We start from the raw sequence: 450625 nt of genomic DNA, 5'->3' as shown, positions 1-450625 counted from the left end.
GAAGCCGCGGTTGACTATCTGAGCGTCGAAGACCTGCTCGAGATCGCGGTCGGGATTCTGGACGAGGTTGCAGTACGCGACCACGGTCTGCTCGCTTCGGCCGCGGCTCGCCCACAGAGCAGCGCGTTCGGCCAGGACGCCTACCCGACATTCGCCACCAAGGCTGCCGCGCTGATGCACTCGATCGCGCGCAACCATGCGCTCGTGGACGGCAACAAGCGACTCGCCTGGTCCGCCACTCGCGTGTTCTGCATGCTGAACGGCCAAGACCTGGACTTCAGCGTCGACGATGCCGAGCAACTGGTACTCGCCGTAGCGCGTGGCGGACTCGACGTAACTGATATCGCCAGAACCATCGGACAACACCTGCAGTAACGGCACCACTGCGCCGCTACCCGACTAAACGCGCGTCGGCTACCCGACTAAACGCGCGTCGAGTAGATCCTGGTTTTGGCGAGGAGGAGGGAGGACGTGCCGGGATCACGCTGGTTGTGCTTTTGCTCTTGCGCGGGTATCCCGACTTGGGGCTGCGTGGTGGTCCCTGACGCGCATCGGTGGTGGTGTAACACTGGTGATACACTTCGCTTGATGCCGACCAATCATCGCCGTCACGCTGTTACCGAGACCCCGCGCGTTCAGGCTGCGTTGGATGAGCTGCGCCGCGAGCTGGGCACCGACCGGGTTGACCTCGGAGAGCTGGTTGTGCTTGGCGCTGGCGCCAAGCTTGCGTCGTTGCGCGCCACGCGCACCGACACTGTGAAGCGTCGGGCGCGACTTGCCGATCGAGTACGGGCCCGGCGGCTTGGCGTCGATATTGACGCCGCCGATGAGGTCCGTGCCCGCGGCTGGGCGCGACCGTGAGCACAGGGCTGCTGCTTGACAACTCGGCCTGGGCGCGGCTTGCCAGCCCGTCGCTTCCGCAAACGCGGGCCGACGAGATCGCGGGCTGGCTTGAGGAGGGTCGGCTCTCGGTCTGTCTGCCGTTTCTGCTTGAGGCCGGGTACTCGGCGCGTAACGGGCCTGACCACGCCGCACTGATCGGTGATCTGCTCGCGCTGCCGCGCGTGCAGATCGATGACCAGGTCGAGGAACGAGCGCTGGACGCGCAGGCCCAGCTCGCTCGCGTGGGTCATCACCGCATCCCACCCGTGGATCTTCTCATCGCCGCGTTGGCCGACAGCAATGGGCTTGGGGTCCTGCACTACGACAGCGACTACGACCTGCTGACGCAGAACACTGACCTGAGCTATCAGAGTGTTTGGCTCGCGGACCGCGGCACTCTCTGAGCCGCTCACACCCGCAGGCGCGCTCGCTCGCCGGCCTGGCGGTGCTTGACGAACCTCAGCTTGTCGAGATCGGCAACGAATCCGAGGCCGCCTGCGACAACCGTCGGTGTGGGCACGCCGCGCCGCGGCTCGGCGAGGGCGGTGATAGTGCCGGGCGGTCTGCTCAATTCATGGATCACGGCCTGCTCTGGAGTAGGCGAACCCATGGCGTGAACGCTACCCCACGCGGTGATCGCGCCGTTAGCTCTGCTGGATGACGCGAGAGTCCCGCCTCCACTCCAGCAGGAGTATCCCAAAGCGTTCGTCGACTTCCCCCAATGCGCGGATCTGAGAACCGCGGGCGCGCGTTGACTACGAGGCTGTAGACGCGATCGCGAACAGTGTCCAGTCGGCGCGCGTGATCTGCCATTCGCAAGAGATCCCAACCTCGCCCGGTGCCTGGGGTTCATCTGGCATCTCGCCGATCAGCTGGAACCCCAGCTTGCGCGGGACCCCGGCGCTGGCGAGGTTGGCTTTGTCATGGTGGATCTCGACGCGTGTGATCTCCGGCCGGTGAAATGCGGCGTTGGTCAGTAACCGTGCTGCCGCTGTGGCGATCCCCTGACGTAGAAAGGCCGGATGGATCCAGTACCCGATCTCCAGACCATCGGGTCCGATTCGGTGGTGTAGCCCACATCCGCCTGCAACAGCACCGTCGACGAACACGCCCATCACGAGGTCACCGCCCGCCCGCCAGTCATGCTCCCAGGTAGCGATGTTTAGGCGGCGCTCGGCCAACGCCAGTGGCTCCTGAGCAGCCCAGGGCATCCACGGCCGCAGATGCTCAACGCTGTCGCCGACGGCCTGCGCGAGACGTGGCGCGTCGTCGATCACCCACCGGCGAAGCACCAGGCCACTATCACCAGTCAGGTATTCGGGATGAGGCTCCATCGCTCCCCGAAAAGCTAGAACAACCCGTCAGCTGAAGCGACCACCGTCCAGCGGCTTCAGCAGCCCGATGCCGACTGCCGGGCCACGGTTCTCGAGCCCTCGAGGTCAGCGTGTCAAGCACGTCGGCACGGCAATACCATTCTCGGCGAGGCCCGCATCGGTGTCCGGACAGGCATCCAGCGAGCCGGCCCACGAGCCCCTGCTTGGCGCGGGTTGCGATCACTGGCGACCCGCTCGTCGAGCTGTCACTTCGCTACCCGGGCCATCGGTGGCCGCCGGTGTGTTTGACGCGGCGGATGCTTCGACGCGGCACGGAGGTTGACTCCGGACGGAAGACCACCGGGATCGAGACCGCGTACACAGCCAGGGTGAACATGACCACCAGGAAGAGCGGGACGATCTGAGTCATCGGCATCACCTGTAGGACGGTTGGTCGTGAGCGATCGGTTGCGGCACGTCGAGGATTGTGCTACAAATAGCACATGACTAGTGTTGGTGTTCGGGAGCTACGACAGCGAGCCAGCGAGCTGCTGCGGCGGGTTGAGAGTGGCGAAAGCATCGAGATCACCGATCGCGGCCGGCCCGTTGCGATGCTGGGGCCGTTGCCAGAAGACCCGCTCGATCGACTGAGGGCCTCAGGCGATCTCCAAGAGGCCGAGGGTGATCTCTCGGATCTGCCTGATCCACTGCCAGCCCCCGCAGGCTCGGAGTCACCGTCATCGGTGCTAGCACGGCTACGGCGCGATGAGCGCTGATCAACGACTGACCTATGTTGACTCCTCGGCGATCGTCAAACTCGCGATCCAAGAACCCGAGTCATCCGCACTTCGACGTCACCTCTCGCGCCACCAACCGCTGGTGAGCAGCGCGCTGGCTCGCACAGAGGTCGCGCGAGCGCTGCTGCCCAGCGGGCCCGCGGCGCTGGCACGTGGCGAACAAGTCCTGCGACGCATCCAGCTTCTGCGAGTCAACGATCGCGTCCTCAACGAAGCCGGTCGCCTCAAACCGCCCGAACTGCGCTCGCTCGACGCGATCCACCTCGCCAGCGCACACCAACTCGGCGCGTCCGTGCGACAGATTGTCACCTACGACGACCGCATGGCCGATGCCGCCCGCACGCTCGGCTGGACCGTCGTCGCGCCAAGCTGATCGGCCACCGGTCCTAAAACCGCCACTACCCAGGCGTCTTAGGCCGTTCAACAACACGCGCCCTTCGCGCGGAAAGCACGAACTGGCGGACGAGTCCTGCTGACGGTTCAGGTCGCCGCTACGGTACGCATGCTTTGGCACGGAACCGTCATCCGCGGGCACCTGCTTCCGGCCACGCCACGCGCATCTTCCATGTGGCGCGCTCTGGGACGTGCAACGTGCGATGAGCTGCAGCGTCATCACGAGTGCCGCCTGGGCCACAAAGGTGGAGCCAGCGGCTCGAACCGTACAGCCAAGCTCGGGTCAGATGTCGGACAAAAAGGGGAGACTCGCCGCCACTTGCCAGCGTGCGGCGTCGTAGATGTAGAGGCAGGCGTGGTTGAGGTGGGTCTTGATCGGTAGTCGGCTGAGAATGTCCGCCTCAATCTCACGCAGCTGCTCCTCGTGGATGCCCCCGGCCACGGTGAGGTGGGGAACGATGTCGGGAAACGCCCCGCCGTAAGGAGGTGTCTCCGGCCAGCTCGCGGCGATCGCTTCTGTGAGCGCGATGAACTCACCGGCAGGCCGCGGTTCGAGGTACATGTGGTCCGGGAACCGGGATGTGGTCGCGAACTCCACGTCGAGGAGGGGAACCATCGCGCAGATCTCGCGCAGCTTCGCGAGCACGTCATCCGTGAGCCTGCTTGGCGGCAGAAACGGGAAGAGCACCGTGATGTGTGCAGGCATCCCTTCCGCGGCCGAGTGGTCGAAGCGCTTGCGCCAACGGGCGACAATAGGCTCGGTTTCAGGCACCGGAACGACAACGGCGGACGGATGATCTACTGGCATGTGCTCATCCTGCACAAAATGGCGCGGTCCTGTCTTGCGGCTGAATGCGGCGCTGCGTCTACTTGCATTTGGCTTGTCTTAGCTGTGGCAAGCGCAACGCCACACAGTGCCAGCGATCGCCACCAGCGTGCTGCTGTGATCGCCACCGCAGGTGGCCTGAGTCGGGCGAGACGTCGACGCGCTCAGCGGGCCTCGACCCCAGCTGGCGCGCCAGTCGGCCGCAAAACGTGCGGCGACATGCGGGCGTCTGCGGTTCGGCCGCGCTCGGGCAAGCGACCATCGGAGGGAATAGAGATGGCTTCAGACGACGATCCGGCGCAGCAGCCCGAAGGCGACGAACTCGACTATCGGCAGGCACCAGCAAAGATGGCAGCTCGGAAGGGGTTCGGGCTTCACCTGGGCGGCCGGGACGACAGCCGCTTGCGCCTTCATATCGAGGACCGAGAAACGGGGAAGCTGATCTTCGGCTCGCCGAGCTTTGCACATGCGTATGGGCATCTCCAGCAGTTCCCGGATCGGCCGCCGTCGGCGTGAGACTGTCCTGACGCGCTGTGTGCCTGCCTGCGGCCCTCCGCTCGCACAGGCTCGGGGGATCCAGCCAGGATCGCGGCGGCGACTTAGAACGGCCTAGGACGAACGGGGGTTCTGGTACGAGGGCTCGGACTGCCAACTCGGGCGATTCGTTTCGATCTGCTCGGCGACCCGGTCGGCGATCTGCTGGGCCAACGACTTCTGCTCGTCCTCGGTCATCTCCTTCGGCAGCTCCCAGATCCCGACGAGCTTCTCGGGCATCTCAAGCTCCCTATCTCGCGCGACGGCCGCCGAGGAAAGCACGGATCTCCCGCTCAACGTCACCGTCGGCGATCACGTCGCTGTGAAGGACGCACTCGTAGCCCGCCTCGATCTCGTTCCAGGTCCCGTCGCGCCAGAGCACCTCGTACTGCCCTGTCGCGCCGTCGCGCCTGAGCAGGAGATCGTCGAGCTTGTTACGGAAGTAGGTGTGCTCGGTCGGCGGGATCGGCTTGAACCTTTCGTGATCGGTAGCCAGCGGGTGCTTCTCACGATCCGTCAAATCCACAACGGTCTGATCCGAAAGCGTATACGGAAAAGGAGGCCGCACAACCATGTCGTAGCTCGCCGCGCTTCTGATCGATAAACGCGGTCACCACGGCCGCGAAAGACTTCGGGCTCGCCCGCAAAAACCGGCTTGCAGCACCCGGAATCTCGTTCGCCTTGCGCAGCTCGAGCGTTCTCACGCTTGAGCTGCCTGATCTGCTCCCGCTCCGCGCTGGACGGCAGATCCGGCCGCACACCCCGGTCAGCCTCAGCCCGACGGACGTGCTTTCGCACCGTCTCGAGCCGGCAGACCCAGCTGCGTAGCGACATGTGAGACCGGCCGGCCGGACACAGATCGCCGGCCGGACAACCCACTCGACCAGCGCCTTCGGATACTTCCTGGCGGGCATGAACAGCGACTTCCTCTCTGAGGACCGAAACCCTCGCATAGCGGTCTCCGTGAAAGCCGGCCTGGATCAGCGCGCTGCCAGAATGCCCGAGCCCATGTCCCTAATGATCCGCCAGGCGACGGCCGCCGATCGCGGCCAGATCGAAGCGCTGCTCGTGAGCTCGTGGGGCTCGACGACCGTGATCAGCCGTGGCGTGGCCCATGACGCGGCGGCCCTGCCGGCCTTTGTCGCGACACGTGAGGGCGGGCTGGTGGGCCTTGCGACCTATCGGATCGACGGCGACGCCTGCGAGTTGGTCTCACTCGACACGACCAAACGCCACCGCGGTGTCGGCTCGGCGCTGCTCGCGCACGTCGCCGACCACGCCCGCGCCCAGGGCGCACGGCGTCTGTGGCTGATCACCAGTAACGACAACCTCGACGCGCTGCGCTTCTACCAGCGGCGCGGACTGCGTCTGGTCGCTGTGCACCGCGGCGCGATCGACCGGGCGCGCCTGCTGAAGGCCTCGATCCCGCTCACCGGGACCTACGGCATCCCGATCCACGACGAGCTCGAGCTCGAGCTCGCCCTTCAGCCCGAAGCCTGAACCGGCGAGACGCCACGCCCGGGGCGAGGCGGGCGTCCCGCCCGGCCGCGTGTTAGGCTCGCCCGCAGATATGAGCAACTACGCAAATCCACCCTTTTCAAGCCAGCTGGCCCCGCGGCCGCGCGTGCTCGGTGATCTGCTGCCGGGCGAGCGGGTGCGTGACCTGCTGCTCGTGATCGCCGGCGCCGCGCTCGTCGGCCTGCTCGCGCAGATCTCAATACGGCTGAGCTTCACGCCCGTGCCGCTGACCGGCCAGACGATGGGTGTGCTGCTGGTCGGCACCGCCCTCGGCTGGCGCCGCGGCACCGCGGCGCTCACGCTCTACGCGCTCGTCGGCCTCGCGGGTCTGCCGTGGTTCGCCGGTGGCCAGAGCGGCTATGTCGGCGCCAACTTCGGCTACATCCTCGGCTTCATCGCCGCCGCCGGCGCCTGCGGCTACCTGGCCGAGCGCCGCGCCGACCGCCGACTTCTCTCCGCGGTTCCGGCGATGATCCTCGGCGAGGTCGTGATGTACGTGATCGGCGTGGGCTGGCTGGCGCTCGACATGCACTGGAGCGTCGGCTACGCGATCAGCGAGGGGTTTGTGCCCTTCTGGATCGGCGATGCGATCAAGTGCGCGCTCGCCGCGGGCCTGTTGCCGAGCACCTGGCGTCTGCTCGGCGCGCGTGACTGACAGCTTCTGAAGGTGGGTGCGCGCCCGCTGGCGCGCACCCCTCATCAGCTGGGCCGCCACCGCCGTGGGTCACCGGGGGCGCCGGGCGCGTCGGCCATACTGGCAATGTGGACTCTGTCGGTGGCAATGGCTGAACGGTCGATCGGCTCATCCGCTGCGCGGGGCGTCGTCAGCGCGACCCGCTGGACCGGCCGCCAGATCCGTGGCGAGGTCGTTCGCCGTGTCGGTGGTGCCGCCAGGGCACGCGTGATCGTGCTGTTCGGGCTCGTGCTCGCGCTCAACGGCGCCGACACGGCCACGATCGGCGCAGTCGCGCCCGAGCTCGAGCACGCGCTGCACATCGGCGCTGGTTCCATCGGCCTGTTGACGTCGGTCACGCTGCTGATGGGCGCCGCGGCCACGGTCCCCGTCGGCCTGCTGGTCGACCGCATGAGGCGCATACCGATGCTCTCGCTCAGCATCGTGCTGTGGAGCATCGCGTCGTTGGTCAGCGCCTTTGCCGGCAGCTACTCGACGCTGCTGCTGACTCGCCTGCTGCTCGGGGCCGTGGTCGCGACGGCCGGCCCGGCGATCGCCTCGCTGACCGGCGACTATTTCAACCCGCGCGAGCGCGGTCGCATCTACGCCTACATTCTCGGCGGCGAGATCGCAGGTAACGCCTTTGGCTTCATCATCTCCGGCAACGTCGCGGTTGCCTTCAGCTGGCGTGTCTCCTTTGTGCTGCTCGCGATCCCCGGCTTCTTCCTGGCCCGTGAGCTCTATCGCACGGTGCCGGAGCCCCTGCGCGGCGGGCAGAGCCATCTGGAGCCTGGGGTGGAGGACCTTGTCGAGGCGGCCGCCCGCGCTCGCGCTCGCGCCCGCGCCCGCCAGCGCCACCGCGAGGGCCTGTTCGATGACGCACCGCAGCCGCCGCTGCATGTCGATGACCTGGCGCAGCAGGCGGCCAGGCGTATGGGTCTGGAACCTGACCCAGACCTCGTGCTAAACCAGGACCCGCGCACGATCTCGCTGCGCGACGCGGTTCGCTACACGCTGTCGATCCCGTCAAACGTGATGATGATCGTCAGCTCGTCGCTTGGCTACTTCTTCTTCTCTGGCCTGACGACGTTTGCGCTGCTGTTCGTGCGCGGCCACTACCACGTCGGCGCGGTCGAGTCTGATCTGGTCCTGGCGCTGCTGGTTCTGGGGGCGCTGGGCGGCACGCTGGTCAGCGGCTGGCTGGGTGACACGCTTCTGCGTCGCGGCATGCTCTCGAGTCGTGTCTGGCTGCCGGCCTGCTGCTATCTGCTGGCAGCGCTCTTTCTGATACCGGGTTTCGTGGCGACCCGCCTGACCCCGGCCGTGTGGTTTGACGTCGCCGGCGCGGCCCTGCTGGCCGCCGCCAACCCGCCGCTCGACGCCGCCCGCCTGGACATCATGCCGGCGGGTCTGTGGGGTCGTGCGGAGAGCATTCGCACGGTGATCCGCTCGGTCTCGCAGGCGCTGGCGCCGCTGATCTTCGGCGAGCTCGCATCGCTGATCGCGGGCTTCTACCCGCCGCAGGCGCCGATCGGAACCCATCCTGCGGCGGTCAGCTCGAGCGAGGCCCACGGGCTCGAGATCACCTTTCTGGTCCTGCTCGTGACGCTGGCGGCGGCCGGTGTCGTGCTGCTGCGCGGGCGCGACCGCTATCCCCGTGACGTCGCCACCGCCGGTGCCTCAAACCAGGGCTCGACGGCCGAGTCGATCAGCCTGCGCGAACCGACGACCCAGCTGATGCGCACGCCCCGAACGGGACGCCGCTCCGCGCCGCGCGAATCCGAGCGGGACCGGTGGCGGCGCTGGGACTGAGCCTCAGCCCAGCCGCTCGCGCCCGGGCGGCTCCTCAAGGCTCTCGGCGGGCATCACCGCGACGATCCCGGTCGGGTTGATCGTGCCGTGGGTGCGGTAGTAGTGGGCGCGGATCTCGTCGAATGACACGGTTTCGCGGACGCCCGGCCACTGGTAGAGGTCGCGCAGATAGGGCCACAGGTTGCGGTACTCGCTGAGCTTGCGCAACGAGCACTTGAAATGGACGTGATAGACGGGGTCGAAGCGAACAAGCGTGGTGAACAGCCGCCAGTCGCTCTCCACCGGCTGGAGCCCGAACAGGAAGCGCCGGTCCGCGAGCCGCTCGTCGAGCTCGTCCAGCATCGCGAACACCTCGCTGACAGCCTGCTCGTAGACCAGCTGGTCGGTGCTGAAGCCGGCTCGGTAGACACCGTTGTTGAGGTGCTCGTAGATTCGCTCGTTGAGTGCGTCGATCTGGTCGGCAAGCTCGGTGGGGTAGAGGCTCACGGCGTGCGCGGCCAGCGGCGCAAAGACGGTTGCGAGCATCCGCAGGATCTCGGCGGACTCGTTGTTGACGATCCTGGCCCGCTGACGGTCCCAGAGCACGGGAACGGTGACACGATCTGAGAACTCGGGATCGCTTGCCAGGTAGGCCTCCGACAGGAAGCTGAAGCCGTTGACGGGATCCTCGTAGACACCCACCTGGCTGAACGCCCAGCCGCGCTGGTCCCGGATCGGGTCCACATAGGAGATCGTCACAGCCTGTTCGAGGCCCATCAGCGCCCGTGCGAGGATCGTGCGGTGCGCCCACGGGCAGGCGCGCGCGACATACAGGTGGTAGCGGCCGGGCTCAGGTGCGTAGCCGCTCGCGCCGTCGGGCGTCACCCAGTCGCGGAAGCGACTGGCCTGACGGACGAACGCGCCGGCGCGCTGCTCCTGCGCAGCGATGCTGAAGGGCGTTTCGCGTGCAGACATGGCCAGCGACTATAGGAGGCGCTAGCGTGCTCAGAGCGTGCGCTGCGCCTGCATCGACATCGGCTCCAACACGACCAGGCTGCTCGTGGCCGATCGCGTCGCTGGTGGCCTCACCGTATGCGCGCAGGACCGCGCGTTCACGCTGATCGGCCGCTCACTCGATGCGTCGCAGACGATCCCGCGGGCGAAACTCGAGGAGGTCTGCCACACGGTGGTCCGTCAGCACAGCTTCGCGCTCGAGCTCGGCGCCGAGCATGTGCGCTGCGTGGCGACCGCGGCGATCCGGCGCGCGGTCAACGGCTCAGAGCTTGGGAGGATGCTCGCGAGCGTGTCTCCGGAGCTTGTGCTTGAGCTGTTGAGCGCCGAGCAGGAGGCGAGGTTCGCCTTCATCGGCGCCGCGGCCGCACTCGGCCCTCGCGAGCACGGGGGGCTTGCGGTCGTTGATCTTGGCGGTGGCTCCTGTGAGCTCGTGGTCGGCGAGCCGCCCGACCGCGTGCGCTGGTGGGACTCGGTGGCACTGGGCTCAAGCGACATGACCGAGCGCTGGCTGACCGGCGACCCGCCGCCACCGCAGGCGACCACACAGGCCGCCCGCCACGCTCGCGAGCTGTTCGCGACGCTGCAACCGCCGCCCGCACGACGGCTGGTGGCGGTGGGTGGTGGTGCATCATCGGTGGCGACGCTCGCAGGTGGCACGGTTGACCTCGACGGCATCGACCGCATCCTGCTGGCCATCCGCGGCCTGACAGCCGCGCAGCTCGCCGCGCGTCATCGCATCGACATCGAGCGGGCGCGGCTTCTGCCGGCGAGCCTCGTGCTGTTGCGGGCCGTATGCGAGCTGTTCGCGCTGCCGCTCGAGTTCGGGTCAGGGGGCCTGCGCGAGGGCCTGCTGCTCGACAGCGGCGTTCACCAGTGAACGCCGCCCGTCAGTTTTGCAAAGAGCGCCTGCGCAGCCGACGCCCGCTCACCCGGCTCGCGCTGGCCGCGGGCCGCGGCCGAGTCCGGGAACAGCCTGTAGGCGGCTGAGAGGACCCGGTCAACGAGCGTGGGGGAGAGCGCGTAGCTGACCTCGCCCAGCGTGCCGAGCCGCGTGTTCACGGTCTTTGGGCGTGTGCGGATCGCCTGCGCGATCAGCTCGGCGGCCTGTTCGGGTGAGATTGCCGGGAAGCGGTCATACAACCTGGTCGGCGCGATCATCGGCGTGCGCACGAGTGGCATGTGCACCGTCGTGAAGTGCACACCCTCGGCCAGGCACTCCGAGCTGACAACCCGCGTCCAGGCGTCAAGCGCCGCCTTCGAGGCGACGTAGGCGGAGAAACGCGGCGGGTTGGTCTGCACGCCGATCGAGGAGACGTTGATCACGTGACCACTGTGGCGCTCGCGCATGCGCGGCAGAAGGCCCATGGTCAGCCTGATCGTGCCCAGGTAGTTGAGCGCGACCATGCGCTCGTAGTCGTGAAAGCGGTCGTAGGAGAGCGCCACCGACCGCCGGATCGAGCGCCCGGCGCTGTTGATCAGCACGTCTATCTGCGGGTGTTCCGACTGCACGTGGGCAACCAGCGCGTCAACCGACTCCGGGTCGCTCAAATCGGCCGTGTAGACGTGGGCGATGCCGCCGCCCGCCGCGATCTCGGCTCGCGTCTGCTCGAGCCGCTCGCTTCCGCGGGCGACGATCAGCACGCGCGCGCCGTGGCGCGCCAAAAGCAGCGCCGTGGCGCGGCCGATTCCGCTCGAGGCGCCGGTGATCAGGATTGTCTTGCCGGCCACGGCGGCGGCGGTACTGCGCGGCCCGTGCAGGTCGGGGTCGAGGTGCGCCAGCCAGTACTCCCAGAGTCGCGCGGCGTAGCTTGCAAGCGGCGGCGGCTCGATCCCCGTGCTAGCCAGTGCCGCCCGCGCGTTGGTCGTGTCGAAGCGTGCGGGCAGCGAGACCTGGTCTGCGACCTCGGTGGGGATGCCGACGCGCTCGAGCAGCGTCCGGCGCAGCGCGCGCGCCGCCGACAGCGCCAGCAGGTCGTGTGCCAGCTCGCGGGCGGGGCGCGCCAATGGCCCCGGGTCGATCGCGATCGCGGCGCTTGGCGCGCCGGCCAGCGACGCGAAGGTGTTGATGACGTCGATCACAGCCACACCGTCGGGGTCGGCAAGATGGAAGGTCTGACCGTCCAGCCCGGGCTCGTGGGCGATGTGGTCCAGCGCCGCGGCCACATAGTCGACCGGCACGAGGTTCGTGCGCCCGAGCTCGGGTGCCACCAACGGCAGGCCCTCCGGGAGCCGCTTGCCGGCGAGCTTGAACAGCGGCAGGAAGTAGTAGGGCCCGTCGATCTTCTCGGCGGCGCCGCTGCGCGAGTCTCCGACCACGATCGCCGGGCGGTAGATGCGCCAGGGCACCCGGGCGCTGTCACGCACCAGCCGCTCGGCCTCGAACTTGGTGCGGTGATAGGGGTGGTCGAGCGGCTGGCCGACATCGAACATCTCCTCCGTGAAGGTGCCTCTGTAGCCGCCGGCGACGGCGATCGATGAGACGTGGTGAAAGACACCCGCGCCGACCGCGTCGGCGAGCTCAAGCGCGTGGTGGGTGCCCTCGACGTTGGCGAGCTGGTTGAGCTCCTCGCCGGCGGTCATGTCGTAGACCGCGGCGAGGTGGAAGAGGTGCTCGATACCGGCCGCCCGCAGCCTGGCCACCGTCTCAGCATCCAGCCCGAGCATCGGCTCGTGCAGGTCACCCAGGACGGGCTCGATCAGCTGGTGTGCCGCACGCGGGAGCTCGGCCGTCCAACGCTCGATCCGCGCCTCAAGCCGCGGCAGCGAGCTTTCGCGCACCAGCAGGTAGAGCGTCGTTGCGCCGCCACGGCGGTGTCCGGCACGCTCGAGCAGCAACGGCACGAGGTTTGAGCCGATGAAGCCGGTGGCGCCCGTCAGGAGGTAGGCCATGCTGCGTTCAGGCTACTGCGCCCCAGCGCAACCGGACCCGTGCTACTACCAGCCGCCCTTCCACTCCTCGGCGGTGGCGCGGCGCTTGACGGCGTCCATGCGCGCGTGCTTGCGATGGTCCAGGCGGCTCTGGATGAACGAGAAGAGCACGATGATCGCGGGGAAGAACAGCAGCAGGAAGAACATCACCTTGGTGATCAGCAGCGCGTTGGTGGCCCCGTAGAGACCCTGACCGCCATGCGTGATCGCGAGCGCGTCCGGCGCCGCGACAAGCGTTGCCCACGCCACCCAGCCGAAGATAAGTGCAGTCCGCTTACGGCTCATCGGCGGAAAGCCTACCGGATGGCGCGGCCGCACGTAGCGCATCGAGCGCGGCGATCAGCGCCGGGTTGTAGCGGCGTGCGACCGCCGCCGGGGCCATCGCCGCGACGTCGAGGTGGCGCACCGGCGCTTCGAACACCTCTGCCTGCAGCGCCTGGGCGAGCTCGCGCTGCTTGGCCGGGGCCACGGCGTCGTCCTCACTGGTCAGCACCACCGCCGTCGGGAACGGCAGCGGCGCAAGCCACGGGCGTGAGTCGAAGCGGCCGAGCTCCCGGCCCGCCTCGGCGATGTCCCGGGCGCTGTGGCGGGTCATCTCCGAGTGCACCCAGGCGGTGGCCGGCCCCGGCCTGAAGCCAGAGCGGCGCAACAAAAGCTGCCAGCCGCGCAGCGGCGCGAGCGCGACGGCGGCCCCGATCAGTGGCATCGCCCGCCAGACCCGCCGCAGCTCGGGTTCCTGCCAGTGCTGCGCGGTGCCGCTCAGCACCAATCCAGCGACCAAGTCGGGGTGGTCGCGCGCCAGCAGCTGGGCGATCGCGCCCCCCATCGAGTACCCGTAGACGATCGCCGGCGCGAGATCGAGCGTGCGCAGCACCGCGGCGGCGTCGGCGGCGCAGTCCACCAGCCGGAAGGGCTCAAGCGGCCTGAGCCCGCGGCCGTGGCCGCGGTGGTCCAGCGCGAGGATCCGGTAGCCGGCGGCGATCACGTCGTCGTAGAGCCCGCCGAAGTTGAGGTCGGCGCTGCCGGTCCAGCCGTGCAGCATGAACACCACCGGCAGCTTGCCCGCGGCCGCCGCCTGCTCGCCGGGACCCCAGCCGGAGTCGCGCAGGAAGAACTCGCCGCGGCCCGGCACCAGCACGGTGCGTGCCTGCGGAAACTCGCGGGGCGCGACCGGTACGTGCGTGCTCATGCCCACGCGCACAGTTTAAACGTCCGTACCATCAGCTCCGTGGCTGTGATCATCGCAAGCGACCTGCAGAAGGACATCTCCGGCGAGCCGCTTTTGCGCGGCATCTCGTTCAAGCTCGAGCGCCGCGACCGCATGAGCCTCTCCGGCCGCAACGGCGCCGGCAAGACGACGCTCCTGCGGATGATCGCGGGGGAGGCCTCGATCGACGGTGGCGAGCTGGTGCTCGCCAAGGGCGCCAAGGTCGCTCTGCACGACCAGCGCCCGCCGCGCGACCAGCAGATGACGCTGCGTGACTACGTGCTCTCGGGCGCGCCCGAGCTGATCGCGCTGGAGAAGCGACTGGCCGAGCTTGAGCAGCGCATGGCCTCAGGCGACTACGAGGAGCCGACGCTGAGCGCCTATGCCGATGCGCAGGCCGCGCTCGAGCACGCCGGCGGCTACACCTGGCGCGAGCAGGCGCTCGCCACCCTCCACGGGCTCGGCTTTACGGACGACAGCGTGCTCGACCGCCGCCTGGAGACCTTCTCCGGGGGTGAGCTGACGCGCGCCTCGCTGGGGCGCGCGCTCGCCGGCGGCCCGGACCTGCTGCTCTTGGATGAGCCCACCAACCACCTGGACATCGCGTCGCTCGAGTGGCTCGAGACGCATCTGGCCGCCCTGGACGCCGCCGTCATCCTGATCGCGCACGACCGCTGGTTTCTGGAGTCGGTCGCCACGGCGGTGCTCGAGCTCGAGGCGGGGCGCGGGCGCTTCTTCCCCGGCACCTGGCATCAGTGGCGCAGCGAACGCGCCCAGCGCGAGCTGGCGCTGGGGCGCGCGATCGAGCGCCAGCAGGCCGAGATCGCGCGCCTTGAGAAGTTCGTCACACGCTTTCGTGCCGGCACCCGCGCGCGCCAGGCGCAGTCGCGCCAGAAGCGCCTTGACCGAATCGAGCGGATCGACCGGGGCGAACGCGACCGTGAGGGGCTGGCCTTCGCCTTCAAGCCACCGGAGCGCAGCGGCCGGGTGGTCTTCGAGCTCGAGGGCGGGCGTGTGCAGATCGGCGAGCGCGTGCTCCTGCACGACGCCGAGCTGTGGCTCGAGCGTGGCGAGCACGTATCGGTGGTCGGGCCCAACGGCGCCGGCAAGACCACCCTGATCGAGGCGCTCGCCGGCGCGCGGCCGTTCGCCGACGATGGTTCGACCGCCCGCGACGCGACCGGCATGGCCCTGCGCGCGGGCGCCACTGCCGCCCCCTCGCCCGCTGGCGAGGGGGACGGACCGGTCGTGAGCGGCAAGCTGCTGACCGGCCACAACGTCAAGATCGGCTTCCTCTCCCAGCACACCGAGGACCTGCACGCGGGCAGTGCGCGCACGGTGGTGGAGGCCTGCCAGGCCCGCACCGGGCTGACGCCGGCAAACGCACGGGCGCTGCTCGGACGCTTCCTGTTCAGCGGCGAGGAGGCCGAGAAGCCGCTCGAGGGGCTCTCCGGCGGCGAGCGCCAGCGCCTGTCGCTGGCGATCCTCGTGCAGTCCGGTGCCAACGTGCTGATCCTCGACGAGCCGACCAACCACCTGGATGTGGAGAGCCGCGAGGCACTCGAGGACGCCCTGCACGACTTCCAGGGCTCGCTGCTACTGATCTCGCACGACCGGGCGCTGCTGGACGCGATCGGCAGTCGCACGGTCGCGTTTGAGGACGGCACCCTGCGCTCCTACCAGGGCGGCTGGCCCGAGTACCTGCGCGTGCGCGAGCAGCGCGCACAGGCGGCGGCCGATGTCAAGCAGGCTGTGGTGGCGGCGCGCGTGCAGTCGCAGCCCAAGCCGGCGGCCAAGCGGGCCGCCGGCCGGGGCGTCACCGTCGGCGGCTCGGCCAAGCGCCAGGCGAAGCTCGAGCAGCAGATCGAGCAGGCCGAGGCGGCGCTGCGCGAGGTGGAGGACGAGCTTGCCGACGCGGCAGCCTGGGCGACGCCCGAGCGCTCCGCGCAGTCCAGCGCGCGCCACGAGGCCGCCAAGCGTGCCGTCGATGAGCTCTACGCGCAGTACGAGCAGGTCGCGGGCTGAGGGCGGGGCGCTGGATGGGCACGGGCGAGGGTGAACGGCCGCTCGAGGAGGGGATCAGGACCGACCTGCGCGGCGCCATGTCCTACAGCGACTACCTGGACCTGCCGACGCTGCTCTCCGCCCAGCACCCGCGCAGCCGTCCCGAGCACCACGACGAGTTGCTGTTCATCGTCGCCCATCAGACCTCGGAGCTGTGGCTGAAGCTCGTTTTGCACGAGCTGCACGGCGCGCGCGAGCTGCTTGCCGCCGACGAGGTGGCGCAGGCGCGCAAGTGCCTGGCGCGCGTCAAGCACGTGCTGCGCACGCTGGCTGACCAGTGGTCGGTGCTGGCGACGCTGACGCCACACGACTACGCGCAGTTCCGGGGGGCGCTCGCCTCCGCCTCGGGCTTTCAGTCCTGGCAGTACCGGGCGGTGGAGTTCATTCTCGGCAACAAACACGCGGGGATGCTGTCGGTGTTCGCCGCCGACCCCGAGGCGCAGGCGCTGCTCTCGCGCCTGCTTGCCGAGCTCACCGTCTACGACGCCTTCCTGGGGCTGCTGGCCCGCGCCGGCCACCCGGTGCCCGAGGCGATCCTCGAGCGCGACCTGACCCGCGCCTGGGTACAGCAGCCGGAGCTGATCCCGGTGCTGCGCGAGATCTACCTGGATGCGGAGGCCAACTGGGAGGCCTACGCCACCTGCGAGGATCTCGTGGACATCGAGGACGCCTTTCAGCTCTGGCGCTTTCGCCACATGCGCACCGTTCAGCGCACGATCGGCTGGCGGCAGGGCACCGGCGGCTCCTCCGGCGTGGCGTTTCTCAAGCGCGCGCTCGAGCTGAGCTTCTTCCCCGAGCTCATCACGGTCAGGGGCGCGCTCGATTGAGCGGCGTGGGGGTGTGCAGCGAGCTGCCCGGCGTGGTCGACCACCACGTCCACCTCGGGCTGGTCGATGCCGGGCTGCTGTCCGGTGGACCTGTGTGCGAGGTGCATGACCTGGGCTGGGATCTGGACGCGGTGCGGGCGATCGCCGCCAGCGCCCCAACCGGTGTGCGCGTTCGCTACGCCGGGCCGTTTCACACCGCCGTCGGCGGCTATCCGAGCGGCCGCGCATGGGCGCCGGCGGGCGCCGCTGTGGGGCTGCGCGACACGCATGAGGGCCGTGAGGCGGTGGCCCGCGCGGCGGCGGGCGGCGCCTTCGCGATCAAGGTGGCGCTGAACGCGGACATGCCGCTGCTCGGCGACGAGCCGCTGGCGGCGGTGATCGACGCCGCGCGTGCGCGCGGGCTGCCGGTGATCGCCCACACGGAGGGTCCGGGCCAGGCGCGGCGGGCGATCCGCGCCGGGGTGGACGTGCTCGCCCACACGCCCTGGGACGAGCGTCTCGAGCCCGAGCTGATCGATGCGGCCGTGAGCGCCGGCATGCGCTGGATCTCCACGCTCGCGATCCACGACGGTCCGGCGCGCGCGACCGCGATCGACAACCTGGCCCGTTTCCGCGCCGCCGGCGGGCGCGTAAGCTACGGCACCGACATGGGCAACGGAGACCAGCCGGTCGGTGTGAACGCCGCTGAGATCGAGCTGCTCGGCGAGGTCGGGCTCGCCGGCGAGGAGCTGCTTGAGGCCGTCTGCGGCGAGCTCTCGAGCGAGCCGGTGCTCCAGAGCCCGCACCCACGGCCGCGTGACAGCGCTGAGCTCATCGTCTGGCTGTCTGACTGCAGGTGGATCGGCGCCCCGGAAGCACCCTCGGCGGTGATCGGATGAGCACGCTTGACGAGCGCGCTGGTGAGCTTGACCGGGCCGATCCGCTGGCGGCGCTGCGCGCCGAGTTCATCCCCTCGGACGACGTCATCGCCTACCTGGACGGCAACTCGCTCGGACGGCCGCTGCACGCGTCCCGCAAGCGCCTGGCGGAATTCGTCACCGACGTTTGGGGCGCACGCCTGATCCGCGGCTGGGATGAGCGCTGGATGGCCGCGCCGACCGAGCTCGGCGACCGGCTTGCGCGGGTGGTGCTGGGTGCCGGCCGCGGGCAGACGCTGGTTGGCGACTCCACCAGCGTGCTGCTCTACAAGCTGCTGCGCGCCGGGGTCGCTGCCAGGCCCGATCGCGATGTGCTGGTGATGGACTCGGGCAACTTTCCGACCGACCGCTTCCTGGCGCAGTCGGTTGCGCAGGAGCGTGGCCTTGAGCTGCGGGTGATCGAACCGGCCGCGGGCGCCGGTGTCAGCGTGGCCGACGTGGAGGCGGTGCTGGACGAGCGGGTGGCGGTGCTGCTGCTCAGCCATGTCGACTACCGCTCGGCGGAGATCGCGGCGCTCGCGCAGATCACCACGCTCACGCACGCGGCGGGCGCCCTGGTGCTCTGGGATCTCTCGCACTCGGTCGGCGTGATGCCGATCGGCCTCGACGCGGTCGGGGTGGATCTCGCGGTCGGCTGCACCTACAAGTACCTGAACGGCGGACCCGGGTCGCCGGCCTTCCTATATGTGGCCGCGGCCCTGCAGGACCAGCTGACCCAGCCGGTCACTGGCTGGATGGGAACGGCCGAGCCCTTCGCGATGGGTCCCAGCTACGTGCCCGCCGAGGGGATGCGGCGCTTCGCCAGCGGCACCCCCCCGATCGTCGGCATGCTCGCGCTGCGCGACATGCTGGCGCTGATCGAGCGTGCCGGGCTGGATCGGATCCGCGCAAAGTCGGTCGCGCTCACCGAGTTTGCGATCGAAGCGAGCGACACGCTGCTTGCGCCGCTCGGCGTGGAGCTCGCCTCGCCGCGCGAGGCCGCCGTACGCGGCGGCCACATCATGATCGAGCACGACGCCTTTCGCGGGCTCACACCGATCCTCTGGGCGCGGGGTGTGATCCCGGACTTCCGCGAACCGCGCGGGCTGCGGCTCGGGCTATCGCCGCTCAGCACGAGCTTTGCGGAGGTGCTGACCGGGATCACCGTGATCGCCCAGCTGATGGCCGCGCGCGGCTACGCTTAGGCGGATCCCGCATACACCACTGGGCCTTGGAGCGGCCGTGACGATCAACACCAACCTGCGCAACGCCGTCATCGTCCTGGCGATGGCCGGCGTGATCTACGCGCTTGGCAGCACCGGTGCCTTCGCGCTGAGCACGCTGGTGACCGCGATCGTGCTGGGCTTCTTCGCCGCCTCGGCCTGGGCGCTGTCGCGCTTCTACGTGGAGCACCGCACCGGCATCGAGTCGCTGGGTGTGCGGCGGCGAGCGATCCTGTACGGCGCACTTGGCGTCGCCGCCCTGGCGGTCACGGCGGTTGCCCGCTTCACGGCAAGCGGCCTTGGCACCGTGATCTGGCTGGTGCTGCTCGGCTGCTGCGTGTATGCGCTGTATGCCGTGTGGCGCTCGACCAGGCAGTATTAGTGGCGCTGCGGCGGTCGGGGTGGCCAGCGGGCCACCCCGACCGCGGTGAGCGTGCGTCTAGGCGTGCAGGTCGAAGCGGTCCAGGCTCATGACCTTGTCCCAGGCGCGCACGAAGTCGCGCACGAACTTCTCGCCCGCGCCGGCGCTCGCGTAGACCTCTGCGAGGGCGCGCAACTCGGCGTTGGCGCCGAACACGAGGTCGACCCGGCTCGCTGACCAGGACTGGCCCTGCGGGCCGGTGCCGGTGAACGTCTGGCGCTGCTCGTCGGCGGGCGTCCAGGTGGTGCCGAGCGCCAGCAGGTTGACGAAGAAGTCGTTCGTCAGCCGGCCGGGGGTCGCGGTCAGCACGCCGGTCGGCGAGCCGTCCCAGTTGGCGTCCAGCGCCCGCATTCCGCCGATCAGCACGGTCATCTCGGGGGCGCTCAGCGTCAGCAGGTTGGCGCGGTCGACCAGCAGGTGCTCGGCCGGCAGTGGCGTGTCCTCGCGCAGGTAGTTGCGGAAGCCGTCGGCGCGGGGCTCGAGCACCGCGAAGGACTCGACGTCGGTCTGCTCCTGGCTTGCGTCGACGCGCCCGGGCGTGAACGGCACCGTGACCTCAAAGCCCGCTTGTGCGGCGGCGCGTTCGACCGCGGCGCAGCCGCCGAGCACGATCACATCGGCCAGCGAGACCTCCTTGCCGGCGCTGACAAACGCCTGGCGCACGCCCTCGAGCGTGCCGAGCACCGACTGCAGCTCGGAGGGGTTGTTGACCTCCCAGCCGCGCTGCGGATCAAGGCGCAGGCGCGCGCCGTTGGCGCCACCGCGCTTGTCACTGCCGCGGAACGAGGCGGCCGCCGCCCACGCGGTCCGGACCAGCTGCGGGACGCTCAGGCCGCTTGCCAGGATCGCCTGCTTGAGCGCCGTGATGTCGGACTGGTCGATCGTGGTCGCCGGCGCCGGCGGCAGCGGGTCCTGCCAGAGCAGCACCTCGTCGGGCACCTCGGGGCCGAGGTAGCGCAAGACCGGCCCCATGTCACGGTGGGTCAGCTTGAACCAGGCGCGCGCGAACGCATCGGCCAGCTCGTCCGGGTGCTCCTTGAAGCGCCGGGCGATCGGCTCGTAGATCGGGTCGAGGCGCAGCGACAGGTCGGTGGTCAGCATCGTCGGGCGCCGCGGCGCGCCGCCGGCATCCGGGGGCGGGATCACCGCCGGGGCGTCCTTGGCGACCCACTGGTAGGCGCCCGCCGGACTCTTCTCAAGCTCCCACTCGTAGTTGAAGAGGTTCTCCAGGAAGTGGTTTGACCAGCGCGTCGGGGTCTGCGTCCAGGTGACCTCGATGCCGGAGGTGTTGGCGTCGGCCAGCACGCCGCTGCGGTAGCTGTTGCGCCAGCCGAGACCCTGCTGCTCGATCGGCGCCGCCTCCGGCTCGGGGCCGAGTGCCTCGGCCGGGCCGGCACCATGGGTCTTGCCGAAGCTGTGCCCGCCGGCGATCAGCGCCACCGTCTCCTCGTCGTTCATCGCCATGCGGCGGAATGTCTCGCGGATGTCGACGGCCGCCTTCACCGGGTCGGGCTCACCGTTGGGGCCCTCCGGGTTGACGTAGATGAGTCCCATCTGCACGGCTGCCAGTGGCGTCTCGAGCTGGCGCTCTCCGTGGTAGCGCTCATCGCCCAGCCAGGTCGCCTCAGGCCCCCAGTACACGTCTATGTCGGGCTCCCAGGCTTCGAGCCTGCCGCCCGCGTAGCCGAAGGTTTCAAAGCCCATCTCTTCCAGCGCCACGTTCCCGGTGAGGACCATCAAATCGCCCCAGGAGATGCTCTGGCCGTACTTCTGCTTGACCGGCCACAGCAGCCTTCTGGCCTTGTCGAGGTTGACGTTGTCAGGCCAGCTGTTGAGCGGCGCGAAGCGCTGCTGACCGGAGCTGATGCCGCCGCGTCCATCGTGGATCCGGTAGGTGCCGGCGGCGTGCCAGGCCATGCGGATCATCAGCGGGCCGTAGTTGCCAAAGTCGGCGGGCCACCAGTCCTGCGAGGTGGTCAGCACCTCGGCGATGTCGCGCTTGACCGCGTCAAGGTCGAGCTGCTTGAAGGCCTGTGCGTAGTCGAAGTCTGGGTCAAGCGGGCTTGCGACCGCCGGGTTCTTGGCGAGGATACGGAGGTTCAGGCGCTCCGGCCACCACTCGGCGTTGGCGTCGCCCTGGGTGGGATGCTTGAGCGTCTGGTGGGCGACTGGGCAGCCGCCGTTGGCGTCGGGGGCGGGCTTGCCGGGCGCGTCTGTGGTGTCTGACACGGTGGTCCTTTCGGTCGGTTCTAGGACTGCTGGGCTGTTATCTGAGCGTTCAAAGGAGTTGCACAACTGGGGCAGCGGCCCCAGTAGATGACCTCGGCCTCGTCCACGGTGAAGCCGTGCGCCTCGGACGGGGAGAGGCAGGGGGCGGAGCCGATCGCGCAATCGACGTCAGCCACGGCGCCGCAGTCGCGGCAGACGATGTGGTGATGGTTGTCGGCGACGCGCGCCTCGTAGCGGGCCGGCGAGCGCGAGGGCTGGATGCGGCGCACCAGCCCGCTGTCGGTCAGCGCCTGGAGCACGTCGTAGACGGCCTGGTGGGAGACCTCGCCCAGCTTGGCCCGCGACGCCTCGAGGATCGTCGCGGTGTCGGCGTGGGGATGCTCGTGCACCGCTGTCAGCACCGCGACGCGGGGGCGGGTGACCCGCAGGCGCGCAGCGCGGATGATGCCTTCGATGTCGCTTTGGGGCGGCATTGGCCCGCAGTATCACGACTTATCTGGAATCAGTCAAGTTTGGCGCCGTGGGCGTGGTGAGGCAGGAGGGCGAGCGCGGTGCCGGCAGCGGGCGGCTACCTAGACTCATTCACGACATGCCGATCGTCGCCGCCGACCGCCGCCGTGAGCTGCCGGACGAGCCCGGGGTCTACCTGTTTCACGACAGCGGTGGGCGCGTGATCTATGTGGGCAAGGCCATATCGATCAAAAAGCGCGTGGGCTCGCACTTCTCCAACCCGAGCACGCGCGCCGGTCGGGATCTGCTACCGATGATCGCGACGATCGAGGCGCTCGTCGTCCAGACCGAGTCTGAGGCGCTGATCGTCGAGCAGAACTTCATCCGGCAGTATCAGCCGCGCTTCAACATCCGGCTGCGCGATGACAAGTCCTACCCCTACATCGCGGTCAGCCTCGACGAGGAGTTTCCGCGCGTTTACTTCACGCGCGAACGACACCGGCGCGACCGCGCCTACTTCGGTCCGTTCTCGAGCGCCAAGCGCACCCGGGCCACGCTCGAGGTGCTCGGCAAGGTCTTCCTCTTCCGTACCTGCGAGGGACCGGTGCCCGGCCGGCGCAGCGGCTCGCCCTGCCTGGACTACTACATCAAGCGCTGCGAGGCGCCCTGCGTGGGCAAGGTCAGCCGCGAGGACTACCGCGCCGGCATCGACGGGGTGATCGCGTTCCTCTCCGGCCGCTACCGCGAGATCGAGCAGCGTCTGCAGGCCGACATGGAGCGAGCGGCGCTGGAGCAGCGTTATGAGGACGCCGCGCGTGAGCGCAACCGCCTGTTGGCGGTGAGGCGGCTGCTCGAACGCCAGCGGGTGGCGCTCGAGCAGGGTGGGACCTTCGACGCGATCGCCGTGGCGGTGGCCGAAAACGACGCCAACGCACAGGTGCTCCAGGTGCGTGACGGGGTCCTGTCAGACCGCCAGAGCTTCTATCTGGACAACGCCGCCGGGGCGGCGCCCGCCGATGTGACCGAGGCGTTCATCACCCAGTACTACGCCTCGGCGCTGATGATCCCGCCGCTCGTGGTGGTCGACCCCGCTGCGGCCGGTGGCCCGGGCACCACAGCGGCGCTTGAGGCAGCGCTCAGCCAGCGGCGCGGCAGTCGGGTTGAGGTGCGCGCGCCCGAGCGCGGCGACAAGCGCCGGCTGCTCGAGCTCGCCCAGCGCAACGCCCGCCTGGCGCTCGAGCAGGAGAAGCTGCGCTCGGAACGCCGGCGCCAGCAGCGGGCGCAGGCGCTCGGCGGGTTGCAGCGCGCGCTCGGCCTCGACGCGCCGCCGGTGCGCATCGAGTGCTACGACATCTCCACCCTGATGGGCACCAACACAGTTGCCTCGATGGTCGTGTTCGAGGGCGGCGTGCCCAAGAAGGCCGACTACCGGCGCTTCCGGGTCAGGACGGTTGGAGATGCGGCGGTCGCCGACGGGGCTGGGCAGGCAGGTGAGGGCGAGTACGGCCCTGACGATTTCGCATCGCTCGAGGAGATCCTGGGGCGGCGCATGGCGCAGTTCGAGGCGCAGCAGGACCGCTCGCCGCACGACCGCGAGTACGACCCCAGCTTCGCGGCACTGCCGGACCTGATCGTGATCGACGGCGGCAAGGGCCAGCTGGCCGCGGGCCTGCGCGCGCTGGGCGGGTTTTTGGAGCTGGGTGTGCCGGTCGTGTCGCTGGCCAAGCGCATCGAGGAGGTGTTCATTCCCGGGCGCGCCGAATCGCTGCAGCTGGCGCACGACACGCCGGAGCTGCAGCTGCTGCAGCGGCTGCGCGACGAAGCGCATCGCTTCGCGATCAGCCATCACCGCCAGCGCCGCGACCAGGCGATGACGACATCGATTCTCGACGGGCTCGCAGGCGTCGGGCCGGCCCGCAAGCGCGCGTTACTCACACACTTCGGCTCCCCCGACGCCGTGCTCGAGGCCTCGCGCGAGGAGCTCGAGGCGGTGCCCGGCATTCCCGGCAAGCTCGCTCGCGAGCTGCACCGGGAGCTCCACAGGACCGGGGTGTGAGCGTGTCGGCCGCGTCGCCTGGTAAACCCCCAGCCTGGGGGACCATGAACGGTTACAAAGTCGGCACACGCCGAAACAGGCGGGACACAGATGCAGTCACAGGCTGACCAAGAGCTGGCGTTACGCGACCTGGTGGTGATCACCGGCTTCTCGGGCGCCGGCAAGTCCACCGCGATGGCCGCCTTCGAGGATGAGGGCTACTTCTGCGTGGACAACCTGCCCTCGGAGATGATCAGCTCGCTGGTGGCGCTGTTCACCCACAGCGGCTCGAAGGTGGCCCAGGCGGCGATCGTCTCCGATGTGCGGGCGGGCAGCTACTTCGACGGGCTGGCCGCCGTGCTCGATCGGCTCGCGCAGCTGGGCGTCAACCACCGCGTGCTGTTTCTGGAAGCCGACGAGGAGACCCTGCAGACGCGTTACAAAGAGACCCGCAGGCGGCATCCGCTGGCACCGGACGGCAGCGTGGCGGAGGGCATCGCACGCGAGCGCGAGGCGCTCGCCCCGCTGCGCGAGCGCGCCGACGTGGTGGTGGACACCTCCGGCCTGTCGGCCGCGCAGCTGCGGCGCAAGCTCGCCGACCAGATGCTGCCGAGCCGCACCCCCGGGCGCCTGGCTGTGACGTTTGAGAGCTTCGGTTTCAAGTACGGCACGGCCCGTGATGGGGACCTGATGTTCGACGTGCGCTTTCTGCCGAATCCGCACTACGAGCCAGCGCTGCGCCCGCTCACCGGCCTCGACCGGCGGATCGTTGACTTCATCGACCGCGACGGCGCGCTTGAGGCCTTCTACGCGCGTCTGCATCCGCTGCTCGACTACCTGCTGCCGCAGTATCTGGCCGAAGGCAAGTCGCATCTGGTGGTGGCGGTCGGCTGCACGGGCGGCAGGCACCGGTCCGTGGCCGTGGCGCAGGCGCTCGCCGACCGTTACCAGCCCCTGGCCGAGTACGTTGTCGAGGTGGTTCACCGCGACGTGGGGCGACCGGCATGATCGATCACGTCGGCTTCGAGGTCACCGACCTCAAGCGCTCGGCGCGCTTCTACGACCAGGTGTTCTTCGCGCTGGGCGCCCGTCGCATGCTGGAATCCGAGCATGCGATCGCCTATGGCATCAACGGGCCTGAGTTCTGGCTGGTGGTACGTGGCCTGCCACCCGCCGCGGGCTACGGGCACGTGGCCCTGCAGGCCAGCGGCAAGGCCGCGGTTGACGGTGCCTACCGTGCTGGGATAGCTGCCGGCGGCGCCGATGACGGCCCCCCGGGTCTGCGACCGCAGTACGGCAAACGCTACTACGCCGCCTACATGCGCGATCCCGACGGTCTGCGGGTGGAGGTGGTCTCGCGTCGCTAGCCGGGCGGGCGCAGGCGCCACGAGAAGATTGGTGAGCGAGTCTGCGCTTTAGCCTAAGCGGTGCCCTTCTCGGCCTTCGGTTCGGCCGCGCCGGGTTCGTAAGCACACGACTTGGAGAAAACAATGGCAATACGCGTAGGGATCAACGGATTCGGGCGCATCGGCCGTAACGTCATGCGGGCGGCGGTGGAGCAGGGCGCCGATATCGAGTGGGTTGCGGTCAACGACCTGGTGGACCCGCGGGAGAGCGCGCATCTGCTCAAGTACGACTCCAATTACGGTCGCTTCAAGGGCACCGTTGAGGTCAGCGACGGCGGCATCGCCGTGAACGGCGCTGAGATCAAGGTTCTGGCCGAGACCGACCCAGCTGCGCTTCCCTGGGGTGAGCTCGGGGTCGACGTGGTGATCGAGTCGACCGGGCACTTCACGACCCGCGAGGGTGCCAGCAAGCATCTGCAGGCCGGTGCCAGCAAGGTGCTGATCTCAGCTCCAGCCACAGATCCGGACGTGACCGTGGTGCTGGGCGTCAACTTCGAGCAGGCCTACGACCCTCAGGCCCACAGGATCATCTCGATGGCGTCCTGCACGACCAACTGTCTTGCGCCGGTCGCCCGTGTGCTGCAGGACACCGTCGGTGTCAAGCACGGCTTCATGACCACGGTTCACGCCTACACCGCCGACCAGCGTCTGCAGGACATGCCGCACAGGGATCTGCGCCGTGCCCGCGCCGCCGCGCTGAGCCTGATTCCCGCCACCACCGGCGCGGCCAAGGCGATTGGGCTCGTCGTCCCGGAGCTCAACGGGAAGCTGAACGGCTTCGCGGTGCGCGCGCCCGTACCCACCGGCAGCGTCGTTGACCTGACCATCGAGGCGGAGCGCGAGACGACCAAGGAGGAGATCAACGCGGCGCTGCGGGCGGCCAGCGAGGGGTCGATGCGCGGCTACCTGGCCTACACAGAGGACCCGATCGTGTCCGCTGACATCGTCGGCGACCCGGCATCATCGATCGTCGACTCGGCGCTCACCGCGGTCCTTGACGGCACGCTCGTGAAGGTCGTGGCCTGGTATGACAACGAGTGGGGCTACTCGAACCGCATCGTCGACCTCGTCACCAAGCTCTGAGGTGACCGTGAGGACACTGGATGACCTCGGTGAGCTACGTGGTAAGCGTGTGCTCGTGCGGGTCGACTTCAACGTGCCACTGAGCGCTGGTGCGGTCGCGGACGACACGCGCATCCGTGCGGCCCTGCCAACGCTGCGCGAGCTGCTATCGCGCGGGGCCGCACTCATTCTCGTCTCGCACCTGGGCAGACCCAAGCAGCGTGAGCCAGAGTTGTCGCTGGCACCCGTGGCTGAGCGTCTCAGTGAACTGCTCGGGCTGCCGGTGCAGATGGCGCCGGCGGTCGTCGGCGAGCAGGTTTCAAAGCTCGCCGCCGCGCTTGCGCCAGGGGAGCTCCTGATGCTCGAAAACGTGCGTTTCGAGCCGGGGGAGACCCGCAACGATCCGCAGCTCGCGGCGGCTCTGGCCGAGCTCGCTGACATCTACGTGGACGATGCGTTCGGTGCCGCGCACCGGGCGCACGCCTCGACCGAGGGGGTTGCGCGGCTGATTCCCAAGCGTGTCGCCGGCCTGCTTCTGACACGCGAGGTGCAGACGCTGACGAAGCTGATGAGCTCGCCCGCAAGGCCGCTCGTGGCGATCCTCGGCGGCGCGAAGGTGAGCGACAAGATCGCGGTGATCGAGCGCTTCCTGGAGGTCGCAGACACGATCATGATCGGCGGGGCGATGGCCTTTCCGTTCCTGGCGGCGCAGGGGCATGAGGTCGGCGACTCGCTCTGCTCAGGCGAAGACGTCGAGCACGCTCGCACGCTGCTGGAGGCGGCGCGCGCAAGCCGTGGTGAGCTGGTGTTGCCAAGCGATCTCGTGATCGCAGAGCACTTCGGTGCAGACGCGGCCGCCGAGCCGCTCGACGGGGTGGACGTGCCGGCCGGGCACATGGGCCTCGATATCGGTCCACGCACGGTCGCCGACTACAGCGAGCGCGTCGCACGCGCCGGGACCGTGTTCTGGAACGGCCCGATGGGCGCGTTTGAGCTTGAGCCGTTCGCCGCTGGAACCAGGGCCCTGGCACAGGCACTCGCCAGCGCCGATGCGGTGACGGTGGTGGGTGGTGGCGACTCCGCCGCGGCGGTGGCGAAGTTCGGACTGGCCGAGCGCATGACCCATGTGTCAACCGGCGGTGGGGCGGCGCTCGAGCTGATCGAGGGCAAGCAGCTGCCGGGCGTTGTGGTGCTTGACGGAACAGCGCAGGACGCCGGGGTGACCCTGTGAGCACCAGGCGCCCGCTGATCGCGGGCAACTGGAAGATGCACAAGACGGTGGCGGAGGCGGAGTCGTTCATCCAGCAACTGCTGCCGCTGGTCTACGCGGCGGAGGCGGTCGACCTTGCGATCTGCCCGCCGTTCACCGCCCTGGCCGCGATGGTGGACTCCGCCCGGGGTTCGCGCGTACAGGTGTTTGCGCAGAACATGCACCAGGCGCAGGCCGGTGCGTTCACCGGTGAGATCTCGGCGCCGATGTTGACGGAGATTGATGTTGACGGGGTGATCCTCGGCCACTCCGAGCGCCGTGAGCTGTGCGGGGAGAGCGACCGCGGGATCGCGCTCAAGCTGGCGGCGGCGCTCGACGCCGGCCTTGAGCCGATTCTCTGCGTGGGCGAGAGCGAGGCCGAGCGTGAGCGCGGCGAGACCGAGCGTAAGCTGCGACACCAGGTGCAGGAGGGGCTTGCCAAGGTCGAGACCGAGCGCCTCGGCGAGGTGGCGATCGCCTACGAGCCGATCTGGGCGATCGGCACGGGCACGGTCGCCGAGCCCGAGCAGGCCCAGGAGGCGGCGGTGTTCATCCGGGCGCTTGTCGCCAGCCGCTCACCGGAGCAGGCCGGTCGCGTCCGGATCCTCTACGGCGGCAGCGTCACCCCGGAGAACGCGGCGTCGCTGCTGGCGCTGGCGGACATCGACGGCGCGCTGGTGGGCGGCGCAAGCCTCGACGCGCGGGCGTTCGCCGCGATCGTGGCCGCGGCGGCCCCGGCATGACAGAACAACCGCTCGTGGCGCCGGCCCGCTGGCCGGCGCCCTCGTGCGCGCTGGTCGTGCTCGACGGCTGGGGTCTCGCTCCGGCCGGCCCTGGCAACGCCGTGTCGCTGGCCCGCACGCCCGTGTTTGATGCGCTCTGGGAGCGTCATCCCCACACCACGCTCACGGCCTGTGGCCTCGCGGTCGGCTTGCCCGAGGGCCAGATGGGCAACTCTGAGGTGGGCCACCTGAATCTCGGCGCTGGCGCGGTGATCATGCAGGACCTGACGCGCATCGACGGGGCCGTGTCAGCGGGGACGCTCGGCTCCAGCGAAGCGTTGCGCGCGGCCCTGAGCAACCTGCCGGACGGCGGGCGGGTGCACCTCATCGGTTTGGTCTCAGATGGCGGGGTGCACTCCAGCATCGAGCATCTGCACGCGCTGCTCGCGCTGGCCCGTGAGTTGAGCGTCAGTGACCTGGTCGTTCACGCGTTCACGGATGGGCGCGACACGCCGCCGCATTCCGGCGAGCGCTTTCTCGCGCAGGTCGAGTCCTGGCTGACCGAGTTGGGCGTGGGACGCGTCGGCAGCGTCGTCGGGCGCTACTACGCGATGGACCGCGACAGTCGCTGGGAGCGTGTGCAGCTCGCCTACGACCTGCTGGTCCACGGCCGCTGTGAGCATCACGCGCCGAGCGCCGCGCAGGCGGTGCGTGACGGCTACGGGCGTGGCGAGACCGACGAGTTCCTGCTGCCCACGATCGTCGGTGAGGCGGCGCCGATCCGTCCGGGCGACAGCGTCTTTGCGTTCAACTTCCGTCCCGATCGCATGCGCGAGCTGACCCGCGCGCTGACGGAGCCCGGCTTCGATGCGGTGGCGCGCGGCGGCGCCGCGCCGGTCGCGCGCTACGCGACGATGACCGAGTATGACGAGGCCTGGAGCCACCCGGTGGCGTTTCGTCCACAGCGCCCGCGTGTCACGCTGCCCCAGGTGATCGCCGCTCACGGGGGCCGTCAGCTGCACGTGGCCGAGACCGAGAAGTACCCGCATGTCACGTACTTCTTCGGCGGCGGGGAGGAGGCGCCTCAGGTCGGCGAGCGGCGAGAGCTGGTGCCATCACCACGGGATGTGGCCACCTACGACCTCAAGCCTGAGATGAGCGCCCCGCAGGCCGCCGCCGCGTTCGCGCGCGCCTGGCGTGAGGACCAGCCGACGTTCGCGATCATCAACTTCGCCAACGCTGACATGGTCGGCCACACCGGCGTCATCGCCGCGGCGACCGCTGCCGTGGAGACGGTCGACCGCTGTCTGGGGGAGGTCGTCAGCGCGGTGACGCAGGGCGGTGGCGTGCTCGTGATCACCGCTGACCACGGCAACGCCGACAACATGCTTGAGCCTGACGGCAGCCCCAACACGGCCCACTCGCTCAACCCGGTGCCGTTGATCGTCACCGGCTATGAGGGAGCGCTGCGTGCCGGCGGTGTGCTCGCCGATGTGGCGCCCACAATCCTCGATCTGCTCGGCTTCAAGCAGCCCGAGGAGATGACCGGCAGAAGCCTGTTGGCCGGCTGACTCAGGCGTCGCGGCGCTTGAGCAGCACGGCCGCGATCACGATGACCGCGACCGTGTAGCCGCAGAACAGCGCGAAGCCGCCCCACGGCGTGAAGCTGTGCGGTTGCGCGAGCGCCTGCGCCAGCCCGCTGCTGGCGGTTGAGGGCAGATACGGCTGCAGCGCGTTCGCGGTCGCGCTCGGCAGGATGTCGACGAGCCCGGGGAGCACGAAGAACACGCCCACGAACAGCGCGATCCCGCCGGCGGTACGGCGCACGATCGTGCCCAGGGCGACGCACATCGCGCCGGTTGCGGTGATCACCAGGGCGACACCGAAGATCGCGCGCAGCGCGTCAGGCGCGCCGAGGGTGACGTTCACGTGGTGCTCGGCGAAGATCGCCTGCGCACCCAGGAAGCCGATGAACGCGGCGATCACCATGAGCACGAGCGTCACGGCCGAGAACACCAGGAGCTTTGCCCACAGCACGGGCAGGCGCTTGGGCGCCGCCATGAAACTCGAGCGGATCATCCCCGTGTGGTACTCGCCGGTCATCGTCATCACGCCCAGGATCGCCACCGCAAGCTGGGCGAGGTGCCAGCCGCCGAGGCTGTGGTCGATCGGGTTGATCGTCAGCCGCTGCTGAAGGCCCAGCTGGGACCAGCGCGACATCTCGATGAGGGCGATCAGCGGACCGAGCCCGGCCTGTGCGACGAACGCCAAAAACAGCGACCAGCGGGTCGAGCGCAGCGTCCACAGCTTGGTCCACTCCGAGTGGGTCACCCGCGGCAGCGTCACGCCCTGCAGTGCACGCTCGCGCGGCAGCTCCGGGCTGGTCGTGGCGCTCACTGCTGGTCTCCGTCCGCGAGTGTCGCCAGTGGTACGCCGGGCTGCTCGCCCTCTGGCAGTGACTCGTGGTACTCGACCATATCCTTCGTGAGGCTCATGAACGCCTCCTCGAGCGTCACCTGCAGCGGCGTCAGCTCGTGCAGCGCGATTCCCTGCGCTGCCGCCGCGTCACCCACCTGCTCGGCGCTCAGGCCGAACACCTTCAGGGCGCCGTCCTCGAGTTGCTCGCAGCGGCCACCGATGCCGCCGAGCACGCCCGCCAGTGCATCGGACGCGGGTGAGCGCACCCGCACCGGTGCTCCGGCCGAGGCCTGGGCGACGAAGCTCGCAACGTCGGTGTCGGCCACCAGACGGCCGCGCCCGATCACGATCAGACGGTCCGCGGTCTGCTCCATCTCGCTCATCAGATGGGAGGAGAGAAAGACCGTGCGGCCCTCGGCTGCGAGCCCCTTGAGCAGGTTGCGGATCCAGCGGATCCCTTCGGGGTCGAGTCCGTTGGCGGGCTCGTCGAGCACCACCGTGGCCGGGTTGCCGAGCAGCGCGGCGGCCACGCCGAGCCGTTGACCCATACCCAGCGAGAAGCCGCCGACGCGCTTGTGTGCCACCGACTCCAGCCCGACCATGGCGACCACCTCGTCCACGCGCCGGCGGGGAATCCCGTGCGTCTGCGCGAGCGCCAGCAGGTGGTTGTAGCCGGAGCGGCCGGTGTGCACCGCACGCGCCTCGAGCAGCGCGCCCACCTCGTGCAGCGGTGCGGAGAGCTCCTGGTAGGCGCGTCCGTTGACGGTCGCGGTCCCGCGCGTGGGTCGATCGAGCCCCAGGATCAGGCGCATGGTTGTCGACTTGCCGGCGCCGTTGGGTCCGAGAAACCCGGTTACAAAGCCCGGTTCCAGCGTGAACGTGAGGTCCTCAACCGCGACGCGGTCCCCGTAGTGCTTGGTCAGGCCGCGGACCTCGATCATCCTGGAGGACTCTACTGGGGATACCTGAAGGCACCACGGTTTACCGAACGTTTACGAGTGGGTAACTTCTTGATCGGAGCGATGGTGCGAGCATGCTGAACGTGAGCAGAGGCCCAGCACGACCACCGCTGGTGAGCACTGGCGGGTGGAGATGAGCGGAACCCAGGCTGGGCTGGTCGTTGCGGTATTCATCGCCTGTGCGGTCGAGGCGACCGAGGCGCTGACGATCGTCATGGCGGTTGGTGTGACGCGCAGCTGGCGCTCCGCGCTGGTCGGCGTCGGTGTCGCGCTCGTCGCCCTGGCGGCGCTGACAGCGGCGCTCGGGCCGGCCCTGACGGCGCTCCCGATAAACGTCCTGCGTGGCGCCGTGGGCGGGCTGCTGCTCGTGTTCGGCCTGCAGTGGTTGCGCAAGGCGATCCTGCGGGCCAGCGGACTGAAGTCATACCACGACGAGAATGCGGCCTACGCCGAGGAGTCACGTGCCGCCGGCGACGCCGGCCCGGTCGCGCCTGGCATCGACCCCTACGCCTTTTTCGTGTCGTTCAAGGGGACGCTGCTCGAGGGGCTCGAGGTCGTTTTCATCGCGCTCACGTTCGGGTCAAACCAGAAGGACGTGCCGCTCGCGGCCGCGGCGGCGGCCGCGGCGGTGCTGGTCATGGTCGGCATCGGTGTGCTGATCAGGGCTCCGCTCGCCAGGGTGCCGGAGAACACGCTGAAGTTCGTGGTCGGGGTGATGCTCACGTCGTTCGGGACCTTCTGGGGCGGCGAGGGTGTTCACGCCCATTGGCCCGGTGGCGAAGTGGCGCTGCCGGTGCTGATCGCCGGCTACCTGGCGTTCGCGCTGATCGCCGTCGCCGCGCTGCGGCGTCTGCAGACGGCGCGTGACGAGGTCCTCTCAAGACCGGTGCGCGCGTGAGCCGTATCCGCGCGCTGCTGCGCTTTCTCTGGGACTTCGTGGTCGGTGACGATTGGCGGATCGCCGCTGCGGTGGTGGTCGCGCTGGCGGCGACATTGGTCGTCTCAGAGTCGAGCATCCCCGTCTGGTGGTTGCTGCCGCTGGTCGTGGTAGTGATTCTCAGCATCTCCGTGTGGGACGTCGCGCGCAGGCGAAGCTGAGGCACGCTGCTCGCGGTGGCTGGGGCGGCGGGGTGCGTCACAATGGTTGTGTGCCCGGTTATTTCACCGATGCCTCGCTGATTCGCCGCATCCACCGCGAGCAGGTGCTGCGTATCTCCGGTGCCCGCGCGTTGCTGATGCAGGCTGCGCACCCGGTGGCGTTCGCCGGGTTCTTCATGTCCACGGGCTCGCTGGAGGACCCCTATGCGCGGCTGTATCGAACCGCTCGGGTGCTCGACACGATCATCTTCGGCGAGCGTGAGGCTGCAGAGCGTGTGATGGCCGCGGTCAGGCGCGTGCACAGCCGTACCCGCGGTACGCTGCCCTACCCAGCTGGCAAGTTCGCGGCCGGCACGCCGTGGGCCGCCGATGATCCGGAGCTGATGCTCTGGATCCTGGCGACGCTCGCGGATTCAGGCATTCTGGTCTACGAACGCTACGTGCACCCGCTCAGCCAGCGCGAACGGGAGGCCTACTGGCGCGACTGGCGCACGGTCGGACGGCTGTTCGGTCTGGGCGCCGCCGACATGCCCGAGGGCTACGTCGGCATGCGCGAGTACCTGCGTGCGATGCTCGCAGGTGACGTTCTGCACGTTTCCAGTGAAGCGCGCCAGCTCGGGATCGACGTGGTGCTGCGCCCGCCGGTGCCGGCCAGGGCCAGGCCGCTGCTTCAGGCGGCGAACTTCACCGTGATCGGCCTGCTGCCGGCCCGCATCCGCCGCGGTTACGGGCTCGGATGGGACCCCCTGCGCGCTGCGGCCTTGCGTGTGGGCGCCGAGTCTGCGCGCCGGGCGCTCGTGCCCGTGCTGCCCCGCAGCTTGCGCTTCAGGGGCACGGGACCGCTCCCCGCGCCGCCACCGGCCTTCGCGCGAGCGGCGCTTGTGGCGAGCCAGCGCCTGGCCTGAACCAACCGTCTCCAGCGACCAGCTGAACGCTCACACAGTTGGTCGCTTTGCGGGGATTTCAGGTCCCTGAACTCGACGTCTGTGTGCGACCGCAACGGCGTTGCTTTGGGAATTCACCGATCGAGCCGATAGTGCGGCCATGAAAGGTGGCTACGGCACGCTGCCCGGTCCGGCCACGCGGGCATTTCGAAACCTCTCCTCGCGGATCGCCGCCGCGATCGATGGCGGGCGGTTTGCCTGGGCGTTCCTCGCCCTGGGCGTGTTGATCACGAGTCTGTACGTCGTCGTGCGCCCGCTCAAGGGTGACGTGCTCGTGCTCAGTGGCCTCAGCTTCCTTGGACTCCTGGGTCTGGTTGCTGGCGTCAGAAGACACCGGCCGCCCGCGCGCGGGGCGTGGTGGCTGTTTTCACTCGGCTTGGGGATGCTGCTGGTCGGCGATCTCTACACCGCGATCCTGCCGCCCGTTCTGCGGGTCTCTGCCACCGCGCCGTCGGTTGCTGATGCGGCCAGGCTTGCGACCTATCCGCTCCTGACGGCGGGGCTCATAGTCTTGATCAGGCGCCGCGCCCAACGCACGGATGACCCGGGCGTCGTCGACGGCCTGATCATCGCGCTGGGGCTGGCGCTTGCGTCGGCCATCCTGATGATCGCCCCGTATCTCAACGATGCGGCGCTGGCGCCGCTGACCCGGATGGTCTCAGCGGGCTACGCGTTTGGCGATCTGATCCTGCTCGTCGCAGCTGTCGGCATCGTCTTCGATGGCGGCAAGCGGCCGGTGAGCTTCTACCTGATGATCACCGCCGTCGCCGCTCTGCTGCTGGCCGACGACGTCGGCAGACTGCTGCAGCTCTCCGGGGGCTATCACGATCAGCTCTGGCTACAGGCGACGCGCGTCCTCTCCTACCTGCTCTGGGGCGCCGCCGCACTGCACCCGTCGGTCAATGCCGTTTCAGACCCAGAGTTCACGCGACAGTCGCGCTTCACGAGCACGCGGCTGGCGCTCCTGACCGGCGCGACGCTGATCGCTCCTGTGCTTGAGATCGCCAAGGTGCTGCCACTTCACAACGGCGATCTCCTGTTCATCATCGTGGCCTCGATCGGGATGTTTGGGCTCGCGGTCGCGCGCATGGCCGGACTCATCCGCGAGCGTGAGAAGGCGGTTGCGCGTGAACACGCTCTCAGCTCTGCCGGCGGTCTCCTGATCGGTGTCAGTGAGCCGATGGACATCCTCACAGCTGCGCTTCGGGCCGTCGCCGGGCTCGACGGCACGCCGCTTGAGGCGCGCGTGTGCCGCTTTGACCACGGCCGTGCAGAGGCAATGGCACTCGACGCGTCCGGGCAACTGAGCCAGTGGCCAATCTCGCAGAACCTTGGAGCGACACTGCGCAGATCAGTAAGCGCGGACACAGCCATCGTCCGTCCCACCGTGCGCTCGCAGCTGATGCTCGTCGCGAGCGAAGAGCCGCTGCTGGCGCTCGATCTGCGCCCCGACAGCGATGAGCAGGGCTCGCTCTATCTGCTGCTCGCCGGTAAGGCGGCCTTCGACGATGAGATCGGCTACGCCATGCGCACCCTTGCGCATCAGGTCGCGCTCGCCCTGGGCAGCGCCGAACTCAGCGCGGAGGTGCATCGTCGTGCCAGCGAAGCGAGATTCGCCACGCTGGTGCAGAACTCAAGCGACCTGATCACGGTGCTTGGCGAGGGCAATCAAATCGTCTACCAGAGCCCCTCGATTGAACACATCCTCGGCTACACGGTCGAGGAGGTGCTGGGCAGGCCGCTTGACCACCTGCTGCACCCCGAGGAGCACGGTCGCCTGCTGCGTCGCCTGAACGACGGCCGTGGCATGGCCAGCCGATCTGAGGCAATCGACTGCTTGCTCAGGCACAAGGACGGATCCCTGCGGCATTTCGAGATCCTGCACACCGATCTGAGCTCCGACGCGACCGTGGGAGGGGTCGTGCTCAACGGCCGCGACGTCAGCGACCGCAAGGCCTTTGAAGAGCAGCTCTCCCACCAGGCGTTCCACGACCCGGTGACGCTGCTCGCCAACCGTGCGCTTTTCAATGAGCGCGTGCGTCATGCGGTGGGCAGCACACGCCGCGACGGGCTGAGCATCGCGGTGCTGTTTATCGACCTCGATGACTTCAAAACCGTCAACGACAGCCTCGGCCATGCCGTCGGTGACCGTGTGCTGCTGGAGGCGGCAAAGCGGATTCAGGCCAGCGTGCGGACGGTGGACACCGCCGCGCGGTTCGGCGGCGACGAGTTCGCGATCTTGCTCGACGACCTCCCGGACCTCAGCGTGGCAGTTGAGACCGCGGAGCGGATCCTCGCTGCACTGAGCCAACCGCTGAACCTCGACACACACGAGATCACAATCCGCGCCAGCGTGGGGGTCTCGGTTGCAGAGGGCGGCCGGGTCACGGATGCCGACGAGCTCATTCGCAATGCCGACGCAGCGATGTACATCGCTAAGCGTGACGGTAAGAGCGGCTATCGGTTGTTCGAGCCTGCCATGCATGAGCGTGTGATGGCAAGGCTTCAGCTGCGGGCAGACCTCCAGCGTGCCGTTGTGCGCAAGGAGTTCGAGCTGCACTACCAGCCGCTCGTGCGTCTCTCCGACGGAACCATCTCCGGACTCGAGGCGCTGCTGCGCTGGCGACATCCGGATCGGGGCCTGATCCCGCCCGACGATTTCATCCCGTTCGCCGAGGAGACCGGCTTGATCATCGAGATCGGGCGCTGGGTGCTTGGCGAGGGATGCCGGCAGGCCCGTGAGATTCGCGATCACGTGAAGACCGGCCGCCTTCCCAGCGTGGGCATCAACCTCTCGGTCAAACAGCTGTTTCACGGCGAGATCGTCGCCGACGTGCAGCGGGCGTTGAGCGACGCTGACCTTCCGCCAGAGGCGCTGACGCTCGAGATCACCGAGTCGGTGATGATGACCGACACCGACCTTGCGATCAGCCGCCTGCGGCAGCTCAGAGCGCTCGGTGTGCGCTTGGCGATGGATGACTTCGGCACCGGCTACTCGTCGCTCAGCTCGCTCAGCATGTTCCCGCTGGACGTGCTCAAGATGGACCGCTCACTGCTCGCTGCAGGCGCGGCGCCGGTGACCTCTGGGTTGGCTTCAGCCGTCCTGCGCTTGGGCGACACCTTTGATCTGGAGGTGGTGGCCGAGGGCGTCGAGGATCCCGAGCAGTCGCAGACCCTGCGCGAACTCGGCTGCGACACCGGGCAGGGCTTCTACTTCGCGCGCCCCATGGATGCTGCGCGGCTGTTGGAGTTCCTCGAGTCCTACCCGAGCGCGGTCGATGAGCCCGCGAACTCCAGGTGAAGGCCACGGAGGCCGTGTAGATTGCACCGCTGCTCTGGGAAGCGGGCGACGGGGTTCGAACCCGCGACCTTCGGCTTGGGAAGCCGACGCTCTACCAACTGAGCTACACCCGCACAGACCTCATTCTATGGTGAGTAGAGCAGGGGCGAACTCCGGCTACTCTGTGTGCGATGGTGCGCCGTGAAAGCTGTGGTAGGCCAGCCGGTGGGAGTCCGGTCCGGGTAGGCGCTGGAGCGCCCGGTAGCAGGCCCCGGTCTTGGGGAGAGATCCCTTGGGCTGAGCGGGGTGTCGAGAGCCTCTTTGGAGGGAGCAAGCGCGTGGGCTGGGATTGCAGCCTCGTTAGAGAAACAATCAGGGAGCCGAGCCGCTCATTTCACGGTGAAGGCCATGTCCGTCACGTCCGATCCAGAAATGGTGTGGCGGGTCCCTGCGGGGTAGGGAGACTTGCACGCGCGCATGGTCTGATCACGGAACACGGGAGGCCCGTCTGCCTGGCCTTGTCAGGCAAAGACCGCTTGTATAAGCCGATGGTGAAATCGAGCGGAGGGCAGCGGGAGTCCGACGGGGTCGTAGTAGTGATGACCGGCGGAAAGGTAAAAGCGCCGGTAGCGAAGGGCCCTGGCTTTGATCATGGTTGTGTGGGAGGTAAGCGTTAGGGCATGGTTGCTGTAGAGCAGCCCAACAACCCTGGCAGGCTTTTGCCTGTTGGCCCGGCCGGTGAGCTTTTGCTCTGCGGTGGGGATGTGCGAGAACTTCAGCGCAAGCTATGGGTGGCCGCCAAGCGGTCCCCGGATCGCCGTTTTCATGCTCTGTTTGACCGGATCTGGAGGAGTGACGTCCTTCGGGAGGCATGGGAGCGGGTGTGTAGGAACAAGGGCGCTGCCGGGATTGACCGGCAGACGCTTGATGCGGTCAAGGAGCACGGGGTGCAGCGTCTGCTTGCAGATCTCCAGTCTGAGCTTCGGGAGGGGGTCTATCGTCCGTTGCCGGTTCGGCGGGTCCAGATTCCCAAGCCGCAGGGTGGTAGGCGGCCGTTAGGTATTCCGACCGTGAAGGATCGGGTTTGCCAGCAGGCCGCAAGGATTGTGCTTGAGCCCATTTTTGAGGCGGACTTTCAGCCGTGCTCGTTTGGGTTCCGTCCGCGACGGTCAGCGACGGATGCGAAGGAGGTGCTCCGCGAGTCGTTCATTGAGGGGTATCAGTTCGTTTTTGAGGCTGACATCCGGGACTATTTCTCCTTGATCGAGCACGAGCGTTTGCTTGCGCTTGTTGCGGAGCGGGTTTCGGACAGGCGGGTGGTCAAGCTGATCCGTTTGTGGCTCCAAGCGGGGGTTATGGATGATGGGCAGTTCTCGCGGTCGGTTGCGGGGACGCCCCAGGGCGGGGTGGTTTCTCCGCTGCTGTCAAACATCTATCTCCAAGCGCTTGATCGGGCGTTTGCTGATGAGGCTCACGGCAGACTGATCCGTTATGCGGATGATTTCGTCGTGGCTTGTCGCAGCAAAGCCGATGCCAGCGCAGCACAACGGTTGGCGGCGGACGTTCTCGCCAGCCTGGGTTTGGGGCTGCACCCGGACAAGACGAAGATAGTTGACCTACGAGAAGGCCGGGAAGGGTTTGATTTTCTCGGCTGCCATTTCCATGCTCGTGTGTCGGGTCGTTTGCTGGAGCGCGGCGTCCGTCGCTACTACCTCCAGCGGTGGCCTTCCCAACGGGCGATGGGTCGGGTTCGTGCCAGGGTCAAGGCCCTGACCGGGCGCGGCCGGGTCGGGCATGACCTCCGTGACGTGATCGCGGGACTGAACCCGATTCTGCGTGGGTGGGGCAACTACTTCCGGACCGGGAACGCCGCTATCAAGTTCAACCAGATCGATCGGTATGTCGTGTACCGGCTCAGGCGCCTGATGGTCAAGCGCTATGGCCGGAATCTGCACGCGCGACATCCGGTCTGGGACCGTGAGTTCTTCGAGGCGCTCGGCCTCTACCGCTTGCGGGGCACCGTTCGATACCCGGGGGTTGCGTCGTGACCATCAGGACGATCATCGGTAAGCCGTGTGCGGGAAAACCGCACGCACGGATTGAAAGGGGAATGGGGAAACAGGCCCTCGCGGTACTGCGCCCCTGACTACCAATGCGCAGGTACTTGGTGCCGGGGGTTGTCTCGCTGGTGGTGATCGCGCTGCTGGCCGTGCTCGCATTCGGCGTCAGTGCCAACGGCCCCGGCAACGCGCTGGCGGCGCGGGTCAGCCGCGGGCAGAAGCCAACGGCCCCGAACTACACGATGCGCCTGCAGCTGCTCGGCAGCTCGCGCCGCCTGAGCCTGAGCCAGCTGCGTGGCAAGGTCGTGATGCTGAACGTGTTCGCAGGCTGGTGCATAGCCTGCCAGGACGAGACGCCGCTTTTGCGCCGCGCGCAGCAGCTGCTGCGCGCGCACGGCGGCGTGCTGGTCGGCATCACCTACCAGGATTCCAGCACCGACGCCGCTGGCTACATGCGCCGCTATCACCTGAGTTATCCGGTGCTGCTGGACCCGGGCGACAGCTTCGTCGGCCCCTACGGGGTCAACGGCGTGCCCGAGACGTTCATCATCGCTCGCAACGGTGACGTGGTCGCGGCCCGGACCTACCAGCTGTCGGGCCAATGGGTCAACCGGACGCTCGACCGCGTGCTGGGGCTCGCGGCGTGATCATACGGCGCCTGCTCGCTGCGCTTGTCGCGCTCGCGCTCTTGGGAGCGCTGGCGGGTGGCGCGGTCGCCGCGACCCCCGGCTACACCACCGCGCTTGCGCAGTTCATGTGCGTCTCCTGCCACGAGCCGCTCGAGCTGGTCGACTCGCCCCAGGCGATCTCTGAGCAGCAGTACATGCGGAGCCTGTTGGCCAAGGGGCTCGACATGGCGCAGGTCAAGGCCGGCATGGTCGCCCAGTACGGCCCGGCCGTGCTGGCTCAGCCACCCGCCAGCGGCTTCAACCTGACCGTCTACGTGTTGCCGCCCGTCGTCTTTTTGGGTGGCGTGGCGCTGCTCCTGTTCACGCTACCCAAGTGGCGGGCACGGTCGCGGCGTGCGGCCCAGCTGATGCTGCCGGTCGCCGAGCCGCTGACCGGCGCCGACGCCGAGCGCCTGGACGCCGAGCTTGACCGTTTCATTTGAGCGCCGGCGCGTCTACATCGAGCTGGGCGCGCTGACCCCGAGCAGCTCGAGCACGACAGCCAGCTGGGTGCGCGTCGCCGCGCACAGCGCGATCCGGAATGACTCGGTCTCTGACGGCTCTGCGCCGACGACCTTGCAATCCCGGTAGAACGCGGTGAAGTCCTGGGCCAACTCCAGCGCGTAGGCGGCCATGCGATGGGGCGCACGCCGCTGCGCCGTCTCGGCAACCTCCTCGGGCAGGGACAGCAGCTTCCTGATCAGTTCCTGCTCGGAGCTGTGCAGCTCGCCCGCTGGCGAACTCCACACGGCATCGGCCGCCACCGCAAGCGAGACCCGCTCATCGCCGACCCTCGCGAGCATCGAGCTGAGGCGTGCGTGGGCGTATTGGATGTAGTAGACCGGGTTCTCCGACGAGTCGGACCGAGCGAGGTCGAGGTTCAGGTCGAGCGTGCGCTCGTGCGAGCTCTGCAACATGAAGTAGCGCGTCGCGTCGACGCCGATCTCGTCCAGCAGCTCGTCCAGGGTGACGAACTCGCCGCGCCGCTTTGACATCGCTGTCCGCGCGTCGCCCTCCACGAGGTGCACGAACTGGAGGATCAGGGGCTCGAGCAGATCCGGATCGTTGCCCAGGGCCTGAAAGGCCGCCTTCAGGCGTGCGACGTAGCCGTGGTGATCGGCTCCCACGGGCAGCAGCTGGCGCTCAAAGCCGCGTTCGCGCTTGTTCTCCATGTAGGCGACATCAGCGGCGAAGTACGTTGGCTCGCCGCCGGAGCGCAACAGCACACGGTCCTTGTCGTCACCGAAGGTCGTGGTGCGCAGCCAGACGGCGCCCTCGTGCTCGTACACGTGCCCAGCCTCGCGCAGGCGGCTCAGCGCACGCTCGAGCGGGCTTGGCGCGCCTTCGTGCAGGGTCCGTTCGCTGAAGAACGTGTCGAAGTGCACGCCGTAGCGCGCCAGCGTGGCCTTGATCCGCTGGAGCAGGATCGCGACGGCACGGCCGGCGATCGCATCCACCGGCACGGATGGGTCATCCGCGCCCGCGATCTCGGTTGCGAGCTCGGCCACGTAGGCCCCCTGGTAGCCGTCCGCGGGCGGCTCCTGTCCGAGGGCGCGTGCGCGGACGGACTCGCCAAGGCGCTGGATCTGCGAGCCGGCGTCATTGAAGTAGTACTCGGTCGACACGCTGTGCCCGTGGAAGCGCAGGATCCGGGCGAGTGCGTCGCCGTAGGCGGCATGGCGGCCGCTGGCGGCGACGAGCACGGCGGTGGGGTTGGCCGAGACGAACTCGAGCAGGATCCGCTCGGGGTGCGCGGCGCCACCCGTGCCGAAGCCCGCGCCCGCCTCGAGCAGGGCCCGCAGGGCGGAGTGGTACCAGTCGTCGGAGAGCTCCAGGTTGAGGAACCCGGGGCCCGCAACCTCAAATCTCAGCAGGCTCCCGCGCAGAGCCTGCGTGAGCTGGGTCCCGAGCGCCTGGGCGATCTCGCGGGGGGCAAGGCCGAGCGCCGGTGCCAGCAGCATCGCTGCGTTCGTCGCGTAGTGACCCTGGCCGGCCCGGCGGGCACGATCCAGGCGCGCCGGCGGCTGGCTCTCCGTCTGCGTCCCGCCGCGCAGTTGCAACGCAGCATCGGCGACGGCCTGCTTGAGTGCGGCGACGGGGTCGCTCATCGATCAGCGTGCGGTCTGTTGGTGGTGCTTGACAGCATCGGGAGCTAGAGGCTAGCTTGCCGGCTAGCCTTGCCGCAGCGAGGCGCCGGGTCAGTGGTGGTAGGGCTCGCCGGCGAGAATCTTGTGTGCCCGGTAGATCTGCTCGAGCAGCACGACGCGGGTCAGCTGGTAGGGCAGCGTGAGCCGCCCGAGCGATAGCTGGTGGTCGGTGCGCGGAAGCTCGACGCCGCCGAAGGGGCCGCCGATCACGAAGCAGAGGTCGCGCCCGCTGCGCCGGCGCGCTTCCAAAAACTCGCTCAGCTCCTCGGAGTCGAGCGCTTCACCGCTGACCTCGAGCTGCGAGACGAACGCCTGTTGCGGGACCCGTGCTGCGGCCGCCGCAGCGTCGCGGACCTCGATCAGCTCAAGCCGCGTGTGGCGGCTCAGGAGTTTGGTGTAGTGAGCGACGGCGTCGCTGAACGGGGGCCGGATACGGCCTACGGCGACGACGATAACGCGCACCGATGTGATACTAGGCGGCTATGGATCAACCCGAGCCCCAAGAACGCCGCATCAATATCCACTTCTCGCCGGAGCTGATGGCGGGCCACTACTCCAACTTCGCCAACGTCAGCCACTCCGAATACGAGTTCACGATCACCTTCGCGCGTGTCGACCACGAGGTCGAGGACGACGAGGTGCCGGGCGTGGTGGTCGCCCGCATGAACCTCGCACCACGCTTCATGCGCGAGCTGATCGACGCGATGCAGGACAACTACGCCAAGTGGCAGACGCGCGAGAACATCAAGAACCTGCCCGAGTTCGGCGGTGACAGACAGCTGGGCGAAGAGTCCGGCGAGAGCGACGGGTAGGCGGGACGCTGGACGTGCGCGGACCGGGGGTGATCGCATTCTGGTAGCGGTCATCTCTGATATCCACTCAAACCTTCAGGCGCTGGAAGCTGTGCTCGAGGACGTGTCGAGCGCCGGTTGCACAAGCGTGTGGTGTCTGGGTGACATCGTCGGTTACGGCGCTGACCCGGAGTCCTGTGTCGCGCTGGTGCGCGCGCACGCCGATGTCTGCTTGGCCGGCAACCACGACCTCGGCGTCGTGGGCTCGATCTCGGTGAGCGGCTTCTCCGATCCCGCTCGGCTGGCGGCGGAGTGGACCGCCACCGTTCTCTCCGAGCCCGCCACTCAGTTTTTGAGAGATCTCTCACCGTTGAACGTGGAGCACGCGGCGGCGCTGTACCACGGCAGCCCGCGCGACCCGGTCTGGGAGTACATCCTTGCGCCGGAGCAGGCGCGCATGGCCGTCGAGCAATCTCCCAGGCGTGTCACGATCGTCGGGCACAGCCACGTGGCGCTCGCGTTCGGGGAGGCGACGGATGCGGGCGTTGTCGGTGGTCCCCGGGGCGATGGTGAGCGGCTGCTGGTCGCCACGGGGCGCTGGTTGCTGAACCCCGGTAGCGTCGGCCAGCCACGCGACGGCGATCCGCGGGCAGCCTGGCTCGAGCTGGACAGCGAAAGTTGGGCCGCCACGTTTCATCGCGTCGCCTACGACATCCCCCGCGCCGCCGCCGCCATACGCGACGCCGGTCTCCCGGAAACGCTGGCCGAGCGGCTGCGCCACGGGCAGTAGCTTGCAGGACCGTGGCGGCGCGCCTGCGGGGCCGGTGAGGGCCGCGTCAGTGGCTAAAGTCGAGCAGCAATGGGGTTGCTACAGCGAGCAGCGATGGCCACAGCCGCCGTACTGACGGCTGGCACAGTTGCTGCCTGTGGCGCCAGCTCCGGGCACTGGCTCTCAGCCGCCCAGGCAAACCGACTGAGCGCCGAGCTCAACTCCGTCTCGACCGCACTTGACAGCGGCGCGTGTGCGCAGGCACAGCGGGATCTGATTCGCTTTCAGAACGATCTGAGCTCGCTCGGCAATGTCAACTCGACTCTCGTCGCCAACCTCAATCAGGGTGTGAGTACGGTCGAGTCGCTGGCGACCAGCACCTGCCACGTGAAGGTGAAGCCCACGCCCACGCGATCCAAGCCCAAGCCCAGGACCCACACGAGCACCAACACGACACCGACGACGACCGCGCCGGCGTTCACGAACACGGTCAGCCAGCCGCCCACGCCGACAACCGGCCAGCCCACCACAACCGTGGCCACGACGAGCACCACCGGTGGGGCCAGCCCCGTCACGCCGACTGCCACGAACACGACCCCGGTGACCACCACGCCAGGCGGCGGTGGCGCCACGTCCACGCCCTACAGCGGGCCCGGCACGAGCGGCGGCGGATGAGCGCGGCGGCGATCATCAACGGCCGTTACCGGGTTGAGGGCCGCCTCGGTGTCGGCGGGATGTCGACCGTGCTGCTGGCGCTCGATGAGCGGCTGGAGCGCCATGTGGCCGTGAAGCTACTGGCCGAGCATCTCGCCGACGACCCCACGTTCGTGTCGCGCTTCCGGCGCGAAGCGCTGGCAGCGGCGCGGCTCGTGCACCCCAACATCGTCCAGGTGTTCGACTCCGGCTTTGACGACAGCACCCACCAACACTTCATCGTCATGGAGTACGTGCCGGGCAGCTCCTGTGCCGAGATCCTGCGCGACCGCGGTCACCTCGATGTCGAGCAGGCGGTGGACATCGTCGCTCAGGCCTGCCGCGGGCTGGAATACGCCCACCGCCACGGCGTCGTGCACCGCGATGTCAAGCCGGGCAACCTCCTGGTCTCAGAGAGCGGCGTGGTCAAGCTCGCCGACTTTGGGATCGCCCGCGCCACCGGTCAGTCGAGCATCACCCAGGTCGGGTCGGTGCTCGGCACCGCCGCCTACCTCTCACCCGAGCAGGCTCGCGGCGAGGGCGCCGGGCCCAGCGCCGACCTGTACTCGCTCGGCGTCGTCGCCTACCAGTTGCTCTCGGGCCGGCTGCCCTACGAGGCCAACTCGCTCGCCGAGCTGGCGCTCAAGCAGCAGCGTGAGGCGCCGATCCCGCTGCAGCGCATCAACCCGCGCGTGCCGCCGGCACTGGCGGAAGCCGTGGCGCTCACGATCTCGGTCGTGGCGGAGGAACGGCCGCGCTCAGCGCTGGAGCTCTCCCAGCTGATCCGCGACGGCGCCCGCGGCGTGTCGCCCTTCGTCGACGGCCAGCGCAACGCGCGGGGCGGCATGAGCACCGCGGCCACACGGGTGCTGCCGACGCGAGGGCGCGAGCAGGCGACCGCCCAGACCCGCGTCGTCTCGCCGGCGACCGCAGCCGCGACACGCCCGCGCGCCCCCCGCACCGTTCCGGCCCGGCGTCCGGTTCCGGACACCGCACCGGCGCGCGCGAGCGCGCAGCAGGGCCGCCGCCGGCTGGCCTGGGCCGCATCGATCTTCGTCGTGCTCCTGGCGATCGCCGTGGTGGCCGCCGTGGTGGCGCTGCAGCGCTCCACCTCGGTTGTCCACTACCACCAGGTGGTGGCCAGCGGCTGGCGCTCGGGAATCGCGCAGCTGCAACACATCATCTCGACCTACACCCGCTGACCAGCGCCCAGGGGCGGCGCGCCGGCAAACGCCGCGCCGACCACCTCGTCGAGCCTGTCGCACTCGATCGCGGCTCGCAGGTCGCTCATCAGGCGCTGGATGTAGCTGAGGTTGTGGATCGTCAGCAGCCGTGGGCCGGTTGTCTCCCTGGCCTTGGCGGCGTAGTGGATGTAGCCGCGGGTGAACCCGGCGCTGCAGGCGGGGCATGGGCAGCCTTCCATGATCGGCTCACGCGAGCCGCGGTAGCGCGCCTTGGCCAGGTCGACACGCCAGCGCGCCTGAGGCTCCGGCACGAGCGCCACGCCGTGACGCGCGAGCCGGGTCGGCATGGCGCAGTCGAAGGTGTCGATGCCCAGCTGCACACCGTTCAGCAGGTCATCGATATCACCGATCCCGAGCAGATGGCGAGGACGCTGCGGCGCGGCCTGCTCAAGGGCGGCCGTCGTCCACTGGACCACCTCGTGCATCTGCTGCTTGTCCTGACCGAGGGAACCGCCGATCGCAAAGCCGTCGCAGGCGCTGGCGGCCACGGTCTGGGCCGACTCGATCCGCAGATCGTGCTCGACGCCGCCCTGCACGATCCCGTAGACGGCTTGGTCAGCGGGGCCGTTGAGCCGATGCCACTGCAGGCAGCGTTCCAGCCAGCGGTGTGTGCGTGCGGTTGAGCGCGCGGTGTAGTCGCGGCTTGCGTGAAACGGCGTGCACTCGTCGAACACCAGCGCGATGTCTGAGTGCAGCGCCGCCTGGACGGCCATTGAGGTCTCGGGCTTCATCAGGCGCTCGCCGCCGTCCAGGTAGGAGCGGAAGCGCACCCCCTCCTCCGTGATCGCCAGGATGGCGGCGGAGGAACCGCCCCCGGCTCTGCTCACGGCGCGGCCCTTGATCTCGTCGGCCACGCCGCCGTGACCCATCGAGAAGACCTGGAAGCCACCGGAGTCGGTGATGATCGGCCGCCGCCAGCGCATGAACTCGCCGAGCCCGCCGTGAGCTGCGATCAGGTCGGGGCCAGGGGAGAGGTAGAGGTGGAACGTGTTGCCGAGGATCATCTCGTAGCCGAGCGCGTCGACATCACTCGGGTCGAGTGTCTTGACGGCGCCCCTGGTCGCCAGCGGCACGAAGGCGGGAGTCTGCACCTGGCCATGGGCCAGCGTCAGCGTGCCGGCTCGCGCCAGCGTCCCGGGCGCCTGCTTGCGGACCTCGAACACCGACTGGAAGCTATAAGGTCAGGGCGCTGAGCGGCCCCGGCGGGTGTGGCGCGCCTGCCGCCGAGGGTGTGAAACAATACGAGATCGCATGGATCCGAATCGCAAACGCGCGATCCGGCTGACGGTGGCGTTGACAGCGGCTCTGCTGCTGGCAAGCTCGCTGATCTACGTCAGCTTCAGCCTGGGTCGCGATGAACTCACCGCCTCGCAGCTCTTGCACAAGGCCAAGCCCGGCGGGCAGTACATACTCGCGGGAACCGTGGAGAACGGCTCCGTCAAGCACCTCGGGGCGATCCTCGAGTTCAGCGTGCTCTCCCCGAACCGCAGGGTGGCGGTGCCCGTCAGATATACGGGTGTGGTTCCCGATCCGTTCGCCCAGGGCCGGCCGGTGATGGTCGACGTGACCGATCAGGGTGGCACCTTCGTCGGTCAGCAGAACTCGCTGACCACCAAGTGCCCGTCCAAATACCAGGCTGCTTCCGGGGCGATCAAGGACACCGCCGGCATTCCCGCCGGGCCCGCCGTGACCAGCTGATGTCGGCGCTCGGACACGCGATCCTGCTGCTGGACGTGGCCGTCTGCGTCTACGGCATCTTCGCCTCGATCCACGGTGCGCGCAGCGGCCGGCAGGACTGGGCCGATTCGGGACGGCGCGCGGTGTACGCGCTGGCGGCGCTCAGCATCACCGCGTTCGCGTTGCTGGAGGTCGCCTTTCTGCGCGGTGACTTCAGCTTCAAGGTGGTCGCCGAAACATCGTCCACCACCACGCCGGTCTTCTACAAGCTGGCCGCTCCGTGGTCCTCTCAGCAGGGCTCGCTACTGCTCTGGGTGACGCTCTCCTCGAGCTGGTCGTCACTGGCCCTGTTTCTGACGCGGCGCCGGCTGCGCGACCTGGCGCCCTACGCAACGGCGGTGCTGCTCGGGCTCGACGGCTTCTTCGCGGGGCTCGCCACCTTCGCCGCCAACCCGTTCGCCACCACGCCGGCGGCGCTTACGCCCAGCAACGGCTCCGGTCTGGACCCGTTGCTGATGCACCCGAGCATGATGTTCCACCCGCCGATGCTCTACACCGGCTACACGCTGATGGCGGTCCCGTTCGCGTTTGCGATCGCCGCGTTGATCACCGGGAGGCTTGGCTCCGAGTGGATCCGTGAGACGCGGCGTTTTGCCCTGGCTGCCTGGCTGGCGCTCGGGGTCGGCATCATCCTCGGGGCGCGCTGGTCCTACACCGAGCTGGGCTGGGGCGGCTACTGGGGCTGGGATCCGGTCGAGAACGCCGCGCTGATGCCGTGGATCGTCAGCACCGCCTTCATCCACTCGATCCAGATCCAGGAGAAGCGCGGCATGCTCAAGGTCTGGAACGTGTCGCTGGTGCTGCTGTTCGGGACGCTGTCGATCTTCGGCACCTTCCTGGTTCGCTCCGGCGTGCTCGACTCGATCCACGCGTTTGGCCAGTCGACGCTCGGTGTGCCGTTCATCTTCCTGCTGGGGATCATGCTGTTCTCCTCGATCGGGCTCATCCTCTGGCGTCGTGATCGCCTTGCGACCGAGCACCGGATCGACTCGCTCGTATCACGCGAGGCGATGTTCCTGTTGCAGAACCTCGTGCTGGTTGCGCTCACGTTCGTGATCTTCTGGGTCACGATGTTCCCGCTGATCTCGGAGGCGATCACAGGCACCAAGGTGTCGGTCGGGCCGCCCGCGTTCACGCCGTTCGTGGTCCCGCTGGCGCTGGTGCTGGTGCTGCTCACCGGCGTCGGCCCGCTGATCGCCTGGCGTCGCGCCACGGTCGCGAACCTGCGCCGGCAGTTCACCTACCCGGTGGCATTCGGCGTGCTGGTGACCGTGCTCGTGCTGGTGCTGACCGACGCGGGCCGCAAGCCGTTTGCGGTCGCCATGTTCGGGCTCGGCGCGTTCGTCGTCGGCACGGTCGTGCAGGAGTTCTACCGTGGCGCCGGTGCCAGGCGTGCGATGACGCACGACCCCTGGCCTGTCGCGGTGCTGGCGTTGGTGCGGCGCAACCGCCGGCGCTACGGCGGCTACCTCGCGCACTTCGGCTTTGCGGTGATGCTGATCGGGATCGCCGGCTCCTCATCGTTTGAGCACACGCGCCAGGCCACGCTGGTTCCGGGCCAGAGCGTCACCGACGGCGGCTACAGCTTCCGCTACGTGCGCCAGACCGTGGGGATCAGCTCCGAGCGGCTGTCGTTCGGCGCGATCATCAACGTCACCAAGGACGGTGCGCAGGTCGTGCGCCTGCACACGATGCAGAGCTACTACCCGTCATCGGACACCGCCGACGGCTTCATCGGCCGCTTCTTCGCCGCCGGCAACGCCGACAGCACGATCGGCCTGGACGCAGGGCCGCTGCGCGACATCTGGACGGTGGCCGCCGCCAACCTCACACCGCTGATGCCGTTGATCAACCGTGGTGACACGCTGTTCACCAACGAGTACAACGCGATCGTCACGCAGGTGCGCAAGCTGCCGCTGCGCGAGCAGAGCAGTGCCCTGAACGCCGATCTCAACAAGATTGGCTTTTGGACCGCCAGGGACGCTGCGGTCCAGGGCATCGCGCTCCAGTACCTGCATCACAACTACCCGGTCGTCTTCCAGCTCATCGTCTCGCCGTTGGTCTCCTGGCTGTGGCTGGGGGCGGCGATCATCTTCTTTGGCGGGTTCATCTCGTTCCTGCCGCCCGCACTGTTCGCTCGCCGCCGGGTCAGGGCGGCCGAGCGCCCACGCGTGGCCGTGAGCGAGCTCGCTTAGCGAGCCTGGTGGGCGGCCGTGGCGTACGTGATCTTTGTCGTGCTCCTGGTCGGCGTGGTATGGCTTGTGAGCGCACCGCTCCGCCAACGCGCCTCGGCGGGCCAGGCGCACGAGCAGGTCAGCCGCGTGTCGCTGCGCCGCAGCGACCTTGAGGCCGCGCGCGACGCCAAGTACCGCGAGATCCGGGATGCCGAGCTTGACCATCAGACGGGCAAGCTCTCCGACGCCGACTATGCCTCGATCGACACGACGCTGCGGGCCGAGGCACTTGAGCTGCTGCATGAGCTCGACGCGCTCGAGGATCAGGACCCGCCGGTCGATCGCCCGTAGGCAGGGCAACTGCGCTACCATCACCGACGGCTATGACGTTCGTGTTAGACGTGGTCCAGGTCTTCATCAGCATCATGTTGGTCTTCCTGGTCCTGATGCACTCAGGCCGTGACGCGGGCCTGTCGGGCTTCGGCATGGGCAGCGGCGGCGGGGCTGGGCCGTTCGGCGGCGGCGGCGGTGGCTCACTGGTGGAGCGCAACCTGAACCGCTGGACGATCCTCTTCGCACTGCTGTTCGTGATCAACACGATCGTGCTGATCAAGATCAGCTGAGCCCCGCGACCCGCGCCGGTTCAGTCCATATTCACCGCGATGTACTTCGTCGCGAGGTACTCAGCGATGCCCTCGTGGCCACCCTCGCGCCCGAAGCCGGACTGCTTGACGCCGCCGAACGGCGCGGCGGCGTTGGAGACGATCCCCTGGTTGAGGCCGATCATGCCTGTCTCGAGCGCCTCGGCGACGCGCAGGGCACGCTTCAGGTTGGCCGTGAACATGTAGGCCACGAGCCCGTACTCGGTGCTGTTGGCGGCCGTGACCGCCTGCTCCTCGCTCGAGAACGAGATCACTGGCGCGACCGGGCCGAAGATCTCCTCGGTCAGCAGCCGCGCGTGGTCGCTCACGTCGCCCAGCACGGTCGGCTCGAAGAAGTACCCAGGGCGCTCGAGCGGGCTGCCTCCGGTGAGCGGCTTGGCGCCACGGTCGATCGCGTCTGAGACGAGCTCCGCGACCTTGTCTCGCTGCTTTGCGTCGATCATCGGGCCAAGGTCGACCCCGGGGTCGGTGCCGCGACCCACGCGCATCGCCCCCAGTCGCTTGGCGAGCCGCGCCGCGAACTCAGCGGCGACCGATTCGTGGACATGGAAGCGGTTTGCCGCGGTACACGCTTCGCCGCCGTTACGCATCTTCGCGAGCACGGCGCCCTCGACCGCGGCGTCCAGGTCCGCGTCCTCAAAGACCAGGAACGGCGCGTTGCCGCCAAGCTCCATCGACAGCCGCAGCAGTGTCTTGGACGCCTGCGACATCAACAGACGTCCGACCTCGGTGGAGCCGGTGAACGAAAGCTTGCGCAGGCGCTGATCGTCGAGCAGCGGCTCGGTTGTCGCGCCTGCCCGGGTCGAGGTGACGACGTTGACGACGCCCTTGGGCAGGCCGCACTCCTCGAGAATGGCGGCGAACGCCAGCGTCGAGAGCGGGGTCTGCTGGGCCGGCTTGATGATCACCGTGCAGCCGGCCGCCAGGGCCGGGCCCGCCTTGCGTGTGCCCATCGCCAGCGGGAAGTTCCAGGGGGTGATGAGCAGGCACGGACCGACAGGCTGCCTGGTTGTGAGGATGCGCCCGCTGCCGGTGGGAGAGACCGAATAGCGGCCCTCGATTCGCACCGCCTCCTCGGAGAACCAGCGCAGAAACTCGGCGGCATACAGCACCTCGGAGCGTGATTCCGCGACCGGCTTGCCCATCTCCAGGGTCATCAGCAGGGCCAGGTCATCGACCCTCGCGACGATCGTCTCGAAGGCCCGGCGCAGGATCTCTCCGCGTTCGCGCGGGGGAAAGGCGGCCCACTCGGGTGCGGCCGTGGTGGCGGCATCGAGCGCCGCGACCGCGTCCGCAGGCGAGGCGTCAGCGACCTCCGTGAGCGTGTCCCCGGTGGCCGGGTCTTCGACCGCGAAAGTTCCGTGCTCACCATCTTGCCAATTTCCGCCGATAAGGAGCTGGTGTGGGATAGATTCGAGAACGCGACGTTCGTCGCTGTCAAGGGTTGTGCTCATGACTAGAACGTACAGCTTTGCGCGTGCTGGCAGCATGCGCCTATTTGCCGCCGCGGCTGTGGCGGCAGCGCTCGCGGGTTGCGGTGCCAGCACGTCCGGGGCCGGCGGCTCAACGAGCACAGCCGGCTCTGGCGCGGCGGCGCCAGGACCACAGGCGCCGGGTACGAGCACGTCGGGCGCAGGCGCCGGGACCATCGCTGCCAACGCGCCCGCGCCTGCGCACGTGAACAACAGCCTCATCCACCAGTCGGCGGCACCGCCGGTCACGCAGGCGGGGTTGCAGCTCGGCCACGCGAACGCCCCGAGCGTCAGCGGCGGCTCGTCGGGCACGGTCGCGGCGGGAGACGGCGCCGGCGTATCCGAGCCGGGCTCCAAGGCCACCAACGCCAAGGGCAAGGACACCGACGCTCGTGGCCCTGACGGCGATGATGATTCGGCCGCGGACAGGGGCACACGGTCGGCTGCGACCACGACCAGCACCCAAAGCACGACCAACACCCCCAGGACGACCAGCACCCCCAGGACGACCAGTACGACGCCGACCCGGCTCAAGGTCAACACCACCGCATCCGGCCCGCGTGTCGTGGTCAAGGTGAAGACGGTGTTCCGTGACGTGATCGTGCACGTGCCGTCACGCCCGAGCGGGCCCTTGACCGCCTTCCGGCCGTCGCTTAACCCGATGCTTCAGCAGACCCAGTTTGTGGTGGCGGGCGGCAACGTCGGCTGCTCGCTGTCTGGCGGCGCTCTGCGCTGCACGGTCAAGCGGCGTGTCTGGACGGGGCCATCACAACCCGTCTCCTGCAAGAGCGGGTGGGGGAACACGATCTTGCTGCCCACCCGTGGCGCAGCCCACTTCACCTGCGGTCGCGCAAGCGCGATCTCCAACCGGGCCAAGCTCATCCCCAACGGCTGGGATGATCAGCTGGGGCGCTTCACCTGTCAGGTGCGAAGCATTGGCGTCTACTGCTACTCACCATCAGACCATGGCCTGATGATCAGTCGCAGCGGCTTTGCGACCTACTGAGAGACAGGCCCGCACAGGCCTGGCGTCGGGGCTGCCGGTCCGCTGACCGGCAGCCCCGCTATGCGTCGCCGTGGGAAGCTTCGGTCAGGCTCCCGCTGTGACCGTGGCGGGCTCGAGTGCGACCGCGAGCACCTCTTCCACCGTCATCGCGAAGTGGAAGCGCATCGCGTCACGGACCTCCTGGGGGACCTCCTCGATGTCGCCACGGTTGCGCTCGGGCAGGATCACGTCGGTCAACCCCGCTGCGTGCGCGGCGAGCACCTTCTGCTTGACGCCGCCGATCGGCAGCACGCGACCCTGCAGCGTCACCTCGCCGGTCATGCCGACGGTGTGGCGCACCGGCCGGTCGGTCAGCAGCGAGGTCAGCGCCGTGACCATCGTCACGCCCGCGCTCGGCCCGTCCTTGGGGATCGCGCCGGCCGGGACGTGGACGTGGAAGGCGCGCTCGTCAAAGCGGCTGCGGTCAATCTGCAGCTCGTCCGCATGGCCGCGCACGTATGAGAGGGCGATCTGGGCAGATTCCTTCATCACGTCGCCGAGCTGGCCGGTCAGGGTCAGCCCGGGTGTGCCCGGCATCGTCGTTGCCTCGACGAACAGCACGTCGCCACCTGCGCCGGTGACTGCAAGGCCCGTGGCCACCCCCGGAACGGCGGTCCGCACGGCCGACTCCTGGAAGTAGCGCTGGCGGCCGAGCGCGTCGCGCACGGCTTCGATGTCGATTGTGATCGACGGGCCGGGCTCGGCAGCGGCCGCGACGCGCGTTGCGGTCTTGCGCAGCAGTGTCCCGATCTCCCGCTCGAGGTTGCGCACGCCGGCCTCGCGGGTGTACTCGGTCACGATCGTACGCAGCAGCTCGTCGCTGATCTCGACCTCGCCGGGCCGCAGCCCGTTGCGCTCCAGCTGCCTGGGCCAGAGGTAGCCGCGGGCGATCGCGAGCTTCTCCGAGGTGGTGTAGCCGTCAAAGCGGATGACCTCCATGCGGTCCAGCAGCGGTCCGGGGATCGTGTCGGCCACGTTGGCGGTGGCGATGAACATGACCCCACTCAGATCCAGCTCGACGTCCAGGTAGTGGTCGCGGAAGCTGTGGTTCTGGGCCGGGTCAAGCACCTCGAGCAGGGCTGAGCTCGGGTCGCCGCGCCAGTCTGCACCGACCTTGTCCACCTCGTCGAGCATGATCACCGGGTTCATCGTGCCGGCGTCGCGCAGCGCGCGCACCAGGCGTCCCGGCAGCGCGCCTATGTAGGTGCGGCGGTGGCCGCGGATCTCGGCCTCGTCACGGACGCCGCCGAGCGCGATGCGGATGAACTTGCGCCCGGTTGCGCGCGCGATCGACTCCCCGATCGAGGTCTTGCCGGTGCCGGGCGGGCCGATCAGCGTCAGGATCGCGCCCGAGCGCGGGTCCTCCTCGATGCCGCGCTCCTGGCGCAGCTTCTTGACCGCGATGTATTCCACGATCCGGTCCTTGACGTCTTCGAGTCCCGCGTGGTCTGCGTCCAGCACCTCACGGGCGTGCTCGGGCTCCAGACGCTCCTTTGAGCGTTCGCCCCACGGCACGGCCAGCAACCAGTCGAGGTAGGTGCGGATCATGCTCGACTCGCCGGACTGCTCGCCGACGCGCTCGAGTCGGCCGAGCTCGCGCTGGGCCTGGTTACGAACCTCCTCGGGCAGATCCAGCTCGGCGATCTTGGTGCGGTACTCCTCGAGCACGGAGGCGTCGTCCTCGCCCAGTTCGCGACGGATCGAGTCCATCTGCTTACGCAGGAAGTACTCCCGCTGCTGCTTATCGGCTCCGGACTCGACGTCGTCACGGATGCGCTTGCGGATCTGCAGCTCAGCCAGCCGCTCGCGCTGGTAGGCGAGCGCCAGCTCAAGGCGTGCACGAACGTCAAGCTGCTGGAGCAGTTCGATGCGCTGCTCGTAGTTGAGGTCGGGCGAGTAGCCGGTCGAGTCGGCCAGTGCTCCCGGCTCGCTGATGCTGCGCAGGAACGATTTGATCCGGCTGTCCGCGCCCAGCAGATCGAGGATCTCCTCAACGACCGCGCGGTACTCGCGCTCGAGGTCGCGCAGCTCACGGCTCGGCACCTCACCGGTGGGGTCCGGGCGCTCCTCGACGTCGACATAGAGCCGCCCACCGGGTTCGGTGATCGCGGCGCCCGCGACGCCACGGTGAAGGCCCTCGACGACGACGGCGCGCGCGCCGCCCGGCAGGCGCACGGAGTCGCTCACGGTGGCCACCGTGCCGACCGCGGCGAACTCGTTCTCGTGGCGCGGCACGAGCAGGACACGCTCCTCGTCGGCGGTGTCGACTGCGAGCGTCACTGACATCCCCGGGAAGACGACGGCGTCATCGAGGGGCACAAGCAGAAGTCGGGTCATCAGCGGTTCACTTTCAAAAAAGGCTTACCAAAAGTAAGTTGAGTCTAGCACTGGGCGGCAGAATCCTCCCCGGATCTCAGTCACCGACACTGAGATTATCGCATGCCGACGGGCACCTCTTGATTTGGCGCGGCGCTCTGGGACAATGTTGGCGATGGTTCGAGCCAGAGCCGAGGTTGTGCCGAGCGACGTTCTCGCCGCCGAGGAGTTCGTCGTTCCAGCTCCAGACCCGGGCCTGACGCCGGAGCGCCTGGAGCTCCCGACCGATCTGGTCGGCGACGAGCCACGCGACGTGCTCGCGGCTGAGGAGTTCGCCATGCCCGCTCCGGACGAGGCGCGCGTGCGCCTCATGTCAGGCGCCACGCGGTCGCTGCCGGGAGCGCGTCTTGCGACCCTGGTTGTTGGCCTCGCCGTCGGCCTGTGGTGGGGATGGCGCAGACGACGGCGTCGGAGCCCGCGCGGCTGAGTGCGCCGCTCAGCGGCGCTTGCGCGGTGGCAGCAGGTCGGTGATTGACCCGTCCTGGAGCTCCGCAGCGAAGGCGATCGACTCTGAGAGCGTCGGGTGTGGGTGGATCGCCAGCGCGATGTCCTGGGCGTTCAGCCCCGCCTCCAGGGCCAGCACGGTCTCGGCGATTAGGTCGCCGGCACCAACACCGACGATGCCGGCTCCGAGCAGCCGTTGATCGACCGGATCGAAGAGCAGCTTGGTGAGACCCTCCGGCCGCCCGAGCCCGAGCGCGCGTCCGGATGCCGACCACGGGAAGACTGCCTTCTCGTAGACGGTGCCCTGTGCGCGTGCGTCGTTCTCGGTCAGACCCATCCACGCGACCTCGGGGTCGGTGTAGGCGACGGAGGGGACGGTCAGGGCGTCAAACTGTGCGCCCGCCACACCGGCGATCACCTCGGCCGCCGCCTTCGCCTCGTGGGTCGCCTTGTGCGCGAGCATCGGCCCGCCGACGATGTCGCCGATCGCGTAGATGCCATCGACGTTGGTGCGCTGGCTGCGATCCACATGGATGAAGCCGCGCTCGTCGACCGCGACGCCGGCGCGCTCGGCGCCCAGCAGCTGGCCGTTCGGGCGACGGCCCACGGCCACCAGGATGCGGTCGAAGGTGCGCTCCTCGCCGCGTGAGAAGGAGACCTTCAAGCCCGCCTTGGTCGCCTTCACCGCGGTCACCTCGGTCTGGAGCAGGATCGCGGCGTAGCGGCCCGAGATCCGCCTGTGCAGCGGCTTCACCAGGTCCGCGTCGGCGCCCGGGATCAGCTGGTCGAGCTTCTCCACGACCGTCACCTCGGTGCCGAGCGCGTCGTAGACGGTGGCCATCTCCAGGCCGATGATGCCGCCGCCGAGGACGAGCATCCGCTTCGGGATGTCGGTGGGGGAGAGCGCATCGGTGGAGTCGATGATGCGCGGGTCATCAGGCAGGAAAGGCAGCTTGATCGGGCTCGAGCCGGCGGCGATTATGCAGCTGTCGAAGCGCAGCTCGCGGCCGTCGACAGCGACGCTTTTGGGGCCTGTGAAGGTGGCCACGCCGGTGATCACCTCAACCTTGCGCTGCTTGGCAAGCGCCGCCAGGCCTCCGGTGAGCTTGTCCACAACATCCTGCTTCCAGCCGATCAGGCGCTTGAGGTCGATCTGCGGCGCTGCGTAGGTGATCCCGTGCGCTGACATCTCCTCGCTCTCGGCGATCACGCGCGCCGCGTGCAGGAGCGCCTTGGAGGGGATGCAGCCGACGTTCAGGCACACGCCACCGAGCGTCTGATGGCGTTCCACCAGTGTCACCCGCAGGCCGAGGTCAGCCGCCCGGAAGGCGGCGGTGTAGCCGCCGGGACCGGCGCCGATCACGACCACGTGCGCGGGCTCGCCGGTCGCGGGGGTGGCGGTGCTCGCGGCGCGGGCGCCCTGCGCTGGCGCGGGCGGTGAGCTGGGCGGCTCGGGAGCAGGCGCGAGGGGGGGCTCGGAGCTCGCTGCGGGGCTCACGGCGGCTGTCTCGGTGCTTTCCAGATCAAGGATCACGCTCCCCTGCGAGACCTTGTCTCCGACCGCGACGCGTAGCGCCTTGACGACGCCCGCCAGCGGCGCTGGCACGTCCATCGTCGCCTTGTCGGACTCGAGCGTGACCAGTGGGTCCTCGGGTGAGACCGTGTCGCCGGGCGCGACCAGGACCTCTATCACCGGCACATCGGCGAAGTCGCCGATGTCGGGCACCGTGATCTCTGTGAGGCTCACAGCAGCGCCCTGCGCAGATCAGCGAGCACGCGGGCGAGGTGCACGACGAAGCGTGCGGCGCTCGCGCCGTCGATCACCCGATGGTCGTAGGAGAGCGAGAGCGGCAGCATCAGCCTTGGTTGGAAGCTGGCGTTGCGCTCATCCCACACCGGCTTGATCGCGGCGCGTGTGACGCCCAGGATGGCGACCTCAGGCGCGTTGATGATCGGCGTAAACGATGTGCCGCCGATGCCGCCCAGCGAGGAGATTGTGAACGTGCCACCGTTCATGTCGGCGGGCCCGAGCTTGCCTTCACGGGCACGCCGGGAGAGCTCGGTCAGCTCGGAGGCGATCTCCACAAGGCCCTTGCGGTCGGCGTCCTTGATCACCGGGACAACCAGCCCGTCGGGCGTGTCGGCCGCGAAGCCGATGTTGTAGTAGCGGCGCAGGACCAGCTCATCGCCGTCCAGCGCCGCGTTGAAGGTCGGAAACTCGTGCAGCGTCGCCACGCAGGCGGCGATCAGGAAGGTGACCATCGTGAACTTGACGCCGGCGCGCTCGTGCTCTGCGTTGAGCTGTTTGCGCCAGGCCTCGAGCTCGGTGATGTCGGCCTCGTCGTTCTGGGTCACGTGCGGGATCAACACCCAGTTACGCGCCAGGTTCGGCGCCGAGATCTTCTGGATGCGGCTGCGCGCCACGCGCTGCACCGGACCGAACTTCTCGTAGTCCACCACCGGCCATGGCGCCAGGCCAAGCGCGCTGCCGTTGGTTGGCACTGGCGTTGCGCTGGGGCCGCCGGCGCTCGCGGCGCGCACATCGGCCGGGAGCAGCCGACCCTTGCGGCCACTGCCGCTCAGGCCGTGCAGGTCGACTCCCAGCTCGCGCGCCAGGCGCCGCACCGACGGGCTGGCGTAGACACCGCTGTGGTTGCCGTCCTGCCCGTCAGCTGGGGCAGTTGGGGTGCTCGTCGGGGGCGCTGCTGTCGCTGCCGGCGGCGCTGTCGCTGCTGGCGGCGCTGGCTCGGCCGGCTCCGGTTCCGGTGCGCCCACCGCGTCGGTGGGCGCTGCGGTCTCCAGGTCGAGGATGTGCGTGCCCTCGGAGACCTTGTCGCCGACCTTCACGTGCAGCGCTTTGACGACGCCCGCGGCCGGCGCGGGGACGTCCATGGTCGCCTTGTCTGACTCGAGCGTGACCAGCGGATCCTCGGCGGCGACCGTGTCGCCTGGCGCGACCAGCACCTCGATCACCGGGACATCGGCGAAGTCGCCGATGTCGGGGACGGCCACCTCCAAAAGCGCTGCCACGGCCGTCATACGGTGGTCGGCATCGGTGCCGCGGGGTCGATTTCGTAGCGTTTGATCGCATCCGCCACGGTCTTTGCCGGCACCGTGCCCGCGTCGGCGAGTGCCTTCAGCGCGGCGACGGCGACATGATGGCGGTCTACCTCGAAGAAGCGCCGCAGCGCCCGTCGGTAATCGCTGCGGCCGAAGCCGTCGGTGCCGAGCACACGGTAGATCCGCGCCCGCTCACCGGTCGCTGACCCGTCCACCCAGCCCCGGATCTGGTCGGCGTAGGCGCGGACGTAGTCGGTTGATGCGATGACCGGCCCCTGGCGCTTTGACAGCTGCTCGGTGACGTAGGCGACCCGCGGCCGCTTGGCCAGCGGGTTCAGCGTGTTGAAGCGCTCGGTCTCGATGCCGTCGCGGCGCAGCTGCGTGAAGGAGGTCACGCTCCAGACGTCTGCGAGCACGCCGAAGTCCTCGCTCAGCAGATCGGCGGCGGCCAGCACCTCGCGCAGAATCGTGCCCGAGCCGAGCAGCTGCACTCGCGGTTTGCGGGCGCGGGCGCCGCCGGCGTCGCGCAGCAGGTACATCCCTTTGAGGATCCCCTCCTGTGCGCCCGGCGGCATCGCCGGGTGCTGGTAGTTCTCGTTCATCAGCGTCAGGTAGTAGAAGATGTCCTCCTGCTCGCTGACCATCCTGCGCAGGCCGTCCTGGATGATCGTCGCCACCTCGTAGCCGTAGGTCGGGTCATACGCCTGCACGGTCGGCACCACCGAGAACAGCAGGTGGCTGTGGCCGTCTTCGTGCTGCAGGCCCTCGCCGTTGAGCGTCGTGCGCCCGGCCGTGCCGCCGAGCAGGAAGCCGCGCGAGCGGCTGTCGGCAGCCGCCCAGACGAGGTCGCCGACACGCTGATAGCCGAACATCGAGTAGTAGATGTAGAACGGGATCATCTGCTCGTTGTGCGTGCTGTAGGAGGTTGCCGCAGCGATGAACGACGACAGCGATCCGGCCTCGGTGATCCCCTCCTCGAGGATCTGCCCGGCCCGGTCCTCGCGGTAGTACATGAGCTGGGCGGCATCCTCGGGCTGGTAGAGCTGGCCGACCGGCGAGTAGACGCCGAGCTGCCTGAAGAGGCCCTCCATGCCGAACGTCCGCGACTCGTCGGGGACGATCGGCACGATGTGCTTGCCCAGTTGCTTGTCGCGCAAAAGCGTCGCCAGCACTCGGACAAAGGCCATCGTGGTCGAGATCTCACGCTCACCGGTGCCGTCGAGCTGCGCTTGGAAGGCCGACAGCTCAGGCACCGCAAGCGGCGCGGCGCTACGCCGGCGGGCGGGCAACGACCCACCGAGCGCGGCGCGGCGCTCGCGCAGGTAGACCATCTCCGGGGCGTCGTCCGGCGGACGGTAGTAGGCGGCCGCGTGCACCTGCTCATCGGTCAGCGGCAGCTCGAAGCGGTCGCGGAAGGCCAGCAGCGCAGCGCCCGCCATGTGCTTTGCCTGGTGCGCGACGTTCTGACCCTCGCCGGAGACACCCATTCCGTAGCCCTTGATCGTCTTGGCCAGGATCACGGTCGGGCGTCCGCGCTCGCGCACGGCTGCCGCGTAGGCCGAGTAGACCTTCTGCGCGTCCAGGCCGCCACGGTTGAGCGCCCAGATCTCGTCGTCTGACATGTGCGCGACGCGCTCGAGCAGCACCGGGTCCTTGCCGAAGAAGTGCTCGCGCACGTAGGCGCCGTCGCGTGACTTGTAGGTCTGGTACTCGCCATCCACCGACTCGGTCATCACGTGCACCAGGCGTCCGTCGTAGTCGGCCTCGAGCAGCGGGTCCCAGCGGGAGCCCCAGATTACCTTGATCACGTTCCAACCGGCGCCGCGGAAATCGGACTCCAGCTCCTGGATGATCTTGCCGTTGCCGCGCACCGGCCCGTCCAGGCGCTGCAGGTTGCAGTTGACCACCCAGATCAGGTTGTCCAGCTGTTCGCGGCCGGCCAGGCCGATCGCGCCCATCGTCTCCGGCTCGTCCATCTCGCCGTCACCGAGGAACGCCCAGACCTTGCGGGCGCTGGTGTCGAGCACCGCGCGGTTGGTCAGATACTTCATGAAGCGCGCCTGGTAGATCGAGGTGATCGCACCGATGCCAAGCGACACCGTGGGGAACTGCCAGAAGTCGGGCATCAGCCACGGGTGCGGGTAGGAGGAGAGGCCCTTGCCGCCGACCTCCTGGCGGAAGTGGTCAAGCTGCTCCTCGGTCAGGCGGCCCTCGAGAAAGGCGCGGGCGTAGTTGCCGGGGGAGGAGTGACCCTGGAAGTAGACGAGGTCGCCGCCGTGCTGCTCCGACGGGGCGTGCCAGAAATGGTTGAAGCCGACCTCGTAGAGGTCGGCGAGCGACTGGTAGGAGGCGATGTGCCCGCCCAGCTCGGAGGACTCCTTGTTGGCGCGCACGACCATCGCCATCGCGTTCCAGCGGATGATCGACCGCAGCCGGCGCTCGACCTGCGGGTCGCCGGGCATCGGCTCGTCAAGCGACGCCGGAATCGTGTTCACATAGGGGGTGTTGAGCGACCCGATCGGGCCGCTGCCGGCGTGCTGCGCACGCTCAACCACCCGCCCGAGCAGCTCCCGTGCGCGTCCGACGCCATCGTGCTCGACGACCGCGTCGAGCGCCTCGAGCCATTCGCTGGTCTCTGTTGGGTCAACATCTACATCGCCGCTCTCTGGCGGTGGGAGGATCTCTGTCATCGCTGGCTCACGCTGGCTGGTCGGGTCACAAGGCTCTACTGGGACTATAAACCCCAGGCTTTTGACCGGTCGACGACACAAGCCCGCGTCGGGTAGGGTGCGCGCATGACGCTCACGCTCGTCCAGGAAGCGCTCGGGCCGCCATGGCAGCAGCCGCTGCGCGGCAGCCTCGACCAGCTCGTGGTCGAATCTGAGATCCTCGCCTCAAACCCGCTCGGTGATCCCGCGCGGCGGCCGCTGTACGTCTACCGCTCGCCGGGCGTGCGCGACGGCGTCGCCACTCACGTGCCGAGCGTCTATGTGCTGCAGGGCTTCCCCGGCCAGCTCGACATGTGGCTTTCCAGGTCGGCGTTTGAGCCCACGCGCCTGGAGCGCCTGGACGCGATGTTCGCGGGTGAGCGGCCGCCTGTGAGTGACGCGGTGATCGTGTTCGTGGACGCCTGGACATCGTTGGGCGGCTCCCAGTTTGTGAACTCGAGCGCGATCGGGGACTACAGCGACTACATCTGCGACGAGGTCGTGCCGTTCATCGACGCAAACTACCCGACCGTCGCGGATCCGCAGCGCCGCGGTGTTGCCGGCAAGTCATCCGGCGGCTACGGCGCCATGGTGCTTGCGATGCGTCGCCCGGACGTGTTCGGCGCGCTGGTCTCGCACTCAGGCGACGCGCTCTTTGAAGCCTGCTATCTGGCTGACGTCCATAACGCGGCGCGGGCGCTGCGCGACCACTTCGACGGCTCCCTGGAGACGTTCTGGCAGCGCTTCGCGGCGCGCGAGCGTTTTGACTTCGCGCGCTTCGGCGCGGTGATCAACGTCCACGCGATGGCCTGCGCCTACTCGCCCGACCCCGAGCACCCGACACGCCCGCTGTTGCCGTTCGAGCTCGCAAGCGGCCGGCTGATCCCCGAGGTCTGGGAGCGCTGGCTCGAGCACGACCCGGTGCGCATGGTCCCAGGCCACGCACAGGCACTTGCGGGCATGCGCCACATCCACATCGAGGCCGGCCGCGCGGATGAGTTCTTCCTCGACCTCGGCGCGCAGGCGGTCTCACACGAGCTCGAGCGGGCGGGGGTCAAGCACACCTTCGAGCTCTTCGATGGCACGCACGGCGGCCTCACCTACCGCTACGCGCCCGCGATCCGTGACCTGCTGGACGCCCTTTGAGCCGCGCGCAGGACAACGACCTGGCCTTCGCCGGCCCGCTCGAGCTGGCGCGAATGGTTCGCTCGCGCGAACTCAGCGCCCGCGAGCTGGTGGAGCTCTTCCTGGCGCGGATCGACCGTCTGAACCCGCGGCTGAACGCTTTTCGCGAGGTGCTTGATGACCTGGCGCTGAGCACCGCCGCGCAGATCGACGCGGGCGCGCCCGAGGCTGGCGGACCGCTCGCCGGCGTCCCACTTGCGATCAAGGACGACATGCCGCTTGCGGGCCACGCGATGACCCGCGGCTCGCGCTCGCCGAGCCCGCCGCAGGGCGCCGATGCCGAGGCGCTGCGCCGCCTGCGTCAGGCCGGGGCGATCCCGGTCGGGATAACCCGGGTGCCGGAGCTGATGCTGATGCCCTGGACGGCCAGCAGCGCAGGTGGCGTGACCCGCAACCCGTGGAACCCGGAGCGCACGCCGGGCGGCTCCTCCGGGGGCTCGGGCGCCGCCGTGGCGGCGGCCCTGGTGCCCGCTGCGGGCGGATCTGACGGCGGCGGTTCGCTGCGGATCCCAGCGGCCTGCTGCGGCCTGGTGGGGCTGAAGCCCACGCGCGGCCGCGTCTCCGCGCAGCCCCTCGGCGACGGCTGGCTGGGACTCTCCACCTACGGTGCGCTGGCGCGCACGGTCGCTGACAGCGCCCTCCTGCTCGATGCGATGCAGGGCTCGACGGCCGCGGACCGCTACACGCTCGCACCGCCAAACGGCAGCTTCCTCGACGCCGCCCGGACACCGCCCGCTCGCCCGCTGCGGGTCGCGATCTCCAAAGCCCTGCCGCCAGGCGTCATCGCGCGGCTCTCAGCTGACCAGCGCCGTGCCTTCGACCAGACCGCAAGGCTGCTCGAGGAGCTCGGCCATCATGTCAGCGAGCGCGACCCGCACTACGGGGCGGTTTCGCTGCACTTCACGCAGAGCTACCTGCGCGGCGCCGCCGACGAGTTCGCGACGCTCGCCCAACCGGAGCTCGCCGAGCGCTCGACCAGACAGTTGGCGGCGCTCGGCCGCCGGCTCGTGCCCGAGCGCCGGCGCGAACGGTTGCTGGCCGCCCGGCCGCGGGTCACCGTCCGCATCGCCGCACTCTGGGAGGAGTACGACGTGCTGCTGACGCCGGGGCTGGCCAGCACGGCGATCGCCGCCGAGGGCGCCTACGGCAGGAGCGGCCTCCAGGCGCTGCTGGTCGCCAGCCGCTTCATGCCGTGGTTTCCAGCCTTCAACCTGACCGGCCAGCCAGCCATCTCGCTGCCCGCCGGCTTCGGCTCAGACGGGCTGCCGCTGAGCGTGCAGCTGGTCGGGCGCCACGGTGACGAGCTGACGCTGTACTCCCTGGCCGGGCAGATCGAGGCGGCCAGGCCCTGGGCCGCGGACCGCCCGCCGCTGGCCGTCCTTTGAGCGCGCCTGCTCGGTGCACCTGGCCAGCGGGCCAGGTGCACCGCGTGAGAGCTACTCAGGCCGAGCGGTAGCCGCTGCGCGCAAACGACCCGATCGGCGCGGGGGCGACGGTCGCGCGGACCTCGACCTGGACGTGGGGCTCGACCGTGGGCTTGCGCGAGTTGGGCGCCTCCCCCCAGCGCACGGTGAGCTCGGTGCCGGGCTCCGCGTGCTCGCGGGCAACGGTCGCCAGGGACACGAAGGCGCGCTCGTTGTAGAGGTAGCCGCAGTCGAAGGAGAGGCCGACGAGCTCGCCGTCGGCGTGCACCGCGTCGGTCTGGAAGAGCGCGTAGCGCGCCTTTGGCCACTCCATGTATTTGGCCGCCTCGCCCGAGCCCAGCTGGCTACCGAAGATGTTGGCGACATCGTCCTCGTGCCAGATCAGCGTGACCTTGCGGCGCGGCGGATCGACGGCGATCTGCTCGAGTGCGGCGCGGCCCGGGAACTCGTGGTCGAAGGCGACGATGGCGCCGTAGCCGAGGTCGTAGGGGGTGGTGTAGTAGTCGGTGATGTCCTCGGAGTTGAATGATCCGCCGAGCGAGCCGGCGCGCGCCGCGCTGCGCCAGCGCCGGAAGGCCTCCATGCCGGCGCCTGTGAAGATCGCCGGCGGGGGTGAGGGCACCCAGGCGGACTCCAGGTTTGCGGTCGAGTAGGCGCGCGACCCGGCCGGCAGCAGCCCGTGCTCGGAACCGGCGGCGAGCAGCGCCTCACGGACAGCCTCCGCGTCCTGCCAGGGGCCGAAGAGCTCAAAGCCCGGCTGCCCGGCCATGCCGTGGCGCAGCGCGCGCACGCGCGCGCCGGCGAGCGTGAACTCGGTCATGTGGAAGAACTTCACCTCGGGCGCCGGCGCCCCGGTCGCGCGCTCGATCACCGCCAGCGCCCTTGGCCCCTGGATCTCGTAGCGGTAGAGCTTCGGCGGACCCTGACGGTCAAAGGAGTTCTCGTCGCGCTCGATCTGCACGTTGTAGCCGCCGGTGAGCGCGTTGTAGTGCACCCAGTCGACGACCGTCGGGTGGGCGCCGACGAAGTCCAGCTCGTTCTCCGCCAGGTAGAAGAGGATGCCGTCGCCGATCAGGAACCCGTCCGGGTTGGTGCACACCAGCTGCTTGGCTACGCCCGGCACGAAGCGTGAGAAGTTATTGACGCCCAGCGCCGCGAACAGACGCAGCGCGTCGGGGCCGCTGACGAAGAGATCAGCCATGTGGTGGGACTGGTCAAGCAACGCGGCGCTCTCGCGCCAGGCACGCTGCTCCGAGCGCCAGTTGCTGAACTCCGGCTTGACCGGAAAGGTGTGCGGCAGCGCGGGGTGGTTGCGCAAAAACGGGACTGCGCCTCCAGCCTGCTGGATCGCGTCCTCGAGGCTCTGCTCGGTCATCTCTCTCCTTCTGGTTGCCGACTTCGGGGATGTTCGCCGGTCAGGGCAATGCTCGCGGGGGACGTCGCAGAAGAAAAGAGCCAGTTCGTTGTGAGCTTCATGAGCGATACTCATGAGATGCTCAACCTGCGCCAGGTCGAGGCGTTCGTGGCCGCCGCGGACGGCGGCTCCATGACCGCCGGTGCGCAGCGGCTGATGGTCTCGCAGTCGGCGGTCTCGCTCGCCGTGGCCGGACTGGAGGATGCGCTCGGCGCGGACCTCTTCCTGCGCCACAGGGGGCGTGGCCTGGAGCTGACCGCCGCCGGCCGCGAGCTGCTGCTCGAGGCCAGAAACCTGCTGGCCGACGCGGAGGCGCTGCGCGCGCGTGCCGACGCGATCGGGCGGGGGCTTCAGGGCCGGCTGACAGTGGGCTGCTTCGGGACGGGCGCGCCGCTGGTGTTGCCGGCGCTGATGGAGACCTTCGAGCGCCGGCACCCGGGCGTGACGCTCGACTTCGTCGAGGGCTCAACCGAGGTGCTCGAGGCGGCGCTGCTTGAGGGCCGCTGCGAGGTCGCGCTGATGTACGACATCGGCCTGCACGTGGCGCTGCGCACCGAGGTGCTCCACAGCGCGGTGCCATATGCGCTCTTCGCGCCGGAGCATCCGCTCGCAGCTCACGCGGAGGTGACGCTCGCCGAGCTCGCCCAACACGACTTTGTGGCACTCGACGTGGCGCCGGTGCACGAGCACCAGCTCGGGCTCTTTGCGCACGCGGGCGTGGTGCCGCGAATCCGTTACCAGACATCCAGCTACGAGCTGGTGCGCTCGCTGGTGGCGCGCAACCTCGGCTTCACGCTGCTGATCAGCCGTCCCTACGGAGATGTCAGCTACGAGGGCAGGCCGCTGGTCGCGGTGCCGCTGGCCGGTCAGGTCAAGCCTGTCGACGTCGTCCTCGCGCGCGCGCCCGGCGTACGGCCAACGCTGCGTGCCCGCGCGTTTGCCGCGCACGTCCGGGAGCTGTTGCCGCAGCTGCCGGCGGGTGTGAGCGGCGGCGGCCCGCTGGGCTCGGTCGCGGCGTCAGTGGCGCCGCGACCGTGAAAGGCGCGCCGCCTCGCGCAGCGCGCGTCCGGTCTCGGTCGCCAGCCCACGGCCGGTGAGCAGCATCGCCGAGACGCCCCAGAACAGGATCACCGCGTCGATGCTCTTGCGCCCGGCGTTGTCCCAGTAGTCGTCGGCCAGATCGAACCAGAGCGCGAACTCATCCAGCGTCAGCGCGGTCGCGAGCCCGGCGGTGAGCGCCGCGGCACGCGAGCCGGCCCGCCGGTGCGGGTCGGTGCCGATCGCGACCTGCCAGGTCCACAGGTAGCCGAGCGCGATCTGGCCGACGATCCCGGGCGTGGAGTGGTGCAGGTGGCGCCCGCCGGCAGTCAGGTTGCGAAACGGCCCGCGCTGTGCGCGGATCGCGTGCGTGACCAGCCGGCAGCCCGCGAACCCGACGGTGAAGCCGGCGGCGTGCAGGAAGGCACGCTCGCGCCGAGGGTCGGCGAAGTGCCGGCGGTAGGCATCGCGCAGGGCGAAGCGCTCCAGACGGAGCTCGTGGCGCTGCTCGGGAGTGGGCGGGGCGTCCACCAGCGCCAGGTTACGAGGCGGAGCGGCGCCTGTGTGTGCGTGCCTGCCCGGTCGCGCGACGGCGGGCGGGCGGGCGGTGCTGCGCGGCGGGGGCACGCCTGAAGCCGCCCGCGCCGACGCTCGGCCTGGAGCCGGGCAGCCCGTGGTCGATCCCCAGCTCGTCGGCGATCTGGCTCACCTCTCGGTGCTGGTCGGGTGCGACCAGCGTGATCCCGATGCCGCTCGCGCCGGCGCGGGCGGTGCGACCGATCCGGTGCACATAGGTCTCGGAGTCGTGCGGCGGATCGAAGTTGATCACGTGCGAGATGCCGCCGACATCGATCCCGCGTGCGGCCACGTCGGTTGCGACCAGCGTGTCCACGTCGTAGGCCTGAAAGCGTGCGAGCGCGCGTTCGCGCTGAGCCTGGGTCTTGTTGCCGTGCATCGCGACCGCGGCGATGCCGCTACCGGAGAGCTTCTTGACGAGCTTGTCGGCACCGTGCTTGGTGCGCACGAAGACGAGCGCCAGGTCGCGCTCGTCGCCGAGCTGCTCCACCAGCACGTCCAGCCGCGACTCGTGTGTGACCGGGACAAAGCGGTGCTCGACCATCTCGGCGGCACGTCGCTGCGACGGGCCGTGCTCGTGGAAGGTCGCCTCGTGCGTGTAGCGGCGCGCCACCTTGCCGGCATCACCGTCGAGCGTGGCGGAGAAGAAGAGCGTCTGGCGGTTTGCCGGGCAGAGCGCCACGATCCGGTCAAGCGCCGGCCGGAAGCCCATGTCGAGCATGCGGTCGGCCTCGTCGATCACGAGCGTGCGCACATGATCAAGCGTGAAGGCACGACGCTCAAGCTGGTCCTCGAGGCGCCCGGGCGTGGCCACGATGATGTGTGCGCGGGCCGCTGCCTGCGCCTGCTTGAGCAGGCCGACGCCGCCGTAGACGGCGGCGATCCGCAGCGCTCGGGCCTGGGCCGGGGCACGCAGCTCCTCAACGATCTGCGTGGCCAGCTCACGCGTCGGCGCGAGCACCAGGGCCGCCGGGCGCCGCGCGTCGGCGGCGGTGCGGTCGATCATCGGCACGCCGAAGGCGAGCGTCTTGCCTGAGCCGGTGGGGGAGCGGGCGAGCACGTCACGACCGGCGAGGACGTCGCTCATCACATCCCGCTGGATGGCGAACGGTTCGCTGATGCCGCGCGCGGCGAGCGCCGCGACCACGGCTTTGGACACGCCGAGATCGGCGAAAGACTGGTTGGACATATGTTCTCCTTGGCGGTGCCGCATGGGACCGCGGACGATTCGGGAGGCTTATTGGCTTACCCGAACCGCGCGTTGCGCGTCCACTGAAAGCAACTGCCTCACGGCCGGCGGCGCCGGTCGTTCTGCGAGACGGTAGCAGCCGCCCGCCAGGCCGGTCAGGCGGGGTACTGTTGGCGCGTGTACCTGCCCAGGCATATGCGTGCCGACGAAGCGCAGACGGCCGAGCTGCTTGCGGATGTGCGCGCGGCGCACCTGGTGAGCGCGACGGCGTCCGGGCCGTGGGCGACGTTCATGCCGATGGTCCACGCGCCGTCGCCCGACGGGCTCGGCAGCCTGCTCGGTCATGTGGCACGCCGCAACGAGCACTGGCGGCTTGCGCCGCTCGGCGAGTCGCTGGTCATCCTGCAGGGGCCCGACGCCTACCTCACGCCCAACTGGTATGCCTCAAAGCGCGAGCACGGCCGGGTGGTCCCGACCTGGGCCTACGTGAGCGCGCATGTCTACGGCGAGCTTGTGATCCACGATGACCCCGACTGGCTGGGCCGGGTGGTGCGGTTGCTGACCGACAAGTACGAGGCCACACAGCCAAGCCCCTGGGCGGTGGATGACGCGCCGGCGCCCTACATCGCTGCGCAGCTGCGGGCGATCGTCGGCGTCGAGCTGGTGATCAGCCGCATCGAGGCCAAGGCGAAACTCGAGCAGGGCGAGCCCGCAGCCGACATCGACGGGATCGTGGACGGCCTCGAGCAGGCGGGTGAGCATGCGCTCGCGCAGGCCGTGAGTCGTGCTCGGCCCGGCAGCCCTACTCGTGGTCGTGGCCGCGAACCGTCTTCCAGCTCTGCCATGCGATCCGCAGGATGACCAGCGAGATTGCCAGGCCGATGAGCGGGTCCGCGATGGGTGCGCCGATGGCCACGACGATGGCCGACGCGATCACCGCCAGCGACACGTAGGCGTCGCCCGCCGCGTGATTGCCGTCCGCGATCAGGGCGGGGCTGTCCAGGCGGTGCCCCGCGCGCCTGCGAACCCGCGCCGCCAGAAAGTTGCCCAAATAGCCGATCGCACCGGCGCCGGCCAGCGCCCAGAGATGCGTCGGTGGGGACTCGTGGATGAGCCGCTGGACAGCCTCGACACCCGCGACACAGGCGCTGAAGAAGATGGCGGCCACAACGAACAGGCCCGCCACCCGCTCTGCACGCTCCGAGCGCAGCAGGAAGGCGGTGCCGAGGGGGATCGCCGTCAGCGCGTCACCGTAGTTGTGAATGAGATCCGCGAGCAGCGCAACCGAGCCCGACAGAACGAAGATGACCGTCTGCGCGGCTGCGGCCAGGCCGAGCAGCAGCAGGGAGATGAGCACCGCTCGAACGCCCTCGCGGGAGCGCTTGATGGACTCATGCACCAGACCGTGAGAGTGTTCGTGACCGTCGTGGCGGTGAGTGTGATCCGCTGCCAGCGGCGGCTCCTGTACGGGTCTTGAGCTCATGCCGACGTCCTCGGGATAGCGCCATTGCGCGTGCTGCGGCTGTGGCCCAGACGCAGGTGCTCCACGTGACCGATGGCCTGCTGCAGGAGGTCGCCAACGTGGTCGTCGTAGAGGTCGTAGATGATCTGGCGACCCTCGCGCCTGCCCGTGACCAGCCCGAGGTGGCGCAGCAGACGAAGCTGGTGTGAGACCGCTGATGGCTCCATGCCAACGGCGGCGGCCAGCTCGTTGACCGATAGGGGGCCGGCGTTCAGCTGCCCGAGGATGCGCAGGCGGCTCGGGGTCGAGAGCGCCTGCATCGTCTCCGCGACCGACTGCGCGAAGTCGGGGTCGAGCCCCGCTGGATCGATCCGGTGGTCGATGTAGCCCATGCAAGTGAGAATACCTGATGAGCTGTTCAGATGAGCGGCCTGTGCCGAACTGGGCGCGTGGGCGGGGGACGGTCAATACGGCTCGCCAGCGAGCCTGAGACCCCAGCAACGACGGGGCGTTCGGACTTGCCACCGAACTTGCCACCGCCACCATAGCCCTGGCAAGATTCGAACTTGCGTCTCGCCGGTTATGAGCCGGGTGCTCTGACCGCTGAGCTACAGGGCCGCCGCCAGCAAGGTACCGCAGCGGCGCACACGTCAGCATCCGGCCGTATTATTGGTTCGCATGCACTTGCTGATCGCATCAGGTTTCCTCGATCTCGGCCAGGCGCCGAGCGCGTTTGGCGTTTCGCTGGCGCTGATCCTCACCTTCGTCCTGGCGATCGGCGGTCTCGTCAACTTCCTGGTCTGGTACATCGTCAACCAGGTGCTGATGGAGCGCCGACAGAACCAGCAGCGCATGCGCGAGTACGATGCTCGCCATAACTCCTGACCGCGTGCGTCACGCGACTGTTAACGCTCTGTAGGGAAAAGCAGCAGGAACGGCAGCGTGACGCGTCGAATCAGACGCTGCCAATGAAGCAAGCCATCGCAATCACCGCAGCGCCCGAGGCGCCACATGGCCATCAGGCCCTATCCGCGTACATCACCGCTCGCTTTGACGAGTTCTCGCGGTCCCAGAAGGACGTAGCTCAGTACATCGTCGACCACCTGGACGAGGCCGCCTTCCAGACTGCCGAGGAGCTGGCGCGGCGGGCCAACACGTCCTCGAGCACGGTCGTCCGCTTCTCGCAGGCGCTCGGCTTTGAGGGTTTCCCGGAGCTGCAGCAGGCGGCCCGCGATGAGTATCGGCGGCGCCCGGCCGGAGGCGGCACGGAGCCGGTGGTGGCTGGCGGGCCGCTGTTCTCGCTCGATCACACCGAGTTCGAGTCCGCGCTGGCGGCAGACCACGTAAACGTCGAGGACACCGCGCACAAACTCTCGCGTGCGGACGTTGAGGCCGCGATCGACGCGATCGTCAGCGCCGAGAAGGTGGTGATCGCCGGCACCGACCAGATGGCCTTCTTCGCCAGCTATCTGCGCCACCTGCTGATGCTTTTGGACGTGCGTGCCGAGATCGTCGCCAGCCCGTCGCAGGAGGCGCTCGGACGCCTGTCACGGATCGACGAGCGGACGCTCGTCGTGGGCCTGTCGGCCGGCCGTCCGCACCCGCTGATCACACGCACCATGAAGCTTGCCCGCCACCGCCATGCGATGACCCTTGCGATCACCGACGCGACCCTCTCCGAGGTTGCGCGCCTGGCCAGGATCAGGCTCTACTACTCGTCCAACACGCCGGCGTTCGTGCGTTCGCACACCGCGCTGCTGTCGATCATCCAGGCGCTCGCCTACGGGGTCTACAGCCGCGACGCGCAGCAGTACGACGTCCGCATCAAGGCGTTTCGGCTCAAGTAGCTGCGTTTGTCGGCGGCCGGCGCTCGCTTGACGCTTGGGTCACCGGTGGCCCGCCGGCCCCGGATGTTGTGCCGATCTGGACAATCGCCGTCGGGTTACACTGGCGGGATGAGCACCAACGGCCACATCGCACGCGACGAATCCACATTCACCACCAAGGCCGGCCTTGCCGAGATGCTGAAGGGAGGCGTGATCATGGATGTGGTCACGCCCGAGCAGGCCCGGATCGCGGAGGCCGCCGGTGCAGCTGCGGTGATGGCGCTCGAACGCGTGCCCGCTGACATCCGCCGCGACGGCGGGGTTGCGCGCATGTCCGACCCCGAGATGATCAAGGGGATCCAGGAGGCCGTGAGCATCCCGGTGATGGCCAAGGCCCGCATCGGGCACTTTGCCGAAGCGCAGGTGCTCGAGGCGCTCGAGGTCGATTACATCGACGAGTCCGAGGTGCTGACACCGGCTGACACCGCCAACCACATCGACAAGTGGGCTTTCAAGGCACCATTCGTCTGCGGCGCCACCAACCTCGGGGAGGCGCTGCGGCGGATCGGCGAGGGTGCGGCGATGATCCGCTCCAAGGGCGAGGCGGGCACCGGCGACATCGTCAATGCTGTCACACACCTGCGCAAGATCCGCTCTGAGATCAGGTGGCTGACGGTGCTCGGGCCTGAGGAGCTGGCGAGCGCCGCCAAGGAGCTGCAGGCGCCGCTGCCACTGGTGCGGCAGGTGGCGGCCGATGGCAACCTGCCGGTGGTGCTCTTCTGTGCCGGCGGGATCGCCACCCCGGCTGACGCTTCGCTGGTGATGCAGCTGGGCGCGGAGGGCGTGTTCGTCGGCTCTGGCATCTTCAAGTCCTCAAACCCAGAGCAGCGCGCCCGCGCGATCGTTGAGGCGACCACGCACTACGCCGACCCCGAGCGGGTGGCGGCGGCGTCCACCGGCCTCGGCGCGGCCATGGAGAGCATCGAGACCTCGAAGCTCGGGGCCGAACAGCTGCTCTCGCCGCGCGGCTGGTGAGCACCGAGGCGTCCGCGCCGGCGCGGCTGGCTGCCGAGCCGCCGCTGGTTGGCGTGCTCGCCCTGCAGGGGGATTTCGAGGCGCACGAGCGGATGCTGGGGGCGATTGGGGTGCGCACTCGCCAGGTGCGTGTGCCGGCGGACCTGGATGGCCTGGACGCCCTCGTGCTGCCCGGCGGCGAATCCACCGTGATGAGCCTCGGGGTGGCGCGCGAGGGGCTTGCCGAGCCGCTGCGCGCGCTAGCTGCCGCTGGCCTGCCGATGTTCGGCACCTGCGCGGGGATGATCATGCTCGACCGCGAGCACCTGGGGATCCTCGACGTGGTGGCCGAGCGCAACGCCTTTGGTCGTCAGCTGCACTCCTTTGAGGCCTCCTTTGAGCTTGACGGTGTGCCCGGCGGTCCGGTGCATGCGATCTTCATCCGGGCCCCCTGGATCAGAGAGCACGGCCCCGCGGTGTCGGTGCTGGCGAGCGTCGACGGTCATCCGGTCGCCGTACGACAGGGCCTGGTGCTTGCACTCTCCTTCCATCCCGAGCTGACCGGGGAGGATCGGCTGCACCGCTTCTTTCTCTCACTGGCAGGACTCCTGCCCGAGCCCGCGAAGGAGGATTGATGCGGCCCGCACGCTCAACAGCTGTCGTTGTCGCGGTGGGCGCCGTCTCGCTGCTGGTCGCGGCGTGCGGCGGCAGCGCGACTGGCAGCCACCATGTCCACAGGCGGCCGGCCAAGCGCACGACCACGGTCGCGCAGCCGACCGCGACGACACCCACAACCGCGACCGGTCCGCTGACCAACACGGTGGCGACCGGGCCGGCGACCACGCCCACGGCGCTCAGCAACCCCTGCAGCGCCGCCGACCTGACACCGTCGCTGCTCGGCACCAACGGCGCCGCCGGCACCCTGGTGCTCGGCATCGCGCTCAAGAACACCGGCACGAAGGCATGTCAGACATACGGTTGGCCGGGGGTCGAGTTCCTGTCCTCGAGCGGGGCGGCGCTCCCCACCAACGCCACGCGCACCACGGCTGATGTCGTCGGCGCGACACCGGCCAACGTGCTCACACTTCAGCCCGGCGAGGAGGCGTCCTTCCGGATCGTCTCCAGTGACGTTGCGCCGGGTGGTGGCAGCTGCCCGACCGCGAGCGCCCTGCAGATCTACGCACCCAACGACACGGCCACGATGAAGGTGAAGCTGCCCGGTGTCGCCGCCTGCGGAAGCGCGACACTGTCGCCCATGTTGCCCGGATCCAGCGCGTTTGCAGGGCAGGGCGGTTCCGCTGGTCAGACGGGTGCGCAGACGACGAGCACTGCTCAGACCACGACCAGTGGCGGCAACGGGGTCTGAGGCGGCGGGCGCCTGTCTGGTCAGAGCGCCTCAAACATGCGCAGCCCGGCGGCCTCGACCTCACGGACGCTGCCGTCGCGCACCAGCAGGTCGAGGTGCCCGAGCGTTTCGCTGATCGTCAGGTAAGCCTGGGTGATCGCGACCTCACCCCACATGCGCTGGGCGATCGCGTGGGCGCTCAGCGGGCCGTCGGTCAGCAGGCCGAGGATCTGGCCTGCGCGGCGCCGCTGAGCGTTCAGGCGTGCATCGATCAGCGTGCGGTGATCGCGGATCGGTTCGCCGTGGCCGGTCAGCAGCAGGCTCACGGGCATCAGTCTGGTCGCGGCCAGAGACTCTGAGTAGGTGACCAGCGGCTGTGGCCGTGCCGTCTCGAGTGGCGCGTTCAGCGGACGGCCGACCAGCGCGTTTGAGGAAATGTGAGCCAGCAGGTGGTCGCCACCCAGCATCAGACCGCTGGGCTCGTGCAGGAAAACGATGTCGGATGGACTGTGGCCGGGGCGGTGGTGCACGCTGAACTCGCGGCCACCCATGCTCAGGCTCTCCCCATCCGCCAGCGCGATGGTGACGCTTCCCGGCGACCCGTAGGCGTACATCCCGGCGGCAAGGACACCCAGCAGGGCGGTCAGGTCCGCGGGCAGGCCGTGTTGTCGCATCACCGCCTGCGCGTAGGCGTCATCAGCGCGTGCGCTCGCGCGATAGTCGGCGAGCCAGTGGCGCAGCGGCCCGTAGGCCGCCAACTCGGCGTCCGAGCGGCGCACGAGGATCTCGACGATCCCCTCGTGGTCCATGTGCTGATGGGTGAGCACGATCAGCTCGAGGTCGCTGACCTGAAGGCGGAGCTCGGCAAGCGCGCGCTCGAGCACGTCCAGCGCGGCCGCGGAGCCGGGCCCTGTGTCAACGAGCGTGAGCGGGCTGCCGCGCAGCAGAAAGCAGTTGACCGCGCCGACCGCGAACGGCGTCGGCACCGGGATCCGGTGGACTCCCGGTGCCACTTCGCTGCTCAGTTGAGCAGTCACGCCCTGATCAGGGCGAGCACCTCGTCCCGCTTGGCTTCCATGTCGGCCTGCGAGACCAGTGATTCGAGGCAGAGGCGCAGGAGCGGTTCGGTGTTGGACGCGCGCACGTTGAAATGCCAGTCCGGGTAGTCCACCGAGATGCCGTCCAGGCGGCTCTGCTCGGCGTCGGCGTAGTGCTCGGCGATCTGCGCCATCTTGGCGTCGGCGTCGCTGACCTGCGAGTTGATCTCCCCGGAGATGAAGTAGCGCGAGCGCAACGGTTCGAGCAGCGCCGAGAGCTTGAGCCCCGAGCGTGAGAGCTCCTCGAGCATCAGCAGCGCCGGGATCGTGCCCGAGTCGGCACAGTAGAAGTCTTTGAAGTAGTAGTGCCCGGAGACCTCGCCACCGAAGATCCCGCCCTCCGCACGCATGCGCGATTTGAAGAATGCGTGGCCGACGCGGTTGATCAGCGCCGTGCCGCCCGCGGCCGTGACCATGTCTGCCACCGCGCGGCTGGCGCGAACGTCGTAGAGGATCGTCTCGCCCGGGTGCTTGCGCAGCATCGAGGTGGCAAGCAGCGCCGTGAGAAAGTCGCCGTCGACGAAGCGACCGCCGTCGTCGATGAAGAAGCAGCGGTCGGCGTCGCCGTCCCAGGCGATGCCCAGATCCGCGCCTTGCCGCAGGACCTCACCCATGATGAACGCGCGGTTCTCGGGCAGCAGCGGGTTGGGCTCGTGGTCGGGGAACTCGCCGTTGGGTTGCCAGTAGAAGGTGCTCAGCTGAAGGCCGAGCTGCTCGAGCAGCGGGCCCACCATCGGGCCGGCCATACCGTTACCGCCGTCCACCACGACCTTCAGCGGCCGCACCTGCTTGGGGTCGATGAAGCCGAGCACGTGCCGCTGGAACTCGCCTGAGATCTCGACCTGCTCGACGCTGCCGCCACCCGGCGGTGGGCCCAGCCCCGCGGCGGTGAGTTCGCGGATCTCGCGGATGCCCTCGTCGCCCGAGAGGGCGACCGCTCCGCGCCGGACGAGCTTCGCGCCCGTGTAGGCCTTGGGGTTGTGCGAGGCGGTGCACATCAGGCCGCCATCCAGGTCGCGAGAGCCGACCAGGAAGTAGAGCATCTCGGTGCCGATCTGGCCGGCGTCGATCACATGTGCGCCCTCGGCCGCCATGCCCTCGCCGTAGGCGGCCGCCATTGCCGGCGCGCTGAGGCGCATGTCACGCCCGAGCGCCAGGTTCAGTTGGCTGGTGGGGCGCTGCTCCATCGCGGCGATCACACGTGCGAAGGCGCGCCCGATCAGCCGCGCCCCTTCTTCGTCCAGGTCGCTGCCGTGGATGCCGCGGATGTCGTAGGCCTTGAAGATCGAGGGAGAGAGGTTCATCGCCCCTGATCCTATCCAGCGGACTGGTCGGCCATGCTCGCGGCTGTCCATCGGCGTCGCTGCGCCCGCCGCACCACCGCGCCGGAGGCCGGAAGCTCGCGCGAGGCTGAAAATGGACTCTGCGACGTAGACTAGATCCTCATGTCAGGGCATTCCAAATGGGCTTCCATCAAGCACAAGAAGGCGGTCGTCGACGCGCGTCGCGGCCAGCATTTCACCAAGCTCGCGCGGGCGATCACGGTCGCGGCCAAGGAGGGTGGCGGTGACCCCGCCGGCAACGCGGCACTGGCGCTCGCCGTGCAGAAGGCACGGGACGCCTCGATGCCGAAGGACAACATCGAGCGGGCCATCGTCAAGGGGACCGGGGCCGGCGCTGACGCCGAGAGCTGGGAGACCGTGCTCTACGAGGGCTACGGCCCGGGCGGCGTGGCGATGCTGATCGAGGCGCTCACCGACAACCGCAACCGCACGGCCGCGGACGTGCGCCACATCATGGGCAAGCACGGCGGGTCGCTCGGCGAGCCCGGGTCGGTCGCCTACCTGTTTGAAAAGCAGGGGGTGATCGTGGTTGATGGCGAGCGCTACGACGAGGACGATCTGATCGTCGCGATCGACGCCGGCGCGCAGGACATCGTGATGGACGACGATGTGTACGAGATCATCACTGCCCCCGGCGAGCTGGGCGTGGTCCAGGAGGCGCTGGTAGCCGCCGGCGTTGAGATCGAGGGCGCAGATGTGACGCAGCGCCCCAAGTCCCGGGTACCGCTCGCGGAGGAGGACGCGGCGAAACTTATGAAACTCATCGACGCGCTCGAGGAGTCCGATGACATCGGGGCTGTGCACGCCAACTACGACGTGGACGCCGATGTCCTTGAGCGGATCGCGGGGTGAGCGCGACGCGCCTGCGTCTCGCTCCCGCTACGCTCGCACCCCGATGAACTTCAAGTCGCTGACAGCGTTGATCGCAGCCGCGGGCATCGGCCTGGGCGTGTCGGCCTGCGGCTCGAGCAGCACGCGCGCCGCCGGCGTCATGCTCGCACCGAGCGGTGGGCCCACATCGACGACGCTCAAGGCGCCGCCCACCGCGGCCACCACGACGACGCCCACGGCGCTGACGGTGACGACCCCCAAGACCGGCCCGCTCTCCAAGGAGCCGGTGATCAAGGTTCCGTCCGGACCGCCGCCAAAGAAGCTGGAGATCCGCAACCTGATCACCGGCACCGGCGCAACCGCCAAGGACGGGGACACGGTCTACGTCAACTACGTCGGCGTCCTCTACAAGAACGGCAAGATCTTCGACGCCTCCTGGCGCGACACGCCCGGCAAGGCGATCTCCTTCCCGCTCAGCACCGGCTCGGTTATTCCTGGCTGGGTCAAGGGGCTTGTGGGCATGAAGGTGGGCGGCAGACGCGAACTGATCATCCCGCCGGCGCTCGCCTACGGCAAGGCAGGCAGCGGCTCGACGATCCCGCCGAACTCCACGCTGATCTTCGACGTCGACCTGCTCAAGGTCGTCAAGTAGCGCTCCGCCGGGCTGGGGTGCGGGCCAGCGCGGGGCCGGTCGTCCCGATTCTTTGTGAGCGCGACCACCAGATCCGGTGGTCAGGCTCACAGAGTTCGTCGCAGGTGGCTCGTGAGGTCCCGGTACATCCGCGCCGGCTCGCGGTGCAGCAGCGCCCAGTCGTAGCGGACCACCACGAGACCGTGCTCGCGCAGCGTGAGCTCGTTGCGCTTGTCGCGGCGCAGCTGCGCGGGGCTTGAGTGGTTGGCGACGCCGTCGAGTTCGACCACGAGCCGCGCCGCGGGCCAGTATGCGTCCACGAGCACCCCGTGGACACGCACGTTGACGCGCGGCAGCGGCACCTGGAAGCGCTCACACCACGCGAGGAAGTCCTCCTCCAGGCGACCGTTGGCGCGCGCGAGCAGCGGTTGGTGCTCGCGCAGTGCCCACCCCAGGTGGGCACTGCCGGGTATGCCCCTGCCGCAGAGGGCGTTGAGCGCCTCCACGTCCAGGATTCCACGGTAATCGAGGTTGGCAAGCGCCCTGCGCAACAGGCGGCTGTCTGCCACCGCCGCCAGGTCCAGCACGGTCTGGGTCACCGTGGTGACGGGAAGTCCGCGATGAAGCCTGCGATCGAGATGTCGGCGGGAGAAGACCTGGATGCCCGCTGGCCCCTGGATCTGGCGGGGCGTGCTGACCTGGACGACCCGCAGGGCGGCCGGGAAGTCGAGCAGGCCGTGCCACCAGGTCGCGGTGACGTGGCTGAGCATCGCCCCGGGGCCCGCGAACAGGATCGCTGCCAGCAGCGTCTGCTCGACGGTTCAGGTGTGGTGGGCGAACACGTAGACACGGCGTGCGGCGCGCAGCAGCACGCCCCGGCGCAGCCAGTTCTCACGCGTGCGGCGCGGGACGCCGATCGCCTGCAGCTGGGCGGCCGTCACGAGGCCGTGTTGTCCGGCTGCCAGCACCCCAGCGCGCTCGGCGGCCCCGTTTGGCGTGATGCTCACGGGCAACGGAGGCCTGAAACGGAGCGTATTGACCCCCCTTGGGAATCAGAGTCGTGCGCAGCTTGCGCGATCTTTCGTGGAGGCGTCCGACCGGGCGCGTTGAATAGGCGAACACATGATCGTCTTGGGAATCGATCCGGGAATCGCCAACACCGGCTATGGGGTGGTCGCCTCCAGCGGCTCCCGGCTGCGGGCGCTCGCCTTTGGCGTGATCGAAACCGCGGCGGAGCTTGCGCCGGAGGCGAGGCTCGCCGAGATTCATGCCGATGTGGGTCAGCTGATCGCCGGACACGGCGTCGAGGAGGTGGCGGTTGAGGACCTCTACTTCGGCGCCAACGTGGTCAGCGCGATGGCCGTCGGCCAGGCGCGCGGCGTCGTGATGCTGGCAGCCGGGCAGCATGGTGTGCCCGTTCAGGCGCACACGCCGCAGGCGGTCAAGTCGGCGGTCTGCGGCAGCGGCCGCGCCGGCAAGGACCAGGTGGCGCGCATGGTCGCGCGGCTGCTCGGGCTCTCAGCGCCACCGCGCCCCGACCATGCGGCCGATGCGCTGGCGGTGGCGCTCTGTGCGATCAACCGCGCGCCGCTGGCCTCTGCGATCGCGAAGGTGGGGGTCAGGGGGCCGGCGGTGGTGGCGCACGGGCGCGAAGGCGAGTTCCCGGCTGCCGAGGTGAGCTTGTGATGACGGCGGTGGGGTCGTGATCGCGCTGGTCAGTGGCGCCGTTGCGGTGCGCCGCTCCGACCACGTGATCATCGATTGCGGCGGTGTGGGCTACCGCCTGTCGGTCTCCTCGGAGACGCTCAGGCAGGTGCCGGCGGTCGGGCACCAGGTCGTGCTCCACACCCATCTGATCACTCGCGAGGACGCGCTGGTGCTCTACGGCTTTGCGACGGAGGAGGAGCGCGACCTCTTCCTGCTGCTCCTGGGCGTGCAGTCGGTCGGTCCCAAGCTGGCGCTCGAGGTGCTCTCCGGGGCGTCGGCACGCGAGCTGCGCAGCGCGATCGCGGCCGGCGACAGCGCCCGCTTCCAGGCGGTCAAGGGTGTCGGCAAGCGTACGGCTGAGCGGATCATCGTGGAGCTGCGCGAGAAGGTCGGGGCGACCGTGCCCGATCAGCTGCAGCGGACCAGCGTTCCCGACGAGCCACAGGCGATCGCGCGCGAAGGTCTCGTCGGGCTTGGCTACAGCCTGCAGGAGGCAGAGGCGCTGCTGGACGGCGTGGAGGGTGCAACGGCTGAGACGCTGATCGCCGAGGCGCTGCGGGCGGCGCGGCGATGACGATCCTGAGCGCCGAGGAGCTGCCCGAGGACGAGGTTGAGCGCTCGCTGCGCCCGCGGCGGCTTGCGGACTTCATCGGCCAGGAGACGCTCAAGGATCAGCTGGCGGTCGCGATCGCCGCCGCCGGCAGCCGTGGGGAGGCGCTGGATCACGTGCTGCTCGCCGGCCCGCCCGGTCTGGGCAAGACCTCGCTCGCGCAGATCGTCGCCGCCGAGCTTGAGGTCGCGTTCGTGCAAACCGCGGGCCCGGCGCTCGAGCGCAAGGGCGACATCGCCGCCTTCCTGACGGCGCTAGAGCCCCGCTCGGTCTTCTTCGTCGACGAGATCCACCGTCTGCCGCGGGCGCTTGAGGAGACGTTCTACCCGGCGATGGAGGATCGCTGCCTGCCGATCACCGTCGGTCAGGGCGCCGGCGCGCGGGTCGTGACGATCGACCTGCCACCGTTCACGCTGATCGGTGCGACCACCCGCACGGGGCTGCTCAGCACACCGCTGCGCGACCGCTTCGGCATCCACCATCGTCTCGACCACTACCAGCCGCAGGAGCTCGCACTGATCGTGCGGCGCTCGGCACGCCTGTTGGGCGTTGAGATCGAAACTGAGGGAGCGCTCGCCGTGGCTTCGCGCTCCCGCGGCACGCCGCGCGTCGCCAACCGGCTGCTGCGGCGGGTGCGCGACTATGCGCAGGTCCGCGGCAGTGGTGTGGTCACGGCTCAGGCTGCGGCGGAGGCGCTTGACCTGCTCGAGGTGGACGGGGTTGGCCTGGACCGGCTGGACCGCGAGATCCTGCGCACGATCTGTGAGAAGTTCGGTGGCGGGCCGGTCGGTCTCTCGACGCTGGCGGCGGCGATCGGCGAGGAGCAGGACACGCTCGAGGACGTCTATGAGCCCTATCTGATCCAGCTCGGCCTGATCGAACGCACGCCGCGCGGGCGTGCCGCGACCGTGCGGGCGTACGCCCACCTCGGGCTGGAGCCGCCGCGGGCCCAGCTGGGGCTGTTGTGACGGGCGCCGGGCGGCTTAGCTCTGTTGCTTCATGAGACTGACTATCCTGGGCGCCTGATGGCGCACGAGCACTACTTCATCTGCCCGCACTGCGGTAACCGTTCGATGGGCGTGGACCGCAAAAACGGCTTCCGGCAGGAGGACCGTGGCTGCGAGAAGTGCGGCTTTGCCTACCTGTTCGAGCTCCTGGATGACTACTACCCGGCGCCGGCGGCGGCGTTCTTCGCCTGTGACGCGGACGGGCGGATCGTCGACTGCGGGCGCGGATCCTTCGAACTGACGGGCCTGCGCACCGAGGCCGTCATCGGCCAGCCGATCGCCGAGGCGCTCGGGATCAGCTTCAGTGACGGCACCGATCACATCGCCACCGCGCTCGAGTGGGAGGTGCGTGTGAGCGGCAAAGAGCTCACGGTCAACGCAGGTCCCGAGCGGGCCCGTGCGGTGGCCGACCTCTTTCCCGCCTACGACGACGAGGAGGGCGGCCTGCTGGTGGTGCTCACGCCCTCAAACGGGCATTGACGCAGAGCCCTAACAGCGCCTGCGGCGATCCTCTTCTAGCATCAGGTTGCGAGCGATGACTGACCGCCAACGTCACGGACTGATTCTGCTGCTCGTGGCCGGGTTGATGGCCGCCTCCGTGGTGTTCATCGCCACGCAGAAGACGCGGCTTGGCCTGGACCTGAAGGGCGGTGTCGAGCTGACCTACAAGGCCACGCCGACAGCGCAGACGCCTGTCATCAACCAGTCCGCGATGACGCGGGCGGTGGCCGTGCTCAACAACCGCGTCAACCAGCTGGGCGTAACCCAGCCGCAGATCGCGACCGAGGGCAAGGACCTGATCAACGTGCAGCTGCCCGACGTGACCAACGTCGCGCAGGCCGAGGCGCTCGTCGGGAAGACCTCACAGCTGTACTTCTACGACTGGGAGGGCGACGTTCTGACCCCGAGCGGCCAGCCGGCCGCAAACGGGATTCTGAGCGGGAACTCCACGTCGCTCGCCCTCAGCCAGGGCAACGGGGCCAACATCGCGCCCGGCTCGGACAGCAGCATCGCGGGCGCGATGGGCTTCTATCAGGCGGTCAAGCTGGCCTCAAAGCAGCCGTTCTACGCCGATGCCAAGCAGACCTCGGGCTCCGGCAACCAGTATTTCCTGTTTGGCGCCCCGGGCAGCTCGGCGTGCAAGGCGTTTGCCGCCGTCACGGGCACCAAGGTTCAGCAGGGCGTGCACTGCCTGATCGCAGGGCCGGTCGGAGTGCCGGCGGGAACCCCGACCAAGAGCGCTGTGAAGTCGCTTGAATCGGGCCTGACGCCCGCCGAGGTCAACGGCACCCAGGTGCTGGAGGTCAAGCAGGGTACGCAGGTGCTGCAGGCGGTTCCCGCCAGCTACTCGCACTGGCCCAAGTACGGCTCGCCGAACGCCGGCTACTACGTGGTCCGCGACCGGGTCGCGCTCACCGGAAACCAGATCGCAAACCCGCTGGCGAGCACCACCCAGACCGGCTCGCCGGATGTCACCTTCGGCTTCAAGAGCGGCGGTGCAAACGCCTTCCAGAACGTGACCGGCAAGATCGCGCAGCGCGCGTCGCTCGAGAGCCCGCCCGGTCAGACGCTCAACCAGCACTTCGCGATCGCCCTGGACAACCAGCTGGTCAGCGTTCCATCGATCGACTACAAGCAGTTCCCGGACGGCATCCCGGCTTCCGGTGGCAGCGAGATCTACGGCGGCTTCACCACCACCACGGCCGACCAGCTCGCCACACAGCTGAGGCTCGGCGCGTTGCCGGTGAAGCTCGAGCAGATCTCCGAGCAGCAGGTTTCGGCCACGCTGGGCTCGCAGGCGCTCCATCAGGGCCTGATCGCCGGCGCGGTCGGTCTGGCGATCGTCGTGCTGCTGTTGATCGGATACTACCGCGTGCTCGGCGTGATCGCGGTTGCCGGTCTGATCGCCTACGGCCTCTACCTGTATGCGCTGATCAAGGTGATCCCGGTGACGATGACGCTCGCGGGCATCGCCGGTCTGATCCTCACGATCGGCGTCGCCGCGGATGCAAACGTCGTCATCTTCGAGCGCGTCAAGGAGGAGATCCGTGGCGGACGTTCGATCCGTCAGGGCATCATCACGGGCTATCGCAAGGGCATAACGGCGATCATCGACGCCAACGTGGTGACGGTGATGACGGCGTTCATCCTGTTCGTGCTGGCCACCTCCAACGTCAAGGGCTTTGCCTTCACGCTGGGCATCGGCACGTTCGTGTCGCTGTTCACCGCGGTGCTCGCCACCCAGGCGATCCTCACGACGATGGGCGATTCGCGCACCATCCAGAGCCCATCAGCGCTTGGTGCCGGCGGTAATAAACGCCACTGGCGCTTTGACTTCATGGGGGCCAGCCGCTACTTCTTCTCGATGTCGGGGATGATCCTGTTGATCGGTGCGCTGGCGATCGGTGGCCGCGGACTGAAGCTCGGGATCGACTTCACCGGCGGCACCCAGGTGTCCGTCGGACTGCTGCGCGCCGTGAGCGTGTCCAAGATCAAGGCTCTGGTGGCCAGCATCGGCGGTCACGACGTGACCGTGCAGGCCGTCAGCCATAGCAAGACGCTCGGCAACCACGGCTTCCAGATCGCGACCAAGTACCTCTCGCAGACCCGCTACGAGCACCTTCGCTCGCTGCTCTCCTCCCGCTACGGGATCCGTGGCGGCATCGCCGGCTTCAACGCCACCTCCGTTGGGCCGACCTTCGGCTCTACGGTGGCGCACAGCGCCGTGGTGGCGATCATCGTCTCGCTGGTCGTGATCTCGCTCTACGTCGCGCTGCGCTTCGAGTGGAAGTTCACGGTGCCGGTGCTGATCGCCCTGATGCACGACCTGCTGATCACCGCGGGCGTCTACGCGCTCGTCGGCAGGACCGTGACGGCCGACACGGTGGCGGCGCTTTTGACGATCCTCGGCTACTCGCTCTATGACACGATCATCGTCTTTGACCGTATCCGCGAGAACATCCCGCGGATGCCGCGTGCGGCCTTCTCGCAGGTTGTAAACCGCTCGATGTCCGAGGTGCTGACGCGGTCGCTGATCACGACCTCCTGCACGCTGCTGCCGGTCGTTGCGCTGCTGATCTTCGGCGGCGCCACACTGCAGGACTTCGCCTTCGCGCTGCTGGTCGGTGTCGCCTCCGGCGCCTATTCGTCGATCTTCATCGCCTCCCCGGTGCTGACGCACTGGAAGGAGCGCGAGCACACCTATAAGGCCCGGCGCCAACGGATCACCGCCGAGTTCGGCTATGTACCCGCGTACGCGGACGGCGGTGACGTCGACCCGACGCCGCGCCGCACGCGCCCGACCGCGCGGCTCACTCTCCCCGCCGAGGAGACGGTGTCGGCGGCCGAGTTCGAGCAGATGAAACGTGACCTCGGGCTCGACGAGGACCAGCAACCGCGTAGGCGTCCCTCGCGCTTGGCGGAGCATACGGCTCACACTTCGGAGGAGGACACGCCGCGCGCGCCACGTGCGCCGCGGGCGGCGGGCAGCACCCTGACCCCGCCGGCACCGCTTGGCACGCCGACCCCGCTGGGCGTGCCCCCGACGCCTGCGTCGTCGTCCGATCCGGACGGCGGATCCACGCCGCACGAGGACGCCGCGACCGACGATGGCCCACGCCCGTACGCGCCCGCCCCTGACCTGGCCGAGAACGACGGCGTCGTTGCCAAGCAGCCCGAACCGGGCGCGCCGAGGCGCGCCAAGCAGCGCAACCGTCGGCACGGGAGACCACGCTGATGGGGCTGCTCGCCTGGGCGATGATGGGGCTGGCCATCTGGCACTTCACGATCTGGCTGCCGGACCGTTACTGGGGCGGGATCGTCGGCGCCTTTCTCGGCGCGATCTTCGGCGCCGTGCTGGTCGGTTTGATCATCCACGGCTTCTCGATTCCCGGCCCGCACGGCACGCACCTGATCACCGCGATCGAGGGGGTGCCCGGGGCGCTGGTCGGCATCGGGCTGATCTACGCCGAGGGCAGCAGGCGCGAGCGCCTCGGCCAAGCCGAAGCCGAGCCAGTCCTGCGCTGAGTAGCCCGCCCCGCATCGACGCGAGCTGCTGATTCCGTCGGAGCGTGGGCCTAAGCTCGTCAGATGACCGCCCCGGCGCTCCTTGATCCCACCACCTCAGCGCTGCCTGGGGCGGAAGCCCAGCGTGCTGCCACGAGGATCGAGGTGCCCGGCTATGCGCTTGCCGACGCGCTCCGCCTCGAACGCGAGCTGGGCGTCAGCCAGGTGCTGGCACAGGTCCTGGTCAGACGAGGGTTCGCCGACCCCGCCGCCGCACGCGCCTTCCTGGCCGCCGACGAGCGCCACGATCCAGGCTGCTTTGAAGGGCTCGAGGTGGCTGTTGAGCTGGTAAACCGGCATCTGCGCGCCGGCTCGCGGATCGTGGTGCACGGTGACTACGACGTTGATGGTGTCTGCGCCACAGCGATCATGGTGAGAGCGCTCACGGCGCTGGGTGCCGACGTCGGCTGGTATCTGCCAAGCCGCCACGAGGACGGCTATGGCCTGGCTGCCGCCACCGTCAGCCGCCTGGCCAGCGCCGGCGTGGGGCTGCTGATCAGCGTCGATTGCGGTATCACCGCCGTGGAGGAGGTGGCGCTCGCGCGGGCCAGCGGCCTGGACGCGCTGGTCAGCGACCACCACACGCCCCGTGCCGACGGCGAGCTTCCCGACTGTCCAATCGTGCACCCACGTGTCTGCGGCTACCCGGCCACAGATCTGTGCGGCAGCGCCGTGGCCCACAAGCTAGCCCAGGCGCTGCAGGCGCCGAGCGTGGCCGAGGATGTCGAGCTCGTGGCGCTCGCGACGGTCGCTGACCTCGTGCCGCTGGTGGGCGAGAACCGCCGACTGGTGCGCGAGGGACTGGAGCAGATGGCTGGTACGCCACGACCGGGGCTGCGCGCGCTCATGCAGGTTTCGCGCACCGACCCCAGCGCGCTTGACGCCTCGTGTCTGGGCTTCCGGCTGGCGCCGCGGATCAACGCCGCGGGTCGCATGGGACGGGCCGACGGGGCTCTGGAGCTACTGCTCACCAGCGACCCGCAGCGCGCCGCGACGATCGCCGCCGAGCTCGACGGCGTAAACGCACAGCGCCGCGGCACCGAGGAGCGCATCAGCTGGGAGGCAGAGGCGATGGTGGCGCAGATGGGCGAGCGCGCTGCCTACGTACTGGCGGCCCCCGGCTGGCACGCTGGTGTGATCGGCATCGTGGCCTCCAGGATCGTCGAGCGCCACCACCGGCCCACGATCGTCCTCACACTCGACCGGGAGGATCCGCAGGCGCCCGCACACGGCTCCGGGCGCAGCATCCCCGGCTTCGATCTGCTGGCCGCGCTCGAGGCCACCGGGGCGCACCTGATCACTTTTGGCGGCCATCGCGCGGCCGCCGGCCTGACGATCGCCCCGGAGCAGATCGAGGACTTCGCAGAAGCCTTCGAGCGCCACGCCCAAAAGCTGCTCACCCCCGACCTGCTGGAGTCGGTCGAACGGGTGGATGCCGTGGTCAGCGCCGCTGAGATGACACTCGAGCTGGCCGACGAGCTGGGTAGTCTGGGCCCATTCGGCAACGGCAACCCGGCCGTCCGGCTCTACGTGCCGGCCGCCAGGTTCGAGGCCGTGCGGCGCATGGGGGAGCACGGCCAGCATCGGCGCTTTGATGTCGTCTGTGGCACGGCGCGCGCGAGCGCCGTCGCCTTCGGCTGCGAGGCGCCGCTGGCGGGCACCGACGGCGGGTTTGTCGACGCGAGCTTCAGGCTTGAGCGAAACGCCTGGCGTGGGGTGGTCGAGCCGCGGCTGCTGCTCGGCCGGGCGCTGCCGTGTGAGCCGCAGGCGGTGGCGGTGATCGGGCAGCCGGAGGACTACCTGGCGGCGGCGCTGAGTGAGCTCGATCAGATGCTGGATTCCGCGGCCAAGGGGTTCTCCGGCGATCAGCGCCAGACGATCGATCGCCGCGGCCGTCCCGTGCTGGCGACGATCGTCGACCTGCAGTCGGTGGCCGGGCCACAGCGGCCTGTGCTGGTCGTCTGCGCCGAGGTCTCTCGGCGCCTTGAGGGATTTGCCGGGCGCCGCGGCCGCTTTGCGCTGGTCAGCCACGCGAGCCTGGTCAAGGACCCGGCGCTGGCTGCCGATTTCGAGCACGTGGTTGTGATCGACCCGCCCACCTCGGCTGCGCAGGACGAGGCGACGCTCGCTGGGCGTGGCTACAGGTATCTGGCTTGGGGTGAGGCTGAGCTACGCTTTACAAGGCGGATGCACGAGCTGGAGTACGACCTGCGTACATCGCTTGTGCCCCTCTACCGGGCGCTGCGCGGCCGGGGGAGGGTCACCGGCGGGGAGTTCGAGCACCTGCTCCGAGGCGACGGTAAGCACGCCCGCACGGCAAGCCTGGCCGGGCGACTGCTGAGAGTCCTCACGGAGCTTGAGCTCGTCAGCCTCGACCGGGAACCGCCGGCACTGGAGCTGGTCGAGGCGAACCCAACCGCGCTCGATCGTTCCGCGGCCTACCGGACATACACCAAGATCAACGAGGACGGCCAGCGATTCCTGAACCGGTTACAAGCAGCAAGGCCAGCATGAGCCCGGCGGCCACGCCGGCCGTGGATGCTGTGCTCTGCGAGCCCGGCGCCGGCCTGCTGCAGGACCTCTTTGCGGTGGTCGAGGAGCACGCGGACGAGGCGGCGGTGGCCGTCGACCGCGAGCGCGTGCAGGAGGCGTTCATCTACGCCTGCGAGCACCACGCCAACCAACGGCGGCGATCGGGTGAGGAGTTCATCGTGCACCCGGTCAGCGTCGCCAAGATCTGCGCCGGCATGCGCCTGGACACGGAGACGCTCTGCGCCGCGCTGCTGCACGACACGGTCGAGGACACGCAGGCTTCGCTCGAGGACATCAACCGGCGCTTCGGCGCCGAGGTGGCCGGCCTGGTCGATGGCGTGACGAAGCTCACCGAGCTCACCTTCCAGTCCCGCGATGAGGCCCAGGCCGAGAACTACCGCAAGATGGTGGTGGCGATGGCCTCGGACATCCGGGTGATCCTGATCAAGCTCGCCGATCGCCTGCACAACATGCGCACGATCGACGCGATGCCCAAGCAGAAGCAGATTGACAAGGCGCGTGAGACGCTCGACATCTACGCCCCGATCGCCCACCGGCTCGGCATTCACGCGATCAAGTGGGAGCTCGAGGATCTCGCCTTCCAGACCCTCCATCCCCGCAAGTACAACGAGATCAAGATGCTCGTCGCCCAGCAACGCGACGACCGCGAACGCTACGTCAACGAGGCCGGGGCCTACCTGTCGCGCGAACTGGCGGAGCTCGGGATCGACGTCGAGATCGCAGGGCGCGCGAAGCACTTCTATTCGATCTACTCCAAGATGACCCGCAAGGGCCGTGAGTTCAACGAGATCTACGACCTCACGGCGATGCGCGTGATCGTCGGCTCGGTGAAGGACTGCTACGGCGCCGTGGGTGTTATCCACTCGCTGTGGAAGCCGCTGCCGGGCCGTTTCAAGGACTTCATCGCGATGCCGAAGTTCAACATGTACCAGTCGCTGCACACGACCGTGATCGGGCCTGAGGGCCGTCCGCTCGAGATCCAGATCCGCACCCGGGCGATGCACGACCTGGCGGAGTACGGGATCGCCGCTCACTGGATGTACAAGGAGGGCTCGACCCCGGCCGGCCGAACCCCCGGCAAGGCTGGCGGCGACGCGGCGCTGCGCGACCCCGAGGGCAAGCTCAAGTGGCTGCGGTCGCTGGTCGACTGGCAGAAGGACGTCTCCGACCCGCGGGAGTTCGTCGAGACGCTCAAGGTTGACCTGTTCGAGGACGACGTCTTCGTGTTCACGCCCAAGGGCGAGGTCAAGTCGCTGGCGGCGGGCGCGACGCCGCTTGACTTCGCCTACGAGATCCACACCGATGTCGGCCACCGCTGCGTCGGTGCAAAGGTCAACGGCAAGATCGTGCCGCTCTCCTACCAGCTGCGCTCCGGAGACATCGTGGAGGTGCTCACCTCGAAGCGTGAGCGCGGCCCCTCCCGCGACTGGCTGGCGCTCGTCAAGACCTCGCGTGCCCGCAACAAGATCAAGGCCTGGTACAAGGCGGAGAACCGTAAGGACGCCGAGCACTCCGGCCGTGAGCTTTTGCAGGAGCACCTGCGCAAGCAGGGGCTGCCGTCACAGAAAATCGTCTCCTCGCCCCTGATGGCGGAGGTGATCCGCGAGCTGGGCTTCCGCAAGGGCGATGACTTCTACATAGCCCTGGGGGCCGGCAAGGTTTCATCGCAGGCGGTGATCAACAAGCTGATGGCGCGGCTGAAGGCGGGGGAGGCCGCTGAGACGGTCCCGACCGCCGCCGCCGATCTGATGTCGTCGGGCCGTCGCCGCACGCGCTCGACGACCTCCTCCAACCGCTACGGGATCAACGTCGACGGGATCGACGAGGTGATGCTGCGCATGGCCAAGTGCTGCCACCCGGTGCCGGGGGACGAGATCGTTGGCTACATCTCGCTGGGGCGCGGGATCACCATCCACCGGGCGGATTGCCCGAACGTAGAGGTGCTGCGCAAGGATCCCGATCGCTTCACCCAGGTCTCCTGGGACGGTGACGCCGAGACCTCCTTCCAGGTCGAGATCGAGGTTCAGGGCTGGGATCGCCACCGTCTGTTGGAGGACATGTCGCGGACCTTCGCCGAGGCCGGTATCAACATCCTCGAAGCCCGCTGCACGGTCAACCACCCGATGATCCGCAACCAGTTCGTGGTCGAGGTTGGAGACACACGCACGCTGGACCAGGCGATCTCGCGCCTGCGCAACATCGACAATGTCTTTGACGCCTACCGACGAACCCCGGGCGCGGCCGGCTGACCGGCGCCTAGCGGCCGGCGGCGCGGGTCTGCCCTGAGCGGCGGATGCGCGCCAGAGCGCTGCTCGTGTAGGGCGCCTTGACCACCACCACCGCTTCGCCGGTGGCCATCGAGCCGATCCGGTCGGCGTCGATGCGCGTGCGCGTCACCAGCCGGTCACTCACCGAGGTGGCGCCCCGTGCTCCCCGGAGGCCGGGCCGGTGCTGGTAACTGCGCTCCCAGGCCTGCACGGTGCCGGTCAGTTCGGCCACCGCTCGCGCGGACTCCGGCACGTCCTGGCGGTGGGCGACCTTGAGCGCCGTGTTGCCGAGGATCTCCTCGCGCACAGCCGGTCCGGCGCGGTTCAAATCGGCCAGCTCCTGTGTCGCCAGCAGCACGCCGACACCCGCCTCGCGGCCGCGCACAAGCAGCGAAAGCACGTTGTCGGAGCGCAGCGCCGAGAACTCGTCGATCGCCACCAGCGCCTGACGGCGACCCGCCGGTGAGGTGGACAGGCGCGCGCCCGAGGCGGCGGTCAGGTCCGCCACGGCCAGCGTGCCGAGCATCGCCGCCAACCCCCCGTAGGTGCTCGAGTTGAGGCTGAAGAGCACGACCTCGCCGCCCTCCAGTGACGCGCGCAGGTCAAGCGTGCCGTCGGCCGTGCCGGGCTCGAGCAGCGGACCGGTGTGGGACTCGGTCAGCACCGCCAGGCGCGAGCCGAGGCCCCGCACCGCGCTCACCTGGTCGGAGGTGAGGCTGGCCACATACTCCTGCACGTGCGCCAGCCGCTGCGGACCGGCACGGCGCGCGAGCGCCGCCAGCCGCGCCGGGTTCATCAGCGTAACGACTCGCGCGAGCGTCAGCGTCCGGTCTGGCTCTGCCTCCTGCGCGGTCGTGATCGCGATCTGCAGGTAGCGCTCCGCCGCTCGCCGGTAGTGGGGCTCCGTGAAGCGCTCGGTGTCAAGCAACTTGTCCTTGAGCTCGGTGGCGTTGCCGTTGGCAAGCGGGTTCCAGTGCGTCCGCCCGTCCGGGGACCACTCCCGGAAGGGTCGGCCGGCCGCCTCGGCAGCGGCCCGCAACTCGGTGGCGAACGCCGGGCTGCCCTTCAGATCGATCGCGACGATGCCCCGTCCCTGCGCGATCTGGTCGCGCAACAACGTCAGCATCGTCGTGGTCTTGCCGGCGCCGGTGGCGCCGAGGATCAGCCCGTGCGCTGCGAGCGTGCGCTCGGGCACCTCCACCGGTCTGCCGTCGGCGTCGTGGCCGATCAGGATCATGCGCCCAGCGCGCAGCCGCTCCGTGCTACGGCGCTCGCGCTCCTGCATGCGCATCACCAGCCGCCAGACGCTGCGCAGGCCGAAGGCGACGAGGATCAGCGCGAGCGCCGCACCCGCTGGCAGCGTGGCCAGCGCCGCAGCCCCGGCGAGCGGCCACAGCAGGCTGCGGGCGAGCGGGCCGGGCGGTGGCGGTGGTGGGCGGTCAGGAAGCGCACTCATCGCGCGATCGCGCCCACCGACGCTCTGGAGGCGGTCACACGGTGAGGACGCGCGTGCCGGCGCCCCGATTGGGTGGCGGCGATGCTTGCGCCAGCGATGCCGTCAATGGCCAGCAGACGGATTTGCACGCGCTCGGCGATCTCGGCGCCTGCGGCTGCGCGCGCCACGCCGCGGGCGACCGTCTCGCTGCCCGCCACGTAGAGGATCCTGGTGATGCGTGCGTCGCTCGCGTAGGCCGACATGATCGCCGCCATGCGCGGCGCGCTCTTGGCGGTCAGCTCGAGCTCGACGGCAACGTGCCCGCCGCCGTGCAGCGCGACCAGCAGGTCGGGGTAGTGTCGGCGTGCGCGCCCGTCGGCGCCGAAGATCCCGACGCCGATACCGCCGGCGCGAGGCTCACCGCCGGCGCGAGGCTCGCCAGCGGCCGCCGGCGCGTCGTCGCGGCCCTGCAGCACGCGCTCTGAGAACAGCGCCCGCACCTTGCCGAAGCGGCCAGCTCGAGCCGCCAGCCACAGCCAGCCGACACCGACGTCGTGCCGGTACTCGGACAGGTTCAGGGCGGGAGGCCCCAGCCGTGAGCCGACCGCCGCCAGGCCGGCGGCGGTGATCATGGCCGCAGCCGGCAGCCTGTGGAAGATCCGCTCCACCCTCAGCAGTCGGGCGTCAGCCAGGGACCGGCAGCGCCGCATGGCGGTCGTCTCACCGACACCGAGCAGCACGGCGAGCTGGGGTACGGTCAGGAACCGGTGCTCGGCCAGCGGGCCGAGCAGCGAGAGCTCTGCCGAGGTCAACTGGGGCAGCGGGTTTTGCGGCATGCGCAATGGAGGCTGCGGCGCGCCTGAATCGACCCCCCCCAAGCCGAAGGTTTTCGGCGCTCTTTGCGGACTTCGTTTCCGGCGAGCCTGGCGTGGCGGCGGCGGTGAGCGAGCGGTGGGATCTCAGGCCAACACGCTGAGCGCCCCGGGAACCACCGAGAAGCGGTGCTCATGGCCTGAGCCGATGTAGTCCCCGTCAACCTGCAGCGGCAGCGGTCGGTCGTCCAGAGAGCGGACCCGCAGCCAGTGCTGGGCGGGGAACTCGGCGATGCGCCGGTGCGCGGCGACATGCGCGCGGGAGGACAGCGCCCGCCAGGCGATCGACGGGATGTCAAGGGGGTTTGTGCGTTCCAAGAGCAGGGCCGCGAGGTCGCCGCTGATAAGCGAAGCACCGCGCGCCATCTCGACTCCGCGGTCGCCGAAGTAGGTGTAGGGCGAAGCGTTCTGCACCAGCAGAGTCACTCCCCGGGGACGCCTGGCGACGCCCGCCTGCGGGTGCTCGAGCTCCGCCTCCAGTTGCGGTGGTGACACCAGGTAGCGTCGCGCGAACGTGCTGGTTGCCACCCAGGCGTAGTAGTACTCGCCGAGCCTTGCCTTCAAGCGTGGGTGCGCGTCCACGCGCCCGACGACATCGGCGTCCAGCCCGACGCCGGCGGAGAACAGGAAATAGCGCTCGCCCACCCGTCCGAGGTCAACCTCGCGCGTGCGCCAGTCGCGCGCCAGGGCCAGGAGATGCTCGGTCGCATCGATCACGTCCGGCGGTATGCCGAGCATTCGGCAGTAGACGTTCGCGCGGCCGCCCGGCAGGCAGGTGAGTGGTGTGCGGGTGCCGACGAGGCCGTTGGCGGCCTCGTTGGCGGTGCCGTCGCCACCGAAGGCCACGACTGCGTCATAACCCTCCTGGGCCGCCTCGCGGCACAGCTCCGTGGCATGGTCACGGCGTTCGGTGTCGACCGCATCGACCACGTAGCTGCCGCGCAGCGCCGAGATCACCAGGTGCCGCAGCCGGTCTGAGAAGCTCGAGGCGAACGGGTTGGCGATCATCAGCAGCCGCCGGCGTGGCTGCTGGACTCCCTCCGACCCTGGGTCGGCGACGGATATGAGGTCAAAGTCGATCGCGCTCACCAGAGAGCCAGTGTCGCAAACCGGCACGCGCCGAGCCATCGTGCCGACGGGCCGATCGACCCGTGTGGGCGGGCTTCTCGCTTTGGGTCTGTCTGGCGATCATGTAGCATTTGAGCCACATAGCAGTACGCATCCAGAGGGGTGGAGGGAAATGGCCCTACGAAGCCCCGGCAACCGACCGCAAGGAAACGGTGCCAATTCCATCAGGCTCCAACGACAAGCCTGGGAGATGTGGGTAGGGCGGTCATCGGGCCTCCGACCACTGAAACCCGGCGGAGGTTTTTTCATATGCCGCCAGAAGCACTCAGATGTAAGGAATGCAAGACCGAGTATCCGCTGGAAGCGCGCTACGTGTGCGAGCGCTGCTTCGGTCCGCTGGAGGTCAGCTACGGCGACCGCTCCAGCGCCGACCCGGCTGAGCTCAGACGCCGGATCCAGGCGGGTCCCTACTCGCTGTGGCGCTACGCCGACTTTCTGCCGGTGGAGCACCCCCAGTCGGCGCTGGGGGCCGGCTGGACGCCGCTCGTACGGGCCGACCGGCTGGCCCGCGAGCTCGGCATCGGGGAGCTGTGGATCAAAAACGACGCCGCCAACCCGACGCACTCCTTCAAGGATCGCGTGGTGTCGGTCGCGCTGGCCCGCGCCCAGGAGCTCGGCTTCACGACGATCGCCTGCGCATCGACCGGCAACCTCGCCAACGCGGTGGCCGCCCACGCCTCCGCGGCGGGCCTTGAGTCGTTCGTGTTCATCCCCGACGATCTGGAAGAGCAGAAGGTGCTCGCCACCGGCATCTACGGCACCAACCTGGTCGCGGTGCACGGCAACTATGACGACGTCAACCGCCTGTGCACGGAGCTCTCCGGCGAGCACGAGTGGGCGTTTGTGAACATCAACATGCGCCCCTACTACGCCGAGGGCTCAAAGACGCTCGCCTTTGAGATCGCCGAGCAGCTCGGCTTCGAGCTGCCCGACCGCGTCGTCGCGCCGATCGCCTCCGGCTCGCTCTACACCAAGCTCGCGCGCGCCTTCGAGGAGTGGCTTGAGGTCGGGCTGGTGGCCGGCCGACTGCCCGTGTTCAACGGCGCCCAGGCTGAGGGCTGCTCACCCGTGGCCCAGGCCTACGCCGAGGGCCGCGACTTCTGCCGGCCAGTGAGACCGGAGACGATCGCCAAGTCGTTGGCGATTGGCAACCCGGCTGACGGACCGTACGCGCTCGACCTCGCCCGTCGCAGCGGCGGCGCGATCGACGCGGTCTCAGACGACGAGATCCGTGACGGGATCAGGTTGCTCGCCCAGACCACCGGCATCTTCACCGAGACCGCCGGGGGTGTCACCACGGCTGTTCTGCGCAAGCTCGCGCAGCGGGGCGACATCGGCGCCGACGAGCGCGTCGTGGCGGTCATCACCGGCGAGGGCCTCAAGACGCTCGAGTGCGCCCGTGGCACCTTCGAGGCGTGGCAGATCGACGCGAACGCCGACGCGTTCGAGCGGGCCCACGAAGAGCGTCTGGCGCTGGCCGGACGTGGCTGAGAGCGTGCTGCCGTCGGGGGCTGCTGCACAGTGCAGCCCCCGACGTCCGTCGCCGGGTCGCTACGCGGGCGCCACGATCCCGTAGCGCGAGAGCGCCGCACGAGCGCCGTCAACCCCCAGGGCCTGCTCGGCGCGCAGGCCGGCGGCGCGCGCGCCCGCCACGTTGAGCGCGTTGTCGTCGAGCAGCAGCACCGCCCTTGACGGGAGGGCCAAGCGCGTGATCGCAAGGTCAAAGATCTCCCGGTCGGGCTTGACGGCACCGAGCTCGAAGGAGAGCAGCCGCTCGGTGAAGAGGGCGCTCACCGGCCAGTGCGAGATCCGTCCCCGCCACTGCAGGGCGTTGGTGTTGGACAGACAGCCGACGCGCACACGCCCGGCGGTCTCGCGCACCAGGTCCTCGGCCCCGGGGTAGGGGTCATCGAGCCAGTCGGCGAACTGTGTCAGGAACTGTGCGGGGGTGAGCTCAAAGCGCCACTCTTCGATCACTCCGCTTGCGAACTCCCACTCGTCGATGGCGCCCGCCTCGAAGCGGCGCACGATCGGGCTGCGCAGCCACTGCGTGGCGGCGTCGAGCTCCGAGCCCCCGGTCAACCGGCGCAGTGAGGAGAGACCCGTGAACGGCGCGATCACGCCACCGATGTCGAAGAGCACCGCCTCGACGTCTGGGTCGGGGGCGTGTGCGCCGCCGGGCGCGCCGCGCGAGCCTGAGTCGGTCAATCGCTGAGCGCGACCAGGCCGACCGGGCAGCTCACGCCGGTGCCGCCCAGCCCGCAGTAGCCGCCGGGGTTCTTGTCGAGGTACTGCTGGTGATAGTCCTCGGCGTAGTAGAACGGGCCCGCAGCTGCGATCTCCGTGGTGATCTCGCCGAAGCCGGCGTGCGCGAGCTGCTCGGCGTAGGCTCGCTTGGACGCCTCCGCCACCGCGCGCTGCGACTCGCTGGCGTGGTAGATCGCGGAGCGGTACTGGGTACCGACATCGTTACCCTGGCGCATGCCCTGGGTCGGGTCGTGGCTCTCCCAGAAGTTCCGCAGCACCTCGGCGTAGGAGATCTGCTCCGGATCAAAGACGACAAGCACACATTCGGCGTGGCCGGTGCTGCCGCTGCAGACCTCTTCGTAGGTTGGATTGGGGGTGTAACCGCCGCTGTAGCCGACCGCTGTGCTGTAGACGCCGGGCAGCTTCCAGAACGCCCGCTCGGCCCCCCAGAAGCAACCGAGCGCGAGGATCGCCTGCTCGAGCCCGTCGGGGAACGGCGGTTCAAGCGGCGTGCCCAGAACCGTGTGGGCAGGAGCCACCGGCATGCGTTGGTCACGGCCGCGCAGGGCCCTGGTGGGGTCAATCATCTTCGTTTTCTCATTCCAGAGCCCAAACATGCTCAGAAGGATAGGCGCTCGCGCGCGCGGTGCGGACGAGGCGCCAGGTCAGGCACTCTGCAGCGCCGTGGCGAGGTGCGAGCCGGCCGCGAGCAGGTCGCTCCTGCTGGCGGCCTCAAAGTCGACGGCCAGGGTCGCGATGCGCTGAAGCAGCACGCTCTCGCCGGGGCGGGTGTAGGTGCCCATCAGTCTTGTCAGGATGGCGAACGTGCGGTTGGCGGCGGCCGAGGCCCGGTCGTAGGCGAGCAGGAAGCTGGCCGTGCCGGGCGGCAGAAGTTGCGGCGAGACGCCCGCAAGGCCGGCGTCCTGGCAGAGGTTGCTGGGCGCCAGTCCAAGCACCCGCGACTCCGCGGCGACGTAGCGGTGCACGATCAGCCTGCCGGCGCTGTCGCGTGTCCAGCGCAGGCGCAGGAGCAGCTGCGAGAACCTGCTGAACTGCGGCACCAGGGCGCTGTCGTAGCTGATCGTGAGGTCATCGCCGATCTCGTTGCCGATCGCGGTGAGCGTGCGTCGCGCGGCGGCGCCGATCGGTGTGCTCGGCTGTGTCAGAGGCTGGAGCGCGCTGCGGCATTGCGACACGATCGTCGTCGTGTAGGTGGCCACGGCCGTACGGGCAGATGAGGTCGCCGCCAGCAGGGTGTCCAGGTAGATCGCGTAGCCGCCGAGCGCGCGCCGGTCAGTGCGCAGATCGGCAGGCGCGTGGAGCGGCGGTTGTGGAGGCTGCGTCTGTGGAGGCTGCCGCTGGGGAGGCTGCGGCTGCTGCACGGTGGTCGTCGTCGACCCGGTCGGCGCGGCGGCGGGAAGCGGCTCGGCGAGCACCGGCGCCGCGGACGCGCCCGCCGGGGCCGCCAGCGCGGCAACGATGGCGATGGCTATGACGTGCTTCATCAGTGTGGTCTGCTGCTCGTTCTCTGTCCGCATAGACACCGCCGCCGCGCGTAAGTTTCGCGGGGCACGAGGCCACTGTGGCGCGGCGCCGGCGAGCGCGTGGCGCTCAGGCCGCGAGGTCGCTGGTCGCGGGTGCTGCCGAGAGATGCTCCGCGAGGCCTGCGCGTGCCTGCGAGTCGAGCCTGTGGGGGATGTCGCGGTCGATGATCGCGAGCGCCTCTGCCGGTGTCAGCGGGTCGCGGTACGGGCGTCTGGCGGTGAGCGCCTCGTAGATGTCTGAGACGGCCAGCACGCGCATCGGCAGGTCGAGTTGCTCGGCACCCAGGCCGCGCGGATAGCCACTGCCGTCGAGCTTCTCGTGATGGTTGGCGGCCAGCTCCGCGAACGGCGCGAAGCACGGCGCACGCTCGAGGATGCGCAGCGTGTGGGTCGGATGCGCCTTGACCGCCTCAAACTCGGCAGCGGTCAACTTCCCGGGCTTATCGAGGATCCGGTTTGAGACCGCGAGCTTGCCGATGTCGTGCAGCAGGCCGGCACGGCGCAGCGTCCGCTGGGCGTCGGCGTCAAAGCCGAGCTGCGCGGCGGTGCCGACCGCCAGCTCAGCGACGCGTTCGGAGTGGCGAGCGGTGAACGGGGACTTAGCGTCGATCACGCGTGCGAACGCCTCGGCGATGCGCTCCAGTCGCTGCTCGTCGGCCGTGAGCGCGAGCCCGGCCGGCTCCCAGTCCGAGATGTCGGGCGTGTCGAGCGCCGCCCAGAAATCGCTGTCGCGGGAGGAGCGCAGGAACGCGTCGACCAGATGCGGGTCAAACCAGCGGCTGCGACGGCGGCGGGCCACGGCCCGAGCCGCTCGCACCCCGCCCTCGCGATGGAAGACCTCGACCGTCTGCGAGAGACAGAGGATGCGCGCCGCCAGCGGGATCTGCTCGCCGCGCAGGCCATCGGGCATCCCCTGGCCGTCCCAGTGCTCGTCCAGACTGCGGATCGCCCTGGCTGTCTGCTCGGAGAGAAACAGCATGCGCGCGATCTCCGCACCACGGTCACAGCGTGCCTCCATGAACTCGCGCGTGAGCTCACCCTCGCCGCGCATCGCGCCGAGCACGCCGAGCCGCCTGCGCAGCCCGCTTCCCTGTGCAGCGTTACGGACCGCCCACAGCAGCGACGCACGCGGGTTGCTCCAGTCCGTCAGCTTGGAGGAGGCCTTGGCTGCGAAGTCGTCGGCCGCGAGCACCGAGGCCATGCGGCTTGAGTTCGCCGAGCAGCCGGCGTCCTTGAGCAGCAGCGCGTAGAAGAGGTCCGAGCGGTCGGTTTCGGACAGCTCGATCTCCTCGGCGATCCGCATCCCGATCAGGCAGGAGCGCAGCGCGTGCCCGGGCGGCTGGCCTTCGACGATGTCCAGCGCATAGGACAGCGAGCCGATCACCTGCGACAGCGCGATCTGCTCCATTTGGTGGGCATCGGCGCGAGGTGGCGAGCGCTTGAGCGCTGGGCACCTGCCGCGGCCGCACCTCGGAGCGCGATAGACCACCTGCCAGTAGAGTGCCACCGCCGTCTCCAGGGAAGCGAATGGCTGACTTCTGCGATCTCAGACCCTATGTGGCGCTCGTGACGGGCTGCGGCAGCGAGCGCGGCATCGGCTTCGCGTGTGCTCGGCGCGAAGGTTGCGATCACCTCGACCACGACCCGAATCGAGGACCGCGCCGAGCAGCTGCGCTCGGGTGGAGCCACAGTGATGGCCCAGCCGGCCGACCTCACCGTCGAAGACGAGGCGATCGAGCTCGTGCGATCCGTCGAAGCGGAGTTTGGGCGTGTGGACATTCTCGTCAACGCCGCCGGGATCGCCGCGGGCGGCAAAGCTCCCACGCAGGCTCTCTTCGCGGAGATGACCTCTGAGCAGTGGGTCGCCGAGCTCGGGGTCAACCTGATGACGTGCATCTTCACCACAAAACCCGCAATCGCGGGCATGGTTTCCCGACGGTATGGGAGGGTGATCTTCATCTCGTCGGTGACCGGCCCGCTCGTCACGGCACCGCGCGAGGCCGGCTACAGCACGGCCAAGGCTGGCATGGAAGGCCTGATGCGCAGCCTTGCGATCGAGTACGGGCGCGTCGGGATCACCGCCAACGCGGTTGCGCCCGGGTGGATACACACCGAGTCCTCGACTGACGACGAGCTGACCGCGGGCCGGAGCACGCCCGTCGGGCGGCCAGGCAGGCCAGAAGAGGTGGCCGACCTCGTGGCGTTCCTCGCCTCGCCAGAAGCGAGCTACCTGACCGGCCAGTCGATCGTCGTCGACGGCGGCAACTCGATTCAGGAGCCTCACGGGCTCGACCTCTACAACGATCTGGGATCGTGAACTTTCTGGCCGCTGACGCCCACGGTCACGTGCTGACGTCCACGACAGCACGACCATCGCGCGCGAGAAACCCGCGATTTGCGGGGCTTTCGCTAACGCGCCCGGCAGGATTTGAACCTGCGGCCTTTCGCTCCGGAGGACACTCACCGGACTACCGAAAATGCCCGTAAAACCTAGCTTTTGCAGGCGATTCGACGTTTTCGCCCGTCGCGGATTAGGCGCGATTAGGCCCGGATTCGGCGGCGTTTGGGCACCAGAATCGCTCTAGTGCCCAATCAATCCGAGGCGAATCCGGGCCGGCGCGAAGCCTGGCGCCTGTCGCGGCTACAGGCCCGTAGTGGACGGTCGGCGTCTACGCGGCGTCGAGCCAGCCGCGGTGCGCGTGTCGGTCAGCTCCGGCCGTCGCGTCGCCTCGGGCGATGGCCTTGCCGTGATCGACGTCCAGGCGAGCGACGGGCTCCAGGTGCTCGCCATGCAGTCGCGCCCACTCCGCCGCGGCCCGTTCCAGGGCGCTATCGGACCCTGACCGGACGGCGGGGGGCCGTCTGGCGCGGGCGTCAAGCTCGCGGCGCAGATTGTCGAGCCCGACCTCGCGTGCCCGTGTCTTGAGGTCGCGGGCACGCTGGCGGCAGGCCTCGACTTCGGCGGCTGACGGGCGGGGCTCTACGGTGCTGGCTTCGAGGGCGTCTGCCAGCGTCGCGTGGTACGTGGCTTGGGCGTTGAGGATGGCCGGCGCCCGCTCGGCCAGCCGGCGTAGGTCAGCCGGAGACCTGTTCGGGCCGCCGTTGGCCTCGACGAAGCGCGCAAGCGTGTTATGCAGCGCGTGCCATGCCTGCTCAGCACGCCGCTGCGCGTAGGCCGCCGCTTGCAGGTCGCTGCTGGCCGCTGGCTCGTGAAGCAAGCCGACGGCGCGCGCCTGCCGGAGCCACTGCTTGACGCTGCCGTCGGGCTGTTGGGCGCCACGGGTGACGAGTCGCCGCATGTCAGTGACAGAAAACCGCTCTGACGCCAGCAGCGCCACGGTGGCGATGCGCGAGCGAGTTTCCGCTCTAAGGCGCATCCATGCGGGGCTGTCGGGCGCCGGCACAAGGACCGTCGCGCCGTCGCTTCGCAGCGCTCGCGTGCGAAGTTCGACCCCACTTCGGCCCTGGTGGATTGTCATGAAAAGAAATCAAAGCAGTGACCTCGGACGCCTCCTAGCTGAGGCGCGCCACGCTGCCGGGCTCAGTCAGCAGGCGCTCGCCAGTCGAGCCTGCTGCTCGGTCGGCTACGTGGCGGTTCTGGAAAAGGGCTACGCGCCCGCACGAAGCAACGTGCTGCCGCGACTGCTGGCCGCGCTCGCGGGCGACGACGGCGAGCAGCGACGTAGTGCCAACGAAAACGGCGCCAGCGCGGGCAACGCTGACGCCGAGAAGCTGACCGATGGAGCCGGTCACCATGAATCCTACAGCGGCTAGCGCACACGCTGACGGCGCCCGCCATGTCGGCCGGTCGCTGGTGATCCCGCGCTCAGGGGGCGCGTTCACGGCTGACGTGTCGGTCTCGCAAGGGCTCATCTGGTGCTCGCGGTGTGAGCGGACGGTCAACGGCCTAGCCGTGCCGATGGGCGACCGCCTTCTCAACCTGCGCGAGGTTCGTGAGATTCGGCCCGAGCGCGCGCAGGTGACGACGTGAGCGCCGCGTCCGAGTGCTACAGGTGCGGCGGGCCGCTCAACGAGGGGGAGACCGGCACCATGCATCCCCAGTGTGCTGATGCATGGCTCGCGGAGCGCAAGCACGGACCGTCGAGCGCAGCGCCCGCGCCTGAGGTAATCCAGGCGCCCAGCGCCGACGGGTTAACGAGCTGGGCGCCCGTAGACCTCGCAGACGTGCTCGCTGGTGACTACGTGGCACCAGCGCCGACGATGCTGGCCCGCGAGGACGGCCGCTGCCTGATGTACGTGGGGCGCTCGCACTGGGTCAGCGCCGAGCCGGAGGCGTTGAAAACGTGGTTCGCGTTACTCGCGTGCGCAGAGCAGCTCGACGCCGGCCGCACGGTGCTCTACCTCGACTTCGAGGCTGGCGCCACGGAGATCGTCGGGCGGCTCCGCGCGCTCGGCGTCGAGCCAGGAGCCATCCGGCAGGGCTTTGTCTACATCCGGCCAGACGAGCCGCTCGCGGGCGGTGCGGTCGCGGCGCTCGATGCGGCTCTGGCGCACAAGCCGGTCCTCTCGATCGTGGACGGCGTAACGGAGAGCTTCGCGCTCCAGGGGCTCAGTCCGCTCGACAACTCCGACGCTGCCGCCTGGCTCGACCTGCTGCCGCGCAGGGTCCTGCGGGCGGGCAGCCCGTCGCTGGCGCTCGATCATGTTGTCAAGGACAAGGAGCAGCGCGGGCGTTACGCGATCGGGGCGCAGCACAAGCTCGCCGGCGTCGATGTCGCGTACACGCTAGAAGTGGTCGAGCCCTTCGGGCGCGGACACGACGGGGTTGCCACGGTCAAGGTCCAAAAGGATCGACCAGGTGGTGTGCGCGAGTTCGCGCAGGACGGGGTGGTCGCCACGCTGCGCGCAGCGAGTCTCGACGGCGGGCGCGTGAGCTTGTCGCTAGAGCCGCCCGAGGCGCACGCCAGGGGCGCGAGCTTCCGGCCGACGCACATCATGGAGCGGATCTGCCGGGCGCTTGAGGAGGCACCAGGCGGTCTGTCCAAGCGCGCCATTCGGGCCGCGGCAGGCGCCAAGGCACAGTACGTAGACCTTGCGCTTGACCTGCTGATTACCGAGGGCCACGTCCGTGTTGAGCGTTCCGGGACCGCGAATCTGCACGTGCTCGTCGCGCCTTACGACGGCGACCGTGTTCCCGTGTTCCAAGCGTGTTCCGACCGTGTTCCTGCCGAGGGGAACACGCTACCGGGCGACCGTGTTCCCGTGTTCCGCTCCTTTAGGAGCGAACAGACACGGGACACGGAGCCCGCGAGCACGCTAGAGCGTGAGCGTGTTCCGGCTCGGGACGTGAAGGTCTGTAGCTGCCAGGACGGCGGACTGGGTGACGGCTACCGCTGCGAGCGGTGCCTCGGATGGCAGGTGGAGCTGTGAGCCGTGACAGCGTCCGTGGGCGGCGGTTCTTGGCTGAGGCGTCGTGCGGCCATCTTGCCTTCGTCGAGCAGGCGCTCGCGCGCCTCGACGCTGGACAGGCAGAGTACGGCGATTCCTGGGCGTGGATCGGTGTCCGGCGCCATGTGGCCGAGTTGGCCGAGGAGGCGGCGGATCTGGGCGCGTGGTCGGCGCTGGCAGACCAAGCCCTAGATCATGAGCACGCACTCGGCACTGATGAACGGGAGCGGGTGCGGCAGGTGCTCAGGCGGGTCGCAAGCCTGGGTGCGGCCAGCCATCGCCTGCTCACCGAGGCCGCGGCTGAACTGGAGCGGCCGTGAGCGCGCTCGACCTCTCCAGCGAGCAGCTTGAGCGCCTCGCGGACTTGATCGCTGACCGCCTCGCGGCTCGCGCTGCTGGCGAGCTGATCGACGCCTCAGAGCTGGCGCGGCGCCTCGGACGCTCGCGCGACTTCGTTTACGCGCACGGCGAGCGCCTGGGCGCCGTGCGACTCGGCGACGGCGACCGTCCACGGTTGGCGTTCCGCTGGCCGCAGGTGCTCGACAAGCTCGACGGCACCGAGCGTCAGCGCCAGCCTGCGCCGGTTGCGCCTCGACGCCGGCGACGTGAGCAACTGCCGCAGACGGCGCCGCTGCTGCCGATCAAGTCGGGGGCTGCGCGATGAGCGATCCGGGCGAGCTGCCGGCGTTTTCCCGAGGCGCCGAGCGCCTGCTGAGTGAGTTGGTGCAGCGCGGGCTGCCTGCCGAGTCGGTGCCAGTCGCCGCGCGGCTCGTGATCGCGCTCGACGAGCGCCGGCTGACCGTCAACGCTGACGACGACGGCGCCGACGCGCTGCTCAAGGCGCTCGACCAGATCGAGGCCGACCGATGACCGCGACGATGCGCCAACCTAGCGCGGGCGTCAGCTTCGCCAAGACTAAGCCTCAGCCTGAGAGTCAGACTTCGGAGGTCGCTCAGGCGCTCGGGCGTGTGCAGCGGTTGGCCGAAGCTCGGTCGAGGGCGTGGTGCCGACGCGAGCCAACGAGAGACCTCACAGCACGGCTGGAGACCGCTTGGCAGGACTTGCGAGCGGCGCGGGCGATGCTGAGCCCTGACAAACCGCCGGCAGAGCACCGGCGACCCGAGCGCCGCATCACGATCACAGACCGCCGGTACCACGGCCGAGACTGCGCGCTCTCACGGTTCTTGCTCGACCGCATCGCCTGCGCACCGGGCTCGCGCGTGGCTCTGAGCACCTTCGCGTCTGAGCTGCACGCCTACGTGACCGACGACGCTGAACGCCTCGACCTGCCGACCGCTCGCCAGCTTGCGCGCCAGCTTCGAGCACGTGGTCTGAGCGTTCGGCAGGCCGGGCCGCGCGTGTGGGTCGAGGGCGTGCGAATCGCTGCCCGTGACGAAACATGCCATTCGCCGGAACCGACCTCAGACTGAACTTGACCGTTACAGCTCCGCTGGGGAGCGAGCAAGCGACCGCGGCGACGAGCCGCAGAAGGGCAGCACATGAGCATCACGCAGGCAAGACCACAGGCAGCGACCGAGGACCGGCTGCACAGCGATCTCGTGAAGATTTGGCGCGCGCTGCCGCCCGGACCGTGGACGGCTCAGGGCGCCGATCCTGACCACGAGCTTGCGCGGGAGATCCTTGCGATCCGCTATCCGGGCGCGACGGTCAAGGACCTCGCCGCGGCGTCAATCTGGATTCAGCACTTGGTCTCGTGCGGCTTTCTGACCGCCCGCAAGGACGCCGACCGCCCGCGGCTGACCGTGTTCACAAAGGCCGAGACCGCGCCCGAGCCGGACCGACGCAGCTTCACCGAGAAAGAGCAGGCGCAGCTCGACGATGCTGCGAAGCGCGAGCGCCAGATGCTCGACGAGCAAGCCCGGTTCGCCCGCAACTTGGCAGAGCAGTGGGCCGCGCTTGATCCGGCAATAGGCCAGATCAGCTCAGCGCTTCGGCGCTTGAACGTGATCGACAAGAGCGGCGTCGAGCAGGTCACGTCTGCGGCCGTCCACGCCGCCATCGAGCCGCTCAGCCGCCAAGTCGCCGAACTGAGCGAGCAGCTTGCCGCCGCCATCGAGGAGCTGGGCCAGCTCCGCTCACAGACCAACGAGCCGCGGCGCTTCGGTCGGCGCGGGCACTGACCGGCCATAGAGGCCAAGGAGACACCACCATGAGCAAGACCAGCGACAAGAAGGTCATCGCTTCCACCGACATCGCGCTCGCCGCGCCGAGTGCCAACGACAACGCCGTCATGGAGCATGTGAGCGCCGAGCTGGTGCTCGAGGAGCGTGCGCGGGTGCGTGCCGACGAGATCTCGGCGATCCGGTCGAAGCTGGCGTCGAGCAGCGACGGGCACATTGCGCGCGCGGCAGACGTGCTCCTCGGGTCAGGCGGACTGCACGGCCGCATGGACGACCAGAGCTACCGCACCTTCAAGGGCGCGATCACGGCCGCCCGCGAGGCATTGCGCGCCGACGCGGACCTGCGCCAAGTCGAGCGGCAGTACCGCTCGCGTGTCCGGGTCGAGCGCGAGGTCAATCCTTACGCGGACGGCAGCCCGCATAGCTGGCTGAGCGACGCCTTGCGCGAGGCGAGTGGTCAGCAGGTTCTCGGGCGCGACGACGAGGCGCGAGACCGCCAGGATCGTCTACAGCGCCACGGCGCGCGCGTCATGCGCGCGGTCGAGCGCCAGACCGGCTACGGCAAGTTCATCGCCCGCGGGATCGAGGCTCGGTATCGCCCGACCGTGAGCAATCCGAGCCATCCTGAAGCGGTGGGCGCGCGCCAGCGGATCGCTGACGAATTGCGAGCACTGACCACCGACGGCGGCATCTCGGCGACCGCGCCGGGCGGCGCGGCTGCGTTCGTGCCGCCGATCACGCTCGTCCGGCAGTTCGCCACGTTCCGCAGTCCGTTCGCGGCGTTCGTGTCACAGCTCAACGATACGCTCACGCTGCCACAGTACGGCTTGGAAGTCGCGGTGCCAGCGTTCACGAGTGCAACCGATGTGGCCGCCACGAGCGAAGGTAACTCGGTCAGCGACACTGATCCAACGGCTACGCTGAACACGGTCGCAGTCAACTCGACCTCGGGCAAGGTGACACTCTCGCAGGCTTGGCTCGATCGTGCTGGCGGTGTCGGAATCACTGGCGATCAGTTTGTGATGCGGCAGCTCAGGGCACAGCTCGACGCCAACAATGACACGTATGCAGTCACTACGGCGCTCGCAGGAGCTCAGACGGTCGCAGGTATAAGCACGTTCACTCTGACCGGCACGTCAGGCGTTGGCGGTCTGTATGGTGACTTGGCGAAGGCTCGCAAGGCACTGACCACGACACCGGGTATCTACATCAGGCCTACGGCGTACTTCGCTCCAGACCCGCTGCTTGACTACGCGAGCGCGTGGGCAGACGCGAGCGGCAGGCCCGTCGCGCTGCCGAGCCTCGATCAGAACGCCAAGAAGATAGGCGGGCTTGGTTACTCAGGGCTCAACTTCGCAGGACTCCGAGCGTTCGCAGACCTGAACATTCCAACGGTCGGCACAGGATCGCAGTATCAGATCATTGTCTGCGATCCAAGTAACGTGCTGTGGATGGCAGGCCAGCCGATCTTCTCACTCATGCCATCCGGCGGCGTCGCAGGCAACCTCGAAGCATGGGTTACCGTGCGTCAGTACGTCGCTTGCTTCCCGATCTGGCCGCAAGGCATCGCCAGCATAACCGGAGCAGGATACGACGCAGGCAACTTCGCCTAACAGTCACAGTCACACTGACAGGTAAGTGTCATGGTCAGTACGCATGAAGGGGGCGCAGGGTATCCAAAGCGGTTACTGTTTGTGGACGGCTCGCCCCTAACTCGACTTTCGTGATCTCAGGCGGCGGCTTGGGCTGACGGTGACAGGGCGGGCGTGATTTGTGGTTCGGTGGTTGTCTGGGGTGCTTGTGCCCAGTATTCGTGTCGGATCAGCTCGCGGCGGAGCGTGGCGAGCATGTCGGTGTAGCTGACGCTGGTTTTCTGGCGGTACCACGGGGCGGCGCGCCGTCGGGCTTTGAGGTCGGCTTCGGGGTTGCCGTGCAGTTGGTACCAGGCGATCGTGATCGTCTGGGTGAGGAACCCGAACGGGACGGTCCGCTCGACGGCTTTCTGGACGCGGTTGCGCGGGTCGCCGACGCCGTGTGCTTTCGCTTCTTGATGGCAGGTCTCGATCGTCCAGCGGCTGTCGTAGCGGGCGATCAGCACCGCGGCGGTCGCGGTCGTGTCGGTTGACGCGAGTGCGATGTCGAACCCTTCGCTGGTGCCGGGGTTGCGGATCAGGATCACCTTTACCGCCCGTGTGTGTAACGGCCCGTACCACAGGCACGTGAACGCGTGGATGTGCGCGGTCCGCTCGCGGCCGCCGGGGGTGGTGACCGTGACCGGCGTGAACGCCGCAGCGGCGGCGAGCTTGGCGAGACTCGCGAGCCGGGCGCCCTTCAGCGCTGGGCGTCCCCGCTTGCCGGTTGGTTCCGGCGCGAACGCGAACACGGCCGCGTTGGCGCGCATTCTGGTCGTGAGCGTCACGCGGTCTGGTAGCCCTTGCCACGCCTTGCTGGCGTACGCGCCGTCCATCACCAGCTCCACGACCCGGCCCGGGAAACGCTTCAGGATCATGTCGATCAGCCGCCTCGCGAGCTCGGGTTGTGACGGGCGGTCCGGATGCTGCTCGTCCTTCGGGCGGAACAGCCGGAACAGGACCGGCAGCCCAACCTGCCGGCCGTCGAGGCACGGAAGCTCCACGACGAGCACGAGCACGACCCAGCAGTTCCCCCATCTGGTCCGCTGCCCGGATCCCTCGGGTTGCGCGCCGTCGTGGAGGTAGTGCGCGCCGAACACCTTGCGTCCGGAGCGGCCGAAGAGCGTGTCATCAACGGCGAACCGGATCGGGCCGTCGGGCTTGACGAACATCGTGATGAGGAAGTCCAACAGCCGAACGCCGAGCTCGTCAGGCTCCCAGCGTCGGCGGGCGAAGAAGTCGTGCGCGCGGCTGTGATGCCACTCGCCCGCGAGCCCGGCGGACTGCAGCATCCCCGTCACGGTGCAGTCCCGCACCCGGCCGACCATCCCGACCACCAGCATGCTGAACGTCTGAAACGTTGGTTGCGTGAAGGATGGCGCGAGCAGGGACAACAGCCCGGCGAGCGAACTTGGCATAGCGGCGACTCCTGGTGCAAAGGGCCGCGGGAACGTGTCAGCGTCTCGTGGCCAGATCGGCTTGTCGCGCACCAGATTCGGGTCGCCGCGACCTTCTCCTTGCCGTGCTCCAGGCGCGGGATGATCCGTCGCGCGGCGCCAAGGTCGCCGCGCCTGACGCGCAGGCTAGCCTTCCGCTTGTGTCTGACCTCGCAGCGATCGAGCGGGAACTCGATGTCGCCCGCGAGCGTGATGACAACACGGCGCGCGTTCGCTTGATCGCGCGCGCGCTCGAACTAACCGAGACGCAGCGGCACCGCGCGGAGTACCTCGACGAGCTAGCGTATGCCTACCAGCAGCTCGGCCGGTTCGACGAAGCGGTCGACGCGATGCGCCAAGCCGTCGCCGCTGGATGGGACGGCGACCTTGATGAGCACCCCAGCGCACAAGCACTGATCGCCGATCTGCTGCTGCACGCAGGACACACAGACCAGGCCGATATCGCCTGGCTAAACGCCGAGCGCGAGGACCCCGGCAACCCGTGGCTGCACCAAACAGCGGGCCTCGCCTACGCGGACGTCGGACTGCACAACAAGGCGTTGCCGTGGCAGACCAAAGGCCTCACGCTCGCGCTCGCCACCAACGTCGACAGCGACATGCTCTGGATGCTCACCAGCGAGCGAGCCGAAACCCTCGACGCGCTCAGCCAACCACCCGACGAACTGCAACTCCAAGCTGAAGAACTCGTCGATCGCGAAGAACGAGCCGAACGAGCACGCGTTGACGCGTTCTACCGAGACCAGAGCACGCGGACGGTCCCGCCAAAGCACGCGTCGGTCGGTCTTGCCTGGTTCCCGGCCCAGGAGTACCAGCGAGCGCTCGAGACCTGGCCAAGCTTCGCCGAGGACTACGAGCACGGACCCTACGACGCATACTGCGCCCGGCTCGAACTGCTCCTCCGACAGCTCAGAGCCCAGGGCGTCGCGCGGCTCGCGCTTGTGCCAATCACGATCGACAGCTACCTCGCCTGGTCCGCCGAGCACGACCGCGATCCCGAGCAATCAGACACCCGCGCGAGCTACGCCACCGAACTCCTCAAAACAACCACAACACATCCCTGGCCACCAGAGCGCAACCAGCCCTGCTGGTGCGGAAGCGAACGCAAGTACAAGAAGTGCTGTCTACGCGCCAGCTGACACCGCACATCGGACTGCGCCAACCCTCACCCAGCGACCTCGAAAAGCCCGAAACTCGAGCCCTAATCAATCTTTCTCTGTTTTGCCATAAAGGCGAAAGCTTGGGCCGGAGCCTACGCAATCGCGTGCGCCCAGGCGCAAGCGCCCGTCTGGTCTGCGCTTGGGGGTGGTCGGCGTGACCGTCGAGGCCACGCAGGTCGAGCGGGCGCAGGCTGAGCAGCGCCGAGCAGAGCCGGGTTATGCCGAGCTGCGCCGGTTCATGGACGCAGGGCGCACGCAGCACCAGGCGGCAGCGCATTTCGGTCTCTCAAGGCAGAAGGTGCAACGGATTCTCGCGGCTGGCGCTGACCGGCGCGGCGAGACTGAGCGCCATGTCGCGGAGCTGGTGCAGGGGTGGGGGAATGATCCGACTACCAGGGTCAAGGCCTCGATTCTCGTGGCGCTTGCGCGTGTAGTCGATCGCTCCTCGGCCAGCTCGACCGCGGCGGCGGCGATGGCCGCCACGGCTGCCGCGGCTGAGCTTCGCAAGGCGCTCGAAGCGGTGGAGCAGGCTGGCCGCGCTGACCGCGCATGGCTGCTCGACGTGTTCGCCCGTCCGGGCAACTTCGACATGGAAGGCGGTGACTCGTGAGCAGTTACCAGGACGCACGCCAGGCGCTCACGCAGCTCGCAGAGCAGGCGCGCCACGAGGTCACGGGCCCGGCCGTCGAGGCGCTCGACCCGAGCGCGTATCTGTACGTGGCGGGGGCGCTTCAGGACTACGCGCGGGCCGTTCACGACGCCACGCAGGAGGCGACCGCGCTGGCCGTAGAGGGCGTCGAAGCTGATGAGTGTGTCACCCGGTGGGAAACACGGCTGGCAACCGCTCAGCGCCGGTTGAGCGATGCTGTGAACGCGGCGCTGGTGCTCAGCGGCGTGGGCGGTGGTGAGTGGTGAGCGTCACTCCGGGCATCGTGTGGCAGACGATCACCGCCGTCGATGGCAGCGTGGCCGTGGAGCGCATGTGGAATAACGTGACGCTGCTGGCGGGCGCGCCCAGCGGGGTTACAATGTCGCACGTCTATCAGCTCCGGGCGGTGGTGCTGACGCTCGGGTCGGCGAGCGTGACTTATCCGTTCGATGTCGTGTGCTCGGCGGGCTCTGACAACTTCCAGGTCACGAGCGGGCTGACGCCGCTCAAGGCCGGGATGGTGGTCAGCGCGCCGGACGTGGTGCCCAATGGGCTTCAGATCGTGGGCGTCGATCAGCCTGCGTCCGGTTCGGTGCTGCTCGGCGGCGGGTGGTCGCCAGCGATGCCTACGACTCCCTGGGTGTACTCGCAGCCCGCGACCTCGACGCTCGCGGCGAGCTTGCTGGCCGTCGATCAGTACCCGTATGGCACGTTGTCGGCCGCCGTGACGCCGAGCGCGGGCGTGACCGTGACGGACTGGAACTACGACCAGACGGGCGCTCTGAACGTCGGCGACGGGCAGGCGATGAGCAATAGCGGCTTTCAGGCGGTGGCCTACTTCGGGGCGACGTTCCCGAGCGCCGGCACCTACGAAATCGCGGTCTCCTACATGAGCTACGACGAGGACTACACCGACACGTCAGACACGCTCGTCGTGACGGTCACGTGATCGCCCGTCTGAGCGCATGAGCGGCTCGCTGGCGCCCTCGACGGCGTGACGCGATGGTCTGCCTTGCCGGGGGGAGGGGGAAGGGAGAAGGGCGCACAGAGGCTCTGAAGGTCAACTATCTACAGGAGGTGGGCAACATGGCGGTACAGGTGCAGGCGGATGCGCGAAGCGCACGGCTCGCGGTGGAGTGCTTGCGGTGCCGCGGCTCGGGGCGTAACCGGCTCGGCGGCAGGTGCGGCAGATGCCACGGCAGCGGCGTGCAGGTGCTCTCGACGCATCGAGGCGTGGCACTCGTGCAACTCTTTGTCCGGGTGCTGGCCACGGCGCTTGCGCTCGGTGCGGCGCTCGCGTGGCTGCTCGTGGGGGCTGCGGCGTTCGCGGTCGTGATCTTTGCGACGGGCGTTATCGCAGGGGTGTGGTAGCGCTATCCGGTTGCGTCCGGGCTCGCGCGTACCGTGTAGCCGGTAGAGGTTGCGGAAGGTAGAGGGCCGGCGTCACCTGCGGGCGTCGGCTCTCTGCGTTCGTCGAGGCCGTCGAGGTAGGGCAGCGCTCGCGGCGCCGAGGCCGTCGAGGACGTTCACCAGGGCGCGCACGCAGGACCGGGCCCGTCGGCGTCGAGGCGCTTGCGGTGGTCTCTGTGATCGGGTAGAAGATCACCTACATCATGCAAGCGGGAAGGTGACGACGATGGCGCGCAGGCGGTCTCTGACCTCGCAGCTCTACGGGGCCGCGCGGATCTCAAACAACCTCGGCTCGCTGAGCAGCCCGACCAGGGCCGCGAGGCGCGCGAAGAACGTGGCGCTGGGCCGTGCGCTCGGGCGTGCCGGGGTGTGGCGCAAGCTCTGGAAGTAGGCGGGGAGTGTTAGGAAGCGACGCGGAGTCGCCGCTGCGGCGTAAAGTTTGCAGCACAGTGGCCGAGCGCCGTAACAACGGATGAAGCTTGATCGCGACTGCAAGTATCTAATGGAGGTATGGAATGTCTGCAACAGAGATCCAGACTGAGCCTCTCGTAACGGATGATTTGGCGCCGTACGAGGGTGCCTGGGTAGCCGTACGCGACGGAAGGATCGTTGCGAGCGCGTTGACGCCGGTAGAATTGCGTGACGATCCGCAGGTTCAGGACACGGATGCGCTGATTCCCGTCCCGCGGGCGGCCGACGCGACGTTCATCCTTTAGCCCTGTCCGCGCTCCCCTCACAGCCGTTCCTGATTCCTTACCGGGACTTCGGTCAAGGTGGTCCGCGGCCGTACTTGGTCATGCGAGTCACGGGAATCAACGGCGAGTCCGGCCCCCTCTGGGGCCTGGTCGACTCCGGGGCCGATCGCACGTCGCTGCCACTTGGGTACGCGACGTTGATGGGCTACGGCGTCGAAGACCTAACAATGGAGACTGGAACGGGCGCAAACGGCGAGTTCACGATGCACGTCGCGAGCCGCGCGTCGACGGCGGTTGTGCCCGAAATCCCGCAGCATGTGGTTGAGTTCGCCCCCATATTCCTTCCCGGGGCGCGCACAGTTCTGTGGGGACGGCGGGACTTTATGCGTCGGTTCACGGTCTCGATCATGGAGAGTTCTCAGCACTTCGCGATCACCCCCGTCTAGGAGCGCCCTGGCCGGCGAGCGCGGTCGGGGCGCTTCGGCTAGAAGATCCCACGCGAGCGCTCGGAGCGCGTAGGCTGCGCCCGTGTCTTGGTGGATCGCCTACGAGTGGGACGGCCAGACGCGCCGGCAGGACTCCTACGTGATCGTCAAGGCCGACGCGCTCGAGCAGGCGCGCCAGCGCGTACTTGCGGCGATGTCGCTTGAGGCGGTGGGCGAGCGGGCGTGGCTCGCGCCGCGCTACAAGCGTCTCAGCCTCGAGGGCCGTGATCCGGTGGAGCTGGCGCCGAATGACGCGCGCATAGCGGACGTGCCCGAGGGTGCCGAGTGGCTCGTGCATATGCCCGCTGAGGGTTGCCGGTACTGCGCGGGCCGTGGCTGGGTTTGGCGGCCGCCAGCTCTAACGGCACCACGTCAGGCGTCGGATTGGTTCCCGTGCCACCAGTGCAACGGCACGGGCTGGTCGGTGTATCACAGCACGTCGCCACGGCAGCCGAAGCCGACCGAGCCGCCGCTTAGTTAGACGCGCGAAGGTCTCAGCGCCAGCCGCGCGACGCTCTCAGCCGCTCTCTGCGCCTGCTGGGGCGTGCGGTAGGCGCAGGTGCGCTCGGTCAGGCGACGCTCGACGCGCTCGGGGTGGTGAACATCGCCGCGAAGTCGGGATCGTCGCCGATCACGTAGCCGTGCTCTGCCAGCCACGCCGAGGCGTCTGCGAGCGTGTCGGGCGCGTACTCGTCGCCTTCGTCGAGGACGAGGTAAGGCTCGCCTTCGCTCATGTAGATCTTGCCGATGCGCGGGCCGGTGATGTCGGTGCCGCGCACGAGGTCGTAGCCGTCGTCGTGGGCGTTGGCGGTGCTGATGGCCGTGGTCATGGTGGCGATCCTCTCGACGGCGCTGGGCCGTGTCAAGGCCGAGGCCTTCGAGCTGGCGCAGGATGGTCTCGACGGCCTCGGGTGACGTGCTCGGGGCTGCTCGCAGCGCGTTCTCGACGGGCTCGCGGTGGGTCGCTGTGATTCCGCCGCTTGTCAGGGTATCCTCACAGCATGACCGCTACCGAATCAGACACGCTCGCCGCGCTTCGCAGAGCCCGCGAGCAGCTCGACAACACGCAGACCGCGATCAGCGCACTAGTCGCCGAGGCTCGCGCGCAGGGCGCATCCTGGCAGGGGATAGGCGACGCGCTCGGGATCACGCGCCAGTCGGCGTGGGAGCGGTTCGGCAAGCGTGAGCAGGCGGCAGACAACGGCTCACCAGAGGGGGGTAACTGATGCCGCGCGAGGCGACGGGCCAGGTGGTTGTCAAGGACCGCAAAGGTGGCAAGGTGTACGCGCTCCGGTTCCGCGCCAACGGCGAGCGCCAATATCTGACGCTAGGGACCGACGCCGAGGGCTGGAACGACCTCCGCGCCGCCGAGGCGCTCGCCGACGAGCTGGCGAAGGTGCGGGCCGGCGTGTGGCGGCCAGTGCGCGCCGAGCCCGAGCACGTCGAGGCGCAGGCGCCCGATCCGACCTTTCACGTGTTCGCGTCGCAGTGGTTCGAGGCCAAGCGCCGCGAGCTTGACGAGAGCACGCAGACAGACTACGGCTGGCAGCTCTCAAGCCACCTGCTGCCGTTCTTCGCCGAGCATCGGCTCTCAGAGATCACGGTGGCCGAGGTTGACCGCTACCGGGCGGCGAAGGTGCGCGAGTCCGAAGCGCGGGCCGAAGCGCTGAGACAGTGGCGAGCACGCCTCGACGTCGAGACCGACCGCGCGAAGCTGCGCGAGCTACGCCGCCAGAGGCCACCTAAGCCGCTCTCAGCCGCCTCGATCAACAAGACGCTCACCAGGCTCGGGCAGATCCTCGACCAGGCCGACGAATACGGGATGATCCAGCGCAACCCGCTGCGCGTGAATCCTCGCAACCGCAAGCTCAGAGCGCCGAAGCCGCCCGCGGTCTGGCTTGACCGGGCGGAGCAGATCGAGTCCCTGCTCGACGCCGCGGGCGAGCTTGACCTCGCGGCGCGCCCCGACCGGCGCCACGTGCCGCGTCGGGCGATGCTCTCGGTGCTCGTGTTCGGTGGTCTGCGCATGGGCGAGCTGCTCGCGCTGCGCTGGCGCGATATCGACCTTGCGGCAGGCAGGCTCTACGTGGGCGAGGCAAAGACAGACGCGGGCGTCCGGCACGTGGAGCTACTGCCGGCGCTCAGAGAGGCGCTGACGACCTACAAGGCGGGGTGCATGAACACCGGGCCGGATGATCTTGTCTTTGCGACCACCAACCGGCGCAAGTTCAGCCGCGACGGATTCCGGCAACGTGTGTTCGCCCGCGCCGTCGAGGTCGCCAACGAGCGCCGCGAGGCGGCGGGGCTGCCACCGCTGCCCGAAGGCTTGAGCCCGCACAAGCTGCGGCATACGTGCTGCTCGCTGCTGTTTGTCTGTGGGTATGAGCTGCCGCGTGTGATGCGGACGCTTGGGCACGCCGATTCGGCGGTCACGTTGCGGATTTACGCGCACGTGATGAGCGCCGACGAAGGCGAGCGGGAGCGTCTGCGGGCGCTCGTCGGTGCCGTGCCGGCGCCCGTTGATTGGGCACCATTGGGCACCAGCGGCGCTCAGACGGCTCTACGCGGTGATAGCGGCGCGGTCTGAGCATGAAAAAACCCTCCATTTGGAGGGCTTTTGTGACGCGCCCGGCAGGATTTGAACCTGCGGCCTTTCGCTCCGGAGGCGAACGCTCTATCCCCTGAGCTACGGGCGCTCGTTGGCGGGGTTGCCAGTGGCGAGCTTAGCGCCGGCGGATGTCGGCCGCCATCTGCACGCTCGCTGCAGCGACTGTGCAACGCTTCCACCATGGAACTTGGCCGTTATGGTCTCTGGGTGGGGCGCGCGCTTGAACCGCGCGACTACGGTCAGGCCGCGGCGCTGGCAGAGGAGCTCGGCTTCGGGACGCTGTGGCTCGGCAGCTCGCCGCGCCTGGAGTCGCTGCGGCCGATGCTCGAGGCGAGCCGAGCGATCGTGATCGCCACCGGGATCGTGAACGTCTGGCAGTACGAGCCCGACGTGCTCGCCCGTGAGTTCGCCGAGCTGGAGGAAGCTCACCCGGGTCGCCTGCTGGTTGGCATCGGAATCGGTCACCGGGAGGCAACGCAGGAGTACCAGCAGCCACTGGCGAAGATGCGCGCGTTTCTGGACGGGATCGCCTCCGCGTCGACGCCGATTCCACCCGAGCGCATGGTGCTGGCTGCGTTGGGGCCGCGGATGCTCGAGCTGAGCGCGCAGCGCACGCTCGGCACCCACCCCTACTTCACACCGCCTGCGCACACGCGGATGGCGCGCGAGCTTCTCGGGCACCAGGCGCTCATCGCCCCCGAGCAGGCGGTGGTGCTCGACGACGGCGACCATCAGGCGGCGCTTGCCAGCGCGCGGGAGTACGCCGCCTTCTACCTGCGGCTGAGCAACTACGCCAACAACCTCAGACGCCTGGGCTACACCGATCAGGATCTGGCAGACGGGGGCAGCCCGAGGCTGGTCGGGGAGCTCGTCCCGCAAGGGCCGCCAACGGTGCTGGCGGCAGCCGCCACGGCGCACCTGGACTCAGGCGCTGACCACGTCTGCGTGCAGGTGGTCGGGGCCGCGGGAGTGCCCGAGCTGGCGTGGCGCGCGCTGGCTGCAGAGCTGCTCGTGCCGGGCGCCTGAGCGGCGGCTGACGCGGTCGGGTGGCGGCTGGCCGGGCGGACGGCCGCTTCAGGTGCAGCGTTTGCTGACCGGGATGTTCATGCTCGGGATCGGCGGCTCGACGCGCTGGCAGTAGGTGACCACGCCGCTCGCCGGGTCGGCGACCGCGTCAAACGGGTAGGTGACCACCTGCGAGGTGGCGGTCACCGTGCAGTGGAACACCAGCCTGCTGCCCGAGCCACCGGTCTGCGTGCAGGCGGAGCGGGTGACCGGCCCGTCGAAGACCCCGAGTGCGATCTCATGGTGCATGTAGTGCAGCACCGCCGCGTGCACGCCGGCGATCGGTGTTTGGCCGGCCGTGATCCTGCTCTCGTGCGGGGCCTGCTGCTGTTTGACGATCACCGTCCCCTGCTGGTTCTGGGCGGCGATCGCGCTGGGCTTGGTCACGTTGGCGATCTGCGGCACGTCGTAGGTCTGGTGGTTGACGTACCAGACGAGGCCGCCAACCAGGACGCCCGCCACCGCGAACGGCAGCGCCCACTGCAGCCACGGCGGCAGCGAGCGGTAGGGGCTGCGGCGCCGCGGCCGCCCGGCGTCTGGCGGGTTCACAACTTGCACACACCCAGGCTACCGCGGTCCTGGCAGACTCACGCCGATGGAGCTCTCGGTCTTCTTCGCCGGCACGGGCGGCTCGCTGCCGACCCAGCGACGCGGCCTACCGAGCCTGCTGGTCCGCCGCGGCGGCCAGACCCTGCTGGTCGATTGCGGTGAAGGCACCCAGCGCCAGCTCCTGCGCTCGATCGGGCTGACCGACGTCGACGAGGTGCTGATCACGCACCTGCACGCCGACCACTGGCTGGGCCTGCCGGGCCTGTTGAAGACCTTCGACATGCGCGACCGCTCGCGGCCGCTGGCCATTCACGGTCCGCGTGGCCTGCGCGACCTGGTGGCGAACCTGATGCGCTACGCCGGCGCGACCACCTATGAGCTGCACGTGATCGAGCTCACTGACGGTGAGATCCTCGAGCGTGACGGATATGAGATCGAGGCGGTGGCGGTTTCCCACCGCGGCCCCGCGCTCGGGTATGTGCTGCATGAACACGACCGTCCCGGCGTCTTCGACCCGGAGAGGGCGCGTCAGGCTGGTCTGCAGGAGGGGCCGGACTTTGGCCGCGTCCAGCGCGGCGAGGTCGTTGCGGGCGTCACGCCGGAGATGGTGATGGGGCCGCCGCGACTGGGCCGCAAGTTGGCGATCTCCGGGGACACGCGACCGTGCCCGGCGCTGGCGGAGGCTGCGCACGGAAGCGATCTGCTGATCCACGAGGCGACATTTGCGATCGAGGATGCCGAGCGCGCCCACCAGACCGGCCATTCGACAGCCACACAGGCGGCCGGCGTGGCCCGTGACGCGGAGGTCCGGATGCTCGCGCTCAACCACATCTCGATCCGCTATCCCGCCTCGCTGATCCGCGATCAGGCGCGCGAGATCTTCGCCAACACGGTGGTTCCACGCGACTTCGACACGATTGAGATTCCCTTCCCGGAGCGTGGCGCGCCGCGTCTGCTGCGCTGGTCAGAGCGTGACAGTGCTGCCGCCGGCCCGCTGGCCGGCGGCAGCGACCGAGCGGCAGCGGCCGCCGTCCCGCCCGCCGACGCGCCTGATACTGTGGCCTGACTGTCCCTTTAACCCGGTCCCGCGAGGCCAGGAAGGACGTATCGATGGACCATCAGACGGTCGTGCTTGACCGTGACGACATGCGCCGCACGCTGGTGCGCATCGCGCACGAGATCGTCGAGAAGAACGCCTCGGTCGGCGCGGAGGCGCCGCTCGCCATTGTCGGTGTACATCGCCGCGGAGCGGTGCTCGGCGCGCGGCTGGCCCCGATCGTCTCCGAGCTGGCCGGAGTGCAGGTGCCGCTGGGCAGCGTTGACATCAGCTTCTACCGGGACGACCTCGGTCGTCGCGAACCCGAGGCGCCGGCGGCCCCGGTGGTGCACGCGACCGCGCTTGACTTCCCAGTCGATGGACGCGCGATCGTGATCGTGGACGATGTGCTGTACACGGGACGCACCGTGCGCGCCGCGATCGAGGCGGTGTTTGACTACGGGCGTCCGGCCCGGGTGCAGCTGGCTGTGCTGGCCGACCGCGGCCACCGGGAGCTGCCGATCAGGCCCGACTACGTCGGCAAGAACCTGCCGACCTCGCGCGGGCAGCGCGTGAACGTACACGTCGTCGAGATCGACGGCGAGGACTCGGTGACGATCACCGAAGGAGGCAGAGCATGACGGGTCACCTGCTGTCGATCGAAGACCTCGACCGAGCCGGCATCGAGCGTGTGCTCGACCGGGCGCGGTCGTTTGCGGAGGTGGCAGGCCGCGAGATCAAGAAGGTGCCGGCGCTCAAGGGCCGCACGGTTGTGAACCTGTTCTACGAGGCCTCGACCCGGACCAGCTCGTCGTTTGAGCTCGCGGCCAAACGGCTGAGCGCCGATGTGGTGAGCGTCCGCAGCGTCGGCTCAAGCGTCGAGAAGGGCGAGTCGCTCAAGGACACGGTGCAGACCCTGAGCGCGTATGACCCCGCGGCGATCGTGATCCGCGCGCCGTTCGCGGGCGCCGCTCAGCAGGTCGCCGGCTGGACCGACGCCTGTGTGATCAACGCCGGTGACGGTAAGCACGAGCACCCCACGCAGGCGCTGCTTGACGTTTTCACGCTGAGACAGAGGCTTGGCTCGCTGGACGGGCTCGAGATCTGGATCGTCGGCGATGTGCTGCATTCGCGCGTGGCGAGGTCAAACATCCTGGCGTTTCGGAGGATGGGCGCCAGCGTCACCGTCTGCGGGCCACCGACCCTGATTCCACGCCAGATCGAGGCGCTCGGCTGCGCGCAGCGCACGACGCTCGATCGCCTCGGCGAGGCTGACGTGGTCTACGTCCTGCGGATGCAGCACGAGCGGATGCGCGAGGCCTACGTGCCGAGTCTGCGCGAGTACGCCCAGCGCTACCAGATCAACCTTGAACGTCTGCGCGAGGGCCAGCTGCTGATGCACCCCGGGCCCGTCAATCGCGGTGTCGAGTGCAGCGGGGCGGCGATCGACTGCGCTGCGTCGCTGATCGGCGAGCAGGTGAAGTCGGGTGTGGCGGTGCGCATGGCGGTGCTCTACGAGCTGCTCGTCGGCGCGCCCGCGCTACAGGCGGTGGCGTGAGCATGGCCACCGAGCCGCTGCTTTCAAGAAGTGCCATGCCGGCTGAGATCCTGATCAGGCAGGCCCACGTGCTCGATCCGCGCTGCGGGCTCGACGCGCCCCTTGACGTGCTGATCCGCGGCGGTCTGATCGCCGAGTTGGGAGCGCCCGGGGCGACACGGCCGCCCAGCGGGGCGGCCGTGATCGAGGCGGCCGGCAAGCACCTGTTCCCGGCCTTCTCCGACCCGCACGTGCACCTGCGCACACCCGGACAGGAGTACAAGGAGACGATCGCGACGGGGACCGACGCGGCTGCGGCCGGCGGCTTCTGTCAGCTGATCGCGATGCCCAACACCGTGCCGACCGTGGACCAGGTGAGTGTGCTCGAGGCCCTGCGCGCCCGCGCACGCCAGCAGGCGTCGGTGCCGACCGGCTTTCTGGCGGCGATCACGGTTGGGCTCCGGGGCGAGGAGCTCACCGAGATGGCGGCGCTGCGCGACGCCGGTGCGCTTGGCTTCACCGACGACGGCCGGCCGGTCGTGGGCGCCGGGATGCTGCGCAAGGCGCTCCAGTATCAGCGGCTGGCCGGCGGCGTGGTTGCGCTGCACGAGGAGGACCCGTCGCTCTCAGCCGACGGGGTGATGCACGAGGGTGCGGTCTCGGCCAGGCTGGGTGTGGCCGGCATCCCGTCGATCAGTGAGTCGACGATGATCGATCGGGACGCGGCGATCGCCAGATACGAGGATGCGCGCGTGCACTTCCAGCATCTCAGCGCCGCGGCGTCGGTGCAGGCGCTCTCCTTCTGGCGCAGCGCCGGAGCACGGGTCAGTGGTGAGGTGACACCCCACCATCTCACGCTGACCGACGAGGAGCTGCTGGGCCTGGATGCGAACTTCAAGATGAACCCGCCGCTGCGCAGCGAGGCTGACCGCAAGGCGTTGATCGACGCCCTGCGCAGCGGCGTGATCGAGTGCATCGCCACAGACCATGCGCCCCACGCGCACCACGAGAAGGAGATGCCCTTCGAGCAGGCGCCGATGGGGACCACCGGACTGGAGACAGCGTTTGCCGCGCTCTACACCGAGCTTGTCAGGCCGGGGCTGCTGACGCTGCCCGTGCTGATCGAGCGGCTGACCGCGGGTGGGTCACTGTACGGCCTGAACCTGCCACGGGTGGCTGTAGGCGAACAGGCGAACGTCGTGCTGGTTGACCTTGCGCGTGACTGGCGTGTGGGGGAGAGGGGTTACCGCAGCCGCTCCGAGAACTGCTGTTTTCACGGCCGCAGGCTGGCTGGCGTCGTGGAGCTGACGGTGGCCGCCGGCAGCGTGGCCTTCGCCGCGCCCGGGGTTCGTACGACGACACTGGAGGAGGTCTGATGAGCGGCGAGGCATATGTGCTGCTGGAGGATGGCGCCCGCTTCGACGGGACGGCCTGCGGTGCCGACACTCACGCGGTGGGGGAGGTTGTGTTCACGACGTCGATGTCCGGCTACCAGGAGGCGATGAGCGACCCCTCGTATGCCGGCCAGTTGATCGCCTTCACCTACCCGCAGATGGGCAACTACGGCGTCAGCGCGCGGGCGATGGAGTCAGACCGTGCGCACGCCCGCGCCGCGATCATGCGTGCCGCCGTCGATTACGACGACGCGCCGAACGCACAGGGCGGCTGGCTGACATGGCTTAAAGCCCAGGGTGTCGCCGCCATCACCGACCTCGACACACGCGCGCTGGTGCGCCATATCCGTGACGCCGGGGCGATGCGCGGCGGCGTCTTTCCCGCGACCGTGGCCGAGGCCGAGGCCCGCGCGCTGCTCGAACGCGAGCCGCCGATGGCGGGACGCGACCTTGCGCGCGAGGTGACACCGCCGACGCCGCGGCAGGTTGCGGCCAGTGGGAGTGAGTCACCAGTGCACGTCGCGATGATCGACACGGGGGTGAAGCGCTCGATCGTTGAGCAGCTGACCCAGCGGGGCGTCGAGCTCACCCTTTATCCCTGCACGGTCAGCGCCGAGACGCTGCTCGCCGCCGGCCCGGACGCGATCTTTCTGGCCAACGGCCCGGGTGACCCGGCGGCGCTTGGCTATGTGGTCGATACGGTGCGCGGGCTGGTCGGGCGCAAACCGGTCTACGGGATCTGCCTCGGCCACCAGCTGCTCTGCCGGGCGCTGGGCCTTCAGACCTACAAGCTGCCGTTCGGCCATCATGGCGCCAACCACCCGGTCAAGGACCTGGCGAGCGGACGCACCGAGATAACCAGCCAGAACCATGGCTTCGCGGTGCTCGGGCCAGATGGACAGGGGCGCATCGACGGCGATCAGCCGGTGCGCTGGGAGACCGACTTCGGCGCCGCGCAGCTCAGCCACGTGAACCTCTACGACCGCACCGTGGAGGGGCTCGCGCTGCTTGATGTGCAGGGCGCGACGATTCAGTACCACCCTGAGGCCGGTCCCGGCCCGCACGACTCTCTCTACCTGTTCGACCGCTTTGTCGACGAGATCCGGAGCAGCCGCTGATGCCACGACGCAACGACCTTCACAAGATCCTGCTGATCGGCTCGGGGCCGATCGTGATCGGGCAGGCGGCCGAGTTCGACTATTCGGGTACGCAGGCGGCTCGCGTGCTCATGCAGGAGGGGTACGAGGTCGTGCTCGTGAACTCGAATCCGGCCACGATCATGACCGACCCTGAGGTGGCGACCACCACCTACGTGGAGCCGCTCGACCCGCGGACGGTCACCCGCATCATCGAGCGCGAGCGGCCAGACGCCCTGGTTGCGACGCTCGGGGGCCAGACGGCGCTCAACCTCGCCAAACGGCTGCACGAGGACGGTGTGCTCGAGCGCTTCGGCGTGGAGCTGATCGGCGCCAAGATCGACGCGATCGAGCGCGGCGAGGACCGCGACCTGTTCCGCGCGACGATGCAGGCGGCGGGCCTGCGCGTGCCGCGCTCGGCGATCGCGCACACGCTCGCGGAGGCACGCGCCGCGGTGGCCGAGATCGGGCTGCCCGTGATCATCCGCCCGGCCTTCACGCTCGGTGGCGCCGGCGGCGGTGTGCTGCGCGACATGGCCCAGTTCGACGCGGTCATCGGCCGTGGGCTCGAGGCCTCGCCGATCAGCCAGATCCTGATCGACGAGTCGGTGCTCGGCTGGGGCGAGTTCGAGCTGGAGGTGATGCGTGACTCGACCGACAACGTGGTGATCGTCTGCGCGATCGAGAACATCGATCCGATGGGCGTTCATACCGGTGACAGCGTCTGCGTGGCACCGCAGCAGACGCTGCCAGACCACCTCTACCAGCGGCTGCGCGATCAGGCGATCACGGTGATCCGGGCGATCGGTGTGGAGACCGGGGGGTCGAACGTTCAGTTCGCGGTCAACCCCGCCACGGAAGAGATCATGGTGATCGAGATGAACCCGCGTGTCTCGCGCTCGAGCGCGCTGGCGTCCAAAGCAACGGGCTTTCCGATCGCGAAGATCGCGGCGCGGCTGGCCGTCGGCTACACGCTGCAGGAGATCACCAACGACATCACCCGCGCCACGCCCGCCAGCTTCGAGCCGGCGATCGATTACTGCGTGGTGAAGTGGCCACGCTTCGCATTCGAGAAGTTCCCGGGAGCCGAGCAGGAGCTGACGACCCACATGAAGTCCGTCGGCGAGGCGATGGCGATCGGCCGCACCTTCCGTCAGGCGTTCGCCAAGGCGCTGCGCTCGCGCGAGCTTGACGCCGCGGTCAGCTTCCCCAGTGACGACGAGCAGCTGCTCGAGCTGGTGGCGGCGCCCGGGGCCGAGCGCTTCGATCACCTGTTGGAGGCTCTGCGTCGCGGCCACAGCGTCGCGGCGCTCGAGGCGCTGACGCAGATCAACCCCTGGTTCCTGCGTGAGCTCGAGGCTCTCGTCCGTGATCCGGATGCGGTCTTTGCCGGGCAGCGCACGTTCAAGTCGGTGGACACCTGCGCCGCCGAGTTCGCCGCCCAGACCCCATACTTCTATTCCGCCTGGGAGCGACCGCGGCCGGCCGGACCAGACGGCAGACCGCTTGCCGCCGGCGAGGTCACGCGCGGATCGCGGCCGAGCGTGGTGATCCTGGGTTCGGGACCCAACCGCATCGGCCAGGGGATCGAGTTTGACTACTGCTGCGTGCACGCCGCCCAGACCGTGCGGGAGTCAGGTCGTGATGCCGTCATGATCAACTGCAACCCCGAGACCGTGTCGACCGACTACGACACCTCCGACCGGCTGTACTTCGAGCCGTTGACGCTGCCCGACGTGCTTGGCGTGTGCGAGATCGAGCGGCCCGAGGGAGTGATCCTCCAGTTCGGCGGCCAGACGCCGCTCAAGCTGGCGGCCGGGCTGCGCGACGCCGGGATCCCGATACTCGGGACCACGACCGATGCGATCGACCTGGCCGAGGATCGCGCGCGCTTCGGGCGGCTGCTCGACGAGCTCGGCTACAGGGCGCCACCCTACGCGGCGGTGGCGACGCCCGAGGAGGCGCTTGAGCGCGCCCCTGAGGTCGGGTTCCCGTTGCTCGTGAGGCCGAGCTACGTGCTTGGCGGGCGCGCCATGGAGATCGTCTACAGCGTCGACGGCCTGCGCGACTACCTGCGCCGGGTGGGTGTGATCGGCGCGGCCGGGGCCGATGGCGGCCCGCGGATCTACCTGGACCGCTTCCTGGAGGACTCCGTGGAGGTGGACGTCGACGCGCTCTGTGACGGCGAGCGGGTGTGGATCGCCGGGATCATGCAGCATGTGGAGGAGGCCGGCATCCATTCCGGCGACTCGGCCTGCGTGCTGCCGCCGCACTCGCTCGGTGACGAGATGCTCGAGCAGATCCGCGAGCAGGCCGCGGGCATCGCCAGGGCGCTCGGCGTGGTCGGCCTGCTGAATGTCCAGTTCGCGATCCACGCCGGGTCCGGCCTGCACGTGATCGAGGCCAACCCGCGCGCTTCGCGCACCGTGCCGTTCGTCTCAAAGGCCATCGGGCTGCCCGTCGCGAAGCTCGCCTGCCGGCTGATGCTCGGCACCAAGCTCGACGAGCTCGACCTGCCCGACGAGGTGGCCACCGGGCACGTCTGCGTCAAGGAGGCGGTGCTGCCGTTCGATCGCTTCGCCGGCACGGACGCGCTGCTGGGGCCCGAGATGCGCTCGACCGGGGAGGTCATGGGCATCGCCCGAGACTTTCCGACGGCGTTCGCGAAGGCTCAGGCGGCGGCCGGTGCCAGGCTGCCGCGGTCAGGCACGGTGTTTGTTTCGGTGGCTGACCGAGATAAGTCTGCGGCCACGGCGATCGCCACACAGATCCACGACATGGGCTTCGAGCTGCTGGCGACCAGCGGCACCGCCAAGGCGCTCGCGCGGATGGGCATACCGGCCCGGCGGGTCAACAAGCTGAGCGAGGGCTCGCCGCATGTGGTCGAGGCCATTGGTCGGGGCGAGGTGGACCTCGTCATCAACACGCCGGTGGGGACCGGCGCCCGTTCTGACGGTTACGAGATCAGGGCGGCGGCCGTGGCCCACCGGATTCCGTGCATCACGACCATGTCCGGTGCGATCGCCGCGATCCGTGCGATCGCGGCCGCGACGCATGGTGAGCCCGAGGTCATCTCGCTCCAGGAGCTCTATGCGCAGCCGCGGGCGGGACTCTGAGTGGGTCGCGCGGTCTGAGCGCCCGACACCGGCAGTGTCGGCGAGCGATCAAAGCGGCTGAATGTGTGCTGGTCTGTTTGAGCCGAAAAACTACCTGCAAAGCACCTTGATTGTCGCAACCATCCTCGATAATGCTCAAGCTCAGGTTGAGGTTTAGACGAAATTGGCTCTGGGGGTGTGATCGGCGGCTCGCAAGATGTATAGTCGCCCGCCATGCCGCCGGTCAGTGATTCCCCAACCAAATCCATCGCTGCACCCGAGCGCTCGCTCGTGCAACGGATGGAGGCGCTACAGCGCGCCAACGACATACGTAGCCGTCGGGCCCAGCTCAAACGCGATCTGAAGGCCGGTCGCCAGGCGATTCACGAGCTGCTCCTGGACCCGCCCGAATATCTCGAGACAGCGAAGGTGTTCGACCTGCTGCTGGCGGTCCCCAAGTACGGACGCGTCAAGGTCAACAAGATCCTCTCGACCTGCCGGATCTCGCCTTCGAAGACGATCGGGGGCCTGTCTCAGCGCCAACGCACCGAGCTCGTCGAGCTCATGCGGCGCCGCTGAAACGGCGCGCTGCACGTCCGCGGCTCGGGGGCCGGCAGGTGGCCAGGGTGTTCGTGATCACAGGCCCCTCGGGCGTGGGCAAGGGCACGCTGATCCGCGCCCTGCTGGAGCGCGTGCCGGAGCTCGAGCTGTCGGTCTCGGCGACGACGCGCAGGCCGCGCCCAGGCGAGCGGGACGGTGTGTCCTATCACTTCCTGAGTCCCGAGCAGTTCGCCGCGCGGGTGGCCGCCGGCGAGTTCGTCGAGTGGGCGCAGTACTCGGGCAACCGCTACGGGACCCTGCGCTCGGAGCTCGAGTCCCGGCTCGCCGCGGGCGTCCCGGTCGTGTTGGAGATCGAGGTTCAGGGGGCCCGTCAGGTGCGTGAGACGATGCCGGAAGCCGTCCAGGTGTTCATCGCGCCGCCCTCGGTACAGGCGCTCAGGGAGCGCCTGGAAGGGCGTGGCACAGACACAGCCGATCAGATCAGAGCGCGCCTGCTCACCGCGGAAGCGGAGATGGCAGCCCAGCGCGAGTTCGCACACGTGGTCGTCAACGACCGGCTTGAGCAGGCTTTGGAAGAGCTCGTTGGCATTGTCCAGACGGAGCTCTCAGCGGTCGGTTAGCCGTCTGGGGCGCGGCCGGCGTCCGCGGGCCGGGTACTCTTTGCAGGCAACAGCCAATCTTCCCAAGGACACAGATCGTGATCTCTCCCCGCATTGACAAGCTGCTCGAGCACGTCGACTCTGACTACGCGAGCGTCGTGGTCGCCGCGCGCCGCGCGCGCCAGATCAACTCCTACTACCACAACCTCGGCGAGGGCACCTTCGACGAGTTCACCCCGCCGATGGTCGAAACGCGCTCGAAGAACTACCTGACGATCGCGCTCGAAGAGGTGGCCCAGGGCAAGCTCAAGTACCACTACCGGTAGGGTCCTGGCGCTTGCGGTGCCGGGACACCAACACTCGATCGGAGGTTGAGAATTAGGCTCCTGGTCGGTGTCTGTGGTGGAATCGCGGCCTACAAGGCGCTCGAGACCGCGAGGTTGGCGGTACGCGCCGGTCACGCGGTCAGGGTGATCCAGACGCGCAACAGCCTGCGCTTCGTCGGCAAGGCGTCGTTTGCGGCGATCACCGGCGCACCCGTGCTGAGCTCCGAGTTCGAGGCAGATCCGGCGCGGGGCGCATACCCCGGCGATGACGTGCCCGCGCACGCGCCGATCAGCCACCTTGCGCTGGTCCAGCACGCCGATGCATATCTGATTGCGCCGGCCAGTGCCGACACGATCGCCAAGCTCGCGGTCGGTCTGGCCGACAACCTCCTGACGAGTGCGGCGCTGGCGGCAACCTGTCCGGTGATCGTGGCACCGGCGATGAACGAGGCGATGTACCTGAACGCGGCCACGCAGGCGAACCTGGTGACGCTTCGGCAGCGCGGGCTGATCGTGCTGGCACCCGGTGAGGGTGAGCTCGCATCTCACGGTGAGCACGGGGTCGGCCGCCTACCGGAGCCGGCCGCGCTGCTTGCCGCGGTGGAGGCGGCCGCGGGCGCGCAGCGCGCTCAGGCAGCGTCTGGCGAGCGCTCGTCTGAGCGCCGTGCCGGTGGCACGCTGGCCGGCCGGCGCGTGCTGGTAACCGCCGGCGGCACGCGCGAGCCGATTGACAGCGTTCGCTACATCGGGAACCGCTCCTCGGGACGTATGGGCCTGGCGCTGGCGGCCGCCGCCGGCGCACGCGGAGCGGTCGTGACGTGCGTTTTGGCCAACGTCGCGCTCGAGCCACCGCCCGTGGCACGGGTACGCCGCGTGCAGACCGCCGCCGAGCTCGCGGCCGCCTGTCGGGAGGAGTTCCCGGCACACGATCTGCTGCTCATGGCGGCGGCGGTCGCCGACTTCAGGCCGGTTGGCGCCGCCACCGGCAAGCTCACCAAGACCGGTCCCGAGGCGCCGCGCCGGATCGAGCTCGAAGCGACCGAGGATGTCCTCGAGGCATTGAGCTCGTTGCGCGCGCCCGGGCAGGTGCTGGTGGGCTTCGCAGCTGAGCACGGCGCGGGCGGGCTCGAACGGGCGCGCGCGAAGCTCCGGCGCAAACAGCTGGACGCGATCGTCGTCAATGACGTCGCGCGCGAGGACATCGGCTTTGACTCCGAATACAACGAGGCGACGTTGATCACGCGTGCGGGCGGCGACGTGCCGCTGCCGCGCCTGGCCAAGCGCGAGCTCGCCGAGCTGATCCTCGACCGGGTCTCGCAGCTGCCCGCGGCAGCCGAGCTGTCCGCGGACTCGCTGCCCGCGGGCGCCGGCGTGGGTGCGGGAGGCTGACGGTGGAGGACGTCTACGAGCTCTTCACGCGCGGCTCGGCGCTGCTGGCAGCCGGTCACTTCCACCAGGCGACCGTCCCGCTCGAGCGCGCGCGCAGGCTCTCGCCTGAGAGCGCGTCGATCCGCGAGGCGCTCGGCCGCGCCCTGTTCCAGGCCCAGCGCTACAGCGAGGCCGCCGACGAGTTCGGCGCGCTCGTCGAGCGCTCACCGACCAACGACTTTGCCCTGTTCTGTCTCGGCCGCAGCCTGCAGATGCTCGGCCGCCACGCGGAGGCACGGCGGCCGCTTGCGCTGGCTGCCTGCCTGCAGCCCGAGCGGCGCGACTACCGCACCTATCGCGATCTCGCGCGCAGTGCCGCGGCGCGCGCGGCCATGAGCGCTGGCGACGGCGAGCCGGCTGCCGACTAGGTGCTCTGGGACAGCGCTGCGGATGGTGCGCGGTGCTACGCTTGCGCGCACAGCTTCTTCAGGCCGGAGTGAAACCGGCGGATGGTCAAGAAGTGGGCGCTCGCCCGCTTTTTTTATGACCTGGTGGCAAAAACGAACGCGTGAAATCAAGTGCAATCTGAGATCGAAACCCGACTGGCGGCAAGCGCACCTGACATCGAGGTGCTGCTCGTCGAGTGCAGCGGTGACACACTGAGGGTCTTCATCGACCATCCCCAGGGGGTCACCCTCGCGCACTGCGAGCGGGTCACCGAGCTGCTCAGCGAATATCGCGAGAGTTACACCATCGAGGTCTCGTCTCCGGGCGAGGATCGCCCACTTACCAAGCCGCAACACTTCCGCCGCTTTCTCGGCCATCGTGCCCGCCTGCGCCTGCGTACGCAGCACGATGGCCACAAGAGCCTCACCGGCGAGCTCGTCGGGGCGTCTGAGGACGAGGTGACGATCGCCGCCGGTGACGCCGTCGTCGCCGTTCCCTACGAGCAGATCACACGCTCAAACCTGGTACCTGGTGACTAAAGAGGACCCCAATGTCAAAAGAGATCCTTGATGCCGTACGCGGTCTGGCCGCTGAGAAGAACATTTCCGCCGAGAAGCTGATGGAGGCGCTCGAGGATGCGCTGCTGTCCGCCTACAAGAAAACCCCGGGCTCGGCGCCGTATGCGCGCGTGGAGATGGACCGTGAGACGGGCGACTTCACGGTCTGGGAGCTGAAGATCCCGCCGGAGCTCGAGGAGCAGCTGCTCGTGCAGGCCGCGGCCGATGAGGGGCCCAGCGTCGACCCCGAGACGGGTGAGATGCGCGAGCCGGCGGCTCCCGAGATCGACCTCGAGAAGCTCAAGCAGTACGAGGACCAGATCGAGACCGCCGACGTGACGCCCCATGACTTCGGCAGGATCGCTGCGCAGACGGCCAAGCAGGTCATTCTCCAGCGCATCCGCGAAGCGGAGCGCGACATGATGTTCGAGGAGTACCGTGACCGCGTCGGCGAGCTCATCACCGGGATCGTCCAGCAGTCGGACTCGCGCTACACGCTGGTGCAGCTGCGCGAGCGGGTGGAGGCGCTGCTGCCGAAGTCAGAGCAGGTGGACGGCGAGCGCTACGACCACGCACAGCGCATCAAGGCCGTCATCAAGGATGTCTCCAACTCGACCAAGGGGCCCTCGATCATCGTTTCCCGGCGTGACCCCGAGTTGATCAAGTCGCTGTTCGAGCTGGAGGTCCCGGAGATCGCCGACGGCCTCGTCGAGATCACCGGGGTCGCGCGTGAGCCTGGCTACCGGTCGAAGATCGCCGTGATCTCGCACGTTGACGGCGTGGACCCGGTCGGCGCCTGCGTCGGCCCGCGTGGCTCACGTGTGCGGATGGTCGTCTCGGAGCTGCGCGGCGAGAAGATCGACATCATCCCCTACAACGACGAGCCCGCTCGCTTCGTCGCCAAGGCGCTGTCTCCGGCCCGCGTGCGCGAGGTTCTGGTCGACGATGAGGCCAAGCAGGCGACCGTGATCGTCCCCGATGACCAGCTGTCGCTGGCGATCGGTCGTGAGGGCCAGAATGCGCGCCTGGCGGCGAGGCTGACAGGCTGGCGCATCGACATCCGCTCCGAGACGGATTTCGCAGCCGAGGAAGTCCGGGGTGACCAGGACGAGGAGGAGACCAGCGGCCGCTGCCATGCCATCCTCTCCAACGGCCGGCGCTGCCCGAACGCCGCGCTTCCCGGTTCCCGCTACTGTGGGATCGAGGCTCACCAGGCGCTTGAGGGCACCGGCACAGACCAGGTGCCGGCGGATCCAGACGGCGGCGCGTAGCGCGCGCCAGCCGTTGCCTGACGTCCCGCCCGCCCGCACCCGAGTGGCGCTGAGACCGGGCTGGCTCACGGTCCTTGGCGCCAACACCACACATCTACACTGGAAGCGAAATGAGCAAGTCCACCGAAGAAGCTCCTAAGCAGCGCAGCTCTGCCCCGCAGGCCGCGCCAGCGAAGACGGGCGCTGCGGCGGGCACCGGCTCCGCTCGCGCCAAGGCCGGCTCCACGCCGAGTCGGCAGTCCTCAGGCAGCGCTGCGCCGCAGCGCTCCCGCCAGAGCAGTCCACCGCGCGCTCCCGCGCCCGCCGATAAGCCCGCTGGCGGCGATCCCACCGCTGGCGCCGTGGCCACCGAGCGGCCCGGACAGACGGAGTCCGAGGCGCCGCACAAGCGTCCGACACGAGACTCCCTGCAGGGTGAGCGTGCGCCCGGCAACGCCGGCGGGCGTCGGCGAGTTGTGATCGACGCTCAGGCGTCGCGGCGCAGCCCGGCTGGGCCCGGCGCACCAGGTGGCGGGCCCGCCCAGCCGCCGCGCCGCCAGCGCCGCGGCCGCCGCCGCCGCGGCGTCTACGACGAGGAGGCTGAGTCGCGTCCCGCGCAGAGCGCCACCGCAACCCACGACCTGGTCCGCGTCATCTCGGGCTCGACCGTCAAGGATGTGGCCGAGTACTTCGGCGTGCGCGTCCCGGACATTGTCAAGAAGCTGATGGAGCTCGGCGAGCTCAAGACCCAGACCCAAACGCTCTCCGATGACACCATCGAGCTGCTCGGAGCGGAGTTCGGCAAGGAGGTCGAGGTCGTCCACGCCGAGGATGAGACGGCGTCCGAGGAGCGCTTCGACGACAGCGATGAAGATCTCGTCGAACGTGCCCCGGTGGTCACGATCATGGGCCACGTCGACCACGGTAAGACGTCGCTGCTGGACGCGATCCGCGAAACCCAGGTGGCCGCCGGTGAGGCGGGCGGTATCACGCAGCACATCGGCGCCTACCAGGTGCGCCACGACGGTCGCACCGTGACCTTCCTGGACACGCCGGGCCACGAGGCGTTCACGGCGATGCGTGCCCGTGGCGCCAAGGTGACCGACCTGGCCGTGATCGTGGTTGCCGCTGATGACGGCGTCAAGCCGCAGACGCAGGAGGCGGTGGATCACGCCAAGGCCGCGTCTGTCCCGATGATCGTCGCCGTCAATAAGACCGACAAGGAAGGTGCCGACCCGGTACGTGTCCGTACGGAGATGTCGGCGCTCGGTCTGCAACCGGTCGAATGGGGCGGTGACACCGACTTCGTCGACGTTTCCGCCAAGACCAGGGCGGGGCTCGATGATCTGCTCGACACGATCGTCGCTCAGGCCGAGATCATGGAGCTGCGAGCGAACCCGGACACGAGCGCGTCCGGGACCGTGATTGAGTCCAAACTCGACCCGGGGCGCGGTCCCGTGGTCACGATCCTCGTCATGCGCGGCACGCTCGAGGTTGGCGATGCACTCGTCGCGGGCGCCCACTGGGGCCGTGTCAAGGCGATGCACGACTTCACCGGCACGCGCGTGAGCAAGGCGCTGCCCGGCGAGCCGGTCGAGGTGTTGGGTTTCGACAGCGTCCCCGAGGCGGGCGAACGCTTCCGGGTGGTTGAGCACGATCGGCGGGCGCGGCAGCTCGCCGGCGAGCATGCCAACCGCCTCAAGACCGAGTCGCTGGCGCGCAGGCGCAACAAGCGGATTTCGCTGGAGGACATCTTCGGCAGCGGCCTGCAGGAGCTGAACCTGGTGATCAAGTCCGACGTTGCCGGCACGCTCGAGGCGATGCAGGACGAGATCGCCAAGCTGCCGCAGGACGAGGTCACCGTGAACGTCATCCGCGGTGCCGTGGGCGCCGTCACGGAGTCCGACGTGATGTTTGCCGCCGCATCGGACGCGGTCGTGCTCGCGTTCAATGTCAGGCCCGTCGGTGAGGCGCGAGCGTTGGCAGAGCGAGAGGGTGTCGAGATTCGCCACTACTCCGTCATCTACCGCGCGATCGAGGAGCTGCGCTCGGCGATGCAGGGCATGCTCGCGCCCGAGGAGGTTGAGGAGGCCGTCGGCAGCGCCGAGGTCCGCCAGATCTTCCGAGCCTCCCGTGTTGGCACGATCGCCGGCTCGCACGTCACCGACGGCAAGCTCTCACGCGGCGACCGGGTACGTCTGGTGCGCGACGGCACCGTCGTCTACGACGGGGTCATCGCCTCGCTGCGCCGGTTCAATGACGATGTGCGTGAGGTCGCCAGTGGCTACGACTGCGGCATCGTGTTGCGGGACTACGCCGACGTCAAGGAGGGCGACGTGATGGAGGCTTACACGACACGGCAGGTAGAGCGCGAGCTCGCCTGAGGCACCACGCACGTGGCTTGAGGACGGCAGATGAGCGGTGGTGCGAGAATGCGGCGCGTCGACGAGGCGATGCGGATGGTGCTGGGCGAGGCCATCGCCACCGACCTGCAGGACCCGCGACTTGGGTTCGTGACCGTGACCGGTGTCAAGACAAGCCCCGACCTGCGCCACGCGCGCGTCTACGTGAGCGTGCTCGGTGACGAGAGCGAGCGCGCCTCAAGCCTCGCCTGCCTGCAGGCCGCGCACGGCTTTCTGCAGGCGCACGTCGCCCAGGCTCTGCGGCTCAAGCGCACCCCGACGCTGAGCTTCGACTACGACGAGTCGGTGCAGCGCGGCATGCGCATCACGCGCCTGCTGGCCGAGGTGTCGAGCGCCGGCGGAGCAGATGCCCGGCTCGACTGAGACAGCCGTGTTGCGGAGTGGGCGCGCCGCCGTGCTCGAGCAGCTGCGAGCGCTCGAGCGCGCAGTGGTGGTTACCCATGAGCGCCCGGACGGGGACGCGCTCGGTTCGCTGCTCGGCATGCACGAGCTGCTCCTGGCGCTCGGTCATGACAGCGTCATGTTCGTCGCAGAGAGCGACCTGCCGCTGCCGTCCGAGTACCGCTTCCTGCCGCTTCAGGGTGTCATCACGCAGCCGCCCGCGGACGTCGCGAGCCGGACGGTGATCTTCGTCGACTGCGGCAACATCGAGCGCAACCCGGCCGCCGAGCGGCTGCGGCCAAGCGAGGGCTGGGGCACGATCATCAACGTCGATCATCATCACGACAACAGCCGCTTCGGCAGCGTCAACTACGTCGACCCGAGCGCCTCCTGTACCGCCGAGATGGTCTGGGAGCTGGCGCACGCGCTCGAGGTACCGATCGACACGGAGCTGGCGGTGGCTCTGTATGTCGGGTTGATCACCGACACCGGCTGCTTCATGTACGAGAACACCAGCCCGCGCGCCCACCTGATGGCCGCCGAGCTGATCGAGGCGGGCGTCGACGTGCACGCCATCTATCAGCAGGTCTACGAGGACATACCGTTCGCGAAGCTGGCGCTCCTGGCCCGCGGGCTGGCCAACGTGCAGCGCTACGACGAGGACCGTCTGACGGTCGCCTACCTCAGCGCCGAGGACTTCGCCGCCGCCGGCGCGCAGGAGAGCTACGCCGAGGGCGTGATCGACCATCTGCGGGCCGTACGCGGGACCGCCGTCGCGGCGCTTGCCAGGGATCGCCTGGATGGCGGCTCCGCGGCTCCCGACGGTGGGCGCCAGCGCAAGGTTTCGCTGCGTGCCGCCGACACGCGCCTGGATGTCTCGGCGATCGCCCGGCTGCAGGGCGGCGGCGGCCACCGGGCCGCCGCCGGCTTCAGCACGTCGCTGAGCTGGGAGGATCTGGTCACATTTCTGCGCAACGCACTCGCTGCGCAGTTGCGGGATCTGCCCGCCGAGACGTGAGCGCGACCGGTTCAACCGACGGGTTGCTGCTCTTCGACAAGCCCGCCGGCATCACCTCGCACGACGTGGTGTTGCAGATCCGCCGGCGTCTCGGGCGCCAGCTGAAGGTCGGCCACGCCGGCACGCTCGATCCGTTTGCGACCGGGTTGCTGATCTTGCTGGTTGGGCGTGCGACCCGCAGCCAAAGCCTGGTCATGGCCCTGCCCAAGCGCTACGAGGTGACCGCCCGCTTCGGTGCGGTGTCGAGCACCGGCGATCCGGAGGGTGAGATCACCGTCACCGGCAGGATCCCGCAGGGCGAGCTGACACTGCCGACCGGGGTGCTACGCCAGCGTCCGCCGGCCTACTCGGCGGTCAAGGTCGGTGGGCGCCGCGCGTACGCGCTGGCCCGCGCCGGCGTCAGCTTCGAGCTCGCCGAGCGTGAGGTGACCGTCCATCGCTTCCAGGAGACCCGCCGCGCCGGGGACGAGCGCGACTTTGTGATCGAGTGCTCCTCGGGAACGTATGTGAGATCTCTGATCGCGGATCTGGGCGATGCCTACTGCACGGCGCTGCGGCGCACGCGGATCGGCGACTTTGACGTGCAGGACGCCGATCCGGAGCGCCTGCTGCCGCTGGAGCAGGCGCTCCGGCAGCTCGCGCCCAACCTCTAGCCTTGCTCTTTCGATGCGTGTCCTTGGCTTGAGCGAAGTGCGCCCACGACCCCGCCGCGTGGCCGTGGGTCAGTTTGACGGCGTGCACCTCGGGCACCGTGAGGTGATCGCCGACAACGGCACCGTGCTGACGTTCGAGCCGCATCCCGCGACCGTCGTGGGGCGCGCCGCGGCCCCGAAGCTCCTCACCAGCTTCGCTCGCAAGGCGCAACTGATCGAGTCTCTTGGCGTCCAGGAGCTCGTGGTGGTCCCCTTTGACGCCGAGTTCGCCGCGCTCACGCCGCGCGCGTTCATCGAGCGGGTGCTCGTCGGCAGCCTGGCGGCCACCAGCGTGTCGGTCGGTGTCAACTTTCGCTTCGGTCACGGCGCGCTCGGCGACGCTAACGCTCTGCTCGCAGACCAGCGATTCCAGACGCGCGTGGTCGAGCTCGTCGAGGTCGACGGGGCGCCGGTGTCCTCGAGCCGGATCCGCGCGCTGCTCGGCGCCGGTGAGGTACAGCCGGCAGCGCGGCTGCTCGGTTACAACTTCGTCCTGCAGGGCGCGGTCGTGCCGGGCGATAAGCGCGGACGCCAATTGGGCTTTCCAACGGCCAACATCGTCCCCGACCCGCAGCTGATCTGCCCGGGGCACGGCGTTTATGCGTGTCGGGTGGGGGAGCACATGGCGGCTGTGAACGTCGGCGTACGGCCGACGTTCGGGTCTGGCCTCGCGACGCTTGTGGAGGTGTTTGTGCTGGACTTCGACGGTGACCTCTACGGCCAGCAGCTGAGCGTCGAGTTTGTTGCGCGCTTGCGTGACGAGCGGCGTTTCGCGGACGCCGGGGAGCTCATCGAGCAGATGCGGCGCGACGTGGAGCACACACGCGAACTGCTAGGCTCCCTGCTCACATGAGTCTCACACAGGAAAAGAAGGCGCAGCTCATCGAGCGGTTTGGTGCCGGCCCGCAGGACACCGGCAAGACAGAGGTCCAGGTGGCGTTGCTGACCGAGCGGATCAACCAGCTGACCGAACACCTGCGCACCCACAAGAAGGACCATCACTCGCGGCGGGGACTGCTCATGCTGGTGGGTCAGCGCCGGCGCTTCCTGCGCTATCTGGAGCGCTCTGACCTCGAGCGCTACCGTGCGCTCGTCAAGGAACTGGGGCTGCGCAGGTGAGCCCGCTGGCGGCCGGCTCGCCGGCACCGGAGTTCAGCCTGGGTCGCCACGACGGCGACCCGTTCACCCGTTCCGACCTGGAGGGCAAGACCACCGTTCTCGTCTTCTATCCGTTTGCCTTCAGCCCGGTCTGCACGGATCAGCTGAGCATCTACAACGGCGCGCTTGACCAGTTTGCGCAGCGCGGGGCGACGCTCTACGGCGTTTCCTGCGATTCGGTCTGGGCGCAGGCCGCCTTCAAAGAGAAGCTTGGCGTGGATATCGAGCAGCTCTCCGACTTTGAGCCCAAGGGCGCGGCGTGCCGCGCGTTCGGGGTCTATCACCCCGGCGGGTTTCCACAACGGGCACTTGTCGTGGTGCGGCCCGACGCGACCGTGGCCTGGAGCTACCAGGCAGACTCCCCCGGTGACCTGCCCGGCGTGGAGCTCGTCTTCGAGGGCCTCGACGCAGTCTGAGCCCGGGCGCCGCGATAGCGGCGCCCGGCTGCAAGCTCACGCTTGACACTGCGCCGCCGCAGCAGTGGCCCGGCGCTGCGCTGGTGCGCGCGCGGCCGGCTCGATGGTGACCTGGAGTTCGGTGTGGATGCGGCGAGGCTGAGCGCCCAGGCGCCCCGATCGCAGGTGACTCTGAACCCCGGCTGGGCGGCGGGGCCTGCACCCGCTAGGATCACGTCAGTTCGGTAAAGAGAAAAAGACGAGATGCACTCCGCCGACCGACGGGTGGAGCAGAAGGGAACTGAATATGTCTGACGCTGTGAAGCGCGCCCGTGTGGAGATCTCAGGTAAGGAGATCTCTTTTGAGACCGGCAAGCTTGCCAAGCAAGCGACCGGTGCCGTGGTTGTCCAGGCGGGGGAGACGATGGTGCTCTGCACCGCCGTGATCGGCAATCTCCGCGACGCCGATTTCCTGCCGCTGACCGTGGATGTGGAGGAGCGCATGTACGCGGCCGGCCGCATCCCCGGATCGTTCTTCAAGCGCGAGGGCCGTGCCGGCGAGAAGGCGACGCTCACCGCGCGCATGATCGACCGTCCGATCCGACCGCTGTTTCCCAAGGGCTGGCGCTACGAGACCCAGCTGGTCGCAATGCCGCTCAGCGTCGACCACATCAACCCCTACGACATCCTCGCGATCAACGGCGCGTCCGCGGCCCTGCAGCTGTCAGGAGCCCCTGTTGCCGCCGCCGTGGGTGCGGTGCGCATCGGCAAGGTCGACGGCAACTTTGTGGTCAACCCCAACGAGGAGGACCTGCTCGACGGCAGCGACCTCGACCTGATCGTCGCGGGAACCGCCGAGGGAATCACAATGGTTGAGGCCGGAGCCAACGAGATTCCGGAGGCCGAGATCCTCGATGCCCTGGACATCGCCCACGATGCGATCAAGCGGCTGTGTGCCGCTCAGGTGGAGTTGCGCAGCCAGGCCGGCAAACCGACGATCGAGTTCGAGGCGCCCGGTGTTCACGAGGACCTCTACCGGCAGGTCGTTGCCTCCCACGGGGCTGCGCTCGACGCGGCCACCCAGATCGAGGACAAGCTCGAGCGCCAGAACGCAAGCGATGAGGTCAAGGCGGAGATCGTCGAGCGCTACGCCGGCGATCCCGAGAACGACGGTTACGCGGAGGCTCGCGCGCACGCCCAGCGCGCCGCCGACAAGCTTGAGAAGTCGCTGATCCGCGAGCGCATCGCGGTCAAGAAGATCCGCCCCGACGGCCGTCGTGCGGACGAGATCCGCAAGATCGACATTGAGGTCGGCGTGACCCCGCGAACCCACGGCTCGGCGCTCTTCACCCGCGGCCAGACACAGGTTCTGAGCACCGTCGCGCTGGGCACGACGCGCGAGGAGATGCGCCTGGACACGCTCGGCCTGGAGACCGCCAAGCGCTACTTCCACCACTACAACTTCCCGCCGTTCAGCGTCGGCGAAGCCGGACGTCTGGTCGGACCTAAGCGGCGTGACATCGGTCACGGTGCGCTTGCTGAGCGTGCGCTGGTGCCGATGATCCCCAGTCAGGATGACTTCCCCTACACGATCCGTGTGGTCTCAGACGTCCTCGAGTCCAACGGTTCAAGCTCGATGGCCAGCGTGTGCGGCTCCTCGCTGAGCCTGATGGATGCCGGTGTGCCGCTCGCCAAGCCGGTCGCCGGGATCGCGATGGGGCTGATCAAGGAGGGTGAGGACTACATCGTGCTCACCGACATCGCCGGTGTCGAGGACCACCTCGGCGACATGGACTTCAAGGTCGCCGGCACCAGCGACGGCATCACGGCGCTGCAGATGGACATCAAGATCATCGGCGTCAGCTTCGAGATCATGCGTGACGCGCTGGCGCAGGCCCGCGAGGCACGCCAGTTCATCCTCGGCAAGATGCAGGCGGTGATCGATGCGCCGCGAGGTGAGCTCTCACGCTACGCGCCAGGCATCTCCACGATCAAGATCGACCCCGAGAAGATCGGCCTTCTGATCGGCAAGGGCGGCGAGACGATCCGTGCGCTGCAGGAGGAGTTCGAGTCCCAGATCGACGTCAATGACGAGGGGCAGGTTCTGGTGTACGCATCAAACCGTGAGCTCGGCGATGCGCTGATCGACCGCATCCGCTCGATGACCAAGGAGGTCGCGATCGGCGATGAGTACACCGGCAAGGTGGTCAAGACCACGACCTTCGGTGCGTTCGTGGAGCTCGCCAAGGGCACGGACGGCCTGCTGCACATCTCAAACGTCGCTCCAGGCCGGCGCATCGCGACGGTCGAGGAGGTCCTCAACAAGGGCGACGAGCTGAGCGTGCGGGTGGTCGAGGTCGACCGCGAGCGTGGCCGGATCGGCCTGCGTCTCGCCGATGACCCGGAGATCGCCGGCAAGACGATCGAGGAGATCGCCGCCATCGGCGCCGGCTCTGGCAATGGCGGCGGCGAACGCCGTGAGCGCGGTGAGCGCGGTGGGCGCGACCGTAACCGTGGCGAGCGCGGCGACCGTGGCGACCGTGGCGACCGTGGCGGCAGGGGTGGCCGCGTCCGCGACAGCGACCCCGATCGCGGCTGAGCGAGAGCCGAGCGCTCACGGGCGCACGACGCCAGTGACTGGTCAGCACCGCGTCACGACGCTTGCAAGCGGCGTGCGGATCGTGACGGAGGCGATGCCCTCCGTCCGATCCGTGTCGCTTGGCTTCTGGATCGGCACCGGGTCGCGCGGCGAAACCGACGCGCAGGCGGGGCTATCGCACCTGCTCGAACATCTCCTGTTCAAGGGCAGCGCGCGCTACGCGTCGCTCGAGATCGACCAGATCTTCGACGGCATGGGCGCGGAGATCAACGCCGGCACCGGCAAGGAGACAACGTCCGTCTACGCCAGGGTGATCGACGAGCACGTGCCGCGTGCCTTCGACGTGATCGCCGACATGGTGTTCGCCCCGGCGCTTTCCGAGATCGACGCGGAGCGGGCCGTGATCCTCGAGGAGATCGCCATGTATGAGGACGACCCGCAGGAGAAGATCTTTGACCTGCTCGGTCAGGCGGTCTTCGCCGGGCACCCCCTGGGGCGGGCAATCATCGGCTTTGCCCCTGTGATTGCGGGCACCTCCGCGGATGAGATCCGCCGCTTCCACGCCTCGCGCTACCGGCCCGCCAACATCGTGATCGCCGCCGCCGGCGCGGTGGACCACGACGCGCTCGTCTCGCTCGCGCAGGCCACGCTGCCGGTGGACGGTGCGGAGAGCCACCCCGCCAAGCCGCCGGCCGTCATTCCCGCGCCTGCGGGCGTGAAGCCCGAGGTGCTCTTCGAGCGCAAGGACACCGAGCAGTTTCACCTGTGCGTGGGCGGCCCCGGCCTGTCGCGCCACGACGAGCGTCGCTTCGCGCTGCGGGTGCTCGACACGATCTTCGGTGGCACCTCGTCCTCGCGGCTCTTTCAGGAGGTGCGCGAGAGCCGTGGGCTCGCCTACTCGGTGTACTCGTTCACCAACGCCTTCCAGGACAGCGGCGAGGTGGGGCTCTATGTCGGCACCCGCGCAGAGAACCTCGGCGAGGCCATGCAGGTCGTGGACCACGAGCTCGCCCGCCTGCGCCGCGAGCCGGCCAGCGCCGACGAGCTGGCTCGTGCCAAGGAGAACCTCAAGGGCAGGGTGCTGCTGTCGCTGGAGTCGACCGGTGCGCGGATGAGCCGTCTGGGGTCAGAGACGCTCGCGCAGGCGCCGCTGCTGTCGCTGGACGAGGTGGTCGCGCGGATCGACGCGGTGAGCCTGGCCGACCTGGAGGCCCTGGCGGAGGAGCTGTGGGCGCCAGAGCGTCTCTCCGTTGCCTGCATCGGGCCCGATCGCGGCCGCTTCGATGCCGCGCTCGCCGCCGCGCACGGGGTGTCGGTGTGAGCATCAGGGTGGCGGTCAGCGGCGCCGCGGGACGGATGGGCGAGGCCACCTGCTCCGCGGTCAGCGGCGCCGAGGACATGGAGCTCGTCGCGCGCATCGACCCGCTGCTTGATCTCGAGCTTGGCGCCGCGCTGCGGGAACAGCAGCCCGACGTGCTGGTGGACTTCTCGCGCCCGGACAGCGCCGTTTCGAACATCCGCAGTGCGGTGGCCGCTGGTGTGCACGTGGTGGTCGGCACCACCGGCTTTGACCTTGAGCAGCTGCGAGGCCTGAGCGGTGCCAACGTCTTTGTCGCCCCGAACTTTGCGATCGGCGCCGTGCTGATGATGAGCTTCGCGGCGCAGGCCGCCAGGCACATGCGGGCGGCCGAGATCATCGAGCTACACCACGATGGCAAGCTGGACGCGCCGAGCGGCACCGCGGCGCTCACCGCGCAGCGGATCCACGAGGCTGCTCCCGACAAGCCCGTCCCACCGATCCACTCTGTCCGTCTGCCCGGGCTCGTTGCCAACCAGGAGGTCATTTTTGGCGACGTCGGCCAGACACTGACAATCCGCCATGACACGGTCGACCGGGCGTGCTTCATGCCGGGTGTGCTGCTGGCGATCAGGCGTGTGCAGACGCAGCCGGAACCCCTCGTGATCGGCCTGGAAGCGCTTCTATGAGAACATTGAGGCGGCAAGCCAGATGAACCTCGGAGCCATAATCACAGCGATGGTCACGCCGTTTGACGCCGCTGGCCGCATCGACGAGCCGGCGGCGGTGAGACTGCTCGCTCACCTGTTTGCCAACGGCTCCGACGGCGTTGTGGTCTGCGGCACGACCGGCGAGGCCGCGACCTTGGACGACGGCGAGCACCTGGGCTTCATCCAGACGGTGATCGCCGAGGTGCGCGCTTCGCACCCCGGCAAGACGGTCATCGCCGGGGTGGGATCCAACGACACCCGCCATGCGGTCAAGCTGACCGAGGCCGCCACCGCCATGCGTCCGGACGCGCTGTTGTCGGTCAACCCCTATTACAACCGACCCAGCCGCCGCGGCGTGCTCGAACACTTCAAGGCCGTGGACGCAGCCACCGACCTGCCGATCGTGCTCTACAACATCCCGCAGCGCACCGGCTCGGACATGCCCAACGACCTGCTGGCTGAGCTGGCAGCCGTCTGCGAGCACGTGCGTGGCGTCAAACAGGCCAACGCCGCCAACGTGGCTCAGCTTGACGGGCTCGAACTGTACGCGGGCAACGATGACCTGCTGGCACGGGTGCTGGACATGGGTGGGGCCGGTGGGATCCTCACCGGCAGCCACGTGTTCGGGGCCCAGATGCGCCGCATGGTCGACGAGCCCGAGCAGCGCGCGGCGGTCGATGCTGGGCTCGCCGACGTCTATCGCGACATGGCGATCGCGCCGGCGGCCTGCAGTTGCAAGGCCGCTCTGAAGCTGATCGGGGTGCCCGTCGGCGGACCGCGCCTGCCTTACGTCCCGCTCGATGAGCGCGAGACGGCTGTGATTCACGACCTCCTCGAGCGCCACGGGATGATCGGCGAGACGGTCAGCGCATGAGCGCGGCGGAGACGCTCCGGGTTCTGCCGCTGGGCGGGCTGGGGGAGATCGGCAAGAACATGATGGTCCTCGAGTACGACGGGTCACTCGTGGTGGTTGATGTCGGGCTGCGCTTCCCCACCGCCGAGATGCTCGGCATCGATCTCGTGCTGCCCGACTTCTCCTACCTGCGCGAGCGCGTCGATGAGATCGAGGCGATCGTGATCACCCATGGTCACGAGGATCACCTCGGCGCCCTGCCATGGGTGCTGCGCGACCTGTCGCGCTATGGCGAGCTACCGCCCGTCTACGGCTCGCGGCTCACGATCGCCATGGCACGTTCGAAGCTCGACGAGCACAAGCTGCGCGACGTCGAGCTGATCGAGGCGCCGGCGGGTGACGAGATCGCCGCGGGGGCCTTTGACATCGAGTTGATCCACATGACGCACTCGATTCCGGGCACGCGCGCGGTTGCCCTCACCTGCGACCTCGGCACCATCCTGATCACCGGCGACTACAAGTTCGACCAGACTCCGGTCGACGGCGAGCCCGCTGACGTGCAGCGGCTGGCCGAGCTCGGGCGCGACGGCGTGCTGCTGCTCTGCGGAGACTCGACCAATGCCGACCGCCCCGGTCACTCGCTCTCCGAGCGCGTCGTCGGCCCGCACCTCGAGGAGGTCTTTGCGCGCGCGCAGGGCAGGATCGTGGTCACGAGCTTCGCCTCGAATATCCACCGCGTCCAGCAGGTCATCGACGCCGCTGCGGCCCTGGATCGCAAGGTCGCGCTGGTGGGCCGCTCGATGCGCAAGAACGTCGGCATCGGCCGTTCGCTGGGCCACATCGATGTTCCCGACGGGATCCTCATCCAGCCCCAGGAGGTCGAGAACTGGCCGGAGGACCGGGTGGCCGTGATCTCCACCGGCTCGCAGGGCGAGCCGCTTTCGGCGCTACGGCGGATGGCGCACAATGACCATCGCCAGATCAAGCTGCGCGCGGGCGACACGGTCGTCTTCTCGGCAACCCCGATCCCCGGGAACGAGCGAGCCGTCAATGAGACGATCGACCGCCTCTACCACATCGGCTGTGACGTCGTGACCACGGCAGATGCCCAGATACACGCCTCCGGGCACGGCTACGCGGAGGAGATCAAGCTGATGCTGAACCTCGTCAAACCGCGTTACGTGCTGCCGGTTCACGGCGACCACAAACGCATCCACCTCCACGCTCAGCTGGCGGAGGCGGTGGGCATTGACGCCGAGCGGATCTTTCGTGGCAACAACGGCCTGCCGCTCGAGATCGACGCACACGGCGCCCGCTTCGGCACGCCGGAACAGTCGGGCATGATCTTCGTCGACGGAGTTGACATCGGCGATCCGGCCGATGTGGCGCTGCGCGACCGCAGGATGCTGTCGGCCGACGGGATCTTCATCGTCGTGGCGACCATCTCCGAGGACCAGGGCGCACCGGTGGCCGACACCGAGGTGATCTTCCGCGGCGTGCCGTTCGTCGAGGCGGCGGAGGGGCTGCGTCAGGAGATCCGCGACGAGGTGGAGCGATCACTGGCTCGCGCCCATGCAGACGGGATCCACGAGGTCGACCTGCTCCAGGAGGAGCTGCACGACGACCTCGCGGCGCTCGTCTACGACCGGCTGCGCCGCCGCCCGATGGTTCTGCCGGTCGTCGTCGAGGTCTGAGACACCTCGAACTCCGCCGTCGCCGGCAGCTCCGCATCGCCATCGCTTGAGGTGCTGGCCGGGAAGACGACCTCGAAGCGGGTGCCTTGAAGCTGCGGCAGGGAGGTCATGTGCACGCTTGCGCCGTGGGCGCTTGCGACCGCGTCGACGATCGCCAGACCAAGGCCGGTACCGCGCGAGCCGGTGTCACCGCCGCCGCGGACGAAGCGCTCGAACACGCGGCGCTGCAGCCGCGGATCGATGCCAGGGCCGTCGTCCTCGACGACCAGCACCGGCAGTCCATCCCGAATGCCGCTGGATGCCCTGATGTGGGTGCCCGGCGGCGTGTGGCTGAGCGCGTTCTCGAGCAGGTTCAGGATCAGCCGGTGGAGGTCATCGCCGAGCCCGTCAACCGGTGCCGGTTTGGGGTCGATGGTGATCTCGTGATCCTCCCTGCCGGCACCGAGCTCCGCCGCGGCGTCGGTCAGGTGCGCGGCGAGGTCGGTGAGACGGCGCGGCTGTTGACGGCCGACGTCAGCGCGCGCCAGCAGCAGCAGGTCGGCCACCAGCCGGCGCATCCTGCGGGTGGAGCGCAGCGCCGACTTGGCGGAGTCGGCCTGCTCACCTTCGAGCTCGTCCGCCAGCAGCTCGAGGTTGGCGAGCACACTGGTCAGTGGGGTGCGCAGCTCGTGCGAGGCGTCGGCGACGAACTCGCGCTGGCGTCGCAGCGCCGTCTCGCTCTCGTTGCGGGCGGCATCGAGCGCGCCGAGCATCGACTCCAGCGTGCGTGCGAGATCCGCGACCTCGTCCTCAGCCTCGGGCAGGGGAATGCGCAGTGTCGGGTCGCGTGTGCGTTCAATCTCACGCGCGGTTTCGGTCAGCTCGACGACCGGTCGCATCGCACGCTCGGCGACCAGTAGCCCTGCGAGCAGCGCCAGCAGCGTGCCGACCACAACCCCGCCCGTGAGATAGACGCGCACCTCACCGACGGTCTCGGTGAGGTTTGAGAGCGGCTCGGCGTACAGCATCAGGGCGCGACCCCGTGGCTTGATCGGCACGAGCTGGGTGTCGACGTGAAAGCCATCCTCGACGTAGCTTGCGTTGCCGTGCCGAGGCGCAGCGAAACGGGGCGAGTTGACCGGCTCGAGGGTCGCACTCAGCTGTGAGGAGCACAGCAGCCTGCCCCCGCGAGTGAAGAGGCGGATCTCGGCCTTTGAGTCCTGGCCGAACTGCGTGATCGCAGCGTTGCAATCAACGCCCGTCGGCGACCCGGCGGTGCGCACCGGCAGGATCTCGGTGGAGAATTGCTGGGCGGCGCCCTGCAACTGCTGCGTGAAGGCGCTGCTCATGTGGGCATTGGTGAGCACGTCGGTCACGCCGGCGACCCCGGCCAGGATGACGAACGTGAGCGCAGCCGAGCCGCCGCTCAGCCGCCAGCGAACCGGAACGCGCCTATACGCGAAGAACGTAGCCCGCGCCGCGGATCGTATGTAGGAGCCGAGGTTCGCCACCAGCCTCCAATTTACGCCGCAGATTGGAAACGAACACCTCGATCGTGTTCGTCATCGAAAACGGGTCATACCCCCAGACCTCGTCCAGCAACCGCTGGCGTGAGACGACGATCCGTTCGTTGCGCATCAGGTACTCGAGCAGCTCGAACTCGCGCTGGGTGAGATCAAGCGCGCGCTCGCCGCGCAGCACCTCGTGCGTGTCCGGGTTGAGCCGCAGGTCGCCGACCGTGATCGACGCCTGCCCACGCGGTGGGCGGCGGCGCAGCAGCGCCCGCAGCCGCGCCAAAAGCTCCTGGCGCTCGAAGGGCTTGACCAGATAGTCATCGGCGCCGGCGTCCAGTCCCTCGACCCGTGACTCGACCGCGTCACGGGCGGTCAGCATCAGGATCGGCACGTCGTCGGCCTCACGCAGCGTCTTAGCAACCTCGAGCCCGTCGAGCTTGGGCAGACCGAGGTCGAGGATCACCAGGTCCGGCAGAAACGAGTGGGCTTCATCGAGCGCCGCCAGGCCGTCGCCCGCAAGGCGCACGTCGTAGCCCTCCATGCGCAGCGAGCGCTGCAGCACCTGCGAGATCGCATCGTCGTCCTCGACGACGAGCACTCTGGCCGGACGATCAAAATCGGTGGCTGCGCCCATTTCGCTGCAGATGTTATGCGCGCGAGCCGACGGATGGTAAAGACTCTTCAGGATTCTTTACTGATGCTTTGACTCTTTCGCCACCGGTGTAGACGTTCACGTGCCCCTCGCGCGCGAAGCCGCACAGCGTGAGCTGCCGGTCGCGGGCGAGCTCCACCGCCAGCGACGTGGGCGCCCCGACCCCGACCAGCACCGGCGCGCCGGCCACAGCAGCCTTCTGCACAAGCTCAAAGGAGAGCCGGCCGCTGACACACAGCAGGTGCTCGTGCAGCGGCAGCAGGCCGGCACGCAGCGCCCAGCCGATCACCTTGTCCATGGCGTTGTGACGGCCAACATCCTCGCGCACACAGAGCAGCCGGCCGCTCGCGTCGAACAGGCCAGTCGCGTGCAGCGCACCCGTGCGGGCAAAACCGGGCTGCACCAGGCGGTTGGGCAGGTCGGCCAGCAGCTCCCGCTCGAGCGGCGTGGCCCGCCAGGCGGGCAGCACGGCGCAGCTGACCGTGACCTCCGCGATTGCGCCCTTGCCGCAGACGCCGCAGGACGAGCTGGTGTAGAAGTTGCGGGCGGCGGGTTGGTGGCGCAGCGGCCCGGCGACGACGACGGTGTTGCTGGCCAGATCGTCGGTGAGGCCCACGTTGTGCGGTCTGTCGATCAGGCCCTCGCCGTAGAGAAAGCCGAGCGCGAGCTCCTCGTCGTTACCCGGAGTGCGCATCGTCACCGCGAGCGGCTCGCCGTCGACGCGAATCTCCAGCGGTTCCTCCACCGCCACACTGTCGCGGCCGCGATCGTGGACGACCGTGGTGAGCGACCCGGGGGTGATTGCACCGGCTGCCATACGCATAAACGTTAGTGCAGCGCCGCACGCGTCTACCCGGTGCGCATCGCGCCAGGCGCCCGCAGCGAAGTTTGTGAACCAGACCACCCGATCCGGTGGTCGGGCTCACAAAGAACGCGAAGGCGGTGAGGGCTCCGCCGGCGGCGATCGTCTAATGGACCGCCGCGACAACCGCCACCGCGATCGAGAGCGCCACCAGCTGGTGCAAGGCCACGAGGATCCCGGGGGTCTTGGGTCGCAGGTTGACCGCCTGGAAGAGCAGGAAGCCAACCGAGATCTGTCCGACCGCGATGTACAGCGCCACCGGGTAATGCGGCATCAGCGAAGCCAGCGTGGCGACCACCGCCAGCGCCGAGAGCAGGTGGATGAGCATCACCAGCTGCGGCGAGCGTCGCGGCCAGTCAAACGCGCCGATCGCCTTGCCAAAACCGCGCTGCCCGGTTGTCATGCCGCCGAGGAAGACCGTCAAAAGCAGCGCGTGCAGCGGGACCGTGCTGCCCAGAAACGACCAGAAGTGCACGCCGGGGATCAGCAGTGCCGTCAGGTAACTGAGCAGCACACCGTAGGCCAGCAGGCCATGGACGCCGTGCACAACTGACGGCAGCCGGCCCGCCAGCACGTGCAGCGTGCCGATCCCGAGCAATGCCGTGAGGGCGATCAACACCAGTCCGCTGATCGTCGCCGAGCCGGGGGCGAGCACCACCAGCGCCACCGCGATGAGGCCCACGAGCGTCGCGACGATCCGGTGTGCGGCCTCCGGATCGCCCTCGATCAAAAGCACCAGGATGTTGCGTGTGTAAGGCCATTGCGTGCCCAGCGACAGGCCGAAGCCGAAGCCCTCGACCAGGCTACCCAGCAGGATCAGGATCGTGGCCAGGCCGGCCTCCGTGAGCAGGAGGCCGTCGACGATGGCCGCCTTGCCGGACGCCGAGGTGCTCACGCCGCGGATCACGCCGGCGATCACGGCCGCGAGGATCAGGCCGGTGATCAGCAGCCTGACCAGCCGCACGGTCGCCGTGATCTCGCCGTCCACGACCGACGCGCGCTCACGCGCGCGTGGGCCTGGATCAGGGCCGGTTGAGGCGCTCGTGTTCGGGGCTTCGGTGGTGGACATGGCTAGGCGCAGCGGACCGGTCCCGCGCGGCCGATTGTAGTGACGCGTGAGTATCCTCCGTTCGATGCAACGTGACGAATGGATCGCGACGTTCGCCGCGCAACTCGGGGTCGAGCCGCCCGGTGCGGAGCAGATCGAGCAGCTGCTGGCGCTCGCGGGCATCGCCGCGCACAGCTCCGAGCGGACGGCCGCGCCGCTGGCCTGCTGGGTCGCGGGTGTGGCCGGTGCCTCAAGCGATGAGTTTCTGGCTGCCGCGCAGCGGGTCAACGGCGACTGAGCCGCTGCGCCGCCGCGGCCAGATCCTCGAGCGTGTTGACGCTGAACGTCAGTCCCGCAGGGTCGCTGGCCCGCGCCCAGGCGGAGTGCGCGTGCACCGACCGCAGCGACCGATTGGACGCCACGGCGGCGCGCAGAGCCGGCAGGGCGCCGCGCCGGTAGAGCGAGGGGAAGGGCTCCCCGGCGTATAGGGTGGCGAGCTGCTGCGGCATCGCCGCAAGCTCGCTGAGCGCATCGTCGTCGATGAAGGGCATGTCGCAGGGGATCGCTATCACCGCCGGAAACGCAGCGAGCGCGGTGAGCACGCCAAGCAGCGGATGGCGTGGCTCATCCGGCTCGCGCAGCACCGCTACGGTCGCCGGCAGCGGGGGCAAACGCGTGTCTGCCTTTGCGACCACGACGCGCGTGAGCCCGGCATGCTCGGCGGCCGCCAGCGGATATGCGATCAAGGGTCTGCCGGCGAGCGCCACGAGCGCCTTGTCGCCGCCGATCCGGCTGCCGGCTCCACCGGCCAGGATCGCTGCGCAGGGATCCATCGCCGCAGTCTCGCAGGCAGGGGTTGGGCGGCCGGAGGCGAAGTAATGCACGTTCCAGATCATGGCTGCCGCCCGGACCGTCAAGCGCAAAAGCAAGCAGCCCGCCAAGCGCGGCAGGACCGCTGCTGGCCAGCGGGCCAGCAGCGGTAGGCGAAGCGCGCCGCCGACCCGCGCGCGACGCTCGCTGGTGGCGAGCCGGCCCGGCCTGCGGCGCCTGCGTGACCTCGAGCCGGCGCAGATCGACGTGCTGGCGCTGGCGCTGGTTGCGGTCGGGATCTTTCTGGGTGGGGTCGCCTACGGAGGTTGGGCGGGCGGTGCACTTGGTCACGGCGTGATGAAGGCGCTGGAGCTGCTCGGGGGAAGGCTCGCCTATCTGGCGCCGATCGGCCTGGTGCTGGCCGGTGTGCGCGTGCTGGCCCGCGATGTCGAGCTCGCGCCGGCCTCGCGCCCGCTGCGCAGCGGTTCGCTCTGTCTGCTGGCGGCGCTGGCGCTGGCGTTCGCCGCAGGTCTCTTCGGTCCCGGTGCGATGCCGGCGCACGGGTTCTGGACCGGCGCCGTGGTGCAGACGCGCGGCGGGTTGCTCGGCGCGGCCGAGTACTACGTCGCCGGAAACCTGCTCTCGAGCGCCGGCGCTGACATCCTCGCGGTCTTCCTGCTTTTGGCCGGAGCGATTCTGCTGAGCGGCGCCACCTTCGCGTCGGTGTTGAACTGGAGCCACCGGCATGCGTTGATGCTGCATCGCGGTCGCTCGATCGGCAGCGCGACGCGCCGGGCCGAGCTCCGGGCTGCGCGCCTGCGCCACGGCGGGCAGGACGATGAGGACGGTGCCCAGGCGCCGCTGGTCGTGCCCGAGGACGGTCTGCATGACCTGATCGTGCGGGCGAACCAAGCGGGGACCGCGCCGCTTGGCATCTATGAGGACATCGATGGTCAGCGCAGCTTCCACGGGGGCGGGGAGGCCGCTGCGGAGCTCGAGGCGCTCGCCCCTCAGGAACCCGCCGAGTTTGAGCAGTTCGTGCACTTCGACCACGGCGAGGGCGACACGCGCGAGCTGGACGCGATCCCCTATGAGACAGGTGCGGAGCCTGAGGAGGAAGGCGTCACCGACGGTGCCGGCGCCGGACCACCGCGCACGGTGGACCCCAGCGAGCTCACCCCCGCGGGGCGTTACCGGGCGTCGGTGACGGATGACCCGAGCTTCGTCTGGCGCGTTCCGCAGGCGCGCTTTCTGGTGCGCTCCACGGGCGAGGCGGCCAAGCCAGACACGACCGGGCAGGCGCAGACCGCCAAGGCGCTGGTCGAGGCGCTCGGGCACTTCGGTATCGAGGCCAAGGTTGTCGGCCAGGTGAGCGGCCCGCACATCACCCGCTACGAGATCCGGCTTGCACCCGGTACGAAGATGTCCAAGGTGGCGGGCCTGAAGGATGATCTCGCCTACGCCCTGGCCGCGATCGACATCCGCATCCTTGCCCCGATCCCTGGCAAGACGGCCGTCGGCGTGGAGGTGCCAAATCAGCGGCGGCGCATCGTGCACCTGGGCGATGTATTCCAAGAGCCTCCGCCCGACTGGTCGCCGCTGACCGTCTGGCTGGGCAAGGACATCGGCGGGCGAGCGGTTGGCGCTGACCTCGCCAAGATGCCGCACCTGTTGGTCGCCGGTACGACCGGGGCCGGCAAGTCAGCCTGCGTCAACGCGATGCTCTCCTCGGTCCTGTTGCGCGCGACCCCGCACGAGGTGCGCCTGGTGCTGGTCGACCCCAAGCAGGTCGAGCTCAACCACTACGAGTCGATCCCGCACCTGTTGACGCCGGTCATCACCAACCCCAAGATGGCGGCCAACGCGCTGCAGAACCTGGTGCGCGAAATGGAGCAGCGCTACGGGACGATGTCGCTGGCGCGCACGCGCTCGCTGCCGGAGCTCAACCGCGTGCTCGAGGCCCGCGGGCAGCAGCCGCTGCCCTACATCCTCTGCGTGATCGACGAGCTTGCCGACCTGATGATGGTCGCCCCCGCCGATGTCGAGGACTCGATCATTCGCCTGGCGCAGAAGGCACGGGCGGTCGGCATCCATCTGGTGCTTGCCACCCAGTCGCCGCGGGTAGACGTCATCACCGGCATGATCAAGGCAAACGTGCCCTCACGAATCGCCTTCGCGGTTTCCAGCCAGACCGACTCGCGCGTGATCCTCGACCAAAACGGCGCCGAGTCGCTGCTCGGCCAGGGTGACATGCTGTTCTCGCCGGTTGGCACCAACAAGCTGCAACGCATCCAGGGTGCCTACATCGACGAGGAGCAGATCGCGGAGCTGACCGAGGCCTGGCGGCGCCAAGGTGAGCCGGAGCTGCGGGAGGAGCTGCTGGAGGAGGTTGAGGCCTCGGGCGACGAGGGTGCAGGCTCGGGTCAGGATGATGGCTTCGACCCGGACGAGGATCCCTTGCTTGAGGAGGCGATCGGCCTGGTGGCCTCGATGGGCACGGCGTCGACCTCGATGCTGCAGCGGCGGCTGCGCCTCGGCTACACGCGCGCCGGCCGGTTGATCGACATGCTCGAACGGCGCGGGATCATTTCAGGCTACGAGGGGTCCAAGCCGCGGCAGGTTCTGATCAGCGAGGCCGACGTTCCAAGGATCCTGGTGGCGCTCGCGGACACCGGCGGCCAGGCACGCGTAGGAACGCGTGAGGATGCACGCGAAGCTCAGCCGCAGCCTGACCGGAATGTCAGAGCCGTCCCGACCGCTGAGGCCGGACCGAGCTCTGAGCCCGAGCCACCGGACGCTGCTGGATAGCGCGGCGACGCTGAGCTATCGTGTTGGCTAACCAGACTGGAGCTGCGGGCGGTTGCCGGTGCCCGGTCTGGGGTACTGCGTCCTACGCTTGCTGCTATGGATGAGATCGGCTCGACCCTGCGTGAGGCGCGGATGCGCGCACGCATCGACATCAGCGAGGTTGAGGTCGGCACAAAGATCCGTGCCAAATATCTGCGTGCGCTCGAAAACGAAGAGTGGGATCTGCTCCCCGGGCCGGTTTACGTAAAGAGCTTCCTGAGGACCTACGCGGACTTTCTGGGGCTCGACAGCCGTCTGCTGGTGGACGAGTTCAAGCGCCGCTACGAGCGCCCGAGCGACCACGAGGCGCGCGCCGTCAGCTCCACTGCGCGTGAGCGTGAACGGCACTCGAAGCAGCCAGGCGCACTGAGCGGCCTGCTGTTCTCACCGCGCAGCGTGATCGTCGTGGCGCTCGTCGTGATCGTCGCAGCGCTCTACGTGATCGGCAGTCACGGCAAGACCCCCGCCCAGACCGGCAACCCGATCACGCCGGCGACCGGAGGTGGCGGCGGCGGTTCGAGCAAGCGTGCGGGCACGGACGGCAAGCGCCACCACCGCGGCTCCGGTGGGTCGCGCACCGGCACAAACCCGAGCAGGGGCGCCGCCCGGACGACGACCACCGGCGCGGGCACCAGCCCGGCGACGACCGGCACGGGCACCAGCACCGGCACGCTTCGGGCGACGACCACGACCGGTCCGAGCACCACTGGCACGGGCACCAGCGCGACTGGCACGACCCCCACGGGGGCTCAGGCCACACTGACGATCGTGCCGACGGCCAAGGTCTGGATCTGCGTTGAGGGTCAGTCGGGTACGCCGCTGATGCCGGCGGTTGACTACTACCCGGGCCAGACGATTCCGCAGCTGCGCAACAGCACGCTGCTGGTCACGCTCGGCAACACGAACGTGACGCTCACCGCGGACGGTAAGCCCTACCCGATCAGCGGTGGGCAGGTGACCAATCTCGAGATCACACCGACGGGAGTCAAGCCGGCGCCGACCACGTTCAGCTGCGGTTGAACGCGGATCCGGATGGGCTGGTGAGCGATGACTGCTGAGCCGCCTGCGGTCAGGGCCGGCGTGCTGGTGACCGGCACCGAGGTGCTGACCGGCATCATCAGCGATCGCAACGGCCCCTGGCTGTCGGAGCGGCTGCGCGAGCTCGGAGTGGATGTGGCGACGATCATGGTGGTCGGCGATCGTCGCGCCGATCTGCTAGCGGCGCTCGAGCAGATGGCCGCCTCCGGGGTGGCGCTGATCGTCTCAAGCGGTGGCCTGGGGCCGACCGCTGACGACATGACCACCGAGGTGGTCGCGAGCTTCGCAGGCCGCGAGCTTGCGCTCAACAGCGAGCTCGAGGCGCAGATCGAGGCGCTCACGGCGGCGGTCTTCGAGCGCTGGCCGGAAACCGACCGCGAAGCCCTGCGCCTGGCGACCCGAAAGCAGGCGCTGGTGCCCGTCGGCGCCACCGTGCTCGAGCCGCGGGGAACCGCGCCGGGGCTGGTCGTGCCACCGGCAGACGGCTCCGGGGCGCCGACCGTCGTCGTGCTGCCAGGACCGCCGAGCGAGCTTCAGCCGATGTGGTACGAGGCGGTCGGCACGCCGGCATTCAGAGCCGCGATCGCCGGCGCGAGCGCAATCCGGCGTGAGATCGTGCGCCTCTTCGGTCTGCCGGAGGCTGAGATCGCGAGCACTCTCAGGGCCGCCGCTGCGGCCGGCCTGGCGCTCGATGAGCTGGAGATAACCACCTGTCTGCGGCGTGGTGAGATCGAGGTCTCCACGCGCTTTGAACCGGAGGCGCAGGGGCAATATGACGCGCTGTTTGAGTTTCTGGCCGCGCGCCACGGACCGTTGCTGTTCTCCCGCGACGGCAGCACGATCGACGAGCAGGTGGCCGCGCTTCTGCAGGCCGCCGCGGCGACCATCGCGCCGGCGGAGTCCTGCACCGGCGGACTGCTCGCCGCGCGGCTGACCGAGCGCCCCGGAGCCTCGGCTTACCTGGTCGGCGGGGCCGTGGTCTACAGCAACCAGGCCAAGTCGGATGTGCTCGGCGTTGACCCAGAGCTGATCGTGCGGCATGGGGCGGTATCCCCAGAAGTTGCCCGTGCCATGGCCGACGGTGTCCGTGTGCGCTTCGGGGCCACGGTGGGGGTCGGCATCACCGGCATCGCCGGTCCCGACGGCGGCACGGTCGAGAAGCCGGTCGGGCTGGTGTGCTTCTCTGTGGTCTCTGGCGTCGGCTCCGCGACAGGCGGTGTGCGCTCGCTGACGCGCAGCGAGCGCCTGGTCGGCGACCGCGCCGCCGTGCGTGACCGCGCGACGACGGTGGCGATGCACCTGATCGCGCAGGTGCTGCACGGTGAACGAGACTGAGCGCGTCCCGGCCGGGGGGCTGTGGGGAAGCCCGGAGCCGGCCGGGCTGCTTTGAGAGCGGAGAGCGCGCCGTTGGGTGTGACGCAGCTGGCACAGAGATGGCACGCATCCGCCAGGTGTTGAGCTTGTGCGAACGGGTGTTCTCTGGTTCCGTCCGGCACAGGCCGTAATTTGAGTGCCCGCAAGGTATCGGACAAGGAGCCAGACGAGCATGGGTGAAAACGAGAAGGTGGGTGCGAGGCTGGCGAGCGCGTCGGGGGACGGGAAGTCCGATGCCAAGCGCCAAGCCGCGCTGGCTGGGGCGCTTACGCAGATCGAGCGCCAGTTCGGCAAGGGCGCGGTGATGAGGATGGGGGACCCCGGAGCGCGGGTGGCCGTCGACGCCATCCCCACCGGGGCGCTGTCGCTCGACATCGCGCTGGGGATCGGTGGCGTCCCGCGTGGCCGGATCATCGAGATCTTCGGGCCTGAATCCTCCGGCAAGACCACGCTCGTCTACCACATCCTGGCCGAGGCGCAGAAACTGGGTGGAGTCTGCGCGTTCATCGACGCCGAGCACGCGATGGACCCGCTGTACGCCCAACAGATCGGTGTCGATATCGACGAGCTGCTCGTCTCCCAGCCCGATTACGGCGAGCAGGCACTGGAGATCGTCGACATGCTGATCCGTTCGGGCGCGGTCGATGTGATCGCCGTCGACTCGGTGGCGGCACTGACGCCGCGGGCTGAGCTGGAGGGCCAGATGGGGGACCAGACGGTCGGGGTGCAGGCGCGGATGATGTCGCAGGCGATGCGCAAGCTGACGGGAAATCTCAACCGCACACAGACGCTGTGTGTGTTCACCAACCAGATCCGCGAGAAGGTCGGCGTGATGTTCGGCTCCCCGGAGACCCAGCCCGGCGGCCGGGCGCTGAAGTTCTACTCCTCCCAGCGGCTCGATATTCGCAGGATCGAGACGCTCAAGGACGGCACCGAGGCGGTCGGCAACAGGGTTCGGGTGAAGGTCGTCAAGAACAAGGTCGCCGCCCCGTTTAAGCAGGCTGAGTTCGACATCGAGTTCGGCAAGGGCATCTCGACGTCCGGCTGCCTGCTGGACTTCGGGATCGAACACAACATCGTGACCAAGTCAGGTTCGTTCTTCTCCTACGGCGACGAGCGTCTGGGACAGGGGCGCGGCAACGCCAAGGCCTACCTGGACGAGCATCCCGAGGTGGCCAAGGAGATCGAGGCGAAGATCTATGCGGAGCTGGGGATTGGCAGAGATCTCGTCAAGCCGATCGAGCACAATGACGACCCGCCGGAGATCGCCGACGACATCGACGAGGCGGCCTGAGCGGCGCAGGCGGCGGTAGTGCGCGCGCCGGTCGGTTGAGCAGCGCGAGATCGTGCGCCAACCCGCGCCAGCTAAACGTGATGCGGCGCCAGCAGGCCGCGGTGCGGCGATCGCCTATGCGTTCATCAACAGGCGTGAGCGCACCGTCAGCGAGGTGCGTGAACGCCTCGCTCGCGCCGAGCTGAGTGAGGCGGAGGTCGAGAGCGTCCTGGATGAGCTGATCAGCTTCGGCTACCTGGACGATGCGCGCTACGCACGCCTCTACGCCCAGGACCGGCAGGCGCTTGACTCCTGGGGACGCGAGCGCATCGCCCGTGCGCTGGCGCAGCGCGGTGTGGCAGGTGAGCTGATCGAGGCAGCGCTTGCGGCTGCTGGTGCCGATGATGCCGCCGAGCATGCACGCGCCGTCGGGCTGCTGGAGCAGCGCTTCCCGATGGGTCCGCGTGAGCAACGCGACCGTGAACGCGCCTACGGGTTGCTTGTGCGCCGTGGCTACGACAGCGAGGCGGCCGCCGACGCGGTGCGTGAGTGGCGCCGGCGCGCGCGATAGCCGCAGCGGTCCGGTGGCGCGAGGGCCGGCCGGCGACGGCGCGGTAGCATCGCCTTCAGCGAACGAAGGGCGGTGCCCGCCCGGTTTTGAACCCGAGACCCTCGATGTACAGACAGCCTGAACTCGACGCCGAAACCGCACGAAGGCGAGCCAAGCCCGTCGGCCGCTCCTGATACGAGAAGAGACTGAGGGGCCGCGTGCCTGACGCTCGCGGACGCTCTGAGAGGAACGACCATGGACACCATCGTGGCCGCAGCGCTGATAGCCGTAGGTGTGATAGTGGCTGCAGCCGTCTACGCGCAGATGGCTGGAGGCGTGCGGCGCAGAGCCGTTGGCGGGCCGGGGAGCGCTGGACCGCAGGGCGGCGTGGCGCCGGACGACGCGCCGGTGCCGGCCGCGGTCAGCAACGGCGGCGGGGTGCAGTACGCGCAGCAGCTGATGGCGCGTGAGGCCCGCCTGCACGAGGCTGAGAGCGCATTGGCCGAGCGTATGGACGCACTCGAGAGGCAGAGGGACGCGCTTGTGGGCGAGCTGGAGCGGATCGCAGGGCTCTCGGCGGCGCGGGCCAAGGAGATGCTGATCGCACAGATCGAGGAGGAGGCACGCAGGCAGGCGGCACGGCGCGTGCGCGAAATCGAGGAGGAGACCAGGCGCGACGCTGAGCGGCGCGTGCGCAACATTCTGGCCGTGGTCATGCAGCGGCTCGCCGCCGCTCACGTGGCCGAGACGACGGTTTCGGTGGTGCAGCTGACATCAGATGACATGAAGGGCCGCATCATCGGGCGCGAGGGTCGCAACATCAGAGTGCTCGAGATGCTCACGGGTGTCGACTTCATCATCGACGACACACCCGGGGCGGTTGTCCTGTCGGGCTTCGACGGTGTGCGCCGTGAGGTGGCGAGGCTGACGCTCGAGCGGCTGCTGCAAGACGGGCGGATCCATCCCGCGCGGATCGAGGAGGTGTACTTTCAGGTCAAGTCCGAGCTTGAGGATCACATCGAAAAGGCGGGCGAGGAGGGCGCCTTTGAGGCTGACGTACAGGGTCTGCACCCCGAGCTGATTCGCTATCTCGGCCGTCTCAAGTTCCGCACCAGCTACGGACAGAACGTGCTCTCGCACTCGGTGGAGGTGGCGCAACTGGCGGGGATGATGGCCTCGGAGCTGGGCGCGAGCCCGAAGACAGCTCGTCGCGCGGCGCTGCTGCACGACATCGGCAAGGCCGTGACGCACGAGGTGGAGGGACCGCACGCCCTGGTCGGCGGGGAGCTGGCGCGCAGGTATGGCGAGTCGGAGGCGGTCGCACACGCGATGGAGGCTCACCACAACGAGGTGGAGCCACAGACGGTTGAGGCGGTCATCGTGCAGGCGGCCGACGCGCTGTCGGGTGCGAGGCCAGGGGCGCGTGGCGAGTCGCTCGAGCTCTACGTGAAGCGGTTGCGCGACCTCGAAGAGATCGCCCAGCGCCATCCCGGTGTGGAGAAGGTCTATGCGATGCAGGCCGGGCGTGAGATCAGGGTGATCGTGGCACCGGAGGCGGTTGATGATGCCGCTGCCACGCTGATCTCCTACGAGATCGCGCGCGAGATCGAAAAGCAGCTCGAGTACCCGGGCCAGATCAAGGTGACCGTCATCCGCGAGTCCCGTGCCGTGGACTACGCGAGATAGCGGCGAGCTGTGGCCCGCTGGCGGCAGGGGCTACCCTTTGGGCGCGATGCGCCGCCATACCTATCATGTGACCACCTTCGGCTGCCAGATGAACGAGCACGACTCCGAACGCATGAAGGGGATGCTCGAATCGCTCGGCTACGTGCCGGCGGAGCGACGCGCTGAAGCCGACCTGATTCTGTTCAACACCTGCTCGATCCGAGAGCGAGCCGACGATCGCTTCATCGCCCACCTTCAGGAGGCCGCCGCGCTGAAGCGGCGTGCGCCTGACACCGTGATCGGCGTCGGTGGCTGCTGGGCGCAGTCGGTCAAGCACGAGGTCTTTGAGCGCTTCCCTTACGTTGACGTCGCCTTCGGACCTGGGCAGGTGCACAAGCTTGCTGAGTTTCTGACCAGCGAGTCGCTGAGTGCCCAGGGCTTCTTCGAGTTTGAGTCGTTCACCGGCGACTTGCCCGCCCGACGTGCTCGTCGCCATCAGGGCTGGCTGCAGGTGAGCGTCGGCTGCAACTGCGTCTGCTCCTACTGCATCGTGCCCTCCACACGCGGACGCGAGGTCAGCCGTGACCCCGACACGCTGATCGCGGAGATCCGCAGGCAGGCGGCCGACGGTGTTAGCGAGGTGACCCTGCTCGGCCAGAACGTGAACTCCTACGGGCGCGATCTGCCCGCCGACCGGCGGGTCTCGTTCTCCGAGCTTTTGCGCCGTATCGACGCCGTTGAGGGCATCCGACGGATCCGCTACACGAGCCCGCATCCCAAGGACATGCGTGAGGACGTGATCCGCGCCCACGCCGAGCTGCCAGCGCTGTGCGAGCACATCCACCTACCGCTGCAGTCGGGTTCGAGCGCCGTGCTCAAGCGGATGCGCAGAACCTACACGCGCGAGCGCTACCTGGATCGGGTGGCCCTGATCCGCGAGCAGCTGCCCGACTGTGGTCTGACGACCGACATCATCGTCGGCTTCCCTGGCGAAACAGAGGCCGACTTCGAACAGACGCTCACGCTCGTGGACGAGGTCGGCTACGACGGCGCCTTCACCTTCCTGTACTCGCCACGCCGCGACACCGAGGCCGCCGCGCTCGAGGATCAGGTACCGCACGAGGTCAAGGTCGAGCGTCTCGAGCGACTGGTCGGCCTGGTCCAACGGCGCGCGAGCGACCGCGCCCAGAGATTCGTCGGCCGCTCGCTTGAGGTTCTGATCGAGGGACCTTCGCGCACCGACCCCGCGCGTCTGCGTGGCCGCACACGCCACAACAAGGTGGTCAACTTCGACGGGCTGGGTGAGCCCGGTGACTACGTGCAGGTCGAAATCAGCGGCGCCACCAGCCAGACACTCACGGGCGCGATGTCGCTCGTTGCGGCCGCGGCCGGCTAGACCCTCGCCTTCATGGCACGCCTGCGCCGGAAGGTCAACAGCCGGATGTTTGATACCCGCAGCGAGGCCTGGGCTGCGGTGGGCTTGGAGCTTGAGCTCAATCGGCAGGTGATCCGCCGGGCGCTGGTTCGGCTGCCGGTGGAGGTGGCGGTACTGGTGCTGGTGATCATGGGGCGCGACTGGGCCGGGCGCGACGGTCACCTGCACGGCATCTATCTCGGTTTGACGATCGTCAAGGTGGCGGCGGTTTTCCTGGTGTTACTGGTCGGCTGGCTGATCGCCAGGGATCTCGCCAGGGCCTCGCCCGTTGCCTTCCGGCGCATGGACCCCGCGACCGCGGGCACCGTCGAGTTCCTGATCCGCCTGCTGGCCGTCGTTGCGACCGTGCTCGGCGGTCTGGCCGTGGGCGGGATCTCGCTGCAGGCGCTGGCGGTGGGCGGCGCGTTCACCGCCGTGGTCCTGGGCATCGCCGCTCAGCAACCGCTCGGCAACCTCTTTGCAGGGATGGTGCTGCTGAGCGCGAGGCCGTTCCGGCTCGGCGAGCGGGTTAAGCTGCAGGCCGGTCAGCTGGCCGGTGGCGTCGACGGCGTGGTCACCTCCCTGGGTCTGCTGTACACCACGCTCTCGCGCGGTGATGAGCGGGTGATGGTGCCCAACACGCTGGTGCTCTCCGCCGCGATCCTGCCGCTGCGCGAACCGGACTCCGTGGACGTGCGAGTGACGCTCGCGTCGAGCGTTCGTCCAAGTCACGTGCAGGCGATCCTCGACGCCAACATCTCCATACCGACGCGCAAGGCGCCGAGTGTCCTGCTCGAGGAGATCGCGGGGGCCACGATCGTGGTGCGGGTACAGGCAACCCCCGAGCGTCACACCGACGGGGCGCGGCTGGCGGATGAGATCATCGCCGCGCTTGTTGGTGTCACGGGCAAACACGCCCGTGTCGACGCAGGCGCGCCGCGGAGCTGACGCCAGACAGCTGGCGGCGCTAGGCCGCAGGCGGGCGCTTGTCCGTCTGCGCCGCGGATACGCGCTTGGCCAGGGCCCCGGCACCGAGGGCTTGCTGGCCCAGTGCGGCCAGCGAGGGGGCGAGCGCCGCAAAGCCGGCGCCGACCCGGACGGTCAGCGGTGCGACGGTCACCTCGGCACGGTTGTGCTCGATCGCAGCGACGACGGCGGCGGCAACCTGGGCAGGCGAGCTTGTGCCCACGCCGCGTGGCAGTTGCACGCCGGTGTCGGCGAACATGCCCGCGTCACGCACGAACCCCGGCAGCACCACCGACACGCCGACGCCGCCAGCACGCAGATCCGCCCTGGCGCTGTGTGCAAACCCGCGCAGCCCGAATTTCGCCGCGCTGTAGATCGAAGAGGCCGGTGTCGCCGCCTTGCCCGCCAGCGAGGAGATGATCACGATGTGGCCGTGGCCGCGGGCGACCATGGCGGGCGCCAGTGCCCGCACCAGCGCGATCGGTGCGCGCAGATCCACGTTCAGCATCACATCGATCTCCGCCTGGCTGAGCTCGAGCAGATGCCCGGAGGCGGGCAGTGCGGCGTTGGCGATCAGCACATCGACCTGACCGGCCCGCTCAGCGAGACGCTCGACCTCTGACCCGAGCGCCAGATCGGCGGCGATCACCTCTGCGTCGAGCTCGGCGCCCAGCGCCTCGAGCACGTCGGCACGACGCCCGCTCAACACCAGCCGCGCCTCCCGCGCGGCCAGCGCGCCAGCCAGCACGCGGCCGATGCCGCCGGTGGCACCGGTCAGCAGCACGCGGCTGCCTGCCAGCTTCATCTCTCGCCGCGCGCTTGGCCGTCAAACATTCGGTGGGACGATACTGCGTGCTGATGTACACCCGAAAGCTGATCGCACTGGTGGGCCCGACCGCCGTCGGCAAGACCGCCGTGGCCGTCGCGCTCGCCGACGTCCTGCGGGCCCAGGGCGAGCTGCCGGTGGCGGTCTCAGCCGACGCGCTGCAGGTCTACCGCGGGCTCGAGCTGCTCACCGGCGTTGCCTCACCGGAGCAGCAGGCCCGGCTCGAGCATCGGCTGATCTCCTTTCTGCCGCCGGACGCGACCTTCAGCGCCGGCCAGTACGCGGAGCTTGCACACAACGAGATCGACACGCTCCTGCAGGAGGGACGACTGCCGATCGTGGTCGGTGGGACCGGACTCTATCTGCGGGCGGCGCTGGCCGATCTGAGCTTCCGTCCACCACCGGATCCGGCGGTCAGGGAGGGCCTCCTGGCGGAGCTTGCGCGCCTGGGTCCCGAGGTGCTGCACGCCCGTCTGGCCCGCGTGGCGCCGGGGGCCGCCAGCCAGATCGCTGTCACCGACAGCCACCGTGTTGTGCGAGCGCTCGAGCTGCATCGCTGCGGCGAGCTCGCCTCACCGCAGACAACTTCCGAGCTGTGGACCGAGGCGACCCGTCATCCCACGCTCCTGATCGGTCTGGTGGCCGACCGTGAGCGGCTCTACGCGAGCGTCAACGCCCGCGTAGACGCCATGCTGGCAGCAGGGGTTGAGCATGAGGTCCGTGCCGCCAACGCGACCGGCGTGAGCGCAACCGCCCGGCAGGCGCTCGGCTTCGAGGAGCTGCTCGCCGGCGACGTCGAGGCGATGAAGCGCCGCACCCGCAACTACGTCCGGCGTCAGCTCACCTGGATGCGCAAGCTGCCAGGAATGATCGCGGTGGACGTCGGCGGCAGGACCAGCGAGCAGGTGGCGGGCGAGATCGCCGCACGGTGGCTTGGAGAATGAGCGTCAGGTGCGGGTACCGGTGCTGAGTGTGGGCGCGCGCCGCTCAAACGCGGCGGCGATCATCTAGCCTCCAGCCGGTGAACTTCCAGAAGTGGCAGGCGCTTGGTAATGACTACGTGATCGTCGAGGCAGGCGATCTGCCCTTTGAGCTCACGCCGGCGCGAGTGCAGCGGCTGTGCGCCAGCCACACCGGCATCGGCTCTGACGGGATCGTGCTGCTCGCTCGCTCTGAGCGCGATGACCTGGTCGCCGAGCTGCGCATCTTCAACCCGGATGGCTCCGAGGCGGGCGTGTCCGGGAACGGCGCCCGCGAGGCGATCCTCTACCTGCGCCGCCAGGGGTGGACCGAGCAGAGCAGCTTCGCGATCGGCACGCAGGCCGGCGTGCTGCATGCGCAGGTCACCTCCCCGACGAGTGCCAGCGTGGACATGGGGCAGGCGCGGCTCGCGAGCGTCGACTATCCCGGCGGCAGCGCCGATGGCCGCGGTGAGCTCACCGCAGGCGGTCGGCGCTGGCCCTTTCAGCACGTCCAGGTGGGCAACCCGCAGTGCTCAATCACGATGACCGATCAGGCGGAGCTTGACAGCCTCGACCTGCCAGCGATCGGCCCGGAGATCGAGCGTCACGCCCTGTTTCCCAACCGGACCAACGTGTCCTGGTTCACCGTTGTGCAGCCGGGGCTGATCAGGGCACGCATCTTTGAGCGGGGCGTCGGTGAGACCACGGCCAGCGGTACCGGCGCGATCGGCGCAGCCGTCAGCCATGTGCTGCAGGGCGGCGCTTCGCCGGTCACGGTCCTGCTCGAGGGGGGCGAGCTCGAGGTGACGGTGAGCGAGGATCTCCATTTGCGGCTCACGGGCTGGGCGCTGCCGGTGATGCGCGGCACGGTCTCTGAGGAGCTCGTTGAAGAGCTACAGGATTTGGAGGTTTCAGTTGCGGCCCAGTAGACGCCTTGATCGCATCCCGCCCTATCTCTTTGCCGAGCTCGAACGCAAGATCGAAGCCCAGCGCGCCGCGGGCGTCGATGTGATCAGCCTCGGGATCGGCGATCCCGACATGCCAACCTACCCCGCGATCGTGGAGGCCGCCAAGGTGGCGGTGGCCGACCCTGGGACGCACCGTTACCCGACCAACCGCGGAAGACGCGAGTTCCGTGAGGCGGTTGCCGCCTTCTATGCGCGGCGCTTCGGCGTGAGCCTCGATCCCGAGACCGAGGTGATGCCGGCGATTGGCGCCAAGGAGTGCATCTTCAACCTCAACCTTGCGTTCCTGGATCCCGGTGATGTGGCGCTCGCCAGCGATCCTGGTTATCCCGTCTACACCGGCGGCCCCACGCTGGCCGGCGCCGAGCCGGTGCTGATGCCGCTTGAGCCCGCCCTGGGTTTCGCGCCAGACCTCGACGGCATCCCGCGGCCGACGCTCGAACGCGCGCGGCTGATGTTCTTCAACTACCCGAACAACCCGACCGGCGCAACCGTGCCCGACGGCTTCTTTGAGCGTGCCGTCGCGCTCGCGCAGCGCCACGACATCCTGGCGGTACACGACAACGCCTACAGCGAGACGACCTACGACGGCTACGTCGCTCCCTCGTTTCTGGCGACGCCGGGCGCCAAGGAGGTGGGTGTGGAGGTCTTCTCGTGGTCCAAGGGCTACAACATGACCGGTTGGCGCTGCGCGGCGATCGTCGGTAACGCGCAGGTGATAGACAGCTATTGGCGGCTGAAGTCAAACGTCGACTCGGGCCTCTTTGACGCCATCCAGCTGGCCGGCGTAGCCGCGCTCCAGGAGAGCGTGGACGCCGAGGTCAAGGCGATGAACGACGTCTACGCGCGGCGTCGTGACCTGGTCTGTGACGCTCTGGAGGCGGCCGGGGTACATGTCAAGCGCCCCCACGCAACGATCTATGTCTGGGCGCCGATCCCGGAGGGGTTTGCGACCTCAGCGCAGTACTGCGAGTTCGTGCTCGAGCGTGTGGGCGTGGTGATCACTCCCGGAGGTGCATATGGCCGCAGCGGCGAGGGCTACTTCCGGATCTCCCTGACGACGCCTGAGGACCGGCTGATGGAGGCGGTTGAGCGCCTGCGCGGTCTTTCGCGCTGAGCACACCGGTCGATCCGCGTGCGACCCGGGGCGTCGCTCGCCGGGCTGGGGTTTGAGGGTTGTAAGGTCGAAGTTGTGAAGCAGGCACAAGCAACCCAGCAGCGGCCACGGGCACGTCAGCGCGCCCACATGATCGCCGCGCTGCCCGAGGGTGACACCGAGCAGCTCGACGAGCTGCGCGAGCTGCTTTTGACCGCCGGTGTGGCGGCGGTCGGTGCCACGGTGCAGCACCTGGCGGCGCCGCACCCGAACACCTACCTGGGCCCCGGCAAACTCGCTGAGCTGGCCGAGACACTGCGCCTCAGCGATGCCAACGTGGTCGTCTGTGACGACGAGCTCTCAGCCCGGCAGGAGCGCAACCTCGAACAGGCGCTGGGGCTGCCGGTCATCGACAGAACCGCCGTGATCCTGGACATCTTCGCCGCCCACGCGCACACGGCCGAGGGCAAGCTGCAGGTCGAGCTTGCGCAGCTGGAGTACAACCTCGCGCGTATGCGCGGCCTGTGGACACACCTCGAGCGCCTGGGGGGTGGCGTCGGCACCCGCGGACCCGGCGAGACCCAGATCGAAACCGACCGTCGGCTGGCGCGCGACCGGATCTCCACCCTCAAGCGCAGACTCGAGCACGTGCGCTCCAGCCGCAGCGTGATGCGCGCCGAGCGCGAACGCACCGACCTGCCCCAGATTGCCCTTGCCGGCTACACCAACGCGGGCAAATCAACCCTGCTGGGCGCGCTCACCGGGGCCGAGGTGGGAGTCGCGGACCGCCTGTTTCACACGCTCGATCCCACGACCCGCCTGATGCGCGCCGGCGGTCGCGACTATCTGGTGACCGACACGGTCGGCTTCATCCGCAAGCTGCCCCACCAGCTCGTCGACGCGTTCGCGGCCACGCTGGAGGAGACGCGACTGGCGGACCTGATATTGCATGTGGTTGACGGCTCGGCACCCGAGCGGGAGCGGCTCGAGATGATCACGGCCGTGGAGTCGGTGCTCGCCGAGATCGGCGCCGCCGCGGTTCCACGCCTGCTGGTGATCGGCAAGATCGACCGTGTCGATGCGCAGGCGCGTGAAGAGCTGCGCCACCGCCACCTCGGTGCAGTCCAGATATCGGCGCTGACGGGCGAGGGCCTGCCGCTGCTGCTGGAGGCGATCGAGCGTGAGTTTGCGCGCAGGCTGCGCCAGGTGGAGTTGCTGATCCCCTACAGCGACGGTGCGCGACTGGCCGAGCTGCACGGGTTGGCAGGAGATCTCAGGCGCGAAGACACGCCTGACGGTGTGCGGGTCAGCGCGGCGCTCACGGCCTCGGTGGCGGAGCGCTTCGCGCGCTTCACCGTGACGGGCGCTCGGGCTGGCGCCAGATGAGCGATCAGCGGGGCGCCGGACGAGGCCTGCGTCGCGATGGCTGAGGCCTGGTCGCTGAAGGTCAAGCGGCTTGCCGACGAGGCGATCCTGCCGCGACGCGCCCATCCGCAGGACGCCGGCCTTGATCTGTTCGCGCTCGAGCCTGCCGAACTTCCGGCCGCTGGGCGGGTGAGCGTACCCACAGGGCTCGCGCTTGAGGTCCCAGCTGGCCACGCCGGGTTGGTGCTGCCGCGCTCGGGGCTCGCGGCCAAACACGGCATCACGGTCGCGAACGCTCCCGGCCTGATCGATTCCGGCTACCGGGGCGAGCTGCGCGTCCTGCTGCTCAACACCTCGGCCGAGAGCTTCACGATCAACGCGGGGGACCGCATCGCCCAGCTGGTGATAGTTGCCGTTGAGCTGCCGGTTGTTGTGGACGTGCAGGCCCTGTCTGACGGCGACCGCGGCTCCGCGGGCTTCGGGTCCAGTGGCGGCTTCGGACCGTCTGCCGCAGACCCGCTGGCTGGCTTTGGCGCCAGCTGATGCTCAGCTGCCGCCCGCGGAGACCGGCGCGAAGCGCGATGGCGGCAGGATGCCGTTGCCCTCAAGGAACTGGAAGGCGATTGAGGTGGGACCGTGGCCGCTCAGCGAGTACTCGGCGTTCAGCCCGCGCATCGCACGCAATGTCAGCAGCCGGTCCACCCGCTCGATCGTCCGCGCAAAGACCGGTCCCTCGCGTCGCAGCACGCGCGGCGTTGTGACCGGCACGATGTTGCCGTGCCCGAATATGTGCTTGGGGTCAGACAGCGCGACGTATTCCGGACCGGAGAGCTGCGGGTCGGTGGTGTTGCAGTAGGCGGCCTGGACGTTGCCGCTGTCGAGCCACCAATACTGCAGGCCGATGCCGATCGACTGCACGTAGCCGGGGCGCAGGTGGTAGGCGCGCTCAAGAGCGGGTAGGCCGTCGTTGATGTACGCGAACTCAGCGGGCACCCCGAGGATCACGCCGCCGACCCTGGCGAGCTGCGGAAGTGAATGAACGTGGCCTGCCTGGGCGTACTGGGCGAGCACCGCCAGACAGCTGGTGGAGCTGAACGGCGTGGGGGGGAGGAGCACGAAACCGTGGCTGCGAGCGTACGCCGAGGCGGCTCTGTAGGCCGCACGTACGGTCGCAAAGCGCCGGTGCAGGTGCGCGATGGCGCTGTTCCACTCGCCCAGCGACTCCGGGTAGATGTCAAGCGTGCCGTGCAGAACCGCCGCGGTTCGGATCGCCGGGACGCCCACGTTGCGCGTCAGGTAGATCGTGTAGCCCTCGTGCTGCAGGGCCAGCTGGTAGAGCTGGCCGATGATGAATTGCTGCGGGCTGGCCAGGTCGCCAAGCTCGATCGGCGGCCTCCCGGTCCCGGGCAGCCGGCGCGTGCCGACCGGCGGCGGGTTGACGACCGTGACCACCGGTTGCGTGGCCGTCGTCGTGGTGGCGGCCGTTGTGGTGGTGGTGCTGGTGCTGGTGGTTGCCGCGTGCCGCGCGCGAGCGGTGTTACCGGCTGCGACACCGGTCCACCAGCCGCTCGCCACACCGACAACGAAGGTGAGCGCCAGCACCAGGCCAGCCAAGGTCCGGCGAACGCTCATAGGCCGGCAGCCGCACGCGCCGTGGCGTGGGCCAGCTCCTCCAGCTCGTCATCCAGCGGTTCGAGCGCGGCACCCCCGAGTGCGCTTGAGATCAGCCAGTCGGCAAACCAGGCGTTCTTGGGCAAAAGCGGTCCGTGCAGGTAGGTGCCGATCACGCTCCCCTGGCGTGCCCCCTCGTAGCCGTCTGACCCGTTGTTGCCGTGGCCGCGCAGCACGCGTCCGAGCGGGCTGGCCTGCGGACCCAGGTGTGTACGGCCACCGTGGTTCTCAAAGCCGGCGAGCACGCGCGCGTGCGCACCCGGCAAATCGACCTCGATGGCGACGTTGCCCGTCAGGCGGGGTCCGTCGGAGCGGACCGTGCGCACATCCAGCAGGCCGACGCCCGGCAGCGCACGCGCGCCCAGTTGGTAGTCATGGCCGAGCAGCTGGTAGCCACCGCAGACGCCGAGCACGATCGCTCCGCGTGCAGCCGCGGCCCGCAGCGACTCGCGTTTGTGCTCGACCAGGTCGGCGGCGCAGAGCTCCTGATCACGGTCCTGTCCGCCGCCCATGTAGAAGATGTCAGCGCCGTCCGGGTCGATGTCCTCGCCGATCCCAGCCGAGGTGAGCTCAAAGGCGATGCCGCGCCACTGACAGCGGCGACGCAGCATCAGCAGGTTGCCCCTGTCGGCATAGATGTTCATGAGTTCTGGGTAGAGCGCACACACGCGCAGTTTTTCAGGCTCGCTCACTGCAGGATCACCACCTCACTGCCGACGTGCGCGTCGGTCGGATCAATCCTACGAACCTCGCGCAGCCTCAACCCCGCATTGACGGCGAGTTCGGCAAGCTGCTCGGGGCTGGTCAGGTCAAGGCGTGTGCGGTCGACGCTGCTGCGCCGTGCCCCGTGCGCGTCCACGACCTCACGCAGACGCTCGAGCACGACCGAGCCGTCCTGGCGGCGCACGGCGGTGGGCTGGCTGAAGTAGGCGCAACCGTCCAGCTCGGCGATGTCCGGCAGCGGCAGTCCGCCCGCCTGCTCGCCGTCGAACTCCTCGAACTCCTCGAGGTCCTCGAGCGCGACGATCGCAACCGCGATCGCGCCCCCGGCTTGCAGATGCCGTCGGGCGCGGGCCAAAAAGGCGCTCTGCCCCTCGTTGCCGCCGAGCAGCTGGAGGGTCTGCATGGGGACCGCGATCAGCGGAAAATGCCGTCCGGGCAAGGTGAACGTTCTGGCGTCGGCGCACACGGTCTCGATCGGCAGGCCACGAGCGCGGCGCGCGAGTTCCGCCAGCAGCGCCCGGCTTTGATCAAGCGCGACGACGCCGTGGCCGGCGCGTGCAAGCGCCAGGCTGACGCGCCCCGTGCCGGCGCCGACATCCAGCACCGGCGCGCCTGCACCCGCGTACTGGTCCGCGAGCGCCAGCCAGAGCGCCAGATCCTGGCGATAGGAGCCGCACTCGATGTCGTGCCAGATCACCTCGCTCATTGGGCCTCAGGACCAGTACGGCAAGACCGCGCCGCGGCGGCCGAGCTCGGCGCGCAGTTCGATCAGGGCGGTGTAGGTGGGCAGCGCAAAAAGCCGTCCATGCGCCATGCCGGCGGCTATGTCGAGGGCACGGGGAAGCGCCGGCTCGACCGTGAGACGGTCGCGCGCCAGCCCCGCGTACTTGAAGCGCAGCGCGAGCTCGGACGCACGCCGGCCGGAGCACACGACATGGCGCACGTGCGGCACGAGCGGCTCGAAGTCGGCGTCCCAGATCCAGGAGACGTCGCGCCCGTCGGCGATGTTGTCGTTGAGGATCGCCAGCAGATCAAGCTCACCGGGCTCGAGCGCGAGCGTCTGCAGGATCGCGTTGGCGCCGGCGGGATTCTTGACCAGCAGGATCTGGATCGGCAGGCCGGCTAGCTCGACCGTCTCGGCGCGGCCAAAGGCGGCCGTTGCGGCCTGCAGACCGGCCGTGATGGTGTCAAGTTCGATTCCGCAGGCGACCGCCAGGGCGGCTGCGGCGAGCGCGTTGTAGACGTTGTAGAGCCCGGGAAGGCTGAGGCTGACCGGGCGCTCCTCCTGGCCTGAAACGAGCGTGAAGGTGGCTGCGGTACTGCCATGGAGGGTGACTTCGCGAGCCTGCACCGCGGGTGCCGGGCGCTGCCAGCCGCAGCCGGGGCAGCGGTAGTGGCCAAGGTGGCCGAGGTAGACGCTCTCGTACAGATACGTGGCGCCGCAGCGCCGGCAGTGCGTCGCGTCGGAGGCGTGCTGGCGCGTGGCGAGCGCGAGCCGGTCATCCTCGACCCCGAAGTAGATCGCTGCACTGTGCTCACGGCCCAGATCGGCGATCAACGGATCGTCCGCGTTGAGGATGAGCGCGGTGCCGGCATCGAGCCCATCGACGACCCCAGCCCAGCGGGAGGCGATCGACTCAAGCTCGCCGTAGCGGTCCAGCTGGTCACGAAAGAGATTTCCGAGGACAAGCGCGTTGGGCTCAAGCTGCTCGGTGACGGCGTCGAGCCAGAACTCGTCGACCTCAAACAGGCCGGTGTCGCCGTTCAACGTGCCGTCGTTGCGGGTGGCGGCGAGCAGGGTCGAGGCGATGCCCCCGGCCATGTTTGCCCCTGCGGTGTTGCGTACGAGAACGCGCCCGGCGCGCTCGAGGATGCTGGCGCTGATCGCGGCTGTGGTGGTCTTGCCGTTGGTGGCCGAGATCACATATCGGCCCTGCGTGAGCTGGGCCGCGAGCCGGTGTAATGCCTGGGGGTCAAGCCGCAGCAGCAACCGGCCAGGCAGGCTGGTGCCACCGCCGCGGCCTGATGCGCGCGCCGCGAGCCCGACCGCACGCGACAGTGCCAGCTTCGCGGGCAGTGTGTCCATCAACTGGAGAGTACGAGTGTGGCCAGGTCGGGGGCGATCGCCACCGGCGCCGGATTCGTGGCGGCGCGCGCCTGATCCGCGGTGGTCACACCGCTCAGCACGATCGCCGCATCCAGCCCGGCGGCTGCGGCACCGCCGAGATCGGCCACGAGGTGGTCGCCGACCACAAGCGTGCGGCCCGGACCAAGCCGTTCGAGCGCGACCTCAAAGACGCGCGGGTCTGGCTTGCCGACCAAGCGTGCGGTGGTCCCACTCGCGTACTCGAGCGCCGCGGTCACAGCGCCGGTGCCCGGGGACGTGCCGTCGGCGGCCGGATAGGTGCGGTCGCGGCCGCCGGTGATCAGCTGGGCGCCGGCGAGCAGGGCGCGCGTGGCGATGGTGAGCTCCCGGTAGTTGAAGTCCGGGTGGGCGACCGCCACAACAACGTCGGCGCGCTCCGCGGCGGGGGTGCCGTTGACGATCGTGTGTCCGGCATCGGTGACGTGCCGGAAGATCGCCGGTGAGCCGATCACGTAGACGCGGGCGCCAGGTTCACGCTCGCACAGAAGGTGCGTGATGGCCGAGCCGACGCTCACGACCTCGTCGCCGGCGGCGGTCACTCCAAGCGCCCAGAGTTTCTGGACGTACTCCTCCGGCGTGCGGGCGCCGTCGTTGGTGACAAAGGCGATGCCGAGGCCCGCCGCCCGCATCGCGGCCACCGCCGCGGCTGCCCGCGAGGTCAGCTCGTCACCGACCCAGACGGTTCCATCCAGGTCCAGGATCACGTTCGCGTAGCCTGCCACCAGCCCTGAGACGCCGACGTTCACGCGGCACGCTCCAGCAGGCATTGTGGCCCGTCAAAGCGCGGATCGCCAACCTCCGGGCCCACTGCCCAGACGACCAGCTCCTCGTCAGTGACCCCGGCGAGCAGCCCGTCCAGCAGGCCGGCCGGAGTCTCCGAGGCCAGCCACAGTGCCTCCTCGTCGGGGCGCAGGATCACGGGCATGCGGTCGTGAATCCGTGCGATCTTGCCGGTCGCCGCGGTCGTGACGATCGTGACGCTGCGCAGCTCGTCAGGCTGCTCAGGATGCCACACCGACCAAAGGCCCGCGAAGGCAAACAGCGCACCGTCGGCGCGCGCGATGTGGTGTGCCTGCTTGCCGGCGCCGTCGGGCGAGCGCTGCCACTCATAGAACCCGTCGGCCGGAATCAGGCAGCGACGACGCTTGAAGGCCTCGCGGTAGGCGGGGCGCTCGCGCAGCGTCTCGCCGCGGGCGTTGATCATCTTCTGGCCCGCACGGGGCGACTTCGCCCAGTGCGGCACCAGGCCCCAGCGCAACAGCTCAGCATGTCGGGTGCCGTCTGGGCGGGCGCGCACAGCCAGGACCTCCGTGCCCGGGGCGATGTTGTAGCGCGGCCGCAGGTCGGGGGGCTCAGCCAGCGCGAAGCGCGCCTGCAGCTGCCGGCCGCCTGAGCCGCTCAGCGAGTAGCGTCCACACATACCAATCTGGCCCGGTCCGCCACCCGCACGGGGCGCAGGAGCGCGCGCGGCTCAGCGTCGCGGCGCACCGGCGGCGGCCTGCTCTCGGCGCCGTGCGAGCGCCGCCTTCTGTCGACGGCGTCCGAGCATCACGGCCGCTCCGACGGCGATGAACGAGAGCAGCAGGCCGTAGAAGATCGCCAGGTCCAGCGAGATACCGCCCGCTGCCTGGCCGATGCCCTCGATGATCCCGAACCCGAGCCCGAGGAGCGCGACGATCGCGAGGATCGCGACCACGATGCCGCGGACACGGGCGAGCATCCCGGCACTTGCGGGAGGGGCGACCAGGCCGATCACGCGCAGGCCCCGCAGCTGCCACTTGGTGGGCCCCTGGACACCGAGCTTCTCGGTCGCGGCCTTGAGGTCGTCGGCGCGGCGCTCGGCCATCGCCAGTGAGACGTCGGCCATGCGCCGGATCTGCAGCCGCTCCTGCGGGCGGGCGGCAGCCAGCGCCTTCTGGAAGTGGGCGCGGGCCTTCTTGGCGTCGTAGCGCTCGGCGGCGCGGGCGCCAAGGATCGACTGGGCCGCGGCACGGTAGCGTGTCTCAGCCTCCAGTTCCTCGTCCGTGCGCGACTCGAGCGCCTGCATCGCGGCGAGCTGGCTCTTCTGCTCGATGCGGATCGCGCGCTGTTGCTTGGCCATGGCGCGCAGTCTACTAGCCACCCTCGCGCCCGCTCGGCACGCGCGCGTGTCACAGTGTCTACCGAACACGGTAACCGTCCCGAGGGAGCGCTTCACGATGTCAGCGGTCGATTTCAACACGCAGGTGATCAATGAGTTCCGCGAGAACGGAGGCAGGGTTGGTGGCCCGTTCGACGGCGCGCCGCTGTTGCTCCTGCACCACCGGGGCGCCAAGTCCGGGACAGAACGGGTCACGCCGCTCGTCTACCTGGCCGACGGCGAGCGCCACCTGATCTTCGCCTCCAAGGGGGGCGCACCCGAGAACCCCGCCTGGTTTCACAACCTCAAGGCCCACCCGGACACCACGATCGAGGTCGGCACCGAAACGATCGCGGTCACCGCAACTGAGCTGACCGGCGAGGAGCGCGACCGCCTGTACGAGCGTCAGGCGTCGCTGATGCCGAACTTCCGGGAGTACCAGGAGCAGACCTCCCGCAAGATCCCGGTGGTGGCGCTCACCCCCAGGTGATGAGCGAGCCGGGGTTCGACTACGACTGGCTGATCGTCGGCTCGGGTTTCGGCGGCAGCGTCAGTGCTCTGCGCCTGGCGCAGAAGGGCTACCGGGTCGCGATCCTCGAGAGCGGGCGGCGCTTCGCCGATCAGGACTTCGCGCAGCGCACCGGGCAGTTCGCCCGCTACCACTGGCTGCCCGAGCTCGGCATGCGCGGGATCCTGAGGACCACCTTTTTCCGTGACCTGTTCGTGCTCTCCGGCTGTGGTGTGGGGGGTGGCAGCCTCGGTTACGCAAACACGCTCTACCGTGCCAGGCCGGGCTTCTTCACGAGCCCGCAATGGGCCGGCCTGGGGGACTGGCAAGCCGAGCTCGAGCCCCACTACCGCGAGGCTGAGCGGATGCTGGGCGTCACCGCGTACGACCGCGACGGGGTCGCCGACCGCCTGCTGCGCGAGTACGCCGAGTCGGTCGGTGTGGGAGACACCTACACGCGGACGCCGGTCGGGGTGTTCCTCGGCGAGCCCGGCCGCAGTGTCGAGGACCCGTACTTTGGCGGGGAGGGGCCAGCGCGCACCGGCTGCCTGCGCTGCGGCAGCTGCATGCTCGGTTGCCGGCACGGCGCCAAGAACACGCTGCTCAAGAACTACCTCTGGTTTGCGGAGCGCCTCGGCGTGGAGATCCTGCCGGAGCGCACCGTGACCGACATCCGTCCGCTTGACGACAGCGGCGCCGGCGGTTACGAGGTCGTCCACGAACGCTCCGGCGCGCTCCTTGCCCGTGGGCGCGCGAGCGCGCGCGCCCACGGTGTGATCGTCGCCGCCGGCGCGCTTGGCACCAACCGTCTGCTGCAACGCTGCCGACTGAACGGCTCCCTGGCTCGCATCTCGGATCGCCTCGGCGATCTGGTCAGGACCAACAGCGAGGCGATCGTCGCGGTCACCGCACCCGAGGGCTCGGGCTATGACTTCAGCGAGTCAGTCGCGATCAGCTCTAGCATCCACACCGACGCCGACACGCACATCGAGGTCGTCACCTACGGCGCGGGTGCTGACACCCAGAGTTTGCTGAGGGCACTGATGGTCACCTCCGGCGGGCGTGGCACGCGGCCGCTTCACTTCGCGCTCGGCGTGATCCGGCGCCCGCGCGAGGCGCTCTCGGCGCTGCGCATCCGCGGCAGCGCCAGACGCACGATCATCCTGCTGGTCATGCAGTCGCTCGAGAACTCGATGCGCCTGCGCGTCAAGCGCCGCCGCCGCAGTGGTGCGGTGACGCTCACAACCGAGCAGGACCCGCATCACCCCAACCCCGACCACATCCCCGCCGCCTACGACGCGGCCCGCTGGTTCGCGCGCCGGGTCGGCGGCACCGCCTACTCCGGGATCACCGAGGCGGTGCTCGGCATCCCGCTGACCGCCCACATCCTCGGCGGCGCGGTGATCGGCGCTGACCGGGAGAGCGGCGTGATCGACGCCCGCCACCGGGTCTTTGGCTACGAGAACCTGCTGGTCTGCGACGGCTCGGCGCTGCCGGCGAACGTCGGTGCCAACCCGAGCCTGACGATCACGGCGATGGCGGAGCGCGCGATCAGCTTCATACCGAACAAGACCACACCGGAGGCACGCGATGCGCTATCGCAAGCTGGGCAGCTCTGACCTTGAGGTATCCGAGATCTCGCTCGGTGCCTGGCTCACCTACGCCGGTGGGGTCGCCTTCGAGCAGACCCGCGCCTGCACCGAGGCCGCGTTTGCGGCGGGGATCAACTTCTTTGACACCGCCAATGTGTACGGCCGCGGCGCCGCCGAGCGCGCCTGGGGCGAGATCCTCTCAAAGCACCCGCGCGACTCCTACATTCTCGCCACCAAGGTGCACGGGCAGATGTCCGATGACCCGCAGGACAAGGGTCTCTCGGCGGGGCAGATCGCCAAGCAGATCGACGCCTCGCTTGCGCGTCTGCAGACCGACCACGTCGACCTCTACCAGGCGCATCGCTTCGATGTCGAGGTGCCGATCGAGGAGACGATCGAGGCCCTCCAGCTCGTGGTCAAACAGGGCAAGGCCCGCTACCTGGGCTTCAGTGAGTGGACGCCCGAGCAGATCCAGGCCGCCGTTGACATCGCCGGTCCCGATTTGTTCGTCTCCTCCCAGCCGCAGTACTCGATGCTCTGGCAGGCACCGGAGGCGGAGGTCTTTCCGCTCTGTGCGCGCCATCAGATCTCACAGATCGTCTGGTCGCCGCTTGCGCAGGGTGTCTTGACCGGCAAGTACAGGCCGGGCCAGCCGCACCCGGAGGACTCACGCGCGGCCAGCAACGAAATGAGCTCGGCGATGGGCCTGGTGATGAACGACAAGACGCTCGAGGCGGTGGAGCGCCTGCGCCCGATCGCCGCCGAGCAGGGCCTGACGCTGGCCCAGCTCGCGCTGGCCTGGGTACTGCGGCGCCCCGAGCTCGCCTCGGCGATCGTCGGCGCCTCCCGCCCCGAGCAGGTCCACGCCAACGCCTCGGCCTCCGGCATCGAGCTCTCCGCCGATGTGCTGCGGGCGATCGACGAGGCGCTCGGCGACGCGCCCGTCCGCGGGCAGACGCTCGCCCCGTTCGCGCGCGAGGGCGTGCTTCACCGCTGAGCGCTCCGGCACTGTCACCGGCGGCCGTCCCGCTGGACGGCCGCCCCCTCCGGGGCCGCGCCCGCTACCGCCACCAGGCGCCGAGCACGCGCCGCCAGTTGTCCCAGGCGATGGCGCGGATCTCGGCGTCGCTGAAGCCGCCCTCGGCGAGCGCGGCAAGCAGCCGCGGCATCCCGGCGACGTCACCGAGTGCGGCCGGAATCGTGGTTCCGTCAAAGTCCGAGCCAAACGCGACGTGCGCCGTGCCCACCCGTTCGGCGACGTGGCGCACGTGGGCGACGATCAGCGAGAGCGGTGTGCCCTCCGGGTCGTTGGCGTAGTTGGCGCGCAGGAAGTAGCAGGAGAAGACGATCCCGACGAGGCCGCCGCTCGCACCGACCGCGTCGATCTGGCGGTCGGTCAGGTTGCGCGAGTTGGCGGCAAGCGCGTGCGCGCCGGTGTGGCTGACGATCAGCGGCCCGGCCTCGAGCGCGGCGACATCCCAGAAGCCGGCCTCGTTCATGTGGGCCAGGTCGACGGCGATCCCGAGCTCGGCGCAGCGGCGCACGAGCCGCCGCCCGTCGGGCGAGAGCCCGGGGCCGGTGTCGGGGGAGGAGGGGAAGGCGAACGGCACGCCGTGCGCGAAGCGGTTGGGGCGGCTCCACACCGGTCCGAGCGAGCGCAGGCCTGCCGCATACCAGGTCTCGAGGCTCTCGAGCTCCGCGTCGATCGCCTCGGCGCCCTCGAAGTGGAGCACCGCAACCGGCGGCCCGTCACCGTCGCGCGCCACGTCGAGGTCCGTCGCGTCACGCGCGATCCGCAGCGCGCCCTCGCGCTCGAGCGCAAGCAGGCGGCCGCTTGTTGCGGCACTCACCGCGGCCGCGCGCGGGTATGGCACGCGTGCAGCCGGAGGCTCGTAGAAGGCGCCCGGCGTCTCGGCGACCGGTTCGCGAGCCGCGCGCTTTGACTCCACGAAGACCGCGAAGATCCCGCCGCGCACGCCGCCCGTGCGCATCCGTGGCAGGTCCAGGTGTCCGCCCTCGCGGCCGCTTGCCAGCCGCGCGTGGTCGGGGCGTGTGAGCGCGTCGTTGTGGCCGTCAAAGACCGGGATCTGGTGGGCGGACTCGCTGGGCACCCAGACAGCTTGGCAGAGACCGCGGCTCTGTCTCAGCGCTGCTGTGTCTGGCCCAGGTCCGCGGCGGTGCGTTCGCGCTGCGTGTGTGTCGCTGGGACAGGCGCGACGGCTCCACGTGGCGCGAGCACCGGGCGCGTGAATACGTAGAGGCTCATAACCAACAGCGAGCAGGCCGCGACACCTAGCCAGATGTTCGTTGTGTGGATCGAGAGGCAGATGGCGGTCAGGACCCCGGCGGCGATCGCCAGGGTGGCCAGCCTGACGGTACGGTCGACCACGCGGCTGTGGGCACTCGCGTCTGGCTCGAGGTGCCTGAGCCTTCGCTGAAGGGTGTCCTGGTCGGAGCCGTTGGGCTGCGTGGTTGTGGTTGCGATCGTGTGCAGGGCACTCTGAACCGCACGCGGGTCATCCAGGCGGCGGGCGGCCGCCCGGTCGGCGAGCACGTCGAGCTCGCGGTCGATGATCTGCGCCGCGCGTTTCGCAGGGGTGAGCTCGAAGATCCCGTGGGTCAGGGCGCTGGCCGCTGCCAGCACGCGGCCGTGACCGTGCCGGGCGTGCTCGCGCTCGTGCTCGATCACGGCTCGTCGCTCGGCTGGGCTGAGGCGGTCGACGAGGCCCTGAGAGACGAACGCGTGGGTACCAGATGCGAATGCGAGCAGCTCACCGACCGGAAGCACGCTCACATCGGTGTCGTGGTCTGCCGGCGCCAGCGCGGCGGCGATTGCGGCCAGCGCCTGCCAGTGGCGGCGGATCAGGGTCGCGCGCGCCAGGGTTCGGCCCGCGGCGACCGCGACCAACAGCAGGCCGACGACGGCGATGATGCCCGTGGCCGTGCTCGGGCCGTGAGCGGCTGCGGGACGGCTGGCGCAGATCAGGAACGCGACCGGGACCGCCGCGATCCCGGCGAGCGTCACGATCGCCAGGCCGATCAGGGTCTCGGGCGACGCGCCGTGCTTGAGCGCCCAGTGGTCGATCAGGCCCGGTAGGAAGGAGAGGATGAGCGCCAGAGCGAGGATCGTGATCGACGCGGCATCCATGTCATCTCGGGTCCTGTGAGGGATGTCGGGTGCGCTTGCCTCTGACCGTGTCGAGGAAGCCGAGCACAACCGCGTCGGGGTTCTCGACCCCGTCCAGCACCTCGTGCAGCGCGGCTATCGTCAGCTCCTCTGCGCTGCCGGCGGGCGACCACTCGTAGACGCGCTCGCGCAGCCGGCGGCTGACCAGCCCGCGGTCACTGAGCCGCGTGAGCAACGTTGACACGGTGGTGTGGGCGCGAGGCGCACCGGCCAGCGCCTGCTGCACTTCGCCGACCGTCATCGGCCCGGGCGCGGCGAGCAGCAGCTCGAGCACGTCGGCCTCCAGGGCTGGCAGGCGGTGCCCGCAGACGTAGCGGCGTGCGTCGCTCATGGCTGTGGCGTGTTTTCAGGCATGCTGGGTCATCTTGTCAACCGCGTTCAGCAGTGCGCCCATGGTCGCCGCGGGACTGCTGTTGATGTAGGCCACGCGACCGCTCGGGGTGAGCAGGTAGTAGATGTCAAGGTAGCCGTTCGGGTCGTAGGTCCGGGTGAGCGTGGGGGAGGCGGTGCCGAAGGTCCAGGCGGGATCATGAACCATCCCGCCGGCCAGCTGGCTGGCGAACTCGGTCATGGGCGGGCCGGCCTGGCCGAGGTCGCCCGCGAGCTCCAGCTCTACGACCTGCACGTGGTGGGCGGCGAGCTTCGGGATCTGGGCGCGCATCGCCTGGGTGCCGGCCTGGCAGCTCGAGCACCAGGTGGTTACGAACCACAGCAGCGTCGCATGACCGCGCAACGCCGAGACCGAGCCCGGCAGGCCCGTCAGCGTGCTGTAGGTTCCGTCCGGTGCGAGCTGCGCCGTGGCCGAGGACTGCGCGCTCGACCCGCTGGCGATGGTTGGCGTGGAAGCCTTTTGACTGCCGGCGTAGATCGCCACAGCCACGACCACCGCGGCAAGGAGTGAGGCGCCGAGCGCCCAGTGTCGCAGCGGCCGGCGAGCGCCACGGGTGCTCGCCGGCGGCTTGGCGGACTGTTGTCTGCCGCCTCTTGCGGTGGGCGGCACCGGGCGCCTGGCTGATCGCTTACTCATGGTCTGAGCCTCCCTGGGAGCTGTTTGATTCCGGCGTGCAACAGCCGTCGGCCAGGCAGGCTGCGCGCGAGACCTTCCGCATCGACCAGGCACCGCTGAGCACCAGCAGCGCGAGCGCGCCAGCCAGGACCAGGGTCTCGTCGGTCGCGAAGAAGTGCTGAAGGGTTCCGGTCGTGGTCAGGCGGGCGGTGGCAGACAGGCCAAGCAGCCCCACCAGGGTCGGCAGAATCGGGCTGCAACACAAGAGGCTCGGCAGCACGCTTGCGACCGCCGCGAGCCCGGCCAGCGGGCCCGTTCGACCCGCGGCCTGGGCGGGGCCGGCTGCCGCGACGCGACGCACCGCATAGACCTGAAGCGCGACGAGCCACGCCAGGCCCGCCGCGAATGCCACGCTGAAGACCACGTATCGGGCATTCAGGTAGTTCCAATTGGCCAGCTCAATCCGCTGCGTGTACGCGAACGGCAGGAGCAGCGAGTAGCCGACAGCGATCAGCAGGGCCGCGACCGCGAACACGGTGCGCGCCACCCTGTCGGCTGCCACGTCCCGCGCCAGCGTGCGCCACGCGAGGGCGGCGCGCGGCTTGGAACGCTGCGCGACGTCCGAGGAGAGCGTCGTCATCGGGACCCTCGGGTCTCTGGAGTGCAGCAGCGCCGCGCACGGCGCCGCACCAAAACGACACCACCACCGACCAGCAGCGCGACCGCGGCGCCCAGCGCACCCCAGGCGATCGCGCCGAGTGTGGCGGCGGCGGCCAGCAGCAGGGGACCGCCGCAGCACAGCAGCGGCAGCAGCAGTACGAGCCACGCGGCGCCGCCGGACCTCGGCTCGGACTGTGGCTTCATGAGATCTCCTTCAGGTGAGACAGCAGAGCGTGGATCGTTGAGACCGGCGCGATACCTCGGTAGAGCGTGAGGCCCGCGCGGTCGCGCAGGAAGTACTGATCGGGGATGCCGCCCGGGTCAAACATCGTCGTCAGCCGGGCCGAGGCAACGCCCCATGTCCACACGAGACTGTGGAAGCTGCGGCCTGCCGTCGAGCTTCCGAACTGCGCGAGCTGCGTGTCCGCCCCCTTGCCGCGGCCGAACTCCCCATAGATGCCGAGCACCAGCACATGCACCCCGGCGGCCCGAAAGGCCGACAGGTGGCGCGCGACGGTCGGGATGCTGACCGCGCAACTCGCACAGCCGTTGGCCACGAACCACACCATCAGCGGCCGGTCGGCGAACGCTCCTAGGCTCGTCTGCCGACCGTCAAGCAAGGTGAAGGCGGCCTCGCGCGTCGTGCGCCTCGCCGCGATCTGTCTCGGTTTCACGGTTCCGGCGCTGCTGGTGGCGATGCCAGCGACGCCGCCGGCGGCGGCTAGCACCAGTCCCAGGGTCACCGCGCCACCCACAAGCCTGGGTCTAAGCATGAGTCTGTCCACGTGGCCTCCGAATCCTGCCGGCTTTCTACAGATCTGTAGAGAGACTACACGATTGTAGAAGCGGGCTGCAGCCCGGACTCGGCGCGACGCTTCAGCAGCCGCCGAGCGTGCGACAGGCGGCGACGTGCTCGGCGTTGCCGGCCAGCATCGCCCGGGCGAGCTCGAGCATCTGCCGGGCGCGTTCGTCGGCCAGGCGGTAGTAGACCGTCCGATGTTCGCGGCGCGTGGTCACAAACCCGCACCAGCGCAGGCACGCAAGGTGCGCGGAGGTGCGCGGCTGGCTTGTGTTCACCTGCGCGACGATCTGATTGACCGAGAGCTCGCCGTCGGCCAGCAGCTCAAGGATGTGAAGCCGCGTAGCGTCGCCGAAGGCGCGGAAGTATTTGGCAAGCAGCTGGTTTTCGGTGGGCTCGCGGGGGAGGCGAAAAGGGGCATCGGCGAGGAGATCGGCTACCGCGCCGACAGGCTCTGGGGCGAGGCTCGGTGCTGTGTCGGTTGACATGGTGTGTATCGTATACGAAGTTACGAATATGAGCGATTGCGCATGGAGGACGGCACATGGCGGATGTCGAGCTGGTGATCGAGGGGATGACGTGCGCGGACTGTGCCGTGCACGTGCGGCAGGGACTAGAACGAGCGGGCGCGCACGCGGTGAAGATCGACTGGCGCTCCGGTGCCGGGACGATCGCCCCGGGCGGCCCGAGCCTGGAGGAGATGAACCGGGCGCTTGACGGCACCCACTACCGTGTCGCTGGGTTGCGTGAGCCGGCAAACGCCGATGGCCCAGCATCCGATGGCGACAGCTACGACTACGACCTGATTGTGCTGGGCTCCGGAGGCGGGGCCTTTGCCGGCGCGATCCGCGCCCGCGACCTGGGCCACAGCGTGCTGATGCTGGAGATGGGCACGATCGGCGGCACCTGCGTGAACATCGGTTGCATTCCGTCAAAGAGCCTGCTGGTCTCCTCCCTCAAGCACGGCGGTCAGGCGGGTGCGCTGCGTCACGCGGTCTCGGTCAAGGCGGCACTCGTGGAGCGCCTGCGCCAGGAGAAGTACATCGACCTGATCGACGAGTACGGCATCGTGCTGCGCGCCGGCGCCGCACGCCTCAGCGGCCCGCACACCGTGGAGGTGGATGGTGAGACGATCTCAGGCCGCGCGATCCTGATCGCCACCGGCGCCCGGCCGGCGATCCCTGAGATCGAGGGACTGGAAGCCGCCGGCTACCTAACCTCAACCTCGGCGCTCGAGGTGCTCGAGCCGCCACGACGGCTGGCGGTGATCGGCGCAAACTCCGTCGGCCTCGAGCTCGGACAGATGTTCGGCAACTTCGGCGCCCACGTGACGTTCATCTCCCGGCGGGCGCTGACCCCGCGCTCCGAGCCTGAGGTCTCCGCCATGATCCGGCAGGTGCTGGAGGACCAGGGGCACACGGTGCTTGAGCACGCGCACACGCGGCGCGTGCGCTCAGAGGACGGCGAGAAGGTGCTCGAGGTCCAAGTGGGCGCTGAGACCCGGGAGGTTCACGTCGACCAGATCCTCGTCGCGACCGGCCGTCAACCGAACAGCGAGCACCTCGGGCTGGACACGGTGGACGTGAACACCGACTCAAGCGGCGCGATCCTCGTCGACCGCGACCAGCGCACGAGCGTCCCGTCGATCTACGCCGCCGGGGACGTCACCAGCCAGCCGCGCTTCGTCTACGTCGCCGCCGCCGGCGGCGCGGCCGCCGCGCAGAACGCGCTGGGCGGCGACGAGCAGCGCCTTGACTTCGCCAACCTGCCGCAGATCATCTTCACCAGCCCGCAGATCGCGCTGGCGGGCCTCACCGAGGAGCGGGCGCGCGAGCAGGGCTTTGACGTGCAGACAACGATCCTGCCGCTTGAGGCGATCCCGCGGGCGCTCGTCAACGGCGACACAAGCGGGCTGTTCAAGCTCGTGGCCGAAGCGGACACCGGGCGGCTGCTTGGCGCGAGCGTCATCGCCGACGCCGCCGGCGAGGTGATCCAGGCTGCGGTGCTGGCGATCAAGGCCGGGATGACCGTCACCGACCTGGCCTCGACGTGGGCACCGTACCTGACGATGGCCGAAGGGCTCAAGCTCGCCGCCCAGACCTTCGGGCGTGACGTCTCAAAGCTCTCCTGCTGCGCTGCCTGAGACAGCACCCTGCGCCGCCCTGGCGATCGCGGCTGTCGGCAGTGCTCCGGCGGCGACGATCGCGGCGATCACCGGCCAGAGGGGCAGCGCTCCGGCGCTGGCCAGCGCTGCGGTCACCGACGGTCCGGCGGCCCTGCCGAGCCCGGCGCCCATTGAGTAGACCGACAGGTACTTGCCGCGGTGCTCGGGGTCAGCCAGCGCGTAGGTCACGATCCAGTTGGCGGCCGAGGAGAGCATCTCGGCCGCCGTCATCAGCGTCGCGCCTGCCACGAGCAGCACGGTGGCGGCCACCGCGCCGGCATAGTGGGCGCCCAGGAAGGCAGCGCCTGCGCCGGCCATCGCGATCGCGGTGTAGAGCAGCGCGCGAGGCGCCTGCGCGAGCACTCGCACGCCGCGAGCGACGCGCACCTGCGCGAGCACCACGAGTGCCGTGTTGAGCGTGTAAAGCAACCCGACCAGCTCGCGCGGGGCGTGGGTGAAGAGCACCACCCAGAGCGGCAGGGCGACCTGCAGGGCGACCTGGTGAAAGCTTGTGAGCCCGTCTAGCAGGCCCAGCGTGACAAAGCGCCGGTCGGTAAGCACGGTGCGCAGGGTGACCGGGCGCCCTCGGGAGCCACCGAGCCCCTTCGGCGCACGGCCGGGCTGTGCGCTGTCCCCGGAGACCGACCGCAGTCGCCGGCCCGCCGCCAGCACGAGCGCTGCGCCCAGCAGGAAGCTCGCCGCGTCGCCGTAGATCGCAAAGAGAAAACCCTGGTGTCCGGCCGCGAGCGCGGCGGTGGCAAGCAGCCCGCCGACACCGTAGCCGACGTTGCGAAATGCGCGCACAAGGGCCATCACACGTGCTATGTCGCCCGGCGCCACGAGCGCTGAGAGCAGCGTCGAGCGCGCCGTGCCGCCGACGCTGGTGGCGATCCCGAGCGCGCTCACCGCCACGATCAGCTCGGGCCAGCTGCGGACCAGTGCGTAGCCTGCGACGGCGATGCCGGCGGCGCTCCAACCGACCAGGAGCGCCCGCCGGGAGCCGGCTCGGTCCACGAAATGGCCGCCCAGCGGGGCGGCCATCAACGCGATCGCTCCGCCGATCGTCATGCCGGTTCCGACCAGCCCCACCGGCAGGCGCACGCCGACCACGAAGTACAGGATTGTGAGCGGTGCGATCAGTCCGGTGCCGGCGGCGTCGAGCATCGTGGCCAGCACCAGCGCGGGTCCACCGGCGGCGTGCACGAGCTCGCGCAGGGAGTGTGATCTGGCCCTGATCTCCCCGCGCACGAGCTGCGAGGTTACCGTCGCCGCGCGAGCCGCCACCGCTGTGTGCGAGCATCGCTGGACATGGTCGGGCCTGATTACACGGTCTGCCGGGTGGCGGTCGCGCGCACCCTACCGCTGCGCCGCGCGGTGCTACGACCCCATCTGCCGGCGGATGAGCCCTACCTGCCGCCGGACGCGACGGCGTCAAGCACGGTCGCGTTCGCGGCGCTCGACGGCCAGGGCGAGGTGATCGGCGTGGCGGTGCTGACCCCGGACGAGCCGCCGTTTGGCAGGCCCGACGGGGGCGCCTGGCGTCTGCGCGGCATGGCGGTTGCCCCCGAGCACCGCAGCCGCGGCATCGGCGGCGCGCTGCTTGACGCGCACGTCGCGCACGTCGCCGGCCTTGGCGGCGGAATCCTCTGGTGCAATGCGCGCATCGCCGCACGAGGGCTCTACGAGCGCGGTGGGATGAGCGCCTGGGGAGAGGTCTTCGAAGAGCCGCTGATCGGACCCCATATCGTCATGTGGAGGCGTGTCGGTGCTGATGGCGCGGCTCGCGCCCCGGCGGCTGACGCGGGGCCTTGGAGCGCTTGACGGGCAGGGCAAGCGGTCGTGCAAGCGGTTGGTCTACCGTCAGCCGGCACGCCTCATCGCGGTGATACAGCGTGAGCTCCGGTCCATCGAGCAGCGTGTAGATCACCTGCTGCCGGTCGATCGCCACCTGCATCGTCGAGCCCTGGTAGAGCATGCGGAAGCGCAGCCGGCTGATCTCCTCGGGCAGCGCCGGTGCGAAGCGCAGCCTGGCGCCGTCGTCGCGCATGCCCCCGAACCCGGCCACGGCGGCGATCCAGGCGCCGGCCAGCGAGGCGATGTGCAGCCCGTTGCGGACGTTGTGCTCGAGGTCATCCAGGTCCATCAGCGCCGCCTCGCGGAAGTAGGCGTGGGCCAGCTCGAGGTAGCCCACCTCGGCCGCGATGACCGCCTGGGTACAGGCTGAAAGCGACGAGTCGCGCACCGTCAGCGGTTCGTAGTAGTTGAAGTTTGCGAGCTTCTGCTCGGGCGTGAACGCGTCTGAGCAGACGAGCATGGCGAGCACGAGATCGGCTTGCTTGACGACCTGCTTGCGGTAGAGCTCAAAGTAGGGGAAGTGGAGCATCAGCGGGTAGCTCTTGGGGCCGGCGGCAGCGAAATCAAAGCGCGCGTGGTCGGTGAAGCCCTCGGCCTGGCAGTGGACCCCAAGGCGCTCGTCGAACGGAATCGTCATCGCGTCGGCGGCTTCAAGCCAGACGGCCCGCTCGTCCTCTGCGACACCCAGCGCGACGGCCGCCTCCCGCTGGCGCGCCGCCGCCGCCGCCGCCGCGGCGAGGTTACGTTTGGCCATCAGGTTGGTGTAGACGTTGTTGTCGGCAACGGCGCTGTACTCGTCGGGCCCTGTCACCCCGTCGATGCGAAAGTGCCCGTCACCGGTGAAATGGCCGAGCGAGATCCACAGCCGCGCGGTCTGCACCAGCAGCTCAAGGCCCACCTCCCGCTCGAACTGCTCGTCGCCGGTGGCGTGCGTGTAGCGCTCCACCGCGGCGGCGATGTCGGCGTTGATGTGAAACGCCGCCATCCCCGCAGGCCAGTAGCCCGAGCTCTCCTCACCGTGAATCGTGCGCCACGGGAAGGCGGCGCCGGCGAGTCGCAGCTCCCGTGCGCGGCGGCTCGCGAGCTCGAGCGTCGAGTGGCGCCAGCGCAGCGCCTCGGCGGCGGCCTGGGGGAGGGTGTAGGTGAGCAACGGCAAAACGAATGACTCCGTATCCCAGAAGGCGTGGCCGTCGTAGCCGGAACCGGTCAGGCCCTTGGCGGCGATCGCCCGCTGCTGCGCACGTGCCGCCGCCTGCAGGACGTGGAAGAGGCTGAAGCGCACGGCCTGCTGCAGCTCGGCGTCGCCTTCGACCTCCACGTCACCGCGCTCCCAGAAACTGTTCAGGTATGCGCGTTGCTGATCGAGCAGCCCGTCCCAGCCGGTTGCCCTTGCCTGCGTCAGCGCCGCGATGACCTGGTCGCCGAGCGCCTGCTCGGAGCGCTCGCGCGACCAGCCGTAGGCCAGGAACTTGACGAGCACCAGCGACTGCCCCGGCTCGAGCCTGGCACTGACCGTCATCCGCGCCACGTCCCCGGCAGCCTCGACCTCGTGCACCGCGCCCAGCGGTGTCTGCAGTTGGTGATCCATCGCTGCGGCGAGGTACAGGTTGCTGCCGGCGGTGCGGTGCACCAGAAGTGCGCGCAGATCGCTGGCGTCGTGACCAACGGCGAGCAGGTCTGCCTGTTGTGTTCCCTGGGCGCGCGGATCCCGATCTGAGTCGGGCAGCCGCTCGTTGGCGACGAGCTCGGACTGCACCACGACCCGGACCGGCTGGTCGTGTGCCTGTACCTCATAACGGATGGCGGCGATTGAGCGCTGCACCAGCGACACAACCCGCGTCGAGCGCACCGACACCGTGCTGCGTGCGGGCGTGGTCCATTCCAGCTCGCGCTGCAGCGTGCCAGCGCGGAGGTCAAGCACGCGCTCGTGGCGTCCGAGCGTGCCGTAGCGCACGTCGAACGGCGCGTCGTCCACGAGCAAGCGGATGATCTTGCCGTCGGTGACGTTGACGACCATCTGCCCCTGCTCAGGGTCGCCGTAGCCGGCCTCGGCATAGGGGAGCGGGCGCGTGTCCCAGAAACCCCCGAGGTAGGTGCCGGGCAGGCCGCTGGGCTCACCCTCATCGAGGTTTCCGCGCAGACCGACGTGACCGTTTGACAGCGCGAACAGCGACTCCGCCTGAGCCAGGCGCTCGAGGTCGAGCTCGCTCTCACGAACTGCCCAGGGCTCGATGCGGTATGTGGATTGGCTGATCAAGAGCTGAGCAGCTCCGCCAGGTCGCTGACGACGACGTCGGCGCCGTGTTCGAGCAGCGCCTGACGCTGGCCTACACGGTCGACGCCGACCACGTAACCGAAGTGCCCAGCGTGTCCGGCCGCCACGCCCGACAGCGCGTCCTCAAACACCGCCGCCTGATCGGGCGGGGCATCCAGTCTGCGTGCGGCGGCAAGGAAGGTGTCGGGGGCTGGCTTGCCGGCCAGCTGCTCGCGCTCAGCGACATGCCCGTCGACGACCGTCGCAAACAGTTCGTCCAGGCTGGCGGCGGCGAGCACCTCGTGGGTGTTGGTGCTGGAGGAGACGACCGCCACCTGCAGCCCGGCGCTCTGCGCCGCGCGCACGTAGCGCAGTGACCCGGGATAGGGCTCCACGCCGTGTGCATGGATCAGCGCGAGCATCCGCTCGTTCTTGTCGTTGCCGAGCCCATGCACGGTCCGGGCGCTTGGCGGGTCCTCGGGCCTGCCCTCCGGCAGCTCGATGCCGCGGGAAGCCAGAAAAGAGCGCACGCCATCCTCACGTGGTTTGCCGTCGACGTACTCGTCGTAGTCGGACTCTGCGTCAAAGGGCACGAACCGATCGCCGGTTTGCGCCGCCCGTTCGCGCAGGAAGGCGTCAAACGCCTGCTTCCATGCCTGCGCGTGGACCGTGGCGGTCTTGGTCAGCACGCCGTCCATGTCGAACAGCAGCGCGTGGATCTTCTCTGGTAGTCCGAGCATGGTCTTCGTGCTACCCACAGGGTGACACCTGCGAGCGTCAGCTGGCAAGCTGGCCACCATGGCCCGACGCCAGCGCGCAGCGCGACAGCCTCGCGACCCCCGGCGGTCGGGCGCTGAGAGCCAGTTCAGGCTGCGATCGGTGGCTCTGCCCGCCTTTGCGCCCGCAGCGCTCTTCGGCCTGGCCGCCGGCGCGATGCTGCCAGTGATCGTCACCTCAGCCTACGAGCGCGGGGCAAGCACCGCGGTGACCGCGTTCATCGGCTCGCTGCTCGGGATCGGCTCGCTGCTCACCAACATTCCGTCGGGGATCCTCGCAACCAGGGTTGGTGAGCGTCGCGCGATGCTGGTAGCAGCTGCGGTGACGGTCGCCGGTCTCGCCCTCTGTGTGGTCTATCTCGGGCGCGGACCCGGGTCGGTTGTCGTGTTTGCGAGCGGCGTCTTCCTGGTCGGCTGCGCAAGCTCGGTCTACAACCTCGCGCGCCAGTCATACCTGACCGAGATGGTGCCGCCCGAGATGCGGGCCCGCGCGCTTTCGACGCTCGGCGGCACGATGCGCATCGGCGTCTTCGTCGGGCCGTTTCTCGGCGCGCTGGCAACAGCCTTCGGCGGCGTTCGCGCGGCCTACCTGGTCGGCGTGGTCGCGATCCTCCTGGCGGCGCTGGTGGTCCACCGCGCGCCCGACCTGGAACTGAGCCCCGAGCAGCGACTGGCCGGCGCTCAGGTCACGACCCGGAAGGTGGTGCGAGAGCACTGGCGGCTCTTTGCCAGCCTCGGACTGGGTGTGCTGCTGCTATCGGCGATCCGGCAGACGCGCCAGACCGTGATCCCGCTGTGGGCGCACCACATCGGCATCTCACCGGCCGAGAGCTCGATCGTGTACGGCATTGCCGGGGCTGTGGACGCCATGACCTTCTACCCGGCCGGCAGGGTGATGGACCGCCACGGCCGGCGGATCGTCGCGGTCCCATGTGCGGTGGTGATGGGGCTTGCGTGCATCCTGATGCCGCTCACTCACGGCCTCTTCACGCTGATCCTGGTCGCGATGCTGATGGGCTTCGGTAACGGCATCGGCTCTGGGATCGTGATGACCCTGGCCGCCGACGTATCCCCGGCTGCTGGTCGGCTCACGTTCCTCGCGGTCTGGCGCGAGCTGGCCGACGCCGGGGCGGCGCTCGGCCCGGTGATCCTGTCACTGGCCACCGGTGCCGGCGGGCTCGGCAATGGCCTGGTGGTCAGCGGCCTGGTCGGGGTCGCCGCGGGGGTAGCGTTGTGGCGCTGGATCCCCGCTTCCCCGGGCCTTGCTCGCGCGACGGTCCCCGATCGTCGGTGAGCTGAAGCTCGCCGCCTGTCGCCATCATTGCTGTATGGACGAGCGTGACACCCCGTTTGGGATCTACATCCACGTTCCCTTCTGTGCGGCGCGCTGCGGCTACTGCGACTTCAACACCTACGTCCCAACCAGCGCCGCCCAGCCGCTCGGCTACCTGGAGGCGGCGCACCGCGAGATCGCGCTGGCGCGCTCAGAGCTGGGCCGCCGGACGGTGTCGACGGTCTTCTTTGGCGGCGGCACACCGACGCTGCTCGGCGCCGAGCCGCTGCTCGGGCTGCTTGAAGCGGTGGCCGATGCGTTCGGGCTGGAGGATGGGGTGGAGGTCACCACCGAGGCCAACCCTGAGACTGTCGATCCGCAGCTGCTGAGCGCGCTTCACCGCGGCGGGTTCACGCGCGTCTCGATGGGCATGCAGTCGGCCGCGCAACATGTGCTGGCGACGCTTGACCGGGCGCACACGCCGGGACGGGCGGCTGCGGCCGCGCGCGAGGCGCGTGAGGCAGGCTTCGCTCACGTCTCGGTGGACCTGATCTACGGCACGCCGGGTGAGAGCGACGCCGACTGGGCAGGCTCGCTCAAGGCCGCGCTCGCCTGTGGCGTTGACCATGTCTCAGCCTATGCGCTGACCGTCGAGCCAGGCACCGCGCTGGGGCGAGCGGTCGCGCGCGGGGCGCTGCCCGAGCCGGATGATGGCGTGCAGGCGCGCCGCTACGCGTACGCCGACGAGGTCCTTGAGGCGCATGGCTTTCAGTGGTACGAGCTCAGCTCGTGGGCCGCCTCGGAAGCGGCGCGCTGCCGGCACAACATCGGCTACTGGCGCTCGCATGACTGGTGGGGGATCGGTCCTGGGGCGCATTCGCACGTCGCTGGCAGGCGCTGGTGGAACGTGCGCCAGCCGGCCCACTACGCCGCCCGCCTGGCGGCCGGCCGCTCACCCGCCGCGGGTGAGGAGCGCCTGAGCGTCGAGCAGCGCGAGCTGGAGACGGTGATGCTTGGCCTGCGCGAGCGTGGCGGGCTCGAGCTTGGGCGGTTGAGCGCTGCCGGCCAAAGCGCGCTCGAGCGCGAGCTGGCGCGGCGGCGGGTCATCGTCGTCGATGGCCGGGTGGAGCTGACCCGCCGTGGGCGCCTGTTCGCCGACGCGGTGATCCGCGAGCTCACTCCCTGAGCGCGCGGCTCAGCCTTCCGGCTCCGGTGGCTGGCGGGCGCGCTTACGCTCGGCCTGCGCCCGCTTCTGCGCCTCCCGGCGCGCCAGCGACGCCCTGCTCGGGCGGGTCGGCGTGCGCGGCCGGGGTACGGCGAGTGCCTGCTCGAGCCGCTGCCTGAGGCGGGTCAGCGCAAGCTCCCGGTTCTGGGCTTGGCTGCGGGCGTCCTGGGCGACCGCGGTGACCTGCGGGCCGAGCCTGGCGACTAGCCGGCGCTTCTGCTCGGCGCTCAGCGACGCCGATGCTTCGACGTCAAAGACAGCCTCGATCCGCGAGGCGGTCACGTTCGCGTGCTGGCCACCCGGTCCCGAGGAGCGTGACGCGCGCAGAGTCACCTCCGATAGCGGCACGGCTGTGCGGTCACCAACTGGCATCGGATCCTCCATCGCGCACCTGACGGTAGCCACCGGCAGCGCATGGCAGCCCGCGGTCAGCCGAGCGGAAGGTGCTGCTGCAGCTCCGCGAGCTTGCCCTCCGGGTCGCTCAGGCCGACGATCCACTCGTCGTAGGCGAGACCCTGAAGACGCACCCTCAGGCCGCGTGGAGTGTCGTGGTGCACAGCGGCGAACAGCCGCCGCTTGAGTCCCTGCACGGTGCCGACCTCGATCACGCCCGGCAGACGCGTGCCGATTTTGACTCCGGCGCTGATGCCGGCCGGAGCGTGCGCGTCGTCCAGGAGGTCTATTCCGACCACGGCCGCAAGCGGCGCGTGCAGGTCGCCGTGGACGCCCTCGAGCTTCTCCGCCGTGCTGAGCGCCAGCACCAGCTCACCATCACGCAGTTCCAGGTCGGCCATCAGCTGCTCCTCGGTCGCTTGCTGCGCGGCGCGTGACGCCGCCTGTCAATTATCGCAACCGTGGCTCGAACGGCTCGTAGGGCCGGCCGAGCGCCAGGCTGAGTGCGAGCCTGAGCCGGGCTCGCGGGCCGTCGAGTCGCTTCTCGAGAATGATGCCGGCGGCGAGCATGTCGTCCCAGGCGTGCGGATAGGAGTCCTCTGCCTGCACCGGCCCGGAGCCTGTCCTGGTCGTCAGCACGGTCGGCACCTTCCTACCGATCGCGAGCAGGTCATCCCTGATCGCGGCCGGTACCGAACCTGCGCCGAGCGCGTCGACCACAACCCCGTCAGCGTCGGCCACCGAGCCCAGGAAACGTTCACGACTCGGGCTGGCGGTGAGCCGCACGTAGGCAACGGCATCCGGGTCGGGCGCGTGGGGCGGGATCGCGCCCAGCCAGTTGAAGCACAGCGGGCGCGAGAGCAGGCGCAGATGCCCGTCGTGAACGGTCGCGATGCGCGTGCCGTGGCGCGTGGCAAAGGCGCTGAGCGCGACCGAGTCGCCCTTGACCACGTCCCAGGCGGGCAGAACCTCGTGGTTCATCACCACGACCGTGCCGAGTGTGGAGGCGACGGGGTCGCGGGCGACCGTCACCGCGTCACGCAGGTTGCGGCCGCCGTCATAGCCGAGCGTCCCGGGCGGCTGCATCGCGCCGCAGAGAGCAACTGACGCTCCGGGCACACACTCGTTGATGAAGTGTGCCGCCTCCTCCATTGTGTCGGTGCCGTGCATCACCACGATCCCGTGATGGTCGCCTGCCAGCCGGGCGATCTCCCGCACCAGCGTCAGCCAGTGCTCGAAGGTCACGTCTTCGCTGGCAATGGTGTAGGGCTGCAGGTGCTCAAGCGGGGCCTCGAGCCCCTGGACGCTCGCGGCCAGCTCCACCCCGCCGAGGCGTGGCAGTCGCCGGCCCGAAGCGGGGTCTGTGACCATCGCGATCGTGCCACCGGTGGCGATCACCGCCGTTGGCCGGGCGATTGTTTGTCCCGTGCTGTCGTGGTCTGCGATTGCCATCGGCTGCGCCGTTGCCAACGGTACCCGCTGGCTGGCGTCGCTATGCTGCCCGAGCGTGACCGACAGCCTCTGGGAAGCGAGCGCCGGGCAGCTGCTGGCACGCACGGCCTCGGCCGATCCGACACCGGGCGGCGGAGCGATCGCCGCGGTCGTGGGGGCATTCGGCGTGGGCCTGGTGCAGATGGCGGTGCGGGTGACGCTCAGGGCGGCGGACGAGACTGCGACCACGCAGCTTCAGCAGGTTGATGTGCGAGCCGGCGAGCTGCGGAAGCTGTTCGTGCAGGCCGCTGACGAGGACGTCAACGCGTTTGACACCTTGATGGACGCCTACCGGATGCCGCGTGAGAGCGACGCCGAGCGGGCCGCCCGCGTCGCGGCGATCAGCATCGCCACGCTGAGCGCGACGCGCGTACCGCTGGCGCTTGCCCGGGCAGCAGCGGACGGGATGGCGCTGGCGGACGCGGCCCGGCCGCTGGTCAAGAACAGCATCGCAAGCGACGTTCTGGCCGGTCGCGACCTGTTGCGTGGCGCCGGCCTCGCGGCGCTGCGAACCGCCGCGATCAATCTGCCGGCGCTTGAGGCGTCGGGTCAACCCGAAGCGGCTGACCTGCAAGCCGAGCGGGACTCGCTGCTGATGCTCTTCAGCGAGGCTGGAGGGGCGTCGTGAGTGCCCGTTTGATCGACGCTGCCGCGGTCGCCGAGCCGTTTCGAGCGCAGACACGTGCGAGGGTCGAGCAGCTGGGTCGCGATCTGCGGCTTGTGGGTCTGCTCAGCCAGATACACGGACCGGCCCACACCTACGCGCAGTACGCGCGCCGCGGCGCCGAGCAGACCGGAGTGACGATGGACCTGTGGGAGCTTGAGCCACAGGAGGTCGCCGAGGCGATCCGCACCGCCAACGCCGACCCGGCGGTTGACGGCATCTTCCTCTATTACCCGCTGATCGACGCTCAGGAGGATCGCTGGGCGCGGGAGCTCGTTGACCCGCGCAAGGACGTCGAGGGCATGCACAGCTTCTGGAGCAGGCTGCTTTATGAGAACCGTCGATTCGTCGACGACGCGGGGAAGATACCCGCGGTCCTGCCATGCACCCCGCTGGGGATCCTGAAACTGCTTCAGGAGGCTGGCCTGCACTCCCCTGGCGCCCACCCAAAGGCGCCGCTGGAAGGGGTGGTTGCCTGCGTGATCAACCGCAGCGACATCGTTGGCCGACCGCTGGCGGCGATGCTCGCCAACGACGGTGCCACCGTGATCTCGCTCGATCTGGATGGCGTGGTGATCTTCGAGCCGGCGATCGGCCGCCGAGCCTACGCGATGCGCGACGGTGACCAGGACCGTGCCGCCGCCCTGGCCGCCGCCGACGTTGTCATCACCGGCGTCCCCTCGCGCGAGTTCCAGCTGGTCACCGGCGCCGAGATCAAGCCTGGCGCAATCTGCGTGAACTTCTCGCAGTTCCGCAACTTCGATGATTCCGTGCTAGATGTGGCCTCTGCGTTCGTGCCACGGGTCGGGCCGATGACCGTTGCGATGGCCGTGCGCAACCTCGTGCGGCTGACCGCTCTGCGGCCCCAGCATCAGGCTGCTTGAGCGGCCCAAGCGGCGCCTTCCCTCCGTCTACCCCTCAAAGCTCGCAAATGGCTGTCCGAGCGCGTGCAGGTCGACGGTGACCCCCAACCCGGGGCCGTACGGGGCATCGCCGAAGCCGTCGACCGAGCGCGGCTGGTAGCCGGCGATGTGCTCGTTGGTCCAGTCGTTCATGAAGGAGACCATCACCAGCGACTCGGGTGCCGAGCTGGCGGCCAGATGACTGACTGCGGCGGTCGTCAGGTCACCGCCCCACGAGTCCTCGATATTGACGATCAGGCCGAGCCGTTCGCCGATGTCGCGTAGCAGCCGGGCGCTTGAGAGGCCGCCAACCCGGCTGATCTTGAGGTTGAAGCCCTCGAGCGCGTGGCTCTCCCAGGCGCGCAGCAGGCTCGCCACGTCGGTTATGACCTCGTCGAGAATCATCGGCAGCGAGCTGCGGCGGCGCACGCGCAGACACTCCTCAAAGGTTGCGCACGGCTGCTCCAGGAAGATCCCTGGGAGCTCATCGATCAGCCTCACCGCCGTGAGTGCGTCGCGCAGTGACCAGCCGCCGTTGGCGTCCGCGACCACAACGTCGTCGCCCTCTGTTGCCTGCGCCACCGCGTGCGCACGCGCGGCATCCTCGACCGGGTCCTCGCCGAGCTTGAGCTGGAAGCGGTGGATGCCGCGGCTGCGTAGCTCGCGCACGTGCTCGCGCATCTCGTCCGGTGAGCCGAGCGAGATGGCCACATACAGCGGGAAGCGCCTGCTGTTGCGGCCGCCAAGCAGGTCGCAGACGGGACGCTGGGCATATTGGCCGAGCAGGTCCCAGCAGGCGACGTTCGCGGCGCTCTTTGCGTAGGGGTGCCCGGAGAGCGCATGATCCATGATCCGGTCAAGGGCCGTCGGGTTGGCGGCATCGGCGCCGACCAGCTGCGGGCCGATCTCGGCCAGCGCCGCGCGCGCACCCGCCGCGTGCGCCGGCAGGTAGTTTGACCCGAGCGGGCAGGTTTCGCCAAAGCCGGAGCGCCCGTCCTCACTGACCAGGCGCACGACGGTGCTGGACAGCGTGCTCACCACGCGGCCGCGCGACATGACGTACTCGCCACCGACGTATGAGAGCTCGTATGAGTAGAGCTCGACCCGCGCGATCCGGGCGCCGGCCACGCTCTGACCAGCTGCGGCGATGCGGTCCTGAGGTTCGTGGGTGTGCTGCGAGTTGGGTGACGGTGTGGCGTTCAATGGGCCCTCGCGGTGCTGTCCTCGGTTGTCTTGACCTGCGGTCGAGCACCGTACCATACGACACGTCACATGTCTTTACCGGAGGATAGGTCTACGCTCGCTACCTGGCCTGCCCGTGCTCGGCCGGGGCTGTCCCCGTGTCGGTATCGCTCAACACGTCGGCGATCGCGCGCGCCACGATCAGGTCCTCGACCGCCAGCCCCACGGATTTGAACACCGTCACCTGCCGCTCGTCGGCGCGCGCGACCTCACCGCGCACCAGGCTGCACAGATCGCTCGCAAAGCCGGTGCCCGGTAGCGCTGCCCGCTCGATCGCGGCCAGCACGTCGCCGGCCTCCGCGAGGGTCGCCTCGACGCTCTCCACGACCAGCAACGCCCGCGCCAGCGTGTCGGCCGGCAGCTCGCGCATATCCGGTCTGTAGGCGCCGATCGCATTGATGTGAACGCCCGCAGGGACGTCTTGGTCGTCAAAGACGGGCTCGCTGCTTGTCGTGCACGTGCAGACCAAGTCCGCGTCTCGGATCGCCGCGGCTTCCCCAACGGCCGCATCCACGCCGGCAGCCCGTAACCGGTCCGCCAGTGCGGCGGCGCTGGGAGCGGCCGGCCGGCGACCGACGATCGTCACCCGCTCGATTGGCCTGACGCGGCGCATCGCCTCGACGTGAGCAAGCGCCTGGGTCCCAGCGCCGAAGACCACGAGGTGTCTGCTGTCTGCGCGCGCCAGCCTGCGCGTGGCGAGCACCGAGACGGCTGCGGTGCGCAGTTTGGTGAGCGCGCCGCCATCAATGACCAGCTCTGGCGTGAGCCCCTCGCGCGACATCAGCACGTACAGGCCCTGGATCAAGGGCAGGCTGCGGCCTGGGTTGTCGCGGACCACCGTGACCAGCTTGAGGCCGGCGCCCTCGGGGCCCGTCGCCGGCATCAGCAGCATCTCTCGGCCGGAGCCGGAGCCGGAGCCGGAGCTTGGGTCTGAGCTGGGGTCGGGCAGCGGCAGCGCCGTGCGCGCAAAGCCCTCAACGAGCGCCGGATCGCGCGCGATAAAGCCCTCGGCGAGTGCGTCGGCGGCACGCTCCACCGACATCATCTCTTCCAGCGCTTGCTTGGAGAGGAAACGGGGGGTGTTCGTCGCGGGCCAGGCGGAGTTCGATGGCTCGAACGCAGGTGTGTCGTTCATGGGTACGCGCCAAGGAGAGTGCCATATTCTATTTCACATATGTCGCCGCCCCTGGCGACCGGAGGCTCGGGCATGAGGTTGGAACGGATCCTGCATACGGTTGATGCCCACTGTGAGGGCGAGGCCTCGCGCGTGGTCGTCGGCGGCGTGCTCGCCGTGCCCGGCGAGACGATGTTTGAGCGCAAGCTCTTCCTGGAGCGCCACCGCGACGATCTGCGCCGACAGCTGCTGTTCGAGCCACGCGGCCAGCCGGCGCTATCGGCCGTGCTTTTGATGGCGCCCGCAGACCCACGCGCCGACATCGGCTACCTCATCATGGAGGGCGCCGACTACCCGCCGATGTCTGGCACCAACACGATCAACGCGATCACGGTCGCGCTGGAGACGGGCATCGTCGCGATGCGCGAGCCGGTCACAGAGTTGACCGCCGACACGCCCGCCGGCCTGGTGCGGGTCAGCGCTCGCTGCGAGCACGGCAAGTGCGTGGCGGTCTCGTTTGACAACGTGCCCTGCTTTGTGAGCGAGCTCGACGCCGTCGTCGACGTTCCTGGACTCGGCTCGGTGCCGATGGATGTCGCCTACGGCGGCCACTTCTTCGCGCTGGTGCCTGCTGCCGAGTACGGCCTTGAGCTCGTGCCGGAGTGCGCCGATCGGCTCGCTGAGCTCGGCGAGCGGATCAAACGCGCGGCCTCAAGCCAGCTGACCCTGCGCCACCCGGAGCTGCCGGCCGCGAACACGCTCGGCTTCGTCACCTGGATCGGGCCGCCGACCGCCGGTGGACACGGGCGTAACGCGACGGTAGTGAGCCCCGGACGACTCGACCGCTCACCGTGTGGCACGGCCACCTGCGCACGCCTGGCGGTGCTCGCGGCCCGCGGGCAGATCGCCCACGGCGAGGAGTATCTGCACGAGGGGATCCTCTCGACGATCTTTCGTGGCGAGATCGTCGGCAGCACGAGGGTCGGTGACCTCGATGCCATCACGCCTCGAATCACCGGACGCAGCTGGGTGTACGCGGTCAGCCAGATCGGCGTTGATCCCAGCGATCCGCTGCCCGCCGGCTACACGCTCAGCGACACCTGGGGGCAGGGGCCGACGGCGCGATTTTGAGGCCCACGGCATCCGGCGCCACCGCGGAAGCATGCCCCCTGTGCCCGTCGGCCGGCGCGATTCGTGGCAGGCTGCGGTGCCTTGACATTGCAATGTGCCATGCTACTGTCTCGCGAGGGCCAGCCTGAGTCGCTTGGCGCAGGCGGGCGAAGCAGTCAATGAGGAGGAAAGATGGTATTGCGCAATCGCGGGCTGCTCTCGGTAGCGGCCGCCACAAGCGTTGCCGTGGCAGTGGCGGGTTATGGCCTCAGTGGTGCCAGCACCGTACGGAGCCATGCAACGGCCTCAATCGCTTCGGGTTCGGTCTACAAGGTCGGCGTTCCCATGCCGGAGACAGGGCCAAACGCCCAGGCCGGAACCGAGATCTTTGACGCGGAGCAGCTTGCCGCCGACCAGATCAACGCCAAGGGCGGTGTGCTCGGGCACAAGATCCAGCTCTACGAGCAGGACACAGCTTGTGAGGCACAGACCGGTGCGAGCGCTGACGCAAAGCTCGTATCGCTGGGGGTGCAGGCCTTCGTTGGCAACTACTGCTCCGGTGCGGCGCTGCCGGGTGAGCCGATCGTGGCGCGCGCCGGCCTGCCGAACCTGCAGCCGTCCGCAAACGACCCGGCGCTCACGCAGGGTCACTTCAAGGACGTCTTCCTGCTTGACCCCAACTCCACGGGAGATGCCACCGAAGCGACGGCCTTCTTCAAGATGATGCACGTAAAGAAGGTGCTGATCGCCGATGACCAGTCGGCCTTCGGGGTCTCGGTGGCACAGGCGGCCGCCGCCGACTTCCGCCACGCAAAGATCAAGTTCCCGACCGTACAGGCCGTGCCCGCGACGACGACCGACTTCTCGGCGGTCATCTCGGTAATCAAGAGCACCGGTGTTCAGGCCGTTTACTGGACCGGCTATTACGCCCAGTGGGCGCTGTTGGTCAAGCAGGCGCGGGCCGCAGGCCTCAACAAGGTCGTCTACGTCGGCGCTGACAGCACGGTTGACCCGGCCTTCATCTCGGGCGCGGGCGCGGCGGCCAACGGCACCTACGCGACGATCGTGCGCACCACGCAGCTGCTCAAGGGTAAGCAGGCGAACCTGTTCACCAGGCAGTACCGGGCCAAGTTCCATTCGGCACCCGGGCCCTACTCGGCCTTTGGCTACGACGCCATGAACACGCTCGCGGCGGCCGCCAGGAAGGCCCACAGCATCGCACCTGCCAAGGTCATCGCAGCGCTTCACAAGATCCACCTCAACGGCCTCACCGGGCCGGTCTCGTTCACCAAGGCAGGCGCGCGCGTGGGCGCCAAGTTCGTGGTGCTCGAGGTCAAGCACGGCGCGTACGTGAGCGCGCCCAAGCAGCCCTGAACAGCGGGCAGCTGAAGTAAGCAAAGCGATCAGCCGCAGGTCAGATGCAGCTACTGGTTGGCGAAATCGAGGACGGGATCTTCCTGGGAGCCTTCTTTGTGCTCATTGCACTTGGCTACAGCATGGTCTACGGCATCCTGCGGCTGATCAACTTTGCTCACGGCGACTTCTACATGCTCGCCGCCTTCATCAGCTTCACGATCTTTGGCGCGGTGGGCGCGAGCCACCTGCACGGCCAGTGGCTGGTGATCGTCGGAGTGGGGTTGGCGACGATGATCGCCACCGGCGCCGCCAACGTGCTCGTCGAGCGGCTCGTCTACCGCCCCATGCGCCGCGCGGCGTTGCTCAGCCTGATGATCGCTGCGCTCGGCGTCTCCCAGGTGCTCGAGAACGGCGTCCTGAACATCCCGGGGTGGGGTGCCGCCTACCTGGCCTACCCGGTGACGACCTCGGACGCGGGGACCTACATCTTCGGCACCCGCTTCACCTACGCGCAGATCGCGATGGTGGTGATCGCGGGGCTGCTATCGGTCGGCGTCTACTACCTGGTGTCGCGCACGATGCTCGGCAAGGCGATGCGCGCCGTCGCCGAGGACCGCATCGCCGCCTCGCTGATGGGCATCAACGTCGACCGGGTGATCGCGCTCGTGTTCTTCATCGGCGGCGCCCTGGCGGGCGCGGCAGCGATCATGGCCGGTCTCTACTACGGCCAGATCAACTACCTGATGGGCTTCACGGTCGGGCTCGAGGCCTTCACGGCCGCGGTGCTCGGCGGCATCGGCAACATCCCCGGGGCGGTTCTGGGCGGGCTGCTGCTCGGCATCGTGCAGTCGATCGGCACCGGCGTGTTCGGCGCCCAGTGGGCGGTCGTCGTCTCCTTCGGCGTGCTGGTCGGAGTGCTCTGGCTGCGCCCGACCGGGATCCTGGGCGAGCGCGTGGCACGGCGGATGTAGCCGATGGGTACCACCACGCTGATCAGCAGCGCCCGCCGCCACCGGCAGGCGGGTGGGGCGCTGGCCCTTGTCGTCTTCGGGATTCTCTTCCCGTACATCGTCGGCAGCGAGTACTGGGTAACGGTCGGCTATCAGGCCGAGATGATGATGGTGCTGGCCCTTGGGCTCAACATCGTCGTCGGCTACGCGGGGCTGCTCGATTTGGGCTTCGCCGCGTTCTTTGCGATCGGTGCCTACACGACCGCGATCCTGTCAACCAAGGCTGGCTGGCCGATCATCGCGACGATCCCCGTCGGCATCCCGATCGCGGTGCTCGGCGCCCTGTTCGTGGGCATCCCGACGCTGCGCCTGCGCAGCGACTACCTCGCGATCGTGACGCTCGGCTTCGGCGAGATCATCCAGGCGTTTGCCACCAACCTGCAGATCACAAACGGCGCGATTGGGATCTACGACATCCCGCCGCTGAAGCTCTTCGGCCTCACCTTTCTGACCGCGCAGAGCTATTACTACGCCTTTCTGGTGGCGGTCCTGATCTGCGCTCTGATAACACTGCGGGTGCGTAACTCACGGATCGGACGGGCTTGGCTGTGCATCCGCGAAGACGAGGATGCGGCCCAGGCGATGGGCATCAAGACCTACCGTTACAAGCTCTACGCCTACGCTGGCGGCGCCGTGTTCGGGTCGCTTGCGGGTTCGCTGTTTGCGCCAGCGCTGAGCGCGATCGATCCGACCAGCTTCAGCTTCCAGGAGTCGCTGCTGATCCTGATGGCGGTCGCGATCGGCGGTATGGGGAGCATCAGGGGCGCGCTGCTGGGAGCCGCGGTGGTGGAGGGCGTGCCCGAAGCGCTGCGGGCCTTCTCGCAGGCGCGGCTGCTGGTCTTCGGGTTCGTGCTGATCGTGATGATGATCCTCCGTCCCCATGGGCTGATCCCGGAGGGCGGCATCTCAGACCTGCTGGACCGCCTGCCGTTTCGCAGAACGCAGGCTGAAACCCTCAGTGAGGCAGCGGCTCTGGCGGACGGCGGCGAAGAGCCAACGGCGAGGATCGGCACATCGTGACCGTCCAGCCACAGACCGGAGTCCTCGAAGGCCAGCCTGCATCGCTGCCGATGCTCGATGTGGCGGGCTTGACGCTGCGCTTCGGCGGCGTGACCGCGCTGAGCGACATCTCTCTGACCGTCAAGCAGGGCGCGCTGCAGGCGATCATCGGACCCAATGGCGCCGGCAAGACTTCGCTGTTCAACTGCCTGACCCGCTACTACAAGGCCTCAGCAGGGTCGATCACCTACCTCGGCACGAAGCTCGACAGGCAGAGCCCCGCCGAGGTGGCGGCGCTTGGCATCCGGCGGACCTTCCAGAACATCCGCGTCTTTCCCCGGATGACCGTCTTTGAGAACGTGCTGGCTGGAGCTCACCTGCGCGAGGTCTCGAACCTGGCGGCGATCCTCTTCGGCACGCCGCGCACCCGCCGGGTCGAGCGCGAACTGCGCGCGGCAGCCGATCACTGGATCGATTTCGTTGGCCTGAGCGACGCGCGCCTGCGTCCGGCGGGTGAGCTCGCCTACGGGATGCGCAAGCGCATGGAGATCGCCCGCGCGATGATCGGCGAACCGCGCCTGCTGCTGCTCGACGAGCCAGCCGCCGGCGTCAGCTCCGTGGAACGCACGGCGCTCGCTGACCTGATCGGCCGTGTGCACGCCTCGGGCGTCGGGGTGATCATGATTGAGCACGATGTCGAGCTGGTGATGAACCTGGCCACAGACGTCTGTGTGCTGGACGGTGGCCGGCTGCTCGCAACCGGGGCGCCTGAGGCGGTACGCAACGACCCGGAAGTGATCCGCGCCTACATGGGCCGTAGGCGCAAGTGATGATCCTCGAGCTGCGCGATATCACGGTCTTCTATGGTCCGGTCCGGGGGGTGAGCGGGATCTCGCTCGACGTCGCCGAGGGTGAGATCGTGGCGCTTTTGGGCGCCAACGGCGCGGGCAAGAGCACCGTGCTCAAGGCGATCTCGGGCACCGTCAAACCGCGGTCGGGCACGGTGCGCTTCGCCGGCCAGGACCTCCACCACAAGCGCCCGCACCAGCGCGTGGGCGCCGGTCTTGTCCAGGTCCCGGAGGGACGCCACATCTTTCCGAGCATGACCGTGTTTGAGAACCTCGAGCTCGGTCACTACGTGCACGGCGGCGGCGCGCGGGTCAGGCGGCAGCGGTCAGAGGAGGTGCTCGAACTGTTCCCGAACCTGCGGCCCCGGCTCGGCGAGCTGGCCGGGAAGATGTCTGGCGGCGAGCAGCAGGCGCTTGCGATCGCTCGGGCGATGATGACCAAACCCCGCCTGCTGATGGTCGACGAGCCCTCCCTGGGCCTCGACCCGCAGAAGATCGACACGGTGTATGACCTGCTCGGTGACATCGCCCGCACCGGTACAACCGTGCTGCTGGTCGAGCAGAACGTCGCCCTCGCGCTCGAGATCGCCAGCCGCGCGTACGTGCTTGCGCAGGGGAGGGTCGTCCTATCGGGTGATGCGACCTCGCTGGCGAGCGACGAGCGGGTCGCTGAGGCCTATCTCGGCAGTGTGCCGACCGCCCTGAAAACCAGTTGACCGGACCTCAGTGTTAACGGAGACGAGCTATGAGAGCCCTCACTCGCGGTAACATGTGAAATGGTATATATCGAGAACCAGGCCGTCCGGCCGCTTTGACCGGACGAGGAGACAGCAATGACGATCCCACATGACGCGCCGTGGCGCGGCGTCTACACCGCCACCGCGCTGCCCTTCAACGACGATCTGAGCGTCGACTTTGACGCCTATGGCGAACACGTGCGGTGGCAGGCACAGATGGGCGTGGACGGTGTCTGCCCGAACGGATCGCTGGGCGAGTATCAGACGCTCACGCCGGAGGAGCGCGCGCGGGTCGTGGAGGTCGCTGTCCAGGCGGGCGGTGATGGCTTCGGTGTCATGCCGGGGGTCGCTGCGTACGGCGCACTCGAGGTTTCGCGCTGGATCGAGCAGGCTGCGCAGGCCGGTGCCCAGTCGGTGTTGCTGCTGCCGCCGAACAGCTACCGAGCGGATCGCGACACCGTGATCGCCCACTACCGCGCTGCGGCTGAGGTGGGCCTGCCGGTCGTCGCCTACAACAACCCGCACGACACGAAGGTGGACCTCTCGCCGGAGCTGCTGGCTGAGCTTCGCAGCGAGGGCCTGATCACCGCGGTCAAGGAGTTCTCTGGCGACGTCCGGCGTGCTTACCAGATCGCTGAGCTGGCGCCCGATCTGGACCTACTGATCGGCGCCGACGACGTGCTGCTCGAGCTCGGACTCGCCGGCGCCGTCGGCTGGATCGCCGGCTACACCAACGCGCTGCCGGCAACCACCACGCACCTGTATGCGCTCATCACCTCGGCTGACGCCACAGCCTTGGGTGAGGCGCTCACCATCTACCGCGACCTGCACTCACTGCTCCGTTGGGACTCGCAGACGGAGTTCGTGCAGGCGATCAAGCTCTCCATGGACATCGCCGGGCGCAAGGGCGGTGTGTGCCGACCCCCACGCGGTCCGCTGCCGCCCGAGGTGCAGGCCCGGATTCGGCGCGACACCGAGGCCGCGCTCGCCAAGGGCTACCACTGACAGGTAGCCTCAGAAGGCAAGCCGCCGTGCTCAAACAGGCTCAGCTACGGCCGTCCCGGAGAGTTCGCAACCAGAGGAGATGCAAGTGCTTGACACCCCGCAGCAGGAAGTAGACGCGGCCCTGGAACGATCGCAGGCGGCTTGGACGCAGTGGTCGGGGTTCACGCGCGAGCGCCGCGCCGAGGCCATGCGCGCGGCCGCCGCACGACTCGACGCGGCGGCCGACGAGCTTGTGCCCCTGGCGATCGCCGAAACGCACCTCGGCGAGCCGCGACTGCGCTCGGAGCTCGTTCGCACCACCTTCCAGCTGCGGCTGCTCGCCGACACAATCTCAGACGGCGCCTATCTGGACGTCCGGGTCGACCATGCCGAGCCCGACTGGCCGATGGGGCCAAGGCCTGAGATCCGCAGGTTGCGGGTGCCGGTCGGTCCCGTGGTCGTGTTTGCCGCCTCGAACTTCCCGTTCGCGTTCTCGGTTGCCGGTGGCGACAGCGCCGCGGCGCTCGCGGCGGGGTGCACCGTGGTGCTCAAGGCGCACCCCGGGCATCCGCGGCTCTCGGCCCGGACTGGTGAGCTTGTGGCCGAGGCGCTCGAGCAGGCGGGGGCCCCGGGCGGAACCTTTCAGGTGATCTTCGGGGAGCAGGCCGGCGTGACTGCGCTGCGTCACCCGCTTGTCAAGGCTGCGGCATTCACCGGCTCGCTGGCCGGCGGTCGCGCGCTCTATGACATCGCCGCCGCACGACCGGAGCCGATCCCCTTCTACGGAGAGCTTGGCTCGGTGAACCCCGTGTTCGTGACGCCTGCGGCGGACGCCGCGCGCGCCGGCGCGATCGCCGAGGGACTGATCGGCTCCTTCACGCTTGGGGCCGGTCAGTTCTGCACCAAGCCCGGTGTGGTGTTCGCACCCGCTGGGTCGGGATTGGTAGAGGCGCTGCGGGCGCTTGAGCTTCCCTCCGCGGCGCCGCTGCTCAACGACCGGATAACCCAGCTCTACCTCAGGGGCGAGCGACGGCTGCGTGAGCACCCGTCGGTTGAGGTGCTCAACGAGGGCGACGGCGCGCTGAGTGATCCTCCCGCGCCAACGGTGCTGCTCACGACCGCGGACGCCGTCGCGGCGGACCGCGAGTCGCTGCTGAACGAGTGCTTCGGACCGACCGTGCTGATCGTCCAGTACGACAGCAACGAGCAGCTGCTCGAACTCGCCGCCGGGCTCGACGGCCAGCTGACCGCGACGCTGGCGGCCGAGGCCGACGAGGAGCTTGCACGCGAGCTTGCGGCGATCCTCATCACAAAGGCTGGGCGACTGCTTTGGAACCAGTGGTCGACAGGCGTATCGGTCACCTACGCGCAGCAGCATGGCGGCCCGTATCCGGCTACGACCGCCCCGGGGACGACCTCGGTTGGGACGGCCGCGATTGACCGGTTCACCCGGCCCGTGGCGTTTCAGGGTTTCCCGGTTGAGCTGTTGCCGACGGAGCTTGGCGACGAGCCGGTGGTATCGCGTCTGGTCGACGGGCGCCCACAGCTGGCCGCCGAGGGCGGCCGTTAGTCGCGAGCATGCGAGCGACCCGCGTCATCCAGGCAGTCGACTCGCACACGGAGGGCATGCCGACCCGCGTGATCACCGGTGGGGTTGGCACGATTCCGGGCGAGACCATGGCGCAACGGCGCCTGTGGTTCATCGAGCACAGCGATGCGCTGCGGACGCTGCTCATGTATGAGCCGCGCGGACACGCCGCCATGTCGGGCGCGATCCTGCAGCCACCGACGCGCTCCGACGCGGACTTCGGCGTGTTGTTCATCGAGGTCTCGGGACTGCTGCCGATGTGCGGTCACGGCACGATCGGCACTGCGACGGTGCTCGTCGAGACGGGCATGGTGCAAGTGCTCGAGCCCCTGACGGTCATCAGGTTGGATACCCCCGCCGGTCTGGTGATCGCCGAGGTGGAGGTGCGTGATGGGCACGCCGAGTCTGTCCGCATCCGCAACGTGCCGTCCTTCAGCGTCGCCCTGGATCAGCAGGTTGATGTGAACGGGTTTGGGACGGTTGGCTACGACATGGCCTTTGGCGGGAACTTCTACGCGATCGTCACGCTCGATTCACTCGGCATACCGTTTGAGCGTGCAGCCAAACAGCGCCTGCTCGACGCCGGCCTGGCGATCATGGACGCGATCAACACCCAGGCGCCGCCGGTGCACCCCTCACGTAGCGACATAAGGGGCTGTCACCACGTCTACATGCAGGCACCGGGGTCTGACGCCCGCCACTCACGTCACGCGATGGTGATCCATCCAGGGTGGTTTGACCGCTCGCCCTGTGGCACCGGCACGAGTGCCCGGATGGCACAGCTGCATGCGCGTGGAGAGTTGGGCCTGCACCAGCCGTTTGTCAACGAGTCCTACATCGGTTCGACCTTCACCGGCGAGCTGGTCGAGGAGTGCGAGCTTGAGGCCGCGGACCGCACGACTGTCAAAGCTGTGATCCCGACCGTGCGGGGGCGTGCCTGGATCACCGGCATGGGTCAGTACATGCTCGATCCAGCAGACCCGTTTCCCGCCGGATTTCTGCTTTGACGCATGCGACCCGCACAGGCGGCGCGATCGCGCCGCGACGAGGCTCCGCCGGCCGGCCCGCCGACGTCGTTGTGATCGGCGCCGGTGCCGTCGGCGCCGCCTGCGCTTATTTTCTGACTCGCAAGGGCTTCGCTGTACACGTCGTTGAACGTGGCGCGGTGGCCGCGGGCTCGAGCAGCGCGGGGGAGGGGAACCTGCTGGTCTCTGACAAGGTCTCGGGCCCGGAGCTCGAGCTGGCGCTGTACTCGCGCGCGCTGTGGGAGCAGGAGCTTGCGCAGTACGGCGAGCTCTGGGAGTTCGAGTCCAAGGGCGGCCTGGTGGTCGCCACAAGTGCGCAGGCCGGCCGGGCTCTGCGCACGCTGGCGGCTGAGCAACGGCAGCGTGGGGTGGATGCACGCGACGTGGAGCCGGACGCGGTTACCGACCACGAGCCACACATCCGCAGGGGGCTTGCCGCGGCTGTCCACTATCCGCAGGATGCGCAGGTCCAGCCGATGCTGCTCACCGCCCATCTGCTCAGACTGGCGCGAGCCGCGGGGGCCGTGGTCTCGACCGGCGTGAACGTCACCGGCTTCGAGGTACAGGCCAGCACTGAGAGCCGGCGCGTTGTGGCCGTCCAGACCTCGCAGGGCACGCTCGCCTGCGAGCAGGTGATCAATGCGGCAGGTCCGTGGGCAGGAGAGATCGCGACGATGGCCGGTGTCGATCTGCCGATCCGGCCGCGGCGAGGCTTTGTCCTTGTCACCGAGCCGCTGCCACCGACCATCAACCACAAGGTCTACGCGGGCGAGTACGTTGCCTCCACGCAATCCGAGCACCTTGGCCTCGAGGTCTCAGCGGTGATTGAGGGCACCAAGGCAGGAACCATCCTGATCGGCTCCTCGCGTGAACACGTCGGCTTTGAGCGCCGTGTCTCGCTTCCGGTCCTGCGCGCGATCGCAAGCGCGGCGCTCGAGCTGTTCCCGCGACTGGCGGGAGTGACACTGCTGCGCAGCTACGCCGGCTTTCGCCCCTACTCGCCAGATCACCTGCCGGTGGTGGGACCTGACACACGCCTCAAGGGGCTGTGGCACGCGACCGGGCACGAGGGCGCCGGTATCGGGTTGTCGGTCGGCACAGCCAAGCTGATCAGCCAGGCGATGGCGGGGGAGGGCACCGACATGGACCTGGCTCCGTTTTCGCCCGCGCGGTTTGAGGCCGTGGCGCCGGCATGAGTGAGCTTGATCGTCAGGCGGGTTCCATGGTCCCTGAGGTTCCTGTGCCGGGCGTGCCGGCAACGATCCATCTCACGCTTGACGGACGTGAGCTGACCGCCCGTGCCGGCCAGTCTGTGGGGGCGGCGCTCACCGAGGCCGGGATCAGATCCTGGCGCCGGACACGTCACGGCGGCCGCCCGCGTGGCCTGTTCTGCGGTATCGGCATCTGCTACGACTGCCTGATCACCGCAGACGGTGTTCCGAACCTGCGTGCCTGCCTGCTGCCCGCCAGTGACGGGATGCAGCTGACCTCAACCGGGTCTGAACTCACGCCCACGACCGACGGTGGCGTCGCGTGAGCGTGCAACGCTCTGGCGTCGCCAAACAGCCGGCATACGACGTCGCCGTGGTCGGTGGCGGTCCGGCCGGTTTGGCCGCCACGGCGGCGGCCGCGAGGTTGGGCAGGCGCGTCGTGCTGATCGACGCAGGCGCGCAACTAGGCGGTCAGTACTGGCGCCACGCCAACGTGTCGAGCGCAGGTCCCCACGACCACGTGGGCCACCGTGACTGGGAGGTCTTTGAAGCGCTCAACGAGCGCATCCGACGCCACCGTCAGACGGGCGCAGCCGTCCATGTTGCGGCCACGCAGGTGTGGTTCATCGAGCCGCCCGGTTCGGACGCAGGAGAGCCGGACTGGACGCTGCACCTGGCGCCCACCTGTGGAGCGCCGGACGACCGCATGCCACGCACGGTTCGTGCTGATCGTTTGATCCTGTGTCCCGGGTGCTATGACCGCCAGCTTCCGATCCCCGGCTGGGACCTACCGGGCGTCATGGCGGCGGGCGGCGTTCAGGCGCTGCTCAAGGGCCAACGGACGCTCGCAGGCAAACGCGCCGTCGTCGCCGGCACGGGTCCGTTCCTGCTGCCAGTGGCAGAGCAGCTGGCGCGCAACGGCGCCCGGGTGGTGGCGGTCTGTGAAGCAAGCCGCATAGGCAACTGGGGTAGGCATCTGCCCACCGTCGCGCGTACGCCCTCCAAGTTCGCCGAAGCTGCCTCCTACGGGTGGTCGCTTGCGCGCGCCCGAGTCCCATACCGGACCGGCACGGTGGTGATGCGGATCGAGGCCGACAGCTCCGGCGAGCAGGTTGGGGCGGTGAAGCTTGGTCGGCTTGGGTCCGACGGGCGCCTGCGGGAGAGCTCTGAGAGTCTCGACGTGGATCTGGTGGCGCTCGGGTGGGGCTTTACTCCGGCGCTCGAGCTCGTGAGCGCTGCCGGCGCCGAGACCCGTGTCGATGTGGATCAGTCCCTGGTTGCGGTCGTCGACGAAGAGCAGCAGAGCACGGTTGCCGGTCTCTACATCGCCGGCGAGGCAACCGGCGTCGGTGGCGCCCAACTCGCGCTGGCTGAGGGGGAACTGGCAGGCATAGCCGCCGCAGACGCCACCCATCTCGAGCGCTCGCGCGTGCGCGCGCTCAGGCGGGAGATCCGGCGCCTGCGCGCCTTCGCGGTGGCGATGCAGCGCTCACATCCGGTGCCGCCGCGCTGGTCTGAGTGGCTCACGCCAGAGACGCTCGTCTGCCGCTGTGAAGAGGTCGCCTACGCCCAGGTCAGTGAGGCCACGAGCGATCTGGCTGCCACTGACGCGCGTACGCTTAAGCTCCTCACACGCTGCGGGATGGGGTGGTGCCAGGGCCATGTGTGCGGCTTTGCCACCGCGACGCTCGCGGCCGCCGGCCAGGCACGACAGCTGAACGCCGAGGACCTGCGGCCGCTCGCCAAGCAGTTTCCCTGCGCCCCGATACGGCTCGGATCGCTGCTGGAGCACTGACCGGCGGCGGTCAGGTGGCGGCCAGCGTGAGCGCCTCTTTGGCCATCTGCCTGCGCGTGTCACGAATGTGATCTGCGAGCAGCCGCTCGGCGGCTGCGCCATCGCGGGTCCGCAGCGTATCCACGATCGTGATGTGCGAGCGGGCCACATCCATGAGGGTCCCGTTGCGCCGCAGCGTGTCGAGGCCGTAGAGACGCGCGTGGGCCCGCAGGTCGGCGATCAGCGCTTCAAGCCGGTGGTTGTTGGCGTAGGCGATCAGCGCCAGGTGAAAGACGCTGTCGGCCGCCATGAACTCCACCAGGTCGCCGTCCGCCGCCCGGTCGACGATCCTCTGCGCCAGGCGCCGCAGATGATCAAAGTCCCGCTCCGGGATGAGCGCTGTCACCTGGCGTAGCACCGGCGGCTCAAGCAGCAGTCGGATCTCAATGATCTCGTCAAAGTCCGCCTGGGTCATGTCCGTCACCCGGAAGCCCTTGTTGGCCACCGTCTCCACCAGGCCCTCGCGCACCAGGTCGATCATCGCCTCGCGCACCGGCGTTGCCGAGACGCCGAAACGCTCGCCCAGCGACGGCGCCGAGTAGATCACGCCTGGCTCCATCTCGCCGGCCATGATCGCCGCGCGCAGGGCGGTTGCCACCCGGTCACGCAGGCTTGTCTTCTCGAGCGGGTTGAGGTTGGAGATGCTCACGGCGAGGTCGGATCGGTCGCTAACGCTACCTGTTGGCGACGCTGCAATTGCAATTTTACTGCCCGCGGCCCATCTCATAGGCGACACCTCTGCCCGAGCTAGCTCGACCGCAGTACGCGAAGGCACTTTGGCATCATGATCGCGTGTCGGCGATCGGAGCTGGTGGGGGCGCAAGCGGCACCGCCACCAGCTCCGGGTGATCAGCGGCCGGTCAGAACAGGCGATAGTTCACGGTTGCCGTGCCGAGCGGCAGGCTTGGAAGCGCTGAGACGGTCGTGGAGCCAAATGTGTTGCCCAGCAGACCAGTCGCGGTGCTGTTGAGCGTCGCCGTGACCGGGCCGAGCACGATCCCGCCAAAGCCGAAGCGCAGCGACGAGCCGGCGAAGCTCAGGTTGACGATGGTCACGCGGCCATCTGAGCTGGTCGTCGAGCCGTTGACGACCGAAACATCAGCGCTCAGCGTCTGGCTGACGATGTTGATGTCGAAGTTTTCGAGATCAACGGTGGTCTGGCCGTTGCTGATCGCGATCCCGCCGGAGTGGTCGATCTGGCCGGTGCCCAGCGCGCTGAAGAACGGGTTGGTGATCGGAAAGTCGACGGCACCGTTCCAGCCCCCGCTGGCCGGCGCGATCGGCGTGACTGTGAGGCCGAGTGTTGTGAGCGTGCTGGCGGTGCTCTGGTTGAGCGTCAGCGACGTATAACCGAATGTCGTGGGTGTCTGCGGACGGCCAAAGTGGGGCCGCTCGCGCGCGCTGGCGCCCGCCGGCGCCAGCGCGAGCAGGGCCGGAGACAGGGCGCATACCACGGCGACGGTACGGACGAGGCGCTTACGAATGGACATCGTGAGAGTTCCTCCAGAGAAGGGGACAGGATGTCCTGGATACGCACTCAGAGGGGTCGGCGGTTGCGAGATTCATGCTTGTAACCACCTGAACGAAGACGAGGCTGACGCGGCCAACCAGCGCTGGCGATGGCCGAACCGCCTCGGGTCGAGTTCCCCGTCGACGAACAGCTCTTGCGGTGCAAGCGTCATTCTCCTGGATCACCTCGCCGAGCTCACATCGCGTCCACTTGCCACCGACGATCTGCTCGAACCTGCCAAGGCGCCGGCGACACCGTCCGACGGCCGCATGGCCGCGTCAGCGCTCGCGTACAACCCGCCGCTGGTCTGTCGGTCCATCCGCCGTGAGCTGACGATCACTGGACCCGAGCGCTCACACCTGCTGGCGGCGCACGTGCTACGGTGGTGCTACACTTGCGCGATGCGGACAATCACGCATCGGCAGCTGCGCAACGAGTCCGGCGCCGTATTGCGCGACGTCGCGGCGGGGGAGTCGATGTTGGTCACCAACAACGGTTCTGTGGTCGCCCGGATCAGCCCGGCTTCAGAGACTGAGCCGGAGCTGCCCGTGACCCGCGCGGCTACTGCGCGCGGCTTTGACGCCGTGCCGCTCTACGACCGACCGGGGAACGTGCTGGACGCGCTCGCGGACCTGCGAGGCGACCGCTGAGGGCGTACCTCGACACGAGTGCGGCGGCGAAGCTCCTCAAGCGCGAGTCGGAATCGGAAGTCCTGCGCGAGTTCTGTGGTCGAGCTGATGTCGAGCTTGTAGGAACCGATCTGCTCGAAACGGAACTGCGTCGCCTCGCCTGCCGCGAGGACATCCCCGGTGTGGCTGTTTCCATTCTCCTCGACCGTGTGACCCTGCACGCGCTGCCGCGCTCCGTTTACACGCACGCCGGCCTGCTGCCCGGAAGGAGCCTGCGGTCACTGGACGCTCTACACATCACTGCGGCACTCCGGCTCGAGGTCGACGTTGCGTTGATCTATGACGTCAGGATGCGCGAGGCTGCTGAAGCTAATGCCCTCAAGGTCCTAGCGCCGGGCGACACCACCTGGCCCGCGCAGTGACATCTTGCGCTCACGCCAGCTGCCATCGCGTGGCCGCGGCCCTTCTCGATGCTGGCGCGGCCGCGCCTCAGCGCCGGAGAGCTGTATGCATATCTTGGTGTGGATTGAACGCGGCGTCCCAGGTGTATCGCGAGCATCACGAATGGTGCAGAGTTGCGGCATGGGACGAGCTGCGATCAAGCGTACGAACATCAATCTCGAGGCTGACTTGGTCGATGCCGCGGCGCTCGTGCTGGGCACGACTCGCACGACGGACACCGTCCACGCGGCGCTGAGAGCAGTCGTCAACCGTGACGCAAGGGCGCGTTTGGCGCAGCGCGACTTTCCAGACCTCACGCCAGGGGCTCTGGGCGCCCTGCGGGCGTCCAGGTCGGTCACGCGTTGAGACTTGCCGACACGAGCGCCTGGGTCTGGACGCGGGCTGTCGGCGGCGCCATCCGGGCGCGCTTCGACGAGGAAGTCGTCGCCGTGGAGATCGCGGTCTGTGCCATGGCCAAGCTCGAACTTCTCTACAGCGCGCGCACCGCGGATGAGTTCGCGACCCTCAGCGCAGAGCTCAACGCCTTACCGGAGTGTCGCCTGGAGGTGGACGCTTGGGATCGAGCTCTGGCGTTGTGCGGCGGACTCGCCGCACGTGGTGGGCTTCATCAGCGATCAGTCCGCCATCCGGAACTGCTGATTGCCGCGGCCATGGAGGCGGCGGGCATGACAGTTCTGCATTACGACGAAGACTACGACCGCATCGCGGCGATCACCGGACAGTCCGTGGAGTGGTTAGCACCTCGCGGCTCGCTTGACGCGGCACGGCAGTGATGACAGAGGGCGTGCGAACCGTCGAGAAAACGACGCCAGCTCGTTCCCGGCAAACACAAAGCGTCATTCAAATGACAGCACGCTTGTGTGAGCGACCACACGTTCGTGGCAGCGTCGCCGGCTGCCGTGCCATAGCCGACGCACGGCGCCAGCGGCTACGGGCGTGATACACTTGTGTACGTGAGTGCGACGATCGCTGTTCGAGAGCTTCGAAACAACGGCAGCCAAGTCCTCGCACGGGTACAAGCAGGGGAGACGCTCACCATCACCTCGGCGGGCAAGCCGGTCGCGGAGCTGCGGCCGCTCTCCACGCCGCCGCGGCCGCGCCTCACGGCCCAGGAGCTGATATCGCGCCGCCGGGGCATTGGACGGGTTGACCCAGACCGGATGAAGGCCGAAATCGACGCCATGCTCGACGGCTCGCTCTGATGGCAATCGCTGAACGCCCGCAAGTCGGGCTCCTTGACACGAATACCGTGATCTACCTCGGGGATCTGCAGCCCGAGGATCTTCCGGAAGAGCCGCTCATTTCGGCGATCACCCTCGCCGAGCTCACCGCCGGCCCGCTCGCAACCGACGACCTCGTCGAGCGTGCCAAGCGTCAGCGGCATTTGCAGCGCGCCGAGCTCGACTTCGACGCGCTGCCGTTCACCAGCGAGTGCGCCCGCCAGTTTGGGCTTGTGCGCGCGGCGCTCGCGCAGAGCGGCCGCGCGAGCGCGGCACGGTCCTATGACGCGCTGATCGCAGCGTCAGCTCTCGCGTATAACTTGCCGCTGTACACGAGCAACACCCGCGACTTCGCGGGCGTTCCAGGGCTGGACGTAAGGCCCGTCCCGCCGCCTGCAGTCAGCTGACGATGAGACTCCCCGCGTGTCGATGCGAGACATAATATGCATTATCGAGCATTGCGAGCAGCGATCTGGCCCCCGCCCGCGAGGGTCAGATGCCGACCGCCCAATGCTGCACCTGCACCTCTGCCATCGCGAAAGCCGTGGGGTTGTCAGTTGCCAGCGGGACGCCCAGAGCGACAGCGGCAGCTGCGATCAGGCAGTCCGCATGCGCAAGCGTGATGCCGATGGCTGCATGCTCACGGCGCCACTCACCGGCCCGGACGCCCTCCGCATGGCTGATCCGGTGCGATCCGACGCCCGGCGAACAGTCTGTTGACGGCGGCTCGTTCGGCGGACCTGATGCCACGATGAACCTGCTCGACGTTGATCGCGGTGGTGAACAGCGGCTCGCCGTGCTGACGTAACGCTGCGAGCCGCTCAATGGCCTGCGCTCGGCCGCGGAGCAGGTCGATCAGCACCGTGGTGTCGAGCAGGACACTCAGGCTCAGCCACCCAATCCGTCCGGCGTCGATACGCCGCTGTTCTCTGACCCGGCGATCCGGATCATCGTCCCACCCGTGCTCACCCTTTCCGATTGCGGCGCTCGTCGTCGAGGGCTCGCTCAATAGCTGAAGCCTCTCAAGGATGACGCTGAAGACCTCCGCATCCACCAGATGTGGCGCGGCCCAGTCCCGACCGGCGGGCGAGACGCTCCCGTAGCGGCTCAGCCCCACGGGTACCGACGACCATCTCGAATACGCACCGTGTGTCAACTAGGAACATCCGGCCACGGACCTCGATGCTCGTGCCGCGCAGCTACCGCCTCTCGGAGAGTCGTGTCGCCTCGGCCCGCAGCAGTGCGAGAACGGCACTGGCGTCAAGCACCACTGGCAAGCCGCGCCTCCTGCTCGTCCTCGAGCTTTGCCTCCCGCCGGCGGCCGGCAAGGAACTCGGAGACCGACGGGCCGTCGCCCTTCATCGACCCGCGGAGTGCGTCGATCGCGCGGGCGGCTGACTCAGCCTCGGCCTTACCCGCATGGCGCAGCAGTACGGAACCGTCAGAGCGCAACTCAACGGCGACGTTTCCGCCCTCCAGCACACCCAGGACCGCACGGGCATCCTTCGGTAACAGCAGCCGTCCCCGCCCATCTGGACTTATCTCGTTACGCACCCGCACAGCGTAACGCGTGTGATAGAGCGTTCCAGGTCGTGAGCCGAGCGCCGTGCTCATAGGGCACGGTGGCTGCTCTCGCGGCCGGGCCGCGCTTGTTCACCTGCAAAGCAGACCGGCGTCAGAATGAGCCCAGTTGGCGACCATCCCTGCCACCGGAGGGACCGCTGTGGGTCGCGGCAGCCTGGGCGATCTGGCCCACGACGAGTTGGTGCCCGACGTGTCGGCACGTGCCGCTTGAGCAATGCCAAGGATCACGAGAACTCTCCACTTGCGATCACGGGTTGGCGCGCAGCGATGGCTGCGCCGCAGCGACGCTGTCCCCCAATGCATGGTGAGCGCAACCCAACCGAAGCACACCGCCACAGGTGACGTGGTCATGGCGAAATGCTGCGCCGTGTGTGCGGCCGAAGGATCATGGTCCGATCGGTGCGGCCCCTAGACTGTGGGGATCATGAGCTACACGATCGTCAACATTCAGGAAGTTCCCGACGCAGCGGTCGGCTTCGGCATGACCGAGATCCAGGAGGCGCGCTTCCCCCGTGAAGCGCTGCAGGCGCAGGACACCGGCCTGGCCTACCACCACATCCATCCGGGACGCCGACAGGGCTTTGCACACCGGCACAAGCAGGCCGAGGAGGTCTACGTCGTGGTCGGCGGCTCGGGTTCGGCGGTGCTGGACGGCGAGGTTAGGCCGCTTGCGCGTCTGGACGCGCTGCGCGTTGCGCCCTCGGTGCTGCGTGCCTTTGAGGCCGGTCCCGAGGGCCTGGAGCTGCTCGTCTTCGGTCCTCACCATGAGAACGACGGCGAGATGGTCCAGGAAGACTTCTGGCCTGAGGCGTCCTGAGTCTCGTTTCCGCGCTCACCTGTGGCCGCAGCAGCGCGTCCAGGCGAGCGCAGCCTCGCCGAACTGATCACCGGTCGGCGAACGCGTCGATGATGCGCAACAGCTGTGCCGTCTGCGCGCCGCCGCCGACGATCACGATGCTGAGCCGCGAACGCGCAGCGTCGTAGACCGGCTCGACTCGCAGCAGCGGCGTGCCGTCTTCGCCCCCGACGGCAGCGCCCGCGGCTGCTGCAAGCGTTCGCTCCAGGCGTGTGCACGTCTCCGGCGCCAGATTTGTCACCTGAACCACGGCTGAAACCTCGACCGTGGTCGCGGCCTTCTCAGCTGAGCGCCTGCGATTCTCGCCCTCGCGTGCCACCTCCCCCGCCTCCGGCTCAACGCCGCTGAACGCCTCGAGGTCCGCACGCGCGATCCGGTATTGCTTGCCGATGCGGACGCCCGGCAGCCGCCCCTGCCGCACGTACTCACGCACGGTGCGCACCTGTAGGCCGAGGATCTCGGCGGCCTGCTGGGCTGAAAGTAACTGCTGAGCCATCGTTGTGGACGAGATTATGGAGCTACCGGGCTCTCATAGGGCAGTTTTGAGCCCGTTACAGACGTTTACAGCTGTTTATGACCGTATGTCGTTTGCCGTTGACCCCGTATCCGACGTTGTAGCGCCCATCAGAAGCGGCTATAGCCACCTATGGCATTTGGCTATATGGCGCAACGAAGATAGCTATGCCACTGAGTTATGGCAGCCATTCGCATTACAGCGGTAGCCGCTGGACTCGGGCGCATCTGGAGCCACGTCTGAGCTATAACCGTGGGCTTGTGCCGCGATCACGTGGCACCGGGTCGCGGCGTTGCTGCTCAGGAGCGCTGAGCGAGGGCCGTCTCGGCCGCCACTTCGGCGATGATTTGAGAGAGCTGGCTGCCCTGCCAGGCGACAGGAGATCTGCCCGGCGGGTCGGTTATCAGTCGCGCACCCGGAATCGCCGCCGCGTACGCGCGGCCGAGCGCCTCGGGATGCTCCGGGTCGGCTTCGTCGCTTGAGACGACGACTGCCGCTGGCAGATCCAGGTGCTCCAGGTCAGCGAGGCTGGCGAATGGCCGCGAGCGCGGCACCGACGAAAGCGCGTCGGCGAGCGCCTCCGGGTGCTGGTGCTGGCTGAGACGCTGGCGGGTCACAGTGAGGACCGTGCGCGCGAACTCGGGACTGCCGGGTGGGGTGCCAAAGGCGGCGAGGAAGCCGTCGACGCCGCCATGTCGCAGGCCCTCAGCCAGCTTGTCCCAACGCGCCAAGCGGCTGCGCTCAAGCGCCTCATCACCGCTGTAGGCGGGCGTGATCACGACGATCCCGGCGACTCGCTCAGGATTTTTCAGCGCGAGGTTCAGCAGTGTGTGGGCGCCCATCGATGCGCCGGCCAGGACGGCCTGGCCGATGCCGAGGGAGTCCATGATCGCGAGCGCATCGCCAGCCAGCAGCTCGTAGCCGTAGGCGTCTGGAGATGGGGCCGGCGACGAGCGCCCGTGGCCGCGTGCGTCGTATGCGATCACCCGGTGCCCACTGCGCTCCAGCAGCCGCGAGCCCATCACGACGTAGCGGCGTGTTGCCGTCAGCCCGTGGAGCAGCAATACCGGTACGCCGGCTCCCGCCTGCTCGCCATGCAGCGTCACGCCGTCGTGTTCTACGCTGAATTCAGTAGCCATAAACGAGACTCTAGGATCAAGAACCGATGGACGTGACAGAGCAGACATTCGCAAGCGCGGTGATCGAGCGCTCAAAGCAGATTCCGGTGGTCGTCGACTTCTGGGCTGAGTGGTGTGCACCATGCCGCCAGCTCGGACCGGTGCTCGAACGGGCGGTGGCCCAGCACGCCGGCAAGGTCGAGCTCGTGAAGGTCGACACCGACGCCAACCAGAACCTGGCGGCCCAATACCGCATCCAGGGCATCCCGGCCGTCAAGGCGTTCAAGAACGGCGCGGTCGTGTCCGAGTTCACAGGCGCGCTGCCGGCACCGGCGGTGGAGCGCTTTGTCAACGAGCTGGTGCCCTCGCAGGCAGACGGACTCGTGGCCAAGGGCGATGAAGCATCGCTGCGCCAAGCACTTGAGCTTGAGCCTGGCCGGGCCGACGCGGCGCTGCCGCTCGCGCGTCTGCTGCTCGCTCGCGGGCAGCACGACGAGGCCGCCAAGCTGCTCGCGAACGTCACGGGCAGCTTCGCCGCGGACGGCCTCAGTGCTCGCATCTCGCTCGAGCGCCAGGCCGACCCCAGGCTGCAGGAGGCCTTCGCGGCACTCGACCAACACGACACCGAGCGTGGCATCGACCTGCTGATCGAGGCGCTGCCGCAGGCAAACGGCGCCCGTGACGAGATCCGCAAGGTGGTTGTCGGCGTCCTCGACGAGCTGGGTGCCGGCAGCGAGCTCGCGCGCTCAGCGCGGCGGCGGCTGGCCTCGGCGCTCTACTGACGCCTCCCACGCGTATGTCTCACAGGGTCAGCGCAAGCTGCTCTGCGGCCGCGTGATCGCTGGCCAGACCGGCGACCCTGACCCCCAGCAGTCTGACCGGCCGCGCTGGCGTAAACGCTCGCAGGAGCGCAAGCGCGACTCGGCCCACGTCCTCACGCTGGCGCACCGGTATCGCCAGCGTCTGGGCGCGCGTATGCGTCGTGAAATCAGCGAGCCGCACCTTGATCGCGACCGTCCGGCCGCTGCGCCGCTGGTCTGAGAGCGCTTCGCAAAGCTCATCCACCAGGGTTGCGAGCGAGGCCTCGAGCTCGATGCGGTCGCTGATGTCACGGTCAAAGGTGCGCTCGCGCGACTCGGAGACGACCTTGCGCTCCTGCGTCACAGCGCCGTCGTGCTCGAAGCGGGCGAGCGCCTGCAGGTGTGCCGTCGTCCACGAGCTGAATTCGCCGCGCAGCAGCCCTGGATCGGCCCCGGCGAGCTCGGCGACGGTCCGCACGCCGAGCAGCCCAAGGCGCTCTGCGGTCCGTTCGCCGATCCCCGGGATCAACCGGCAGGAGGAGGCGGCAAAGCGCTCGCAGGCTTCCCTGCGAGTCAGGACCAGAAAGCCGCGCGGTTTCTCGGCGTCCGAGGCCACCTTCGCGACCAGCTTGTTGGGACCAATACCCACGGAGGCCGAGAGGCCCGTGCGCTCGGCGATCTCGGTGAGGACCAGGCGCATGCACGCCTTGGGGGCAGGGAGATCAGTCAGGTCCAGATAGGCCTCATCCAGCCCGACAACCTCCACCGTCTCCACGTGGCTGCGGATGATCCCCATCACCTGCGCTGATACGGCGCGGTAGTGTGCGAAGTCCGGAGCGACGAGGGTCGCCTGCGGGCACAGGCGCCGCGCCACAGACACGGGAATCGCTGATCCGACCCCGTAGCGGCGAGCCTCGTAGGAGGCCGTGGTGACGACCGCCCGCGGGCCGCGCCCGGCGACTATCACGGGCTTGCCCCGCAACTCGGGGCGTCGTCGCAGTTCAACAGAGACGTAGAAGGCGTCCATGTCGATGTGGGCTACGCAGCGCGCGCTCATACCCACATGCAAGCGCGGGTCCCGGACAGAACAGATGTTCTGTCCGGGACCCGCGCAACATGCGCCTTGACTACTGGTTGGTCGCGGACTTCAAAAGGTCAAAGTGCGGGCCAGTCACCTGGTTTGTGGCGCGCTGAACGAGACCAACCGCGTAGGCGGGCCAGAACTGCGCGATCGGCGGATCGCCTGCGCCACAGGTACCGTCTGAGTTTCCGGGATTGTTGAACCACAGCAGGCCGTCGACGTACTCATAGCCCGTGTTCCAACTCAGGGGACCCATGCCGCGGCCGGGCGGGTTGCAGAGATCCTCGTTGCCGTTCAAAGCGCGATCCTTGGGAACCAGTGGGCCGCGGCCGTTGTCGTCGGTCTGAACGATGAAGTGCTTGCCGCCGGTCAGCCGGGCGATCTCCTGACCGTAGTGAATGTCGCTGGTGGTCCAGTCGTAATGGGTGGCGTTGACGAAGAACCCCTGCGCCTGGGCGATGTCGGCCTGTCTGAGATAGGAGGCCATGCGGCGCGGAGAGCTCCAGCCGTCGGGGGCGCCCGCGTCCATGTAGACCAGCGCATGCGGGTCGCGCGAGAGCGCCCTGACCGCAAACGCAAGCTCCTGTAGGCGTGTCTTGATCTGGCTGTGGGTCAGGCAGTGGGTCTCCATCAGCGAGTCCTCCTCCAGGTAGAGGACGACCCGGAAGTTGCCGATCCCGTCTGCGAGCTGGGTGATCCAGCTCTCGAAGCGGCGCCTGATCGCGTTCGGGTTCTCGCAGCTGCCGTGGACGAGCGAGTACGTGCTGAGTGGCACGGTCGTGTTGGGCTGGGCCTGCTCCGCGTCAGCCAGATACCTCTCCACCGTGGCGGCCAGGGTGGATGTCGGGTGGTTCCACATCCAGAAGCGGTAGGTTCCAGACCCCGGCGTGTAGGCGATCTTGTGCAGCGCGCTGCTCCAGGCGGCGTCGCTGGCGCCGAGCTTGGTCATCGCCACCCCGGCCGGGGACTGCGGGCCGAACACATACCACTGCACGTACTGCAACGGATCACCGTCGGTCGGCGCCTGTGGGTAGCCGAGCGGGTTGGCCGGGTCGCGGGCAGCGAGCGGATCGTTCTGCAGCAGGTCGATCGTCGCCTGACTGGGTGAACCGAGCGGTTGCTGGCTCGCGCCAAACAGATAGGCTCGGGCGGTCCGCATGGGTCCGTTGATGCCCTGGTCGTTGATCGTCACCTCGAACGTGAAGGTGCTCTGACCCGAAGCGAACTGGGCCCTGGTGTTGGGCACCTTGTCGAAGTTGTTACCGGCCTCAGACCCCAGGTTTGTGACGCCGTAGTAGAACGTCTCGGGCTTGCTGAGGTTGCCGGTGCGCTCGACCGTCACCGCAAACTGGCCGGCGTTCTCGTTCGCCCGGTAGACCGGGCTCGAGAAGAAGACGCTGCCGGAGCCGCTGCGCGCTCTGGAGTCGCGTCGGGGCGAGCGGTTCGGGGTGGCAGCCGATACCGCCGGAGGTGCCGCGAGACAGATGAGTAGCGCCACGAACGGGGTCAGGAGTCTGCTTGGCATTGTTGTGCGTATCGGCGGGCGATCACCGGCCATGAGGCGCAGCTGACAGGCTCGACGCTCGTTGGAGCGCGCACCGAGCCTCCGCTTCAGGCGCTCACACAGGAGTACACACGGGCCACGCCCCACATCCCGAGGTAGCCGGCTGTGTTCTGGTTCAGGTCAAACGTGCGCCCGTATATATAGGGGCCACGGTCGTCGACGGTTGCGACGACCGTCCGCCCGCCGTAGGAGAGCGTCACGTGCGTGCCACAGGGAAGCGTGCGGCTGGCTATGCCGTAGCGCGCGTGAAACCCGCACGCGGTGCTTCCGGCATCGTCATACCAAGAGGCGACGGCCGGCGTGAGCACCATGATGCTCCCCGCGAGGGCTGAGGCTGGGCGTGCGAAGCGACTGCCGGCGAACGCCACCCTGATGGCGCTCTCGCCGGTCCCGTGTAGCCGGTAGCGGATGCCGAAGTGGCCGCTGCGCCGTGTTCGCGCATAGCCGACTGTCCGCCAGGCGCGGCCAGCGCGGGCGATAAGGCGGACGCGGGCACCCGGACGGGCCGGTTTCAGCACCCCGCGGACCACGAGTACGGTCCCGGAAGGCGCAGCCAGATCGCGCCGGGCAACGCGCAGCGCCGAGCGGAGCGAGTGCTCTGCTCGCCGGCCTCGCGGCCTGCGCCTTGCCGCTGCGGAGTGCTGGCCAGCGGGCGTGACGGCAGCCAGCGCGCGTGCAGAGCCCACCGCGAGGCCGCCAGCAAGGGTCAGCGCGACCAGCGCCAACACAACGGATCTCAGCACGCGGAGCGTGCCCCTGTCAGTTTTGGCTCTCATACGGTGAGGGCCCCCCTTTTGCGTTATCGACAGGCGCCTACGGGGTTAGCTGACGGGCTCGCGGTGAGCATCACGCACGCGTGGCGTGTGTGCTCTGCGCTACGGATGCTGTGGGCAGGTTGCCCGCATCCGATTCGCCCCCGTCCGGCCAGGCCAGGCTGGCTGGCGGACATTGGTTCCCCCGCTCGCCCGCGCACCGAGCGCAGACGATTCGGCAGGTCGATTTATGACGTCCGGCAGGTTTGCATAAGCGAGCGGGTGCGTGTGTGACTGTGATCACACAGTCGCATCGGCTAGCGCTCGTGCGTCGTCTGGTCCAAGCGGGCGCACGGCGATCGTCACCCGCGAGATCGCGCACAGTCTGTCCGCATCGTCGGCCAGCTCGACTTCCCAGACCCATGTCGTTCGCCCTGCATGCCTGCGGGTGGCCAAGGCGTGGACGGTGCCTGCGGTGATCGGCCGCAGAAAGCTCGTGTGATTTGAGAGCCCGCTGGCAGCGAATCCGCGCTCGAGCATGACCGAGGCTGTCGAGAACGACGTCAGGCCCTCAGCCATCGCGGCATAAACGCCGCCGTGCACGAGGCCAAAGGGCTGCAGGTGCTCGGGCCGCACGAGGAGCTGCCCACGTGCCCGTTCCGGCCCGAGCTCGAGGAACTCGAGCCCGTAGAAGGCATCAAAGCCGCTGCTTGAGCTGAAGGGCAGGTCCGGCACCTCGCGCACCATAACGGGTCGTGGATAAACCGGTCCGCAGGCGCCCCTGGGGGCACCTTTAGGTTAACTCGGGTTTCGCAGTTCATAGGCCGGCGGCTGCCCATGCTTGCTGGACTTGGTTGATTTCCTGGGTTGTGGGGGTTCGGGCCTGTTCGGGTTGAAATTGGGTGGCGATGATCACTCGTCGTAGCTTGGCGAGCATGTCCTGGAATGATGGGGTGGTCTTGGAGACATACCAGGGGGCGCGGGCGCGATGCTCTGTGACGATGTCGGGGTGATGTCCGTAGAGCGCGTACCAGATGATCGTGAGGTCCATCGCCAAGAACTGGAATGGGACGGTCCGTTGCACGGCTTTCTCGGTCCGGTTGCGGGCATCACCGACGCCGAACAGTTCTTTGCCGTCCTGGAAGGCGACTTCGATCGGCCAGCGGTCTGCGTAGCGTTCGACGATCTGCGCGGCGGTGGCGTGAAGGTCGGTGGTGATCAGCGCGATCTGGTAGCCGCACGGCTTGGTGTCGTCTTTGACGAGGATCACACGGACCGGGGTTTCGGCGCCGAGCGGCTCCCACAGGCAGTTGATCTCAGCCAGCTCGAGCGTCTCGGTTTTGCTGTAGCGCCTGACGGTCGTCTTTACCCATTCGGTGGCGGGGTCGGCTGCGATCTGTTGAAGGCTTTCAAGCTGTTTGCCCCATTTGCGTGGCCGGCCGCGTTTGCCGGTGCGCGGCGGCGCAGGGGCGTAGATCACCGCGTTGCTACGCAGCCTCGATGTGATCGTCACCCGCTTGGGTGCAGCACGCCACGCCTGGCTGATGTAGGCGCTGTCACCGACCACGTTGATCTGGCGATCCGGCAGCCGTTTGGCGAGCAGGCAGACCATCGCCCTGGCCAGCTTGACCTTCCCGGGCCGCTCAGGATCGGGCTTGTGCTGCTTGACGAACTGTTCGCGCCGCGGCTGCCAGAGCCGGAACAGGACCGGCAAACATACGGTGCGCTGCAGGAACGGCAGCTTGACACAGATCCCGGCCACGATCCAGTTGTTCCCCCACGCGACCGAGCCTGAGCGGCTGTTGGCGGTCGCGTCGTGATGCCAGAAGGTGCCGTGGATCCGGCGTCCCCTGCGTTTCAGGAGCGTGTCGTCGACCGCGACCAGCACGCTCGCACCCGGTTCTGTGAACCGCTCAACGATCAGGCAGGCGAGCCGTAACCCGAGCTCGTCCACGGACCAGCGGGCATTGGCGAAGAACCGGTGGCAACGCGCGTGATGCCACACCCCCGACAGCCTTGAGCCTGTCAGCATCCCGGTCACGCACCGCAGAGAGGTCTGCGAGACCTGACCGACCAACACCCCCCGGAACGTCTCAAACGTGGGACGGGTGAAACACGACTCAAACAGGACAAGCAGCTCGTTCAGCGAAGATGGGACGCAGAGCATCGGCGGCAGCCTCCAAGAGAAGCCGCGCAGCGTGCCTCCCCTTGGCCGCGACGGACGGGTTATGTTGACAGCAACCGCTTTCGCGCAAGCCGCCGATGCTCCTTCCCCGACACCGCGCCAACAGGCCACACCAGCCCGCCACGGCCCCGTCCACCACCACCTGCTACGCCGCTATGCCGCTACAGGCCCAAAAGTGCGAAACCCGAGGTTAATACAACCTGTGTAAAAACACCTGGTAACGAAGTCCTAACAGGCCGCTTATCAGGGCTTCGTGCTGACCAGCTTAGCTGCAAGCTCCCAGACCTACGGACGGACCCCAGGAGGCCACCAGCGTGAAACCAGTGCAGTCGATTGGCCCAGCTGTGAGCGCCCGTCAACGGGCCTGGAACCCGAGTCGCGAGCAGCGCGCGCGGACGCTGCTTGAGATCTTCAGGGGCACGGTTGAGCGCTGGCCTGAGCGCTTGGCGCTTGACGCGCCAGACGCGACCTACTCGTATGCGGAGCTGGACGCCGCCGTAGCCTCTCTGGCGGCGCGCCTGCGGGCGCGCGGCATCGGTCGCGGCGACCGCGTGGCGGTGCGTGTGCGCAGCGGCGGTGCGGAGCTCTACGCAGCGATTCTTGCGGTCATCGCCTGCGGTGCCGCCTACGTACCGATCGACGCCGACGATCCGCAGGAGCGCGCCAACAGCATTCTCGAGCGCTCGGAGGCCTGTGCCGTGCTCGGCATGGACGCAAGCATCCAGATGACAGCTCACGCGCCGCGCCGCGCGTGCGGCGAGCCGCAGGCCGATGATGACGCCTGGATCATCTTCACATCCGGCACGACCGGCCAGCCGAAGGGCGTGGCCGTAACCCACCGCTCAGCGGCAGCGTTTGTGCAGGCCGAGTCCAAGCTCTGGGAGGTGCACTCCAGCGACCGGGTCCTGGCCGGCCTGTCGGTTGGCTTTGACGCCAGCTGTGAGGAGATGTGGCTTGCCTGGGCGCACGGTGCGGCGCTGGTGCCCGCCCCGCGGGAGGTCGTTCGTGCCGGCGTCGAGCTGGGCAGTTGGCTTGTGGAACGGCACATCACGGTCGTCTCCACGGTGCCGACGCTCGCGGCGCTCTGGGATGAGTCCTGCCTGCAAAACGTGCGGCTGCTGATCCTCGGCGGCGAAGCCTGCCCCGAGAAGCTCGGCTGGCGCCTGGCCGCCGGGCGGGAGGTTTGGAACACCTATGGTCCCACGGAGGCGACCGTCGTCTCCACGGCGGCGCCGATCATCCCCGGCGAGCCGATCAGCATCGGCTGGCCGCTGAAAGGCTGGCAGGTGGCCGTGCTTGATGGGGAACGGCCGGTCGACCCTGGTGAAAGCGGCGAGTTGGTGATCGCCGGCGTCGGCCTTGGCCGTTACCTTGATCCCGAGCTGGACGCGACACGCTACGCCGGTGTCGAGGCGCTGGGCTGGCGGCGCGCATACCGCACTGGTGACATCGTCCGCATCGGTGAACATGGCCTGGAGTTCGTAGGCAGGCGCGACGATCAGGTCAAGGTCGGCGGCCGACGCATCGAGCTGGGCGAGGTGGAGGCAGCGCTCCAGAGCGCGCCGGGCGTTCGTGCGGCGGCCGTCGTGGCCAGGGAGAGCAGCTCTGGGAACAAGCTCCTGGTGGGTTACATCGTCGCCGACGGTGACCACGACCAAATTCGCCAGCACGTCGCCCAGCGCCTGCCGGCTGGTCTGGCGCCACTGCTCGTCGCGCTTGAGCAACTGCCGGTCAACACCGCCGGCAAGGTCGACCGTCGCGCGCTGCCATGGCCGCTCTCAGACGACACGCAAGCCTTGGCCGCGGGAGTTGGCGCGGACGGCAGCGTGCTCAGTGAGCACGAGATCTGGGTCGGCGAGCGTTGGGTTGAACAGCTTGGGCCGGTTGCGCTCGGACCCAACTCCGACTTCTTCGCCGCTGGCGGCACGAGCCTCGCCGCGGCCAAGCTGATCTCAACCGTGCGGCGTCGCTACCCGGCTGTGGCGGTCGCAGACCTCTACCACAACCCGACACTCAGCACCTTCGCCGCACGGCTGCAGGACCTCGGCGAGTCTGGGATGAGTGTGGCCAGCAGCGAAGCTCGCTCCAGCCGCGGCGCGCGCCTCGCGCAACTGATCCTGCATCTGAGCCTGGTGCTGATCGACGTGCCCTCCTGGATGGCTGGGGTGCTGGCGTTTGACCGCTGGTATCACGTTGGACCGCAGCTCGGGTGGCTATGGATCATCGGTGGCTGGCTGCTGCTCTCAAACGTTGCTACCCGGGCGCTGATCTCGGTCACGGTCAGCAGGGTCCTGCTCAGGGGCGTGAAACCGGGACGCTATCCGCGCAACAGCTGGCTCAGTTTCAGGGTCAGCTTCGTCGAGCACGTCGCTGGCCACTGCCGCCTGGATGGCCTGGCCGGTACCCCCTGGGCTGCGCGCTACGCCAGGCTGCTCGGGCACCGCGTCGGGCGCGGCGCGAGGCTCGGAACGCTGCCGTCGGCAGCATCCTTCATCGAGATCGGCCCAGGTGCCACGGTCGAGGGTGCCGTCGACATGCTGGGCTGGCACGTTGAAGGCGCCGAGCTGGTGATCGGTGAGGTGTCGGTCGGTGCCGGTGCGCGCGTCGGCGCGCGCACGCTGCTGATGCCAGGCGCGCGCCTCGAACCCGGTTCAGAAGTTGAGCCGGGAACTGTGATCACGGGCACGGTCCCAGCAGGTGAGCGCTGGGCAGGCGCCCCAGGCAGGAAGGTCGGAAAGGCTGGCGAGAACTGGCCGGCGACCCCACCACCACCGACCGCACCTGAGCGCGCACGACGGTGGCGGCGCCTCTACGCGCTCGGGATGATCGCCCAGATGGTGTTGCCGCTGCTGGCGGCCGCACCCGGTCTGGCGCCGCTGCTGATGGTCGAGCGTGCCCCACGGCACTCGCTTGCGCTGATGCGCGACATGCTGCTGCTCTCCCCGGCGTTCGCGCTGCTTTTCACGGTCTTCATGGCGCTGTCTGTGGCACTCTGCGTGCGGCTCCTGGGCCGGCTGATCAAGCCGGGCTGGCACCACGGCAACGGTCCGACACCCTGGGCGCTTTGGATGACAGATCGGATCATGGAGCAGTCACGCTTTGCGCTCTTTCCGCTGTACGCATCGAGCTTCACCAACCGCTGGCTCAGGCTCTGCGGCATTCCCGTGGGCCCACGCACCGAGGTCTCAAACGTCGTTGGCCTCAACCGTCTGACGCGCCTCGGTAGCGCCAGCTTCGCGGCTGACGACGTCGTCTTTGCCAGCGCGCGCGCTCGTGACGGCTGGCTCTACGTTGCACCCATAGAGGTCGGCGACCGGACATTCCTCGGCAACAGCGCGATCCTGCAAGCGGGAAGCACCATCGGCGATGACAGCCTGATCGGCGTGATGACGCTCGCGCCGCCGGCGCCGGCGCCGGGCACATCGTGGCTCGGCTCGCCGGCGCTCGAGCTGCCACGCCGACCCATGTGCGCCGACCCGGCACGCACCATCAACCCTCCCCTGGGCCTGCGCGTAGCCAGGCGGTTGATGGACGTGATTCGCATCATGCTGCCGAGCTCGGTCGCCTTCGCACTTGGCTCCGGTGCCTACGGGCTTGCCGAGGACATCCACCGTCACCTCGGCGTGGCCTGGATGGCCGTGGCCATGCCCGTCATCCTCGTGGCGCTGGGCGTCGGCGCGGTGCTGGTCACCGTGGTCGTGAAGTGGGCACTGATGGGGCGCTACACCGCTGGCGATCACCCATTCTTCTCCTTCTACGTCTGGCGCGATGAGATCATCAACAGCTGCCAGGAGCAACTCGCCGGGCCGTTGCTGATGGACATGGCGCTCGGCACCCCGCTGATGTCGCTGTACCTGCGACTGCTCGGCGCCCGCGTGGGCAGCGACGTGTGGGTGGAGAACCTCAACACCACCGAGTTTGATCTGGCGAGCTTCGCCGACGGGAGCGCCGTGGCGCGTGGTGCAGTGGTCGAGACGCACCTCTTCCACGACCGCGTGATGAGCACCGGTCCGGTCCTGATCGGCGCCGGAGCGAGCCTGGGGCCAAGCAGCGTGGCGCTGCCCGACACGGTGATCGGCGATGGAACCTCTGTCGGCGGCAGGTCGATTGTGATGCGCGGTGAGGAGCTCCCTGCCGGATCGCGCTGGCACGGCGCGCCGGTGGGGCCGCGTTGACAGGTCGCACGTGCCACAGCAACCGTGTCACGAGCTGATCTGCCTACCTGAAGCCGGCTCGAGCGCCGGACAACTGCGGTCTGTGGCCAGAGCCCACTGGCGCGCACGCGGGGCGCCCTTCGTCTCACGCTCCTACGCACCCCCGCTGGCACTGGTCGCGTGGCACACCACGCCGGTCGGGGTCGATCTGGAGCGCGTCAGCGCCAGCGATCGCGCCTTTGCGGAGTCGATCTGCACGCCGACCGAGCTTGGCCTGTTCGCCGATTCGCTGGACGACGGGCGCTTCGTGACCTCGCTGTGGGCGAGCAAGGAGGCGCTCGCCAAGGCGCTCGGCGATCCGCTCGCCTACGACCCGCGCCGGCTGCAGTCACCGCTGACCTGGAGCGACGGGCGCGCCGGCAGCTGGTCGGCAAGCGAGCTGCAGGTCGCACCGGAACATGTGGCCTGGGTCGTCTGGTCGCTCAACGAGCGGCCCGACCGGTCGTCTCAGTCGTACTGAATCAGCGAATGCACCTTGTACTGCGACAGTGCCAGGCGGCCCTCGAAGGAACGCAATTCGACCAGGAAGAGACATGCGAGCACCTCTCCACCAAGGCGGCCGACCAGCTCTGCGAGCGCTCTTGCGGTACCGCCGGTGGCCAGCAGGTCATCGTGGATCAGGACCCGGGCGCCACCGGCAAAGGCGTCGGCATGCATCTCCAGCGCATCAATGCCGTACTCAAGCGCATATTCGGCACTGACCGTCTCGTGCGGCAGCTTGCCGCGCTTGCGCGCGGGCACGAACCCGGCACGCAGGCCGCGGGCAAGCGCGCCGCCGAGAATGAACCCGCGTGCTTCAGCGGCCACCACGTAATCGACCTCCATGTCCCGCGCGTACCTGATCAGCCTGCTGATCGACGCGTCCAGCGCGCGTGGATCGAGCAGCAGCGGCGTGATGTCGCGAAACAGGATCCCTGGCGACGGGAAGTCGGGGATGTCGCGGACATAGCTGCGCAGGTTCACGCCGTCCTCGCGCGGACCTGCCGGCGTGGGGTTTGACTCAGGTGGCAATCTTTCGCAGGTCGCGGATCAGCAGCAGATGCTTGAGGTGGGTCGTCACCGACGCGAGGTTCTCAAGCGCCTCAACGGCCTCCTTGCGACGTTCGGGGTTGCGTGAGCGCAGCGCCGGCGCGAGGATGCTCTGCAGCAGCTGTGCCTCACGGTCAGCGGAGGTGCGAAACACCCTCAGGTTGCGTCCGCCGACACCGTAGCGCGCGAGTTCGGAGACGGCACGCACGATCTCGCGTTCGGTGTCGTCAAAGTAGCGTGTGCCCGCCCGGATCTCGCCCTTGATCACGCCGAACTCGACGAGCTCCGCGACCAGCTTCGGCTCAGCACCGGTCTCCTCGACCACCTCGTCGAGCGAATACAGCGAACCTGGGTCGCGGCTCACCGAGGCGCGGCGCAATGTGCGCGTGTCGCTGACCGGCGTGACCTCACGTTCGTTGCGTCCGCCCGCCAGCTCCTGGCGGATCACCCGCAGCGGCAGGAACTCGTCGCGCTGCAGGCGCAGGATGGTTCGCAGCCGCTGGACGTCATCTGGGGTGTAGAGCCGGTAGCCGCCCTGGGTCCTGCGTGGCGCCAGCAGCTTCTGATCCTCCAGATAGCGGATCTTTGAGATCGAGATATCGGGGAACTCCAGCTCGAGCGCCTTGCACACGCCGCCGATCGTCACAGCCTTGGCACGCACAGGCGTGGAGACCGGGTCTGGCGTCTGCGGCAGCTCGACGGAGATCGCCTGCGGGTCGCTCGCCATCAGTGACCCAGGAACGCGAGCTTGTACTTGCCGATCTGCAGCTCGTCGCCGTCGTTCAGCCGTTGCGAGTCGATCCGCCTGCGGTTGACGTAGGTACCGTTGAGCGATCCGCAGTCGTCCAGGTAGTAGTGATCGCCGCGTTTGACGACCACGGCGTGATCACGGGATACGGTGATGTCGTCGAGGAAGATGTCGCTGTCGGGGCGTCGCCCGACGCTCAGCCGTTCGCCGGCCAGCGGGAAGGCCTCACCGGCTCGCCCACCACCAGCGCGGATGACGAGCATCGCGGCACGCTCGCCCTCGGATTCGGCCGGGAGCTCTCCGATCTCTCCGGTCTCAGAGATTCTGAAGGAGGCTGTGGCGTCAGTCGTCTGTGCCTCTGAGGTCCGCATGAACGCCCCGCAGCGCTGGCAATAGTTGGCTCCGTCGGCGTTCGCAAAGCCACACTCTGGACAATGCAGTGCCACGGGCGCTCAGCCGGCCTTGTGGGTCTGGTCGTCCATGAGCTCCGGTGGGAGTGCGCCGGGTGGCGGGTAGGTGCCGCTCAGGATGTCGGTCAGGCGCTGCACATCGGCACCGCTGATCAAAAGCTCACCGCTCTCGTCCTTGTGACGCAGCCGGCTGACCAGTTCGGCGCGGAGAATGTCGATCTTGCCGTGCAGCAGGCGGCGGCGATAGGAAACCTCAAGCTCCTCGTTCTCCATCTCCGCGATGAGGTCCTTCAGCTCTTGGTCCGTGAGCGAGCCGAGGTCCGGGAAAGTTTCCATAGCGACTACTCCTCCGTGCGGCCGTGCTGGCGCCGCCGACGATCTCTGGGGGACTGAGTATACGCTTCGCTGCCCCAGGGTCAATCTGAGCTTGAGCCTTCTCGTAGCTGTCTGATGCCACGCCTCACGTAGAGACCGAGGGCCAGCAGTCCCAGTGCCATGCCCACATACAGGAGCGTCACCGCCAGCCAGTGTGGTCCGGTCATGGCGAAGAACGGTGCGCCCATCACCGGTGCTACCCCGATCCGGCCCGCCCAGTTGATCCGGATCTCCACTCCCCGGCGCAGACCGTAGCGGCTGATCACCAGGATCGTCAGCTCACGCGCGATCACCAGCGCCAGTGCCCAACGCGGCAGCAGCCGAAAGTCCCAGGCGACCGCCATGCCGGCCACCACCAGCAGCCGGTCAATGATCGGATCGAGCATCGCGCCAAGGCGGCTGTACTGCCCTGTAAGCCGCGCGGTGAAGCCGTCCAGGTAATCCGCCCAGCCGACGACCGCAAACACGACCTCAGCGCTGAGGCTGTGCCCCGCCCGGCTTGCGAGCGCCAGCAGCACAAACACGGGGATCAGTGCCAGGCGCACGTAGCCGATCGCATTGGGCAGCGTCCACGGGCGCAGCGGCGCGCCGGCGCGAACCTGGTCCGGAGGTGGGCCTGAGCGGTCCAGACCGATCAGGCGACTGAAGCTCAGGCCACGTGGCGCCACAGCTCAGCGATCGCCGCTGCCGCGCCCTCCAGCGGGAGGGCGCGGGGCTCCTGGCCCCGACGCACCTGCACCTCGAGCTCGCCGCTTTGAAGCGTCCGCCGCCCGACCGTCACCCGCAGCGGACAGCCAAGCAGCTCGGCGTCTGCGAACTTCTCTCCCGGCCCGGCGTCGCGGTCGTCATAGAGCGTGTCGATGCCGGCGCTCACCAGCTCCGCGTAGATGCGCTCGGAGAGCGCTCGCTCCTCGCTGCCCTCCTTCCCGAGCGTCACCAGATGCACGGCAAACGGCGAGATCGATCGCGGCCAGGAGATGCCGCGGTCGTCGGCGAACTGCTCGATCGCGGCCGCCGCGATACGGGCCGGACCGATGCCGTAGCAACCCATCCACACGGGCTGTGCGACGCCCGAGCGGTCGAGGTAGGTGGCGCCGAGGACATCGCTGTAACGGGTCCCCAGCTTGAAGATGTTGCCAACCTCGATCGCGCGCTCGATCCGCACCTCGTGGCCGTCAACCCGGTCGCCAGCGACGACGGCGCGCACGTCGCCGCGCGCAAACGCGAAGTCCCGTCCCGGAACCACCCCGCGAAGATGACGGTCGGGCCGGTTGGCACCCACCACGTAGCCGCCACCGTCGGCAACCACGGCGTCGTCGAGCAGGACTGGCACCTGCACCCCGACCGGCCCGATCGAGCCCGGGGGGCCGAGATGCCGCTCGATCTCCTCTGCGCTGGCTGGGCGGAAGCTCGAGCCGAGTGCCAGCGCCAGCTTGACCTCGTTGACACGGTGGTCGCCGCGCAGCATCACGAGCGTCAGCGAGCCGTTGGGCAGCACCACCGGATAGGCCTTCAACAGCGCCCCCTCGGGCAGACCGAGAGCCTCTGCCACCTGTGTGATCGTCGTCATCCCGGGCGTCTGCACCTCCTCCGGCGCTGCCGGGGCTGACGGCAGTACTACCGGCTGCGCTTCGGCGCGGGCCACCTCCAGGTTTGCGGCGTAGCCGGGTGCCAGCACAACGTCGTTCTCGCCCGCCGGACAGGGCGCCATGTACTCGTGAGCGCCGAACCCGCCCATGGCTCCGACGTCCGCCTCCACGCTGTACCACTCAAGGCCACAGCGATCGAGGATCCTGTCGTAGGCGCCGGCATGCTTCTGGTAGGAGATGTCCAGGCCTTCGCGGTCGCGGTCGAAGCTGTAGGAGTCCTTCATCACGAACTCCCGGGAACGCAGCACCGCTGCTCGCGGCCGCGGCTCGTCGCGCTCCTTGGTCTGGAAGTGGTAGAGCACCCGCGGCAGGTCTCGGTAGGAGCGGATCAGCGTCGCGGCGTGCGTGGTGATCACCTCCTCGCTGGTCGGGGCGAGCACCATGTCGGCGTCCTTGCGGTCCTTGAGCTTGAACAGCTCTTCTCCGAAACCCTCGTAGCGGCCGCTGCGCCGCCAGAGCTCGGCGGGCTGCAGGATCGGCATCAGCATCTCCATACCGCCGATCGCGTCCATCTCCTCACGGATGATCTGCACGATCCGCTGGTGCGTTCTCCAGCCGGCCGGCAGCCAGGTCCAGAGGCCGGCGCCCACCTGCCGGATCAGGCCGGCGCGCACCAGCAGACGGTGGCTGAGCGCCTCCGCGTCGGCTGGCGGTTCGCGCTCGGTCGGCAGCAGATACTCGCTGAGGCGTGGCATCGGCTTGCAAGCGTACCCGTGAGCGTGGCTGAGCGCTGCGCGCAGGGGTCTCTGAGCCGCTCTGGCCAGGGTCGGGGCTGCGCCGCAGCCCGATCGCACCGAGTACTAAGCTCTTGCCAAGAGAGACGACGAAGAACAGGAGCGAGCATGGCATTTTCCGTACCCGATCTTCCCTACGACTTTGGTGCGCTTGAGCCGTACATCGACGCGCTGACGATGGAGATCCACCACGACAAGCACCACGGTGCCTACGTCGCCAACGCCAACGCTGCGCTTGAAGGCACGGAGTGGGCGGATAAGTCGGTGCAGGAGATTCTCACCAATCTGCGCGCACTGCCGGCCGACAAGCAGGCGCCCGTGCGCAACAACGCCGGCGGACACTACAACCACACCCTCTTCTGGGAGTCGATGGGCCCCGGCAAGGGCGGCGAGCCAACCGGCGCGCTGGCCGACGCAATCAGCGCCACGTTCGGATCCTTCGCTGACTTCCAGGCGAAGCTCAAGGCAGCAGGCATCGGCCGGTTCGGCTCCGGCTGGGCCTGGCTGGTGCATGACGGCTCAGGTCTTGCGATCGTCTCGACACCCAACCAGGACAACCCGATCAGCGACGGACAGACGCCGCTTTTGGGTGTCGACGTCTGGGAGCACGCCTATTACCTGAAGTACCAGAACCGCCGTCCTGACTACCTCGACGCGTGGTGGAACACGGTCAACTGGGACGCGGTGGCAGCGCGTTTCGCCGCGGCTTCCTAGAGAAGAGCTGGTGTGGTCTGTCGAGCCACCGGCGCGACAGACCACACAAACACGGATCAGGCTGACGCGCGGGTGAAGCGCCGGCCCTTGACCGGCGACTGCGCCTCACGCTTGGCCGCCTCTGCCTCGAGCGCCGCCATGCGCTCCGGGGTCATCGCGGTCTCGTCCTCGTTTTCGGCCAGCCATTGTGCGGCTTCGGCGACGCTTGCCTGGTCGCGGAGCACCTTCTTGCCCGAGGCGTAGTACTTGTCGATCTCGGCAAACAGCTCGTCCACCAGCCTGGCGGTCGGCACCTTGCGGATCAGCTCGCCCTTGGCGTAGATCACGCCCATGTCCTTGGCGCCCGCGATGCCGAAGTCGGCGTGGCGGGCCTCGCCGATGCCGTTAACACCGCAGCCCAGCACCGAGACCTCGATCGGCTCCTCGTACTGCTCGAGCCGGCGCTCAACCTCGGTAACAACCGTGTCCATGTCGAACTGCAGGCGTCCGCAGGTCGGGCAGGCGATCAGCACCGGTCCGCGTCGGCGCAGCTTCAAAGCTTTGAGGATCTCCCAGGCGACCTTGACCTCCTCCTCCGCCTGAAAGGTCGAGAGCGAGATCCGGATGGTGTCGCCGATGCCGTCGGCCAGCAGCGTGCCAAGTCCGACCGCCGACTTCAGCGAGCCCGACCACTTGGTGCCGGCCTCGGTGACACCGATGTGCAGCGGGTAGGGAATGCGCTGCGCCAGCATGCGGTTGGAGGCGATCGTGTTGGGCACACTGGTGGACTTGATCGAGACCTTGAAGTTGGTGAACTCGAGCCGCTCCATCAGCTCGACAAACTCAACCGCCGCGGTGACCAGCGCCTCAACCGGGTCAGCGAACTCGAGCTCGCGCAGATGCTCAGGCAGCGATCCGGAGTTGACTCCGATTCGCAACGGACGACCGAGTTCCTTGGCTCGCGCCACCACCGCTGCGACCTTGTCGGGGCCACCGATGTTGCCGGGGTTGATGCGCACGCAGTGTGCGCCGGCGTCGAAGGCCTTGAGCGCCAGCGTGTAGTTGTAGTGAATGTCGGCGACGATCGGGATCGGGGATTCGCGCACGATCGTGGCCAGCGCCTGCGCGTCGCTGTCGCGCGGTACCGCGCAGCGAACCAGGTCAGCACCGGCATCCGCCACCCGCCTGATCTGCGCCAGCGTGGCCTGAATGTCGGCCGTCTCGGTTTTGGTCATCGTCTGCACGGCGACGGGCGCGCCACCGCCGATCGGCACGGTGCCGACGTGGATCTGATTTTTCGAGGGCATCGCCCTTCAGTCTAGTGGCAGGCCTGCCGCGCCCGGAGCGGCTCTCCGGCGCCGGCCTGCGGCTCCTCAAGCTCTGCGTCCATGGGCCCCAGCTCGATCCCGTAGAGCGCGCGGAAGGTCTCGTCCTGCGCCTTGCGATCGAAGACGATCTCGACGGCGCCATCTCGGATGAAGCCGATGTCCGGCAGCCCAGCGTTCCAGAGCGACGCACGCACGGCCGTGTAGGCGCCGGTGCCCAGCAGCGCGATACCTTCGCCGGCGACATCGGCTGGCAGCATCGCATCGAGGTAGAGGCGTGCTGGTGTTGGCGTCGGGTCGGCGATGTGCGTGCGCCGCCACGGCGTCCCGTCGGCAATGCGCAGCGGCAGCGGCGGGTAGGCGCGGTCCGAGGTCGGCGGCAGCAGGTTGCTTCCGACCTCGGCTATGTGCCAGTGCTGCCCCTCCTTGAGCTTTGTTCCCAGGATGCGCGAGAGGACGACCGCGGCATCACCGAAGACGTAGCGGCCCGGTTCCAGCAGCAGCTCGAACCCGTCAGATCCGGCCAGCGCGTCGCGGGCCGCCAGCGCGAAGTCAGCGATGCTGTGGCCCGCTCGCTCCAGCAGATATCGCGCCTCGATCCCACCGCCCAGGTCAAGCGCGCTAACGCGCCCGCCGGTACGGCCGGCCAGCTCCGTGCGCAGGTCCCCCATCCGGCGTGCGATCTCGCCGAACTGAGCCGGGTCCGTGCAGCGAACCAGCTGGTGGGCGTGCAGACCGTAGAGCTCCAGGTGGGCGGAGCGCGCCACATGCTCGAGCAGCTCGTAGGCCGCATCCGCGCCAACGCCGAGCTTGGAGCGTTCCGAGAAGAAGCTGTCCGGGGGAAGCGGGTTGACCCTGACCATCACCTTGGGCTTGGCGCCCGCGAGCCGCGCATGCCACTCGAGGTGCTGGACCTCCTCCATGCTGTCCACGTCGATCAGCAGCCCCTCGTCTGACAGCAGCATCTGCAGATGATCAGCCTGGCGGGACATGCCGTTGACGATCGTGCGATCGGCCGCGAACCCGAGGCTGCGGGCGATCCGCCATTCCAGCTCGCCGGCGATCTCGGCGCCCGCACCGGCGTCACGGAGCGCCGCGAGCACCGGGCCCAGGTAGCAGGCCTTGATCGCGCAGTTCACCGATACGGAGAAGTACTTGGCGAACGCGTCCCTGATGCTGCGGTAGTTGTCCACCGCCCTGCTGGGGACGTGGAGCAGGAGTGAGCGCTGACCGTCCCACAGCTGCTCGCCGCTGACCCCGTCGATGGACAGCTGTCCGTCGACGTAGGCGATGAAAGGCAGCAGCCGGTCGATCTGCTCCACTTCGGTGCGCGTGAACACCGGCGGGCCGGTCTGCCCGAGCGCCGGTGCAGGCGGCGTCTGCGCGGTCGCGGCTTCCTCCGCCGCCCCGCGGGCGTACGAGGTCTGTCGGACTGGCACTGGTTGGGTCAAGGGTGGCTCCGCTCGGCGGTTGTGCTGGCTTGCGCGATCGTCACCGCCGCGCACGCATCGGCGGACGGAGATGACCGGCGTCATCTCGAGCGTCGCTTCTTGACAACGTAGGAAACCGAGTAATCGCGGGGTAAAGATCAGGCGTAAACTAATGAACGTCTCAGGAACCGCCGGGCCGGTGGTCGGCGGCCCCGGTCGGTCTACTGAAGACCGAAGCCCGACCCGGTGAGCGAGTGGATGTCGTTGCTGAGCCCGATGACCAGCAGCAGCGCGATCAGCGCAAAGCCGATCAGGCTCGCTCGCTCCATCACGACCAGCGAAACCTTGCGCCCGCGTATCTTCTCCGTCAGCGCCCAGAAGATGTGCCCGCCGTCCAGCGGCAGCAGCGGGAACAGGTTGATGATCGCCAGCGACAGCGAGATCAGCGCGATCACCTCCACGCCGCTTGTCCAGCCAGCGGCGATCTGCTGCGCGGTGATCGCGTAGGCGCCCACGATGCTGTGCAGCTGTCGGCGTTCGCGTGCCTTGAACAGCTGTGCGATGTCGCTGACCGTCACCTTGGTCACGTGCCAGAGCGACGTGACGCTGTGCTCGGCGGAGTAGAGCACGCCGTTGGGAGCGGTCTTGAAGGCGAAGGCAAAGCCGACGAGCATTGCGCCCACTGAGGCGTTCCATCGTGGACGCACCCGGACAGTCCTGAGCACGCCCCGTCGGCGAATCACCATCGTGACCGGCTTCACCGCTGCGCAGCCGTTGACGTGGGCGTCGCCGGCGCAGGTATGGGTCCTGATCGCGGCGCGAATGCGCTGAGCGTTGCCGTGCACACCATCGACGGAAACGATCTGGTCGCCGAGCTTGAGCACCCGCTGTGCGGGGCTGCCGACCGTGATCTCGCCCACCACGTTGGAGACCAGCGGCACGCCGTGTGCGTTTGTGGCCACGTGGACCTGCGTCCCAAGAAAGAACAGCCATGCCAGCAGGAAGGCCACCACGAGGTTTACAGCCGGTCCCGCGGAGATCACCACGATGCGCTTCCAGACCGGCTGGTTGACGTAGGCTCGCGCCTCGAACGCGGGGGTCTCATAGGTCTCCCCCGGGGTCATGCCGGTGATCTTCACGTAGCCGCCCAGCGGGATCACGCCGATGCCGTACTCGGTCTCTCCGATCTGGCGCTTTGCGAACATCGGGCCGAAGAACAGCGAGAAGCGCTCCACCCGCATCCCGACCGCCTTGGCCGCAACGAAGTGGCCCGCTTCGTGCAACACGATCAGCGTCACGAAGCCCACAAAGGCGAGAAAGTAGGCCATCAGACTCTGAAGTGTGTCAGGCCGCGCCTCAACGTCAGCTCAACTCTGACGCAACTCTTCGGGCCAGCGCTCTGGCCTCGGAGTCTGCGGCGGCGAGTGCCTCAAACGACTCGGCTGCGCCCGGCGGCAGCCGCTCGAGCGTCCGCGCCACCACCTCGGAGATCGCCAAAAACGACAGCTCGCCCTTCAGGAACGCGTGGACGGCCACCTCGTTTGCGGCGTTGAGCGTACATGGTGCCGTCCCGCCCGCCAGCCCCGCTTCACGCGCAAGCCGCAGGCAGCTGAAGGTCTCGGTGTCCGGCGCTTCGAAGGTCAGTGCGCCGAGCGCGGCCAGGTCCAGCGCTGGTATCGGCAGCTCACCACGGCCGGGATGATGCAGCGCATAGGAGATCGCCACGCGCATGTCGGGATAGCCCATGTGGGCGAGCGTCGCGCCGTCACAGGACTGGACCAGGGCGTGCACGATCGACTGCGGGTGAACGACCACGTCGATCTGTTCGTACGGCGTGCCGAACAGGTGGTGTGCCTCGATCAGCTCGAGCCCCTTGTTCATCAGGGTGGCCGAGTCGATGGTGATCTTGCCGCCCATCGACCAGGTCGGGTGAGCGAGCGCCTGCGCCACGGTCACAGCTTCAAGCTGTGCCCTGGTCCGCCCCCGGAAGGGACCGCCGGAAGCGGTCAGCAGCAGACGATCGATCGTGCCTGCGGGTTGGCCGGTGATCAGCTGGTGCAGCGCCGTGTGCTCGGAGTCGACGGGCAGCAGCCTGGCCGCGGTGGCCTGAGCGAGCGCATTGACGAGCTCGCCGCCGACCACCAGCGATTCCTTGTTGGCGAGCGCCAGGTCGATGCCTTCGCCAAGCGTGGCGACCGTCGCAAGCAATCCGGCAGAGCCGACGATCGCGTTCAGCACGATGTCGGCGCCGCTTGAGGTAACCAGCTCCACGATGCCGTCGGGCCCGCCCATCACAGCGCCGCGCGGCCAGGCACCCGCGGCGCGCGCAGCAGCGTCCGGATCGGCCAGTGCGATCTGGCTCACGCCAAAGCGCTCCGCCTGCTCGAGCAGCTGTTCCCAGTCGCGTGCCGCGCTCAGCCCGATGACTTCCAGCTTGCCTTCGCTGCGCGCAACCACGTCCAGCGCCTGCTTCCCGATCGAGCCGGTGGAGCCGAGGATCACGAGGCGGCGCGGCATCGGGTTCAGCGTGGCAGCGGGATGTGGATGGCGAAGAAGTAGCCGACGACGACGGTGAAGATGACCGCGTCGAGGCGGTCGAGAGCGCCGCCGTGGGCGCCGAACAACACACCTGCGTCCTTCACGCCGGCGTCGCGTTTGATGAGCGACTCAAACAGATCCCCGATCGGCGCGATGATGGCCACGGCCAGGCCGAGCAGCAGCGCCGTGCCGTGCGGCAGCCAGGTCTCCTGGTAGAGGCCGGCAACAACGATCGCGATGACGGTCGCGAGCGCGCCGATCGCGAGTCCCTCAACAGTCTTCTTGGGCGAGATCGCCGGCGCCAGCGGGTGACGGCCGAACAGACGGCCGCCGAGATAGGCGCCCGTGTCGCCGACAAAGGTGCCGACCGCGACATCGATCACAAGGCCCTTACCAACCCCGCCCGGTATCTGGCGCAGGAGCACCGCCACCGCGAACGGCAGGCCGATCCACAGCACGCCGAGCAGCGTGGCGCCGATCGTCGCCGCTGCGCCCTCCTCCTGTCCACGCCAGAGCATTGCCAGAAACACCAGCGGCAGTGAAGCCAGCGCGGCACCCATGACGTCGTTGAGGCTGCCGTAGTGCGCGGCCAGGCACATGCCAACGGCCACTGCGAAGCCGACCAGCGGCACCGGCCGCCACCTGGCGAGCATGCGGTAGAGCTCCGCCAGGCAGGCACAGGCCAGGATCGCCATGAGCAGCGTCCAGCCGATGCCGCCAAGGTCGACAAAGGCCACCGCGATGACCGCCGCCGGGATCGCGACCAAAAGCCGCGCGAGGAAGTCTGAGCCTGCGGGTTTGCGCGACCGCGGCGGCGTCGACGCGCGGCGAGGGGCCGGCATCAGCGACCGCCGAAGCGCCGCTGACGCTGGGCGTACTGAGCAAGGCTGTCGGCGAACGCCTCGCGCGTGAAGTCAGGCCAGAGCTCGTCCCGAAACACGAACTCCGAATACGCGCCCTGCCAGGTGAGGAAGTTTGAGATGCGCTGCTCGCCGCTGGTGCGGATGATCAGGTCCGGGTCGTGCATCTCGGGCGCATAGAGATGGCGGCGGAACTCCGCCTCGTCACCACCGTTGAAGTTCCGGGCAGCGTCGAGGATCTCCGCGCGGCCGCCATAGTTGAAGGCGACGTAGAAGGTGATCCGCTCGTTGGCGGCCGTCTCAGCCTCCGCCCAGCGCATCTTCTCGATCAGGCGCGCCGATACCGGTGCGCTGCGGCGACCGATGAAGCGCAGGCGCACCCCTTCAGCCTTGAGCTCGGGGGTCTCGATGTCGATGCGCCGGGAGAACATCCGCATCAGGCCGGCCACCTCAGCCCGCGAGCGGCTCCAGTTCTCGGTTGAGAACGAGTACACGGTCAGCTCGCGGATCCCGAAGCTGACAGCGTCGCGCAAACGCTCCTTGACCACGTCTGCGCCGGCCTCGTGGCCGCGCACGGCCGCCAGTCCGCGCTGCCTCGCCCAACGGCCGTTGCCGTCGGTGATGATCGCCACGTAGCGTGGACCATCGACCACGGCATCCACCGCCGTGCCCGGCGCCAGCTCAGAGCTCGACGCCACCGTCAGACCTCGAGGATCTCTTCTTCCTTGAGCTTCAGCAGCTCGTCGAGCTCGGCTATGCGCGTGTCGGTCACCTTCTGCAACTCGGTCTCGGCACGGTGCTCGTCATCGGCGCCGATCTCGCCCCCCTCCTTGAGCTGGCGCAACTCGTGCATGACGTCACGGCGGACGTTGCGGATCGCGACCCGGCCGTCCTCGGCCAGGCCACGCACGACCTTCACCAGCTCCTTGCGTCGCTCCTCGGTGAGCTCGGGCAGCATCAGCCTGATCATCGCACCATCGTTGGATGGCGTCAGGCCGACGTCAGACTCGAGGATCGCCTTCTCAATCGCGCGGATGGAGGTCTTGTCGTATGGCTGAATGGTGAGCATGCGCGCCTCGGGAGCGTTCACGGTGGCCAGCTGCTTGAGCGGTGTTGCGGTCCCGTAATAGTCGACGTTGATGCGGTCCAACAGCGCCGGGTTGGCTCGGCCGGTGCGGACCGAGCCGAACTCGTGACGGCTTGACTCAACCGACTTGTGCATCCGCTCGCGGGCGTCGTCGAGCATCGTTGTCAGCAGATCTTCGCTCATGTCTTGACCAGTGTCCCCACGTGTGATCCGGACAGTATCCGGTTGATGTTGCTGCCGTCGGCCATGTTGAAGACGACGATCGGCAGGTTGTTCTCCATGCACAGCGCGAAGGCGGTCGCATCCATGACCTGCAGGCCACGGGTGAGCGCCTCCCTGTGTGTCAGCTCTGAGATGAACTGCGCGGCCGGATCCTTGGCGGGGTCGGCGCTGTAGACGCCCTCCACCCCGTTCTTGGCCATCAGCACGACCTCGGCATGCACCTCAGCGGCCCGGAGTGCCGCGGCGGTGTCGGTGGTGAAGAACGGGTTGCCGGTGCCCGCAGCGAAGATCACGACCCGGCCCTTCTCCAGGTGCCGTACGGCTCGCCGCCGAATGTATGGCTCAGCCACCTCCGAGATGGTGATTGCGGACTGCACGCGTGTGGGCACCTCAGCCTTCTCGAGCGCATCCTGCAAGGCCAGCGCGTTGAGCACCGTCGCGAGCATGCCCATGTAATCGCCCGTGGCCCGATCCATGCCGCGGGCGGCCGCCTCCAGGCCGCGGTAGATGTTGCCGCCACCGACGACCACCGCGATCTCAACACCGCGCGCGTGCGCCGCCGCGATCTCACCGGCGACCGCCTGCACGCGCAGCGGATCGGTCCCGTAGTCCAGCTCGCCCATCAGAGCTTCCCCTGAGAGCTTGAGCAGGATCCGGTGGTAGGCGGTCGTTTGGTTGGTGCCCTGTGCGCTCACCGCGACCCGATGCTATTCGCCCACCGCGAAGCGCGCGACGCGCCGGACCACGACGTTCTCACCCATGTCGGATGACAGCTTGGCGCGCAGATCCTCGATCGTCTGTCCCTCGTACTTGACGTGTTCCTGGCGCATCAGCACCACCTCGTCGAGCCACTTGTCGAGCTTGCCCTGGACAATCCGCTCGCGCACGTTCTCAGGCCGATCAGCGGCCTGCTCGGTGGCGATCCGCACCTCACGCGTACGGTCCTCCTCGGGGATCTCATCCTCGGTGATGGCCAGCATCTCAGGCTTGGCGGCGACGTGCAGAGCCAGGTCCTTGGCAAACGCGACGAAGGCGTCGTTGCGCGCGACGAAGTCGGTTTCGCAGTTGACCTCAACCAGGGAGCCGATCTTGCCGCCGGCGTGGATGTAGGACTGGACGGTGCCCTCGGTCGCGTCGTTGCCTGCACGCTTGGCGGCCTGAGCCTCGCCGCGGGCCCGCAGCAGCTCGACGGCCTTCTCAACGTCGCCCTGTGCTTCGGTTAGTGCCTTCTTGCAGGCCATCATGCCCGCGCCGGTACGGTCGCGCAGGGCCTTGACCTCGGCGGCGCTGATGTCGCTCACTCTGATTCTCCTTCAGTCTCAGTTTTGCTGGCGGTGGCTTCCGCGGCCGGTTCGGGAGCGGGCTCTGCAGCTGGCTCAGGCGTGGCCTCCGGGGCCGGCTGAGCCATGGACTCACTCTTGGCCTGCGCCTCAGCAGCGGCCTGTGCCTCAGCGGCGGCCTGCGCCTCAGCAGCAGCCTGCGCCTCAGCAGCGGCCTGCGCCTCAGCCTCACGCCGCGCGCGCTCCTCGGCCTCGCGACGTGCGCGCTCCTCGGCCTCCAGGCGCTCGCGCTCGAGCCGCGCGGCCTCCTGCTCGGCCCGGAACACGGAGTGCGCTTCCGCGACGGAGTCACCGATTGCGCGCGTGATCGCGGCGCAGGAACGGATCGCGTCGTCATTGCCAGGAATGACGTAATCGATCCCCTCAGGGTCGCAATTGGTGTCCACCAGGCCGATGATCGGGATGCGCAGGCACTGGGCCTCCCGGACTGCGATCGCCTCGGACTTCAGGTCGATCACGAAGACCGCGTCGGGTGGGCGCTGCATGTTCTTGACGCCGCCGAGGTTCGCGCGCAACTTCTCGAGGTCGGCCTGCGCCGCCATCCGCTCGCGCGTGGGCAGCAGTTGCAACTGGCCCTCGGTCTCGTAGCGCTCGAGGTCGTGCAGGCGCTTGATGCGCCCGGAGATCGTCTGGAAGTTGGTCAGCAGGCCACCGAGCCAGCGGTGGTTGACGTACGGCATGCCCGCGGCCTCGGCCGTCTCCTTGATCGCGTCGCGCGCCTGCTTCTTGGTGCCGACAAACATCACCACGCCGCCGTGACGGGCGATGTCGGCGGCGAACTGCTGGGCCTGGGCGAGCAACTCCTCGGTCTGCTCCAGGTCGATGATGTAGATCCCGTCGCGCTCACCGAAGATGAAGCGCCGCATCTTCGGGTTCCAGCGCCGCGTCTGGTGGCCGAAATGTACGCCGGCCTCCAGCAGCTCTTTGATGCCCACCTGAGCCACTTGTAACTCCCTTGGTCTAGCTGTGAGATAGCAACCGCCGGGCAACCATGGTCACGACTCCGGACTTTTCCGGAGCAGGGCGCGACTCGGCCCGACGGAGGGTCGAATGCAGAAAGCAACGCCAGTGTAGTTCACAAAAGCGCCGCACGCGCGGCGGCCAGGGCCGCGGTGAGGTCACCCGGCAGCGGTGCGCGCACATCCACCGGCGCACCGGTCGCGGGGTGCGTGAACGCCAGGCGCTCGGCGTGCAGGAACTGACGCTTCAGGCCAAAGCGCATCGGCCCGCCGTAGATGGAGTCACCGATCACCGGGTGGCCAATCGCCTGCAGGTGCACGCGGATCTGGTGGGTGCGGCCGGTCTCGAGCCGCACGCGCAAAAGCGCCGCGTGCGCCAGCACCTCGACCAGCTCAAAGTGCGTGACCGCAGCCCGCGGCGCGTCGCTGTCAACCGAATGCTTCAGCCGGTCGTGGCGATCACGGCCGATCGGCGCCTCGATCGTCCCACTGCGCGCCGGCGGGGTCCCCTCAACCAGGGTCAGGTACTCGCGCCGCAGTGACCGGTCAGCCAGCATCGCCTTCAGGCGCCGGTGGACCGCATCGCTCTTGGCCACGACCAGCAGTCCGGAGGTATCCCGGTCCAGCCGGTGCACGATCCCTGGCCGCTGCGGGTCCTCGCCGCCTGAAGCCCGGTCTGCGAGCGCCTGCACGAGCGTGCCGGTCATGTGGCCGCGCGCAGGATGCACCACCACGCCCGCTGGCTTGTCGACCACGATCAGCCACTCGTCCTCCCAGACGACCTCGAACTGTGCCGGCTGCGGCCCGCTGGCCGCAGCCGGCCCCGGCGTCTCGCGCGCCACGACGACCCGCTCGCCCGCCCTGACGCTGTGGCGCTTGGCGAGCTCGCGGCCGTCAACCGACACCAAGCCGGCCGCGATCAGCCGTGCCGCCCGTGCACGCGAGCCCAGGGGCTCGGCGAGGAACTGGTCAAGGCGCTGGCCCGCAGCCTCGGCCGCGACAAGGCCCTCCCACTCGAGCTCAGCCATCGCCCCTCCGTTCGATCACCAGCACCAGGATCACCACGCCCACCGTGATGCAGCTGTCGGCGACGTTGAACGCCGGCCAGTCCGGCAGCTTGATGAAGTCGATCACAGAGCCGAGCAGTACGCGATCGATGAGGTTGCTGAGCGCGCCGCCGACCAGGAGACCCGTGGGCAGCCACAGCAGGCGCTGCGCCGGGCGGCGCATCAGGAAGGTGATGAGGCCCGCCAGCACGACGATCGTCACCACGTACACGAGCGCCCCGCTGCCGGCCAGGAAGCTGAAGGCCACACCCGTGTTGCGCTCATAGACGAAGTCAAGGCCCGGCAGGATGTGGCGCACCTGACCGGGCTTGATCGAGGTTCCGATCGTGTGCTTGGTGAGCTGGTCTGCGGCGATCACCAGCGCGCCCGTGAGCGCCGCACGCCCAAGCGCCCGACGCCGCGGCGCGTCAGCCACGGACCAGCGAGACGATCACCGTGCTTAGCACTCCGAGCACGACGATCGCGATGATCGGGCTGAAGTCCATCATGCCCACGCTCGGGATGATCCGCCTGAAGATCCGCAGGTACGGATCGCAGACCTCGCGCAGGAAGTTCAGCACCATGTCCAGCCAGCGAGAGTACCCGGGGCGCAGGCCGAAGGAGAACGCGAAGCTGGCCAGCACGTGGATCAGGATCAGCGCGATGTAGACGCCGAAGAGGTCGGAGAGGTAGTTGGCGACGTCGCCCCGGACGCTTGCGACCAACAGCATCTCAACGCTTCCCGACCGGTGTTGCGACCGCGTCGATCGCGTCCTGGAAAGCCGTACGGATGCCCGCCCGCTCGAGCGCAGCCAGACCGCGCGCGGTTGAGCCACCGGGTGAGGTCACCTCACGCCGGACCGCCAGGGTGTCGTAGCCGCGCGCTGCGATCAGCGCGGCGCTGCCGGCCATCGTCGCGGTGACGAGCTGCGCCGCGAGCTCCGCCCCCAGGCCACGGCGCACGGCCGCATCCACCTGGGCTTCCGCGAGCAGCGCCTGGTATGCGGGCCCCACGCCGCTGATTGCACTGGCGATGTCGAGCAGGCGCTCGGGCACCGAGACAACCCTGCCGACGCGTTCGAACAGCGCGATCACCTCACGCTCCAGCGCAGCGTCGAGCGCTGCCGCCGCGGCCGGCTCGCGTTGCGCGTAGACGGTGACCCCCTGGCGGACCTCGACGCAGGTGTTGGGCATCAGCGCAAAGACCTGAGAGCGAGGGTACGCGCGCTGCAGCGCCTGCGTCCCGGTGCCACCGAGCACCGAGACGACTGCGGGCGCCACGTCGGCGATCTGCGCCGCCACCTCCTCGAGGTGGTAGGGCTTGTGGCAGAGGATCACGACATCGACGCACTGCGCCAGCTCGCGGTTGCTGGCCACGCGCTCACCGCCGAGCTCGTCCACCAGCTGCTGTGCCCTGCCGGACCCGCTGTCGGTGCAGAGCACGGGCTCGCCCCAGCCACGTGCGAGCGCGCGTGCCATGTTGCCCGAGCCGATCAGACCGACCTTCACGCTCGCAAGCGTACCGTCGGCGCCCCAAGCCGGCGGTCGCCGTGCCGCGGGCCAGCGGGCCCGGCGGCACGCAGACGGCGCTAGCTCTGGTTGAAGAAGCCCTTCTCGATCAGCTTCGCGCGCTCGTCCGCCGAGACCTCGACGTTCTGCGGGGTCAGCATGAAGACCTTGTCGGCGATCCGCTCCATGCCGCCGTCGAGGGCGTAGGTGAGGCCGCTTGAGAAGTCGATCAGGCGTTTGGCCAGATCCGAGTCGGTGCCCTGCAGGTTGAGGATCACGGGGATCGCATCCTTGAACCTGTCGGCCACGTCTTGGGCGTCGTTGAAGTTCTTGGGTGCCACGAAGTGCACGCGCACGTCGGTGCTTGTGGCACGGCTTGGACGGGTCGCAACCGGTCGCAGGACGGTCGTCCGATGCTCTCCAACGTCGTCGCTGAAGATGTCGTCAAACTCGTCGCGGCGCCTGCGCGAGCGTGTGTCCAGCCGGCGCACGGTTGGGCGATCCCGGTAGTTGTCCTGCATCTGGACCTCCGGTTCCGAATAGGGCTCGAAGTCCTCGTCGTATACGTCGTCCTCCTCTGCGAGGCCGAAGTAGACAAGGGTTCGATGCCATGTGTCGCGAAATGCCATGTCTGGCCTTCAGTTCGGGTTAGCGTCCGTTTTCCCTGCTGTGCGCCGTCCGATTATGGCGCGTGGCGCCGGTAGAGGAGCGTGCCGAGGCGAATGATGGTCGCGCCCTCCTGCGCTGCCGCCACGTAATCCTGGCTTGTGCCCATCGACAGCTCATGCAGGTTGTGCGCTGCCGCGAGCTCGCGCAGCGCCGCGAAGTGGCGGCGGTTTGCGTCCCCGTCAGCCGCCAGCGGCGGCATCGTCATGAGGCCGACGACCTGTACCGGACAGCGCTCGAGGAAGGCCGGCAGCGCCGCCGGCTCAATCCCGCTCTTGCCCTCCTCGCCGGCGACGTTGACCTCGACCAGCACGCGCGTCTGGGAGCTGCCGTGCTTGGCCAGCTGGGCGAGCGCCGAGTCGCTTGCGACCGAGTGGATGTAGCGCACGTGCGGCAACAGCAGTGGAACCTTGCGGCTCTGCAGCGCCCCGATGAAGTCCCAGGTGAGCTCGGGGTGCGCGCGTGCCTTCAGCACGAGGTCCTGTGCGCGGTTCTCGCCCGCCAGCGTGACGCCGCCGGCCACGAGCGCGTCAAGCTCGTCGACCGGGAGGTACTTGACCGCCGCCAGGATCTGGACGGAGTCAGGGTCGCGTCCGGCCGCGGACAGCCGCTCGCGGACCTCGGCGAGGTTTGACCGCACGTCCTGCGCGCGGAGCCCGCTGATCAGCTCAACCATGCGATCGCCGCGTTACGGCCCGTTTCGGGTCCGTCGCGCCGGTAGGAGAAGCAGAGCTGCGGCTGCGCGCAGATCGTGCAGATGTCACAGTCGTGCACGCGCGCCACCCCCGCCTCCATCAGCTGCACCCGGGCGATCGCCTTGAGGTCCAGGTTGCGCCCTGCGCGGAAGTCCTGGCTGCGTGCGTTGAAGCGCCGGTGCAGGTCCTCGTCGACCTCGTAACAGCAGGCGCCAGCGCCCGGGCCGATCGCGGCGCTGAGCACGCCGCCGCGCAGGCGCCGCAGAGCCGCCACGGCGTTTGCGATCACGCCCTCGGCGAGTCCACGCCAGCCGGCGTGCACGGCCGCGACGGCGCCGGGCGTGCTGATCACGATCGGCAGGCAATCTGCGGTCAGCACCGTCGGTGCGACCCCGGGCGAGGTGGTGATGACCGCGTCGGCCTGCGTCTTGGCGACCTGCTCGGGGTCGCCAGCGACCAGCACGGTGCTGCCGTGCACCTGCTGGGGGCGGGCGAGGCGCACGCCGAGCCTGGCGGCGAGCTCCGTCTGTCCGTCGCGCGCGTCGCCCCAGCTGCGGGTGGTGAAGAGCGCGCGTGCGCCCGGGAGCTCCACGGCGATCTGTCCTTCCCAGTCCTCAAACGGGGAGCTCAGCTGCATGGTTTGAGGCTACCGCTGGCGCTGCGCGGACGCGGCCCGCAGCGCCAGCTCGAGCTGTGCCCGCCCGCTGTCGGCCAGGCCGTCAAAGAGCCCCGCCCTGGCGGCGGCGAGCCCCGCGCCGACCGCCGGGCCCTCAGGGATGCCGTGCGCGATCAGATCATCGCCGCTGATCGCAAGCGCGCGATGGCGCAGGTCGGCGAGCCAACTGCGCGCCTGCGTCTCGCCCGACAGCGTCGCCGCGAGCGCCACCGCCTCGACCGGCGAACCCGCGACGGCCGCGGCGATCTCCGCACCGCTGCGCGCGGCTGCGAGGCGCGCAGCCAGCGCGGGCGCCCGGCCCGCGGTCTGCACGATGCGCTCGCGCTCGTTGGCGTTGAAGCCGAGGTGGTCGAGCGTCGCTTTAAGCGAGCGTGCGTCGGCGCTGTACGGCTGCTGGCTGAAGCTGGCGGCGAGCACGAGCAGGTCGCCCCTGCCGTCGGGGGGCAGCAGCTCAAGCGCCCTTGCGGCCCGGCTGCGGTCGAGCGTCCAGGGCAGCCCCAACTCGGCTGCGGCGGCGAAGGCCGCAAGCGGCTCCTGTTCGGCCGCCAGCAGACGCAGCTCATTGCCGAGCCGGGGTCCGCTCAGGGTCTTTAGCGCGCCGGCGGCGATCGCTTCGCTGGCAAGCGCACGGGTGTGCGCCTCGGGCTGGAATCTCAGCCGCGCGGCGTAGCGCGCGAGCCGCAGCAGCCGCGTGGGGTCGTCGATGAAGCTCTGATCGTGCAGGACCGCCAGCCGGCGCGCGGCCAGGCTCTCAAGCGCGCCCGGCAGTGCCAGCAGCGCGCCGGTGTACGGGCCGCTCAGCCCCACCGCGATCGCGTTGACGCTGAAGTCACGCCGCCACAGGTCGACCTCGATCCCGGCTGGTGCGATCTCCGGCAGCGCCCCCGGGTGCGGGTAGCGCTCGCTGCGTGTGCGGGCGATGTCAACGCGGGCGCCGCAGAGTTCGAGCGCCAGCGTCTGAAAGCGTGTCGGTGTGGGGGCCTCAGCGTTCAGCTCGACGGCGTCGAGCAGCGCGACCAGACGATCGGGCTCGCCGTCCACGGCCACGTCGATGTCGAGCGGCTCGCGGTCGAGCAGCAGATCGCGCACCGTGCCCCCCACCAGGTAGGCGGCGATACCTGCCCTTGCGCCCGCGTCAACGAGCTTTGCCGCGGGCGCGAGGGCGGCCACGCGCTCACGTAGTGTCGGCGCGATCGGTGTCGTGACCGGGCTCGCGGGCGGGATCTGCACGGGTTCATCTTCGCTTACGGCTACTCTCCGTGCCCGATGCATCTACCGAGGTCAAATCGCGGGACCTGGCTGATGGCCGGATTGCTGGTGCTGGTCGCGGTCGCGGTCGGCGCCTACGCGGTGCACGAGCTCGGCAAGCCGACCAATACGGTCAACACCAAGGCGGCGTTCACGCCGACGACAAACACGCCTGCGGCCCCGAAGACCAAGCAGCTGCTGGTGCCGTTCTACGGCGGCGGACAGACGCGCCTGCGCGACTTCACCGCCAACGCCAACGTGGCGCCGCCGTTCAAGATCGCCTGGCGGCTGGGTGGCAACGCGCTGCTTGAGTTCCCGCTCTCGATCTGGGGTAACAACGGCTACTACATCGACGACGGCGCGACCGTCAAGCGCATCAACCTGCACACCGGCAAGCTGATCTGGGAGAAGCACATGGGCAGCTGCCACGGCTGCGGCCTGTCGGCCTCCACCCCGGCCCTGGACGTCAAGCACAAGCTCCTGTTCGTCTCGGTGCTGTCGGTGGCCGGCAGCACGATCGGCGCGGTGGGCGGCGAGGAGGCGGCGGTCTCGATGCTGAGCGGCAAGACGCTCTGGCGCTACCCGGTGCCGAGCGGCACGGAGTCATCGCCGATGGTGGTGGGCAACTCCGTCTACTTCGGCGATCAGGCCGGCACGCTCCACTCGCTCAACGTGCTCACGGGCAAGGTCAACTGGACCTTCCCCACCGGCGGGGCGATCAAGGCCGGTCCCACCTACTACGACGGGAACCTGTACTTCGGCAACTACGCCGGCAGCTTCTACGCGGTCAACGCCAAAACCGGAAAGCAGGTCTGGGCGCAGAGCCCCGGCGGACAGTTCTACTCCACCCCGGCGCTCGCCTTCGGCCGCGTGTACGTCGGCAACAACAACGGTGCGGCCTACTCCTTCCAGGCGAACAACGGCACGCCGGCCTGGACGCGCACGCTCGGTGGCTACGTCTACTCCGGGCCCGCGGTGGCCACCGTCCCGGGCCTCGGCCCGACCGTCTACATCGGCTCCTACGACGGCTACCTCTACGCGCTCAACGCGCGCACCGGCGCGACCGACTGGGCCTCCTACACCGGCGGCGCCAACCCGGCGATCTCCGGCTCGGCAACGGTCGTCAACGACCAGGTGTACGTCTCGACCGTCTACCAGAAGGGCAGCTACGGCTACAACGCGACCACCGGCAAGAAGGACTTCTACTTCCCCGATGGCGGCTACACGACCGTGGTGGCCGACCGCAACTCGCTGATCCTGATGGGCGACTACGTGCTCTACAAGCTGGTGCCCACCAGGTAGCTGCCGGTGCGCCGCTCGCCGGCAGCGGGCGGACCTCGTTACCACCGAAGTTGGATGCCGTGGGCGCGAAAGCGCTGGTCGGCGGTGATGACCGGCAAGCCTTCGACGATGGCCTGCGCGATGAGCGACCAACGCGATCTCGTTCGTGCCGGGCTCGCGGCGCTGCTCCCAACGCGAGACGAGCGTCAGGCGCGGGGCATCGCACCGGTACGCCGGCCCCGACGCCGCTTGGCGTCGTAGAGCGCCGCGTCGGCCCTCAACACCACGGTGTCCGGATCATCGCCGGCCAACGCGGCCAGGCCCCAGGACAGTCCGACACCGCGGAACCCTTCGGCCGAGCCGCTGACCGCGTGATACACCATCTCCTCACCCTCGATTAGCTCCACCACCGCAGCCGCCGCACCGGTGATCGCCTGCGCACGTGAGACGACGAGCGCCATCACCTCGTCGAGCGCCAGCCCAGCGGAGGCAATCTCGCTCTGTGTCTCGATGATCGCGAGCATCCGGCGTGGGGAGAGGCCAGTCATACTTTCCTATCGGCCTTCGAGACCGGCAAGTTGACCCGCTCGAGTCCACGCCGCGAACGGTCTGAGCCGCGACCAGGAGGCCGTCCAAAAGCGCTCCTGCTGCCATTCGCGGCGCCCACCGGCGGACCCCAGAGCGCGTGCCAGGGTGCTTTTGTAGCTGCCAGCGCCTGCGTCTGTGAGGTCTTGGTGGAGATGATCAACCCCCTGGGGAGACTCGCAGCGCGGCTCACGATGATCTCAGGCGGATGGACACATGACTGGCCCGTCGCGTTGACGCATACCTTTTAGGTACGGGTGGCCGGCTTATCGCCGTACCCGACCTCGCCCAGCCACAGGTCTCGAAGCGCCTGCGAGGCGAGCACGACAGCATCACGCAGCTGCCCACGTCGGTCCCTCGCCAGCACAGCCTTCGCAGCGGGTGTGAGGCGGCTTCAAGACGGGTAGGCTGGTCGCGGATGCGCTTTCTCCAGCTCGGTTCTCTGCGCCTTGCTGCCGGCGTCGCCGCCGCGGCACTCGCCGTGGCAGCGGTCGTCTACGGCTTTGCTGCCGGGGGCCACCGGGCGCACGCCAGGCCCGCCGCCCAAGCGACGACCACCACCTCGTCGGCCGCCGCCCCGCCGCCGACCACCACCACGTCCACACCGGTGAAGCCTCCGGTCGACAACTTCACGCTGCCGTTCTACGGTGGTCACGCCACCAGGACCCGTGACTTCGCGGCGCGGCCGACACTGCATCCACCGCTGCGGCTGGCCTGGAAGCTCGGGCGCAACGCGCTGCTCGAGTTTCCGCCGGTGATCTGGCGCAACAACCTCTACTACATGGATGACGGCGCCACCGTCAAGCGCGTGAACATCCGCACCGGCCAGCTGATCTGGGAGAAGCACATGGGCAGCTGCCACGGCTGCGGTCTGTCGGCCTCAACGCCGGCACTGGACGTGAGACACAGGCTGATGGTGGTCTCGGTGCTGTCGCTGACCGGCAGCACGATCGGGGCGGTCGGCGGCGAGGCGGCCGCCGTCTCGATGCTCAGCGGCCGGACGCTCTGGAGCTATCCGGTACCGAGCGGCAGCGAGTCCTCCCCCGTGATCGTCGGCAACTCCGTGTACTTCGGCGATCAGGCGGGCACGCTCACATCGCTCAACGTGCGGACCGGCGCGGTCAACTGGACCTTTCAGACAGGCGGTTCGATCAAGGCCGGTCCCGCCTACTGGCACGGCAACCTCTACTTCGGTAACTACGCCGGCAGCTTCTACGCGGTCAACGCCAGGACCGGCCGCGAGGTCTGGGCCCAGAGCCCCGGCGGCCAGTTCTACTCCACTCCAGCGGTTGCCTACGGCCGTGCGTACGTCGGCAATAACGACGGCAGCGCCTTCGCGTTCTCGGCCACCAGCGGCGCGCAGCTGTGGTCGGACTCGCTGGGCGGCTACGTCTACTCGGGGCCGGCGGTGGCTGATATTCCCGGGCTCGGCCAGACCGTCTACATCGGCTCCTATGACGGTGACCTCTACGCGATCAACGCCGCCACCGGTGGGATCGACTGGTCCGCGTCGGTCGGCAGCGCGATCTCTGGCTCCGCGACCGTCGTGGGTCACACCGTCTACGTCTCGACCGTGTACGTACGCGGCAGCTACGGCTTTGACGCCCGCACGGGCAAGCAGGTCTTCTACTTCCCGCACGGCTCCTACACGACGGTGATCGCCGAGCCGGGGGCGCTCTTCCTGATGGGCGACTACGTGCTCTACAAGTTCGTGCCAGCCAGATAGCAGCCCTCGCCGTGCCGTCAGCGACTCACGCCGCGGGCCCGGGCTTGCGCAGGGCGCCGACGACCTCCTCCACACGCGTGAAGCCGAGGCTCTCGTACAGGCCCAGGGCGTGGTAGTCGGGGTCGGCAGCGATCACGAGGTGATCGATCCGCTGCCGGGCAAGCTCGGACTGCGCGGCGGCATGGACCAGGCGGCTGGCGACGCCCAGGCGCCGGAAGGCCGCCACCGTGTCGACGGTCTGGTAGCGGGCACGTCCCTGCGTGACCACGATGCCGAGCGAGCCGGCCACCTGACCGTCGATCAAGGCCACGTACCAGCCACCCCGTCCGGCGCGGAAGAGCTCGCGCAGGGCCCGCTGGCGGCCGCGCCGAAAGGCGAGGTGGTAGTCACGATCGTCGGCCGCGCCGAGCTCGAACTCCTCAGCCGTGGCCATCTGCACGCCGATCACCGCCGCCCACAGCTCCTCATCGGCGTCCGGGTCAAGCGCGCGGACCTGCGCCTCACGGTTGGCACGGGGATGCTCGCGCAGGCTGGTGGGCGTGGCGATCAGCCCGGCGGTCCGCTCGAGCTCAAAGCCCCTGGCCACCAGCTCGCCCATGGAGGCGCCGAGCTCACCGTCGGTGCGGTCCCAGGCAACCGTGCAGTGCCTGACCTCCGGGTGAGCAGCGAACTCCCGTGCGAAGAGCGTTTGCCAGCGCGCACCGTCGCCGGACTGCGGCGGCGCGTCGAACAGCAGCAGGTTGCCCCACCAGTAGGTTGGGTTGCTCGGCGAGCGCACAAACCAGTAGCCGTGACGGCGGATCAGCTCGTGATCGGCAGCGAGCACGTCTATGTCGGTGCTCCACACGAGGCTGCGGATATGGGTGCTCACAGCCGGTCCGCGACGCAGAAAGCCTGCAAATTCAAGGCCCAGATGTTACAATCTTCAGCCTATGCGTTGTCGAAGTGGAAGTCACTGCCAGGAGCCGGCCGTAAAGGGCCGCCGCTTCTGCGCCACGCACGCGGCCGAGCTTGACCGCATGCGTGAGGAGCTCAAGGATGCCGCGGCCGCCCGCATTGGTAGGGGCCGCCCCAAGCGGTCTTCGACCTGCTGCCGTCCCGGCTGCTACGAGCCCCGCGTTCCGCCCGCCGCGTACTGCGATGCTTGCGCAGCGGCCGGTTACGTGGAAGAAGCCGCTTAGCGGCTTCTCGGATCACTGAGGAGGCCCTGGCGCAGTCACCGCAGCGCGCGGTGACTGCGCCAGGGCCATCTCAGCCTTCGCGGACCGGCAGACCCGCCGCAGCGAGGTGTGCTTTGACCTCAGCCACGGTGTGCCGGCCGTAGTGAAAGATCGAGGCGCACAGCACCGCATCGGCCCCGGCGGCCAGCGCCTGCACGAGGTGATCGAGCTCGCCGGCGCCACCGGAGGCGATCACCGGGACCGCAACAGCCGCGGCGACAGCCGCCGTCAGCTCGAGGTCATAGCCCGCATTTGAGCCGTCACGGTCCATGCTGGTGAGCAGGATCTCGCCGGCGCCGCGCTGTGCCGCCTCGCTGGCCCAGGCGACCGCGTCGCGCCCGGCCGGGCGTCGGCCACCAGCAACGTAGGCCTCCCAGCCCGCGCCCTCCGGTGACCGCTTGGCGTCGATCGCCACCACCACGCACTGGGCGCCGAAGCGCTGCGCCAGCTCGTCAATCAGCTCCGGTCTGGCAAGCGCCGCCGAGTTGACCGAGACCTTGTCGGCCCCGGCGTCGAGCACCGCCTGCGCATCCTCCACAGAGCGGATCCCGCCACCGATCGTGAACGGGATGAAGACGTCGTCGGCGGTGCGGCGGGCGAGCTCAGTGACTGTGTCGCGCTGGTCGGAGGTGGCGGTGATGTCAAGGAAGACGAGCTCATCGGCGCCCGCCTGGTCGTAGCGGACCGCGAGCTCAACGGGATCGCCGGCGTCGCGCAGGTCGACGAACCCGGTGCCCTTGACCACGCGGCCCCGGTCGACGTCAAGGCAGGGGATGACGCGCTTGTAGTGCATCAGCCGTCCCCCGCCGCGGCGTCCAGCAGCTGCTGCGCCTCCCCCACGCCGAAGCGCCGCTCATAGATCGCCCTGCCGACGATCACCCCTTCGATCTCGGCTAGCCGAAGCTCGGCCACCGCCGCCAGGTCAGCCAGCTCGCCGATCCCGCCGGAGTAGACGAAGCTCCCCTGGAGACCGTCCGCAAAGGCTCGTGCGCCGTCGATGTCGGGGCCGCTCAGCATGCCGTCACGCTCGATGCTCGAGAAGACGAAGCGGCGCACGCCGCGGCGCTGCAACTCGTCGCGCACCGCCGTTGCCTGCAGCTCGGTGTCCTCGGTCCAACCGGCCGCGGCAAGCCGGCCGCCGCGCGCGTCCAGCGAGACGACCAGCCGCTCCCCGTAGCGCGCCAGCGCCTGCTCCAGAAACTCGTGGTCGCGCAGCGCGGCGGTGCCGACGATCAGGCGCGCGGCGCCGCTTGAAGCGGCGGCCTCGAGCGCCGCCAGGGTGCGCAGGCCGCCACCCAGCTGCACGGGCACCTCGAGCGTTCGCGTGATCCGCTCGACGTGCTGGAGGTTGGCGGGCGTGCCGGTGCGGGCGCCGTCGAGGTCGACGATGTGCAGCGTCCTGGCACCGTCATGGACCCAGCGCCGCGCGGCCTCGAGCGGGTCTGAGTCATAGGTGGTTTGCTGCGCGAAGTCCCCGCGCGCGAGGCGCACGGCCTTGCCGTCGAGGATGTCGATGGCCGGCAGCAGGATCACGCGCTCACCGCCTGGACGCGGCGATCCCGTGCCAGCGCGGCGAAGGCCGCCAGCAGAGAGAGGCCGTCGCGCGAGGACTTCTCGGGGTGAAACTGCGTGCCGTACACCTGGCCGTGAGCGACCAGCGTCGCGAAGCGCTCGCCGTACTCCGCTGTGCCCACCACGTCCTGCTCGCGAGCCGGCTCGGCCACGTAGGAGTGCACGTGATAGAAGGGCGCGCCGGTTGCCGGCAGGCGCGAGCTGAGCGGCGATGGCCGCTCGATCCGCACATCGCTCCAGCCGATGTGCGGCAGCCGCAGCCCGCCTGCACGCAGGGCCCGCACCCGACCGGGCACCAGCCCCAGGCCGGGGGTCTCCACGCCCAGCTCGTCGGAGGAGTCAAACAGAAGCTGCATACCAAGGCAGATGCCGAGCAGCGGCGTGCCGGCGCTCACCCGCTCGCGCAGCAGCACGTCGAGGCCGTAACGGCGCAGGCTCGAGGCACCACTGGGGAAGGCACCGACACCGGGCAGCACGAGCGCGTCCGCATCCGCGAGTGTCTGCGGGTCGCGGGTCAGCACGGTTTGTGCGCCGACATGCGCAAGCGCCTTCTCCACCGAGCGCCGGTTGCCCATGTCGTAGTCGACGACCGCGATCCGCGGCGCGTCGGCAGCCGGCACCGGGCTGGCGCTCAACTGAGGGTGCCCTTGGTGCTGGGCACGCCCTGCTCGCTGGGGTCGATCGTCGCGGCTGCGCGCAGCGCCCGCGCCAGCGCTTTGAACACCGCCTCGATCACGTGGTGGGCGTTGGTTCCGGCCTGGACGCTTGAGTGCAAGGTGAGCTTCGCGTTGGTGGCCAGGGCCCGCAGGAACTCCTCCACCAGCTCGTGGTCGAAGTTGCCGATCGCGCCCGGCGGCAGCTCCGCCTCAAAGGCCAGCAGGCCGCGCCCGGAGATGTCGATCGCGCACAGCGCCCGGGCCTCGTCCATCGGCACCGTGGCCGACCCGTAGCGGGTGATCCCGCTGCGGTCGCCCAGGGCCTGGTCGAGTGCCTGGCCGATGCAGATGCCGACGTCCTCGACCGTGTGGTGGGCGCCGGTCTCAAGGTCCCCGCTCGCCTCGACCTCGAGGTCGAGGCGACCGTGGCGCGCGAGCAAGTCGAGCATGTGATCAAGGAAGCCCACGCCGGTGTTCCGGCGCCCGGCGCCGGTGCCGTCGAGCGTCAGCGTCACATGCACCTCGGTCTCGCCGGTGCGCCTGTCAACCGTGCCTGTGCGGGTCATCAGCTCTGATTCTCCCCGATTCTTGCCTCCATCGAGCGCGCGTGGTACTCGAAGCCCTCGGCGCGCGCGAGTGGCGCGGCGGCCTGCGCGAGCGCGCGCGGCTGCTCGATGCGGACCTCGGTGAAGACGCGGCGGAAGTGGTGGGGCCCGAGCGTTGAGGCAAAGCGCGCCGCGCCGCCGGTCGGCAGCGTGTGATTTGAGCCGGCGACATAGTCCCCGAAGGCGGTGCCGGTGCCGATGAAGACGCAGCCGGAGCGGGTGATGCGTGGGGCGAGTTGCTCGGCCAGCGGGCCGAGCAACTCCAGGTGTTCGGGTGCAAACGCCTCCGCGATCGCCAGCGCAAGCTCGTATGTCGGCGCGTGCACCAGCCGGCAGACCGCGTCGGTCGCAAGCGGCTCTGCGGCCAGGCGCTCGGCCAGCGCGTCAAGCAGCGCGGCGTCGGGGCAGACAGCCACGACGATCGTGCCGGCGCCATGCTCGGCCTGGGCCAGGAGGTCGAGCGCCAGCGGTTCGAGCGGGTACTGCGGGTCGACGATCGCGAGCATGTCGCTCGGGCCCGCGAAGGAGTCGATCCCAACGATTCCCGAGAGCTGTCGCTTGGCCTCCTGCACGTAGAGGTTGCCGGGCCCCACGATCACGTCCACCGGCTCGATCTGCTCGGTGCCGTAGGCGAGCGCGGCGACTCCCTGGGCGCCACCCATGCGGTAGACCTCGTCCGCGCCGGCCAGCTCGCAGGCGGCAAGGATGGCGGGGTTCAGATCCCCGTCGGGGCCGGGCGGGCTGCACACCGCGACCGTCTGAACGCCAGCCGCGCGCGCGGTCGCAACACCCATCACCACGGTGCTCGGGTAGGGTGCGCGCCCCCCTGGCACGTACACCGCGGCCCGGTGCACCGGGGTCTCGCGCACGGTCACGCTGTGGCCGCCAAAGTCGACGCGGCGGTCCGCGTGCAGGGCTGCGCGCGCAACCTGCCCGACATTTGTGATCGCCAGCTCGATGCCGGCGGCGACCTCTGGGTCAAGCTCCGCGCGGGCCTGTGCGAGCTCGCTGCGTGTGACGCGCAGCGGCTTGGGATCGGCGCCGCGGGTGTCGTGAAGCCGGGTGTGGTGGCGTACGGCCCGTTCACCGCCTGAGCGCACGTCGGCGAGGATCTCAGCGACCGCCGCTGCGACCGAGTCGCCGTCCGGCACCAGCGCGCGCAGCTGCTGGGCGAGCGCGGCCGGCTGTCCGTCAAATTCGCTCAGCGCCGCCAACATCAGCCGGAGATCCTCGAGACGAGCGTGTCGATCGCCCTGGCCCTGAGCTTGTCGGCGACCGGGTTTGCGATCAGGCGGGCGGTGCACTCGGCGATCTGCTCGCGCACCACCAGCCCATTTTCGCGCAGCGTGGTCCCGGTCGCGGTCAGGTCGACGATCGCGTCCACGAGGCCGGTTAGCGGCGCCAGCTCCACCGACCCCTTGACCTCGACGATCTCGGCCTGCCTGCCGCTCTCGTGAAAGTGGCGGGTGGCGATCCGCGGGTACTTGGTCGCGATCCGCACCACCCCGAGCCTGCGCAGCGCGTCCGCCGCGGGGTCCTCCCCCGCCTGCGAGGCCACGACCATCGTGCAGCGACCGTAACCGAGATCGGCGAGCTCGTAGATCGCCCGCTCCGCCTGCTCCATCAGCACGTCCTTGCCGGTGATGCCGACGTCGGCCGCGCCCGCCTCCACATAGGTCGGCACGTCCGAGGGGCGCATGGTGATGATGCCAACGTCGGCGAACAGCAGCCGCCGGTCGTTCTCGCGCACGGCGCTTGAGTCGATGCCGATGCTGTCCAGCAGATCAAGCGTCTCCCCAAGCAGAGCGCCGCGCGGGACGGCCAGCCGCAGACCGAGGCTCGCAGGGGTTTCAGCCACGCCTGCGCTCCTCGGCCCGCAGCGCAATGTGCACGCGCTCGACATCAAGACCGAAACCGACGGCCGGCAACGGGCGGCCAAAGTCGCCGAGCAGGTCGTCGTAGCGCCCGCCACCACCCAGTGGCATGCCGTAGGCGGGGTCGTAGACCTGGAAGATGGCGCCGGTGTAGTAGCCGAGGTTGTGCACCAGGCCGAAGTCGAAGATCACCCGGCGCGCGGTCCGTGGCTCGAGCATGCCGAGCAGCTCGCGCATACCGGTGCCCGCGTCATGCAGCGGTCCGTCGAGTCCCTCGAGCAGCTCGCTGCCGCCGCGCATGCGCGGTACGCGCAGCAGCAGCTCGGCGTCGGCCTCGCGCAGACGCAGGCGCGCGAGCTCGCGCGCGACGCCGACGAAGTCACCCAGCGCGAGTTCGGCGAGGATCGTGTCGCTGTCCTCATCGCCGACGCCAAGCGAGCGCAGGAGCGTCGGGTAGAGGGTGACATCACCCAACCCGACCTTGAAGCTCTCGAGCCCGGCCGCCTCCAGCGCGTCGCAGAGCAGCGTTAGCGCTTCGACCGTGCCGTCGGGCCCCGGCGCGCCGATCAACTCCACGCCCGCCTGCAGCAGTTCCCGCGACTGGCCGCGGCGCGGTCGGACGCCCTGAAAGATGTGCGCGAAGTAGCAGAAGCGCAATGGCGTCGGAGCCGTCCTGAAGCGGCTTGCGACCATCCGCGCGATCGGGATGGTCATGTCCGAGCGCAGCACCAGCACGTTGCCGTGCTCGTCGAAGAGCCGGTACGGAGAGCTCGTGCGGGAGGCCTCGCCGCGCGTGAACGTGCGCTCGTACTCGAGCGCAGGCGTGTAAACCTCGCCGTAGCCGCCGCGTTCAAAGACCTCGCGCATGCGCGCCATCAGCGCGCGCAGCTCGCGCATCTCGTCAGGCAGCACGTCGCGGGTGCCGGTGGGGGTGCGGTCGACCACGCTCATTCAGCCGCGGATGCTGTTGTCCTCAACGCGCGTGATCCGCGCCCCGAGCGCACGCAGACGCTCGTCGATCCGCTCGTAGCCGCGGTCGATCTGGCGGATGTTGCCGATCTCGGTTATGCCCTGCGCGCACAGCGCCGCGATCAGCATCGCCATGCCGGCACGGATATCGGGGGACTCCACGCGCTGGCCGCGAAGCCTGCGTGGGCCCACCACGATCGCTCGATGTGGGTCGCAGATCGTGATCGCGGCGCCCATCAGCTGCAGCTTGTCGGTGAACACCAGTCGGCTCTCAAACATCCACTCATGGATGATCACCGAGCCCTCGGCCTGGGTGGCGAGCGCCACAACAACGCTGGTGAGGTCGGCTGGCAGCGCCGGCCAGGGGCCGTCCTGGACCTTCGGCGTGTAGCCGCCCGCGTCGCTCTGGATGACCAGGTGCTGGTTGCCCGGGACGTGCACGTCATTGCCGATCATGGTGCTCTTCAGGCCGAGCCGCTCGAACACCAGCCTGATCATGCGCAGGTCCTCCGGCACGGTGTCCTTGATCGTGAGCTCGCCACCGGTGACCCCGGCCAGCGCCATGAACGAGCCGATCTCGATGTGATCGGGGGCGATCGTGTGCTCGCAGCCGTGCAGCCGGTCGCGGCCGGTGACCATCATCACGTTTGAGCCGATCCCCTCGATCTGAGCGCCCATCTTGATCAGCATCCGCGCCAGATCCTGCACGTGCGGCTCGGAGGCGGCGTTGCGGATCACGGATGTGCCGGGCGTCAGCGCGGCTGCCAGCAGCGCGTTCTCGGTCGCCATCACGGAGGGCTCGTCCATCAGAAAGTCGCAGGGCGCAAGGCCGCCGGCGGGCGCCGTCAGGCGGATGTTGGCGCCGACCTCAACGTCGGCACCGAGTGCCCGCATCGCATCGAAGTGGGGGTCAAGGCGCCGGCGCCCGATCACGTCACCACCTGGCGGTGGCATCTCGGCGCGGCCGAAGCGCGCAAGTAGCGGGCCGGCCAGCAGGAAGGAGGCGCGGATGCGCTCACCGAGCTCGCGGTCGACGCTGGTGCGGCTGACGGCGCCGGTGTTGACGCGCACCTCGCCGCCGCTGCTCCACGTGACCGCGGCGCCGAGCGATGCCAGCAGCGCGAGCATCGCGTCCACGTCCTTGATGCGCGGGATGTTGCGCAGCGTCACATCCTCGTCGGTCAGCAGCGTGGCGGCGAGGATCGGCAGCGCCCCGTTCTTGTTGCCAGCCGGTATGACGGTGCCTGACAGCGGCGCGCCGCCTTCGATCACGAACTTTTCCATGGCTACCAGTAAGGTAACGGCATGGACGCCGAGACCACGTCTGGCACGCTGCCGCAGTCCGCGCAGGACGCCCGCGAGGCGGCCTGGGCGCTGGTCTGCGAGTGGACCGAGAGCGACTCGCTGCGCCGCCACATGCTGGCCGTCGAGGCGGCGATGCGCGCCTACGCAGAGCACTTTGAAGCCGATCCTGAGCTCTGGGGCCTGACAGGACTCCTGCACGACCTGGACTACGAACGGCACCCGGACCTGAGTACCGGGCATCCGCGCGTCGCAATGGAGGAGCTCCGGCGCCGTGGCTACCCGGAGGAGCTGATCCGCGCGGTCGGCTCGCACGCCGATTACCTCGGCATAACCCGCGAGACGCAGCTGGAACGGGCGCTGTACGCGGTCGATGAGCTCTCGGGCTTCGTGCTGGCGGTCGCCTACGTCCGGCCCGAGGGACTGGCCGGCATGAGCCCCAAGTCGGTCAGGAAGAAGATGAAGCAGCCGAGCTTTGCCGCCGCCGTGGATCGCCAGCAGCTGACCGCCGGTGCCGACGCGCTGGGCGTCGACTTTGACGAGCACGTCGCGCGGGTGATCGCGGCGCTTGAGCAGGTCTCGCCGTCGCTCGTGCCCCAGCGCTGAGCAGCGTTGAGCAGCACGGAGGTTCCAGCGCTGGGGCGCCCCAGCCGTGTGCTGTTTCACCGTTGAAACTCCGCGGAGTTGCGGTCCTGAACAGCCGTACGCGATAACAGACAGCAACGATCGGGTCGCTGGGCTATTGTGACGGGCGATGACCGACGCGATCAGGATTGTGGTGCTGGAGGGCGATGAGACCGGCCAGGAGCTGCTCGAGCAGGCGCTCAGGGTGCTCGACCCGGATCTGCTCGGCTTTCCGGTCGAGCTTGAGCGCTACGACCTCTCGCTCGGCAACCGGCGTGCGACCCAGAACGGCGTCGTCCACGACGCCGCGGCGGCAATGCGGGCGGCTGGACTGGGCATCAAGGCTGCGACGATCACACCGGAGGGGCGCGAGGATGTCGGCACCCCCAACGCGATCGTCCGCGAGGGCATCGGCGGCAAGGTGATCGTGCGGACCGGACGGCGGCTGCCCGGGGTCGCGCCGATGGCCGGTGTCTACTACCCGATCTCGGTGGTGCGCATGGCCGTGGAGGACGCCTACGGGGCCAAGCAGTGGCGCGAAGGCACACCGGACGCCCCGGATGAGGTCGCCTACCGTGAGGAGCGGATCACGCGCTCAACCTGCCGCGCCGTCTCCGAGTACGCCTTCAGGACCGCCGAGCGCCTGGATGCGCGCGTCTACGGCGGCCCCAAATGGACGGTGTCGGCCATCTACGAGGGCATGCTCAAGGAGGAGATGGACGCCGCCGCCGCGCGTCACCCAGACGTCGACTACAAGCCCGTGCTGATCGACGCGACCTATGCCGGGCTGCTCTCGGGCGCAACCGATAAGACGCTCGTGATCCCGGCGCTCAACCGCGACGGTGATTGCCTGTCTGACCTCGTGCTGCCGATGTTCGGGTCGATCGCGGGCGCCGAGTCGGTGCTGCTGGCCTTTGACGATGACTACAACACGACGGTCGCGATGGCCGAGGCCCCGCACGGCACCGCGCCCGCACTGCAGGGCAAGGACATCGCCAACCCGCTTGCGATGATCCTCGCCTGCGGCGCTGTGATGCACCACGCCGCGGACCGCTACGGCGCGCACGCAGAACGCGCCTCGCGCGCGATTTACGAATCCGCACTCGAGGCCGTCGCCGCCGGCGTGAAGACCTTTGACCTGTCAGGCTCGGCGGGGACGACCGAGTTCACCGCAGCGGTGGTGGACCGGATCCACACCAAGCACGAAGCCTGGGCAGCACTCGGCTAGCGCTGTCGTCCGCGTCCTGGGCCCCGCCGGCGGTTCCGTCCGAGCCCGAACCTATGCTACGAACATATGTTCTGTTCTCGCCTAGGTGGGCTCCTTCTCAGAATCAGCGACGCGATCGACGACATGCTGCTCGGGGACTACGACTACGTGGTTGACGGCGACAGGCTCTACGCGGACGTGGACTACTACCGCAAGCGTGCGAGCGCCGGCTGCGCGATCGCGCCTGCGCGGCGTCCTAACATTGCCCGGCGTGGCGCACGTGCTGCAAACCGAGCGGCTGCTGCTCCGGCCGTGGTCCGCCGATGACGTGGCGCTGCTGTCTGCGCTGAGCTCGATCCCGCGCGTCACGCGCTACATCTCAGACGGTCGCACGTGGAGCGCGATGAAGGCGATCGCCGTCGCTGACGCGGCCATCAAGCACTGGCAGCAGCACGGCTTCGGCTGGCGCGTGGTCTCACAGCTGAGCAGCGGTGATGACATCGGGCTGCTCGCGCTGAACCTGATGGGCGAGGGCACGCCCGGGCTCTCACCTGACGAGTATGAGATCGGCTGGTGGCTTTCACCGGCGCACTGGGGGCACGGTTACAGCACCGAGGCCGCGCTCGCGGTCGCCAGCGACGCGTTCACCGCGCTCGGCGCCACGGAGCTCACGGCACGCATCCATCCCGACAACCACGCATCACTCGCTGTCGCGGGCCACCTGGGAATGGAGTTTGCGTTCAACACCGTCTCCCCGCCCGGTGTGCCGGTGAGCGTGTACCGGCTGGAGTCGGCGCCGGAACCGCTCAGCCGAGCAATCGCAGGCCCTGCGCGAAGAAGCTGACCGCCGCCGCCACCGGATCCGGGTCGGCGAGCACCAACTCGGCGCCGAGCAGCGCGCCAAACGTGACGTTCCAGTAGGCCTGCTCGCCCGGTCGATCGGCACCGTGCGGCCCGACGTACAGATACGGCTGCGGCGAGAAGGCATCGGCCGGCGCCGCCCCGAGGTTGCAGCGCCCACCCGCGGTGCGCAGGTCAATGGCCACATCGAAGTGTTCGGGCCAGAGCTGGACCGGTGAGCAATCACTGGCCACGGTGATGACCTGGTCAAGCGCAGCCGCCCCGATCTGGTACCACCGCAGCAGCGCCTCGGCCGCCACCTGATCGAACTGGATCGGACGCGTCCGGTCACCCACAGCGGGCGCGTCGTGGCCGAAATCGAGGTTTGCGTCCAGATCCACATCGCAGAAGTCGGCGAGCTCGCTGAGTGTGCTTCCCACAATGGCCGTCGCGCGCGAGCGCAGCTCACCGCCGACGCAGGCCTCGCGGACGAGATGTCCGCCGGCGAACCGCAGCACCTCGCGGTCGGGTTGGATGTGGGTCGCGAAGCTCGGCTGGCTCCGCGGGCATCATATCCCGAACGCAGCAGAGCCGCCCAACCTTTCGGTCAGGCGGCTCGCGCGACACCTAAAGAAACCGGCGGCGACCTACTCTCCCAGGCCCTTTCAAGCCAAGTACCATCGGCGCTGAGGGGCTTAACTTCTCTGTTCGGAAAGGGAAGAGGTGTTTCCCCCTCGCCATAGCCACCGGAAAGTGGCGAGAGACCGGGCCCCTCGCGGGCCTTCAAAACTACACAGCGCCAATGTACGGGTATCAAAATACCGTCAAGCCCTCGACCCATTAGTACCAGTCTCCTACGGGTGTTACCACCCTTCCAGATCTGGCCTATCAACCTGGTGGTCTACCAGGGGTCTTACTCCATCTAGTGGATGGGAGAGCTCATCTTGAGGCCGGCTTCCCGCTTAGATGCTTTCAGCGGTTATCCGATCCGCACGTAGCTAATCAGCAGTGCCGTTAGCACGACAACTGATACACCAGAGGTGCGTTCATCCCGGTCCTCTCGTACTAGGGACGAATCCTCTCAACTCTCCAACGCCCACGGCAGATAGGGACCGAACTGTCTCACGACGTTCTGAACCCAGCTCGCGTACCGCTTTAATGGGCGAACAGCCCAACCCTTGGGACCTACTACAGCCCCAGGATGCGACGAGCCGACATCGAGGTGCCAAACCGGGCCGTCGATGTGGACTCTTGGGCCCGATAAGCCTGTTATCCCCGGAGTACCTTTTGTCCGTTGAGCGACGGCGCTTCCACTTGCTACCGCCGGATCACTAAGGCCTACTTTCGTACCTGCTCGACATGTCTGTCTCGCAGTCAAGCTCCCTTGCTGCCTTTACACTCTACGCACGATTTCCGACCGTGCTGAGGGAACCTTTGCGCGCCTCCGTTACATTTTGGGAGGCGACCGCCCCAGTCAAACTACCCGCCTGTCACTGTCCCGCACCCGGATTCACGGCGTGCGGTTAGAGATCCAATACACCAAGGGTGGTATCTCAAGGATGGCTCCACACCAGCCGCAGCCGGTGCTTCTAAGCCTCCCACCTATCCTGAGCGAGATGCATCGAACCCCAATACCAAGTTGTAGTAAAGGTTCACGGGGTCTTTCCGTCTAGCCGCGGGTACTCGGCATCTTCACCGAGACTGCAATTTCACCGAGCCCCTCGTTGAGACAGCGTTCAAGTCGTTACGCCATTCGTGCAGGTCGGAACTTACCCGACAAGGAATTTCGCTAAATGTCTTACCTTCGGCGACTGGCCGAAGGCGGAACGCGCGTCCTCTGGTGCACCGCGCGCTTCCCTGCATGTCGCCATGCAGATGGGACCATCTCATCATCCACTGTCATGGATGTTCGGCGTATGGCCTCTGAGGATTCTGAGAAGCTCGAGCCTGGGCTTTTGGCGATTCATCGTCTCGGCGATCTTCACGATCCCGATGAGCCCGTCTTTCGACAGATGCTCGCCGGCATCGATCAGCTCAAGACACTCCGCAAACTTCGCGAAGTTCTCGCGCTTGGACGAGTGCAACGTGTGTGCTTGGAAGAATGGAACGATCACGTCGATCAGATCCGCCCTTCGCCGCACAACGTAGCGATACAGGTCCTCTCGGTGGTTGTCGTGACGCCGGTTGGCAATCACCTGTCCCACACCGAAGAATTGCCGGAGTTCGTGTAGGCACGCGACGCTTGAAGCGCCCTGTGTGACGACGAACTCATGCGTGACCTGGTAGCCAGTCCTGTAGCCGCCTCGGTCTCCGTCCCCGTCTTGGCGAACGAAACCGATCGAGAAGCATCCTTCTCCGTCTACAAAACCAATGACCCAGCCTTGCTGTCTCAGCCTTTCCTGCTGGTTTTCCGCACCTTCCGGATTGTCACTGACCACGACAGAAGTCTAGGCCGAGTACCGGACGGATACACGGGTTTTCCAGCATATAGCCGAATGCTAACCGCACTGTTACCAGTGCGGAGGGCAACGAATTTACCTTAGGACCGTTATAGTTACGGCCGCCGTTTACCGGGGCTTAGTTTCGGTGCTTCGGGTTGCCCCTAACACCTCCACGTAACCTTCCGGCACCGGGCAGGCGTCAGCCCCTATACGTCGTCTTTCGACTTAGCAGAGACCTGTGTTTTTGGTAAACAGTCGCTTGAACCTATTCACTGCGGCCCTCTCGGGCTCCACACGCGAAGTGCTTCACCCTACTGGGGCGCCCCTTATCCCGAAGTTACGGGGCGATTTTGCCGAGTTCCTTAACGAGGGTTATCTCGATCACCTTAGTGTTCTCCACTTGCCCACCTGTGTCGGTTTTGGTACAGGCACGCGCATTCTCCCTAGAGGCTTTTCTTGGAGGCAGGGCTTCCGGGACTCGCCGGCCCTAGGGCCAGCTGGCATCGCGTCTCAGGTTAAGCGGCTCCGGATTTGCCTAGAGCCACCCCTACACGCTTACCCCAGGTCAACTATCGCCTGGGCTCCCATAGCCTTCCTCGTCCCCCCATCGGTCAAACGAACGCGACGTGGTACGGGAATATCAACCCGTTGGCCATCGACTACGCCTTTCGGCCTCGCCTTAGGTCCTGACTAACCCTGAGCAGACGAACTTTACTCAGGAATCCTTGGGCAATCGGTGGAAGGGATTCTCACCCTTCTTTCGTTACTTATGCCGGCATTCTCACTTCCCAGGCCTCCACGGCTGGGTTACCCCGCCGCTTCACTGCCCTGGGAACGCTCTCCTACCGCGCGACTTTCGTCGCACCCGCAGCTTCGGTGACTAGCTTGAGCCCCGTTACATTGTCCGCGCTCGAACACTTGACCAGTGAGCTGTTACGCACTCTTTTAAGGGTGGCTGCCTCTAAGCCAACCTCCTGGTTGTCTATGCACTCGAACATCGTTTACCACTTAGCTAGTACTTAGGGACCTTAGCTGGCGGTCTGGGCTGTTTCCCTTTTGACGCTGAAGTTTATCCCCCAGCAACTGACTCCCGGAGTAGCCGTGGCGGTCTTCGGAGTTTGCCTGAATTCGGTAACCTGGTAGGGCCCCTAGTCCAAACAGTGCTCTACGGCCGCCACGGAATTAATCCGAGGCTATACCTAAATATATTTCGGAGAGAACCAGATATCACTGAGCTTGATTAGCCTTTCACTCCGACCCACAGGTCATCCGCCCAGTTTTCAACCTAGGTCGGTTCGGTCCTCCACGAGGTCTTACCCCCGCTTCAACCTGCCCATGGGTAGCTCGCTCAGCTTCGGGTCTACCGCCTACGACTATGTCGCCCTATTCGGACTCGCTTTCGCTTCGGCTCCGCTCATCGCTTAACCTCGCCGCAGACGAGTAACTCGCCGGCTCGTTATGCAAAAAGCACGCGGTCACGGCACGAAGCCGCTCCCACCGCTTGTAGGCACGTGGTTTCAGGTACTATTTCACTCCCCTTCCGGGGTACTTTTCACCTTTCCCTCACGGTACTAGTCCGCTATCGGTCACCTAGGAGTACTTAGCCTTGGAGGGTGGTCCCCCCAGTTTCAGTCCGCGTTTCACGGGTGCGGACTTACTCAGGAACGCTTGACGACAGATCAAGTGATTTCATCTACGGGACGATTGCCCTCTTTGGTGCGCGGTTCCACGCGCTTCGACTATCGCTTGATTTTGTAACTGTCGCCGAGCCGGTCACAGCTCGGAACAAACGCCCTACAACCCCCCGTACGCAACGCGTGACCGCTTACACGTACGGAGTTTGGGCTGATCCCCTTTCGCTCGCCACTACTCAGGGAGTCTCGGTTGATTTTCTTTCCTCGGGGTACTGAGATGTTTCACTTCCCCCGCTTGTCGTCGCCACGCCTATGTGTTCAGCGTGGGATGACACCGCATTACCGGTGCCGGGTTTCCCCATTCGGGCATCCGCGGGTCAAAGGCTGTTCAGCGCCTCACCGCGGCTTATCGCAGCCGTTCACGCCCTTCATCGACTCTAGGTGCCAAGGCATCCACCATGTGCCCTTACTATCTTGACGGTGATCTTGCTGTGAACCACAAGTGGTTCACATGAGTAGTGACCGAAGTCACCACTCGGTGATACCCGTTTACATTGGCTACTGTGCAGTTTTCAAGGTCCGCGAGGAGGCTCGGGCGCCGCGTGGGCAGGCTCAGCGTTTGACGCAGTGAGCCGCCGGCGCGACGCCGGTCTCTCAAAACTCAACAGCATGCGGTCCGCCATCACGATCGCTCGTGACACGGACCGACCAGGCTCGGTCGACATCTCTAGTCCGGGAACTCTGCCGGCACCGGTGAACTCAAGGTTCAACCTGGGTGCCGGACTCGCCAGGCATTATTGCCTGACGGGCCCCGGTTGCCCATTACGGGCTCCCTAGAAAGGAGGTGATCCAGCCGCAGCTTCCGCTACGGCTACCTTGTTACGACTTCACCCCAGTCACGAGCCCCACCTTCGACGGCTCCCTCCCTTGCGGGTTAGGCCACCGGCTTCGGGTGTTGCTCACTCCCATGGTGTGACGGGCGGTGTGTACAAGGCCCGGGAACGTATTCACCGCGGCAATGCTGATCCGCGATTACTAGCAACTCCACCTTCATGCAGGCGAGTTTCAGCCTGCAATCCGAACCGAGACGCGCTTTAAGGGATTCGCTCCACCTCGCGGTCTTGCAGCCCTCTGTACGCGCCAATGTAGCACGTGTGTAGCCCTGGACATAAGGGGCATGATGACTTGACCTCATCCCCACCTTCCTCCGGTTTGTCACCGGCAGTCTCGCATGAGTCCCCAACTTAATGCTGGCAACATGCGACGGGGGTTGCGCTCGTTGCGGGACTTAACCCAACATCTCACGACACGAGCTGACGACAGCCATGCACCACCTGTGAATCTGCCCCGAAGGGAAGCCGTGTTTCCACGGCGGTCAGACACATGTCAAGCCCAGGTAAGGTTCTTCGCGTCGCGTCGAATTAAACCACATGCTCCGCTGCTTGTGCGGGCCCCCGTCAATTCCTTTGAGTTTTAGCCTTGCGGCCGTACTCCCCAGGCGGGGTACTTAATGCGTTAGCGTCGGCACAGGGGGAGTCGACACCCCCTACACCTAGTACCCATCGTTTACGGCGTGGACTACCAGGGTATCTAATCCTGTTTGCTCCCCACGCTTTCGCGTCTCAGCGTCAGTACCGTCCCAGCGAGCTGCCTTCGCAATTGGTGTTCCTCCTGATATCTGCGCATTTCACCGCTACACCAGGAATTCCACTCGCCTCTTCCGGACTCTAGCTCGACAGTTTCCACCGGCATTCCAGGGTTGAGCCCTGGACTTTCACAGCAGACTTATCGAGCCGCCTACACGCGCTTTACGCCCAATGATTCCGGACAACGCTTGCCCCCTACGTATTACCGCGGCTGCTGGCACGTAGTTAGCCGGGGCTTCTTCTGAAGGTACCGTCACTTCAGCCGGCTATTCACCGGCGAAGCTTCGTCCCAACTGAAAGGGCTTTACAACCCGAAGGCCGTCTTCACCCACGCGGCGTTGCTGCGTCACGCTTTCGCGCATTGCGCAAGATTCCCCACTGCTGCCTCCCGTAGGAGTCTGGGCCGTGTCTCAGTCCCAGTGTGGCTGATCGTCCTCTCAGACCAGCTACGCATCGTCGCCTTGGTGAGCCGTTACCTCACCAACTAGCTAATGCGCCGCGGGCCGATCCCGATGCGGAGGCCGAAGCTTCCTTTCCCCAAGAGCCTTATGGCTGGAGGGCACATTTGGTATTAGCCCGAGTTTCCTCGGGTTGTCCCAATCATCGGGGCACGTTACCCACGTGTTACTCACCCGTTCGCGGCTTTGCCCCGGGCCGAAGCCCGGTTCGTCGCTCCACTTGCATGTGTTAGGCACGCCGCCAGCGTTCGTCCTGAGCCAGGATCAAACTCTCCGTGAAGAACTTCACAAAGAGTTGTCAGGAATGGCGCTCACCCATGCGGCCACACGTTGCCGCGCGGCCGAGTGAGCTAAACCTGGGCCTCTCCGCTGGTCGAAGAGGCCCTCGTCTCCACGCCCGGCCACTTGCGCGGCCATCGGGGCCCCCAAGTACACCGAGGGGGCCGGAAGACGAGACGGGTCAATCTTGGCACCGTCGCCAGGCAGGCCCATGAATGGGCCACCGGACAACGGCGTCGAACCTGGACACACTCTCGGTCATAGGCAGGCCGAGGTGCGCATGCTGTTGAGTTTTCAAAGACCGTCGCCTCGCCCGAGAAGGGAACTCCCTCCGGATGATGCTCCCGAGGCCGTAGCGCTCGGGGCAGAAGAGTATAGCCACATCTCACTTGGGGGCGCAAACTCACCCAGCTTGGGAGGCGCGTGGCCGCGCTCACTGCACCGACAAAGGTAGCGTACGCGCACACGGAATGTCGCCTGCCCGGCGAAGGGCCCTCACCGGGCGCCGTTCAGGTCAGTAAAAGCCTTGCAAAACGGCGCTTTCCGAGGGAGATCACATGGCCGTTGAGGGCTTCGCTCGGCAGCTCGAGCGCGTCGGCTGAAAGCGGGTTGCCGTCGAGCTTGACGCCACCCTGGGAGAGCAGGCGCCGGGCCTCCGATGTGGACACGCCGAACACCTCGGCGAGCAGGGCCGGCAGCGCCACCACCTCGCCGCGACTCGCGTAGGACAGCTCCGGTATTTCCTCCGGCATCCCGCCGTGGACGTGAACCTGGTCAAAGCGGCGCTCGGCCTCCAGCGCCTGCTCGGGACCGCTGAAGCGGGCCACGAGCGCACGTGCCAGCGCACGCTTGGCGTCACGGGGCGCAAGGCCGGACGGCAGCTCCTGCCCCAGAAGCAGCGCAAACCAGGATGCAAGCGAGGAGTCCGGGATGCTGAGCGTCTTGCCGTAGATCTCATCGGGCGGCTCCGAGACGCCGATGTAGTTGCCAAGCGACTTTGACATCTTGCGTACGCCGTCGGTGCCGGTCAGAAGCGGCATCGTCATGATCACCTGCTCCTCATGGCCGTAGGCGCGCTGGATGTCGCGCGCCAAGAGCAGGTTGAAGCGCTGGTCTGTGCCCCCGAGCTCCAGGTCTGCGCGCACGGCCACCGAGTCGTAGCCCTGCAGCAGTGGATAGAGCAACTCGAGCATCGCCACCGGCGTGCCGGCCGCAAGGCGCTTGGCGAAGTCATCGCGCTCGATCAGCTTCGCCACCGTGGTCGTTGCCATCAGGCGCAGCAGGTCGGGCATCGACATGTCCAGCCAGTCGCTGTTGAAGCGCACCTCCAGCCGCTCGCTGTCGAGCACCTTCAGTGCCTGCTCCTGGAAGGTGGCGGCGTTGCTCGCGATCTCCTGCTCGCTCAGCATCGGCCGTGTGGCCGAGCGGCCACTGGGGTCACCGACGCGTGCCGTCCCGTCGCCGATGATCAGCACCACGGTGTGGCCGGCATCCTGAAACTCGCGCAGCTTCTGCAGGACGACCGTGAAGCCGAGATGGATGTCAGGCGCGGTCGGGTCGATTCCGAGCTTCACGCGCAGGGGCCGGCCGAGCGCGAGCTTGGCGGCGAGCCCGCGCTCCGGCAGGCAGTCCACGGCGTTGCGCGACAACCACGCCGCGCTCTCAGTTGGCTCAACGCTCACGGCCAGGAATCGTAGTCGGGCATCCGCAACCCCGCGGCGGACCCGCGCGAGTAGACTCAGGTCTCCCTGAGGGTCGGTGCGCAGGCGCCGACCAGCTACGTCCACGGGCCGGGTGCCGCCACGGCCGGGCGCAGCGCAGGTTTGTCAACAGGACCGGGCCTACGGTTGACATGAGCGTCGAACTGGACACCGCCACTGACCGCGCACACGAACCGATGCGGCTGTCGCTCGGCGCGCCGGCCCGCCCGCGTGTGCGCAAGCTGCGGCTGCTGCTGGTGCTCAGCGCCTTCGCGCTGCTGGCCGTGATCTCCACGCTGTTCGGGGTGCTGACCTCGATCGCGGCCGACCTGCCGGCGCTTCAGAACACGGTCCAGTTCAGCCACACCGTCGACTCCTACATGTATGACGTCACGGGCAGGCCGATCGGCCCGCTGGCCCCCGCCAGCACACCGGCGATCGACAACTGGAGCCAGATCTCACAGAACATGGTGCATGCGATCGTCGCCGTCGAGGACCGCGGCTTCTGGAACGAGTCCGGGATCAGCATCCGCGGGCTGCTGCGGGCGGCGCTCTCCGATCTAACCGGCGGCCCGCTCCAGGGTGCCTCCACGATCCCCGAGGAGTTCATCAAGAACGTGCGCCAGGAGGAGGATCACCGCACGATCGCCGAAAAGCTGATCGAGGCCGGCATGGCCTTCCAGCTCTCGCACCACTGGTCACACGAGAAGCTCCTCACCGAATACCTCAACACGATCTACTTCGGCAACGGTGCGCTCGGCATCGAGGCGGCTGCGCGCGTGTACTTCGGCTGGGCACACGGCTACAACCCCGCGAACCCGTCGCAGCCGCGACCCGGCGGCTGCGGTGACGCAACGGTCTCAAGCCCGCACACGCGGGAGTGCGCGAGCATGCTCACGCCGGCGCAGGCGGCGCTCTTGGCGGCGATGGTCGCAAACCCCACCGCCTTTGATCCCGTCCTGCACCCCCAGGCGGCGCTCGCGCGGCGCAACCAGGTGGTCCTCAGGGACATGTACGAGCAGCACTACCTGACCCGCACCCAGTACCTGACCGCGATCAACACGCCGCTACCCAGACCCGCGCAGATCCAGCTGCCCCAACAGCAGCCGACCGCCGCCCCATATTTCACGAGCTGGGTTGAGCCCCTGGTGCTGCGCGCGCTCGAACAGGAGGGCCTCTCCCCCAAGACGGCGCAGTACGAGGCCTATTACGGCGGCCTGAAGATCAAGCTGAGCGTCGATCTGGCACTGCAACGAGCGGCGCAGAGCGCCGTCAACACCGTGCTGCCGAGCGGACAGGGGCTGCCGAGCGCGTCGCTGGTGGCGATCAGCAACGCGACCGGCGAGGTCCGTGCGATGGTCAGCGGCGACGGCAATTACGCCAAGGCGCCCTTCAACCTGGCGACCATGGGCTACCGCCAGCCCGGCTCCGCCTTCAAGCTCTTCACGCTCAGCGCCGCCCTCTCCAAGGGCATCATCACGCCCCAGACCGAGTTCGACTCACGCCACTTCGCGATCCACTACACCGAGCGTGGCGGCAACTCCTACCTGAATCCCAGGGGCAAGGGCCGCTTCACCCCCCACAACTTCGCCAACTCCTACGCTGGCTGGATCCCGATGACGGTCGCCACCGCGGTCTCCGACAACAGCGTCTTCTCGCAGCTGGGGCTGAAGGTCGGGACCGGCCTGATCGCCCACTACGCGCACCTGATGGGGATCCGCTCGCCGGTCTCGACCAACCCCTCGATGATCCTTGGCGGCCTCACCACCGGCGTCTCCGCGCTCGATCTCGCGCACGCCTACGCGACCGCGGCCAACGGCGGCGTGAAGGTCTTCAACCCGATTCTCGGTGACATCGACGGCGGCCCGATCGGCATCGACTCGATCTCCGGCTGCCGGCCCTGCCACCAGCACACGATCACCAACCGTTCGACGATGCGCACCGACAGGATCATCACCCCGAAGGTCGATCAGGAGCTCGTGTACCTGTTGCACGGTCCTGTCGATGACCCCTACGGCACCGGTACCGCCGCCGCGATCCCGGGCGTCGACATCGCCGGCAAGACCGGCACCACCAACAACTACGTCGATGCCTGGTTTGTCGGCTTCACCCCCCAGATGACGGTCGCCGTCTGGGCCGGGTTCCCCAGCGACGGCAGGCCGATGACCGACGAGTTCCATGGCGGACCGGTCGAGGGCGGCACCTTCCCCGCGATCATCTGGCACGACTACGTCAGCGCAGCGCTGCAGATCCTCGCAGACCAACAGCACCACCTGCCGACCGCCACGGTCACAACCCAGGCCGCGCCGGTCGCCCCAAGCAGCACACCAAGCAGCACACCGAGCAGCGCACCGAGCAGCGCCCAGCAGCCTGCGACGGCCACCCCGAGCCACCACCAGACCCCGGCCACGGCGACGAAACCCGCGCCCAGCTCCGGCGCTCAGCAGCAGAGTGCGCCTGCGCCCGCCGCCGTGCCGGCCCCGCCGAGCACCGGCACCGCCCCATCGGCCAACGGCGCCTCCGGCCTCTGATCGCTCACACACCCGCCCTGCTGACGGGCCGCGACAGGTAGCGGCTGCCCGCCAGACAGAAGCGCCAGGGCAGCTCTGTGGCCTTGCTGATCCCGATCCGGCGGTCCCGCTGGACCACCGGATCGCCCAGCCGCCGTGGCCGGCCGCTGATCACCACACGCCCGTGGGCGAGGCTCGAGCCGTTGTCGGCAAGCGTCACCGCCAGCGCCTGTGTCAGCTTCCCGGGGCCCGAACAGAGCTCTCGCCGGCGCTCGGGCGAGAGCCCGCGCCGTGCCGCCATCAGCTCGATGCCAGTGAGCGGCTCGAGCGCGCGGATCAAGACCGCGGCGCCCACGCCCTCGGGCTCACAGACGGCGTTCAGCAGCGCATGCACACCGTAGGAGGTGTAGACGTAGGCCGATCCCGGTGGCCCGAACAGCGTCGCAGTGCGCGGCGTCAGGCCGATGTAGGCGTGGCAGGCGGGCTCCGAGTCGTGGTAGGCCTCGGTCTCGACGATCATCCCGCTTGCCTGCCCGCAGCTGAGCACGCAGCCGATCAGCGCCTGCGCCACCGTGACGACGTCGCGGCGGTAAAACGACGGCTTCACGCGCCGGCGCGCGCCCGCTCGATCGCCGCCTGCGCGTGCGCCAGCTGTTCGCGCAGCGCCGCCGACCCGGTGCCGCCGCGCGAGACCTTTGACTCGAGCCAGGCGCCGTCGCCGAGCAGCGCCTGGAACTCGCGCGGGTCGATCAGCGGCGATGCCTCTCGCAGCTCAGCTGCGGCGAGCTGCGAGAGCGTGCGGCCACTTGCGCTCGCCAGCCGCACCAGTCCGCCGACGACGTGGTGGGCGCTGCGAAACGCAAGCCCCTTACCCACCAGGTAGTCGGCGATGTCGGTGGCGGCGAGCAGCTCATCGGAGGCGGCCGCCGCCAGCCGCTCGCGCCGGAAGCTGATCGTCTGGAGCATCCCCTGCGCGGCCGCGAGCATCAGCGCCAGCGTGTCCACCGCGTCAAAGAGGTGCTCCTTGTCCTCCTGCATGTCCTTGTTGTAGGTGAGCGGCAGGCCATGCAGCACGCCGTGCATCGCGGCCAGGCGGGCGCTGATCCGCGGCGCCTTGGCACGCAGGAGCTCGGCGGCGTCGGGGTTCTTCTTCTGCGGCATGATCGACGAGCCCGAGGCCCACGCGTCGGAGAGCTCGCAGAAGCCGAACTCCTCGCTTGACCACAGCACAAGCTCGGCCCCCAGCCGCGAGAGGTGTGTGGCGCAGGTGGCCGCAGCGGCGAGATGGTCGAGCACGAAGTCGCGGTTTGAGACCGCGTCTATCGAGTTTTCGCTGACCTCCGCGAAGCCCAGCTCGGAGGCCAAGAGCTCCCGGTCGGTGGCGAAGTTCACGCCCGCCAGCGCGCCGGCGCCGAGCGGCAGCGCGGCGGTCGCGGTGAGCACCGCGCGAAAGCGCCGGGCGTCGCGCAAGAGCATCCACGCGTAGGCCAGCAGGTGGTGGCCGAGGTAGACCGGCTGGGCGCGCTGCAGGTGCGTGTAACCCGGCATCGGCCAGTCGGCGTGAGCGCGGGCGAGGTCAAGCAGCGTCTGCGCCAGGTCGATCGCGGCCGCCTCGGCGCCGAGCGCTGCATCGCGCGTGAACAGCGCCAGGTCGGTCGCCACCTGGTCGTTGCGCGAGCGCGCGGTGTGCAGGCGGCCACCGGCCTCACCGGCCAGCTCGCTGACACGCCGCTCGATCGCCATGTGCACGTCCTCGTCGCCGTCGGCGAAGACGAAGCTGCCGTCGCTGACCTCCTGCGCCACCTGCTCGAGCGCGCGGTGCAGTGCGTCGCGGTCGCCTGCGGAGATGATCCCGCAGGCCGCGAGCATCTTCGCGTGCGCGAGCGACTGCGCCACGTCGTAGGGCGCAAGGCGCCAGTCGAAGGCCAGCGAGTCGTTGATCCGCCGGAAGGCGTCGTCCTGGGACATCGCCAGGCGCGGGCTTGAGATCAGCCGGCCGCGGGCGTTCATCGGCTGCGTGCCGCCAGCGAGATCTGTGAGCCCGACGCCTGGCTCAGCACCGCCCCGAGCGCCTGGGCGACGCGCGCGACCTCGCCCTCTGCCATCTGCGGGTAGAAGGGGATCGCGATTGAACGGTCGGAGACGTCCTCACAGACCGGGAACTGGCCGCGGCGGTAGCCGAACGTCTCGCGGTAGTAGCTCATCAGGTGGATCGCGGGAAAGTAGGGTTTGGCGGCGATGCCGGCGGCGCCGAGCTCGGTCACGGTGCGGTCGCGGTCAACCCCGGACGGCAGCTGCACCACGTAGACAAACCAGCCGCGGCGGGCAAGGCCCGCGTCCTCGCAGGGCAGCGTCAGCCCGGGGATCGTGCCGAGCGCCTCGCGGTAGAGCGAGGCGACCCGGGCGCGCGCGGCAAGCAGCTGATCCAGGCGCTCGAGCTGCGCGATCCCGAGCGCGCAGGCGATATCCGAGAGGCGGTAGTTGAAGCCCAGCCGGTCGTGATCAAGCCAGTCCATGTTGGGCGCCCGGCCCTGGTTTCGCTCGGAGTCGATCCGTTCTTTCACGGCGCCCTCGCCGGTGACGACGATCCCGCCCTCGCCGGTCGTCATCTGCTTGTTGGCGTAGAACGCAAAGACCGCCGGGTGGCCGCGCGAGCCGATCGTCACACCGTCTGAGTAGGCGCCGCCGAGCGCCTCGCAGGCGTCCTCGACGATCGGCACACCGGTGCGCTCGAGCCGCTCGATGTCCGCCGGGTAGCCGAACACATGCACCGGCAGGATCGCGGCGGTGCGGCTGCTCACCGCCGCGGCCGCGGCCTCGGCGTCGAGGTTCAGCGTCAGCGGGTCGATGTCGACGAACACCGGCCGGGCGCGCTCGTAGATCGCCACGTTGGCGCTGGCGACAAAAGAGAACGGGCTGGTGATCACCTCGGCGCCGTCGCTCACGCCCACGGCGCGCAGCGCCAGGTGCAGGCCGGCGGTGCCGGAGGAGACGGCGCTCGCGTGCGCGGCACCGACGCGCGCGGCGAAGCGCCGCTCGAACTCGCCCACGCGCGGGCCGAGCGACAGGTGCCCGGAGCGCAGCACCTCGAGCACCGCCTGCTCCTCACGCTCGCCGAGCACCGGCCGCGCGAGCGGGATCGGGCCGTTGCCTGCGCCCGGCGCGACCCCCGGGTGCGTTTGGCCTCTCATGATGAGGCGCGCGCCTCGCCCGCGCGGCTGCGCCCGCGCCCAGCCTGCAGCGCGACCTCGAGCGAATCGACAAGCGCCTCCCAGGAGGCCTCAATCACGTTGTCGGAGACCCCGATCGCACCCCACTCCCGCTCACCGTCGGAGGAGTCAAGCAGCACCCGCGTGATCGCGTCGCTTGCCTTTGAGCCGTCGAGGATGCGCACCTTGAAGTTCACGAGCTTGACGGTGTCCAGCTGCGGGTAGACACGCTCAAGCGCGCCGCGCAGCGCCCGGTCAAGCGCGCTCACGGGCCCGTTGCCCTCGGCGGTGTGCAGATAGCGCTCGCCGTCGACCCACAGCTTGATCGTCGCCTCGGTCTCAACCCGCCCGTCGGCGCGCTTCTCGGCCGTCACACGCCAGGACTCCAGCGTGAACAGCGGCGTGTACTCGCCGCTCTCGCGGCGCATCAAAAGCTCGAAGGAGCCGTCGGCGGCCTCGTAGTGGTAGCCCTCGTGCTCGCGCTCCTTGACGCTCTCGATCAGCCGCGCAGCGGCGTCATCGTCGAGCTCGATCCCGGCCTCAGCCGCGCGTGCGTGGATCGTGCCCTTGCCGGAGAGCTCAGACACCAGGACCGCACGGTCGTTGCCGACGAGCGCCGGGTCGATGTGCTCAAACGTGCTGGGGTCGGCGCTGACGCCGGCGACGTGCATCCCGCCCTTGTGCGCGAAGGCGTTGCGACCGACGTATGGCTGGTTGGGGTTGGGGGTGAAGTTCAAAAGCTCGTCGAGGAAGTGGGCGCTGGCGCTGAGCGCGTGCAGCTGCGCCTCACTGACGCACTCGTGCCCGGCCTTCAGCTGCAGGTTGGGGATCAGCGTCGTCAGGTTGGCGTTGCCGCAGCGCTCGCCGTAGCCGTTCTGGGTGCCCTGAACCTGTGTTGCGCCGGCCTTGACAGCGGCCAGCGAGCCGGCCACCGCGCAGCCCGCGTCGTCGTGGCAGTGGATCCCGATGCGCACGCCCGTCGGTGCGAGCTCCGACACCACGGCCGTCATCGCCACCTCGATCTGGTCGGGCAGGGTGCCGCCGTTGGTGTCACAGCACGTGATCGTCTGCGCGCCGGCGCTGGCCGCCGCGCGCAGGCACGCCAGCGCGTACTCGCGGTCGTCTGCGAAGCCGTCGAAGAAGTGCTCGGCGTCGTAGATCACACGTTTGCCCGCAGCGACCAGGAACGCGATCGACTCGGCGATCATCCGCAGGTTCTCGTCGCGGCTGGCCTTCACAACCTTGTCCAGGTGCAGGCTCCAGGTCTTGCCGACAAGCGTGCAGACCGGCGCGAAGCAGTCCGCCAGGACCTGCAGCGCCGGGTCATCGCGCGCATCAACGTCGCGCCGGCGGGTCATGCCGAAGGCGGCGATCTGGGCGTGCTGGAAGTGCTCGCCGGCGAGCAGCTCGAAGAGCTCGAGCTCCTTGGGGTTGGAGCTGGGAAAGCCCGCCTCGATCAGGTCGATCCCGAGCTCGTCGAGCAGGTGTGCGACGCGCAGCTTCTCGTGCGCGGTCAGCGACATACCCTCACCCTGCATGCCGTCGCGCAGGGTGGTGTCGTAGAGCTCGATCCTGGCCATCTCAGCTGGCCGGCGCGGGAACTTCGACGTGATCGAGCCAGTGTGCGTAGCGCGACTCGCGCCCGCGGATCGCGTCCTCGAACACGCGCTGCAGCTCGGCCGTGACCGGGCCGCGCCGGCCACCGCCCACGGCGTGACCGTCGACCTCGCGGATCGCTGCGATCTCGGCGGCGGTGCCGGTGGCAAACAGCTCGTCGGCGACGTAGAGCTCGGTGCGGGTGATGTCGCGCTCGAGCACCGTGTAGCCGAGGTCGTGCGCGATCGTGATCACCGAGTTGCGCGTGATCCCTTCGAGGATGCCGCCGGACAGGCTGGGGGTGTGCAGCACGCCGTCCTTGACCAAAAACAGGTTCTCACCGCTGCCCTCGCCGACAAAGCCCCGCTGGTCCAGCAGGATCGCCTCCTCGTAGCCGGCCTTGGTCGCCTCGATCTTGGCCAGGACGCTGTTCAGGTACTGGCCGCAGGCCTTGGACTCGGGGATGAACGAGTCGCCGTTCATCCGCCGCCAGCTCGCGACCTTGGCGCGGATCCCGACCTCCTTTGAGTCCTCGCCCAGGTAGGCGCCCCACGGCCAGGCGGCGATCGAGACCTCGACCGGCGCCTCCAGCGGATAGAGCCCCATGACGCCGTAGCCCCGGAACGCGATCGGGCGCACGTAGCACTCGCGCAGGTTGTTTGCGATCAGCAGCTGGTGGGTCGCCTGACGCAGCTGCTCGGAGCTGTAGGGCAACGGCATGTAGTAGAGCTCGGCCGAGCGCTTGAGGCGGTCAAGGTGCTCGGCGTGACGGAAGATCGCGCTGCCGTCGGCGGTCTCGTAGGCACGCACACCCTCAAACACGCCGGTCCCGTAGTGCAGCCCGTGGGAGAGCACGTGTACCTTGGCATCCTCCCAGGCGACCAGTTCTCCGTTGTGCCAGATGAGGTCCGCCTGATCCACGTGATGCTCCTTAGAGGTTGGAGAGAACTGCCTGGGTGGCCTCGTGCGTGCTGGCGCTGCCGCCCAGATCCCGTGTGCGCAGGCCATCCGCGAGCGCACGGTCAACCGCCGATTCTATCGCCGCCGCCTCCGCTTCCATGCCAAGCCCGTGGCGCAGCATGAGCGCCGCGGAGAGGAACATCGCCAGCGGATTTGCGACACCCAGGCCCGCGATGTCAGGCGCCGAGCCGTGCACCGGCTCAAACACGCCAGGGCTGCCCGCGTCCCCGAGCGAGGCGCTGGGCAGCATGCCGATCGAGCCCGTCAGCGTCGCCGCCTCGTCGCTGAGGATGTCCCCGAACATGTTCTCGGTGACGATCACATCAAAGTCGGCCGGGTTTGAGATGAGCTGCATGGCGGCGTTGTCGACCAGCACGTGCTCGAGCTCTACGTGCGCAAACTCGGCGCCATGCAGCTCGCGCACCACCTCGCGCCACAGCCTGCTGGTCTCAAGCACGTTTGCCTTGTCGACGCTTGAGACCTTGCGGCGGGCTGCGCGGAAGGCCACGCGGGCGATCCGCTCGACCTCGACGCGGCTGTAGGCGCAGAGGTCAGAGGCACCCTCGGCGGTGCGCGTCTTCTCACCGAAGTAGATGCCGCCGGTCAGCTCCCTGACCACCAGCAGGTCGGTCCCCTGGATCACCTCGCGCTTCAGCGGGCTTGCGTCATAGAGCGCCGCGAGCGGCCGCACGGGACGCAGGTTCGCGTAGAGCCCAAGCCCCTTGCGCAGGCCGAGCAGACCCTGCTCCGGGCGTGGCCGGGAAGGGTCGGTGCTGTCCCACTTTGGGCCGCCCACGGCGGCCAGCAGCACCGCGTCGGCGGCGCGGCAGGCGGCCAGCGTCGCGTCGGTGAGCGCGGTGCCGTGCGCGTCGATCGAGGCGCCGCCAAAAGCGTGCTCCTCGTAGTCGAAGTTGGTGCCAACCGCGCTCAGCAGCTCGAGCGTCGGGGCGGTTATCTCGGGGCCGATCCCGTCGCCGGGCAGCAGAATGATCTTGGTCGCCATAGGGCCCTGACGCTAGCGGAAAACTGGACTCAGACCAGGCCCGCTGTCGCAGGCACGCGAACTCCGCAAGGAGAAGCACTCCACGAGTAACGCCGTCCTGGCGTAAGGCGCCGACTACCGCTTCAGCGCGCCTGCGGGAGCACCTCAAAGTAACCGCCGCCAATCGGCCTGAGCACGTCGAAGTGACGACGGTCCAGGCTTACGATCGTACGTGTCCGGTGGCGCTCCGCCAGCACCACAATTGAAGCGTCCGCAACGCCGATCTCCAGGTCCTTGTAGCTGGCGATGACCCCACGGGCACGCTCGAGCTCCTGTTCGTCGAACGCTGCCAGGTGCCACGCGCCGCCAGCAAGCTCGTCGAGTACAGCCAGCTCGTTGTCCACACCGTGCCGGGTGGCAACGAGGTAGTCGAGCTCGGCTACGACGTAGGGTGAAACGATCAAGGCATCGGCTGCAGCGAGCACCTCTGACACCGCCTCGTGGTCTGGCTCCGACGCATCGAAGAACGCCAGGAGGGCGCTGGTGTCCGCGATGACGGTGGGCACCCTGCTCAGCGTTCCCCGAATCCGGCAAGCAGCTCATCGGCGGCGCGGGCGATCGGTCGCCCGCTCGCGTACAGAGCGCCACGAGCACTGGGCCGGACACCACCGACCGACCGGCGAATCGACTCGCGGATGATCTCCGCCTCCGATACCCCACGCTCCGCGGCGGCCCGCTTGACCATCACCTTGAGGTCATCCGGTAAATACAGCGTCGTCTTCTCCATAAGCGTATGGTACCACCGGTGGCACCACCCCAATGAGATGAGTTCGGTGGCAGTCGGCTCGCCCCGGCCGCACCACGCGCCCTGTCCAGCTGTCCCGCTCAGACGGGGGCGTCGGCGACGGGTGCGTCGGCGCTGACGCCGTGCACGAGCTCGTGGTGCTCGTCGCTTGCGAGGTGCGACGGCCACCAGTTGTGGCGGCCGAGCAGCACCACCACGGAGGGCACGAGCAGCGTGCGGACAAAGAAGGTGTCCATCAGAATCCCGATCGCCAGGCCGAAGCCGATCGCCTGCAGCTGGCTGCCGCCCGAGCCACCACCGCCGACGATCGCGAACACCGCAAAGGTCCCACCGAGGATCACCCCGGCTGAGGTGACGGTTGATCCGGTGCGCGACACGGCGCGCACGACGGCCTCGTGCAGGGGCAGGTGGTGGGCCTCCTCCCTGATTCTGGTCATCACCAGGATGTTGTAGTCCTCGCCCAGCGCGAGCAGGAAGATGAACAAAAGGAACGGCAGGATGAAGCTGATCCCGCTCTGCCCGCCGATGTCCATGAAGACGATCGTCGTGATCCCGAGCGCCGAGAGGAACGACAGCCCGACGCTGACGATCAGATAGAGCGGCGCGACGAGGCTGCGCAGCACCAGGGCCAGCAGGATCCCGATCGCCACGATCGCGATTGGAACAACCACCTTGAGGTCGTGGTTGGCGGTGTGGTTGATGTCGTACACGGCGGCGGCCTCACCGGCAACGCCGGTGTCGGAGGCGCCAGAGGCGCGGCCGGCGGCGGCCAGCACCGCGCGGATGTGCGGCGTCGCGTTCATCGCGGTGGTGGAGCCCTGCCCGCCGGCCGCAAACGACGCCTCGAACTGAATCACCCGCCCGCTTGCGGAGATGAAGAACGCCTCCGCGTGGTAGGCGTTCAGCTCGGCGATGCTGAATCCGGCGGGTGCCGCGCCGGCCGTCGGCTTGCCGGCAACGCCGACCGCGCGGTGGCGCTGCGGCGCGCCAAGCACGCGGTGCAGCGCCACGAGCTGCGCGGGGGTGAGCGGGGTGCCGTTGGGGTCAAGCGGCCCGGCCAGCTGCGTGAACGCGCCGGAGCGGCGCAGTGACGCCTCAGCGGTGGCGATCCGGGCGGGGTCGTTCCACAGCGAGCTTGGGTAGGAGAGCACAAGGTTCGCCGGGTTTGAGCTGGTCTGCGGGAAGTAGCGCGCAAGCGCGGCGTTGCCGTGCGCCGCGTCAGAGCCCGCGGGCGGGTTCTGGTCGCCGCCGAAGCCCCCGGAGCTATAGCCGAGCGCACCGGCCGCGAGCCCGAGGAAGAGCACCAGACCAACGACCAGCGTCGCCTTCGGGCGTCGTACCAGGGCGGCCGCGACCTTGCCCCAGATCCCGTCGCGCTGGTCGCCGCTGCGCACCTTTGAGGGCCAGAACGCCTTGCGGCCCAGGATCGCAAGCAGCGCCGGCAGCAGCGTCAAGCCGATCAGCAGCATCACCGCGACGCCGGATGCCAGTGGCACCCCGAGGTCCTTGTAGAGGCCGAAGGTCGCGAACAGAAGCGTCAGCAGCGCGATGATCACGGTGCCAGCCGAGCCGGTGATCGACTCGCCGACGCGCACCAGCGCGCGCCTGACAGCCTCGTGCGGCTCCTGGCCATCGCGCAGCTCCTCGCGCACCCGGAACACCAAAAAGAGCCCGTAGTCGGTGCCGGCGCCCAGCATCAGCACGATCAGCAGGATCTCCGTGATCGAGGAGATCTGCACGCCCGCCTGGCCCTCGGCGCCGATCACCCGCTGGGCGATCACGAGCGCAAGGCCGCTGGGGATCAGGGTGACGAGCGCGGCCGGCAGCGACCGGAAGACGACCAGCAAAAGCAAGATGATGAACAGGAAGGAGAACGCCTGCACCTGGTTGCTTGACTTGTTGGAGCTCTGCTGGTTGGCGGCAAGCGTCGCGATCTGGCCAGCCAGGTGGAAGCTCACGCCGGCTGGCGCGGCGGCCTGCGCGAAGGTCTTCTGCAGCGCGTCAACGACCTTGGTGGCGGTGGCGGGGTCAGCGCCCGCCGCCTTGGCCCGCACCCGCAGCTGTGCCGCCTGCCCGTTTGCGGAGATGCTCGCCAGCTGGGCTGAGAGCACCAGATGCACGTGCTTGGCAAGCGTCGCCTCGCGATCGATCGCGGCCATGGCGGGCGCGTTCAGCCGGCCGTTGCTGTCAACGGCGACGATCGTTATGTCGCTGACGCCGCCGTTGGCCCCGGAGCCGAGCAGCGGCGCGGCCAATGCCGCGGCCTTTGAGCTGGGCTCGTGCGAGGACAGAAACGCGCTGTTGTTGTCGTTGACCTCGCTTGAGAGCGACGGCAGCAGCGCCCCGGTGAGGATCGCCACCAGCAGCCAGAACACCACCACGAACCAGCGGTAGCGCACAACGAACCGTGCAAGGCCGTCGTAGATCCTGTTGACAATGCCGCCCTGCATCGGTGGGCGAGCGTAGCAACGGTCTCTTAAGCCCCAGAACGCTCAGGCCCCAGCACGGCGGTCCCACCGGCGACCGAAATCACCGCCTCCAGCCCCCAAACCAGCCGGCCGAGACGAGATTTGTGCATTCAGTGCACTCCCACCGCGCCAACTGCACAAACTGGCCTAGCGAGCGGAGATTTGGGGCGCAGGGGCGGTCATGCGGGGCCGCACGTGCTCGCCCGGGCCCCCGGGGCGGTCGCCCAAGGGGCGCACGGGCCGGCGTCCAGCGCGCCCCGCCTCGGCCGGCCAGCCCTCAACTGCGCAGATACCGCCCGCGGCGGAAGATGAAGTAGGCGTAGCCAAACAGCGCCGCGGTCGCCAGCGCCAGGAAGATGAAGGCCAACAGCAGGTTGGCGGTGCGGTAGCCGATGAAGCCGTAGCGGACCAGCGAGATCATGTAGTAGACCGGGTTGAACTGGGTGAGCGTCTGCCACGGCTGCGGCAAGAGCGATGCCCCGTAGAAGACCCCGCCCAGAAAGATCAGGGGCTGCAGCACGAAGGTCTGGTAGAGCGCGACATCATCAAACTGCTCGGCTCGCACCCCGACCAGCACGCCCGCGACCGAGAAGAACAGCCCTACCACCGCAAGCGACGGGATCAGCACCAGCGGATGGGCGACCGGCAGCGACAGAAGCGCTGAGGCGACCCCAAAGGTGAGCGCTGAGACCAGAAAACCGCGCAGAAAGCCGCCCAGCGTGAATCCCCACAAAAGCTGTGCGGGGCTCGCGGGCGAGGCGAGCTGATCGTCAATCGCGCGCGTGAACTTCTGCTGCAGCACCGAGGATGAGTTGTTGGCAAACGAGTTCAGCGCCCAGGCCATCATGATCAGCCCCGGGATCACGAACACGATGTAGCGGTAGCCGTCGATCGTGTGGATCCGGGTCCCGAGCGCGGCCCCGAACACCGAGATGTAGAGGAATGTCTCCAGCAGCGGCCCGCCGATCGTCTGGCGCTTGATCTTCATGAAGCGGTTGACCTCGCGGCGCACCAGCGAGTACATCCGGATCTGGGAGGAGCTCATGCGCGAGGCGCCCACACGACCGCTGCTCACAGCGCCGCCTCCTCACTGATGTGCGACCGCGACAGCTCCTGACGGCCGACGAGCTCCAGGTAGGCGTCCTCGAGCGTGGCCACCCCGTAGCGCTCGGTCAGCTCCGGGATCGTGCCGTGGGCGGCGATCTCACCGTGGTTGATGAAGGCGATGCGGTCGCAGAGGCGCTCGGCCTCTTCGAGGTAGTGGGTGGTGAGCATGATGCTCGTGCCCTCGTTGTTGATCTTCTCGATGTACTGCCAGAGCTCCAGGCGCAGCTCGATGTCCACCCCGGCGGTGGGCTCGTCGAGGATCAAAAGCCGCGGGCGGTGCATCAACGCCCGCGCCAGGGTGAGGCGGCGCTTCATGCCGCCCGAGAGCGTGCGCGTGCGCTGCTTGCGCTTCTCGGTCAGCGAGAAGGCCTCCAGCAGCTCGGCGGTGCGCGCACGCCGGTCGGCGCGGCTCATCCCGTAGTAGCCGCCGTGCAGATCGAGCGTCTCTTCGAGGGTCAGAAAGATGTCGAGGTTGATCTCCTGGGGCGCGAGCGCCACCGCCTCGCGCGCCTGGCGGTAGTTGTGCACCGCATCGTTACCGAACACCCGCACGATGCCCGAGGTTGGGCGCGCGAGCCCGGTGATGCAGTGGATCATCGTTGACTTGCCCGCGCCGTTTGGCCCGAGCAGGCCGAAGAACTCGCCCGCGCCGATCTCCAGCGAAACCCCCTTCAGCGCTTCAAAGCCGCCCGCGTAGCGCTTTACGAGGTCACGCACCTCAAGCGCGGGCGTCACCGCCTCTCCCCCGCCCGGCGGGCGTCCATGTTCAACCGCACGTAGTCGAGCGTCAGCGGCAGCCCGGTACGGGCGAGCACCGCCCGGATGAAGGGCTCGTGCAGGTCGTCGGGCAGCAGGTCCAGGTGGCGCACAAGACACACGGTAGCGACGAAGGAGCGAGCGTCAGAAAGCAGCGTCGGGCGCGGCTCAAGCCAGGTCTCGACCTCAACAAAGCCGGCTGCGGCCAGGCGCTCGGCGGTGATCTCGGCCCGCGCGTAGTTCCACGGTCCCTGCCAGCCGCGAAAGTACGCGGCGAACTCGCCGCTTGAAGCCACCGCGTCCGCGGCCCGCCGGAAGCTCTCGATATTGCCGTGCCCGCCACACTGCGCCACCAGCCGTCCGCCCGGTCTCAGTGCCTTGGCGAGTGCCCGGAAGAGCTTTGCGTGGTCGCCGATCCAGTGGAAGGTCGCGTTTGAAAAGATCACATCAACCGGCTCGGGCAGCGTCAGCTCCGCCAGGTCCTGGCAGAGCACGGTCACGCGCGAGCCCAGCCTTGCGCGTGTGTGCGCCACCATCGCCGGCGAGGCGTCCACCGCGAACACGCGCCCACGCGGCACCAGCTCGGCAAGCGCCGCCGTCACCCGCCCGGACCCGCAGCCCGCGTCGAGCACCGTCTCATCGCCCTGCAGGCTCAGGCGCGCAAGCTGCTCGTGCGCCCAGGCCTCCTGCACGCCCGAGATGCGGTCGTAGGTCGCGGCGTCCCAGTCGCGCGCTCGAGCGGGGCCACCGGCCCGCTGGCCGGTGGCCCCGGGCTCGCCGCTCATAGGGTCGTTGTCACCGGCCCCGGCCGCTCGCGCGTGGCCTCGTAGGCTGCGATCGCGTCCTCCTGCTGAAGCGTCATGCCGACGTCGTCAAGGCCACCCAGCAGCCGGTGCTTGATCTCGGGGTCGATCTCGAAGCTGGCGCTGCCGCCGTCCCAGCGGACCTCCTGGGCGGCGAGGTCGACCTGGGCGCTGCCCGCCTGCGCGATCGCCTCGCAGGCCGCGGCCGGCAGCGGCACCGGCAGCAGGCCGATCTTGGTGCAGTTGGAGTAGAAGATGTCGGCGAAGCTCTGCGCGATGATCGCCTGAAAGCCGTAGTCCTCAAGGCCCCAGGGGGCGTGCTCGCGGCTTGAGCCGCAGCCAAAGTTGGCGCCGCTGACGAGGATCGGGTTGTGAGGCAGCTCCCAGCCGGGCTCCTTGGCCCAGTCGTAGAAGAGGAACTCACCGAAGCCGGTGCGCTCCACCCGCTTGAGGAACTGCTTGGGCATGATCTGGTCGGTGTCGATGTCGTCGCGCATCAGCACCGACACCGGCCCGGTGATCGTCTCGATCGCTTTCATGTGAAGGCCTCTCTGCTCTATGCGACGCCGGCGCGCTCGCGCTGGTAGTTGCGGATGTCAACGAAGTGCCCCTCGATCGCCGCCGCCGCCGCCATCTGCGGTGAGACCAGGTGCGTGCGGGCGCCGCGTCCCTGGCGGCCCTCAAAGTTGCGGTTGGAGGTCGAGGCGACGCGCTCGCCCGGAGCGGCCACGTCGGGGTTCATGCCCAGGCACATAGAGCAGCCCGCGGCGCGCCAGTCAAACCCGGCGGCACGGAAGATCTCATCAAGGCCCTCGGCCTCGGCCTGCTCCTTGACCTGCACCGAGCCGGGCACGACCATCGCGTAGACGCCGTCTGCGACCCTGCGGCCGGCCGCGACCTCGGCGGCGGCGCGCAGATCGCCGATCCGCGAGTTGGTGCACGAGCCGATGAACACGCGGTCGAGCTTGATCTGCTCGATCGGCGTGCCACCGCTCAGGCCCATGTAGTCCAGGGCGCGCTCATCCTGCTCGCCGGCGGGCATCGGCACCTGCTCGGCGACGCCGACGACCATGCCGGGGTTGGTGCCCCAGGTGACCATCGGGCTGATCTGGGCGCAGTCGATCTCAAGCTCGCGGTCGAAGTGGGCGCCCTCGTCGCTGCGCAGCTCATACCAGTCCTCGGGCACGGAGGCGGGGGCGCCGGGACGGCCGAGCACATAATCGAAGGTCGTCTGGTCCGGGGCGATCATGCCGGCGCGGCCGCCGCCCTCGATCGTCATGTTGCAGACGGTCATGCGGCCCTCCATTGAGAGCTGCTCGATCGCGGGACCGGCGTACTCAACCACGTAGCCGGTCGCCCCGGCCACGCCCATCTGCCCGATCGTGTAGAGGATCAGGTCCTTGGCACTGACGCCGTAGCCGAGCTCGCCGGTGTAGTTGATGCGCATCGACTTGGGCTTGTGCTGCACCAGGCACTGGGTGGCGAGCACGTGCTCCACCTCGCTGGTGCCGATCCCGAAGGCCAGCGCGCCAAAGGCGCCGTGGGTGGCGGTGTGGGAGTCGCCGCAGACGATCGTCATGCCGGGCTGGGTGACGCCGAGCTCGGGGCCGATCACGTGCACGATCCCCTGGTGCTCTGAGCCGAGCGAGTAGATCGGTATGCCAAATTCGGCCGCGTTTGACTCGAGCGTCTGCACCTGGACGCGCGAGAGCTCGTCCTTGATCAGGGCCGCGGCGTGGGTGCCGTCGGTGGGGGTGTTGTGGTCGGCGGTCGCCAGCGTGCGGTCGGGGCGACGCACGCGGCGGCCGTTCATGCGCAGGCTGTCAAACGCCTGCGGGCTGGTGACCTCGTGCACCAGGTGCAGGTCGATGTAGAGCAGGCCGGGGACGACCTCGTGACGCTCCCAGATCTTGTCAAACAGGCTCTTTGCCATCGGCTCTCTCTAGCTCCTCCGCAGTCCCGCGCTCACGACTGCGAGCACGATCGCCTGCTTGTCCGTGGGGTTTTCGAAGTGGTGCGGCAGGTCGGCGTCGAAGGTGACGCAGTCGCCGGCCTTCAGGCTGTGACGCTGCCCGTCGCAGGCGAGCACCACCTCGCCTGACTCGACCAGCGCGGTCTCGCGGCTGCCGGGCTCGTGCACGGGCGGGTCACCGGCGCTGCCGGTGACCGCGTGCGGCGCGAGCGTGTGGCGCGAGAGCTCGGCGCGCTGGCCCGGCAGGGGCGGTGAGAGGATCTCGTAGCTGTGGCCGTTCACGCTCGGCGGGCCCTGGCGGCGCTCCTCGCGGCGCACGACGCTGACCGCGCCGCCCTCGTCCAGGCGCAGAAGCTGTGAGAGCCGCAGCTCAAGCCCGGCGGCGATGCGCGTTGCGACCTGCAGTGTCGGTGAGGTCTCGCCACGCTCGACCTGTGAGAGCATCGGCGCGCTCACGCCGCTGCGCTCCGCGAGGTCTCTGAGCGAGAGGTCCATCGCCTCGCGCAGGGCGCGCACACGCGCGCCGATGATCCCGGGCGTGGCCGGGACGGCGGGATGTTCGGCGGCCTGCTCGGCGATCACCATACGGCCGTACGTTATCGCATACAGCGGCGCATACTCGCTGACGACTGCACCCTCGCACTCGGGGTGTTGCCCGCAGTTGCCGCCAGCTGTAGTGTCGCCCCAAAGAAACTGCTGGTAACGGGGGAAGGCAGGGATCTATATGTCTGACGTTATGTCGGAGCGTCACTTTGAGGCTCCTGGACCGGGTTCGTGGAACCTCGACGCGGTCCATTTCCCACGGCCCGTCACGCGCTACTGGACCGAGATCCACCCCGCCGCGGGCGGACGTGGCTTTGACGAGTTCACCGCCTACTACGGGCTGCTGCTCGGTATGCGGCACGCCTACGTCAACGGCTTCATGTATGCGTCGATGAAGCCGGCGGCGCCCGAAGAGGTGCCGGCGCGGTTTGCCCGCGCCGAGGAGGTGTGGGAGCGCAAGCTCTGGCGTGAGCAGCTGCGCGAGTGGGATGAGACCTTCAAACCGGCGTCGATTCGGACCCACAGGGAGCTACAGAGCGTTGACCCGGCCGCACTCAGCGACGAGAGCCTGGCCGCCCACCTTTACCGCTGCTGCGAGCACCACCGGGAGATGATCTACCAGCACATGCGCTTCACCGGCGCGGCGACGATCGCGCTTGGGGATCTGCTCGCCCACGTGGGCGACTGGACCGGCCTTGCGCCCGCGGAGCTGCTCAGCATGATGCGCGGCTCAGCGCCCGTGTCGGCCGGTGCCTCCGGTGAGCTTGCCGCGATGATCGCGGCCTTCGCGGACGATCCGGACGCGCGGGCGCTGCTGTTCTCAAATCAGGCTCCCGAGGACATCCTCAGTCAGCTGCAAGCACTCGACACAGACGCCGGCGGCGCCGTCTCAGCCTACCTGGAGCTGACGGGCTATCGCCTGCTTGACGGGTTTGACATCGCGGGCCGCTACGCCCTGGAGATGCCCGACGTGCTGCTTCGTGCGATCCGCGCAGCGGTCCAGTCCGACGAGGCCGAAAGCGCCGAGTTCGACGTCGACGCACGGATCGCAGAGATCCGCGCGATGGTGCCCGCGGAGCACGCCGAGGAGTTTGACGAGCTGCTCGGCGAGGCGCGGCTGATGTACCGGATCCGGGATGAGCGTGGCGTCTTCAGCGACATCTGGGCGTCGGGCATCATGCGCCGCGCGGTTATCGGCGCCGGGCAGCGGCTTGCCGACCGAGGCCAGATCGACGAGGCCGAGCACCTGATCGACGCCGGCTTTGAGGAGATGACGGCGCTGCTCTCAGGCACCGGCGGGCCGTCTGCCGAGGAGCTCGCACAGCGCCACCGCTGGCGCACCACACATACCGCCAAGGACGCGCCCCAGTTCCTTGGCGAGCCGCCGCAGCCGCCCCCGGACCTTTCGGGGCTGCCGCCTGCGGTCGCACGCGTGATGCGCGCTTCGGGGATCACCTCGGCGTCGATGTTCATCCCTTCGATGCTGGCGCACGAGGGCAGGACGCTGCGCGGCCTGGCCGCCAGCGGCGGTGTCTACGAGGGGCCCGCGCGGCGGGTGGCAGGACCGTCGGAGTTCAACCGGATCGTCAGGGGTGACGTGCTCGTCACCGAGTGCACCAGCGAGGCGTTCAACATCCTGCTGCCGCTGCTTGGCGCGCTTGTCACCGACAGCGGCGGCGTGCTCTCGCACCCTGCGATCGTCGCGCGCGAGTACGGCATCCCGGGCGTCGTCGGAACCCGCAACGCCACCGATCAGATCGCCGACGGGGCACGCGTGCGGGTCGACGGCGACTCTGGCTCGGTCACGGTGCTCGATTGAGCGCCATCAGAGCCGTGAGGGCGCCGCGATGAAGGCGGTTGTCAGGCTGGCGGACGCCAGGGACACCGGCCAGTTCGGATCAAAGGCGGTCGGGCTCGGTGACGCGGCCCGCGGCGAGCTGCCGATCCCGCCGGGGTTCGCGCTGTCCGGTGACATCGTCGAGGCGCTCGCCGCGGACGAGGAGGCGTCCGTCACCGAGGTCCTACGGACGGTGGCGCCGCTGCACGGTCCCTTCGCCGTGCGCTCCTCAGCCGTCGACGAGGACGGCGCCGACGCCAGCTTCGCCGGCCAGCACATGACGCTTCTGAACGTGCCCTCGACGCAGGAGCTGAAGGCTGCGCTGAAGGAGATCTGGTGGTCTGCAAACTCGGATTCGGCGATCACCTACCGCCAGCGGGTGGGTCTCTTCACGCGTCCGAGCATCGCTGTGGTCGTGCAGTCGCTGCTCGACCCCGAGGCTGCCGGGGTGATGTTCACCCGCAACCCGATCAACGGGGCCGACGAGCGGCTGATCGAAGCCAGCTGGGGTCTCGGTGAGACGGTCGTGGCGGGCCGGGTGATACCGGACAGCTACCGCGTCGCGCGCTCGGGCGAGGTGCTCGAGCGGAGTCCCGGCTACAAGCAGATCCGGGTTCGCTCGCTGCCGGACGGCGGCACGGTCGAGGAGGCTGTCGCTCCCGAGCTGGTTGAGCGCCTCTGCCTGAACGACGAGCAGCTTCAGGCGTTGAGCGGTCTGGCAGCGCGCTGTGAGGAGGTCTACGGTCCCGGTCGCGACATCGAGTGGGCGATCGCTGGCGGTCAGCTCTACCTGCTGCAGTGCCGAGCGGTGACGCGGATCGGCGGGGAGAGCGCACCACCGAGGCCGCCGTCGCTGCCGCTCGAGGAGCTGGGCCAGGTCCCGCTGTTTGCCGGTCTGAGCAGCGAGGACCTTGCCAAGGTTCACAGCCTGTTCAAGGAGCGGCGGTTCGCGCCGGGCGAGACCGTCACCAAGGAGGGGTCCGGCGGCGCCGCGTTCTATCTGATCGAGTCCGGCGAGGCGGCGGTCACGGTCCACGGCCAGCCACGTCCGGGGATGAAGGCCGGCGACTTCTTTGGCGAGATCGCCCTGATCGACGGCGGCGAGCGTGCGGCGACCGTCACCGCGGTGGGTGAGCTCGTCTGTCACGGCCTCACCTTCTGGGACTTCCAGCCGCTGGTCAGGGAGAACCCCACGATCGCCTGGGCGCTCTTGCAGGCGCTGGCAAAGCGCGTGCGAGCAGATCAGCAGCACTGAGGGCACCGGGCTGCGGCCGGCCGCCGCTAGCATCCGAAGGGCGATGCGGTCGATACCCGATGTGCTGGTGCTGGGCGGCGGTGGCCGCCAGGGCGACGCCTGGATGAGCGGCGTGCTCGCCGGGCTCGAGGACTCACACGAGGTCTCGTTTGCGGACTGCGAGTACATGCTGGGCACCTCCGCAGGCTCGATCGTGGCCGCCAAGCTCGCCTCCGGGCGGCGGCTGAAGCGGCCCGACCCCGAGGCCGAGGCCGACCGCGCAGCGGATGACAGTGCCGAGCCCGAGCGCGAGTGCGAGCCGCTGCCAGAGGCGCTCTTTGCCTCGGCGCTGCGGCTCGTTGAGCCGTTCACCGGCGCCGGGCTTTTGTTGGCCACGCTGCCCGGCGAGCTCGCCCGTAGCGCGGCGCTTGCGATGGTGCCCACATCCGCGGTTGAGACGCTCGACTTCGCCGCCGCCTTCCCGCCGGAGAAGGTCAGCTTCGACGGGCGCCTGCGGATGGCCGCGGTGGAGCGCTCACGCGGCCGGCGCGTGATCTTCGGCGCCCCGGACGCGCCGCCGGCGACGGTCGCACAGGCGCTTCGCGCCTCCTGCGCGCTGCCGCTCGTCTTTGGGCCGACCCTTATCGATGGTCACGAATACTTCGACGGGGCGCTGTGGTCGCCGACCAACGCCGACGCGGCACCGGCGAGCAGGGGCTCCGAGGTGCTGATCCTCGCGCCGATGGCAAGCCACCACGGCCCGTTCCTGAAGGCTGTCCGGGTGGCGTCGCGGGCGCTTTTGCTGGTCGAGGCGGCGGCGCTGCGCGGCCACGGCGCGAAGGTCGAGCTGATCACGCCGGACCGGGCCTCAGCGCAGGCGATCGGCGCCGACCTGATGGCGGCCGACGGCCTGGACGCGACGCTCGCAGCCGGCTACCGGCAGGGCCTGCACCTCGCCGCGTAGCGACCGGAGCGCCAGGCTCACGGCGTGCCCGCGACCGCGGCGCCCTCGCCCTCTGAGCGACCGCGCCTGACCGCGTTTGAAAGCGCGCGCACGTAGCCGCGCGCAGCCGCCTCGACGATGTCGGTGGAGACGCCCTGGCCGGAGCCGCTGAGCCCCGCTACCTCAACCACGATCGAGGTCTCGCCGAGCGCGTCCTGGCCGCCGGTGACCGCCCCGATGCGGAACTCCCGCAGCCGCGCGTCAACGCCGGTGGCGACGTTGATCGCGTGAAAGATCGCGTCGATCGGGCCATCGCCGCCGAAGGACCCCTCGAGCACCTCGCCCCCCGGCACCCGCACCCCGACCTTCGCGTGCGGTGGGCGCCGTGTGGAGGACTCGACGTCGAAGTACTCGAGCGTGTAGCCGTCCTCCTCGGCCGCCTCGCGCAGCTCATCGGTCAAAAGCGCCTCGAGGTCCATCGCCGTCACCTGCTTCTTCTTGTCGGCGATCTCCTTGAAGCGCCGGAAGGCCTGGTTGAGCGTCGGCCCTGAAACCTCGTAGCCCAGCTCGGCCAGCGCCTGCGCGAGTGCGTGGCGGCCGGAGTGCTTGCCCAGCACGAGCTGGTTTGAGTCAAGCCCGACCGCGCGCGCGTCCATGATCTCAAACGTCGAGCGCTCCTTGAGCACGCCGTCCTGGTGGATCCCCGACTCGTGCGCGAAGGCGTTGCGGCCGATGATCGCCTTGTTGGGCGCGACCGGATAGCCGGTCAGGCGCGAGACGATCCGCGAGGTGCGCGCGATCTCCTGGGTGACAGCGCCGGTGTGCACGCCGAGCTCCGCCTGGCGCGTGGCGATCAACATGATGATCTCCTCGAGCGCGGCGTTGCCGGCCCGCTCGCCGATCCCGTTGACCGCGCATTCGACCTGACGCGCGCCGGCCAGCACACCGGCGATCGAGTTGGCGACCGCCAGGCCCAGGTCATCGTGGCAGTGCACCGAGACGACCACGTCGCGCAGGCCCGGCACCAGCTCATAGAGTCGCGTCAGGAAGGCCGCGTACTCGTGCGGCACGGCATAGCCGACCGTGTCAGGGATGTTGATCGTGGTGGCGCCCTCCTCGATCGCGATCTGCACGATCTCGGCGGTGAACTCGACATCCGAGCGCGTGGCGTCCATCGGCGAGAACTCGACGTCCTCACAGAACGAGCGGGCGTGCGCGACCGCCTCCCGGGCCATCCGCCGCACGTCGTCGCGCGTGTTCTGCATCTGGTGCTGGATGTGAATGTCGGAGGTCGAGATGAAGGTGTGGATGCGCAGCCGCTCGGCCTCCTTGAGCGCCGCGAAGGCGGTGTTGATGTCCTCCGGGAAGGCGCGTGCCAGGCCGGCGATCACCGGCCCCTCCACCCCACGCGCGATCGCCTGCACGGCGGCGAAGTCGCCGGGCGAGGCGATCGGGAAGCCGGCCTCGATCACATCCACCCCGAGCCGCGCGAGCTGCTGGGCGATCTCGAGCTTCTCCTGCGCGTTCAGCGATATGCCGGGCGACTGCTCGCCGTCGCGCAGCGTGGTGTCAAACAGAATTACGCGGTCTTTGTCCTGCGATGGCGCCATAAGTGGTCTCCTTGGGCTCTCGTACTGCCTTCTCTCGTGCTTGGTTTGCGGCTATCTGCGGCCGCCGGCGCGCTATTCCCCCCGCGGGGGGAGGAGGAGAAGGCAAAGGTGCAGAGCGCGGGCCATCTGGCGCAAAGCCTAGCCGTTCGCGGAGGGCTGCGCAAGCAGCGGAGGGGCGGGCCAGCGGGCCCGCCCCTCCGGCGGTACGCGTGCTCACAGCGTGAGCGTGACCCCTGCTACGAACCCGTCGCTTGCGGCGATCTCGCGCACCAGCGCATCCGGTACAGCCACGTCGGTGGTGATCACCATCGCCGCGTAGGGCTCCTGATCTGCGCCCTCGGGCTGGCGGCCGACGATCGAGGAGACGATGTTCACGCCGTGCTGGCCAAAGAGCGTGCCCACGCGCCCCAGCATCCCGGGGCGATCGTGGTAGCGGAACATCGTGACGTGCTGCTCGAGCTGCACCTGGAAGCGCTGACCCCACGCCTCCAGCAGGTGCGGGCGGTGCAGGTTGCCGATCACCGCGCCCGCCACGGTCGCGCTGTGGCTGGCGCTCGCGACGGTCACGCGGATCATGTCGGTGTAGTCGCGCGCCTGCTCCTGCTTGGCGTCCTCGGTGCTGATCCCGCGCTCCTTGGCCAGGGCCGGCGCGTTTACCTCGTTGAGGTCCTCCGCCCCACCCTTGGCGGCCAGCACGCCCATCAGCACGTTGAGGCCCAGAAGGCGGGTGTCGCGTGCGGCGATGCCACCGAGGAAATCGACCTTGACGGTCTCGACCGCCGCCTCCTCGTCGAGTGAGGCGGCGATCTTGCCCAGGGCGCGGGCGAGCGGCAGGAACGGGGTCAGCGGCTCGATGTCCTCGTCGGGGATCGCCGGGATGTTGACGGCGGTTGTGACCGAGCCGCCGGTCAGCGCCGCCACGATCTGCTCGGCCGCCTGGAAGCCGGCGCGGTCGTTGGCCTCTGCGGTTGAGGCGCCGAGGTGCGGGGTGACGATCACGTTCGGGTAGGCAAACAGCGGGTGGTCGGTGATCGGCTCTGACTGAAAGACGTCAAGCGCCGCGCCCGCGACCTTGCCGCTGTCAAGCGCCGCCTGCAGGTCTGAGTCGACGACCAGCGGCCCGCGTGCGACGTTCAGCACGCGCACCCCGTCCTTGCACTTGGCGAGCACCTCGGCGTTCAGCCAACCGGTCGTCTCCGGCGTCTTTGGCAGGTGCAGGGTCAAAAAGTCGGCGACGGCGTAGACCTCCTCGGCCGTCTGCGCGCGCGTGACGCCGAGCTCCCGGAAGCGCTCGCCGCTGACGACGGGGTCAAACGCGATCAGGTTCATGCCAAAACCCCTGGCGCGCTCGGCGACCAGCTGGCCGATGCGGCCGAAGCCGATGATCCCGAGCGTCTTCTCGTAGAGCTCAACGCCCGAGTACTTGGAGCGGTCCCAGCGCCCGGCCTTCAGCGACGCGTCGGCCTGCGGGACGTTGCGGGCGAGCGCCAGGAGCAGCGCGAGCGTGTGCTCGGCGGCGGTGACGACGTTTGAGAGCGGCGCGTTGGCGACCACGATCCCGCGCCTTGAGGCCTCGGGCACGTCGACGTTGTCAACCCCGACGCCGGCCCGGCCGATCACCCGCAGCTTCGTGCCTGCGGCCAGCAGCTCGGCGTCCAGCTTGGTCGCCGAGCGGATCAGGATGCCGTCAAACTCGCCCAGGCGCGCCTTGACCTGCTCGCGATCCCAGTCGAACCCGAGCTCGACATCAAAGTGGCTTTTGAGCAGCTGGATGCCGGAGGCGCCGACCTTCTCTGCAACAAGGACCTTGGTCATCAGTTCTGCTCCAGGATGTAGTCGATGCAGGCGGTCAGCGCCTGCACGTCGGCGGGGTCGGTGGCGGGGAACATGGCCACGCGCAGCTGGTTTCGGCCGAGCTTGCGGTAGGGCTCGACGTCGACGATCCCGTTGGCGCGCAGGGTCGCAGCGATCTGCGCAGCATCGGTCTCCTCGCCAAAGTCGATCGTCGCCACAACCAGCGAGCGCTTGGCGGGGTCCGTCACGAACGGCGTGGCGTGCGCATGCGCCTGCGCCCAGCTGTAGATGTGCTGCGCGGAGGCGCTGGTGCGCGCCACCATGGCCTCGAGACCGCCGTTTGCCAGCATCCAGTCGATCTGGTCGGCCAGCAGAAACAGCGTTGCGACCGCCGGGGTGTTGTAGGTCTGGTCCTTGCGCGAATTCTCGAGCGCCGTGGTCAGCGACAAAAACTCCGGGATCCAGCGCTGCGCACCGACCGTCGGGCGTTCGGCGTCGATCCGCTCGATCCGCTCGATCGCGGCGGGGCTCGCCAGCGCCAGCCACAGCCCGCCGTCTGAGGCAAAGCCCTTCTGCGGCGCGAAGTAGTAGATGTCGGCGTCGCTGACGTTGACCGGCAGACCGGCCGCGCCGGAGGTCGCGTCGATCAGCACCAGGCAGTCCTCGTCGAGCCCGCCCGGACGCTGCACCGCCACCATCACGCCGGTCGAGGTTTCGTTGTGGGCCCAGGTGATGACGTCAGCGCCATGCTGTGCCGCCACCTGCGGGTCCGGGGCGTCACCGGGCTGCGCTGCGACCACGATCGGCTCAGCCAGGAACGGCGCCTGTTTGGCGCCCGAGGCGAGCTTTGCGGAGAACTCGCCGTAGGTGAGGTGCAGCGGCCGTTCGCGGATCACTCCGGCGATCAGCGCGTCCCAGAACGCGGTCGTGCCGCCGTTACCGAGGATGACCTCGTAGCCCTCGGGCAGGCTGAAGAGCTCGCGCAGGCCGGCGCGCACCCGCCCGACCAGCTGCTTGACCGGCTTCTGCCGGTGAGAGGTGCCCATCAGCGTGCTGCCGGTGGCCGCCAGCGCGGGCAGCTGCTCCGCTCGCAGCCGCGATGGTCCGCAGCCAAAGCGCCCGTCGCTGGGCTTGAGCTGCTCGGGTATGAGTATCTGGGTTTGGGGCACAGTCGCTCCTCGGATCCGCTGGAGGTGAGTGAGAGAGATGGGTGCCCAGGCGCGCGGCGACAGCGGCCCGCCGCTTCCCGGTGGTGCTCCACCTAGTCGCGCCAGTCACAGCGGGCTTCTCAAACGATAGCGAAGCGGCTGGGGTTGGGCGCAGCGCCGGCGTGCTCAAGTCCTCCCAGCTCGGCGCGGTGAGCTGCACGGCCGGGCCCGCTCACATCCGCGGCAACTTCGCCCGGGTTGGCCCTCTGCGCCGCCGCTCACTCGTGGAAGGCGGTGTCGATCCAGGCCATGTGCGAGCGCAGGTCCTTGCCGACCACCTCGACCTGGTGTCCTGCCTGCTCCTCGCGCATGCGCTTGAAGCTCTCCTGTCCGGCGCGGTTCTCGGCGATCCACTCGTGCGCGAACTCACCCGACTGGATCTCTGAGAGGATCTGCTTCATCGCCTGACGGGTCTGGTCGGTGATCACCCGCTTGCCGCGCGTGTAGTCGCCGTACTCGGCCGTGTTGGAGATCGAGTAGCGCATCCCGGCAAGGCCCTTCTCATACATCAGGTCGACGATCAGCTTGAGCTCGTGCAGGCACTCGAAGTAGGCCATCTGCGGGCTGTAGCCTGCCTCAACCAGCGTGTCGAAGCCGGCCTGCACCAGCTCTGAGACGCCGCCGCAGAGCACCGCCTGCTCGCCGAAGAGGTCGGTCTCTGTCTCCTCCCGAAAGCTCGTCTCAAAGACGCCTGCGCGGGTGCAGCCGATCCCCTTGGCGTAGGCGAGCGCGAGCTTCTGCGCGCTGCCCGTGGCGTCCTGGTGCACGGCGACCAGCCCCGGGATCCCGGTGCCTTCCACATACAGCCGGCGCACCATGTGACCCGGGCCCTTGGGCGCAACCAGCGCCACATCAATGTCCTGCGGCGGCTTGACCGTCTCATACAGCACCGAGAAGCCGTGGCTTGTGAGCAGCAGGTTGCCGGGCTCGAGGCCACCCTGGATCTCCTCCCAGACGGCGCCGTGCAGCTCATCCGGGACGAGCAGCATCACCACATCGCCCGCGGCGGCCGCGGCGGCCGGGTCGAGCACCCGCAGGCCGTGGCTCTGCGCCTTGGCGACACTCGCCGAATCGGGACGCAGACCCACCACGACATCGACGCCGGAATCTTTTAGGTTGTTTGCGTGGGCGTGGCCCTGGGAGCCGTAGCCGATGATCGCGACGGTCTTGCCGTCGAGCAGGTGAAGGTCAGCGTCGTCGTCGTAGAACATTGCCAGCAGGCTAGCGGAGCACCCGCCGCGCCGGCCCTGCGCCGTCCTCAGTAGACCCAGACCAGGCTCTTCTGTGAGCCATCGGTTGCCCGGTAGCGTCCGTGCGCGAGCTTGTCACTCACCAGCGAGAACACCGCGCCGGCACGGCGGTGGAAGGTCGCGACGGTGCGCCAGCCGTGCCGCTGGACCTGCACGCGCACCGTCCCCGAGGTCGGCGCGATCCCCCACAGCTGGGAGCGGCCACGTCCGTCGGTTGAGACCACCAGCGGAAAGCGGTAGGCGACAAGCGACGGCTTCGGCTTGCCGTTGTAGTAGTAGACGCCGGAGGCGTAGTTGATCGTGTATGGCGGCGCCTGATCGCGCAGGAGGTACCAGAGCACGGTGCTCACGCCCTCGTGCCAGAAGACGTAGAAGGACTGCTCGAGCCAGCGCGCCTGGGTCGCAAGCGACGGCGTCCCGGACACGTGGATCGGCGGGTCTGACTGGTAGCTGAACTCCGTCACCCACAGGGGCTTCTGGGTGTGCGGAAGCACGGTGTGGGCGGCAAGGCCGGCGTTCAGCACCCTGGTCAGCCGGGCGAGGTCAGGCGCTGAGGCGTCAAGCGGCGAGACCGCCGGCGTTGTTGGCGAAAACGCCTCATATGGGTCTGAGGCGAGCACGTTGAAGTGCGCTCCGCCGCCCGCGCACCTGACCCGCCTGAGTTGCGGGCTCAGGCACAGGAGGTTCTCGAGAAAGGTGACAGGGTGGGTGCGCTCAAGGCCAGTGAACGGCGCATCGCCGTAGCCCTCGAGGCCGGTCATCAGCACGACGTCGGAGCGATCACCGGCCTTCACGCCGGCGTAGAAGTCGTTCAGCATCGAGCGATAAATGATCGCCCCGGTGTTCACGGCGCGGCCATGTACGCGGACCCACTGCGGCGAGAGGTGGTTTGTCATGTTCGCCTCGCCCCAGGCCTGCATGTACCGCACGCGCGGGAGCACGGTGCCGAGGGCGGCGGGGTTTGGGTAGTGGCCCGAGTAGCGGGTCGCAAGCGCCTGCCCGAGCTCGCCAAACGCCTTGGCGTTGGGCCTGTAGCCTCCGGTGGCCTCCAGGGTGGCGCTGCCGCCGGAAGCCTCCGCCCAGCTCGGCGCAGCGGTCACCAGGAACACCGGTGTGAGCCCGGCGGAGGTGATCTCCTCGACACGCTGGTCCAGATAGGAGAAGTTGAACTGTGGGCCCGCAGGGTTGGTCGGGTTTGTACCTGGAGCAGGCGCGCTGGGCTCGACGGTCCACCAGTCGACCTCGATCTGCACGAACCTTGCTCCGGAAGCGCGAGTGTTGGCAAGCCAGGTGGGCGTCGTCACGCCAGCTTGCGTGCCATCGAACCAGACGTCGTCGACGAAACCGCGCGTGAAGGTGGCCGCGCGAGCCTGCGCGGTTGCGAGCGCCAGCAGCGCCAGCGCCGCGACCAGCACCTGAAGCCCTCTCCGCCAGCTGGCAGAACACACCCCAGGCACGGCGGTCTGGGGGCCTGTAGCACTCACGCGGGCCATCATAGGGGCCATTGCCCTGCACCGGTGCAGGATCGGGGAAGCTCAGGCCTGCGCACAGGCGACCAACGAGCTGCCGGGCAGTTCGATCTCGCCCTCTGGGCTCACGTACTCCGCGGCGGTCTCCGCCAGCCGGTCGGTCAGCCGTTGACGACCGCTGCTGTCGAGCGTTCGCCAGACCGCGGCGAACTGGCCCGAGTGATCGAGCGTCTCCGCGATCCACTCGGTCACGTTGCGGTAGCGGCGCACGATCGCCACCGCATCGCTCTCAACCTCGACAAAGCCTGCGTCCGCGAGCATCTGCTCAAGCAGGCCAGGGTGAGATAGAGCGAACATGCCGGGGCCGCCTTGCGGGGCTGGCTCGGCGTGCCCGAGATCGACCAGCACCCGCTGGATCAGCGTCGCCCACGGGTTCTCATGCGGAAGGTCCCAGACCGCCAGCGCCATGCGCCCACCGGGTTTCAGCACGCGACGGCATTCGCGCAGCGCGGCGGCGGGGTCAATCACCAGCATCACCCCCCAGCGGCACAGCGCCACATCGACGCTCGCGGCCGGCAGATCGATCCACTCGAGCTGCAGCTGGCGGAACTCAACGTTCTTCAAGCCGTGCTCGGCAGCACGTTCACGCGCGACCGCGAGCATGCCCGCGGTCGCGTCGCTACACATCAGCACACCGTCCGGGGCGATCATCCTCGCCGCCATGAAGCCGGTGTCACCGGGACCGGCCGCCAGCTCAAGCACCCGCTCCCCCGGCTGGGGCGCCGCGTGCGCGAGCATCCACTCCGACACCGGCAGCGCCGCAACCTGGCTGTGGTCAGCCTGACGGCCCCAGCCGCCGGCCACCCGCTCCCAGCCGTCTAGAAGCCGCTCCCGCTGCTCCTCAAGGTCCTCGTCCATGTGCCCTCAGGCTAGCTGGCGGCGCAGCAGCTTGCCGGAGACGGTCCGCGGCAGGCTCGGGCGAAACTCGATCTCCTTGGGGACCTTGAAGCGCGCCAGGCGCTCAGCGACGTGACGCTCGAGCTCCTGTGGGCTGGCTTGCTGTCCTGACCGCAACACAACGGCCGCAACCACCCGCTCCCCCCACTCCGGGTCGGGTTTCGCAAAGACGCCGGCGTCGGCGACCGCAGGGTGCTCCAGCAGCACCGCCTCGACCTCGGCCGGCGCCACGTTCTCACCGCCCGAGACAATCGTCTCTGAGCGCCGTCCGATGATCCGAAGGCGCTTGTTTGCGTCAAGCGCACCGATGTCGCCGGTGTGCAGCCAGCCGTCCTCTGAAAGCGTGTTGGCTGCGATGCTTGCCCCGCGCACGAGCACCTCGCCGTCGGCGGCGACCTGCAGCGTCACACCGTGCAGCGCGAAGCCGAAGGTCGCAAGCTGTGAGCAGCCCTCGGTCATGCCGTAGGTCGTGGCGACCGGGACCCCGGCGGCCGCCGCACGCGCCACCAGGCTGGGTGGTATCGGTCCGCCGCCGAGCAGCGCAAAACGCAATGTCGGCGGGCGTGAGAGGCCCGCGTCAAGGAGCCGTGAGAGCATCGTCGGCACCACCGACACGAGCGTGATCGCCCGTTTTGGGTCCATCAGCTCTGCGAGCACCGCTTCGGTGTCGTAGCGCTCGTGCAGCACGACGGTCGTGGCGTAGAGCGTCGAGCGCAAGAGGATCGAGAGGCCGCCCACGTGCGCGAGCGGCATCACGCACAGCCAGCGCTCGTTGCGGTCAAGCCCGAGCGCGAGCGCGGAGCCGATCGCGTTGGCCTCCCAGTTGGCCAGTGTCAGGTGCACCGGCTTGGGGGCCGCCGTGGTGCCGGAGGTGAACATCACTGTCGCCACGTCTGGTCCGGGCGGCTCAGCCACGTGCCGCAGCCGCCGCTCTGTCACCGACAGGCGACCGTCCACCGGGACGGCCGTTACCCCAGCGAGCAGCGCGCCGTGCAGGCTGACGGCAAAGCGCGCCCCGCTGGTCTGGATGTGGGCTACCCCCCTGGTCGGCGCCACAACCTGCTTGGTGGACGGTGTTTTGCGCGCCGCCGCGGCGCGCCGCGCGGCCGTGAGCAGCTGTGCGTAGGTGAGCGTGCGATCGCCCACCGCCTCAAGCGCGATCGTCTCCGGGCGCCGCGCCGCCGCCCGCTCAAGCCAGTCATACATGCCCGCAAACGGTAGTCTGAGTCGCCGTGAGCACCACCTGGGAGAAAGCCGCCGACTACGCGGACATTCGCTACGAGCTTGCGACCGGCGAGGACGCGGGGATCGCGAAGATCACGATCAACCGCCCGGAGGTGCGCAACGCGTTCCGGCCCGAGACCGTGATCGAGCTGATGGACGCCTTCAACCGCGCGCGTGAGGACGAGTCGGTCGGCGTCATCATCCTCACCGGCGCAGGCGAGCTTGCCTTCTCAAGCGGCGGTGATCAGCGCGTGCGCGGCAGCCGCGGCGGCTACGTGACCGGCGCGGACCCCACGCAGGCCGGTCACCACCAGACGGCCGGGCGTTTCCACGTCACCGACCTGCACGTCCAGATCCGCCGTCTGCCCAAGCCGGTGGTGGCCATGGTCGCGGGCTACGCCGTCGGCGGCGGTCATGTGCTGCATGTCGTCTGCGACCTCACGATCGCCGCTGACAACGCCCGCTTCGGCCAGACCGGCCCGCGCGTCGGCTCATTCGACGGGGGCTTTGGCGCCAGCGCGCTCGCCCGCCTGGTCGGCACCAAGAAGGCCAAGGAGATCTGGTTTCTCTGCCGCCAGTACAGCGCCCAGGAGGCGCTCGACATGGGCCTCATAAACGCGGTTGTGCCGCTCGCCGAGCTCGAGGCCGAGACGGTGCGCTGGTGCAGGGAGATGCTTGAGCTCTCCCCCATGAGCCTGCGGCTGCTCAAGGCAAGCTTCAACGCCGAGGAGGACGGCATGGCCGGTATCCAGCAGCTGGCCCACGACGCCAACTACCTCTTCTACATGAGCGAGGAGGCGGCCGAGGGCCGCCAGGCCTACCTGGAGAAGCGCCGCCCGGACTTCTCCAAGTTCCCGCACCGCGCCTGATGCCGACCACAACCACAGGGCCGGTGCGCATCTGGGTGATGGCGGCCCGGCCACGCACGCTGCCGCTCGGCGTCGCGCCGGTGCTGGTGGGAACCGCGCTCGCCGGCTTTCTCGGTGTCTTTCATCCGCTGCGGTTCGTCGCCGCCGTGCTGGGCGCGGTCTTCATCCAGATCGGTGCGAACCTCTCAAACGACTACTCCGACGCGCACCGCGGCGCCGACACCGAGGAGCGGCTGGGGCCGGTGCGCGTGACCGCCGGCGGGCTGGTCCCGCCTCGGCAGGTGCTGATCGCGACCTACATCACCTTCGGGATCGCGATCCTCTGCGGCGTATATCTGATCGCCGTTGCCGGCTGGCAGATCCTGCTGATCGGGGTCGCGTCGATCATCGCCGGCGTGCTCTACACCGGTGGCCCGCGGCCCTACGGCTACGAGGGGCTCGGCGAGGTGTTCGTCTTTCTCTTCTTCGGAGTGGCGGCCGTTGCCGGCTCCTACTTCGCGCAGGTCCGTCACTTCAGCTGGGAGTCGCTTGTGCTCTCGGTCCCAGTGGGGCTGATCGCCGCAGCCGTGCTGGTGGTCAACAACGTGCGCGACCTCGACACCGACAGACGCGCCAACAAACGCACGCTGGCGGTCCGCCTGGGGCGTGAGCGTGCCCGGACGATGTATGCGGCGATGCTGATCTGCGCCTACCCGGTCGCGCTGCTGCCCTGGCTGCTCGGCCCGCTGCGCGCCTGGCTGCTCCTGCCACTCGCGACTCTGCCGCTGGCTGGGCGGCTGATAGGTGTCGTCTCCAGGCACACCGACGGGCCGACGCTGAACGGGGCGCTGGCTGGCACCGGCCAGCTGCAGCTTGGCTTCTGCGTCCTGCTCGCCGCCGGCCTGTTGCTCAGCAGATGATCGCGACCGCCAGGCTGATCAACGTCGGCCTGAGCGATGCCCTGCGACCGACGGCCGGTTCCCCGCAGCTTCGCCCGCTCATCCTCCTCCGCCTCGAAACGTCCGACGGCCTGAGCGGTCACGGCGAAGCCGCACCGCTTGAGGCCTACGACGGCATCAGCACTGAACGGGCACTCGCCGCACTCGAACGCCACCAGATGGTGCTCAAGGGACGGCCGGGGCCAACGGACCCGTCCGAGCTGCGCGAGGCGGTCGCGGCCTGCGTGACAGCCGACCCGCTGCCGCAGGCGCTGGCAGCCGTCGACATGGCGCTCTGGGACCTCATCGGCCGCCGCAGCGGCCTGAGCGTGCACGAGCTGCTCGGTGCCAGCGACCCATCACCGATCCCGTTGAACGCGACGATCGGGGCGGTCGCACCGGCTGAGGCGGCCGCCGAGGCCGCTGCTGCCCACGAGGCGGGCTTTGAGGCGCTGAAGGTCAAGGTCGGTACGCCCGATGACCGCCAGCGCCTCAAGGCCGTGCGCGAGGCCGTGGGGCCGGACATGCTGATCCGCGCCGACGCAAACGGCGCCTGGGATCGCCTCACCGCGCCCGAGCGACTCCGAGCGCTCGCCCGCTTCGACATCGAGCTCTTCGAGGAGCCCGTGCATGGCCTGGAGGTGACCGAGGCGCTCGCGCGCGGGCTGCCGGACGTTGCCGTCTCCCTGGACGAGAGTGCGAGCGCCGCCCTGGCGCATGGCGCCCGCCGACTCTGCAGCGCCCTGTGCCTGAAGGTCTCAGCTAGCGGCGGCATCAGCGGCCTGATCGCCGATGCGGCGCGCGCGCGGGAGCTCGGCTACGAGGTCTATATCGCCTCGACCCTCGACGGCCCGCTCGGGATCGCGGCAGCACTGCACGCCGCCGCCGTCGTCCGGCCGGATCGCCACTGCGGTCTAGCGACACTGGGACGCTTTGACCGGCCGGTCCCGACGGCACTGCAACCAACCAACGGGCTCATCCGCGCACCTGCCGGCCCGGGACTCGGCGACCGGCTACTGAACTGGTACTGAGCGGCCGGTCGACCGGCCCCAGCGCATAGGCCGACGACCTGGCGGCTGAGCGCTCAACCTTCAAGCAGCGCCTGGGCGACGGCGTCCGGCCGTTCCAGGTGCACAGCATGCCCAGAATCGGGGACGATCCGGACTTCCGCACAGGGGACCAGGCTCGCCATGTCGCGTGCGAGCGTGGTGAACTTCGTGTCACGAGCGCCAGCTAGCAGCGTGACCGGCATCATCAGCTCCCCCAGTCGCTCCCACAGCGGCGGCAGGGCACCGGTCCCGAGACCACGCAGCGCAGCGGCAAGCCCTTCGGGCGTGCTGTGCAACCGATCCTGGTAGGCCGCCTGCGCCACGCTTGGCGGTGCATCCGCGAGCACCGGTGTCTGGGCCCACTCGCGCGCGAACTGCTCGATCGTGAGCCGCTCGATCCGTTCGGCCAGGCGCTCGTCCGCGAGTCGCCTTGCAACGCGCTCGGCTTCATCGGCGATGCCGGGACTTGCGCCGATCAGGACCAGCCGCCGGACACGCTGTGGCAGCGCAAGGGCGACATGCAGCGCGATTCTGCCACCCTGTGAGTAGCCGGTGAGTGTGAAGTCCTCGCGGGTCAGTGCCGTGATATCGGCGATCACCGCCTCGAGCGTGATCGGCCATGCGGCTGCGTTGGATGCGTGGCCGCGGATGTCCGGTGTGATCGCGCGGTACCGTTGGCCGAGCGCCTGGACGACCGGTTGCCAGCTTGCGCCGCTGTTGGTGAAGCCGTGCAGCAGCACGGCAACCGGTGCGTGTTTCATCCTTTCATCATGACCACCACCGCCAAAGACAGCTATCTGGTGATCGGCGCGCTGCTCGATGAGCTGGTGCGATGCGGTATGCAGCACGCGTGTACCTCGCCGGGGTCGCGCAACACACCGATCGTGCTGTCGATCGCCCGTGATGAGCGGCTGCAGGCGTGGTCGCACATTGACGAGCGTGCAAGCGGCTTCTTTGCGCTCGGGGCGGCGAAGGCTTCGGGCAGGCCGGTTGCGGTCACGTGCACGTCGGGCACGGCGGCCGCGAACCTGATGCCCGCGGTTGTGGAGGCGCGTTACGCGGCCGTGCCGCTGATCATCCTGACCGCGGACCGGCCACCGGAGCTACGGGATGTCGGCGCCGGCCAGACGATCGATCAGCTCAAGCTCTACGGCGAGAACGTGAAATGGTTTTGCGAGCTGGGCGTGCCGGAGGCCAGCCAGGAGCGTTTGCGCTGGGTTCGCTCGCTGGCATGTCGTGCATATTGGACGGCGCTTGGCGACCGTCCCGGTCCGGTGCACATCAACATCCCGTTGCGCGAGCCGCTTGTTCTGGCAAGGCCGCTCGAGGTTGACGAGCTGCATGCTGGCGGACGTGCCGGTGGCCGCCCCTGGGTCAGCGAGTCTCACGCAGGCCGACTGGCCACTGACCTGCCGGAGGTCGTCGCTGAACCTGAGCTGGCCGGCAAGCGGGCTGTGATCATCGCCGGTGAGCTTGGTGGCGCCCGTAGCGAAGCGGACTGGCGTGCGCAGGGCCTGCGGCTCGCCGCGCTGGCGGCCCGGGCTGGGGTGCCGCTGCTGGCAGATCCGCTCTCGGGTGCGCGCAGCGGCAGCGCGGCGATCGCGCACTACGACCTGCTCCTGCGCGACCCCGACAGCGCGGCGGCGCTCACCCCGGAGGTGATCTGGCGGATCGGTGAGCTACCGACCTCAAAACCGCTGCGCAACTGGGTCGCAGCGGCGGACACGGCACAGCACATTCTTCTGGCGCCCGATGAGCGCTGGAGCGACCCGGCAGCACGGGTCGGCGAGCGGATCGTCGGGAGCACCGACCAGCTGCTTTGCATTCTCGAAAGCGTGTACGCCAACAGCAACAGCACCAGCTTCAGCGACAGCGGCTGGCTCCAGCAATGGAGCACGGCTGACAGCGCCGTCGCGCACGCTATCGCTGCGCCGCTGCGCGACGCCGGACTGAGCGAACCAGCTGCGGTCACAGCACTCGCCCAGCTGCTGCCGCCGGACGTGACTCTTGTCGTAGGCGCGTCGATGCCGATCCGTGATGTCGAGGAGTTCTTTCCCGCTCTCAACGAGCCACTGCGCGTGCTGGCAAACCGGGGCGCCAACGGCATCGACGGCACCGTCTCAACCGCGCTTGGTGCGGCGGCAACCGGCGCCGAGGTCGTGCTCCTGCTCGGTGACGTCACGCTCGTACACGACATCGGCGGCCTGCTGGCCGCCTCACGCCTCGGCCTCAAAATCACGATCGTGCTGCTAAACAACTCCGGCGGCGGGATCTTCGACTTCCTTCCCGTCTCAACCCAGGGCGAAGCCTTCACACACCACATCGCCACCCCCACGGGCCTCGATTTCTCAACGGCAGCCCAGCTCTACAGCCTCGCACACCGTCAAGTGACCAAGGTCGACGAACTCACCGAAGCACTGCTCGGCTCCGTTCACGGGACCGGAAGCGCGATAATCGAGGTGCGGACCGACCGCGCCACCAACCGTCAGCTGCACGCCGACGTCGAAGCGACGACGCTGGCCGCCCGTGCCCCACAAGCACCGACCGCAAGCTCCACGTACTGAGACCCCGGACGGTTCTAGATCCAAGCATTGCACTCGTCTTCGCGCCACACCGTGGGCCAACGCGCCACATGGTGGGCTAAATTGGACTCTCCTGATGGGCGGAGGGCGGCGCAAGTACAGCGCCTGGGGTTGCAGCCCTGACGTCGACTGAATCAGTCTATTATCAAAGTCCCACTCAGAACAACGCGCACGCTGCCAACAGGCACCTGCCACCACAATTGACGAGCGAAACGTTCGGAGAGCTAAAGACTGCCTTACAGCATGTCGACTACGGTTTGGTAGGACACACTGCGAGACGACCGGCGATGGTGTATTGGCACAAATCTGAGGCCCTACCTTCCGTCATCTGAGCCATGCTGAGCCCCTCTAGTCGCAAACGATCTCAAGATTCAACGCCTGCCGACTCCTTGCCAAAGTCATTTGTCTGGGAGCAGATCCGACACCTGCTGTCAGCGATGCCGCTTTCGATGGCTGGACTGGCCTTGTCCTCCGTCGCCGGTGGCTTTGCAGAGGCTGGCGTATTGGCGGTGCTAGCAGAAACCGCGCTGCTGATCGCAAAGCATCAGTCAGACATCGCCACTACTCTGGGACCCGTCCGGCTGCATGCGTCGATTGGCGCACTGCTCGTGCTCGGAATCGGCCTCGCGCTCGCAAGGCTCGCGCTTGGGTTGGTCACCTCGTTTATACCAGCCAGGATCGTCACCTCAATGCAGGCGACGCTCCGTAGCGATCTCTTCGACGCATTCACCCGCGCCTCATGGAATGTGCAGTCACGCGACCGCGAGGGCCACTTCCAAGAGCTGATCACCAATCACATCAATAGCGCCATCCAGGCCTACTCTGCTGCCGCAGCCTTGATTACAGCAGCTTTGACATTTCTGGTGCTGGTAATCTCAGCTGTTGCCCTGAGTCCGTTCGCCGCGCTCGGAATCATCCTGGTGGCCGGGACCCTTGCGGCTGTTCTGCGGCCATTAGGCAATCTGGGCCAAAGACGTGCTGCCGCCCTCTCAGAGGGCTGGCTCGCGTACGCTGGAGGCGTCAACGAGGCGGTCCGTCTCGCTGAGGAAACGCACGTCTTTGGGGCACAAGCGAAACAAAGAGAGCGCCTAGACGCGTTTATAGCCTCCTTTCACCGTCCGAACCTTCACGTGAACTGGCTGGCAAGGCTCGTGAGCACCGTCTACCAAAGCTTGATCTACCTGTTACTCGTCGTGTCGCTGCTGGTCCTCTATTACGCCGCACCCGCCAACTTGGGCGCGCTCGGCGTGGTGGTGCTCATGCTGGTGCGCTCCGGCTCCTATGGACAGGCCGTTCAGTCCGGGATTCAGACGCTCCGCCAGTCACAGCCTTACGTAGATCGGCTAAGGGCAGCTGAGCGTGCATACCGGGAAAGCGCTGCGCCGACTGGGGCCGAGCCGCTCGGAGAACTCAAGACTCTTGAGCTTCGTGATGTCTCATTTTCGTACGACCGCGCGATGGCGGCGCTGAAGCACCTGAACCTGGAAGTGGTGGGAGGCGAGACCATTGGCGTCGTCGGGCCATCTGGCGCGGGCAAGTCGACGCTAGTTCAGATCCTGCTCGGCCTTCGGCCGCCGACGTCCGGTGAATACCTGATCAACGGTCGTGGCGTCGGTGAGTACACCAACGAGTCGTGGAACAGGGCAGTTGCCTACGTCCCCCAGGAGCCTCGCTTGCTGCACGCTTCGGTTACCGAGAACATCAGGTTTTTTAGGGAGATTCCAGACGATGCCGTGATGCGCGCTGCGATCGATGCAGGCATCCACGACGACATTATGCGCTGGAGCGACGGCTACAACACGATGGTCGGCCCACGCGCTGATGCCATATCTGGCGGCCAGCAGCAGCGCATCTGTCTGGCGCGCGCGCTCGCCGCCGAACCGGCGCTCCTCATCCTCGACGAGCCCACGAGCGCTCTGGATCCGCTGGCTGAGCAACTGATCCAAGACTCGCTTATGCGTCTACGCGGCAACTTGACACTCGTTGTGGTCGCGCACCGAATGTCAACCCTTGAGATCTGCGAGCGAGTTCTCGTTATCGTTGACGGTGCGGTCGAGGCATTTGGCTCTGTGGCTGAGCTTCTGAGTTGTGGCGGGTATTATCGCTCAGCCGTCGCAGCTAGCCTTACGGCGCCGACAACGCTGGCCAGGCTCACCTCCTTAGATTGACCAGCTGAATCAGGCAACTCGCCGCAGATCCGGAGCCGCCGAAGGAACCACCCGACGCTAGAGGTCGCTTGCTCGCCACTTGCGGTTCCGGGACACGGAAGCGCGGGGGCTGATAGGGGGTCCACGTCATGCAGCACCGAACACCGCCTGACTGGGCGCTGCCGAGGCCTGAGCGCCACGGGGCATCCCCGCGCCGTCAGCCGGACAACACCGGAAGCAGCGCTTGCAGCTTGATCTCCGTCTCCTCGAGTTCGGCAGCTGGGTCAGAGTCGGCGACGATGCCGCAGCCGGCATAGCAGGATGCGTCCCGACCGCGCAGCAGCGCGCAGCGCAGGGTGACGCAGAACTCTCCGTCACCGGCGGTGTCGGTCCAGCCGAGCGCACCGGCGTACCAGCCGCGGTCAAGACCTTCCAGTGCAGGTATGAGCCGCTGCGCCGCAATTCCGGGTTCGCCACCGACGGCAGGTGTGGGGTGCAGTGCACCTGCAAGCGTGAGCACACCAACGGGCCTGCGCAGCTGCGCGCGGATCGGCGCGGCGAGGTGCTGGATGTTCGCGACCCGCACGAGCACCGGCTCCGGCGCGGTCGTCACCCAGACAGCATATGGCTTGAGCTGACGGGCGATCCGCTCGGCGACCAGCAGGTTCTCGTGGCGGTTCTTATCGCTGCGCAGCAGGCTCTCCCCCAGATGGTCATCAACCGCCGGGTCCGAGCTGCGGCGCGTCGATCCGGCAAGCGCAACGGTGCTTGCGCGCATGCCCTCACGGCGCACCAACAGCTCGGGGGTCGCGCCGATGAAGGTCGCGTCGCCACGGCCGGCGGCGTATACAAAGCACTCTGGAAAACCGTGGCGCAGCACATCAAGGACCGCTGCCGGATCGTGCGCCACCGGCGCCTGGACCTGGACCTCCCGCGCCAACACGATCTTCTGGAGCTCACCCGCACGGATGCGCCTGACGGCGCTGCGCACGGCCTCCTCGTAGTGCGCTGGCGGCATTGGGCTGTGGACCGTAAAACGCCCCACCGGCGCGGGGTCGAGCATGGGTAGTGGCTGTTCGCGCAGGCCTGTAAGCAGGTCCTGCACTTCGCTGAGGACGGCGTCGGGGTCTGCGTCGCGACTGTGGACCGCAACGTTGCAGGTGATCCAGGTGCTCTGACCACGGCGTGCGAACCACACCGCCGGAACGGTCAGCGAGCCCGGCCCAAAGCCCTGCCATGCCGGGCTTGAGCCACCGTCCTCAGCGAACGCGAAGCCCGCGTAGGCGACGAGGCCGGAGCCAGGCGGATCGCCGCCCGCGTCGCTGAGCGCCCGCTCGGCAAGGGCCATCCAGCGACGCTCGAGCTCACGGAAGCGTTCGGGGCCTTCAGCGTCAAGCCTGAGCGCGGCGCCCAAGCCGGCGTGCGCGGTGCTCACTCGGGCGGGTTGCTCGAGCACATACCAGCGCTCATGCCCGGCCCGGCTTGAGAGCGCGATCGCCACCGGATCGTGCTCTCCGGTCAGCTCTTCGCTGACGCTGACGACGATCGGCGAGCCTGGCTTGGCGCGGCGGGCAGCGGTGCGGACGCGTGAGCGCAGGCGCGCCTGCGCCCCCGCCGATAGCCACTCGGCTGTCGCGTGCGTGAGCGTCAGGTCTCCGCCCGGCCGCGAGCTATCGCGATCTCCCCGGTTCGTGCCATTTCCACGAGCCCGAAGGGTCGCACCAGCCGCTCAAACGCGTCGATCTTCTCCTGGGTGCCGGTGACCTCGGCGACCAGCGTGCGCTTGCTCACATCGACGATCTTGGCGCGGAAGATCTCACACACCTGCATCACCTCGGCCCGGCTCCCACCATCAGCGGAGATCTTGAACAGCGCGAGCTCGCGGGCCATCGTCTCCGTCGGCTCGAGGTCGCGGATCTTGAGCACGTTGACCAGCTTGTGCAGCTGTTTGGTGACCTGATCAATCGACTGCACCGCGCCGTCCAGCGTGAGCGTGATGCGGGAGATCGTCTCGTCATCCGTGGGCCCCACTGCAAGCGTGTCGATGTTGAAGCCCCGCCGCGCGAACAGTCCGGTGATGCGAGTGAGCGCGCCGGGCTTGTTCTCGACGAGGATCGAGAGGATGTGTTTACGGCCAGTGCGGAAACTGCCTGCTGCCTCCAGCTCCTCTAGAGAGAGAAGCTCCTTGGTTCCTGGTTCGCCCATCAGTCCCTCCCTCAGCCGACCATGTCGCGCGCGGCCTGTCCGGGCGCGATCATCGGGTACACGTTCTCCTCGGCGGAGACCCGGACATCAACGACCACCGGGCCGTCTGTGGCCAGTGCCTGGCGCATGCCCTCAACGAGCGTGTGCTTGTCAGTCAGACGCACGCCGGTCGCGCCGTAGGCCTCGGCCAGCTTAACGAAGTCCGGGTACTGACCGGTGTGCACCTGGCTGTAGCGGCGGTCCCAGAAGAGCTCCTGCCACTGGCGCACCATGCCGAGGTAGCCGTTGTTCATGACGAACACCTTGACGTCTATGCCGTTCTGCGCGCAGGTCGCGAGCTCCTGGGTGTTCATCTGAAAAGAGCCGTCGCCGGTGATGCACACCACCATCTCCTCAGGCCTTCCGACCTTCGCGCCCATCGCAGCGGGCAGGCCAAAGCCCATGGTGCCAAGGCCGCCGGAGTTGATCCACTGCCGAGGACGGTCAAAGTGGTAGTGCTGTGCCGCCCACATCTGGTGCTGGCCAACATCGCTTGCGACGATCGCATTGCCCTCGGTCGCCTCAAAGAGCGCCTGAACCATGTACTGCGGCTTGATCTCGGAGTCGTCGCTGTCGCTGTAGGCAAGCGGGTAGCGCGCGCGCCAGGATTCGATCCGATGCCACCACTCCTCGAGCCGAGCTGGATCCGGCTTGAGCGCGCGGTACTCGGTCGTGAGCCGCGGCAGGATGTTCGACGCATAGCCGACGATTGGGATGTGCGCCGGCACGTTCTTTGAGATCTCGGCCGGGTCGATGTCGATGTGAATGAACTTCGCGTGCGGCGCAAACTCCGAGAGCTTCGCGGTCACGCGGTCGTCAAAGCGCGCGCCGATCGCGACGATCAGGTCCGCCTCATCCATCGCGTAGTTGGCGGTGCGCGTGCCGTGCATGCCGAGCATCCCAAGCCACTGCGGATGGCTTGCCGGGAAGCTGCCGAGCCCCATAACCGTGCAGGTGACCGGCAGCCTGTCTGATGTCGCCAGCTCACGCAGCTCGGCTGATGCGCCCACCGCGCCCCCGCCCGCGTAGATCACGGGCCTGCGGGCGTTGGCAAGCGCCTTGGCCGCCAGCCGGATCTGCTTCTGGTTGCCGTCCGTGGTCGGCTGGTAGCCGGGCAGGTGCACGTCGGTGATCGGCTCATAGGGGATGTCAGCGCGGCTGAGATCGGTTGGTATGTCAACGACCACCGGCCCGGGCCGCCCGGTCCGGGCGATGTGGAACGCCTCGTGGATCGCGCGTGGCAGCTCCAGCGGATGCTGGATCATCATGCTGTGCTTGACGATCGGCATCGTGATGCCGATCGTGTCCGCTTCCTGAAAGCCGTCTGTGCCGAGCAGCTCGGTGCGGACCTGGCCGGTCAGAAACACGACGGGCACCGAGTCCATCATCGCGTCACAGATCGGCGTGACCAGGTTGGTCGCCCCAGGGCCGCTTGTGCCGAGCGCCACGCCAACCTTGCCGGTGGCCTTCGCGTACCCCTCGGCGGCGTGGCCCCCGCCCGCTTCGTGGCGCACGAGAATGTGCCGGATACCGGCGTCGTAGAAGGCGTCGTAGGTGGGGAGGTTCGCGCCGCCGGGCAGGCCGAATACGACCTCGACACCCTCTGCCTTGAGACATTCCATCAGTGCGTCGACTGCACGCATAGCGCTCGCCTCCTTTCCAGAACTCGCAAATGGCGCGGCCGCTCCGCGCCTGTCGGTGCGTTTCAGTCTATTCGCTGGCGCAACGTTGCCCAGACGAGGGCCAGACTCGGTTCCTCAGCGGGCGACGCCGTTGCGAAGCTGCGCCTCAGGCGCGATCGCGACCTCAGGAAACTCGAGCTCGTACCCGCAGCGCATGCAGACGGCGTCGTAGAGCCTTACGACCTTGTGACAGCGCGGGCATTGCCGGCGCAGCTCCTGGTTCTCATAGCGGTAGAGCACGGCCGTCAGCAGCCCGATGAACGGGACGCAGAACGAAACCAGAAACCAGATCGTGAACGAACTGCCCTTGACCTTGCCGACATAGCCGCCCGCCAGGCCAAAGAAAAAAAGGATGACGATGAGGCCAAACCCGTATGTGTCCACTGCCTGACCCTCAGAGCAGCTCTTTGGCGGCCCAGATCACCGCGACGATCACGGCGATCACGGCAACCACCCAGAAAACGGCCACCACCAGCCCAGCGATCACGTGAAAAACGAGCACCGCAGCCGCCACGACAATCAGCGTCGCTGCGGCCTTGCGCAAGACCGGGTGGCCGCTGCGGGTGCGCTCAAGCTGGCGGGCCATATGTCAAGCGTAGCGCTCCACGCGCCGCGGCGTGTGACTACCGGTTGCGGTCGCGGTAACCGGCCGGCGACTTGGCCGAGTACTCGTCCCGGCCGGAGCTGACACGCGCCAGACGGTAGCGACGCACCGGCATCGAGCCCGGCACCTCCGTGTTGGCACGACCGCCGTAAACCAGTATGAGCCTTGATTTGTTCGGTGTTGTGGTCATGGACACATGCTGACCGCCAGGGCTCGAGGGGACACTGGCCGCCTGTCCAATCTTCGCCGCCGTCGCGTGCTCCGATGGTCCAGATCGGACCGAGCACGGCTCCGCCTGCGCTCAGGTAGAACAAACGTCCGGCGCGTGCAGGGACAGCCGTCCAGCTTCGGACCAACGCGCTTCCGCAACGACGAAGCTTGGCCCGATGCCTGAGGCATGCAGAAATCGCGCCGCCTCAGCCGCACCGCCGCGCTCACCTACCTCTCGATTGTTGTCCTCATCCTCGCGGCAGCGCTGATGGTCGAAGCCCGCAGCGCGCTCGCGCTTACGAGGCCACTCAGCCCCCAAGTGGACGCCCACAACATAAGCCAGCAAGCCACCTCCAGGCAGGCTCAAAGCGCCGCAGCGCTCCCGGCGGAGGGCATCTTTGCAGGCTGCGCGCTCAACAACTCCGCGCTCACGACCTGCGAGCAACAGCTCACGCAACTGCACGCCGCTGGCATGCAGGTCGCGGTCGTGGGCATGCAGGGCGATTCGCTGGCAGAGCTCTCGGCCTACGCGGCCTACGCCCAGAGCGTCGGCGTATCCCTGATGTGGCAGATCAACGACCCAGGTTTCTGGGGCAGCGCCTGGATCGGCCAGAGCGCGGCCGCGGACTGGCCCCAGTTCAGCGCAGCCTGCGGCTGCACCGGCACCTCGCAGGTTCTGCAGTACATGATTCAGTGGCTTGGGGCGCTACCGGCGACCTACGGCTACTACGCCGCCGACGACTCCACGCTCACGCCGTCAGAACTGCCCGGCCTCACGCAGTATGTCGCCGCGATCCGCGCCGCTGATCCCAACCACATGATCATGGTCGGCTCCAGTGAGGGCCAGGGCACCACCTACTACAGCGCGGGCGCGACGATCGGCAACGAGATCTACCCGGTCACGACCTCCTCGTTGCTGCCCTACTCAAACAACAGCGCGACCTGGCAAGCGATCCAGCAGGGTGTGCAGCAGGACGCCCGCGCCGCCGCACAAAACGGAACCGCCTCCGCGTTCATCCTGCAGGCATTCACCTTCGGGGACAACATCTGGGATGGCGAAGCGGTCGGCGTCTGTACCGCGAGCATGAGCCAAGCGCAATGCGGAAGCCTGCTCCAGTACCCGTCTGCGGCGGTGCAGCTCGAGCTGCGTAACGAGGTGCTCCAGTACGGACATCCGAAGCTGATTCTGTGGTTCAACTACAACGAGGCCTCGCAGGGCAACCGCTGGGCGGCGCTCAGCAGCGTCGTGCAGGCGCCGTACCCTGTGAGCGCATCGGCCGCGCGTGCAAGGCGCTCCCAGATGTCCCGCGCACTCAGGCGCCGACGGCATCTGATACGCCGGCGTATGCACGCCAGCCGGCGCTGGCGGCGGACCTGATCCCTTACGGCGCGACCAGCGGCATTACTCGATCCAAACCGCTGTGCCGATGCCGACCAACGGCTTGAGCTTGAGGATCTCCGGGTCCTGCAGGCGTACGCAACCGTGAGACGGATCACCCGGAATCAGCCACGGCGCATTGGTGCCGTGGATGCCGACGATCGAGCCGTCCGGGAACTGCGTGTCGTTGGAAAAGTCCGTGGTGCCAAAGGCCCACGGTCCGTAGAACGGGTCGGTTGACGTGAACCCTTGATCGATCCAGAAGTGCCCTGGTGGCGTCGCCCAGCCGCTTGCCCAGTTGCCGACACCGACCGGCGAGGTAAAGATCATCACGCCGCGTCGGTAGACCCACAGACGCTCGAGTCGACGCTTGACGATGATCAGCGTGTCCGCGGTCTTCACCGGACCGAGCCAGGCACGCTTGACCCAGCCAGTCTGGCCGTTGGGGCGCATCGGGACGTCGATGTGCTCCCAAAGTACTCCGTGCACCCGCTTTGCGGCGATGAAGCGGTAGGTCTGAAGCGCCTCGGTGTCGGTTGTGTAGAAGCTCAGCTTGTTAACCAAGCGCGAGTGCACGTCCGGCTGCCGGTAGATCGGCTTCTGCACGTTCGCAACCGCGAAGCGCGTGATCACGTCATAGGGGTTCTTGGCAGCGCCCCGGGCGTTCGCCGCTCGGGCGCTTACCGCCGCGACAAGTGCAAGCGCGACAGCGGCTAGGAGCGCCACCGACGCTGCGAGCGTCCTCACTCGAGCCGCCGCCGGGTCCGTGCGCTGCGGCGCACGGACCCCATTCCACTCAGCGGGAGCGCCCCCACCTGCCGGCGCCTGCGCCATCTCAGCCTGTGAACACGGGCGTCGAGACGCAGACCGCAAAGTGCAGCGTCTTGCTCACGGAGCGACCCTTGACGTCTGTCACCCGGATCGTGAGCGCGTGGCCTCCCGAGCCGAGCGCGAGCGTCGGGATCTTGAAGCCCTTGACGATCCAGCGCACAGGCCCGCGGCCCTTGAACCGAATCGTGCGCAGGACCTTCCTACCCATGCGGATCTGGATCCGACGGATACCGGCGTTTGAGGTGAAGCGCAGCAGCGGCAGCGTATACCTGGTGCCGCTGTTTACACACTTCGCGCTCGGCGCTCGGTTGGTGATGTGCGGCCTGGTGCATTGTGGCGTGTACTTCGTGCCGCACCTTGCCGGCAGGACGTGCCTGCCTGTGTGTGTGCCAGTGTGCGTGCTAGCGGCCACCGCAACGCCCGAGGCCCCAGCTATAAACGCACAGAAAACCACGAACGTCGAGATGGCTTTGCGCAATTTCACAACCCCCTGCGATGGAGTCGACCACGCCACTTGCTCCCGCAAGAGGCCGAACAGGCGTGACTCTACCACCGTAGGCTGTCGCCGTGGGCAGTACGAGCGTGCACATGGCTGACGCTACGGGTGCACCGGCGCCAACGATGCTGCTCGGCACGAACGCTGCTCGCGGACACGCGAGCAGCGTTCGAAGTCTGCTCACATTCGCTGGGGCGCTGGCGCTGAGCGTCTACCTGGCGCTTTCAGGTGGCGGCTACGACATCGTCGTACGCAGCGAAATCGGGTTCGTTGTGTGGTGGCTGGTGCTGCTGGGCGTGCTCGTGGGCGCACTGCCGCGCACCACCATCCCCGGTGCCGGCTGGATCGCGGCTGCGCTCCTGGCGGGCTTTCTGCTCTGGACGTGGACTGGCCTGTCGTGGACCACCAGCCACCAGCGCACGTTGGACCAGGTCTGTCGCGTGTCGACCTACCTCGGCGTGCTGGTGCTCGGCCTCTGCGCCGTACGTGCAGACAACGCGCGCGCCCTGGTTGGCGGGCTCGCCTGCGGAATCGCGGCTGTCAGCCTGCTTGCGGTCCTCTCGAAGCTCACACCCAGCCTCTTCCCCGCCAACGCGGCCAGCAGCTTCTACGCGACCGCACGACTCAGCTACCCGTTTGACTATGCCGACGGCGTCGGCGAGTACGCGGCGCTCGCAGTCCCGCTGCTGCTCTACATGGCAAGCAGCGCACGCAACCTCTGGGTGCGCGCTGGTGCGGCGGGGCTGCTTCAGCCCGTGCTCCTGTGCCTTGCCATGACCGTCTCGCGTGGCGGCATTCTGGCTGCGGCGCTGGCGCTCGTCGCGTTCGTGGCGCTGATGCCGGATCGAATCCCGCGCCTCGTGACACTGGCGCTCAGCGGTTTGGGCATCGCGGTACTGATGGTGGCGCTACTGGGCCGTCCGGCGCTGCGCGATTCGATCACCGCGGCACCGCCGGCGCAACGGCACTCGATGCTGCTCATCCTGGTTGTGGTGATGGCCGCAGTGGCTGTGCTGCAGTTTCTGCTTCAGCTTGTGATGCGTCGTGGCAGGCGCCCGCGCTGGCTTGAGTTCTCGCGCCGGGGCGCACAGGCGACCACCGGCGTGATCATCGCGGCGTTTGCGATCGTGGCGGCGATTGCAGCCGCCAGCGGTCTCGTGGGGCGCCTCTTCTCGCAGTTCAAGCAGTGGGCGCCGTCGCATGGCGCAAGCCAGTACAGCCGGCTCCTTTCGCTTGCCGGCAGCCACCGCTACCAGTACTGGCAGGTCGCTTGGCGGGCGTTTCTGAGCAGCCCCGTACACGGCATCGGCCCGGGCACCTACCGCTACTACTGGCAGGCGCACACGACACCGGCGCACGCTGAGTTCATCCTGAACGCGCACTCGCTGTGGTTTGAGACGCTGGCGGAGACGGGGATCGTCGGCTGGCTGCTGATCGCAGGGTTCTTCGTACTCGTGGTGGCGTTTGGGGCACTGCGCTCGCTCCAGCGCACCGAGCCGGAGCGAGCGCTGATCGCGGCAGCAACTGCCGCGGTTGTCGCGTTCATCGGCGCTGCCTCGTTCGACTGGGTCTGGCAGATCGGGGTCGTACCGATGGTCACCATGCTGCTCGTGGCGGTCGTCTTCGGCGCAGCGCGCCGGCGCTCACCGAGTTCTGCGGCCAGTGGCGCTCACCGCTGGCGCAATGTCGCAGGCAGAACTGCCGCCGTGGCAGCGGCGCTGCTTGCGATCGTGCTCATCGTGATTCCGCTGACCAGCACGATTGAGGTGCGCGCAAGCCAGGCGGCGGAGCGTGCTGGCAATCTCCGCATCGCTCTTGCTGATGCCCGCAACGCGGCAGCGGTCGAGCCCGGAGCCGCATCGCCATTTCTGCAGGCGGCGCTGGTGTATGAGCAGGCAGACGACATCCCGAACGCGGCGCACGAGATCAGCATCGCTGTCAAGCACGAGCCCGACAACTACACCCTGTGGCTGACGGCAGCGCGGATCGAGACCGAACTCGACCACCCAGTCAGGGCGCTAGCCGACTACCAGCGTGCCCGGCTGCTCTACCCAACATCGACGCTGTTCGGCGGATGAAGCGGGAATCGTCTACGTCCTACCATACGTGCATGCGCAGCCGAGCTTTCGTCCTGATCTTGGTGGTCACCGCATGGCTCACGCTCGCCGTTCCCGCGTTCGCCGGCAAGACTAAGGTCTACGACCCTCCTGGCAAAGCCGGCGCCAATGAATACGCCGAGGTAATTCCGTCGGCTGGCGGCAACGTCGCGCCGCCGTCGAGCGGAGGCGGTAACACCACAGGCGCGCAGATCTCGAATCTCGGCGCCGGGAAGTTGGGCATCAAGAAGCTGACAAAGCTCGGCACGCAGGGCACCGCGGCTGCCCAGTTCGCGCTTCAGACGGCACCCAGCCCGACGCCCACCAGGTTGCCACCAGCCAAAGCCAGCGTGCCGCTCCGTGCCGGCACCACGGTGAAGGCGCCGTCCGGGTCAGCACTGGCGGGCGTTGGCCGGCTGCTGGGAGGGTCAGACATAGACGGACTCGGGCTGTTCTTGCCGCTGCTGTTGGCAGGTGGCTTGGTGTCCGCGCTCGGCCTCACGGTTGTGCGCGCCCGCGGCGGACGCGCGCCGCACGCCTGAGAGCCGCAAGCGCTAGGTGAGCTGCCACGGCAGCGTACTGCGCGGCAGCGATCAGCGGCATCGCGGATGCGACCCACGGCGGCGTTCCGCCGTCGCTTCGCAGCCGAGCTCTTACGCTGCGAGCGCTGGCCAGGATCGCGGCAGCGCCGCTGAACCGGTCGAGGTTCGAGCCCGGCCGTTGGTGGTACACCCACCCCGGTTGCTCACTCCAGCCGACAGGCCCGCGGAACAGGAGTGCCGCCCCCAGGCAGCGGGCGTCGCCGTTGTCCAGGTCCGCATGGCCACCGGCCGCACGGGCGACGGCTGTGCGGATCAAGACGGGGCCGGTGATCGGATAGATCGCCCAGACGGCGTTGAGGAGCGCCGTGAGCACCGGATAACGCACCAGCTTTCCAATCCATGGTCGTGGCCAGCGGTGGCGCTGTCCGGTGTCGGCGTCGATGAATGCAAGCGCCGCTGCCACCAGCTCGGGCCTTGCAATCAGTTCGCGCTCCAGGCTGGAGATGGCGCCCGGCAGCAAGATGTCATCGGCGTCCGCGAAGAGCACCAGCTCGGTACGGGTATGGTTTAGACCGATGTTGCGGGCCGCACCAAGCGACACCCGCTGCGAGCTCCGCACGACCTGCACACCGGCCATCTCGGGGAGCGGCTCCGTCGATGCGTTGTCCACCACCACGACGACAACCGGGACGTCTTGGCCGAGGACGCTGGCGAGCGCAGCCGAGAAATGTGGCGTCACATACCTGTCCCAAACCGGTATCACGACGGTCGTTAGCGGCTCCGCCCCATCTGTCACGACCGTGCAGTATCAAGCAATGCGATGACAACGCTCGCATCCCCCTCCCGCGTAACGCGAATCATCGCGCGCCTCAACGTGGGCGGCCCAGCGATCCAGGCCGTGACCCTAACCCACGAGCTGGAGGCGTACGGCTATGCCACGCGGCTGATCCGCGGGGTTGAGGCCCCCACCGAGGGCAACATGGACTATCTCGCGGACCGCTACGGCGTCCACCCGACGCTCATCCCGGAGCTGCGCCGCGACCCTGGCCCCGCCGACGTCGTGGCGCTGGCGCGCATCGTCTGGCTGCTGTGGCGCGACCGGCCAGCGGTCATCCACACCCACGCGGCCAAGGCCGGGACGCTCGGCCGCGTCGCCGCACTGATCGCCTTTCCCCTGCGCCGCCACCGACCAGTCGTGATCCACACCTACCACGGCCACTCGCTGAGCGGCTACTTCAGCGGGGGTACCGCCGCCGTCTACCGGCTGATCGAACGGCTGCTCGCGCCCGCAACCGATGTCCTGCTGGCTGTCTCAGCCGAGGTTCGCGACGACCTGGTGCAGCTACGCGTTGCTCCCCCCCAGCGCTTCCGGGTGATGGCGCTCGGCTTCGACCTCGAGCCGTTCGCCGGAGACCGGGACCGCGCCGGGCGCCGCAGCGCCACGCGGGATGCGTGGGGTGTGGGTGAGCACGAGATGGTCGTCACGCTGATCGCGCGGCTGGTGCCGATCAAGCGCGTGGATCGCTTCCTGACCGTCGCGCGCCAGATGTCGGCCGGTGATCTCGTGCGGTTCGTGATCGTGGGTGACGGCGAACTCGCGGCGCAGCTCAAGGCCTCGCCAGACGCCCTTGCCCTCGGAGAACGTCTCATCTGGACAGGCTTCACGCGTGAGATCGCGGATGTCTGCTACGCCAGCGATGTGGTGATGCTGACCTCCGACAACGAGGGCACGCCCGTCAGCCTCATCGAAGCTCAGGCGGCCGCGATCCCAGTTGTCGCAACCGACGTGGGCGGCGTTCGGTCGGTCGTGGTGGACGGCGAAGGTGGCATTCTGGCGGGGCGCGAGGATACGGAACAGATCGCCCTCGCCCTCGGGCGCCTGCTTGAGGACCCTCCTCTCCGGTCCCGCATGGGACTCGCAGGACGGGCCCATGTGACACGCCACTTCACATTGGAGCGCCTAGTCGCCGACCACGCGGCGCTCTATGAGGAGCTTCTGGCGCGTCGCCGGGCCGAGCGCCAGGCGCGATAGCCCGTGGGGGCGCGCTGCAGCAACCAGACAGGCCGGTAGAGGTAGCCCGCCACCAGCATGCGCCTGCTGCTCGCGGCAGGCGGCCACCAGTGACGAATGAAGCTGGGCGGCGGCAGCAGCTTACGCAGGATGATCTCGACGCGGCGCAGTCCGTTGGCGGCCGCCAACTGCTCGAGACCGAGCGCAACTGGAGGCGGTGTTGAGGCAAAGAGCTCCGTCTTGACAGAGCGGACTAACGGAGCGCCGATCCGCTCAGCCATCTCGACGCCAGCGGCGGTCAGCCGTAACCCCGTGCCGAAGGCCGCGAGTGCGTCAAGCTCGCGCGCGAGCTCTAGCGCAGCTCCCCAACCGACCTCGTCGACGGCGTCAAGCGCCGCGTTCAGGTTGCGCAAGCCGCGAGGGTTCCCCACGCCGTGATGCGTTGCATGCAGCGTGGCGTAGAGCACCTGGGCGGGCTCTGAGAGCTTGTTCGCGGGCTGACTCGCCAACGTGAAGAGAACTATGTCTGCCCACAGGCGAGTCCACGCGGCAGCCGGCTCAAGCTCGACCCCCTGCAGGCGCATGTGCAGGTCGATGGCCACCCCGTCGCGGTCACGCTCCCAGCCGCCGGCGTGCCCAGTCCACCATGCGGGCAGCCCACGTTGGTCGGCGGCCTTCCGATAGCCAAGGCTGACGAGCACCCGGCCGGCGGCTCGGACGTTGTCAGGGGCCACAAGCACGTCGCCATCTAGGTAGGTTCGGGCCGAGTCCTGCGGATACCAGTCATTCAGCGACGCGCCCTTCAGAACGATGCTCGCGACGCCGCAGCGCTCGAGCGCGCAAACCAGCTCGGCTGTCGCCGTGTCGATCCGCAGGTTCCACATGCGCGCCTGCACACGCTGATTCTGAGTTGAGTTGCTGCCTGGCGACGGGGGCTGTTCCCGGTCCTTCGACACCACCCGCATTTAACCGCTGCGCAGTGATCCGGCGGCGGGAGTCGAGCGTGCAGCTCAAGCTCAGGCCCCGCGTGGCCGATGGGTGCACAGCGCTATCCTCTCGGTGAGTCTGCTCGCGTCCGCGCGCCGGCTCACGGACGGTCACACGCCGCTCACGCATGCCAACTGTTCCCGCCAGCGACGCCGCAGAAGGCCTGATCCTCACGGTCCTTGGCACCGGCGTTATGTTGCTGTTTGCGCTGCGGCGCCTGCAGCGCGCGCGGCCAGCAATGCTCATCGGTGGCGCTTTGCTCACCGCCTTCACGCTCCGCCTGCTCGCGATCGTGGCGGTCAACGCAACCGGGATCGGAGCCTCGCTGCGCGGCCCCGACGAATTCACGTACATCGGCCTCGCGCAGGCCCTCGTGGCTCAGCCAATCGGCACAGCCGATCTGCCACACGGCGTCTATCAGCTGATGACCGACATGTTTGCGATGGAGATCAAGCTCGGGTTCATGAACGCCACCGCGATCCGCGTGGTCCAGGTGGGTGTGGCAATGCTTGGCACGCTGCTGATGACCGCCGCCGCCTACGATCTGGGCGGGCCCAGGGCTGCACGCCTGACGGCATGGCTGCTCGCAATCGAACCATCAAGCGTCTTTTTCAACAGCGGGATCCTCAAGGAGCCGATGATGGAGCTGGCTGCCGGCATCGTCGCCTTCGGCGGCGTCTGGTTCTGGAAGCGGCTCGACATCCGCGGCATCATCATCTGCTCACTTGGCTGCCTGATCGCGATCGAGACGCGCGCCTACGCTGGCTGGTTCATGACCGCGGCAGTGGTCATGTTGGTGCTGCACGCCTCGCTGCGCAGCATGCGCCACACCTCGCGCGCCGCTCCGTTGATCTACGCGATAGTGCTGGCTGCGTTCGTCGCCGGGCCGACCGCGTACGCCGCCACGGGCGGTAAGAACCTCAAGATCCTGCAGGCGTCACAGGCGCAGAACGCCTCGGGCGTGGGACAAACCATTTCCGGCCAAGGCAACGGCTCAAACCTCCGGCTGCCGCCGGTTAACTATTCGTCGCGCACAGCGATCCTCACCAGCCTGCCGACAAAGGTACGCGAGCTGCTCCTCGAGCCCTACCCATGGCAGCTGCACGACACAAACCAGCTGTTCGGCTCAGTGGGGACGCTCTTCTTTTATGCGATGCTCCTTCTGTTCATCCGGTACGCCTGGCTCTCGCGCGGCCAGGTATTCGGCCGCGCCGCGCCACTCCTCTACCCGCTGATATTTGAGACGATCGCCTACTCGCTCACTGTCGGCAACGCGGGCACAGGCTTCCGGTACCGGTCGCACTTGGTTACGCTGGGCGTCGCTACGGTGATGATCCTGCGCCAGCGTGTCCTTGAGGAGCGTGCGGCCGTCACGGCAGCGACCGCCTCAGATCGGATCGCGTTCGGCGCCAGTGCCGCAGATCCGATCATCGCTTAACTTTGAACCCTTCCACGCCGAAGATCTCGTGACGATCGCCGAGAGAGGAACCAACTGATGCCAGAGTTCACCGGACAACGCGACCTTCGGGCCTATCTGCGGATGGTTTGGCGCTGGAAATTCCTGATTGTCGCGCTCGTCGTCGCGGCTCCAGCCATAGCCTACTTTTTGGAGCATGGCAAGCCGCGCATTTACCAATCGCAGGTGACGCTGGCGATCAACCCTAGTGCCGCGCCAAGCGGCAACAGCGTGTTTGCCAGCGGAAATCTTCAAGCGATCGCTGCCGTGGTCACCACGAGCCAGGTGGCGAACCTCGCTGGCGCCCAGCTACGGCCCAAGGTTCCGGGTTCGGCCATAGTCGGCGAGGTATCGGCCAGCGCAAACGCGACCACCGACTTCCTCACGATTACCGCTACCGATCAGAGCCCGACCCGTGCCGCCCAGGTCGCAAACGCATTTGCCTATGCACTGGGTGCCGACGAGTATCAGCAGCTGCTGGCCGGTACCAACAGCCAGATCGCGGCGATCAAGGCTCAGCTGCGTGGTCTGAGCAAAACGTCGGCCGAGTACGCGCAGCTCGAGCAGCAGATCGGACAGGATAAGGCGGACCTGCAGACTGAGTCCCACGGCCCGCAGATCATTCAGGCCGCAACCCCGAACTACGCCCCGGTCGGGCCGCACGTCCGTCGTGCAGTCGAGCTGGGCCTGGTCATCGGCATTCTGCTTGCGGCCGGGGCCGTCCTCCTACTTGAGGGGGTTGATCGCCGCCTGCACAGCCCCGATGACCTCGAGACGCTCACCGAGCTTCCAGTGCTGGCGGCGCTCGGCACCGGGGCTTTCTCTGCGGGACTGGACGGGGAGCCGGTCGAACAAGAAGCGTTTCAGATGCTGCGGACGGCGCTTACCTACTACACCACCGACCAGCCGCTCGACAGCGTGCTGATCACGAGTCCCGCCGAACAGGAAGGCAAAAGCACAGTTGCCACGGGACTCGCACTGGCCGCCGCGCGCGCAAACCTCGATGTCATCCTCGTCGATGCTGACATGCGCCGCGCTGGCACCAGCGCGCGGTTCGGCTTGCGTGAGAGCGCCGGCCTAAGCTCGGTGATCGCCGAGTCGCGTCCAGCACAGTCCGTTCTGACTGATTGGCGATTGCGCAAGGATGACACTGGACGTCTGCGGATCCTGCCCGCCGGGCCGACGCCGGCAAACCCGGCCTCCCTTGTGAACTCGCGGTCAATGATTGACCTGATCAAGCACCTCGAGTCGATCTGCGACCTGGTGGTAATCGACTCACCGGCGGCGCTGGCGGTGAGCGACGCTATGCCGCTGATGCCGGCGGTCAGCGGAGTAGTGATCGTCGCTCGCATGAACCAGTCCGGTCGTGCAACCGTAAACCGGTTGAATAAGATCGTCGCCGCGGCGCACGGTCATCTGCTCGGAGTAGTCGCAACTGCTGTGACCTCGGGGCCCGGCTATGAGCGTTACTCATCGCACTACTACGCTGCGACGGATAAGGCGCCCAAGCGACGCGGGCGCCGGGCTCGAGCGGAGGCGGCCAGCGGCGTCAGGCTTGCACAGGCTCCGAGCGCCGGCGTCGCGACGGGTGGTAGCGAAGGACACGCCACTGAAGGCGACCTGCCAGCCTGAGCGGCTAGCCTGGGACGCATGGGCGACCCCTAGAAGTCCATAAGCCCGTGCAAGGTTCCCCTCGGCTAGTGGTAGACGGCTTGACAGCCTACCCCGCCACCGCCGCCAGTGCTCGCATCAGAGTCGTAGGCCACATACCGTTCCTGGCCGAATTCGGAGTTGACCTGCGCCACAGACCAGCGCTCTCCCCAGGGGATTACCGGCTACTTCAGTCCACCGCGAACCCGACACGCAAAGTGGGCGTGCTGGGTAGGAGCGCGATTGGCGCACTTGCATTCCGCAAGCCGGACGGCCTTTTGCTGATCCACAAGCTCATGTTGCTCGCGCCGCTCCCGGGCGTAGACCCTCCACGGCGGCTGGACGTTTACGACTTCGACGACGCGCTGACGGTCGGGTCGGCTTCCCCGGCTAACAGGGCGTTTCAGTGGGTGAAGCAGGAGCGACGGCGCAGCGTGGCTTACATGCGTCGGGCGCGCCTGGTTCTGGCGGCAAACAGCTTCCTGGCGTCACAGGCTCGCCGTTACGCCTCCAATGTGGAGGTGCTGCCCAGCTGCGTCGACCCGTCTGCTCAGCCGCTCAGAGAACACGCAGACCGCGAGACCCTGACGATAGGCTGGATCGGGTCTCACACCACGGTTGCTTACCTGAAGCCGCTTCTGCCTGTGATCGCGCGGATGAATGAGCGTGGCCACCCCGCCAGGCTTGTCGTTGTCGGCGGCGACACGGGCGTCCGAGCCGAATGGCTCCAGCATCGCTCCTGGTCACTTGAGACGCAGGCAGCCGACCTGGCGAGCTTCGACGTTGGCGTGATGCCTCTGCCCGACGACGCGTGGACGCGTGGGAAGTCCGGCTACAAACTCCTGCAGTATTTCTCAGCGGGCGTGCCTGCGGTCGCGTCCCCGGTCGGTGTCAACGCTGACCTCGTGGCCGGCGGGCGCGGGGCCACCGCCACGACAGCACACGAGTGGGAACAAGCCCTGATCGAAGTGCTCGGTAATGCGACCACCCGACGGGAGCGGGGTGCTGCCGCGCGGAAGTTCGTGGAAGCTCACTACTCCTACCAGCGCTGGACGCCAGAATTGGCGGTGCTGCTACGCGCGCTGGTCGAATAAAATCTAGAGTAGGCGTTTGAAGCTGCTCGGCAAGCATAGGCTGTGACCACGTTATGAGTTCGACTCGGCCGGGCGCGCGTCCCAAGAGATCGTCCGCAGACGCGAGTCTTGTGCGATGCCTGCGCCACACGCTTCGCGTCTACTGGTTGGCGGGTCGGCGGCGCACCTGCCCGATGTGCCGCCACTTGTTTAGACGCTTCCTCCCTTTCGGGCCGCCGGTCACAACAGAGGACCGTTGTCCATCTTGCGGCGCCCTCGAACGTCATCGCCTTATCGCTCTGTGGATCGACGCTCACGCTCGCGAATTGGGGGGCAGGACGCTCCACTGCGCACCCGAGAGCGCCGTGGCGCAGAAACTTAGACTCATCAGCACCGAGTACAAATCCCTCGATCTCAGCGGCGGCGATGTGGATTTTCAGGCAGATCTACCAGACCTTCCGTTCGAGGACGGACCCTGGGACTTCTTGGTCTGCTCGCATATGCTCGAGCACATACCCGATGACCGCGCCGCAATCAGTGAGATCACACGCGTACTCAGCCCGGGCGGCAAAGCGCTCATCGTCGCCCCGCGCCGGGCTGGTGGCCCCACTGACGAGGATGCCAGCCTGCCCGAGACGGAGCGCATCGCGCGGTTCGGTCAACGCGATCACGTTCGTATCTACGGAGACGATCTTGAGGACCGCCTCGTAGCTACTGCGCTTGTGGTCAGCTCCATCGCGGCCGACACGTACCCAGCAGAGCTGCGCGAGCGCTTTGGCCTCGAGCCACTGGGCGGATGCCCAGGAACTAGCGATGCCGCGTACATCTGCTGTAAGGCGATTTAGGCAGAGACTCGGATGGGAAACGCCGATTTCACACGCCGCCCACTACGGGTGGCTCTGATCGCGCGTACACCATGGGACTTCCCGGCGCTGCTCGCCTTGGCTACACCCGGCCTTGAGTTCGGGACCTTCGATGTCAGGCGTTTTGGTACGCCGGAGCACCCGAACCCCTTCGGTCTGCCGCTTGTCGCCTCCAGCGACGTAGTTCTCGTCAGCTCGTTTTGGCACAACTGGTTAGCTACAAACCATCCCGACGCGGTTCGTGCCGCCTTCGCGGAGTTCGAACGGCGAGCGAGCACCGTTGTCGGACTCGACTCGGAGGACGCGTTCCCACTCCTACTCCCGCCATGGGAGCTTGACCGCTACGCGCTCATCATCAAAGCCCATGGCGTATATCGCGACCGTGACCTGTACAACTATAAGTCCGGCGCGCCGTTTCCGGGAGACCAGTGGCACTCGAAGTTGACGCGTCGCGAACACGAGTACAGCGACACTACCCTCGCAAAGCTCCGGCTAGGCCCGCCATGCTTCGCTCGCGACATACTCGCGATTCGACGCTCTAGCCGGCGCCATACTGTCGCTTCCGACGGTAAGACACCGTCGGCATCCCCGAGTCGTCACGTTCGCGCCGCACTCAAGGCCACCGCCGATCTGACCATCCGCCAGGCCATATTTCGCGTGCCAGTTCGCGGGCGCTGGCTCGATGTTCACTGCTTGGGCTCGGTCTCACACACGCAGCGCCTGACTGCGCTGCGAGCGCTTGAAGGGTTCAGCGGAGTTCACGGTGCAACCGGCGTTCCCGACAAGTTTCGCGGGTTGGTGCCTGACGCCGAGTTCACGCCGCAGCACCGCCCACAAGTTGTCAAGCAGGCGGCGCCCTATATGCGGTCCCGCACAAACCGCCTGCGTTACTACACCGAGATGTGCCAACACAAGGTGGTAGTTGCACCGTCGGGCTACGGCGAACTCACGTTTCGTCACGGTGAGGCACTGCGAGCAGGCGCAGCCTTGGTATGTCCGTCACTCGACCACGTCGATATCCGCTTTCCTTTCGAAGATGGCGGCAACGTTATCTGGTGCAAGACCGACGTTTCTGATCTCCACGATCGCGTGGCCGAACTACTGGCTGACGATGACCGCCGGGCCCGCATCGCGGCGGCTGGGCGCCGGGACATCCTCAAATGGGAGCGCACGTGGCGGCAGCTTCTAGACGACTCGATCGCTGCTCCATTGCGCGAAGCAGCTGGATAGTACCGAACGTCCAACGCGATCGGGGCATCCGGCCCGGCCTTCCAGGCGTCACGAGCGGAGGCGGTCAAGTAGAGCGTTGTGCAGCTGCAGCCGCTTGGTCCCGATGCGAAGGCGCAGGTGCGCAACTGCCGAAGCGACGAACCATCCACTAAGCCAGCGCGCAAGTTCACGTTGTGAGAACCAGTCGCTCCGCGCCAGCCACAGCGCCCAGCGCAAACTGCCCCGGCGCGTCCGTAGACGCGACCAAGGCTTGAATCCAGTTGTGAAGTGAAGAACCACAGCACCGCGTCTCAAGTCTGAATACAGCCGAGCCAGTTGCTTGCGGCTCAGCCATGCGTCTCCGAGCCCGAAGGCCAGACCACCAATCTGCAGGTTCCAGCTGTAGTCGAGCTCGACCCAGCTGTCCACAACGGCGTTGAGGGAATCCTGGTCCGGGAACCGAGCGCGGCCTCCGCTTGCGGCATAGTCGAGCGCAAGCTCCTTGATGCCGGCCTGGCGATAAGCCGCAGTGTCAACCACGAGCACGCCGCTGTTGAAATACGCTCGCTGCTGATCACCGGCGCCCACTGAGCCAATCCCGAGATCTCGCACGGCAGCAATAGGCGACCCTCCGAGATCCAGGAGCAGTAAGCTTGACAGGTCCCTTTGCACCAATAGGTCAGCGTCCAAATACACCACTCTTCGCACGCTCGGCGGGATCAGCTCAGCCATGAAGAGCCGCGCAAATATCACGGGGGGAAACGGCGAGCGGTTTGGGATCGCGTCCAAGACGTCCGGGTCGAAGTCGACCCAGTGCACCTCGACGTCAGAACGCCCGCCCGCGGCCACCCGGGCCAGCCGCCGCTTCGCCTCGTCAGTTATACCGCAGTCGATTATGTACAGATCTGGCCGGCAGTCATCTGACAGGTTCGCTAGCGCTGAATAAATCGTGACCGCAAGCCCAAGAGCAATATCCGGGTTCGAGTCCCCGCAGAGAACGATCGCGCAAGAGGCTTCAGTCATGCGCTCTACCTCAGGCTTTCTAGTGTAGTGGCCTGGCTTCGTAGTCGGTCGTTTGGCTAGTCGTCGGGCTAACCCCTGGGCCTCCACACCACCAGGCCTCCCGGTCCGCCTCACTCGCAATAATGCGCTCGCCCGTGTTGCCTACCCTCTCGTTCCGCACTTCCCGGGGCTGATATCTTCCCCCGCGCGGCGGGCGGGTGAGGGGGTCGCTCAGGCGTCGGTGGTCGGGCTGAGGTAGGCGTCGGGCGGGATGGCGAGGAGGTCTGAATCGTTCTGGGTTTGATGGAGGCTCTGGCGGTTTGATTTTGGCCAGGACCTGATCGTCCTGGTGGGTAGCGTAGCGCTGTCCTGGTCGGGTTGCTAGGCCGGCGGCTGTTTTCTGGTCGGTGCCGTGATCCTGGCGTGGCGCTTGGACCGGTTGATCCCGGATCCGGGGTTGCCGCACATGATCGTGACGCTCCCGGGCGGGATCGGCGGTCGCGCTGCCGGCGTGGAGGTGTTTGCCGTGTTCTGGCCGCTGCGAGCTTGGGGTCGAGGCGCTGGGAGGCGATCTGCGGCCGTCGGGACGCTGGCCGCGATCTGCGGGTCGCCGGGATCCGGGACCTTTAGCTCACCTTTGCTGGCATGCAGCGCCTCGAACTCGACGGGCGGGAGGTCACCGAGGTAGCCGTGTAGGCGCTCGGTGTCGTACCAGTGCACCCAGCCCAGGGTCGCGAGCTCGACCTCCACAGACGGTTTTCCAGGGGCGTCCGCCACGGGCCGCGCCGCGGCGACCGCAACTTCCCGCGCATCGCCCACGTCGTCCGCTGCTGCCTACTGATACCCATCGCGCACCTCCATCGTCAAGGTGTTGCGAAGACCAGTTGAATCCGCCTTGCGACCCGGCTTCGGAGTGACAGCGCAGCCCTTCGTGCTTGAGCCCGCGGTTCCAGCGGGCCATTTCGATCGCGTCCAGCACCATCGGGGTGCGCATGTGCGATGAGGTTCCCCCAAGACCGTGGAGGCTCCAGCTATAAGGAGTCCCCACGGTTTTGGGGAAACCTCATCCAGACCGCCTGACGCCGACGGGCCGGGCCTACCAATTTCCCCGGGAGATCTCCTTCAACGCCCGCACCTCGAGCGCCTGATCAGCGACAATCGCCTTCAACCGCGTGTTCTCCCGCTCAAGCTCCTTCAAGCGCTTCGCGTCCTCACGCCTTCATCCCGCCGTACTGGTTACGCCACCGGTGAAACGTCTGCTCGCTGATCTCGCGCGCCTTCGCGGCCTCGGGGATTGTCTTCCCCTCACCGAGCATCCGCTCGGCCTCCCGCAACTTACGGATGATCTGCTCCGGCGTATGCCTGCTGCGCTTCAGCTCTGATCGGCTCCTTCCCGCCAAATTCTCGTTGGCGATAGAACCTCTCACAAGAGCCGGACCGGACCCCGGGGCTCAGGTCACCCCGTTGAATCCTGTCGCACTGCGCATAGATGAAAGCCTGCTTTGACCATCACCCAGTACAAGATAAAGTAAGGCGCATGACTGAAGCCTCTTGCGCGATCGTTCTCTGCGGGGACTCGAACCCGGATATTGCTCTTGGGCTTGCGGTCACGATTTATTCAGCGCTAGCGAACCTGTCAGATGACTGCCGGCCAGATCTGTACATAATCGACTGCGGTATAACTGACGAGGCGAAGCGGCGGCTGGCCCGGGTGGCCGCGGGCGGGCGTTCTGACGTCGAGGTGCACTGGGTCGACTTCGACCCGGACGTCTTGGACGCGATCCCAAACCGCTCGCCGTTTCCCCCCGTGATATTTGCGCGGCTCTTCATGGCTGAGCTGATCCCGCCGAGCGTGCGAAGAGTGGTGTATTTGGACGCTGACCTATTGGTGCAAAGGGACCTGTCCAGCTTACTGCTCCTGGATCTCGGAGGGTCGCCTATTGCTGCCGTGCGAGATCTCGGGATTGGCTCAGTGGGCGCCGGTGATCAGCAGCGAGCGTATTTCAACAGCGGCGTGCTCGTGGTTGACACTGCGGCTTATCGCCAGGCCGGCATCAAGGAGCTTGCGCTCGACTATGCCGCAAGCAGAAGCCACATTCCGTACGGGGACCAGGACTGCGTGAATGCCGTTGTGGACAGCTGGGTCGAGCTCGACTACAGCTGGAACTTTCTGATGGGGCATGTGCGCTTCGACCGCACGGGGGCGTGGACGACCCGCGAAGAGATGGCTAGGCTATACTCCCAAGTCAAGCGCGGTCCGGTGATCCTTCACTTCACCGCACACAGCAAACCTTGGTCGCCGCGGCAGACTGGACCTGGGAGCTTGCGCTGGACGATGTGGCTGATACGCTCGCGATGGTTCTCGTGGCCTGAACTGGTCGCTTGGCTGAGTAGCTGGATCTTCATGTCGCTCGTTGTACACCTGCGGCTGCGACTGGGAACCATGAGACTTAGGTTGCGTACCGCGCTCCGCAACCGCCTACGGTCGCAACTTATGTAGAACTCCATCCGGCTGCCGCGAGCCACCCGCTGACATCGGGCCTCCCCGACCTGAAGCCGCCACAATCATCGGGAACCTCGGTCGCTCTCCTGTGCGATCGGAGACGTCGTCAAACGCCCGGCCCGTTTGCCGTCATTCCTGGGGCTCGCCGGTGAGCGCGGGCCAGAGCGCGAAACGGTCGAGTACGCTCCGGATCTGGCGGTCGTTCGCACCGCCGTCGACATTCACAGCCACCAGGGTTCCGTTCGCCTGGCTGCCCCGAGAGGCGCCGAAGTCCCGGTAACCCGGTGGGATAACCGCGAGTCGAGCCCCGGCCTTAAGCTCCATCGCCCAGAACCAAACGTCGTCCGCCGTAGGGCACAGCGAGCGAGCCAGCTCGACATCCATCACCTCGTCAGGCAGAGCTCCGGGCGGGTAAAGCACACCACCAACGCCAGTCAGCATCACCTGGGTCGCGGAGACACCGTCGAGGTCAAGCTCGGCGAGCTGGTCGGGTGTCCATTCGTTGTAGGGACGGAGCGTGCCGCCTGGGCGTGTGCACACCGGCCGCGCCCGGTAGCCGACGATCGTACCCGGGAGCCGATCGGCGGTCCGGACTAAGCCCTCAAGCCAACCTGGTGGATAGAGAACGTCATCGTCAGCGGTGACGATCACCCGGTCGGGATGGACCCTCAGCGCCGGAATCAGCTTCGCGTAGGAGCGCAGGTCGCCATCTGTCCAGATGATCTCGATGCGACCACGGCGGGCCAAGCGTTCTAGCCAAGCCGGCAGGCGACGCTCGGGGAACTCAGGCTCGAGCAGGGACACCACGACCCTGTTCGCACGCACCGACTGATTCAACAAAGACAGCAGCGGCAGCCGAAACGTATTCAGCCTGACAGGGTAGGTTGTGACCGACACAACCAGACCCGGGTGCTGTCGCCGGGCCAGTGGCCGGACGCGAGCACCGACACGGATGCGCAGCTCGAACAATCTCCGCCGCAGCCACCGAACGTTCGGCAATTTACCGCCCCCGTTTGGCGCCCTGGCGCCGGTCTGTAGACCCGCGCCTTCTGGGAGTCGCGGGTGCTACGGTGCTTGGACCTCCGGTCATCGTCGCAGTCGACTTTGCAAGGCGACGAGCTGCAACCTGATCGCGTGCCTCAGGCCGATGCTTGTCGGATCGCAGGCGCCTGCGGCAACCAGCAAGGCTGCCGTTTGCCACGGGTTGCGCGCCACCCTAGACCTCCAGCTGAGATAGTCGGCATATGCCCTACGGCGTTCCGGCCCCCGGAGCAGGGGGTAGCGTCGCCGCCCGTCGAACGCGCCGGCGAGCTTGACGAGCGGGCGAGGTTCGGGTCCCTGGAGGTGGTATGACGCCAGGGTCTCCAGTGGCACGTACCTCAGCTCTCGGTCCATGAGCTCACGTTCGGGCTTAGAGAGCCCATCTGAGTTCAGCGAGTCAGCGCTCCACTTCGTCACCGGTGGTGGCACGTGGCAGATGCACGTGTCCACCAGATCGGAGGCGACATTGAACGGTGCTGGGGCGAGGCCGTTGCGCGGGAAACGGTAGCTGTGCTCCACATGACCCCACCTACGGTACTGGGCGAACAGCGGGTGCCATCCGCCGACCTGCTGGAGACCTTCACGCGTGAACGCGTTGAGCTGCGCGCCACCACGCTCGTAATGCTTGATTGCGCGCCCCTCAACGATCGTCTCGCCGCACGACTCGTAGCTACGAGAATCGGTGAAGAGCGACATGTGGTGAATCCCGGCGTTACGCATCAGTTCGACGTGCCGCGCAAAGACGCTGCCGTCCACAACCTCCACGTCATCCTCGAGGAAGAAGTAGAAGTCGTAGTCAGGAAAGCGCTCTAGCACTCGATTCTTGGAGAGGCCCACGCCCTCTCTGGCCTCGGAGTAGAGGAGCGGCACCTCCCACTCCGTGCAGAACTCGCGCGTCTGCGTGTCGTCTCCGTCCAATGCGACCAGGACGTCGACTCGCGGCTCGGACCGGCAAGCGTGCGCGAGCTGTGGAAGACAGCGTCTCACGTAACCGGACCGGTCACAGGTGGTAAAGGCGACGAGCGCTCGCCACCGCCGCTGCGCGGTCAGTACCTGCAGGCTCACCAGCTCCGCCGGCGGCGACGCAGGCGGGCGGCGCACGAACCGGCGCAGCGGCGTCATCAGCATGTAGCCCAGCACACGCGGGTGTGTTGTCAGCGCCCGGAGGCCCCAGTAGATCGACCTGCGGCGTCGCCCGACCCGCAGCATACCGCCGCACAGCATCGTGTAGAGCCGCGCGTAGATCTCGCGCTCATGGCGTCTGACCTCAGCTGGAAGGGCCGGATCGGCAAAGACGCGGTCGAGGATGGTACGCCCGGACTGAAGGTGAGCCTCCACGTTCAGGCTCCGGTTGCCCGCGTGGACACGGTAGAGCGTAAGTGGCTCCTCAATACAGATGGGATTCGCGTGCTGTGCGAGCTTTATGCTGAGATCCCAATCCTCGATCATCGCGAGCCCTGTGTCGAAGCCGCCGATACGCTCGAGCAACTCGCGCTTGACCACCCACGAGGAAGCCGCATTAGGCAGGTTCTGAAAGCGAAGAAAGGTCAGCAAAAGCTGCTTGCGCGGTTTGCATGGGCGGAACTTGAGCATTTGGAGGTCGCGGTCAACAAAGTACGCGGCACCTTGAGACGCCAGGCACCCAGGTACGGCACGCATGCGGCTGAGCTGTAACTCGAGCTTCCTGGGAAGCCACAGGTCATCGGCGTCGAGGAACGCGACCCACTCGCCGACCGTACTGGCGATCCCAGTGTTACGGGCCGCGGCCGCCCCCCCGTTTGGCTGGGCCAGCAGGCGCACGCGTGGATCGTTGACTGCGCGTACGGCCGTAGCGGTGTCGTCTGTCGAGCCATCGTCGACCACGAGGATCTCAAAATCGGCAAAGCTCTGAGCGAGGACGCTGTCGATGGCCTGTTGAACGGTGGCAGCAGCGTTGTAGGCCGGAATAACCACCGAAACCTCTGGGGTGGAAGCGTTCATGCGCTCGCCCAGTGGCGGCGTGCTCGCCGCAGCCACCGTATCGGCAGCCCGAGCGGCTGGCGCACGCTCCCGGGACTTGTGGCCAGGCCACGGACCAGGCATCGCAGCGACGCTAGAAGCTGGCGCTGATGGAGGTACGAGCCGCTGCAGATCATCCAGTGACGAGCGTAGACACGCTTTCGCAGGTGGGTGTAAGGGCCTGCCAGCGGCGAGGCGAAGAACCGGTCAAGGGTGGGAAACGTGTCGCGCTCCAGCTCGTATGCCACGCCGCTGGTGTTTCCAGCGTGCGCCCGTTGCAGAACCAGGGCCTCGGGCACTACGGCAATCGTGCTGTGCAGGCTCAGGCGCAGCCACAGATCCCAATCTTCGGCCTGTCGCTGTCCATAGGGAAAGCCACCGACCTGCTGGAACAGCTCGCGGCGGATAACCGCTGCTGAGACACCGCCAGCGATGCTCGAATGCAGCAGCAACGCGGCTGTGTAGTCGTCGGATGCTTCCAGGATCGGCATCTCACCGGTCGGTCTTGAGTCGGCGTCGATGCGAGTCGCGCGCGTAACGCAGAGCCCAACATCGGGCCGCTCGTCGAGCAAAGCCACCTGCAGTTGAAGCTTGCGCGGAAGCCAAACGTCGTCGGCGTCGAGGAATGCGACCAGTGTCCCCCGCGCCTCTTCGACAGCCAGGTTGCGCGCGCGCGCGACACCACCATGGGTGAGCGAGATCAGTCGAACGCGCGAATCCTCGAAGGAAAGGGCGATCTGAGCTGTCGCGTCGGTCGAGCCGTCGTCGACCACCAGCAGCTCGAAGTCGGTAAACGTCTGAGCGAGAACGGACTCCAACGTTTCCGGCAGCGTTGCCGCGGCGTTGTAAGCCGGGACGATGACACTTACCGCCGGGGCAGGCGATGCTGCAATCTCAGCCACGACGGTCTCACACGGACGCTACACGGTGCGCCGAGCCGCGAGCCGGCTGCGGCGTCCCGTCATCGACCGGCTCGCGCTCCACCCTGAACCGTGGCGCGGTCTCAAACTGCCACAGCAGCACCACCCCGAACGCCAGACACACACCGGCGGCGAGGATGACCCACCCCTCGCCGGCACGCGCGAGCAGGATCGTGACGCCGCAGATCGCGATCTGTGTGGCGGCGAGCGCGATGGCCACGTACTGAGGGCTGCCAAGCCAGCCGCGCAGGCGGTGAGTGGTATGGTCGCGCCCGCCGGAGAGGACGGACCGGCCGGCGCGGGTGCGCGAGATTGTGACAAGCGTGGTGTCAAAGATCACGAGCCCAACGAGCAGCGCGCCGATCACCACACCGCTTGGGCCGAAGTAGGCGCGTGTGACCGCGGACATCGTCAGACCAGCTACCAACAGGCCGAGGGTGAGGCTGCCACCGTCGCCCATGAAGATGCGTGAGGGCTTGGCGAGGTTGCGCGGCAGAAAGCCGATGCAGGCGCCGGCGGTTGCCAGGCAGATGGTCGCCGGTCCGCGCTGGTTTGAGAGCAGCGCGATGCCGGCCGCGCCGATCGCCGAGGCCGCGGCGGTCGTCGCAGCGGCGCCATCCATGTTGTCCATCAGGTTGAAGGCGTTCATCACGCCGAGCACCCAGAGGACGGTCAGCAGGTCGTTGGCCGGGGCGAAGTGAAAAACCTGCCAGCCGAGACCGGCGACGATCAACGCCACCCCCACCAGCACCTCCACACCAACGCGCAGGAGGATTGGCAGACCGATGCGGTCGTCAATCGTGCCCATCGCCCAGACCGGTATCGCGCAGAGCACGATCGGCGCCCAGTGGCTGTGCAGGCCACCCACCGCCAGGCCGGCCAGCAGGCCGGCGATGATCGCCGTGCCACCCAGGTACGGCGTCGGGGCCCCGTGCCCCTTGTAGCCGGCCGGTCGGTCAAAGAACGAGGTTCTGACCGCCAGTCTGATCACAAGCGGCGTGAGCAGGTAGGTGACGAGCGCCGCCACCGCCCCTGCCACAACGGCGTGCATCTCAGCTCACGCTCCCGCCGCTGGCTCCAGCGCCGCGGCCTCAGCGAGGCGGGCCCGCTCGTGGGCGATCACATCGTCGATCGCATCGTCAATGGAGAACTGCGCCTCCCAGCCGGTCAGCTCCCGCAGCGCGGTGGTGTCGGGCACACGCGTGCCGAGCTCCTCAAAGCCAGACGGGTAGGCCTCCTCGTAGGGCACCAGCATGATTCCGCTGTCACTGCCGGAACGGACGATCACGCGGCGGGCGAGCTCATAGATCGAGATCAGGTTCGGCGTGCCGATGTTGTAGGTGTGCCCGCAGGCACCGTCGGCGTCGCTCAGGGCCAGCAGCGCTGCGACCGTGTCGCGCACGTGCGTGAAGCAGCGTGTCTGCTTGCCGTCGCCGTAGACGGTGAGGTTCTCACCCGCGAGCGCCTGGCGCACAAAACGCGGAAGCACCATCCCGTAGGTGCCAGTCTGCCGCGGCCCGACGCAGTTGAACAGCCGCACGATTGTGGCGTCCACACCGCGCTGGCGGCTGTAGCCGTGGATCAACGCCTCACCGAAGCTCTTGGCGATCGCGTAGGTCCAGCGTCCCTTGGACGGCGACCCGAAGATCAGATCGTCATCCTCCGCGAGCAGCCGGTGCGACTGTTTGCCGTAGACCTCCGAGGTGGAGCTGAACAGCACACGCACACCATTGCGTGTGGCGGCGTGCATGACCACGTTGGAGGAACGAACGCTGCGCATCAGCGTGTCGAGCGGCTCGTTTACGATCATCTGTACGCCCACGGCCGAGGCCAGGTGGATGCACCGGTCAGCATCGCGCATCAGCTCGTCGACCTTGGCCGCGTCCGTGGCGGACCCGCGCACGAAGCGCACACGCTCACCGTCAACCAGGTGCTCAACGTTCTCAAACGACCCGGTCGACAGATCGTCGAGGATCGTGATCGTCGCGGGCTGGTCACGTTGGATCAGCGCCTCGGTGAGATGCGAGCCGATGAACCCGGCGCCGCCGGTGATCAGATAGCGCTGCTCGCGCTGTTTGCCGGACACCTCAGCTTGGGGGTGAACGAGCTTCAGGCGGCCGTTGCGGGCACGCGCCGACTGTGGCCCCCAGTCCTGGCCCAGGTAGTGAGCAACGGTCCGCCGAATGCCCTCCTCGAGGCCCACCGACGGCTCGTAGCCGAGGTCGGCGCGGGCGGCGCTGATGTCAGCCAGCGAATGGCGCACGTCACCGATCCGGTCGGGGCCGTGCGTTGGCTGTACCTCCGCACCGATGGCTTCGCGCAGCCGCGCAGCGATCTCATTCAGCGTGATGCCGGCGCCGCAGGCGATGTTGTAGACACGCCCGCCGATCCCATCGGCGTTGAGCGCGGCCATGTTGGCGGCGACCACGTTGTCCACATAGGTGAAGTCGCGTGATTGCTCACCGTCTCCGAAGATCACCGGCGCCTCGCCAAGCCGGAAGGCACGGATGAACTTCGGGATCACCGCCGCGTACTCGGAGTTCGGGTCCTGGCGCGGACCGAACACGTTGAAGTAGCGCAGCGCGACCGTCTCAAGGCCGTACACCTCGTAGAAACTACGTCCGTAGCTCTCTGCGGCCAGCTTCGAGACCGCGTAGGGGGAGATCGGCAGCGGCCGCATCTCCTCGCGCTTTGGCAACCCCTGAGCGGCCCCGTAGATCGAGGAGGAGGACGCTGAGACCACGCGCCTGACACCCGCTTCCCTCGCCGAGCGCAGGACGTTCAGAGTGCCCGTGGCGTTGGCCTCGTGGCTCGCGGCCGGGTCTGCGATCGAGCGCGGCACAGACGGCAGCGCAGCCAGATGGATCACCGCGTCACAGCCACTCATCGGCACGCCCAGCCCGGCAGCGTCGCGGATGTCAAGCTCGTAGAACTCGATGTCCTCCATCACCTCATCCAGGTTCGCCAGGCGACCTGTCGAGAGGTTGTCGATGGCCCGGACCTCATGCCCCGCAGCCAGCAGCCCGCGAACGATATGCGAGCCGATGAACCCGGCGCCGCCAGTTACCAGTGCACGCACGTTGAACTTCCCCCTGCCAAGTGAGCAACCGGCCTAGCCCGCCGGCCACCGCTCCCAGCTCCATAGGTTGGTGAAGACGATCCTTGAACCGCAAAAGCTAACCGATTTGCGGCAATTCGTCTAGGCCAAGCAACAAATCTTCCACACAAAGCTCTACTCACCTTCCCGCAAGCATCAGCGCAGGAGATCCTGCATGAGTGATCCCCCATCGGGATGACCGATGCGTAACTTCAGCGCCACCCGCCCGATGCGGACGTGTGTACAAACGGGGAGCGTGAAGTGGAAGGCGCTCAGATCCCCAGCTGCTGGCGGATCAGTCGGTTGATCTCAGCGCCGTCGGCGCGGCCCTTGGTCTCGCGCATCACGTAGCCGACGAGCGGGCCCATCGCCTTCATATTGCCGGCCCTGACCTGCTCGGCGGCGTCAGGATCAGAGGCGAGCGCGGCCGCCACCACATCGCCCAGGCCACCGTCGTCTGCGGATATAGCGCCCAGCCCCTCGCGCTCCACGATCGCTGCTGGATCGCCGCCCTGCGCGACCAGCATGTCGAGCACCTCGCGCCCAGCCTCGCGACTGATCGCCTTCTCAGACACCATCGCCACCAGCTGGGCAAAGGCAGCCGGTGAGACCAGCGAGCCGGCCGGGTCAGCGCCATCCTCAAGGCGCTCAACCAGTGTCTGCATCCAGTTGGCGAGTGCCACCGGCTCGCCATTGGGGGTGGCCGCTAGCGCCGCCTCGAAGAAGTCGGCGAGCTCTGAGCGGAAGGCGAGGTCGCGGGCGCGCTCGGCCGGCAGGCCGAGCGCGCCCGCAAAGCGCTGCGCCCGCGCGGACGGCAGCTCCGGCAGCTGCGCGCGCGCGGCTTCGATCATCTCCGGGGTGGCCTCGAGCGGCACCAGGTCCGGCTCGGGGAAGTAGCGGTAGTCGTGTGCCTCTTCCTTGGAGCGAAGCGGGGTGAGGCGGCCGCTTGACGGATCGAAGTGGAGCGTCTCCTGCAGCACCGGCTGGCCGGCGCGCAGTAGCTCGCTCTGGCGCTCCACCTCGGCGCGGATCCCCTGCGCCAGGAAGCGGAACGAGTTCATGTTCTTCAGCTCGGTCTTTGTCCCGAGCTCGCTTGAGCCGACCGGGCGCACGGAGACGTTCGCGTCGCAGCGCAGCGACCCCTCCTCCATGTTCACGTCGGAGACGCCGATCGCCCGCAGGGTCGTGCGCAAAAGGCTCAGCCACTCGCGCGCGGCCTCGGCCGAGCGCAGGTCGGGCTCGGTGACGATCTCGGCAAGCGGCGTGCCGCCGCGGTTGAAGTCAACGGCGCTGCGCTGCGCGCCGTGGATGCGGCCGCTTGCGCCCAGGTGCACGAGCTTGGCGGCGTCCTCCTCCAGGTGCACGCGGTGGATGCGCACCTCCCCCAGCTGGCCGCCGCTGCACAGCGGCACGTCGTACTGGGAGATCTGGTAGCCCTTGGGAAGGTCCGGGTAGAAGTAGTTCTTGCGGTGAAACTGTGAGCGCGGCGCGATCTGGCTGCCGAGCGCCAGCCCGATCATGATCCCGTAGTGGACCGCCTGGGCGTTTACCACCGGCAGCGTGCCCGCCAGCCCCAGGCAGCGCGGGCAGGTGTGGGTGTTCGGCGGATCGCCAAAGGAGAGCTCGCAGCCGCAGAACATCTTCGTGCGGGTCTTCAGCTGCACGTGGATCTCAAGGCCGATCACCGGCTCGTACTGCACCTCGGCGTTCACGCTGGCGCCCCGCCCCCCGCCCATGCGCTGCGCCCGTCGAAGGCGAGCGCCTGCTCGAGCGCATAGGCGGCGTCGAGCAGGGCGTTCTCACTGAACGCGGGGCCAGCCAGCTGCAGCCCGACCGGCAGGCCGTCACTCAACCCACAGGGGATCGAGATCGCCGGAATGCCCGCAAGCGACATGGGCACCGTGCAGACGTCGTTCAGATACATCGCCAGCGGATCATGCGACTTGGCGCCGAGCTCAAAGGCCGTGGTCGGCGCGGTTGGCGTGACGATGAAGTCGACCTCTGCGAACGCGCTCTGGAAATCCTGCGAGATCCGGGTGCGCACGCGCTGGGCGGTGCCGTAGTAGGCGTCGTAGTAGCCGCTTGAGAGCGCGTAGGTGCCGAGCATGATCCGGCGCTTCACCTCGGCGCCGAACCCCTGCGCGCGTGTGCGGCTGTACATGGTGTCAAGGTCCGAGTCGCCGGCCACACGCAGGCCGTAGCGCACCCCGTCAAAACGCGCGAGATTTGCCGAGGCCTCCGCCGGGGCGATGATGTAGTAGGCAGAGAGTGCGTGCGGTGCGTGCGGCAGCGTGCATGGCTCGACGCTCGCGCCGAGTGCCTGGGCCTGTGCGAGCGCGGCCTCGAAGCTTGCAAGCACACCCGGGTCGATGCCGCCGGCGGTGCCGGTCAGCTCCTGCGGCACGCCCAGGCGCACCCCCTTCAGATCGCCGCGGCTGGGCAGGCGGATCTCCTCCGGGAGCTCAAGCGAGGTTGAGTCGTTCTGATCGCGGCCGACCATGTGGCGCAAGAGCAGCGCCGCGTCGGTCACGTCGCGGGTGAGCGGGCCGGCCTGATCGAGCGATGAGGCAAACGCGATCATCCCGTAGCGCGAGCAGGCCCCGTAGGTCGGTTTCAGGCCCACGATCCCGCAGAAGGCCGCCGGCTGACGGATCGAGCCGCCGGTGTCGGTCCCAAGCGCCCACGGGGCAAGGCCCGCAGCCACAGCGGCGGCGCTGCCGCCGGAGGAGCCGCCGGGCACGCGCGCACGGTCCCAGGGGTTCAGCACCGGGCCGTAGGCGGAGTTCTCGTTGGATGAGCCCATCGCGAACTCGTCCTGGTTGGTCTTTGCAAGCAGCGGCGCGCCGGCCTTGGCGAGCTTGGCGACGACGGTGGCGGTGTAGGGCGGGCGGTAGCCCTCGAGGATCCTCGAGCCCGACTGGCTGGGCACGCCCTCGGTGCAGAACAGGTCCTTGACGGCGGCCGGCACGCCGGCCAGCGGCGCGCCAGCGGGCGCCGCCACGGCCGCATCCTCTGCCACCCAGGTGAAGGCGTTCAGCGGATCGGCGGCGGCGCGGGAGCGGTAGAGCTCAAAGAGCTCGGCGGCGTCGAGCTCGCCGGCGCGGATCGCGGCCACCGCCTGGGCGGCGCTCAGCTCCAGTAGGTGCTGGCTCATTCGGCGCCCTGACCGGGGCTTGGGACACCAAACCCGGCGTCGGTCGGCTCCGGCGCCTGCGCCAGTGCCTGCTGCGGTGTGAGCGAGCGCTGCGGCACATCGGCGCGCAGCGCGTTGACCAGGTCAACCACGTGCGAGGTCGGCTGCACGCCCTCAAGGTCAAGCGCGCGGATCGCCTCGATGTGATCGAGGATCTTGGAGAGCTCAACGGCCATCGTGTCGGCCTCGCTATCGCTGAGCTCAAGGCGCGCGAGGCGCGCGACGTGGTCGACCTGCTGGCGTTCGAGCATGCTGCTCCGATTCTAGGCGTGAGGCTCTTCGCGCGGCTCGCTGGCCGGCAGGGAGATGCTCAACGTCTCGATCACTGCCGGTGTGTCTGAGGGTGCCACCCCCTCGCGCCTGAGCGCGACGTAGAGGCCCGCGTAGAGCGCCGCGCTGAGCGCGAGACCCGCCCAGGCGCCGGCGCGGATCGACACGCTGGCGGTGCTGCCCGCAAGCGCGGCAGGCACGCCGGGGTGCAGGACCAGCACGCGGATCGCGACGAGCACCATCAGCGCCAGGGAGAGCGGCAGAAGCAGCGTGTTCAAGACCACCGGTAGCGCCGGTGAGCGGCGTGCCGCGGTCGTAAGCCAGATCGTGATCCCGCCGCAGCAGACGATCAGCGCCAGCACGCCCGCGGGCAGCGATGTCTGCCAGCCGTTCAGGCTGACGTGTCTGGCAAGCGCCGTGGCCGACGACCCGGGGCCGGTGTGAGCCTCAAACCAGGCTGGCGCGAACATGTCGGCGAGCATCAGCACGGAGGCTGCGGCGGTGAGCCACTCGCCCGCGCGCAGCCGTGAGAGCCGGAGATTCACGGCCCTGAAGCTACACGCACAGGCCTGGACTGTGGCGCTCGGAGCCTCAGCGCTCGGCCAGCACCTTTGCCGGCGATAGCCTGGCCGCCCGCCACGCGGGGTACATGCCGCCCAGCACGCCCAAGAGGACACCCACAAGCAGCGCCTGGCCGAGGTCCCACGCAGTCACGTTGGGTGCCACGTATTCACTTGCGCCGAGCAGGCCGACCAGCAGCTGTGCCCCGACCACGCCGAGCAGCAGCCCGAGCCCGGCACCGATGATGCTGGTGAGGATGCCCTCCGCCATCACGCGCATCGCGATCTGCGGCCCGCTCCAGCCGACCGCCGCCAACAGTGCGAACTCGGTACGCCGCTCGAGCACGGACATCAGCATCGTGTTCATCACGCCGACGCCACCGATCACCAGGGCGATCACCGCGAGCACGAGCGCGAGCCGTGAGAGCAGCACTCCACTGACCCCGGTGCGCGGCGCATTCACGCCGTCGCCGAGGATCAGCAGCCCGGGGAACCTTCTGGAGATCGTCCTGATGCCCTGAGTACGACTCACGGTCGGCGCGAGGCTGACCGCGACCGTGGTCGCCTCACCCACCTTGCCCGCGAGCTTCTGTGCGAGCCCGAAGGCGATCACCGCGCCATCGTCCTGCTCTGGGACGCCCATGTGGTAGATGCCGCTCACACTCAGCCGGTGGTGAGCGATCGTGAGCGTGTCGCCCACCTGCAGGTGCAGCTGCGCCGCCAAGCCGCTGCCGACGGCCACCTGGCGGTCTCCGGTGAACATGCGGCCCGCCAGAAACACGTAACGGTCGGTGACAAACGAGTCGGGGTAGGCGCCGAACGCGATCGCCCCGGGAGCCCTGTGGACCGCGCCGACGAGCAGCACGAGCGGTGTGGCAGCCTGGATGCCGCGCGTGTGGCGTAGCTCACCGACCAGGGCCAGCGGCAGGACCGAGGTCGTCGGGTCGGCGGCGTCGCGTTGGAACAGGCCGAGGTCTGAGCTGCCCAGGTTGAGGAACTTGCTCGCGCTCGCCTGAGCGCCGCCCGAAACGGCCAGCAGCGCGACGATCGTGGCGATCCCGAGCGCGGTTCCAAGCGCCGTAAGGAACGTGCGCATCGGCCGGCGCTCGAGTGCTTCAAGCGTTTGCAGGAGCGTGGTCATGCGGGTCACCTCCGCTTGGCGGTGGTGTTTCAGCGTCTGGATCTGACTGGTTTGCGTCGAGGCCCTGTTCAAAGACGACACCCTCACGGATGGCGAGGTTGCGCTCGACGTGTTGCAGCAGGCCCCGGTCGTGTGAGGCGATGAGGATCGTGCTGCCGTGGCGCTGGCGCACCGATGCGAGCAGCTCCCAGATGCGCTCCGTGGCCAGCGCGTCAAGCGACCCGGTCGGCTCGTCAGCGAGGATCAGGCGCGGCTGGCCAGCCAGCGCCCGGGCGATCGCGATGCGCTGACGCTCTCCACCGGAGAGGCTCGATGGCAGCGACGCGGCACGGCTCAAGAGGCCGACCTCATCGAGCAGCTCGCGGGCGCGCTCGTGGCGCTCGCGACGCGGCACGTGCGCGGCGACCATTGGCAGCTCGACGTTCTCCTGCGCTGAGAGCGCCGGCAGCAAGTGGTGCAGCTGGAAGACGAAGCCGACGACCTCGCGCCGGTAGCGGGTTGGGTGCCTGAGGGCATGCACCGCGATGTCGTCGACCATGATGCGCCCGGAGGTCGGACGGTCAAGGCCACCCAGCAACTGCAGCAGCGTGGTCTTGCCGGACCCTGATGGTCCGGTGAGCGCGACGAGCTCACCGGGCTCGATCAAGAAGCTCACGTCGCGCAGCACGACCTTGCCGTCGAGCGCGCGCGTGAGCTTCTCAACCTCGACCTTCGATCCAGGCATCTTTGGACCCGCCCCCCTGTGGGCTTCGCTCAGCGCTTGCTGTGGACGGCCCAGTCGACGTGCTCGGTACCCATGTGCGGCACAGTCACGATCACGCGCAGCGTGAGCGGCTCGCCCAGCGAGGTAGCCGGGAACTTCATCGCGTCGCGGTAGACGCCATTCTTGAATCGGTGCCCGGGCTGATGGCTGACGACCTGGCCCTGATACAGGAACTCGTATTTGACGATGCCGCTTAGGCGCCTGCGCCCGCGGGTGACATCGAGCACAAGCGGCCACTTCCTGTTGACCACAGGGGTGTGGTTGATGAAGTGCGCCTTGACCCTGAAGGTCGCCGCCTGAGCGGCGGGGGCTATGGAGAGAGCGACGCCGGCGGCTGCGGCAAAGGGCAAAAAGCGCCGGTACACGCGATGCGTGCGGGGCTGGATCTGAGACATCTGGCTACCTCCTTGTGGCTGACTGCCAGCCATTTGCCGCCGAGTTCTCAGCGGCACACATAAGTATGAATTTAATAATAGGACGCCCCGCGGGTCTCCCCGGGGACCCGGACTCCAGCCGGGGCCGGGTCGTGGCAACGGTCATCCGCCGCCGGCGCCCGGCGCAGGCGATGGCTGCGGTCAGCCGGTCGCGTCCACCACGTTGATGTCGTAGGCCATGATGCGCCTGTCAGCGCTCAGCAGCGTGAGCCCCTCGATCCGGGCCTGGGCAATCAGGAGACGGTCGAACGGGTCGCGGTGATGAAGGGGAAGCTCCGCCACGGCCATGGCATGAGCAACCGTCAGCCCGAGGACCGACAGGCCCATCTCACCCAGGCACTCGACGAGATCCGGCGGGTCATCGAGCTTGCCGATTGATGCCTTGACGCCGATCTCTGCAAACGACACCACACTGAAGCGCAGCTCCTGCGCCGCCCGCAGCTGGCGCTTGGCCGCCGGTCCCAGACGGTCCTCGCCTGCCGCCTGCCACAGCACGACGTGCGTGTCGAGCAGCAGCCTCAAGCCTCGTCGCTGAACATCTGGTCTAGCTCTGCCTCGGAGAACTCGAAGTCATCGCCGACGCGGATCCTGTCCGCAAGAATCCCCTTTGCATCGAGGAACCGCTGCCCAGGGGCGGCGGCAGGCTCGACCCTCACCAGGCGTACGACCGGGACTCCGTTTCGCGCGATCTCAACCTCCTCCCCCGCTTCGGCGCGCGCGAGGAGTTTGGAGAGTTCCGTCTTGGCCTGACCGACATCCACGCGCACACGCCTAGCGTAGCGCCTTGACCAAGCTTGGCCAACAAAGTGCTAGTCTCAGCGCCGGGTCAGGTGCGCATACTGGCTGAGCAGCTTGCGTTCCGAGCCGTCGCGGCGGAAGCGCACGACGACGATCCCGCCGGGCTCAAGACCGATCACGGTGCCTTCACCGAACTTCGCGTCGCTCACGTCCTCACCGAGCGCAAACGGCGGCGGCTCAGGCTGCGGGCGGGCGCGGCCCACGCGGATCGTGTCAGCCGCTGCCGATGCATCTGGCGAGCGCTGGCCCGACGGCCAGGAGGTGAGCCGCTCTCTGAAGCCCGCACTCCCCCTTGCGCGCTGCTCGCCGCGGTCAGTCAGCGCGTCCGGGATCTCAGCCAGAAACCGGCTCGGGACCGCGTAGCCGTGCGCGCCGAAGACCGTGCGCTGGCGTGCGCTGGTCATATAGAGGTCGCGCTCAGCGCGGGTGATGCCGACGTAGCAGAGGCGTCGCTCCTCCTCGAGCGCGCCCTCCTCGATCGCGCGCGAGTGCGGGAAGATGCCGTCCTCGCAGCCAATGATGAAGACGATCGGGTATTCGAGGCCCTTGGCGTTGTGCAGCGTCATCAGCGTGACCAGACCGGCGTCGTCCTCGCGGGTGTCGGCGTCGGCGACCAGTGAGACCTGCTGCAGGAAGGCGCCTAGTGAGTGTTCCTCGTCCTCCGCTGCGTCGTACTCGCTGGCCACGTTGATGAGCTCCTCGAGGTTCTCGATCCTGCCCTGAGCTTCGATTGTGCGCTCGGCGCGCAGCGCCTCCAGGTAGCCGCTCTGATCGAGCACCGCGGCCAAGAGCTGCGCGACCGTCGTACCGTCATCGGCTGCGCGTTCGCGCAGCGCGCCCATGGTGTCCATGAAGCGGGTGACGGCCTTGACGGCGGCTGCACCGAGCCCCGGAACGGACGTGGGCTCCGAGGCCACCTCCCAGACACTCGCGCCGAGCGTGTTGGCGTAGCCGATGATCCGGGCGAGCGAGGTTGCGCCGATCCCGCGCCGCGGGGAGTTGACGATGCGGCTGAATGAGCCTGCGTCCTGGGGGTTTACGAGCAGAGTCAGGTACGCGATCGCGTCCTTGATCTCGGCGCGCTCGTAGAAGCGCGTGCCACCGACCACCTGGTAGCCGATCTCGGCGCGCACGAGCGTGTCCTCGAGCACACGCGACTGGGCATTTGTGCGGTAGAAGACCGCGATCTCAGTGAGCGAGGCGCCGGCGTCGACCAGCCGTTCGATCTCGCCGACGACGAAGCGCGCCTCCGCATGCTCGTCGTCCAGCTCGCGCACATGGATCGGGTCGCCCTCCCCAAGCTCCGTCCAGAGTTCCTTCTCCTTGCGCCCGCGGTTGTTAGCAATGACCGCGTTGGCGGCGTCGAGAATCGTCTGGGTGGAGCGATAGTTCTGCTCAAGACGAATGACCGCGGCGTCGGGAAACTGCTCTTCGAAGCTGAGGATGTTCGTGATGTCGGCGCCCCGGAACCCATACACCGACTGGTCGGGGTCGCCAACCACCGTGAGGTTGCGCCGCTCGCCAGCGAGCAGCTGGAGCAGACGGTACTGAACGGGGTTGGTGTCCTGGTACTCGTCGACCAGGATCTGGCGGAACGTGTTCTGGTAGGCGCCTCGCACCTCCGGGAAGAGCTCGATCACGTTGACCGTGCGTCCGAGCAGGTCGTCAAAGTCCATCGCGTTTGAGCGGTGCAGCTCACGCTCGTAGCTTGCGTAGACGTCGGCGACCGTCTGCTCAAAGAACGAGCCGACGAGTTGCGCGTAGGCCTCGGCGTCGCGCATGCGGTTCTTGGCATCGGAGATCTGGTTGTGGATCGCGGCGGGCGTGAAGCGCTTGGGGTCGGCGTTGTTCTGTTCCATGCAGCGTTTGATCAGCCGCCGTGAGTCGGCCTGGTCATAGATCGTGAACTGGCGGGTGTAGCCGAGCCTGTCTGCATGCGCGCGCAGGATCCGCGCGCAGGCGGCGTGGAAGGTCATCACCCACATCGCGCGCACGCGGCGGCCGACGAGCAGCTCGGCGCGCTCGCGCATCTCAGCCGCGGCCTTGTTGGTGAAGGTAATCGCCAGGATCTCGCCCGCCTGCGCTGCTCCGGTCGCCACCAGATACGCGATCCGGTGGGTCAGCACCCTAGTCTTGCCGGAGCCCGCGCCGGCGAGCACGAGCAGCGGGCCGTCGCCATGGGTGACGGCGTCGCGCTGGGGCGCGTTCAGGCCCTCAAGCAGAGCTGCAAGTTGTGGGGTAACCGCTGACATCTACTCGCACCTACGGTAACGCCGTGCGTGGTCGTGAAGGGTGGCTTTCAGAGGCGGCCGTAGCCGCAGCCTGAAGTCAGGCGGCGCGAAGCGCTGCGATCAGAGCCCCGGCCGTCTCATCAGCCTCGCCGCGCTCGCCGCTCAGCAGTTTGGCACCGGCGAGCGCCTGGCTTAGGGCCGCGAGCGTCTCCGCGGGACGCTCGCGCGCGGGTACGGCGTGCTCCATCATCGCCACGAGGGCCGCTCCGATGCTCAGTCGGCGTGGTTCCCAACGCGCCCCCGGGCGGTAGCTGGTGAAGGCCACCAGCCCGACGGTGACCGGCTCCAGCGGCTCGCCAGAACCTAGCTCGACCTCCTCCTGGCCGTGGGCGCCGCGGCGCGACAGTGGCTCGCGGTAGTGGGCGACCCGCCCCTGTGCATCGAACATCGCGTACTCATCGGAGTAGAACTGGGCGCCCGCGCGCACCAGCGCCTCGACCAGCGTGGACTTCCCAGCGAACGAGTGGCCGGGCAGCACGACGGCGGCGCCATCGGCGGCGACCACGCCGGCGTGCACGAAGATCAGCTCGTCGGTGTGGTAGCCGACGAAGCGGCGCATCTGGCTGTGGAGCATCACGATCGCCAGGTCCAGCTCCGCGCACGGGTGCTCGCGGCCCTGATCGTCGCGGATCAGATAGCCCTCGCTCGCGCGGTGGATGCCGAAGCGCCATTTCACGTCCTTCGGCTCAACCGCCGCCTGGCTCTGCTCCCAGCCGCGCGGGAGGCCCGAGACGATCGCGCGCAGCGTCGCAGCGTCGGGTGCACTGACCGCAAGCCTCGCACCGTAGGCCTCGAGGATGGTCGTCGGGGCGTGATCTTCGTTGCTTGCTGGCACGGCCGCGCAATCGTAGCCAGCGGGGCGGCCGGTAGGATCACAGCCATGGGTACGGTGACGCTCGCCGCGCGCGCAATCCTCGCATTCGTGTTCGCCACCGCGGCGGTGACCAAGCTGCGCGACCTGCGGGCGGTGCGCGCCACCTTCCGCGCGTTCGGCACCGGTGAGCGCCTCGCGTCGCTGGCGCCGCTGCTCGCGCCCGCCGAAGCGGCTGTGGCCGGCGGGCTGCTGATCGAGCCGCTGGCGCGCTGGGCGGCCGGCGCCGCAACGCTACTCCTGCTGATCTTCATCGCCGGCATGTCCAACGCCCTGCGAGCTGGACGCCGGCCCGACTGTGGCTGCTTCGGTGGTCTGCAGCCGGCTCCGATCGGCGCAAGCACACTGATGCGTAACGGCGCGCTGGCACTCACCGCCATCCTGGTGGTGAGTGGCGGCCCAGGGCCGAGCATCGGCAGCTGGGTTGGCGCTCACACTGCACTTGAGGTTCTTGCGATTTTGGCAGCGGTGGCAGCCGCCGCGGCCGCCGTCATGATCAGCGGCGGCAGCACGACGGCTAACACGGCGAAAGGCATGGCCTCAGCCTCGCCACCCGCGCTGCCGGCAGTGACGCTCGCCGGCCGTCCCGCACCAGAGTTCTCACTCTCCGATCTGGGCGGCCAAGCATGGACGCTCGAGCAGTTGCGCGAGGCTGGCCGGCCGGTGGTGCTCGTGTTCATCAACTCGACCTGCGGCTCGTGCCTTGCGAGCTTCCCCGACCTAGCGCGCTGGCAGGTGACGCTCGCTGGCAGTCTCAGTCTGATCCTGGTGGGCGCTGGCGATTCTGAGCGGATGCGCCAGGTATGTGAGCAGCACGGCATCAGCCACATGCTGCTTGACGGCGGCGCAAACGTAGCGCGCGCCTACGGGGCGGTCGGAACACCGAGCGCCGTAGCGGTTAGCACCTCCGGAGTGATCGTAAGCGGGCCTGCAAGCTCGATCTACGCGATCGAGAACCTCATCCGCCTGACGTTGCGCCGCGACTCGCCGTCACCGCTGACAGACGTCGCACGCGCTGGCTCCCAGACCAATTAGTTGCACGTGCCGGAGCTGAAGTCGATGAAGTACGAGTTTGACCCGCAGTTGCCCGGCGACACCGCCGGTGTAAGCTCTGTAGACGTGATACACACGCCGCCCTGGTAACCCTTACCGCAAATCGCATCGGCGTTGCCGAACCACGCCGCCCATTCGCAGATCGTGTAACTGGAGGGTAAGTTGAGCGCTATGCAGACCTGAGTGTTAGACACGAAGTAGAGATTCGGCACCGTGTTGTTGTCTGGACCCCAGCCAGACGTAACCGTCGGAGGACTGACAAGGGCACAGTTCGCGTTGGCGAAGGTTTGACCGTTTACGCTCCCTTGACCACCGTTGCTCGTGTTATTGCCCCAGTTAGCGGTGTAGTAAGTAGCATTCGTGCCGCCGCAGTCGTCGCTGACCAGGATCACCATGCTTGAGAAACCTCCTGGCAGCCCAGTTGCCGACGCCGCCTGCCCGTAGGCGGGCGCGACCACGGACGTTATGAGCGTGCCGGCGAACGCAACGCCACCAATGGCCGCGCTGCGCTGCACGAAGCTTCGGCGGGAGATCCCACCAGAAACCGGCACGGTCACAAGACCGCGATCCTCAAGTTCGGCTAGCGCCATGTCGATGTGCTGCACCTCGAACCGGTCGCCCAGCTCTGCGCTGACCTGAGCGGCGATCGCCGCCGGTGAGCGGCGGCCGTCAGCCGCAGCGAAGACGGCCGCAGCGAGCGGGTGCAGGCAGTGCGCTTCGCTCGTGCGCGAGTCGTAGACGACGAGTTCGTCGCCCACGCGCTCGGTTACCAGGCCATCGGCGCGGGCCTTGGCAAAATTATCGTCCGTTCCTCTGCTCATCGGTCACGTTCCTTGATTCCGGTTTCCGCCACGTCCACGCTATGACGCCAAGCGTACATCCACAAGATCGGCAAAGCAAGCGCAAACTTCAGCGCTGGTCCCACGGCGGCAATACACAGCCAATATATTCGGGCCACGTCGCGAATGCAAGTCCTGCACGAACCGCTTCACAATTCCGCGACGGTGGCCCGTTTCGTCGCCGTCACCGATGAGCCACGCGCCGGCTGCCCCCTGGGCGGCCGGACCTCGGTGTTGGTGCAGATTGTCCCCGAGCGGATCGTGCCCTACCCGCAGACGCTGACCAGCTCCCCCGGCCCCGCCCCACCAACGTCGGCCCAGCGCGAAACCGGAGCAGATATGGTCAGCGGTCCTGCGCTCGGACACGACGCGATCGAAAACCTGCTGCGCTTGACCCTTCACCTGGAAGCGCCGATTCCTACTCCGTGGATGCAGACGACCCACGCCGCGTAGCGGCGATCTCAGCTGCGGCGATGCGGCTGCGCATCGATCACGCCGCCGCCGCAGCAGTGAGCGCACTCGATGACTCCGGCATACCCAGCGTGATCCTCAAGGGGCCCAGCATCACGCGCTGGCTGTATGAGCCGGAGGATGCGCGCGCGTACGTCGACTGCGACCTGCTGGTGGCGCCGGACACGTTCGCTGCCGCGGTCCAGGCGCTGATCAAAGCCGGGCATCACCCGGAGCTTGACGAGCTTTCGATGCCGTCGTGGTGGCGCGAGCACGCGCTCACCACCTTCAGCGTCGACGGAAGCATGGTCGACCTGCACCGCAACCTCCCTGGCGTCGGGGCCGATGATGCGCTGCTGTGGTCGACGCTCTCAGCGGTGACAGACCCGATCCTTGTCGGCGGTGTCGCCGCGCGGACGCTCACCAAGCCGGGGCGGCTGATGCACGCCGCGCTCCATGCCGCCCAGCACGGTGGCGCCTCGCGCGATCTGGATGTGCTCGCGCGGGCGCTTGAGCGTGTTGGCGAGGAGACCTGGCGAGAGGCGGCAGAGCTCGCAGACCGGCTCGACGCGGCTGCCGCGTTCACGCGCGGGCTGATGATGCTGCCGGGCGGGGTGGAATTGGTGGCAGGCCTGGGCCTCAATCCCGCCCCGTCGCTTGAGGTGGAGCTCCGGGCCGCGAGCGCCAGGCAGGCGCTCACCGTCGCCCGCCTGCACCAGACACGGGGGCTGCGCGCGCGGCTGGCGCTCGTGCGCCACAAGCTCTTTCCGCCGGTCACGTTCATGCGGAAGTGGTCGGCGCTCGCGCGCCGGGGGCGGCTCGGCCTTGCACTCGCCTACCTCTACAGGCCGCTCTGGGTGGCGCGCCGCACTCCTGCTGCTGTGCGCACCTGGCAGGCGGCACGGCGGGCGGTCAATCGGCAAGCCGAAACGCAGCGACCACCGGGTCCATGAGCAGCCCAGAGATCAGCCTCCCCCGTGATCCCGAGACCGCGCTCGTGGACGAGCTGCGCAACGCCTGCGCCTGGGTGGCGGGACGGTCGGCGATGGTCCGGATCGTCCCCGAGCAGATCACGGCCTACGCCCAGACGCTGACCGGCGCGCCGGTTCCCGCCGCGGCGCCTGCGCCGGCGACACCGGCCCAGCGCGAGACCGAGGCCGCCTTCTGGCTGACGCTCGATGCGATCAACTTCGGCTCCGGCTGGTTTCCGACGCTGCGCAAACGCGAGCAGCCGACCGGCTACCGCACGATCGCAGCCGGCGTGCGACGGCGCTTCGCAGAAGCAGGGCGCTGGAGCGCTGCGGAGCTCTGCGAGCTGAGCGCCACAGAGCTCGCCGGCTGGCTTGACCAGGACCCGGAGCACGAGCTGATCGCGCTGATGGTCGGCTCGCTGCACGACCTGGGCACCAACGTCCGGCGGCTCTACGGCGGGTCGTTTGCGGCCGTGGTGGACGGCGCCGGCGGCTCGGCGGTCGCGCTGGTTGAGACGCTCGCGGGCTGGCGCTCTTACCACGACGTCTCGCTCTACGACGCGCGTCGAGTCCCGTTCCTCAAGCGCGCGCAGATCGCCGTCGCCGACCTCAACCGTGCGGGCGTCGCTGAGTTTTCAGACCTTCACCGCCTGACCATGTTCGCCGATAACCTCGTGCCCCACGTGCTGCGCCTGGACGGGGTGCTGTGGTTCGATCCGGAGCTGGTGGCGCGGATCGAGCGCGGCGAGCTGATCGAGCACGGCTCACCCGAGGAGGTCGAGATCAGGGCATGCGCGGTGCACGCCGTGGAGCTGATTGTCGCCGCCGCGCCCAGCGGGGCGACGGCGGCGCAGATCGATCAGCTCCTCTGGAACCGGGGGCAGGCGCCCGATTACAAGGCGGCGCCCCGGCATCGCAGCCGCAGCAGCGCCTACTGATCACCTGATGGCCCTGGCGCGCTCCTTGAGCATCGCCTTGACGGCGGCCGGGCTCAGCAAAAGCTCCGGTCGCAGCGTGCCGCTGGCGGCGACGTCGAGCGCGGGGTAGCGCAAGGCCATCGCCGCGGCCGCGTCGAGCGCGATCACGGTCGTCTCACCGCCAAGCGGCCGGGAGCTCGTGGCGATCACCGTCAACGAGCCGCCGTCACGCAGGCGGCGCGCGGCGGCCAGTGCCCGGCGGGCGCTGGGCTGGTGCAGCCCGTCGAGCGTGTCGATCAGGACCACCGCGTGGGCGCCACGGGCGGCCAGACGCCGGGCCTGGTCGATCACCATGTCAACGGCGTTGTCCTGCGCCTCGGCTGAGGCCGCGAAGCTGACGGCGACCGCCGGGGCAAGTGGCCCGCTCGCCCATTCGCTGAGCTCCTCCGGGCGCACGCCGGCAAGCGCGACCAGCACGCTCACCCCTTCGGTGGCGCTGAGCTGGTGCGCGAGTGTGCGCAGCAGGTGCGACTTGCCGGCCCAGGCGCCGCCGCTGATCACCACCCGCGAGCCGCGCCCGAACGGGGCGATCGCGCCCACGGCCTTGAGTGTCGGGTCGCTTTGGTCAAGCTCGAAGCGCTCGCTCGGGAACACGGCCGGCAGGTCGTCAAAGCGCCCCTTGTCGGCAACCTCGGCGGCCGGGCGGCCGTTGACCGTGTCGATGCGCACCAGCGAGGCGAAGCGCTCGGAGCGGTGCGGCGCGCGGCGCGGGCCGCTGACCTGGTCACCGTTGACAAGCTCGCAGCGCTTGACCTGCGCGGCGGAGATGTAGACGTCGGCGTCTGAGGGCTCGGGGCCTGAGACGCGGACAAAGCCCGAGCCGTTGGGCAGCAGCTCGACGGTCCCCTCGACGATCTCGGCCTCGGCACTGGCCTCTGGCACAGCGCCACGGCTCTGCTCGCCGTCGTCACCGTCACGGCGCTCTGCCGAGCGCGCCTCGCCCTCGGCCTCGCCACGCTCACCGCTGCGCCCGCGGCCACCGCGGCGGCCGCGGCGGCGGCGGGAGGAGCTGCCGGCCTCGCCGTCGGGCTCGCGGGTGCCGTGCGGCGCCTGCTCCCGCGGGGTGACCTCAGCGGTCTCGGCCTCCTGCGCTGCGGCGGCGCGGCGCTGTCGCGCCCGCGCGGCCGGCCGCTCGGCCACAGCCGGCTTCTCGGCCGGGGACGGCTCGCCGCCCTGGCGGGTGATGATCGTCTCGATCAGCTCGCCCTTGCGCAGGCGGCGGTAGTGCTCGATCGAAAGCTCGGCTGCGATCAGGTGCAGGTCGGCGAGCGTGCTCTGCTCGAGCACCGAGCGGTCAAGTACAGACATGTGATTCTCCTTCGGAGGGATCGGTTGGCTCCGGCCGCGTTGCGGGCAGCGGCCGGCGATTCGTTTGTGCGCCTTCAGTGAAGCACACGGCGCCTCTACCGTTACGGAACGGGCCCGCATGGCCAGCCCCGAGGATCTCTGCTCGCTCAGCCTGACAAGGCCCACAGCAGCAGCGCTGCCGGTACCAGGTTGTAGGTTGGCCCGAACTGAAGCTCACCACGCGTCGCGGTAACCGCCGGCCGGCCGGGAAGTGCACGCATCGGGGCCGTTGCCTTCTGGCGGTTGACGCGCTCCCAGTCGGCCACCTCCACCACCTCAATCTGCTGGCGCGGGCCACAGACGAAATCGATCTCGCCACCGCTTTTCGTGCTCCACACGTGCAGGCTCTCAGGAGCCGCAGTGCTCTCAGCGCGCCGCTCGGATCGCTCGTAGCGGCGGTAGAGCGCAAGCGCCAAGGCGTTTTCGACCTCTCCGCGAGGGTCGCGCCTCAGGCCCACTCGATCTGCCGTGATCGTGTGCAGAAGCGGATCGCCGAGATAGATCTTCTTCGCCTTCGAGACGTTTGCCGTGCCGAAGTCAGGCCGCCAGAAATAGACGACCAGGGCGAAGTAGTTGATCGCCATGAACTCGACGTAGGACTGCACGGTTCTGCGGTCGTTGACACCGTGACCGCGACCCGATCGGTGTGTGCTCCCGCCCAGCGGTACGTCCATGTCCTGCGCGAGCTGGCTCCAGCTCATACGGGACCCGAGCGAGCGCATCAACCGCTCCAGCAGGGCTTGCGTAGCCGCGAGCGTCGCTCCCCGGCGCTGAACCTCCTTGATCAGCGAGTCCCACATGACACGCCGGACCTCGTCGCTCGGTCCCGGCGCGCCCGCCACGGCCTCGGCGACCGCGGCCGGCAACCCGCCGAACAACAGGTAACGCTCAAGTGCGCGCTGCATCGCGGGCAGATGGATCCTGGCATCCAGCAGGGCTGACTGGCCGCTCGATCCGACGATCTCTCCGATGCTCAGCCCGAGCCCCTGCGGGATGCCGGGGTCGGTCGCATGCGCAAAAGCGCCGAAGTCCTGCGGTAACACGAGATAGTCCTGGCCCGGACCCCGACGCCCCGGCAGCCGCTCAGCTGCCCCACGCGCCAGATCGTTCGCGGATGAACCGGTACACACGACGATGTCCTCGTCGATCACTCCGTCATCCCAGAGCACCTTTACAGCGGTACGCCAGTCACCGGCCGATGTCACCTCGTCAAGCAGCAGCAGGCGCGGGCGGTAGGAGCCCCCAGCGAGCGTGTAGGCGCGCTCGACAGTGCGGATCAGCGTAGCCGCGTCCTGGCCCTCGAGCAGATCCAGTGCGAGATAGACGACCTGGCGCGGCCGATACCCCTCCGCCAGCGCGCGCTGCGCAATGAGCTTCAGGTCGGTTGACTTCCCCACCTGCCGGGGGCCCCGCAGGATGTGAACGGCAGGGCGGGCCAGGTCGAGGTCAGCCACCTGCGGCGCTGGCAGCCGTGTCGGCTGCTGTGACAGCCGGCGAAGGTGCGGATCCGCACTGGCCCACTCAGGCTCGGTCCACCAGCGGTTGTAGCGGATGAGCTGCTCGTCGCTCAACATTAGACCATCTCAGATTAGCATCGGTATGCCAATAAGACCTGGTCTTTCTGCCTCCATATGGAGACGACCGCGCCTCAGCGTGGCGACACGCAGGACCAGCAGAAGGGCCTTGGCAGGCCCTCTCGGGCGCCGTCCGGCGCTCAGATCGCTCTGAGCAGATCCTCGACCCGCGCCTTGGCGTCGCCGAAGAGCATCGCCGCGTTCTCGCGGTAGAAGAGCGGGTTGGGCACCCCGGCGTAGCCTGAGGCCATCGAGCGCTTGAAGATGATCACCTGCTTGGCCTCCCACACGCGCAGCACCGGCATGCCCGCGATCGGGCTTGTTGGATCGTCCATCGCCGCCGGGTTGACGGTGTCGTTGGCGCCGATCACGAGCACCACGTCGGTGTCTGCAAAGTCGTCGTTGATCTCGTCCATCTCGAGCACGATGTCGTAAGGCACCTTCGCCTCGGCCAGCAGCACGTTCATGTGACCGGGCAGGCGCCCGGCGACCGGGTGGATGCCGAAGCGCACGTTGACCCCGCGCTCGCGCAGCTTGCGCGTCAGCTCCGCGACCCCGTGCTGCGCCTGGGCGACCGCCATCCCGTAGCCGGGCGTGATGATCACCGAACGCGCATTTGCAAGCAGCTCCGCGGTCTCAGCGACCGTGATCTCACGGTGCTCGCCGAGGTCCTGCGCGGCGCTGCTCGGCGCCTCGATCCCGAAGCCGCCGGCGATGACCGAGATGAACGAGCGGTTCATCCCCACGCACATGATGTAGGAGAGGTAGGCACCGGAGGAGCCGACCAGCGCGCCGGTGACGATCAACAGGTCGTTGTTCAGCAAAAAGCCCGAAGCCGCGGCCGCCCAACCGGAGTAGCTGTTCAGCATCGATATGACCACCGGCATGTCACCACCGCCGATGCTCGCCACCAGGTGCAGGCCGAGAACCAGCGCGATCAGCGTCACGATCACCAGCGGCAACAGCGCCGGGTGCACGATGAACCAGACGGTCAGCCCGACGAACACCACCAGCGCGCCGATGTTCATCTGGTTGCGCGCCGGCAGCATCAGCGGCGCCGATTTGATCTTGGCCGACAGCTTCAGGAACGCAATGACAGATCCGGTGAACGTCACCGCCCCGATGAACACGCCGATGAACACCTCCGCGTGATGGATCCCGTAGGTCCCCTGGACGCGCAGCACGTTTGCCGCCGGACCGAACGGATGGCGCTCAACGCTCAGGTAGCCGTCCCAGCCGACCAGCACCGCCGCGAGCCCGACGAAGCTGTGAAAGAGCGCGATCAGCTCCGGCATCTGCGTCATCTCGACCACGCGCGCGCGCCACAGGCCGAGCGTGGCGCCAGCCAGCACGGCGGCGATCAGCAGCACCACCCCGAGCGCGCTGATCCCGACGTGGGCGGCCAAGAGCACGGTCGCCGCCAGCGCCACGGACATGCCGGCGATCCCGAAGTAGTTGCCGGCGACGGCCGTCTCGTGCTTTGAGAGGCCCGCCAGCGCGCGGATGAAGAGCAGTGCCGCGATCAAGTAGGCGGACAGCGCCACGGTTTCGATGCTCATGGCGCCCTAACTCCGAATGAACATCGAGAGCATCCGCCGTGTGACCGAAAAGCCGCCGAAGATGTTGATGCTGGCAAGCAGGATCGCGAAGGCGGAGATGATCGTCACGACCGTCGAGTAGTGGCCGACCTCCTCGATGCCGCCGACCAGGATGATCCCCGAGATCGCGTTGGTGACCGACAAAAGCGGCGTGTGCAGCGCATGGTGCACGTTGCCGATCACGTAGTAGCCGATCACGATCGCCAGCGCGAACACGGTCAGGTGCGGGACCAGCGCGCTCGGCGCGATCGCCACCAGCACAAAGAACGCCAGCGCGGCGAGCGCCGTGAGCGTGTACCTGCGCGCCGCCGACGTCGGCTGCTTGGTCGAGCCGGGTGCCGCTGCGGCGGCCGCTCCCGCTGGAGCGCCGCCGGCCCCGGGCGCTGCCGGGGCGGCGGAGACCTGCACCGGCGGCGGTGGCCAGGTCAGCTCGCCGTCACGCACCACGCAGATCGAGCGCGCGACCACGTCATCAAAGTCGATCACGAGCTGCCCGTCCTTGCCGGGCGTCAGCAGCTTCATGAGGTTCACGAGGTTCTGGCCGTAGAGCTGCGATGCCTGGGTGGGCAGCCTCCCGGGCAGGTCGGTGTAGCCGAGGATCCGCACGCCGTTGGCGCTCAGCGTGCGCTCGCCCGCCACGGTGCCGGCGACGTTGCCGCCGTTGGCGGCCGCCAGGTCGACGATCACGCTGCCGGGCTTCATGCTGGCGACCATCTCCTCGGTGATCAGCCTGGGCGCAGGCCGGCCGGGGATCAGCGCGGTGGTGATCACGATGTCCATGTCAGGAACGGTGCGTGCGTAGAGCTCGGCGGCCAGACGGTTGTAGTCCTCGCCCATCTCGCGCGCGTAGCCGGTCGCCGAGGCCTGCTCCTCCTCGCCGCTCTGGACCTTCAGGTACTCGCCGCCGAGCGACTTCACCTGATCTGCGACCTCGGGCCGTGGGTCGGTCGCGTAGACGATCGCCCCGAGGCTGCCGGCGGCGCCGATCGCCGCCAGCCCGGCCACACCGGCACCCACGACCAGCACCTTGGCGGGTGGCACCTTGCCGGCCGCCGTCACCTGTCCGGTGAAGAAGCTGCCGAACTCGTGCGCGGCCTCGACCACCGCGCGGTAGCCGGCGATGTTGGCCATCGAGGAGAGCACGTCCATCGACTGCGCGCGGCTGATGCGCGGCACCGCGTCGAGCGCCAGCGCGGTCAGCGGCCGCTTGGCGAGCTCGGCCACGAGCTCCGGGTCAAGCGCCGGTGAAAGCATGCCAATCACGGTCGTGTGCGGCTTCAGGCGGTCGAGCTCCTCCAGCGTCGGAGCGTTGACCATCATCAGGACCTCGGCGTCGAGCGGATCGCCGATGCTTGCGCCGGCGGCCTCGTAGGCCTCATCGGTGAAGCTCGACTGCGCACCGGCACCCGCCTGCACCACCACCTCGTAACCCAGCTTGATCAGCTGGCCCACCGTGTTGGGCGTTGCCGCCACCCGGGTCTCCCCGGACCGTCCCTCGGTCGGTATCCCGATTTTCATCGCAGCGCAAATCTACAGCGTGGCTCCCCGGACGGACTGAGGGCGATGTGTCGCCTCTGGATCGTGGGCTTGTCGACGTAGTACCACCGCTTGCGAATGACCGCCGCGGCGGCGCAGGCCTGCCGCACTTCATCGAGCGTGCTCCTGCTCGTTCGGCCTACAAGGCGACAAACGTGCTCACGAGCACGGCACCGAACCTGCGGGGTCGGGTCATGAGCTGCGCACCGGACGCGCCGGACAAAGCGCGACTCAGCCCGAGAGTCCCGGTGGTGAGTCCCAGCGCTCGATCTCCTGGTAGTCGAGCTTGCTACCAGTCCCGACGCGGCCAACGTAAAGGGCCAGCGCGTCCCCGCGTCCGGTGGCGCTCGGTGCCAACACTGCCTCGCGGCCGCAGGTCACGGCGGCCGCTCCGATCTGCTGGCACATGTCAGGCGGATCCACGGACAGCTGACTGTCGTCGAGACCCAACTTCGAGCGCACCTCGGGCACTCGAAGGTCGAGCGCATCGCTGATCGAGATGTCGAACCCGTAGAGCACGCGGGGCAGAAATGAGGCGGTCGGAAGGCCGAACTTGGTGGCCAAGCGGTTGAACTCCGCTACGACCGTCTCGCGACTGAGGCCGAAGTACAGGGTCGCCACGGAGTTCGGCGGATTCCAACGACCCCCGAGATTCGTGCACCGTCACCTGAGAGCGGCGGGTATTGCGGCGCGACGTGGCGAAACGCTTTACCAGACCAGGGGCTGTGCGGCAGCCCGTCGATGGTTGCGACGAACCTGGCGATCGTCGGGCTCAGACGAAGACGCCCTCGCCTAGAGCACTGACCATCCCCATGACCTTCCGCCACTCACCCTCGGCGAGGAGATCGATCGGCTTCTCATGTCCGAGCATGGGATTCGGAGAGAAGAGCCAGTCGTGTCCAGCCTGCGGCGTCAATACACCCGAGAGCTGCTCGAGCACCGCGATGACCTCAAGTGCCCGCCGACGGATTTCGGTCCGGGGCGCCGATCCGCCGTCAGCCAGCCAGCGTGCAACCGTGCGCGGGTTCGCGCCGACCAGGTATGCGATGTCGCCTTGGTCGAGGTCGGTCTGCGCTGCGGCGGCGCGAAGACGTTCAGGAAATGTCGCTGCAAATGTCATCTGGTTTGCCGCTCATTATGACAGGTCAAATGGATAGCTCACCCGAGCTGCTCACCTGTCGCCCGATCGTAGAAGCGGTGGCGGAGACAGTCTGGTCACCCACCGGACGCTCAGAACGCCCTGCCCGCCAGCGCGATCTGCGCCTCACCGGTGACCCACACCGGCGTCTGGGCATCCCCGTGCGAATAGTCGATCGCCCCGTCGGGCGCGATCAGCAAGCGCAGATAGGCAAGCGGTGAGACGGCGTCGTGGCGGTGAAGCGTGGCCGGTGAGATGCCCGCGCCGATCAGGCCACACACCGCAAAAGCGGTTGACTGGGCGTTTGAGGGGGCGCCGTCCCCGATCCCGAAGCCGCCGTCGCGGTTCTGTTGGGCGCGCAGGTAAGCGACCGCGCGCGCAAGCACGCGGCCGTAGCGACGGCGCACGAGCGGCTCGCCGAGTACCGCGAGCACCGCCCCGGTGTCATCCACGTCGCTTTGCCCGCCCGCGGTTGCGTAGTTGAAGCCGCCGTCCTTATCCTGCTGGCGCGCAAGCCAGGCGATCAGCCTGGCCGGCACCGCGGCGTGCGCGGCGTGGAGCGCGAGCGCCCCGAACGTGGTCAGGTTCGTGAGCCCCTCGATCGAGCCGTCGCGGGAGATCATGCGCTCGAGCCGCGCCACCAGGTCGGTGTGCGCGAAGCGCCGCGGGTTCTGCCCGGCGCCCGCGACCGCCATGATCGTGCGCTCCACCGAGCCCGGGTCGCGCGCGTCTCGCACCGTCTGCGCCAGATAGTGAAGGCCCGAGTGTTCCACCCGCCGTGCCGCCGGTGAGCGGCCGGAGGCCTCCACGGCCAGAAGCGCCCAGGCGCTGAACATCGACGAGGAGGGTTGACGGGCGGCCGCGCCCCAGCCGCCGCCCGGGTTCTGGGCGGACTCGAGGTAGGCAAGCGGCGAGCGCTGCCGGGTGCCCGACGCGCGCAGGTTGGCCGCGTGGGCGGGCGTGGCCGGCACGGCCACGCCCGCCCCCACGCTCAGCGCAACCACCACGGCGATCAACACCAGCCCGGCGCCGCTGCCCACAGGCGGCAGCCAGGTCACCTGGATGCGCGTGCGGAAGCGAGCGAGCATGCGGATCAGCGCCGGGCCGAACAGCATCGCGAAGCCGAAGCAGCCGGTCGCGTAGAGCAAGTCAAAGCCGATCCCCTGCCCGACATAGACCCCCAGCTGGGCGAGGCTGTGGCCGCTGTACATCACCCAGTCGCCAAAGTCCTGAAAGGCGGTGAAGGCAAACCCGAGCACGAAGCTCACCAACGCAAGCGGCGTGCGGCCGATCCGACGGTGCGTCAGCCGTGCGAGGATCGCGCCCGCAACCCCGGTCACCCCCCAGCCGGCCATCTGCCAGGGTGTCCACGGCCCCTGGCCGAAGAAGAAGTTAGAGGCGAGCGCCGCCACCGCCCCGACGACATAGCCGGGCGCGCCGCCGAGCGCGAAGCCGGAGATCAGCACAATGTCACCGGTCGGCTTGACGTTCGGGACCGCCGCGAAGGCGATCCGCCCGAGCGCGCCGAGCGCCGCCAGGCTGCCGACCAGGGCCACGATCCGTGCGTCCGGGCGGGTGCGCTCATACCAGGCGAACCCGGCCACCAGGCCGAGCGCCAGCACCAGCAGCGAGGCGAGCGGCCAGCTCAAGCGAGCACCCCCGCGTCGCCGCGCAAAAGGCCCACGGCCTCCCCTGGCAACAGGGCGCCGCCTGCGCCGCCGAGGATGCGCGCGGTTTCGGTGGCGAAGTAGGTGCCGCCTGAGAGCACGTCGCTGGGGCTGCCGTCGGCGATCACGCGCCCGTCTGCCAAGAGCACCACGCGCTGCGCGAAGGCGGCCACGAATTCCGGGTCGTGGGTGGCGATCAGAACCGCCGTGCCGAACTGCTCAAGCAGCGCCACGAGCGTGTCCTTGGCGGCGCGGTCCATGCCGCGCGTCGGCTCGTCCAGGCAGATCAGCGCCGGGCGCTCAGCCTCCTGCGGGTCGCCGAGCACAACCGCCAGCGCCAGGCGCTGGCGCTCCCCGCCGCTCAGATCGCGCGGGTGCCGGCGCTCGAGCCCGGCGAGCCCCACTGCCGCAAGCGCGCCCGCGCCGGCCTCCTGCTCGACGCGCTCGTGCACCAGGTAGTCACCAGGGTTCTGCAGCAGCAGCGCCACGCGGCCGGCGGCCTGCACGCGCCCGCGGGTCGGCTCCATCAGCGCCGCGGCATGGCGCAGCAGCGTCGACTTACCGGCGCCGTTTCGCCCCATCAGCGCCACCCGCTGCCCCGGCGTGAGCGTGAGATCGACGCCGCGCAGGATCGCCGGACCATCGCGCAGCTCGTGCCAGACGTTGGTCATCCGCAGCACCGCGCCGTCCTCGGAGCGCGCGAAGCGTCCCCGGAGGCGCCGCGCCCGCCTGGCCCCACCAACCTCGCGCTCAGACCCGCCGGCGGCGCGCTCGCTCGGGCCAAAGCCGCCCTCGCGCAGCGCCGCGCGCGCCCGTTTGACGCCGGGCACCGGCTCGAGACCGAGCCCGGCCAGCAGCGCCGCCCCCGGGGTCACGAGCGTCGGCGCTGCGTCGAGCGCCCAGGCGAGCATCCCCTGCGAGTCGCCGTCAAAGACAAGCCGGCCCGCGTCCATCACCAGCACCCGGTCGCAGGCGCCCAGACAGCGCTCCAGGCGCTGCTCGGCGAGCACCACCGTGACCTCGCCGTCCTCGTTGAGCCGCCGCAGCAGACCGATCAGCTCATCGCCAGCCACCGGGTCAAGCTGCGATGTCGGCTCGTCCAGACAGACGAGCGCCGGCCTGGCAACCAGCGTGGCGCCGAGCGCGACGCGCTGCAGCTCACCGCCGCTCAGCTCCTCGACCGGGCGGTCAAGCAGCGTCTCCATCGCCAGCGCGAGCGCCGTCTCCTCAACGGCCCTCGCCACCTCCGCCGCCGCCAGACCGTGGTTTTCGGCAGCGAACTCGAGCTCCGCCCGTGGGGTGCCGAGCACCACCTGGGTCTCCGGGTCCTGAAACAGCGAGCCGACGACCGCGGCAAGCTCGCCCGGACCATGCGCGCGGGTGCTCATGCCGCCCAGCTCGACCTCGCCGCCGAACGTGCCGCCATGGAAGTGCGGCACCAGACCCGCGAAGGTGCGCAGCAGCGTGCTCTTGCCGGAGCCAGAGAGCCCCGCCAGCACCACGAACTCACCGGGCTCGAGCTCCAGTGAGACGCTGTCAAGCGCCGGCCTGGCCGCCCCCGGGTAGGTGTAGGTGACCGCTGAGAGGGCTGCCAGGCTCACCGCTCGATCCCCCGGCGGTCGGCGAACGGCACAAGCGCCGCGAGCACGAGCACCACGGCGGCGCTGAGCGTGCGCGCGCCAGCGGGCGCGCGCAACAGCGGATAGGCGCTGAAGGCCCCCACGCCCGAGATGAGGGTGGCGATCGCCACGCCGCTGAGCACCAGGGCCGAGAACAGAAAGCCGATGTCGTGCCGGGACCAGCGGCGGTGCTCGCCGCCGCCCGGGTGTTTGCGCGCGGCACCGTAGCCACGCACCTCAAGCGTGGCGGCCACGTCGAGCGCGCGGTCAAGCACGCCCGCGGTGCTCGCCCGCAAGAGCGCGAGGCGCCCTGGCTGCCGGCCGCTGCGGCAGCGCTGGGCCTCGGCCAGGCGGTGCGCGTCGCGTGTGAGCACCGGCACCATGCGGGTTGCGACCGTGGCGCTCAGCGCCGAGCGAAAGGACAGCGAACGAAACAGCTTGAGGACCTCGTCGGGGTCGACCGTGGCCGAGTAGAGCGCCCCAACGCTGACCAGCACCACCGCCCGCAGGCCGAGCACCGCGCCGTACACGGTCGCCTCCAGGGTGACGTTGGTCTGGCCGAGCAGTGGCAGATCGCCAAAGCGCCAGATCACGGTCAGGCCGTTGCGGCTGACGAGTGCGTTGATCAGCATGATCGTTACGAGCATCGGCAGCGACCAGCGCAACGTGCGCGCAAGCGACCGGCCGACACCGGCGAGCACGCCGGCGCCGAGCGTGCAGACGAGCGTGGCGCCGAGTATGATCGGGTTTGGCTCGATCAGGCCGGCAAGCAGGAGCGCCGCGCACCAGCCCATCGCGATCACAGCGCGTGCCGCGTGCAGCGGACTCGCCCTGCGGTGGTAGCTCATGAGCTTGGATCGAGCGGCAGCGGGATGACCTGCGTGCCCTCAACGGCGACCGCGAAGTGGTCACGCAGCTTGGCAGCTGTGAACGCGCGGGCGGCCGCCAGCACACCCGCGTCGTCGGTGCCGGTCACAAACCAGGTCGGCTCGCCGTTTGCCGCCTTGCCGGTGGCGGCGATCAGGCCGACGTTGCCGTGCAGCGTGCGCACGATGTTGCCGTGCGGATCGTCGAGCTCGAGCGCCTGCCCATGGGTGCCGACGAACTGCGCGTAGACACCGCTGTAGTTTGGGCCCTGCTGGAGCAGCTGCGCGGCGATCAGCCCGGTCGCCTGGCTCCATGGGGCGACCACGACCCCCAGCGACTGCGCCCCGGAGGCGACGCCGAGCAGCTGGTCGGCTGCCTTGACTCCGTTTGCGTGCAGCGAGTTGCCGACCGTGTCGCAGGCCTTCTGCACACCGGTGCCGCAATCGAGCAGCGTCGGGAATTGTTTGCCGCCGATCCCGTTCTGGAACGGCTCCGGGTAGGAGCCGACTACCGCCGGCACGTTCTCGGCGCCACTCCAGTCCTGCAGGTCCCACCAGATGTGGTCGCCCTGGTTGACGTCGGTGACAGCGGCGCCCTTGGGCGCCTCGATGCCGTTGACGAAATAGAACCAGGCGCGGTGGGCGGAGTTGCCGCTGTGACCGTTGATCGAGTCGACAAAGCCGCCGCCGTAGCTGGTGGTGACCTTGAAGTGCCGCTCAAGCAGCGCCATCACCGTCTCGGAGCCGGGAACCCGCTTCTGGACGAAGCTGCCGTAGTGCGTTGCGCCGAAGTTGGCGGTGACCAGCACGCTCGCGTTCTTGGTGCCGGGACCGGCGCCAAGGCCGCACCCGGCCAGCAGGGCCGCACTGGCCACAGCGGCCAGCACGGCGGTGATGGACCGGGTGCGGCGCGCTCTCATGCCTTGGTCACCTTGAACAGCAGGCGCTCACCCGGGTGCAGCTTGATCTCGCAGGCGCCCTTGGAAGCGACCTTGCCGTTGACATAGATGCCCCAGTAGTAGTGCTTGCCGGTCTCGCTGAGACCCATGATGCTGGTGATGTAGTACTCGTGGTAACTCGCGTACCAAGAGCCACGCCAGTGGCCGTGGGTGGCGACGTTGAGCGCCCCCTGGGCGCTGTCGGCCGAGCACTTTCCGGGCGCGACATGGTCGCGGATGATCCATCCGTGCGGCGCCTTGATCCTGGTGGTCTTGAGCAGGGTCGTGGTACGTCCCTTGATCGTGACCTTGACGACAGGCGCCGACGCCTTTGCGCGCGGAGTCTTCGCCGTCGCGCTGGCCACCTGGGCTCCGGCAACGGCGATCACGGCACCAAGCGTTGCGACGCCGGTCCTGAACATGTGTCTGGTCTGCATGAGCCACCCCTTTCCACGAGGGCTTAGTCGGCTTTCTGGTCGGAGGTGGTCTCCTGGCTGACGGGCCTACCGACGACGCCTTCCCAACGCCGATCGGCGCCAGTGGCACTATCCATCGCCGTTCTTCCCGATCACAGTGGCGGGTCCGCGCCGGACTCTCACCGGCTTCCCATCACTACCGACCTTGAACGCAACGATCCTACCGTGATTAGACTGCGGCGGGGCGATGGTCAAGCTGACGCGCATCTACACACGCAAGGGCGACGGCGGCCAGACGCACCTGGGCGACATGAGCCGTGTGCCCAAGACGCACCCGCTGATCGATGCCTACGGCACGGTCGACGAGCTCAACTCCCAGATCGGCGTGGTGCTGACGCTCGCCGACCTGCCGGCGCTGCAGCGGCCGTGGCTCGCTCGTATCCAGAACGATCTCTTTGATGTCGGCGCGGACATCGCCACGCCAGATGACGGTGAGCGCGAGCGCCTGCGCGTGCTGCCAGCACAGACCGTCTGGCTCGAGCAGCGCTGCGACGAGGCCAACGCCGCGCTTGAGCCGCTGCGCTCGTTCGTGCTGCCGGGTGGCACGCCGGCCGCGGCGCACCTGCACGTCGCCCGCACCGTGTGCCGTCGGGCGGAGCGGCTGGTCGTTGCCTGTGGCGAGCAGGTCAGCCCGGAGGTGGTGCGCTACCTGAACCGGCTGTCGGACCTGCTTTTCATCCTCGCGCGCGCCGCAAGCGGCGGCGCCGAGCCGCTCTGGGAGCCGGGGCGCTACCGCGACTGAGCCGCTCAGCGCTGCTCAGAGCCGCGCGACGCTGATCTGTGGTGCGACGCCGGTGCGGTGCACGTGCTCGTAGAACTCGATGTCCTCGGGCGCGGCCACCTCAACCGCTGTCGCCGCCGAGACCTGCATGCGCACTGACTCATACAGCAGCGCCTGGTAGCTCGGAGCCCCGTCCGGCCGCCCCTCCACGTCGAGCGTGTGGGCGCCGATTGAGAGCTCGAGCCGCCGCGGGCCGACCAGGTGCTCGGCCTTCAGCTTCAACGGCTGGCCGGTGCCCTGGCCACCGACGCCTGCCAGCACGCTCGTGCGCTCGCGGGCGTGCAGCGCCGTCAGCGCGTGCACCAGGCGATCGAGGTTGCGTCCGTAAGGAGCGGGCACGATCGCGACCGGACCGGACGCGCTCTCCTCGCCCCGCAGGCGGCGGGCGAACGCGCCCACCAGGACAAAATCGATGTGTGCCTCAGCCAGCCAGCTGACCACCGCAACCGATGCGGTCGACAGGTGCTCGTACGGGGCGCCGGCCGGCGCCGGCGGGTCAACGATCTGCGGGGCGCGGTTTCGAAGCAGCATGTGAGAGGGGTTCGCGCCAGGCACGAAGACTCCTGCCGGCCCGCGAGCGATACGCTGCGCTCACAAGATGAGCTCACGGGACCAAGACCGCGAGGACGCTGCCCCTGAGCCGCGCAGACGCAGCTTCAACGAGGCCGCACACAAGCTGCCAAGCAGCGTGCCGACACAGCCCAGGCCGACCGGCGAGGAGGAGCACGAGGACGCGGCGGAGCTGAGCGCCGAGGCCGAGTCCCAGATCGACGTCATCGCTCACGCCAGCCGCGCGGTGCTGGCACTCGGCGCGCTCGGGGTTGTCTACGGCGATCTCGGCACCAGCCCGCTCTACACCGAACAGGTCACGTTCACGTTCCCCGCGGCCCATCACATCACCCCGACGGGCGTCTACGGTGTCATCTCGCTGATCTTCTGGGCGCTTGCGATCATCGTCTCGACCAAGTACGCGACCGTGATCATGCGCGCCCACAACCGCGGTGACGGCGGCATCATGGCGCTGGCCGCGCTCTGTCGCCGCCTGCGCGTACCGCGGGCCGCGATGCTTGTCACGCTCGGCATCCTGGGGGCCGCGCTGTTCTTCGGCGACGGCATGATCACGCCGGCGATCTCGGTGCTCTCGGCGGTCTCCGGGCTCGAGATCGCGACGCCGAGCGTCACAAGCCTGGTCGTACCGATCTCGATCGCGATCCTTGTTGTGCTGTTTCTGCTCCAGCGCCGCGGCACCGGTACGGTCGGCAAGCTCTTCGGTCCGGTGATGATGCTGTGGTTTGCCTCGATCGCGCTGATCGGCCTGCCCGAGGTGATCAAGCACCCGGCTGTCCTGCAGGCGATCGACCCCGTGTGGGGCGCGCGCTTCTTCCTTGACCATGGCCTCAAGGCGTTTCTCGCACTCGGCGGGGTGGTGCTCTGCACAACCGGCGCCGAGGCCCTGTACGCGGACCGCGGCCACTTCGGCCCCGGCCCGATCCGCCTGGCCTGGTTTGGCCTGGTCTGGCCGGCGGTGCTGATCAGCTACATGGGCCAGGCCGCCTGGATCATGGACCACCCGAAGGCGCCACTTGACGTGAGCAAGTTCAACCCGTTCTTCTCGGTGGTGCCCTCCTGGTTTCAGCTGCCGGAGGTGGTGCTCGCTACGGTGGCGACTGTGATCGCCTCCCAGGCGGTGATCTCCGGCTCCTACACGGTTGCGCGCCAGGCGATGCAGCTCGGCTACCTGCCCCGCCTGCGGGTGATCCACACCAGCGAGATGGAGGGACAGATCTACGTTCCGATCGTCAACTGGATGCTCGCCGCCGGCGTGGTGGCGCTGGTACTGATCTTCCAGAACTCAAACGGGCTGGCCAACGCGTACGGCTTTGCGGTGACCGGCACGTTCGTGCTCAACACGATCCTCTTCCTGTCGGTGGCGCGGGCGATGTGGCACACGCCGCGCTGGCGCCTGGCGCTGCTCGGGGTGCTGTTTTTGACAGTCGAGCTGGCCTTCTTCCTGGCAAACCTCGCCAAGCTGCTGCACGGCGCCTGGCTGCCGCTCGCGGCGGCGATCGCCACCTCCACCGTGATGCTGACCTGGCGCGCGGGCCAGGTGATCGTCACGCGCAACCGCAACGCCAAGGAGGGCGACCTGAACGAGTTCCTGGACGCGCTCGCGGACGCCAAGCCGCCGATTCACCGTGTGCCCGGCACGGCCGTGTTTCTGAACGCCAACGGCGAGACGACGCCGCTCGCGCTGCGCGGCCTGGTGGAACACACGCAGACGCTGCCGAGCAAGGTGCTGATCGTCTCGCTCGTCCCGCGCAACGTGCCGCATGTGCTCAGCAGCCGCCGGTTCGCCGCCAGACGGCTCGGGCACGGCCGCTGTCAGGTCCTGCACGTCGTGATCCGCAACGGCTACCGGGATCGCAACCGCATTCCTGACCTGCTGAAGCTGGCGCGCAAGCAGGGTGTGCTGGAGCGCAACCTGGATCTGGAAGGGGCCTCGTACTTCATCTCGCGCATCTCGATCCTCGAAACCGACGAGCGCGACATGGCCAGGTGGCGCAAGAAGCTCTTTCTGCTGATGGCGCGTAACGCCTCCAGCCCGATCGACCACTTTGGGCTGCCGGTCGAGCGCACCGTGGTGATGGGCTCGCAGGTCAGCATCTGACGCGGGCCGGCGTGCTTTGAGCCCCTGGCACATCGCCGCGATCTTCGCCGCCGGCATCGCCGCCGGCACGATCAACACGGTCGTGGGCAGCGGCACGCTGATCACCTTCCCGACGCTGCTCGCCTTCGGCTTCGCGCCGGTCACGGCCAACGTCTCAAACACCGTGGGCCTGGTACCCGGGTCACTTTCCGGGGCGGTCGGCTACCGCCGTGAACTCGACGGCCAGGGCGAGCGGGTGGTGACGCTCGCCCTGGCCGCCGCCTGCGGCGGCATTCTCGGCGCGATCCTGCTGCTGGTGCTGCCGGCCTCGGCCTTCAAGGCGATCGTGCCGTTCTTCATCGGCCTGGCGCTCGTGCTGATCCTGCTGCAGAAGCAGATCAACCGTGTGCTCGGCAAACACAGACGGGGAGCCGGTCAGAAGGTCAGCCCCGGCGCGCTCGCCGGCACGTTCCTGACCGGCATCTACGGCGGCTACTTCGGCGCCGCCCAGGGGATCCTGATGCTCTCGGTCCTCGGCCTGACGATCGACGACCGCCTGCAACGGCTCAACGCGGTGAAGGTCGTCACCGCGGGGGTCACGAACCTGATCGCGGGTGTCGTCTTCGTCTTCGCCGCCCACGTCGCCTGGGGGCCCGCGGGGCTCATCGCCGGCGGGTCGATCATCGGTGGCGTGCTCGGAGCCCGCTTCGGGCGGCGCCTGCCGCCGGCGGCGCTGCGCGCGCTGATCGTCCTGGTCGGGATCGTGGCGATCTGGCGCCTGGTGTGAGCTGCTCGTCGTAGCGGCGCTCAGTGCGCGACGAGCAGGATGACCACCACGACCACGAGGATCAGCATTGGCATGAGCGCCAGCGGCTTGACCTCTAGGTCGCGCAGATCGGCCCGCCAGGCGCGGAGCCGGCTGCCACCGGGGCGGCTTCGCAGCCAGCCGGCCCGCCAGGCGATATAGATCACGGCGAACAGGATGATGACGATGAACACCGCCGCGGAGGCCGTCTGCGGCCGCCCGCCGTGGACGGTGGCGATGAGGAGAGCGTCAGCGCTCAGCGACATTGGCTGGACTTTACGACCGAACGTCAGCGGAGCCGCTGGACGGGTGGCCGATTCTCAGGCGGCGGCGCTCATCTTCGCGGGCCTTCACACCGATGATCGCCGGTGCGACCGCGCGAGCATCGTGGTGCGACAGTCCGCGGGTATACCCTGACTTTCGGCGCCCTCACACGTAAGGGATAGAGTGATCGATGGAGGTCGAGGCGATGCCAACCCCCGGGCGACCGGGACCAAGCGTGATACCGGCACGCCTGATGAGCGACGAGCAGCTCGCCCTCGCGGTCGAGGCCGGTCGCGAAGCCGCCTTCGCGACCATCTTTCGCCGCCATCACCAGCAGCTCTACCGCTACTGCCGTTCACTGGTGGGCAACGACGAGGACGCACAGGATGCCCTGCAGACCAGCCTGACCAACGCGCTGTTGGCGCTGCGGGCCGGTCGGCGCAATGCGCCGCTGCGCCCATGGTTGTTCCGGATCGCCCACAACGAGTCGCTCAGCCTGCTGCGCTCCCGCCGGGCTCAGGTCGAGCTGCCCGAGGAGCTGGCCGCTGCCAGTGCCAGCACGGAGCTGGTCGAGACACGCGAGCGCTTCAGGACCCTGATAGGCGACCTGCAGGAGCTCGCCGAAGCGCAGCGCACAGCGCTGGTGTTGCGCGAGCTGTCCGGGCTCTCACACGAGGAGATCGGTGAAGTGCTCGGAATCTCGCCAGGCGCTGCCAAGCAGACGATCCTCGAGGCACGGCGCTCGCTGCAGGAGTTCGCCGAGGGCCGGCGCTGGGACTGCGCGCATGTGCAGGAACTGCTCTCAGCCGGGGACCGCCGCACGCTGCGCGGCCTGCGGGTCAAGGCGCATCTGCGGGCCTGCCCGGCCTGCTCGGACTTCGCCCAGGCGATCTCAGAGCGTCGGGCGCAGATGCTGGCGCTGTGGCCTGTACTGCCTGCGGCCGCAGCGACCGGCCTGCTGACCAAGCTCACCGGCACAGCCTCCTCGCATGCCGGCGGCGGACTCGGCGGCGTGAGCGCGAGCGCCGCCGTCAAAGGCCTCGGCGCAAGTGTGCCGCTGAAGGCCGCGGCGGTCGGCCTGGTCGCGGCCGCCGGGCTGACAACCGGAGCGCTCACCGTGCTTCACCACAGCCAGCCGCCGCCACGCCCGGCGCCCGCTCGCGCCCTGCACACGGGCCAGACAGGCGGGTCACCCGCGTCTCGAGGGCGGAGCAGCTCGGGACCGGCGCCGCACAGCGCCGCACCCACAGCCGTGAGAGCGCTCGCCGGGCCACGGCAGACCCGCATCCGCGTGCGCATCACCGGAGCGGGAGGCCACGGCCAGGGCGTCGGCTCCCGTGGGCCTGGGCAGGGCAGCCACGCCAACCCGGGACCACAAGGAGGTGCACCTGCGTCAGGGCAGCACGGCCACGCACCCCAGCAGCCGACGTCTCGTCCCGCAGGCGCCGGGGGCGCAAGCGCCCATGGTCAGCACCGCCGCTCCGCACCGTCTCCAGCGCACGTCCGCACGCACAGGCACCACCGGCACCGCGCGCACCGCCGGAAGCGGACACCAACCACGCATCGAGCGGCCGGCGGACGCCACGGCACAACGACCCAGCCCACAACTCCAACCCCAGCTTCCGGATCCCAGACCAGTGGCGGACAGGCCACGAACGGCCACGGCTCCGCCACCGCAGCACCCGGCTCAAACTCGAACGGCAAGAACGGGACATCTACACCCTGACTTTCAGCCACGGCGAGCGTTCTTCAGGCAACAACCCACAAACGACGGCAGGCCGCGCCGGACGCGCAGGACCTGAGACACGACACAAACCCAAGGAGGAGCAATGCAGCTCAAAAGGATTTTGACCGCCGCAAGCGTCGCAGCAGTGATCGCCGCGACCCCTGCGGTCGCGCTGGCCGGGTCGCCCGGAAAGTCCAGCAACGCCCCCGGACACCAGAAGACCACCACGTCGCAGAGCGCGACGACCACAACTCCGCCCACCAAGGCCTACGGCAAGGACTGCCTGGCCGCGGGCACGAGCAAGAAGCACGTCGCCGGCATGCGTGGCACGCCCTTCAGCGCTTGCGTGCTTGCCGCCGAGAAGGCTGCCCACGACGCGAAGATGAGCGCCCGCGTGGCATGCAAGGCCGATAGCAGAAAGCACGTCGCCGGCACTCCCGGCACGCCCTTCTCGCAGTGCGTATCGGCGATCGGCAAGATGCGCGCCGCGCAGCACAAGTCTCAGCACTCCTGAGTCACGCCAGGGTCGCATGACAGCGTCGAGCCTGGGTCCGCGGCTAGCCCGCCGGACCCGGGCTCGACGCGCTTCGCGACCTGACCGCACACCGGCCATCGACGCCGGAGCCTCGGGCTAAGCTGGCCTGGTGACATCGCAGCCGAGCACCGCGCAGAGCGCTCACGAGCACCGCTGGCTGATCCTCGGCATCTGCTGCATGAGCCTGTTGATCGTCGGGATCGACACGACCATCGTCAACGTCGCGCTGCCGTCCATCCAGCGCTCGCTGCACGCGCCGCTGTCAGGGCTGCAGTGGATCGTTGACGCCTACACGCTGGTGCTAGCGAGCTTCCTGATGCTCGGCGGCTCAACCGCCGACCGCCTCGGGCGCCGACGTGTCTTTCAGACCGGCCTTGTCATCTTCGTCCTTGGTTCGGCGATCTGCGCGGCGGCACCGAGCCTGGGTGTGCTGGTCGGAGCCCGCGCCTTTCAGGCGCTCGGCGGCGCGATGCTGAACCCGGTCGCGCTATCGATCGTGCGCAACGTCTTTGAGGACCCGCGTGAGCGTGCTCGTGCGGTTGGGATCTGGGGCGCCGCGTTCGGCATCAGTCTCGGGCTGGGCCCCGTGGTCGGTGGCGTCCTGGTCACGACCGCCGGGTGGCGCTACGTGTTCCTCGTGAACCTGCCGGTCGGGCTGCTCGCGATCCTGCTGACCGCGATCTTCGTGCCTGAATCGCGCGCTCAGCACGCCCGGCGCATCGACCCGGTCGGCCAGGCACTCGTGATCGTGGGACTCGCCACGCTCACCTACGCGATCATCGAGGGGCAGTCAGACGGCTGGGGCTCACCAACGATCATCGGGCTCTTCGTGGTCGCCGCCGCCGCGTTCGTGGCACTGGTCCGGTACGAGCTGCACCGGACCGAGCCGCTGGTGGAGATCCGCTTTTTTGCGAGCATCCCGTTCAGCGGTGCCGCGCTGAGCGCGATCTTCGCGTTCGCGGCCTACGGCGCGTTTCTGTTCGTCAACACCCTCTATCTGCAGGAGGCACGTGGCTTCTCCGCGCTGCGCGCCGGCCTCTACACGCTGCCGCTGGCGGTCTCTACGATCATCTTCGCGCCGCTCACCGGCCGCCTGATCGCGTCGATGGGCACCCGCCGACCGCTGATGGTCGCCTCCATCGCTTTGGCCTGCGGCACGCTGCTGATGACCGGACTGAGCCCCCACACGCCGACCTGGCTTCTGATGGTCGCCTACGTTGTCTTCGGTAGCGGCCTTGGGCTGGTCAACCCACCGATCACCAACACCGCCATCTCGGGCATGCCACCGGCGCAGGCCGGGGTGGCCGGGGCGATCGCCGCGTCAAGCAGGCAGGTCGGCTCGACTGTGGGTATCGCTGTGGTCGGGGCGATCGTCGGCGGTGGGAGCACGAGTTTCGGGCCCCGCTTCGCGGAGGCAAGCCACCCCGGGTGGTGGATGATGTTCGGGCTTGCAGTCGCGCTCCTGATCGTGGGCGCGCTGACCACCACGCCGCGCGCGCTCGCGACCGCAAGCGCCACGGCCGCGCGGCTGGAGCTTGAACCCGAGGGCGCCGTCGGCTGACCCCAGCGCGGGCCCGCTCAGACGGCGGCCAAGGCGCCGACGGAGGCCCCCCGGCTCGCATCCGGCTGTCTCAGACGGTTGGACGGTTTCCCGTGTCGCGCCAGGACACCCTCGGAGCCGTCCAGCACGACTTGCGCTAACCGCCCCACGCCCCCATTTCACCGCGCGGACACGAGCTTTGTGCATTCCGCGCGCTCCAGTCGCCCGAGATGCACAAAACTCCCCAATCCCAAGAGCTTTGGGGGCTGGCGGCCGCTCGTCGCGGCGGTTGCACAGCCAGATCCCCAGCCAAGTGCCGAGCACCGCGATTCCCCTGTCGCCCCGTCAACGGCAACCCGCAAGCGGTCCACGGCTGGCAAGCTAACCGGTGTGAGCACCGGTATCGCAACCGCGTTCGCGCCCGGCCGCGTCAACCTGATCGGCGAGCACACCGATTACAACGACGGCCTCGCGCTGGCGTTTGCGGTGCGCACCGGCGTAACCGTGTGCGCGGCCGGCGGGACCGGTGAGCAGCTCGAGGTGATCGCCCACGACCTCGGCGAGCGCGACAGCTTCTCCCGCGACGCGCCGACTCCGGCCGACGGTTGGCGGGCCTACGTGCGCGGCGCCGTCGCCGAGCTCCAGGACCAGGGGTATCGTCCGTCCGCCACCCGCCTGGAGATCACAAGCGACCTCCCCGCCGGCGCGGGGATGTCCTCGTCGGCGGCGCTCACACTCGCCGTCTGTCTGGCGCTGATCGAGCTGGACGGCGAGCAGCCGCCAGCCGCCACCGAGCTGGCGCGCATCTGCCAGCGCGTCGAAGCGCGCTGGGCCGGCGCCGAGACCGGGCTGCTCGATCAGCTCGCGTCGCTCTGCGGCAGCGCAGACCACGTGCTGCTGATCGATTTCCTGACGCTTGAGGTTCAGACGCTCGCCTTTGACCTGCGGGGCTTCAGGCTGGTTCTGCTGCCAACCGGCCCGGCGCGCACGAACGCCGGCTCCGGCTACAACCAGCGCCGAGCCGAATGCCGGGAGGCCGCGCACCGGATGCGTGTTGAGAGTCTTCGTGATGCGACGATCCAGGATCTGCACATGCTGCCTGACGCGCTCGCCCGCCGGGCCCGGCACGTGATCAGCGAAAACGGCCGCGTGCTGGCCGCCACAAGGGCGCTTCGCGATGGGGACCTGGCGGCGCTCGGAGAGCTGCTTGACCGCTCCCACGCAAGCCTGCGCGACGACTTTGAGGTCTCGACCGACACGGTCGAGACGGCGGTCGCAGAGCTGAAGGCGGCGGGCGCCGTCGGCGCCAGGCTGATGGGCGGCGGCTTCGGCGGCAGCGTGCTTGCGCTGATGGCACCGGGCACGGTCGCGCCCGCTGGCGCGACCGTGGTCTCCCCCGGTCCCGGCGCCCGCGTGATCTCATGAGTTGCGTCGCGCACTAGTCTGGAAGCGTGCTCGAGGTCACGGGTCTCGCGGTTGGCTTTGGTGAGGAGCAGACGCTCGAACGGGTGGATCTGCGCGTGAACGCCGGTGAGATCGTCGCGCTCGCCGGCGAGCCGGGTGCCGGCAAGACGGCGCTCGTACGCTGCCTGAGCGGGGATCTGCAGCCAAGCTCAGGCACGATCCGGGTCGACGGCAGAGTGCTGTCCACCGGCCTGCGAGCCGCGGAGCACCACGGGATCGCAGTGGTCTGGCAGGATCTCGCGCTGTGCGAGACGCTGGACGTCGCCGGCAACCTGCTGCTCGGCCTCGAGTCGAGCGCGCAGACGCTATCCACCAACCGCTTCTACGCGCGTGCCGCCGGCATCCTCGCGGACCTCGGCCTCACCTCGCTGGCGGTGGCGGCGCCGGCAAGCTCGCTGAGCGGCAGCCAGCGCGGACTGCTGGCGTTGGCGATGGCCTTGGCACGAGCGCCGAGGATCCTGCTGCTGGATGAGCCGACGGCGGCGATGGGCGCCTCGGAGACCGCCGAGCTCGAGCAACTCCTGGCGCGCAAGCGTGACGAGGGCCTGGCGGTGCTTTTGGCCACTCGCGACATCGACCAGATGTTCCGGCTGGCCGACCGCATCGTCGTGCTCCGGCAGGGCCGCACGCAGGATGAGCTTGACCCCCAGGACTCACACCCCGACGATGTCGCCGCGCTCCTGGCCGGTGGGAGCGTGGACGGCTCCGCGCGCCGTCAGCTGATCCGTCTGCACGGCCTTGCCGACAGCCTCGCGGTGGCTGATCCGAGCTCCGGGCTGGCGCTCATCGTCTCGGCGCTCGCTGCCGCGCTGAACCTGGAGCGCAGCAGCATCAGCGTGGTTCGCGCCGACACCGCCCAAACGCCGGCCGAGCGCGTGATCGTGGACGGCCCCAACTGGCTCGTGCCGGTGACCGGACCTGCCGGCACGAGCGCGCTGATCACGATCAGACGCGAGCAGCACGCGCCGCCCTCGCGCGATGAGCTCGACCTGCTCGGTCTCTACGCTGGCTATACCGCCGCCGCCCTGGAGCGTCAGGAGGCGGAGGCCGCGCAGCTTGAGGCGGAGGCCCTGCGACGCTCGCGCGAGCTGCAGCGACAGTTCCTGTCGCGGCTGAGCCACGAGCTGCGCACACCGCTGACCGCGATCCGCGGTTACGCCTCGAGCCTGCTCGCCCCCGACATCGTCTGGGACGAGGAGTCTCAGCAACGGTTCCTGGAGACGATCGCCAGCGAGTCGGCGCGGCTTGGCCGCCTGGTCGAGGATCTGCTCGACTTCTCTGCGATCGACTCCGGTGTGATGCGTATGCAGCTTGACTGGTGCCAGCCGGAATTGGTCATAGACGCCGCCATCGCCTGCCTGCCGGACGCATGGCGCGAGCGTGTGGTGGTCGGCCAGCAGGCGGGCCTGCCACCGATCTGGGCCGACCACGACCGACTCGAGCAGGTGTTCGTGAACCTGCTGAGCAACGCTCTACGCCACAACGACGACAACGCCCGGGTGACGGTCACAAGCGCCCAGCGCAGCGACGGCAGCATCGAGCTGCTGGTCAGCGACAACGGCGCCGGTCTGCCTCCCGAGCTACGTCGATCGCCATTTGATTCCACACGCAGGCAACGGTCGGCCACGGCGGGCGCGGGTCTTGGCCTGTCGATCACGCGCGGGATCGTGGCCGCACACGGCGGCCACATCGAGCTGCTCGACACCAACGTCGGTGCCACCTTCCGGATCGTGCTGCCGCTGGAAGCACCGCTTCCGGCCGACTCCGCCAGCCGACCGGTCGAAGAAGACGAGATGGCGAGCGCCAGTGCATGAGGGCGCTTCAAGAACGCGCGTCTTGCTGGTCGAGGATGACCCCAACATCGTCGACCTGATCCGCGCAAACCTTTCGGTGCGCGGCTACGACACCCTGGTCTGCGCCGACGCTGACCTCGCGCTGCGCCTGCTCGAAACCGAGGCACCCGACATGGTGCTGCTTGATCTCATGCTGCCGGACGCTGACGGCATGGAACTCTGCCGCCAGATCCGAGAGCGCTCGGCGGTGGCGGTGATCGTCGTCTCGGCGCGCGGCGGTGAGCGAGACAAGGTCACGGCGCTCAACATGGGCGCCGACGACTACATGACCAAGCCCTTCAGCGTCGAGGAGCTGCTGGCGCGCATCACCGCCACCCTGCGCCGCACGCGCGTGCCTCCCACACCGGAGTCAACGGCGCTGACGATCGCCGCCGGTGACGTGGTGATCGACCTGGGCCGTCAACAGGTGACGCGCGGCGGCGAGGCGATCCACCTCACCCCCACGGAGTTCGCGCTGCTGCGCGAGCTCGCGACCAACCGCGGCAAGCTCCTGACCCACGCACACCTGCTGCGCCACGTTTGGGGACCGGCGTACCAGACAGAAACCGAATATCTGCGCGTCTACATCAGGCGCCTGCGCTCGAAGCTCGGCGATGACGGGGCGCAGCTGATCCTCACGGCGCCGCGCGCCGGATACCGGTTCGCGCCGGATTGAGAGGCTTTGAGCCCAAACGGCGGGCTCTCGCGCAACACATACATACCGTTAACGCCGTTTTTATGCGAACGCAGCTTTTGTTCATGCCTCGTTCACGACCCGGGGTCTACGCTCGTGAATTGATAGGGGAGCGGCATAACCAAGCTTGTCGTCTCCCAGGAGAGAGGACCTAGGAGGTACTCGTGAACTTGCTGCGTTACAGCAAGCTTGGGATTGTTTCGTGCACGCTCGCTGCGAGCGTCGGCGTGGCCGGCCTCGCCGCCACCGCAGACGCCAAGGCCACCGGCCACAAGGCGTCCGTGTCGGTCAATTCCTTCAACAACAGCTTCACCGCGATGAGGAGCCTGAAGGCGCTCGCGGCGGAGGGCAAGGGCAAGATCGCAGAGATCCTGCCAGACACCACCAGCTCGACGCGTTACGTCGAGTTCGACGCGCCGGACTTCTTGAAGGCGGCCGCCGCGGCCGGACTGCCAAAGTCCGACTACATCACGCAGAACGGCAACGGTTCTGACACGACGTTCATGACCGACGTCAAGTCGGACATCAGCAACGGCGCGAAGGTCCTGCTGATCGACCCGGAGGACCCGGGCACAGGCATCGCCGCGATGAGGTACGCCGCGCAGCATGGCGTCCACGTCATCCAGTACGACCGCCTCAGCGTCGCCAAGGGCGCGCCGAACGACCCGTACGTGTCGTTCAACAACGTCACGGTCGGCAAGCTCATCGGCAAGGGCTTCGTGTCCTGCACCAAGAGCTGGCTGAAGGGCAAGGAGCCGAAGTTCATCGAGATGCACGGCGCCGCGACCGACAACAACGCGACGCTTTTCGCTCAGGGCTACAACAGCATCCTCAACCCGCTCGTCAAGCACGGCAAGATGAAGAGGCTGTTTGAGACGGCTGACACCTGGAACCCGACCTCGCCGCCGCCGGACGCGCTCAGCGAGTTCAAGGCCGCCTACAGCGAGCTGGTTTCCAAGGGCACGCCGCCCAACTCGGCCGTGATCCCCAATGACGAGACCGGCGCGCCGATCATCTCGTACCTGCAGAGCCAGGGTGTCAAGCCCTACACGTTCCCGACAACCGGTCAGGACGCCACGCTCACGGGTCTGGACAACGTTCTGTCCGGCTACCAGTGCGGCACGGTTTACAAGCCGGTCTACAAGGAGGCCCAGGCGGCCGTCACGCTGGCGCTCTACATGCGCGCCGGCAAGAAGCCACCCAAGAGCCTGCTGAACACCACGACGCTTGACCCGATCACCAAGGCCCACGTGCCGTCGGTGCTCCTGGTCCCGACGTGGGTCACCCCGCAGAACATGAAGAGCACGATCGTCAAGGACAACTTCGTGCCCGTCAAGCAGCTCTGCGCCGGTACCTACGCGAAGGACTGCAGGCGCTACGGGATCAAGTAGTTCCGCTGAGCAGTTGACTGCTGGGATAATGCCCGCTCACCGAATTCGGTGGGCGGGCATCCCGCCCTTTTCAGGTTCCTGCAACAACGAGCACTGGCAAAACTCACATGACGACAACTGAAGGCGATGTGGCGCTGCTCTCGCTGCGCGGCGTGAAGAAGCACTTCGGCCCGGTGCAGGCCCTGAGCGACGTCACCCTCGACATCCCGGCTGGCAAGGTGACCGCCCTGGCCGGCGACAACGGTGCCGGCAAGTCGGTGACGATCAAGACAATCGCCGGACTCTGGGCGCCCGACGGCGGCGAGATCCTCTGGGAGGGCCGGCCGGTCCACCTGGGCGGGCCGCGCGATGCCGAGGCGCTCGGCATCAAGACGATCTACCAGGACCTCGCGCTGTGCGAGAACCTGGACATCGTGCAGAACATGTTCCTCGGCCACGAGCCGCTCGCGCACAGGCTGCTCGACGAGGATGCGATGGAGAGCAAGGCACGCGAGACCCTCAACGAACTGCGCGTCACCACCGTACGCTCGATCCGCCAGCCGGTCGCATCGCTCTCCGGGGGCCAGCGCCAGTCGGTCGCGGTCGCCAAGGCGGTGATGGCCAACGCCAAGCTCGTGATCATGGACGAGCCCACAGCGGCGTTGGGTGTGAGCCAGACCCGCATGGTGCTCGAGCTGATCAAGCGGCTGGCGGCCGGCGGCGTCGGTGTGATGCTCGTCTCCCACAACCTGAACGATGTCTTCGAGGTGGCCGACCGCATCGCGGTCATGTATCTGGGTCGTCTCGTCGTGCAGGGGCCCGCGTCAGAGTTCACGCCACAGACCGCCGTCGAGTACATGACGACCGGTACCGCCAAGCATGCGGCGCAGGCCGCCTGAGCGCACGCGCGACAGACCCGACCTTCCGAAAGTGAGCTTTTAGTGACCACCGAGCAGACCGAGGCCACCCCCGACGAGGGCTCCGCCTCTGCACTCAGCGAGACCGAGCTGGCGGCCATGGCGCCAGAGGTGCTCGCCGACTCCCTGAGCGAGTACCTGCTTGCCATGTGGCGGCGGGTCAAGGGCGGCGAGAGCGGCATGCTGCCGATCATCCTCGGCCTGGTGGCGATCGTCATCTTCTTTCAGATCGAGCGCTCCTCCTTCCTGACCAACGGGAACCTCGTCAACCTCTTTGAGGAAGCCGCGATCTACGTCGTGCTCGGTGCCGCCGAGACCTTCGTGCTGCTGCTCTCAGAGATCGACCTCAGCCTCGGCTACGGCGCCGGCGTCGGCGCGTTCGTGATCGCCGAGATGATCGCCCCGCCGATCAACTTCCCCTGGTGGCTGGGGATTCTGATCGGCGTTGCGGTAGTGGCCTTCCTGGGCCTGATCCAGGGGACCTTGATAACCAGACTCGGGCTGCCTTCGTTCATCGTGACGCTCGGCGGCCAGCTCGCCTTCCTCGGCGTCATGGAGCTGATCGCAAACGCCGATCCGACGGCGGTTGGCGGCTCGATCCAGATCTCTCCGAGCAGCCCGGTTTACAAGCTCGTGCTGGACAACATGAGCCCTGCCCTCGGCTGGATCGTGCTCGCCGTCTGTCTTATCCTATTCGGCGGGCTGAGACTCTATCGCGGCCGATCCAGACGTGCGCGCGGCCTGCACGCCGAGCCGCTCGGCGTGACGCTTTTGACGATCGCGATGGTCACCGTCGCCGGCGTGCTCTTTGTATACGTGTGCAACAACAACCGCAGCCCGCTGGCGGTGGTGAGGGGCGTCCCGTGGGTGATCCCGTTCGTGCTCGTGATCATTTTCGCCTACTCCTGGCTGCTGTCACGCACACGCACCGGCCGCTACATCTATGCGGTCGGCAACAACCCCGAGGCGGCCCGTCGCGCCGGTATCAAGGTTGAGCGGATCGTGATCTTCGCATTCGTGATGGCGGGAGCGACGGCGGCGCTCGCCGGTCTCATCTACGAGTCCACCCAGAGCTCGATGGCAACGGACATCGACGGTGGTCAGCTCGTGCTGTTCGCGGTCGCGGCGGCGGTGATCGGCGGCACCGCGCTGTTCGGTGGCCGCGGACGCATGGTCAACGCGCTGCTTGGCGGCCTGATCATCGCCGTGGTCTATGACGGCCTGGCGCTGATGGGGGTCGCAGTCGCGGTCGAGAACATCGCCACCGCACTCGTCCTGATCGCCGCGGTCGCGCTCGACTCGGTCGTGCGGCGCCGCTCGCGAACGCGCTGAGCCAACCCCGGTCGGCGCCACACGGTGCCGACCGGGCCCACCGCGACGCACCGGCTCGCAAAACCCGCCATCCTTGTCGGGCGAGGGCCGTCTGAACGTCAAGGAGTTAGGTTTATGTCTGAGCACGACGCCGCGGAAGACGCGCTCGAACGGCTGGAGTGGAACGACGCGCGTCGCGGCCACCCTTCACGCGCCCTCCAGCTGACCCGTCGCGGAGCGCTCACCGGTGCCGCCGCCGGGCTGGCGGCGACGATGCTCGACGCGTGCGGCTCCAGCGCCGCGCTCGCGTCGGCCAAGAGTCCCAAGACGCAGACCGCGAACGGCAGTGCCGCTGCGCTCTACGGGATCAGCGGCGGCTACCGCTTCAGCTTCGTCAGCCACGCGCTCAACAACATCTTCTTCACGCCGACGATCAACGGCATCCAGGACGCGTGTGCGCTGCTCGGCTGCAGCTATGACTGGGTTGGCTCCAACAACAGCAGCGTTGCAGCGGTTGCGCAGGCGATCAACGGTGCCGTCAGCGCGGCCGTGGACGGTATCGCCACGACGATGATCTCACCGGCCCTGGCCGCACCTGTGGCGGCGGCGATGGACGCCGGCATACCGGTCCTCACCTACAACGCCGACGACCCAACCAGCCAACGGCTCGCCTACGTTGGCCAGGACCTGCTCGCCAGCGGACGCGCCATGGGTGCCCAGATCCGGCGTCTGGTCCCCCCTGGCTCGCGGATCGTTGTCTTCATCTGCACGCCGGGCCTCGCAAACGTCGCGCCGCGTCTGGCGGGGATCGAGCAGGCGCTCCACGGCAGCGGCATCGCGGTCCTCTCGCAGGCCTCGGGCGCCTCAGTCAACCAGGAGCAAACGACCATCGACGCCTTCGTCGGCGCGCATCTCGACAATTACGCCGGTTACTTCGGCGTTGATGCCGGCAGCACGATGGCGATCGCGCTGGCGATCGAGAACAACGGGCTGCGCGGTCAGGTCCATGGCGGCGGCTTTGACCTGACACCCGACACCGAACGCCTGCTCGCCGACGGCACGATCCAGTTCACGATCGACCAGCAACCGTACCTGCAGGGCTTTCTGCCGACCCTGCAGCTCTTCCTGTATCGCGCCAGCCAGCGGCTGAGCGGCCCAGCCGACGTCGATACAGGAATCCGCATCCTCGACCGGCACACGATCAGGCCGTATGCGACGACCAGCAGCCGCTACGCCGGCACCGCCACCAACGTCGGCGTGCAGAAGGCGTGAGGACCCAGGGCGCTCACCAGCGCCCGTGCACGTGCTCCCGCACCAGGCTGTCGTAGATCTGGGCGACCCCGTCGAGCTGGGCGCGCGTGAGCGGCGCAAGCGCCGCCGCCGCCGCGTTGGCACGCGCCTGCTCGGGGTTGCGGGCGCCGGGAATCACGGTGCTCACACCGGGCTGATCGAGCACCCAGCGCAGCGCAAACGCCGCCATGCTCACCCCCGGGTCGACGAGCTCGCGCAGCCGCCGAACGGCCTCGAGTCCAACCTCGTAGGGCACGCCAGAGAACGTCTCACCCACATCGAAGGCCTCACCGGCACGGTTGTAGCTGCGATGGTCCTCGGGCGCGAACTTCGTAGTTGTGTCGTAGCGGCCGGCCAACAGCCCCGAGGCCAGCGGCACGCGGGCAATGATCCCGACACCGGCGGCCGCTGCCGCGGGCAGCACGCGCTCGAGCGGCTTGAGCCTGAAGCAGTTGAGGATGATCTGCACGGTCGCCACATGCGGCCGCGCAATCGCTGAGAGCGCCTGGTCGCAGGTCTCGACCGAGACCCCATAGGCGGCCATCACGCCCTGCTCGACCAGCTCGTCCAGCGCCGCAAAGACCGCATCACTCGCATACACGGAGTCCGGTGGGCAGTGCAGCTGCACGAGGTCGAGCCGCTCCATCCCCAGGTTCTCGCGCGAACGGAGGGTCCAGGCCTCAAAGTTCGCGCGCGAGTAGTTCTCGAGCAGCTGCTCGGCGCGACGGCCCATCTTGGTCGCCACGAACAGCCCGGGGTGCGCTGCGCGCAGCGCACCGTTGAAGCGCTCGCTGCGCCCGTCACCGTAGACGTCGGCTGTGTCAAAGAAGGTGATGCCGGCCGCCACCGCCGCCTCCAGCGTGTCGGTGGCGGCCTGCGGGTCAACCGTCCCCCAGTCGCCGCCAAGCTGCCAGGTTCCCAGGCCGACCGCGCTCACCGCGCGACCCAGGCGTCCGATCGTCCGTTGCTCCATGGGTAATGTTGCTCCTCGTCTGTGGCGCGGGCACTCAGCGCCCGACCGTCCTGATCATCTCGTCGCAGAGCTCCGGCAGCCGGCCGATCGCGCTGCGCACGTCCGCAAGTCCGGCCCGCAACGGCTGATCTCCCACCTCAACCGGCAAAAGTGTGTCCTGCAGCTCGGCCAGCATCTGGTCGGCGTCGCTGATCGCGTCGGCGGCGTGCTCAAGCGACGCCCGCGGCCCCTCGGGCGCCGGAACCGTAACCGCCGGAACCTCGGCGGCAACCAGCTTCGTGCGCTGAGCAAACTCGCTGCGGGTGCGGTTCAGCTGTCCGTAGGCACCCTGTAACGGGCGAAACAGACGCTGCTCCATCAGCTCCGCCGTCTGCTCGTCCAGATGCTCGTAGGCCTCCCCAAGCGCCGTTATCGCACGCGCAAGCTCGGCTGCCGCCTGCGCGGTGTCCTCGAGGATCTGCGTGCGTCCCTCATGTGTGGTGTAGGCCATGGATGCAGTGTGCCCTAAGCGTCGGCCGGTAGTCGCTGTTCACGCAGAACCGCCGCCAGGATGCCGTTGACAAAGCCGGGAGCGTCGGTGCCGCAGAACTCCTTGGCGGTCTGTACAGCCTCGTCGATCGCCCCCTCAGCCGGGATCGCGTGCTCGCCGGGCACGAGCTCGGGCCTGGTCATCTCAAGCAGCGCGACGCGCAGGATCGCTCGTTCAAGCGGCGCGATCCGCGCGAGTGTCCAGCCGCTCGCGTGCCGCGAGATGAGTGCGTCAAGCTCGTCCTGGTGACCCACAACCTCGGTTGCGAGCACGCGCGTGAACTGATGCGTGTCTCGCTCGAACGTCGTCTCGAGCGGCCTGCCCAGCAGATCGCTCTGGTAAAGCGCCCAGACGGCCGCACGACGCTGCTGCGTCCGACGCGCCATCAGGCGCGCGACACGTAGGCACCCGTACGGGTGTCGACGCGCACGACCTCGCCGATGTTGACAAACAGCGGCACCTGGATCTGCGCCCCGGTCTCAAGCGTCGCGGGCTTGGTGCCCCCACCCGAGGCGGTGTTGCCGCGCACCCCGGGCTCGGTCTCCGTGACCTTCAGGTCAACGGCACTCGGCAGCTGCACGTCGGCGGCCTTGCCGTCGATGTAGAGCACCTCAACCTCGTCTGAGTCCTTCATCCAGCGCAGCGGGTCGGCCAGCGTGGTCTCCGGGATCGTGAGCTGCTCGTAGGTCTCTGTGTCCATGAAGTGCGCGTCGCTGCCGTCGCGGTAGAGGAACTGCATGTTGCGCACCTCCGTGCGCACCGGCCTGAACTTCTCCCCGGCGCGGAACGTGCGGTCAATCACGTTGCCGTCGCTGGCGCGGCGCAGCTTCGTGCGCACGAACGCCCCGCCCTTGCCGGGTTTGACGTGCTGGAACTCCATGATTTTGTAGATCGTGCCCTCGACGTCGATGTGAGAGCCATTGCGAAACTCGTTTGTGCTGATCATGCGAGCGCCGAGTGTAGAGGTAGCGGGGACCCCTGCCCGCCGCCGCCGGCTTCAGTCGACGATCCGCAGGCCCTTCGGGATCTCGGTGAGGATGCGCGGGGCGCCGTCTGTGACGACCACCAGGTCCTCGATGCGGATGCCGAGCTCGCCGGGGATGTAGACGCCGGGCTCGACCGTGACCACGCTTCCGGCGCGCAGCGTGTCCTCGGAGCGGGCCGAGAGGCCGGGGGCTTCGTGGATCTCGAGGCCGACCCCGTGCCCCAGCCCATGGCCGTAGTGGCCCTCATGGCCGGCGCCGTAGATGATGTCGCGCACCGCCTTGTCGATCGCCTTGCAGTCGCCACCGGCCCGGATCTCATCCAGACCGACCTGCTGGGCGCCGAGCACAAGCTCATAGGCCTCACGCGCCGCCGGCCCCGGCTCGCCGACCGCGACCGTGCGCGTGCAGTCGGAGCAGTAGCCGCGATAGCGGGCCCCCCAGTCGATCACGACCAGCTGCCCCCGTTCGAGCTTCACATCGCGCGGCGTGGCGTGTGGCAGCGCCCCGTGCGGCCCGCCGGCAATGATCGAGTCAAAGCTTGGCGCCTCGGCGCCGCGCAGGCGCATGTCCTGTTCGAGTGAGAGCGCGAGCTCGCGCTCGGTGCGGCCCGCAAGGCCGCCTGCGAGCAGCGTCTCAAAGGCCTGATCGGCGATGCGCGTGGCCGCCACGATCAGCTCGATCTCGGCCTCGTCCTTGACGATCCGCATCTGCTCCACAAGCCCCTTGACAGGCACGAGCTCTACCCGCTCGGGGTAGTGCTCACGCAGCCGTGCAAGCGTGTCGACGCTCACATGTTCTGACTCGAACCCGACCCGCAACGAGCCGTCCGGAAGGAGCTCGGCGGCAGCCTTGGCGAGCTCCTGGTTGACCGTCAGGCGCTCGAACTCGGCGCTGACCTCGTGCTCGGCCTGCTCGGTGTAGCGGAAGTCGGTCAGGAACACGCGCTGCTGCGGACCGATCAGCGCCAGTCCGTTTGAGCCGCTGTAGCCGGTCAGGTAGCGGACGTTGACGAGGTTCGAGACCAGGATCAGGTCCACCCCCGCCTGCTCGAGCTGATCCGCCAGTCGTTGTGCGCGTGTGCTCATCCCGCAAGCTCCTTCTTCAGTATTTGCAGTGCTTCCAGATACCCTTCCGGGCCCTTGCCCGACACGGTCGCGACGCACAGGTCGGATATGACCGACGTTTGCCGCCAGGCCTCTCGCTGTTTGACCGCTGAGAGGTGCACCTCCACAGCCGGCAGGCCCGCGATCTCAAGCGCGTCGTGAATCGCGTAGGCGTAGTGCGTCCAGGCGCCGGGGTTGATGATGATCGCCTCCGCGCTGCCGCGCAGTCCGTGCAGATGCTCGACGAGCGCGCCCTCGTGGTTTGTCTGAAAGAAGCTCGGGGTGAGCCCGAGCGGCCGAGCCCAGGCGTCGATCTGGCGCTCCAGCGCGGGCAGGTCCAGGCGGCCGTAGTGCGCCGGGTCGCGGCGACCGAGCTGGTCGAGGTTGACGCCGTGAATGACCTCGATGCGAGGCGCGGAGACAGCGCTCATCCGACAAGCTCCATGATCGCCGCGCGCAGTTCGGCGGGCGCGACCGGCTGCCCGGTGAGCGCCCGGCCCGGCTCGATGCACAGCGCAAACGGCACCGGGCCCTCCCCCACCCGCTTCTTGTCGCGCGTGGTCGCAAGCAGCACCTGCTCGACATCCACGTCGGCGGCGAGCGTGACCGGCAGCCCCGCCTGCTCGAGCAGCTCCAGCACCTGCTGGCGCAGCGCGTCTGCGCCAGCCAGCCGCAGCTCCGCCAACAGGCCGAGCGCCACCGCCTCACCGTGGCGGTAGCGGGCGTAGCCGGTGACCGTCTCGACCGCGTGGGCGACCGTGTGGCCGACGTTCAAAAGCTGCCGCACACCGGTGTCGAGCTCGTCCTGGGCGACGATCCGCAGCTTCGTCAGCGCACAACCGGCGATCACGTCCGGATCGTCGGGGGCTGCCCCGGCTGCGATCCGTCGCCACAGCCAGCCACCGGCGATCAAACCGGTCTTGACAACCTCGGCGTAGCCGGCGGCAAGCTCCGCGGGCGGCAGCGTGCCAAGCGTCGTGGTGTCGGCGATCACCGCAGCCGGCTGGTGGAAGCTGCCGACATAGTTCTTGCCCTCCGGGATGTCCACGCCCGTCTTGCCGCCGTAGGCGGAGTCAACCTGTGCCACCAGGGTCGTTGGCACCTGAACCACCGGCATCCCCCGCTGGTAGGTGGCGGCGCAGAACCCGGCCAGATCGCCGACCACACCGCCGCCGAGTGCGACCGTCACGTCGGTGCGGGTCACTCCTGTGCGCGCCATCTCGCGCCAGATCACCTCGGCCTGCGTGAGCGTCTTTGACTGCTCGCCTGGCGCGATCCTGACGGCGGTGAGCACCGGCTCAAACAGCGCGCCGTAGTGTGAGGCGGCGTTGCGATCGCTGACGAGCACCCGTCGGCCGGCGATCGTCGCCGGCCAGAAGCGCCGGTCGGTGATCAGGCCGGCGCCGATGTAGGCCGGATAGTCGGCCGAGGCGGTCACCGCCCAGATCAGCTTCGCGCCAGCGGGCATTCCCTCGAGGGCGGCGATCGGCGCGGCGAGCCGCCGCACGTGGCTGGCGGGAACGATTGCGTCGGCCGCCTGTGCGTACTGCTCCTGGCGTTCGGCGTGCAGCGCACGGAAGCGCCGCTCGTCGCGGGCCAGCGGCCGCGTGGGCGACCGTGCCACCCGTCGCCAGGCCTCGTCCGCATCGACATCAAGCCACACGACGCGCGCGGCGGTTAGCGCCGCGCGCGTGCGCCTGGAGGCGAGCGCGCCGCCGCCGAGCGCGACCGCCTGCACCGAGGGGTCCGCGAGCAACTCGAGGGTCACGCGCTCCTCCAGGTCGCGGAAGGCGCCCTCACCGTCTGCGGCGAAGATCTCGGCGACGGTGCGCTGCTCACGCGACTCGATCAGCTCGTCGACATCCACGCCGCCCAGCGCCTTCACCGCCGTGGTTTTGCCGGCGCCCATGTGGCCGACCAGCACGATCTTCATGGCTTCGGGTTCGGTGCCCTGGCCGCTCACCGCTGCCGACCGAGCCGCTGCTCGTAGGCGGCCACCGCCTGCCTGACGTCGTCGATGTGGTCGCCGCCGAACTTGCGCCGGTAGGCGTCGGCCAGCACGAACGCGACCATCGCCTCCCCCACCACCCCGGCGGCTGGCACGGTGCACGAGTCGGTGCGCTCGCGTAACGCCTGCGCCGGCTCGTGGGTGGCGATGTCGACCGAGCGCAGCGGCTTGGTGAGCGTCGGCAGTGGCTTCATGAATCCGCGGACGACAACCGGATCGCCGTTGGTGATGCCGCCCTCGATGCCCCCTGAGTGGTTGGTCTGGCGGTAGTAGCCGCGCTCAGGGCTGTGGAAGATCTCATCATGCGCGAGCGAGCCCGGCAGGCCGGCGACCTCGATCCCATCGCCGATCGACACGGCCTTCATCGCCTGGATGGAGAGGATCGCCATCGCAAGGCGCCCATCGAGCCGCTCTTCCCAGGAGACGTGCGAGCCGAGTCCCGGCAAAACGCCAAAGGCGCGCACCTCGAACATGCCGCCGAGCGACTCGTTCTGTTTGCGCAGCCGGTTGATCTCAGCGACCATCGCGGCGCTTGCGTCCGGATCAAGGCAGCGCACCGGTGACTCGTCCACCGTGGCGAAGTCCGCGGGTGTGAGCGGCTCGCGGCGCGGGGCGCTCACCGAGGTGATCTGCAGCACGTGCGAGTAGACCTCGACACCCAGCGCGCGCAGAAACTCCTTGGCGAGGGCGCCGCCGGCGACGCGCGCCGCCGTCTCACGGGCGCTCGCCCTTTCGAGAACGTCGCGCACGTCGCTCAGGCCGTACTTCTGGGTCCCGACCAGGTCGGCGTGACCGGGGCGCGGGAGATGCACCTCCGGGACCTCCGCGTCAACCGGCCAGGGGTTCATCCGCTCCTCCCAGTTGGCGTAGTCGCGGTTGTGAACCTGGATTGCGATCGGCCCGCCGAGCGTGCGCCCGTGCCTGACACCGGCGGTCACATCGGCGCGGTCGCTTTCGATCTTCATGCGCCCACCCCGACCGTGACCGAGCTGGCGGCGAGCGAGGTCACGGTCCAGCGCCTCACGCTCGAGCTGCAGGCCGGCCGGCAGCCCTTCGACGATGCATGTCAGTCCCGGACCGTGCGATTCGCCGGCTGTGATCAGCTTCAACATAGGCAAGCTAGGTTACGGGCTCCGGCGCGGACAGGCGCCTCAGCCGCCTGGCGCGCTCACGTGCCGGGGACGCGCCCGCTGAGGGCCTGACCGACAACCACGGCGAAGGCGCCACCCAGCGCCAGGAAGGGGCCGAGCGGAATGGCCGTGCGAGCGCCAGCGCGCAGACCGCGCCTGGCGAGCACGCCGAGGCTGAAGATCGCACTGGCAATCAGGCCCACGACCATCGCCAACAGCACGTAGCCCCCGAGGTAGAGGCCCATGACCAGCCCGAGCTTGGCGTCGCCCATTCCCAGGCCCCCGCGCGTGAGCAGCGCAAACACGGTCAGGAACACGCCGGTCACAAGCCCTGAGAGGATCTGGGACGGCACACCGGCGGGGTGCAGCGCGAGCCCGATCAAAAGCGCCAGGATTCCGGCGGGAAGGGTCACGCGGTTTGGGATGCGCCGCTCCTCGAGATCTGAGACGGTGACGCTTGCAAGCACCGCGAGCAGCACCAGGCCAAGCGCCCGCTGGGCGGTCGTGTGCGGAACGACGAGCTCGGCGGCCCACAGTCCGAGCAGCGCCACCGCCACGACGATGCGCAGCGGCTGACTGCGCCCCAAGCCGCGCGCCCTGGGTTCAGATCCCTGCTGCTCGGGCGTGCTCACAGCGTCTCAGCGATTCGCCAGCGCAACTCGTGCTCGCGCCTCAATCGGCTGGCGCAGACCGGATCTGCTCGCCGGTCTGGGCGTCACGCCCCGGGTGAAAGCGTCCGTCGCCACCACACCACGGGCAGCTCACCTGGTGCGGGCTACCGCCCTTGCCGGAGATCACCTTGCCGGTGCCGCGACACGGGGTGCATGTCTGCCGGTCGTACTCTGCGGCGCCTGTGCTCACGGAGCCGAGCATATAGCGACCGCCGCCCGCATCGCAGCCAGAGCCCTGCCGGCGTCGGCGCCGGTGAACAGCTCGAAGCTGAGCGCCCCCTGCCTGATCAACAGCTCAAGGCCGTCCACGCATCGGCGCGAGGCCGCGGCGGCAGCGCTTGCAAGCGGTGTGCCGCCGGGCCGGTAGACGTAGTCGACCACCACCTCCCAGTCCGCGACCGCCGCGGCGCTCAGGCCAAGCGCCGCCAGCTGGTCGCCGCCGTCGAGCCCGGCCGCCGTGCAGTTGATGAGGATCTCGCCCCCTGAGGGCACGGTCGCCAGCACGCTTGCTCCGAACGTCCGCACCAGCTCGCTGGTTCGGGAGCGCGTGCGGTTCCAAACCGACACCTCAGCGGCACCCGCCTGCGTGAGCGCCCAGACCGCCGTCCGTGCGGTTCCGCCGGCGCCGAGCACCACAACGCTTGCACCACGCAGCTCGACACGGGCCGCGAGCGCTGCGATCAGCGCCGGGGCGTCGGTGTTCTCGGCCTGCAGCGAGCCGTCCGGCGCAAACAGGAGCGCGTTGGCGGCGCCGCTCCCGGCCGCGCTGGCGCTGGCACTGTCGGCCAGCGCAAGCGCGGCCGGCTTGTGGGGGATCGTCACGTTCACGCCACGGAAGCCGGTGCGCCCGAGTACGGGCAGCGTCTGTGAAAACAGCCCTGGAGGCACCGGCAGAAGCTGGTAGCGCCAGCTCTCGCCGAGGCCCGCGTCTCTCAGGGCCGCGTTCTGGATCAGCGGCGAGAGGCTGTGTGCGACGGGCCATCCGACCACCCCGAGCCGCCGCAGCGCAGCGCTCCGGGGTGAGGTGAGGGGCTGCTCGCTCATGGGCGCCCGCCGCTGCAGAACTCGGCGCTGCCATGGTTTAGCGCAGCCAGTGCGAGCGCGCGATCCCACGCCCGTGACCAGGAGAGAAACTGCTGGTAGCTCGCGGTGAACCGCAGGGCGCCGTTGCCGCACACCCGGTCGATGAAGTACAGAGCGTCGGTGTGGGCCGGGTGCGCGGCCGCCTGGATCGCGGCCATGTCGGGGCTGTCGATCGGGGTCGGTGGCAGCCCGTGGTGGACCAGCGTGTTGTAGGGCGAGCGCGATTGCAGGTCGCGTTCGGTGAGCGTGCCGTAGTTGCCGGTCGCGTAGGCGACCGTGGAGTCGAGTCCCAGCCTCATCCCCAACCGCAGGCGGTTGTAGATGACCGCGGCGGCGCGCGGGAGATCACCGGGCAGCATCGCCTCCTCGGAGACCAGAGATGCGATCTTCAGCACGTCGTAGGGGGTCAGGCCGTGCGCGCTCGCGTAGCTGAAGTTCACCTTCGCGAACTCCTGCCGGAAGCGTTCGAGCTGGTCTGCGACCAGCGCCGAGACCTTCACCGGCTTGCGCAGCTCGTAGGTGTCAGGCCAGAGGAAGCCCTCGAGCGTCGGCACGTGGGCGGGAGCTCCGTAGGCGGCGGGGTCGAGCAGCGGCGAGCGCAGGGTGGCTCGAAGATAATTCCCGCGCACCCCCGCGGCGTGCAGCTGCGCCTGCGCCTGCCGGCGTGAGCGTCCGGGGATGATCGTGAGCGCCACGCTCGGCGGCAGACCCGGCTCTGTGAGCAGCAGCGTCAGCGCCGCGCCGTAGCCCATACCGCGGTGCAGCACGAAGTAGCCGGCACGCAGTCGGGAACGGTCGCCGGCAAGCCCAACCCGCAGCGCGAAGAAGAAGCTGCTCGAGACGACGCCGCGACGTACCAGCAGCGAGCCGATCTGACTGACCCCGGCACCAGCCGGGATCCGCACAACGACCCGGCCGTGGCCCTCCCCCCCGCCGAAGGGCTGAAACAGCGAAACGGCAAACCACACCACGGCGATCACCGCCACGACGCCCGCCAGCGCGAGTGCACGGCGGAGGGCGAAGACCCTAGTGGCGAGCATGCTGCTCCAGCCAGCCTGACAGCAGGTGCGCGGCCGCGCGGGAGTCCTCGCTCGAGCGCGGTGAAGCGCCACCGGCGCTGAGATCGCGCCGCGCGAGCGCCGTCGTGAAGCGCTCGTCGTAGAGCTCGACAGGTATGCCGTCAAGCCCCCGCGCGAGGCCCGCCGCGAAGCGCCGGGCCTCGCGCGTCTGCGCCGAATCCGCACCCGACAGGCTGAGCGGCAGCCCGACGATGACGCGCTCGACCCCGAGCTCGCTCACCAGCGCAATCAGCCGCCGGCGCCCGTCGCGCGCGGCGGGTCTCAGCACCGGCTCAAGCGGGGTGGCGAGCACGCCTGTCGGGTCGCTGACCGCAACCCCGCAGCGCGCGCTGCCGTAGTCCAAAGCCAGCACGCGCACCGCTACTGCGCAAGCGCTGAGATGATCGCGGCCGCCGCCGCGTCGACGGCCTCGGGCAGGCGCGCGACCTCGCGGCCGCCGGCACGTGCGGCGCCAGGACGGCCGCCACCGCCACCGCCGAGCAGCTCCGCGCCAGCGCGCACAGCGCTGCCGGCGTTGGCGCCGCGCTCGATCAGCGCCGGCGCGACGCAGGCGACGATCTCGGCCTTCTCACCGGCGACGGCACCGAGGACGACGGCGCCGTCGCCGAGCTTTGCGCGCAGCCTGTCGGCCAGGTCAAGGAGCTCCTGGCCGGTCGGCCCTTCAACGACGCTCGCAAGCAGCTTCACCGGCGGCTGCCCCCCAGCCTCCCGCGCCGCCCCAAGCAGCGCCTCCTCATCAAGCGCCGCGCCCGCCCGTCCGCCGGCCTGCAGCTCACGCTCAAGCTCACGGACGCGCTCCCTGAGCGCCTGCAGCGCGTCCGGCACGGCGGGCGGCATGACCCGCAGCATCGCGGCCGCATCCTCGAGCAGCCGCTCGTGCGCTCGCAGCGACGCCAGCGCAACCGGGCCGGTGATCGCCTCGATGCGCCTGACGTTGGCAGCGCTGGAGGTCTCCGCCAGCAGCTTGAAGATGCCGATCTCCGCCGTGCAGCGGACGTGCGTGCCGCCGCAGAGCTCGCGTGAGACAACCGTGTCTGTGGTGCCCGGCTCGCCGACCTCGACCATGCGCACCACCTCGCCGTACTTCTCGCCGAAGAGGGCCATCGCGCCCATCGCCCGCGCCTGCTCGAGCGTCGTGGTCAGCGCCCTGACCGGTAGCGCCTGCACGATCAGGTCGTTGACCCGCGCCTCGAGCGCCTGCACGTCCTCGGTGCTCAGGGCGCCGTTGTGGGTGAAGTCAAAGCGCAGCTTGTCCGGCCCGACATAGGAGCCCGCCTGGTGGACATGGTTGCCGAGGCGCTCGCGCAGGGCCGCGTGCAGCAGGTGCGTGGCGGTGTGGTTGCACGCGGCGGCGTGGCGGGCCGCCCGGTCAACGCGGGCGTGCACGCGCTCCCCGGGCCGCAGTGTGCCGCGCTTCACGCGCAGCGCCAGGACCTGGTCGTCACCGAGCCGCAGCACATCCTCGACCGCGGCCAGGCAGTCACCAATGTCGCATTCGATGTAACCCTGGTCGTGCACCTGACCGCCGCCGGTCGCATAGAACGGCGACTCCACCAGCTTGACGAGCAGCGGCCCATCACCGTCTTTCCCGTCGGCATCCGCGAGCGCGACGGCGCCGACGGTCGTTGTCACGGCGGTCGTCTCGTAGCCCTTGAACTCGGTCTGAAAGCCGGCCTGGGCGACCAGCTCGCCCGCCTGCTCGCGCAGCCCGCCGGCGACGGGGTTACGGGCGCCGCTGGCCCGCGACTGGCGGCGCTGCTCCTCCATGAGCGCCTCAAACCCCTGCTCATCGACCCCCAGCCCGTGCTCTGCGACCAGCTCGAGCGTCAGGTCGATCGGAAACCCGTGCGTGTCGTGCAGCCGGAAGGCGTCGGCGGCGGAGATGCCCTCGTCGCCGCGCTCACGCGCCCGCTCGATCAGCTCCTCGAGCAGCCTGCCGCCCTCCTTGAGCGTGCGCCCGAAGCTCTCCTCCTCGGAGGCCAGCCAGCGTGAGACCGACTCGCGGCCGCGCACCAGCTGGCTGTACTCGTGTCCCATCAGCTCGGTCACCACGGTCTGGTAGCGCCCCATGAAGCCTGGTTCGAGCCCCAGGGTCCGGGAGCCCTGCAGGATCGCCCGGCGCGTGATGCGCCGCAGCACGTAGCCACGCTCCTCGTTGGAGGGCACCACCCCGTCGGCGATCAGAAAGGTTGCGGCGCGGGCATGGTCGGCGAGGATCCGCAGGGCACGGTCTGTGGCGAAGCTCTCGCCGTAGCGGACGCCTGAGAGCTCCTCGCCCAGCGCGATCAGCGGAGCGAACTGGTCGGTCTCAAAGACCGTCTCCTTGCCCTGCTTGATCGCGGCCATGCGGTTCAGGCCCATGCCCGTGTCAATGTTGCGCTTCGGCAGGGGCGCCAGGCTGTTTTGCGGGTTCTGGTCGTACTGCATGAACACGAGATTCCAGAACTCCAGAAAGCGCTCGTTCTCGCCGCCGGGCAGATCATCGGGCTTGCCGCGCTCCACCCCCAGATCCAGGTACAGCTCGGAGTCGGGACCGCAGGGCCCGGTCGGGCCGGACTCCCAGAAGTTCTCCGAGCGCGGGCATTCGACGATCCGCTCACGCGGCATGCCGACCTCGAGCCACAGGTCTATCGCCTCCTGGTCGGGGCCGACGCCGAGCTGCTCGTCGCCGCCGAACACCGTCACCCAGATGTCCTGCTCGCGCAGCCCGAAGCCGTTGCGCGAGAGGTCCCAGGCGAAGCGGATCGCCTCGCGTTTGAAATAGTCGCCGAAGCTGAAGTTGCCGAGCATCTCGAACATCGTCAGATGCCTGGCGGTCATCCCGACGTTCTCGATGTCAACGGTGCGAAACGACGGCTGGCAGGTCGTCAGGCGGCTCGCCGGCGGCTGCTCTGAGCCGGCGAAGTACGCCTTCAGCGGGTGCATGCCGGCGACGATGAACAGCGCCGAGGGATCATTTGCCGGCGGGATCAGCGATGCGCCGCGCTGCGCAAGGTGCCCGTGCTCCTCGAAGAACTGCCTGAAGGTGTCGCGGATCTCGTCTGAGGTCATCGCCATGGCGGGGCTTCAGTGTAGGCGCAGCTATATGATCGGCGCGTGGTCGAACTGACGCTCGTCGGCGGGCCGACGGCGCTGATCCGCTACGGCGGCCTGCGCTGGCTGACCGACCCCACCCTCTCGCCACCGGGCGAGTACGACGGCCTGGTCAAGACCACCGGACCGGCGCTATCCGCAGACCAGCTGCTGCCGATCGACGTCGTGTTGCTCTCACACGACCACCACGCCGACAACCTCGACCCCGGCGGCCGTGAGCTGCTCAAGAGCGCCGGGCGGGTGCTGACCACCGGCGCGGGCGCGCGGCGCCTCGACGCGGGCGCGACTGGCCTTGCGCCGTGGGATGAGCTTCAGCTCGGCGGCGTGAGTGTGACGGCCGTGCCGGCGCTGCACGGCCCGCCCGGCTCTGAGACGGTCACCGGGCCGGTGATCGGCTTCGTGCTCGCGGCGCCCGACGAGGGAAAGCTCTATGTCTCCGGCGACAACGCGTCGTTGGACGTCGTGACGCAGATCGCAGAGCGCCTGGGACCGATCGACGTCGCGGTCCTGTTCGTCGGCGCCGTCCAGATCGCGCAGCGCTTCGACGGCGCCTTTTTGACCCTGTCGAGCGAGCGTGCCGCGATCGCCACCGAGCTGCTCGGGGCACGCACGGTGATCCCGGTGCACTTCGAGGGCTGGACGCACTTCACGCAGGGCCTCGACCAGGTCCGCTCAGCGTTTTCAGGCTACGGCCTGAGCGACCGGCTGCTCGCCGCCGAGCGCGGTCAGACGCTCAGCGCGTGATCGTCCCCCAGCCGACGATCAGCTCGCCGTCCATCAGACACGCCAGCTGGCCGGGCGCCGCGCCCGCGACCGGCTCTGAGAGCTCCAGAACCAGCTGGCGGTGGTGCCCGGCGCCCGCCTCGCCGCTCACGCGCGCCGCAAGGGCGCTTGAGCGGTAGCGGAGCTTGACGCGATTGACGCGGGCGCCGTCACGGTGCAGCCGGGCGCCGCGCACCGTCACGCGGTCGGCCAGCAGCTGCTCATGTGGGCCGACCGTCACCCGGTTTGCGCCGGCGTCCTTGCCGAGCACGTAAAGCGGCTGTGGCGAGCGTACGTGCAAGCCGCGGCGCTGGCCGACGGTGTAGAGCTCGTGTCCGGCGTGCGTGCCGATCACCTCACCGTCTGGCCCGACAACCTCACCCTCCCGGGGCGTGAGGCCGCCGTGGCGCTCAAGGAATCGTGCGCGTGTGGTCCCCGCCAGAAAACACAGATCCTGGGAGTCCTGCTTGGCCGCGACCGGCAACCCCGCCGCGGCGGCCAGCTCGCGCACCTCGCGCTTCTCGTAGTCGCCGAGCGGGAAGCGCATGCGCGCAAGCGACTGCGGCGCGAGCGCCGCGAGCATGTAGGTCTGGTCCTTGGCCTGGTCGGCGGCCGCCCGCAGCAGGCCATCACTGACACGCGCGTAGTGGCCGGTCGCAAGCGTCTCGCAGCCCAACCGTGTGGCCAGCTCGAGCATCGCGTCAAGGCGCACGTGCCCGTTGCAGCCCACGCACGGGTTGGGCGTCTCCCCGGCCGCGTAGCCGGAGATGAACGGCTCAACCACCCCGGCCCGGAACTCGTCGCGCAGATCCAGGGTGAAGTGAGGCAGGCCGAGCGAGTGCGCGAGCGCGCGTGCCTGCGAGACCGCGCTCGAGGAGCAGCAGCTCTTCTCAGCGTCACCCTCGGCATCCGACCAGAGCTCGAGGGTCACCGCGACCGCCTCGCCCTCACGCGCGCACAGGAGCGCCGCGACGCTCGAGTCAACGCCGCCCGACATGGCCACGAGCGTCCTTGTAGCGCCCGGCCCAGCGGGGCCGGGCAGCGAACCGCTGGCGCGTGCTGCGGCTCCGAGCGCGCGGGCCAGCGCGTCGGCGGCGACCGCGGCGGCGTGGCGCTTGGCGGTGCTGAGGCCGCCGAGCTCGGCGTCGATCTCCGCCGCCCCGACCCGCGCGGCCTGAAGCAGCGTCGCTCCGCGCACGAGCGTCACGGCCGCCGAGCCGGCGGCGTGCGAGGCGCCGCAGCCCCGGGCGCTGAAGCCCGCGTCGGTGACGCGCACACCGTCGGTCTGCACGGAGAAGGTGACCTCGTCGCAGCACTCGCCGCCACCGAAGCGCACGGTGAAGGCGCGCTCCGGTATGTGACCCTCGCCCTGGGGCGAGGTCAGGTGGTGCTCGAAGGCCTCCATCACGTCTTCAGGATATGTGACGCCGCGCGAGCTCCCGGTGCAGGTCGGCGGCCACCAGGCCCGCCTCGCGCAGCACCTGGTGGTGGGTGTAGCGCACCACGTCCACCCCGTGTGCGCGCAGCTCAAGCGCCCGCCGCTGGTCGCGGTTGCGCTGCGCGGCGCTCGCATGGTTGGCCGCGCCGTCAAGCTCGACGACCAGCGCGGCGGCCGGCCAGTGGGCGTCGACCTCGATGCCATGCACGCACACGTTGACCTCGGGCAGCGGGATGCCGTGCCGGGCGCAGAGGTGCAGGAACTCGTCCTCGAGCTCGCTGCGTGTGAGCGCGAGCGCCGGGATGTAGCTGGCGAGCGCGTCGCGCAGGGCGACGCTCCCGCGCCTGCCGTGACCACAGGCTGCCCGGATAGCGTCGGCGTTCAGCCCGCGCTCGTAGTCGAGCTGCGCGAGCGCGCGGTGCAGGAGCCGGGGCGGCTCGCTCGCCGCCAGATCGAGCAGCGTCTGTGTGACCGTCGTGCAGGGGATGCCGTCCACGAGCTCGCGTTGCAGCTCACGGCAGCCGTGAAGGATGGCGCCGGGCACCCGCGTGCGGATCTGCCTGGGCGTGCTGACGTGGGTCTCCCGGGCCGGGTAGCGCAGCCAGCCTCGCCAGTGCGCGCCCGTGGCGTGACTGAGCGCGGCTTCCGGGCCAGCGAAGAGGATCAGCGAGAAGAGGTGAGCGCGCTCGTCGCAGGCGACGTGGCCGACCGCGTAGACACGCGGCAGGACGGGAGTCAGGTAGCCGCTCTGCACCCAGCGGCGGATCGTCGCGGGTGCCGCGCCGAGGCTCCGAAGCTGCGCCCATGTGACGCGTCCGAATTGCCTGCCCGCGAGCGTGGCGACGCGAACTCTTTGCGTACGGTGTCCGTTTTGCGAAGCGTACGCAAAAGGTTCGTGAGCGGGCATGCCGTACAGCTTGCCCGCGCGCCGCTTGCGCGCGGGCAGATTGGCACGCTTGCGTTACACGTTCAGCGCAATCTGAGACCCAGCTCGCGCAGCTGGATGTCATCCACCGGTGCGGGCGCGCCGGTGAGCGGATCAGCGCCGCTGGTGGCCTTCGGGAAGGCGATCACCTCACGGATGTTCTCTCGGCCGGCGATCAGCGCGACGATGCGATCGACTCCGGGCGCGATGCCGCCGTGCGGCGGCGCGCCATACCTGAGCGCGTCGAGCAGGAAGCCGAAGCGCGCCTGCGCCTCCTGCTCGTCGAGGCCGATGATCTCAAAGACGCGCTGCTGGATCTCGCGGCGGTTGATGCGGATCGAGCCGCCGCCGATCTCAAAGCCGTCGAGCACGATGTCGTAGGAGTCAGACAGCAGCGTGGCCGGGTCGCTCAGGTCATCGCCGATCGGTGCCGTGAAGGGGTGGTGCTCTGCGGTCCAGCCGCCCTCCCCGTCGGGGGCGAACATCGGGAAGCGCACGACCCAGTGGATGTCGTGTGCGCCCGGCGGGACGAGCGCGAAGCGGCGTGAGAGCTCGAGCCGCAGCGCCCCGAGCACGGTGCGCGCGGTGCCGGCCGTGTCGGCCACCACAAACAGCGCGTCGCCGGCCTTTGCCGAGAGCGCCGCTTTGATCGCGTCAATCTCAGCCTGGGAGAGGAACTTCGCGATCGGCGAGCGCAGCGAGCCGTCCTCCTGCACGAAAGCCCAGACCAGGCCGCGGGCGCCGTGGCCCTTGGCGAACTCGGTGAGCACGTCGAGGTCGGAGCGGGGCAGCTCGCGCGGGCCGGCGTTGAGACCCAGGACGGCGCCCGAAGCTGCGGCGAGGGCGCCGGCGAACACCTGAAAGCCGGAGTCGCGCACGGCCTCTGAGAGATCCGTGAGCTCAAGGCCGAAGCGGCGGTCGGGACGGTCTGAGCCGAAGCGGCGCATGGCCTCCTCGTGGGTGATCCGATCCCATGGTGGGGCCGGCACGGTGAAGCCCTCGCGCTCGAACACGGCGCCCAGCACCGCCTCGGTCAGCTCGATCACCTGCTCGCTCGTGATGAACGCCATCTCGACGTCGAGCTGGGTGAACTCGGGCATGCGGTCGGCGCGCGAGTCCTCATCGCGGAAGCAGCGCACGATCTGGTAGTAGCGCTCCATGCCGCCGACCATCAGAAGCTGCTTGAACAGCTGTGGGGATTGCGGCAGCGCGTAGAAGGAGCCGGGTTGCGTGCGGGCGGGGACGAGGAAGTCGCGGGCGCCCTCGGGTGTCGAGCGGGTCAAGAACGGGGTCTCGATCTCCAGGAAGTCGCGCTCGTCAAGCACGCGGCGCATCGTCTGCACGACCCGGTGGCGGAGCGCGAGCGCCTCCTGCATGGGTGCGCGGCGCAGGTCAAGCGCGCGGTGGCGCAGGCGCAGGTTCTCATCGACCGGACCGTCGTCGTCGACCGGGAAGGGTGGTGTGTCGGCGTCGGCCAGCAGCGTGATTTCTGAGACGTCCAGCTCGATCTCGCCGGTCACGAGGTTGGGGTTGACGTTCTCGGGCTCGCGCGCGACGACCAGGCCGAAGACGGTGATCACGTCCTCGGAACGCAGGCCGTGGGCAACCGCGTGGGCTTCCGGGGCCGACTCGGGGTGAAAGACCAGCTGCACCAGGCCGGAGCGGTCACGCAGGTCGATGAAGATCAGGCCGCCGTGGTCGCGGCGCCGGTGCACCCAGCCGGCGACCCGCGCACTCGAGCCGGTGCGCTCGGCCGTGAGCTCCGCCGCCCAGGCGTCGCGGTAGTGGTTCGCCGCCGGTGAGAGCCGCATCTACAGGCGGCTCCCGCGCAAGATCGCGGCGACCACGGCGCCGCCTGCAAGCTCGTGCTGCTGGCCACCGGTCATGTCCCGCAATTGCGCTGTGTCAGCGTCGTTCACGATTGCAACGTAGCGGGCCTTGAGGCGATCCGCGTGCTTGAGCGCGCTCTTGAGCGAGCGGCCGGTCAGCTCGAGCTGCGCGGCCAGGCCGGCGCGGCGCGCTTCGCGCGCGATCTCAAAGGCCACCGCGCGGGCGGGGCGCGAGTCGCGCTCGGCGACCGTGACGAGCAGGTCGACCAGCTCCGCGGCCGCCGGCATCACCGGCGCCGCCAGCAGGATCCGCTCCACCCCGGCCGCCCAGCCGATCCCGGGCGTGGCCTGGCCGCCGAGCTGCTCGATCAGGCGGTCGTAGCGGCCACCGCCGCCGACCCCCGACTGAGCGCCGAGCGCGTCGCTGGTGAACTCAAAGAGGGTGCGGGTGTAGTAGTCAAGGCCGCGCACGAGCGTCGGGTCGATCTCGTAGCGCACCCCGGCGGCGTCAAGCAGCGCCCGCACGCCGGCGAAGTGCTCGGCGTCCTCGGGAGCGAGGCGCTCAATCAGCTTGGGCGCGCCGGCCATCACCGCCCGGGTGCCTGGGTCGTTTGAGTCAAACGCGCGCATCGGGTTCAGCTCGATCCGTGAGCGCACCTCCGGAGCCAGCTCGTCGGCGTGCGCGCGCAGGTACTCGGAGAGCTCGGCGCGGTAGGCGCCGCGCGTCTCCGGCTGGCCCAGGGAGGCCAGGCGCAGCCTTGTGCCGCTCACGCCCATCTCCTCGAGCAGCTCCAAAAGCAGCACGATCAACTCGGCGTCGGCCTCCGGCCCGGCGGCGCCGATCACCTCCGCCCCCACCTGCCAGAACTGCCGGTAGCGGCCGCGCTGCGGGTTCTCGGCCCGGAAGAACGAGGACAGGTACCAGAGCTTCACCGGCGCCGGGAGCTTGTGCATGCCGTGCTCGATGTAGGCGCGGCAGACGGGGGCGGTGCCCTCCGGGCGCAGGGTCAGCGAGCGCCCGCCGCCGTCGTCGAAGCTGTACATCTCCTTCTGGACGATGTCGGTCGCCTCGCCCACCCCGCGCGCGAACAGCTCGGTCGCCTCGAACGCGGGCGTCTCGATGCGGCTGTAGCCGGCGGCGCCGAGGATCCGCTGCGCGTGGGTCTCAAGCAGCCGCCGTGCGGGCTGGTCGGCGGGCAGTACGTCATAGGTTCCCTTCGGCGCCTGGATCATCGCCGCGGCGCCCTGCCTGGCGTGGCGCTCACGCGCGCTCGGCCAGCTCGCGAAGGAACGGATTGGTGGCCTGCTCCTGTCCGAGCGTCGTGGGCCCCATGTGGCCCGGGTAGACATGGGACTGCGGCGGGAACTCGGCGATCAGCGACTCGATCGAGGCGAGCAGCGTGGGCCAGTCACCACCGGGCAGGTCCGTGCGCCCGACCGAGCCTGCAAACAGCACGTCGCCTGAAAAGAGCGCGTCCTCGCCGCGCACGGAGTACGTGAGGTGTCCAGGGCTGTGACCGGGGGTGAAGCGAATGTCGAACGTCATGCCCGCGAGCTCGAGCACCTCGCCGCCGGCAAGCGTGTGGTCCGCCACATAGCCCTCGAACGGGCCGATCCCCGGAAACAGGCGGGAGCTGATGTTCTCCAGCATGCCGGTCTCGAGTGTCGGGCACCACACCGGCGCGCCGGTGGCCGCGTGCATCGCGGCCACGGCACCGACGTGGTCAAAGTGGCAGTGGGTGATGAGGATCGCCTCGACGGTGCTGATGCCAAGCTCACCGAGTGCCGCCGTCAGGCGTGGCGCCTCCTCACCCGGATCGAAGATCACCGCGCGCTCCGATCCAGGGGTGCGCACGATGTAGCAGTTCTCCTGGATCGGCCCAACCGTGTAGCAGTGGACGTCGATCACCGCGGCGCCGCCTGAGCCTGTTTCTTTGCCATCCGCCGGCGCCACAGGTAGATCTCGATGTAGTAGCCGAGCAGCACGTAGAGGATCATCGCCATGATCGCGTAGATCACCGCCGAGAGCACGCGGTCACTGCTCTTCTTCGGGCCGAAGAAGAGCAGTACGAAGAACATCATCACGCCCGCGAGCGCCGCCCGCTGGGCGGCGCTGCGCCACGTCGGCTTGCGGTTCAGGCGCTCCTCGCGGCGCTGATTACGGTCCAGGTCCTTGCGCTCAGAGGCCTTCAGCGGACGACCCGTGCGTCCGCGCGTCTCGATGATGCCGGCGGCGTTGCCGCGGTGCTTGGTGTGGCGTTTGCGCTTGGACTGAGCCATCCTCAGAGGGAGCTTAGTCGCTCCATGCAGCGGCGTCAGCGCCGGTCGCGGCGGCCGCCGCGACCGCGTCCTCCAGGTGGCGGCGATGCAGCACCGGCAGCTCCTCAGGGAAGCCGTCGAATGCGGCCCGGGGCGGCAGCCCCACCACCTCTGCGCGCAGCGGACGGGCGTGCCGGGCGATCGCCGCAAGCACCGCGGTGGCGTTCGTGCGGCGGTAGTCCTCGAGGTTGGTCGATACCTGGGCGACGCCATCACGGTGCTCGAGCGTCAGGCCGATCGCGCGGACCGCCGGCAGTCCCTCGGCGCCGCCTTCGCGGATCAGCGCCGCGATCGCTCGCGCCGTCTCGAGGTTCGCCGGCGGCGCGAGCTCGACGTTGAAGGCGACGAGCGGGCCGCGCGCGGCGACCAGCGCCGCACCGGCGCGCGGGTGCAGGCGCGCCGGGCCGAAGTCGGGCGCCAGCTCCCCCGCGTCGATCCGGGCCTGCAGCACCTGCGGCCCACCGCGCCTGATCTGTGCGCGCGTCACCAGTCCACCGCTGAGCTCGCCGTAGATGAACACGGGGATCTCGAGCTCGCTGCCGAGCCGGTCGGCGAGCACCAGCGCCTGCGCGCACGCCTCGCCGCGCTCCGCGTCCTCCATGTAGACGATCGGCGCGACGTCGAGGGTGCCGACGTGAGGGTGTGCGCCCCGGTAGGTGGCGATGTCGAGCAGGTCGATCGCCCGGCGCGCGCCGGCCGTGAGCGCGTCGGCCAGCGGCGCCCCGCTCACGCCACCAGCTACACCCGCCCCGCCGTGTCCGCTGGCCCCGGAACGCTGCCAGAGCGTGAAGACGCTGCGGTTGTGGTCGGGGTCGCTGTGGATGTCAAGCAGGCTCACACCGCCGCCTGCGACGAGCGCCGCGCCGATCGCGTCGAGCCGCGCCCGGTCGCGCCCTTCAGAGAAATTCGGTATCGCAAGCAGCATTGCTTTGAGTCCTCTCCCGGCGCCGGGCGTGCGGGTACCCGGCGGCGCGAGCCTATAGACTGCCGTAGCCGCACCTGCCGGAGTAGCTCAGTCGGTTAGAGCAGGGGAATCATAATCCCAAGGTCGGGGGTTCGAGTCCCTCCTCCGGCATCGACCTTTCTCCCTGCAAACCGGCACCTTCGCCGAAGTGGCTCAGAGGCTCGCAGCCGGTGACCGGGCTTCTATGTGCACACCATGTGCACATGATTTCGCTTCGGCGCCCGCTCGCGCGGCCTCGATTGCGTCCACAGCCGGCTGCTGCGGCGCATCCTCGAGCTCGTCGATCACGTGCCCGTAGGTGGTCAGCGTGAGCGTGGCGTTGTGCCCGAGCTGGCGCGCGACGTAGACCACGTTGCGGCCCTCGTGAAGCAGCAGCGACGCGAAGCTGTGGCGCAGGTCGTAGGGTCGGGCGTCGACGCCAGCAGCCGCGAAAGCGGGCTTGAGGTTGCGTCTGGTCCAGTTGCGCCAGTCGCTCTCGCCCCAGACGCCGCCGGCGGCGGCGGGGAACACGAGCGCGCTGCCGCCGGGTCGGCCTGAGGCCATCCGCCAGCGGCGCAGGTCGCTGGCCAGCGGCGCGAGCAGTCGGACGCTGCGGGCGGTGCCGGTCTTGGTGGCCTTGATCTTCCCGAGTGCCGCGGCGCGCGAGACGCTGATCGCTGTCTCGCCGATGTCTGACCAGCGCAGCGCGAGCGCCTCGCCCGGGCGCAGGCCGGCGTAGGCAAGCACGGAGACCAGCACCGCGTCGCGGTGTCGCTCGTGCGCGCCGCGGGCGGCCGGCAGCAGGTAGCCGCGGCGCTGGCGCTGACCGGCGGCAGCGGCCGCGACACGGGTCGGCTCGGGATCGAGCAGCGCGGCGCGGACAGCCTCGACGGTCACGGGCGCCAGCGGCCGCGGCTTCGCGCGTGCCGCGGCCCTCGGCTTGCGCACTAGCTTGGCTGGGTTGCGCTGGATCCGCTCGGCCTCCGTCGCGCGCTGCAGGACGTTGCTCAACAGCGCGTGTGCCTTGCGGACGCGCTCGGGGCCGGCGCCGGCGGCCAGGTGGTCGGCCTGCCAGCGGGCGAGCAGCTCCGGCGTGAGGTTGCGCAGCGGCACCATGCCGAGCTGATCGTCGACGTAGAGAGCCCACAGCCGGGCGTAGTCGCGGCGTGTCTGCTCTGCCAGCGCGGGGCCGTAGGTCGGAAGCCACACGCTCGCCATGTACTCGGCGAGTGTTTCGGTGCCGGCGTCGAGCGCCGCCAGCGTCCCGAGGCGCTTCAGGCGCGTGATGTTGGCGTCGTAGGCGTCAGCGTCCGCCTTGCGGCTGAAGGTCTGCGAGCGCTGCTTGCCCGCGGCGTCCCGGTAGCGGACCTGGTAGGCACGCTGGCGCTTGCCTGCCCGGTCATTCCACTCCCGCTTGCCGACGCTCATCGACTCGGCTCCGCTTCGCCGGCCTCGACCTGGGCGAGCGCCAGGCCGAGCAGGTGACGGACGTACGTTTCACGCGGGATGAGCCCGCGGGCGGCGTCGATCCGCTCGAGGAGCTCGGGCGATATGCGGACCGGGAGCGGCTTTGAGTGCTTCGGTTGATCGGCCATACCATACATCTATCATGTGCTAGCATCTGCTGTCAAGAGCTCTGAAGGCGTCCGCGACGGCGCCGGTCCCGGGCACGGCGTGGCTCGCCTGGCGCCGGCGCGGCCTGCCGACCGCGCGACGCGCCGGCGCTGCGTCGACCCAGTCCTCGACCGCATCACGGTGCAGCCGGATCACCCGCTCGCCGACACGCTGCGCGGGCAGCTCCCCGTCGTCGATCGCTCGACGGATCGTCTTCTCGCAGACGCCCGCGAACTGTGCGGCGTCCCGGACGCTCAGTAGCCGCTCCTCCACCGGCGCGGGCTCCGGCCTGAGGTACGGCGCCAGCAGCGGCGCAAGCTCGGCCGCTCGCTGCGGCTGCGCCTGGAGCTGCTCCAGCAGCTCGCTGAGAAGATCAAGTGCCATCAGCCCAGCTTCCCGAATCGAGGCAGCCCCGGTGTCGTGGCGTCGCTTGAGGCCGCCTGCGACGCCTGCCTCTCGACCCGCGTGATCTGACGGGCGCGGAAGCGGTGAAGCACCCGCGCGCCGGCGATCAGCGAGCACACCGCCTCATGCCGCGCCTGGTCGATGGCGACCACCCGCCAGCGCGAACGCTCCGCGACCACCACATCGCCGATCCGACACCCGCGCGGGCCGCGCGTTGCATCAGGGGCGCGCACGAGCGGCCGGAGCTGATAGGGCCCTAGGCTCACGACAGCCTCGCTGCGGGGCACCGCGGATCTGCTTGCCGATCCGCCAGTCGTCCAGTCCGCCAAACGGGCGACAGCGGGGCCCACGATCGCCTGCGGTTGCGGTGCTCGTAGATCGGCGACGACCCGGAGTCCGCGCCGCCTTTCCCCCAGTTCCCCCAGCTTCCCCAGTCTGGGTCGGGAACTGTCTCGCGTGAGCCATTTACTAGCCAGACTTTCACACCTAAACCGGGGGAGCTGGGGAAACCCCGCCAAGACTGGGATCGAGCTGGGGAAACCATGCCCCAGCTCCCCCAGCTCAGCTGTGCGTATCTGCGTCTCACAGCGCTACTCCGGTGTACACGCGCTTGTTCCCCGCTTCATCGCTTGCCGTCGCGTCCCGCTTTGTGATGCCGTGGCGCTTGAGCTGTGTGCCGAACGTGTTCGCGGCGAGCGGTCTCTCGCCTTCGCGCTCACACCAACCCTCATAAGCAGACCGCAAGACGCCGGTGCCTGTCGCCTTCTCGGGGTCGCGTTCGCAACAGTCCGCAAGGAAGCGGCCAACCTGGTCCTCGTCGGCTCGATACGAGACCGTCGCGTCGGTGATCGCCGAAGCCGAGCCGAGGCCGTTCCGGTACCAGGCGACCGCGCCATCGACTGCCCAACGTAGGATCCCGGCTTGCTCTGCCGCGAGCTTCTCGGGGAGTGTCTTGTCCTCGCGGCCCTCGAAGTCCTGCTCGAACGGGATCAGCCTGACGCGTCGCCACATCGCATCGTCGTCGGCCGAGATCCGCGGCCGATGGTTCGTCTGCACCATCAACTTGAACGACGGCTTGTAAGCGAACGGTTGGCCGTAGAGCTCACGACACACGAGCTGCTCCCCACCAGTGAGCTTCTTCACGGTCTCGGTGTCCAGCGGTCGTCGGCTGCCCGGCTCGCTAGTGACGACCATGCGCGCGCTGCGGAGGCGAGCGAGATCCTCACGCGGTTCGCGCCCGCTGACCTTCACCGCGCCGAATGTGTCGAACCTAGCCTCGTGAGCGAACTCGCCTGCCGTCAGGCGCAGAGCGTCCACCAGGGTGCTTTTGCCGTTGTTGCCGTTTCCGTACAGGATCGCGAAGCACTGCTCTCGCGTCTCGCCGGTGAGGCAGTAGCCGGCCCACCGCTGAAGGAACGCGATCAGGTCTTGGTCGCGGTCGAAGACCTCCTCGAGGAACTGGAGCCAACGGGGCGCCGGCGCGTTTGGCTCGAACGGGATCGAGACTCCGAGCGTGATGAGGTCAGACGGCGTCGCCGCGCGCAGCTCGCCAGTGCGCAGGTCGACAGTGCCGTTGGCGCAGGTGAGCAGCCACGGCTTGGCGTTGAGTTGCTCTGCCCGAGCTATCAGCCGCCGGTCCGATTTCGCGAGCTCGAGCGCCGCGCGGATACGGGGCGCGCTCTCTGACCGCTTTGCGTGGTCCGCGACAAGCTTCCTCGTCTCATCGCTGGGTGCGGCTGAGGCCTCGACGTAGATCGCGCGCACGGTCCGCTTCGCCGCTCGCTCGGCAGCCCCGTCCGTGTCGCGGATCCATAGGCGGCCGTCCCAGGCGTGCCAGGATCCGAGTTCGGGCACGTAACGCAGCGCTTCGGCGTGCTGGTCCCCAATGCGCTCCGCGTTCCCAAGATCGGTCAGGTTTCGCCTGACACTCGGAACCGCCGTTGACTCGACGGGCGGTGACGTATCGACGGGGGCGTGGTGCGCGGGCGTACTGCCGGTCATCGTCTCGAGCAGGTCGTGCAGAGCCTGGACGCCGCCGCTAGCCACTGCTTCAAGCAGCTCGTCGCCCAGGTCGTGGCCGTCCTCCCTGCCTGGGTCGAGATCGACGACTCTGACTTCCAGCCCGGCGGCCGCGAGTCGGTCGGCGATCGTTGCCGCCGCTCGGCGGCCGGGGTCGTCGCAGTCGAAAAGCACGATGATGCGCTTGAACTTCCTGAAACGCTCGACGTCTATCTTTCGCGCCCATCCGACTCCCGGAACGGCCACCGCTGGCAGGCCGAGCACGCTGGCGCTGATCGCGTCGGGCTCACCCTCCACGATCCACAACTCTTCTCCCTCGACGCTCTCCGGTGCGGGGAAGAGGCCGCGAGGTCTGCCTCTGCTCGCGCGCATCTTCACCCGGGCGTTGGGCAGATAACGGCAGACGGTCAGGAGCTGGCCGACCCCGTCGTGAACCGGAATGGTCACACGCTCGCCGTCCCACCCGACTCCGAGACTGGCCAGCGCCTCAGCGGTCCAGCCCTTGCGCTCCCGGAGCGTCGCGAGGACATCTGAGCTGCCCTGCAGGACTTTGGCCCAGCGTTGCAGCTCCGCGTCGGCCGGGAGCGGCTCAGGTCCCCTGGCCCCGTTCCGTGGGGCCCCGGGTGAGCCTGTCTGCGCCTGGTCACTGGCGAAGAGGTCTGCCTTTGTCAGCTGAAGCGTCGCCAGCACTTGCTCAAGACTGCAGCCGGCGTGACAGTGCAGAAGGACCCCACCGCCCTCGCGCTCAGTGATCGTGAGTGACGGGTTGCGGTCGTCGTGACTCGGGCACTGAGCCCTCCATCCGACACCGTTTCCCTGGAACGCGGAGCCTTCCCGCTCCAGGGCGGCCAGGACCCGCTCGATCGGGCTTGCGGTGCTCATTGTCGCCACGGACTACTCGGTGACAGCTCTCGATGGCACTGGAAGCAGAGCCCCGGCATGGGCGGGCTCACCGTGTACCCGTAGTCATCGTTGGCGACCACGTCACCGCAACGCGGGCAGGGATGCGGCACCGGCGCGGGGGCTAGAAACGGTTCGTATCGGTACCAGTAGCTCAGGGCGCGGAGCAGCCGGCGCGTTCGTGCTTGAGCTAGTGCACGTAGGCCACGCGCGGGTGCGTGGGGGTTGGTGGTCATATGCCGCTCCCGTCGCTTTGCCGTGGGCGCGGGCCGTCAAAGTGGTGTCGGACCCATCGCTCGTATCGCTCCTTATCGTGGGTGGGAACGCGCTCACCGGCGAACAGGAGGGTGTAACGGTTCACTCGCCGCGGTCGCCTGGTCGTCCACACCAGCCCGCGGAGCGCCAGCGCGTGCAGGAGGCGGTCCAGCTCGAGAACGTCGACGCCGATCGCGTTGGCAAGCGTTGTCGCCTTGATCGGCTGGCGGTGCTCGTCGGCGACGATCCCGAGAAGGACCAGGAGCGCGCGTTCGGCTCGGTCCGGCCATCCGGCGCTGAGCTCGAGCGCCAACGCGGCAGCGCGGACGCAAGAAATCCGCTCGGTGCTCGGGGTGGAGTGTGTAGCCTTCCGAGCGGAATCGAAGGTTTGGTCGGGCCGGCTCATGCCGGCCCGTTTCCGTTCGCCGGGTTGAGGGCTTGCGCTTCGAGGAGCGTCTGGAGACGGTCGTAATCGGCAAGATATGCGCGTACGGCGCGGAGCGTCTCGCCCGTGATCTTGCGGTCGGAGGTCCTCGCGCGCTGCGCGAGTTCGCCGTGGAGCTCTGCGGGTATGTAGACCCGGACCTCGAAACCGCCGGTGGATGAGCGGCTCTTGTGTGGCATTGGCTCATTGTCTGGACACTTTGGGACACTTACACGACGTGTCAGATGTCGTAGGGATTCCCAGAGCGCAGCTTCTCGGGCACCGTTCGGTTAAGGACTTCGAGCGGCACCAAGCGATCGGTTTTGCGCCGCCCCGGACGCCGTGCGGGCCGGACGAGAAAGTGCTGCGTGACCGGATCCTTGAGACGTTGCGCCGTCGCGATCGCGGGGAGCCGGTGGCCGCGTCGCGCCGCGATCTCGCCGCGCTGGTGATCGCCGCCGTCGCGGAGTTTGGTTGCGATGCGTCGGGCGCTGGTGAGCGGGGGATCTCGGCGGAATGGGCTCGCAGGGCGCTAGCGACCTTTGCGCGGGCGGAGGCGACCTGGAACCGTCGCGAGCGAGGCAGATGGTGGTCCGCGCTTCATGCGCACCTGCACCGGGAGGCGACCGATACCGCGAACTACAGTTGCCGAGGACCAAAGCTCGGCAGCAGATCTACCGTCGCGAGAATACGCCGGCTTGCTGAGGACTGGCAACGCGTGAGCCCTGTTGATGCCGCCGACGCGATTTTTCCACTTGCCGCGCTCGTAGAAATGACCGATCTTGCCGTTGAGCACGGAGCGGTGATCGAGGCGCTGCCGGCGGTTGGAGCCGGGCTGTCGGCGATGGCACCGGACGTGCTGGAGTGCCCTGGGTCTGTCTATGCGGTTGCGCTGGTGCTGGAGAGAGTCGTCACCGGGTCTGCCCTGGCTGAGGACATCGACGTAGAGCTGCCGTCACTCACCGACGATCGCGCGATGATTGGCGGCTATTTCGCCGAGTACATCACGGAGCGTTACCTTCGAGCCCGGGGCGCCATCGACACGACCCTCGTGCGATTGATTCTCCCGATCGTCGTTTACGTCGCGCTGCCAAGCGACCCAGGATGGCTTCGTGCGCTCGCGCCAGCGCCGTCCTACCTCGTCGGTGTTCCGAGCGTCCGGTAGATGGTGGCGCGGCTGACGCCGATTGTGCTTGCGATCGCGGTGACGGTGTGCTGTCGGCTGGCGTACATGTCGCGGGCGACGCGGAGCTTCTCAGGGGTCATCACCGTGCGCCGGCCGCCGTGGCGGCCGCGGGCGCGGGCGGCGGCGAGTCCGGCCCGGGTGCGTTCCCGGATAAGCTCGCGCTCGAACTCGGCCAGGGCGGCGAAGGTATGGAAGATCAGCCGGCCGGCGGGGGTGCTTGTGTCGATGCTTTCGGTGACGCTTGCGAACTGGATTTCGCGGGCGTGCAGATCCTCGACGGTCGCGATCAGGTGCCGTAGGTTGCGTCCGAGCCGGTCAAGGCGCCAGACGATCAGCGTGTCACCGGGGCGCAGGTAGTCAAGGGCCGCGGTGAGCTGCGGGCGGTCTTGGAGCGCGCCGCTGGCGTGGTCTGTGAAGATCCGCTGGCAGCCGGCGGCCTCCAGAGCGTCGAGCTGCAACGCGGGCTGCTGGTCGCTTGTGCTCACTCGCGCGTAGCCGATCTTCGATCCGTCGCTGCTCATAGCCCCGCGATTGTCTCACCGGCCGTTGACAGCATCGGTCGTGAGGCGTTGATTGTGGTCACCGGTAATGGACGCGCTCGGCCGCTGCCGGCGCGCGCGGCTGGCGGGTGTGCGTATTGGTTGGTTTCTGCGACACGTGATCGGCTGGCGCTGGTAGCTTCCCGCGGAACGGCAGGTGCACGGAAGGGAGGCGGTGTGCGAAGGCTCGGGCTCTTGGTGGGTTTGGCGGCGGTGATCCTCGCTGGTGCGGGCGCGGCTGGTGCTTTCGCCTACGGGCTGCCGGCCAGTCCGGTGAGCCTCAATGGCAGGCTGCAGGTCGCGCCGGCTGAGATCACGGTTTCCGAGGACGGCAACGCGTTCATTGTCGGGCCGTGGAAGGGCAGCTATCGCGGGTGGGCTGGCGCGCCGAAGCACTTCCCGGCAATCCACTGGACCGATTGGTCTACCTCGCGCGCGGTCGGGACCGGGACCGAGGTCGTCGGCAACTGCAAGCCGAACTGCACTCACGGCACGTTCACAGCCTACGCGTTGCGGCTGTGGGAGTGGCGCCCGCGGGTGGTGCACGGGCGCTTGATCTTCACGCGTCTGCGCTGGCAGTTCATAGGCCGCCGTCCGCCGCTGATACCTCCGAGCGTGACCGCGACAGCTCACTATCTCGGTCGTGGGATCTGGGGCTGGAACCCCAGCTGAGACCCATTCCTGGCTGTATGGGCGGGCGCTCAGAACGTCGTCTGAGGCCTCGAGCGACGTCTCGGCGGCGTGCCCGCCTGGTGTACGGGTAGCGGGCGTGGGTCAGAGCCGTCCGCCGCGGTGCCTCGCGACGGCCGCTGAGCGCATGGGAGCCTGTAATCGTCGCTGGCGGCCGCCCGCTACGCGTCGTCGACGAGGCGGGTCGCGTGCTGTGGAGCGTGCCGCGGCCTCGGGGCCGGCTAACACCCGTGCAGGTCGGGTGATGATGCGGGAAGGTGTGCCTGGGGCGTCAGGCGGCGTGCTGGAGCCCTGAGCGGCCGCTGTTGGGCGCGTGGTTATGCCGCGGCCGCGCCGCCGGCCAGCAGCAGGGTGGTGGGGCGTGGTACGGGCGCGCCGTTGCGGCTGAGTCCTTCGAAGATCAGTCCGAAGCCGAGCAGTACCAGCCCGACCCAGATCGCCGCGTACTTGAGGTCTTTGCTGATGGTGTCCCAGAGCCCTGTGAGCGCGCCGCCGGTCCCGAGGGCCGGTAGTGCACGCTGCGCAAGGCTCGGGCCTGTCTCGGTGGGGTCGCTGGTGGCCGCGGGGGTGTCGGTGCTTGTGCTGGCGGGCAGGTCGCTGGCGGCGCTTGCTGCGTCGCTGCTTGCGCCGAAGAGGTCACCGGCAAAGCCTGAGAGATCTGACAGTGGCGCGGCTTCTGGTCCGAGCGCGGCGAGGGTGCCGGCGATGCCTTGGAATGCGCTGCCGACCGGCGAGCCGTGGCCTGGCAGGTTGCCTGACATCGCCGCCTTGATCTGCGCTTGTGAGTATCCGAGCTGGCTCATCGCGGCCGCGACCTGGGACGGGGTGAGCGACACGTGCCCGGCGGTGTAGGGCGCGGTGCGGGGTGTCTTGCCGAGCTGCCCGAGGCCTTGCAGGTAGCTCTCCATGTCGCTGAGGGTGATGTGCACCCCGTCGATAATGCCGCCGGCCATCACGACGGTCCTTGGGTGTGGCGCAGCTCGTCGCCGTCAGCGTTGATCGCGAACTCTGGGAGTGCTGCCAGGCCGTCTGGCGGCTTGAGCCACTTGCCGATGAAGTCAGCCTGTCCGGCGCTGAGCCGCACGAGCACCTGGCGGTCGTGCGCGTCGACGAGCTCGAGGTTCACGCGGCCGGGTTGCTCGTGCTCGTCGAGCACCAGCTCACCGTCCGCGGGCCCGAGCCCCCACAGTGTCCGCTCACGCTTGCGCGTGCGGTCAACGTCGTACCCGTAGATCTCGACCGGCTCAACCTCAAGCACCCCACCATCGGCCTCCTCGACGTCGAGGTCGTCATCCTCCTCGACGTCGTCGTCTTGGTCGTCGTCCTGGTGCGGGTGCTGCTGGGGTGTGCTGCGCTGGCGGGCAGCGTCCCGCAGGTCTCGCTCGGCCGGTGCGCTCAACGGTATGGCGATCGTCGGGTGCTCCTCGTCGGCGCCGTCGGCCCAGAGGATCAGATGCAGCTCACCGTCGATCTCCGCGAGATCCGCGGCGGTGGCTTTGGCGTCCTGCGGCCAGCCACCCGGCGGCTGCTGTGCGCCGGGGTGGCGGCCAGGCAGCGGCTCACGCTCCGCCGGCTGATCCTTCGGCATGCCCGTCCTACGCGCGTCGATGGTCGCGGGCTCGTCGTTGTCTGCGAAGGGGCCGATCCGGTGCTCGTAGCGTCCCTCGCGCATCCGTTCGGCGACACGCGGGTTGCCGGCGGCGAGCGCCTCGAGCTGCGCCCGGGTCATCGGCCGCTTGCGTCTGGTGGTGTTGGCCATAGGAACCGGTGTACACGGCCCCCCCGAAAACCTGCAAGAGCACGAGCGCAAACACATCTACGCACAGGCCAACTCGCGCGAGCGGGGGCACACACACCGGCACACGTCACCACGTTTCTGGCACCTCGGCGCGTTAGATTCCAGGTTTGTGCATGATCAACGGCCATCGACGCTGAAAGCACCGAACCATCGCTCGGAAACGGCCGTCCCGGGCCGCGACCAGGCGATGCTTGAGGCGTTGGCCGCTCCGCTCTCCCCGGTGATCGGCCCGACGTTCATCCGGGACATGACCGTGGAGGTGCCCGGCTGGTATTGGATGCCGGCTGGCACGTCGGACTGGCGTTGGCTTGGGCGCAACACGCGAACAGCTGCCACACGCCTTGCCGATCTCCGCGAAAAGCGCACGCCGGCCAGTCGCCCGGTGGACCGGGGATAGCCGACCGCCAGAACTCGGGACGCGCCCGGGAGAACTCGGGCGCCGACCAGGAGATCAGGACGACGGCCTGGAGAACTCGGGCGCCGACCAAGAGATCAGGACGACGGCCTGGAGAACTCGGGCGCCGACCAAGAGATCAGGACGACGGCCTGGAGAACTCGGGCGCCGACCAAGAGATCAGGACGACGGCCTGGAGAACTCGGGCGCCGACCAGGAGATCGGGACGACGGCCTGGAGAACTCGGGAGCGAGCCAGGCCACCGCGCGAGCGGCCGGCCCGCCGGCATCCAGGCAGCCGGACGCTCCGCCTCCTCCCGGTCCCAGCCGCAAGACCGGCGCCGGGGCCTGGTCAAAGCTCTCCGAGCGCGGGGCGCTCGTGCACGTATTTCAGGCGGTGAACGGGCGCGAGCCGGGCGATGTATCGCTCGGTGGTGCTGATGTACTCGTGGCCGAGCTGCTCCTTGATGACATAGAGCGGCATGTTCTCGAGCGCCAGCTCGGTTGCGTGGGTGTGCCGGAAGCCGTGCGGGTGCACACGCTTCTCAACCCCGGCGCGCTCGGCCAACAGCTTGAGCTTGCTCCGGACCGCCGGCTGGCCCATGTGACCGCCGGGGCAGGGTTGCATGATCGTGCAGAAGACAGGAGCGGTCCTGGCAGGCAGGTTCGGGATCCTTGACCGCAGCTTGAGCCACTCCCGGATCACGGCCAGCGCCGAGGGGTCGATCCCGACGATCCGGAACCGGTCGCCCTTGCCGTGCATCACCCGCAGAAACCCGCCGTCCAGGTCGAGGTCCTCGGGCTTGAGATCAAGCGCCTCCCGGATCCGTAGCCCGGTTCGCCACAGCATCACGATCAGCGCCCGGTCCCGGCAGCCACCGAGCGTCTTCGGGTTGAGCTGACGCAAGATCGCGACGATCTCCTCCTGGCTCAACGGCTGCGGCGAGCGGCGCTGACCCCGGTCACGATTCACACGACCCTTGCCATACCCCGGCAAGGTCACCGGCGAGCGGCGCCGGCCGATCCGGTCAAACAACTCCGACGGCGCGGCTGAATCCACAAGATCACGCGAGTTCTCTCGCGCGGGAGCGGTAGTAGTCATCGAGTCCTCCTACGGACTCCGCGGCGAGCGCCCCTAATGCGCTCGCCTGTTAACCACACACTCTCTCACACAAACACGACGAAAGGAACTCAATATCGCCACAACTTCCCCAGAAATCGTGGGCAAGCGACTGAAAACACCCGCAAGCCCCGCCAGGCTCGCTCACGCGGCAGCCCCGCTGATCCTCCATGACACTCGCCGCCGTGCGAACAGCAGAGACCGCAAAGCCCGACATCCTTTCGATCTGCCACCCTCCGCGCGGGGGTCGAGGCCGGCGCCCTAATCGCCGCGCCTCGGCCCCGACCTGACAAAACCGGTCTCGGCCGGGAGTAGACATGTCACCACGGCTGCCCCACACTGGATCTCTATGTGCACACCATGTTCACAGCCGCCAGTAACACGACGTCACCGCTCGAACGCCTGTTCGCAGCCATTTTGTGCGCGTTTGCAGGGCTTTAGCTGGCATCGCGCGGTATTCAATGGACCACTTGCGAGCAATCATAATCCCAAGGTCGGGGGTTCGAGTCCCTCCTCCGGCATCGACCGATGGTGCCAGCGACGATGAGGCCCACGTGAGCGCAAGCGAAGTCCAACCGGGATCGGTGGTGCTCTGCGCAACCTGCGGCGTCGAGCACGCCCAGCCCTCCGGCACCTGCAGGATCTGCGCCGACGAGCGCCAGTGGGTGCCGGCGAGCGGGCAGGCTTGGACGAGCCTGCGCGAGCTGCGCGAGAGCGGCCATCGCGTGCTGATCGACGAGCGCGAAACCGACCTGCTGGAGCTCACGGTGGCGCCCGCGGTCGGTATCGGCCAGCACTGCTTCGTGGTGAGCACACCGCGCGGCAGCGTGATCTGGGACGTGCCGCCGTTCATCGACCGTCCGGCCGTGGACCGCATCCACGCGCTCGGTCCGGTGCTCGCGATCGTCGCAAGCCACCCACACATGTTCGGCGTGCAGAGCGCCTGGAGTCATGCGCTCGGCCAGGCACCGATCCTCGTCTGCGAGCCGCTGCTCGAATGGGTGATGCGCCCCGACGCGGCTATCACGCCCTGGCGCGGCCGCTACGAGCTCGCCCCAGGCCTGGTGTTGCACGAGCTTGGCGGCCACTTCCAGGGCTCAAGCGTGCTGCACTGGGCGGCGGGCGCCGGTGGCGCCGGTGTCCTGCTCAGCTCCGACACGATCCACTCAAACCCCGATCGGCAGACGGTGACCTTCATGCGCAGCTACCCGAACCGCATCCCGCTCTCAGCCGCCGTTGTCGCGCGGCTCGCTGCCGCGGTGAGGCCGTTGGCCTTCAGCCGCCTCTACGACAACTTCGGCCGCGGCCCCGATGAGGACGCGAGCGCCGCCGTGCAGCGCTCGGCGCAGCGCTACATCTCCTGGCTGACCGGCGCCCACGACGAGCTCAGCTAAAGCTGCCCGGGGCCGGTCCCGCTGGACCGCCCCGGGGCCGGCGGTTACCGCACGGGAGCCGTGCGCCGCGCAAGCCAATCCCACAGGGCGCCAGCGGCCTCAGGCCGCCGCCTTGCCGACTTGCGGATCGCCTGCAGCTCACGCCCCAGCTCGAGGTCACCTACCGGTATCCCGACCAGCGTGCCGGCGCGCTGCTCGGCCTCGATCGTCAGGACCGAGATGATCGTGTAGCCGCCGTGCGCGATCGTCCGCTTGAGCGACTGCAGCGACGCTAGCTCGAGCGCCGGGCGCAGCGACACCCCCAGGCGGCCCATCGCCTGATCAACCACCTCCCGCGTCCCAGACAGCCGCTCGCGGGTGAAATACGGCTCCGCCGCCAGCTCGGCCGCCCTGACCGAGCGCCGCCTGGCCCAGCGGTGTCCAGCCGCCACGACGACAACCAGACGGTCGCGGGCGACCGTCAGCTTCTCGAAGGCCTCGAGCTGGTCGCGCCCCTCGACAAAACCGATGTCCGCCGCGCCATCGGCCACCCGCTTGGCGACCGCGCTCGAGTTGACGACCTCGAGCTGAGCCTGGACGTCAGGACGCGTGGATCTGAACTCAGCCAGCCAGCCGGGCACGAGAAACTCACCGGTGGTCAGCGACGCGCAGAGGTGCAGCATGCTGGCACCCGCGCGCGCGTGCTGGTCGGCGGCGCGGCCGACCTCCGCCAGGGCCTCGAGCGCACGCTTGGCAAGCGGGTAGATCGCCTGCCCCAGCTCGGTCGGGATGGTTCCGTGGGCGCCGCGGATCAAAAGCTCGCCGCCGAGCCGACGCTCGAGGCTCTGCACGCGCTTGGTCGCAGCCGACTGCGTGAGGTCCAGCGCGTCCGCGGAGCCCTGGATGGAGCCGCTCTCGACGGCGGCGACGAACGCCGCTAGCTCGGTGCCAGGGAGCGGGTTTGCGTCTGAGAATGCGTACCCCACACCACCATCCTACATTCCTGCGAGGAATATCTGGCGGTGAAAGCCGACTGGCGCTGGGTGACAGGTGGATGCATCTTGAAACCATGACCACCTCAATCAGACCAAACTGGTTCGCGTCGGTGATGGGTACGGGCATCGTCGCGAACGCCGCCATGCTGCTGCCGTACCGCTCGGGCGTCTTGACGGCGATCGCCGTCGCCTTCTGGATCGCGGCGGCCGCGTTGCTTGTCACCTTCGTCGCCGCCGGCGCACTGCAGTTCGCCAAGCATCGCGAGCTGTTTCGCTCCCACCACCACGCGCTCGAGATGGCGCCGTTCTACGGGGCGTTTTCGATGGGCGTGCTGACCGTCGGATCGGGCGCGCTGCTGGCGGGCTCGCACATCCTCGGGACCGGCCCGGGCGTGCTGATCGACAGCGTCCTGTGGACGATCGGCACGCTCACCGGGCTGGTGTGCGCGGTCGGCATCCCGTACATGCTCTTCACCGAGCATCAGCCATCGCTCGAGGACGCCTACGGCAGCTGGCTGATGCCGATCGTGCCGCCGATGGTCTCAGCCGCAGCCGCCGGCGCGCTGATCCCGCACCTCGCCGCCGGGCAGGCGCGCCTGGACCTGCTCTACGGCTCCTACGCGATGTTCGGGATCAGCCTCGTGATGGCGATCATCGTGATCGCCATCCTGTGGGCCCGCCTGGCGCTGCACGACGTCGGCGAGGCCCGCATGACCCCGACGCTGTGGATCGTCCTTGGCCCGCTGGGACAGTCCGTCACCGCCGCCTGCCTGCTTGCCAAGTTCGCCCCGGCGGCTGTGGACCCGAGCAGCGCCCGCGTCCTGCACGACTTCGCGCTCGTCTACGGCATCCCGATCTGGGGCTTCGCGATGGCATGGCTGGCGCTCAGCATCGCAATCACAGCCAAGACCGCGCGCGACCACCTGCCGTTCGCGCCGACCTGGTGGAGCTTCACGTTCCCGCTCGGAACGGTCGTCACCGGCACCTCGCAACTGGTCGCGGTCTCAGGGCTCGACATCCTGCGCTACATCGCGCTTGTGCTCTACGCGGGCCTGGTGATCGCCTGGGTCACGGTCGCGGCGAGAACGCTTGTCCCCTGGGCCGCCTCCGTCGGTTCCGGTCAGCTCAGGCGCTCGCGCAGGCGCGGCAGCACATCAGCCGAGAACTGGGCGAGCGCCCGCTCCTGATCCTCGCCGGGGAAATGGAACACGAGCTCCCGGAAGCCGAGGCCGACGTAGAAGCCGATCTTCTCCACCACCTCGTCGGGGTCATCGGAGACGATGAAGCGGGTGTGGGCGCGGTCGCGGGCACCCTCCGCCAGACGCTCCATCTCGAGCGGGTCCTCCGTGCCGCCCTTCTCCTCCGCGCTGAGCGCGAGCGCCGCCCACGGCTGGCACGCGTCCTTGGCGTAGTCGAGGTCGTGGTCGTATGAGACCTTCACCTCGATGAACTTGGCGAGCGCGGCCGGCTCGCGGCCGGCCGCGCTCGCCCCCTCGGCCATGCCCTGAAGCAGAGTGTGGTAGAGCTCCTCGCCCTTGCCGCTGGTGACGATCAGGCCATCACCGATCTGCCCGGCCAGCGCCGCCGCCTTCGGCCCGCCGGCCGCCAGGTAGATCGGCACCTGCTGATCCGGCCGGTCATAGATCGTGGCATTGACGGTCCGGTAGTACTTCCCTTCGAAGCTGACCCGCTCACCGTTCCAGAGTTCTCGGATCAGCGCCACAGACTCCGCCAGGCGCTCTGAGCGCTCCTTGAACTTGGGCCACTGGATGCCCATCGACGGGTTCTCGTTCATCGCCTCGCCGCTGCCGATGCCGAGCAGCACCCGCCCCGGGTTCAGACAGGCGAGGGTCGCGAACACCTGCGCGATCACCGCCGGCTGGTAGCGCAGCGTCGGTGTCAGCACGCTTGTGGCGAGCGTCACGCGCTCGGTCCGCTCACCCAGCGCCGCCAGGTAGACGAGCGCGTTTGGCGCGTGGCCGCCGTGGTGCCGCCAGGGCTGGAAGTGATCTGAGACCGCGACGATCTCAAAGCCGTGACGCTCGGCGCTGACGCCGAAATCGACCAGCTGCCGGGGCGGGAACTGCTCGGCGGATGCCTTGTATCCGTATCTGAGGGCCTGCGCGTTGCTTGAGGACATGAGTCACATCATCGCAAGCCCGCTGTGCGAGCTAGGCTCCCCTGCGATGCGGCTTGGACTGCACATCGGCTACTGGGGCCTGTGGGGCGACGCTGCCGAGCAGCTCGCGGCCGTCCGGGAGGCGGAGCGCCTCGGCTATGACTCGGTCTGGACCGCCGAGGCCTATGGCTCTGACGCGGCGACGGTGCTCGCCTGGCTGGCCGGCCAGACCGAGACGATCGGCTTGGGCTCGGCGATCTTCCAGATCCCCGGCCGCAGCGCTGCCATGACCGCGATGACCGCGGCCACTATCGACGCGCTCTCCGGTGGGCGCATGCTGCTCGGGCTCGGCGCCTCGGGCCCGCAGGTCGCCGAGGGCTGGCACGGGCAGCGCTTCGCCCGTCAGCTCGAGCGCACCCGCGACTACGTGGCGGTCGTGCGCATGGCCCTGGCCCGCGAGCGCGTGATCTACCACGGCGCGACACTCGAGCTGCCGCTGCCCGACGGACCAGGACGGCCGCTGAAGCTGACGATCGCGCCGGTGCAGGAGCGGATCCCGATCTATCTGGCGGCGATCGGCCCGCGCAACACCGCCCTGGCGGGCGAGATCGCGGACGGCTGGCTACCGACCTTCTTCTCCCCCGAGCACGTCGGGCTGTTGCGTGGCCGTCTTGAGCAGGGCGCCGCCCGTACCGGCCGCTCGCTCGAGCGCTTCGACATCGCGCCACAGGTGAACGTTCACATCTCCGAGGACCTGACGGCCGCACGCGACCTGATGCGCCCGACCCTTGCGCTCTACATCGGCGGCATGGGCTCACGGCAGCAGAACTTCTACAACGCGCTCGTGCGCGAGTACGGGTTCGAGCAGGCGGCCGCGGAGATCCAGGAGCTCTTCCTGGGCGGGCGCCGTGAGCAGGCGATGGCCGCGGTGCCCGATGCGCTGATTGACCTGGTCTGCCTGGTCGGGCCACGGGCGCGGGTGCGCGAGCGGCTTGAGGCCTTCCGCGCGGCCGGTGTGGGCACGCTGCTTGCCTCGCCGATCGCCAGCACGCGCGACGGCCGTCTGGCGCAGCTGCGCGCGCTCGCGGAGCTCGCCGTTTGAGCGGCGGCGGTGGCGCGCCCGAGCTCGGCGCCGGGTCGCTGCGGGTCTTTTTGGGCGCCTTTGGCCAGCCCGGCCACGCCTTCCCGATGCTCGCGCTGGGCGAGCGACTGGTGCGCCGCGGGCACCTCGTCACCTGCGAGACCTGGGAGCGCTGGCGCCCACAGGTGCTGGCCTGTGGCATGGAGTTCAGCGCCGCTCCCAGCTCGGCGCCGGGCGCGTCAGGGCGCTGGGGCATAACCCCCTATGAGGCTGCGGAGCGGGCGCTCGCACAGACGCGCGCGGCGATCCGGGCCACGCGCGCCGAGGTTGTCGTGCACGACATCCTGACCTTGGCGCCCGCGCTGGGGGCGGAGCTTGAGGGGATCCCGGCGGCGACACTGATCCCGCACCTTTACCCGGTCAGCGAGCCGGGTATGCCGGCCTTTGCAAGCGGCGCACGGCCGCCGCGGACACGCGCGGGCAGACGTGTGTGGCGGGCGCTTGAGCTGCCGATGGAGGCGGGGCTGCGGATCGGCCGCCGTCAGCTGAACGCCACCCGTGCGCGCGTCGGCCTGCCGCCTACAGACCGCCTGCACGGCGGCCTGAGCAGCGAGCTCTGCCTGGTCGCGACGCTGCCGGGGCTCGAGTATCCCCGCTCCTGGCGCGAGCACGTGCACGTCGTCGGGCCGCTTTTGTGGGAGCCGCCGGCGCCAGCAGCAGCCCCACCGCCGGGCACTGCGCCGCTGGTCGTGATCGCGCCCTCGACCTCCAAGGACCCCTCCCACCGCCTGCTGCGCGCAAGCCTCGCCGGCCTGCGCGACCTGGACGTGCGCGTGTTGGCGTCGCTTGACCGCCGTCCACTCCCCCAGCCTGTAAACGCCGGCCAGGCGGTGCGGCTGGTGAACTGGATGTCCTACGAGCAGGCGATGAGCGACGCGTCGCTGGTGATCTGCCATGGCGGCCATGGCACCGTCGTGCGGGCACTGACCGCTGGTGTACCGGTCCTGGCGCTGCCGCACGGCGGCGACATGGCCGAAAACGCGGTGCGGCTGGTGTGGTCGGGCGCCGGCGTGCGCCTGCCCTGGACGGCGCTTTCCCCAACGACGCTGAGGGCGAGCGCCCGTCGGGCGCTCGCCCTCATGCCCGAGCTCACCGCCCGCGCCGCGCAGATGGCCGCCTGGGCGGCGGCGCACGACGGCCCCACCCGCGCTGCGGTGCTGATCGAGCGCCTGGCCGGCCGGCGCCAGCGCTGATGCCCGGTCGCGCTACCCGACGGCACCCGACATGATGTAGTCGACCACGTCGCGGGCCTGGTAGCGGCCCGCATCCGGCGCGATCGCGCCCAGCGCCTCGCCGACCTCGTCCCCAAGCGTCAGGATCGGAACCTCGGCGCCCAGACCCGGCCTGACCTGCGGCATGCCCGCCGCCGCCAGCAGCCCGTTGCACAGGCACATCCGCCCGTCAGCACCGGATTCCTCTCCGCCCTTGGCGATGTAGTCCTCGACTGGCTCAGCCGCGCAGCGATAGCCAAGCGTGCCGTCCTCGCGGCGATAGGGCGAGGTCAGGTATCCCAGGTCGCAGCGCCGGCGCCGCAGCGCGACAGCGGCCGGGTCGCCGGCGGTACCGGCCAGCTGCGCGACCTTGAACGGGTAGCCGGTCGGTGAGGCGAGCGGGTCGGTGCGGATGCGCATGCGTGCGGCGAGGATCTCCCTCCGCGCGGCGTCCTTCAGCTCCGCGTCGAGCCCCGACTCCTCGCACAGCGCGAAGGCACTGCCCACCTGCACGCCGCGCGCTCCCTGGGCGCGTGCCTCGCGCAGCTTCGCGGGGCTGCCGTAGCCGCCCGCAAGCCAGAAGGGCAGTCCCAGCTCACGCAGCACCTCGAGGTCGACGGCGTCGCGCGGTCCGTAGACCGGCTCGCCGCTATCGCTGAGCGTCAGGCGCCCACGCGGGGGTGCGTTGTGGCCGCCGGCGACCGGATCCTCGACCACGAAGCCCCACGGGCGCCCCTCCTCGCTGCGGGCCAGGTGGCTTGCCAGCACGTGCGAGGAGATGATCGCCAGAAACCGGGGACGTTCAAGCGGCGCCGGGCGCTCGTTGATGATCAAGCGCGGGTCGAAGTGCATGCGAAAGTCGTCGGTCGGCTGCGCGCCACTGACCGTAAGCGGCAGCGAGCACGGGCGGTGACGCGCGAGGTCGTCGAGCACCGCGGGAATGTGGACGGGTATGCCCGCACCCACAAGCACCCAGTCGACCCCGGCGAGCATCGCCCCGTAGAGCGCCGCCAGCGTCGGCATCTGGATCTTCTCAAGCAGGTTGATCCCGACGCTGCCGTCGTGGCCCTCCTTCGCGAGCAGCACCTCAACGAAGCTGGCTGCGACGGTCAGCTCCGTGAACAGGCGGCTGGGACGCCAGCGCGGCACCGGCACAGCTCTGTATGGCGTGCCGGGCCTGCGTGGCTCGCCACGGAAGTAACGCTCGACGATGCGCTCGGCCACCGCGCGGTTGGGAAAGCGCGCGAGCGCTCTGCGCAGATGCCCGCCCGGGTCGCCGTCCTGCAGGCGCCGCGCGAGGACCACACCGATGGCGGTGCCGGAGATCACACCCAGCTGGCCGCTCAGCGAGACGGCGCGCGCCAGCCGCCAGCCGGATACGGCCACGCCCATGCCGCCCTGAACCAGGGTTGGGACCGCCTGTGTGCCGGCTGCTGTTGCGCTCTCTGTCGCGCTCACGCCGTCCGTGCTCGCGATCATGAGGCCGGCACTGTCAAGTCTGCCGCGTGTGCCCGGCTCAGGCGAGAGCCGGTGCCGGCTCGTAGGGGCAGGTTGGATCTGACGCGAGCGGGTCGCCGCTCAGCGCGTAGGCCCGGGCCCGGCTGCCGCCGCACACCTCGCGGAACTCGCAGCGGCCACATTTGCCCTTCAGCGCCCCGGGGTCGCGCAGGCTCGTGAAGACCGGCGAGTGCCGATAAATCTCCACCGGGTTGAGGTTCCTGACGTTGCCTGCCGGCAACGTCAGGAACCCAGACGGCATGACCTCGCCCAGGTGCGAGATGAACATGAATCCGCGCCCGTCGTTGACGCCCCGGACGGGCCGGTTGAGCCCGTCGCTGTAGCGGAAGCCTGCGCCCGTGGTCCTACCCGTTCGCTGGTGCAGTATCCGGCGGTACTGGGGAGCCGCGGTGGCCTTGATGTCAAACGGCACGCGCTCGGTGAGATCGCTAAGCCAGCCAAGCACCTCCTCGTGTTCAGCGGGTGAGAGCAGCGGCAGGCCGGCGCCTCTGCCGACCGGCACCAGGAAGAAGACCGACCACTGCACGACACCCCATTGCTCAAGCTGCTCGACCATCGCTGGCAGCTCGCCGACGTTGGTTGCACACACGGTCGTGTTGATCTGGATCGAGAGTCCAGCCTCGCCAGCCGCCGCGATCGCTGACCGCGTCCGCTCGAACGAGCCGCGGAAGCCCCGGAAGCTGTCGTGCGTGAGCGGCTCGGCGGCATCGACGCTGAAGGCCACGCGCCGGATCCCCGCGGCGCGTGCCTGGCGCATACGCTTCTCGGTCGCGAGCGCGGTCGCGGTTGGGGTCAGCGAGACACGCAGACCCAGCTCATCCGCGTAGCGGGCGAGCTCGAAGAGGTCTCGGCGCATCAACGGGTCGCCGCCGGTCAATACGAGGATCGGCCGGTTGCCGAAACCAGCGAGCTGGTCGATCAGGTGCATTGCCTCACCGGTATCGAGCTCCCGCGGATTCCGGCGCGGCTGTGCGTCGGCACGACAGTGCTGGCAGGCGTAGGCGCATGCGCGCGTGACCTCCCAGGCGATCGTGAACGGCGCCTGGTCGAAGTCGGCCATGACCATACGTGCGTCCCGCTCATGGCGTGCGCTGGCCGCCTCTTCGCGCACTGTCACGGTCGTCTGTGCCACGCCACCCAGCCTAATTCCCGACGCCGGCGGCGCGTCAGTGGCTATCACGGACGTTCCTCGCGGCATTCCACTGAGAGGACTGCGTGGGACTCACGGATTGGCGGCCATTGAACCGCGTTTAGCGTCCTGGTGGTGAGCTTTCAACTGGCTGTTTACGAAACCCCTGCTGTTTATCCGAGGTCCGCAGACCTCGCGGACGCGCCGCTGTTAAGGGCGCTGCGTGGCCTGCCCACCGAACACACGCCGGTGTGGTTCATGCGCCAGGCCGGCCGATCGCTGTCTGAGTACCGCGCGGTACGTTCGCGCGCAAGCCTGTTTGAGATCGTCCGTTCGCCCGATCTGGCGGCCGAGGTGACGATCGCGCCGGTCCACCGACTCGGGGTGGACGCGGCCATCCTCTTCTCTGATATCACGGTGCCACTGGCGGCCGCCGGGATCGACCTGGAGATCGTCCCCGGGGTTGGGCCGGTGATCGCGCAGCCCTTCCGCGGCCCCGCGGACCTGGAGCGGCTGCGCGGCTTCGACGCCGAACGCGACGCTCCGTACGTGTCCGAGACGGTGCGCCTGCTGGCCCGGGAGCTGGAGGTGCCGCTGATCGGCTTCGCGGGCGGTCCCTTCACGCTCGCCAGCTACCTGATCGAGGGCGGTCCGTCCAAGACACACACGCGCACGCGCAGCCTGATGTACAGCCAGCCCGACTTCTTCCGCGCGCTGCTGCAGGCGCTCGCCGGGATTGCGGTCGCGTCCATGCGCGCGCAGGTCCTCGCCGGCGCCTCGGCGTTGCAGCTGTTCGAAAGCTGGGTTGGGGTGCTCGATCCGGTGAGCTTCAGCCGTCACGTGCTGCCGGCAACGATCTCCATCTTCGACGGTCTGCGGGACCTCGACGTGCCGACGATCTACTTCGGTGTTGGCACCGGCGAGCTGCTTGGACGTATGGCCGGCGCCGGCTCCGACGCGCTCGGCGTTGACTGGCGGGTGCCGATGGACAGCGCCCGTGCGCGCCTGCCCCAGGGCATGGCGGTCCAGGGCAACCTGGATCCGGTCGCCTGCCTGGGACCCTGGGACACCGTCCGTGCGCAGGCGCTTGAGGTCCTGCGGCTGGCGGGCCCGAGGGGCCACGTCTTCAACCTCGGGCACGGGGTGCTGCCGGAGACCGACCCTGACACGCTGCGACGGCTTGTCGATCTCGTTCACGGCTACGAGCACCGCAATGACAGGCTGCCGGGAACGCTGGTGGTGCGGTGAGCGAGCGGGTCGGCGTTCTCCTGCTGGCCTACGGCACGCCCGCCAGCCCACACGAGATACCCGCCTACTACACGCACATCCGGCGCGGCCGTCCGCCGACACCGGAGCTGCTCGCCGAGCTCACGGAACGCTACGAGGCGATCGGCGGTGCCTCGCCTCTGCTCGGGATCGCCCGCACGCTGGCAGAACGCCTTGAGCTCGAGCTGGGTGAGCGTCTCCCCGGCGAGGACTTCCAGGTGGTGCTCGGCATGAAGCATGCCACGCCGTTCATCGAGGACGGCGCGGCCGTACTGGCCGCCGCAGAAGTCGAGCGGACGGTGGCGATCGTGCTGGCGCCGCATTATTCGCGGCTGAGCGTCGAGGAGTACATGGAGCGCGTGCACGCGGCTGAGGCCAGCGCGGAGCTCGGGGAGCTCGCGTTCGTCAGAGAGTGGCACCTCGAGCCTGGCTACCTCGCGATGCTCGCGCGACGCGTGCAGCTGGAGCTGGAGCATCTGCACAGCCTGGGTGCGGGCGCTGTGCGTGTGCTGTTCACCGCGCACAGCCTCCCGAGCTGGATCGTCGAGCAGGGCGACCCGTATCCCGAGCAGCTGCAGGAGACCGCCACGGCGATCGCCCAGCTCGCCGGGGTCGATGACTGGGCGGTCGCCTGGCAGAGCGCAGGACGGACCGCTGACCCCTGGATCGGCCCGGACGTGTGCGAGGTGATCCGAGATCTCGGCGCGGGCGCAGACCACGATGCGGTGCTCGTCTGCCCCGCCGGCTTTGTCTCAGACCACCTCGAGATCCTCTACGACCTCGACATCCAGGCGCGCGAGGTCGCTGCGCAGGCGGGGCTGCGGTTTGCGCGCACGGCGCTGCCCAACGCCGACCCGGAGTTCGTCTCGGTGCTCGCGGACATCGTCCAAGCTCAACTCGCGGCGGTCGCCGGGTGACACGTAGACCACACGTGGCCGTCATCGGTGGCGGCGTCACCGGGCTGGCGGCAGCGCGCAAGCTGAGTCGCGCGCGCATCGGTGGCGTGCAGCCTCAGGTCACGGTGCTCGAGCGCAGCGGCCGAGTCGGTGGCAAGATCCGCTCGCGCAGCTTCGCCGGCGCGACCGTCGACGTCGGTCCCGAGGCACTGTTCGCGGCCGCGCCCGAGGCGGCGAGACTGTGTCGCGAGCTGGGTCTCGGGGACGAGCTGGTGCCGACGATGCGCTCAAACACCGCCGTCTGGAGCCGCGGACGGCTGCGCGAGATGCCAGCCGGAATCCTCGGAGGCCTGCCTGATGGCATCGGGCCGGTCCTGCGCTCGGGGATCCTGTCGCCGGCGGGCGCGGCCCGCGCCGGCGCTGACCTCCTCCTGCCAAGGGACGGGGGCGGGCAGGACGAGTCGGTCGGCTCGCTGGTCAGGCGACGTCTCGGTGACCAGGCCCTGGAGCGGATGATCGACCCCCTGCTCGGCGGCATCTACGGCGGCGACCCCGACGCGCTCAGCCTGCGGGCGACCGCCCCGCGCCTGCACGCGCTGGCAAGCGAGCACCGCAGTCTGATCCGTGGCCTGATCGCTGCCGGCCGAAGCGCCCCGCGCGCCCAGGGGCCGATGCTGGTGACGCTCCCCGGCGGGCTGCAGCGCCTGGTCACACGGTTGCGCGCGGACCTCGGCGAGACGGAGGTCGTGGAGCGCGAAGGCGTCGTGCGGATCGACCGGCTGCCGGACGGCCGCCACCTGCTTCACACCAGCACCGGCCGCGAGCTGGTTGTCGACGCCACGCTGGTGGCAGCGCCGGCCGATGCGGCGGCGCAGATGCTGCGCGCGAGCGTTCCGGCCGCTGCCGCCGAGCTGGCTGAGATCCGCTACACGTCGGTCACCGTGCTCTGGTTGGCCTTCCCAGCCAAGGCCTTCAGGCAACCACCGGACACCACTGGCTTTCTTGTACCGCGCGGGGAGCGACGGATGCTGACCGCATGCACGCTGGCATCAGCGAAGTGGCCGCATCTGGCGGCGCACAGCGACCGCGTGTTCCTGCGCTGCTCGGTCGGCCGCAACGATCCGCAGGCGGCGACGCTCGACGACGAGACGCTGGTCAGACGGGTCGTCGCCGAGCTGGGCGAGGCGGTGCAGGCGGCTGGCGAGCCGCTTGAAGCACAGGTGACCAGGTGGCCGGATGCGATGCCGCAGTACACCGTCGGTCATCTGGACCGGATCGCACGCCTGGACGAGGCGCTTGCGCCCCTACCGAGGCTCAAGCTGGCCGGCGCCGCCTACCGGGGGGTGGGCGTGCCTCAGTGCATCGCCCAAGGCGAGGCGGCCGCCGACCAGATCGTATCCGCGCTCTCGTGAGACCCCACAAGCGCACACAAGCCAACCGGAGGATCTGAATGTCCGTGACCGCGCAAGCGCAACCGATCGTTGACCACCGCAGTCTCTACCGCCTCCCCTGGTCGTTGCCGGACAACGCAATCGCCTGGCTCGAGCCCACGGCGAAGTGCAACCTCGCCTGTTTTGGCTGCTACCGGGAGAACGATCCCCGTGGCCACAAGACGCTCGAGCAGATCGCCTCGGACCTGGATGTCTTCCAGCGCTACCGCACCGTCGACGGCATCTCGATCGCGGGCGGCGACCCGCTCGTGCACCCGCAGACGACCGAGATCGTGAGGATGGTCGCGGAGCGTGGCCTGAAGCCGATCATCAACACCAATGGGCTGGCGCTGACCGAGGAGCTGCTGGCGGAGCTCGTGTCCGCAGGCGTCGCGGCGTTCACCTTCCACATCGACTCCAAGCAGAACCGGCCCGGCTGGAAGACCAGCGACGAGATCGAGCTGTGCAAGCTGCGTCAGCACTACGCCGAAATGGTCGCGCGGGTGGGACACGGAAACGTCAGCTGCTCGTTCAACGCGACCGTCTACGAGGACACCCTCAGGTTCGTGCCGGACGTGATCGCCTGGGCTCGCAAGCACATGGACATCGTCAGCACCGTGGTGTTCATAGCCTTCCGCGCCGGCGCCGTCGGTGGCGACTTTGACTACCAGGTGAACGGTCGGCCGGTTGACTTTGCGGTCATGCCCTATGCCACCGAGGATCTGACCAAGCACGAGCTGCAGTCGACCGACATCGTCACCACGATCCGCGAGCGCTACCCGGACTTCATGCCCTCCGCGTACCTCAACGGCACCGAGCGGCCGGACACCATGAAATGGCTCTTGACCGGCTACCTGGGCGAGGGTGGCAAGGTTTACGGGTATGTCGGCCCCCGCTCCATGGAGCTAACCCAGACAGTCCACCATCTGCGGACCGGCCGCTATCTGGCTTACACCACGCCAAAGACCCTGGCAATGGGGCGCCCGATGCTGCTGCTGGCCGCCGTCGATAAGGCGCTGCGCCCCGTCGCGCGGCGCTACCTGAAGGCGATGGCTCTGCACCCCTGGCGTCTGCGACGCAAGCTGCGCCTCCAGTCGGTGATGATCATCCAGCCGGCCGACATCTATCCCGACGGCAGCCAGAACATGTGCGACGGCTGCCCGGACATCACCGTCTGGAACGGCCAGCTGGTGTGGTCCTGCCGGCTCGAGGAGCCGGAGAAGTTCGGTGGCTTCGTGCAGATGATCCCGCGCTGAGGGCCGCAGCGCCCGGGTCAACATTCAAGCGACGTCTTCCGCGCCAGCCTCGCGCCGGAGCGAGGCCGGCGCCCAGGCGCTCCAGCTGGGGAGGTGGGACTCGAACCCACAACCCTTCGGTTAACAGCCGAATGCTCTGCCATTGAGCTACTCCCCATCGTTGAGGGCGCGCCTCAGCAGAGAACTGTAACGCCCGCGCAGCGCGGGCGGCGTGCGGCACCGCTCAGCGGCCCTGGTCGATCCGCGAGCCGACCGTCTGGATCGCCGTCTGAACGTGTTGCAGGCGCGCTGAGAGCGCGACCATCTGCGCACCGCCCTCATGCTCGCGCAGGTAGCGGACCTCCTTGCGCAGGCGGTCGCGCTCGAGCACCAGCAGTGCGTAGCTGATCTCATCAGAGCTGACCTGTCGCCCACGCGCAGCTCGCGCCCGCAGGTCATCAACGGCGAGGATCAGCTCGGGGTCATCGCCAGGTGGGTCAGGCAGGGCACCCGGGAGATGCTCTGCCAGAAAGCGCGCTGCGCGCCGCATCAACTCATCGGCGAACACCTCGCCGGGATCGATCCGCTGCAGTGCCCGGGCGCCCAGCTCGGGGGCAGCCACGCACATTGCCAGAAGCGACCGCTCCGGCTCTGGGCGCGGTGCCGCACGCACTGGCCGTGGTGCGGTGTGCACCGGACGCCCGGCGCTCTGCGGCCGGATCGGACCGGCGTCGCTCACAGGAGCGCCCTTACCGGGCTCTGCGCCCGCCGCCTCATCAGCGAGGCCCAATAGCATCGCCAGCCGGGCGGTGCGCAACTGAAGCGCGGCGGCCGCGTCGCTCACGAGTTGCTGGCGCTGCTCACCGTCGCGCAACGGGCCGAGCACCTCTCGCAGCGCGTCGATCACGGCGTCCTTGCCCTCGGGCGTCGAGGTGTCGGCGGCCGCGAGCAGCCGCCTGACGCGAAACTCCACGTAAGGTCGCGAGTTCCGGATGCGCTCGCGCAACGCCTCGGCGCCCTCGCGCGCGATCAGCTCCCCCGGATCGGTACCCGGCGGCAACGGCACGACTCGCAACTCCAGTCCGGAGCTCGCACAGACATCGGCGGCGCGCTCCATCGCGCGCTCGCCGGCTGTGTCCGCGTCCAGGCAGAGCTCGAGCACGCCGACCAGCCTGACCAGCTCGGCGACCTGCTCCTCGGTCAACGATGTGCCCATGATGCCAACAACGTTTTGGACGCCCGCCTGGTGCAGCGCGATCACGTCGGTGTAACCCTCACAGAGGATCATCCGCCCCTCGCGCGCCGCCAGCGCGCGGGCCTGGGCGATTCCGTAGAGCACCTCACGCTTGTGGTAGACGTCTCCCTCAGCGGTGTTCAGATACTTGGGACCGTCCTCGCCCGTGAGCGTGCGCGCGCCGAAGCCGCGCACGCGCCCGCGGGCATCGGCCGCCGGGAACATGATCCGGCCGCGGAAGCGGTCGATCAGCTCGGCGGGGTTGGCCCGCTTGCGGCGGGCGAGGTCCGCTGCGAGCAGCTCCTCGGCGGCAAAGCCGGAGGCTTGCGAGGCGACCACGAGACGGTCCCAGGCACCCGGAGCCCAGCCGACCCTGAACTCCCGCAGCACCGCTTCCTCAAAGCCGCGCTGTCCCAGATACTCGCGCGCCGGAGCAGCCTCGGCGGACTCCCACAGGTGGCGCTCGTAGAAGGCTGCAGCCCGGTCAAGCAGTGAGTACAGGCGCTCGTTGCGCTGCCTTCGCGCCGCCGCCTCAGGCGCCTCGTCCTCGGTCTCGAGCGTCACGCCGAAGCGGTCGGCCAACGCCTCCAGGGCACCCTTGAAGTCCAGCCCCTCGGTCAGCATCACGAAGCTGAACGGATCCCCGGACTCCGAGCATCCGAAGCAGTGGTAGCGCTTCTCCTCTGGGCGCACATGAAATGACGGCGTGCGCTCGTCGTGAAAGGGGCAGCAGCCGAAGTAGCTGTCGTGGCCGCGACGCGTCAGCTCGACCCTGGCCGAGACCAACGCCAGCATGTCGACCGCGTCACGCACGCGCTCGCGTGAGTCAGGCGTGTAGCGGCTCACACCGTGAACGCCGTCGGCACGGTCAACGTCTCAAAGGCTGCGACCGCGAAGCGGTCGGTCATCCCGGCGATGTGGTCAGACACCCGGCGCGCCAGCGGCCCGTCCGGAATCGAGGCGGGAATCTCACCAGGGTGCTCGCAGAAGTGATCAAACAGGGCGCGCACCGCGCCGCGGATCTTGTCGCGCTCCTGGGTGACCTGAGGGCCCAGGTACACGTGGTCGAACATGAACTGTCGCAGCGCCGCCATCGCGGCGCCCACAGCCTCACTCTGCACGATCGCTCCGGCAAGCTCCGACTGCTCCACCAGGTCGTGCACGAGTGTGTCGATGCGCTGCGAGCCGCTGTCGCCGAGGGCTTCGATCGGGCCTGCGGGCAGGTCGTCGGCGGTCAGCACACCGGCGCGCAGCGCATCATCGATGTCGTGGTTGATGTAGGCGATGCGATCGACGAAGCGGATGATCTGCCCCTCGAGCGTGCGCGGCGCCTGCGCCCGCCAGGAGTGCGCGGCGATCCCGTCGCGCACCGCGTCGGTGAGGTTGAGCCCGCGGCCGTCGCGTTCGAGCGCATCGACGACGCGCAGCGAGTGCTCGTTGTGCCAGAAGTGCTCGCCAAAGCGTTCAGCCAGGCACTCGTCGAGCGCCTGTTCGCCGATGTGGCCGAACGGCGGGTGGCCAAGGTCGTGACCGAGCCCGATCGCCTCGGTGAGGTCCTCGTTGAGGCGCAGCGCGCGCGCGACCGTGCGCGAGATCTGCGTCACCTCGAGCGTGTGTGTGAGCCGCGTGCGGAAGTGATCCCCCGAAGGCAGCACGAACACCTGCGTCTTGTGCTCAAGCCGCCTGAAGGCCTTGGAGTGCACAATCCGGTCACGGTCGCGTTGAAACGGGGTGCGCAGCCCGCAGTCGGGTTCCTCGACGCTGCGCACTGCCGGGTAGGAGCGGGTGGCAAGCGGCGAGAACTCAGTGGCCTCGTGTGCCTGGATGCGTCCTGCGAAGTGCTCTGCGACCGCGCCGTGCGGATGCTCGTGGACCTTGTTCACATTCTCATTCTGCCAGCCGCGGACGACGGCTCAAGCGGACACGGCGCTCACGCCGCCGTAACGGGCCGTAGGCTGACCTGCGCATGATGCTCGGCGGTCTCGCGCACGGCGCGCTCGACCGTGCGCAGCGCGCGCGGTGTGCAGTCCGGCACCTGCGCCAGCGGTCTCCCCAGAGCGGCGACCATGAACTCGTATGCCTCCCGCTCGAGCGGGAACGCCATGGATTCGCACGCGTTGCACACGACCCCACCCGCCGCCGCCGAGAAGCCGCTCAGGTGCTCGCGTTCACCGCAGCTCGCACAGGCGCCGAGTGCCGGCACAATCCCGGCCGCGAGCAGCAGCTTCAGGCGGAAGGCCAGCGCGTTCTCCGCGCGTGCCGCTGCTGGCCCGCTGGCCAGCAGCGTCAGCTCGTTGGCCAGCAGGGCGTAGACCTCCGGGTGCGCCTGCGTGGAGTCGAACAGTCGCGCGAGGGCATCGCAGGCCCGGGCGGCCTGGTCAAGCGCCGCGGCGCTCGAGCGCAGCCCCGGCCTGGCGTCGATCGTGTCGGCGGCGGTCACGGTGTGCAGCTCACCACGCCCCTCGTGCAGCACCAGCGCGACCTCCGAAAACGGCTCCAGGCGGGCGCCGAAACGGCTGCGGGCGCGGCGGGCACCCTTGGCTATCGCGCCCAGACGTCCGTGCATCGGTGTGTAGAGATGCAGGATCCGGTCGGCCTCAGCGAACCTGATCGAGCGCAGCACGATCGCCTCGGTCTTCAGCGAACCGGCCACGCTGAACTCCCCGTCGCAGCCGCTATTCTTTGTGAAGTCATGAAGCCAGTCACCGTTTACACCACCAACATGTGCCCCTATTGCAATAGCGCCAAGGCGCTTTTGAACAAGCGTGGCGTCGAGTACGAGGAGATCAATCTCGCACGCGACCCGGACGCGCGCAAGCTCCTGCGAGATAAAACGGGCATGAGCACCTTCCCCCAGATCGTGATCGATGGCACTTCGATTGGCGGCTTTGACCAGCTCCTGGCCGCCGACCGCGCTGGGCGTCTTCCCGAGCTGCTAGCGGCCTGAGCCACCGGCCGGACGGGCCCGGGACGCGACCAGCGCGCTGGTCTCACGGGCCCGGCGCGGCCGTGGTTGGCAGCGCTCGCAGACGTACGTGCCGCGGCCTCCCACCACCAGCTTGCGGATCGTGGCACCACAGCTGGGGCATGGCGCGCCCGCGCGGGTGTGCACAAGGAAGCGGTCCTGGAAGCTGCCGCGGGCGCCATCCACATGACGGAAGTCGTCGATCGAGGCGCCCTTGGCGTCGATGCCGTCGGCCAGTGCATCCTCGATTGTCTGCTTGAGCGTCGTCCACTGCGCGAGCGTCAGGCTGCCCGCAGGCCGCAGCGGATGCAGTCCGGCGCGGTGCAGCGCCTCGTCGGCGTAGATGTTGCCGACCCCGGCGATACGCCGCTGGTCGAGGATGAAGGACTTCAGCGGGGCGCGCCGGCCACGCGCCTGGGCGCGCAGGTAGGCGGCCGTGAACTGCTCGGTGAACGGCTCAGCGCCGAGCCGCGCGGCGAGGTAGGAGTCGCGCTCCCGTCCCGAGTCCAGCAGCTGCGCGGTCCCGAAGCGGCGCGGGTCGACATACGTCAGCACGTGGCCGTCGTCAAGCGCGATTCGCGCCCTGGTGTGTGGCGGCTCCGGGTCGGCGTCAAGCAGGAGCGCACCGGTCATGCGCAGGTGCACGAGCAGGTGACGGTCACCATCGAGCTCCCAGATCAGGTATTTGCCCAGGCGGCCCAGGCGCTCCACGCGCGCACCGGTCAGTTGTGCGGAGAGCAGCTCCGGCGTGGTGCCCTGGGGCCAGCGCACGTCACGGATCTCAACCGTCTGCAGGCGGCGACCCTCGACGTGCGGGGCGAGCTGGCGCCTGATCGTCTCAACCTCGGGCAGCTCCGGCATCCAGGACGATCATACGTCCCGTGCGAACCGCCGCGCTCAGCGCTTGATCTGGGCTCGCGGGTGGGCGTCGTAGTACACGTCTCGCAACCGTTCGGTCGTCAGGTGCGTGTAGATCTGGGTGGTGCCGATGTCGGCGTGACCGAGCATCTCCTGCAGCGAGCGCAGGTCACAGCCTCCCGCGAGCAGGTGGGTGGCAAACGTGTGGCGCAGCGTGTGCGGGCTCATGCTGGCGTCCAGGCCGGCGCTGCGCGCGTGGCGCTGGACGATCTTGTAGAGCCCCTGGCGCGACAGCGGCCTGCCGCGCAGGTTCACGAACACGTGTGGCTCGTCGCGCAGGCCGACGAGCGCTGGGCGCCCCTGGTCGAGGTAGCGCTCGAGCGCCTCGAGGGCGCTTCTGCCAACCGGCACCAGTCGCTCCTTGGAGCCCTTGCCGCGGGCGATCACCAGCCCGGCGCGGAGGTCGAGCTCTGGCAGGGCAAGCCCGATCGCCTCCGAGGCCCGCAGGCCGCACGCATACATCGTCTCCAGCAGAGCTCGGTCGCGCAGCGCGCCCGGGCCGTCTCCGACCGGTTGTGCGAGCAGCAGGTTGACCTGGTCCCGGCTCAGGACACGCGGCAGCTTCGCCTGGGATCGTGGCGGCTGCAGATCGGCTGTCGGGTCGCCTGCGATCAGTCCCTCGCGGCGCAGGTGTCGGTAGAAGGAGCGCAGGCAGGCGATCTTGCGCTGAAGTGTGGATGCGGCCGCAGGCGGACGGCCATCGCTGCCACCGGCAAGCTCGGTGATGAAGCGCGCCAGCAGCGGGCCGTCTGCGCTCAGCGCGTCGACGTGCTCGCGTGCCAGGAAGCTGCCGAGCTGCTGCAGGTCCGAACGGTAGGCCTGGGCGGTGTTGCGCGCGAGACCGCGCTCGAGCTCGAGATAGGCGAGGAAGTCGGCGGTCAGCTCGGTGAGGTGCTCAGCGGGTCCGGGTGCGACGGCGCTCATCAGCTCCGGGATTCGGCGGTGCGCTGCGCACTCCTGCCACCGGCCGCGCCAGCAACACTCAAGCGCGCGAGCTCGCGAGCTCGCGCGCCAGCCACAGCAGGCCGATCAGCGTCTTTGCGTCGGTGGTGGCCGCGATCGCGCCCTCCAGGTCACCGAGCGGCCACGGCACGATCTCGATGTGCTCGTCCTCCTCCGGCGCCGGACCGCCTGCCACGTCGGTCAGGCCGGTGGCGGTGAAGATCGTCACCTCCTCATCGCAGTAACCGGGGGAAGGCACAAAGCTCAGCAGCTGCGCCCACTCGCTGGCCTGCTTGCCTACCTCCTCGGCCAGCTCGCGGACGGCAAGGTCGAGCAGCGGCTCACCGGCGCGGTCGCGCTTGCCGGCGGGGATCTCGAGCGAGGTCTGCAACCTCGCCGCCTCGCGTGGCTGACGCACCAGCCATACGTGGGACTGGTCGTGGGCGACGATCGCGACCGCACCCGGGTGCCAGACCTTGTCGAAGGTGTTCTGGCTGCCATCGCTGTAGCGGTAGGTTTCGCTGCCTGCCGCAAGCAGCCGTCCGCGCCACTTGACCTCCTCGTCCACGACCTCAAAAGCGCTCAAGCGGATACCTCCTGCACGAGCGCCAGCATCAGCTCAAGGTTGCCCTCCAGCGCGGCAAAGCTGACCCGCTCGGTCGGCTCGTGCGCGTGCTCGGTGCCGTTTGCGAGGTTCACGGCCGCAAGTCCTCCCAGGCGCAGGTTGTTGACATCCGAGCCACCACCGCTCGAGCGGTAGCTCGGCTCGTAGCCGATGCGCCGCAGCGCGCGGGCGGCGAGCTTCACGGCTGGCTCTTCAGGATCGGCGCGGTAGCCCTCGAACAGCCGCGCGACGGACAGATCGAGGTCGCAGCCGGCACTGTCCGCGCCGTCCTGCAGCGCGTCGATGGCTGCCGTCAGATAGCGATCCAGCTGCTCTGCCTCAACCGCACGCAGCTCGGCGCTCAGGCGGCAGCGTTCGGCCACGACGTTGGTCGCGCTACCGCCGCTGATCAGCCCGATGTTGGCGGTGGTCTCATCGTCAAGGCGTCCCTGCGGCATGGCCGTGATCGCGGCAGCGGCCGCGACGATCGCGTTGACGCCGAGCTCCGGCGCAAGCCCGGCGTGCGCCGCCCGCCCACGCAACTCAGCGTCGATCCGCACGTGTGTGGGCGAGGCCACGATGATCTCACCGAGCGGCGAGGCGTGGTCGAAGGCGAAGCCAAGACTGCTTTGGATCCTGCCGAGATCGAAGTGCTTGGATCCGTTCAAGCCCGTCTCCTCGGCGACCGTGAAGAGCAGCTCGAGCGTCACCGTCGGTTGCCGACCGTCCTCGGACAGCAACCGGGCCAGCTCGAGCATCGCCGCGACCGCCGCCTTGTTGTCGGCCCCGAGGATGCCATCGGCCGCGTTCTCCCAGCCACCGTCGCGGCGCACCGGCTCGAGCAGCGCCGTCAGCGGCACGGTGTCCAGATGCGCGCACAACAGCAGCGCCTGCGGGCCACCCTCCACGCCGTCGGCGCCACGCCCCGGGATCCGGGCCAGGAGGTTGCCGGCCTGCGCGCCTGCGGCCGCGGCGCAGTCGTCCTCCTGCACCTCGATGCCGAGCGCCGTGAGCTCGTCGATCACCCAGTCGGCGATCACCCGCTCGGCTCCGGTCTCACTCGGAATACGGCACAGCTGCTCGAAGGTGCGGTGCAGACGCTCACGCGCCTGCGCGTCCAGATCGCTCATCCGCGGACGGTCGGGTTCGGCGCGGCTGCGCTCGAGGCGCTCACGCTACCCGGCTCACCCCGACCTCACCGTTCGCCTCGAGCGACCCAGCGTCCGCCTCAAGCGACCCGGCCCGGGCCCCACGCTCGCGGTGTGCCCGGGCGGCGCCGACGAACTCACGAAACAGCGGCGCTGGACGGTCGGGGCGGGATTTGAACTCCGGATGGAACTGGGAGGCGACGTAGAACGGGTGCACCTCACGCGGTAGCTCTGAAATCTCCACCAGCCGCTCGTCAGGGGTTGTCCCAGAGAACACCAGCCCGGCTGCCTCCAGCTGCTTGCGCAGGTGGTTGTTGACCTCGTAGCGGTGGCGGTGGCGTTCGTAGACGACACCCTCTCGGTAGGCTGCGTGGGCCTGGGTGCCCTCCTTGACCCGCACCGGGTCGGCCCCCAGCCGCATGGTTCCGCCCATGTCTGCGATCTCGCGCTGCTCGGGCAAAAGGTCGATCACCGGATACGGCGTCTCCGGGTCCATCTCGGTGGAGTTGGCGCCCGGCATGCCGGCCACGTGCCGCGCGAACTCGCTGACCGCAACGTGCATCCCGAGGCAAACGCCCAGGTAGGGTATGCCGTGCTCGCGCGCAAGCTTCGCCGCCGCGATCTTGCCCTCAAAGCCACGACCACCGAAGCCGCCCGGGATCAGAATCCCGTCCATCTCGGAGAGCAACGCGGTGACCGCAGGCTGCTGCACCGTCTCGGAGTCGATCCACTCGATCTTCACCTTGCAGTCGTGGTGGATGCCGCTGTGGCGCAGCGCTTCGGCCACCGACAGATAGGCATCCTCGAGCTTCACGTATTTGCCGACCAGCGCAATCCGCACCTCATCGCTCAACGCCGCCGCCCGCTCGACGATCGCCCGCCAGCTCTCGAGGTCCGGTGCAGGCGCATCGATCCCGAAGTGATCCTTGAGGATGAAGTCGTCGACGCCCTGCTCGTGGAAGGTCAACGGGCAGCTGTAGACGTCAGGCACGTCATAGGCCGAGACGATCGCGTCCACGGGCAGGCTCGCAAACAGGGCGATCTTGCGCCGGATCTCCGTCGAGAGCACAGACTCAGAGCGGCACAGCACCATGTCGGGGCTGATGCCGATGCGCCGCAGCTCGTTGACCGAGTGCTGGGTCGGCTTGGTCTTGAGCTCCCCGGCGTGGCCGATGTAGGGCACCAGCGTCAGGTGGATGAACATGCAGCGTCGCCGGCCCACCTCCACCGGGAACTGACGGATCGCCTCCAGGAATGGCAGCGACTCGATGTCGCCGACGGTCCCCCCGATCTCGGTGATCACAAAGTCCACGTCCGAGGAGTCGGCCACGACCTGGACCCGCTGTTTGATCTCGTCGGTGATGTGCGGCACGACCTGGACGGTCGCACCAAGGTAGTCGCCGCGGCGCTCGCGCCGGATCACGGCGTTGTAGATGCCGCCCGCGGTGACATTCGAGGCCCGGCTGGTGTTGGCGTCGGTGAAGCGCTCGTAATGACCGAGGTCGAGGTCGGTCTCGGCGCCGTCCTCGGTGACGAACACCTCGCCGTGCTGGTAGGGGGACATCGTTCCCGGATCCACGTTGATGTAGGGATCGAACTTCTGGATCTGGACCGACAGGCCGCGCGCGCGCAGCAGGCGCCCGATCGAGGCGGCTGCGATTCCCTTGCCCAGCGAGGAAACCACGCCGCCGGTGATGAAGATGAATCGCGTCTGATCCTGGCTCATGCTCTGGTCCTAACTCCCGTGCTCACCGTAAGTCGAAATTACCGCCCGGGGCGGACGCACAGCTCAAGGCCGCGATCACGCGGCGCCCTTGATCAGGGTAGCGGCACGCTGGTCTCATCAGGCGGCCCGCAGAAGCTCGCGGGCGTGCCCGTGAGCCGCCGCGTCATCCCCGTCGGCACCCAGCATCCGCACGAGCTCGTCCACGACCGCCTCACCCTCGAGCTGGGCCACCGTCGTCAAAGCCATTGAGCGCGACCCGTCCTTGACGATCGTGAAGTGCCGGTCGGCCAGCGCCGCGACCTGCGGCAGGTGCGTGATGCACAGGATCTGGCGGCCTCGCGCCAGCTCGTGCAGGTGCTGTCCCACCGCCCGGGCGGTGTGCCCGCCGATGCCCGCATCGACCTCGTCAAAGACGAGCATCGGAGCGCCCGCGTCGCCAAACCCCGCGCCTTCACCGTCGCCGTCTGCACCGTGCGCGGCGCTCAGCAGCGCCAGCATCACACGCGAGAGCTCGCCCCCGGAGGCGATCTCCCGCAGCGGGCCGCAGGGCAATCCGGGGTTTGGCGCGATCAGAAACTCGACACTGTCGCGGCCACGCGCGCCGTAGCCGCCCTCACGCGGAGCGAGCGCAACCTCGAACCGGGCCTGCGCCATCGCCAGCTCCGCCAGCCGCTCGAGTACCGCCGCCGCCAGCCGCGGTGCCGCCTGCGCACGCGCGGCCGAGAGCTCGTCCCCGACCTGGTCACGAGCCCCGCTTGCCTGCGCGAGCTCCGCCTCGAGCGCCGCACTCGCGCTGTCTGCCCCTTCGAGCTGCTCCCGGCGGGCGCGGCAGCGCTCGGCGTGCGCGAGCACCTCCGCGACACCTCCGCCGTGCTTGCGAGCCAGGCGCGCGAACGCTCCCAGTCGCTCCTCAACGAACTCGAGCCTGCCCGGCTCGGCCTCCAGGCCTTCCAGGTAGGCACGTAGCTCCAGTGCGGCGTCCTCGGCCTCGTAGCGCAGCGCCGCCAGGCGCTGCGCGAGCGGCTCGAGCGAGCTGTCGAGCGTGGCCGCCGCCTGCGCCTCTGCCGCGGCACAGCTCAAAAGGCTGGCCGCGCCCAGCCCCTCATCTCCATACAGCGCCTCAACACCGACCGCGGCGCCGCGGCGCAGCGCCTCCTGGTGGCGCAGACGTTCGCGCTCACGCAGCAGCTCCTGCTCCTCCTCCACACTCGGGTCGACCTGCTCGATCTCACGTAGCTCGAAGCCGATGAGATCGAGCTCGCGCTCGCGCGCGCCCAGCTCCCCGGCGAACTCGGCGAGCTCCCCCTCAAGCTCCCGCACCCGGCCGTGCAGTGTCAGCATGCGCGCGCGACGCTGCGCCTGTGCCGCGCCGCAGAACGAGTCGAGCACGTCAAGCTGAACGCTGGCCAGCGTCAGCCGGCGATGCTCATGCTGGCCGTAGAAGGACAGCATGCGGCTGCCCAGCTCCCGCAGATCACCCACGGTCGCCGCACGACCACAAACGTACGCACGGGTGCGCCCGTCGGGCCAGACGCGGCGCGCCAGCACCAGCTCCTGCGCGTCGGCCGGGAGCAGCCCATCCCGGCCGACGCGCAGCCAGTCCGGCAGCTCAAAAACCCCCTCCACATACGCCTCGCTCGCGCCCTCACGGACGATGCCGGCGCGAGCCTTGCCTCCCAGCAAGAGGTCGAGGGCGTGAGCCAGCAGTGTCTTGCCGGCACCGGTCTCACCGGTGAGCACGTTGAGCCCGGGTCCGAGCCGCAGCTCCGCCCGCTCCATCAGCAGCAGATTCTCAACCCGGATCTCAGACAGCACACGCCTATTTCTACGCCCCCCAGCGGACGGAAGCTGACGAACAGGCGTTCGTGATGGGCGAGCTTCAGCGCAGCCGGCCAAACTTCTCGTGCAGCCGGCCATAGAAGCTGACGCCCTCAAGCTGCGCAAGCGCCGCCTGGCCGCCCACGAACCGTGTCTGCAGGGCGCAGCCCGCCGCCAGCGCCGCGACGGGTCGTCCGTCCACGACGACATCCAGCGGCTCCTCGGCGGAGCGGTTGTCGATCACCAGCGTGTCGGCCGGCGCGACCACCAATGCCCGCGCGGTCAGGGAGTGCGGGGCGATGAAGGACACCACCATCCCCTCCACCCCCCAGGCCATCACGGGCCCGCCGTTGGCAAGGTTGTAACCGGTCGAGCCGGCGGGCGTGGCCACCACCAGGCCGTCGCAGCGCACGCTGCCGACCTCATCGGCTCCGACCGTGTAGGCGAGCGTCGCGACCCGCTGGCCGTGCTGGCGCTCGACCGAGACGTCGTTGATCGCCATCCATGCACCGGCATCCGACTCGACCGCGATGCCCGGTAACGCCAGCACATCGAAGTGGCCTGCCAACGCGCGCTCGAACGCCCCGCGGGCCTGCTCCCGCTCAACGGTCGCCAGGAAACCCACCTCGCCGAAGTTGACGCCGAACACCGGCACGCCGCTGCCCGCATAGTGGCGCAGCGCGCGCAGGATCGTGCCGTCCCCACCGAGCGCGAAGCAGAGGTCAACACCGGCGGGGGCCACCTCCACACACGCGACCGCACCGCCGTCCGCGAGCCTGTGCTTGAGCGTCTCGTCGCGGTCGAACAGCAGCCGAGCGCCAAGGTGTCCCGCGACCTCGATCAGCTCGCACACAGCCGCGTCGGTCTCGGCTGCGCGACTGTGCGTGATCACCGCTGCGACCACGCTGCTCAGCACTCCCCCACGGCGGGCTCGACGGCACACACGGCCCCGTCGAGCCGCTCGAGCGCGCCCGGGCGCCCCGCTTCGGCGAGCCAGACGAACGTCTCACGGTTGCCCTTGGGGCCGGCCAGACCCGAGCTCGCGTAGCCGAGCACCGCCGCGCCCAACCCGCGAGCAAAGTCGCCCACCGAGAGCAGCACCTCGCGGCGCAGCTCCGGATCGCGCACCACCCCGCCCTTGCCGACCCGCTCGCGCCCCACCTCAAACTGCGGCTTGACCATCGCCAGGCAGTCGAACCTGGGCGCTGCGCATGCGAGCACCGCCGGCAACACCTTGGTCAGTGAGATGAACGAGACGTCCATGACTATCAAGCCGGGAGCGTACGGCAGCAGCGACGGCTCAAGCGCCCGCGCGTTGCACCGCTCGATCACGGTCACGCGCTGATCTTCGCGCAGCCGCCAGTGAAGCTCGCCGTAGGCGACGTCGACCGCAACCACCCGCGCTGCTCCGCGCTGCAGCAGACAGTCGCTGAAACCTCCCGTCGAGGCGCCAACGTCGAGCGCCAGCGCGCCGCGCACGTCAAGCCCAAACGTGTCAATCGCGTTCGCGAGTTTCACGCCGCCGCGCGAGACGTAACGCGAGCGCTCGGCGAGCGCCACCTCGACATCGCCGGCCACGCTCGCGCCAGGCTTTGAGGCGCGTTCGCGTCCGGGTCCCAGCAGCACCTCGCCGGCCAGCACCGCAGCTGCGGCTCGCGCCCGCGACTCGTACAGGCCGCGCTCGGCGAGCAGGACGTCAAGTCGACGTTTCGGTGAGCTCAAGACCGGAGGCGGCGGGCCCTAAACGAGCGTTTGGCGCTCGCCGACCGCGGCGAGCACACGCTCGGCTATCCGTTCCGGCGTGAAGCCAACCTCGGCGTGCAGCAGCTTAGGCGCCCCGTGGGTGATGAAACGGTCAGGCAGCCCGACACGCAGGATCCGCGGTGCCGGCCCCGACTCGGCCAGCGTCTCCCACACGGCGCTGCCAAAGCCGCCGCTGAGCACGCCCTCCTCGACCGTCACCAGCAGCTCATGCTCCGCCGCCAGCTGCGCCACCAGGCCGGCGTCGATCGGCTTGGCAAAGCGCGCGTCGGCGACCGTCACCGCCACGCCGTGCTCGTTCAAGAGCTCTGCCGCCGCCAGCGCCCGGTCGACACCGGTGCCATAGCCGAGCAACGCCACCCGCGTCCCACCCGCTTCGGGCGGCGCCTCACGCAGGATCTCACCGGTACCGACCGGGATCACGCACGGCTCATCCGGCAGCGGCACACCGACCGCCTCACCGCGCGGGTAACGCAGCGCCACCGGCCCTCCCTCGTGAGCGAGCGCGGTGTGAAGCATGTGCACGAGCATCGCCTCATCGCGGGGTGCCATCAGCACGATGTTGGGCAGGCAGCGCATGTAGGCGATGTCAAAGGCCCCGTGGTGGGTCGGGCCGTCGTCGCCGACCAGCCCGGCACGGTCCATCGCAAAGACAACCGGCAACTGCTGCAGGCAAACATCGTGGACGATCTGGTCGTAGGCCCGTTGCAGGAAGGTTGAGTAGACCGCCACCACCGGTCGGCACCCCTGCAGCGCCAGCCCACAGGCCAGAAGCACCGCCTGCTGCTCGGCGATGCCGACATCGAAGTAGCGGTCCGGCAGCGCCTCCTGGAGGATGTTCAGGCCCGTCCCCGAGTTCATCGCGGCGGTGATGCCGAGCACGCGCTCATCGCGCCTTGCCTCCGCCAGGAGCGCCTTGCCGAAGACCGCGGTGTACTGGGGGGCGGGGGCCGCCGCGCCAGCGGGCGCGGCGGCGGCAGGAGCAGGAGCGCCGTTGGTGATCGAACCGGCCTTGGCGGCATGCCAGCGCTCCATGCCCTCCAGGCCGCCGTCCTCGGCTGGCGCGAAGCCCTTGCCCTTGACGGTCGCGCAGTGCACGACGACCGGGCGCTGGGCGGCGAGCGCCTCGCGGACGGCGCGGCGCACGGCCCGCACGTCGTGGCCGTCAATCACGCCCATGTAGGCCCAGTCGAGCTCCTCCCAGAAGAGCCCCGGCGCCCAGAAGGCCTTGAGCGACTCTTTGAAGTGGGGGCCGAAGCGCTCGAAGGTGTGACCGAAGGCCGGCAGCTTCGCGAGGCTCGACTCCACATCCTCGCGTGCATGCCACAGCTTGGGGTTGAGCCGCACACGGTTGAAGTAGCGAGACAGCGCGCCGACGTTGGGCGCGATCGACATGCCGTTGTCGTTGAGCACCACCACGATCGGGGTGCCCAGCCCACCGGCTTGGGTGACCGCCTCAAACGCGACGCCGCCGGTCATCGCGCCGTCACCGACCACCGCCACGACGTTGCCGTCCTCACCATGCCCGCGCCGCATCGCCTCCTTGATCCCAACCGCGTAGCCGATCGCCGTCGAGGCGTGACCCGCGCCCATGATGTCGTGCTCTGACTCGAAGATCGAGCAGAACGGGGCGAGTCCCTCGTAGTGGCGGATCGTCGGCAGCTGGTCGCGCCGGCCGGTGAGAATCTTGTGCGGGTAGGCCTGATGCCCGACGTCCCAGAGGATCTTGTCGCGCGGCGAGTCAAGCAGCGAATGCAGCGCCACGGCGATCTCAACGGCGCCGAGGTTGGCGCCAAAGTGCCCGCCAATCTGACCAACCGTGTCGATGATGTAGCGGCGCAGCTCGTCCGCGACCTGCTCGAGCTGCTCGTTGGTCAGGCCGTGGAGGTCCTGCGGCTTGTTGATGTGAGTAAGCAACTCGGCCATGAGACAAATCACAGCTTAGAAGCTGCGCCTCGCGATGAAGTCTGTGATCTGCTGCAGCTGCGAGGGATCACGGGTGGCGGCCCGTGCCAGAGCGCTGCTGGCGTTGGCGTGCGCAAGACGCGCGAGCTCGCGCGCGCCGTCGAGGCCGAACTCGGTCACGTACGTGCGTTTGCCCAAGCGCTCGTCGCTGCCGCTGGTTTTGCCGAGCGCCTCGTCCGAGCCGGTCACGTCGAGGATGTCATCGACAATCTGAAAAAGCACGCCGATCTCAGCCGCAAAGGATGACAGCGAAGCCACAGTCACCGACGACTGTTGGCCGTCGATCAGGAGCACGCACTCCACGCTGGCCCGAATCAGACGCCCGGTCTTCAGCTCATGAATCTTTCTCAGGCCTCCCGCGCCCGCTGGCGCGGAGGCCTCCACATCGAGGTACTGCCCGCCGACCATGCCTTCCACACCGGTCGCAGACGCAAGTTCGGCTGCGGCCCGCACGAGGTTGGCGGGCGCGCCGCGCTGCGCCCCGAGCAGGTGGGCGAACGCCTCCGCGTAGAGGCCGTCGCCGGCGAGGATGGCCACATCCTCGCCGTATGCCACGTGGCAGGTTGGCCGCCCGCGCCGCATGTCGTCGTCGTCCATCGCCGGCAGGTCGTCATGGATCAGCGAGTAGGTGTGGATCAGCTCCAGCGCGGCCGCGAGCGGCAGCACCTCCTCCGCCGGCATCCCGATCGCCGCCGCGGTGGCAAGCGCGAGCACCGGTCGGATGCGCTTGCCACCCGCCAGCAGCGAGTAGCGCATCGCCTCCTCGAGCCCTGCCAGGGCCGGCTCAGTCGTGAAGTGCAGCTCCGCGAGATACGCGTCGACCAGCTCGCGCAGGTGCTCGGGGAACGCTGGTGGGGCTTCCGCCGCCGGGAGCGACGGGACCGGCGGATGACGCGGGTCTGAGCTCACGCCTGGGTGGCTGCCAGCGGCAGCTGGCCCGGAAGGTCAGGCAGCGGCTCGAGCGCCGCCCGCACGCTGCTGTCTATCTCGGAGGCGGCGTCGCCGGCCAGCCGCGCGCACTCCTCGATCACGGCCAGCGCCTCCTCCGGCTCCATCGCATCCTCGCGCAGGCGCTGCGCCGCACGCTGCAGACGCGACCGCAACTCGTCCAGCACATCGGTCACAGCCCTCAGCCTACCGTTCCCTGGTGTCGCAGGCCAACACGTCGCCCTCAGACCAGCACCAGCGAGCCGCTCTCGTCGGCGCTGGCGTTGGCGAGCAGCTCGTGCTGGCCCAGCTCGCTCAGCTCGTACCCCTGGGAGTCGAGACGGGCTTCGCCCACCGGATCGGAGAGGTCGACCTCGTAGCGATACCAGCACAGTTCCCAGGCGACGACCACCCAGACCAGACCCGGGCGAAGCTCGTCGGCAGCGATGCTCACCGTCGGCGACCCGAGCGACCTCGCGACGCTGGCAACCGTGCGCCGGTGCTGGCTGGCGTTGAAGATGTCCACGGCCACGGCGATCTTGTGCTCGTCGCTGGTCGGCACCGCGTGGACGCGACGCGGCTCGCGCACGCGCCCGCCGGAGCGCCCGCTCGATGGTGCCGGGACCGCCGGTCCGGGGTCCGCCGCGTAGTAGCCGCCATGGTCGGGCTGGGCGTAGTCCTCCCAGCCGCCGGAGGAGAGCTCATCATCGAGGCTGCGCGGCGGCGACTGCTCGCGGACGCTCACGTTGCGACCGCCGCGCGGCTGGCGGCGGCCGAACAGCGAACGTCGGCGGGGCGCCCGATCCCTCGAACTCTCGACAATCGGCACCGCGCCCTCGCGAATCCAGCCCTCGTGGAGGGCGTGGGGCTTGCACAGCTCACAGACGTTGTAGCGACGGCCGCCGTTGACGAACGCCTCCGTGTGTTCGCCACGCAGCAGCGTGCGGGCACAGACGTCGCAGACGTCGTGCCGGTGGCTTGTGCTGATGTTGAGCAGTTCGGTCATGCTGTCCGAAGGCGGTGGCTTCGGTCCCGCTGGTCAGCTCGCAGCGTAGCGGACATGCCGGGCGCTCACTCGCTCCGGCTCGGCCGCGCCGAGGCGTGCGCCAGCTATGCCGACAACGTCTCCTGTCGCGGGTTGGCGGCGACCTTGCCGGCCAGGTGGGCGGGAACCTCCTCATAGCGGAGGAACTCCATCGTGTACTCGCCCTGACCGCCGGTGATGGCGCGCAGATCGGGGGCGTAGGAGAGCAGCTCGGCCATCGGCACCTCGGCCTTGACCTCGGTCATGCCGCCACCGGTCGGCTCCATGCCGAGCGGATGCCCGCGCCGGGAGTTGAGGTCGCCGATCACCTCACCGACAGCCTCCTCCGGCACACTGACGGTGAGCAGCATGATCGGCTCGAGCAGCGCCGGACCGGCCTGGGCCATGGCGTCGCGCATCGCCTGGGCGGCGGCCAGTTTGAAGGCCATCTCCGAGGAGTCGACGGGGTGGTAGGAGCCGTCGTAGACGGTGACCTTCACATCCTTGACTGGATACCCGGCAACAGCACCGCTCTGCATCGCCTCGACCACACCCTTTTCAACGGCCGGGATGAAGCCGGCTGGAATCACGCCGCCCTTGATCGCATCCACGAACTCGAGTCCACTGCCGGCCGGCAGCGGCTCGATCATGATGTGGCAATCACCGAACTGGCCGCGGCCGCCCGTCTGCTTCTTGTGTCGCCCGTGCGCCCGAGCCTGGGCGCGGATCGTCTCCTGGTAGGGCACACGCGGCGGCTTCAGGTTCACCTCGACGCCGAAGCGGCTGCGCAGGCGGTCGACGATCACCTCAACGTGCATCTGTGACAGCCCGGCAACTATCTGCTCGCCGGTCTGCGGGTCGCGGTGCAGGTCTATGGCGGGGTCCTCCTCCTGCAGGCGGCGCAGGCCCGCGAACATCTTCTCCTCGTCGCCCTTGTTGCGCGGCGCGACCGCGAACGCCATGACGGCGGCGGGCAGCTTGATCGTGGGCAGCCGCAGCGGTTCGTCGCGGGCCGCCAGCCAGTCGCCGGCGCGGGTCTCCTTGAGCTTGGCCACCGCGCCGATGTCGCCGGGCCCGAACTCCTCGACGTGGAGCTGCTGGACCCCGGGGCTTGAGAGTTGACCGATCCGCTCCTTGATGTGAGCGCGCGTGTTCAGCAGCTGGCTGTCATGTCGGATCACGCCCTGGTATACGCGGAAGAGGTTGATCCTCCCGGCGAACGGATCGGCGCGGGTTTTGAAGACGTAGGCGAACAGCTCCTTGTGCTCGTCGGGCTCGAGCAGGTATCCGTCCGCGTCCACAGCACCGTGCTTGACAGGTGAGGGAAGGTCCTCGACGATCGCGTCCAACAGCCGATTGGTGCCGAGGTTCGCCGTCGCAACCCCACAGGTGACCGGAAACAGCAACCCGTGGTTGGTGCCGTCCTTGAGCGCCGCGACGATCTCCTCGTGTGAGATCTCATCCCCGTCCAGGTAACGCGCCATCAGCGCATCGGAGTTCTCCGCCACCTCGTCCATCAGCTTTTCGCGGTACTCACGGGCCTGCGCCAGCTGCTCGTCGGCGATCCCCACCTCGCTGCAGTTCTCGCGGGAAGTGCCCTCGTAGCGGTAGGCTCGCATGTCGATCAGGTCGATCACCCCCTCGACGTCGTGCTCGCTGCCGATCGGGATCTCGGTGGCGACCACGTGAGGGCCAAAGGCGGTCTTCAGGCTCTCCAGCGTGCGGAAGAAGTCGGCGCGCTCGCGGTCGAGCATGTTGACGAACACCAGCCGCGCCAGATCGAGTTCCGCGGCGCGCTTCCACAGACGCGCGGTCTGGACCTCGACGCCCATCACGGCGTTGACAACGAACACCGCTGACTCGCACACGCGCAGGGCGGCCAGCGCGTCCGCCACGAAGCTCGGGCCTCCGGGTGTGTCAAGCAGGTTCACGCGCCGCTCGAGCCACTCGAACGAGTTGACGCTCGCCTGCAGCGACATCTGTCGCGCACGTTCGTCCGGCTCGGAGTCGGACACGGTGCTGCCGTCGGCCACGCTGCCCAGGCGCCCAACCGCGCCGGCCACAAACAGCAGCGCCTCGTTCAGCGAGGTCTTACCGCTTCCGCGATGACCGACGAGCGCCACGTTACGGATGCGATCCGCGGCCTTGTGCATGCTGGCTCCTCTCACTCGGGGTGAGCGCCCCGCAGCGAGTGCGGCGCACTCGTAGATCAACCGCAGACCCTACACCCGCACGCACACGCGTGCACTGCGCCCGGCCACGCCCTTCAGTCGAGCTCGCCGCTCAGCTTCGAGCGTAGGCGCAGCACCGCCTTGGTGTGCAGCTGGGAGACCCGCGACTCGGTCACGCCCAGCACCTCGCCGACCTCACGGAGGGTCAGGTTCTCGTAGTAATAGAGGGCTACGACGAGCTTCTCCCGCTCCGGCAGAGCCGAGATCGCGTCGGCGATGCGGTCGCGCAGCTCACCTTGGTCGACGGCCGCCTGCGGATCCGCCGCACCACGGTCGGCGATCGTGTCGAGCAGCGAAACCTGGTCACCGCTCGAGTCGCTGGTGCTCCACAGCTCATCCAGAGCGACGAGCGTAGAGGTCGAGATCTGCACGAGGGATTCGTTGAACTCGGCGACGCTGATGCCCAACTCGGCCGCCATCTCCTCGTCGCTGGGAGCGCGCTGCAGCTTGGCCTCCAGCCGCTGGTTTGCTCGCTCGATGTCACGCGCACGAGCGCGAACTGAGCGCGGCACCCAGTCGAGCGTCCGCAGCTCGTCGATGATCGCTCCGCGGATGCGCGTGACCGCATAGGTCTCGAACTTGATCTCGCGTGTCAGGTCGAAGCGCTCAATCGCCGAGATCAGGCCCGTGAGCCCGTAGGAGATCAGGTCGCCTTCGTCAACGTGACCCGGGAGGGTCGTGCCGATCCGCCCGGCGACGTACTTCACCAGCGGCGAATAGGCGACCACAAGACGCTCACGGGCACGCTCGTCGCCCGAGTTCTTGTAGCGCTTCCATAGGTCCTTCAGCTCGATCGCTTTTACGTTCGTATCCATTCAATCCACGCTCGTTACGCTCTTGGGTGAGCGCTTGAGTAGGCCGCCCTCAGTCGCACTGACTCAACACGAGTGTAAACCTGAGTGGTGGAGATCGTGGCATGACCGAGCAGCTCCTGGATCGCGCGCAGGTCGGCGCCGCCCTCCAGCAGGTGCGTTGCAAACGTGTGCCTGAGCGTATGCGGGTGCACCTGGGCAAGCGCAGGCTCGCGCGTTTGCAGCAGGCGTGTCCAGGTGCGCAGACGCCGACGCACGTCGGAGCTACTGAGCCGACGCCCGCTCTTTGACAGAAACAGAGGCTCGTGGACTCCGTCCGCTCCGTCAGCGGGTTTGCTGAGCAGATGGCCGCGTCCCTGCTTGCGGTAGCGCTCGAGCGCGCGCAGCGCGTGCTCGCCGATGGGGACCATACGCGTCCTTCTCCCCTTGCCTTCGACACGGACCGTCTCGGTGTCGAAGTCGATGCTGGCCAGGTCGAGGTCGACCAGCTCCTGTGCTCGCAGCCCGGATGAGTAGGCGAGCTCGATCAGGGCCCGGTCACGCTGCTCGAGCGGTGTGCGCTGAGGGATGCGTTCGAGCAACAACTCGATCTCCTCACGCGCCAGCACGCGTGGCAGGGTCCGCGGGCGCTTGGGTGCGGCCAGCAGCTCCGCCGGGTTGTGCGGCAGGTGCCCCAGCTCCGTCTGCACCCTCAGCAGCGCACGCACAGCCGCGAGCTTGCGGGCGACGGTGCTGGGCGCCTGCCCTGCTGCGCTGAGGCCGGCCACGTACCGGCGCAGCAGCCGCACGTCCAGCGCAGGGGGCTCGACCGCGAGCGCGGTCGCCCACTGCGCCAGCTGACGGCAGTCGCTGCGGTAGGCCGCGAGCGTGTTTCCGGAGACCGCCCTGCGCACGAGGTGAGCCTCGAGGTCAGCGACCGCCTGTTCCCAGGCGGGGCTCGCAGCGACCGTCTGTGACGAGACGGCAGACACGGCAGCTAGATTCGCCATCAGGTGGCTGTGCCCTGCCGCCTGAACGGACGTTCGTCGGCTGTGAGCGCACCGGGATCTATGCTGGCCTGCGTGCCGGATCCGGATTGGCAGGCGGTCATGTGGCGCTGTGAGCGCCGGCTCTCATCACGCCGGCCCGTGTCGGCTGCACAGTCGTTGCGGGAGGCCGCGGACGCATTGGACGAGGGCGTGCGCCCCGATCTCTACGGTGAGGGGCAGGTCGTTGAGGAGTTTGAGTCGCGCCTCGCCGGTCTGTTGGGTATGCAGGCCGTGGCGCTCTTTCCAAGCGGCACGATGGCCCAACAGATCGCGCTGCGGATCCACTGCGAGCAGCGGTGTACGCGATCGGTCGCATGGCACCCCACCTGCCACCTCGAGCTCCACGAGCACGCAGGGTATGCGCATCTGCATGGCCTCAAGGCCGAGCTGATCGGTGACCGCGCCCGGCTGATCGAGCTTGACGACCTCACGCGCTTGAAGGGGCCGCTGGGCGCGGTGCTGCTGGAGCTGCCCCAGCGCGAGATCGGTGGCCAGCTGCCCGAGTGGCAGGATCTGGTAGAGCAGGTCAACTACGTCAGGGACCAGGGTGCCGCGGTTCATCTTGATGGTGCGCGCATCTGGGAGGCAGCCCCGTACTACGACCGGCCTCACAATGAGATCGCCGGGCTGTTTGACAGCAGCTACGTCTCGCTTTACAAGGGTCTGCTTGGGCTTTCCGGAAGTGTGCTGGCTGGATCAGAGGATCTGATCGATCAGGCCCGGGTCTGGCGCAGGCGTCACGGCGGCACGCTCGCGCGCCTGTTCCCATTCGTGGCAGCTGCGCTACCCGGCCTTGAGAACCTTGTTGCCCGGATGCCGACGTTCCTTGAGCACGCTCGACAGATCGCGGCGGTGTTGCGCGAGATCCCGGACGTGGAGGTGATCCCCAGCCGTCCACAGACGCCGCTGTTTCATATTCAGATCCGCGGCGACCGC

443 protein-coding genes, 5 tRNA genes, 3 rRNA genes, 3 pseudogenes and 4 riboswitches (2 of these 458 running past the window's edge) are annotated in these 450625 nt (G+C 68.6%); of the genes and pseudogenes, 208 read left to right on the top strand and 246 right to left on the bottom strand.

From position 1 onward, the window contains the following. From M3M54_RS05360 to M3M54_RS05350, 3 genes are all read left to right on the top strand, one after another. Nucleotides 1-375, top strand: partial view of a type II toxin-antitoxin system death-on-curing family toxin gene (locus M3M54_RS05360; protein ID WP_249021158.1) — the 3' portion only. It extends 6 nt beyond the left edge of the window; the window shows 375 of its 381 coding nt (coding positions 7-381); the start codon falls outside the window, past its left edge; the stop codon is at nt 373-375. Nucleotides 376-588: 213 nt separating this feature from the next. Then, nucleotides 589-861: a hypothetical protein gene (locus M3M54_RS05355; RefSeq protein ID WP_249021157.1), complete on the top strand. Its 273-nt coding sequence runs from the start codon at nt 589-591 to the stop codon at nt 859-861. Then, nucleotides 858-1286: a PIN domain-containing protein gene (locus M3M54_RS05350; RefSeq protein WP_249021156.1), complete on the top strand. Its 429-nt coding sequence runs from the start codon at nt 858-860 to the stop codon at nt 1284-1286. Before M3M54_RS05355 ends, M3M54_RS05350 begins: the two co-directional genes overlap by 4 nt. A 5-nt stretch (nt 1287-1291) precedes the next feature. On the opposite strand, the gene M3M54_RS05345 is transcribed toward M3M54_RS05350, so the two are convergent. From M3M54_RS05345 to M3M54_RS05335, 3 genes are all read right to left on the bottom strand, one after another. Continuing rightward, nucleotides 1292-1492 (bottom strand): hypothetical protein, encoded by a 201-nt coding sequence (locus M3M54_RS05345; protein ID WP_249021155.1) that lies wholly within the window; start codon nt 1490-1492, stop codon nt 1292-1294. Nucleotides 1493-1637: 145 nt separating this feature from the next. Then, a complete protein-coding gene (locus tag M3M54_RS05340; RefSeq protein WP_249021154.1) occupies nt 1638-2216 on the bottom strand; it encodes a GNAT family N-acetyltransferase in 579 nt (192 codons plus the stop codon). Between the two features lie 253 nt (nt 2217-2469). After that, nucleotides 2470-2625 (bottom strand): hypothetical protein, encoded by a 156-nt coding sequence (locus tag M3M54_RS05335; RefSeq protein WP_249021153.1) that lies wholly within the window; start codon nt 2623-2625, stop codon nt 2470-2472. A 73-nt stretch (nt 2626-2698) separates the two neighbouring features. On the opposite strand from M3M54_RS05335, the gene M3M54_RS05330 reads away from it, so the two are divergent. Next, nucleotides 2699-2971: a type II toxin-antitoxin system Phd/YefM family antitoxin gene (locus tag M3M54_RS05330; protein WP_249021152.1), complete on the top strand. Its 273-nt coding sequence runs from the start codon at nt 2699-2701 to the stop codon at nt 2969-2971. Further along, the gene (locus tag M3M54_RS05325) at nt 2961-3365 is read left to right on the top strand and encodes a type II toxin-antitoxin system VapC family toxin (RefSeq protein ID WP_249021151.1); all 405 of its coding nucleotides are present in this window, start codon (nt 2961-2963) and stop codon (nt 3363-3365) included. The genes M3M54_RS05330 and M3M54_RS05325 overlap by 11 nt, the downstream gene beginning before the upstream one ends. A 303-nt stretch (nt 3366-3668) precedes the next feature. Here M3M54_RS05325 and M3M54_RS05320 read toward each other — a convergent pair whose 3' ends face one another. Beyond that, on the bottom strand, nt 3669-4193 hold the full coding sequence (locus tag M3M54_RS05320; protein WP_249021150.1) for a 2'-5' RNA ligase family protein: 525 nt from the start codon (nt 4191-4193) through the stop codon (nt 3669-3671). 294 nt (nt 4194-4487) lie between these two features. On the opposite strand from M3M54_RS05320, the gene M3M54_RS05315 reads away from it, so the two are divergent. Continuing rightward, on the top strand, nt 4488-4727 hold the full coding sequence (locus tag M3M54_RS05315) for a hypothetical protein (RefSeq protein WP_249021149.1): 240 nt from the start codon (nt 4488-4490) through the stop codon (nt 4725-4727). Nucleotides 4728-4820: 93 nt separating this feature from the next. Here the strand turns inward: M3M54_RS05315 and M3M54_RS05310 are convergent, their stop codons facing one another. Together M3M54_RS05310 and M3M54_RS05305 are read right to left on the bottom strand one after the other, a co-directional pair. Continuing rightward, nucleotides 4821-4985: a hypothetical protein gene (locus M3M54_RS05310; protein ID WP_249021148.1), complete on the bottom strand. Its 165-nt coding sequence runs from the start codon at nt 4983-4985 to the stop codon at nt 4821-4823. 10 nt (nt 4986-4995) lie between these two features. Further along, entirely contained in the window at nt 4996-5271 is a 276-nt protein-coding gene (locus M3M54_RS05305) for a hypothetical protein (protein ID WP_249021147.1), read from the bottom strand. A gap of 482 nt (nt 5272-5753) precedes the next feature. Between M3M54_RS05305 and M3M54_RS05300 the strand changes: the two genes are divergently transcribed. The 3 genes from M3M54_RS05300 to M3M54_RS05290 all read left to right on the top strand — a co-directional run bounded on the left by M3M54_RS05300 (nt 5754) and on the right by M3M54_RS05290 (nt 8748). After that, complete coding sequence (locus tag M3M54_RS05300) at nt 5754-6245, top strand: GNAT family N-acetyltransferase (protein ID WP_249021146.1); 492 nt, start codon at nt 5754-5756, stop codon at nt 6243-6245. Between the two features lie 70 nt (nt 6246-6315). Then, nucleotides 6316-6918 carry a biotin transporter BioY gene (locus M3M54_RS05295; protein WP_249021145.1) on the top strand — a complete coding sequence of 201 codons (603 nt, stop codon included), beginning with the start codon at nt 6316-6318 and terminating at the stop codon, nt 6916-6918. A gap of 126 nt (nt 6919-7044) precedes the next feature. After that, nucleotides 7045-8748, top strand: coding sequence for an MFS transporter (locus M3M54_RS05290; protein WP_249021144.1), 1704 nt, complete (start codon nt 7045-7047; stop codon nt 8746-8748). A 3-nt stretch (nt 8749-8751) separates the two neighbouring features. Here the strand turns inward: M3M54_RS05290 and M3M54_RS05285 are convergent, their stop codons facing one another. Beyond that, nucleotides 8752-9702, bottom strand: coding sequence for a glutathione S-transferase family protein (locus M3M54_RS05285; RefSeq protein WP_249021143.1), 951 nt, complete (start codon nt 9700-9702; stop codon nt 8752-8754). 37 nt (nt 9703-9739) lie between these two features. Here M3M54_RS05285 and M3M54_RS05280 point away from each other — a divergent pair, with 37 nt between their 5' ends. Beyond that, nucleotides 9740-10618, top strand: a complete 879-nt coding sequence (locus M3M54_RS05280) for a Ppx/GppA phosphatase family protein (RefSeq protein WP_249021142.1) — start codon at nt 9740-9742, stop codon at nt 10616-10618. Here M3M54_RS05280 and M3M54_RS05275 read toward each other — a convergent pair. From M3M54_RS05275 to M3M54_RS05265, 3 genes are read right to left on the bottom strand one after another with little or no spacing between them, the layout of a single operon-like run. Then, nucleotides 10609-12630, bottom strand: coding sequence for an SDR family oxidoreductase (locus M3M54_RS05275; protein ID WP_249021141.1), 2022 nt, complete (start codon nt 12628-12630; stop codon nt 10609-10611). The two genes, M3M54_RS05280 and M3M54_RS05275, sit on opposite strands and share 10 nt — an antisense overlap. 45 nt (nt 12631-12675) lie before the next feature. Then, nucleotides 12676-12954 (bottom strand): hypothetical protein, encoded by a 279-nt coding sequence (locus tag M3M54_RS05270; RefSeq protein ID WP_249021140.1) that lies wholly within the window; start codon nt 12952-12954, stop codon nt 12676-12678. Continuing rightward, the gene (locus M3M54_RS05265) at nt 12944-13858 is read right to left on the bottom strand and encodes an alpha/beta fold hydrolase (protein WP_249021139.1); all 915 of its coding nucleotides are present in this window, start codon (nt 13856-13858) and stop codon (nt 12944-12946) included. The genes M3M54_RS05270 and M3M54_RS05265 overlap by 11 nt, the downstream gene beginning before the upstream one ends. A 39-nt stretch (nt 13859-13897) precedes the next feature. On the opposite strand from M3M54_RS05265, the gene M3M54_RS05260 reads away from it, so the two are divergent. From M3M54_RS05260 to M3M54_RS05240, 5 genes are read left to right on the top strand one after another with little or no spacing between them, the layout of a single operon-like run. After that, a complete protein-coding gene (locus tag M3M54_RS05260; RefSeq protein WP_249021138.1) occupies nt 13898-15901 on the top strand; it encodes an ABC-F family ATP-binding cassette domain-containing protein in 2004 nt (667 codons plus the stop codon). 14 nt (nt 15902-15915) lie between these two features. Next, nucleotides 15916-16767, top strand: a complete 852-nt coding sequence (locus M3M54_RS05255) for a tryptophan 2,3-dioxygenase (protein ID WP_249021137.1) — start codon at nt 15916-15918, stop codon at nt 16765-16767. Between the two features lie 5 nt (nt 16768-16772). Next, entirely contained in the window at nt 16773-17645 is an 873-nt protein-coding gene (locus M3M54_RS05250; RefSeq protein ID WP_371878644.1) for a hydrolase, read from the top strand. After that, nucleotides 17642-18868 (top strand): kynureninase, encoded by a 1227-nt coding sequence (locus M3M54_RS05245; RefSeq protein WP_249021135.1) that lies wholly within the window; start codon nt 17642-17644, stop codon nt 18866-18868. Before M3M54_RS05250 ends, M3M54_RS05245 begins: the two co-directional genes overlap by 4 nt. Before the next feature lie 37 nt (nt 18869-18905). Continuing rightward, nucleotides 18906-19268 carry a hypothetical protein gene (locus tag M3M54_RS05240; RefSeq protein ID WP_249021134.1) on the top strand — a complete coding sequence of 121 codons (363 nt, stop codon included), beginning with the start codon at nt 18906-18908 and terminating at the stop codon, nt 19266-19268. Between the two features lie 57 nt (nt 19269-19325). Here M3M54_RS05240 and katG read toward each other — a convergent pair whose 3' ends face one another. Next, the gene (gene katG, locus M3M54_RS05235; RefSeq protein WP_249021133.1) at nt 19326-21536 is read right to left on the bottom strand and encodes a catalase/peroxidase HPI; all 2211 of its coding nucleotides are present in this window, start codon (nt 21534-21536) and stop codon (nt 19326-19328) included. A 20-nt stretch (nt 21537-21556) separates the two neighbouring features. Further along, nucleotides 21557-22009 (bottom strand): Fur family transcriptional regulator, encoded by a 453-nt coding sequence (locus M3M54_RS05230; protein ID WP_249021132.1) that lies wholly within the window; start codon nt 22007-22009, stop codon nt 21557-21559. 116 nt (nt 22010-22125) lie between these two features. Between M3M54_RS05230 and uvrC the strand changes: the two genes are divergently transcribed. The 7 genes from uvrC (at nt 22126) to gpmI (ending at nt 30031) form a co-directional block, all read left to right on the top strand. Next, nucleotides 22126-24042 (top strand): excinuclease ABC subunit UvrC, encoded by a 1917-nt coding sequence (gene uvrC / locus M3M54_RS05225; protein ID WP_249021131.1) that lies wholly within the window; start codon nt 22126-22128, stop codon nt 24040-24042. 90 nt (nt 24043-24132) lie between these two features. Then, nucleotides 24133-25029, top strand: coding sequence for an RNase adapter RapZ (gene rapZ, locus M3M54_RS05220; RefSeq protein ID WP_249021130.1), 897 nt, complete (start codon nt 24133-24135; stop codon nt 25027-25029). After that, nucleotides 25026-25388, top strand: coding sequence for a VOC family protein (locus tag M3M54_RS05215; protein ID WP_249021129.1), 363 nt, complete (start codon nt 25026-25028; stop codon nt 25386-25388). Before rapZ ends, M3M54_RS05215 begins: the two co-directional genes overlap by 4 nt. Nucleotides 25389-25511: 123 nt before the next feature. Continuing rightward, a complete protein-coding gene (gene gap / locus M3M54_RS05210; protein WP_249021128.1) occupies nt 25512-26510 on the top strand; it encodes a type I glyceraldehyde-3-phosphate dehydrogenase in 999 nt (332 codons plus the stop codon). A gap of 1 nt (nt 26511) precedes the next feature. Further along, a complete protein-coding gene (gene pgk / locus M3M54_RS05205) occupies nt 26512-27720 on the top strand; it encodes a phosphoglycerate kinase (protein ID WP_249021127.1) in 1209 nt (402 codons plus the stop codon). Next, nucleotides 27717-28481 carry a triose-phosphate isomerase gene (gene tpiA / locus M3M54_RS05200; RefSeq protein WP_249021126.1) on the top strand — a complete coding sequence of 255 codons (765 nt, stop codon included), beginning with the start codon at nt 27717-27719 and terminating at the stop codon, nt 28479-28481. The genes pgk and tpiA overlap by 4 nt, the downstream gene beginning before the upstream one ends. Next, nucleotides 28478-30031 carry a 2,3-bisphosphoglycerate-independent phosphoglycerate mutase gene (gpmI, locus tag M3M54_RS05195; protein WP_249021125.1) on the top strand — a complete coding sequence of 518 codons (1554 nt, stop codon included), beginning with the start codon at nt 28478-28480 and terminating at the stop codon, nt 30029-30031. Before tpiA ends, gpmI begins: the two co-directional genes overlap by 4 nt. A gap of 1 nt (nt 30032) precedes the next feature. On the opposite strand, the gene M3M54_RS05190 is transcribed toward gpmI, so the two are convergent. Beyond that, nucleotides 30033-30857 (bottom strand): ABC transporter permease subunit, encoded by an 825-nt coding sequence (locus M3M54_RS05190; protein WP_249021124.1) that lies wholly within the window; start codon nt 30855-30857, stop codon nt 30033-30035. Next, entirely contained in the window at nt 30854-31819 is a 966-nt protein-coding gene (locus tag M3M54_RS05185) for an ABC transporter ATP-binding protein (protein WP_249021123.1), read from the bottom strand. The genes M3M54_RS05190 and M3M54_RS05185 overlap by 4 nt, the downstream gene beginning before the upstream one ends. A 151-nt stretch (nt 31820-31970) precedes the next feature. Here M3M54_RS05185 and M3M54_RS05180 point away from each other — a divergent pair, with 151 nt between their 5' ends. The 4 genes from M3M54_RS05180 (at nt 31971) to M3M54_RS05165 (ending at nt 37180) form a co-directional block, all read left to right on the top strand. After that, nucleotides 31971-32735 carry a COG4280 domain-containing protein gene (locus M3M54_RS05180; RefSeq protein WP_249021122.1) on the top strand — a complete coding sequence of 255 codons (765 nt, stop codon included), beginning with the start codon at nt 31971-31973 and terminating at the stop codon, nt 32733-32735. Then, entirely contained in the window at nt 32732-32935 is a 204-nt protein-coding gene (locus M3M54_RS05175) for a hypothetical protein (protein ID WP_249021121.1), read from the top strand. Before M3M54_RS05180 ends, M3M54_RS05175 begins: the two co-directional genes overlap by 4 nt. 50 nt (nt 32936-32985) lie before the next feature. Next, nucleotides 32986-33840 (top strand): oxygenase MpaB family protein, encoded by an 855-nt coding sequence (locus M3M54_RS05170; RefSeq protein WP_249021120.1) that lies wholly within the window; start codon nt 32986-32988, stop codon nt 33838-33840. Nucleotides 33841-33979: 139 nt separating this feature from the next. Then, nucleotides 33980-37180: a bifunctional diguanylate cyclase/phosphodiesterase gene (locus M3M54_RS05165; RefSeq protein WP_249021119.1), complete on the top strand. Its 3201-nt coding sequence runs from the start codon at nt 33980-33982 to the stop codon at nt 37178-37180. A gap of 40 nt (nt 37181-37220) precedes the next feature. On the opposite strand, the gene M3M54_RS05160 is transcribed toward M3M54_RS05165, so the two are convergent. Further along, a tRNA-Gly gene (locus tag M3M54_RS05160) sits at nt 37221-37293 on the bottom strand. 546 nt (nt 37294-37839) lie between these two features. On the opposite strand from M3M54_RS05160, the gene ltrA reads away from it, so the two are divergent. From ltrA to M3M54_RS05145, 3 genes are all read left to right on the top strand, one after another. Next, nucleotides 37840-39207, top strand: coding sequence for a group II intron reverse transcriptase/maturase (ltrA, locus tag M3M54_RS05155; RefSeq protein WP_249021118.1), 1368 nt, complete (start codon nt 37840-37842; stop codon nt 39205-39207). 104 nt (nt 39208-39311) lie between these two features. Next, nucleotides 39312-39866: a TlpA disulfide reductase family protein gene (locus M3M54_RS05150; protein ID WP_249021117.1), complete on the top strand. Its 555-nt coding sequence runs from the start codon at nt 39312-39314 to the stop codon at nt 39864-39866. Further along, nucleotides 39863-40330 (top strand): cytochrome c-type biogenesis protein CcmH, encoded by a 468-nt coding sequence (locus M3M54_RS05145; RefSeq protein ID WP_249021116.1) that lies wholly within the window; start codon nt 39863-39865, stop codon nt 40328-40330. The genes M3M54_RS05150 and M3M54_RS05145 overlap by 4 nt, the downstream gene beginning before the upstream one ends. Before the next feature lie 12 nt (nt 40331-40342). Here M3M54_RS05145 and argS read toward each other — a convergent pair whose 3' ends face one another. Together argS and M3M54_RS05135 are read right to left on the bottom strand one after the other, a co-directional pair. Further along, a complete protein-coding gene (gene argS / locus M3M54_RS05140) occupies nt 40343-41995 on the bottom strand; it encodes an arginine--tRNA ligase (protein ID WP_249021115.1) in 1653 nt (550 codons plus the stop codon). 90 nt (nt 41996-42085) lie between these two features. Then, nucleotides 42086-42496: a 23S rRNA (pseudouridine(1915)-N(3))-methyltransferase RlmH gene (locus M3M54_RS05135; RefSeq protein ID WP_249021114.1), complete on the bottom strand. Its 411-nt coding sequence runs from the start codon at nt 42494-42496 to the stop codon at nt 42086-42088. A gap of 20 nt (nt 42497-42516) precedes the next feature. Between M3M54_RS05135 and M3M54_RS05130 the strand changes: the two genes are divergently transcribed. Next, nucleotides 42517-42846: a DUF3467 domain-containing protein gene (locus tag M3M54_RS05130; RefSeq protein ID WP_249021113.1), complete on the top strand. Its 330-nt coding sequence runs from the start codon at nt 42517-42519 to the stop codon at nt 42844-42846. Further along, nucleotides 42803-43615, top strand: a complete 813-nt coding sequence (locus tag M3M54_RS05125) for a metallophosphoesterase (RefSeq protein WP_256465815.1) — start codon at nt 42803-42805, stop codon at nt 43613-43615. Before M3M54_RS05130 ends, M3M54_RS05125 begins: the two co-directional genes overlap by 44 nt. Before the next feature lie 320 nt (nt 43616-43935). Here the strand turns inward: M3M54_RS05125 and M3M54_RS05120 are convergent, their stop codons facing one another. After that, complete coding sequence (locus tag M3M54_RS05120) at nt 43936-44226, bottom strand: hypothetical protein (RefSeq protein WP_249021111.1); 291 nt, start codon at nt 44224-44226, stop codon at nt 43936-43938. A 39-nt stretch (nt 44227-44265) separates the two neighbouring features. On the opposite strand from M3M54_RS05120, the gene M3M54_RS05115 reads away from it, so the two are divergent. Beyond that, nucleotides 44266-45489: a protein kinase gene (locus M3M54_RS05115; RefSeq protein ID WP_249021110.1), complete on the top strand. Its 1224-nt coding sequence runs from the start codon at nt 44266-44268 to the stop codon at nt 45487-45489. On the opposite strand, the gene tgt is transcribed toward M3M54_RS05115, so the two are convergent. After that, on the bottom strand, nt 45477-46694 hold the full coding sequence (tgt, locus tag M3M54_RS05110; RefSeq protein ID WP_249021109.1) for a tRNA guanosine(34) transglycosylase Tgt: 1218 nt from the start codon (nt 46692-46694) through the stop codon (nt 45477-45479). The two genes, M3M54_RS05115 and tgt, sit on opposite strands and share 13 nt — an antisense overlap. Nucleotides 46695-46782: 88 nt before the next feature. Here tgt and M3M54_RS05105 point away from each other — a divergent pair, with 88 nt between their 5' ends. Genes M3M54_RS05105 through secG form a run of 4 tightly spaced genes read left to right on the top strand, consistent with a single transcriptional unit; the run spans nt 46783 to nt 50065 of the window. Beyond that, entirely contained in the window at nt 46783-47229 is a 447-nt protein-coding gene (locus tag M3M54_RS05105; protein WP_249021108.1) for a cytochrome c maturation protein CcmE, read from the top strand. Then, the gene (locus M3M54_RS05100) at nt 47229-49463 is read left to right on the top strand and encodes a heme lyase CcmF/NrfE family subunit (protein ID WP_249021107.1); all 2235 of its coding nucleotides are present in this window, start codon (nt 47229-47231) and stop codon (nt 49461-49463) included. The genes M3M54_RS05105 and M3M54_RS05100 overlap by 1 nt, the downstream gene beginning before the upstream one ends. Before the next feature lie 18 nt (nt 49464-49481). Beyond that, on the top strand, nt 49482-49793 hold the full coding sequence (locus tag M3M54_RS05095) for a hypothetical protein (protein ID WP_249021106.1): 312 nt from the start codon (nt 49482-49484) through the stop codon (nt 49791-49793). Between the two features lie 32 nt (nt 49794-49825). After that, nucleotides 49826-50065 (top strand): preprotein translocase subunit SecG, encoded by a 240-nt coding sequence (secG, locus tag M3M54_RS05090; RefSeq protein WP_249021105.1) that lies wholly within the window; start codon nt 49826-49828, stop codon nt 50063-50065. A 20-nt stretch (nt 50066-50085) separates the two neighbouring features. Here secG and M3M54_RS05085 read toward each other — a convergent pair whose 3' ends face one another. Next, a complete protein-coding gene (locus M3M54_RS05085; RefSeq protein WP_249021104.1) occupies nt 50086-51558 on the bottom strand; it encodes an NAD-dependent succinate-semialdehyde dehydrogenase in 1473 nt (490 codons plus the stop codon). Between M3M54_RS05085 and M3M54_RS05080 the strand changes: the two genes are divergently transcribed. After that, complete coding sequence (locus M3M54_RS05080; protein ID WP_249021103.1) at nt 51557-52582, top strand: hypothetical protein; 1026 nt, start codon at nt 51557-51559, stop codon at nt 52580-52582. The genes M3M54_RS05085 and M3M54_RS05080 overlap by 2 nt on opposite strands. An 84-nt stretch (nt 52583-52666) precedes the next feature. On the opposite strand, the gene lon is transcribed toward M3M54_RS05080, so the two are convergent. Continuing rightward, nucleotides 52667-54958 carry an endopeptidase La gene (gene lon, locus M3M54_RS05075; protein ID WP_249021102.1) on the bottom strand — a complete coding sequence of 764 codons (2292 nt, stop codon included), beginning with the start codon at nt 54956-54958 and terminating at the stop codon, nt 52667-52669. 154 nt (nt 54959-55112) lie between these two features. Between lon and M3M54_RS05070 the strand changes: the two genes are divergently transcribed. Then, nucleotides 55113-55424, top strand: coding sequence for a hypothetical protein (locus M3M54_RS05070; RefSeq protein WP_249021101.1), 312 nt, complete (start codon nt 55113-55115; stop codon nt 55422-55424). Between the two features lie 9 nt (nt 55425-55433). Here the strand turns inward: M3M54_RS05070 and lpdA are convergent, their stop codons facing one another. The 3 genes from lpdA to aceE are packed head-to-tail and all read right to left on the bottom strand — an operon-like array spanning nt 55434 to nt 61191. Further along, nucleotides 55434-57188, bottom strand: coding sequence for a dihydrolipoyl dehydrogenase (gene lpdA, locus M3M54_RS05065; RefSeq protein WP_249021100.1), 1755 nt, complete (start codon nt 57186-57188; stop codon nt 55434-55436). After that, nucleotides 57185-58480 carry a dihydrolipoyllysine-residue acetyltransferase gene (gene aceF, locus M3M54_RS05060; protein WP_249021099.1) on the bottom strand — a complete coding sequence of 432 codons (1296 nt, stop codon included), beginning with the start codon at nt 58478-58480 and terminating at the stop codon, nt 57185-57187. The genes lpdA and aceF overlap by 4 nt, the downstream gene beginning before the upstream one ends. Further along, a complete protein-coding gene (aceE, locus tag M3M54_RS05055; RefSeq protein WP_249021098.1) occupies nt 58477-61191 on the bottom strand; it encodes a pyruvate dehydrogenase (acetyl-transferring), homodimeric type in 2715 nt (904 codons plus the stop codon). Before aceE ends, aceF begins: the two co-directional genes overlap by 4 nt. 105 nt (nt 61192-61296) lie before the next feature. On the opposite strand from aceE, the gene M3M54_RS05050 reads away from it, so the two are divergent. Further along, complete coding sequence (locus tag M3M54_RS05050; protein ID WP_249021097.1) at nt 61297-62355, top strand: alpha/beta hydrolase family protein; 1059 nt, start codon at nt 61297-61299, stop codon at nt 62353-62355. Beyond that, on the top strand, nt 62352-63779 hold the full coding sequence (locus M3M54_RS05045; protein WP_249021096.1) for an amidase family protein: 1428 nt from the start codon (nt 62352-62354) through the stop codon (nt 63777-63779). Before M3M54_RS05050 ends, M3M54_RS05045 begins: the two co-directional genes overlap by 4 nt. Before the next feature lie 55 nt (nt 63780-63834). Here M3M54_RS05045 and M3M54_RS05040 read toward each other — a convergent pair whose 3' ends face one another. Next, nucleotides 63835-65193 carry a hypothetical protein gene (locus M3M54_RS05040; RefSeq protein WP_249021095.1) on the bottom strand — a complete coding sequence of 453 codons (1359 nt, stop codon included), beginning with the start codon at nt 65191-65193 and terminating at the stop codon, nt 63835-63837. Nucleotides 65194-65292: 99 nt separating this feature from the next. Between M3M54_RS05040 and M3M54_RS05035 the strand changes: the two genes are divergently transcribed. Then, entirely contained in the window at nt 65293-66270 is a 978-nt protein-coding gene (locus tag M3M54_RS05035) for a LysR family transcriptional regulator (RefSeq protein WP_249021094.1), read from the top strand. Here the strand turns inward: M3M54_RS05035 and M3M54_RS05030 are convergent. Both M3M54_RS05030 and M3M54_RS05025 read right to left on the bottom strand, forming a co-directional pair. Further along, entirely contained in the window at nt 66250-66801 is a 552-nt protein-coding gene (locus M3M54_RS05030; protein ID WP_249021093.1) for a hypothetical protein, read from the bottom strand. The two genes, M3M54_RS05035 and M3M54_RS05030, sit on opposite strands and share 21 nt — an antisense overlap. 10 nt (nt 66802-66811) lie before the next feature. Then, on the bottom strand, nt 66812-68035 hold the full coding sequence (locus M3M54_RS05025) for a DEAD/DEAH box helicase (RefSeq protein ID WP_249021092.1): 1224 nt from the start codon (nt 68033-68035) through the stop codon (nt 66812-66814). A gap of 195 nt (nt 68036-68230) precedes the next feature. On the opposite strand from M3M54_RS05025, the gene M3M54_RS05020 reads away from it, so the two are divergent. Further along, a complete protein-coding gene (locus tag M3M54_RS05020) occupies nt 68231-68896 on the top strand; it encodes an FMN-binding negative transcriptional regulator (protein ID WP_249021091.1) in 666 nt (221 codons plus the stop codon). On the opposite strand, the gene M3M54_RS05015 is transcribed toward M3M54_RS05020, so the two are convergent. From M3M54_RS05015 to M3M54_RS05005, 3 genes are all read right to left on the bottom strand, one after another. Continuing rightward, on the bottom strand, nt 68838-69518 hold the full coding sequence (locus M3M54_RS05015; protein WP_249021090.1) for a cation diffusion facilitator family transporter: 681 nt from the start codon (nt 69516-69518) through the stop codon (nt 68838-68840). The genes M3M54_RS05020 and M3M54_RS05015 overlap by 59 nt on opposite strands. Next, complete coding sequence (locus M3M54_RS05010; protein WP_249021089.1) at nt 69515-69889, bottom strand: metalloregulator ArsR/SmtB family transcription factor; 375 nt, start codon at nt 69887-69889, stop codon at nt 69515-69517. The genes M3M54_RS05015 and M3M54_RS05010 overlap by 4 nt, the downstream gene beginning before the upstream one ends. A gap of 153 nt (nt 69890-70042) precedes the next feature. Then, nucleotides 70043-70115 (bottom strand) — tRNA-Ile (locus M3M54_RS05005). Nucleotides 70116-70175: 60 nt separating this feature from the next. Here M3M54_RS05005 and M3M54_RS05000 point away from each other — a divergent pair. The 5 genes from M3M54_RS05000 (at nt 70176) to M3M54_RS04980 (ending at nt 73703) form a co-directional block, all read left to right on the top strand. Further along, nucleotides 70176-70382 (top strand): hypothetical protein, encoded by a 207-nt coding sequence (locus tag M3M54_RS05000; RefSeq protein WP_249021088.1) that lies wholly within the window; start codon nt 70176-70178, stop codon nt 70380-70382. 83 nt (nt 70383-70465) lie between these two features. Then, nucleotides 70466-71344: a MurR/RpiR family transcriptional regulator gene (locus M3M54_RS04995; RefSeq protein ID WP_249021087.1), complete on the top strand. Its 879-nt coding sequence runs from the start codon at nt 70466-70468 to the stop codon at nt 71342-71344. Nucleotides 71345-71452: 108 nt separating this feature from the next. Then, nucleotides 71453-72358 (top strand): pyridoxal 5'-phosphate synthase lyase subunit PdxS, encoded by a 906-nt coding sequence (pdxS, locus tag M3M54_RS04990; protein ID WP_249021086.1) that lies wholly within the window; start codon nt 71453-71455, stop codon nt 72356-72358. After that, nucleotides 72355-72972, top strand: coding sequence for a pyridoxal 5'-phosphate synthase glutaminase subunit PdxT (gene pdxT, locus M3M54_RS04985; RefSeq protein ID WP_249021085.1), 618 nt, complete (start codon nt 72355-72357; stop codon nt 72970-72972). Before pdxS ends, pdxT begins: the two co-directional genes overlap by 4 nt. Beyond that, nucleotides 72972-73703 (top strand): DUF4232 domain-containing protein, encoded by a 732-nt coding sequence (locus tag M3M54_RS04980; RefSeq protein WP_249021084.1) that lies wholly within the window; start codon nt 72972-72974, stop codon nt 73701-73703. The genes pdxT and M3M54_RS04980 overlap by 1 nt, the downstream gene beginning before the upstream one ends. Nucleotides 73704-73723: 20 nt before the next feature. On the opposite strand, the gene M3M54_RS04975 is transcribed toward M3M54_RS04980, so the two are convergent. Further along, nucleotides 73724-74719 carry an MBL fold metallo-hydrolase gene (locus M3M54_RS04975; protein WP_249021083.1) on the bottom strand — a complete coding sequence of 332 codons (996 nt, stop codon included), beginning with the start codon at nt 74717-74719 and terminating at the stop codon, nt 73724-73726. Continuing rightward, nucleotides 74716-76083, bottom strand: coding sequence for a phosphomannomutase/phosphoglucomutase (locus tag M3M54_RS04970; RefSeq protein ID WP_249021082.1), 1368 nt, complete (start codon nt 76081-76083; stop codon nt 74716-74718). The genes M3M54_RS04975 and M3M54_RS04970 overlap by 4 nt, the downstream gene beginning before the upstream one ends. Before the next feature lie 141 nt (nt 76084-76224). On the opposite strand from M3M54_RS04970, the gene M3M54_RS04965 reads away from it, so the two are divergent. Both M3M54_RS04965 and M3M54_RS04960 read left to right on the top strand, forming a co-directional pair. Then, nucleotides 76225-76974 (top strand): YebC/PmpR family DNA-binding transcriptional regulator, encoded by a 750-nt coding sequence (locus M3M54_RS04965; RefSeq protein ID WP_249021081.1) that lies wholly within the window; start codon nt 76225-76227, stop codon nt 76972-76974. Between the two features lie 43 nt (nt 76975-77017). Beyond that, nucleotides 77018-77605 carry an FKBP-type peptidyl-prolyl cis-trans isomerase gene (locus tag M3M54_RS04960; protein WP_249021080.1) on the top strand — a complete coding sequence of 196 codons (588 nt, stop codon included), beginning with the start codon at nt 77018-77020 and terminating at the stop codon, nt 77603-77605. Between the two features lie 86 nt (nt 77606-77691). On the opposite strand, the gene M3M54_RS04955 is transcribed toward M3M54_RS04960, so the two are convergent. Continuing rightward, entirely contained in the window at nt 77692-78354 is a 663-nt protein-coding gene (locus M3M54_RS04955; RefSeq protein WP_249021079.1) for an endonuclease domain-containing protein, read from the bottom strand. Nucleotides 78355-78405: 51 nt separating this feature from the next. Beyond that, the gene (locus M3M54_RS04950) at nt 78406-78591 is read right to left on the bottom strand and encodes a type IV toxin-antitoxin system AbiEi family antitoxin domain-containing protein (RefSeq protein WP_249021078.1); all 186 of its coding nucleotides are present in this window, start codon (nt 78589-78591) and stop codon (nt 78406-78408) included. Between the two features lie 115 nt (nt 78592-78706). On the opposite strand from M3M54_RS04950, the gene ruvC reads away from it, so the two are divergent. From ruvC to M3M54_RS04910, 8 genes are all read left to right on the top strand, one after another. Continuing rightward, nucleotides 78707-79270, top strand: a complete 564-nt coding sequence (ruvC, locus tag M3M54_RS04945) for a crossover junction endodeoxyribonuclease RuvC (RefSeq protein ID WP_249021077.1) — start codon at nt 78707-78709, stop codon at nt 79268-79270. Nucleotides 79271-79286: 16 nt separating this feature from the next. Beyond that, the gene (ruvA, locus tag M3M54_RS04940) at nt 79287-79865 is read left to right on the top strand and encodes a Holliday junction branch migration protein RuvA (protein WP_249021076.1); all 579 of its coding nucleotides are present in this window, start codon (nt 79287-79289) and stop codon (nt 79863-79865) included. Then, nucleotides 79862-80869 (top strand): Holliday junction branch migration DNA helicase RuvB, encoded by a 1008-nt coding sequence (ruvB, locus tag M3M54_RS04935; protein WP_249021075.1) that lies wholly within the window; start codon nt 79862-79864, stop codon nt 80867-80869. The genes ruvA and ruvB overlap by 4 nt, the downstream gene beginning before the upstream one ends. A gap of 57 nt (nt 80870-80926) precedes the next feature. After that, nucleotides 80927-81388, top strand: a complete 462-nt coding sequence (locus tag M3M54_RS04930) for a hypothetical protein (RefSeq protein WP_249021074.1) — start codon at nt 80927-80929, stop codon at nt 81386-81388. 55 nt (nt 81389-81443) lie between these two features. After that, a complete protein-coding gene (secD, locus tag M3M54_RS04925) occupies nt 81444-84644 on the top strand; it encodes a protein translocase subunit SecD (RefSeq protein ID WP_249021073.1) in 3201 nt (1066 codons plus the stop codon). After that, on the top strand, nt 84644-84934 hold the full coding sequence (locus M3M54_RS04920; RefSeq protein ID WP_249021072.1) for a hypothetical protein: 291 nt from the start codon (nt 84644-84646) through the stop codon (nt 84932-84934). Before secD ends, M3M54_RS04920 begins: the two co-directional genes overlap by 1 nt. A gap of 63 nt (nt 84935-84997) precedes the next feature. After that, on the top strand, nt 84998-87487 hold the full coding sequence (gene recJ, locus M3M54_RS04915) for a single-stranded-DNA-specific exonuclease RecJ (RefSeq protein ID WP_249021071.1): 2490 nt from the start codon (nt 84998-85000) through the stop codon (nt 87485-87487). Continuing rightward, nucleotides 87484-89775, top strand: a complete 2292-nt coding sequence (locus M3M54_RS04910) for a bifunctional (p)ppGpp synthetase/guanosine-3',5'-bis(diphosphate) 3'-pyrophosphohydrolase (protein ID WP_249021070.1) — start codon at nt 87484-87486, stop codon at nt 89773-89775. Before recJ ends, M3M54_RS04910 begins: the two co-directional genes overlap by 4 nt. Nucleotides 89776-89782: 7 nt before the next feature. Here the strand turns inward: M3M54_RS04910 and M3M54_RS04905 are convergent, their stop codons facing one another. The 3 genes from M3M54_RS04905 to M3M54_RS04895 all read right to left on the bottom strand — a co-directional run bounded on the left by M3M54_RS04905 (nt 89783) and on the right by M3M54_RS04895 (nt 93189). Next, nucleotides 89783-91249, bottom strand: coding sequence for a type IV secretory system conjugative DNA transfer family protein (locus tag M3M54_RS04905; protein ID WP_249021069.1), 1467 nt, complete (start codon nt 91247-91249; stop codon nt 89783-89785). Further along, a complete protein-coding gene (locus M3M54_RS04900; protein WP_249021068.1) occupies nt 91246-92064 on the bottom strand; it encodes a hypothetical protein in 819 nt (272 codons plus the stop codon). Before M3M54_RS04900 ends, M3M54_RS04905 begins: the two co-directional genes overlap by 4 nt. 123 nt (nt 92065-92187) lie before the next feature. Continuing rightward, nucleotides 92188-93189 (bottom strand): diacylglycerol kinase family protein, encoded by a 1002-nt coding sequence (locus M3M54_RS04895; protein WP_249021067.1) that lies wholly within the window; start codon nt 93187-93189, stop codon nt 92188-92190. Between the two features lie 126 nt (nt 93190-93315). Continuing rightward, nucleotides 93316-93425: riboswitch (SAM riboswitch) on the top strand. Between the two features lie 52 nt (nt 93426-93477). On the opposite strand from M3M54_RS04895, the gene thrC reads away from it, so the two are divergent. Then, a complete protein-coding gene (thrC, locus tag M3M54_RS04890; protein WP_249021066.1) occupies nt 93478-94719 on the top strand; it encodes a threonine synthase in 1242 nt (413 codons plus the stop codon). A 60-nt stretch (nt 94720-94779) separates the two neighbouring features. On the opposite strand, the gene M3M54_RS04885 is transcribed toward thrC, so the two are convergent. The 4 genes from M3M54_RS04885 to M3M54_RS04870 all read right to left on the bottom strand — a co-directional run bounded on the left by M3M54_RS04885 (nt 94780) and on the right by M3M54_RS04870 (nt 98427). Continuing rightward, nucleotides 94780-95436 carry an HAD family hydrolase gene (locus M3M54_RS04885; protein WP_249021065.1) on the bottom strand — a complete coding sequence of 219 codons (657 nt, stop codon included), beginning with the start codon at nt 95434-95436 and terminating at the stop codon, nt 94780-94782. After that, on the bottom strand, nt 95433-96092 hold the full coding sequence (gene msrA, locus M3M54_RS04880; protein WP_371878619.1) for a peptide-methionine (S)-S-oxide reductase MsrA: 660 nt from the start codon (nt 96090-96092) through the stop codon (nt 95433-95435). The genes M3M54_RS04885 and msrA overlap by 4 nt, the downstream gene beginning before the upstream one ends. A 48-nt stretch (nt 96093-96140) precedes the next feature. Then, on the bottom strand, nt 96141-97019 hold the full coding sequence (locus M3M54_RS04875) for a hypothetical protein (protein ID WP_249021063.1): 879 nt from the start codon (nt 97017-97019) through the stop codon (nt 96141-96143). Between the two features lie 67 nt (nt 97020-97086). Further along, complete coding sequence (locus M3M54_RS04870) at nt 97087-98427, bottom strand: HD-GYP domain-containing protein (protein WP_249021062.1); 1341 nt, start codon at nt 98425-98427, stop codon at nt 97087-97089. A 198-nt stretch (nt 98428-98625) separates the two neighbouring features. Between M3M54_RS04870 and M3M54_RS04865 the strand changes: the two genes are divergently transcribed. Next, nucleotides 98626-99336, top strand: a complete 711-nt coding sequence (locus M3M54_RS04865) for an SDR family oxidoreductase (protein ID WP_249021061.1) — start codon at nt 98626-98628, stop codon at nt 99334-99336. Between the two features lie 352 nt (nt 99337-99688). On the opposite strand, the gene M3M54_RS04860 is transcribed toward M3M54_RS04865, so the two are convergent. Further along, nucleotides 99689-100318, bottom strand: a complete 630-nt coding sequence (locus M3M54_RS04860) for a hypothetical protein (RefSeq protein WP_249021060.1) — start codon at nt 100316-100318, stop codon at nt 99689-99691. A 4-nt stretch (nt 100319-100322) separates the two neighbouring features. Between M3M54_RS04860 and M3M54_RS04855 the strand changes: the two genes are divergently transcribed. The 9 genes from M3M54_RS04855 (at nt 100323) to M3M54_RS04815 (ending at nt 106182) form a co-directional block, all read left to right on the top strand. Then, the gene (locus M3M54_RS04855) at nt 100323-100793 is read left to right on the top strand and encodes a helix-turn-helix domain-containing protein (RefSeq protein ID WP_249021059.1); all 471 of its coding nucleotides are present in this window, start codon (nt 100323-100325) and stop codon (nt 100791-100793) included. Beyond that, nucleotides 100774-101010 carry a hypothetical protein gene (locus tag M3M54_RS04850; RefSeq protein WP_249021058.1) on the top strand — a complete coding sequence of 79 codons (237 nt, stop codon included), beginning with the start codon at nt 100774-100776 and terminating at the stop codon, nt 101008-101010. Before M3M54_RS04855 ends, M3M54_RS04850 begins: the two co-directional genes overlap by 20 nt. Next, nucleotides 101007-102410 carry an AAA family ATPase gene (locus M3M54_RS04845; RefSeq protein WP_249021057.1) on the top strand — a complete coding sequence of 468 codons (1404 nt, stop codon included), beginning with the start codon at nt 101007-101009 and terminating at the stop codon, nt 102408-102410. The genes M3M54_RS04850 and M3M54_RS04845 overlap by 4 nt, the downstream gene beginning before the upstream one ends. Before the next feature lie 29 nt (nt 102411-102439). Further along, nucleotides 102440-102748, top strand: a complete 309-nt coding sequence (locus M3M54_RS04840; RefSeq protein ID WP_249021056.1) for a hypothetical protein — start codon at nt 102440-102442, stop codon at nt 102746-102748. Beyond that, complete coding sequence (locus M3M54_RS04835; protein WP_249021055.1) at nt 102745-103092, top strand: hypothetical protein; 348 nt, start codon at nt 102745-102747, stop codon at nt 103090-103092. Before M3M54_RS04840 ends, M3M54_RS04835 begins: the two co-directional genes overlap by 4 nt. Further along, nucleotides 103089-103298 carry a hypothetical protein gene (locus M3M54_RS04830; RefSeq protein WP_249021054.1) on the top strand — a complete coding sequence of 70 codons (210 nt, stop codon included), beginning with the start codon at nt 103089-103091 and terminating at the stop codon, nt 103296-103298. Before M3M54_RS04835 ends, M3M54_RS04830 begins: the two co-directional genes overlap by 4 nt. Nucleotides 103299-103507: 209 nt before the next feature. Beyond that, nucleotides 103508-103858 carry a hypothetical protein gene (locus tag M3M54_RS04825; RefSeq protein WP_249021053.1) on the top strand — a complete coding sequence of 117 codons (351 nt, stop codon included), beginning with the start codon at nt 103508-103510 and terminating at the stop codon, nt 103856-103858. A gap of 69 nt (nt 103859-103927) precedes the next feature. Then, nucleotides 103928-104569, top strand: a complete 642-nt coding sequence (locus M3M54_RS04820) for a hypothetical protein (RefSeq protein ID WP_249021052.1) — start codon at nt 103928-103930, stop codon at nt 104567-104569. A 29-nt stretch (nt 104570-104598) separates the two neighbouring features. Then, nucleotides 104599-106182 carry a hypothetical protein gene (locus tag M3M54_RS04815; protein WP_249021051.1) on the top strand — a complete coding sequence of 528 codons (1584 nt, stop codon included), beginning with the start codon at nt 104599-104601 and terminating at the stop codon, nt 106180-106182. A 116-nt stretch (nt 106183-106298) separates the two neighbouring features. Here M3M54_RS04815 and M3M54_RS04810 read toward each other — a convergent pair whose 3' ends face one another. Further along, complete coding sequence (locus M3M54_RS04810) at nt 106299-107618, bottom strand: transposase (protein ID WP_249021050.1); 1320 nt, start codon at nt 107616-107618, stop codon at nt 106299-106301. Between the two features lie 179 nt (nt 107619-107797). Between M3M54_RS04810 and M3M54_RS04805 the strand changes: the two genes are divergently transcribed. The 9 genes from M3M54_RS04805 to M3M54_RS04765 all read left to right on the top strand — a co-directional run bounded on the left by M3M54_RS04805 (nt 107798) and on the right by M3M54_RS04765 (nt 112534). Further along, nucleotides 107798-108793, top strand: coding sequence for an SEC-C metal-binding domain-containing protein (locus M3M54_RS04805; protein ID WP_249019641.1), 996 nt, complete (start codon nt 107798-107800; stop codon nt 108791-108793). Nucleotides 108794-108968: 175 nt separating this feature from the next. Continuing rightward, entirely contained in the window at nt 108969-109424 is a 456-nt protein-coding gene (locus tag M3M54_RS04800) for a hypothetical protein (protein WP_249021049.1), read from the top strand. Further along, nucleotides 109421-109729, top strand: coding sequence for a hypothetical protein (locus tag M3M54_RS04795; RefSeq protein ID WP_249021048.1), 309 nt, complete (start codon nt 109421-109423; stop codon nt 109727-109729). Before M3M54_RS04800 ends, M3M54_RS04795 begins: the two co-directional genes overlap by 4 nt. Then, a complete protein-coding gene (locus M3M54_RS04790; RefSeq protein WP_249021047.1) occupies nt 109726-110412 on the top strand; it encodes a hypothetical protein in 687 nt (228 codons plus the stop codon). The genes M3M54_RS04795 and M3M54_RS04790 overlap by 4 nt, the downstream gene beginning before the upstream one ends. A 137-nt stretch (nt 110413-110549) precedes the next feature. Continuing rightward, a complete protein-coding gene (locus M3M54_RS04785; RefSeq protein WP_249021046.1) occupies nt 110550-110834 on the top strand; it encodes a hypothetical protein in 285 nt (94 codons plus the stop codon). Between the two features lie 265 nt (nt 110835-111099). Continuing rightward, on the top strand, nt 111100-111264 hold the full coding sequence (locus tag M3M54_RS04780) for a hypothetical protein (RefSeq protein ID WP_249021045.1): 165 nt from the start codon (nt 111100-111102) through the stop codon (nt 111262-111264). Between the two features lie 124 nt (nt 111265-111388). Next, nucleotides 111389-111589: a hypothetical protein gene (locus M3M54_RS04775; RefSeq protein ID WP_249021044.1), complete on the top strand. Its 201-nt coding sequence runs from the start codon at nt 111389-111391 to the stop codon at nt 111587-111589. A gap of 80 nt (nt 111590-111669) precedes the next feature. Further along, nucleotides 111670-112014, top strand: a complete 345-nt coding sequence (locus tag M3M54_RS04770) for a hypothetical protein (protein ID WP_249021043.1) — start codon at nt 111670-111672, stop codon at nt 112012-112014. Nucleotides 112015-112096: 82 nt separating this feature from the next. After that, on the top strand, nt 112097-112534 hold the full coding sequence (locus tag M3M54_RS04765) for a hypothetical protein (protein WP_249021042.1): 438 nt from the start codon (nt 112097-112099) through the stop codon (nt 112532-112534). Nucleotides 112535-112622: 88 nt separating this feature from the next. On the opposite strand, the gene M3M54_RS04760 is transcribed toward M3M54_RS04765, so the two are convergent. Further along, nucleotides 112623-112883 (bottom strand): hypothetical protein, encoded by a 261-nt coding sequence (locus M3M54_RS04760; protein ID WP_249021041.1) that lies wholly within the window; start codon nt 112881-112883, stop codon nt 112623-112625. 171 nt (nt 112884-113054) lie between these two features. On the opposite strand from M3M54_RS04760, the gene M3M54_RS04755 reads away from it, so the two are divergent. Continuing rightward, entirely contained in the window at nt 113055-113279 is a 225-nt protein-coding gene (locus M3M54_RS04755) for a hypothetical protein (RefSeq protein ID WP_249021040.1), read from the top strand. Next, entirely contained in the window at nt 113279-114640 is a 1362-nt protein-coding gene (locus M3M54_RS04750; RefSeq protein WP_249021039.1) for a site-specific integrase, read from the top strand. Before M3M54_RS04755 ends, M3M54_RS04750 begins: the two co-directional genes overlap by 1 nt. A gap of 36 nt (nt 114641-114676) precedes the next feature. On the opposite strand, the gene M3M54_RS04745 is transcribed toward M3M54_RS04750, so the two are convergent. Continuing rightward, nucleotides 114677-114749: transfer RNA gene (locus M3M54_RS04745), tRNA-Arg, on the bottom strand. 92 nt (nt 114750-114841) lie between these two features. Between M3M54_RS04745 and M3M54_RS04740 the strand changes: the two genes are divergently transcribed. After that, nucleotides 114842-115687 (top strand): TIGR03620 family F420-dependent LLM class oxidoreductase, encoded by an 846-nt coding sequence (locus tag M3M54_RS04740; protein ID WP_249021038.1) that lies wholly within the window; start codon nt 114842-114844, stop codon nt 115685-115687. 48 nt (nt 115688-115735) lie between these two features. Here the strand turns inward: M3M54_RS04740 and M3M54_RS04735 are convergent, their stop codons facing one another. Continuing rightward, nucleotides 115736-116284, bottom strand: a complete 549-nt coding sequence (locus M3M54_RS04735; RefSeq protein ID WP_249021037.1) for a hypothetical protein — start codon at nt 116282-116284, stop codon at nt 115736-115738. 37 nt (nt 116285-116321) lie between these two features. On the opposite strand from M3M54_RS04735, the gene rnz reads away from it, so the two are divergent. The 25 genes from rnz to M3M54_RS04610 all read left to right on the top strand — a co-directional run bounded on the left by rnz (nt 116322) and on the right by M3M54_RS04610 (nt 142801). Next, entirely contained in the window at nt 116322-117341 is a 1020-nt protein-coding gene (rnz, locus tag M3M54_RS04730) for a ribonuclease Z (protein WP_249021036.1), read from the top strand. Nucleotides 117342-117385: 44 nt separating this feature from the next. Continuing rightward, nucleotides 117386-117952 (top strand): bifunctional pyr operon transcriptional regulator/uracil phosphoribosyltransferase PyrR, encoded by a 567-nt coding sequence (gene pyrR, locus M3M54_RS04725; protein WP_249021035.1) that lies wholly within the window; start codon nt 117386-117388, stop codon nt 117950-117952. Next, nucleotides 117949-118869 carry an aspartate carbamoyltransferase catalytic subunit gene (locus M3M54_RS04720; RefSeq protein WP_249021034.1) on the top strand — a complete coding sequence of 307 codons (921 nt, stop codon included), beginning with the start codon at nt 117949-117951 and terminating at the stop codon, nt 118867-118869. The genes pyrR and M3M54_RS04720 overlap by 4 nt, the downstream gene beginning before the upstream one ends. A gap of 2 nt (nt 118870-118871) precedes the next feature. After that, a complete protein-coding gene (locus M3M54_RS04715; protein WP_249021033.1) occupies nt 118872-120224 on the top strand; it encodes a dihydroorotase in 1353 nt (450 codons plus the stop codon). Beyond that, nucleotides 120224-121360 (top strand): glutamine-hydrolyzing carbamoyl-phosphate synthase small subunit, encoded by a 1137-nt coding sequence (gene carA / locus M3M54_RS04710; RefSeq protein ID WP_249021032.1) that lies wholly within the window; start codon nt 120224-120226, stop codon nt 121358-121360. The genes M3M54_RS04715 and carA overlap by 1 nt, the downstream gene beginning before the upstream one ends. After that, nucleotides 121360-124494, top strand: coding sequence for a carbamoyl-phosphate synthase large subunit (gene carB, locus M3M54_RS04705; RefSeq protein WP_249021031.1), 3135 nt, complete (start codon nt 121360-121362; stop codon nt 124492-124494). Before carA ends, carB begins: the two co-directional genes overlap by 1 nt. A gap of 213 nt (nt 124495-124707) precedes the next feature. Further along, entirely contained in the window at nt 124708-125052 is a 345-nt protein-coding gene (mihF, locus tag M3M54_RS04700; RefSeq protein ID WP_249021030.1) for an integration host factor, actinobacterial type, read from the top strand. Between the two features lie 38 nt (nt 125053-125090). After that, nucleotides 125091-125654 carry a guanylate kinase gene (gmk, locus tag M3M54_RS04695; protein ID WP_371878618.1) on the top strand — a complete coding sequence of 188 codons (564 nt, stop codon included), beginning with the start codon at nt 125091-125093 and terminating at the stop codon, nt 125652-125654. 77 nt (nt 125655-125731) lie between these two features. After that, nucleotides 125732-125959 (top strand): DNA-directed RNA polymerase subunit omega, encoded by a 228-nt coding sequence (rpoZ, locus tag M3M54_RS04690; RefSeq protein WP_249021028.1) that lies wholly within the window; start codon nt 125732-125734, stop codon nt 125957-125959. Between the two features lie 45 nt (nt 125960-126004). Next, nucleotides 126005-127348: a bifunctional phosphopantothenoylcysteine decarboxylase/phosphopantothenate--cysteine ligase CoaBC gene (gene coaBC / locus M3M54_RS04685; RefSeq protein WP_249021027.1), complete on the top strand. Its 1344-nt coding sequence runs from the start codon at nt 126005-126007 to the stop codon at nt 127346-127348. 2 nt (nt 127349-127350) lie between these two features. Continuing rightward, a complete protein-coding gene (locus tag M3M54_RS04680) occupies nt 127351-127755 on the top strand; it encodes a tetratricopeptide repeat protein (protein ID WP_249021026.1) in 405 nt (134 codons plus the stop codon). 150 nt (nt 127756-127905) lie between these two features. Beyond that, on the top strand, nt 127906-128313 hold the full coding sequence (gene rimP / locus M3M54_RS04675; protein WP_249021025.1) for a ribosome maturation factor RimP: 408 nt from the start codon (nt 127906-127908) through the stop codon (nt 128311-128313). A gap of 11 nt (nt 128314-128324) precedes the next feature. Continuing rightward, nucleotides 128325-129602 carry a transcription termination factor NusA gene (gene nusA, locus M3M54_RS04670; RefSeq protein WP_249021024.1) on the top strand — a complete coding sequence of 426 codons (1278 nt, stop codon included), beginning with the start codon at nt 128325-128327 and terminating at the stop codon, nt 129600-129602. A gap of 341 nt (nt 129603-129943) precedes the next feature. After that, nucleotides 129944-131965 carry a translation initiation factor IF-2 gene (gene infB, locus M3M54_RS04665; RefSeq protein ID WP_249021023.1) on the top strand — a complete coding sequence of 674 codons (2022 nt, stop codon included), beginning with the start codon at nt 129944-129946 and terminating at the stop codon, nt 131963-131965. Between the two features lie 48 nt (nt 131966-132013). Further along, the gene (rbfA, locus tag M3M54_RS04660; protein WP_249021022.1) at nt 132014-132367 is read left to right on the top strand and encodes a 30S ribosome-binding factor RbfA; all 354 of its coding nucleotides are present in this window, start codon (nt 132014-132016) and stop codon (nt 132365-132367) included. Between the two features lie 7 nt (nt 132368-132374). Then, nucleotides 132375-133403: a bifunctional oligoribonuclease/PAP phosphatase NrnA gene (locus M3M54_RS04655; protein WP_249021021.1), complete on the top strand. Its 1029-nt coding sequence runs from the start codon at nt 132375-132377 to the stop codon at nt 133401-133403. Next, nucleotides 133400-134056, top strand: coding sequence for a tRNA pseudouridine(55) synthase TruB (gene truB, locus M3M54_RS04650; protein WP_249021020.1), 657 nt, complete (start codon nt 133400-133402; stop codon nt 134054-134056). The genes M3M54_RS04655 and truB overlap by 4 nt, the downstream gene beginning before the upstream one ends. A gap of 13 nt (nt 134057-134069) precedes the next feature. After that, nucleotides 134070-134948 carry a bifunctional riboflavin kinase/FAD synthetase gene (locus M3M54_RS04645; RefSeq protein ID WP_256465813.1) on the top strand — a complete coding sequence of 293 codons (879 nt, stop codon included), beginning with the start codon at nt 134070-134072 and terminating at the stop codon, nt 134946-134948. Next, nucleotides 134945-135214 carry a 30S ribosomal protein S15 gene (gene rpsO, locus M3M54_RS04640; RefSeq protein WP_249021018.1) on the top strand — a complete coding sequence of 90 codons (270 nt, stop codon included), beginning with the start codon at nt 134945-134947 and terminating at the stop codon, nt 135212-135214. The genes M3M54_RS04645 and rpsO overlap by 4 nt, the downstream gene beginning before the upstream one ends. Continuing rightward, complete coding sequence (locus tag M3M54_RS04635) at nt 135211-135669, top strand: redoxin domain-containing protein (RefSeq protein ID WP_249021017.1); 459 nt, start codon at nt 135211-135213, stop codon at nt 135667-135669. The genes rpsO and M3M54_RS04635 overlap by 4 nt, the downstream gene beginning before the upstream one ends. 286 nt (nt 135670-135955) lie before the next feature. After that, complete coding sequence (locus M3M54_RS04630) at nt 135956-138247, top strand: polyribonucleotide nucleotidyltransferase (protein ID WP_249021016.1); 2292 nt, start codon at nt 135956-135958, stop codon at nt 138245-138247. Beyond that, the gene (locus M3M54_RS04625; protein WP_249021015.1) at nt 138135-139568 is read left to right on the top strand and encodes a pitrilysin family protein; all 1434 of its coding nucleotides are present in this window, start codon (nt 138135-138137) and stop codon (nt 139566-139568) included. Before M3M54_RS04630 ends, M3M54_RS04625 begins: the two co-directional genes overlap by 113 nt. Before the next feature lie 2 nt (nt 139569-139570). Next, nucleotides 139571-140233, top strand: a complete 663-nt coding sequence (locus M3M54_RS04620) for a 4-hydroxy-tetrahydrodipicolinate reductase (RefSeq protein WP_371878643.1) — start codon at nt 139571-139573, stop codon at nt 140231-140233. A 22-nt stretch (nt 140234-140255) separates the two neighbouring features. Beyond that, on the top strand, nt 140256-141128 hold the full coding sequence (locus M3M54_RS04615) for a 4-hydroxy-tetrahydrodipicolinate synthase (protein WP_249021013.1): 873 nt from the start codon (nt 140256-140258) through the stop codon (nt 141126-141128). Continuing rightward, the gene (locus tag M3M54_RS04610; protein WP_249021012.1) at nt 141125-142801 is read left to right on the top strand and encodes a ribonuclease J; all 1677 of its coding nucleotides are present in this window, start codon (nt 141125-141127) and stop codon (nt 142799-142801) included. The genes M3M54_RS04615 and M3M54_RS04610 overlap by 4 nt, the downstream gene beginning before the upstream one ends. Here M3M54_RS04610 and M3M54_RS04605 read toward each other — a convergent pair. From M3M54_RS04605 to M3M54_RS04590, 4 genes are all read right to left on the bottom strand, one after another. Continuing rightward, nucleotides 142747-144291: a HAMP domain-containing sensor histidine kinase gene (locus M3M54_RS04605; protein ID WP_249021011.1), complete on the bottom strand. Its 1545-nt coding sequence runs from the start codon at nt 144289-144291 to the stop codon at nt 142747-142749. The two genes, M3M54_RS04610 and M3M54_RS04605, sit on opposite strands and share 55 nt — an antisense overlap. Continuing rightward, nucleotides 144233-144928 carry a response regulator transcription factor gene (locus tag M3M54_RS04600; RefSeq protein ID WP_249021010.1) on the bottom strand — a complete coding sequence of 232 codons (696 nt, stop codon included), beginning with the start codon at nt 144926-144928 and terminating at the stop codon, nt 144233-144235. Before M3M54_RS04600 ends, M3M54_RS04605 begins: the two co-directional genes overlap by 59 nt. 13 nt (nt 144929-144941) lie before the next feature. After that, nucleotides 144942-145763 (bottom strand): formate dehydrogenase accessory sulfurtransferase FdhD, encoded by an 822-nt coding sequence (fdhD, locus tag M3M54_RS04595; protein WP_249021009.1) that lies wholly within the window; start codon nt 145761-145763, stop codon nt 144942-144944. 151 nt (nt 145764-145914) lie between these two features. After that, nucleotides 145915-146877 (bottom strand): hypothetical protein, encoded by a 963-nt coding sequence (locus M3M54_RS04590; RefSeq protein ID WP_249021008.1) that lies wholly within the window; start codon nt 146875-146877, stop codon nt 145915-145917. A gap of 64 nt (nt 146878-146941) precedes the next feature. Here M3M54_RS04590 and M3M54_RS04585 point away from each other — a divergent pair, with 64 nt between their 5' ends. Continuing rightward, nucleotides 146942-147154 (top strand): DUF6457 domain-containing protein, encoded by a 213-nt coding sequence (locus M3M54_RS04585; RefSeq protein ID WP_249021007.1) that lies wholly within the window; start codon nt 146942-146944, stop codon nt 147152-147154. Here the strand turns inward: M3M54_RS04585 and M3M54_RS04580 are convergent. Next, nucleotides 147141-147689, bottom strand: a complete 549-nt coding sequence (locus M3M54_RS04580; protein WP_249021006.1) for a molybdenum cofactor guanylyltransferase — start codon at nt 147687-147689, stop codon at nt 147141-147143. The two genes, M3M54_RS04585 and M3M54_RS04580, sit on opposite strands and share 14 nt — an antisense overlap. A 61-nt stretch (nt 147690-147750) precedes the next feature. Between M3M54_RS04580 and M3M54_RS04575 the strand changes: the two genes are divergently transcribed. From M3M54_RS04575 to M3M54_RS04540, 8 genes are all read left to right on the top strand, one after another. Further along, nucleotides 147751-150474, top strand: coding sequence for a DNA translocase FtsK (locus M3M54_RS04575; RefSeq protein WP_249021005.1), 2724 nt, complete (start codon nt 147751-147753; stop codon nt 150472-150474). A 96-nt stretch (nt 150475-150570) separates the two neighbouring features. Next, nucleotides 150571-151533: a helix-turn-helix transcriptional regulator gene (locus M3M54_RS04570; RefSeq protein WP_249021004.1), complete on the top strand. Its 963-nt coding sequence runs from the start codon at nt 150571-150573 to the stop codon at nt 151531-151533. Nucleotides 151534-151560: 27 nt separating this feature from the next. After that, nucleotides 151561-152886, top strand: coding sequence for a competence/damage-inducible protein A (locus tag M3M54_RS04565; RefSeq protein WP_249021003.1), 1326 nt, complete (start codon nt 151561-151563; stop codon nt 152884-152886). A gap of 211 nt (nt 152887-153097) precedes the next feature. After that, on the top strand, nt 153098-154219 hold the full coding sequence (gene recA, locus M3M54_RS04560; RefSeq protein ID WP_249021002.1) for a recombinase RecA: 1122 nt from the start codon (nt 153098-153100) through the stop codon (nt 154217-154219). Nucleotides 154220-154271: 52 nt separating this feature from the next. After that, nucleotides 154272-154769 carry a regulatory protein RecX gene (locus tag M3M54_RS04555; RefSeq protein ID WP_249021001.1) on the top strand — a complete coding sequence of 166 codons (498 nt, stop codon included), beginning with the start codon at nt 154272-154274 and terminating at the stop codon, nt 154767-154769. A 234-nt stretch (nt 154770-155003) separates the two neighbouring features. Then, entirely contained in the window at nt 155004-156434 is a 1431-nt protein-coding gene (gene rny / locus M3M54_RS04550) for a ribonuclease Y (RefSeq protein WP_249021000.1), read from the top strand. 67 nt (nt 156435-156501) lie between these two features. Then, complete coding sequence (gene miaB, locus M3M54_RS04545; RefSeq protein WP_249020999.1) at nt 156502-157809, top strand: tRNA (N6-isopentenyl adenosine(37)-C2)-methylthiotransferase MiaB; 1308 nt, start codon at nt 156502-156504, stop codon at nt 157807-157809. Nucleotides 157810-157854: 45 nt separating this feature from the next. Continuing rightward, the gene (locus tag M3M54_RS04540) at nt 157855-158775 is read left to right on the top strand and encodes a mechanosensitive ion channel family protein (RefSeq protein WP_249020998.1); all 921 of its coding nucleotides are present in this window, start codon (nt 157855-157857) and stop codon (nt 158773-158775) included. A 19-nt stretch (nt 158776-158794) separates the two neighbouring features. On the opposite strand, the gene M3M54_RS04535 is transcribed toward M3M54_RS04540, so the two are convergent. Continuing rightward, nucleotides 158795-159598 (bottom strand): SDR family oxidoreductase, encoded by an 804-nt coding sequence (locus M3M54_RS04535; RefSeq protein ID WP_249020997.1) that lies wholly within the window; start codon nt 159596-159598, stop codon nt 158795-158797. A gap of 53 nt (nt 159599-159651) precedes the next feature. On the opposite strand from M3M54_RS04535, the gene miaA reads away from it, so the two are divergent. The 5 genes from miaA (at nt 159652) to dut (ending at nt 164550) form a co-directional block, all read left to right on the top strand. Continuing rightward, entirely contained in the window at nt 159652-160563 is a 912-nt protein-coding gene (gene miaA, locus M3M54_RS04530) for a tRNA (adenosine(37)-N6)-dimethylallyltransferase MiaA (RefSeq protein WP_249020996.1), read from the top strand. Between the two features lie 77 nt (nt 160564-160640). Next, nucleotides 160641-161510, top strand: coding sequence for a diaminopimelate epimerase (gene dapF, locus M3M54_RS04525; RefSeq protein WP_249020995.1), 870 nt, complete (start codon nt 160641-160643; stop codon nt 161508-161510). Further along, nucleotides 161497-162663 (top strand): LL-diaminopimelate aminotransferase, encoded by a 1167-nt coding sequence (locus M3M54_RS04520; protein WP_249020994.1) that lies wholly within the window; start codon nt 161497-161499, stop codon nt 162661-162663. Before dapF ends, M3M54_RS04520 begins: the two co-directional genes overlap by 14 nt. A 75-nt stretch (nt 162664-162738) precedes the next feature. Beyond that, on the top strand, nt 162739-164028 hold the full coding sequence (hflX, locus tag M3M54_RS04515) for a GTPase HflX (protein WP_249020993.1): 1290 nt from the start codon (nt 162739-162741) through the stop codon (nt 164026-164028). Nucleotides 164029-164064: 36 nt separating this feature from the next. Beyond that, nucleotides 164065-164550, top strand: a complete 486-nt coding sequence (gene dut / locus M3M54_RS04510) for a dUTP diphosphatase (RefSeq protein WP_249020992.1) — start codon at nt 164065-164067, stop codon at nt 164548-164550. Nucleotides 164551-164553: 3 nt separating this feature from the next. Here dut and M3M54_RS04505 read toward each other — a convergent pair whose 3' ends face one another. From M3M54_RS04505 to M3M54_RS04475, 7 genes are read right to left on the bottom strand one after another with little or no spacing between them, the layout of a single operon-like run. Continuing rightward, nucleotides 164554-165639: a glycine betaine ABC transporter substrate-binding protein gene (locus tag M3M54_RS04505; protein WP_249020991.1), complete on the bottom strand. Its 1086-nt coding sequence runs from the start codon at nt 165637-165639 to the stop codon at nt 164554-164556. Continuing rightward, nucleotides 165636-166370 (bottom strand): type 1 glutamine amidotransferase, encoded by a 735-nt coding sequence (locus M3M54_RS04500; protein ID WP_249020990.1) that lies wholly within the window; start codon nt 166368-166370, stop codon nt 165636-165638. The genes M3M54_RS04505 and M3M54_RS04500 overlap by 4 nt, the downstream gene beginning before the upstream one ends. Next, nucleotides 166367-167107, bottom strand: a complete 741-nt coding sequence (locus M3M54_RS04495) for a bifunctional 2-polyprenyl-6-hydroxyphenol methylase/3-demethylubiquinol 3-O-methyltransferase UbiG (RefSeq protein ID WP_249020989.1) — start codon at nt 167105-167107, stop codon at nt 166367-166369. The genes M3M54_RS04500 and M3M54_RS04495 overlap by 4 nt, the downstream gene beginning before the upstream one ends. A gap of 6 nt (nt 167108-167113) precedes the next feature. Next, nucleotides 167114-168487 carry a MurT ligase domain-containing protein gene (locus M3M54_RS04490; protein WP_249020988.1) on the bottom strand — a complete coding sequence of 458 codons (1374 nt, stop codon included), beginning with the start codon at nt 168485-168487 and terminating at the stop codon, nt 167114-167116. Further along, complete coding sequence (locus M3M54_RS04485; RefSeq protein WP_249020987.1) at nt 168487-169293, bottom strand: HAD-IIA family hydrolase; 807 nt, start codon at nt 169291-169293, stop codon at nt 168487-168489. Before M3M54_RS04485 ends, M3M54_RS04490 begins: the two co-directional genes overlap by 1 nt. Beyond that, entirely contained in the window at nt 169290-169967 is a 678-nt protein-coding gene (locus tag M3M54_RS04480; RefSeq protein WP_249020986.1) for an SOS response-associated peptidase, read from the bottom strand. Before M3M54_RS04480 ends, M3M54_RS04485 begins: the two co-directional genes overlap by 4 nt. Nucleotides 169968-170018: 51 nt before the next feature. Next, nucleotides 170019-170648 carry a hypothetical protein gene (locus M3M54_RS04475; protein WP_249020985.1) on the bottom strand — a complete coding sequence of 210 codons (630 nt, stop codon included), beginning with the start codon at nt 170646-170648 and terminating at the stop codon, nt 170019-170021. Between the two features lie 97 nt (nt 170649-170745). Between M3M54_RS04475 and M3M54_RS04470 the strand changes: the two genes are divergently transcribed. The 3 genes from M3M54_RS04470 to M3M54_RS04460 are packed head-to-tail and all read left to right on the top strand — an operon-like array spanning nt 170746 to nt 173763. Next, on the top strand, nt 170746-171156 hold the full coding sequence (locus tag M3M54_RS04470) for a nitroreductase family deazaflavin-dependent oxidoreductase (RefSeq protein ID WP_249020984.1): 411 nt from the start codon (nt 170746-170748) through the stop codon (nt 171154-171156). Further along, nucleotides 171156-172793, top strand: coding sequence for an FAD-dependent oxidoreductase (locus tag M3M54_RS04465; RefSeq protein ID WP_249020983.1), 1638 nt, complete (start codon nt 171156-171158; stop codon nt 172791-172793). The genes M3M54_RS04470 and M3M54_RS04465 overlap by 1 nt, the downstream gene beginning before the upstream one ends. Continuing rightward, nucleotides 172765-173763 carry an aldo/keto reductase family protein gene (locus M3M54_RS04460; RefSeq protein WP_249020982.1) on the top strand — a complete coding sequence of 333 codons (999 nt, stop codon included), beginning with the start codon at nt 172765-172767 and terminating at the stop codon, nt 173761-173763. Before M3M54_RS04465 ends, M3M54_RS04460 begins: the two co-directional genes overlap by 29 nt. Before the next feature lie 64 nt (nt 173764-173827). Here M3M54_RS04460 and M3M54_RS04455 read toward each other — a convergent pair whose 3' ends face one another. From M3M54_RS04455 to M3M54_RS04420, 8 genes are all read right to left on the bottom strand, one after another. Next, nucleotides 173828-174877 (bottom strand): dipeptidase, encoded by a 1050-nt coding sequence (locus M3M54_RS04455; protein WP_249020981.1) that lies wholly within the window; start codon nt 174875-174877, stop codon nt 173828-173830. Nucleotides 174878-174909: 32 nt separating this feature from the next. Beyond that, nucleotides 174910-175914, bottom strand: a complete 1005-nt coding sequence (locus M3M54_RS04450) for a M48 family metalloprotease (RefSeq protein ID WP_249020980.1) — start codon at nt 175912-175914, stop codon at nt 174910-174912. Nucleotide 175915: 1 nt separating this feature from the next. After that, on the bottom strand, nt 175916-176284 hold the full coding sequence (locus tag M3M54_RS04445; RefSeq protein WP_249020979.1) for a BlaI/MecI/CopY family transcriptional regulator: 369 nt from the start codon (nt 176282-176284) through the stop codon (nt 175916-175918). A gap of 15 nt (nt 176285-176299) precedes the next feature. Further along, nucleotides 176300-176980, bottom strand: coding sequence for a redoxin domain-containing protein (locus M3M54_RS04440; protein ID WP_249020978.1), 681 nt, complete (start codon nt 176978-176980; stop codon nt 176300-176302). After that, nucleotides 176973-177599 (bottom strand): hypothetical protein, encoded by a 627-nt coding sequence (locus tag M3M54_RS04435; RefSeq protein WP_249020977.1) that lies wholly within the window; start codon nt 177597-177599, stop codon nt 176973-176975. Before M3M54_RS04435 ends, M3M54_RS04440 begins: the two co-directional genes overlap by 8 nt. Next, nucleotides 177596-177823, bottom strand: coding sequence for a hypothetical protein (locus M3M54_RS04430; protein WP_249020976.1), 228 nt, complete (start codon nt 177821-177823; stop codon nt 177596-177598). The genes M3M54_RS04435 and M3M54_RS04430 overlap by 4 nt, the downstream gene beginning before the upstream one ends. Beyond that, the gene (locus tag M3M54_RS04425) at nt 177820-178392 is read right to left on the bottom strand and encodes a peroxiredoxin (protein ID WP_249020975.1); all 573 of its coding nucleotides are present in this window, start codon (nt 178390-178392) and stop codon (nt 177820-177822) included. Before M3M54_RS04425 ends, M3M54_RS04430 begins: the two co-directional genes overlap by 4 nt. Nucleotides 178393-178495: 103 nt before the next feature. Continuing rightward, on the bottom strand, nt 178496-178906 hold the full coding sequence (locus tag M3M54_RS04420; RefSeq protein ID WP_249020974.1) for a helix-turn-helix transcriptional regulator: 411 nt from the start codon (nt 178904-178906) through the stop codon (nt 178496-178498). A 56-nt stretch (nt 178907-178962) separates the two neighbouring features. Here M3M54_RS04420 and merA point away from each other — a divergent pair, with 56 nt between their 5' ends. Further along, nucleotides 178963-180561: a mercury(II) reductase gene (gene merA / locus M3M54_RS04415; protein ID WP_249020973.1), complete on the top strand. Its 1599-nt coding sequence runs from the start codon at nt 178963-178965 to the stop codon at nt 180559-180561. Here merA and M3M54_RS04410 read toward each other — a convergent pair. Next, entirely contained in the window at nt 180535-181830 is a 1296-nt protein-coding gene (locus M3M54_RS04410; RefSeq protein ID WP_249020972.1) for an MFS transporter, read from the bottom strand. The two genes, merA and M3M54_RS04410, sit on opposite strands and share 27 nt — an antisense overlap. Nucleotides 181831-181890: 60 nt before the next feature. Here M3M54_RS04410 and M3M54_RS04405 point away from each other — a divergent pair, with 60 nt between their 5' ends. Continuing rightward, nucleotides 181891-182403: a GNAT family N-acetyltransferase gene (locus M3M54_RS04405; RefSeq protein WP_249020971.1), complete on the top strand. Its 513-nt coding sequence runs from the start codon at nt 181891-181893 to the stop codon at nt 182401-182403. Here M3M54_RS04405 and M3M54_RS04400 read toward each other — a convergent pair. Together M3M54_RS04400 and M3M54_RS04395 are read right to left on the bottom strand one after the other, a co-directional pair. Beyond that, nucleotides 182330-184693, bottom strand: a complete 2364-nt coding sequence (locus M3M54_RS04400) for a glycoside hydrolase family 65 protein (protein WP_249020970.1) — start codon at nt 184691-184693, stop codon at nt 182330-182332. The genes M3M54_RS04405 and M3M54_RS04400 overlap by 74 nt on opposite strands. After that, entirely contained in the window at nt 184690-185430 is a 741-nt protein-coding gene (locus M3M54_RS04395) for an HAD family phosphatase (protein ID WP_249020969.1), read from the bottom strand. Before M3M54_RS04395 ends, M3M54_RS04400 begins: the two co-directional genes overlap by 4 nt. A gap of 139 nt (nt 185431-185569) precedes the next feature. Here M3M54_RS04395 and M3M54_RS04390 point away from each other — a divergent pair, with 139 nt between their 5' ends. After that, entirely contained in the window at nt 185570-186760 is a 1191-nt protein-coding gene (locus M3M54_RS04390) for an MFS transporter (protein WP_249020968.1), read from the top strand. Between the two features lie 34 nt (nt 186761-186794). After that, nucleotides 186795-187925: a radical SAM family heme chaperone HemW gene (gene hemW, locus M3M54_RS04385; protein ID WP_249020967.1), complete on the top strand. Its 1131-nt coding sequence runs from the start codon at nt 186795-186797 to the stop codon at nt 187923-187925. A gap of 9 nt (nt 187926-187934) precedes the next feature. Here hemW and arfB read toward each other — a convergent pair whose 3' ends face one another. The 3 genes from arfB to M3M54_RS04370 are packed head-to-tail and all read right to left on the bottom strand — an operon-like array spanning nt 187935 to nt 189809. Next, complete coding sequence (arfB, locus tag M3M54_RS04380; protein ID WP_249020966.1) at nt 187935-188369, bottom strand: alternative ribosome rescue aminoacyl-tRNA hydrolase ArfB; 435 nt, start codon at nt 188367-188369, stop codon at nt 187935-187937. Nucleotides 188370-188392: 23 nt separating this feature from the next. Continuing rightward, nucleotides 188393-188758 (bottom strand): hypothetical protein, encoded by a 366-nt coding sequence (locus M3M54_RS04375; RefSeq protein WP_249020965.1) that lies wholly within the window; start codon nt 188756-188758, stop codon nt 188393-188395. 49 nt (nt 188759-188807) lie between these two features. After that, nucleotides 188808-189809: an asparaginase gene (locus M3M54_RS04370; protein ID WP_249020964.1), complete on the bottom strand. Its 1002-nt coding sequence runs from the start codon at nt 189807-189809 to the stop codon at nt 188808-188810. 55 nt (nt 189810-189864) lie between these two features. On the opposite strand from M3M54_RS04370, the gene M3M54_RS04365 reads away from it, so the two are divergent. Both M3M54_RS04365 and M3M54_RS04360 read left to right on the top strand, forming a co-directional pair. Beyond that, a complete protein-coding gene (locus M3M54_RS04365) occupies nt 189865-190476 on the top strand; it encodes a cyclodeaminase/cyclohydrolase family protein (RefSeq protein ID WP_249020963.1) in 612 nt (203 codons plus the stop codon). Continuing rightward, nucleotides 190473-191396: a bifunctional methylenetetrahydrofolate dehydrogenase/methenyltetrahydrofolate cyclohydrolase gene (locus M3M54_RS04360; protein WP_249020962.1), complete on the top strand. Its 924-nt coding sequence runs from the start codon at nt 190473-190475 to the stop codon at nt 191394-191396. Before M3M54_RS04365 ends, M3M54_RS04360 begins: the two co-directional genes overlap by 4 nt. Before the next feature lie 27 nt (nt 191397-191423). Here the strand turns inward: M3M54_RS04360 and M3M54_RS04355 are convergent, their stop codons facing one another. Both M3M54_RS04355 and M3M54_RS04350 read right to left on the bottom strand, forming a co-directional pair. Beyond that, nucleotides 191424-192617: a mandelate racemase/muconate lactonizing enzyme family protein gene (locus M3M54_RS04355; RefSeq protein WP_249020961.1), complete on the bottom strand. Its 1194-nt coding sequence runs from the start codon at nt 192615-192617 to the stop codon at nt 191424-191426. Between the two features lie 100 nt (nt 192618-192717). After that, nucleotides 192718-193791 (bottom strand): ornithine cyclodeaminase family protein, encoded by a 1074-nt coding sequence (locus M3M54_RS04350; RefSeq protein WP_249020960.1) that lies wholly within the window; start codon nt 193789-193791, stop codon nt 192718-192720. Nucleotides 193792-193863: 72 nt separating this feature from the next. Between M3M54_RS04350 and M3M54_RS04345 the strand changes: the two genes are divergently transcribed. From M3M54_RS04345 to M3M54_RS04290, 12 genes are all read left to right on the top strand, one after another. After that, nucleotides 193864-194901, top strand: coding sequence for a proline racemase family protein (locus tag M3M54_RS04345; RefSeq protein ID WP_249020959.1), 1038 nt, complete (start codon nt 193864-193866; stop codon nt 194899-194901). Between the two features lie 171 nt (nt 194902-195072). After that, nucleotides 195073-196254 (top strand): branched-chain amino acid ABC transporter substrate-binding protein, encoded by a 1182-nt coding sequence (locus tag M3M54_RS04340; RefSeq protein ID WP_256465812.1) that lies wholly within the window; start codon nt 195073-195075, stop codon nt 196252-196254. 44 nt (nt 196255-196298) lie between these two features. Beyond that, nucleotides 196299-197207: a branched-chain amino acid ABC transporter permease gene (locus M3M54_RS04335; RefSeq protein WP_249020957.1), complete on the top strand. Its 909-nt coding sequence runs from the start codon at nt 196299-196301 to the stop codon at nt 197205-197207. Between the two features lie 3 nt (nt 197208-197210). Further along, nucleotides 197211-198266: a branched-chain amino acid ABC transporter permease gene (locus tag M3M54_RS04330; protein ID WP_249020956.1), complete on the top strand. Its 1056-nt coding sequence runs from the start codon at nt 197211-197213 to the stop codon at nt 198264-198266. Then, nucleotides 198263-199075 (top strand): ABC transporter ATP-binding protein, encoded by an 813-nt coding sequence (locus M3M54_RS04325; RefSeq protein WP_249020955.1) that lies wholly within the window; start codon nt 198263-198265, stop codon nt 199073-199075. Before M3M54_RS04330 ends, M3M54_RS04325 begins: the two co-directional genes overlap by 4 nt. Next, nucleotides 199075-199809 carry an ABC transporter ATP-binding protein gene (locus M3M54_RS04320; protein ID WP_249020954.1) on the top strand — a complete coding sequence of 245 codons (735 nt, stop codon included), beginning with the start codon at nt 199075-199077 and terminating at the stop codon, nt 199807-199809. Before M3M54_RS04325 ends, M3M54_RS04320 begins: the two co-directional genes overlap by 1 nt. 117 nt (nt 199810-199926) lie before the next feature. Then, a complete protein-coding gene (locus tag M3M54_RS04315) occupies nt 199927-200835 on the top strand; it encodes a dihydrodipicolinate synthase family protein (protein ID WP_249020953.1) in 909 nt (302 codons plus the stop codon). A 79-nt stretch (nt 200836-200914) separates the two neighbouring features. Continuing rightward, nucleotides 200915-202384 (top strand): aldehyde dehydrogenase (NADP(+)), encoded by a 1470-nt coding sequence (locus M3M54_RS04310; RefSeq protein ID WP_371878617.1) that lies wholly within the window; start codon nt 200915-200917, stop codon nt 202382-202384. Nucleotides 202385-202392: 8 nt separating this feature from the next. Then, nucleotides 202393-203409, top strand: coding sequence for a proline racemase family protein (locus M3M54_RS04305; RefSeq protein WP_249020951.1), 1017 nt, complete (start codon nt 202393-202395; stop codon nt 203407-203409). Further along, nucleotides 203406-204623 carry an FAD-binding oxidoreductase gene (locus M3M54_RS04300; RefSeq protein WP_249020950.1) on the top strand — a complete coding sequence of 406 codons (1218 nt, stop codon included), beginning with the start codon at nt 203406-203408 and terminating at the stop codon, nt 204621-204623. Before M3M54_RS04305 ends, M3M54_RS04300 begins: the two co-directional genes overlap by 4 nt. 26 nt (nt 204624-204649) lie before the next feature. Continuing rightward, complete coding sequence (locus M3M54_RS04295) at nt 204650-204964, top strand: (2Fe-2S)-binding protein (RefSeq protein WP_371878642.1); 315 nt, start codon at nt 204650-204652, stop codon at nt 204962-204964. Then, nucleotides 204961-206433 (top strand): NAD(P)/FAD-dependent oxidoreductase, encoded by a 1473-nt coding sequence (locus M3M54_RS04290; protein ID WP_249020948.1) that lies wholly within the window; start codon nt 204961-204963, stop codon nt 206431-206433. The genes M3M54_RS04295 and M3M54_RS04290 overlap by 4 nt, the downstream gene beginning before the upstream one ends. 10 nt (nt 206434-206443) lie before the next feature. Here the strand turns inward: M3M54_RS04290 and M3M54_RS04285 are convergent, their stop codons facing one another. Both M3M54_RS04285 and M3M54_RS04280 read right to left on the bottom strand, forming a co-directional pair. Next, nucleotides 206444-207121, bottom strand: coding sequence for a GntR family transcriptional regulator (locus M3M54_RS04285; RefSeq protein ID WP_249020947.1), 678 nt, complete (start codon nt 207119-207121; stop codon nt 206444-206446). Nucleotides 207122-207332: 211 nt separating this feature from the next. Further along, nucleotides 207333-207962, bottom strand: coding sequence for a hypothetical protein (locus M3M54_RS04280; protein ID WP_249020946.1), 630 nt, complete (start codon nt 207960-207962; stop codon nt 207333-207335). Nucleotides 207963-208383: 421 nt separating this feature from the next. Here M3M54_RS04280 and M3M54_RS04275 point away from each other — a divergent pair, with 421 nt between their 5' ends. The 6 genes from M3M54_RS04275 to M3M54_RS04250 all read left to right on the top strand — a co-directional run bounded on the left by M3M54_RS04275 (nt 208384) and on the right by M3M54_RS04250 (nt 210700). Then, nucleotides 208384-208632, top strand: coding sequence for a type II toxin-antitoxin system Phd/YefM family antitoxin (locus M3M54_RS04275; protein ID WP_249020945.1), 249 nt, complete (start codon nt 208384-208386; stop codon nt 208630-208632). Further along, on the top strand, nt 208629-209033 hold the full coding sequence (locus M3M54_RS04270) for a type II toxin-antitoxin system VapC family toxin (protein ID WP_256465840.1): 405 nt from the start codon (nt 208629-208631) through the stop codon (nt 209031-209033). Before M3M54_RS04275 ends, M3M54_RS04270 begins: the two co-directional genes overlap by 4 nt. 160 nt (nt 209034-209193) lie before the next feature. Next, nucleotides 209194-209418, top strand: a complete 225-nt coding sequence (locus M3M54_RS04265) for a type II toxin-antitoxin system VapB family antitoxin (RefSeq protein WP_249020944.1) — start codon at nt 209194-209196, stop codon at nt 209416-209418. Next, a complete protein-coding gene (locus M3M54_RS04260) occupies nt 209415-209846 on the top strand; it encodes a PIN domain-containing protein (protein WP_249020943.1) in 432 nt (143 codons plus the stop codon). The genes M3M54_RS04265 and M3M54_RS04260 overlap by 4 nt, the downstream gene beginning before the upstream one ends. A 180-nt stretch (nt 209847-210026) precedes the next feature. After that, nucleotides 210027-210275 carry a type II toxin-antitoxin system Phd/YefM family antitoxin gene (locus tag M3M54_RS04255; RefSeq protein WP_249020942.1) on the top strand — a complete coding sequence of 83 codons (249 nt, stop codon included), beginning with the start codon at nt 210027-210029 and terminating at the stop codon, nt 210273-210275. Beyond that, complete coding sequence (locus tag M3M54_RS04250) at nt 210275-210700, top strand: type II toxin-antitoxin system VapC family toxin (protein WP_249020941.1); 426 nt, start codon at nt 210275-210277, stop codon at nt 210698-210700. Before M3M54_RS04255 ends, M3M54_RS04250 begins: the two co-directional genes overlap by 1 nt. Before the next feature lie 245 nt (nt 210701-210945). Here M3M54_RS04250 and M3M54_RS04245 read toward each other — a convergent pair whose 3' ends face one another. Together M3M54_RS04245 and M3M54_RS04240 are read right to left on the bottom strand one after the other, a co-directional pair. Beyond that, complete coding sequence (locus tag M3M54_RS04245; RefSeq protein ID WP_249020940.1) at nt 210946-211410, bottom strand: hypothetical protein; 465 nt, start codon at nt 211408-211410, stop codon at nt 210946-210948. 143 nt (nt 211411-211553) lie between these two features. Then, nucleotides 211554-211847 carry a hypothetical protein gene (locus tag M3M54_RS04240; RefSeq protein WP_249020939.1) on the bottom strand — a complete coding sequence of 98 codons (294 nt, stop codon included), beginning with the start codon at nt 211845-211847 and terminating at the stop codon, nt 211554-211556. 454 nt (nt 211848-212301) lie between these two features. On the opposite strand from M3M54_RS04240, the gene M3M54_RS04235 reads away from it, so the two are divergent. After that, nucleotides 212302-212694, top strand: a complete 393-nt coding sequence (locus tag M3M54_RS04235) for a hypothetical protein (RefSeq protein ID WP_249020938.1) — start codon at nt 212302-212304, stop codon at nt 212692-212694. 67 nt (nt 212695-212761) lie between these two features. Here M3M54_RS04235 and M3M54_RS04230 read toward each other — a convergent pair whose 3' ends face one another. Next, complete coding sequence (locus tag M3M54_RS04230; protein WP_249020937.1) at nt 212762-213229, bottom strand: helix-turn-helix domain-containing protein; 468 nt, start codon at nt 213227-213229, stop codon at nt 212762-212764. 317 nt (nt 213230-213546) lie between these two features. Further along, on the bottom strand, nt 213547-214386 hold the full coding sequence (locus M3M54_RS04225; protein ID WP_249020936.1) for an alpha/beta fold hydrolase: 840 nt from the start codon (nt 214384-214386) through the stop codon (nt 213547-213549). 26 nt (nt 214387-214412) lie between these two features. Here M3M54_RS04225 and trxA point away from each other — a divergent pair, with 26 nt between their 5' ends. Further along, nucleotides 214413-215147 carry a thioredoxin gene (trxA, locus tag M3M54_RS04220; RefSeq protein WP_249020935.1) on the top strand — a complete coding sequence of 245 codons (735 nt, stop codon included), beginning with the start codon at nt 214413-214415 and terminating at the stop codon, nt 215145-215147. A 19-nt stretch (nt 215148-215166) separates the two neighbouring features. On the opposite strand, the gene dinB is transcribed toward trxA, so the two are convergent. The 5 genes from dinB to M3M54_RS04195 all read right to left on the bottom strand — a co-directional run bounded on the left by dinB (nt 215167) and on the right by M3M54_RS04195 (nt 220729). Continuing rightward, the gene (gene dinB, locus M3M54_RS04215; RefSeq protein ID WP_249020934.1) at nt 215167-216222 is read right to left on the bottom strand and encodes a DNA polymerase IV; all 1056 of its coding nucleotides are present in this window, start codon (nt 216220-216222) and stop codon (nt 215167-215169) included. Nucleotides 216223-216292: 70 nt separating this feature from the next. Beyond that, nucleotides 216293-217771, bottom strand: coding sequence for a glycoside hydrolase family 6 protein (locus tag M3M54_RS04210; protein WP_249020933.1), 1479 nt, complete (start codon nt 217769-217771; stop codon nt 216293-216295). Between the two features lie 86 nt (nt 217772-217857). Then, a complete protein-coding gene (locus M3M54_RS04205; protein WP_249020932.1) occupies nt 217858-218553 on the bottom strand; it encodes a septal ring lytic transglycosylase RlpA family protein in 696 nt (231 codons plus the stop codon). 51 nt (nt 218554-218604) lie between these two features. Next, a riboswitch (cyclic di-AMP (ydaO/yuaA leader) is annotated at nt 218605-218813 on the bottom strand. A 49-nt stretch (nt 218814-218862) separates the two neighbouring features. Continuing rightward, nucleotides 218863-219297, bottom strand: coding sequence for a PaaI family thioesterase (locus M3M54_RS04200; RefSeq protein WP_249020931.1), 435 nt, complete (start codon nt 219295-219297; stop codon nt 218863-218865). Nucleotides 219298-219379: 82 nt separating this feature from the next. Then, nucleotides 219380-220729 carry a transposase gene (locus M3M54_RS04195; protein ID WP_249019411.1) on the bottom strand — a complete coding sequence of 450 codons (1350 nt, stop codon included), beginning with the start codon at nt 220727-220729 and terminating at the stop codon, nt 219380-219382. Nucleotides 220730-221091: 362 nt separating this feature from the next. Here M3M54_RS04195 and M3M54_RS04190 point away from each other — a divergent pair, with 362 nt between their 5' ends. Both M3M54_RS04190 and M3M54_RS04185 read left to right on the top strand, forming a co-directional pair. Continuing rightward, complete coding sequence (locus tag M3M54_RS04190; RefSeq protein ID WP_249020930.1) at nt 221092-224922, top strand: Pls/PosA family non-ribosomal peptide synthetase; 3831 nt, start codon at nt 221092-221094, stop codon at nt 224920-224922. A 10-nt stretch (nt 224923-224932) separates the two neighbouring features. Further along, nucleotides 224933-225421 carry a 4'-phosphopantetheinyl transferase superfamily protein gene (locus M3M54_RS04185; protein WP_249020929.1) on the top strand — a complete coding sequence of 163 codons (489 nt, stop codon included), beginning with the start codon at nt 224933-224935 and terminating at the stop codon, nt 225419-225421. On the opposite strand, the gene M3M54_RS04180 is transcribed toward M3M54_RS04185, so the two are convergent. From M3M54_RS04180 to M3M54_RS04155, 6 genes are all read right to left on the bottom strand, one after another. Continuing rightward, nucleotides 225409-225924 carry an adenine phosphoribosyltransferase gene (locus M3M54_RS04180; protein WP_249020928.1) on the bottom strand — a complete coding sequence of 172 codons (516 nt, stop codon included), beginning with the start codon at nt 225922-225924 and terminating at the stop codon, nt 225409-225411. The two genes, M3M54_RS04185 and M3M54_RS04180, sit on opposite strands and share 13 nt — an antisense overlap. Before the next feature lie 37 nt (nt 225925-225961). After that, on the bottom strand, nt 225962-226717 hold the full coding sequence (locus M3M54_RS04175; RefSeq protein WP_249020927.1) for a MerR family transcriptional regulator: 756 nt from the start codon (nt 226715-226717) through the stop codon (nt 225962-225964). Continuing rightward, nucleotides 226717-227109: an FHA domain-containing protein gene (locus M3M54_RS04170; protein ID WP_249020926.1), complete on the bottom strand. Its 393-nt coding sequence runs from the start codon at nt 227107-227109 to the stop codon at nt 226717-226719. Before M3M54_RS04170 ends, M3M54_RS04175 begins: the two co-directional genes overlap by 1 nt. Before the next feature lie 81 nt (nt 227110-227190). After that, nucleotides 227191-227484, bottom strand: coding sequence for a hypothetical protein (locus M3M54_RS04165; protein WP_249020925.1), 294 nt, complete (start codon nt 227482-227484; stop codon nt 227191-227193). Nucleotides 227485-227564: 80 nt separating this feature from the next. Then, nucleotides 227565-228191, bottom strand: a complete 627-nt coding sequence (locus tag M3M54_RS04160; RefSeq protein ID WP_249020924.1) for a CDP-alcohol phosphatidyltransferase family protein — start codon at nt 228189-228191, stop codon at nt 227565-227567. Further along, nucleotides 228173-229867, bottom strand: a complete 1695-nt coding sequence (locus M3M54_RS04155) for a proline--tRNA ligase (protein WP_249020923.1) — start codon at nt 229865-229867, stop codon at nt 228173-228175. Before M3M54_RS04155 ends, M3M54_RS04160 begins: the two co-directional genes overlap by 19 nt. Nucleotides 229868-230014: 147 nt before the next feature. On the opposite strand from M3M54_RS04155, the gene M3M54_RS04150 reads away from it, so the two are divergent. Continuing rightward, a complete protein-coding gene (locus M3M54_RS04150; RefSeq protein WP_249020922.1) occupies nt 230015-230620 on the top strand; it encodes a superoxide dismutase in 606 nt (201 codons plus the stop codon). A 56-nt stretch (nt 230621-230676) separates the two neighbouring features. Here M3M54_RS04150 and ispG read toward each other — a convergent pair whose 3' ends face one another. From ispG to M3M54_RS04060, 18 genes are all read right to left on the bottom strand, one after another. After that, entirely contained in the window at nt 230677-231906 is a 1230-nt protein-coding gene (gene ispG, locus M3M54_RS04145) for a flavodoxin-dependent (E)-4-hydroxy-3-methylbut-2-enyl-diphosphate synthase (protein ID WP_249020921.1), read from the bottom strand. A gap of 11 nt (nt 231907-231917) precedes the next feature. Beyond that, nucleotides 231918-233363, bottom strand: coding sequence for a hypothetical protein (locus tag M3M54_RS04140; protein ID WP_249020920.1), 1446 nt, complete (start codon nt 233361-233363; stop codon nt 231918-231920). Between the two features lie 212 nt (nt 233364-233575). Further along, nucleotides 233576-234682 carry an RIP metalloprotease gene (locus M3M54_RS04135; RefSeq protein WP_249020919.1) on the bottom strand — a complete coding sequence of 369 codons (1107 nt, stop codon included), beginning with the start codon at nt 234680-234682 and terminating at the stop codon, nt 233576-233578. Nucleotides 234683-234716: 34 nt separating this feature from the next. Then, nucleotides 234717-235871, bottom strand: a complete 1155-nt coding sequence (gene dxr / locus M3M54_RS04130; RefSeq protein WP_249020918.1) for a 1-deoxy-D-xylulose-5-phosphate reductoisomerase — start codon at nt 235869-235871, stop codon at nt 234717-234719. A gap of 5 nt (nt 235872-235876) precedes the next feature. Next, nucleotides 235877-236734 (bottom strand): phosphatidate cytidylyltransferase, encoded by an 858-nt coding sequence (locus M3M54_RS04125; protein WP_249020917.1) that lies wholly within the window; start codon nt 236732-236734, stop codon nt 235877-235879. Then, entirely contained in the window at nt 236734-237450 is a 717-nt protein-coding gene (gene uppS / locus M3M54_RS04120; RefSeq protein WP_249020916.1) for a polyprenyl diphosphate synthase, read from the bottom strand. Before uppS ends, M3M54_RS04125 begins: the two co-directional genes overlap by 1 nt. A gap of 2 nt (nt 237451-237452) precedes the next feature. Beyond that, nucleotides 237453-238022, bottom strand: coding sequence for a ribosome recycling factor (gene frr, locus M3M54_RS04115; protein ID WP_249020915.1), 570 nt, complete (start codon nt 238020-238022; stop codon nt 237453-237455). Then, complete coding sequence (pyrH, locus tag M3M54_RS04110) at nt 238019-238756, bottom strand: UMP kinase (protein WP_249020914.1); 738 nt, start codon at nt 238754-238756, stop codon at nt 238019-238021. The genes frr and pyrH overlap by 4 nt, the downstream gene beginning before the upstream one ends. Nucleotides 238757-238768: 12 nt before the next feature. Further along, on the bottom strand, nt 238769-239362 hold the full coding sequence (tsf, locus tag M3M54_RS04105; RefSeq protein ID WP_249020913.1) for a translation elongation factor Ts: 594 nt from the start codon (nt 239360-239362) through the stop codon (nt 238769-238771). Continuing rightward, on the bottom strand, nt 239359-240345 hold the full coding sequence (rpsB, locus tag M3M54_RS04100; RefSeq protein WP_249020912.1) for a 30S ribosomal protein S2: 987 nt from the start codon (nt 240343-240345) through the stop codon (nt 239359-239361). The genes tsf and rpsB overlap by 4 nt, the downstream gene beginning before the upstream one ends. A 131-nt stretch (nt 240346-240476) precedes the next feature. After that, complete coding sequence (locus tag M3M54_RS04095; protein WP_249020911.1) at nt 240477-241388, bottom strand: RluA family pseudouridine synthase; 912 nt, start codon at nt 241386-241388, stop codon at nt 240477-240479. Next, nucleotides 241381-241842 (bottom strand): signal peptidase II, encoded by a 462-nt coding sequence (gene lspA / locus M3M54_RS04090; protein ID WP_249020910.1) that lies wholly within the window; start codon nt 241840-241842, stop codon nt 241381-241383. The genes M3M54_RS04095 and lspA overlap by 8 nt, the downstream gene beginning before the upstream one ends. After that, nucleotides 241835-242137 carry a YggT family protein gene (locus tag M3M54_RS04085; protein ID WP_249020909.1) on the bottom strand — a complete coding sequence of 101 codons (303 nt, stop codon included), beginning with the start codon at nt 242135-242137 and terminating at the stop codon, nt 241835-241837. Before M3M54_RS04085 ends, lspA begins: the two co-directional genes overlap by 8 nt. Before the next feature lies 1 nt (nt 242138). Continuing rightward, nucleotides 242139-242915: a pyrroline-5-carboxylate reductase gene (locus M3M54_RS04080; RefSeq protein WP_249020908.1), complete on the bottom strand. Its 777-nt coding sequence runs from the start codon at nt 242913-242915 to the stop codon at nt 242139-242141. Between the two features lie 80 nt (nt 242916-242995). Then, a complete protein-coding gene (locus tag M3M54_RS04075) occupies nt 242996-243544 on the bottom strand; it encodes a cell division protein SepF (RefSeq protein WP_249020907.1) in 549 nt (182 codons plus the stop codon). 53 nt (nt 243545-243597) lie between these two features. Continuing rightward, a complete protein-coding gene (locus tag M3M54_RS04070) occupies nt 243598-244257 on the bottom strand; it encodes a YggS family pyridoxal phosphate enzyme (RefSeq protein WP_249020906.1) in 660 nt (219 codons plus the stop codon). Beyond that, entirely contained in the window at nt 244245-244913 is a 669-nt protein-coding gene (locus tag M3M54_RS04065) for a polyphenol oxidase family protein (protein WP_249020905.1), read from the bottom strand. Before M3M54_RS04065 ends, M3M54_RS04070 begins: the two co-directional genes overlap by 13 nt. Before the next feature lie 9 nt (nt 244914-244922). Then, on the bottom strand, nt 244923-246182 hold the full coding sequence (locus tag M3M54_RS04060) for a hypothetical protein (RefSeq protein ID WP_249020904.1): 1260 nt from the start codon (nt 246180-246182) through the stop codon (nt 244923-244925). A 72-nt stretch (nt 246183-246254) separates the two neighbouring features. Here M3M54_RS04060 and M3M54_RS04055 point away from each other — a divergent pair, with 72 nt between their 5' ends. Next, nucleotides 246255-247502, top strand: a complete 1248-nt coding sequence (locus M3M54_RS04055; RefSeq protein ID WP_249020903.1) for a PQQ-like beta-propeller repeat protein — start codon at nt 246255-246257, stop codon at nt 247500-247502. A gap of 185 nt (nt 247503-247687) precedes the next feature. Here the strand turns inward: M3M54_RS04055 and M3M54_RS04050 are convergent, their stop codons facing one another. Continuing rightward, nucleotides 247688-248029 (bottom strand): hypothetical protein, encoded by a 342-nt coding sequence (locus M3M54_RS04050; RefSeq protein ID WP_249020902.1) that lies wholly within the window; start codon nt 248027-248029, stop codon nt 247688-247690. A 455-nt stretch (nt 248030-248484) separates the two neighbouring features. On the opposite strand from M3M54_RS04050, the gene M3M54_RS04045 reads away from it, so the two are divergent. After that, nucleotides 248485-249792 (top strand): PQQ-binding-like beta-propeller repeat protein, encoded by a 1308-nt coding sequence (locus tag M3M54_RS04045; protein ID WP_249020901.1) that lies wholly within the window; start codon nt 248485-248487, stop codon nt 249790-249792. Nucleotides 249793-249817: 25 nt separating this feature from the next. On the opposite strand, the gene M3M54_RS04040 is transcribed toward M3M54_RS04045, so the two are convergent. The 9 genes from M3M54_RS04040 to murA form a co-directional block, all read right to left on the bottom strand. After that, entirely contained in the window at nt 249818-250663 is an 846-nt protein-coding gene (locus M3M54_RS04040) for a GNAT family N-acetyltransferase (protein WP_249020900.1), read from the bottom strand. A gap of 380 nt (nt 250664-251043) precedes the next feature. Further along, the gene (gene hisF, locus M3M54_RS04035) at nt 251044-251805 is read right to left on the bottom strand and encodes an imidazole glycerol phosphate synthase subunit HisF (RefSeq protein WP_249020899.1); all 762 of its coding nucleotides are present in this window, start codon (nt 251803-251805) and stop codon (nt 251044-251046) included. Then, entirely contained in the window at nt 251805-252545 is a 741-nt protein-coding gene (gene hisA, locus M3M54_RS04030; RefSeq protein ID WP_249020898.1) for a 1-(5-phosphoribosyl)-5-[(5-phosphoribosylamino)methylideneamino]imidazole-4-carboxamide isomerase, read from the bottom strand. The genes hisF and hisA overlap by 1 nt, the downstream gene beginning before the upstream one ends. Beyond that, nucleotides 252542-253219, bottom strand: coding sequence for an imidazole glycerol phosphate synthase subunit HisH (hisH, locus tag M3M54_RS04025; RefSeq protein ID WP_249020897.1), 678 nt, complete (start codon nt 253217-253219; stop codon nt 252542-252544). Before hisH ends, hisA begins: the two co-directional genes overlap by 4 nt. Further along, on the bottom strand, nt 253216-253806 hold the full coding sequence (gene hisB, locus M3M54_RS04020) for an imidazoleglycerol-phosphate dehydratase HisB (RefSeq protein ID WP_249020896.1): 591 nt from the start codon (nt 253804-253806) through the stop codon (nt 253216-253218). Before hisB ends, hisH begins: the two co-directional genes overlap by 4 nt. After that, nucleotides 253806-255062: a histidinol dehydrogenase gene (gene hisD / locus M3M54_RS04015; protein ID WP_249020895.1), complete on the bottom strand. Its 1257-nt coding sequence runs from the start codon at nt 255060-255062 to the stop codon at nt 253806-253808. Before hisD ends, hisB begins: the two co-directional genes overlap by 1 nt. Beyond that, complete coding sequence (gene hisG / locus M3M54_RS04010; RefSeq protein ID WP_249020894.1) at nt 255062-255703, bottom strand: ATP phosphoribosyltransferase; 642 nt, start codon at nt 255701-255703, stop codon at nt 255062-255064. The genes hisD and hisG overlap by 1 nt, the downstream gene beginning before the upstream one ends. Beyond that, nucleotides 255696-256670, bottom strand: a complete 975-nt coding sequence (hisZ, locus tag M3M54_RS04005) for an ATP phosphoribosyltransferase regulatory subunit (RefSeq protein WP_249020893.1) — start codon at nt 256668-256670, stop codon at nt 255696-255698. The genes hisG and hisZ overlap by 8 nt, the downstream gene beginning before the upstream one ends. After that, nucleotides 256671-257972, bottom strand: a complete 1302-nt coding sequence (murA, locus tag M3M54_RS04000) for a UDP-N-acetylglucosamine 1-carboxyvinyltransferase (protein WP_249020892.1) — start codon at nt 257970-257972, stop codon at nt 256671-256673. Between the two features lie 21 nt (nt 257973-257993). On the opposite strand from murA, the gene M3M54_RS03995 reads away from it, so the two are divergent. The 4 genes from M3M54_RS03995 (at nt 257994) to M3M54_RS03980 (ending at nt 260665) form a co-directional block, all read left to right on the top strand. After that, nucleotides 257994-258596, top strand: a complete 603-nt coding sequence (locus tag M3M54_RS03995) for an HDIG domain-containing metalloprotein (protein ID WP_249020891.1) — start codon at nt 257994-257996, stop codon at nt 258594-258596. A gap of 148 nt (nt 258597-258744) precedes the next feature. Next, entirely contained in the window at nt 258745-259842 is a 1098-nt protein-coding gene (locus M3M54_RS03990; RefSeq protein ID WP_249020890.1) for an isocitrate/isopropylmalate family dehydrogenase, read from the top strand. A gap of 66 nt (nt 259843-259908) precedes the next feature. Next, entirely contained in the window at nt 259909-260148 is a 240-nt protein-coding gene (locus tag M3M54_RS03985; RefSeq protein WP_249020889.1) for a hypothetical protein, read from the top strand. Then, nucleotides 260093-260665, top strand: coding sequence for a GNAT family N-acetyltransferase (locus M3M54_RS03980; protein WP_249020888.1), 573 nt, complete (start codon nt 260093-260095; stop codon nt 260663-260665). The genes M3M54_RS03985 and M3M54_RS03980 overlap by 56 nt, the downstream gene beginning before the upstream one ends. Here M3M54_RS03980 and M3M54_RS03975 read toward each other — a convergent pair. The 5 genes from M3M54_RS03975 to tyrS all read right to left on the bottom strand — a co-directional run bounded on the left by M3M54_RS03975 (nt 260628) and on the right by tyrS (nt 268801). Then, a complete protein-coding gene (locus M3M54_RS03975) occupies nt 260628-261179 on the bottom strand; it encodes a hypothetical protein (RefSeq protein ID WP_249020887.1) in 552 nt (183 codons plus the stop codon). The two genes, M3M54_RS03980 and M3M54_RS03975, sit on opposite strands and share 38 nt — an antisense overlap. A gap of 116 nt (nt 261180-261295) precedes the next feature. Further along, nucleotides 261296-261412 (bottom strand): 5S ribosomal RNA (rrf, locus tag M3M54_RS03970). A 69-nt stretch (nt 261413-261481) separates the two neighbouring features. Beyond that, nucleotides 261482-265216 (bottom strand): 23S ribosomal RNA (locus M3M54_RS03965). A 357-nt stretch (nt 265217-265573) separates the two neighbouring features. Further along, a 16S ribosomal RNA gene (locus M3M54_RS03960) occupies nt 265574-267120 on the bottom strand. Together the 16S, 23S and 5S rRNA genes form the textbook arrangement of a ribosomal RNA operon. Nucleotides 267121-267628: 508 nt before the next feature. Beyond that, nucleotides 267629-268801, bottom strand: coding sequence for a tyrosine--tRNA ligase (tyrS, locus tag M3M54_RS03955; protein ID WP_249020886.1), 1173 nt, complete (start codon nt 268799-268801; stop codon nt 267629-267631). A gap of 170 nt (nt 268802-268971) precedes the next feature. Between tyrS and M3M54_RS03950 the strand changes: the two genes are divergently transcribed. Then, complete coding sequence (locus M3M54_RS03950; protein WP_249020885.1) at nt 268972-271350, top strand: transglycosylase domain-containing protein; 2379 nt, start codon at nt 268972-268974, stop codon at nt 271348-271350. Nucleotides 271351-271354: 4 nt separating this feature from the next. Here M3M54_RS03950 and M3M54_RS03945 read toward each other — a convergent pair whose 3' ends face one another. From M3M54_RS03945 to M3M54_RS03875, 15 genes are all read right to left on the bottom strand, one after another. After that, complete coding sequence (locus M3M54_RS03945; RefSeq protein WP_249020884.1) at nt 271355-271936, bottom strand: DNA-3-methyladenine glycosylase; 582 nt, start codon at nt 271934-271936, stop codon at nt 271355-271357. After that, nucleotides 271933-273339 carry an argininosuccinate lyase gene (argH, locus tag M3M54_RS03940; protein WP_249020883.1) on the bottom strand — a complete coding sequence of 469 codons (1407 nt, stop codon included), beginning with the start codon at nt 273337-273339 and terminating at the stop codon, nt 271933-271935. The genes M3M54_RS03945 and argH overlap by 4 nt, the downstream gene beginning before the upstream one ends. Then, nucleotides 273336-274520: a DegT/DnrJ/EryC1/StrS aminotransferase family protein gene (locus M3M54_RS03935; protein WP_249020882.1), complete on the bottom strand. Its 1185-nt coding sequence runs from the start codon at nt 274518-274520 to the stop codon at nt 273336-273338. The genes argH and M3M54_RS03935 overlap by 4 nt, the downstream gene beginning before the upstream one ends. Further along, entirely contained in the window at nt 274517-276118 is a 1602-nt protein-coding gene (gene cimA, locus M3M54_RS03930; protein WP_249020881.1) for a citramalate synthase, read from the bottom strand. Before cimA ends, M3M54_RS03935 begins: the two co-directional genes overlap by 4 nt. Nucleotide 276119: 1 nt before the next feature. After that, nucleotides 276120-277055 (bottom strand): branched-chain amino acid transaminase, encoded by a 936-nt coding sequence (locus M3M54_RS03925; protein ID WP_249020880.1) that lies wholly within the window; start codon nt 277053-277055, stop codon nt 276120-276122. Nucleotides 277056-277065: 10 nt separating this feature from the next. Continuing rightward, nucleotides 277066-278097 carry a 3-isopropylmalate dehydrogenase gene (gene leuB / locus M3M54_RS03920; RefSeq protein WP_249020879.1) on the bottom strand — a complete coding sequence of 344 codons (1032 nt, stop codon included), beginning with the start codon at nt 278095-278097 and terminating at the stop codon, nt 277066-277068. A 122-nt stretch (nt 278098-278219) separates the two neighbouring features. Further along, nucleotides 278220-278642, bottom strand: a complete 423-nt coding sequence (locus M3M54_RS03915) for a PIN domain-containing protein (protein WP_249020878.1) — start codon at nt 278640-278642, stop codon at nt 278220-278222. Nucleotides 278643-278647: 5 nt separating this feature from the next. After that, a complete protein-coding gene (locus M3M54_RS03910; RefSeq protein ID WP_249020877.1) occupies nt 278648-278863 on the bottom strand; it encodes a CopG family transcriptional regulator in 216 nt (71 codons plus the stop codon). 98 nt (nt 278864-278961) lie between these two features. Next, nucleotides 278962-281331, bottom strand: a complete 2370-nt coding sequence (locus tag M3M54_RS03905; RefSeq protein WP_249020876.1) for an MMPL family transporter — start codon at nt 281329-281331, stop codon at nt 278962-278964. A 295-nt stretch (nt 281332-281626) separates the two neighbouring features. Next, nucleotides 281627-282424, bottom strand: coding sequence for an ABC transporter permease (locus M3M54_RS03900; RefSeq protein WP_249020875.1), 798 nt, complete (start codon nt 282422-282424; stop codon nt 281627-281629). Continuing rightward, nucleotides 282421-283191, bottom strand: coding sequence for an ABC transporter ATP-binding protein (locus tag M3M54_RS03895; RefSeq protein WP_249020874.1), 771 nt, complete (start codon nt 283189-283191; stop codon nt 282421-282423). The genes M3M54_RS03900 and M3M54_RS03895 overlap by 4 nt, the downstream gene beginning before the upstream one ends. Further along, nucleotides 283188-283997 carry a trans-aconitate 2-methyltransferase gene (locus tag M3M54_RS03890; protein WP_249020873.1) on the bottom strand — a complete coding sequence of 270 codons (810 nt, stop codon included), beginning with the start codon at nt 283995-283997 and terminating at the stop codon, nt 283188-283190. The genes M3M54_RS03895 and M3M54_RS03890 overlap by 4 nt, the downstream gene beginning before the upstream one ends. After that, nucleotides 283994-284554 carry a 3-isopropylmalate dehydratase small subunit gene (gene leuD / locus M3M54_RS03885; protein ID WP_249020872.1) on the bottom strand — a complete coding sequence of 187 codons (561 nt, stop codon included), beginning with the start codon at nt 284552-284554 and terminating at the stop codon, nt 283994-283996. Before leuD ends, M3M54_RS03890 begins: the two co-directional genes overlap by 4 nt. 17 nt (nt 284555-284571) lie before the next feature. Continuing rightward, a complete protein-coding gene (leuC, locus tag M3M54_RS03880) occupies nt 284572-285948 on the bottom strand; it encodes a 3-isopropylmalate dehydratase large subunit (RefSeq protein WP_249020871.1) in 1377 nt (458 codons plus the stop codon). Nucleotides 285949-285957: 9 nt separating this feature from the next. Continuing rightward, a complete protein-coding gene (locus tag M3M54_RS03875; RefSeq protein ID WP_249020870.1) occupies nt 285958-286572 on the bottom strand; it encodes a helix-turn-helix domain-containing protein in 615 nt (204 codons plus the stop codon). A gap of 139 nt (nt 286573-286711) precedes the next feature. Between M3M54_RS03875 and M3M54_RS03870 the strand changes: the two genes are divergently transcribed. The 3 genes from M3M54_RS03870 to M3M54_RS03860 are packed head-to-tail and all read left to right on the top strand — an operon-like array spanning nt 286712 to nt 290565. Then, nucleotides 286712-288349 (top strand): PEP-utilizing enzyme, encoded by a 1638-nt coding sequence (locus M3M54_RS03870; protein ID WP_249020869.1) that lies wholly within the window; start codon nt 286712-286714, stop codon nt 288347-288349. 28 nt (nt 288350-288377) lie between these two features. Then, the gene (locus tag M3M54_RS03865; protein ID WP_249020868.1) at nt 288378-289622 is read left to right on the top strand and encodes a PEP/pyruvate-binding domain-containing protein; all 1245 of its coding nucleotides are present in this window, start codon (nt 288378-288380) and stop codon (nt 289620-289622) included. 43 nt (nt 289623-289665) lie between these two features. After that, entirely contained in the window at nt 289666-290565 is a 900-nt protein-coding gene (locus tag M3M54_RS03860; RefSeq protein ID WP_249020867.1) for a patatin-like phospholipase family protein, read from the top strand. A gap of 17 nt (nt 290566-290582) precedes the next feature. Here the strand turns inward: M3M54_RS03860 and M3M54_RS03855 are convergent, their stop codons facing one another. The 7 genes from M3M54_RS03855 to M3M54_RS03825 all read right to left on the bottom strand — a co-directional run bounded on the left by M3M54_RS03855 (nt 290583) and on the right by M3M54_RS03825 (nt 300038). Continuing rightward, nucleotides 290583-292154, bottom strand: coding sequence for a 2-isopropylmalate synthase (locus tag M3M54_RS03855; protein WP_249020866.1), 1572 nt, complete (start codon nt 292152-292154; stop codon nt 290583-290585). A gap of 213 nt (nt 292155-292367) precedes the next feature. Next, nucleotides 292368-293969 (bottom strand): phosphoglycerate dehydrogenase, encoded by a 1602-nt coding sequence (gene serA, locus M3M54_RS03850; protein WP_249020865.1) that lies wholly within the window; start codon nt 293967-293969, stop codon nt 292368-292370. Continuing rightward, nucleotides 293969-295117: a phosphoserine transaminase gene (gene serC / locus M3M54_RS03845; RefSeq protein WP_249020864.1), complete on the bottom strand. Its 1149-nt coding sequence runs from the start codon at nt 295115-295117 to the stop codon at nt 293969-293971. The genes serA and serC overlap by 1 nt, the downstream gene beginning before the upstream one ends. Nucleotides 295118-295153: 36 nt before the next feature. Further along, nucleotides 295154-295236, bottom strand: a riboswitch (ZMP/ZTP riboswitch). Between the two features lie 138 nt (nt 295237-295374). Next, nucleotides 295375-296376 carry a ketol-acid reductoisomerase gene (gene ilvC / locus M3M54_RS03840; protein WP_371878641.1) on the bottom strand — a complete coding sequence of 334 codons (1002 nt, stop codon included), beginning with the start codon at nt 296374-296376 and terminating at the stop codon, nt 295375-295377. 38 nt (nt 296377-296414) lie between these two features. Continuing rightward, a complete protein-coding gene (locus tag M3M54_RS03835) occupies nt 296415-297821 on the bottom strand; it encodes a hypothetical protein (RefSeq protein WP_249020863.1) in 1407 nt (468 codons plus the stop codon). 120 nt (nt 297822-297941) lie between these two features. After that, a complete protein-coding gene (locus M3M54_RS03830; RefSeq protein WP_249020862.1) occupies nt 297942-298793 on the bottom strand; it encodes a class I SAM-dependent methyltransferase in 852 nt (283 codons plus the stop codon). Between the two features lie 6 nt (nt 298794-298799). Continuing rightward, nucleotides 298800-300038, bottom strand: a complete 1239-nt coding sequence (locus M3M54_RS03825; RefSeq protein ID WP_249020861.1) for an AMP-binding protein — start codon at nt 300036-300038, stop codon at nt 298800-298802. 26 nt (nt 300039-300064) lie between these two features. On the opposite strand from M3M54_RS03825, the gene menB reads away from it, so the two are divergent. The 3 genes from menB to M3M54_RS03810 are packed head-to-tail and all read left to right on the top strand — an operon-like array spanning nt 300065 to nt 302873. Beyond that, nucleotides 300065-300925, top strand: a complete 861-nt coding sequence (gene menB / locus M3M54_RS03820) for a 1,4-dihydroxy-2-naphthoyl-CoA synthase (RefSeq protein ID WP_249020860.1) — start codon at nt 300065-300067, stop codon at nt 300923-300925. Then, complete coding sequence (locus M3M54_RS03815) at nt 300925-301824, top strand: 1,4-dihydroxy-2-naphthoate polyprenyltransferase (protein WP_249020859.1); 900 nt, start codon at nt 300925-300927, stop codon at nt 301822-301824. Before menB ends, M3M54_RS03815 begins: the two co-directional genes overlap by 1 nt. Then, nucleotides 301821-302873 (top strand): mandelate racemase/muconate lactonizing enzyme family protein, encoded by a 1053-nt coding sequence (locus M3M54_RS03810; RefSeq protein ID WP_249020858.1) that lies wholly within the window; start codon nt 301821-301823, stop codon nt 302871-302873. Before M3M54_RS03815 ends, M3M54_RS03810 begins: the two co-directional genes overlap by 4 nt. 53 nt (nt 302874-302926) lie before the next feature. Here the strand turns inward: M3M54_RS03810 and menH are convergent, their stop codons facing one another. After that, complete coding sequence (gene menH, locus M3M54_RS03805; protein WP_249020857.1) at nt 302927-303652, bottom strand: 2-succinyl-6-hydroxy-2,4-cyclohexadiene-1-carboxylate synthase; 726 nt, start codon at nt 303650-303652, stop codon at nt 302927-302929. Nucleotides 303653-303661: 9 nt separating this feature from the next. Between menH and menD the strand changes: the two genes are divergently transcribed. Beyond that, nucleotides 303662-305455, top strand: coding sequence for a 2-succinyl-5-enolpyruvyl-6-hydroxy-3-cyclohexene-1-carboxylic-acid synthase (menD, locus tag M3M54_RS03800; protein WP_249020856.1), 1794 nt, complete (start codon nt 303662-303664; stop codon nt 305453-305455). A gap of 455 nt (nt 305456-305910) precedes the next feature. Then, entirely contained in the window at nt 305911-307641 is a 1731-nt protein-coding gene (locus M3M54_RS03795) for an ABC transporter ATP-binding protein (RefSeq protein WP_249020855.1), read from the top strand. A gap of 196 nt (nt 307642-307837) precedes the next feature. Here M3M54_RS03795 and M3M54_RS03790 read toward each other — a convergent pair whose 3' ends face one another. The 6 genes from M3M54_RS03790 to M3M54_RS03765 all read right to left on the bottom strand — a co-directional run bounded on the left by M3M54_RS03790 (nt 307838) and on the right by M3M54_RS03765 (nt 312340). After that, on the bottom strand, nt 307838-309121 hold the full coding sequence (locus tag M3M54_RS03790; protein WP_249020854.1) for an isochorismate synthase MenF: 1284 nt from the start codon (nt 309119-309121) through the stop codon (nt 307838-307840). A 146-nt stretch (nt 309122-309267) separates the two neighbouring features. Then, the gene (gene ilvN, locus M3M54_RS03785) at nt 309268-309825 is read right to left on the bottom strand and encodes an acetolactate synthase small subunit (RefSeq protein ID WP_249020853.1); all 558 of its coding nucleotides are present in this window, start codon (nt 309823-309825) and stop codon (nt 309268-309270) included. Nucleotides 309826-309836: 11 nt separating this feature from the next. Further along, entirely contained in the window at nt 309837-311507 is a 1671-nt protein-coding gene (ilvB, locus tag M3M54_RS03780) for a biosynthetic-type acetolactate synthase large subunit (protein WP_249020852.1), read from the bottom strand. A gap of 114 nt (nt 311508-311621) precedes the next feature. After that, nucleotides 311622-311930 carry a hypothetical protein gene (locus M3M54_RS03775; RefSeq protein ID WP_249020851.1) on the bottom strand — a complete coding sequence of 103 codons (309 nt, stop codon included), beginning with the start codon at nt 311928-311930 and terminating at the stop codon, nt 311622-311624. Nucleotides 311931-311940: 10 nt separating this feature from the next. Further along, entirely contained in the window at nt 311941-312132 is a 192-nt protein-coding gene (locus M3M54_RS03770; RefSeq protein ID WP_249020850.1) for a hypothetical protein, read from the bottom strand. Nucleotides 312133-312169: 37 nt separating this feature from the next. Beyond that, nucleotides 312170-312340 (bottom strand): hypothetical protein, encoded by a 171-nt coding sequence (locus M3M54_RS03765; protein ID WP_249020849.1) that lies wholly within the window; start codon nt 312338-312340, stop codon nt 312170-312172. Between the two features lie 207 nt (nt 312341-312547). On the opposite strand from M3M54_RS03765, the gene M3M54_RS03760 reads away from it, so the two are divergent. Beyond that, nucleotides 312548-313738 (top strand): hypothetical protein, encoded by a 1191-nt coding sequence (locus tag M3M54_RS03760; protein ID WP_249020848.1) that lies wholly within the window; start codon nt 312548-312550, stop codon nt 313736-313738. Nucleotides 313739-313762: 24 nt separating this feature from the next. Here M3M54_RS03760 and M3M54_RS03755 read toward each other — a convergent pair whose 3' ends face one another. Continuing rightward, entirely contained in the window at nt 313763-314464 is a 702-nt protein-coding gene (locus tag M3M54_RS03755) for a L,D-transpeptidase (RefSeq protein WP_249020847.1), read from the bottom strand. A gap of 109 nt (nt 314465-314573) precedes the next feature. Next, a complete protein-coding gene (locus M3M54_RS03750; RefSeq protein ID WP_249020846.1) occupies nt 314574-315047 on the bottom strand; it encodes a hypothetical protein in 474 nt (157 codons plus the stop codon). A gap of 110 nt (nt 315048-315157) precedes the next feature. On the opposite strand from M3M54_RS03750, the gene M3M54_RS03745 reads away from it, so the two are divergent. Both M3M54_RS03745 and M3M54_RS03740 read left to right on the top strand, forming a co-directional pair. Then, nucleotides 315158-317143, top strand: coding sequence for an O-antigen ligase family protein (locus M3M54_RS03745; protein ID WP_249020845.1), 1986 nt, complete (start codon nt 315158-315160; stop codon nt 317141-317143). 32 nt (nt 317144-317175) lie between these two features. After that, nucleotides 317176-317703, top strand: coding sequence for a hypothetical protein (locus tag M3M54_RS03740; protein WP_249020844.1), 528 nt, complete (start codon nt 317176-317178; stop codon nt 317701-317703). Here the strand turns inward: M3M54_RS03740 and M3M54_RS03735 are convergent. Next, complete coding sequence (locus M3M54_RS03735) at nt 317660-318466, bottom strand: glycosyltransferase (RefSeq protein ID WP_256465839.1); 807 nt, start codon at nt 318464-318466, stop codon at nt 317660-317662. The genes M3M54_RS03740 and M3M54_RS03735 overlap by 44 nt on opposite strands. Before the next feature lie 57 nt (nt 318467-318523). Between M3M54_RS03735 and M3M54_RS03730 the strand changes: the two genes are divergently transcribed. Continuing rightward, nucleotides 318524-319735, top strand: coding sequence for a glycosyltransferase (locus M3M54_RS03730; protein ID WP_249020842.1), 1212 nt, complete (start codon nt 318524-318526; stop codon nt 319733-319735). Here the strand turns inward: M3M54_RS03730 and M3M54_RS03725 are convergent. Beyond that, the gene (locus M3M54_RS03725; RefSeq protein WP_256465811.1) at nt 319687-320679 is read right to left on the bottom strand and encodes a nucleotidyltransferase family protein; all 993 of its coding nucleotides are present in this window, start codon (nt 320677-320679) and stop codon (nt 319687-319689) included. The genes M3M54_RS03730 and M3M54_RS03725 overlap by 49 nt on opposite strands. 149 nt (nt 320680-320828) lie before the next feature. Between M3M54_RS03725 and M3M54_RS03720 the strand changes: the two genes are divergently transcribed. The 5 genes from M3M54_RS03720 (at nt 320829) to M3M54_RS03700 (ending at nt 326973) form a co-directional block, all read left to right on the top strand. After that, nucleotides 320829-322139, top strand: coding sequence for a hypothetical protein (locus tag M3M54_RS03720; protein ID WP_249020840.1), 1311 nt, complete (start codon nt 320829-320831; stop codon nt 322137-322139). Nucleotides 322140-322196: 57 nt separating this feature from the next. After that, nucleotides 322197-323789 (top strand): polysaccharide biosynthesis tyrosine autokinase, encoded by a 1593-nt coding sequence (locus tag M3M54_RS03715; protein ID WP_249020839.1) that lies wholly within the window; start codon nt 322197-322199, stop codon nt 323787-323789. An 80-nt stretch (nt 323790-323869) separates the two neighbouring features. Then, nucleotides 323870-324901: a glycosyltransferase family 4 protein gene (locus M3M54_RS03710; protein WP_249020838.1), complete on the top strand. Its 1032-nt coding sequence runs from the start codon at nt 323870-323872 to the stop codon at nt 324899-324901. A gap of 344 nt (nt 324902-325245) precedes the next feature. Beyond that, nucleotides 325246-325725 carry a class I SAM-dependent methyltransferase gene (locus tag M3M54_RS03705; protein ID WP_249020837.1) on the top strand — a complete coding sequence of 160 codons (480 nt, stop codon included), beginning with the start codon at nt 325246-325248 and terminating at the stop codon, nt 325723-325725. Nucleotides 325726-325737: 12 nt separating this feature from the next. Further along, on the top strand, nt 325738-326973 hold the full coding sequence (locus M3M54_RS03700; protein ID WP_249020836.1) for a glycosyltransferase: 1236 nt from the start codon (nt 325738-325740) through the stop codon (nt 326971-326973). Nucleotides 326974-327021: 48 nt separating this feature from the next. Here M3M54_RS03700 and M3M54_RS03695 read toward each other — a convergent pair whose 3' ends face one another. The 3 genes and pseudogenes from M3M54_RS03695 to M3M54_RS03685 all read right to left on the bottom strand — a co-directional run. Continuing rightward, the gene (locus tag M3M54_RS03695; RefSeq protein ID WP_249020835.1) at nt 327022-327975 is read right to left on the bottom strand and encodes a glycosyltransferase family 8 protein; all 954 of its coding nucleotides are present in this window, start codon (nt 327973-327975) and stop codon (nt 327022-327024) included. Nucleotides 327976-328608: 633 nt separating this feature from the next. Then, nucleotides 328609-328744, bottom strand: a pseudogene (locus M3M54_RS16885) (integrase core domain-containing protein); the annotation flags it as partial. Between the two features lie 280 nt (nt 328745-329024). Next, nucleotides 329025-329330, bottom strand: a pseudogene (locus M3M54_RS03685) (transposase); the annotation flags it as partial. Nucleotides 329331-329491: 161 nt separating this feature from the next. Between M3M54_RS03685 and M3M54_RS03680 the strand changes: the two are divergent. Continuing rightward, nucleotides 329492-330454, top strand: coding sequence for a glycosyltransferase family 8 protein (locus M3M54_RS03680; protein WP_249020834.1), 963 nt, complete (start codon nt 329492-329494; stop codon nt 330452-330454). A gap of 132 nt (nt 330455-330586) precedes the next feature. Here M3M54_RS03680 and M3M54_RS03675 read toward each other — a convergent pair whose 3' ends face one another. The 16 genes from M3M54_RS03675 to M3M54_RS03600 form a co-directional block, all read right to left on the bottom strand. After that, nucleotides 330587-331282, bottom strand: a complete 696-nt coding sequence (locus M3M54_RS03675; protein ID WP_249020833.1) for a hypothetical protein — start codon at nt 331280-331282, stop codon at nt 330587-330589. Nucleotides 331283-331543: 261 nt separating this feature from the next. Next, nucleotides 331544-333478 carry a glycosyltransferase family 2 protein gene (locus M3M54_RS03670; protein WP_249020832.1) on the bottom strand — a complete coding sequence of 645 codons (1935 nt, stop codon included), beginning with the start codon at nt 333476-333478 and terminating at the stop codon, nt 331544-331546. Next, on the bottom strand, nt 333475-334398 hold the full coding sequence (locus M3M54_RS03665; protein ID WP_249020831.1) for a glycosyltransferase family 2 protein: 924 nt from the start codon (nt 334396-334398) through the stop codon (nt 333475-333477). The genes M3M54_RS03670 and M3M54_RS03665 overlap by 4 nt, the downstream gene beginning before the upstream one ends. A gap of 7 nt (nt 334399-334405) precedes the next feature. Continuing rightward, the gene (locus tag M3M54_RS03660) at nt 334406-335467 is read right to left on the bottom strand and encodes a glycosyltransferase family 4 protein (protein WP_249020830.1); all 1062 of its coding nucleotides are present in this window, start codon (nt 335465-335467) and stop codon (nt 334406-334408) included. A 6-nt stretch (nt 335468-335473) separates the two neighbouring features. Further along, nucleotides 335474-337495 (bottom strand): NAD-dependent epimerase/dehydratase family protein, encoded by a 2022-nt coding sequence (locus tag M3M54_RS03655; RefSeq protein ID WP_249020829.1) that lies wholly within the window; start codon nt 337493-337495, stop codon nt 335474-335476. A 290-nt stretch (nt 337496-337785) separates the two neighbouring features. Beyond that, nucleotides 337786-339249: an Asp-tRNA(Asn)/Glu-tRNA(Gln) amidotransferase subunit GatB gene (gene gatB / locus M3M54_RS03650; RefSeq protein WP_371878616.1), complete on the bottom strand. Its 1464-nt coding sequence runs from the start codon at nt 339247-339249 to the stop codon at nt 337786-337788. Beyond that, a complete protein-coding gene (gatA, locus tag M3M54_RS03645) occupies nt 339222-340667 on the bottom strand; it encodes an Asp-tRNA(Asn)/Glu-tRNA(Gln) amidotransferase subunit GatA (RefSeq protein ID WP_249020827.1) in 1446 nt (481 codons plus the stop codon). The genes gatB and gatA overlap by 28 nt, the downstream gene beginning before the upstream one ends. Beyond that, a complete protein-coding gene (gene gatC, locus M3M54_RS03640; protein ID WP_249020826.1) occupies nt 340664-340957 on the bottom strand; it encodes an Asp-tRNA(Asn)/Glu-tRNA(Gln) amidotransferase subunit GatC in 294 nt (97 codons plus the stop codon). Before gatC ends, gatA begins: the two co-directional genes overlap by 4 nt. 12 nt (nt 340958-340969) lie before the next feature. Then, nucleotides 340970-341521 (bottom strand): hypothetical protein, encoded by a 552-nt coding sequence (locus M3M54_RS03635; RefSeq protein ID WP_249020825.1) that lies wholly within the window; start codon nt 341519-341521, stop codon nt 340970-340972. 46 nt (nt 341522-341567) lie between these two features. Further along, nucleotides 341568-342677 carry an ABC transporter permease gene (locus tag M3M54_RS03630; RefSeq protein WP_249020824.1) on the bottom strand — a complete coding sequence of 370 codons (1110 nt, stop codon included), beginning with the start codon at nt 342675-342677 and terminating at the stop codon, nt 341568-341570. Then, nucleotides 342652-343401 carry an ABC transporter ATP-binding protein gene (locus tag M3M54_RS03625; protein WP_249020823.1) on the bottom strand — a complete coding sequence of 250 codons (750 nt, stop codon included), beginning with the start codon at nt 343399-343401 and terminating at the stop codon, nt 342652-342654. The genes M3M54_RS03630 and M3M54_RS03625 overlap by 26 nt, the downstream gene beginning before the upstream one ends. A gap of 29 nt (nt 343402-343430) precedes the next feature. Next, nucleotides 343431-343835 carry a hypothetical protein gene (locus tag M3M54_RS03620; RefSeq protein ID WP_249020822.1) on the bottom strand — a complete coding sequence of 135 codons (405 nt, stop codon included), beginning with the start codon at nt 343833-343835 and terminating at the stop codon, nt 343431-343433. 180 nt (nt 343836-344015) lie between these two features. Next, on the bottom strand, nt 344016-344396 hold the full coding sequence (locus M3M54_RS03615) for a type II toxin-antitoxin system VapC family toxin (protein WP_249020821.1): 381 nt from the start codon (nt 344394-344396) through the stop codon (nt 344016-344018). Further along, on the bottom strand, nt 344393-344635 hold the full coding sequence (locus M3M54_RS03610; protein ID WP_249020820.1) for a type II toxin-antitoxin system Phd/YefM family antitoxin: 243 nt from the start codon (nt 344633-344635) through the stop codon (nt 344393-344395). The genes M3M54_RS03615 and M3M54_RS03610 overlap by 4 nt, the downstream gene beginning before the upstream one ends. A 54-nt stretch (nt 344636-344689) precedes the next feature. Beyond that, entirely contained in the window at nt 344690-346924 is a 2235-nt protein-coding gene (locus M3M54_RS03605; RefSeq protein WP_249020819.1) for an ATP-dependent helicase, read from the bottom strand. 76 nt (nt 346925-347000) lie between these two features. Beyond that, nucleotides 347001-347798: a hypothetical protein gene (locus M3M54_RS03600; protein ID WP_249020818.1), complete on the bottom strand. Its 798-nt coding sequence runs from the start codon at nt 347796-347798 to the stop codon at nt 347001-347003. A 45-nt stretch (nt 347799-347843) separates the two neighbouring features. On the opposite strand from M3M54_RS03600, the gene M3M54_RS03595 reads away from it, so the two are divergent. Then, a complete protein-coding gene (locus M3M54_RS03595) occupies nt 347844-348869 on the top strand; it encodes a MauE/DoxX family redox-associated membrane protein (RefSeq protein ID WP_249020817.1) in 1026 nt (341 codons plus the stop codon). On the opposite strand, the gene M3M54_RS03590 is transcribed toward M3M54_RS03595, so the two are convergent. Next, a complete protein-coding gene (locus tag M3M54_RS03590; RefSeq protein ID WP_249020816.1) occupies nt 348866-349708 on the bottom strand; it encodes an HPr-rel-A system PqqD family peptide chaperone in 843 nt (280 codons plus the stop codon). The two genes, M3M54_RS03595 and M3M54_RS03590, sit on opposite strands and share 4 nt — an antisense overlap. 183 nt (nt 349709-349891) lie before the next feature. Between M3M54_RS03590 and M3M54_RS03585 the strand changes: the two genes are divergently transcribed. From M3M54_RS03585 to M3M54_RS03575, 3 genes are read left to right on the top strand one after another with little or no spacing between them, the layout of a single operon-like run. Next, entirely contained in the window at nt 349892-350179 is a 288-nt protein-coding gene (locus M3M54_RS03585) for a hypothetical protein (protein ID WP_249020815.1), read from the top strand. Between the two features lie 20 nt (nt 350180-350199). Then, complete coding sequence (locus tag M3M54_RS03580) at nt 350200-351129, top strand: nucleotidyltransferase family protein (RefSeq protein WP_249020814.1); 930 nt, start codon at nt 350200-350202, stop codon at nt 351127-351129. Continuing rightward, entirely contained in the window at nt 351126-352085 is a 960-nt protein-coding gene (locus tag M3M54_RS03575; RefSeq protein WP_249020813.1) for a queuosine salvage family protein, read from the top strand. The genes M3M54_RS03580 and M3M54_RS03575 overlap by 4 nt, the downstream gene beginning before the upstream one ends. Here the strand turns inward: M3M54_RS03575 and M3M54_RS03570 are convergent, their stop codons facing one another. The 11 genes and pseudogenes from M3M54_RS03570 to M3M54_RS03520 all read right to left on the bottom strand — a co-directional run bounded on the left by M3M54_RS03570 (nt 352086) and on the right by M3M54_RS03520 (nt 364844). Then, nucleotides 352086-353432 (bottom strand): Rho termination factor N-terminal domain-containing protein, encoded by a 1347-nt coding sequence (locus M3M54_RS03570; protein ID WP_249020812.1) that lies wholly within the window; start codon nt 353430-353432, stop codon nt 352086-352088. Nucleotides 353433-353578: 146 nt separating this feature from the next. Then, on the bottom strand, nt 353579-355042 hold the full coding sequence (locus M3M54_RS03565) for an ATP-binding protein (protein WP_249020811.1): 1464 nt from the start codon (nt 355040-355042) through the stop codon (nt 353579-353581). 143 nt (nt 355043-355185) lie between these two features. After that, nucleotides 355186-356604: a Re/Si-specific NAD(P)(+) transhydrogenase subunit beta gene (gene pntB, locus M3M54_RS03560; RefSeq protein WP_249020810.1), complete on the bottom strand. Its 1419-nt coding sequence runs from the start codon at nt 356602-356604 to the stop codon at nt 355186-355188. Between the two features lie 6 nt (nt 356605-356610). Continuing rightward, entirely contained in the window at nt 356611-358161 is a 1551-nt protein-coding gene (locus M3M54_RS03555; protein ID WP_249020809.1) for a Re/Si-specific NAD(P)(+) transhydrogenase subunit alpha, read from the bottom strand. Between the two features lie 249 nt (nt 358162-358410). Further along, nucleotides 358411-358815, bottom strand: a pseudogene (locus M3M54_RS03550) (RES family NAD+ phosphorylase); the annotation flags it as partial. A 136-nt stretch (nt 358816-358951) separates the two neighbouring features. Further along, a complete protein-coding gene (locus tag M3M54_RS03545) occupies nt 358952-359299 on the bottom strand; it encodes an antitoxin Xre/MbcA/ParS toxin-binding domain-containing protein (RefSeq protein ID WP_249020807.1) in 348 nt (115 codons plus the stop codon). A 110-nt stretch (nt 359300-359409) separates the two neighbouring features. Next, on the bottom strand, nt 359410-360966 hold the full coding sequence (locus M3M54_RS03540) for a terpene cyclase/mutase family protein (protein ID WP_249020806.1): 1557 nt from the start codon (nt 360964-360966) through the stop codon (nt 359410-359412). Continuing rightward, nucleotides 360963-362585, bottom strand: coding sequence for an ABC transporter ATP-binding protein (locus tag M3M54_RS03535; protein WP_249020805.1), 1623 nt, complete (start codon nt 362583-362585; stop codon nt 360963-360965). Before M3M54_RS03535 ends, M3M54_RS03540 begins: the two co-directional genes overlap by 4 nt. Further along, complete coding sequence (locus tag M3M54_RS03530; protein ID WP_249020804.1) at nt 362582-363451, bottom strand: energy-coupling factor transporter transmembrane protein EcfT; 870 nt, start codon at nt 363449-363451, stop codon at nt 362582-362584. The genes M3M54_RS03535 and M3M54_RS03530 overlap by 4 nt, the downstream gene beginning before the upstream one ends. Beyond that, on the bottom strand, nt 363448-364389 hold the full coding sequence (locus M3M54_RS03525; protein WP_249020803.1) for a DUF4430 domain-containing protein: 942 nt from the start codon (nt 364387-364389) through the stop codon (nt 363448-363450). The genes M3M54_RS03530 and M3M54_RS03525 overlap by 4 nt, the downstream gene beginning before the upstream one ends. Next, entirely contained in the window at nt 364386-364844 is a 459-nt protein-coding gene (locus M3M54_RS03520; RefSeq protein WP_249020802.1) for a DUF4430 domain-containing protein, read from the bottom strand. The genes M3M54_RS03525 and M3M54_RS03520 overlap by 4 nt, the downstream gene beginning before the upstream one ends. Nucleotides 364845-364869: 25 nt before the next feature. Continuing rightward, nucleotides 364870-365063, bottom strand: a riboswitch (cobalamin riboswitch). A 7-nt stretch (nt 365064-365070) separates the two neighbouring features. Here M3M54_RS03520 and M3M54_RS03515 point away from each other — a divergent pair. Next, nucleotides 365071-365625, top strand: a complete 555-nt coding sequence (locus tag M3M54_RS03515) for a cob(I)yrinic acid a,c-diamide adenosyltransferase (protein WP_249020801.1) — start codon at nt 365071-365073, stop codon at nt 365623-365625. Nucleotides 365626-365640: 15 nt separating this feature from the next. On the opposite strand, the gene M3M54_RS03510 is transcribed toward M3M54_RS03515, so the two are convergent. Then, nucleotides 365641-366195, bottom strand: coding sequence for a hypothetical protein (locus M3M54_RS03510; protein WP_249020800.1), 555 nt, complete (start codon nt 366193-366195; stop codon nt 365641-365643). A 67-nt stretch (nt 366196-366262) separates the two neighbouring features. Between M3M54_RS03510 and M3M54_RS03505 the strand changes: the two genes are divergently transcribed. Both M3M54_RS03505 and M3M54_RS03500 read left to right on the top strand, forming a co-directional pair. Further along, a complete protein-coding gene (locus tag M3M54_RS03505; RefSeq protein ID WP_249020799.1) occupies nt 366263-368332 on the top strand; it encodes a potassium transporter Kup in 2070 nt (689 codons plus the stop codon). 16 nt (nt 368333-368348) lie between these two features. Beyond that, the gene (locus tag M3M54_RS03500) at nt 368349-369098 is read left to right on the top strand and encodes a sulfite exporter TauE/SafE family protein (protein WP_249020798.1); all 750 of its coding nucleotides are present in this window, start codon (nt 368349-368351) and stop codon (nt 369096-369098) included. A 20-nt stretch (nt 369099-369118) separates the two neighbouring features. Here M3M54_RS03500 and M3M54_RS03495 read toward each other — a convergent pair whose 3' ends face one another. Then, on the bottom strand, nt 369119-369382 hold the full coding sequence (locus M3M54_RS03495) for a hypothetical protein (RefSeq protein WP_249020797.1): 264 nt from the start codon (nt 369380-369382) through the stop codon (nt 369119-369121). Between the two features lie 188 nt (nt 369383-369570). On the opposite strand from M3M54_RS03495, the gene M3M54_RS03490 reads away from it, so the two are divergent. From M3M54_RS03490 to M3M54_RS03445, 10 genes are all read left to right on the top strand, one after another. Further along, nucleotides 369571-371106: an RNA polymerase sigma factor gene (locus tag M3M54_RS03490; protein WP_249020796.1), complete on the top strand. Its 1536-nt coding sequence runs from the start codon at nt 369571-369573 to the stop codon at nt 371104-371106. 103 nt (nt 371107-371209) lie between these two features. After that, nucleotides 371210-371620, top strand: coding sequence for a hypothetical protein (locus M3M54_RS03485; protein ID WP_249020795.1), 411 nt, complete (start codon nt 371210-371212; stop codon nt 371618-371620). 130 nt (nt 371621-371750) lie between these two features. Beyond that, nucleotides 371751-373202 (top strand): MFS transporter, encoded by a 1452-nt coding sequence (locus M3M54_RS03480; RefSeq protein ID WP_249020794.1) that lies wholly within the window; start codon nt 371751-371753, stop codon nt 373200-373202. Between the two features lie 369 nt (nt 373203-373571). Next, nucleotides 373572-374606, top strand: coding sequence for a galactokinase (galK, locus tag M3M54_RS03475; RefSeq protein WP_249020793.1), 1035 nt, complete (start codon nt 373572-373574; stop codon nt 374604-374606). A 26-nt stretch (nt 374607-374632) separates the two neighbouring features. Then, entirely contained in the window at nt 374633-376459 is a 1827-nt protein-coding gene (locus M3M54_RS03470; RefSeq protein ID WP_249020792.1) for an ATP-binding cassette domain-containing protein, read from the top strand. Then, nucleotides 376452-377153 (top strand): response regulator transcription factor, encoded by a 702-nt coding sequence (locus M3M54_RS03465; RefSeq protein WP_249020791.1) that lies wholly within the window; start codon nt 376452-376454, stop codon nt 377151-377153. Before M3M54_RS03470 ends, M3M54_RS03465 begins: the two co-directional genes overlap by 8 nt. A gap of 182 nt (nt 377154-377335) precedes the next feature. After that, the gene (locus M3M54_RS03460) at nt 377336-378562 is read left to right on the top strand and encodes a sugar ABC transporter substrate-binding protein (protein WP_249020790.1); all 1227 of its coding nucleotides are present in this window, start codon (nt 377336-377338) and stop codon (nt 378560-378562) included. A 107-nt stretch (nt 378563-378669) separates the two neighbouring features. Beyond that, nucleotides 378670-379440: an ATP-binding cassette domain-containing protein gene (locus tag M3M54_RS03455; RefSeq protein ID WP_249020789.1), complete on the top strand. Its 771-nt coding sequence runs from the start codon at nt 378670-378672 to the stop codon at nt 379438-379440. A gap of 42 nt (nt 379441-379482) precedes the next feature. Further along, nucleotides 379483-380790, top strand: a complete 1308-nt coding sequence (locus M3M54_RS03450; protein ID WP_249020788.1) for a sugar ABC transporter permease — start codon at nt 379483-379485, stop codon at nt 380788-380790. Between the two features lie 114 nt (nt 380791-380904). Further along, nucleotides 380905-382041, top strand: a complete 1137-nt coding sequence (locus tag M3M54_RS03445; protein WP_249020787.1) for a substrate-binding domain-containing protein — start codon at nt 380905-380907, stop codon at nt 382039-382041. A gap of 13 nt (nt 382042-382054) precedes the next feature. On the opposite strand, the gene M3M54_RS03440 is transcribed toward M3M54_RS03445, so the two are convergent. Genes M3M54_RS03440 through alaS form a run of 14 tightly spaced genes read right to left on the bottom strand, consistent with a single transcriptional unit; the run spans nt 382055 to nt 394678 of the window. Continuing rightward, nucleotides 382055-383032 (bottom strand): aldo/keto reductase, encoded by a 978-nt coding sequence (locus M3M54_RS03440; RefSeq protein WP_249020786.1) that lies wholly within the window; start codon nt 383030-383032, stop codon nt 382055-382057. A gap of 34 nt (nt 383033-383066) precedes the next feature. Further along, nucleotides 383067-383522, bottom strand: a complete 456-nt coding sequence (locus M3M54_RS03435; RefSeq protein WP_249020785.1) for a hypothetical protein — start codon at nt 383520-383522, stop codon at nt 383067-383069. A gap of 14 nt (nt 383523-383536) precedes the next feature. After that, nucleotides 383537-383947, bottom strand: coding sequence for a transcription antitermination factor NusB (gene nusB / locus M3M54_RS03430; RefSeq protein WP_249020784.1), 411 nt, complete (start codon nt 383945-383947; stop codon nt 383537-383539). Next, nucleotides 383947-384507, bottom strand: a complete 561-nt coding sequence (gene efp, locus M3M54_RS03425; RefSeq protein WP_249020783.1) for an elongation factor P — start codon at nt 384505-384507, stop codon at nt 383947-383949. Before efp ends, nusB begins: the two co-directional genes overlap by 1 nt. A gap of 51 nt (nt 384508-384558) precedes the next feature. Further along, on the bottom strand, nt 384559-385632 hold the full coding sequence (locus tag M3M54_RS03420) for a Xaa-Pro peptidase family protein (protein ID WP_249020782.1): 1074 nt from the start codon (nt 385630-385632) through the stop codon (nt 384559-384561). Further along, on the bottom strand, nt 385629-386081 hold the full coding sequence (locus M3M54_RS03415) for a type II 3-dehydroquinate dehydratase (RefSeq protein ID WP_249020781.1): 453 nt from the start codon (nt 386079-386081) through the stop codon (nt 385629-385631). Before M3M54_RS03415 ends, M3M54_RS03420 begins: the two co-directional genes overlap by 4 nt. Beyond that, nucleotides 386078-387613 (bottom strand): bifunctional shikimate kinase/3-dehydroquinate synthase, encoded by a 1536-nt coding sequence (locus M3M54_RS03410; protein ID WP_249020780.1) that lies wholly within the window; start codon nt 387611-387613, stop codon nt 386078-386080. Before M3M54_RS03410 ends, M3M54_RS03415 begins: the two co-directional genes overlap by 4 nt. Beyond that, the gene (gene aroC / locus M3M54_RS03405) at nt 387610-388770 is read right to left on the bottom strand and encodes a chorismate synthase (protein WP_249020779.1); all 1161 of its coding nucleotides are present in this window, start codon (nt 388768-388770) and stop codon (nt 387610-387612) included. Before aroC ends, M3M54_RS03410 begins: the two co-directional genes overlap by 4 nt. A gap of 56 nt (nt 388771-388826) precedes the next feature. Beyond that, nucleotides 388827-389420, bottom strand: a complete 594-nt coding sequence (locus M3M54_RS03400) for an A24 family peptidase (RefSeq protein ID WP_249020778.1) — start codon at nt 389418-389420, stop codon at nt 388827-388829. A 40-nt stretch (nt 389421-389460) separates the two neighbouring features. Next, entirely contained in the window at nt 389461-389649 is a 189-nt protein-coding gene (locus M3M54_RS03395) for a hypothetical protein (RefSeq protein ID WP_249020777.1), read from the bottom strand. Continuing rightward, on the bottom strand, nt 389646-390503 hold the full coding sequence (locus M3M54_RS03390) for a shikimate dehydrogenase (protein ID WP_249020776.1): 858 nt from the start codon (nt 390501-390503) through the stop codon (nt 389646-389648). Before M3M54_RS03390 ends, M3M54_RS03395 begins: the two co-directional genes overlap by 4 nt. Then, nucleotides 390500-391582: an endolytic transglycosylase MltG gene (gene mltG, locus M3M54_RS03385; RefSeq protein ID WP_249020775.1), complete on the bottom strand. Its 1083-nt coding sequence runs from the start codon at nt 391580-391582 to the stop codon at nt 390500-390502. The genes M3M54_RS03390 and mltG overlap by 4 nt, the downstream gene beginning before the upstream one ends. Then, nucleotides 391569-391979: a Holliday junction resolvase RuvX gene (gene ruvX, locus M3M54_RS03380; RefSeq protein WP_249020774.1), complete on the bottom strand. Its 411-nt coding sequence runs from the start codon at nt 391977-391979 to the stop codon at nt 391569-391571. Before ruvX ends, mltG begins: the two co-directional genes overlap by 14 nt. Nucleotides 391980-391981: 2 nt before the next feature. After that, nucleotides 391982-394678 carry an alanine--tRNA ligase gene (gene alaS, locus M3M54_RS03375; protein ID WP_249020773.1) on the bottom strand — a complete coding sequence of 899 codons (2697 nt, stop codon included), beginning with the start codon at nt 394676-394678 and terminating at the stop codon, nt 391982-391984. Nucleotides 394679-394717: 39 nt separating this feature from the next. Here alaS and M3M54_RS03370 point away from each other — a divergent pair, with 39 nt between their 5' ends. Then, nucleotides 394718-395458 carry an MBL fold metallo-hydrolase gene (locus tag M3M54_RS03370; RefSeq protein ID WP_249020772.1) on the top strand — a complete coding sequence of 247 codons (741 nt, stop codon included), beginning with the start codon at nt 394718-394720 and terminating at the stop codon, nt 395456-395458. Here M3M54_RS03370 and mnmA read toward each other — a convergent pair. From mnmA to M3M54_RS03335, 7 genes are all read right to left on the bottom strand, one after another. Then, on the bottom strand, nt 395448-396881 hold the full coding sequence (gene mnmA / locus M3M54_RS03365; RefSeq protein WP_249020771.1) for a tRNA 2-thiouridine(34) synthase MnmA: 1434 nt from the start codon (nt 396879-396881) through the stop codon (nt 395448-395450). The genes M3M54_RS03370 and mnmA overlap by 11 nt on opposite strands. 7 nt (nt 396882-396888) lie before the next feature. Then, on the bottom strand, nt 396889-397668 hold the full coding sequence (locus tag M3M54_RS03360; RefSeq protein WP_249020770.1) for an endonuclease domain-containing protein: 780 nt from the start codon (nt 397666-397668) through the stop codon (nt 396889-396891). A gap of 215 nt (nt 397669-397883) precedes the next feature. Continuing rightward, nucleotides 397884-399650, bottom strand: coding sequence for an aspartate--tRNA ligase (gene aspS / locus M3M54_RS03355; protein ID WP_249020769.1), 1767 nt, complete (start codon nt 399648-399650; stop codon nt 397884-397886). Next, nucleotides 399651-400901: a histidine--tRNA ligase gene (gene hisS / locus M3M54_RS03350; protein WP_249020768.1), complete on the bottom strand. Its 1251-nt coding sequence runs from the start codon at nt 400899-400901 to the stop codon at nt 399651-399653. It abuts the gene before it with no gap. Nucleotides 400902-400929: 28 nt separating this feature from the next. Beyond that, the gene (locus tag M3M54_RS03345) at nt 400930-401622 is read right to left on the bottom strand and encodes an MBL fold metallo-hydrolase (RefSeq protein WP_249020767.1); all 693 of its coding nucleotides are present in this window, start codon (nt 401620-401622) and stop codon (nt 400930-400932) included. After that, the gene (locus M3M54_RS03340) at nt 401574-401948 is read right to left on the bottom strand and encodes a hypothetical protein (protein WP_249020766.1); all 375 of its coding nucleotides are present in this window, start codon (nt 401946-401948) and stop codon (nt 401574-401576) included. The genes M3M54_RS03345 and M3M54_RS03340 overlap by 49 nt, the downstream gene beginning before the upstream one ends. Nucleotides 401949-401961: 13 nt before the next feature. After that, nucleotides 401962-402912: a hypothetical protein gene (locus M3M54_RS03335; RefSeq protein ID WP_249020765.1), complete on the bottom strand. Its 951-nt coding sequence runs from the start codon at nt 402910-402912 to the stop codon at nt 401962-401964. 76 nt (nt 402913-402988) lie between these two features. Here M3M54_RS03335 and M3M54_RS03330 point away from each other — a divergent pair. Next, nucleotides 402989-403062, top strand: a tRNA-Met gene (locus tag M3M54_RS03330). 42 nt (nt 403063-403104) lie between these two features. On the opposite strand, the gene M3M54_RS03325 is transcribed toward M3M54_RS03330, so the two are convergent. The 7 genes from M3M54_RS03325 to M3M54_RS03295 form a co-directional block, all read right to left on the bottom strand. Continuing rightward, nucleotides 403105-404358 (bottom strand): site-specific integrase, encoded by a 1254-nt coding sequence (locus M3M54_RS03325; RefSeq protein ID WP_249020764.1) that lies wholly within the window; start codon nt 404356-404358, stop codon nt 403105-403107. Further along, nucleotides 404355-404525 carry a hypothetical protein gene (locus M3M54_RS03320; RefSeq protein WP_249020763.1) on the bottom strand — a complete coding sequence of 57 codons (171 nt, stop codon included), beginning with the start codon at nt 404523-404525 and terminating at the stop codon, nt 404355-404357. Before M3M54_RS03320 ends, M3M54_RS03325 begins: the two co-directional genes overlap by 4 nt. A gap of 19 nt (nt 404526-404544) precedes the next feature. Beyond that, nucleotides 404545-404928: an AlpA family transcriptional regulator gene (locus tag M3M54_RS03315; RefSeq protein WP_249020762.1), complete on the bottom strand. Its 384-nt coding sequence runs from the start codon at nt 404926-404928 to the stop codon at nt 404545-404547. After that, entirely contained in the window at nt 404928-405128 is a 201-nt protein-coding gene (locus M3M54_RS03310; protein ID WP_249020761.1) for a hypothetical protein, read from the bottom strand. Before M3M54_RS03310 ends, M3M54_RS03315 begins: the two co-directional genes overlap by 1 nt. Nucleotides 405129-405531: 403 nt before the next feature. Continuing rightward, nucleotides 405532-407850 carry a phage/plasmid primase, P4 family gene (locus M3M54_RS03305; RefSeq protein ID WP_249020760.1) on the bottom strand — a complete coding sequence of 773 codons (2319 nt, stop codon included), beginning with the start codon at nt 407848-407850 and terminating at the stop codon, nt 405532-405534. A gap of 250 nt (nt 407851-408100) precedes the next feature. Continuing rightward, nucleotides 408101-408436 (bottom strand): hypothetical protein, encoded by a 336-nt coding sequence (locus M3M54_RS03300; RefSeq protein ID WP_249020759.1) that lies wholly within the window; start codon nt 408434-408436, stop codon nt 408101-408103. 89 nt (nt 408437-408525) lie between these two features. Further along, the gene (locus M3M54_RS03295; RefSeq protein ID WP_249020758.1) at nt 408526-408747 is read right to left on the bottom strand and encodes a hypothetical protein; all 222 of its coding nucleotides are present in this window, start codon (nt 408745-408747) and stop codon (nt 408526-408528) included. A gap of 215 nt (nt 408748-408962) precedes the next feature. Between M3M54_RS03295 and M3M54_RS03290 the strand changes: the two genes are divergently transcribed. Next, nucleotides 408963-409712, top strand: a complete 750-nt coding sequence (locus M3M54_RS03290; RefSeq protein ID WP_249020757.1) for a hypothetical protein — start codon at nt 408963-408965, stop codon at nt 409710-409712. Here M3M54_RS03290 and M3M54_RS03285 read toward each other — a convergent pair. After that, nucleotides 409682-410254, bottom strand: coding sequence for a recombinase family protein (locus tag M3M54_RS03285; protein WP_249020756.1), 573 nt, complete (start codon nt 410252-410254; stop codon nt 409682-409684). The genes M3M54_RS03290 and M3M54_RS03285 overlap by 31 nt on opposite strands. 195 nt (nt 410255-410449) lie before the next feature. On the opposite strand from M3M54_RS03285, the gene M3M54_RS03280 reads away from it, so the two are divergent. Next, nucleotides 410450-410944, top strand: a complete 495-nt coding sequence (locus M3M54_RS03280; protein ID WP_249020755.1) for a hypothetical protein — start codon at nt 410450-410452, stop codon at nt 410942-410944. 335 nt (nt 410945-411279) lie between these two features. On the opposite strand, the gene M3M54_RS03275 is transcribed toward M3M54_RS03280, so the two are convergent. Next, a complete protein-coding gene (locus tag M3M54_RS03275; protein ID WP_249020754.1) occupies nt 411280-411915 on the bottom strand; it encodes a hypothetical protein in 636 nt (211 codons plus the stop codon). Further along, nucleotides 411915-412721: a hypothetical protein gene (locus M3M54_RS03270; RefSeq protein ID WP_249020753.1), complete on the bottom strand. Its 807-nt coding sequence runs from the start codon at nt 412719-412721 to the stop codon at nt 411915-411917. Before M3M54_RS03270 ends, M3M54_RS03275 begins: the two co-directional genes overlap by 1 nt. A 148-nt stretch (nt 412722-412869) precedes the next feature. Between M3M54_RS03270 and M3M54_RS03265 the strand changes: the two genes are divergently transcribed. Then, nucleotides 412870-413157, top strand: a complete 288-nt coding sequence (locus M3M54_RS03265) for a hypothetical protein (protein WP_249020752.1) — start codon at nt 412870-412872, stop codon at nt 413155-413157. 348 nt (nt 413158-413505) lie between these two features. On the opposite strand, the gene M3M54_RS03260 is transcribed toward M3M54_RS03265, so the two are convergent. Then, nucleotides 413506-414255, bottom strand: coding sequence for a tyrosine-type recombinase/integrase (locus M3M54_RS03260; RefSeq protein ID WP_249020751.1), 750 nt, complete (start codon nt 414253-414255; stop codon nt 413506-413508). Nucleotides 414256-414827: 572 nt separating this feature from the next. Between M3M54_RS03260 and M3M54_RS03255 the strand changes: the two genes are divergently transcribed. After that, nucleotides 414828-415667, top strand: a complete 840-nt coding sequence (locus M3M54_RS03255) for a hypothetical protein (RefSeq protein WP_249020750.1) — start codon at nt 414828-414830, stop codon at nt 415665-415667. Between the two features lie 44 nt (nt 415668-415711). Here M3M54_RS03255 and M3M54_RS03250 read toward each other — a convergent pair whose 3' ends face one another. Continuing rightward, entirely contained in the window at nt 415712-416632 is a 921-nt protein-coding gene (locus M3M54_RS03250; RefSeq protein ID WP_249020749.1) for a LysR family transcriptional regulator, read from the bottom strand. Nucleotides 416633-416715: 83 nt separating this feature from the next. Here M3M54_RS03250 and M3M54_RS03245 point away from each other — a divergent pair, with 83 nt between their 5' ends. Next, nucleotides 416716-417828 carry a TDT family transporter gene (locus M3M54_RS03245; RefSeq protein WP_249020748.1) on the top strand — a complete coding sequence of 371 codons (1113 nt, stop codon included), beginning with the start codon at nt 416716-416718 and terminating at the stop codon, nt 417826-417828. Here M3M54_RS03245 and M3M54_RS03240 read toward each other — a convergent pair. Next, a complete protein-coding gene (locus M3M54_RS03240) occupies nt 417762-418781 on the bottom strand; it encodes a TIGR03557 family F420-dependent LLM class oxidoreductase (protein ID WP_249020747.1) in 1020 nt (339 codons plus the stop codon). The genes M3M54_RS03245 and M3M54_RS03240 overlap by 67 nt on opposite strands. 46 nt (nt 418782-418827) lie before the next feature. On the opposite strand from M3M54_RS03240, the gene M3M54_RS03235 reads away from it, so the two are divergent. Further along, nucleotides 418828-419862: an LLM class F420-dependent oxidoreductase gene (locus M3M54_RS03235; protein WP_249020746.1), complete on the top strand. Its 1035-nt coding sequence runs from the start codon at nt 418828-418830 to the stop codon at nt 419860-419862. Then, complete coding sequence (locus M3M54_RS03230; RefSeq protein ID WP_249020745.1) at nt 419859-421094, top strand: glycosyltransferase; 1236 nt, start codon at nt 419859-419861, stop codon at nt 421092-421094. Before M3M54_RS03235 ends, M3M54_RS03230 begins: the two co-directional genes overlap by 4 nt. A 12-nt stretch (nt 421095-421106) precedes the next feature. On the opposite strand, the gene M3M54_RS03225 is transcribed toward M3M54_RS03230, so the two are convergent. Further along, nucleotides 421107-422504: a nitronate monooxygenase gene (locus M3M54_RS03225; RefSeq protein WP_371878640.1), complete on the bottom strand. Its 1398-nt coding sequence runs from the start codon at nt 422502-422504 to the stop codon at nt 421107-421109. A 124-nt stretch (nt 422505-422628) separates the two neighbouring features. Then, nucleotides 422629-423690, bottom strand: a complete 1062-nt coding sequence (locus M3M54_RS03220) for a TIGR04053 family radical SAM/SPASM domain-containing protein (RefSeq protein ID WP_371878639.1) — start codon at nt 423688-423690, stop codon at nt 422629-422631. Nucleotides 423691-423894: 204 nt separating this feature from the next. On the opposite strand from M3M54_RS03220, the gene hemE reads away from it, so the two are divergent. Genes hemE through M3M54_RS03200 form a run of 4 tightly spaced genes read left to right on the top strand, consistent with a single transcriptional unit; the run spans nt 423895 to nt 428607 of the window. Continuing rightward, nucleotides 423895-425007, top strand: coding sequence for a uroporphyrinogen decarboxylase (gene hemE, locus M3M54_RS03215; protein WP_249020742.1), 1113 nt, complete (start codon nt 423895-423897; stop codon nt 425005-425007). Further along, on the top strand, nt 425004-425942 hold the full coding sequence (hemH, locus tag M3M54_RS03210; RefSeq protein WP_249020741.1) for a ferrochelatase: 939 nt from the start codon (nt 425004-425006) through the stop codon (nt 425940-425942). The genes hemE and hemH overlap by 4 nt, the downstream gene beginning before the upstream one ends. Further along, a complete protein-coding gene (hemG, locus tag M3M54_RS03205; RefSeq protein WP_249020740.1) occupies nt 425939-427333 on the top strand; it encodes a protoporphyrinogen oxidase in 1395 nt (464 codons plus the stop codon). Before hemH ends, hemG begins: the two co-directional genes overlap by 4 nt. 44 nt (nt 427334-427377) lie before the next feature. Further along, nucleotides 427378-428607 (top strand): radical SAM protein, encoded by a 1230-nt coding sequence (locus tag M3M54_RS03200; RefSeq protein ID WP_249020739.1) that lies wholly within the window; start codon nt 427378-427380, stop codon nt 428605-428607. Nucleotides 428608-428692: 85 nt separating this feature from the next. Here M3M54_RS03200 and M3M54_RS03195 read toward each other — a convergent pair. The 4 genes from M3M54_RS03195 to recO all read right to left on the bottom strand — a co-directional run bounded on the left by M3M54_RS03195 (nt 428693) and on the right by recO (nt 432473). Next, nucleotides 428693-428764, bottom strand: a tRNA-Asn gene (locus M3M54_RS03195). Nucleotides 428765-428830: 66 nt separating this feature from the next. Further along, nucleotides 428831-430666: a DNA primase gene (gene dnaG, locus M3M54_RS03190; RefSeq protein WP_249020738.1), complete on the bottom strand. Its 1836-nt coding sequence runs from the start codon at nt 430664-430666 to the stop codon at nt 428831-428833. Then, the gene (locus tag M3M54_RS03185) at nt 430663-431703 is read right to left on the bottom strand and encodes a deoxyguanosinetriphosphate triphosphohydrolase (protein WP_249020737.1); all 1041 of its coding nucleotides are present in this window, start codon (nt 431701-431703) and stop codon (nt 430663-430665) included. The genes dnaG and M3M54_RS03185 overlap by 4 nt, the downstream gene beginning before the upstream one ends. Nucleotides 431704-431750: 47 nt before the next feature. After that, nucleotides 431751-432473: a DNA repair protein RecO gene (gene recO, locus M3M54_RS03180; RefSeq protein WP_249020736.1), complete on the bottom strand. Its 723-nt coding sequence runs from the start codon at nt 432471-432473 to the stop codon at nt 431751-431753. A gap of 39 nt (nt 432474-432512) precedes the next feature. Between recO and grxC the strand changes: the two genes are divergently transcribed. Further along, the gene (gene grxC / locus M3M54_RS03175) at nt 432513-432767 is read left to right on the top strand and encodes a glutaredoxin 3 (RefSeq protein ID WP_249020735.1); all 255 of its coding nucleotides are present in this window, start codon (nt 432513-432515) and stop codon (nt 432765-432767) included. On the opposite strand, the gene mutM is transcribed toward grxC, so the two are convergent. From mutM to M3M54_RS03100, 15 genes are all read right to left on the bottom strand, one after another. After that, complete coding sequence (gene mutM / locus M3M54_RS03170) at nt 432756-433646, bottom strand: bifunctional DNA-formamidopyrimidine glycosylase/DNA-(apurinic or apyrimidinic site) lyase (RefSeq protein ID WP_249020734.1); 891 nt, start codon at nt 433644-433646, stop codon at nt 432756-432758. The two genes, grxC and mutM, sit on opposite strands and share 12 nt — an antisense overlap. A gap of 36 nt (nt 433647-433682) precedes the next feature. Continuing rightward, on the bottom strand, nt 433683-434627 hold the full coding sequence (locus M3M54_RS03165) for a site-specific tyrosine recombinase (protein WP_249020733.1): 945 nt from the start codon (nt 434625-434627) through the stop codon (nt 433683-433685). Between the two features lie 58 nt (nt 434628-434685). Beyond that, nucleotides 434686-435231, bottom strand: coding sequence for an NUDIX hydrolase (locus M3M54_RS03160; RefSeq protein WP_249020732.1), 546 nt, complete (start codon nt 435229-435231; stop codon nt 434686-434688). Then, nucleotides 435228-436379, bottom strand: coding sequence for a M20/M25/M40 family metallo-hydrolase (locus tag M3M54_RS03155; RefSeq protein ID WP_249020731.1), 1152 nt, complete (start codon nt 436377-436379; stop codon nt 435228-435230). Before M3M54_RS03155 ends, M3M54_RS03160 begins: the two co-directional genes overlap by 4 nt. A gap of 40 nt (nt 436380-436419) precedes the next feature. Beyond that, nucleotides 436420-438123, bottom strand: a complete 1704-nt coding sequence (locus M3M54_RS03150) for a CTP synthase (RefSeq protein WP_249020730.1) — start codon at nt 438121-438123, stop codon at nt 436420-436422. A gap of 117 nt (nt 438124-438240) precedes the next feature. Beyond that, nucleotides 438241-439938 carry a DNA repair protein RecN gene (recN, locus tag M3M54_RS03145; protein WP_249020729.1) on the bottom strand — a complete coding sequence of 566 codons (1698 nt, stop codon included), beginning with the start codon at nt 439936-439938 and terminating at the stop codon, nt 438241-438243. A 64-nt stretch (nt 439939-440002) separates the two neighbouring features. Next, nucleotides 440003-440845, bottom strand: coding sequence for an NAD(+)/NADH kinase (locus M3M54_RS03140; RefSeq protein WP_249020728.1), 843 nt, complete (start codon nt 440843-440845; stop codon nt 440003-440005). A gap of 5 nt (nt 440846-440850) precedes the next feature. Further along, entirely contained in the window at nt 440851-441663 is an 813-nt protein-coding gene (locus M3M54_RS03135) for a TlyA family RNA methyltransferase (RefSeq protein WP_249020727.1), read from the bottom strand. Nucleotides 441664-441681: 18 nt separating this feature from the next. Further along, on the bottom strand, nt 441682-443628 hold the full coding sequence (gene dxs / locus M3M54_RS03130; protein ID WP_249020726.1) for a 1-deoxy-D-xylulose-5-phosphate synthase: 1947 nt from the start codon (nt 443626-443628) through the stop codon (nt 441682-441684). A gap of 15 nt (nt 443629-443643) precedes the next feature. Further along, a complete protein-coding gene (locus M3M54_RS03125) occupies nt 443644-444576 on the bottom strand; it encodes a polyprenyl synthetase family protein (protein ID WP_249020725.1) in 933 nt (310 codons plus the stop codon). Next, on the bottom strand, nt 444573-444791 hold the full coding sequence (locus tag M3M54_RS03120; RefSeq protein ID WP_249020724.1) for a hypothetical protein: 219 nt from the start codon (nt 444789-444791) through the stop codon (nt 444573-444575). The genes M3M54_RS03125 and M3M54_RS03120 overlap by 4 nt, the downstream gene beginning before the upstream one ends. A gap of 47 nt (nt 444792-444838) precedes the next feature. Then, entirely contained in the window at nt 444839-445600 is a 762-nt protein-coding gene (locus tag M3M54_RS03115) for a hypothetical protein (protein ID WP_249020723.1), read from the bottom strand. 104 nt (nt 445601-445704) lie between these two features. Beyond that, complete coding sequence (gene fusA, locus M3M54_RS03110) at nt 445705-447771, bottom strand: elongation factor G (RefSeq protein ID WP_249020722.1); 2067 nt, start codon at nt 447769-447771, stop codon at nt 445705-445707. 113 nt (nt 447772-447884) lie between these two features. Beyond that, nucleotides 447885-448664 carry an RNA polymerase sigma factor WhiG gene (whiG, locus tag M3M54_RS03105; protein WP_249020721.1) on the bottom strand — a complete coding sequence of 260 codons (780 nt, stop codon included), beginning with the start codon at nt 448662-448664 and terminating at the stop codon, nt 447885-447887. A gap of 14 nt (nt 448665-448678) precedes the next feature. Next, entirely contained in the window at nt 448679-449632 is a 954-nt protein-coding gene (locus M3M54_RS03100; RefSeq protein WP_249020720.1) for a tyrosine-type recombinase/integrase, read from the bottom strand. Between the two features lie 90 nt (nt 449633-449722). On the opposite strand from M3M54_RS03100, the gene M3M54_RS03095 reads away from it, so the two are divergent. Beyond that, nucleotides 449723-450625, top strand: partial view of a low specificity L-threonine aldolase gene (locus tag M3M54_RS03095; RefSeq protein WP_249020719.1) — the 5' portion only. 186 nt of this gene lie beyond the right edge of the window; only the first 903 of its 1089 coding nucleotides appear in the window; it begins with the start codon at nt 449723-449725; the stop codon falls past the right edge of the window.

The organism is Conexibacter sp. S30A1, from assembly GCF_023330665.1.
Lineage (GTDB): Bacteria > Actinomycetota > Thermoleophilia > Solirubrobacterales > Solirubrobacteraceae > Palsa-465.
Note: the sequence above shows the minus strand (reverse complement) of the source record. Positions and strands in the feature narration are given on the sequence as shown.

What these genes read in the sequence shown, in the direction of transcription:
- M3M54_RS04760 (WP_249021041.1), bottom strand. Translation starts at nt 112,883, where the DNA reads ATGACCACGGCCATCAGCACCGCCAACGCCCACGACGACGGCTACGAC.
- hisZ (WP_249020893.1), bottom strand. Translation starts at nt 256,670, where the DNA reads ATGAGCGTGGTCGACCGCACCCCCACCGGCACCCGCGACGTGCTGCCT.
- M3M54_RS03580 (WP_249020814.1), top strand. Translation starts at nt 350,200, where the DNA reads ATGCGGCTGCGCATCGATCACGCCGCCGCCGCAGCAGTGAGCGCACTC.
- M3M54_RS04150 (WP_249020922.1), top strand. Translation starts at nt 230,015, where the DNA reads ATGGCATTTTCCGTACCCGATCTTCCCTACGACTTTGGTGCGCTTGAG.
- M3M54_RS04970 (WP_249021082.1), bottom strand. Translation starts at nt 76,083, where the DNA reads ATGAACCTCTCTCCCTCGATCTTCAAGGCCTACGACATCCGCGGCATC.
- menD (WP_249020856.1), top strand. Translation starts at nt 303,662, where the DNA reads ATGACCACCACCGCCAAAGACAGCTATCTGGTGATCGGCGCGCTGCTC.
- M3M54_RS05245 (WP_249021135.1), top strand. Translation starts at nt 17,642, where the DNA reads ATGAGCACGCTTGACGAGCGCGCTGGTGAGCTTGACCGGGCCGATCCG.
- M3M54_RS03595 (WP_249020817.1), top strand. Translation starts at nt 347,844, where the DNA reads ATGGGTACGGTGACGCTCGCCGCGCGCGCAATCCTCGCATTCGTGTTC.
- M3M54_RS03340 (WP_249020766.1), bottom strand. Translation starts at nt 401,948, where the DNA reads ATGGCTCAGTCCAAGCGCAAACGCCACACCAAGCACCGCGGCAACGCC.
- M3M54_RS05255 (WP_249021137.1), top strand. Translation starts at nt 15,916, where the DNA reads ATGGGCACGGGCGAGGGTGAACGGCCGCTCGAGGAGGGGATCAGGACC.
- M3M54_RS04435 (WP_249020977.1), bottom strand. Translation starts at nt 177,599, where the DNA reads ATGACGACGCTCTCCTCGGACGTCGCGCAGCGTTCCAAGCCGCGCGCC.
- recJ (WP_249021071.1), top strand. Translation starts at nt 84,998, where the DNA reads ATGACCGCCCCGGCGCTCCTTGATCCCACCACCTCAGCGCTGCCTGGG.
- M3M54_RS04860 (WP_249021060.1), bottom strand. Translation starts at nt 100,318, where the DNA reads ATGCGGCGACTCGTCACCCGTGGCGCCCAACAGCCCGACGGCAGCGTC.
- M3M54_RS05290 (WP_249021144.1), top strand. Translation starts at nt 7,045, where the DNA reads ATGGCTGAACGGTCGATCGGCTCATCCGCTGCGCGGGGCGTCGTCAGC.
- frr (WP_249020915.1), bottom strand. Translation starts at nt 238,022, where the DNA reads ATGAGCGAAGATCTGCTGACAACGATGCTCGACGACGCCCGCGAGCGG.
- M3M54_RS04370 (WP_249020964.1), bottom strand. Translation starts at nt 189,809, where the DNA reads ATGGCAATCGCAGACCACGACAGCACGGGACAAACAATCGCCCGGCCA.
- M3M54_RS03545 (WP_249020807.1), bottom strand. Translation starts at nt 359,299, where the DNA reads ATGACATTTGCAGCGACATTTCCTGAACGTCTTCGCGCCGCCGCAGCG.
- M3M54_RS05345 (WP_249021155.1), bottom strand. Translation starts at nt 1,492, where the DNA reads ATGGGTTCGCCTACTCCAGAGCAGGCCGTGATCCATGAATTGAGCAGA.
- M3M54_RS03525 (WP_249020803.1), bottom strand. Translation starts at nt 364,389, where the DNA reads ATGAGAGCGCGCCGCACCCGGTCCATCACCGCCGTGCTGGCCGCTGTG.
- M3M54_RS04075 (WP_249020907.1), bottom strand. Translation starts at nt 243,544, where the DNA reads ATGGCATTTCGCGACACATGGCATCGAACCCTTGTCTACTTCGGCCTC.
- M3M54_RS05185 (WP_249021123.1), bottom strand. Translation starts at nt 31,819, where the DNA reads ATGATCGAGGTCCGCGGCCTGACCAAGCACTACGGGGACCGCGTCGCG.
- M3M54_RS04910 (WP_249021070.1), top strand. Translation starts at nt 87,484, where the DNA reads ATGAGCCCGGCGGCCACGCCGGCCGTGGATGCTGTGCTCTGCGAGCCC.
- M3M54_RS03605 (WP_249020819.1), bottom strand. Translation starts at nt 346,924, where the DNA reads ATGTCAGCGGTTACCCCACAACTTGCAGCTCTGCTTGAGGGCCTGAAC.
- M3M54_RS04815 (WP_249021051.1), top strand. Translation starts at nt 104,599, where the DNA reads ATGAGCAAGACCAGCGACAAGAAGGTCATCGCTTCCACCGACATCGCG.
- M3M54_RS03150 (WP_249020730.1), bottom strand. Translation starts at nt 438,123, where the DNA reads ATGAGCCAGGATCAGACGCGATTCATCTTCATCACCGGCGGCGTGGTT.
- hisF (WP_249020899.1), bottom strand. Translation starts at nt 251,805, where the DNA reads ATGCACTACAAGCGCGTCATCCCCTGCCTTGACGTCGACCGGGGCCGC.
- M3M54_RS05080 (WP_249021103.1), top strand. Translation starts at nt 51,557, where the DNA reads ATGACTAGAACGTACAGCTTTGCGCGTGCTGGCAGCATGCGCCTATTT.
- M3M54_RS04600 (WP_249021010.1), bottom strand. Translation starts at nt 144,928, where the DNA reads ATGGGCGCAGCCACCGATTTTGATCGTCCGGCCAGAGTGCTCGTCGTC.
- M3M54_RS04825 (WP_249021053.1), top strand. Translation starts at nt 103,508, where the DNA reads ATGCTGAGCCCTGACAAACCGCCGGCAGAGCACCGGCGACCCGAGCGC.
- M3M54_RS03830 (WP_249020862.1), bottom strand. Translation starts at nt 298,793, where the DNA reads ATGGACGAGGACCTTGAGGAGCAGCGGGAGCGGCTTCTAGACGGCTGG.
- M3M54_RS03235 (WP_249020746.1), top strand. Translation starts at nt 418,828, where the DNA reads ATGCGGCTTGGACTGCACATCGGCTACTGGGGCCTGTGGGGCGACGCT.
- dinB (WP_249020934.1), bottom strand. Translation starts at nt 216,222, where the DNA reads ATGAGCGCGCGCTGCGTAGCCCACATCGACATGGACGCCTTCTACGTC.
- M3M54_RS03745 (WP_249020845.1), top strand. Translation starts at nt 315,158, where the DNA reads ATGGCTGACGCTACGGGTGCACCGGCGCCAACGATGCTGCTCGGCACG.
- rbfA (WP_249021022.1), top strand. Translation starts at nt 132,014, where the DNA reads ATGCGGCGCGTCGACGAGGCGATGCGGATGGTGCTGGGCGAGGCCATC.
- M3M54_RS04820 (WP_249021052.1), top strand. Translation starts at nt 103,928, where the DNA reads ATGAGCATCACGCAGGCAAGACCACAGGCAGCGACCGAGGACCGGCTG.
- uvrC (WP_249021131.1), top strand. Translation starts at nt 22,126, where the DNA reads ATGCCGATCGTCGCCGCCGACCGCCGCCGTGAGCTGCCGGACGAGCCC.
- M3M54_RS03490 (WP_249020796.1), top strand. Translation starts at nt 369,571, where the DNA reads ATGGAGGTCGAGGCGATGCCAACCCCCGGGCGACCGGGACCAAGCGTG.
- M3M54_RS04905 (WP_249021069.1), bottom strand. Translation starts at nt 91,249, where the DNA reads ATGAGTGCGCTTCCTGACCGCCCACCACCGCCACCGCCCGGCCCGCTC.
- dut (WP_249020992.1), top strand. Translation starts at nt 164,065, where the DNA reads ATGGCTGAGGCCTGGTCGCTGAAGGTCAAGCGGCTTGCCGACGAGGCG.
- alaS (WP_249020773.1), bottom strand. Translation starts at nt 394,678, where the DNA reads ATGGCGATGACCTCAGACGAGATCCGCGACACCTTCAGGCAGTTCTTC.
- gatB (WP_371878616.1), bottom strand. Translation starts at nt 339,249, where the DNA reads ATGGGCGGGGGGCGGGGCGCCAGCGTGAACGCCGAGGTGCAGTACGAG.
- M3M54_RS04615 (WP_249021013.1), top strand. Translation starts at nt 140,256, where the DNA reads ATGAACCTCGGAGCCATAATCACAGCGATGGTCACGCCGTTTGACGCC.
- M3M54_RS04310 (WP_371878617.1), top strand. Translation starts at nt 200,915, where the DNA reads ATGCAAGTGCTTGACACCCCGCAGCAGGAAGTAGACGCGGCCCTGGAA.
- serA (WP_249020865.1), bottom strand. Translation starts at nt 293,969, where the DNA reads ATGACCAAGGTCCTTGTTGCAGAGAAGGTCGGCGCCTCCGGCATCCAG.
- pntB (WP_249020810.1), bottom strand. Translation starts at nt 356,604, where the DNA reads ATGAGCATCGAAACCGTGGCGCTGTCCGCCTACTTGATCGCGGCACTG.
- M3M54_RS03985 (WP_249020889.1), top strand. Translation starts at nt 259,909, where the DNA reads ATGTTCTGTTCTCGCCTAGGTGGGCTCCTTCTCAGAATCAGCGACGCG.
- M3M54_RS03435 (WP_249020785.1), bottom strand. Translation starts at nt 383,522, where the DNA reads ATGGCCTACACCACACATGAGGGACGCACGCAGATCCTCGAGGACACC.
- M3M54_RS04715 (WP_249021033.1), top strand. Translation starts at nt 118,872, where the DNA reads ATGGCCACCGAGCCGCTGCTTTCAAGAAGTGCCATGCCGGCTGAGATC.
- M3M54_RS04535 (WP_249020997.1), bottom strand. Translation starts at nt 159,598, where the DNA reads ATGAAGCTGGCAGGCAGCCGCGTGCTGCTGACCGGTGCCACCGGCGGC.
- mutM (WP_249020734.1), bottom strand. Translation starts at nt 433,646, where the DNA reads ATGCCGGAGCTGCCCGAGGTTGAGACGATCAGGCGCCAGCTCGCCCCG.
- M3M54_RS03315 (WP_249020762.1), bottom strand. Translation starts at nt 404,928, where the DNA reads ATGGCACTTGATCTTCTCAGCGAGCTGCTGGAGCAGCTCCAGGCGCAG.
- M3M54_RS04050 (WP_249020902.1), bottom strand. Translation starts at nt 248,029, where the DNA reads ATGACTGGCCTCTCCCCACGCCGGATGCTCGCGATCATCGAGACACAG.
- merA (WP_249020973.1), top strand. Translation starts at nt 178,963, where the DNA reads ATGGCGGATGTCGAGCTGGTGATCGAGGGGATGACGTGCGCGGACTGT.
- M3M54_RS03420 (WP_249020782.1), bottom strand. Translation starts at nt 385,632, where the DNA reads ATGAGCACACGCGCACAACGACTGGCGGATCAGCTCGAGCAGGCGGGG.
- M3M54_RS03555 (WP_249020809.1), bottom strand. Translation starts at nt 358,161, where the DNA reads ATGAAAATCGGGATACCGACCGAGGGACGGTCCGGGGAGACCCGGGTG.
- M3M54_RS05130 (WP_249021113.1), top strand. Translation starts at nt 42,517, where the DNA reads ATGGATCAACCCGAGCCCCAAGAACGCCGCATCAATATCCACTTCTCG.
- M3M54_RS05085 (WP_249021104.1), bottom strand. Translation starts at nt 51,558, where the DNA reads ATGAGCACAACCCTTGACAGCGACGAACGTCGCGTTCTCGAATCTATC.
- M3M54_RS03445 (WP_249020787.1), top strand. Translation starts at nt 380,905, where the DNA reads ATGTCTGAGCACGACGCCGCGGAAGACGCGCTCGAACGGCTGGAGTGG.
- carA (WP_249021032.1), top strand. Translation starts at nt 120,224, where the DNA reads ATGAGCGGCGAGGCATATGTGCTGCTGGAGGATGGCGCCCGCTTCGAC.
- M3M54_RS04175 (WP_249020927.1), bottom strand. Translation starts at nt 226,717, where the DNA reads ATGGCGAGCGACCCGCAGGCGATCTCCGTCGAGCTGCCGCAGACGCCA.
- M3M54_RS04900 (WP_249021068.1), bottom strand. Translation starts at nt 92,064, where the DNA reads ATGCCGCAAAACCCGCTGCCCCAGTTGACCTCGGCAGAGCTCTCGCTG.
- M3M54_RS04580 (WP_249021006.1), bottom strand. Translation starts at nt 147,689, where the DNA reads ATGGATCCCTGCGCAGCGATCCTGGCCGGTGGAGCCGGCAGCCGGATC.
- M3M54_RS03270 (WP_249020753.1), bottom strand. Translation starts at nt 412,721, where the DNA reads ATGGCCAACACCACCAGACGCAAGCGGCCGATGACCCGGGCGCAGCTC.
- M3M54_RS04780 (WP_249021045.1), top strand. Translation starts at nt 111,100, where the DNA reads ATGGCGCGCAGGCGGTCTCTGACCTCGCAGCTCTACGGGGCCGCGCGG.
- M3M54_RS04965 (WP_249021081.1), top strand. Translation starts at nt 76,225, where the DNA reads ATGTCAGGGCATTCCAAATGGGCTTCCATCAAGCACAAGAAGGCGGTC.
- mltG (WP_249020775.1), bottom strand. Translation starts at nt 391,582, where the DNA reads ATGCTCGCCACTAGGGTCTTCGCCCTCCGCCGTGCACTCGCGCTGGCG.
- M3M54_RS04340 (WP_256465812.1), top strand. Translation starts at nt 195,073, where the DNA reads ATGGTATTGCGCAATCGCGGGCTGCTCTCGGTAGCGGCCGCCACAAGC.
- M3M54_RS04305 (WP_249020951.1), top strand. Translation starts at nt 202,393, where the DNA reads ATGCGAGCGACCCGCGTCATCCAGGCAGTCGACTCGCACACGGAGGGC.
- M3M54_RS05115 (WP_249021110.1), top strand. Translation starts at nt 44,266, where the DNA reads ATGAGCGCGGCGGCGATCATCAACGGCCGTTACCGGGTTGAGGGCCGC.
- M3M54_RS05105 (WP_249021108.1), top strand. Translation starts at nt 46,783, where the DNA reads ATGGATCCGAATCGCAAACGCGCGATCCGGCTGACGGTGGCGTTGACA.
- M3M54_RS04995 (WP_249021087.1), top strand. Translation starts at nt 70,466, where the DNA reads ATGAAGCAAGCCATCGCAATCACCGCAGCGCCCGAGGCGCCACATGGC.
- M3M54_RS03510 (WP_249020800.1), bottom strand. Translation starts at nt 366,195, where the DNA reads ATGCTGCTTCGAAACCGCGCCCCGCAGATCGTTGACCCGCCGGCGCCG.
- mihF (WP_249021030.1), top strand. Translation starts at nt 124,708, where the DNA reads ATGCCGCCGGTCAGTGATTCCCCAACCAAATCCATCGCTGCACCCGAG.
- M3M54_RS04095 (WP_249020911.1), bottom strand. Translation starts at nt 241,388, where the DNA reads ATGGCTGAGCTCGAGTGGGAGGGCCTTGTCGCGGCCGAGGCTGCGGGC.
- M3M54_RS04480 (WP_249020986.1), bottom strand. Translation starts at nt 169,967, where the DNA reads ATGTGTGGACGCTACTCGCTGAGCGGCTCAGGCGGCCGGCAGCTGCAG.
- M3M54_RS03620 (WP_249020822.1), bottom strand. Translation starts at nt 343,835, where the DNA reads ATGTCTCAGATCCAGCCCCGCACGCATCGCGTGTACCGGCGCTTTTTG.
- M3M54_RS04065 (WP_249020905.1), bottom strand. Translation starts at nt 244,913, where the DNA reads ATGCAGCTGAGCTCCCCGTTTGAGGACTGGGAAGGACAGATCGCCGTG.
- rapZ (WP_249021130.1), top strand. Translation starts at nt 24,133, where the DNA reads ATGCAGTCACAGGCTGACCAAGAGCTGGCGTTACGCGACCTGGTGGTG.
- M3M54_RS04955 (WP_249021079.1), bottom strand. Translation starts at nt 78,354, where the DNA reads ATGCTCAGCCACGTCACCGCGACCTGGTGGCACGGCCTGCTCGACTTC.
- fusA (WP_249020722.1), bottom strand. Translation starts at nt 447,771, where the DNA reads ATGCACAAGGCCGCGGATCGCATCCGTAACGTGGCGCTCGTCGGTCAT.
- M3M54_RS03990 (WP_249020890.1), top strand. Translation starts at nt 258,745, where the DNA reads ATGACCGACGCGATCAGGATTGTGGTGCTGGAGGGCGATGAGACCGGC.
- M3M54_RS04420 (WP_249020974.1), bottom strand. Translation starts at nt 178,906, where the DNA reads ATGTCAACCGACACAGCACCGAGCCTCGCCCCAGAGCCTGTCGGCGCG.
- M3M54_RS03795 (WP_249020855.1), top strand. Translation starts at nt 305,911, where the DNA reads ATGCCGCTTTCGATGGCTGGACTGGCCTTGTCCTCCGTCGCCGGTGGC.
- hemW (WP_249020967.1), top strand. Translation starts at nt 186,795, where the DNA reads ATGGACGAGCGTGACACCCCGTTTGGGATCTACATCCACGTTCCCTTC.
- M3M54_RS04430 (WP_249020976.1), bottom strand. Translation starts at nt 177,823, where the DNA reads ATGAAGCCACAGTCCGAGCCGAGGTCCGGCGGCGCCGCGTGGCTCGTA.
- M3M54_RS03995 (WP_249020891.1), top strand. Translation starts at nt 257,994, where the DNA reads ATGGACGCCGAGACCACGTCTGGCACGCTGCCGCAGTCCGCGCAGGAC.
- gap (WP_249021128.1), top strand. Translation starts at nt 25,512, where the DNA reads ATGGCAATACGCGTAGGGATCAACGGATTCGGGCGCATCGGCCGTAAC.
- M3M54_RS03570 (WP_249020812.1), bottom strand. Translation starts at nt 353,432, where the DNA reads ATGTCTGTACTTGACCGCTCGGTGCTCGAGCAGAGCACGCTCGCCGAC.
- M3M54_RS04870 (WP_249021062.1), bottom strand. Translation starts at nt 98,427, where the DNA reads ATGGAGCAGATCGCGCTGTCGCAGGTGATCGGCTCGCTGTCCTATGCG.
- M3M54_RS04590 (WP_249021008.1), bottom strand. Translation starts at nt 146,877, where the DNA reads ATGTCCACCACCGAAGCCCCGAACACGAGCGCCTCAACCGGCCCTGAT.
- M3M54_RS05025 (WP_249021092.1), bottom strand. Translation starts at nt 68,035, where the DNA reads ATGTCCAACCAGTCTTTCGCCGATCTCGGCGTGTCCAAAGCCGTGGTC.
- M3M54_RS03115 (WP_249020723.1), bottom strand. Translation starts at nt 445,600, where the DNA reads ATGACCGAACTGCTCAACATCAGCACAAGCCACCGGCACGACGTCTGC.
- miaA (WP_249020996.1), top strand. Translation starts at nt 159,652, where the DNA reads ATGTACACCCGAAAGCTGATCGCACTGGTGGGCCCGACCGCCGTCGGC.
- M3M54_RS04785 (WP_249021046.1), top strand. Translation starts at nt 110,550, where the DNA reads ATGGCGGTACAGGTGCAGGCGGATGCGCGAAGCGCACGGCTCGCGGTG.
- aceF (WP_249021099.1), bottom strand. Translation starts at nt 58,480, where the DNA reads ATGACGGCCGTGGCAGCGCTTTTGGAGGTGGCCGTCCCCGACATCGGC.
- fdhD (WP_249021009.1), bottom strand. Translation starts at nt 145,763, where the DNA reads ATGGCAGCCGGTGCAATCACCCCCGGGTCGCTCACCACGGTCGTCCAC.
- M3M54_RS04540 (WP_249020998.1), top strand. Translation starts at nt 157,855, where the DNA reads ATGTTTGATACCCGCAGCGAGGCCTGGGCTGCGGTGGGCTTGGAGCTT.
- M3M54_RS03505 (WP_249020799.1), top strand. Translation starts at nt 366,263, where the DNA reads ATGAGCTCACGGGACCAAGACCGCGAGGACGCTGCCCCTGAGCCGCGC.
- M3M54_RS04045 (WP_249020901.1), top strand. Translation starts at nt 248,485, where the DNA reads ATGCGCTTTCTCCAGCTCGGTTCTCTGCGCCTTGCTGCCGGCGTCGCC.
- argS (WP_249021115.1), bottom strand. Translation starts at nt 41,995, where the DNA reads ATGAGCGACCCCGTCGCCGCACTCAAGCAGGCCGTCGCCGATGCTGCG.
- gatA (WP_249020827.1), bottom strand. Translation starts at nt 340,667, where the DNA reads ATGAGCCAGCACCTACTGGAGCTGAGCGCCGCCCAGGCGGTGGCCGCG.
- M3M54_RS04720 (WP_249021034.1), top strand. Translation starts at nt 117,949, where the DNA reads ATGACGGGTCACCTGCTGTCGATCGAAGACCTCGACCGAGCCGGCATC.
- M3M54_RS03770 (WP_249020850.1), bottom strand. Translation starts at nt 312,132, where the DNA reads ATGGCCCGCCAGCTTGAGCGCACCCGCAGCGGCCACCCGGTCTTGCGC.
- efp (WP_249020783.1), bottom strand. Translation starts at nt 384,507, where the DNA reads ATGATCAGCACAAACGAGTTTCGCAATGGCTCTCACATCGACGTCGAG.
- M3M54_RS04610 (WP_249021012.1), top strand. Translation starts at nt 141,125, where the DNA reads ATGAGCGCGGCGGAGACGCTCCGGGTTCTGCCGCTGGGCGGGCTGGGG.
- M3M54_RS05150 (WP_249021117.1), top strand. Translation starts at nt 39,312, where the DNA reads ATGCGCAGGTACTTGGTGCCGGGGGTTGTCTCGCTGGTGGTGATCGCG.
- M3M54_RS03935 (WP_249020882.1), bottom strand. Translation starts at nt 274,520, where the DNA reads ATGAGAGGCCAAACGCACCCGGGGGTCGCGCCGGGCGCAGGCAACGGC.
- M3M54_RS04630 (WP_249021016.1), top strand. Translation starts at nt 135,956, where the DNA reads ATGTCTGACGCTGTGAAGCGCGCCCGTGTGGAGATCTCAGGTAAGGAG.
- M3M54_RS05330 (WP_249021152.1), top strand. Translation starts at nt 2,699, where the DNA reads ATGACTAGTGTTGGTGTTCGGGAGCTACGACAGCGAGCCAGCGAGCTG.
- M3M54_RS03950 (WP_249020885.1), top strand. Translation starts at nt 268,972, where the DNA reads ATGAGCGTCGAACTGGACACCGCCACTGACCGCGCACACGAACCGATG.
- M3M54_RS05315 (WP_249021149.1), top strand. Translation starts at nt 4,488, where the DNA reads ATGGCTTCAGACGACGATCCGGCGCAGCAGCCCGAAGGCGACGAACTC.
- M3M54_RS04315 (WP_249020953.1), top strand. Translation starts at nt 199,927, where the DNA reads ATGACGATCCCACATGACGCGCCGTGGCGCGGCGTCTACACCGCCACC.
- M3M54_RS03660 (WP_249020830.1), bottom strand. Translation starts at nt 335,467, where the DNA reads ATGCACGCCGTTGTGGCAGGGGCGGTGGCGGCGCTCGTCACCTACCTG.
- M3M54_RS04055 (WP_249020903.1), top strand. Translation starts at nt 246,255, where the DNA reads ATGGCCGGATTGCTGGTGCTGGTCGCGGTCGCGGTCGGCGCCTACGCG.
- M3M54_RS04570 (WP_249021004.1), top strand. Translation starts at nt 150,571, where the DNA reads ATGGATGAGATCGGCTCGACCCTGCGTGAGGCGCGGATGCGCGCACGC.
- M3M54_RS04085 (WP_249020909.1), bottom strand. Translation starts at nt 242,137, where the DNA reads ATGCTGTTGGTCGCAAGCGTCCGGGGCGACGTCGCCAACTACCTCTCC.
- rpsO (WP_249021018.1), top strand. Translation starts at nt 134,945, where the DNA reads ATGAGTCTCACACAGGAAAAGAAGGCGCAGCTCATCGAGCGGTTTGGT.
- M3M54_RS04565 (WP_249021003.1), top strand. Translation starts at nt 151,561, where the DNA reads ATGACTGCTGAGCCGCCTGCGGTCAGGGCCGGCGTGCTGGTGACCGGC.
- M3M54_RS03240 (WP_249020747.1), bottom strand. Translation starts at nt 418,781, where the DNA reads ATGTCCTCAAGCAACGCGCAGGCCCTCAGATACGGATACAAGGCATCC.
- M3M54_RS04425 (WP_249020975.1), bottom strand. Translation starts at nt 178,392, where the DNA reads ATGCTTAGACCCAGGCTTGTGGGTGGCGCGGTGACCCTGGGACTGGTG.
- M3M54_RS03860 (WP_249020867.1), top strand. Translation starts at nt 289,666, where the DNA reads ATGCGGTCGATACCCGATGTGCTGGTGCTGGGCGGCGGTGGCCGCCAG.
- M3M54_RS03495 (WP_249020797.1), bottom strand. Translation starts at nt 369,382, where the DNA reads ATGTCGCTGAGCGCTGACGCTCTCCTCATCGCCACCGTCCACGGCGGG.
- aroC (WP_249020779.1), bottom strand. Translation starts at nt 388,770, where the DNA reads ATGTTGAAGCTGATCACAGCCGGCGAATCGCACGGTCCGGGACTGACA.
- M3M54_RS04495 (WP_249020989.1), bottom strand. Translation starts at nt 167,107, where the DNA reads ATGAGCGAGGTGATCTGGCACGACATCGAGTGCGGCTCCTATCGCCAG.
- M3M54_RS05165 (WP_249021119.1), top strand. Translation starts at nt 33,980, where the DNA reads ATGAAAGGTGGCTACGGCACGCTGCCCGGTCCGGCCACGCGGGCATTT.
- M3M54_RS03765 (WP_249020849.1), bottom strand. Translation starts at nt 312,340, where the DNA reads ATGACCACAACACCGAACAAATCAAGGCTCATACTGGTTTACGGCGGT.
- M3M54_RS05035 (WP_249021094.1), top strand. Translation starts at nt 65,293, where the DNA reads ATGAGCGATACTCATGAGATGCTCAACCTGCGCCAGGTCGAGGCGTTC.
- aspS (WP_249020769.1), bottom strand. Translation starts at nt 399,650, where the DNA reads ATGCGGCTCTCACCGGCGGCGAACCACTACCGCGACGCCTGGGCGGCG.
- M3M54_RS04810 (WP_249021050.1), bottom strand. Translation starts at nt 107,618, where the DNA reads ATGCCAAGTTCGCTCGCCGGGCTGTTGTCCCTGCTCGCGCCATCCTTC.
- M3M54_RS03590 (WP_249020816.1), bottom strand. Translation starts at nt 349,708, where the DNA reads ATGAGCAGAGGAACGGACGATAATTTTGCCAAGGCCCGCGCCGATGGC.
- hisD (WP_249020895.1), bottom strand. Translation starts at nt 255,062, where the DNA reads ATGTTGGCGGCGCTGAGCGAATTTGACGGACAGCCGGCCGCGCTCGCC.
- M3M54_RS03520 (WP_249020802.1), bottom strand. Translation starts at nt 364,844, where the DNA reads ATGCAGACCAGACACATGTTCAGGACCGGCGTCGCAACGCTTGGTGCC.
- M3M54_RS04440 (WP_249020978.1), bottom strand. Translation starts at nt 176,980, where the DNA reads ATGAGTAAGCGATCAGCCAGGCGCCCGGTGCCGCCCACCGCAAGAGGC.
- M3M54_RS03855 (WP_249020866.1), bottom strand. Translation starts at nt 292,154, where the DNA reads ATGGCGCCATCGCAGGACAAAGACCGCGTAATTCTGTTTGACACCACG.
- rny (WP_249021000.1), top strand. Translation starts at nt 155,004, where the DNA reads ATGGACACCATCGTGGCCGCAGCGCTGATAGCCGTAGGTGTGATAGTG.
- M3M54_RS05320 (WP_249021150.1), bottom strand. Translation starts at nt 4,193, where the DNA reads ATGCCAGTAGATCATCCGTCCGCCGTTGTCGTTCCGGTGCCTGAAACC.
- rnz (WP_249021036.1), top strand. Translation starts at nt 116,322, where the DNA reads ATGGAGCTCTCGGTCTTCTTCGCCGGCACGGGCGGCTCGCTGCCGACC.
- murA (WP_249020892.1), bottom strand. Translation starts at nt 257,972, where the DNA reads ATGGAAAAGTTCGTGATCGAAGGCGGCGCGCCGCTGTCAGGCACCGTC.
- M3M54_RS04165 (WP_249020925.1), bottom strand. Translation starts at nt 227,484, where the DNA reads ATGGAAACTTTCCCGGACCTCGGCTCGCTCACGGACCAAGAGCTGAAG.
- M3M54_RS03865 (WP_249020868.1), top strand. Translation starts at nt 288,378, where the DNA reads ATGAAGGCGGTTGTCAGGCTGGCGGACGCCAGGGACACCGGCCAGTTC.
- trxA (WP_249020935.1), top strand. Translation starts at nt 214,413, where the DNA reads ATGGACGTGACAGAGCAGACATTCGCAAGCGCGGTGATCGAGCGCTCA.
- M3M54_RS04450 (WP_249020980.1), bottom strand. Translation starts at nt 175,914, where the DNA reads ATGGATGCCGCGTCGATCACGATCCTCGCTCTGGCGCTCATCCTCTCC.
- ltrA (WP_249021118.1), top strand. Translation starts at nt 37,840, where the DNA reads ATGGTTGCTGTAGAGCAGCCCAACAACCCTGGCAGGCTTTTGCCTGTT.
- M3M54_RS04460 (WP_249020982.1), top strand. Translation starts at nt 172,765, where the DNA reads ATGCGCTATCGCAAGCTGGGCAGCTCTGACCTTGAGGTATCCGAGATC.
- M3M54_RS03415 (WP_249020781.1), bottom strand. Translation starts at nt 386,081, where the DNA reads ATGAGCGCTGTCTCCGCGCCTCGCATCGAGGTCATTCACGGCGTCAAC.
- dxr (WP_249020918.1), bottom strand. Translation starts at nt 235,871, where the DNA reads ATGCCGCGCCGCCTCGTGATCCTCGGCTCCACCGGCTCGATCGGGAAG.
- M3M54_RS05300 (WP_249021146.1), top strand. Translation starts at nt 5,754, where the DNA reads ATGTCCCTAATGATCCGCCAGGCGACGGCCGCCGATCGCGGCCAGATC.
- M3M54_RS05180 (WP_249021122.1), top strand. Translation starts at nt 31,971, where the DNA reads ATGAGCGGAACCCAGGCTGGGCTGGTCGTTGCGGTATTCATCGCCTGT.
- M3M54_RS04920 (WP_249021072.1), top strand. Translation starts at nt 84,644, where the DNA reads ATGGGGCTGCTCGCCTGGGCGATGATGGGGCTGGCCATCTGGCACTTC.
- pdxS (WP_249021086.1), top strand. Translation starts at nt 71,453, where the DNA reads ATGAGCACCAACGGCCACATCGCACGCGACGAATCCACATTCACCACC.
- M3M54_RS04280 (WP_249020946.1), bottom strand. Translation starts at nt 207,962, where the DNA reads ATGTCCATTCGTAAGCGCCTCGTCCGTACCGTCGCCGTGGTATGCGCC.
- M3M54_RS04275 (WP_249020945.1), top strand. Translation starts at nt 208,384, where the DNA reads ATGCGGACAATCACGCATCGGCAGCTGCGCAACGAGTCCGGCGCCGTA.
- M3M54_RS04155 (WP_249020923.1), bottom strand. Translation starts at nt 229,867, where the DNA reads ATGCCACGCCTCAGCGAGTATCTGCTGCCGACCGAGCGCGAACCGCCA.
- M3M54_RS04770 (WP_249021043.1), top strand. Translation starts at nt 111,670, where the DNA reads ATGCGAGTCACGGGAATCAACGGCGAGTCCGGCCCCCTCTGGGGCCTG.
- M3M54_RS04490 (WP_249020988.1), bottom strand. Translation starts at nt 168,487, where the DNA reads ATGGACACACTGCCCGCGAAGCTGGCACTGTCGCGTGCGGTCGGGCTC.
- M3M54_RS05265 (WP_249021139.1), bottom strand. Translation starts at nt 13,858, where the DNA reads ATGAGCACGCACGTACCGGTCGCGCCCCGCGAGTTTCCGCAGGCACGC.
- M3M54_RS03870 (WP_249020869.1), top strand. Translation starts at nt 286,712, where the DNA reads ATGTCTGACGTTATGTCGGAGCGTCACTTTGAGGCTCCTGGACCGGGT.
- ilvN (WP_249020853.1), bottom strand. Translation starts at nt 309,825, where the DNA reads ATGGGCGAACCAGGAACCAAGGAGCTTCTCTCTCTAGAGGAGCTGGAG.
- aceE (WP_249021098.1), bottom strand. Translation starts at nt 61,191, where the DNA reads ATGACAGAGATCCTCCCACCGCCAGAGAGCGGCGATGTAGATGTTGAC.
- argH (WP_249020883.1), bottom strand. Translation starts at nt 273,339, where the DNA reads ATGAACGCCCGCGGCCGGCTGATCTCAAGCCCGCGCCTGGCGATGTCC.
- msrA (WP_371878619.1), bottom strand. Translation starts at nt 96,092, where the DNA reads ATGTTTGGGCTCTGGAATGAGAAAACGAAGATGATTGACCCCACCAGG.
- M3M54_RS03825 (WP_249020861.1), bottom strand. Translation starts at nt 300,038, where the DNA reads ATGTATGACTGGCTTGAGCGGGCGGCGGCGCGGCGCCCGGAGACGATC.
- M3M54_RS03390 (WP_249020776.1), bottom strand. Translation starts at nt 390,503, where the DNA reads ATGAGCGAGCAGCCCCTCACCTCACCCCGGAGCGCTGCGCTGCGGCGG.
- M3M54_RS03305 (WP_249020760.1), bottom strand. Translation starts at nt 407,850, where the DNA reads ATGAGCACCGCAAGCCCGATCGAGCGGGTCCTGGCCGCCCTGGAGCGG.
- hisS (WP_249020768.1), bottom strand. Translation starts at nt 400,901, where the DNA reads ATGATCCAGGCGCCGAAGGGAACCTATGACGTACTGCCCGCCGACCAG.
- M3M54_RS05355 (WP_249021157.1), top strand. Translation starts at nt 589, where the DNA reads ATGCCGACCAATCATCGCCGTCACGCTGTTACCGAGACCCCGCGCGTT.
- M3M54_RS04295 (WP_371878642.1), top strand. Translation starts at nt 204,650, where the DNA reads ATGGTCCCTGAGGTTCCTGTGCCGGGCGTGCCGGCAACGATCCATCTC.
- M3M54_RS03515 (WP_249020801.1), top strand. Translation starts at nt 365,071, where the DNA reads ATGGTCAAGCTGACGCGCATCTACACACGCAAGGGCGACGGCGGCCAG.
- M3M54_RS03220 (WP_371878639.1), bottom strand. Translation starts at nt 423,690, where the DNA reads ATGGCCGACTTCGACCAGGCGCCGTTCACGATCGCCTGGGAGGTCACG.
- M3M54_RS05010 (WP_249021089.1), bottom strand. Translation starts at nt 69,889, where the DNA reads ATGGGCTACATCGACCACCGGATCGATCCAGCGGGGCTCGACCCCGAC.
- ispG (WP_249020921.1), bottom strand. Translation starts at nt 231,906, where the DNA reads ATGCCCTCGAAAAATCAGATCCACGTCGGCACCGTGCCGATCGGCGGT.
- M3M54_RS04445 (WP_249020979.1), bottom strand. Translation starts at nt 176,284, where the DNA reads ATGAGCGACGCACGCCGCTACGTCTGCGGGCACCGCCTGCCAGCCCTG.
- M3M54_RS04465 (WP_249020983.1), top strand. Translation starts at nt 171,156, where the DNA reads ATGAGCGAGCCGGGGTTCGACTACGACTGGCTGATCGTCGGCTCGGGT.
- M3M54_RS03455 (WP_249020789.1), top strand. Translation starts at nt 378,670, where the DNA reads ATGACGACAACTGAAGGCGATGTGGCGCTGCTCTCGCTGCGCGGCGTG.
- M3M54_RS03260 (WP_249020751.1), bottom strand. Translation starts at nt 414,255, where the DNA reads ATGACTACTACCGCTCCCGCGCGAGAGAACTCGCGTGATCTTGTGGAT.
- M3M54_RS03760 (WP_249020848.1), top strand. Translation starts at nt 312,548, where the DNA reads ATGCAGAAATCGCGCCGCCTCAGCCGCACCGCCGCGCTCACCTACCTC.
- pyrR (WP_249021035.1), top strand. Translation starts at nt 117,386, where the DNA reads ATGGACCATCAGACGGTCGTGCTTGACCGTGACGACATGCGCCGCACG.
- M3M54_RS04335 (WP_249020957.1), top strand. Translation starts at nt 196,299, where the DNA reads ATGCAGCTACTGGTTGGCGAAATCGAGGACGGGATCTTCCTGGGAGCC.
- M3M54_RS05340 (WP_249021154.1), bottom strand. Translation starts at nt 2,216, where the DNA reads ATGGAGCCTCATCCCGAATACCTGACTGGTGATAGTGGCCTGGTGCTT.
- cimA (WP_249020881.1), bottom strand. Translation starts at nt 276,118, where the DNA reads ATGGCCAGGATCGAGCTCTACGACACCACCCTGCGCGACGGCATGCAG.
- M3M54_RS05070 (WP_249021101.1), top strand. Translation starts at nt 55,113, where the DNA reads ATGGTTCGAGCCAGAGCCGAGGTTGTGCCGAGCGACGTTCTCGCCGCC.
- M3M54_RS04375 (WP_249020965.1), bottom strand. Translation starts at nt 188,758, where the DNA reads ATGGCCGACCTGGAACTGCGTGATGGTGAGCTGGTGCTGGCGCTCAGC.
- M3M54_RS04250 (WP_249020941.1), top strand. Translation starts at nt 210,275, where the DNA reads ATGGCAATCGCTGAACGCCCGCAAGTCGGGCTCCTTGACACGAATACC.
- secG (WP_249021105.1), top strand. Translation starts at nt 49,826, where the DNA reads ATGACGTTCGTGTTAGACGTGGTCCAGGTCTTCATCAGCATCATGTTG.
- M3M54_RS04135 (WP_249020919.1), bottom strand. Translation starts at nt 234,682, where the DNA reads ATGGCCTACTTTCTCGCCTTTGTGGGCTTCGTGACGCTGATCGTGTTG.
- M3M54_RS04225 (WP_249020936.1), bottom strand. Translation starts at nt 214,386, where the DNA reads ATGGCTACTGAATTCAGCGTAGAACACGACGGCGTGACGCTGCATGGC.
- M3M54_RS03575 (WP_249020813.1), top strand. Translation starts at nt 351,126, where the DNA reads ATGAGCAGCCCAGAGATCAGCCTCCCCCGTGATCCCGAGACCGCGCTC.
- grxC (WP_249020735.1), top strand. Translation starts at nt 432,513, where the DNA reads ATGAAGCCAGTCACCGTTTACACCACCAACATGTGCCCCTATTGCAAT.
- nusB (WP_249020784.1), bottom strand. Translation starts at nt 383,947, where the DNA reads ATGGCGCGTCGGACGCAGCAGCGTCGTGCGGCCGTCTGGGCGCTTTAC.
- M3M54_RS05335 (WP_249021153.1), bottom strand. Translation starts at nt 2,625, where the DNA reads ATGACTCAGATCGTCCCGCTCTTCCTGGTGGTCATGTTCACCCTGGCT.
- M3M54_RS03695 (WP_249020835.1), bottom strand. Translation starts at nt 327,975, where the DNA reads ATGACTGAAGCCTCTTGCGCGATCGTTCTCTGCGGGGACTCGAACCCG.
- M3M54_RS04830 (WP_249021054.1), top strand. Translation starts at nt 103,089, where the DNA reads ATGAGCGATCCGGGCGAGCTGCCGGCGTTTTCCCGAGGCGCCGAGCGC.
- M3M54_RS04395 (WP_249020969.1), bottom strand. Translation starts at nt 185,430, where the DNA reads ATGCTCGGACTACCAGAGAAGATCCACGCGCTGCTGTTCGACATGGAC.
- M3M54_RS04960 (WP_249021080.1), top strand. Translation starts at nt 77,018, where the DNA reads ATGAACTTCAAGTCGCTGACAGCGTTGATCGCAGCCGCGGGCATCGGC.
- whiG (WP_249020721.1), bottom strand. Translation starts at nt 448,664, where the DNA reads ATGGATACGAACGTAAAAGCGATCGAGCTGAAGGACCTATGGAAGCGC.
- menH (WP_249020857.1), bottom strand. Translation starts at nt 303,652, where the DNA reads ATGAAACACGCACCGGTTGCCGTGCTGCTGCACGGCTTCACCAACAGC.
- M3M54_RS03630 (WP_249020824.1), bottom strand. Translation starts at nt 342,677, where the DNA reads ATGACCACGCTCCTGCAAACGCTTGAAGCACTCGAGCGCCGGCCGATG.
- M3M54_RS04475 (WP_249020985.1), bottom strand. Translation starts at nt 170,648, where the DNA reads ATGGCCAAGCAACAGCGCGCGATCCGCATCGAGCAGAAGAGCCAGCTC.
- thrC (WP_249021066.1), top strand. Translation starts at nt 93,478, where the DNA reads ATGCCGCCAGAAGCACTCAGATGTAAGGAATGCAAGACCGAGTATCCG.
- ruvC (WP_249021077.1), top strand. Translation starts at nt 78,707, where the DNA reads ATGATCGTCTTGGGAATCGATCCGGGAATCGCCAACACCGGCTATGGG.
- M3M54_RS04170 (WP_249020926.1), bottom strand. Translation starts at nt 227,109, where the DNA reads ATGCGGACCTCAGAGGCACAGACGACTGACGCCACAGCCTCCTTCAGA.
- M3M54_RS04330 (WP_249020956.1), top strand. Translation starts at nt 197,211, where the DNA reads ATGGGTACCACCACGCTGATCAGCAGCGCCCGCCGCCACCGGCAGGCG.
- M3M54_RS05325 (WP_249021151.1), top strand. Translation starts at nt 2,961, where the DNA reads ATGAGCGCTGATCAACGACTGACCTATGTTGACTCCTCGGCGATCGTC.
- M3M54_RS04125 (WP_249020917.1), bottom strand. Translation starts at nt 236,734, where the DNA reads ATGCCGGCCCCTCGCCGCGCGTCGACGCCGCCGCGGTCGCGCAAACCC.
- M3M54_RS05015 (WP_249021090.1), bottom strand. Translation starts at nt 69,518, where the DNA reads ATGAGCTCAAGACCCGTACAGGAGCCGCCGCTGGCAGCGGATCACACT.
- M3M54_RS04575 (WP_249021005.1), top strand. Translation starts at nt 147,751, where the DNA reads ATGGCTGCCGCCCGGACCGTCAAGCGCAAAAGCAAGCAGCCCGCCAAG.
- M3M54_RS04195 (WP_249019411.1), bottom strand. Translation starts at nt 220,729, where the DNA reads ATGCTCTGCGTCCCATCTTCGCTGAACGAGCTGCTTGTCCTGTTTGAG.
- M3M54_RS04850 (WP_249021058.1), top strand. Translation starts at nt 100,774, where the DNA reads ATGAATCCTACAGCGGCTAGCGCACACGCTGACGGCGCCCGCCATGTC.
- M3M54_RS03715 (WP_249020839.1), top strand. Translation starts at nt 322,197, where the DNA reads ATGCCAGAGTTCACCGGACAACGCGACCTTCGGGCCTATCTGCGGATG.
- M3M54_RS05050 (WP_249021097.1), top strand. Translation starts at nt 61,297, where the DNA reads ATGACGCTCACGCTCGTCCAGGAAGCGCTCGGGCCGCCATGGCAGCAG.
- M3M54_RS03530 (WP_249020804.1), bottom strand. Translation starts at nt 363,451, where the DNA reads ATGAGCTACCACCGCAGGGCGAGTCCGCTGCACGCGGCACGCGCTGTG.
- M3M54_RS05020 (WP_249021091.1), top strand. Translation starts at nt 68,231, where the DNA reads ATGCGTGCCGACGAAGCGCAGACGGCCGAGCTGCTTGCGGATGTGCGC.
- gatC (WP_249020826.1), bottom strand. Translation starts at nt 340,957, where the DNA reads ATGCTCGAACGCCAGCAGGTCGACCACGTCGCGCGCCTCGCGCGCCTT.
- M3M54_RS03725 (WP_256465811.1), bottom strand. Translation starts at nt 320,679, where the DNA reads ATGCGGGTGGTGTCGAAGGACCGGGAACAGCCCCCGTCGCCAGGCAGC.
- M3M54_RS03245 (WP_249020748.1), top strand. Translation starts at nt 416,716, where the DNA reads ATGACCACCTCAATCAGACCAAACTGGTTCGCGTCGGTGATGGGTACG.
- M3M54_RS04980 (WP_249021084.1), top strand. Translation starts at nt 72,972, where the DNA reads ATGCGGCCCGCACGCTCAACAGCTGTCGTTGTCGCGGTGGGCGCCGTC.
- M3M54_RS04750 (WP_249021039.1), top strand. Translation starts at nt 113,279, where the DNA reads ATGCCGCGCGAGGCGACGGGCCAGGTGGTTGTCAAGGACCGCAAAGGT.
- M3M54_RS05230 (WP_249021132.1), bottom strand. Translation starts at nt 22,009, where the DNA reads ATGCCGCCCCAAAGCGACATCGAAGGCATCATCCGCGCTGCGCGCCTG.
- M3M54_RS05295 (WP_249021145.1), top strand. Translation starts at nt 6,316, where the DNA reads ATGAGCAACTACGCAAATCCACCCTTTTCAAGCCAGCTGGCCCCGCGG.
- M3M54_RS03440 (WP_249020786.1), bottom strand. Translation starts at nt 383,032, where the DNA reads ATGGAGCAACGGACGATCGGACGCCTGGGTCGCGCGGTGAGCGCGGTC.
- M3M54_RS04210 (WP_249020933.1), bottom strand. Translation starts at nt 217,771, where the DNA reads ATGCCAAGCAGACTCCTGACCCCGTTCGTGGCGCTACTCATCTGTCTC.
- M3M54_RS05000 (WP_249021088.1), top strand. Translation starts at nt 70,176, where the DNA reads ATGCACTTGCTGATCGCATCAGGTTTCCTCGATCTCGGCCAGGCGCCG.
- M3M54_RS03295 (WP_249020758.1), bottom strand. Translation starts at nt 408,747, where the DNA reads ATGCCACACAAGAGCCGCTCATCCACCGGCGGTTTCGAGGTCCGGGTC.
- M3M54_RS03905 (WP_249020876.1), bottom strand. Translation starts at nt 281,331, where the DNA reads ATGCAGGGCGGCATTGTCAACAGGATCTACGACGGCCTTGCACGGTTC.
- M3M54_RS03485 (WP_249020795.1), top strand. Translation starts at nt 371,210, where the DNA reads ATGCAGCTCAAAAGGATTTTGACCGCCGCAAGCGTCGCAGCAGTGATC.
- M3M54_RS03740 (WP_249020844.1), top strand. Translation starts at nt 317,176, where the DNA reads ATGCGCAGCCGAGCTTTCGTCCTGATCTTGGTGGTCACCGCATGGCTC.
- M3M54_RS03670 (WP_249020832.1), bottom strand. Translation starts at nt 333,478, where the DNA reads ATGAACGCTTCCACCCCAGAGGTTTCGGTGGTTATTCCGGCCTACAAC.
- leuB (WP_249020879.1), bottom strand. Translation starts at nt 278,097, where the DNA reads ATGGCGACCAAGATCATTCTGCTGCCCGGCGACGGGATCGGCCCCGAG.
- M3M54_RS04320 (WP_249020954.1), top strand. Translation starts at nt 199,075, where the DNA reads ATGATCCTCGAGCTGCGCGATATCACGGTCTTCTATGGTCCGGTCCGG.
- hisB (WP_249020896.1), bottom strand. Translation starts at nt 253,806, where the DNA reads ATGACCCGCACAGGCACGGTTGACAGGCGCACCGGCGAGACCGAGGTG.
- M3M54_RS03275 (WP_249020754.1), bottom strand. Translation starts at nt 411,915, where the DNA reads ATGGCCGGCGGCATTATCGACGGGGTGCACATCACCCTCAGCGACATG.
- mnmA (WP_249020771.1), bottom strand. Translation starts at nt 396,881, where the DNA reads ATGGAGGCCTTCGAGCACCACCTGACCTCGCCCCAGGGCGAGGGTCAC.
- dxs (WP_249020726.1), bottom strand. Translation starts at nt 443,628, where the DNA reads ATGGCCGAGTTGCTTACTCACATCAACAAGCCGCAGGACCTCCACGGC.
- M3M54_RS04470 (WP_249020984.1), top strand. Translation starts at nt 170,746, where the DNA reads ATGTCAGCGGTCGATTTCAACACGCAGGTGATCAATGAGTTCCGCGAG.
- M3M54_RS05270 (WP_249021140.1), bottom strand. Translation starts at nt 12,954, where the DNA reads ATGAGCCGTAAGCGGACTGCACTTATCTTCGGCTGGGTGGCGTGGGCA.
- M3M54_RS04645 (WP_256465813.1), top strand. Translation starts at nt 134,070, where the DNA reads ATGCGTGTCCTTGGCTTGAGCGAAGTGCGCCCACGACCCCGCCGCGTG.
- M3M54_RS03285 (WP_249020756.1), bottom strand. Translation starts at nt 410,254, where the DNA reads ATGAGCAGCGACGGATCGAAGATCGGCTACGCGCGAGTGAGCACAAGC.
- M3M54_RS03700 (WP_249020836.1), top strand. Translation starts at nt 325,738, where the DNA reads ATGGGAAACGCCGATTTCACACGCCGCCCACTACGGGTGGCTCTGATC.
- recA (WP_249021002.1), top strand. Translation starts at nt 153,098, where the DNA reads ATGGGTGAAAACGAGAAGGTGGGTGCGAGGCTGGCGAGCGCGTCGGGG.
- leuC (WP_249020871.1), bottom strand. Translation starts at nt 285,948, where the DNA reads ATGGCAAAGAGCCTGTTTGACAAGATCTGGGAGCGTCACGAGGTCGTC.
- M3M54_RS04265 (WP_249020944.1), top strand. Translation starts at nt 209,194, where the DNA reads ATGGGACGAGCTGCGATCAAGCGTACGAACATCAATCTCGAGGCTGAC.
- M3M54_RS04345 (WP_249020959.1), top strand. Translation starts at nt 193,864, where the DNA reads ATGAGGTTGGAACGGATCCTGCATACGGTTGATGCCCACTGTGAGGGC.
- lon (WP_249021102.1), bottom strand. Translation starts at nt 54,958, where the DNA reads ATGACCCGACTTCTGCTTGTGCCCCTCGATGACGCCGTCGTCTTCCCG.
- M3M54_RS04230 (WP_249020937.1), bottom strand. Translation starts at nt 213,229, where the DNA reads ATGGCTCAGCAGTTACTTTCAGCCCAGCAGGCCGCCGAGATCCTCGGC.
- M3M54_RS04070 (WP_249020906.1), bottom strand. Translation starts at nt 244,257, where the DNA reads ATGGTTGAGCTGATCAGCGGGCTCCGCGCGCAGGACGTGCGGTCAAAC.
- M3M54_RS03165 (WP_249020733.1), bottom strand. Translation starts at nt 434,627, where the DNA reads ATGAGCGCCGTCGCACCCGGACCCGCTGAGCACCTCACCGAGCTGACC.
- M3M54_RS03325 (WP_249020764.1), bottom strand. Translation starts at nt 404,358, where the DNA reads ATGAGCGTCGGCAAGCGGGAGTGGAATGACCGGGCAGGCAAGCGCCAG.
- gpmI (WP_249021125.1), top strand. Translation starts at nt 28,478, where the DNA reads ATGACAGAACAACCGCTCGTGGCGCCGGCCCGCTGGCCGGCGCCCTCG.
- M3M54_RS04405 (WP_249020971.1), top strand. Translation starts at nt 181,891, where the DNA reads ATGGTCGGGCCTGATTACACGGTCTGCCGGGTGGCGGTCGCGCGCACC.
- M3M54_RS05215 (WP_249021129.1), top strand. Translation starts at nt 25,026, where the DNA reads ATGATCGATCACGTCGGCTTCGAGGTCACCGACCTCAAGCGCTCGGCG.
- M3M54_RS05285 (WP_249021143.1), bottom strand. Translation starts at nt 9,702, where the DNA reads ATGTCTGCACGCGAAACGCCCTTCAGCATCGCTGCGCAGGAGCAGCGC.
- M3M54_RS03155 (WP_249020731.1), bottom strand. Translation starts at nt 436,379, where the DNA reads ATGAGCGATCTGGACGCGCAGGCGCGTGAGCGTCTGCACCGCACCTTC.
- nusA (WP_249021024.1), top strand. Translation starts at nt 128,325, where the DNA reads ATGTCAAAAGAGATCCTTGATGCCGTACGCGGTCTGGCCGCTGAGAAG.
- ruvB (WP_249021075.1), top strand. Translation starts at nt 79,862, where the DNA reads ATGACGATCCTGAGCGCCGAGGAGCTGCCCGAGGACGAGGTTGAGCGC.
- M3M54_RS03890 (WP_249020873.1), bottom strand. Translation starts at nt 283,997, where the DNA reads ATGAGCGGCGAGCCCGGGGCCACCGGCCAGCGGGCCGGTGGCCCCGCT.
- M3M54_RS03815 (WP_249020859.1), top strand. Translation starts at nt 300,925, where the DNA reads ATGCCGACCACAACCACAGGGCCGGTGCGCATCTGGGTGATGGCGGCC.
- M3M54_RS03320 (WP_249020763.1), bottom strand. Translation starts at nt 404,525, where the DNA reads ATGGCCGATCAACCGAAGCACTCAAAGCCGCTCCCGGTCCGCATATCG.
- M3M54_RS03730 (WP_249020842.1), top strand. Translation starts at nt 318,524, where the DNA reads ATGACAACGCTCGCATCCCCCTCCCGCGTAACGCGAATCATCGCGCGC.
- leuD (WP_249020872.1), bottom strand. Translation starts at nt 284,554, where the DNA reads ATGAAAGCGATCGAGACGATCACCGGGCCGGTGTCGGTGCTGATGCGC.
- M3M54_RS03910 (WP_249020877.1), bottom strand. Translation starts at nt 278,863, where the DNA reads ATGGAGAAGACGACGCTGTATTTACCGGATGACCTCAAGGTGATGGTC.
- M3M54_RS04350 (WP_249020960.1), bottom strand. Translation starts at nt 193,791, where the DNA reads ATGAACGACACACCTGCGTTCGAGCCATCGAACTCCGCCTGGCCCGCG.
- M3M54_RS03625 (WP_249020823.1), bottom strand. Translation starts at nt 343,401, where the DNA reads ATGCCTGGATCGAAGGTCGAGGTTGAGAAGCTCACGCGCGCGCTCGAC.
- M3M54_RS03680 (WP_249020834.1), top strand. Translation starts at nt 329,492, where the DNA reads ATGACTGAAGCCTCTTGCGCGATCGTTCTCTGCGGGGACTCGAACCCG.
- M3M54_RS03225 (WP_371878640.1), bottom strand. Translation starts at nt 422,504, where the DNA reads ATGGGCGTGGCCGTATCCGGCTGGCGGCTGGCGCGCGCCGTCTCGCTG.
- M3M54_RS04585 (WP_249021007.1), top strand. Translation starts at nt 146,942, where the DNA reads ATGCAACGTGACGAATGGATCGCGACGTTCGCCGCGCAACTCGGGGTC.
- ilvB (WP_249020852.1), bottom strand. Translation starts at nt 311,507, where the DNA reads ATGCGTGCAGTCGACGCACTGATGGAATGTCTCAAGGCAGAGGGTGTC.
- M3M54_RS03810 (WP_249020858.1), top strand. Translation starts at nt 301,821, where the DNA reads ATGATCGCGACCGCCAGGCTGATCAACGTCGGCCTGAGCGATGCCCTG.
- M3M54_RS04740 (WP_249021038.1), top strand. Translation starts at nt 114,842, where the DNA reads ATGGAACTTGGCCGTTATGGTCTCTGGGTGGGGCGCGCGCTTGAACCG.
- secD (WP_249021073.1), top strand. Translation starts at nt 81,444, where the DNA reads ATGACTGACCGCCAACGTCACGGACTGATTCTGCTGCTCGTGGCCGGG.
- M3M54_RS05040 (WP_249021095.1), bottom strand. Translation starts at nt 65,193, where the DNA reads ATGACCGAGCAGAGCCTCGAGGACGCGATCCAGCAGGCTGGAGGCGCA.
- M3M54_RS04775 (WP_249021044.1), top strand. Translation starts at nt 111,389, where the DNA reads ATGTCTGCAACAGAGATCCAGACTGAGCCTCTCGTAACGGATGATTTG.
- M3M54_RS04930 (WP_249021074.1), top strand. Translation starts at nt 80,927, where the DNA reads ATGGCGCACGAGCACTACTTCATCTGCCCGCACTGCGGTAACCGTTCG.
- M3M54_RS03335 (WP_249020765.1), bottom strand. Translation starts at nt 402,912, where the DNA reads ATGCTGCTTGCGATACCGAATTTCTCTGAAGGGCGCGACCGGGCGCGG.
- M3M54_RS04235 (WP_249020938.1), top strand. Translation starts at nt 212,302, where the DNA reads ATGAGCTACACGATCGTCAACATTCAGGAAGTTCCCGACGCAGCGGTC.
- M3M54_RS05310 (WP_249021148.1), bottom strand. Translation starts at nt 4,985, where the DNA reads ATGCCCGAGAAGCTCGTCGGGATCTGGGAGCTGCCGAAGGAGATGACC.
- M3M54_RS03875 (WP_249020870.1), bottom strand. Translation starts at nt 286,572, where the DNA reads ATGGTGATCGCCGAGCAGGCCGCCGAACATCCCGCCGTCCCGGCCACG.
- M3M54_RS04505 (WP_249020991.1), bottom strand. Translation starts at nt 165,639, where the DNA reads ATGAGCGTTCGCCGGACCTTGGCTGGCCTGGTGCTGGCGCTCACCTTC.
- M3M54_RS05275 (WP_249021141.1), bottom strand. Translation starts at nt 12,630, where the DNA reads ATGGCCTACCTCCTGACGGGCGCCACCGGCTTCATCGGCTCAAACCTC.
- M3M54_RS05100 (WP_249021107.1), top strand. Translation starts at nt 47,229, where the DNA reads ATGTCGGCGCTCGGACACGCGATCCTGCTGCTGGACGTGGCCGTCTGC.
- M3M54_RS03720 (WP_249020840.1), top strand. Translation starts at nt 320,829, where the DNA reads ATGCCAACTGTTCCCGCCAGCGACGCCGCAGAAGGCCTGATCCTCACG.
- M3M54_RS04755 (WP_249021040.1), top strand. Translation starts at nt 113,055, where the DNA reads ATGACCGCTACCGAATCAGACACGCTCGCCGCGCTTCGCAGAGCCCGC.
- carB (WP_249021031.1), top strand. Translation starts at nt 121,360, where the DNA reads ATGCCACGACGCAACGACCTTCACAAGATCCTGCTGATCGGCTCGGGG.